The organism is Vibrio penaeicida, assembly GCF_030689305.1.
GTDB lineage: Bacteria > Pseudomonadota > Gammaproteobacteria > Enterobacterales > Vibrionaceae > Vibrio > Vibrio penaeicida_B.
This window is the reverse complement of the sequence record NZ_JAUYVM010000001.1, coordinates 230686-692058: the sequence shown is the minus strand read 5'-3', so window position 1 is coordinate 692058 and position 461373 is coordinate 230686. Positions and strand designations below refer to the sequence as shown.

Here is a 461373-nt window from a genome sequence, read left to right as displayed (position 1 = left end):
GAAAGTGATCACGGTTTGTTGCGTTGGCTATCTGAAACCATCAGCGATATTCAGTCCGGCTTAACGGGGGGCAGCGATGAGCAAATCCAACGTTTGGAGTCTGAGCGTAATCTGGTTCAAATTGTCACTATCCATAAATCGAAAGGCTTGGAATACGATTTGGTCTTTCTTCCTTTTGTTAGCAGTTACCGCGAAGCCAGTGAAGGCAAGTATTACGATGCAAAGAAAGACAAAACCGTATTAGACATTACTAAGAACAGTGAAGCTCTAGAACTGGCCGACAAAGAGAGATTAGCGGAAGATTTACGTTTGATTTACGTGGCGCTTACTCGCGCGGTTTATGGCTGCTTTATTGGTATGACTCCGATACGAAAAGGGCGAGCCACTAAAGGACCTTCAGGGCTTCATTTAAGCGCCATTGGGTATTTAGTGCAAAACGGCGAGCCAAAATCGCCAGAAGAATTAGCGGGGTGCCTCGCTCAAGTGACCACAAATCATGATTTCATGATCATTGAAACGCCACCTGAGCAGCAAGGACAGCCATATACACCCGTAAAAGAAGCGGCAGAAGTCCTTACGGCAAGCGAGTTACAGCAAGATATCGATCGCTCATGGAGAATCAGCAGTTACTCGGGGTTAGTCAAGCAATCAGGGCACGGTTCACATGATGCGTCTTTTGAAATCGCGGGGTTTGATATTGATTCATTTTCCGAAGAGGAAGAGCACCTAATAGAAGCGCCCGCGCGTTCCATATTTACCTTTCCAAGAGGCGCGAGACCGGGAACGTTTCTTCACACTTTATTTGAAGAGGTGATTTTCAACGAACCTGCGCACAGTGAAGCCAACAGTGCAACCATTACCCATTTGATGGAAGTAGAACAGCTCGAACCGGAATGGCAGCCCGTATTGGAATTACTGGTAGATACAGTGCTTAACACGCCTTTGGATGGGGAAGGGCTCCAACTTTCGAACAAAATGCCAAGCCAATTATTGGTGGAGATGGAATTCTTATTGCCCATCGATGTACTCCTCGCTCCAACGTTTAACCAGTTGGCTCACCAACATGATCCGCTTTCTAAGCAGGCTGGCGATCTAGGTTTTCATCGCTTAAAAGGCATGTTGAAGGGCTTTATCGATCTCGTGTTTGAGCACAACGGAAAGTACTATGTCCTTGACTGGAAATCGAACCACTTAGGCGATTCAGTTGCTGACTACCATGGTGAGAATTTGGCGCGTGCGATGGCGGATCATCGATACGATTTACAATATCAAATTTACGCGTTGGCACTGCACCGCTTCCTAAAAAGTCGGCTAGCACAATATGACTATGAACAGCACTTCGGTGGTGTGTATTATCTTTTCTTACGAGGTGTGGATGGGCAATCGAATAACGGGATCTTTTCAGCGAAACCTTCCCAAGCCTTTTTGGAACAGTTCGATAAGCTCATTGATGGAGAAGCATTAGATGTCTGATTCTCAGCCAGTAAACTCCGACATGCCTACAACCGATTTACTCAATGTCATGCAGCAGCTTGCCGTTCAAGGGGCAGTTCGACAGCTGGATTACCAATTCGCTCGATTTATTGCTTCTCAACAGCCAGATTCGAATCTTTCCGTGCCTTTTATTGCAGGGGTAGCCAGTTCTGAATTAGGAAAAGGGCATATTTGTGTGCCAATGGACAGAGTAGATATTGCGGCTTGCCTTGGCCTTTATGGCGAGCAAGCACAATTATTACAAGAAAAACTCAAGGGCATTGATTGGGAAAAAGAGTTGGAGAGCTCTCCAGTCGTCGGGCGAAACGGTGAATCCAAACCTTTAATTCTGGATGGTGCGAAATTGTATCTGCACCGCTATTGGCATTACGAGGTGGTGCTCAGTCAGACGCTGCGCGATTTGATGTCGCCCATTGTTTTAGAGCCTGCTCAAGCGACTCGCCTAAAAACAACGCTAGATCATTTGTTTGCTCGCAGCTACCAATACTTGTTCTCAACAATAGTGTATTCAGAACAAAGCCATCAGGTCATGCGACAGCAGTGGGTATGCGATCACCTAGATATCGTCGCGCCGGAAACATTGGACTGGAACGCGATTGACAACGTTTTGGTGAGTGCGAAAAAAGTGACGGACTTAAGCAGTCTGGATGCCTTAGTACCACAATCTGCCTGCTTAAATTGGCAAAAAGTAGCTGCTGCTGTCGCGCTTACCAGACGCTTTGCTGTGATTTCTGGTGGACCAGGAACAGGAAAAACCACAACGGTCGCTAAATTGTTGGCAGCATTGGTTCAGCAGGGAAGTGACTTAGGTGAGGTGCCTGACATTAAGCTGGTTGCGCCAACAGGTAAAGCCGCAGCTCGTTTAACCGAGTCCATTGGTAAAGCAGTAGAAGGTCTGCCAATAGAACCGAGCATTCGCGACCAAATCCCAACCGATTCGAGCACGATTCACCGTTTACTCGGTGCGATCCCCGGGCGAGCAGAGTTCCGACATCATAAAGACAACCCATTGCATCTCGACATTTTGGTTGTCGATGAAGCTTCAATGGTTGACCTGTCTATGATGTATAAGCTGGTGGACGCGATGCCACCGAACGCTAGGCTAATTTTACTTGGCGATAAAGATCAGCTTGCTTCTGTGGAGGCAGGCGCAGTGCTAGGCGATATCTGTGATTTTAGTGATCAGTTCATGAGCCCAGCGCAAAGCCAACAAATCGCTACGTTAACTGGTTACGATGCAGTGAGCCGCCAACATTCTACGTCAGCCCCACCCATCGTGGATTGCTTGTGTATGTTGCAAAAAAGCTACCGTTTTGATGCCCGTTCTGGCATAGGGCAGTTGGCTAAAGCGATCAATTCAGGCCATCCCATCCGAGTCGAAAAAGTTTGGGAGCAAGGGTTTGGTGATATTGCCCACCATGACTTGGATAAAGACACCTATCAGCAGATGCTGAAAATGGTTACAGCAGGTTATGCCCCTTATTTGCAAGAGGCCAACCGCAAAGTTTCATTGGACGAATTACCCAGTGCGAAAGCAAAGCAGGTGTTAAAACTGTTTTCAGAATGCCGGCTACTATGTGCTATCCGTGAAGGTGATTTTGGGCTTGTCGGCTTGAATCATCGAATAGAGCAGAGCCTTAGAAAACAGAATAAGTTGCCTACCACCGATGATGTTTGGTATCCAGGCAGACCGGTCATGGTCACGCGTAATGATCATGCACTTGGGCTTTACAATGGTGATATTGGAATTTGTATGCTGGATGAGTCTGAAGAAGTGCCAAGACTTAGGGTGTACTTTGAATTACCCGATGGCACAGTGAAAGGTGTGCTTCCAAGTCGAGTCCCCGAGCACGAAACGGCGTATGCCATGACCATTCATAAATCTCAAGGGAGTGAGTTTGAACATACGATCATGGTATTGCCGCCAAGCTTTAGCCCTATTTTAACGCGAGAGTTGATTTATACCGGTATTACGCGAGCTAAGAAGAGGCTGGATCTGTTTGGTGAGCGAAATGTGATGAATCGAGGGGTAAAAGTGAAAACATTACGTGCAAGTGGGTTAGCTGGGCGATTGGATAAGTAAGGGCGCTAGATACAGTTTGAAAGTGTGATTGAATTTTTGGCTCCACCGTCCTTGGTGGACCATCAAATTTCTAAGGTCTGCAAATCCTAAACTTCGGCAAGTGCTAGGAATTTGAAAACGTCTTTGACGCTGCTGTTTTCATCTATTTTCGTACTGAATACTTCCGAAAATGAGATGTTTCTTATGTTACAACGATTTTGATAAGACATTATGTAACGTTTCATGCTGTCGTTTACTGGAAAAACGCAGTGTACTTCTCTGCCATCCAAAAACTGGTTGTCAGCCATATCCCAAAAGCTTTGGGCCGAGTTGCAAATAATGGTTCTCATTGAGTTTATGCTCGCAAGTTGTGGACTCTCGCTTCCTAGCATTTGACTCCGTATTAGAGTGAACCTCCATGTGGCAGTGAACATTCTTGACGTTGATGTTTAAAACCTTTTGATAGGCGATAAAGCAAACTAAAAGGTAAAACAGAATGATTCAACTGAAATTGGCACTGGAAAGCATGGCTCTCCAGTGGCGGGGATTGTACCAGCAGAATGTGATATGAAAAGTCAATTTTTAACCGATTTGCGGTTTTTTTTAGCAATTAATTATAAATCAGTTGCTTATGAATGAAATTAATTGGAACGAGGTTCTATTAAATGACTTGGAGTTGTAAAATCTTAGAACGTCTCTGGTAGTTATATAAATCTTGCTTCTCTCCAGGCAACGCGCCTATGCCGACTTCGGTAAACCCTTGCTCTCTAAACCAGTGAATGCTTCGCGTGGTGAGCACAAACAAATTCTCTAGCCCCATCGTTTTCGCTTGATTGTATATGTGTTTAAGTAAGTGAACACCGCGGTTACCATCGCGATAATCGGGGTGTATAGCCACGCAGGCCATTTCACCCGTTTGGTCCTCAAGAAACGGATACAGAGCGGCACAGCCAATGATCATGCCGTCTTTCTCGATGATCGTAAATTGGTGGATCTCTTGTTCCAGTTGCTCACGTGATCGGCGAACCAATATACCTTGCTCTTCCAGAGGGCGAATCAAGTCTAGAATCCCGCCAATATCATCAATATCAGCACTGCGAACTTGCTCTGCGCTGGCCATGACTATCTGGGTTCCGATACCATCGAGTGAGAATAGCTCTTGCAGAATGGCACCATCAAGCTTGTAACTGACTAAGTGGCTTCTTGGAACGCCAGCTCGGCATGCAGCGATAGCAGCCTTAAGGAAGCGAATCGATCCTCTCTGCCCTTCATCCGAATCGGAAGTGCGTTGTTGAAGTATTTCTTGGGCACCCGCAGGGAAGAGTTCTGCTATGACATTGCCTTCGTCGTCTGTAATGCCTTGCTCCGAACTGAAACCAATCAACTTATCGGCATTGAGTTTGATGGCGACTTGCGTCGCCACTTCTTCTGAAAGTAAGTTAAAGCTTTCCCCTGTAACGGACGATCCAATAGGACCCAGAAGAACAATAGATCCCTGCTGAAGTGTTCTGTAAATGCCTTCGGTATCGATGCGGCGAATACGACCGCTGTGGCAATAGTCGATGCCATCGTCGACACCAATAGGCTGTGCGACGATAAAGTTTCCGCTAGCCACGTTCAACTGAGTGCCGGCCATCGGGGTATTATTCAAGCTCATTGAAAGCCGAGCGGTAATGGCGAGCTGTAACTGCCCAGCGGCTTGCATAACAACGCTTAAGGCGTTTTCATCGGTAACACGAATACCTTTGTGATAAGGAGTGCGATGTTCTTGTTTGTCGAGCAACTGGTTAATTTGAGGACGAGCACCGTGCACTAACACGATCTTTACCCCTAAGCTATGTAGCAGTGCGATATCGTTAATTATGTTGCCAAAATTCTGATCTTCGAATGCTTCTCCACCCAGCATTATCACCATGATTTTTCCGCGGTGAGCGTTTACATAAGGGGCGGATTGTCTAAACCCTTTTACCAGTGCTGTACTTCTTATCTTCACTATTTAATCTATCCGTGACTATTTATGCTGATTTTATGACTATTTATTTCTGTATATTGACGCCAAATTTCTTTTTGTTCAATCAAAAATTTGGAACTGTGCCAAATAATGAACCATGCACTGCGAATTCATATAGACTATGCTTTAAACTGAGTGAAAAGTCAGCAGCAACTGCGCTTACTATGAAATTGTCAAAATTTTGATAATGGACATTTGTTGATAATAGACATGTGTTGATACATAAACCGTTTGATTTAGTTTCGGACTGATGTAGACAAGTAAGTGCACACCTGTAATTCTTGGCACACGTTATGAGATGTTAGATGTATGAGTGGTGAAGTGAGCAAGGTTTTACGGGGAAGTTCGCGTCGAGATGTGTCGTATTATGTACGTGCATTATTGTTGGTTGCTACTGTAGCGATTGGTATAGGTATAACGTTGTACCATGTTCTCGGTGACTACCAGGCACAACAACAAGACCTCAAAAAGAAAATCTATGGTCATTGGGTTGAACAACACGTTGCCCCTTACATGTCAGACTCTTATACCATTAAACCCGAAGGCATATACCGTGACGGGCGTATGCTAACGTCTAAATTCAGTTTTAATGGCTCTGAATTGGAATTCGAAAGCGGTGGCGTTGAGCATGAGTTTCTCGTGATTTCTGAAAGTTTCAATAGAATGCGCCGACTCCGCCCTGAACACTATGAATCCATATTTTTGAATACAACACCTCCAGCTGTCTTAAATTCAAGCAACTAGGTATCTCAATAGGGTGACTTGTGTTGCTGATGGCGTCATATTTTGCCATGCTGATACAAATCATTTTGTCTGGATGTCTTTGTGTTTAAAAAATTTCTTTGCTTTGGTATCGCGTTGGTTCTTGTTGGGTGTGCTGCACCTAAAAAACGCGGTCAGCAATACCTTGACGGTGAATTCTCATCGCCATTGAATCAAACCGCTCAAATCGAGTCGAACAAGCCCCGAAACTTTCTTACGTTTGATGCTCAGGCAGACGCTGTTTTATCCAAATCTCCTTCGATGGCACGTACTTATCAATCTTTGTATGAACAGCTTTCAGTTTGGGCGCTCAATAGCGGTGAACCAAGTGAGCTCGCAAATTACGGGATTCAGTCTGCGCAGCTTGGTGGGGGAGACAGCCAAGGTAATGTATTGTTTACGGGCTATTTTTCTCCTGTCATAGAGCTTAGGCACCAGCCTAACGACACGTTCCGTTACCCTGTTTACAAAATGCCTGAATGTCATGGTCAGTGTCCGACTCGTGCAGAAATAAATGACGGAGCATTAAATGGATTGGGGTTAGAGCTTGGTTACGCTGCCAATATGATTGACCCGTTTATTATGGAAGTTCAGGGCAGTGGTTTTGTACATTTTGAAGACGATGACACATTAGAATACTTTGCTTATAGCGGAAAAAATGGCCACCCCTATGTGAGTATTGGTAAGGTTTTGATTGAACGAAACCAAGTACCTCGTGAGAAAATGTCGCTGAAAGCCATTAAAGAGTGGGTATTAGCACAAGAAGAAGAGGTTGTTCGCGAGCTACTGGAACAAAATCCATCTTACGTTTTCTTTGAACCTAGAAAGGCGGCTCCGGTGACGGGAACTGCTGGTATTCCACTGCTACCTATGGCGTCTGTCGCAGGTGATAGACGTTTGTTCCCTATGGGAACCCCTATTTTGGCAGAAGTACCTCTACTTAATGCGGATGGTACGTTCAGTGGTGCGCATGAGTTGAGGCTGCTGATTGTGTTGGATACGGGCGGTGCAGTAAAACAGAACCACCTCGATCTCTATCACGGTATGGGACCAAGAGCCGGAACTCAGGCTGGCCACTATAGGCACTTTGGTCGAGTGTGGAAGTTAGGATTAGAAGCGTCACCTACACAATCGCCATGGGCACAGCCTCCCGAAAAGCGTGAATAGACTAAACGCATCTCGCTAGACTTTTCTATAAAGAGTGCGTATAAATCGCACTCTTTCTTTTTGAACTCTACTTTGCACAAGGTCATATCATGCAAGACAACCTACCTCCAGCATCCGAGCAGTACGATCAGCGATTTGGTGGTACAAGGCGGTTATACGGGCATTCTGAAGTCGATATTCTTCGGGCATCTCATGTTTGTGTGGTGGGTATTGGTGGTGTCGGTTCTTGGGCAGTAGAAGCGCTTGCCCGAACGGGGGTTGGCGAGCTGACATTAATCGATATGGATGACGTGTGTGTCACCAATATTAACCGTCAGATCCATGCATTGAATGGAACCGTTGGTCAGAGCAAGATTGAAGTAATGGCTGAAAGGGTGAAGCTGATTAACCCAGAGTGTAAGGTGAATTTAATCGATGATTTTATTTCGCCGGATAACTTAAAAGAGTACATCACTAAAGACTTTGACTATGTACTGGATGCGATTGACAGTGTGAAAGCCAAGGCGGCATTACTGGCGTTTTGTCGGAGCAATAAGATTAAAGTGGTCACGACAGGTGGTGCGGGCGGTCAAGTGGACCCAACTCAAATTCAGGTTGCCGACTTAACCAAAACCATTCAAGACCCGTTAGCGAAGAAGATCAAAGACACACTTCGTCGCCATCATAATTTTCCTAAAAATCCGCAACGCAAGTTTGGAATTGAGTGCGTTTTCTCTACTGAACAACTTAAATACCCACAAGCTGATGGCAGTGTTTGCGCCACTAAGTCGACGGCGGAAGGTCCGAAGCGTATGGACTGTGCCAGCGGTTTTGGTGCGGCTACGGTTGTAACGGCAACGTTTGGGTTTGTCGCGGTATCGCGAGTTGTCGAGAAGTTGATTCAGCGTGGAATGAAAACAACCTAACTGCTCCTAACACCTATATTCTAAAAGAAAGCCCAGCGTTGATGCTGGGCTTTCTTATTTTGGCTAGGTTTTCTTGTACTAGCTAGCCTTTCTTATACTAGTCGGGCTTTCTTATGCTGATCAGATTTTCTTATACTAATAGTAGAAAGGCATTTTGAACCTTCACCTGAGTGGGTTTGGGTATATAATCTCACACAGTTTAAATTGGATAATTCAGCAAATATTATGAGCAACTTTCCTTCGTCCCCTTTTGGTACCGATATTTCTAGCGAGCACATTGCAGAGACAATGCAAGGTTTTAAAAGCTGGGAAGACCGTTACCGACAAGTTATTCAATGGGGTAAGAAACTGCCCGCTATGCCTGAAACGTTGAAATCAGATACTGTCACGATTTCTGGATGTGAAAGCCAAGTGTGGTTTGTTACTGAAAAGCACGGTGATTGTTGGCATTTTTGTGCCGATTCAGACGCAAGAATCGTTCGTGGTTTGATTGCTCTTGTGCTGGCGGCTTATGAGGGAAAAACGTCGGAGCAAATTCAGCACTTTAATATTGATGACTATTTTGAGCGAACAGGTCTTATTGCCCATTTAAGCCCTTCACGTGGCAATGGATTGAAAGCCATTGTTGAGCATATTCAAACGGTGACCCGATAGCTTGCTGGCTTTAGCGATTTCGTGGATCGAGTTTTGATTCAATAAAAAGAAAAAGGAATAACATGAAAAAATATTTCGTCTTGGCTACCGCACTGATTTCTACATTCAGCATGGCTGAATCACAAAAACACGGTGAGCGAGAAGGCTTTCGCTTAGCGGCAGGTTTTGCCAGTACCAGTTATTCATCCAGTGTAAACAGCACCTATTTCACCACCAATGGCGGCGGTGGATTGAGAGTTGATGGGGCTTATGATTTCAATGCTATGTTTGCTGCAAAGTTAACTTTTGAAGCCAATTCACAAGATTTGCTTTCCGCTAACACCGGAAAAATTGCGGTTGAGCTTTCACACCCATTCAATGTTGATGCTGGTGGAGCAATTAAACCTTATGCGACGCTTGGTTATGGTCTACATACTGTGAAAGCAACGGCATTTACACCGCAAGAGCGAGAGTCTGGTTTGGTGTATGGCGCAGGTATACGTTTTATTGCATCGCACGGGTTTTATGCGGATTTAAACGTTGAGTTGGTCGAACTGAAAAATATCCGGTTAAGCCAAGGGGCGTTTCTGATTGGTTATAAATTTTAAGCTTGAATGCCTCCAACCAGCGAGCTAATGCAAGTTGGAGGTGTTTTTTTAGGGGGGGGGGGAAACTAAAGAATGTCTAACGCTTTTTCTACCGCTTTCACCAGCTTCTCTACATCTTCTTCCGTGTTGTAAATCCCGAATGAGACTCTTACGGTTCCTGTTACTCCCAATGCATCCATGAGTGGATGAGCACAATGGTGCCCAGCTCTTACCGCTATTCCTTGCTGATCAAGAAGGGTAGCGATATCTTGGTGGTGAATGCCATCGGTAACAAAAGTCAGCACACTCGCATTAGGCTGATAGCCGAGTAGTGAAATGTCTTCCATCTGTTCCAGTTTGTTAGCCGTTAGTCTTTGCAGCTGATGAATGTGCGATTCTATGCCCTCAAGAGAGAACGAGCGATACCATTTGATGGCGGTGCTTAACGCAATCGCTCCGGCAACGTTTGGTGTGCCAGCCTCAAACTTTCCGGGAAGCTCGGAAAATGTCGTTCCGGTGAAGCTCACACGCTCGACCATCTTCCCGCCGCCATGCCATGGCGGCATAGCTTGCAGTAAATCAAGCTTGCCATACAACACCCCAATTCCTGCTGGCGCATATAATTTGTGACCGGAAAATACATAAAAATCGGCATCCAGCGTTTTGATGTCCACAGATTCGTGAACAATGCCCTGAGCACCATCAATGACACTGACCGCGCCGACTTGCCGGCTGAGCTTGATTATCTCTTCAATAGGTTGGCGATACCCTGTTACGTTCGTCACATGAGCAACGGCCACGATCTTTACATTGTGAGATAAGCGTGATTCAAATGCCGCCATATCGAGCTCACCAGATGGCGTCATGGGAATTTTGACGATACTTGCGCCCGTCTGCTCTGCCACAATTTGCCAAGGAACAATGTTCGCGTGATGCTCCATTTCGCCGATCAGAATTTCGTCGCCTGCTTGAAGTGTACTTCGAGCATAAGTTTGAGCGATTAAGTTCAACGCTTCCGTTGCACCTCGAGTCCAAATTACTTCTTTTGGCTGCGCACCGATAAAATCGGCAACAGTCTCTCTGGCTTCTTCAAAAAGAGAAGTGGCATTGGCGGTTAAGGAGTGGCTACCGCGATGTACATTTGCATTTTGCTGGCTGTAATATTTTTGAATCGCATCTATCACGACTTGAGGTTTCTGAGTGGTCGCAGCGCTATCAAGATAAACCAAAGGGGTCTCGTTGACATCTTGTGCCAGCGCAGGAAACTGTGAGCGTACGTCGGTTAAAGGCATTCTTTACTTACCCATTTCATGGTAGTGAAGGTTTGGTAGCGTCACCATAGGCTCTGCCACCTTCCATGCGTGTGGTTTGCCCGAAAGCTGGATGACAATTTCCATCGCAAACTCCAATGCACTGCCTGGTCCTTGGCTGGTAATTAGTTTGTGATTGATATCGGTGACGACTCGTTTCACACGCCATTGCGACTCTGGGATCTTATCCTCGAAGTTTGGATGACAGGTCATGATGGCTTTCGGATAAAGATCGTGCGTTTGTAAAACGAGGGCAGGGCTTGCGCATATCGCAGCCATCCAGCGAGCATCGTACATATGCTGCTTCAAGATCTCTATGAGTAACGTGCTGTCCCTAAAAACTTCTGCGCCCGGCACGCCACCTGGCAGTGCAATGACATCAAATTGCTCATCGGCGACATCCACCAACCGACAATCGGCTGTTAGAGTGACACCACGGGAGGCTTTCATGGTGAGCGCTCCTTCAGGATCGACACTTGCAATCGTCACGTCATAACCAGCACGAACCATAATATCAATGATGGTTACGGCTTCCATTTCCTCTGTACCTGCAGCGATAGGGACCAGTATTTTATGGCTCATGATGAAATCCAGCTTTTTTCAATGTTTAAAATGGCGTCCAGTAATGCTTGATTAGCAGGAACTGGAATATGATGGCGAGCAGCAACTCGAATGACGTAGCCTGCGATAAATTCTATCTCAGTTTTCCGTTGGTGAAATACATCTTGCTGCATTGAAGAATGATTTTTAGCCGTTGCGTGAATTACGGTACTGACTTTTTCTCTCAATACCTCAAAGCTTGCCTCTAAACCTTCGCGGTGCATAACAGAAACAACTTCTTGTGTGACTTCATCCAGTACAGTGTTGAACTTTGGTTCGGAAAGGTCGCCATTCAAGCATTGATGAATCCCCGTTAATGGGTTGATAGCGCAGTTGATGGCCAACTTATCCCATAGGGCTTGACGGATATTGGGATTCCACTTTACTTCAGGAAGGGCGTGATTCAGTACCTCTTCTAAGAACTCACATTTCTCACCCTTTGAATTGAAACCGCCTATCTGAGTTTGACCGACCCCTGTGTGTATTACTTGATCAACATTCGGCTTGTAAGCGGCTTGGGTCGTAGTACCGATGACAACAGGAAAAGAGGCAATATCGGATTTCAACGCGTCAACAGCCCCCATTCCATTATGAAGAAACAATAATATGGTGTCTGGATGTAGGTGCGACAAAATGGGGAGCAAGGCTGTTTGTACTTGCCATACTTTCACTGTGACCAAAACGACATCACAATGTTTTAAGGCATTAAGGTTATTGGTTTCAAAGGTAACTGGTGAGGTATCGCCAAGCGACAGATCTCGTTGGGTATCTTTGTTATTGCGTGTCCATAGGGAAACGTGATGTCCTGCTGTTGCCAGCGACGCCGCCCAAAGTGATCCAATTGCACCTGGACCTAATATGACGATATTCAAACCTAGAAGCCTTATCAGAAACGATTGGAGCAAGGATAGCGACAGGAATGAAAGATGCAATATAAAGTCGAAACAAAAATGGCGCTTCAATAGCGCCACTTTTTTATATAGCTACTTGTTAGAATTTGTAGCTTAAACGATAGATCACGATGTCTTGGTAATCTTTACGTGCCAGTTTGTTCACTGTGTAACGGTAAAGAACGCCTGCAGACCAATCTTGATGGAAGTTCCACATAGCGTTTACGCTACCATTCAAACCTGTTTTACCACCGTTGATATCAGCGTACGCTTCTTGACGACCGAATTCGTATTCACCCCAAGTTGAAAACGTGAAGTTTTGACCAGCAAGATCGGTGTTGTAGAAACCAACCCAGCCAACCATTCCGCCGTTTGCACCGCTGATGCCGCCTTCGGTGTTAACTTGATGAGCACCAATAAATGGAGTGAACCCCCAGTTATCGCCTTTTAACGCTGTGTAGCCTAAGCCAGCAACACGGTTCTGCTCGTGAAGTGTTGGGCTGATGTCTTTATCTGTGTTGTACACTTGTGCATAAAGACTGACGCCAGTGTCTGCTAGGTTGTAATGGATTGTACCTTTAAGGGATGCACCACGGTTGTCTTGACCACGGTCAACACCTTCGTAGTCGTAAAACCCGTAGATTTGGCCCCAATCAAATACCGCACCACCTTCGATGCCGATGACGGCTTGGTTGCGTTCATGGATTTCCTGACCAAAGTTAGAAGCATCATTGCCGATACCGTGATCCCACTTTTGGTAATCAAGGTACGCGCTACCAAAACCAAATAGATATTCTGCTTGTGCTGGAACAGCGATAGCTGCAGATGCAAGGCTTAGAGCTAAAATTGACTTACGCATTAGGTTCTTCTCTCATATAAACGATTGGTGTAGGGCTCAATCCATAAACCTTAAATCCTTCGCCGCGCATTCTATATTTTCACCTCTCATTTGTAAGTGAAAAATACCGCAAATAGAAAGCAATTGAGTGACTAAGATCACGTAACTGAACATAATTAGGAACTCTGTCAATTGGGTGCAATAGTAATCAGGGTTTTGCTAATGACAAAATTGTTAATTTGAGAAAAACGTTTTCGTTCTTACTTTCAACAGTGTTTGGAAATTAGATATTTCTGGGCTGAAACATCGGTGGTTACTGCATTCGTGCGGTAAATGAATAATGATTGTGATCGCGATTACTGGCGCGCTCGTAAATCCTGAACATAAAGACAAAGGAAAATGAGCATGTCATTAATTACCAAATTGTTTCCTCTGAGTTCGGTTGTTTTACCAGAGGGGAAAATGAACTTGAGAATATTCGAACCCCGTTACAAGAGACTGGTGAAAGAGTGCTGCCAACAGAATGAGGGATTTGGAATATGCCTCATGTCCGACGGTGATGAGTCTTCCCCACACAACGTGTCTCAAATCGGCACGCTTGTTGAGATCGTGGACTTTGAAACGTTAGAAGACGGTTTGTTAGGGATTACCGTGTATGGAAAGCAAAGAATTCGTGTAAAAAGGGTCTGGTCTGAGAAGGATGGATTGAGAGTAGGGGAGATTGAACACCTTCCTAATTGGCAAACAGCGGAGTTTGTTGAGGATACAAAGCATGTTTCGCAACAACTCAGGCATGTCTACAGTCAGTTCCCACAAGTTAAAAACCTGTATGAACAATGTTTTTTCGACGATGCAACGTGGGTAAGTCAACGTTGGCTTGAGCTGCTACCGATAAACCAAACGAAATTCGATCTTTTGGTTTCCCAAGAATCTTGCAGTGCTACGTTGGACTTTTTATCTGAAGCAATAGATAGCAAGCCACTAGCTCGAGACTAGAGAATTAACCTTTAGTCTTTTTAAATCCATCTCTTTTGCCTGCTTTTCATTTTAAAGTGATCGATTATCTCGCGTGTTCGTATATGCTTTCTACAGGAATAAAAACTATTTTCCAGTGCTGGGACAAGTCTCAGCTCGATGTTAAGGAACTATCATGAGCAAGACGCTAGAAGCAGGCTCTGAATGTCAGTCAAAAGCTAAAGGAATCGACCGAGCGCATTGGTCGGCTTGCATGGCACGAATTCAGAATGGAGACAAAGAGGCATACGCTGAAGTGTTTCGATTTTTCTCGCCAAGACTTAGAACATTCGTCATCAAGCACGTGAGTAACGAGCATGTGGCGGTTGAGATTATCCAAGACACAATGGCGATGGTATGGCAGAAAAGTCATCTTTTTGATCCCGACAAAAGCTCGCTTTCAACTTGGATTTATACGATTGCGAGAAACTTAAGCTTCGACTTATTGCGAAAACAAAAAGGCAAAGAGCTTCATGTGCATTCTGAAGACATTTGGGCAAGCGACTATTGCCCGCCGGATCTTGTAGAGCATTATTCCCCGGAACAAAATATGTTAAAAGAACAGGTCGTCCGTTTTTTGGACACTCTACCGCAGAGTCAAAAAGACGTAGTTAAAGCGGTTTACCTAGATGAGCTTCCACATCAACAAGTCGCAGACATGTTTGATATTCCTTTAGGGACAGTAAAATCGCGGTTGCGACTTGCTGTAGAGAAGTTACGGCATTCAATGAAGGGAGATGCATTATGAGTTATCACCCAGAGTTCGAACTGATTCGCGCCTACGTAGATGGCACTATTGACCCTTGCCACGGTATTATGGTGGCAGCGCACTTAGAAACATGCAGTCAATGTAGACAAACCGTTCAAAGGTTAGAGGCTGAAGCGGCTAATGATATGTTTGAAGCACACAGTGTTGCAGATGAGGCAAGCTTCTCTATAGAACATGGCATCGACGAAGACAAAAACGCACCTAGTCTAGATTTGGAATCAATGCTCTCAACCATAGTTGACATGAAACAGCTCAAGCCATCTTCTCATGCAGATGCAACCCCTTCCGTGCATATTGAGTTAAATGGGAAGAAGTTTGTGTTACCGAAGGCGTTGAGAAATCAGGTGTCACGCATTGGTGAGTGGCGCAGTTACGGCGGTAAGGTGTACAGCGCTGCAATTGAGCTTGAAGAAAACGACGCGAGAATGAACCTACTTTACATCAAGGAAGGGGTTCAAGTACCTCAGCACACCCATAAAGGCGTCGAAACTACGCTAGTTCTTCATGGCAGTTTTAGTGACGAGGACGGGAAATACGCTGAAGGAGACATCATGTCTCGCGACGCATCAGTGAAGCATGCTCCGCAAACGTCGGAAAATCAGGACTGTTTGTGTCTGACGGTTTTGACCGAGCCGATGATATTTACCCAAGGTGTGGCACGAGTCTTCAACTTGTTTGGACGAGGCATGTACCCTTAAGGTGTGTTCCAGTTAGATGAATACAAAATGAAAAGAGGCTCTAATAAGAGCCTCTTTTTTACGTCTGAAATTTATTTAACCAATGGAGAATCTTCCATTTCTTCTTTTTCAGATTCTTTTTTGGCTTTGGCCAACAAATTGGAGAAGTGATGTCTTAGAGAGTAAAGCATAATCAAGCTTGGAATCACCATCAACGAAGTAACAATGAAGAAAGTTGACCAATCGTCCAAGAAATCGACAAGCTCTCCGCTGAAAGACGCCAAAGTCGTTCTTCCAAAATTACCCAGTGAAGCAAGCAACGCGTATTGAGTTGCTGAGAACGCTTGACCTGTCATAGCGGTTAGGAAGGACACAAACGCGACAGTAGAAAATGCCGTTGTAAAGTTATCGACAACAATGGTTGCGAAGAACAGCGTTTCACTTGGTCCTACTTTGGCTATCCAAGCAAACATCAAGTTACTTGCCGCCATTGCAATACCACCAATCATTAGACCGCGAACAATACCAAATTTCACATTCACCATACTTCCGATGATGGTAAAGAGAATGGTAAAGCCCCAACCAATCAATTTGGAGTAGTAGCCAATTTGTTCATTACTGAAGCCGACTTCCTTATAAAACGTAATCGACATACGCCCCAAGAAGGCTTCACCGATTTTGAAAAGGAATACGAATAAAAGCAGAGTGACGGCAACTTGCACACCGTTGCGTTTGAAGAAGTCATAAAACGGTTCAATAACGGTTACCGTAAACCACGCAGCGACCGGAGACCCGACAACTTCAGAGTAGCGCTCCTCTGCTTGTTTCTGAAGGGCTTCACGCTGGGTTTGTGGCTCGCCTACTAACAAGGTGAATAGGATTAGTACACCTACAATGATAGCCATTCCATAAAACACACCGTTCCAGCCAATGCTGTCGGCATTGATAAAGGCTAAATACCCAGGAAGAGAATAACCAGTCCACCAACCTACTACTGCCATAGCGGAAGCTTGAGGGAGTTTATTGGATTGCGATTTTGGGAAAGTATCGATTCGGTAAGCATCAATGGCGATGTCTTGTGTTGCAGAGGCTATCGCAATGCCGAAGGCAATCATCGATGTAAACATCAAGTTTGTTGCTGGATCAACTCCCGCGATAAACAGAGTACAAATCAAAATAAGACATTGACACAAAAGTATCCAACTTCGTCTTTGCCCTAACAAAGAGTGAAGAATGGGTAATTTTACGCGGTCGACTAAAGGTGCCCATAAAAAGTTAATAGCGTAAACCGCGAAAATAGAACCAAAGTAACCAATTGCAGCGCGTGTTAGCCCTGCATCTTTGAGCCAACCGGACATGTTAGAACCGATGAGAACCCAAGGAAAGCCGCTGGAGCAGCCCAGCATAAAGACCCAGAGCAAGCGTTTATCAAGGTAACTTCGGATAGTTTCTGTCCAAGTCATATTGCTTGACATAGAACACTCCTTGTATGAAAAGCGAAAGAAAACGCTGGCGTTTTGCCAGCGTTAGTTTTGTTATTTTTGTAGAGTTACTTTTTTAATAACGATGGGTTCTACTGGAATATCTTGCATTCTACCCATGGACTTGGTTGGTTTTGTGGCCATTTGCTGAACCACATCAAATCCTTTTGTCACCTTTCCAAAGACGGCGTAGCCTGGGTTGGAAGATGAGTAGTTCAGAAAGTCATTGTTTTGCAGGTTAATAAAGAACTGGCGTGTTGCAGAATGAGGGTTAGATGTGCGCGCCATTGCGATAGTCGCAGTGTCATTTTTCAAACCATTGCTGGCTTCATTCTTTATTGCATCATAAGTGGGCAGGCGACCCATTTTTTCATCAAACCCACCACCTTGAGCCATAAAACCAGCAATTACGCGATGAAATTGAGTACCTTCATAGCTGCCATCTTCGATGTAGCGAAGAAAGTTTTTGACTGTGACAGGAGCCTTTTCTTCATTTAATTCCACTGTGAATGAGCCAAGTGTTGTTTCAAATACAACGTTTTGAGCCCAAGTTGGTAGTGAGAAAAGACATACCAAAGATAAAATCAGGCTGCGCATTAGAATCTCTCCTTCATGTAGTTTAGAAGTTCTTTGTCGTTAGCGACTTCAGCAAGCACTAAGTCGACTACATCATTTAGTACCAATTCAACGTCATCATTAGACGCAGATAAAGTGCCCGTTTTCGTTGCTGTACCGTTGTAAGACTTAACGAGCTTACCGCGTGGTGTTTCAGCAGTGACCTGAAGCGTTACTTTGGCATCCAACTCGTTTTCCATTAATGTGTTTGAAACATTGACTAAAGCTTCTTGAACTTCAAGGCTAAGGGTATTGTTGCTGTTTGCTACCATTTGGAAACCTTGGGAGACCAATTGCTGGTACATCGCAGTTTCAATGGCGATACGCAGATTTTGCTTTGTATGGATAGGTTGCGTCGTGCGACGACCGCTGTTGACTAACGCGACATACTGAGAAGTTCGTATATCACGGCTTTCTAGAGAGAAAGACTGCCCATTCACCAATTTTACGCTGCTCAAGGTTGGTGTCGGTGTGAGGTTTATTTGTTCTTCTTTCTGTGGAGAAGCGCAAGCTGCTAAAAGTGTTACAGATGCAGCAAGTATCAATTTTCTCATGACGAATTCCTTAATTAAACATTCTCGCAGGACGTTTTCTATTTTTTAGTGGCTTGTAATATAACAAATTTACGATTCGAAGCGACGAGCTTAACCTGCGATTTTCCAAATAAGCGTTCAAGTTTTATATCGTAGCCTAGGTGACGGTTACCAATAACAAATAAATCCCCTCCACTACTAAGAACATGCTTTGCATCACAGAACATCTGCCACGCAATGTGGTCTGTAACGGCTTGTTGTTGATGGAATGGGGGATTACATAACACTAAGTAAGTACTCTCTTTTTCAAATCCATCAAGGCAATTATTGGCTATACACTGGATATTGCGATCTTCACCCAGAGTTTCTGTGAGATTGCGCTTAGCCGATTCCACAGCCATGTAGCTTTCGTCTACACAGGTAATACTTGCTTGAGGGTTTAATTGCCCTGCTTTAACAGAAAGAACGCCATTGCCACAACCAAGATCAAGAATGTGCTCTAGCTGAGGGCTCCGAGGAATATGCTCAAGCATAAAGCGCGCACCTAAATCGAGCGCTTCTCCGGAATAGACGTTGGCGAGGTTGGTCAGAGAAAAGTTTTCGCCATCCACTTCCCATTTTGTTTCAGGTTCTGCCTTATGGCTGATGGCAGAGTCCGGTATCGAGAATACAAGACGGTGCTTTTTCCACGCAAGAGAGGTCGTTGTGGTACCAAGTTGTTTTTCAAACAGCTTTAATGTGGATGTGTGTATTTCTTTAACTTTGTTCACCGCAACTATTTGGCAGTGCGAAGGTAACACCGATCGCAATTGGTTGAGCTGATATGTTAAAAACCGATTAATTTTGGGGATCTGCATAAGCACTAAGTCGACATCGGTAGGGATGCATTCCAAGCTGGTTAGAAAGTCGACTTTATTGCATTGATTCCGTTGCAGATTCTTTAGCGTTCCTCGATGCGATACAAACGAATCCGTCATCATTGTGACGTGATGTTTTTCTGAAAACCAGCAAGATAAAGCCCCAAAGTTATCGTTCAAAATGAGGATTTTTTTTCCGTCTGAAACTTTAAGCTCGTTCTCAACGTAATTAATAAGGTATTCGTCACCCGCATTCCATGCCTGAAGTGTTTCTTGTGCTCGTTTGGGAAAGCGTTGTAGCGTTAAAGTGCGACCGTCGATGTGTAGCTCGGTATTCATTGTGCTTGGTTTCTTATGGGCTAAGAGCGCATTGTCGCAGAAAGCGGCAAATTCTAGAAATGAAAATAAATACAATTCACTTGAATGCGTAGAAAGGGGGTCGCTACGAAGGGCTTATTCTTCAAAAGCCACCTTGAGCGGTTATCTGACCTTAGAATGTTGTGATATTGATAACAAGGACATAGCGGGCGATCGTCAGTAAGGTATAATCAAACAAAAATTGAGCAAGGAATAAATATGATTCATGAAATCATTGAAGAAAAATTGCGCAGTGCGTTTGAACCAAAGCACTTAGAAGTTCTTAATGAAAGTTACATGCATAACGTCCCCAAAGGCTCTGAAAGTCACTTTAAAGTGATCATCGTCAGCCAAGCGTTTGAAAACTTGAGACTGGTTGCTCGTCACCGCAAAGTTAATGGCGTACTGATAGAAGAATTAGAAAATCACATACACGCTCTCTCTATTCATACCTATACTGAATCAGAATGGTTGCAACAAATAGATGGTGCTCCAGAGAGCCCAATGTGTTTGGGCGGAAGCAAACTGGGTTGATATTAAGGCGGCTTGGCTGCCTTTTTTATGCAATTACTCGTTGAGTGAATGAATGTTAAAGAAGTGAATTGTTAAAAAAACATATAAATAAAAATGAATGGCTTAAGTCTAAATATTTTTATGAAATATTAACATTTGTGCGACAGTTCAAACTTATTCACTTTGATTAGCTAATCTATAACCAACATACAAAAAATTACAGATTTATCCAATGCATGGTCATGGCATCACCTTCACAAAAGATGCTAGACTATCGCACCTGATAAAACTCGCTATTTTTTGTGACGAGTTAATTAAGAGGATGTTGCGATTTTGACCAGGGTGTCAGGTCAAAACCGGACACAAAATGTCGTGTCTAACTTTTACGCAATTAAAAGAATCTTTTTCCCGATAAAGTAGTGCAAGTGCGTATGATTACAATAAATAAGGGCTTGGATATTCCAATTTCTGGAGTTCCATCCCAGGTGATAAGTGATGGCAAGTCCATCAATAAAGTCGCCTTGCTTGGCGAAGAGTACGTTGGAATGCGTCCTACGATGCATGTTCGCGTAGGCGATGAAGTGAAGAAAGGTCAGGCTCTTTTTGAAGACAAAAAGAACTCTGGCGTGTTATTTACTTCTCCAGCAAGTGGTAAAGTCATTGAAGTTAACCGAGGCGCAAAGCGCGTTCTTCAATCTGTAGTGATTGAAGTTTCTGGTGATGAGAAAGTGACTTTTGACAGTTACACAGCCGATAAATTAGTGAGCCTTGAACGTGAAGCGATCAAAACTCAACTGGTTAATTCTGGCGCGTGGACTGCACTCCGTACTCGTCCGTTTAGCAAGGTTCCCGCGATCGAGTCTTCAACTCAAGCTATCTTTGTAACCGCTATGGATACCAACCCATTGTCGGCAGATGCTGGAGTGATCATTAACGAGCAATCTGATGCTTTCACTGCCGGTTTGGACGTTCTTTCTCGTCTAACGGAAGGTAAGGTGTTGGTATGTAAGAACGGTGAAAGCCTTCCTCGCTCATCTCAATCAAATGTTGAAGAACATGTATTTGATGGACCACACCCTGCTGGGCTTGTTGGTACACACATGCATTTCCTTTACCCAGTTAACGAAGAATACGTTGCTTGGAGCATCAACTATCAAGATGTGATTGCAATAGGTCATCTTTTCCTTACTGGTGAAGTCTATTCAGGCCGTGTTGTTTCTCTGGCAGGTCCAGTGGTAAACAATCCTCGTCTAGTACGTACAACAATGGGTGCAAACCTAGATCAGCTTACTGATGGTGAGATGATGCCTGGTGATGTACGTATTATTTCTGGTTCTGTACTAGCAGGTACTCAAGCGAAAGGTCCTCATGCCTTCCTTGGTCGTTACCACCTTCAAGTGTCTGCACTTCGTGAAGGCTATGAAAAAGAGCTATTTGGCTGGGCGATGCCTGGTAAGAACAAATACTCTATTACTCGTGCATATTTTGGTCACCTGTTTTCAGGGCGTCTGTTTAACATGACAACAACGACCAACGGTAGTGATCGTTCTATGGTGCCAATCGGTAACTATGAGAAGGTATTACCACTGGATATGGAACCAACTCTGCTGCTTCGTGACCTATGTGCCGGCGATACTGATAGTGCTCAGTCACTCGGTGCGCTTGAGCTGGACGAAGAAGATTTAGCACTGTGTACGTTTGTGTGCCCAGGTAAATATGATTACGGCGAGTTGCTTCGTGAATGTCTAGACAAGATCGAGAAGGAAGGTTAAGTCATGGCCCTAAAGAAGTTTCTTGAAGATATAGAGCACCATTTTGAACCTGGTGGCAAACATGAAAAATGGTTTGCACTGTACGAAGCTGTAGCAACAGTATTCTATACACCTGGTTTGGTGACAAAACGTGGTTCACACGTTCGTGATAGCGTTGACTTAAAACGCATCATGATCATGGTTTGGTTTGCGACGTTCCCAGCAATTTTCTGGGGTATGTATAACGCAGGTAACCAAGCAATTATGGGTCTTAACCATCTTTACCAAGGTGCAGAACTAGCGAATGTTGTTGCTGGTAACTGGCACTACTGGTTAACAGAGATGATTGCCGGTCCAGTTTCCGTTGAAGCCGGGTGGGGAACCAAGATGATTCTTGGTGCAACCTACTTCTTGCCGATTTACTTAACAGTATTCGCGGTAGGTGGCTTCTGGGAAGTTCTATTCTGTATGGTTCGTAAGCACGAAGTAAACGAAGGCTTCTTTGTTACTTCCATCTTGTTTGCGTTAATCGTTCCACCAACACTTCCTCTTTGGCAAGCAGCTCTAGGTATTACCTTCGGTGTTGTGGTCGCGAAAGAAATCTTTGGTGGCACAGGTCGTAACTTCTTGAACCCAGCGCTTGCGGGTCGTGCATTCCTATTCTTTGCATACCCAGCACAAATCTCTGGTGATGTGGTTTGGACTGCAGCGGATGGTTTCTCTGGTGCAACAGCTCTTAGCCAATGGGCTCAAGGCGGTAACGGTGCGCTAGTGAACACTATCACAGGTGACGCGATCACTTGGATGGATGCTTTCCTAGGTAATATCCCAGGTTCTATCGGTGAAGTGTCGACTCTGGCGCTTATGATCGGTGCTGCGTTTATTGTTTATATCGGTGTTGCCTCCTGGCGAATCATTATTGGTGTGCTTTTAGGTATGGTGGCGACGTCATTCCTTTTCAACGTCATTGGTTCAGACACTAACCCATTATTTAGCATGCCGTGGCATTGGCACCTAGTTTTGGGTGGTTTTGCATTTGGTATGTTCTTCATGGCAACCGACCCAGTATCTGCTTCCTTTACGAATAAAGGTAAGTGGGCATACGGTGCACTAATTGGCGCAATGTGTGTGATGATTCGTGTGGTTAACCCAGCTTACCCAGAAGGTATGATGCTGGCGATTCTGTTTGCGAACCTATTTGCACCTCTGTTCGACCACGTCGTGATCGAGAAGAACATCAAGCGGAGAAAAGCACGTTATGGCAAATAGTAACGATAGCATTAAAAAGACGCTGGGTGTTGTTGTCGGATTGAGCTTGGTTTGTTCAATCGTCGTATCAACAGCAGCCGTTGGTCTACGTGGTCAACAGAAAGCAAACGCTGTTCTGGATAAGCAAAGTAAAATTGTTGAAGTTGCTGGCTACGAAGCAAGCAGCCCAGCAGAAGTTCGTGCACTGTTTGGTGAAAAAATCGAACCTCGCTTGGTTGATTTCAACACGGGTGAATACGTTCAGGAAACTGAAGACGGTTTAACTGCTTCAAATTACGATCAGCGTAAAGCTTCTAAAGATCTTTCTCAGTCGATTAAACTGACGTCTGAAGACGACAGGGCAAAGATTATTCGTCGTGCGAACACGGGAGTCGTTTACCTAGTTAAAAGTGGCAGTGACTTTTCTAAAGTTATTATCCCTGTCCATGGAACTGGTCTATGGTCAATGATGTACGCATTTGTTGCTGTTGAAACAGACGGTAACACAGTGTCGGGTATTACTTACTACGAGCAAGGTGAAACTCCTGGTCTTGGTGGTGAGGTTGAAAACCCAACTTGGCGTGCACAGTGGGTAGGTAAGAAACTATTCGACGAAAACCACCAGCCAGCAATCAAGGTTGTTAAAGGTGGCGCACCAGCCGGTTCTGAGCACGGTGTTGATGGTCTATCTGGCGCAACACTAACTGGTAACGGTGTTCAGGGTACATTCGACTTCTGGCTGGGTGAGAAGGGCTTTGGTCCATTCCTAGCTAAAGTTCGTGACGGAGGTCTGAACTAATGTCTAGTGCAAAAGATATTAAAAAGAGTGTCTTAGCGCCAGTATTGGATAACAACCCAATCGCGCTTCAGGTACTTGGTGTGTGTTCTGCGCTAGCAGTAACCACTAAACTAGAAACAGCGTTTGTAATGACTCTTGCGGTTATTTTCGTAACGGCACTGTCAAACTTCTTTGTTTCTCTGATCCGTAACCACATTCCAAACAGTGTTCGTATTATCGTACAGATGGCGATCATTGCTTCTTTGGTAATCGTGGTAGACCAAATCCTGAAAGCTTACTTATACGATATCTCTAAGCAGCTATCTGTATTCGTTGGTCTGATCATTACAAACTGTATCGTAATGGGTCGTGCAGAAGCATTTGCTATGAAATCTGCACCTCTACCATCTTTAATTGATGGTATTGGTAACGGTCTTGGTTACGGTTTTGTACTGATTACAGTTGGTTTCTTCCGCGAGCTATTTGGTAGCGGCAAGCTATTTGGTATGGAAGTACTTCCGCTGGTAAGTAATGGCGGTTGGTACCAACCGAACGGTCTGATGCTTCTGGCACCATCTGCATTCTTCTTGATCGGTTTCCTAATCTGGGCGATCCGTGTGTTCAAGCCAGAACAAGTAGAAGCGAAGGAGTAAGGTCGTCATGGAACATTATATTAGTCTGCTAGTTAAATCGATTTTCATCGAAAACATGGCACTGTCTTTCTTCTTGGGTATGTGTACGTTCCTTGCTGTCTCTAAGAAAGTTAAGACTTCTTTTGGCTTAGGTGTCGCTGTTGTCGTAGTACTTACTATCGCAGTACCGGTAAACAACTTGGTTTACAACCTTGTGCTTAAAGAGAACGCTCTGGTTGAAGGTGTTGACCTGAGCTTCCTGAACTTCATTACCTTCATTGGTGTAATTGCAGCATTGGTACAGATTCTAGAGATGGTTTTAGACCGTTTCTTCCCGCCTCTGTACAACGCACTAGGTATTTTCCTTCCGTTGATCACAGTTAACTGTGCAATCTTCGGTGGTGTATCTTTCATGGTGCAGCGTGATTACAACTTTGCTGAGTCCGTAGTGTACGGCTTCGGTTCTGGTGTAGGTTGGATGCTTGCTATCGTTGCGTTAGCAGGTATTCGTGAGAAGATGAAGTACTCAGACGTTCCTCCAGGTTTACGTGGTCTTGGTATCACATTTATCTCTGTAGGTCTGATGGCACTGGGCTTCATGTCATTCTCTGGTGTTCAACTGTAAGGCATAAGGAATAGTCAATGGACATTATTCTTGGTGTAGTGATGTTTACACTGATTGTTCTAGCCCTAGTTTTGGTTATTTTATTTGCCAAATCTAAGCTAGTACCAACAGGTGACATTACCATTTCCGTAAACGGCGATCCTGAAAAAGCGATCGTTTCTCAACCAGGTAGCAAGCTGCTAAGTTCTCTTGCTGGCGCTGGTGTATTCGTTTCATCTGCTTGTGGTGGCGGTGGCTCTTGTGGTCAGTGTCGTGTGAAAGTGAAATCTGGTGGTGGCGACATTCTACCAACAGAACTTGACCACATTACCAAAGGTGAAGCCCGTGAAGGTGAGCGTCTGGCTTGTCAGGTGGCAGTGAAAACTGACATGGACATCGAGCTTCCAGAAGAAATCTTCGGCGTTAAAAAGTGGGAATGTACGGTTATCTCTAACGATAACAAAGCGACATTCATCAAAGAGCTTAAGATTCAGATCCCTGATGGCGAGTCAGTACCTTTCCGTGCTGGTGGTTACATTCAAATCGAAGCGCCAGTTCACCACGTGAAATACGCTGATTACGATATTCCTGACGAATACCGTGAAGATTGGGACAAGTTCAACCTGTTCCGCTATGAGTCTAAAGTGAACGAAGAAACCATTCGTGCTTACTCAATGGCTAACTACCCTGAAGAAGAAGGCATTATTATGCTGAACGTGCGTATCGCTACGCCGCCGCCTAATAATCCTGATGTACCACCTGGTATCATGTCTTCGTACATCTGGTCTCTTAAAGAAGGCGACAAGTGTACGATCTCTGGTCCATTTGGTGAATTCTTCGCGAAAGATACGGATGCTGAAATGGTATTCGTTGGTGGTGGTGCTGGTATGGCGCCAATGCGTTCGCATATCTTCGATCAGCTTAAGCGTCTGAACTCTAGCCGTAAGATGTCATTCTGGTACGGTGCACGTTCTAAGCGTGAGATGTTCTACGTAGAAGACTTTGATGGCCTGCAATCTGAAAACGATAACTTCGTTTGGCACTGTGCTCTATCAGATCCAATGCCAGAAGATAACTGGGAAGGTTACACAGGCTTCATCCACAACGTATTGTACGAAAACTACCTGAAGGACCATGATGCTCCAGAAGATTGTGAGTACTACATGTGTGGTCCACCGATGATGAATGCTGCTGTTATCGGCATGCTGAAAGATCTAGGTGTGGAAGATGAAAACATCCTACTGGATGACTTCGGTGGCTAAACCCATCTAAGTGATTGATTTGTGGCTGACTCGTATGAGTCAGCCATTTATTTTTGTAAATCAAGTTGCTACAGAATAGTATCCAGAATAACAAACGCTAAAGTATTGGGTATTTCTCTCTATCAACTTAAATAATTATAAGCAGGAGTGAGCAAGTGAAATACTGGCTTGTTGTCTTAACTTCCTTATTGTTTCTAGCCGGTTGTAGCCAGCCGAAAGAACAAATCCACTTATCCGGTCCTACTATGGGAACGACTTACAATATTAAATATATTGAGGTCGATGGTGCGCCTGCATCTGCCGATATTCAGAAAGAAGTCGATAAATTACTGGAATTAGTGAATGACCAGATGTCGACGTATCGCAAGGATTCAGAGCTTAGTCGTTTTAACCAATACAAAGGTAACGAAGCATTTGAGGTGTCCGCGGAAACTGCAATCGTAGTGAAAGAAGCGATTCGCCTGAATGAGCTTACTCGTGGCGCATTGGATGTGACTGTTGGTCCTCTCGTTAATTTATGGGGCTTTGGACCAGAAGCTCGACCGGAAGTGGTGCCAAGTGATGAAGAACTGAGTGCTCGAAAAGCCATGACGGGAATATCACATTTAAGCGCGACTTCTACGACTCTGACAAAGACACTGCCGGAGCTATACGTTGACCTTTCTACCATTGCAAAAGGCTGGGGGGTAGACGTTGTTGCCAATTATGTTGAGTCGCTAGGCATTCACAATTACATGGTTGAAATTGGTGGTGAGATTCGCTTAAAAGGTGTAAATCAAAGCGAAGAAGCATGGCGAATTGCCATTGAAAAACCTTCAACCACAGAGCGTGCGATTCAAGAAATTATTGAACCTGGTGATATGGCGATTGCTACATCAGGGGACTACCGAAATTATTTTGAAAAGGATGGTATTCGATACTCGCATATTATCAACCCACAGTCAGGAAAGCCGATCGACCATAAAGTGGTATCGGTGACGGTGCTTCACCCTTCTAGTATGACAGCTGATGGCTTATCTACTGGTATTATGGTGTTAGGTGAAGACGCTGGTCTGGAAATCGCGAACGAAAATGACCTTGCCGTTATGATCATTGTAAAAACAGAGCAAGGGTTCGAAGAAATTTATTCAGACGCATTTAAGAAGTATTTAAATAAATAATAGGAGTCGTGAGCAATGGCTACGTTTATCGTTACATTTGGATTTTTCTTGGCAATTGTCACCGCCATGTCTGTCGGTTACATCTTCCAAAAGAAAGTCGTTAAAGGAAGCTGTGGTGGCTTAGATGCCGTCGGCATTGATAAGGTGTGCAATTGTCCTGAGCCCTGTGATGCGCGTAAAAAGCGTGAAGCACGCGAGGCAATACGCGCTGAAAAAATTGCTGCTTGGGAAAAAGATAAAATTCTCTAAGCTCTTTAGCTTAAGAAGCAGATAAAACCGAAGATGTTAAAAGCTCAGCCATTGCTGGGCTTTTTTGTTTTAAGAGAGAGGTGGGGTCGCGCCTATTGTCGTTAGTTAAAGCGGCAAAGACGAAGCTAGAAAGCAAGCATTTAAATTGATGGACTGGTTAGCGTAACAGAGTAGCGCCATGTCGCCCCATTCTCTGTATTGACTTTTATACGGGCGTTTTTTCCATCGTTTGTACTTAGCGTCAGAGTTGGCAACTCCAAAGAACTTGGGCCGCCTTTTTCATTACAGGTCACGCTGCCAGTTAGCTCCACATTGCCTAAGGAATCTGGGGTTATCTTCGCGAGGAATTTGCAGTTTCCCGATACGGCTGCTCCCCACTCATTCGCTTCTAGAAACGCTTCAAAATAGTGGCGTTGACCCTGTTGCTCTAGCGTAATACACGCCTTGTAGTCAAAATTGGCTGCCGCCGGAAAGCTGGCAGCGGCCAATAATAAACACGTCACTTGAATGTTCATTCTTCACCTTTACTTCTTTATCGGGGTTCCGCGCGAAATCATTTCACACAGATGGCTTCCATCGCTATCCAGCGGTTTTTCAACTAGCCAACGAATCGGTGAAATAACAGGGCTGGTAGTGAAGCGTACAGACGTTTCCAAAATGGCAGAAAATGGCACACTCAAATCAAAGTCTTCAAAATTACCGGAAACTTCAATCGGTGTTTGAAGGCTGAATATCTGGGCTGATTTGGGTCTTGGAGCGAGATAAAGATCAAATGTCCTATCTGAGTAAGAGGCTGAAAAGTTGCCATTTACTTGAATACGCGTAGTGTCCAATAACAAATCTCGCTGCTGCAAATCACCATTTGTAATATCAAAACCTCCAGCCACGCAATTCAGAACCGATTCCTGTTCTTTAGTAAAACTAGGCAATATTGCATCGGTAAGATTGACAGCCCAAAGGTCGATTAAGTCCGCTTCAAATTCTTGTGGCCAAATAGAAAATCCAATAAACCCATTCGCGTTATTCATAAGACTATCAGGAGTGTTGGCCAAACTGGTCAAATTAAAGTAAGTACTGAGATTTCCGCCCATATCTGTCTTATTATCGATACGTCTAGCGATGACACCGTAGTCAAAATGATGCACTTGCCCTTGAATCGCAATATCGAACAGGTCTTGCTGAGCTTCAATTTGTCCAGCCAAAGACACAGATCCACCAGGAATACTGATTTTTAAAGGAGAGACTCGTAATTTTCCATCCAATAGCGATAGCTTCGCGGATGTTGCACCTAACCAATCATTACCTGAACGAACATTACTTACCTCTAAACTCATTTCCACATTTGCCCATGATAAGCCTTCAGGGCTCACGATAAGCGGTTGTGTTGTATTTTCTTTAACCGTTGGCTTATGATTTGAGGCTTCTTGGTTAGCCGCATTCGGTATCCAAGCTTTCCAGTTGCCCACTTTAAAGTCGTCCATTTGAATCAACGATGATGACAGGCTTAGTGCTATATCAGGACGAGAATATTTCCCTAATGGGCGTAATTGCCCAGTACCAATAAGTTCACTCTCACCAATATTGAGGACAAGTTGCTGTAATTGGTATTGAACGTCATCTAGCGATAACTTGGCCGATAAATCGATTGGGCCATAAGGCGGAAGCTTGACCCCTGTGAACTCGTTAAGTCTCTCCAAATTAGGAATAGCCGCGTTTAATTGGAGTTCCAATTGAGTGAAGTCCAGTGGTAGTGCAATGTCTGTTGAGGCTTCAATTTTTATGTCACCAAGGGTAAAAAGGACATTAGCAGGTAAGCTTTCTGAAAGCCTATTGGCTTCTTTTAGAGAAACCGAATGGATGCTCAGTGTTGTTTTTTTATCCTGTACGGAGCCCGTCAACAACAGCTCTGTGTTGAGCTCTGGTCCTGTATGGAAACGTCCTTCCGAGATGCGAATGTCCATCGATTTTCCGGTGTAGATATCCGGAACCTTGAGATACCCGCCTTCAAGTACAGCTTGCACTTGAGTCATCTCCATGAACTCAAGTAACGTTTTTCCTGAAAGCGATAAGCTTATTCGGGCACTATCTAATTCCATATCCATATCATCGGCGATGCCAAAGCTTTGGGCGATCGCAGCAATATTCGGTGAGTCAGCTTTGAGGTTAAGCGTTGAGGAGATTTGAGCTGCGTTGATGCTAACAGCAAGATCGCCAGTCATCAGGTTGTCGGCAAGGCGCATTGAAAATGGTGCTGGTTTCATCATGCCGTTTCGAAGCTTCCCCGAAAAGGTGATGTGTTTGAGGCTTTGATTTGACCATCGCATATCACCGACATTTAGGCTGATATCTGCATCCACAATATTTATGTCGTTACTCAAGATTGGAACGGAAAGGTTGACCCCTTGGGTCGGTATAGCTTGTTCCACTTCAGGCAACGTTTCTTCTTGTGCTAGCAACGCGAGTTGATTGAAATCCAATTTGGAAAAATCAGCATCAATGTCCACAAATGACTGTTTTGGGTCGTTTAACCACTTGAGCGCTAACCTCCCTCTACTGTCCATTACTCGGAGGTTTTGAGTAGACAGTGTCAGCCACTCATTTTGATGTTCCAAGGTCGCATTGAGCTTTAGAGGTCCGCTAACCCCTGACTGCGTACCTAACCAAGGTGAAAGTTTGGCGATATTCGGACTCGATATGTCCAGCTTAAATTGGCTGCCAACTTGCCAGCGTGTTTCAGGGAGAGAGCCAAACGCGTGAATATTCAGTATTGGGCTGTCTAATGTGATGGTCGTTTCCCAATCCCGTTTGTTGATAATGTCTGACAGTGCACCCGCTTTAGCGGTGATGGTGGCGGGTACACCTTGGAGATTACCGCGAATATCGACATCGACCGGTTGATTCATTCCAGCTTTAAATCGCGCTTTCTCAATGGCAAAGTTTGCACCTTCTGCCCAAGATATAGCTGCGTTATCCAACACGAAAGCGAGGTGGCTGTTGTCTATCCATTCCTTAAGTTTGGTGCCTTCAGTTTGGACACTCAGTAACGCATTTTCAAGGTGACCATCCGCTTCTTCGATACCCGCCAGCCAATGAGCGAGTTCACCGAGTGGAGAGTCTTGCGCACCAAGCTCTATCTTTAACGTTGAAGACCATTCGGTTGCGTCAATTGATGCCTTCCCTCGGAAAGGAACTTGAGCGATATCAGCAGAAACGGGCGCGTTCAATGTGCCTTTTTCACCAACGACGGCTAGGGATAGACGTTTTATTTTCGTACCAAGCCCTAATATCTCTCCTATGGAAACAGATAGATTGGTTTGGGTAGAGACTAGCCATTGATCAAGAGCTTGCTGTAGCGGAGATTTTTGCTGTGGAGCCGAGGAATAACCCATCATGTGCTGTTCTGGCTCTGGTTGAAGCCAAGGCTTAAGATCGATCACAGGAATCGTGAGTTTGCCATCAATGGTGTTGACGTCACCAAGTGCAATGTCCAGATACCCTTCGGCTTGTGTGATAGGGCTATCCACGTTAAGCGACTTAACGTGCAGTGCGCCCTGTTTTGCCGATATATCAGCGGAGATACTAAGCGGAGCTATATGATAGACATCGAGCCCCAGCAAGGCTTCAATAGGTTGTGTGTCGAGCCAGTCTAATTGGATGTTTGCCGTTGAAAGCGCTTTCCCGTTTGGTTGAATATTGGAATTGAATTCCAGAGAAGCGCCTGCGAAATGACCTTTGATATCAATGGAGCCTGTTTGGGCATTGAGGAGCTTTTCAATTTCACCCGTGACACTCAGGTTGTATTCTTGACCTAATGCTGCCCCTCTGGTGTTGAGATGCCAAATTTTATCATCTTTGGTTAAATCAAATTCATCCAGAAACCAATCCACATAAGTTTGGGTACTCTGATCTTCGTAAATCACGCTCAAGCTTTTGGCTACAGCTTTCTCGCCGAGTTTGACTGTCCAATGCGCTAGCTTGCTGTCTGAATTTAAAGTGCTCTCTGAATTCAAACGACTCTCTGAATTGTCGCTGTTTTCTAGGGCGGCACTGGTTATTTGGGGATTAGCAGACTCTGCCTGCTTTCCAATTGCCCAATTTTCATTGCCATCCATATCTTTTGCGAGATAGAGATGGATCCCTTCCAAATCAATGTAATCGATGAACAGCGTGTTTTCGAATAAGGGGAATATCGCCACTTTTGCCGAAGCGTGCCCCACGCGCAGTAGCGGTTGCCACTCTATTGAAGGAATATTCGCGACTTCGATATTGTTGATTTCCAACTCAGGTCTAAACGACACATGAAATCGAATATCACCATCAATTTTGACAGATCGATTGATTTGGCTTTCGAGAATATGGGTAATTTTTTGCTTATGCAGCGTTAGGTTTATGTTGAACCCAATGGTAAGCGCGATTACCAGCATGGCGACAAGTGAAAGAAGGGCTATACCCAAATATTTCAGGGTACGAAGCAGAACAAATGGCATTTTAGTTTTGGTTGCTGTTGGCGTATTCATAGCACGTTATACGATGTGTCTGATGTCATATTAGGCGCAAAGGACAATAGCACAGACCCAAGCAAAAATATAAAGTTATACCCAAGTAACCTCACCCTTAGGATCCTATAGAGAGATTACTTGAGTATATGGTTGCGACAATGACAGTGTTGCACCTAGTGCCGAGTACTGCGTTTGATGTAAATGCTAACGCGACGATTGGCTTTCCTTTGAGCAGCGAGCTCTTTTGAATCTGATATTGTTGGATAGGTATCTGCGTAAGCGACAGCGCTCATTTTTGTCTTGTCGACTGACAAGGAAATCAGCTGTTTTGTCACCCTGATTGCTCTTGCACCGGAAAGCTCCCAGTTGCTATCGAATTGGTCGTTATGAATAGGTAAGTCATCTGTATGGCCTTCGACGACAATTTCCTTTCCGTCCAGATTTGTATTTTCTATGGATGACGCAAATATGGTTAAAAGCCGAACGCCTTCACTACTTAACGTTGCTGAACCTTCTTCGTAAAGCGCTTCTGTATCGAAATCTACTTTAATTCCATCAGGCATTTTCGTTAAGGAGATAGGCTCACGCTCAGTGGATTGCTCTAGGGCTTGAATGAGCTGGGTCATTGGCATCTCGGCTTTTCGATACGATAGCGCGCTCCAACTGGCTTTCAGTTCTTCAAACTTGCCTTGGCCGATTTGAGACGTCGCGAGAATAACGATGAAGAAAGTCATCAAAAGTGTAATGAAATCACTGTATGTTACTAGCCAGTCATTTTCTTCTCGGACATCGGCACCACTCTGTCTTCTGCGTGACATGACTAGGACTCCAGGCGCTTCTTGGGAGGAAGGTAGCTGTTCATCGAATCTTTGATGTGCAAATCGGGTTGTTTTTCCGTCATCATCACAAAGGCTTGGATCTGCATATCTCTACGGTGGAAATTGTCATCAGATTTACGCCTAACATTGATTGCAGATGGCTTGAACAAAGCCTGAGCAAGTAGAGTGCCGTATAACGTTGTAAGTAGAGCAATTGCCAGCCCTTTCCCCATGGTAGCCATGTCACCATCTAAGCTATCCAACATAACAATCAACCCAACAAGTGTGCCTATCATGCCAAATGCAGGAGAGAAATTAGCCATGGTACTCAACACATTGGCGGGTTGCGCTTCTTGCACTCGCTGGCTTTCATTACTTTCATCAAGCAAATGACGAAGTGCCTTCCCTTTGTAGCCTGTTCCCAGCAGCTCTATGGCCATTGTAATGAAAGGGTCTTTTAACTCTTTATTCGTTAAGGCTTTCTCCAAGCCTGCAATTCCTTCGGTGCGATACACCTTGTTCCATTCTAATGAGCGAATGATCGAAGAGTGCTTCAGTTTGGTTTCATTCTTACCATCAAACAGGCTTGCAATAACCGCTTGAATAGCTTTAAAGAAAAGAGGGTAAGAGTAACTAATTAAAGCCGCAGTTGATGTTCCCCCTGCAACAATCAGAAGGCTAGAAACACTCACAAAGAGCCAATAATTGTCGGTGCTTGATACCACAGCAGTCATTAATACCGCAGCAGAAAACAGCCATCCCGTAATGGTGCTCAAAGACATTAGGCTAGCCCCTCTAACTCACTAATTTTAAACTTATTTTCTTCTAACGCTTGACGCATGACTCTCACAATCTCTTGTTTTGCAGCATCTCTATCGTTTTCGCTGACGTCCGTTGCCATCTCTAATTCACTGATTACCATATTTACATAGCGGTCTGGGCAGCCAGAAATCAGCGCTTTTACGCGTTCCACTGGCATATCTGAAAAGGCACAAGCAAGCGTTTGGGCGTCAAGGTTTCTGATATGATTGCTAATGATTTGTGTCGGTGTTCGCCAAATGTCATCAAAGCTATAAAAGCGTTGTTTTAGCTGCACATAAGCACCCGGAGACGTTTCTTTTAACTGGGTTAATAGGTCGTTTTGTTTGGTGATACTTAATCCATCGAGGATTTGAGTCAAAACGAAAGGACCGTCGGTAGGTAGCGTTCTAAAGTCTGGAATGGATTGCGCTTTCGTCGCCAGTGAAGAAGCAACATCATTAAAAGCGGCCATAGGCAGAGTGTCTAACCTTGCGATTTCCATAGCCAATTCAGCCTGAGGTTCCATTGGGTATAGAGAAAGCAGCGCAGCAGAATTCTCGGAAGAAAGTTGGCTAATCACCATCGCCTGTATACGCTCAGGCTCATGCTCCAACAGCCAGCGGATTTGATTGATGGACAGGGTCTCAAGAAAATCAAATGGTTGTGACTTTCGGGTTGAGTGTGCGTGGAGGTTTGAGTCGACAAGGAGCTGCTTGAATGCTGCAACGTGTTTGACTACTTGCTCGCGATCATTTGGATTTTGCTCCAAATAGCTTATATAGCTAGGTATCTGAGAAGTCAGGCTAGGGTACATAGTGGTGAACATCGCTCTCCCAAGCTCTTGGTATACGCTAGCAAACATAGGCAGATTTTGTTCGTTTAGGCTGAGCTTTTTAATGACCTGATCGACTTGATGAGGCTCGCTTAAGCTGAATTTCACTAACTCTTGGCGACACGCCTCGTGTTCATAATACTGATGAGAAATTAGAGGCTCGGTTTGCACTGAGGAAGCCGGCTGAGGAGCTTTTTGAGTATCACTATCTGGTCTTGTTGAGCGAGAACGAATAACCATAATGATAAGAGTCAGTACCGCTAAGCCAAGTGCGATGAGCGCTAGCCAAAAGTAATCTTGCCAAAATGCTTTCTCTTGAATTTGAGTTCTGTCTTTATTGGGAACCTCAAAGGCAGTTCGGATGATGTCCAGCGAATCGCCTCTAAGTGGGTTGTAATCCACTTTTTGAATCAGAAGTTTTTTAAGGAGTTGCTCATTTTCGCTGTTCACCTTTTCGTCCAATAATAGCGTTACTGACAACTTGTTGATTTCAGTAGAGAGAGGTTTGGCTTCCCTTTGGTTTTTGCTGATGTTAGTCGTTGGGTTGGTCGCGGGCATATTATTCTGAGGGGGAGGCACTGGCTGAGCTGTAGGCTGCACTGGAACCTCTATGTTCTCTTTGGCGGGCATGCCGCCTAATCCAGGCAGTTCAGGGACGAATTCTGGTACTCTTCGAACAGGTGCTGCAATGGTTGTCGTTCTTTGAGGGGATCCAGTTTGATCGGCTTTAGTTTCGGGTGTGTTGGGTGCAGGTACATTAGCTACAGGTGCGTTGATTCCGGAATTTCTTGTATTTCCCTTTTGTACGAACTCCGATTGAATGGTCAAGACATGCTTGTTGAGTCCTATGATGCGTTCAATATCATCATTTATACGCGCTTCTAATCTCGCTGAGAATTCAAGCGCTTGGATCTCACTGGATGATTGCGCGATGCTCAAGCCAGATATACAAAAAGGCAGAATGAAGGCAAATTTAACTAATGGGTTCATCATTATTTTTCCAGCCATTTCATCATTCGTTTTACTTCAGGGAGGTCAGGGTTATGCTTCAACGCTTGTTGCCAAGCAATGATGGCATCTTCTACTTTGCCCAGTTTGTAAAGAACACTCCCCTTTGTCGCTAGAATGTTTTCTGGTGTTTCTGTGAGTGGTTGAGCTTGTTCAAGTAGAGTCAGTGCGGCATTAAAATCGCCTTTCACTGCATTTTCTTGAGCTTCTAATTTGAGTGCGAGTGACCTCGCTTCATTGAATGGAGATACAGACTTCTCTCCATTTTCTTCTTGAGAAGGTACGTCATCTTCTGTCGGTGGGGCAGTTTCCTCAGAAAGAGGAAATGATGATTCCTCCTGAGAATCTTTGGTGTATATGGGCTCAGTACTGTCTGTCTCGATGGTTAACACCATATCCGGATCAGACAAATCAAATTGCACACCTGATTCATACTGGTTGCCCTGCATGTGTATGGTTATTTTTCCATCTTTCATTGCAACTCGTTGTTGAGTTTCTGGTTGAGATGCTGATTCAGCCCAACAGGTATTTGCCAGCAAAAATAGACAAGGACAAAGGATCGTATTCTTCATGGATTAAAACCTCACACCTAACGTTAGATCGAAGGCAGGATTGCCTCCCCATGTGCCGTTTTCAAAAGTGTCTTTGCTGATGTACATCAAACCGAGATCGACAAAAATATCTCCTTGAGTAAAGAAGGCATTTCGTGGTGGTGACAGTTCTAGCCCTGCACGTACTGCGATTTTTTGTTTGTTCTCAACAAACTGAAAGCCCGAACCCGCGTAAACAGATAACCAGTCATCGGTAATCGCATACAGTGCTCTTGCTTCTGCCCCAAAGCCTTGAATCGAAAAGTTTGTACTGCCGTCAAAGTTGCGAAAGTAGTTACCGATAAAGGCAAAGTGAGCGCGTTCTGATGGGGTGTGCCCGCTGTAGTAACGTATAGAAAGGTCCGTTACATTTTGTATGTCTTCGCCATCAGTTGAAGTACCGTTGATACCAATGTAACCAAGAGCGACGCCGACTCCGCTCTCCTTTACATTCTTCTTTGCGAGCACATCCGGGTCCTCCTTTATGTCGAAGTTTCCCGTCCATACCACTTCGTTGTTTTGAGTACTAACTAGTGACATCGTGATGTTGTGAGTATTGTCGCTAAGAGGCGCTCGCCACGTTAGAAAGGCGTCGACACGTATTTTCTTTCCGAGCTTCCGCAGTTCATCATTACTTGAAAGTCCATGCTTAAACTTTACGTTGGAGGCAGAGAGGTTGACTTGTGTTTTTCCACATTCGATACAGCTGCGTACTTTGATCCCATTGTTTTTCATTTTGGCAGTTAGGATTGATGTCAGCTTGAGCAGCTCTGTTTTTTCTTCGTCCGTTACGGCTTTACCCTCGAAATACAAGGCGACGCTTTGGATCTTAGCTAGAGACTTATTGTCTAAAATGTCGAACCAAAGATCATCGTGTTCTAAGAATTCTTCAACTGTTTGTGCTCCATTATCTTTTGCGGAGAAAAATTCATTTAAAGGCTTGGAAAAAGCAATCGAAGAGTAAGAAATTAAAAGGGTGCTAATGGTTAGAATCGTGACTTTTTTCCACACAATGAAACTCCATTCAGATCGGGGCTAGGGAAAAGCCCTCGAACTGATAGGCTAGGGGACTCGCACTATTTGAATCGCCTTGCACACATGATCCCGAGGGCTGGGTATGAAGAGTATTTTGTTAACCCTTTGGATTTCGTGCAATAAACCATTGAGCTGATGATTAAACGCATGGCGTGCTTTGTTTAGAGGGGGTATGTAGCTTGAAGTGATTTTGCCGCTTTGAGTGATCCGTATATATAGAAATGGTAGGCGTAGATTAGCGTGCAACGAGGCGGTTTCGACCTTCTTCTTTTGCTTGATACAATAGGTCGTCAGCATCCCGAATAATTTTTTCTAGATTTTGCTCTTCATTTCCAGAGCTAACCCCAATACTGACTGTTAGATGAATTTGCAAATCCTCGTATTGAACAGCCGTTTTCTCTATTCGCTGACGCATGTTGTCTAGGCGGCTTTGGAATTCTTGATAATCCCCACAATGTTGAATGCAGAACTCTTCACCACCAAATCTCACCGCAATTTCATTTTTGAAGTAGATGGATATAATTTGCGCCACAGTAACCAGTGCTCTGTCGCCGCCATCGTGACCATAGGTATCATTCACTTTCTTAAAGAAATCGATATCAATCATGGCGATATTGCGATTATCACAACATTTATTATTGTTCTCATTGAACAAGTAGCGACGATTCCAAAGCCCAGTTAACGCATCTTGATTAGCAATGCGATAAAGTTCATCAGTGGCGTCCTTCATGTCTAGAATGTGTTGGACACGGCAATAGAATTCTTCTTGGTTGAAAGGCTTGTAGAGGAAATCGTTAGCGCCCGCTTTTAGAAATCGGGCTGTCATTGTGCGGTCGTTATTACCCGACAGACCAAGAATAGCCAAGTGGTTACGATCGTACTGGTTTCGAATTTCCCTAGTCATGGTAATACCGTCTTTATTCGGCATATCATGATCGGTGATGATCATAGTGATGTCGGGGTTTTCTGCCAATATATCTATCGCTTGCTGACCATCATTTGCTTGTAAAGTGTCAATGTATTGATGCTCAAGGAGATATACTACGTGGTTTCTCACGGTAATAGAATCGTCGACAACCAATGCTTTGTGCGTATGGTTCGCCATTAAACGCTTTAGAAGTGGGATCAAATAGGATACAGAAGCACTGCTGTCTTTCGTGATGTAATCGAGTACACCTTTGGCAATAACATGTTCACGGATACTGTCATTAAACTGCGCCGTGAGCACAATCGCACGGATCTTGTGTGATAAAACGAGATCGATGATTTCCCCGTCAGGACCATCGGGTAAGCAATAATCTAATACAGCACACAGAAAGTCAGTATCTTGGCTTATTATGTTATTTGCCGCTTCTAAAGACTCGGCTAAGACAACCTCAAAACCAATTTGCTTAAGTTGCGAGTTAAGATAATTACGAAAGGCTCGACTATCCTCGACAACCAAAATCCGATTTAGCACCAGCGCTCCACATTTCTTCTAATTCTTTAATTGACCTGTTTATTAAGTCTAATCACAAAAGTAAGTACTTCCATAAAAAAAACATTTTATTTCCAATGTCGTAAAAAGGATGAGACAGAATATACAATTGCTGAGCTTTTTGAACTGCCAAAATTTGTCAGGAGAGTTTGGTAAGTGCTGGGAAATGCTTCAGACTTTTATTATACTGATTTTTTATACAGTATTTGTGTGAGAGCATTTGAGCAATGGCAAATGATGCGATGAAAAAAATAATTCATGTGGATATGGATTGCTTTTATGCCGCAGTGGAAATGCGCGATAACCCTTCCTATAGGGGACGACCTCTTGCCGTTGGAGGAAGTGAAAAGCAACGCGGTGTTCTGAGTACTTGTAATTATGAAGCGCGTCAATTTGGTATTCGCTCAGCAATGCCAACAGGGCAGGCTTTAAAACTTTGTCCTAATTTGCTGGTGGTGCCAGGGCGAATGCAAGTTTACGTTGATACCTCACGAAAAATACGCGAAATCTTTGAGCGGTATACTTCGATCATTGAGCCTCTCTCACTTGATGAGGCCTATCTGGATGTTACTGATACGCAAGTTCTTCATGGCAGTGCCACATTAATAGCGGAGGCGATTCGCTATGACATTTGGAATGAATTGAAATTGACGGCTTCTGCAGGCGTCGCACCTATCAAATTTCTAGCGAAAGTTGCATCTGACATAAACAAACCTAATGGCTTGTGCGTGATCCCACCAGATAAGGTTCAGGAAACGATTGATACACTGACACTTGATAAAATTCCCGGTGTAGGAAAAGTATCTTTAGAAAAGCTGAATAACGCGGGCTTTTTTACTTGCCGAGATATTCGTGAATCGGATTATCGCTCACTGCTGACTCAATTTGGTCGCCTAGGAGCGTCGCTATGGAAGCGAAGCCAAGGTATTGATAATCGAGATGTGGTTACTGAGCGCGAGCGTAAATCGGTTGGTGTCGAGCGTACTTTTTCTAAGAATATTCGCACGTTTGATGAGTGTTGGAAGGTGATAGCAAACAAACTCTTCCCTGAATTAGAACATCGTTTAGTGAAAGCTTCACCAGAAAAAGCGATCATTAAACAAGGTATAAAAATGAAATTTGCTGATTTTCAGCAAACCACGATAGAGCATATTCATGGTGAATTAGAGCTGGAAGATTTTCGTGGTTTATTAGAAAAAGTGCTGCAACGTCAGAAAGGCAGAGAGATTCGTTTACTCGGGTTGAGCGTTATGCTCAAACCCGAGCAAGAAGCTAGGCAGCTCAGCTTCTTTTGAACCCAATATACACCTAATTGCCAGTTACTAACTCTAGAACTTCACTAAATGGGGTGCTTTCCAGCCGACCAAATCCTTCCATTTGCCTTGCTTTAAGTCGTGTCGATTCTGGGGTGATGATTCCACATAAGAAGCGCGCCAAAGCTTTGGGTGTGGCTTGGTCTTTCATCGCATGTTGATAAGGTGCGATCCAATTTGGGATATTCTCTCGTTCGTATTCAGCGAAATTTGAAGATGGCAGGGTGGCAACATGCCCGTTGCAGACTGAGCAGTGTTGGCAATGTTCTGGGGCGTTTTCATCGGCAAAGTAGCGAGCAAGTTGTTGGCTTAAGCATCGACTGTCTTCAAAGAAGGCGACCATCTCCCGAATTCGATTGATTTCACTGGCTTCTTTTTGCTCGAACAAAAGATGCATCTGCTCGGCTAATTCGCGGGGCGATTTCTGGGTATCCAGTACACGGTAAACGTCGGTAGCTTGTTTACTTTCTAACTCAATCCAACCGTTTTCATGAAAGTAGTCCAATGCAGAAACCACTCGGCTTCGTTCTGCAGAGTAACCTTGCCATAAAGCGTCAAAATCCAATGTATGCCAAGTTTTAGCTTTGGGGGAGCATTGGAAAATCGCTTCCACAAACTGTTTCCTTTCCCCTTGAAAGCGCTGAAAAATTGCTTGTTGATCGACATTTAATTTGAACCGGTAATCAGCGAAATAGGTAAACCGCGGTTCAATGACGCCTTGCAGCTCAAGGTAAACCAGCAAGGTTTTCAAAGGGAGTTGACGAATGTTGACCTCTTTTGAAAGCCTATTAAGCATAATGCTCCATTCGTCTGAGTGTTCGTATATCTGCTCAATGACCATTTGAATGGAACGAGCATCGGGTGTATCGCCGTACACAAAGTTCTCTAATACTGTTAACCCCGATTTGTCGCCAAGCAAAATACACTGGGAGCTTTGCCCGTCTCGACCGGCTCGACCAATTTCTTGTGAGTAGTTTTCGATAGACTTTGGTAAGTCAAAATGAATAACGCGGCGAATGTCGGCTTTATCCACTCCCATTCCAAAGGCTATGGTAGCGACGATACAAGGAACATGACCTAGCATAAATGCATGCTGGATTCGCTCGCGATCTTCGCTTTTTAAACCTGCATGGTAAGCCTGAACTTGTACCCCGTGATTACGTAGGAACCCAGCAACTTGTTCAGCAGTTTGCTGCAAAGTGACATAAACAATGGTGGGTTCTGAAGGCGATTCGTTGATGATTGTTGCTAACTTTTCCAACCGTTCTTCGGCAAAACAAGTTTGAATATTTAAATGCAGGTTAGACCGATAAAACCCCGTAATGGTGATGTGTTCCGGCTGAATGGCAAACTTACTTTGCATATCTGAGATGACTTGCGGGGTAGCCGTAGCGGTTAACAGCAATACTTGCGGAATCTTCAAAGCTTGTTGGTATTGAGGCAGCTTTAAGTAGTCAGGGCGAAAGTTGTGCCCCCATTCAGAGATACAGTGCGCTTCATCCACGACCATCATAGAGATGGGAACTTGTGAAATGAATTGACGAAAACGCTCGTTTTTCAACCTTTCAACTGAAATCATTAGTATTTTAGTTGTCCCATTTCGGACAGACTGCATGATGCGTTGAGTGGTTTCTCTGTCTTGGGTTGAATCGATGGATTCGGCTTCAATGCCTTTACTTTTTAAAAACTGAAGTTGATCCTTTATTAATGCCAATAGCGGTGAGATCACCAAAGTTAAGTGGGGAAGGTGCAAGGCGGGCAGCTGGTAGCAAAGGGATTTACCTGAACCAGTCGGAAAAATCGCCGCACTAGAATGACCTTGCAACACGTGAGTCACCACGTCATTCTGACCTTTTCTTAGCTCGTTAAAGCCGAATACGTGCTGCAAACTTTGGCGAATAGCCTGATCGATCATGTAAACCCTTCCCCTTTTCATATCAATCCGGCTATTCTAACAGGTCCTAAAGTTCTAACAGACTTTAAAGTTCTAACAGCCTCTAGTTTCTAAAAGATCTAGGTTTCTAACAGATCCATGTTTCTAACGGTTTTAAGTTTGGTGAATATAAAATATGAATAAGTCTGAGCTTCGGCAGGCATTCCTAGAGGAATTACAACGCATACATAAAACGGCGTTAAGTGCTGCTCAAACGGCTATTGAATCCGCAACAGATGAAGAAACGGTACCAGAACATAAGTACGATACGTTGGCATTGGAAGCGGCGTATCTTGCTCACGGACAAGCGCAGCGAGTCGCTGAGTGTGAAGAGAACATTAGGCTTTATTCTGAGTTAGTGCTTCGAGAATTTGATGAGGACACGCCGATTGCTGTATCGGCTTTGGTAAAACTTGAAGATCTTAATGGAAATGAGAGTTGGTATTTCATCGCGCCCACGGCTGGTGGAACGAGTGTTGAATTCAGTGGTAAGTCGATAGCAAGTGTGACATTAAAAGCACCTTTAGGGCAGCAGTTGAAAGGAAAGTATCTGGGTGACGAAATACAATTGCAGTCTGGAAATCAACAGAGCAACTTTGAAGTGGTTGAGCTGTTATAACAAATTACTGACAATTCACCCATTAACTTTGTTAGCTTGATCATTCTGTTAGCGAAAATTGAACATGGGTCTATTTTGAGGTGACTATGTATATCAAATGGATAGGGTTAGCACTGCTAACAATAAGTACTTACTCACATGCTTCGCAATGTAAGGTAGATGTCGAAAATGAGGTCCATTTAGATGGGAGCCGAGTCGAGGTATACCAGCAAGGGGAAGCAAAAGTTCTTATAGATAAAGACAATAATGTCTTTATCAACGGTGAGAAGTTGGCGCTCGATGAATGGCAGCATAAAGCTGTAGATTCGTACCGTGAGAAAATGAACGAGTATGTGCCAAGAGCTAAAGACATTGCTAATAACGGTGCTGATCTCGCAAAAGATATTGTTGATGATGTCAGTGCCAGTTTTAACGACAGCCAAGCGTTCAATAATGTGAAATCTGCCATCGATGATTTTTACACTGACTTAGAATCTCGCTACTACCAAGACGGTGAATTTATTCTTAAGGAAAATGCGTTTGGTGATGCCTTCAGTAATTGGAAAAAAGACTTTGATGGGGCGATGGAAAAGTTTAATGGGGAGTTTTTCTCCAGCGCGTTTTCTGCTTTGTCTGAAAAAATGAAGACGGAAGGCGGTATTAATTTTACTGAATTGCAAAAGCAGTTGGGTTCACTAAAAGATACGCTGAAAGAAAAGATTGAAGGGCAGTCAAAGGAGATTCGCAAAGAAGCTCAGCAATATTGTGAACAGCTAAAAGATGTGGCGAGTGAAGAACAAAAGCTGCATGATAAAATACCAGAGCTAAAAGATTACCCTGTTTTCTTAATCTAACATTTTCAATAAAACAGAAAACAAAGGGGAGCGAATCGCTCCCCTTTCTCTATTTAGTTATCTGTGTTGATTCAGTGAATCGTTATTGCCCCGCATTCAGTTGGTCTAGTTTATTACCTACAGGTACTGAGAAGTTGAAGCCATCGTGTTGGTCCCAGTTAATAGACCATGTCATCACGCCACCAAAACTTGGATACAGCTTAGCAGGCACAACCGTGCTGCATTTCGTGCCTTTAATTAGGCAGTCGAGCGCATCATAGATGTTTTGGACAGGAGCTTGACCAGAGTTAGCACTGCTAGGACCTGATGGCAAACCAATGGCTACCTGATCGTCACGTAACGGAGCAAACTGAGTACCATCAGCCAGCTTGAATCCTTCAACCAGCATTTTTGCTGAGGCTACCATCATATCGACGGAGCCTTCAGGTGCAGCGCCTGGCATGTAAGGGTTAGGTAAACCACCATTGTTGTATAGCTGAACATGAAGTAAGTCTAGCGTGTCACGAACCTGGTCAATCACCGGAATGTAAGCACCCCAAATTCCAGTGTACGCGATCAACCCGCCTTGAACATATGGGTGTTCAGGCGCCATGGTTAGGTACATATCGCCACCCGTATTCGCTTCAATCGCTTTAAGAGCACGACCTAAACGAGCCTGAATTTGAGAGCCATGCAATAGGTTTGAACCGCTTTCTAAGTCAACGTCCAATCCATCGAAGCCCCACTCTTTGATAATGCTTGTTAAGCTGTTCACAAAGTTGGTTTCATCTTGGTCGGTATTTAAGGTAATGGTCCCTTCAGCCCCGCCTAAAGACAGAACAAAGATCTTACCTTTGGCTTGCAGCGCTGCCATATCTTGCTTGAACTGAGCTGGATCGAGTGCAGGACAAGAGCTGTGGATATCACCTGAATACAAGTTGAAGTGAACAGTACCGTCGCTGTTGCGATCGTTATCTGCAAACGCTATGTCAATAATATCCCAACGTTCAGACATATCGGCCAAACGAAGTGGACAACCTGAACCGTTCACAAAATTATGCCAGTAACCAATAAGATTATGTTTCTTGGCGACTTGCTCAACCGCATTAACAGTAACACCGGATGAAACCGCGCTGTTTCCAGAGGAATCTTTGGCAATAACAGTTAGGGTGTAGTTACCGATTGCAGCAGGTGTCCAATTTACGCTGTAAGGTGCAGTAGTATCTGATGAAATAACAGAACCATTAACCAAGAAATCAACGCTTTGAACCGTTCCTGTTAAGCTGGTTGCGTCCGCGCTGATTGCGGTTGATTTACCGACGCCAACGGTGCTTCCGTTTACGGGAGATGTGAGTCGGGTAACAACGGGTTGATCGCTCACGGTAACCAAAGCACTTGCTTCGCCTGTTGAACCACCGTTATCAGTGGCGATAGCCTTCACTGTGGTTTCACCCACAGCCGTTGCTTGCCAGTTAATGGTGTATGGTGCTTGAGTATCAATACCTAAACTGGTGTTGTTTGCAAAGAATTCAACTTGGGTTACTTTTCCGTCTGCATCACTCGCTTGTGCATTTACCGCTACGGTTGAGCCAGCTAGAATCACATCACCAGTAGAAGGTGCCGTTAAAGCAACTTCGGGCGCTGCACTGCATGCACCTAGCCCAGTCCACGCTTCTTTCCAGTATTCACCCACACCCGGTTCGTATGCCCATACTGAGTTAGACGAACACCAACCTGCAACGTCACAACGGTATTTCTGATTGGCATTTTCGACCAACGCACCTGCGCTGTATGCAGTGCCGGCAACATAAGGCGTAGCATCAGCACAACCACCTGAGGACGCCGACTTCACATTCACAGATACTTCTTGGCTCGCTGTTGAAAGGTTGTCGTTATCTGTTGCCTTAGCAGAAACAGTATGAGCACCAGCTTGAGCTGTCCAGTTATGTTCAAATGGCGCTGCTGTGTCTGTCGCAACAAGGTTGCTGTCCACATAGAATTCGACTTGTGTAACTGTGCCATCGGTATCTGCTGCATTAGCGGATAGAGTCAGTACGTCACCTTGAGTGACAGATTCAGAACCTGTTGGGGATGTTAGGTCGATACTTGGTGCCACCAATCCACCTGCCGGCGCTACCTGTATTAGAACCGTTGATTCGTTCGTTGCGCCTAAGTTGTCGGTGGCAATAGCAGAAATGGTATGATTGCCTGTTTCCGTCATCCAATCTAGCGTGTAAGGCGCGGTTGTTGTTACGCCCAAACTTACACCAGACAAGAAAAACTCGACTTGCGCGATGCTGCCATCAATGTCGGAGGCGTTCACTTGTAAACCAATGACTTGGCCCGTTGTTAGCTGAGCATTGTTGAGTGGCGATGTAATGCTCACTTCAGGAGATGCGTTGAAACCACCACACGCACCTAGCCACTTCCATTCTTGCCAATCACCAGAGTGAGTTGCTGGCGAGTTCCCCTGCGACCACCATCGTGCCTGATACGCGTTGTTGTCTTGTTGAACCTTTCCGTCCGTAGAGTAGGCGCCATCAGGCTGCCAAACTGGCAGTGTTCTACAATCGACCGTTGCCGCTTGAACAGCACTGGTCAAGCTTAAAGCGGACAGTATTGCACCGCTGATAATTGTCCTTTTCATTTCTTCTCCCGTCTTAAAAAGTATGGGGATATACGACTGCCCCCAGAACTTGCTCAAGCAGCCTGATATGACGGCTTACGTCATTTCTGAAAGGTTGCTTGGGTATAAAGTGCTTAATTTATAAACGCACAAAGTCTCTATTTATTAGACGGAGAGTTAAACAATGTCATTGTTAGGATATTGAATTAATTGCAAAACTAGATTGAATATCACAGAGAAATATTCTGAGGTTCTTGAGTTTCAGTATGTTTTCGAGGCACTTCACCTTAATTTGTTCGGAAAATTTCATCTGTATTTTTGATTCGTCGCCTGAAGGAGAATACTTTTCGACGCAATTCTATATTTTTAGACCAATTGTTTGTAATTTGTGCGTTCGAATGGGTATTACTGCTGCATGCTCTTGTTATTGCCTGTGTAAAACACTATTGTACTAGCCAACTAGTTCGTAAGTGTGTCAGTAGCGTAGTATGGCAAATACAAGAGAAAATTTTGGATCGAGATTGGGCTTCGTGTTGGCGGCAGCTGGTGCAGCGGTAGGTCTTGGAAATATATGGGGTTTCCCCACTCAGGCTGCGAGTAATGGGGGCGGTGCATTTTTAATGGTGTACCTCTTCATGATCCTTGTCGTGGCTTTTCCTATGTTGGTTGTTGAAATGGCGATAGGACGTCATGGTCAAGCCAACCCAGTCGATAGTATGAAGTCACTTACGGAGAACCCGTTAGGTAAAAAAGTCGGAGGCTTAGTCGGTTGGATTGGTCTTAGCGTACCAAGTGCTGTTCTTGCTTTTTATTCCATCGTGGGTGGGTGGTTAATCTGTTTCTTGTTAGGGGCGATAACCGAGCTGTTCGGTTTTGCATCCGTTGCTCAATGGTTTAAAGGGTTCAGTGTCGAGAGAAACCTGTTTGGAACATTGGTTTTTTATGTTCTAACTATTTTGATTGTACAAGGTGGTGTTAAGCAGGGTATTGAAAAGTGGTCGACACGATTAATGCCCGCATTGTTTGTTTTGTTTGGATTGCTATTTGTCTACATCATGATGCAATCGGGGGCAATGGAAGGGCTTAAGCACTATTTGATTCCTGATTTCGAAAAAATTTGGGACCGTAAGTTGATTCTGGCGGCAATGGGACAAGGCTTTTTCTCACTGACTATTGGTGGGTGTTCGATGCTCATTTATGGTTCATACCTGAGCAAAAAAGAAAACCTGCCTAAAATGGCAATGAATGTCACGTTGGTGGATACCGCAGTCGCTTTCATCGCTGGTTTAGTGGTTTTGCCTGCTATGTTTGTTGCCATGCAAAAAGGCGTACAGATTTATGCTGAAGATGGTTCCCTATTGAGTTCTGATACCTTAGTTTTCACTGTTTTGCCTTTGATGTTTGAAAGCCTTGGTTTACTTGGTCAGCTGTTTGCGATCATTTTCTTCTTACTTCTTACAATTGCAGCGCTCACGTCATCTATCTCCATGCTGGAGTGCCCAGTCGCTTTGGTGAGTGAACGTTTGGAATCGAAACGCAGCACCACAAGCTGGATATTAGGCGGTTTAATTGCACTGTTTAGTGTCGTGATTGTCTTTAATTTTGGTGAACTGTTTGGATTGGTAGCCATGGTTGCGACCCAATATTTACAGCCTACTGCTGCATTAATGTTCTGCCTGTTTGGTGGGTGGGTGTGGAATCGACATTCAAAAATTAAAGAGCTTGAACTCGGTAACCCAGACTTTCAATTGGGCTGGTTCGGTAAAGTTTGGCCAGCGTATGTGAAGTTTGTTTGCCCAGTACTTGTCGCTACGGTCATCTGGGCTTCATTTGGTTAATAGAAATTAGAGATAAAAAATGCCGCTCAACTTCAACTTGAGCGGCATTTTTTTATCTGAATTGACCTGCGTCAGGTAGAAACTCAAAATCAGCCGTTGCCAGTCTTGCTTCCAATTTACTTCTGTCTATGTCGAAGAAAACGACGAGCTTGTCGAGGTCGCCGCCAAAATCATCGCGAAGCTTCATGTTCACAATACTCATTAGCATGACGGGGTCCATTGATTCGTAGTTCGCTAAATTCATTATTTGTCCTCAAAATCCGAAATCAATAAATTAGCTGCAGCAAAAGCGGCTTTCTCACGCACTTCATCAGGAAGGGCTGTGTCTGATGCTATATCGTTAAAGGTACGAATTGAACACGCAATCGCGTTCGGTACGTAAGCTTGATCACCACTGCCAATTTGAGCGTACATCTGACGAATGAGCTCGCAACAATCGAATACTTTCATAAAGATTACCTAGAAAATGAAAACTGGAGCCAATATACAGAGTTACGATATTGACCTCAATATACAAAAAAACAAAATCAAAACATGAGTTTGTCTTAGCGCAATATGGGGAATGGAGTGACTGTTATTTGAGCACTCTAAGGAAGTGTAAAGTCTCAGATGGCCCCTAAAAGGGGGAACAGAGCCATCTGAGTAAAACGGTTATGTATTAACTTGAGCCTCTAACTGCAACACTAAGTCATCAGCAAGCCCTAACTGGCTAGCGAGTTCTTTTAAATAGCTTCTTTCCATAAAGTTTTGCTCGTCAACGACAAGTAATGACGCAAGATAGACTTCGGCTGCTTGTTCTTTATTGGAAGCAGAACGAGCGATGTCTGAAGGATCGAGAGGCTTGTTTAATTCCGATTGAACCAATTGGTTGACTGAATCGTCTGCCCCAAGCTCTGTGACGGCTTGTTGAATTTTTAATTGTTCCTGTTCATCGACATGACCATCCGCTTTTGCGGCTGCTATCATGGCTTTGAGAATTAAAATACTGTGTTGATCTTCACTCAACCGTGGTGAGGGAGAAGGGGAAGTATTCCCCGGCTGGCTTTTTTGCCAGTCGTTGTACACTTTAAAAGCCAAAGCACCTAGAGCTGCGGCACTGCCGACTCCTAATGCTTTCTTCCCCATTTTACGGGACTTTTTGGACCCCATGAGTAACCCAATTAAACCACCTCCTACTGCACCTGCTCCTAATGTTGCTAACTGGCTTTTGTCTTGCCCCAGCTTTTGTGCACTGTTTCCGAGACTATGCGCACTTTGGCTAAGAGTTTGACTGCCTTGTTTCATCAAATCAGAATTTAGCGCTTGGTTTAATAGGCTTTTGAGATCCATACTCGACTCCGTTTTAAACAACAAACACAGAATACGTTTCTCAATATGAATTAAAGATGAATGGTATTAAGAAAAGAAAAAAGAGCAACAATGTTGCTCTTTTAGAAGGTTTAGAATTGACGAACGAAGTCAGTGAATTGTATTAGGCAAGTTGCGCTTGAACATGCTCTATGACGCTATCGATAGCTACAGCTGTTTTCTCACCTTTACGGCGGTTTTTATATTCGAAGTTGCCTTCGTCCATACTGCGATCACCGATAACGATAGTATGGGGAACACCCACCAGTTCGATATCCGAGAACATGACACCTGGGCGCTCTTTACGATCGTCAAATAGGACTTCAATGCCTGCTGCGGTTAGTTCAGCGTACAGCTTTTCTGCTGCTTCTTTCACACGCTCTGATTTGTGCATGTTCATAGGAACAATGGCAACTTGGAATGGTGCGATAGCATCTGGCCAAATAATGCCGTGTTTATCGTGGTTTTGTTCTATTGCAGAAGCGACAACACGAGTAACACCAATGCCATAACAACCCATTTCTAGAATGGTATTTTTACCATCGGGACCAAGCACGCCACAGTTCATCTTCTCAGAGTAGTTTTTACCTAGCTGGAAAATGTGACCGACTTCGATACCGCGCTTCAGCTGAATTGTACCTTGACCACACGGGCTAGGATCGCCTTCCACAACGTTACGTAGGTCTTCGACTTGCCCAAGCTCGACATCACGACCCCAGTTAATACCGAAGTAGTGCTTGTCATCAATGTTTGCGCCTGCGCCAAAATCGCTCATTGCTGCAACGCTACGATCTACAATGAATGGCAGTTCAAGACCAACAGGACCCAAAGAACCGGGACCCGCTCCAATCAATGCGCGGATTTGTTCTTCTGTTGCCATCTCTAAAGGAGAGGCTACTTGCGCAAGGTTTTCCGCTTTGATCTCATTAAGCTCATGGTCTCCACGAACAATAAGCGCAATGATGTCTGCTTCAACTTCGTCAGATGCTTTTACAAAGAGAGTCTTAACCGTCTTTTCAATGGCTAGATCAAATTGTTCAACCAGTTCCGCAATGGTTTTTGCGTTTGGCGTATCCACCATTGCCATTTCTTGAGTTGGCGCTGCACGTTCTGTTGCTGGGGCAAGTGCCTCTGCTTTTTCAATGTTTGCAGCGTAATCTGACTCTGAAGAGAAGGCGATAAGGTCTTCACCGCTTTCTGCTAAAACGTGGAACTCGTGGGAGCCGTTACCACCAATAGCACCCGTGTCAGCAAGAACAGGACGGTAGTTAAGACCCATGCGATCGAACGCTTTACAATAGGCATCGTGCATGGCTTCGTAAGACTTCTGTAGGCCGTCTTTATCAATATCGAAGCTATACGCATCCATCATAGAGAATTCGCGTGAACGCATAACACCGAAGCGAGGGCGTCTTTCATCACGGAACTTAGTTTGAATTTGGTACAGATTTAGCGGAAGTTGCTTGTAAGAATTAACTTCGTTACGCACTAGGCTTGTAATGACTTCTTCAGCAGTAGGGCTAAGTACAAACGGACGTTCATGGCGATCAGTAAGGCGAAGAAGTTCAGCGCCCATCTTTTCGCTGCGGCCTGTTTCTTCCCATAGTTCAAACGGCTGGACAACGGGCATCAAAGTTTCAACTGCACCGGCATTGTTGATTTCTTGACGAACGATGTTTTCGACTTTACGCAATACACGTAGACCAGTAGGCAGCCAGGTGTACAAACCTGAAGCCAGCTTACGGATCATACCTGCACGTAGCATGAGCTGGTGGCTCACTACTTCTGCGTCGTTTGGGGTCTCCTTCAGAGTAGAAAGAAGATAGTTACTGGTACGCATTAAATTTATCCGTTTATCAAAGTTAGATACTCAAGCCGGAGTAGGCTAGAGTAAAGGTTTCCCATTCAAGGATGTAGGGTCAATAACCCCAGTTAAGCCGCTTATGATATCAGCCAATTGTCATTGTCAAAAGTGTTCAATTGCCCTGACGACCACTAAGTTGTTGTTGACCGTAAATTTCACGTTTAAATCGAACAAATTTACCGCATATTCTTTGTTATCTTGCTTCTTTTTCTTGTATGCAGGTCGCGGATCTTGCCCTAGAACCTCGGTGAGTACTTGGTAAATTTGCGTACGATTTGGATGAGTGTCTATTACCTCACATGCCGCAGCGAGAAAACTGACTTCCAACGTTTTTGGTTCTTGGTCTGCGTAACCGCCAGTGGCATCTGGAATCGAGTCGGAGTAGGGAATATACGGCTTGATGTCCATAATCGGGGTGCCATCCACTAAATCGACACTTCCCAGCTCCAAAAAGACCTGATCTCCCTCTTTAGTTACGCCTTTTAGTTCTACTGCAGACATACCCATTCCGTTTGGTCGAAATGTTGAACGTGACGCGAATACGCCGATTCTTTCGTTGCCACCTAATCGCGGAGGACGAACAGTTGGCTTCCAACCACCGGACAAATTTTGGTCAAACAGAAAAAGTAGCCATACGTGGCTAAATTGCTCAATTCCTCTGATTGCTTCAGGTGAATTTGCTTTTCCACATAAACGAATTCGAGCTGTCGAGTGTGGCGCTAACCTCGGCTGGCGCGGGACTGCGAACTTTTCTTTGTATGGGGATTCAACAAAACCAATAGGAGAAATAGTGTGATTCATGGTCGGAAATAGAGAGTAGTAATTCAGGAACTAAATGGAACATAACATAAAAAAAACTTGCATTCTCAATTGAGAATCGTTATCAATGTGTTTTGTTATAACATAACGGTTAAGATTTTTTGGAGTTTAACAAATGAAACCGAATATTCATCCTGATTACAGAACAGTTGTATTTCACGATACAAGTGTAGATAAGTACTTTTTGATTGGTTCAACCCTACAAACGGATCGCACTATTGAATGGGAAGATGGCAATACTTACCCATACTACACGCTAGATGTTTCGTCTGAATCACACCCTTTCTACACGGGTAAACAGCGCGTTGTTAATAAAGAAGGTCGAGTAGCTAACTTTAACCGTCGTTTTGGCGGGATGAAATCTGTAGCAAAAGAAGAGGTAAGTGAGTAATGAAAGTTCTAAGTTCTTTGAAAAGTGCGAAACAACGTCACCCAGATTGCCAGATCGTGAAACGCCGTGGTCGTGTTTACGTGATTTGCAAAACAAACCCTCGCTTTAAAGCGGTTCAGGGAAAAGTGAAAAAGCGTAAATAGAAATGCAATAAGTTTCTTATTTGTGTATTTGATATGTCGTAAAGTATAATTTTTTTGGATGATTAGTTTAAATAAAATCGTGATTTTGGTTTTAAATTTGTTAATAGTTCACTTTTTGTAACACTTATGACTTTAATTTGCTCTCCATGTAACGTAATCTCCGCGTGCTTTTTTGATGGCTGTGTCAAAAAAAGTTAGGAATTACTACAAGGAGGGAACAGATGAGTTCATCTGCTTCAAATACACAATATCCACCTAAAAAGTCACTGTTTACACGTTTTCTTGATGGTGTGGAATATTTGGGGAACCTATTGCCCCATCCGATTACTTTATTCGCTATATTCTGTGTCGCTATTCTGGTTATGTCCGGTATTGCGGGGTACTTTGAAGTCTCCGTAATGGATCCGCGCCCAGAAGGGGCAAAGGGTCGTGCTGCAGATGGTATGATTCAAGTTGTAAGCCTGCTTAATGCAGAAGGCTTACAGCTTATCGTGACTAATCTCGTTAAAAACTTTGTTGGTTTTGCACCGCTAGGAACCGTATTGGTTGCTATGCTGGGTGTCGCGATTGCTGAACATTCTGGTCTACTTTCTGCGGCAATGCGTGGCATGGTTATGGGTGCTTCTAAGCGCATGGTAACCTTCACGGTTGTCTTCGCAGGTATCATTTCCAATACTGCTTCAGAGCTTGGTTATGTGGTACTTATCCCACTAGCGGCAATGTTATTCCATTCTTTAGGTCGTCACCCTTTGGCAGGCTTGGCAGCAGCATTCGCTGGTGTATCGGGTGGTTACTCAGCAAACCTACTTATCGGTACTGTTGATCCGTTACTTTCAGGTATTACTGAAACCGCGGCGCAAATGATTGATCCAACGTATTCTGTTGGCCCTGAATCAAACTGGTATTTCATGTTTGTTTCTACCTTCTTTATCTCTATTACTGGTGCATTTGTTACCGAGAAAATTGTTGAGCCGAAGCTAGGTAAATACAATTCAGAAGAAGCGTCTGAAGATCTGTCTAACGATGAAATGGGTAAACTGAGTGCGCAAGAGAAAAAAGGTCTGAAGCTGGCTGGTCTTGCTGTTCTTGGTGTGAGTGCTTTACTGGCATGGACTATCGTGCCTGAAAACGGCGTTTTACGTAACCCAGTAACGGGTGAAGTAGCGGGTTCGCCTTTCCTCAAAAGTATCGTCGCGTTTATCTTCGTTTTCTTCGCTATTCCAGGTTTTGTCTACGGTAAAGTTGTAGGCACAATGAAAACGGATCGCGATGTTATCGATGCGATGGCGAAATCTATGTCATCAATGGGCATGTACATCGTACTCGTGTTCTTTGCTGCTCAGTTTGTTGCTTTCTTTAAGTGGACTAACTTTGGTCAGGTATTTGCGGTTGCAGGTGCAGACTTCTTGCAGAGCGTTGGTTTAACGGGTCCTATGTTGTTCTTCGCATTTATTCTAATGTGTGGCTTCATCAACTTGATGATCGGTTCTGCTTCTGCTCAGTGGGCGGTAACAGCACCTATCTTCGTTCCAATGCTTATGCTGGTGGGCTACGCTCCTGAAACCATTCAGGCAGCTTACCGTATTGGTGACTCTACGACGAACATCATTACTCCTATGATGAGTTACTTTGGTCTGATTTTGGCTGTTGCGACTCGCTACATGAAGAACTTAGGTATTGGTACGCTTATCGCAACCATGCTGCCGTACTCGATCTGCTTCTTAGTGGGTTGGAGCTTCTTGTTCTACATCTGGGTATTCGTATTTGGTTTGCCAGTTGGTCCTGGAGCAGCGACTTACTATACGCCATAACAACCAAGTGTATTGATAACGAAAGCCGAAGCAATTGCTTCGGCTTTTGTTTTTATTTCATTCAATTACGAGCAACAAACCCTACTTATACAAGATTATTCGGCTTGGTTGTGCGTAGAAAACACGAAGGTATGCCCTTTTTTGTTGAATGCATACACATCGTATTGATCTTTTTTATCGCCATATTCCATTCCTGGCGACCCCAATGGCATTCCCGGAACGGCGAGCCCCATCGCTTGTTTTGGCGGGTTTTCTAGAAATGCTTCTATGTCACTTGCAGGAATATGACCTTCAAACACAAAACCTTGAATTTCTGAGGTATGGCATGAGGCTAATTCTGGAGATACACCAAGCTTTTGTTTTACTGGGTTAAGGTTTTTGTAGTCTTTTATTTCCACATCAAAACCGGATTTCTCCATGTGTTTCACCCATTCTGAGCAGCACCCGCAATATGGAGATTTATGGGTGACGACCTGCGCCGCCATTGCTGAAGCAGATGTAAGCATTCCGAGTGTAAGTATAAAGCGGGAGATTTTCATAATTCACCTCATATTATGGTTTATTTTGTGTCGAACAATCGCAAGCGGTTGGCGTTACTCACAACGGTGATCGATGAGAGTGCCATAGCAGCACCAGCAACAACTGGGCTGAGTAAAAATCCAAATGCGGGGTAAAGAGCACCAGCGGCAATAGGAATGCCTAGTGTGTTGTAAATAAAGGCGCCAAATAGGTTTTGTTTCATATTCTTCACGGTCGCTTTCGAAAGTTTGATGGCTTTCGAAACCGTAAGAGGTGACGCATTCAGTAGTGTCATTTGTGCACTTTCTATGGCTAAATCAGAACCACCCCCCATAGCCATACTGACATTAGCTAAGGCAAGGGCTGGGGCATCATTTATACCGTCACCCACCATCGCAACGGAGAAACCTTGCGCTTGCAAAGATTGAATGTGAGAAGCTTTTTGATCGGGCAACACATCAGCAATGACATGATCTATTTTCAGCTCTTTGGCGACAGATTCGGCTACGGTTGTGTTGTCGCCAGAGAGCATGGCAACTTTGATTCCCATCTCGTGAAGTAGAGATACCGCGTTTTTGGCGTCAGGTTTAATGGCATCTGCAATGAATATTTTGGCCGCTGGTTGGTTATCGACCAGAACAAATACTTCGGTAAACTCACCTTCAATTTGGTTAGTAACGTTTGGAAGATCTGCTTTAGCTTCAATGAATTTTCGGTTACCAATATCAATTTGCTGATTATTCACGATCGCAGATAAACCGAGTCCACGATGGTTTTGAAAATGGTCGGCAGAAAGTTCGCTGTTTTGATGCTTTTCTGCGAATTGACACAGGGCTTTAGCGAGCGGATGTTCTGAAGCATTTTCCACAGTAAATATCAAAGGAAGTAAGCTTTCTGGTGTCCAGTTATCCAAGTAGTGAGCACTGACGACACTAGGGCGACCTTCAGTCAGTGTGCCCGTTTTATCAAATACCACCATATCCACTTTGCTGGCTTGCTGAAGCACATCGGCATCTTTGATAAGGACACCCATTTCAGCAGCTTTACCTATACCAACCGTAACGGAAAGAGGGGTGGCAAGCCCTAGGGCGCAAGGGCAGGCAATAATAAGAACCGTGGTCGCTACAATGAGCATGTAGCTGGCTTTAGGGTCAGGGCCAACTGCAAACCAAATCAATGACGCACCTATTGCGATGGATACGACAATAGGAACAAAAACGGCTGAAATGGAGTCGGCAAGTTTGGCTATTTGTGGTTTACTGCTTTGCGCTTGACGAACGAGAGAGACGATACGAGCAAGCATAGTGTTTTCCCCGATGGTCGTCGCTTCAATGACCAAGGATCCATCTTGGTTGAGTGTGCCTGCGGATATCGTGTCTTGCACTTTCTTTGCTTTGGGAACCGGTTCACCTGTTAACATCGATTCATCAATGTAGCTTTCACCTTGGACAATGACTCCGTCGACGGGAATTTTTGCGCCCGGTTGGATACGCAGCTTCATGCCTTTTATGACAGACTGAAGCGGCAGCTCTTTTTCTGAACCATCGGCATGAATGACGATCGCGGTCTCGGGTTGCAAGTTTATCAATGCTTCGAGTGAGCGGGTGGTTTTTGCTTTTGCTTTGGCTTCTATAAAGTGACCTAACGAAATTAAGCCAATGATCATGGCACTGGCTTCGAAGTACACATGTCGCGAAGCTGGGGGAAGCCACTCAGGAAAGAGAACAACGATCATAGAAAACAGCCAAGCAGCCCCCGTACCTAGCGCGACCAAAGTATCCATGGTCGCGCGTTTGTGTTGCAGCGATTTCCATGCATTAACGAAGAAATGCTTGCCTGGAACGGCGAGGAGCCATAAACACAATAACCCTATAACACCCCACACCCACTGATCTTGCGTATGTCGAATCATCATGTTGCCGCCAAAAACGCCCCATAGCATCAGCGGTGCACCGATAGAGAGTGAAAGAAGAGACGCCTTTTTGTGGTGTGTCATAACTTGAGCTGATAACAACGCTTGTTGTTCTCGTCGATCTTGTTCGTTGGTTACTACTTCAGCACCGTAACCGGCATTTTTAACGGAATGGATCAGTTTTTCACTGGTGTCGCTCGAATTGTCATGAACAAAAACTAATGCAGATTGTTCTGCGAGGTTTACTTGTACCTTTTGAGCTGCATCGACGTGCATTAGCGCTTTTTCGACAGAAGAGACACAGCTCGCGCAGGTCAATCCGGTCAGCGTTAGTTGAATGGTGTTAAAAGCTTCTGATTCCGTGTGCAGTTTGGATGGGGATGAAAGGTTTTGTGAGATATCCTCTCTTTGACTCTCTTCTTCCAAGGCGTCGCTATCTGATTCACTATCAACATCAACCGTATCATGGCTCTTCAATGGAGAGGCGGAGTAGCCTGTGTTTTCAACAATCTCTACGATGTCGTGTTCACTTAGTAGACCAACGACGGTGGCTTTCGTTTTTGTTACTTCAAAGCGCGCAATGTGAGAATGTTGTGCAAATTCTTGCTCTAATTTCTTAACACATTTCCCACAATTTAAACCGGATAGCGTAACCTCAGTTTGAGCTCCTGCTTGATAGTCTAAACTTTCAATTGAAAGAAAGATCGTACTTAACGGAGCTGAGCTAACAAGATTGACTTGGTCTTTATCAATTGATATCACGGATGTGTCTGGGATTTTGAGCAAAGCTTTTTCTACTTTCTTTGCACACCCCATGCAGTTCAGCCCGTGTAGTGAGATGGAGTAGTCGGTCATAGCGCTTCTCGTCAGATTTTTGATGAGTGCTGAGCATAAACCTTCCATCAAGGGGAAGGTCAACAAGCGTTACATATTTTCTGGGAATGGATTTCTCCCATATGGATATCAGGAGGCAGTATGAAAGGTTTTTATTTGGTAGCGTGCATTGTAGGAACTGTGGTTCCTTACTCAGCCTTGCTCTCTTGGCTCGGAGAGTTTGGTTTTTCAATTTCTCTCATCATCGAGCACATCAACAGCAATAAAATAGGGTTATTTGCGTGGTTGGACGTATTGATTTCTGCGGCTGTTCTTATTGGATTTATATTGTACGACAGTAAAAAAATTGGCTTTACTCAACCTTGGAAACCCATTTTGGGTACGTGCCTTGTGGGGGTATCTCTTGGGTTGCCTTTGTACCTTCTACTCCGTGAGATGCACCAAGAAACTCAAATGGCACTCCAAAGCACGTCTTAACTCGCCATTCATCTTCATTTTTCCCCATTGTACAATTGCAATTGGGTGTTAAAATGTCGCCAATTTTTATCCTTATTTACGCGGTACCCTATTGGGTGCCGCTTTTAAACACCCAAAGGAAATCCCATGACGGTTAAAACTCGTTTTGCTCCTAGCCCAACTGGCTATCTGCATGTCGGTGGTGCGCGTACTGCACTTTACTCTTGGTTATTTGCAAAGAATCAGGGCGGCGAATTCGTTCTGCGTATCGAAGATACCGATTTGGAGCGTAACTCTCAGGAAGCCGTTGATGCGATTCTAGAAGGTATGAAATGGCTTGGTTTAGAGTGGAATGAAGGTCCTTACTTCCAGTCTAAGCGTTTTGATCGTTACAACGAACAAGTAGATAAGTTGCTTGCTGAAGATAAAGCTTACAAGTGCTATGCATCGAAAGAGCTTCTTGACGAGATTCGTGAAGAACAAGAAGCAAATAAAGAAATGCCTCGTTACGATGCAAATCACCCAAAAATTAAAGCTGCAAATGAAGCCGCGAAAGACGGTGAACCATGTGTAGTACGCTTCCGCAATCCAAAAGAAGGAAGTGTTGTTTTTGATGACCAAATCCGTGGTCGTATCGAAATCAGTAATGATCAAATGGATGATCTTATCATTCGCCGTACCGATGGTTCGCCAACATATAACTTTGTTGTTGTTGTTGACGATTGGGATATGGGTATTACACATGTTGTTCGTGGTGAAGACCACATCAACAATACCCCTCGTCAAATCAACATTTATGAAGCGTTGGGTGCACCAGTTCCTACGTTTGCTCATTGCGCAATGATTCTGGGTGACGATGGGGCAAAACTGTCAAAACGTCATGGTGCAGTTTCTGTAATGCAATACCGCGACGAAGGTTACCTTCCAAATGCGTTGAACAACTACCTTGTTCGCCTTGGTTGGTCTCATGGCGATCAGGAAATTTTCTCACAAGAAGAAATGATTAAGCTGTTTAGCCTTGACGCGATTTCTAAATCGGCTTCAGCATTTAACACTGAAAAACTGCATTGGTTGAACAACCATTACATTAAAACATCGGATCCAGCATATGTAGCAGAACACCTTCAGTGGCACTTAGAGAATCAAAACCTAAGCACTGAAAATGGTCCGGCCATTACAAGTGTTATCACTTTGGTTGGTGAGCGCTGCAATACGTTGGTAGAACTTGCAGAGCAAATCCGTTACTTCTACGAAGATTTCTCTGAGTTCGAAGCAGGCGCTGCGAAGAAGCATTTACGTGGTGTTGCAAAAGGTCCATTGGAGCTAGCGCTTGCAAAAGTAGAAGCATTGGATCAGTGGACAACAACTAACATCAAAGAAGGTGTTATCTCCGCGGTTTGTGAAGAACTAGAAATTGGTATGGGTAAAATTGGTATGCCACTTCGAGTTGCTGTAACTGGTGGTGGCCAATCACCATCGGTTGATGCCGTTATGGAACTGATCGGTAAAGAGCGTGTTGTTGCGCGTATCAAAATGGCATTAGCATTTATTGCAGAACGTGAAGCAAACGCTTAATTGCAGTACTTCAACGAAAAAGACCGCTACTATGCGGTCTTTTTTATTTCAGGTGTCATTCTCGCTGCACCTAGCATATTGAGGCTGTTTGGATATAACTATTTCAAATCAATACTGTTAAGACGACCCATATAGGTCAGAATCTCGATATTGTTTTTATGTGCTTCAAGTAACGCTTTTTTGGTTTGTGTATAAGCTGCAAGTTTACCGTGTTTGTTAATAGAGCAAACTTTGGTTTTGTATTTGTACTCGCCGCTTTCATTGAATTCTCGCCATTTTGCCAAATAACACGCATCCCGATGTTCAGGATCGGATTTTGTTGGGTTCGGCTTATAAACAATGACAGGCTCCACACTGTGGGGTAAGCGGGTCATTAAGTACGGGTCTTTTAACAAGCGACGCCAAAATTTCCCCCACATTTCCCTGCCAAGTTCATTGCGTAGTTTGATGGCTTTTTTCAAACCTTTCTTTTCACCAATGCGCACAAACCCCACAGAGCGATGCATTACAGTGTCATCTGGGGTGTGGATGTGTATTTTAAATGCAGTTTTGCTTTTAGAAATAAACCTGTGCCCGGTACTCGTTGTTAGGCTACTTTTCTTCATAAAGGACGAAATTGATATGTTTGTTACTTGGCGAAAAGAATAGAAGAATTTGTCACTAGTTTGAAGAGCGTCGCAACTCACACGGCACCCCAGTCACATTTTTACATTAGAAGTGATTCAAGGATCTTATGAACGAAGCAAATCAGAAATTTTTAATCATTTCTGTCAATTTTCTCTGTATATGAATCAAGATCCCATCCATAAAGAGTTTAATAATTGAGCTTTATATGCAGTTGGTTTTTTATTTTATGAGTGTTTTTCAGACCTTTGTACGGAAAATATCAATATATAGTCGTATATTTAATGATCTAAACCTCTATTACCTTATATTTCACTATGCTTAAATGAAGCTTGATAATGCGTGTTGTTATCAATAATTAAAACATAGACTAGAAAAGTTAAGGAGCCCCCAAATGAAGAAGTTTCTCATCGCTTTCCTCGGACTGTTTTCATTCAGTGCGCTGGCAAACCCTTGTCAAGTAACCGTCGAAGCAACTGATGCCATGCAGTTCAATACCAAAGCAATTAGTGTCCCTTCCAGCTGTGAATCCTTTACTGTTGATTTAAAACATGTAGGCAGTTTGGCTTCGGCAGTCATGGGGCATAATTGGGTATTGACCGAAACCGCAAACTTCCAACCCTTAGCGTTGGATTCTGCAAAAGCAGGACTGGACAATAATTACGTTCCTCCTGGTGACAAGCGCGTACTGGCTGCAACAAAAATCATTGGCGGCGGGGAAAGCACGTCCGTTACTTTCTCTACAGCCGAACTAAAAGGCAAAGATCTGACGTTCTTTTGTTCATTCCCAGGACACTGGGCAATTATGAAAGGCTCATTGAAAGTAGAGTAGGTCAGATAAAAGGCGGCAAAATGAATTGGCCGCCTTTCTCACTAAGCCAGTTATAACTGCTGGTCCCATCAAGTAAGCGACTCCATTCTCAAATTTCAAAAATACAATATTCAACATATTGAGCTTGCTGACACCGAGCTGTATTTTTAGCCAACAAATATAAATACGTTACCAAGGAACGTTCTTATGGCTAAATTTTTAAACACCAGCGCAACGAATTATTATCTTGAAGAGTTGATAAAAAATGCGTCTGAGCGGCTTATCCTAATCAGCCCTTTTTTGAAGCTCAATGATCGAATTAAAGAACTGCTTGAAGATAAAGATAGAATGAAAATAGACATCAGAATTGTCTACGGTAAAAGTGAACTGCAACCAGAAGAAATTAACTGGTTAAAGGAGCTTTCTTTTGTTCGCACAAGCTTTTGCAAAAACCTTCACGCTAAGTGTTATATCAACGAAGAGTCTTGTATCATTTCGAGTTTAAACCTGTATGAGTTCAGTCAGGTTAATAATAATGAAATGGGAATATTCCTTGATAGACATGAAGATGCAGACATTTTCCGTGACGCCTATGAAGAAGCACAAAGAATTATACGAATAAGCGATGAAGTACGTATTTCTTTTGAAAAAGTGGAAAGTGTACAAGCGTCAGATCAGGATTCTGAAGTTAAGCAAAACCAAGGTACTAAACTCTCGTCTTCAAAGGTAGCTCAAAGGCTAAAACTAAAGACCAATGAGTTTCTAGATAAATGCTGTTCTGCTGGGTTTCTGACTTACAAAGAGGATAAGCATATTCTTACCGAAAAAGGCATCAACGTTGGTGCAGAACAAAAATACAGCAAGCGGTTCGGGGCATACTTTATTTGGCCAAGTGACTTAACACTTGATTGAGCGAATATTAAAACGAACATATGTTTGAAGGGCTAGCAACGAATTACTAGCCCTTTATTTTGTTGTTCCCAATTATACGAACAAGGGCAAATGAAATTGCAGGCTAAAGAAGACGCTTTCACTAAAGTATTCGGTATCCAAGCGGATGTAGATAAATACCTATATCTAGAACAAACAAGCCTCTCAAATTCAGAAGTTATTCGTGATGGTGAATGGCTTATATTTGATGGTTCTTCAAAGATATCAACTTGGCACCCTATAACACTCGACTGGCTAATACATGATGACTCGGCAGATTTGGAGAAGCCAATGGTTGCCGCTTGGGGGAGCAGTACTTTTGTTATTCGTCATGACATAGCACCTAAATTTCAGGAAAAGATCGGGGCATCTTGCGAGTTTTTACCTGTGAATGTTGATAACTCGGTATGGTATGCATTAAATGTTGTTTCTAAACTGGATGCGCTAGACAGCGAATTGACAGAGGTAAACTACAAACCCAATGGTCGAATACATAAAACCAGACCATACAAACGATTCGTTGTCGATCGCAACAAGGTTTCTACTCCAAAGTTGTTTAAGTTAAGTGACACTCCGATAAGCCTATATACGTCGAATGCTGAAAACAGCTTTTTAAACCTAGTGACAAAAAATGAGTTCACTGGGCTTAGCTTTTATGAAATCGAGAGTTCCGGCTCGTAATTTATCTACAATATCAGGCTGTGTAGCACCAATTACAGAAAAATAGAAAGTTGCTACATGGGTGCTATATAGAATGGTGGAAAACAAAAAAGCCTTAGCTTAAAAATAAGCTAAGGCTTTGTTTTATATGGCGCTCCCGACAGGATTTGAACCTGTGACCTGCCCCTTAGGAGGGGGCCGCGCTATCCAGCTGTGCCACGGGAGCAGAGTATTTTTATCATACCTATTTTTCTCCCGATGTTAAGCGTTTGGTTTTAGTCGAAAATTTGTTTGTGCATCACATCGCCAATTTGAACGCTTCGAGCGAGATTAGGTTGATTGATTGAAAGCTCTGCACCTTTATCATAGACGCGCGTTACGGTAAGCGTTATATCACTCTTAGACACGCGATTACGGGCAATTCCGTGCTGATCAACAAAGGCTCCTGTATGCCAAAGCTGCAATACATCGCCTTTTTTCACGCCATGACGGCGACCTAGGTCGATGGTTACGGTGTTATCTTTTATCGACACAATTTCTGGCAAGGTGATCTTGCAAGACAGCTCAGATTCCAGATCCAGCATCACGTTACGGCTAACACGCATCATCATTTCGCCGTAGGTAGAAGACCAGAAACGCGCACCCTTGGTGTCTACTTTACTGGTTTTCGGGAAAGGCCAGAGTGCCACTTCACGATAGTTCTTTGTGTACATTTCATTGCCCGTTTTTCCATCGAACACACTTACCTCCATAGCGAACTGGCGGTTAATGGTTTCTCCCCCAAGCAATGAAGATTCGACTGTGGCAGTGAGATCGGTAATGGCTGCTGTCATAAGGTATTGTGCACCCGTGTCTTGTGCCAGCATTTTGACGACTTCTGGTTGATCTTTTCTGATCTCATATTCTGTTGTCCCTACAGAATAAAAGCTCAGTGATTCTTCATTTAATTGGCGGCTGATGATTGTGCCGTAATCTTTACCGAGATAATACATGCTGCCCATAACGGCTTGAGTGGGCTCGAGTATATCGATAAGCCCCACAGCAAATGTCTTTTTATACTGGTCTACATGGCAACCCTTTGCCGAAGGGTAAATATCCACTCTAACTTTTAACCTGACTTTGCCGCCTGAAGTGTCTTCGTTAACGATGCGGACATAACGAACTTCGTGATTGGTAAACTGATATTCCTGTCTTGGATCTTCCAGAAAAGGCTGAATGAAGCTGAGCGTGCCGATGTCGGCACCAGAAAAACTCATTGCTTTATATAGCGCATCCTCTATGGCGTGAATTCTTGCTGCCTCTTTTGTTGACACTATGGTGGCATCGCCATTGACTTCATACCATGCAGCGTGAAGTCCAGTTGAAAAGATCAAACTGAATATCAACAAGATGGTTCGCAAATCGTATTTTTTCATCAGTGTTTTACCATTTGGGTATGTTTTTTGCTAAATACTTGGTTAGCAGGTTTCGGTGAGTTTTTTCTTAGCGAGCAACTAAGGAAAAGCAAATATTGTTCCAACAACTGGTAAACACGTTGGAGTAATAACACCAAGTATATCCGGAGATGAAGAGAATGAAGAAATGGTTTGTAGTCGCAATGACAATGCTTTTAGCATCTTGCGCATTTTCACCAATATACGATGGTAAAGACACGTATCCAGGCAGCCGATTTATGCTGATGGATACGCCTCGTCATACCATGGATTTTTTTGTAGAAAGTTTAACTGAAGAGTTGATTCTTTCTAATACCAGTGTGTCGGCGCGTTCACCTATTGCCATTACATCTTTTGTTGATTTACAAAATATGGACACCACGAATTGGTTAGGGAACTCAGTTTCTGAGGGTTTTATTCACCAATTTCAACGTCGTGGATTTAAAGTGGTGGACTTTAAAGCAACAGGCTCTATTCGAGTGACGCAAGAGGGCGATTTTGCCTTTAGCCGCGACTGGAAAGAGTTGGCAAGAGAGCAAGACGTTAAATACGTTCTGACGGGAACGATGTTGCGTCAAGAAGGTGGTGTGTTAGTAAACGCACGTGTGGTTGGTATGCAAACCCGTATTGTTGTCGCAACAGCACAAGGTTTCTTGCCGGCAGATCGTATTGGGCGTGACCTAGAAACTTTGAGAAGCATTCGAACTCAGGATGGTGTGATCATTCGCTCCGATCCAGAGATGAAAACGCAGAACACAATTATTCTACGTCCATAGAATTGCCGAAGCAGAGATTAAGGTGAGAGAGATGAAAAAGTTACTTTTATTGATTACCGTGCTGGTGGCAGTAGGTTGCCAGCCTATTAACAACCGCGGCGAGAATGTTTTAGTTGCCGTAGGGTATGCGAGTATTAGTGAGCAAAGAGGGCGCACAGCAGAAGAAAAGCAGGTGCGTGCGTTAAGAGCTTCGAAAGTTGATGCCTATCGTGAACTGGCAGAGCAAGTGTATGGTTTACGTGTTAGTGCGCGATCGGATCTTGAAGATCAACGTCTAGGCACCGAGTATGCGTCTGGAGCTGTAGACGGTGTGATCCGTGGTGCTGAGGTCGTTAGAACCTATGCAGTGGGTGATAATTATGTAACTGAGCTGAAACTGGATATAGAAAAGATGGATAAGTTACGTGAATACGGTGACGTCCAGCAAGTGCCAATTAAAAAGAAATCGACTCTATTTTGATTGAACACAACCGCTATTCTCTTCTGGGAAATATACTATTGCTCCAACTAAACGATCACATCAACTAAAGTGATCACTTCAAACAAAAGCGGCAACCCTATTAGGTTGCCGCTTCTTTTTAAATTCAGTAATTTTGCTTATACCCAAGAAGCTAGAAAGAAGTCACTTGGGTATGGGGTTACGCTTTGATATTCGTACCAAGTGTTGAAACCGTGTGAGTTTGACCACCGGCATTGTAGGTCATACCAATCTTGCCGCGGCTTTGTTGCATTAGGTTATGCAGTTTATTGAAGCTTAGCTGAGCGCGCTGTAAAGCGTCACCATTGATCTCATTCATCTGTTGGCATTCTGCTACGAGAGATTGCACTTGCTTTACTTTATCTGCAAATGCGGTGTTTGATTGAAGCTGCTCAACGTCAGTATGTTCGGCAATTCGTTGGTCGGTTTGTTGGAGTTGTGATATTAAGGCGAGTTTTTGCTTCGCTAAGGATTCGATGTCTTTAGAAACACGGTTAGCGATCGCGACTTTTTCCTGCTCTAACAGACCCGAAAGGGATTGAGCATTCTGGATTTGATATTCGAGTAGACTATTTAATGTTGCCATAAATTAAGAAATGAAAAAAAGCTGGACTGCAGCTATTACAGTCCAGCTAGTTCATCTTCAAACTTCACCATATTTTCTGCCAGCTTCTCCGGATCTACAGTGTAGGATCCGTTTGCAATTGCCTCTTTAATAGCGGCGACTTTCGCGCTATCAAAGCTGGGCTCGGCAGCCATGGATTGGTGAAGTTGACCGATCGCTTTGCTTTCTTGGCTAAGCGAGACAGCGTCTTTGCCGCCTTTAGGTTCGGCGACAGAATCAGAACGCGACGTAGCGTTTGAATCTGTGCGGGTTTGAGTGCGGCTGGTTGCCACATTCTGCCCGGACCTTAATTGATCAATGCTTGCCATAGTTTGAGCCTTATTCGCAAATTATAAAGAACCTGTACAAATTATATCGACAAGGATTTGGAATACTTTAACTAAAATTTACTCAAAAGATCGAGTTTTTTCATTTTCCAATTTATACAGATCAAAACGTAACAGTTACTTCTGCAATTCCAGTAACTATAGCATTAATTATACGATTTGATTTGGTATTTTTCACTCTTACTTGTTCGCCTTGAGCGCCATCTGAGAGAGCGGTTCCTTTCGTGGTTATGGTTAACTCCCCTTTAACCGCTTTAATTACAACGCTTTCATTACGGCAAACTACACAAATATCTCGACGTTCGATAACTTCACCTTGTCGGATGTTTTTCTTAAGTTTTGCGCCTGCAACTTGATCGATCTGATTAAAACCATACCGACGATAAGCACGTTGTTCGACAAAAGTTATGCTAATATCTGATTTGTTAACTAGTTCACCTCTGGCTAGAGGACGAAGAGCAGTGACTAACGGGCGCATTAGGGTTATTCGCACCGGAACGTACACGCGCCAATTGTCTTCTACGCACTCAACAAGTACGGTTACATTGGTATTTGAACGAGAATTGGAGGGGGAAGAGGTCACTAAAGGTGATGGACAGCTTGTTGCTTTTATGCGCGAATCCAAGTTAGCTGCATTAAGATCTAACTTGTCCGATGAGGCTGTCTTAAAGGTTGCTTTTACGTGTGCTTCGGCGGCGTTTTGGATATCCTTGATCTGTTGCTCAGTAGCAGCGGAACAATATAGGCTAAAGAAAGTTAAACAAAAGCCGATACTTTTCCCAAACTTTTTGCAGAAAGCTCTACACTTAGATATGGATTGCATACTGAGAATTACCTTATAATACGCTATTTTGTATGTAATGATCTTGGTTGTTAGATTTTCATTATACTTTACTAGAAAACGCTTGAGATGGAGATGCGCTTATGACGGGTATTCTTGATTCAGTGAATCAACGCACACAACTCGTCGGTCAAAACCGATTAGAGCTTTTAACGTTTCGTCTAATGGGACGTCAACGTTATGGCATCAATGTATTCAAAGTTAAAGAAGTACTCCAGTGTCCCAAGCTGACGTCGATGCCTAACTTACACCCTTTGGTGAAAGGTGTCGCGCACATTCGTGGACAAACCGTTTCTGTTATCGATTTGAGTTTGGCTACTGGTGGTCGCCCAACAACCGATCTGGATAAGTGCTTTGTTGTGATTTCAGAATTCAACCGAACCATCCAAGCATTCTTGGTGAGTTCTGTTGAAAGGATCATTAACATGCACTGGGAGTCGATCCTTCCTCCACCTGATGGCGCAGGTAAAGCTAACTATCTAACAGCCGTTACGAATATAGACAACGAATTAGTCGAAATTCTCGATGTAGAAAAAATTCTTGCGGAAATTTCTCCTATTGATGAAACCATGAGTGAAGACATCAAAGAAGAGATTGCCAACATTCAAGAAGAGAAAGATATTGTTCGTCGAATTCTAATTGCAGATGACTCTACCGTTGCACGTAAACAGGTTCAACGTGCTATCGAAGGCTTGGGATTTGAAGCGATTGCTGTGAAAGACGGCAAAGAGGCTTACGATAAACTTGCTGAAATGGCGGAAGAAGGTAGCATCTACGAGCAAATTTCATTGGTGATTTCCGATATTGAAATGCCAGAAATGGATGGCTACACATTGACAGCAGAAATTCGCCGTCATAGTGGTCTCAAAGATCTCCATGTCATTCTTCATACCTCATTGAGTGGTGTATTTAACCAAGCGATGGTTGAGCGTGTTGGTGCGAATGAGTTCATTGCGAAATTTAATCCTGATGAGCTTGGCTCAGCAGTTAAAGCAGCGGTATCCGGTTAAAGAGAACTGAATGACAGCGATAACTATAAGCGATCAAGAGTATCGCGATTTCAGCCGTTTCCTAGAGTCCCAATGTGGGATTGTACTAGGTGATAGCAAGCAGTATTTGGTCAGAAGTCGATTGAGTCCTCTGGTAAGCAAATTTAAAGTTGCGTCACTTTCTGATTTATTAAGAGATGTGATCACAGGCAGAAACCGCGAACTTAGAGTTGCCGCGGTCGATGCTATGACGACAAACGAAACACTTTGGTTTCGTGATAGTTACCCTTTTTCGGTGTTGTCAGACAAATTATTGCCGGAAGTAGCGGCAAACAAGCGCCCAATTAAGATTTGGTCGGCAGCGAGTTCTTCTGGTCAAGAGCCGTATTCGATCGCTATGACTATTTTAGAAACACAGTCAAAGAAACCGGGTATGTTATCTAATGTATCTATTACGGCGACGGATATTTCTTCCAGCATGCTGGATGCATGTCGCGCAGGTATATACGACAACTTGGCACTTGGTCGCGGCCTTTCTCCTGAGCGCAGGAAAATTTTCTTCGAAGATGCTGGCGACAGTAAAATGAAGGTGAAAGATAACGTTAAGCGCATGGTTAACTTTCGCCCTCAAAACTTAATGGATAGCTACGCACTTTTAGGTAAGTTCGACATCATTTTTTGTCGTAACGTTTTGATTTATTTCTCTCCAGATATGAAATCAAAAGTGCTTAACCAAATGGCTGGATGTTTGAATCCAGGAGGCTACCTGCTTCTCGGTGCTTCGGAGTCGTTGACTGGATTGACGGATAAATTCGATATGGTTCGTTGCAATCCTGGTATCATATATAAGCTTAAGTAATCACATTAACAACGTTTATAAGCCCAGCAATCATTGCTGGGCTTTTTTATACCCTAGTACTCCACAAACATGCAATTGCTGACGAAAGACCACGTTGGGTATACACTCAGTAATGACATTCCAAATATTATTGGTCCTAAAGATCGTATGATCTATGAGGATCGTTTCAAAGACACGCACAAAATCCTACTGTTGCATAGCCTTTGGCTCAATATTTGCTTGTATTGAAAGTGTGAATTTATTTTCTTTTGTCTACCTACTAAAACTTGGCACGCAGATTGCAAAATAATTCACAGGTAAGTCAGTTCTTTTTGGTTGAGGCAAGATATGACTATTTCGTTTGATAAAGCTTTAGGGATACACCAGCACACTGTTGGCTTACGTGAGCGCAATGCTGAGGTGATTTCCACCAACATCGCACAGGCGAACACTCCTGGCTTTAAAGCGAAGGGCATGGATTTCGATAAGGCGCTTACAGCGGCAAAGTCGGGGGCAAGCTTTGGTCTTTCTCGTACAGATGGTCGGCATATTCATGCCTCTACTGATATTGCAGGGGATACTCTGTATCGATTACCAACACAACCGGACACGGGTGACGGCAATACCGTTGATGTGGATTTGGAACGTAACTTGTTTATGCAAAACCAAATTCGTCATCAAGCTTCACTGGATTTCTTAGGCAGTAAGTTTAAGAACCTAACTAAAGCCTTAAAAGGGGAGTAAGTAGATGAGCTTATTTAATGTATTCAATGTGACTGGATCTGCCATGAGCGCTGAGTCAGTTCGTCTAAATACCACCTCTAGTAACCTAGCAAACGCAAACAGTGTAAGCAGTTCTGCAGAAGAAACTTACAAAGCACGCCATGCTGTGTTTGGGGCTGAGTTAAACAAAGCGAAGTATAACCGCGACCACAATGTTCCTGTGAAGGTAATGGGCATCATTGAAAGTGATAAACCACTTGATGCTGAGTACAACCCTGAGCATCCAATGGCAAACGACGAAGGCTACATCTTTAAGTCGAATGTTAATGTGATGGAAGAAATGGCTAATATGATTTCTGCTTCTCGTGCGTATCAAACAAACGTGCAAGTTGCAGATGCAAGCAAACAAATGCTGCTGCGTACGCTGCAGATGGGTCAATAGGGATAAGGAGGTAACGTAATGGCCGGAATCAACAATGTTGGTCAGAGCGGCTTGTCCTATGTTGATCAGCTTAAGAGCCTGCAAGAGCAGAATAAGCCTGAAAAAGTAACGGGACAAAACGATCTTAACCAAGAAGATTTTCTTTCGTTGCTCACCAAGCAACTTGCTCAACAGGATCCTTTTAAGCCGGTCAGCAATGACCAGATGATTGCGCAAATGGCTTCATTTGCGACCGTCGATGGTATCGGGAAGATGAATAATCAGTTCGAAAGTTTGAATTCATCCATGACTTCTAACCAAGCGTTGCAAGCATCGTCATTGGTTGGTCGTGATGTATTAGTCCCCGGTGCCGCAGGCATTAAACCTGATAACGCTGGTATGTCTGCCATGGTTAAGGTACCTCAAGCGCTGGACAACATGTTTGTTCGCATTGAGAACGCACAAGGGCAGCTTGTCCGTACCCTTGACGTAGGCGCAAAACCTGCCGGTGATAGTAAGGTTGAATGGGACGGATTAGATGAAAACGGTAATCCATTGCCGGGTGGCAAATACAGCGTGAAAGCGGGTGGTTTGCTAGACGGGGAGTCGCGTGAATTTGAAGTATCAACTTACGCAAACGTGAACAGCGTACTCCTTGGTAAAGGTGATGGGAATGTACTACTCAATCTGGCTGGCTTTGAATCGCCAGTTCGACTAGCTGAAGTACTAGAAGTTGGAAAAGCGTAAAGCGCTAGCTAGATAGGAGAATTTTGGAATGTCTTATATTGCTTTAAGCGGGTTATCCGCAGCTCAACTGGACTTGAACACAACCAGTAACAACATTGCGAACGCCAACTCATACGGATTTAAAGAGTCTCGTGCTGAATTTGGCGATGTTTACTCAAACTCAATTTTCACCAATGCTAAAACAGCAACAGGTGGTGGTGCTCAGGCGCAAAAAGTAGCACAGCAGTTCCATGAAGGTTCCAGTATTTATACAAACAACCCAATGGATCTACGAATTTCTGGTACAGGCTTCTTTGCGGTATCGAAAGATCGTTTAGAGCCACAATTGAACGAGTTAACTCGTAATGGTGCTTTTCACCTAAACAAAGATAACTACATGGTGACTTCTAACGAAGAATATCTATTAGGCTATCAGGTGAACCCTGATACTGGTGAGGTTGCGTCTTACGAGCCACAGCCATTAAACATTCCAGCAGAATTCGGTCGTCCTAAACCGACAGAAAATATCGAACTAGGCGTTAACGTGCCTGCAAATGGTGAATTGAAAGATCCAGCATTGTTCGATATTACGGATCCGACGACTTATAACCGTTCCACATCTTCGACTATTTATGACTCTATGGGTCAGTCATATAAGATGACGACTTACTACTTGAAAGATGTTAATCAACCAAACACTTGGCATTCGTACTATACGATGACCGATGGAGATGGTGAAAAACCTCTTAACATTCAAGGTGGTGATGCGACTTCCCCGACTGGTCACGTGGGTCACACCATTAGGTTCAACAATGATGGTACGTTAGCAAGTATTAATAACGGGACAAAAGTTGTTTCTGAACCGTTAGGAACTGGCGCAGTACCCATTAACCTAAATGGTGCGGATGTAAACCAACAAATCGAGTTTAACCAGCTTGGGGCAACCCAATATGCAGCGCCATTTGAATTGAATAAATTCAATGAAGACGGTGCTACAACGGGCTTCTTGTCTAAGATTGATTTTGATGAATACGGTAGCGTCATGGGCACTTATTCAAACGGTGAAGCGGTAACGTTAGGGCGTGTTGCGCTAGTACGTGTACCGAATGAACAAGGCTTGGATAAGAAAGGCGGTACTCAGTGGAATTCTACTCAATTATCTGGTGATAAGATTTGGGGTGAATCGAACAAAGGTTCATTCGGTTCGGTAACCAGCGGTACTCTAGAGCAATCGAACATCGATATGACTCAGGAGCTGGTGGATCTGATTTCAGCTCAACGTAACTTCCAAGCGAACTCGCGTTCACTAGAGGTACACAACGGTCTGCAACAGAACATCCTTCAAATTCGATAACATCTTCAATCATCTGTCATTGCCGCTTCATGCGGCAATGCTTGTTTGCTCTGCCGGATCTTTTCCGCTTCTGCCTTTCTCCCCTATTCGCTTCTCTATATAAATCCTTAAATATCAGCCATATAAAAACTGGCACGATGTTTGCTTTTTAGCTTTCATAGACTTTTATGGGAGCACACCATGGATCGTTCACTGTTTCTCGCGATGAGCGGGGCAAAACAAAACATGCAGGCAATGCAGCTAAAAGCCAATAACTTGGCTAACGTCAGCACGACAGGCTTTCGCGCCGATTTGGCACAAGCTCGCTCTATGCAAGCGTACGGCGATGGCTTACCTACCCGAGTGTTCAGTATGACGGAACGCCCAGGGCAAAGCTTTGCTCAAGGTAGTGTGATAACCACAGGACGAGATCTGGATGTGACCATAGAAGGCAATGGCTGGATTGCCGTGATGGATAAAACGGGTAAAGAAGGGTTAACCCGTAACGGTAATCTACATATCGACCAAACCGGGTTACTGACCAACAGTTCTGGTCATCTTGTTTTGGGTGAGACGGGTGCACCGATAACTTTGCCAATTCCATTGAGTAAAGTGGAAATCGGTCGAGATGGTACGATTTCTGTGATTCCCCAAGGTGCTCCAGCAGATGCGATTGAAGCCGTCGATAGAATCAAATTAACCAACACGGATAACCGTTCTTTATACAAAGACACAAACGGACTTTTTCGTGGCAAAAATGACAACAATGAATACGAAGCTGATGCAAACATCAAAATTATGACTGGAGCCGTTGAAGGCAGTAACGTGAGTGCTGTAGGCGAGATGACCAGTTTGATTGACTTACAGCGCCAGTTTGAAATGCAAGTCAAATTGATGAGTACGGCAGAAGACATGGACAAAGCGTCTGATTCTCTGTTGCGTTCCAGCTAACCGTTAGAGTGAGGATTTAGTTATGCATCCAGCATTATGGGTAAGTAAAACAGGTTTAGATGCTCAACAAACGAATATCTCAACCATTTCAAATAACTTGGCAAACGCCTCAACGGTTGGTTACAAGAAGAGCCGCGCGGTTTTTGAAGATCTTTTCTACCAAAATATCAACCAGCCTGGTGGTCAGTCATCTCAGAATACGGAACTCCCGTCTGGTTTGATGCTTGGCGCTGGCTCAAAAGTTGTCGCTACGCAAAAAGTACACACCAATGGTAATGCTCAAACCACGAGTAACGCGTTGGATCTCATGGTTGAAGGCGATGGATTTTTCCAAATCTTATTACCTGATGGCAACATCGGCTACAGCCGAAATGGGCAGTTTACGCTTGATGGCGAAGGCGCTGTGGTCACGTCCGGATCAGGGTATCGATTAGAGCCTGAAATTGTGATTCCAGATAACGCGATCTCCATTACCGTCGGTAACGATGGTGAAGTATCCGTTCGAGTACGTGGTCAGCAAAACAACCAAGTGGTCGGTCAGATTACAACGGTTGATTTCATCAACCCTGGCGGATTAGAGCCTATTGGTCAAAACCTTTATCTACCGACAGGTGCTAGTGGAGACCCTCAAGAAGGTGTTCCGGGGTTGGAGGGACTAGGATCGGTTCGTCAATCCATGTTGGAAACATCTAACGTGAATGTAACCGAAGAGCTCGTGAATATGATTGAAGCTCAGCGTGTGTATGAAATGAATTCCAAGGTAATTTCATCTGTCGATAAGATGATGAGCTTTGTGAACCAACAACTGTAATAAGGTGACTGTCATGATGCGTTTACTATTGGTTTTTCTAACATTGGTGATGGCAGGTTGTACGTCTATGCAAAAGCCGGATGGTACAGACCCAAATGCAGGTACAACCGTTGTCGATGCGATTGAAGGCGATAAGTCTAAAGACAGTGGTGGTGGTATTGTTGACACATTACGTGGAAGAACCGACCCAGTTGCTGGCGATCCGGCTTGGGCTCCCATTCACCCTAAGCAAAAACCAGCGCATTACGCGACAGCAACGGGATCGTTGTTTAACACTCAGCACACTCAGAACTTATATGATGACAGCAAACCTCACGGGGTTGGCGATATCGTCACTGTGAATTTGGCGGAGAATACTAAAGCCGCGAAAAGTGCAGATGCCGATCTGAGTAAGTCAAACGATGCGTCTATGGATCCTTTAAACGTCGGCGGACAAGAGCTAAAGATTCAAGATTATAACTTTTCATACGAATTGAGTAATGAGAACAAATTTAAAGGCAATGCGTCTGCAAACCAATCTAATAGCATTAGTGGTTCCATTACCGTAGAAGTAATCGAAGTTTTGGCGAATGGTAACCTGATTATTCGCGGTGAGAAATGGCTTACTCTAAATACAGGGGATGAATACATCCGCTTGAGCGGCACAATTCGACCGGATGACATAGATTTTGACAATACGATTGCTTCAACTCGTATTTCAAATGCACGAATTCAGTATTCAGGCACGGGAAATCAACAAGATATGCAAGAGCCTGGATTCTTGGCACGATTCTTTAATGTATCTCTATAAGTGAGAGAATTGTCGGAGTTTTGACATGTTAAAGAAATGGACAGTAGTAGTAGCGGGTTTGATGATGCTGGCAGTCAGTTCAGCTCAAGCAGCGCGAATTAAGGATGTGGCTATAGTTGCTGGGGTTCGTAGCAACCAATTGGTTGGATACGGTTTGGTAACAGGTTTACCAGGCACGGGGGAGTCCACACCTTTTACTGATCAAAGCTTTAATGCGATGCTTCAAAACTTCGGCATCCAATTACCACCGGGTACTAAGCCTAAAACCAAGAACGTTGCAGCGGTTATCGTGACTGCGGAGCTTCCAGCGTTCTCAAAGCAAGGTCAGCAAGTCGATGTGACTGTATCATCGATTGGGGCAGCCAAAAGCCTTCGAGGCGGAACACTTTTGCAAACCTTCTTAAAAGGTCTGGATGGTGAAGTTTACGCTGTAGCACAAGGTAACTTAGTGGTTAGTGGATTTAGTGCGACAGGGGCTGATGGGTCAAAAATCGTTGGTAATAACCCAACCGTAGGTATCATTTCTAGCGGAGCAACGGTTGAACGTGAAGTCCCGAACCCATTTAGCCGCGGTGATTACATTACCTTTAACCTTCTGGAATCTGACTTCACGACGGCTCAACGTATGGCGGATGCGGTCAATAATTTCCTTGGCCCACAAATGGCACAAGCGATAGACGCCACGTCTGTAAAAGTACGGGCTCCTCGTGAAGTAAGTCAACGAGTGGCCTTCTTATCCGCCGTTGAAAATGTTGAATTCAACCCTGCAGATGGTTCCGCAAAGATCATTGTTAATTCTCGAACGGGTACCATCGTTGTCGGCAAACACGTCCGGTTAAAGCCTGCCGCAGTGACTCATGGTGGTATGACCGTAGCGATTAAAGAAAACCTCAATGTAAGCCAACCTAATGCATTGGGTGGTGGGAATACCGTTGTCGTGCCAGATACTGATATTGAAGTGTCAGAGCAGTCTGGCAAGATGTTTAAGTTTGAGCCGGGTTTGACGCTAGATGATCTTGTGAGAGCGGTGAACGAAGTTGGCGCTGCGCCTTCTGATCTGATGGCTATCTTGCAAGCGTTAAAGCAAGCCGGTGCCATTGAAGGTCAGCTGATTATCATCTAGGAGAGAACGATGGTTAAGAATCCTAACGATATAGGCTTTATTCACGATATTGCATCCCTAAATAAACTTCGTCAGGGAGCGGTGGGTGCAGGAACGGATGAGGAAAAGCAGGCAGCACTGAAAACGGCGGCAAAGCAGTTTGAATCCATCTTCACATCCATGCTTTTTAAATCAATGCGTGATGCGAATACGACATTTGAATCTGATTTGATGAAAAGCCAAAATCAAGATTTTTATCGTCAGATGCTTGATGAACAAATGGCAAGTGAAATGAGCGACTCAGGTTCGCTTGGCCTTGCCGATATGATTGTGGCTCAACTGAGTGCTGGGGCTGGTGATAGCCATTCTGAAATTGCTATGAGAAATGCAGCAATGGATACATCACTTCGCCTACCCGTGGATTCGGATAAAGCGCGTGAAGTAATGGCAACACGAGCTGTGAGTGAGTCGGCATTTGATAGCCCGCAGCAGTTTGTTGATAAATTGAAACCTTATGCCGATAGAGCGGCACGAGCTCTAGGCGTTGATGCTTCAGTCATTATTGCGCAAGCTGCGCTAGAAACGGGCTGGGGACAAAAAGTTGTGAAGAACTCTCTAGGGTCCAGTAACAACTTATTCAATATCAAAGCAGATAAGCGTTGGGATGGTGGCAAAGTCGCGACTCAAACTCTAGAAGTTTATGATGGTGTCCCCGTGAAAGAGAAAGCGGACTTCCGTTCTTACTCTTCTTATCAAGACAGCTTTAATGATTACGTACGTTTCTTGAATGATAACCCCCGCTACCAAACAGCACTTCAACATGAAGGGGATAACAAAGCGTTCATTCATGGTATTCACAAAGCGGGTTACGCTACCGACCCGAACTACGCTGATAAAGTTCTAAGAGTGAAAGCTCAAGTCGATGATATTCTGAGCAATTGATCCATTTTATGCTGCACTATTTGTGCAGCTTTTTACTTTAACCCCGCGATAAATTCCTTTTGAACAGCTTCTCAGACACACCCAGTGCCCCTACGAATGTATATGTGGCATACATATTGCTTTTACATAATCACATGGTTATGCAGTAGCAACTTTACTGATTCTAAGTAATTCTTTTTTGGGGGCATTATGTCATCGGATCTACTTAATGTAGGTACACAAAGCGTCTTGACAGCTCAGCGGCAACTAAACACCACCGGTCATAACATTTCTAATGCGAATACCGAAGGTTATAACCGCCAGTCTGTGATGCAAGCTGTTAATGCCCCTAAGCAATACGGGGGGCAAACCTATGGCATGGGTGTACATGTGGAAAATGTTCGCCGCTCTTGGGATCAATTTGCCGTCAATGAGCTCAATCTCACCACGACAGAATTTGCAAACAAACTGGATACCGAAGAAAGCCTGGATAACATTACCAACATGCTGTCTTCAGTGGCTTCGAAGAAAATCCCAGAAAACATCAATGAATGGTTTGATGCATTAAAAACGCTGGCGGATTCGCCCAACGACATGGGTGCAAGAAAAGTATTGTTAGAAAAGTCACAACTGATTACGCAAAACTTAAATCACTTCCATTCTGTCGTGCGCACAGAAAAAGAAAACATCAATAAGAAGATGCAGAATGCCGTTGAGCATATGAACTCATTGGCTACTGAAATACGTGATGTACACCGTTTGATGATGCGTACACCAGGGCCGCATAACGATTTCCGAGACGAACATGAGCGCCTGATTAATGAATTGGCTCAATACACCAAGGTAACGGTAACTCCTCGTAAAAATAATGAAGGTTTTAACGTACATATTGGCAATGGACACACTTTAGTCTCTGGAACCGAAGCCAGCCAATTAACCCTTTTACCGGGTAAGCCCGATCCACAACAGCTTCGTATAGGTATGGTTGAAGGAAAAGGCGTAAAAGCCATTAAACATGATGGCTTGAACGGTAAGTTATCGGCATTCTTAAAAGCTCGCGATGAATCCATTCCTAATGTCATGAGCGAACTTGGGCGTATTGCGACTGCGATGTCTTTCGGCGTCAACAAGCTTCAATCACAAGGTTTAGATTTACGTGGCGACATAGGTAAAAACGTATTTACAGATGTTAACTCTGCTGAAATGTTGAAATCACGCGTGATTACATCGACAGATTCAAAAGCGGATATCGGTGTGTATATTGAAGATATCTCTCAGCTTAGTAGCGGCGAATATTCGGTTAAATACGATGGGTCTAGCTATCGTGTAACCAAACCGAGTGGTGAGAGTATTACCGTTTCCAGTAGTGTGTTTGCCAATGGTTTCATTTTGGATGGCATGAGAATCAATGTAAATAATGCACCAGAAGATGGAGAGCGTTTTCTCATTCGTCCTACCGAAAGCTCAGCATCTTTAATCAGAGTTGAAATGAACGATCCTGCAAAAATTGCCGCTCAAAGTTACGAAAGTTCCTACACTGATGCCCTAGGCTCTGCCAAATTCAATATTCTTCAAGCGGGCAATCTAAGAGAGTTTCAGGTTGTTGTTTCTCCCACTGGTGACCAATTCGCCGTATTGGATATGCAGGGGCAAGTGGTAATGCAACCTCAAGCTTATCCTCCTTCTGGTCCTGTGACGGTCGATGGAACAATATTCGAATTGACTAGCGGGGCAAATGCAAACGACAAATTTGCGGCAAACCTTGTCCCTTCTGAAGGTGATAACGGCAACTTGCTTAAAATGCAGAATATCCAAACGGATAAGGTGATGAATGATGGCAACACAACAGTACTGGGTGTTTATAAAGACCTAAATACTGATGTTGGTTTGAAAACATCCACCGCCACGCGACTTGCTGATATTGCCAAACTAGAAAATGAAGCGGCAAAAGAACGTATTGCTTCCATCTCAGGCGTTAACTTAGATGAAGAAGCCGCAAACATGATGAAGTTTCAACAAGCTTACATGGCATCTTCACGAATCATGCAAACAGCAAATGATACGTTTAACACAATTTTGGCACTGAGATAGGAGGAAGCTAAATGATTAACAGAATAGCCAGTTTCCACAACTATCAAACAGTGCAGAATGACCTTCAGCGTCAAGAGCTGAAAGTTCACAACAACCACGCCCAATTGGCGTCGGGTAAAAAATTGCTGAACGCTGCAGATAATCCATTAGCAGCGCATTATGTGCAAGGTATAACTCAGCAGACAGAAGAACTGCGTCAGTACATGGATTCCATTGTGCTGATTCGTAACCGTCTTGAACACCAAGAGGTAATCATTGCCAATGCCGAGCAACATGCTGATGATGCCAAACGTTCGGTTATGGAAATGATTAATGGTGCTCTTTCTCCTGAAGATCGCGCAGCGAAGGCACGTGAACTTGAAGAAATGGCACTAAATATGCTCAATCTTGTTAATACTCAAGATGAGTCCGGTAACTACATATTTGCTGGAACCAAGCCTAAAAACCAACCATTTTTTAAAGATCACAGTGGAGAAGTCTCTTATGTTGGAGATACCTATCACCGTAATATGAAAATTGCGAATGGTCTTGAGATATCGGTAAGCGATCCGGGCAACAAAGTGTTCATGGAAATTGACAACCCTTTAGGCGACTACGATCCAACATATAACCTTCAGGTCGCGTCTGAACTGCTTGTCGAAAGTGCAACGAATTATGACTCCTCTGACACTTCCAATTACAACATTACGTTCGTTGATATGGGAGATGGGAGTTTTGGTTATCAATTAGATAAAGACGGCTCTGTTGTTAAATCTGACACCTACGATCCTAAAGTGGGTATTCAGCATGAAGATTTGAAAATTCGACTCAAAGGTCGGATTACCCCTGGAGACAGTATTGCTTTCGAGCCTAAGAAAACGTTCAGCATCTTTGAAACTTTTCAAAAAGCGCAAGAATATTCTCAACGCTCGGTTGCTGATTCAAATGGTACGGCAGAACTTCACCAAGTAACGGAAGAGTTCCATAAGGCCTTTGTCCACATCAATACGGTTCGTACTGATTTGGGCTCGCGCTTAAGTACGCTGGACATTCAAGAGCAACAGCATGATGACTTCAAGCTTTCTATGGCGAAGTCTAAAAGTAATTTTGAAGATCTTGATTATGCTCAGGCGGTGATCGAGTTCAACGAAAATTCATTAGCACTAAAAGCATCCCAACAAGCTTTCGGTAAAGTGAAAGACTTGACCCTGTTCAATTACATTTAAACTCTGTTCGCAAACTTATGCCTTATGTGCTCTGCCTTAAGTGCCCAGTTTGCCCCTTAGAGGAAAAGGTAAAAGATTGCCGCTAAAGCCATTTGGTGCGGTAAACAGTCGTCAAGGGATTCGTTGCTTCAGTGCCGATTGAATGATTTTTAAGATAAATATAAAGAGAATGAATTTAATTTTAACCTAACATATTAAAAAATAGGGGAAATAAAAATTAATTCACGTTGATGGTAAGGTTGTTGAAAAGTTGGCACACAAGTTGAATGTATTATTGTAACGAAACAACTTAGGTGCAGTTAGAAGTTCACCGTTAATAAGTTGGACTTCTAAAAGTAACTTTCGGTCAGTGCTTATCCAAAAAAGTATTAACTGACCGGTTCGCAGAGAAAGCGAACTCAACAGGAGAGCAAACTATGGCTGTAACAGTGAGCACTAACGTTTCCGCAATGACGGCACAACGTTACCTAAATAAGTCGACCAACGACCTTAACACATCGATGGAGCGTCTATCGTCAGGGCACAAAATCAATAGTGCAAAAGATGATGCAGCTGGCTTGCAAATCTCCAACCGATTGACAGCACAGTCTCGTGGTCTAGATGTAGCAATGAGAAACGCCAACGATGGTATCTCGATTGCTCAAACCGCAGAAGGTGCGATGAACGAATCAACGAACGTTCTACAACGTATGCGAGACCTGGCGATTCAGTCTGCCAATGGTTCGAACTCCGATGCAGACCGCAGAGCTATCAACGAAGAAGCGGTTGCGCTGCAGGACGAACTTAACCGTATTGCTGAAACCACATCATTTGGTGGACGTCGACTACTTAATGGCTCATTTGGTGATGCTGCATTCCAGATTGGTGCTAACTCCGGTGAAGCAATGATCATGGCACTGACAAGTATTCGGGCTGATGATACACGAATGGGTGGCAACACCTTTGTTGCACCACCAGAAAATGCCAAAGGCACAGATTGGGGTGTTCCAGCTGACAAACTAGATATCAAGTTTGAGTTCACAACAAAGACTGGTGAACCACAAGTTATCGAGATATCAGCGAATGCTGGTGATGATATCGAAGAACTGGCGACATACATTAACGGTCAGTCGGACATGATCAATGCCTCGGTCAGTGAAAACGGTCAAATGCAGGTATTTGTCGCTGAACCACACTTAGAAGGTGACTTGACCATCTCTGGTGCGTTAGCCGGCGAAGTTGGACTGACAGGTGGACCTGGCTTACAAACTACGGTTCAAGATTTAGATCTTAGAACAGTGGCGGGCTCTCAAAACGCAATTAGCGTAGTGGATGCCGCACTCAAATATATTGATAGCCAACGTGCTGATTTAGGTGCGAAACAAAACCGACTCAGCCACAGTATCAATAACTTAGCGAACGTACGTGAGAATGTGGATGCTTCCAACAGCCGTATCAAAGATACAGACTGGGCGAAAGAGACCACAGAACTTACGAAATCACAGATTTTGCAACAGGCAGGTACTTCCATTCTTGCTCAAGCAAAACAGTTGCCAAACTCAGCAATGCAATTACTTCAATAGTAATGCACGTCATCGCCTGGACAGACGTGGACTGGCGAATGGCGAAGCTAAGTTTTAGCAAGCGCGGAAGGTACAAAAAACAGGACGCTCTCTCATCTCTCACCTGCGGAATGTTTATTAATTTGTATTGGATGCAACCTGGCTAGTTAGGGATATGTTTCATTTCTCTGATCTCCGCATGACTCTGACTAGTAACAGCCCCGGTTCTCTCAAAGGAAAAGGGGCTTTTTTCTTGCCTAAAGAAAACTATCCCTTCACTTTTTAGCCTCACCATGTATCCAAATGGCTTTCCCAAAAAAATGTTCTAGGTTGAGCATAGCCTAGATGGTTCTATGTCATTGCTAGTCTATTTATTCCTCTATCGAGCCTAATTTGAGAAGTTTATTACTTGGTATAGACAATCATCGGGATTGCCGATGACCAAGTGAATTCAGACGAATGAAATTCTAGAATCACGCACCAGTAAACTATTACATTGATGAGAAAACAAAAAAACGCCGCCCGAAGGCAGCGTTTTTAAAGCGATGGTACAACTAAGAAGATTACTTAGTTACACGAAGTACTGTGGTTTCGCCAACAGATACCGCGCCAGAAAGTTTGTTCAGCTCTTTGATTTCGTCCATGTTAGAAATAACAACAGGCGTTAGAGTTGATTTCGCTTTCTCTTCTAGAAGTGCTAGATCGAATTCGATAACGGTGTCACCAGCTTTCACTGTTTGACCTTCTTCAGCGATGCGAGTGAAACCTTCGCCTTTCAGTTCAACAGTATCAATGCCGAAGTGTACAAACAGCTCAACGCCGTCGTCAGACTCGATAGAGAACGCGTGGTTAGTCTCAAAGATTTTACCGATAGTACCGTTTACTGGAGCAACCATCTTGTCGCCAGATGGTTTGATCGCGATACCGTCACCAACGATTTTTTCAGCGAATACTACATCTGGCACATCTTCGATGTTTACGATTTCGCCAGATAGAGGTGCGATGATTTCAATTGCACCAGCGTCAGCACTGTCGTCAGAAACCAGCTTCTTCAGTTTGTCAAACAGACCCATGTCATGCTCCTAAACGTTAATTTTATTCTGTTGAATTATATTAGCAGTTTGTTTTTTCTGCGATAAATTTTTCTACGTGTGCTTCAATCTCTGCAGCTGTAGGCATTTGAAGGGCTTCATCTGCCATAGCTTTAACCTCTTCGAAGTTCGCGTTACGAATAACCTTTTTCACTTTTGGAATAGAGATACCGCTCATGCTGAATTCATCTAGACCCATGCCCAGAAGAAGAAGCGTTGCACGTTCGTCACCAGCAAGCTCACCACACATACCAGTCCATTTACCTTCTGCGTGAGAAGCATCAATCACTTGCTTAATTACTGTTAATACAGCAGGTGATAGTGGGTTGTATAGGTGAGAGATTAACTCATTACCACGGTCTACTGCTAGAGTATACTGAGTTAAGTCGTTAGTACCAATACTAAAGAATGATACTTCTTTCGCTAAGTGGTGAGCAATTGCCGCTGCTGCTGGAGTTTCAACCATAACACCGATTTCGATGCTTTCGTCGAACGCTAGACCTTCAGAGCGCAATTCCACTTTGTATTCTTCAATTGCCGCTTTAAGCTCACGAATTTCTTCAATAGAAATGATCATTGGGAACATGATGCGCAGCTTACCGTGAGCAGAAGCACGTAGAATGCCACGTAGTTGGTCACGTAGGATTTCACGGCGGTCCAAGCTGATACGAACTGCACGCCAACCGAGGAATGGGTTCATTTCTTTTGGTAGATCCATGTATGGAAGATCTTTATCGCCACCGATATCCATTGTACGGATGATTACGGACTCGCCATGCATCGCTTCCGCGACGTCTTTGTAAGCTTGGTACTGCTCTTCTTCTGTAGGAAGTGCATCACGATCCATAAATAGGAATTCTGTACGGTACAGACCAACGCCTTCACCGCCGTTGCGGTTGATGCCGTCACAGTCTTTTACTGTACCGATGTTGCCACAAACTTCGACGTTGTGTCCGTCTAAAGTTGTTGCTGGCAGATCTTTCAGTTTTGCAAGCTCTTCTTTTTCCGCTAGGAATGCATCACGGATTGATTGTGCTTCAGACATTTCAGCGTCTGTAGGATTTACGAGAACTTTGTTGTTCATCGCATCCAGAATCAGCATATCGCCGTTTTTAACTTGCTTGGTTATGTCGTTCGTACCAACAATCGCTGGTAGCTCAAGAGAACGAGCCATGATAGATGTGTGTGATGTACGACCACCAATGTCACAAGCGAAGCCAAGAACGTAATCTAGGTTGATTTGCGCTGTCTCAGATGGCGTTAGGTCGTATGCGACAAGAATTACTTCTTCATCAATATCACTTAGAGAAACGATGTTAATACCAAGTGCATTTTTAACAAAACGCGAACCAATATCACGGATGTCTGTCGCACGTTCTTTTAGGTATTCATCATCCAGTGACTCAAGGGCAGTGGCTTGCTCTTCAATCACAGAATAAATAGCGTTGTCTGCTGAAAGCTTATCGTTTTTGATCAGTGCTAAAATTTCTTCTTCTAGCTCTTCATCTTCAAGAAGCATGATGTGACCTTCGAAGATCGCTTCTTTCTCTTCACCGAATGTTTCAAGTGCTTTCTGCTTGATAATTTCAAGTTGGTGGGAAGATTTGTTACGAGCGTCGTAAAAGCATTGTACTTCTGCTTCTACTTGATCGTCGGTGATGGTGTTTGTGTTTAGGACAATTTCATCTTCTTGAAGAAGCAGTGCTTTGCCAAAAGCAATACCAGGAGATGCCAGGATGCCTGAAATCATAGCCTTACCTTAAGTTGGTCAACAATAAACGGAAAAATGTTTGACTAAAATGCTAACGAGTAGTTGTAGCGTAAAAAGACTTCATATTCAAATAAAGCCATTTTGTGTTAACAAAATGGCTTTAATAATATCTTTCTAATTAGTGAAGTTGGTCCATAAGAGCAACTAGGTGGTCTACTGCGTTTTGAGCTTGTGGGCCTTCAGCAGAGATAGTAACAACAGTACCTTTCACCAAACCTAGAGTTTGCAATTTGAACAGGCTCTTTGCACTTGCACTTTTACCATTAGAAGTAACAGTGATGTCAGCATCAAAGCCTTTCGCTTCTTTAACGAACTGAGCCGCTGGACGAGTGTGAAGACCGTTTTCTGCAGTGATTTCTACTTGCTTCTGATACATGTGATATACCCCAATTGATTTATTTTTGTGTCTGTGTCGGCAGCGTGTTGAGTTTTCATAACCAGTGCTAGTCCAGAGGATATGAAACCGCAAAACCGATATCAGTGTTTTCAACTCGCTTTGCTTGTATTCATATGATACAGCAAAGTTGAGTGATTCTTTAGTTAGTGCGCTTCTTTTATTTTGAAGCGAAAAATAAAACTGAGGTGATATTACCAAAGGTGAGGCAGGGATCAACAAAAAAGCCCCTTAACGGGGCTTTTTTAGACTAAAAATTGATTTCAACACAGTTTTATTACGTGTTTATTGCTGGTTTTCTTTCTCTGTGAATAGACCTGCAAATAGTGCTGTACTGAGGTAACGCTCACCAGAACTTGGAAGCACAGTTACGATGGTTTTTCCTGCAAATTCAGGAAGTTCTGCAACTCGATTTGCAGCAACAACAGCAGCACCAGAAGAAATACCAGCTAGGATACCTTCCTCTTCCATTAGACGACGAGCCATCTCAATAGCTTCTTCTGAAGTAACAGACTCTACGCGGTCAATTAATTCTAGATCTAAGTTGCCAGGGATGAATCCAGCACCGATACCTTGGATTTTGTGAGGAGCAGGTTGAATCTCTTCACCTGCAAGTGCCTGTGCAATAACTGGAGATTCTGCTGGCTCAACTGCAACTGTGGTAATGGCTTTGCCTTTTTCACCTTTAATGAAACGGCTAGTACCTGTTAGCGTACCACCAGTACCTACACCAGATACAAACACATCAATCTCACCGTCAGTCGCTTCCCAAAGCTCCGGTCCAGTAGTCTTTTCATGGATTGCTGGGTTAGCAGGGTTGTTAAATTGCTGAAGAAGCAAGTATTTGTCAGGGTTGCTTGCAACAATTTCTTCAGCTTTAGCAATGGCACCTTTCATACCTTTGGCTGCTTCAGTTAGCTCAAGCTTTGCACCCAGTGCTTTAAGCAGTTTACGACGCTCAAGGCTCATTGACTCAGGCATAGTAAGGGTCAATTTGTAACCACGAGCTGCCGCTACGAATGCAAGTGCAACACCTGTGTTACCACTCGTAGGCTCTACAAGCTCAACACCAGCTTTTAAAGTACCAGCTTTTTCAGCTTCCCAGATCATGTTTGCGCCAATACGACATTTAACACTAAAGCTTGGGTTGCGTGCTTCAATTTTTGCTAGAACGTTACCTTTACTTACGCGGTTAAGGCGAACAAGTGGAGTGTTACCAATAGCTTGTGAATTGTCTTCGTAGATTTTACTCATGTTGATGTTCCTTCATTACACGGGGTAGGGTGCACGATGCACTCTGTGTTTATAGTGATTAAGCATAAAGTGCTAATAATCAACCGAAAAAGAATAAATGGTTATAACTTATAGGGTGGACACGATATGCAATGGTCCATTTCTTTGACTGTTGAATTGGCCAAGTCAAGTAACAAAAAGGCTGACGAGTGTCAGCCTTAATATTCGCAGAAATCGTTATCTCACATACTGTAGACGGTATTTATCCACCCACATTGCAGTAGCACCACAAACTGCTACTGGCATCACAAACAGATTGAGAATGGGAACCATAGTAAACAGCGTCACCATAAATCCGAAGCCATAGGATGCGGATTGATTTTGTTTCAAATCGTTTCTCATGTCCTGAAATGAGACTTTGTGGTTGTCGAAGGGGTAGTCACAATATTGTATTGCCATCATCCAAGCAGAAAATAGGAACCAAAGTATTGGTCCTATGGTCTGACCTAACGCTGGGATAAGCAGTAAAATGAAAAGCCCGAGTGCTTTCGGCAGATAGTACATCAGCTTTCGCCATTCACGACCTAGAATACGCGGAACATCTTTGAGTAGAGAAAGTACCGATTGGTCACTAAGTTTCTTTCCCGTTAACTTTGCTTCAAGCTGTTCTGCGAGTAGTCCGTTAAATGGTGCGGCAACGAAATTTGCAATGGTGCTAAACAAATAGGTAAAAGTGGCCAATATTGCGAGTGCTAGCAAAGGCCACAGTAGATAAGAAAGCCACGAAAGCATATCTGGCAGATACCCAAGCCAAGCATCAATCCATTGATTTAGATTTGAAAACAATAAATAGATGGCTCCACCAATTAATAGAATATTTACGAGAAGGGGCAAAATCACAAAACGCCGGATACCGGGTTGAAATGCGAGCTCAAACCCGTGAAAAAAGTATCCGATGCCACTTCGATTGTTTGTTGTCATAAATTTAATCTTCCTAGATTGCTCTATCAGCGATTCTAACGTATACCCAAGTAACCTCAAGGAGTTAGCTTGAAAGGTTTTGTACAAGGATAGATTGTAAGTCTGACTCGAACGTTTGATGTAACTTGGTATAAAATACGTTATATGAATAGAAGCTGAATTTTATTCGTGCTTTAGATTTACAGCAAAATAGAATGAAAGCGTGCAGAAGGTCACGCGATGCTTGTTGGCGTCTACATATATTTATTCAAATTTCTCAGAGACTTTTGGTAAAGTAACACACATAAATGATAAATAAGCTGCAGCTTGAACACTTATTCAGCGATGCAGAGAACAGAGAGTGAAAAATGCAGGAATTGCGACTAGTACTTATCATCGTAGGCTTACTTGCCATTGCCGCTTTGCTATTCCACGGTTTATGGACAAGTAAAAAAGAAGGTAAAGCCAAGTTTGGTAATAAGCCTCATCGTAAGCTCGGAGATACAGAGCAAGAAGAAGAGCCTGATTATGCCGCGACTCGTGCGTTTGCTCCAGAAGATGATTTTGAGATTATTCGCAAACCACGTAAAGAGCCTGAATTTAACAGTGACGATGCTGAAAATGATAGGCCATCTTTTGATCCACTCGTCGACAGTGATGAACCTTTACCGTCTTTTTCATCGATTGATGGTAACGAAGTTGCAGCAAAAACTGGCATGGAAGAATCGTTAGAATCTTCTGAAGTCACGGTTTCAGAATCCAGAAAAAGTGTTGAGCCTAATGCTCAGGAAGAAGACGTTGTCCAAGTTACGGAAACTGAAACCCAAGATCAAGCCAACAAAGAACTAGAGCCAGAGAAAGAAATGGAAGTACTGGTTATAAACGTTCACTGCGCTGGCGAAGCGCCATTTGTTGGAACCAGCCTGTTTGAAAGCATGAAGCAAAACGGCTTGTTATATGGAGAAATGGATATCTTCCACCGCCATGCGGATATGTCTGGAACGGGTAAGGTTTTGTTTAGTGTCGCGAATATGATGCAACCTGGTACTCTGGCACATGACGATCCAGAAACGTTCGAGACAAAAGGTATCTCCTTCTTTATGACACTGCCATGTTTTGGTGAAGCAGATCAAAATTTTAAATTGATGTTGAAGACGGCTCAGCAAATTGCGGATGACTTGGGTGGGAACGTCTTAGATGATCAACGCAATTTAATGACACCAGATAGGTTGGATGCATACCGAAAACAGGTTCGTGATTTTTACGACAGCTAGTGTTGTAATTCACGAGTAACAGATAGAATAAAACAATCAGGGCTCATATAGAGCCCTTTTTACTGAGCAAGACAGAGCAAGTTATGAATAAGAAGACTGAGCAGCTTTACTCCGAATTGAAGCAAACCCTTCACCACTATGCTGTAAAATATTATGTGGAAGATAACCCAGAAGTGCCTGATGCTGAATATGATCGGTTGATGCGTCAACTTCAGGAGATAGAGGGTGAGCACCCTGAGTGGGTGACGGTTGATTCCCCAAGCCAGCGAGTGGGTGGAGCCGCATTAGATAGCTTTACCTCTGTCGCTCATGAAATCCCAATGCTTTCTCTTGATAATGCGTTTGACGATGCTGAAATACAAGGGTTCTACCGTCGAGCGAAAGAGCGAGCGGTTGGTTCTGATTTTTCTACATTCAGTTGTGAGCCCAAGCTAGACGGTTTAGCCGTTAGTTTATTGTATGAAAATGGTTTGCTTGTTCAGGCAGCTACTCGTGGGGATGGTGCGACGGGCGAAAACATCACAGAGAATGTCCGTACTATTAATTCAATCCCCCTTGTACTTCAAGGAGATGATTGGCCAACACGCATTGAAGTTCGCGGTGAGGTGTTTATGCCTAAAGCGGGTTTCGACAAAATGAACGAGCAGGCAATCAAAAAAGGTCAGAAACCCTTTGTAAACCCGCGTAATGCAGCCGCAGGTAGTCTGCGTCAACTTGACTCCAAAATTACGGCTACTCGTCCACTTAGCTTTTACGCATACAGTGTGGGCGTTGTTGAAGGAGGTACTCTTTCTGAAAGTCACTACGAGCGCTTTTTACAATTAAAAGCTTGGGGCTTACCCATGTGCCCTGAAACCCAAAAAGTTGAAGGTTTGGAGAATGTTTTCGATTTCTACCGAAATATTCAAACGATACGTGATGATCTCCCTTATGAGATAGACGGTGTTGTTATCAAAATCGATGAGATTGCCATTCAAGAGGAATTGGGTTTTGTTGCCAGAGCGCCGAGATGGGCGATCGCCTACAAGTTTCCAGCGCAGGAAGAAATCACGGTATTAAATGATGTCGAATTTCAGGTTGGGCGAACTGGGGCGATTACCCCCGTCGCTAAATTAGAACCGGTATTTGTGGGTGGTGTGACAGTCAGCAATGCGACATTACATAACGCAGATGAAATTGCGCGTTTAGGCGTTAAAGTTGGGGATAGTGTCATTATTCGACGTGCTGGGGATGTGATCCCTCAAGTCACTGGCGTAGTGATGGATCGCCGCCCAGATGATGCTTCTGAAATTATCTATCCAACAGCGTGTCCTGTGTGTTCTTCCGAAGTTGAGCGCCTTGAAGGAGAAGCCGTTACTCGTTGTACGGGAGGATTGATTTGTCAGGCGCAAAGGAAAGAAGCACTAAAGCATTTTGTTTCGCGTAAAGCACTGGATGTCGACGGTTTAGGCGTGAAAGTTATCGAGCAGCTCGTTGATAGAGAAATGGTCGAAACACCCGCTGACCTTTTTAAACTGACTGCAGGTGTTATTACTGTTTTAGACAGAATGGGGCCCAAATCAGCGCAAAACGTAATTGATGCTTTGAATAAATCGAAAGAAACGACACTTCCTAGGTTTTTATATTCGCTAGGGATTCGTGAAGTTGGCGAGGCGACGGCAGCCAACCTAGCGAGTCACTTCAAAACTCTAGAAGCCATTCAAGCAGCATCAAAAGAACAGCTCATCGAAGTCAATGATGTAGGTGAAATCGTTGCTACTCACCTAAAACATTTCTTTGCGTCGGCAACGAACTTAGATGTTATTGCGAAATTGCGGGAACACGGTGTTCATTGGAACGATGTAACCGACCAATCGAGTAACCAACCTCAGGTGCTTGAAGGGAAAACAGTGGTTATTACTGGTAGTTTCTCGCGATTGAACCGTAATGACGCAAAAGCTGCACTTCAGGCGTTAGGTGCAAAGGTGACTGGGAGTGTTTCTAAAAAGACAGATATCCTATTTGCGGGTGAAGCAGCGGGCTCTAAATTGGCCAAAGCGCAAGAGCTGAGCATTGAAATCCAAGATGAGGAAAGCCTTGCAAAGTTACTTGGTTTGTAGCCTAAAAAGGGTTCAATCTTAGAATAAGGCGAGCTAATGGGCTCGCCTTTATTTTTGTTTCAAAAACTTCTCGCAGTGGTAACGTTACTGTATTTAGATTAGCGTGAAAGGGTCGGTAAGGCTTTGGCATTCGCCCTCAATTCTCTGTTTGTACCATTTTATGAATAATGATTAAGAATCATATGGTTAACGTTATATGGATACATTTTTGTAAGAATTAGCTTTTTTGAGAATTTTAAAGGGCAGTAAAAATAATTCAAAAAATTATGCAACTAATTCTAAAAATATTTGTCTATCAAAATAAGTATGAGGAATAAGATAACCATCTGAGAAATATTTGGTGAGCCATTTATATACATCACTTTACTATTAATTCTCATTGTGAATAAAGATATCAATTGTCCGTGATCATTCTCTGATTTTATTCTTTAGCAGCTATTGATATTACTCATTTTCGAGTCACTTCAACTTTATTGAAATTCATTCTATTCTAACCTATTGAAATATAACAACCACCTCTTTAATTCTAAGCTCAAAATTAATAACTGTGATTCATATCATTAAGTTGAGAAAAGTTTGCTCTCCTTCATATTTTTTTAGATAAAAAATAAGTTCTCGTTGATGTTTTCCTCCACGAAGTTAGTCTTGCTTCCTATGGATACACACTGTGTATGCAGGAAAAGAAAGTGTGAATTCAATAGATTTTGATTATCACGCAAATAGGAAAGATGCTTTCACCTTAGCGGCCAAATTGAGGTGTTAAGCGGACAAAAACAGCTATATCCATTTTAGGAGTTTTCCATGGAAAAGATCTTCAAACGCACTCTTCTAGGTGCAGCAGTAGCTACTATCGCGGTTTCTGGCTCTGCATTTGCTAAACCAGCAACAGAAACAGTTGACCTATACGGTCAAATCGCTATCTCTGTAGCTCAAAATGCACAAACTACTGATGGCGCAGACAAGCCAATCGTTATGGACAACGAATCACGTATCGGTGTTCGTGGTTCTGCAGATTGGGAACGTGGTCCAACTATCATCTGGCAACTTGAAGGTGGTAACGTAGGTGACGACGGTTCTGACAGCGGTCTAGGTGTGCGTGATACGTTCGGCGGCTTTGATTTCGGCGATTCTGGTAAAGTTCGTTTCGGTCGTGTACTAACGCCACTATTTGAAGTAGTTGATGGCTACACAGGTCAAAGTTCTGGTGGCGGTTTCAACGTAGGTAACACTGGTAACACTAACTACGATCGTCAATCAAACATGGTTCGTTACGATTCAGCAAACCTAGGCGGCTTCAGCTTCGCTATTGGTGCTGGTCGTGGTGACGAAGATGTTGCTGGTTCAAACGTATATTCTGCAAGCGGTCAGTTCAAAACTGGCGTATTCACAGCGAAGCTAGCTTACGAAAACAACACTGATCGTGAGAAAGTTGATAAAGCGGGTAACCGTGGTGATGCAAATGCAATGATCGCGGGTTTGAACGTTGACCTAGAAGGTTTCGGTGTTCACGCTGCTTACCTAACAGGCGAAATTAAACCTGAAGGTGGCAAAACTGGCGCAGCTGGTTTCGATAAAGGCACACAAAGTGCGTACAAATTTGGTGCTTACTACACTGGTGTAGAGCACTGGACATTTAACCTGAACTTTGCAGCTTCTACGGACGCGAAAACTGACGGTGACACAATCAAAGACAAAGACCAAACTATCACTGGTCAAGCGATGTACAGCATTGATTCAAATGCAGTTGTTTACGCTCGTCTAGTTCACCACACTGATAAAGTTGGTAGCGACAGCGATAGCGATCTAGGCTGGCGTCTTGGTATGGAATACTACTTCTAAGACCCAGTTACACTGCCTTTTTCAAATTTGCCGACGTGCTAGACACGTCGGCTTTTTTGCCAAATAAGCTAGAGATAGTTTTAGGTGAAAGCTGAAAAGCAGACAAAAGAAAAGCCACTTTGAGTGGCTTTTCTTTTGTCTATACTATTTTACTCTGTGGTTTATTTCTTTAAATATGAGGTTAGTTGATATTGGAAATAGCCCAAGATAGAAACGCTTTCTTATCTTCTTCTGATGCGTGTTTGAACAGCTTTTGCAAAGATTCCAAATCTGATGAAGCAACGTGTTTTACTTTTTTCTCGTTCTTTTTCTGCATTGGCTTACTTTGAACGGGCTTTTCGGAAAAAGCAGCTAAACTCGCAGGTTCTGAGCTAGCATTAAAATTACTGACTTCTTGAACCATGTCTGGCATGAAAGTAAACCCGACCTTGATTTGACCTGTTTTTAGAGAATCGACCTGACCTGTAGGACTATTCAAAAAGAATTTTGGCTCCTTATTGAAAGCTTCACCTTGGCTGAGTGTGGTTATCCGAGGTACGGTTAATTCTAGGCTTGTATCTCTGGCGTCAAATGTTGCTACCAAAGGTTGAGATTTAAATTTTGTGTTTTTACTTCCTGCCTCGGTAACGACTTTTGCGACTCGAAATACCAGTTGGTTTGTGCCATTAGGTACGGTGAGCGTTTCTTGATAATCGAATCCAAAACTGGAATACCCGATATCTTCTCCATTGACGATCATAAGCTGAACATCTTTAGGCATTGAAATTTCAATATCAGCCAATGTAGTAAATGGTATTAAAGCTGATGAAAGCAATAGCTTATGACTTAATTTCATAGTTCTCTCCCTGCAATATGAGAAACAAAATCCATATTGTATTTTATTATTTGTATCGCAAATAAAGTATTAATTAATCTCGTCTTTGCGATCTTACGCTTGAACTAATTTACAGTTATATTGGTATACCCAAGTGACCTCAAGATACAGGATTCAGAGCCTCATATTTTGTTCTAGTTCAAGGAGAAGAACGCAGTGGAATGACGAGTCCTTCTAAGTTCTTTGGCGACGAAATGTGGCAGAATATGGGCTCCCAAGGGCGAGTTTAACTGGCTTCCATACTACGTTACCGATATTTGATTTAGAATGACTAGATCTTCATATCGGTGCCTTGCCTGAAAGCCAGTTAACACTCGCTGAACCGAGTATCTTGAGGTCACTTGGGTATGGTGCAAATATTGGTTTTATCGAGCTATTTTATGAATGTATCGAAAGTCGCTAAACTTACAGGGTTGACCCCTAAATCCATTCGGTTTTACGAATCGAAAGGCATCACTTCTCAAGCCATACGCAGTGCTAATGGCTACCGTACCTATTCTGAAAAACACATAGAAGAACTGCAATTGGTAGCGAGAGCAAGATCGGCAGGTTTTAGTTTGGATGAATGCAAAGGTTTATTGGAACTAGCGTTCAATCCGTCGCGAACAAGCGCTGAAGTGAAAGCGAAAACACGAGATAAACTCGTTGAAATAGAAACCAAAATCGCAGAATTAAACTTGATGAAGAATCAATTAGAAAGTTGGATTTCTGAGTGCCCAGGGGATGAAGGAAAAGAGTGTCCGATTATTGATAATTTGTGTGGGCATAAAAAATAGGTTCGCCACCAGACAAACCTATTTCATTGTGAACACCATTTTAGAACAGGGTATTACTCTATAGCTTCAATAGTAAGGACTATTCCGTCAACGGCGGTTACTTTAACAGCGGTGCCTGCACTAAGAGGTCGCTCACTCATTGCAGACCAAGTAGTATCGCCCATTCGGATGCGGCAGCGCCCTGCTTCTATGTCTTCTTCTAGGCGAGTTATTTGGCCTACAAGCTGTTTGTCTCGTTGATTTAAGTTCGTCTCTTTTTCATCTAAGACGTCTTTTTTGTGTTGGTAGCGACACCAAAGCCAAGTGGTGACGAGTGAGAAAACAGCGAAACATACCCATTGTAGCTCCCAGCTGATTGGAAGAAGCAGTTTCACAAACCCTACTAGGATGGCTGATATGCCAATCCATAATAGGTAACCCGCTGTCCCAAGTAATTCTCCACACAGCAACACCAAACCGAGAGCAATCCAGTGCCAGTGGTTCATCTGGTTAAGGATTTCTATCATATTATTTCTCTTTCGAGTCTTTGAACATTTCAGCGATACCTGCCACAGATCCCATTAAGCCTGTTGCTTCTAGTGGCAGCATAATGATCTTTCCATTTTCAGCCTGACCAATGGACTTAATGGCTTCAGTATAGCCTTGGGCGATAAAATAGTTTACAGCTTGCATGTCGCCTTGTGCGATAGCGTTTGAAACCATTTCTGTGGCTCTTGCTTCTGCCTCCGCTGCCCGTTCTCTCGCTTCAGCTTGCAGAATAGCGGCTTGTTTATCGCCTTCAGCTTTTAAAATTTCAGCTTGCTTTTGACCTTCAGCACGCAAAATTTCAGCTTGTCGAACCCCTTCGGCTTCAAGTACTTCAGCACGCTTATTACGTTCAGCTTTCATTTGAGCATTCATCGCCGCGGTAAGGTCGGCCGGTGGTTGAACATCTTTAATCTCAATACGAGTCACTTTTACTCCCCATGGATTGGTTGCTTCATCCACGATAGAAAGTAATCGAGTGTTGATCATGTCACGCTGGCTTAGCATTTCATCTAATTCGAGTGATCCTAAAACAGTACGGATATTCGTGAGTGTTAGGTTACGAATCGCGTGTTCTAGGTCATTAACTTCGTAAGCGGCCTTTGGGGCGTCCACTACTTGTACGAAACAGACGGCATCAATGGTTACGTTGGCATTGTCTTTTGAAATCACTTCTTGTGCTGGAATATCCAGTACACGTTCCATCATGTTTACTCGATGACCGACGGAATCGATAAATGGGATAATAAGGTTTAAACCTGGTTTAAGGGTTTGGGTGAAGCGACCAAAGCGCTCTACAGTCCAGTTATTGCCTTGAGGAACGGTTTTTACACCAGCTACGATAAAGATAATGGCGACAAAAATAAGCACGCCAATGGTGATGAGAATATCGAGTTCCATGACTATATCCTTAATATATATTGGATAAACCAGAATACCGTGAACCGAATTAATCTGAAACTTTATTTATGAAACGAGTTTGATTTTTGCGCTGTATTTAGCACGTCCATAAAAATTTAAAGGGAGAGGTGTTTAAAGGCAGTGCATTCTGTACCTGCTTAAGTACCAGCAAACCACACTGCCTTTGAAGAGTTAGTACAATAATGAATAGAGTTTTCGTCTATATTGACCGGCGAATGCATGCCCTTGTCCAAGTGCTGCCAATATATCCATGAAGGATTTCTTTAGATCACCATCAAGTGCATTCAAGTCTTTTGACAGGAATGACCAAAGCAGCTCTAACGCTTCTTCATCTCGACCAACTTGGTGGTATTGTAAACCTAGGTCATTTGCTAGTTGAGCGTCGTTTGGTGATTGTTGAAATTGTTGCTCTAACGCTTGAATTTCTGGGCTGTCAGCGGCTTGTTTTTGTAGATCTAGTTTGGCCACTAGGCTTTTATAGTAGTTATCTTGATATTCTAATGGGATTGTTGATAGAAGCTGTTCAGCTGACTCAAACTGATTGGTTTCTAACAAGCAATCTACGGTGACCAACTTAACGTCACCACGCTGTTTGAATTCCTCTTCTAAGGTCGAGATGTCAGCTAATGCTTCAGAATATTGTTGTGATTGAATCTTTTCTTGAATGACTTTGAGCGCAAGTTCGTCTTGACTAGGTAAATGTTTTGCGAGCATTTCTTTAATTTGCTCAATCGTTTGAGGACCGCCTAACCCATCAACAGGTTGACCATTTACAAATAGGGCGATCGTTGGCAAAGCCTGTACACCAAACTGACCGGCAATCATTTGTTCTTGTTCGCAGTTTAACAAAGCAAGAGTAAATGTACCTTGGTATTGGTTAGCTAGAGTTTGCAGATCGGGAATGATTTGCGCACTTTCTTGGCTCATCGGAGCCCAGAAATGTATTAGTACAGGTGATTGGGCTGAACCTTCGAGTATTTGACGAAAATTCTGCTCATTTAACTCAACGATGTAATCAGACGACATGGTCTTTCCTTAATTATGGGCACTCCCTATTAGGTAAGGGTAATTAGGCGAGAAATCAAGAGGAAATGCCACATGATGTGGCACTTGGGTAATAAGCAAGCAAAGGAGTAAGTCACAGTATTAAAATAAGAAGCACTACACCTATGCTCAGCCAGTTCAGCTGGTTTAGTGTCATTGTTTCCTCAACGGGTATTGCCAGGGGATACGGGTAAAGCAGAATCTTCTTCAGTGTTAATACTAGAGAAGAATTATTAACGTTTAATGACACTATTAAAATTAATGAGTGAGGCGCGTAGGTTTAAAAGAACACGTATCTCTAGATATTTGTTTTAAAAGAGTTTAATTGTAAATCATGCTGCCTTTGAAAGGATCCTATCCAATAAACGAGTCGGGAGAATACGTTTTAGGATGGCAAATACTTTGGTTGGTGTTGTTACTCGATAGCGAATCTTGGGTTTCGTGGACTCTATGGCATGAATAAGAGGTGTAATAATAGATTCTGCAGGTAAGGTAAAAGCATTGCCAGACTTGTCATTCGCTAAACGTTGAAGTTGCAACTCGTATTCAGCTTTATGGACGCTTGATTCTACAGGAATCCACTGTTTAAAATGCTTAAGGGCATTAGCTCTAAATTGAGTCTCGATAGGACCAGGTTCAATCAGAGAGATATGAATACCTGAACCTTTCAGTTCCAATCGTAGCGTATCTGTCCAGCCTTCGAGGGCAAATTTTGATGCGTTATAGGCTCCCCGATATTTCATTGCTGCAAACCCAAGTACTGAGCTGTTTTGGATTATTCGCCCGGATCCTTGCCTACGCATGATTGGTAATACTTGTTTCACCAGTTCGTGCCAACCAAAAACATTGGTTTCAAATTGCTCTCGAAGAGCTTCGGTAGGAAGGTCCTCCAATGCGCCAGCTTGCCCGTATGCACCGTTATTAAAAAGGACGTCAATTTTACCTTCTGTGAGTTTCAGCGCTTCTGAAAGGCCGTTACGAATACTGTCTTGCACGCTTACATCCAATTGGACACACGTGAGACCTTCCGAGCGAAGCCTTTCTACATCATCTTGGTGGCGGCATGAAGCAATAACATTGTAGCCTTTTTCATGCAGTGCGTGAGCACAAACGTAGCCGATGCCAGTAGAACAGCCAGTAATAAGAACGGAGGCTTTCATTAAGTTTCCTTGTGATATTTGAGCTTAGGATTTTGTTCCATTGCTTTGTCAAAGAGTTGGAAAGAGCTCATCGCTTTACATCATCTTTCCTTTAAGCTGAGAAAGAATACAGAGCGATGAGTTTTGCTTCATGAAGAGTAACCGTAAATGGTCAGTAGTCCCTAATCTTGGTGTTGCAAAATATTTTTGAGTGCTGGCTCAAGGCGAGAGTAAGTAAATATAAAGCCAAGTTCTGTTAAGTGTTTAGGCTTAGCTCGAATACTATCAAACAGCAACGATGAAGCCTCGCCCAATGCAAGTTGAATAACCCATTTGGGGGTGAATAAGATATGAGGTCGATTCAAGACCTTAGCTAAGGTTTTGCTGAACAGCTGATTCTGAACAGGGTGAGGCGCGCACAGGTTAAATACACCATGTGCGTAATCGGTTTCGAGTAAATACATTATGGCTCTTACCATGTCTTGGAGGTGGATCCATGGCATGTACTGTTTTCCGCTGCCTATTGGTCCACCTAGCCCCATTCTGTAAGGAAGGATCATTTTTTCGAGCGCCCCGCCGTTGGTACCAAGCACGATACCTGTTCTGAGCAGGCAAACTCGCGTTCTGTCAGATTCGGCTCTTTTGGCGATAGTTTCCCATTTTGAACACACTTGATGAGCAAATTGCTCTTGGTGAACATGGAGGTTTTCATCGAATGGATGAGACTGTTGATCTCCATAGTAGCCGACAGCAGAGCCACTAATAAAAACGGAGGGCGGCTGGGTACTTGCGTGGACAAGTGAAACCACTTGTTTGGTTATGTCCCAGCGACTATCACATATCTTTTGCTTTTGAGTGTCTGACCAGCGTTTATCTGCGATAGGCTCGCCAGCAAGATTGATTACAGCATCGAAATCATTGAGATCGGAGAACGAATCGAAATCAGCGATATATTCGATATTGCCAAAGTCGGCATGGGTGAGTATTTCTCTAGCCTTTTCAATATTTCGAGTGAGAACGACGAGCTGATGACCAGCTAAGTGCTTTACGAGTTCCTTTCCAATAAAACCGGTTCCTCCGGTCAACAACACTTTCATGTTCTTCCTCATTGTCTTCTTCCGTTCTTCATTATAGACGTTGGTCGCTAAGATAGATCAAAGTGGCGTTTGAGAATCAAGAGCCGTGATCGCATAAAGCTTGGGCAATTCGGATAATTGAGCATTACGTGGACAACACGTCTCACAAATAATTCCTTCTTAAATTTCATCACTCCAGCATTGTCACATTTTCTTACATATTTATGTGCCATGCTGTATATGTCCAAGTCATTTTGAATGTCTTGGTTTACATCCATATTAAAGCAACAGATACCGACTTGAGCTTTGTCTAAGTAGTCAGGTTCGTATTACAGAATGTGATTACTTAGATGAGTTTTTGAGTAACCACAGAATATATAACGACTGTTCGTATGGGTGCATTGCTTGCGATTTGCGTTTACACAGGGGGTGTGATGGCTGCCATTTTTGCGCTTGCTAAGTCCATGTTATCGAGTTTACGGGATCTGATGCCAATCATTTTGGTGATCGGTTTTTTTCAACTGGTTGTCCTCCAAGAACCACTTCCTAATTTGTTGTCCATCTTATTTGGCTTACTGCTTGTGGTCTTAGGGCTCACTTTCTTTATTTTTGGTCTTGAAATGGGGCTTTTTCCAATCGGCGAATCTATGGCTCAGGCTTTTGCCCGTAAAGGAAGTGTCGTTTGGCTGCTTATTTTTGCCTTTAGTTTAGGGTTCGGGACGACCATTGCTGAGCCTGCGCTTACTGCAGTCGCACAAGAAGCATCGGAAGTTGCGGCTGAAGGTGGAGTAATTGCACATACTGAAGAGGCGATGGAAAGCTATGCAGATGGTCTTCGGTTAACGGTCGCACTTTCTGTTGGTGTAGCCATTGTTATCGGGGTGATCCGCATCTTAAAAGGATGGCCTATTCACATTATGATTATCGGTGGCTACATCGGCATCGTTATTCTTACGGGGTTTGCTCCAGATACCATTATTGGCATCGCTTATGATTCCGGAGGGGTGACCACATCGACGATTACCGTGCCGCTAGTCACAGCGCTTGGTGTGGGTTTGGCTTCTGCGATTAAAGGTCGAAACCCTATGATAGATGGATTTGGTCTGATTGCTTTTGCTTCTTTACTTCCAATGATGTTTGTCATGATCTATGGGATGGTGCTGTCATGATCAGTGTGTCCCTATTTGTCGATACCTTTATTAGTACTGTGACTGATGTTATTCCCATCGCCTCGATTATCTTTGGCTTTCAATTTGCTGTGCTTCGAAAGCCCATTGCGAATTTGACGAAAGTTGTCTTGGGGTTTGTTTATGTGTTGATCGGGCTTTCGCTCTTTTTGATTGGGCTTGAACTGGCCTTGTTCCCACTAGGGGAAACAATGGCAAGCCAACTTACCGAGCCCCAATTTTTGCAAGAATTTAAAGTGTCTATTGGTCAGTCCCTTGAGTGGATAGATTACTACTGGGTGTACCTATTTGCCTTTTTTATTGGTTTCAGTACCACAGTCGCAGAGCCATCTTTGATTGCAGTCGCAATTAAAGCGAATCAGGTTTCTGGCGGCTCCATTAGTGTTAATGGATTGCGAATCGCCGTTGCACTGGGTGTCGCGGTAGGCATATCGCTTGGCAGCTATCGAATTGTGGTAGGCGATCCAATCCATTACTACATCATTTCTGGGTATATCGTGGTGGTTATCCAAACCTTTTTTGCACCAAAGCTGATAGTGCCACTGGCATACGACTCTGGTGGTGTGACCACATCGACCGTTACGGTTCCTTTGGTTACGGCGTTGGGGCTAGGACTTGCTTCAACGGTACCAGGACGAAATCCAGTGATTGATGGCTTTGGTTTGATTGCTTTTGCCAGCCTATTTCCGATTATTTCAGTCATGGGGTACGCACAACTCACCCAGTGGCTGAATCAGCGTGCTTCGTCTAAGGAGAAAGAAAATGCGCTTTAAACTCATTATTGCTTTTGTCGAAGAAAGCAAAACAGATGTGGTTCTTGATGCTGCTCGCGGCGCGGGTGCTACTGGAGCAACGGTAATTAATCATGCAAGGGGAGAAGGCGTTAATAAGAAACGCACTTTCCTTGGGCTGACATTAGAGGTTCAAAAAGATGTCCTCTTGTTTGTTGTCGAAGAACATTTGTCTCGCCATATATTAGAAAAAATCAGTGAAGTTGGTGAGTTTGATGAAGCATCGGGGCAGGGGATTGCGGTGCAAATTGATGTTGAAGATGCGGTTGGGGTCGCGCATCAAGTTGAAACCTTAACCAGTGTGGTAGAGGAAAAATTATGAGTATGCAGATGATGATTCAAGTCAGAGAGGTAATGTCGAACTCCTATGTCATTGTGGATGGCTTGACGACAGTTCAGGAAGCGATTCATTTGGCAAAAGAGCACCAAGTAAAAGCGTTGCTGGTGGATAAACGGTATGAAGACGATGAATACGGTATCGTGTTAATGAACGATATTGCCAAACGCGTTTTGGCGCAAAACCGCTCGCCAGAGCGTACCAATATATATGAGATTATGACGAAGCCCGCTTTGTCGGTAAAGCCAACAATGAACGTGAAATACTGTGCTAGGTTGTTTGAACGCTTTGGCATTAGCCGAGCTCCCGTAGTGGAAGACGGGAAGGTAATCGGTATGGTTAGTTATAACAACATTGTCATCAATGGTATGTCAAAGCTGTCTAGCTAAATACTGAGGTGTCTGAGTCATAATATCTTCCTAGCAAAATAGGCTTATTTAAGTATAGAATCCCTTGGATTGTGGTGGGTTTAGGGCATGCCTAAGCCCAATATTAAAATGGGAAAGCTGACTAATGAGTAAGCTGATACAAGGTAAGGCTATGAAGCTATTTTTTGCCTCGGACATACACGGTTGTGAACATGCGACCAATAAAGTCATTGATGCATACTTGAAATCGGGTGCGGACCATTTCATTTTGTTGGGTGATACTCTAAATCATGGTCCAAGAAATCCAATTCCAGAAGGTTACAACCCTCCAGAGGTGGCGAGAAAGTTAAATGATTACGCGCAGCACATCATTTCCGTTAGAGGAAACTGTGACAGTGAAGTGGATCAAATGCTGCTCTCTTTCCCTATGATGATGGATTATTCATGGGTGTTACTAGAAAGTGGCAAGCGACTGTTTTTGACGCATGGGCATTTATTCAATACCAAAAAGCGTCCGCTATTGAGAGAAGGCGATGTTCTTTGTCATGGGCATACTCATATACCCACCGCAGAATTAGACGATGGGATAATTGTGTTTAACCCAGGCAGCGCCACTTTTCCTCGGGATGGATTCAAAGCCAGTTATGGGCTTTATGATGGCGGAGTATTGTCGGTGTTCACCTTCGATGGAGAGCAAATCGCTCAGTGCAACGTTTAGGTGTTACTTTGAGTCGGAATGACCCAGATCTCTTTCTGGGTCAATAACATCGCGAACTTTCTGTTTGAGTATCTTTGCTTCTGGGAAGCCTCCATCTTGCTTCCTTTCCCAAATCATATTTCCATTACAATGAATTTCGAAGCGCCCACCAGTATCGGGGTGCAGAGAAACCGTTTCGATTTCTTCGCTGAACGTATGCAGTAGTTCTTGGCTTAGCCATGTGGAACGTAACATCCAATTACACTGTCGGCAGTAGTAAATATCTATGATGGCTTTTTTCATGGCTTGCTCCTTAAAGCGCTGAATAAATGAGTTTAAGGCTGACTAAAATGGTCAGAACTTCGAAGGCTAACTTGATGACAGAATTAGGAAGCCGCCGCGTTGCAATAGCACCAAGCCATCCGCCTAAAAAGGAACTCAGTAATAAGATAGGCACCCATGCCCAATGGGGGGCTACACCAACTTGAATGATGGCGATAGCACCCATTCCATTCCAAAATAACCCAACGCAAACCAGAGTGAGAGCGACAGCTTGTTTATAGCTGAATCCAAACCATCGAACGAGAAACAAGGTAACGACTAAACCAGAGCCTGCCGTTAACGACCCATTAAATATACCGAGAAGAAAAAGCGCGCCGCCACCTATTATCCACCCATGGCGATCTCTATGAGTGAGAATCTCTTCTTTTCCCATGTTTTTTTTAACACGAGAATAAATACCAAGAGATAAAATAATGATACCTAACAGAAGCTCTCCTGCTTTGCCCGGCAACATAACCACGACGTGTGCTCCAACAACCACGCCGAAGCAGCCGGTAATGACAAGATAGCTTGCCAGCTTGAGATCAAATTGCCTTGCTTTGAGGTGTGAAAAAGCGGCACCTAACCCCATGGCAACGGTGGCAATTTTATGTGTCGCTAATGCGGTTTGGAAGCTTAATCCAAGGAAAATAAGCAGTGGGAACTGAAGCAAGCCAGCACCACCACCAGCAATAGAAGAGAGAGTGCTGGCGGTTAACGAGCCAACAAATAGGTAAGCGGTTTGTATCCAGTCCATAGCCATATCAAGAAAAGGGAGACATTCCATGACTCCCTTTGAAAGTTAGTGAGAATATAAAACCGTGGAGCCATGATCTAAGCTGGTCATCAACAGGGCTTTCGCGTTAATAATTTCAACTCGTCTGCTCTGCTGCGCGTCCATCTTGAAGATTTGTGTGATGACTTTGAGTTGCTTATTCGTAAAATCTTCACCTTGGTTTGAAGAGATATCTTTAAACTCATTTGGCTCGATAAGCAGGTAGTTATCACTCAGCTCCCAAGAACCATTTTCCGAAACATTAATAGTGGAAGAGGTTTGTTTTTCATGGGTTCCAGTGTACAAGTTAATTCGTGATACTCGCAGGTACGTTCCATTTGGTAAGTACTTTACATTGGAATCAATGGTCGCTTTACGTAATGGTCCTATGACTTCGTCTTGCTCAGTGTCTGACTCAATAAACAAACGAGTGACCATGCGCGATTGCCACTCGCGAGACGTGAGTACGTTCTCTACCTTTGCGCCGAATTGTGTGTAAATCCAAACACTGGTTAGCGCAGACACAATTAACATGACAATCGCGATTTTCAGATTTTTAGACATATTCATTAGTTACACACCTGAGCAAAATCCGGTTTAGTAGAAAAAATACGCAATGTGACATTTTCGCTAGAATAATTGATCGAGTGGATATAGTTCAAAATGATTTGACTATTCTGACCACCAGTTGCGATCACCTGTACTGGTGACAAATCCCCTTGGTGCCTTGCAGCGTAGTGTTCAATGCACCGCTCAATATTGGGCAAGGATTGCGCCATGCTAGGGTGGTTTTCTGGCATTCTTACTGGGATACCACTCACTTCTGCAATGGTCACAAATGTTGAAGGCTTTTCCTGAGTGCCAAAAAAAGTAAGCACTGGAATTAGAATAGCCAAGAACGCAGAAACCCAAAGAAGTTTACTCGGTTTCTTCTTTGCGACCGGTGGTGTATCAGTTGAAGTAGGCGCCGTGCTTTCATTTTCATCACGGATTTCTGTTGGTGCAACTGATTCTGTATCGGTGGCTTCTGGCTGTTCCAATTGCGGAGCTGCCACGTCAGTCGGTTCTAAAATTTCATCACCACTTGCTGAAGGAGCACTTCGTTCTACGGATGAAATCAGTTGGTAGCCTCTTTTGGGCACCGTTTTTACAAATTGAGGTGATTTAGTGGAGTCCTTCAGCATCTTTCTTAACGTGGAAATTGCCTGAGTGAGACTCGAGTCATCGACCTGAAATCCTTGGTCTTGCCACACATATTCGTGTAACTGCTGACGAGTAATAACCTCGTTTGGTCTTTCCGACAGCATTAGCAAAATGCGGCTTTCATTACTTCCCAGACGAATAACTTCACTGTCGCTATGTTGGTCTACCAGCGAATTGCTGTTGGGATCAAATACAAACCGTTGAGCGAGAATGAATTTAGTACCGATATTAGTCATTATTGAAGCGCTTAATCTTAGTTAAGGTTCTGTGAACCAGAAGGAATGCGGGTGTGATTTCTATCACACTTTATCTTCTTTGAGAATTTTTACGCACCATAGAATAATCAAAAATGATCAAAAAAACACTGTTTTTATCTGTTTTGACCTTGAATTTACATTTACCAACCACATCTATCTAGCATTCTTGGAATTAGTTTGAAAACCAAGCATACAGAAAGTTCCTGGTTTTCAATTCTACTTATCTAAATGTCTAGTTTTGGAGTGAAGATGAGCGAGACAACGACACACAATAAAGAAACTCGAGGCTTTCAATCTGAAGTAAAACAATTACTTCATTTGATGATTCATTCTCTATATTCGAATAAAGAAATCTTCTTACGAGAGCTGATTTCTAATGCTTCAGATGCTGCTGATAAACTGCGCTTTCAAGCACTATCAAACGCTGAACTGTATCAGGGGGATACTGAATTAGGTGTTAAGCTGTCTTTCGATGCGGACGCAAATACCTTGACCATCTCTGATAACGGCATTGGTATGAGCCGAGATGATGTCATTGAACATTTAGGTACTATTGCGAAATCGGGAACCGCTGATTTCTTTTCAAAGCTGTCTGACGACCAAAGTAAAGATTCTCAACTGATTGGTCAGTTCGGTGTTGGTTTCTACTCAGCATTCATTGTTGCTGATGCTGTGACTGTTCGTACTCGTGCCGCCGGTCTTGCAAGTGATGATGCCGTACAATGGCACTCTGCTGGCGAAGGTGAATACACCATCGAGAGCATTACTAAAGAATCACGTGGTACAGACATCGTGCTTCACATGCGTGACGAGGGTAAAGAATTCCTTTCTGAATACCGTCTTCGCGATGTGATCAGCAAATACTCTGATCACATTGGTATCCCTGTTTCTATTCTAACTAACGTTAAAGACGAAGAAGGAAAAGAAACAGAAGAAACCAAATGGGAACAAATCAACAAAGCACAAGCTTTGTGGACTCGTAGCAAGTCTGATATCTCAGACGAAGAATACAACGAATTTTATAAGCATGTTGCCAGTGACTTTGCTGATCCACTAACGTGGAGCCATAACAAGGTTGAAGGTAAAAACGACTACACAAGTTTGCTGTACATTCCAGCTAAAGCTCCGTGGGATATGATGAATCGCGACCATAAGAGTGGTCTAAAGTTGTACGTTCAACGCGTTTTCATTATGGATGACGCCGAGCAGTTCATGCCAAGTTACCTACGTTTTGTTCGTGGTTTGATTGATTCCAACGACCTTCCATTGAACGTTTCGCGTGAAATCCTACAAGACAATAAAGTGACTCAGTCTTTGCGTAGTGCATGTACTAAACGTGTCTTGGGGCTACTAGAAAAAATGGCGAAGAAAGACGAAGAGCAATATTTGTCTTTCTGGAAAGAGTTTGGCTTGGTACTGAAAGAGGGACCAGCAGAAGATTTTTCTAACAAAGAGAAAATCGCTGGCTTGATGCGTTTTGCTTCCTCTGAAGTCGATAACTCTGATCAAACAGTATCGTTGTCTTCTTACGTTGAACGCATGAAAGAAGGTCAGGATAAGATTTTCTACCTAACAGCAGACAGCTATGCTGCGGCGAAAAATAGCCCGCACCTAGAGCAGTTCAAAGCGAAAGGTATTGAAGTCATCCTGATGTTTGATCGCATCGACGAGTGGCTAATGAACTACCTAACGGAGTTTGACGGTAAGCAATTCCAGTCAATCACAAAAGCAGGCTTAGATCTAAGCAAGTTTGAAGACGAAGAAGAGAAAGAGAAGCAGAAAGAAACGGAAGAAGAGTTTAAGTCCGTTGTCGAACGCACTCAAACATACCTTGGCGATCGTGTGAAAGAGGTTCGTACTACTTTCAAATTAGCGTCTACACCAGCGGTTGTGGTTACGGATGACTTCGAGATGGGTACGCAAATGGCGAAGCTGCTAGAAGCTGCGGGTCAGGCTGTCCCTGAAGTAAAATACATATTTGAGCTGAACCCTGAGCACGATATGGTTAAGCGTATGGCGGATGAAGCCGACGAAGAACTATTTGGACGCTGGGTGGAAGTATTGCTAGGTCAGGCTATGCTTGCTGAGCGAGGCGCATTAGAAGACCCAACGCAATATGTAGGTGCTGTGAACCAGCTTTTGACTAAGGTGTAATAGTCGAAACGCCATCACTGAGTAACACTGTATTTAAGCCCCGCTTTTGAGCGGGGTTTATTGCCTAAGCAGAAAATGTCGCTTTTAAATCAGCTTTGGTTATTAGAGTTTGGTCACTTTTTGAGTAGCCAGACAGGCAAGGGTCGAAAATATCTGTTTATGTATGGTATATTCACGCCCGATTTCATTGAGGTCTAACGCCTCGTAAAGCAGTTATACCGAAACTTACCGTTCAAGCTGTGAGCTTCGGTATAAATTAAAAATATTAAGAGGATCCAACATGCGCATCATTCTTCTAGGTGCTCCAGGTGCAGGTAAAGGCACGCAAGCTCAATTCATCATGGAAAAATATGGTATTCCACAAATTTCTACTGGTGACATGCTACGTGCGGCTATCAAAGCGGGTACTGAGCTTGGTAAACAAGCAAAAGCAGTGATCGATGCAGGTCAGCTTGTTTCTGACGATATTATTCTTGGTCTAATCAAGGAGCGTATTGCAGAAAGTGACTGTGAAAAAGGCTTCCTTCTGGACGGCTTCCCTCGCACAATTCCTCAAGCTGATGGCTTGAAAGAAATGAGCGTGGATGTAGACTATGTTATCGAATTTGATGTCGCGGACAGTGTTATTGTTGAGCGTATGTCTGGTCGTCGTGCTCACCTAGCATCTGGTCGTACTTACCATGTCGTGTACAACCCGCCTAAGGTTGACGGCAAAGATGACATCACAGGTGAAGACCTAGTTGTACGTGATGACGACAAAGAAGAGACAGTGCGTGCTCGCCTAGGTGTTTACCATGAGCAAACAGCTCCGCTTATTCAGTACTACGGAAAAGCCGCTGAAGCGGGCGATACTAAGTATCTGAAATTTGATGGAACTAAGCAAGTATCTGAAGTTAGCTCAGACATCGAAAAAGCGCTCTCTTAATCGGCGTATTTTTAAATATTTTGATAGAGTTAAAGCGGTCATCATGACCGCTTTTTTTGTTTTGATTTTCAAAAATCAGCGATAAGCCAAGTTTTTAAGTGAAAAGGGGTAATCCAACTCGCCTTGAGGTTCGTATATCTCTAGACTTAACGTTATGAATTGGCTTAACTATATCCGAGAGGCTTGAGTGTCAGGTTTCTCGAATATAATTTTCAACCTGCAATTGGAAAAATATGGAAAACATGCCCAAACAAGGCATTTTGTTGGCGAATTTAGGTACACCTGATGAGCCAACAGCGCCTGCTGTAAAACGATTTCTAGCTCAGTTTTTGATGGACAAGCGAGTAGTCGACCTGACTCGTTGGTTATGGTGTCCAATATTACACGGAGTTATCCTACCGATCCGTTCTCCAAAGGTTGCGAAACTCTACCAGTCGGTGTGGATGGATGAAGGGTCACCGTTGATGGTGTACTCAAAGCTCCAGGTTGAGTCATTAAGATCCGCTGTTAACATGCCAGTAGAACTTGGAATGACCTATGGCAACCCAAGTTTGCAAGATGGGGTTGAGCGCTTAATGGCTCAAGGTTGTAGGGAAATCATTGTGTTGCCACTGTTCCCACAATACTCATCAACGACTACAGCCGCTGTATCTGATGGTTTGTCGAAAGCTTTTAAGAATCTGCCTGAAATTCCAGGTTATACAATCATTCGTGATTATCATAACCATCCGATGTACATAAAAGCGCTAGCCGATAGTGTTCGTGCCCATTGGCAAGAGCACGGGCAATCTGAATATTTGCTTTGTTCCTACCATGGTATACCGAAACGCTATGCTGACAATGGTGACATATACCCTCAGCACTGTGAGGAAACTACTCGGCTCTTGGCGCAAGAACTTGGACTTACAGACACGCAGATGGGCATGACTTATCAGTCGCGCTTTGGGCGTGAGGAATGGTTACAACCTTACACTGATGAAACCATGGAAGCTCTGCCTTCACGGGGAATAAAAAATCTCCAAATCATTACACCAGCCTTTTCAGTTGATTGTCTTGAAACTCTGGAAGAAATTGCCGAGGAAAATAGAGAGATATTTATGGAAGCTGGAGGAGAGGATTACCAATACATCCCTTGTCTAAACGCCAGCTCTAGCCATATAGACATGATGAACGCCGTTCTTAAGCCTTACATTCGTTAACGTGTAAAAATCTACACAAGGCTGCCCTCAACACGCAGCCTTTAAATAACCAGCGCTAAGAACTGTCCTTCTACTTACCGTTCTAGCCTTTTCTACTTCTTGTTTACAGATCAAACACCCCCCCAATCGTTCTGAATAGAATTGCTCAATACGTTAATTTTTGTTTTCAATATTGCATTTAGACTGATAAATGAAAGTGGTATTATTTACTGCTAGCTTCGAAAAACAGAAGCCTTTCAGTGCTAATGATTTGTGATCTACAGGCTTTTATTTGTAACACATAAGTAGAAATTAGGCTGATAATTATGAAAAAGGTTGATCAAAATAAATTGGTTAACCTACTGATAATTAATAATCTGTTTCTCTCCTTAGGCATGTTTGCTGAGAAATAGTTTAGACAGTTTGGTTATTTTAATGAAACGTTGGTATCTCTTATATTGCAAGCGAGGTGAGCAAGCGCGAGCTAAGCTTCATCTCGAAAATCAGGGAATCGAGTGTTATTTTCCCGAAATCGAAGTTGAAAAAGTACTTCGAAACAAGAAACAGACAGTAAAAGAGCCTTTGTTTCCTTGTTACGTATTTATTCGGTTTGATTATCAAGCCGGCCCGAGCTTTACCACCGTTCGATCAACTCGTGGCGTGGTCAACTTTATCCGCCGTGGTGCATTGCCATATGAACTGGAAGGGGACTTAATCTACGAGTTGCGCCTTTTAGAAAAGCATGACAATCATTGTATTAAGCTACCAGAGCCTGAAAAAGGTCAGAAAGTTAAGATTGAAGAAGGGCAGTTTGCAGGTATTACGGCTATTTATGAAGAACCTGATGGCGATAAGCGTTCATTTTTGTTGGTCGAAATGATCAATCGACCCGTTAAGGTGAGTGTCGAAAATGAATCGCTAAATTGGGAAGAAAATAAAGGCGCTGAATAGCGCCTTTATTGTATTTCTTGATTACGAATTAGTATGCATCATTATGGACGGCTTGTACCGCACGGCCTGATGGGTCGATACAGTTTTGGAATGATTCATCCCACTCAATGGCTTTTGCTGAGGAACACGCTACGGAAGGACCTCCAGGTACACACTGTGCTGCTGATTCTAATGGGAACAGCTCTTCAAAGATCTCGCGGTATACATACCCTTCTTTTGTTGCGGGGGTGTTGTAAGGAAAGCGGTAAGCAGCTGTTTCCATTTGCTGATCAGTGACTTTAGCTTCTGCCACTTCTTTCAATGAATCTATCCAGCCGTAGCCCACACCGTCAGAGAATTGCTCTTTTTGACGCCAAGCGATAGAGTCTGGCAGGTAGTGTTCGAAGCACTCACGAAGAATGTGTTTCTCCATCTTTCCATTGCCACACATTTTATCTTCTGGGTTTAATCGCATGGCGACATCAATAAATTCTTTGTCTAGGAATGGAACACGGCCTTCCACACCCCATGCCGCAAGTGATTTGTTAGCACGAGCACAATCAAACATGTTGAGTGCTAATAGCTTCCGAACTGTCTCTTCATGGAATTCTTTGGCGTTAGGTGCTTTGTGGAAATACAAGTAACCACCGAATATTTCATCTGCGCCTTCGCCAGAAAGCACCATCTTTATACCCATGGCTTTGATCTTACGACCCATTAGAAACATTGGAGTCGACGCGCGGATTGTTGTGACATCATAAGTTTCGATGTGGTAAATCACATCACGTATCGCATCCAAACCTTCTTGCACCGTGTAGGTCATTTCGTGATGAACGGTACCTATTTTATCTGCTACTTCGCGTGCCGCTTTCAAATCCGGAGCACCCTCTAAGCCGACAGCAAACGAATGGAGCTGAGGCCACCATGCTTCTGATTGTTCATCATCTTCGATACGCATAGCAGCAAATCGTTTAGCAACTGCTGATGTGATAGAGGAATCCAAGCCGCCAGACAGAAGTACACCGTATGGCACGTCCGTCATTAATTGACGTTTTACTGCATCTTCAAGTGCTTGTGTGAGTTCTGCTTTACTGGTGGAGTTACCATGTACTGCGGCAAATTCATTCCAGTCACGAGTGTAGTAACGCTGAGGTTCTGCATCAGCACTTCCGTAGTAACAGCCTGGAGGGAATTCACTAATGGTCTTACAAACTGAAACCAAAGCCTTCATTTCTGATGCGACGTAGTAGTTCCCATGTTCATCATAGCCCTGATAAAGCGGAATGATACCGATATGATCACGACCAATTAAGTATGTATCTTTTTCTTCATCGTAAAGAACGAATGCAAAAATACCGTTTAGCTCTTCAAGCAGATCAGCACCTAATTCTTGGTATAGAGCTAAGATAACTTCGCAATCTGAGTCTGTTTGGAAATCGAACTTGTCTTCGTATCTCGCTCGAAGCTCTTTGTGATTATAAATTTCGCCGTTGACGGCAAGGATGTGTTTTTTGTCTTGGCTATATAAAGGTTGTGCACCACTATTTAACCCAACAATAGCAAGCCTTTCATGAGCTAAGATCGCACGCTCTGAAGAATATATACCGGACCAATCTGGGCCGCGGTGACGAAGCTTTTTAGACATTTCCAAAGCGATAGGTCTTAATGCCGCCGCATCACTTTTTATGTCTAAGATACCAAATACTGAACACATACCATTACCTCAAGTAAATCCGTTTTAATCTTTTAAACTTAATTTGCCATGATCAATTAAAAAAGCAACATTTGGCTTTCAATTTATTTTATCAAAATGGCTTTGATTAAAAATTATTTAATATATATGGTGTTTTGGTGGATGAGATCTACTTGCGGATTTTTTTTGTTCGATATGAAGAAAAATACCGGCTTGTAAGCCGGTATTTATGCGTTAAGTTTTATATTTTAAACTTTAAATTCAGGTTTGAGCTGTTCACAAACATGTCTTGCGAATCCGCTGCCTGCCTCGTTGTATATATTGAAAGCGGCATCAACCCCCAATTCTGTCAATTCTTCTAGCTGATCGGAATATTCTGCAATGGCAGCAATCTGTCCTTTAAACTCTTTCCGTTGCAGCTGATCTAAGGCTAATTGGTTTCCTAGGTGATGGGGCATAGCGAGCAATACCAATTTTACGTTGGCAGTATCGAGTATTCTTTCCCAAAAGTCGGGATCGGTCGCATCGCCTTCAATAACATTACGTCCATGCGCGCGGTGTGTAGCTGCTGCGTCTGATCTTACTTCAACTCCTAGGCTTATTTTTCCATAGCGAGTTCTTAGCTCATCATAGGCACCTGTGCCAATTCTTCCCATACCTAGAATCAAAACCTGAGCGTGACCAGGGTTAATTAACTGGTCTTTGGCATGGAGTGTTTCTGCGGCAGCCTCTTTAAGCCATTTGGCGCTTCGTTGATAGATTTCATGCCCTGCACGGGTGATCGGCGCAGCCAAGACAAAGGAAATAGATACAGCAATTGCAATGGAAACGAGAATATCACCAGGTAACCATCCCATTTTGTAGGCAAGACCACCAACAATAAGTCCAAACTCACTGTAGTTAAAAAGTGTCAGTGAGGCGAGCAAAGACGTACGAACTCTAAACTTAAAGAAATTAATGGTGAAGAAGTACAAAATGCCTTTGACTGGAAGTAGCAACATAAACAAGATAGCCAAAGAAAGCCCCGTCAATGTTGGTTCTTCTGCCAATCCAATGTTTAGGAAGAAACAGACTAAGAACAGTTCTTTTAGATTGAGTAGAGATTTGGATAACTCAGAGGCTTTCTTGTGACCTGCTAAGATCATTCCCATAATCAGTGCACCGAGATCGGGCTTCATACCGACGATATGAAATAGCCCCGCACCAACAACAAGTGCAAAGAAAATACCAAAAAGAACCAGCATTTCTCCGTGCCCAACCCAATCAAGCACTTTAAAGAATAAAGGTCTTAAGAACGGTAGGATAAACAACGCGATTGCATACCATTCCGGAATTTTGCCCGTTGAGGCTGTCAAGAACACTACAGCGAAGATATCTTGCATAACCAAGATACCGATAGCGAGAGTACCGTATGTTGCATTCATTTCGCCTTTCTCTTGAAGGCTCTTAACAGCAAATACTGTGCTAGAAAAGGAAAGAGCGAAGCCAAGCAAGATAAGTTGCTCTAACCCGATTGATGAAAGAGTACTGACACCGAGTGTTTTAAGTAAAAGGAGCGCAGTGGTAAAAAATGCGGTTGAAACGATATTGTGTACCGTAGCTCCTAACCAAATCTCTTTAGCTAATAAGGTTTTAACATCCAGTTTCAAACCTATAGTAAACAAAAGAAGAGTGACACCTAAATCGGCTAGTGTCGTAAGCGTGTCGTTACTCTCGTAACCAAATGCATTGAGAGCAAAACCCGCAAGCAGAAATCCTACCAGAGGAGGAAGGTTGCATTTGAGGGCTGCAAAACCTGTGAGAAAAGCAACCGAGATAAAAATGAGTTCCATAGAAAGCCAGCTTTTAGTTAGTAGTTATAGATTAACTAGTCATTATTCTTGATCGCCAGATAGAAAAATGGGTCGCTTAAACGACCCATTTCTTCAGCGCCAGAACGCTATTTTTCCACCAAACTTTTATTCTTCAAGTAATTTTTGTAACAAAACGCCATTCAGCATTGCTCGTTTGATCATAGCAAACGCTCCCATGGCTGGTTGGTGGTCTAATTCTGATGCCACAATAGGTAATCCAGCATGGAAAGTGGTTAGTGACTGTGTTTCCACATTTTTTCTTATCGCAGGAAAAACAATGTCCTGCGCTTTTGTAATATCACCAGCAATAATAATTTTTTGTGGATTAAATAAGTTGATGGTAATCGCGATAGCCTTTCCTAGCTGATTTCCAACTTTAACTAAGCTTTGACCTGCCAGTTCATCGCCTTTTAACGCGTGTTGGCAAACATCCTCCATAGTGGGGTTGGAAATGTTGCTAAGGCTAGATGGGTAACCTTTGCTCAAGAGTTTACGAATACGCTCTAAGATAGCAGGGCTTGCCGCTACCGTTTCTAGGCAGCCAAAGTTGCCACATTGGCACTGTTCACCAAGTGGGTCAATTTGAATATGACCAATTTCGCCGACATTTCGATTAAACCCTAGAAAAACCTGACCATTGACAATAATACCGGAACCTGTACCACGGTGCACGCTGACTAAAATAGAGTCTTGGCAATCTCGGCTTGCGCCAAAGTAGTGTTCAGCTAGGGCCATGCCTCTAACATCGTTACCAACAAAGCATTCTACATTGAAGGTATCGCGTACTACATCGCCAAGTGCAAGGTTATCGATGTCCGTATTTGGCATGTATTCAACGACACCGGTTTCAGGATTTACGAGACCTGGTAATGAAATACCAATAGCAATCAGCTGCTCGATACGATCTTTATGTTGTTCAATAAAAGTACGTATTTGCTCTACTAAACCTTCCATTAAGTCGGTTTGGTTTTGATAGATAAAAGGAGCGTAGTGATTAATCAGCTCTTTACCACCGAGATTGTAAAGGCTGAAATGAACATAATCACGACCGATACGAATCGCGATTGAATGAAAGGGTTCGACTTCCGTCGTAAGAGAGATGGCTCTTCGTCCACCTGTAGAGGCTTGTTGCGCGACCTCTTTAATTAGGCCGCGCTCCAAAAGCTGGCGGGTAATTTTAGTAACACTTGCCGGAGCAAGCTGACTTACATCGGCAACTTGAATCCTAGAAATAGGACCTTGCTGATCAATCAAGCGGTAAACCGCTGCACTGTTGAGTTGTTTAACTAAGTCTACGTTACCTATTTGTCCGCCATTCATGCTTAATTTTGCTCGTATTGTCCGTTAACTACTGTCGCTTTGACATTGAAGTCACGGTCAAATACAGCAAGGTTAGCAACCATACCTTTTTTAACTCGGCCAAGTTTGTCCTCTGCACCAATTGCGCGCGCAGCATACAAAGTAGCCATTCGTAGAGCTTCATCCAAAGCGATACCAACGTGCTCAACTGTGTTTTGAACTGCTTCGATCATAGTTAGTGCTGAGCCGCCTAGTGTGCCGTTTTCATCAACACACTTGCCATCTCGGTAATATACTTTCTTACCTACAAAAATAAAGTGATCCATATCAGCGCCTGCTGGAGCTGTGGCATCGGTCACTAATACGAGCTTTTCACCCTTAATTTTGTGAGCAATTCGGATGTTCGCGTAGTCTACGTGGAAACCATCAGCAATGATGCCAGCGTATACTTCCGGAGTATCATATATTGCACCTACAACTCCTGGTTCACGTCCCGCCATAGGCGTCATTGCATTGAACAAGTGAGTTGCAAATGTAATGCCCGCATCAAAGCCCTGGCGAGCTTCAGCGTACGTACCGTTGGTGTGACCAATCGCAACAACAATACCTGCATTTCGAAGCTTTTCGATATGCGCTGGGTCATTTTGCTCAGGTGCAAGAGTCACCTTAGTAACGAGGTCGGCGTTTTCACAGATGAAGTCGATCATGTCGTCATCAGAACGGCGAATGTAATCGACACTGTGAATGCCTTTCTTCATTACATTAAGATAAGGTCCTTCAAGGTGCAGACCTAAAGATTGGTTTTCATACTTAGCATGGTAATCACGAGCAGCAGCTATAGCTTGGCGCATATTCTCATCAGAAGAAGTGATAAGAGTTGGCAAAAAGCTAGTACAACCTGATTTTAGGTTCGCTTCGTGCATGATTTGCATGGTTTCTGCTGTGATCTCATCATTTAACATCACACCACCACAGCCATTCAGCTGTAGGTCAATAAAGCCCGGGCTGACATTTGCACCATCTAAATCAACGGTTTTAAGGTCAGTAGGAAGCTCAGCGACAGGACAAACAGAGTGAATGTTTACACCGTCAATGATGACGGCGTGGTTGTCCAAGACATCGCTACCTGTATAAATTTTACAGTTAGTTAGCGCATACATAGTGTAATAACCCTTACTTAAGATCTTTAGTGTTTTCTGCTTCTAGCTCTCGGAAGTATTTCACTGTCTTCACTTTTAATTCTTGAGTCGAAGGTTCGTCACAAACGATAACCGACTTAGGATGAAGTTGTAGTGCAGATACTGTCCATAGGTGGTTCACTGAACCCTCTACTGCCGCTTCCAGGGCAAGTGCTTTGTTGTGACCAGTAATTAAGATCATGATTTCTTCAGCGTCCAACAGAGTACCCACACCGATAGTCAGTGAGTATTTTGGTACTTGGCTGATGTCGCCATCAAAGAAACGAGAATTCGCAATGCGCGTGTCTTCAGTTAGTGTTTTGATGCGCGTGCGAGAAGAAAGAGACGATGCTGGCTCGTTAAATGCGATGTGACCATCGTTACCAACGCCACCCATAAATAGGTTAATGCGACCATAAGATTTAATCTTGTCTTCGTAGCGCTTGCACTCAGCTTCTTGATCTTCAGCATTACCGTTAAGAAGATTGATATTTTCTTCTTGAATATCAATGTGATTAAAGAAGTTACTGTACATGAATGAACGGTATGACTCTGGGTGATCTGAAGGAAGACCAACATACTCATCCATATTGAAAGTAACCACGTGTTTGAAGCTTACTTCGCCAGCTTTATGAAGTTCAATAAGGCGTTTGTAAGTGTTTAATGGTGTACCACCAGTCGGCAGTCCTAAGACAAATGGTCGATCTTCAGTCGGCTGGAACTTGTTGATTCTATTGACAATATGACGTGCGGACCATAAGCCTACATCAGTAGCTTTATTAAGTGGAATTAATCTCACGGTGATACCTCAAATTTATACAGGAAATGATTAAATCTTGGCGCCCTAGGGCAATTGTTTTGAATGATAAAATAAGTTTTATGATCTCGCTAGCAAAATCCTTTCCCCTTACCCGAAACGGGTGATTAGGATCACAAATGAAAAGGTTTTAATTTGCGGAGCAAAATTAATGTCATAAACTGACTACGACTAAATTGAGCCACTAAAAAAAGTGTCTCAAATCTAATACAAAAAAATCCTATAGGGGGAACTTAAGGTGAATATACTTGGATATGCGCAGAGATTAGGTAAAGCTTTGATGCTTCCTATTGCAGTGCTTCCAATTGCAGGTTTATTACTGCGTTTGGGACAAGGTGACGTGCTTGATATCGCTTTCATGGCGCAAGCAGGTGGTGCGGTTTTCGGTAACCTACCAGTTATCTTTGCAATTGGTATCGCAATCGGTCTTTCTAAAGACGGTCACGGTGCAGCTGGTCTAGCTGGTGCAGTGGCTTACTTCGTTTCTAACGCAACAGCGACAACAATTAATGCTGACATCAACACTCAGGCATTCGGTGGTATCCTTGCAGGTATCGTAGCGGGTCACGCATACAATGCGTTCAACATGACTCGTCTTCCTGAATGGTTGGCTTTCTTCTCTGGCAAACGTCTAGTACCAATCATGGCTGGTCTTTTCGCTCTTGTACTGGGTGCAGTACTGGGTGTTGTATGGCCTGCAATTCAGGGTGGTCTTGACGCACTTGCACAAGGCGTATCTTCTTCTGGTGGTTTCGGTCAATTTGCTTACGGTTTCCTTAACCGTCTACTGATTCCAATCGGTCTACACCACATCGTGAACAACATTTTCTGGTTCAACTTAGGTTCATGTCAGGAAATCCTAATCACAGGTGCGCAGGCTGCTGGTCAGGCTCTAGAACTAACTAAAGTTTGTGTTACTCCAGAAATCGCTAAAACTCTAGTAGTTGGTCAAGAAACTACGTTTACTTTTGCTAACTCTGTAACTCCAGAAATCGTAGCAACGGTTAAAGAAGTGACTGAAACAGTCGCGTCTGGTGACTTGTTCCGCTTCTTCGCAGGCGATAAAGGCGCTGGCGTATTCATGAACGGCTTCTTCATGGTTATGATGTTTGGTCTGCCTGGTGCTGCTCTTGCAATGTACCTTGCTGCTCCAGCTGAGAAACGTGCTCAAGTTTCTGGTGCTCTATTCTCTGTAGGTTTCTGTGCATTCCTAACAGGTGTTACTGAGCCAATGGAATTCATGTTTGTATTCCTAGCTCCAGCGCTATACGCAGTTCACGCAGCATTCACAGGTCTGGCTCTAGTAGTGGCGAACATGTTCGGTACGCTACACGGCTTTACTTTCTCTGGTGGTGCAATCGACTTCGTACTTAACTTCGGTATCGCAACTAAGCCTCTAGTTCTACTTGCTCTAGGTCTAGCTTGGTTCGCTCTATACTTCGTAACGTTCTCGTTCGCTATCCGCGCATTCAACCTGAAGACTCCAGGTCGTGAAGACGAAGACGAAGCAGTTGCAGCAACTGGTGACGCTCCAAAAGGTGACCTTGCTCGCCAATACCTAAAAGCTCTAGGTGGTCATGAGAACCTAACGACTATCGACGCGTGTATCACTCGTTTACGTCTAACTCTTAAAGATCGCTCTCTAGCTGACGAAGCAGTACTTAAGAAGCTTGGTGCTAAAGGCGTAGTTAAACTAGGTGAAAACAACCTTCAGGTTATCCTAGGCCCACTAGCTGAAATCGTAGCAGGCGAAATGAAGAGCATTGGTGCAAGTGAAGACTTGTCTGATGTAAAACTTCCTTAGTCTCTGATTAAGAAATCTTGAATACGAATGCCTCCCTTAATGGGAGGCATTTTTTTTAGCCAATCAAAACTAAATTTGGCAATAAAGTGTTTGAGGCAGTTGTGTATCTCGTAAGAATGGTGGATCATTAGCGATTAACTATTCTGACAATACTTTAATACGTAAGAGGTGTTTAGATGAGTGAAGCTGAGGCTCGTCCATCGAACTTTATCCGCCAAATCATTGATAAAGATTTAGCGGAAAGCAAACATAGCAGCGTGCATACTCGATTCCCGCCAGAGCCTAATGGCTACCTGCACATCGGTCATGCCAAATCTATTTGCCTTAATTTTGGTATTGCTCAGGACTATCAAGGACAGTGTAATCTACGTTTTGATGACACTAACCCTGAAAAAGAAGATATCGAATACGTCGAGTCGATTAAGAATGATGTTAACTGGTTAGGCTTTGAGTGGAGTGGGGAGATTTGTTATTCCTCAAGCTATTTTGATGAGCTATATGGTTATGCAGTTGAATTAATTAACAAAGGCTTAGCGTATGTAGATGAGCTAAGTCCCGAGCAGATCCGTGAATATCGTGGCACACTTAAAGAGCCAGGAAAACCAAGCCCTTATCGTGACCGAAGTGTTGAAGAAAACTTAGCACTTTTTGAAAAAATGCGTGATGGTGGTTTTGAAGAAGGCAAAGCGTGCCTGCGCGCTAAGATTGATATGTCTTCATCGTTCATTGTTTTACGCGACCCTGTTATCTACCGTGTGCGTTTTGCAACACACCATCAGACTGGCGATAAATGGTGCATTTACCCGATGTATGATTTTACGCATTGTATCTCGGATGCGTTAGAAGGTATCACGCACTCGCTTTGCACACTGGAATTCCAAGATAACCGACGTTTGTACGACTGGGTATTAGATAACATCTCTATCGAATGTCAGCCGCGTCAGTACGAGTTCAGCCGTTTGAACCTTGAATATACTGTTATGTCCAAGCGTAAGCTGAGCCAGTTGGTCTCTGAAAACTTGGTGAAAGGCTGGGATGACCCGCGTATGCCGACGGTTTCTGGATTACGTCGCCGAGGTTTTACTCCTGCTTCTATTCGGGAGTTTTGTAAACGCATCGGTGTAACGAAGCAAGAGAACATGATCGAGTTTAGCTCTTTGGAATCTTGTATTCGTGATGACCTAAATGAAAATGCGCCACGTGCGATGGCTGTTCTGGATCCAGTAAAGTTGGTGATCGAAAACTTTGCTGAAGGTGAAGTTGAAACTCTGACTGTAGCTAATCATCCAAACAAACCAGAAATGGGTGAACGTGAAGTGCCATTTACTCGCGAACTGTTTATCGAAAAAGATGACTTTCGTGAGGAAGCGAACAAGAAATACAAGCGTTTGGTCTTAGGTAAAGAAGTTCGCTTACGTGGTGCTTACGTAATCAAAGCTGAGCGTATCGAAAAAGATGCTGAAGGTAATATAACCACGATTTTCTGTTCGTATGATGATGAAACTCTTGGTAAAAATCCTTCCGATGGTCGAAAGGTTAAAGGTGTAATACATTGGGTTTCAGTGGATAAAGGTCTTCCAGCAGAAATTCGTCTGTATGACCGTTTATTCTCAGTTCCTAACCCTGGAGCTGTTGATGACTTTGCTTCAACGATTAACCCTGAATCACTAACCGTGCTTAATGGAGTTGTTGAGACAAGTATGGCAAAGGCGAATGCAGAACAAGGATATCAGTTCGAACGAACCGGTTATTTCTGTGTAGATTCTAAAGATTCATCCGATGATCGCTTAGTATTTAATCGAACGGTCGGGTTAAGAGATACTTGGGCGAAAATTGAATCAAATTAAGCATTATCTTAATTTTTGATGAAAAAAAAGAGTGCGTAAGCGCTCTTTTTTATTTTCAGCCCTAAACCACCTACTTCAGTAGGTGGTTATCATTCAGTTAGGCTTTGCCTGTAGTTCTACCCATGTTAAATGCTCCCTTGATTTTTAGCGAAGTCAAAGAGGACAAATAACATGAGTAGATACAATCAAGCTTCCCACGTATTTTGGAGATGTCAATATCACATAGTGTGGACACCAAAATATCGATTTAGGATCTTGAAGAACAATGTAGGCAAAGAAGTTTATCGATGTATAAATGTTTACTGTAATCAACTTGGATGTGAAGTTGTCGAGCTGAACGTCCAGATTGACCACGTGCACTTAGTAGTAAAAGTTCCACCCAAGCTATCCATATCCAAGTTGATGGGCGTATTGAAAGGCAAAATAGCCTTAAAACTCTTCAGTAAGTTTCCATATTTGAGGAAAAATAAGCTTTGGGGTAACCACTTTTGGCAAAGGGGCTATTTTGTCGATAGCGTAGGAATTAATGAAGAAATTATTCGACGTTATGTAAGACATCAGGAGAAGAAAGAGCGCGTGGAACAGCAACAATTAGCACTGGACTAAACAAAGGCCCCCTTTTAGGGGGCTCACACAAAGCCACCTTCTTTAGAAGGTGGTAATTTACTTACTGCTGGGAAAAGCTGCGTTTTTTGGGGGAGGGTTCCAGTTTGAAAGTGATATTCGGAAAGAACAAAAAAGCCGAAGGTTAGTACCTTCGGCTTTTGTATTCTTTAAACAAGGTACTATTTCTTAGGCTTATGAGCGTTTGGATCATCCTTACACGAGCCGTCGCTGCATTTACCATATAGATAAAGACTGTGATTCGTTAATTCCACATTGTATCTTGCCGCAATTTGCCTTTGACGTTCTTCAATCACGTCATCAGAAAACTCAATCACTTCACCGCAATCTAAACACACTAGATGATCATGATGGTGTTGTGTAGAAAGTTCGAACACAGACTTACCACCTTCGAAATGGTGACGAGTCACAATGCCAGCATCGTCAAATTGGTTGAGAACACGGTATACCGTCGCTAATCCAATTTCTTCACCTAAATCGATCAACTTCTTATATAGATCTTCGGCGCTAATGTGTTGACAATCAGGCTGTTGAAGCACTTCTAAGATCTTTAAACGCGGAAGCGTTACTTTTAGTCCAGCTTCTTTGAGGGCTTGGTTATTGTCTGGCATATTTTTTCCTGTAGAGGTTCTGCAGCAAAATACAGAAGTCGTAGTTAATGCCATTATAGGCTAGTAAAACGTAACAATAAACCACGAAGTTCAAAGGGTTAATATTCAAAGCTTGTAAATATGCCTCAAATCACGGATATTAAGGTCCGACCAGTTACAATTTTATAACAATAGCTATGCATAAGAACTTGAGTAAAATTTATAAACCCAACCTCGTCAAATTTGCTCTCAATATTTGGCCACCCTTTTGGGGAGCAGGCATTCGCATTGTGTCTATTAGTGATGATTTTCGTCAGGTAAAAATGCAACTTAAGCTTCGATGGTGGAATAAAAACGCGAATCGCACTCAATATGGAGGCTCTATTTTTTCGCTGACTGATCCAGTTTATTCGCTAATGCTGATGGGAATTTTAGGGGAGAAGTATTTTGTATGGGACAAAAATGCCAGTATCAATTTCATAGCCCCAGGCAAAGGCCACCTATTTGCTGATTTTCACGTATCTCAGCCGATATTGGACAGTATTTATCAAGAAACCAGTAATGGGGATAAAAGTTTCCCTGAATTTCTGATTTACGTAAAAGACAAAGATGGGAATGTTGTTTCTGAAGTTCAGCGAACACTGTATGTGAGGAAGAAACCGCAGTTTCGATAAGATACGATAGAAAAATGCCTCCATGTTAGGAGGCATTCAAAATAAACGAATTAGTCGGCCAATTCAGCTAGGCACATTTCTTCAAAGATTTGTTCAACCCAGTTTTTAACTCTTTCTTCGGTCAATTCTGGTTGGCGATCTTCATCGATGCATAGACCAACGAATTGAGACTCATCACCCTCGACCAATGCTTTAGATGCTTCAAACTCATATCCGTCTGTAGACGTGTAGCCTAAAACTGTTCCGCCTTTCGCTTCTGCGATATCACGAATTGTGCCCATTGCATCACAGAAATACTCTGCGTAGTCTTCCTGATCGCCACAACCAAATATAGCCACTAGCTTTGTAGAGAAATCAACTTGTTCCAGCTCTGGGAAAAAGTCATCCCAATCGCATTGGGCTTCGCCGTAATACCAAGTCGGAATACCTAGAAGCAAAAGGTCAAAATTATCAATATCTTCTTTGCTGCTTTTAGCGATATCTTGAACATGAACCAGCTTTTTACTTAGTTGTTTTTGAATCATCTTAGCAACGGCTTCAGTGTTACCTGTATCGCTACCAAAGAAGAGTCCTACACTTGCCATAGAATCAGTACCCATATAGTGACAGTTTGTTTGGTGAATTCTTTAAGTTGCAGTTGTTGGTTAACCTAATCCTGTCCCTTCCCAGCTTAACTGGATAAGACCTTTTGCGATAAACCCTGCACAACCTAAAAATAGGACAAGCCAAACTATACGACGCCCGAACGGCGGGACATTCCCCTGTTTCAATACGTCCTTTATTGCCATTCCTATAAAAAAGAAAATTGCTGCAAATAAAAGGTCCAACCCAATGGACTCTAGCATATTGATATAGTCGTAGAGCATGACGTTCCTTGTAGTCAATTTTGCTGGGCGCACTATATCACTCTTGCGCCTTAAAGTTAATGAGAAGGATTCTTCAATAGCAGTAAATTATGGGTATTTATCATCGCAACGAGGGCTGAATCAAACATTGAGAGTAAGCAAAAGTGATTTCTATGTTGAGATAAAGCGACGCAAAACTCGCAATACATCATTTGGTTTTTCTGCGTGTAACCAATGACCGGTATTAGCAATAACGTGGGCTTTTGCAAACGGAAATTGCTGACGTACGAGCCCTTGGTGTTCGTCTGTTAAATAGTCGGAATTTCCGCCTTTAATAAAGAGAGTCGGTATTTCAACTGGAGATAACTCATGCCACATCAGTATGTTGTTATAGTTTTCATAAAGTGACGTCACATTGAACCGCCAGCTTAGATGCGCACCAACTTTGTAGAGTGATTTTCCAAGAAACTGCCTAACACCTTCCATTTCAATATGCTGAGCAAGTATCTTCATGGCGTCCGAGCGAGAGGTGGGCTTTTGTTGTTCAATAGCGTGCAGCCCAGCGAACACATTGTCGTGTCTGTTTTGTGTATAGGCGACAGGTGCCATGTCCAAAACCACAAGATGGTTAACTTGTTTACCAAGAATAGAAGCAAGCTTCATTGCTACTTTTCCACCCATTGAATGACCGACTAGTTTGACGTTATCTAATTCCAAATGACGGATTAGAGCTTCAACATCTCGTGCCATTTCCTCGTACGTATGAATATCACTATGAAAGGACAATCCATGGTTTCGAAGATCGACCGTAAGCACCTGATGATCTTGGATCAAATCGCGAGTAAGGAGACCAAGGTTATCGAGGTTACCGAACAATCCATGCAGAAGAACAATCGTTGAGCCTTCGCCCTGCAACTTATAATTCAAAAGTGATGACATTTTCTCTTTATCTTGTTGGGTTTGCCGTAGAGTATCACGGAAGAACTGGTTATAATCTTCCAGAGTTTAAACATAGAGATTGTGAAAAGCGAATGAAAACAATAGAGGTTGATGAGGATCTATACCGTTACATTGCAAGTCAGACACAACATATTGGCGAGAGTGCATCTGACATTCTGCGACGTTTATTGATGGCTGATAAAGCAAAAGCAGTAGAGACTCCGGCTCCGGCAGTGAATGGAATCGTAGTAAGTAAAGATGCAGGTAAGGACTCGGCAATAGACGGTGTCAAAGTGCTTCGCTCTTTATTAATTTCTGATGAATTTGCAGGTAAAGACAAAGCGATTGATCGGTTTATGTTGGTGCTATCGACTCTTCACGGCATTCACAACGATAATTTTGCAGAAGCAACTCAAGTTAAAGGTCGTACACGAGTCTACTTTGCAAATAATGAAGACACGTTGCTTGCCAGCGGAAAAACAACAAAACCACGTCAGATTCCTAATACACCTTTCTGGGTAATCACCAATAATAATACAAATCGAAAACGCCAGATGGTAGACCAATTGATGACTCGAATGGGCTTTCAAGGCGACCTAATTGAAAAGGTGTGTAACGCAATTTAAAAGCGCATAGACAAAGCCTCATGATGACTCCATTAAACGTTATTGTGAGGTTTTGTTTATGTGGGTAAGAAAATTAAAAGGAAAATAAAAATGGCTATCCATCCTCGAGCAGGGCAAAAAGCACTGCAAGAAGATTTACACAACATCCCTTCGTTAGTTGCTAATTACTTTCTACTTCAACCAGAACCTTCTAATCCTGAGCACCGCGTTCAATTTGGTACGTCAGGTCACCGCGGCACCTCAGATAAATCCACTTTTAATGAACATCATATCCTTGCGATCGCTCAAGCGGTCGCGGAAGTTCGTAAAGAGCAGGGGACGACAGGTCCGTTGTTTTTAGGCAAAGATACGCATGCGTTATCTGAACCAGCGTTTACCAGCGTTATTGAAGTTCTGATTGCTAATGGCGTAGAAGTAGTGGTTCAGGAAAACAACGGCTTTACTCCTACACCGGGTATTTCACACGCAATTTTGACGTATAACCTTAAGCATTCTGAAAAAGCAGATGGTATCGTTATTACGCCTTCGCATAACCCCCCACAAGACGGCGGTATCAAATACAACCCTACTCACGGTGGTCCAGCTGAAGCTGAACTGACTCAAGCAATCGAAGACCGAGCGAATGTATTGATTGCCGAAGGTTTACAAGGTGTTAAACGTAGTCACTCTGTTCAAGCTAAAGCATCTGAATTGTTTAAAGAAATCGATTTAGTAAAACCATATATTGATGACTTGGTTAACGTTATCGATATGCAAGCTATTCAAAATGCGAACATTAAGATTGGGGTGGATCCTCTAGGTGGCTCTGGAATTGACTATTGGCGTCAGATCGCTAAAGAGTACGCGTTAGATCTTACCCTGGTGAGTGAGTCTATTGATCCGTCGTTCCAGTTTATGTCGCTAGATAAAGATGGCGTGATTCGCATGGATTGCTCTTCGCCGTATGCGATGTCGAGCTTGCTTGCCCTCAAAGATGATTATGACCTGGCGTTTGGTAATGACCCAGATTACGACAGGCACGGAATAGTAACGCCTAAAGGGCTTATGAATCCGAACCACTTCCTTGCCGTATGTATTGACTACTTGTACCGTCACCGTGAAGGGTGGGGTAAAGAAGTTGCGGTAGGGAAAACTTTGGTTTCCAGTGCGTTGATTGACCGTGTAGTTGCCGATTTAGGTCGCACGTTATGCGAAGTACCTGTCGGATTCAAATGGTTTGTTGACGGTCTGTATTCTGGTGAGTTCGGATTTGGTGGTGAAGAAAGTGCGGGAGCCTCCTTCCTACGTAAAGATGGTACGCCTTGGTCGACAGACAAAGATGGCATTATTTTGTGTCTTCTTGCCGCTGAGATTACGGCGGTAACCGGTAAAAACCCACAGGATTATTACGAAGAGCTGGCTGCCAAACATGGTGAGTCTCAATATAATCGAATTCAGGCCGTAGCCAATACTGAGCAAAAGAATATCCTGAAGAAACTGTCACCTGAGATGGTATCTGCAAAGACGTTGGCTGGTGATGAAATCACGGCACGTTTGACTCATGCGCCAGGAAACGGTGCGGCGATTGGTGGTCTAAAAGTGACCACAGATAACGGTTGGTTTGCAGCTCGCCCATCTGGTACCGAAGACATTTATAAGATTTACTGCGAGAGCTTTAAAGGTGATGAACACTTGAAGGCTATTGAAGAAGAAGCTCAAGAAATTGTAAACCAAGTTTTTAAAAATGCTGGCTTATAATTTTTAATTGGTACAAGAAAGGTGGCGAAAGCCACCTTTTTTATGCCTGAAGCAGTAGCTCTAAATCAATTAGGCCATTGGTTATTAACAATAAACCAGTATTGCCCATTCTCTGATTGGCAGTGTACAAACTTGTTCACTTCCCCTGAAAATAGCACCGAATCTTTACTCCTTCCTGTCACCCAATCTTTTTTATCTAATACATAAAGTTTGTCGGTAATGAGGTGTTTTTGGCTGTCGTAGCACCAATAGCCCTTGATTCGAGATTGTTCGATCTGATACTTAAGGCAACTTTTGGGGATCGCTTCATCGTCAAATGGGTTTGTGTAGAGCCTACCTTGCATGAGCAGGTGTTCACTTATACTTTTCCATTCTGGGAACTGGGTTTTAAACGCTTTGGACGAAGACATTTTCAGTTGGTGACTCAACATTCTGTCGAGTTTTAGATCTAGCCTATCCTTAGCATTGGGACCATACCAAAGTGTGTTATGAAGCAAGTAAAACTTAATGGCGACTTCCCAATGCTCAATGGTTTGGTTGCCATGGTTTTCTAGAATAAAGTCGATAGCGCCCAATGTGCGTCCATCTTGTTGTAATTGAATTTCTTCTTCTAGCAATCTGTATTGACTGTTTGCTTGAAACAAACAGCGGCAAGTATATTGGTAGACAAAACCTAGGCGTTGATTCCCAGAGTAACCGTTCATGCTAACAGGTATGTTTTGCGAAAATGGAGAATTTCCGCAGACAGGTGCGTTAAGGTTGAACAGAGATGGGGTAGATGCGACCCAATGAAGGAGTTTGTCGATTTCGGGTTTTGATAGCATTGATTTTTCTCCATTTCGTTTCGACATTCTAACCTTAAATTGTTATAAACGCGCTAAAAGCAGATAAATCAATGGATGAATAAGATGAACAATTTTCAGCTCGAATCGATTCTTAATGAGAAGCTGTCTCCCCAATTGATTAAAGACTACAGCCCTAATGGTATGCAGGTCGAAGGCAAATCTGAAATAAAACGTATCGTAACAGGTGTAACCGCATCACAAGCATTGATTGAAAGGGCAATTGAATTAAAGGCTGATGCCTTACTTGTGCACCATGGGTACTTTTGGAAAGGCGAGCCAGAACCAATAAAGGGCATGAAAGGAAAGCGTATTCGAAGCCTGATTAAGTCTGACATTAATTTGTATGGGTATCATTTGCCATTGGATATTCACCCTGAATTGGGTAACAACGCTTGCCTAGCTGAACTTTTGGATATAGACGTTCAAGGTGGTTTAGAAGGGCACCCTCAGTCCGTTGCTATGTTTGGGAAATTACGTACTCCCATGTCTGGTAAAGCTTTTTCCAAAAAGATAGAGCAAGTTTTAAATCGTACTCCTCTGCATATCGCACCAGATGATGAAGCTAAAACAATCGAAACGATCGGATGGTGTACTGGTGGAGGGCAAGATTTTATCGAACTGGCTGTAGCGCATGGTTTGGATGCATTCGTTTCCGGTGAAATATCGGAAAGAACCACCTATACGGCTCGTGAACAGAATATTCATTACTTCGCTGCTGGTCATCATGCAACAGAGAGATATGGCGTTAAAGCATTAGGAGAGTGGTTAGCGTCTGAACATGGATTGGATGTCACCTTTATCGATATCGATAACCCAGTTTAAAGTCAGCGAGCAAAATTAGGTTTATACCATCAAAAAGGTCGAAGCAAATACTTCGACCTTTTTTTATTACTCAATCATCTTTGAAAAATCAAAGAGTTGAATATCACTCTCTCTCGTGAAGAGGTTGGAAGTCACGAGATTTCTTACCTGTATACAACTGGCGAGGACGACCAATACGGTTGTTAGGATCGCTGTGCATTTCATTCCAATGTGCAATCCAGCCGATTGTGCGCGACATCGCGAAGATAACCGTGAACATAGAGATTGGAATACCGATGGCTTTCAGGATGATACCTGAGTAGAAATCTACGTTAGGGTACAGTTTCTTCTCAACGAAGTACTCGTCAGACAAAGCAATACGCTCTAGTTCCATTGCTACGTCTAGTAGAGGGTCTTGAATATTCAACTCCTCAAGTACTTCGTGGCATGCTTCGCGCATTACTGTTGCACGTGGATCGTAGTTCTTGTAAACGCGGTGACCAAAGCCCATTAGGCGGAACGGGTCATCTTTGTCTTTGGCACGTTCAATGTATTCTGGGATGTTGTCGACACTGCCGATTTCTTCCAGCATACGCAAACACGCTTCATTAGCACCACCGTGAGCAGGGCCCCAAAGAGAGGCGATACCTGCCGCGATACATGCAAATGGGTTTGCACCAGACGAACCAGATAAACGAACTGTAGAAGTTGACGCGTTTTGCTCGTGATCCGCGTGTAGCGTGAAGATCTTGTCCATTGCGCGAGCAACAACAGGATTAACATTGTACTCTTCACATGGGTTAGCAAACATCATATGCAGGAAGTTTTCTGCATAGCTCAGTTCGTTGCGTGGGTAGATAAATGGTTGACCGATTGAGTATTTGTAACACATTGCTGCCAAAGTTGGCATTTTTGAAAGCAATCGGTACGCCGCGATTTCGCGGTGCTTATCGTTGTTGATGTCTAGAGAGTCGTGGTAGAAAGCAGCGAGTGCTCCTACAACACCACACATTACAGCCATTGGGTGAGCATCACGGCGGAATCCGTGGAAGAAACTCGCGATTTGCTCATGGACCATTGTGTGACGCGTTACGGTCTCTTTAAATTGTTCATATTGCTTACGATCTGGGGCTTCGCCATACAGAAGGATGTAACACACTTCCAGGTAATCTGCGTTATTGGCAAGTTGGTCGATAGGGAAACCTCTGTGAAGAAGGATACCTTTCGCACCGTCAATATAAGTGATTTGGGATTCACAAGATGCAGTGGCAAGAAAACCGGGGTCAAAAGTAAAGTAACCATTGGCTCCTAGTTTACGAACATCGATTACTTCAGGTCCAACTGTACCTTCCATAATCGGCAGCTCGATTGGCGCTTTACCTTCAATATGAAGGGTCGCTTTCTTATCTGCCATAACATTCTCCTTTGTTTATTATTAATCCATCCAGGATATTTTGTGTGCCGTTTTTTTACTGAGTATCTAAAGTAAAGTCAATTTTTCTCCTCTTTTGTGTGCACTCGTTTTGATTTTTCATATGAAAAAAGTTAAAAATCTGTTCTGTGTAGCATTATTTGTTACGTCAATTGTATTAATATGTTACCGCCCGTATAGTGGCGCAGAAAATTTTTGTGGAATCCTTATAAATTCAAGGCTAGACGGAAAATCTGGCCTATAATAATAGAAGCAAATATAACAATTCATTTACATTTATCTCGCCCAATATGAGCTGAATGAGTTAATTAAATGTTAATTTTTGTCGGTTTCCTACTAAAATTTGGTTTATAACTATAAATGCTCTAAGGAGCTGAGTGAGCAAGCCCGTGAAAGAAAGAAAGTCTAGACCTGTTAATTTAGATTTACAGACAGTCCACTTTCCAATTTCTGCAATCGCATCCATCCTGCATCGAATTTCAGGTGTTATTACGTTTGTAGCAATTGGAATTTTACTCTGGTTACTATCCATTTCCCTCTCTTCTCCCCTAGGATTCGCTAAAGCAGCAGACATTGTTGATGGCTTTTTCGTATCGTTCATCTTGTGGGGTATTCTTACTGCACTCGCATATCATATAGTAGGCGGTATTCGTCACTTATTCATGGATATGGGATATTTTGAAGAGTTAGATACAGGTGCGTTGAGCGCTAAAGTGTCTTTTGCCGTAACAGTAGTATTGTCGCTACTCGCGGGGGTGATGGTATGGTAAAGCATGTTTCAACGCTTGGGCGCAATGGCGTTCATGATTTTCTATTGATCCGCGCAAGTGCGATCATATTAACCCTATACACAATCTATCTTGTTGGCTTTTGTGCCTTCAATGAAATCACTTACATGTCCTGGACCGCGTTTTTTGGCGGTACGTTTACCAAAGTCTTTACTATGCTTGCATTAGTTTGTGTGCTTGTTCATGCATGGATTGGCTTGTGGCAGGTTTTAACTGATTACATCAAGCCCGTCTTTTTGCGTGGTGTAATTCAAGTAGCAATTATTGCCGTTTTAATAGCCTATTTCTTCTCTGGTCTGTTTGTATTGTGGGGTGCGTAAGTGACTATTCCAGTTCGTGAATTTGATGCCGTTGTAATCGGTGCCGGCGGTGCAGGCATGCGTGCCGCTCTCCAAATTTCAGAGCAAGGCCTAACATGTGCTTTGCTTTCCAAAGTATTTCCTACTCGTTCGCATACCGTTTCAGCTCAGGGCGGTATTACAGTAGCTCTTGGTAACTCTCATAAAGATAATTGGCAATGGCACATGTACGATACAGTAAAGGGCTCCGACTATATCGGTGACCAAGATGCTATCGAATATATGTGCAAAACAGGACCAGAATCGGTTATTGAGCTAGAGAAAATGGGGCTACCTTTCTCTCGTTTTGAAAACGGAAGTATTTATCAGCGCCCATTTGGCGGTCAATCTAAAGAATTTGGTGGCGAGCAAGCGGCTCGTACTGCAGCGGCGGCCGACCGAACAGGTCACGCACTGCTTCATACGCTATATCAACAAAACATCAAACACAAAACCACCATCTTCTCTGAATGGTATGCGCTTGATCTGGTGAAAAACCAAGATGGTGCAATCCTTGGCTGTACAGCGATCTGTATGGAAACCGGTGAGATGTGTTACTTCAAGTCGAAAGCCACAATATTGGCGACGGGCGGTGCTGGTCGAATCTATTCATCGACTACAAACGCACACATCAACACAGGTGATGGTGTTGGTATGGCACTTCGTGCTGGCGTGCCAATGCAAGACATGGAGATGTGGCAGTTCCACCCAACCGGTATTGCCGGTGCAGGTGTACTGGTTACTGAAGGTTGTCGTGGTGAAGGTGGTTACCTGCTTAACAAAGATGGCGAGCGCTTTATGGAGCGTTATGCACCTAACGCGAAAGACCTTGCTGGTCGTGACGTTGTTGCTCGTTCAATGATGATTGAAATCCGTGAAGGCCGTGGTTGTGATGGCCCTTGGGGACCACACATCAAACTTAAAATGGATCATCTTGGTAAGGAAGTACTGGAATCTCGTCTTCCAGGTATTTGTGAGCTTTCACGTACGTTTGCGCACGTTGATCCAGTTCACGAGCCAATCCCGGTTATCCCAACTTGTCACTACATGATGGGTGGCGTACCAACACAGGTATCCGGTCAAGCCATTAAGCAAAACGCTGACGGCGGTGAGCAAGAGATACAAGGTCTATTTGCTTGTGGTGAAATTGCTTCTGTGTCCGTACACGGTGCTAACCGCTTAGGTGGTAATTCACTGCTAGACTTAGTTGTATTCGGTCGTGCGACAGGGCTACATCTTGGTGAAACGTTGGCGGCACAAGCCGAAGCACGTCCAGCAACGGAGTCAGATATTGAAGAATCTTTATCTCGCACCATGCGTTGGGAAGGTAGCACAGGCGGTGAAGATCCAGCTCAGATACGTAAAGATCTTCAAAGCTGCATGCAGAATAGCTTCTCGGTATTCCGAGAGGGCGATGCGATGGCAACAGGTTTAGAAGAATTAAAAGTGATTCGTGAGCGTTTGAAAGAGGCGCACTTGGCTGATAAATCAACCGAGTTTAATACGGAGCGAATCGAGTGTCTGGAACTAGACAACTTAATGGAAACTGCGTTTTCAACAGCAGTAGCAGCGAACTATCGTACTGAAAGTCGTGGAGCACATGCCCGATTCGATTTCCCTGACCGTGATGATGAAAACTGGCTATGCCACTCCATCTATAACCCGGAAACCGAAGCAATGACTAAGCGCGATGTGAACATGAGTCCAGTTCATCGTGAAGCATTTCCGCCAAAAGCACGTACTTACTAAAGGGAGGTACATACAATGAAACTTAATTTCTCTCTTTATCGTTACAATCCGGATGCAGATAAAAAGCCTTACATGAAGGACTATGTCCTTGAAGTGGAAGAAGGTTCAGACATGATGGTGCTTGATGCACTTATCTTACTGAAGGAGCAAGACCCGACTATTTCATTCAGACGTTCATGCCGAGAAGGCGTGTGTGGTTCTGATGGTTTAAATATGAACGGAAAAAATGGTCTGGCTTGTATTACTCCTCTGTCTGCATTAACCGACAAAAATACCATCATCATACGTCCGTTGCCGGGTTTACCAGTTGTGCGAGACTTGATTGTTGATATGACTCAGTTCTACGACAACTATGCGAAAGTGAAGCCGTTCCTGATTTCAGATGGCACCTTGCCACCTTCACGTGAAAACTTACAGGTGCCGGAAGATCGCGCTCATTTAGACGGTCTGTATGAATGTATCATGTGCGCATGTTGTACGACGTCATGTCCATCATTTTGGTGGAACCCAGATAAGTTCATCGGTCCAGCAGGTTTACTCGCTGCTTACCGTTGGTTAATTGATAGCCGTGATACGGCTACAGACGAACGTTTATCTAATCTTGACGATGCTTTTAGCGTTTTTCGTTGCCATAGCATTATGAATTGTGTAAGTGTTTGTCCTAAGGGATTAAATCCTACGAAGGCGATTGGTCATATCAAGACCATGTTATTGAATCGTTCGGTTTAATGGATTCAAAATTGCCGACCCTTATGTAAAGCCTTTGGGTCGGCTTTATTAATAGCTCGGCATAAGACCGATGCAAACGTGAAACCTACTGGTTAAGGGAAAATATGCACAACGGCGTGATGAAGGCATGGCTCGAGTCTTCACACTTGGCTGGCGCCAATGCAACTTATGTAGAAGAACTCTACGAACTGTATCTTAGTGATCCCGATCTGGTGAGTGAGGAATGGAAACGAGTATTTGAAGGGTTGCCTACGCAATCCGACGCGGTCGATCAACCGCATTCTCGTGTCCGTGATTACTTCCGTCGATTAGCGAAAGAAACAAAGCATTACAATGTCCAAGTTAGTGATCCCGATGTCGATGCTAAACAAGTAAAAGTACTACAGCTTATCAATGCCTACCGATTCCGCGGGCATGAAGCTGCCAACCTCGACCCTCTCGGTCTTTGGGAAAGAGATACAGTCGCTGAACTGAACCCTGCTTTCCATACTCTCACTGAAGAAGATTTAGACGAAACTTTTAACGTAGGTTCTTTTGCCAATGGGCAAGAAACTATGGTGTTGAGAGATCTTCAAAAAGCCCTCAAGCAAACTTACTGTGGCTCTGTCGGTGCTGAATATATGCACATGACAAATACAGAGCAAAAACGTTGGATTCAGCAACGTTTGGAATCTGTGTCTGGCCAAGCATCGTTTACTGATGAAGAGAAAAAAACTTTCCTTCATGAGCTGACTGCAGCAGAAGGCTTAGAGCGTTATCTCGGTGCTAAATTCCCAGGCGCGAAACGTTTCTCCTTAGAAGGCGGCGATGCAATGATTCCTATGACTAAGGAAATCATTCGTAGCGCAGGTGCTCAGGGTGTTCGTGAAGTTGTTGTCGGCATGGCCCACCGCGGTCGTTTGAATATGCTGGTAAACGTGCTTGGTAAGAAGCCACAAGATTTGTTCGATGAATTTGCGGGCAAACATGACGACACTTGGGGTACTGGTGACGTTAAATATCACCAAGGTTTTTCTGCCGACTTTGCAACACCGGGTGGCGATGTACACCTAGCGTTAGCATTTAACCCATCTCACCTAGAAATCGTTAACCCTGTAGTTATCGGTTCGGTCCGAGCTCGTCAGGATCGCCTAGGGGATAAAGATGGTAGCAGCGTTCTGCCTATTACCATTCATGGAGACTCTGCGATAGCCGGACAGGGCGTTGTTCAAGAAACGTTCAATATGTCTCAAGCTCGTGGGTTCTGTGTTGGTGGTACTGTACGAATTGTTGTGAATAACCAAGTTGGTTTCACGACTTCGAACCCTCGCGATACTCGATCAACTATGTACTGTACCGATATTGCCAAGATGGTACAGGCACCGATCTTCCATGTGAACGCTGATGATCCAGAAGCAGTAGCTTTTGTTGCTCGCTTAGCTGTTGATTACCGTAATACGTTCAAATGTGATGTCGTTATTGATTTGGTTTGTTACCGTCGCCACGGTCACAACGAAGCGGATGAGCCGAATGCAACTCAACCGTTGATGTATCAAAAAATTAAAAAGCACCCAACCCCTCGTAAGCTGTACGCAGACGTTCTAATTGAACGTGGCGAGTTTGATATTGAAACAGCCACGCTGCTAGTGAACGAGTACCGAGATGCACTTGACCACGGTGAAGTCGTGGTAAAGGAATGGCGTCCAATGGCACTGCATTCCGTAGACTGGTCACCTTATATTGGTCACGATTGGGATACAGATTGGGATTCGAATTTTGATATCAAGCGCCTGAAAGAATTGGGTCAACGCTTGTGTCAGTACCCAGAAAGCCACAAGCTTCATAGCCGTGTAAACAAACTTTACAACGATCGAACGTCGATGATTAATGGCGAGAAACAACTCGATTGGGGTATGGCTGAAACACTGGCGTATGCAACGTTGGTTGACGATGGCAAACGTATTCGTATTTCTGGTCAAGATTCAGGTCGTGGTACTTTCTTCCACCGTCATTCTGTATTGCATAACCAAACGGATGCGAGCACCTATGTTCCTTTAGCGAACATCCATGATAAGCAGGGTCCTTTCCAAGTATTTGACTCCGTTTTATCTGAAGAAGCTGTGCTGGCATTTGAATACGGTTACGCGACAGCAGAACCGGGTGGTTTAACGTTATGGGAAGCTCAGTTTGGTGACTTCGCAAACGGTGCGCAGGTTGTAATCGACCAGTTTATCTCTTCTGGAGAGCAAAAGTGGGCTCGTTTGTGTGGTTTGACTATGCTTCTGCCTCACGGCTACGAAGGTCAAGGTCCAGAGCACTCCTCTGCACGTCTAGAGCGCTATTTGCAATTGTGTGCTGAACAAAATATGCAAGTAGTCGTGCCGTCTACGCCTGCGCAGGTTTATCACATGATCCGTCGTCAAGTGGTGCGCCCAATGCGTCGTCCACTGATTGTTATGTCGCCTAAGTCTCTTCTACGTCATCCGCTTTGTACTTCTTCATTAGAAGATTTGTCGGAAGGTACGTTCCAAGCTGCGATTGGTGAGATAGATACATTGGAAGCGTCTAAAGTGAAGCGTGTTGTATTTTGTTCGGGCAAGGTTTATTACGACCTACTAGAGCAACGTCGCAACAATGAACAAGACGATGTTGCGATAGTTCGTATTGAACAGTTGTACCCATTCCCGTTGGAAGAAGTACAAACTGCGATCGCACAATACACAAATGCAGTGGATTATGTTTGGTGTCAGGAAGAGCCTCAAAACCAAGGTGCTTGGTACTCGAGCCAACATAACTTCCGTATCGCGATTCCGGCTGGTGCTGATTTGAAATACGCAGGTCGTCCGGCTTCGGCATCACCTGCAGTTGGATACATGTCAGTACACATGAAACAACAGAAAGCGTTAATTAGTGACGCACTTACCCTAGATTAAGAACTAGAAGAAAAAGGACGAAACAGACATGACAATTGAAATTCTGGTTCCAGACTTACCTGAATCTGTAGCTGATGCGACGGTTGCAACGTGGCACAAAAAACCAGGTGATGCAATCGAGCGCGATGAAGTCATTGTTGATATTGAAACAGATAAAGTTGTACTGGAAGTACCTGCCCCTGAAGCTGGTGTACTTGAAGCTATCCTTGAAGAAGAAGGCGCAACAGTACTGGGTCGCCAAGTTCTTGCTAAATTGAAGCCTGGTGCTGTAGCCGGTGAACCGACAGCAGACAGTACAGACGACAAAGAAGCATCTCCAGACAAACGCCATAAGGCTTCTTTGACTGAGGAATCTAACGATGCATTAAGCCCAGCGGTTCGCCGTTTACTTGCAGAGCACAACCTAAATGCAAACCAAGTGAAAGGAACGGGTGTTGGCGGTCGTATTACTCGTGAAGATATCGATGCGCATCTTGCTGCTGCGAAATCTGCACCAGCCGCCGCTGCTCAACCAGAAATTGAAGCACCAGCAGCCGCTCGCACTCAGAAGCGTGTACCAATGACGCGTCTTCGTAAGACAGTCGCGAAGCGTCTTCTAGAAGCGAAAAACAGCACAGCAATGCTAACAACGTTTAATGAAGTGAACATGAAGCCAATCATGGATCTTCGTAAGCAGTACAAAGACCAATTTGAAGAGCGCCACGGTACGCGCCTTGGATTTATGTCTTTCTACGTGAAAGCTGTAACTGAAGCATTGAAGCGTTACCCAGAAGTGAATGCGTCGATTGATGGCGAAGACATTGTTTACCACAACTACTTCGATATCAGCATGGCAGTTTCAACACCTCGTGGTCTTGTAACTCCTGTACTTAAAGATTGTGATACGTTGGGTTTTGCTGAAATCGAAAAAGGCATCAAAGAGCTGGCGATCAAAGGTCGTGACGGCAAACTGACCGTTGATGAGTTGGTTGGCGGTAACTTTACTATCACTAATGGTGGCGTGTTTGGATCTCTAATGTCTACACCGATCATTAACCCACCACAGTCTGCTATTCTTGGTATGCACAAAATCCAAGAGCGTCCTATGGCGGTTGATGGGAAAGTTGAGATTCTTCCAATGATGTACTTGGCTCTATCTTACGATCACCGTTTGATTGATGGTCGTGAGTCGGTTGGCTTCCTAGTAACGATTAAAGAGTTGCTTGAAGATCCAGCTCGTCTATTGTTAGACGTATAGTCCGCTAAGCAAAAGCATAAAAATTGAGCCAGGCTCTCAACGTCTGGCTCTTTATTGCGGGTAAATCTCGCATGCTCAAGACTAAAACCCTACATACGTGCGCCGTTTATCAGAATTGATAACGCGTCTATGGAAATAATAAATCCCCTAAGGGATAAACAAACGGAATAACACAATGAATTTGCATGAATACCAAGCCAAACAGCTGTTTGCAGAATTCGGTTTGCCTGTACCAGAAGGTTTCGCGTGTGATACAGCTCAAGAAGCTTTTGAAGCTGCCGGCCGCATCAGTACAGCGAAGAAAGTCGTTAAGTGCCAGGTACACGCTGGTGGTCGCGGTAAAGCGGGCGGCGTTGAACTGCATGACACAAAAGAAGGCGTAAAAGAGTTTGCACAAAAGTGGTTGGGTAAAAACCTTGTTACTTACCAAACAGACGCTAACGGTCAGCCAGTAACAAAAATCCTAGTTGAAGAAGCATCGAACATTGCTAACGAGCTGTACCTAGGTGCCGTTGTTGACCGTGCTAGTCGTAAAATTGTATTCATGGCGTCTACAGAAGGCGGCGTGGACATCGAGAAAATTGCTGAAGAAACACCTGAGTTGATTCATAAAGCGGCAATCGACCCATTGGTTGGTCCTCAAGCATACCAAGGCCGTGAGCTTGCGTTCAAACTTGGTCTAGCAGGTGATCAAATCAAGCAATTCGTTAAGATCTTCATGGGTCTTGGCACTATGTTCTCTCAGTACGATTTGGCTCTACTAGAAATTAACCCACTTGTTGTGACAGGTGAAGGTAACCTTCTATGTCTTGACGGTAAAATCAACATCGATTCAAACGCGATGTACCGTCAGCCTAAGCTTCGTGAAATGCACGATCCATCTCAAGAAGATGAGCGTGAAGCACACGCTGCACAGTGGGAACTAAACTACGTAGCACTGGATGGTAACGTTGGCTGTATGGTTAACGGTGCAGGTCTTGCGATGGGTACGATGGATATCGTAAACCTGCATGGCGGTAAGCCAGCTAACTTCCTAGATGTAGGTGGCGGTGCAACAAAAGAGCGCGTAGCAGAAGCATTCAAGATCATCCTTTCTGATGACAATGTTAAAGCAGTACTTGTAAACATCTTCGGTGGTATCGTTCGTTGTGACATGATTGCTGAAGGTATTATCGGTGCGGTTAAAGAAGTTGGCGTAACAGTGCCTGTTGTTGTTCGTTTAGAAGGTACTAACGCAGACTTAGGTCGCGAAGTTCTTGCTAATTCTGATGTTGATATCATTGCTGCTGAGTCGCTAACAGATGCTGCTCAGAAAGTTGTTGCTGCTGCGGAGGCGAAATAATGTCTGTACTAATTAACAAAGACACTAAAGTAATCTGTCAGGGTTTCACTGGTGGTCAAGGTACTTTCCACTCTGAGCAAGCGATCGCTTACGGTACGCAAATGGTTGGTGGTGTTTCTCCTGGTAAAGGTGGTCAAACTCACTTAGGTCAACCAGTATTCAATACTGTTCGTGAAGCAGTAGAAGCGACTGGCGCAACAGCGACAGTAATCTACGTTCCAGCACCATTCTGTAAAGATGCGATTCTAGAAGCTATCGATGCGGGTATTGAGCTTATCGTTACTATCACAGAAGGCATTCCAACTACGGATATGATTGATGTGAAAGTGAAGCTAGAAGAAACTGGCGTTCGCATGATCGGTCCTAACTGCCCAGGCGTTATTACTCCTGATGAGTGTAAGATTGGTATCATGCCTGGTCACATCCACAAGAAAGGTAAAGTGGGTATCGTATCGCGTTCAGGTACATTGACTTACGAAGCCGTTAAGCAAACAACTGACGAAGGCTTTGGTCAATCTACTTGTGTTGGTATTGGTGGTGACCCAATCCCTGGTTCAAACTTCATTGATATTCTGAAGTTGTTCCAAGAAGACCCAGAAACAGAAGCTATCGTTATGATCGGTGAGATCGGCGGAACAGCGGAAGAAGAAGCAGCAGCGTACATCAAAGAGAACGTAACTAAGCCTGTAGTTTCTTACATCGCTGGTGTTACGGCTCCTCCTGGTAAGCGTATGGGTCACGCTGGTGCAATCATCTCTGGCGGTAAAGGTACTGCGGAAGACAAATTTGCAGCACTAGAAGCGGCTGGCGTTAAGACGACTAAGTCTCTGGCTGAAATCGGTAAAGCACTTCGTGAAGTGACTGGCTGGTAAGAAAGTTCAGTGAATACAAAAAACCGGAGCTAAGAAGCTCCGGTTTTTTTATGTCTTTTTTAATTGTGATTTCTATGCACCATCAAAATGGGATTTTAAGCGACTTTAGAATTTGCGCCGCGTCTAGGTTATCTAACCCATCAACATTGACTGTGTTGCTTCCTAGCAACCCGTATCGCTCTATCGAGGTATGAGTATAAAGACCAATACAGTTTGCTCCAGCGGCATCCGCCAAATGCAAAGGACCGGTATCGCAACAAATAAACCCATCCATTTGTTTGAGCACGGCAGCAAGTACTCGCATGTCTTTTGATTGATAAGTTTGTGTTTCAGCGTTGAGTGGGGCTGGGATGTCAGGGCTCAGTATTTCGATCCAATTGATTTGCTTGCCCGTCACTTCATCAAATTGAGTGAGCACGGTTTGCCAGGTGGTTTCATCAAGTTGCTTTTCTCCGCGTGCTCCACGGAAGTAAGCCAATGTGACGTGTTCCTTTCCTTTTCGCAACTGCTGAGAAATTTGTTGTGCATTCTCTGTTTCTTGCTGAGAAAACGCCATTGTGTGGTCGTATTCAGGATCAAGCTTGATTCCCATGCCTTTTAAAATATCTAAACTTTCTAACGCTGCGTGGGGATGTCTCACAGGCAGCGGTGATGAGTGAGGGGCTGCAGGCAGCCTGTCTTTCGCGTACTCAGATACCTTATTACGAGCGTCTAGCATTGATGACATCATGCTATCAGTGACAGAAGAGTAGGGGACAAGAACCAAGTCATAGGTATTTTTCCTTAAACGGAAAATACATTGCAACCAGCTTACTATCTGTTTGAAAGAGAAGCTGGAGTAGTCGAATTTCCCTAGCCCTATATTTTGAAAAAACTGACCTTGCCACGGTTCGCGCAGTAGCAAATCTATTTTGGCATCGGGATATTGCTTTCTAAGTTCTCGAATGAAAGGCAACATAAAAAACATATTTCCGATACGTTTATTGTTACGAATCAGTAAGATATGCTTCACATCTTCGTTGTCTAAAAGCTTGGGTTCAAGCGACTTGTTATTACTGAGTAACTTGTACAGTAATATTTCAGAAGATCCCATTTTGTCACGACGGTAGCTGTCAAACCGACGCAGTGCATTTCGTATTGTCATAAATTATTTTTGATTCTCGTTTGGCTACTGTCGCGCACAGAAGTGAGGGACTTTAACAAGCATTTTTCAGCAGATCCAGCAGCAGTTTTGATGACAAAAGTACAATACACTGACTGAATTAATGGTAATCTAGCGCAAAAATTTTCACGAAACTCTTATGACTGTCATTAAAGATAAGAAAAGTATCGAACAATTTAAGCGATTACTTCCCTACATCAGCGTTTATAAGCTGGCGATAGGCGGAGCGATAGTGGCATTGGCGATTAACGCCTTAAGTGACATCTATATGCTCTCTTTGCTTAAGCCTATCTTGGACGAAGGCTTTGGTGACCTAGAATCTAATTATCTACAGATACTCCCGTTTATCATATTGGGAACCGCATTTTTACGTGGCTGCAGCGGGTTTGTTTATGGTTATTTACTCAGTTGGGTTTCAAGCAACATTGTCATGAAGTTGCGTCGAGAGCTTTTCAATCACCTAATGAAAATGCCCGTTTCTTATTTCAGTAAAGAATCCACTGGCACCTTACTTTCCAAAATTACTTACGATACAGAGCAAGTTGCTGGGGCGACCAGTAGCACCTTGATCACCCTTGTGCGCGAAATCGTGACTATTTTTGGTCTACTTGCTTTGATGTTCTGGACCAGTTGGCAACTCTCTTCTGTTCTTCTTATTGTCTGTCCTGTTATCGGCATATTAATCAGTGTCATTTCTAAGCGCCTGAAAAAAGTCAGCCACAATATTCAAAATGAAATGGGAAACTTAGCAACAAGCTCTGAGCAAATGCTGAAAGGGCACAAAGAAGTGTTAAGTTTTGGCGGGCAGAAAAAAGAAGTTAGCCGTTTTGAAGGCGTCACAAATCAAGTTCGCCAGCAAAATATGAAATTGATCGTGGCGCAGCAAGTGTCTAGCCCCGTCATTCAAACTATTGCCTCGTTCGCATTAGTAGCCGTGTTGTATATTGCGAGTATGGACAACATTCATGACCAGCTCTCTGCGGGTACATTTACCGTTGTTTTTGCTTCGATGTATAGCCTTCTTCGCCCTTTGCGAGGTTTAACCAATGTGCTTTCTGAGTTTCAACGAGGTATGGCAGCGTGCGAATCTCTGTTTGAAATATTGGATAAACCTACAGAAAGCAACACAGGAAAACACACGCAAGACTCTACGGAAGGAAACATCCGTTTTGATGGTGTGAGTTTTGGTTACGAAGGTGCTGCGGGTAAAGCCTTGGATAATATCTCCATTGATATTCCGACTAACAAAATGACGGCGATAGTCGGCCGATCTGGATCGGGGAAAAGTACTTTGGTTCAGCTTCTTCCAAGGTTGTACTCGGTTGATTCCGGCTCGGTATTGCTTGATGGTGTGAACGTTGAAGATTACGAACTTTCTAACTTACGGACGCACATCAGTTCTGTGTCTCAAGATATTCATTTGTTCAGCGATAGCATAGCCAATAACATAGCGTATCCAGCGCTAGAGAACGCGAAGCGCTCGGAAATAGAGAATGCAGCTAAATTGGCTAACGCCCATGAATTTATTGTTCAGTTGCCTGAGGGCTACGATACTGAAATTGGTCAAAATGGTGTCACCCTTTCAGGAGGTCAGCGTCAGCGTCTTGCCATAGCTAGAGCGTTACTGAAGAAGTCAAAGGTTCTAATACTGGATGAAGCCACCTCCGCTCTGGATACTGAATCCGAAAGAGCAATACAGGAAGCGCTGGCTAATATTCAAAAAGAAAAGACGCTGGTTGTCATTGCGCATCGCCTATCCACGATTGAGCATGCCGACAACATTATTGTCGTTGAACAAGGGAGAGTTTCTGGTCAAGGCACTCACCAAGAGCTTTTAAACTCCGATCCTGTCTATTCAAAGCTTTATCAAAGCCTCAAATCAAAAGAACAGGAAGCGCAGGCGTAGTCTGCCTTCCTGCTGAATAAGCTAAGCGTATTGTTTAATTGAAAATACTGATTTAACAGTCAGTAGTTCGTAGTATTCCGCCGAACTACTGACTTTTCAGAATTTTAAACATTAGGTTGCTTAGCCATGCTGGAATTCTCTTCGAATACGCCTGAACTCGCCCTTGAAGTATCAAGTGAGCAAATAAAAGAAATCCGTATCGAAGACTTCTTCAACGGCCAAACCGATGTGTCTTGCCTCGCCATGATCGAGCATGCGCTGCAACAAGATTACGAATACTTCCTTCGCAAAACACCTACGGCTGATGTGTCAGAAAAACGGATTTCATTTGAAGTATCTGACTCCCCCCAAACTGCCGAAGATTTTTGCGATTTTATCCAGGGCCTGCTTGCTTGCAGTGCCCCTGTTTTTTCCCCTGATTTTATTGGTCATATGACCTCAGCGCTGCCCAAACATATTTTACCCATGGCAAAAATCTTAGCGGCTACGAATCAAAATGTCGTTAAGGTTGAAACATCCAATGTGTTTACTCAGCTAGAAAAAGACGTCATTGCGTTCTTTCATTCTCAGTGCTTTTCTCTGACAAAGAATATCAATTCGCTCAGCTCAGATGCTTTGGGTTCCGATGTAAGCCTTGGACATTTTTGCTCAGGAGGAACGGTCGCTAACCTTTCTTCACTATGGGTCGCTAGAAATCGAGCACTTAACGCTGATGTTGGGGAAATAGGGCTTATGAAAGCGCTTAAACAGAGCCCTTATGATGACTTGGCGATTCTGGTTTCAGGTGCTGGGCATTATTCCTTAAAAAAAGCCGCTGACTTATTAGGGCTAGGGAAGAGTAACCTAGTCGTTGTCGATACCGACTCCGCGCAACGAATGTGTATAACGGATCTGCGATCGAAAATTTCAATTCTAAAACGAAAAAACGTAAAAATAATGGCGATTGTTGGGGTCGCTGGTACGACTGAAACAGGGGCAATTGATCCGCTTGAAGAATTAGGCGAGATCGCCAATCAGGAAAACTGTCATTTTCACGTCGATGCTGCGTGGGGTGGAGCCAGCTTGTTGTCAAACAGGCAAAGACATCTGTTTGCAGGAATTGAATTGGCTGATTCGGTCACAATAGACGCGCATAAGCAGCTCTATGTTCCCATGGGTGCAGGCATGGTGTTATTCAAAAGCCCATTAGCGACGCAATCTATATCTCACCATGCTAACTATATTATTCGAAAAGGCTCCAATGATTTGGGAGCACATACGGTAGAAGGTTCTCGAGGTGCAGTCGCAGCGCTAGTGGCTTCAAATTTAGCAATGATGGGAAAACAGGGAATAGCAAAGCTGGTGGATGGAAGTATTCATTTAGCGCACCAGTTTGCTCGTAAAGTTAAAAAAAATACCAATTTTGAACTCACTAGCACTCCAACACTTTGCATTTTTACTTACCGGTATGCGCCCAAAAGTCTTTTAGCCCTTATTGAGCGCCTTGAAGTGAGTGAAAGGGGCGTAGCTTACCAATTGCTCGATCGTTTAAATCAGCACATTCAAGAAACCCAAAGGGATACTGGTAAAGGCTTTGTCTCTCGAACCAAACTTCACGTTAATCAAGGAAAAACGTTGGAAGGAACGGTATTTCGAGTGGTGTTGGCAAATCCTCTAACCTGTATTGAACATTTAGACGCTATTTTGTACGAGCAAGAACGGATTGCATCAGAAAGTGCAGAACTCGCTGACCTTAATCATTTTGTCCATTTAACTACTGATGGTCAGAAACCCCTAAATACTCGGCATAAATAGAAGAACTTCATAATGAGAAAGCACATTTTCCAAGCGATGCTAGAGTCGGCAGATGAACCTGCTCTTTGGGTTGCGAATCAATATTACACTTACCGAGAGCTGGTAGAAAAAGCCAACTCAGTGAGTGTAAGTTGCCGTCACTACACCTCTGAAAAAGTGGCGGTTCTTGCTCACCGTAGCCTGTTTGCCTATGCAAGTATTATAGGGTGCTATTTTTCGGGTCTTACTTGGATTCCGATGAACAATAAAAAATCTCCAGTGCAATTGACTGAGATAATGTTGGACACCGAAACGCAAGTGATAGCGTGCGATGTTGGGCATCAGAAAATACTGAGAGAAATGCTCAATTGCACCTCTACCCGTTGGACGATCATTTTCGAGAAAGGTGTTGATGCCGAGAAGTGGAAAAACGATTTTCCCGATCACCAATTTATTTTGGTTGATGATGCTAAAGAGAAGAAAACCTCATTAAGTGAGATTAGCGGGAGCAAGCTTGCTTATATCATGCATACGTCAGGGTCAACGGGGAAGCCCAAACGCATCCCAATCTCTTATCAAAACCTTTCCAGTTATTTGGAAAACATTCAAACCGCGTTTCCATTGTCAAAGTCTGACAGAGTAGCCCAGTTTTCGGATCTCAGTTTTGACCTTTCAGTGCACGATATGTTTTCTGCCTGGATGCACGGCGCCTGTTTGTATTGTATCCCTGAAATTCTTAAAACCAATCCGATTCAATTCATTCGTCACTATCAACTTACAGCCTGGTTGTCAGTTCCTTCTGTGATTGATTTGTCACTTCAACGTGATGAATTAGCGCCTGATTCTTTGCCTTCTTTGAAACTGAGTATTTTTTGTGGTCAAGCATTGGCGACAGATCTAGCGGATAAGTGGCAGCAAGCGACTGGGCAGAAAGTGGTGAATATTTATGGTCCTACAGAGTGCAGTGTGACGGTCACAGCGCACACTTACCAACCTGCAATCGATAGGTATAGAACTTCTGTACCCGTAGGGCTCCCTTTTAGAAAGAATACATTAGCCATCATCGATTCAGATAATCAGCCGCAGTTAATTGACCAATTTAGCGGAGAATTAAAAGGGGAGCTATATATCAAAGGTGTACAGCTGGCTGGAAAGTATTGGAACGATGAAGAAAATACTCAGCGAGCTTACTTTCACGATAACGAAGGTACGCTTTGGTATAAAACAGGCGATCTAGTGGAATGGTGTGAAGGGGTATTACACCACCTTGGTCGTAACGATCATCAAGTAAAAATTGCTGGGCATCGGGTAGAGCTTGGGGAAATTGAAACCGTAGCTCGCAAGATAAGCCATCTATCAACTGTTGCAGCGGTGCCTTGGCCGTTAAGCCGAGCCGGATATGCCAATGGTGTCGTCGTGTTTTTCCAATCCGATGGTGAATTGGATGAGCCTGAGATCATAAAACAGTTTTCCAACTACCTGCCAAGGGCTATTTCGCCAAAGCAAATCTTTGCGTTGAAAAACATGCCAAGAAACATTAATGGCAAGATTGATATAAACGCACTTTATGAACAACTAGAAGGACTAAACGCATGCAAATAGAGAACTTTATTAATATCTATATTTCTAAGTTAGTGGCTCCGGGCACTCTTGTTGCTGAACATGATTCATTCTTCGATTTCGTTGATTCGTTTTCCTTCATAGATCTGATAACCAACGTTGAAAGTGAGTTTGGGCTGTCAATGGATCTTATGTCTGTGGACTTTGATCTTAGTGCATCGATTCGTCAGGTATTGGATTGGTTTAATCTGCATGACAGTTAAAGTTTTTGAGAATACTAAAAAGAATAAGGGAATAAATGCAGTAAGCGACAATGTTGCAAGAGATCAAGCAAAACATGAGAAAGTTGCTCGCCGAACTCGTGCTTTTATCCGAACCCCTTTTTTCTTCAAAAAGACAATGGCAAGTGTATTCGCACCGATTTTGCATGCAGGTCGATTTAAAACCGAAGACAAAGGGCTGCTTGGAGTATTTCCGCAAAGTGATGTCGATTGGCGAAAGCAGATATCAAAAGCCTCCGCGAAGCAAACATTGATGAACTTGATGGGTATTTGTCATCTCAATGCTCACATTTTTGAATCTGATGATGGGCTTAAAAGCATTGTTGAAGAAGCAAAGCAAGGTAAGGGAGGCGTCATCCTATGCCCTCATACCGGTATTTATGATGCAGTAACTTGGTATCTGAATAAGAAAGGTGTACCAACCGAAACGATTTTTGGTGCTGGTAAAGATGGAAAAAGAGAAACTGAAAATACGATCATCGAGACGGCAGCAGAAGAATTAGACATTCCTTTTGTCGAGCGCGGTAGCAATAGCATCCTCGGGTTAGTCAAAGCCATTTCAGAAGGACGTTGGATTGTGTTTCACATGGATCTACGTGCCGAAGGCGTTAGCACTCAGTTTTTCGGTTTTGATACTCAGGTACCAACCACTCCATTCTTTATTGCGCAAAAGCTGGGTTGTTCGGCCTACCTTCATCACACTTTGTCTGGCAAGCAAAAGCAGTCATTGTTCTTTGATAAATTGCCTCAGAGAGAGGATTTATTCGGGAAAGCGAGAATGGAAGCAGAGGCTAAAATGACAATGGAGTACCTAGAGCAGGTTATTAGAAAACACCCAACGCAATGGATATGGCATTACAATCGTTGGAAGTAATTGTTCTTATAGCTAGATTAGAAAACTAAAACAGGGAAGCGAGGCTTCCCTGTTTTGATCTTGAATCGTGATTAAAGTTTCTTTGTAACAATCGCTTAGTGCGTTACTTTCTTGAATTGAGCCAATATAAAAATAATGGCTGCACTAATCACTACGGAAGGCCCGGCTGGCGTATCCAAATTCCATGAAAATGACAGGCCAGACAATACTGCAGCAACGCCAAACACCGAAGATAGAATCGCCATTTGTTCTGGTGTACGCGAAAATCTGCGTGCAGCAGCAGCAGGAATAATCATAAGTGAAGTGATCAAAAGCGCCCCAACGAACTTCATTCCTACCGCGATGACAACACCAACCAGCAACATCAAGACAAGACGCATAAAGTCAGTATTAATCCCTTCTATGCTCGCGAGTTCTTCATTGACGCTGCTTGATAGTAGAGGGTGCCAAAAATACATTAGCGCTGCGATAATGAAAGCCCCGCCAGCAAAAATGAAGGTTAAATCTTGTGGAGAAACCGCAAGTAGATCGCCGAACAAATATCCCATTAGATCGACACGTACATTATCGAAAAAGCTGATTGCCACCAACCCCAGTGATAGTGAGCTATGCGCTAAAATACCGAGTAACGTGTCAGTTGCGACAACCTCTTGTTTTTGAAGCGTGACTAAAATGGCTGCAAGCGCAATACAGCAAATAACCAATGCCAGATAGATATTGATATCCAACAAAAAGCCCAAAGACAGACCCAGTAACGAAGCGTGCGCTAGGGTATCGCCAAAGTACGCCATTTTGCGCCAGACGACAAAAGACCCCAATGGACCAGCAATCAGCGCGATAGCAATACCAGCGAGAATAGAGGGGAGAAGAAACTCAATCATGTTTGTGACCGTGTTGAATATGTTGACATGCATTAGCGTTTCCGGCGACGGGATCGCCGGAAAGGTCATGATGGTGATGATGGTCGTGTTGATAAAAAGCCAGTGACTCTCGGCTACGGTGACCAAACAGCGCAATGTAAGACGGGTGTTCGCTAACGGCAGCTGGTGTACCTGAGCAGCATACGTGGTGATGTAAGCAAACCACATGATCTGTCTTGGCCATGACAAGGTGTAGGTCATGCGACACCATTAATACAGCGCAGTTAAATCGGTGTCTCAAATGGTCGATTAAGTTATAAAGGTCTATTTGACCTTGCACATCAACACCTTGTGCTGGTTCATCCAAAACGAGCAGCTCGGGCCTTTGAAGCAATGCTCTTGCTAACAAAACACGCTGATTTTCACCACCAGACAGCCGATGCATATTGTTGTTCAACAAATGGGAAGCACCAACCAGTTTTAAGGCTTCTAGCCGCTCTTGTTTGCTGTATTTCCCAGCAAGCTTTAGAAATCGTTCAACGCTAAGAGGAAGGGTGTCATTTAACCTGAGTTTTTGCGGAACGTACCCTATTTTTGGTTTGCCTATAAATGATAATGTTCCATCAAAGCGTTTGTTTAATCCAAGCAGTACTTTTACTAACGTTGATTTCCCCGCTCCATTAGGACCAATTAACGTCGTAATTTGACCTTTGTGTAGATCTAGATTGATGTTATCGAGAACGGGTTTATCACCAAATTGTACCCGTATAGATTTGAGTGAAGCGAGGAGAGTCATTATAAACCGCTATTGCATTACTGATGTGTTATAAAGTAACATTTACCCCCATTTACGCCAAGTACTGAATACTCAGAGGATAAAATGCCACGTTTTGGTCATGTATTTTTGTTGTTAGGGTTGATGCCTTCCATCGCCAGCGCAGCTAACGTTTTAAGCTCCATAAAACCCGTTCAACTCATTACCAATGAAATTACCGAGGGAGTATCCACCTCAGACGTTCTGCTGTCTACAAATACTTCTCCTCATGACTATGCTTTGAAGCCATCTGACATTAAAAAGATCAGAAAAGCAGATCTAGTGGTTTGGATCGGTGAAGACATGGAAACTTTTCTGACGGGTGTAATGGAAAGTCATTCTGGTGCTTTCGCCCTTCAACAACAACCTGAAGTTAAGTTGCGAAAATATGGTGATTGTGGATGCGATAAAGATGAAGCGCATCACGATGACCATAAGGGGCACGACCACCATGAAGGCCACGATCATCATGACGGACACGAAGGGCATAACCATGGTGCCTATGATACGCATTTTTGGTTAGGTCCTGATCAAGCTCTTCAAGCCGCTACCGCCATTGCAAACAAGTTATCTGAGATTGATCCAAGCAATGCAAAGCGCTACCAAGATAATTTGGTTGCGTTTGAAGTTAACTTAAATAAAACAAACGCAGAGCTAGAAGCTAAATTCTCTTCTGTTCGCCATAACGGCTATTTTGTTTTCCATGATGCATACGGCTACTTCGAAAATCATTTTAAATTGAACAATTTAGGCCATTTTACTGTTAGCCCTGAGCGAAAGCCTGGAGCAAAAACCTTAAACAAAATACGTAAAAAGCTTGAATCTAAAGATGCATATTGCGTATTCTCTGAGCCTCAATTTACCCCAGCTGTAGTGACCTCCGTAACGCGTGGGACAGGTGTGAATAAAGGCGAACTTGATCCACTTGCGGTGAATATCAAAGTGCAGTCTGGGGCGTATTTCGACTTTTTAAAGTCATTAGGCTCCCAATTCGCTAGCTGTTTATCTGAATGAAAAATATAAATGTCGCTGCCAAACACTGGCAGCGATTACCTAAAAAACACAAACTTACTATTCTAAGCCTAACGATATTAACCATCGGTGTATCATTTTGGCGTCCAAACCCCGTTTCGATTTCATCACAACCTGCCGTAACGCCTGCTGAACGAGTTGAAATTGATCTTGAAAGTGAACAAACCATAGCGCTTTCAGATCAAAACAGCGAACCTTTAGGTGCTCAAATTGATTCTAATGCTCCAGAGTTTTCTGCCCCTAAAGACGAACTTGAAGAAGAGTTGGCGAATGCAATAGAGCCGAGTCATTCCCATGTCATCGCGAAAGGGGAGCTGCTTAGCACGGTCTTCGAGCAGTACGGTCTGAAACTAAATGACATGTACGCGCTGATTAATACAAATAAGGCTGCTGAACGGCTTCGTCCCGGAATGACGTTAACATGGACGTTAGACACGGATGGTCGGTTAGATGAGCTGCGCATTGATCGCAATGCCAAAGAATATGACCTCTATACGCTTGGTGATTCGGGGTATCAATATCAAAGGTTGGAAAACTCCGGAGAATTGAAACCTGTTGTGGTCACAGGACGAATATCTGGAAGCTTTTATCAGTCGGCATTGAATGCCGGGTTGTCACCGGGGCAAATCACGACCATTGTTAAATCGATGCAGTGGAAGTTTGATTTTGGGCGCTTAGCGCGTAGAGGTGACAAATTCGCTGTTCAGATCGAGCAAGAATTTATCGATGGCAAGGCTGTAGGCAGAGGTGATGTCAAAGCTTTGCTGTACGTGAATAGCGGAAAAGAATACACCGCTGTTAAATTTGATGATAATCGTTTTTACGACAAGTCTGGTCAAAGCTTAGAGCAGGCATTTGATCGCTTGCCAACCAATAAACGATATCGAGTCAGTTCTCGTTTCAACCCTCATAGAAAGCACCCAGTTACGGGACGTATCTCTCCCCACAATGGAACCGATTTTGCCACGCCAACGGGCACACCTATTTACTCGACGGGCGATGGCAAAGTGGTGAAAGCGCGTCGCCACCCTTTAGCGGGCAATTATGTGGTCATTAAACATGGTCGAGAGTACGTAACAAGGTACCTGCACTTACACCGAATTCTGGTAAAAGTGGGGGATACGGTCACTCGAGGTCAAAAAATCGCTTTAAGTGGAAACACGGGGCGCTCTACAGGTCCTCATCTCCATTATGAGTTGATCAAAAATTCACGTCCAGTTGATGCAATGAAGGTGCAACTACCTAAAGCATCGGATGTTCCTAAGTCTAAGTTACCGGAATTTAAAGAAAATGCTGGTGGTGTCATACAAATTTTACGTGATCAGATCTAGATAAATGAAAGGTGTAGCGAGCTGCACCTTTTTTATTCATCATAATTCGTATAACGTATCAAGTTACTCAAAATTACCAGTATCTAAAATTGGTGATGGAGTTTTTCCGGCTTTGAGAAAGGGAAGGATTTGATTACGCGATCCGTACTCATATTAATATTGCTTGTCGTTAGCCAAAGCTTGCGAGCTCATGAGAGCAATTCCATTTTCTACCCCTTACCATTTCAGATGCAAGGGCAGTCTCTTACCGCAAAAAATCTGATATCGGGTCCAGATGGTGGGCTTTGGATTCATGATATTCATGGGCAGCTAAGGTTTTTCGATGGTCAGCATATTCTTCCCCGATCTGGTAGTGTCTTTGAGCGTAAACTCTCCCAAGTAGCGTACAGCCGGCAGTATTTCTGGTTCTCAGAAAACAATAAAATATTCCGGTTTAAACCTAATTTTCCGCAAGAACTCATTACAGCTCTCCCCGCTAATCGTCGAATACTGAAGCTTGGTGTGAGTAGTAAATTTGTATGGGCTGCAACCGCTGAAAACTTCTACACATTAGATTTGGATGACAACTCGGTTATTGAGTATCCCCTTTCATTTGTTTACCAAAGTAATAGTCAGAAGCGAGTGATAGTCAATGATGCAAAATATGTGTCTGACCGTTGGATTTTGGGAACGTCTTCTGGCGTTTATTTCAATCAAGGCAAGAAGTTCTATCATATCCGCTCGTCTGGTAAGCACCATATTGAGTCTCTCCATTTTTCTCAAAAACGCAGAGAACTCATAGTTGGCTCACTTCAAGGTGCTCGAATCATTACTATTGATAATGAATCGAGAAATTTTAAAGTGATTGGAAGCTCTCATGTACTAGCGATTGAAGAAACAGATACGTCCTATTGGCTGGGCACAGAAAATGGGATATACGTCTATCACTTCCTTACTGGTGAAACCGACCATATTTCATCCAACTATCAAGATGATTATGCCCTGCCCGGTGATCACGTGTACGACTTATACAATGATGGTCAAGGCGGTGTTTGGGTAGCGACGAACAAAGGGATTAATTATTACTCTCTTTACAGCCGATTGTTTGAACGCGTGCGTTTTGGTACTTCATCCCAACACTTAGGATTGGGTAACATCAAGCAAGTATTCACCTCTTTGGACGGCGCGCATTGGATTGGAACCGATCAAGGGTTTTATCTTCTAAACCCAAAGAATATGCACTACCCCAAGCGGTTGCTTGAGGGATGTGTGAATGATTTGGTGCAGCAGGGAAAATTTTTGTGGTTGGCAATGTCTGATGGGTTGAGAAAATTCAACCTAGAGACGCTAACGCTTGAAAACGAGATACTACCTAGCCAATTAAATCAAAGAGTAATCAATCGAGTCACTATTGATAAAAAAGGCATGCTTTGGGTAGCGACGGCAGAAGGGCTTATTCGTTATCAGCCTGAAAGCAAAGTGACCGAGAATTTTGGGTTTGATTGGGTTGCTAAAAAATACTTCCCAACACAAATCACTCACCTTTACACGTCTTCTACTGGAACCGTTTGGATTGGGACGGACCATGGTCTCTATTACTATGCCAATGGGCGCTTACAGTTTGAACGCAGTGGTGAAACATTACTGGCGAGAACTGTCGATATGTCTGAAACTGTTGGTGGTAAAACATGGCGAATCAGCAGCAGAGGATTAAGCCTTTATAATCCAGAGATTCTTGTACAGCAAATCGTGCCACTATTTGAAGCCGATATTAAACCGCTTTGCAGTGTTACCACGGCTAAAGGCATGTGGTTGTCTACGTCCAAAGGGCTCAGTTTTTATTCCAATGAAGGTCAACTTCTTCATCATTATGGTGCCCCTTTTGGCTTAATAAACAACGAGTTTTTGCCAGACGTATGTTCGGTTGGTCCTAATGGTGACCACTTAATATTTGGTTCCAAACTCGGGATTATAATGACATCAGAGAAGGCGTTGAAAGCGACACAACTGCCTTTGAGTCGAGTTAAATTTGGTCAGGTCCTTTTGGACAGAAAACCTTTCGAATTTGCGCCCGATAGCAGCAAGCAGTACCAAGTACCTCATAGTAAAAATCTATCATTTGTAGTGGGTGTGTTACCAGATTTTGACGTTTGGAGTTTGGAATATCGGCTTTTAGGAAGCCGGAACGAAAACTGGATATCTCTTCAAGGTTCGCAATTAACTTTTGACTACTTGTTACCGGGTGAATATGAACTAGAAATTCGTACATCTTCACAGTCTGAACTTGAAGTTGAAGGATCCAGCTTTTCTTTTGTTGTTTCAACGCCTTGGTACATGTCGGGTTGGTTTATAGCCTACGTCATTTTATGTCTAATTGTATTTGCAGGGTTAATTGTATTGTGGCGTTCACGTCAAATACGTCGAATTAACAAAGCACTGAGAGATAAGGTTGAACTGAGAACCAGTCAGCTGAAACATCAAAGTGACATGTTGGTAAATAGTAATAAGTTATTGAAAAGGCAAATTAATATTCGCCATACTTATATTGATAGCCTTGCCGGTAAGACTAAAGGTGTTTTTGAAGATATATGCCAATCTGGTGCTGAGCCAGGTCAATTCAAGAAAGCGTTTTATCTTTTGCAACAAATCGTTGATCTCAGTGTTAAATCTCAGGGAGAGTCCAAAGCAAGCCATGACCTTAATTCAGTGTGTGATGCGGTGGTGGCTCATTGGGAGCAAGAATTGGCCAAACAAGGTGTTCAATTAAACGTGTATCGCTCTCCAGCTGCAATTTCCGTTTATGTGGAGCAATTTAATTTAGATTATGTGCTCCACGGGATGTTGGCGAACGTTTCGAGAAGAAGTAAACGAGGCGATCAAATTGAATTAGTCGTAGTTAACCAAGATGAGCAATGTGGGTTCAGGATTCAAGATACGGGTAATCCAATTTCTCAGCAGGAAGTGTTGGGTTACAACTCCTTTAATCACAAGTACAGTGGTGAAGAGTGGAGTGCGTTAACCGACACAAGCTTACAGGGCTTACGTCGATACGTTGAATATGGTGGCGGTGAGTGTTTCTTTAGGAAAAAAGACAACAACGCTAACATCATTGACGCCTTTTGGTCGAATGCGCCGGTGGAAGAACTCGACATACCCATTGGAAGAAGATTTACTGTATCTACTAAAGAAGAAATAGTTGTTTCGGAAGAACAAGTTCCGCTTACAGAAGAAGAACAGTGGTTATCAAGAGTCTTTGAGATAGTGGATACTCACTATCACGACCCCGACTTTGGTACGGCACCGATGGCAAAAATGATTTATACATCGGAGCGGAGCCTGCAGCGTAAGTTTAAATCTCAAACAGGGAAGACATTTAAAGAGTATCTTAACGAAATTCGTTTAGAGAAAGCCTGTCAGCGATTAATCGGTGGCGAAAAAGTGTCGGATGTTGCTCATGAGACAGGCTTTAATGACCCTTCCTATTTCAGTCAGCGATTTAAACACCATTACGGTATTTCACCCTCCAAATTTATTGAAGCTAATCAAGGTGTTTGATGGTGCGCTCCCCCGCCTTTTAAAATTAGATCTTCGAACCTTTTAACACACTACAAAAGTTATCTATTAGGGCATTATTTCATTTGCCTTCAAATTGCATCCATTTCTATTCTTGCGTCTATCGGTCGTTCTCGATGTGAATTTATTAACGAATTGTGCTAATTCGCGCAAGCGCTGTAGTTGGTACTTGGACGTAATGAGTTTATTCAACATCATCTCCGAGTAATTACACTCGGTTTATCTACTCTCACTTAACCTCACAAGTGCTTTCGTGTTTGTTGAATAAAGGGGGGCGTCTAGTAGGCTTATTATGCCCTACAAACCATATATTGGCTCCCAAGGGGAAGTTTAAGTGGCTTTTATGCTCCATTTCCTATCTTTGAGTTAGAACGACTAGGTTTTCCTATCGATCTCTGCTTGACTGCCAATTCCTTATTCTTTGGTAGAGAAGTCGCTGAACCAAGCATCTCGAGGTTCTTGGGTATAACTAACTGAAATATAAATGAGATAAACAATTGTCACTATGGATAATGCAAAGATAAAGTCGCAAGAATGCAGTAATTTGATTGCTGAGGTTTTTAAGGAGTGTTGAAAAGGAGAAGAAAAAAAATATCGTGGTATAGCCGGGGGGACTATACCACGGGTGTCAATGACACCTTCGCTTGCTGCCGGAGTGATATAGCTAAGCTATATCACCTCTGGAATTCTTATCTAAGGCAGTGCCTTTCGATGGAGTAACTATAGCCTTGCTCCACTTAATTTCTTTATTGAATTAACGACACATTTACATAAGAAATCCGACAATCTGTCCATATCAAATTTAACTTTTTGTAATATAAGGGTATTTATTTTTAGTCTCAGTAGTGAAATATTCATATGGGTTGGCGGAGTGCTTAACTATTAATCAAAGTCGCGGTGTTTTTAACGATATTAACGGAGTTTAAAGTGACGTTTTTGACGTTGATTTATGAGTGGGGACTGTAAAAACGGTAACATTGATTGAGCGCAACACTTTGTTACATCGTTCAATTATAGTTACTTATAAAAATAATAATGTTTCTCATTCAGAATGATGTCGAGGTTACACTGATGAAGCTTTCCGATATGCATATTGGCGGCACCGCTACGATTGCAGGTCTTGGCGATTTGAGCCAAGAACTCAATAAAAAATTGATGGTTATGGGTATGTTGCCTGAAACCCATATAAAACTGGTTAGAAAAGCTCCGATGGGTGATCCACTGCAGGTGGAAATTAGAGGGGTTGTTATTGCTATTAGAGATAGTCTCGCACGTCAAATTGAAGTGGAGTCCATCTAATGCAATATGACATCCTAACCGTTGGTAACCCCAATTGCGGAAAAACCACCTTATTCAATGCCCTCACTGGAGCGAAACAGCAGGTAGGCAACTGGGCGGGTGTTACGGTTGAGAAAAAGACAGGGTATTTTACGCATTCTGGCGACGATTTTTCATTGACCGACCTACCAGGAATCTATGCGCTAGATAGCGCTCATGGCGCAAACAGTATAGACGAATCGATAGCTTCTAGAGCTGCTCTGACGCATCCTACGGATCTTATCATTAATGTTGTAGACGCAACTTGCCTCGAAAGAAGCTTGTACATGACTTTGCAACTGCGAGAACTGGGGAGACCCATGATCGTGGTGGTCAATAAAATGGATGCACTTACTCGCAAGCGACAAACATTAGACATAAAGGGGCTTGAAGAGGGGCTTGGATGCCCTGTTTATGCGCTTTCGTCTAACAACCGACAACAAGTTCAAAGCTTCAAAGAAGATTTACACAAAACCTTAGTGAAAGGGATTCCAGAAGAACACTTTTCTTTAGAATACAGTCAGGATGTTGAGCGAGAAATAGCCACTTTACTTCCTTTGTGGCAGTCGGAGCATGGAGCACGAGCCAAAGCCATTCGCGCGTTGGGCAATGACCCTCTGATCGTAAATAGCCTCACTGAAGAGCAACGTAAGAAATTAACGCACTCAGTGGACGCCATTAAGTGCGACATCGACTTACAAGTGGCTAATGTTAAATACTCATTTTTACATGACATTTGCAAACGTGTTAGGAAAGTGTCTGGAAAGGTAAGCCACAGCACGACTGAAACCATAGATAACCTCGTGCTCAATCGATGGATTGGTATTCCGTTCTTTTTCCTCGTTATGTACTTAATGTTTATGTTCTCCATCAATATCGGCAGTGCATTTATCGATTTTTTTGATATCGGTGTTGGCACTGTTTTGGTCGACGGCGGTCATTATCTACTGGATGAACATCTTCCTGTGTGGTTAGTGACGTTATTAGCGGATGGCGTTGGTGGAGGCATTCAAACGGTTGCGACCTTTATTCCCGTGATCGCTTGCCTTTATCTTTTCCTATCTTTGCTTGAAAGCTCTGGTTACATGGCGAGAGCAGCATTTGTTCTTGATAAAGTCATGCAGAAAATTGGTTTACCAGGGAAAGCATTTGTTCCTTTAGTCTTAGGTTTTGGGTGCAATGTCCCATCTGTTATGGCAACAAGAACACTCGACCAAGAAAGGGAAAGAAAACTAGCTGCAGCCATGGCACCATTTATGTCTTGTGGCGCAAGGTTACCTGTTTACGCCTTATTCGCAGCAGCATTTTTCCCAGAATCTGGTCAAAACATTGTATTTGCATTGTATTTACTGGGGATACTTGCCGCTGTAGGAACCGGTCTTATCTTAAAGCGCACACTATATTCCGGCTCAAGTGAGCATTTTGTTATGGAAATACCGAGTTATGAATTTCCTACCTTGCAGAATGTGGTTTTAAAAACATGGCAAAAGCTGAAACGTTTTGTATTGGGTGCGGGCAAGACGATTGTCATCGTCGTCACCATTTTGAGTTTTTTCAACTCACTAGGAACAGACGGCACATTTGGAAATGAAGACAGTGAACAATCTGTATTGTCCAGCGCTGCTCAAATCGTTACGCCTATTTTTAAGCCTATTGGTGTAAGCGAAGAAAATTGGCCAGCTACCGTTGGGATCATCACAGGAATATTCGCTAAAGAGGCGGTAGTCGGGACATTAAACAACCTGTATTCGTCACCATTGGAAGAAGAACCAAGCGAGTTTGATCTATGGGGGAGTTTGAACGAGGCGTTAATGACGATTCCAGAAAACTTGTTAGGTCTTAGTTTTAGCGATCCATTGGGTATTGAAGTCGGCGATCTTACCGATGCACAAGCCGTTGCCGAAGAGCAAGAAGTGGACAGCTCCATATTCGGTAACCTAAAAGAGTACTTCGTTACTGGAAATGCGGCTTTCGCCTATTTGATTTTCATTTTGCTGTATACCCCTTGCGTGGCGGCAATGGGGGCTTATGTTCGAGAGTTTGGTCATAAGTTTGCGCGCTTTATTGCTGCGTGGACCATGTTGCTTGCCTACGGAGGAGCAACGCTATTTTATCAGATCACGCATTTTTCCCATCACCCGATGAGCAGTACACTGTGGATTGCATTGGTCATTTCAATATTCGTATTCACTTACCTACTTTTAAAGCGTGCAGGGGATGAACAGCACACGAATACAGAGATGGTGAGCGTATGATTTTGACGGAGATAAGTGAATACATGTCCCAAAATGGCACGGTAAGTCAGTCGAAACTCGCTCGGCATTTTCACATGAGTGAAGACGGTGTTGATGCCATGCTGACGTTTTGGATGAACAAAGGCAAAGTGACGAAGATATCCGCGAAAGGTGAGCACACCGCTAGCTATTGTTGGATCTCTCGACCGGAACAAATTGCCATGAATGTCATTATCGGATAACAGGTATTAACAGTAACAATTTTATTGTTTGCTAAAAGAAAGGGGCAATACCAATAACCAAGGGTTTTTCGGTATGCTCCTTTTCTTTTATTACGTTTTTTAATCAGGCGCGATGTTTATTTTGATGCAGTGTTTATTGTGAAGCGGTAGAAAAAATATCTGACTTTGAAAGATAGTTTTGTATCAGGCTGACCATATCTAACTGCGATTTCTCATCTCTAAACTCACCAGAAGTATTCCCCCATACTGGCTTTGGCCAAACAGCATCATGTTTATATCGAGCAATGTGGTGAAGATGCAATTGTGGCACCATATTTCCAAGCGCGCCGGTATTGAGTTTATCTGGAGTGAATAGCGCTTCAATCGCCTCGCAAACCAATTGAGATTCAACAAGGTATTGCTGCTGCTTAGGCATAGGTAAATGATGCAACTCGGTTAAATTATCGAATCTTGGAACAAGAATGATCCAAGGCACCGTGGCATCTTTATGTAAAAGGACGCGACATAATGGAAAGTCGCCAAGGTAACTGGTGTCTTTGTCTAGTTGAGGGTGCAGTGAAAAAGCCATAGTTATCTGTCGTTTGTTTTGAATTGCCTTTGTTATATCATATCGCGCCTAATCCTAAGATAGATTTAATGGTCGAATGAGCAATAACATCGAAAAACAGTTATATGATCCTAAGTTTCAATGGTCGTTTTTGCATCCGAAATACTGGCCAACGTGGATAGGTATTGGATTTGCTTTATTGCTCGCTTTTGTACCACATCGCCCACGCGATAAATTTGCGGCTTGGTTGTCTCGTTTTTTTTCAAAACGCAATTCAGGTGCACTGCGCAGAGCTAAGAAAAATATAGAGCTCTGCTACCCTGAAAAATCAGCAGATGAAAGACAGCAATTGCTTGAGAAAATGTATGAAGTCGCAGCGCAGTTTTTTCTTGGGTACGCAGAATTGACGGTGCGAAGCAAAAAATACAATCAGAGCCGTGGCGAAGTGTTTGGAGGAGAGCATCTTTTCCCTAGATTAGAGAATGGTGAAAAGATAATCGCGCTAGTCCCTCATTGCTGGTCAATCGACTACACTGGAATGTATTTCTCTTCTTATGGGCATGATGTGGTCATTATGATTCGACCGCAAAAAAACCCGATTGGCGACTGGCTTATGAATGTACAACGTATGCGCTACGGAGGTCGAATTGTGCCTCGTGATTCAGGCATAAAACCGTATTTACGTTCCATCAAAGAAGGCTACATGGCCTACTACTTACCCGATGAAGATCACGGTGCCGACAATTCCGTTTTTGTTCCTTTTTTTGGTACGGAAAAAGCAACATTGAAGGGGTTTGGTAAGCTGGCTAAACTGAGCCGCGCTAAGGTTGTGCCGATGATTCCAGCGTACAATGCTGAAAAAGGAAAGTTCGAGCTTTTCATTCTACCAGCGTTGGAAAACTTCCCAACGGGTGACGAAGAGCAAGATGCCAGAATGATGAACCATGCGTTAGAAGAACTTTTGCGTGACCGCCCTGAGCAATACATGTGGATTTTAAACTTACTCCGCACTCGTCCAGATGGAACGGAGTTATATTAAATTCTTTGTAAGCTGATTCAGTTTTGATTTGGTTTATAGATATTAAAAAGCCTCGCGATTGCGAGGCTTTTCTTTTTATATTCGTAAGTTACTGGTTCGCTTACATACGCTCTAACGTTTCGATTCCAAGAAGCGATAAGCCTTGCTTGATAGTTTTCGCTGTTAGTGCAGCCAGTTTCAAGCGGCTTTGCTTCACAGCTTCATCTTCAGCCACAAGGATAGGGCACGCTTCATAGAAGCTAGAGAATTGACCCGCTAATTCAAATAAGTAGCTACACATGATGTGAGGCTGACCTTCGCGAGCAACAGATTGAACGGCTTCTTCAAACTGAAGCAACTTAGCAATCAATGCTTTCTCTTTTTCTTCGGTCACTTTGATTTCGCCTTGAAGCGAATCCATCGACACACCTGCTTTTGCGAATACAGACGCGACACGAGTGTAGGCGTATTGCATGTAAGGTGCTGTGTTGCCTTCAAATGCCAACATGTTGTCCCAATCAAACACGTAGTCTGTCGTGCGGTGCTTGGACAAGTCAGCGTATTTCACAGCTGCCATGGCAACTGTATTGGCGATCTTGGTTTTCTCTTCTGGGTCTAACCCTGGGTTTTTGGATTCGATGAGCTTTTCAGCGCGCTGTTCTGCTTCGTCCAGTAGATCGGTGAGTTTCACAGACCCGCCAGCACGCGTTTTGAAAGGGCGTCCGTCTTTACCCAGCATCATGCCGAATGCGTGGTGCTCTAGTGAGACGTTTTCAGGGATGTAACCCGCTTTACGAACAATCGTCCAAGCTTGCATTAGGTGCTGATGCTGACGTGAATCGATAAAGTAAAGTACGCGATCTGCGCCCAGTTTTTCGTAGCGGTATTTCGCACATGCAATATCGGTTGTTGTGTATAGGAAGCCGCCATCACGTTTTTGAACGATAACGCCCATAGGCTCGCCATCTTTATTTTTGTATTCGTCTAGGAATACAACTTGTGCTCCGTCATCTTCTTGTGCCAATCCTTTTTCTTTAAGGTCAGCAACAATTTCTGGCAACATGCTGTTGTACATGCTTTCGCCCATCACATCGTTCAGTGATAGCGATACGTTTAAACGGTCGTAGTTGCGCTGGTTTTGAACCATAGTGATGTCGACAAGCTTTTTCCACATTTTTGCGCAGTACTCATCACCACTTTGCAACTTAACAACGTAATTACGCGCTGTTTCAGCGAATGATTCATTTTCATCGTATAGCTTTTTCGATTCGCGGTAGAAGGCTTCCAGATCGGAAAGTTCCATCGACACTTCGCCCGATTCCTTTTGAACACGCTCTAGGTTAGCGATAAGCATACCGAACTGCGTACCCCAGTCGCCGATGTGATTGGCGCGAACCACTTTGTGTCCTAGGAATTCAAGAGTACGAGTGACTGCGTCGCCAATTACCGTTGAACGAATGTGGTGAACCGCCATTTCTTTTGCAACGTTTGGTGCAGAATAATCGGTAACGATGGTTTTTTGTTCGTCTTTTGCTACACCCAAGCGCTCATCAGCTAACGCTGCATCCGCTTGCTCTGCCAAAAACGTTTCGCTTAGGAAGATGTTTATGAAACCAGGACCTGCAATCTCAGTTTTGCTTGCGATACCGTCTAGGTCTAAAACATCCAACACTTTTTGCGCAAATTCTCTAGGGTTAGTGCCTAGCTTTTTAGCTACACCCATAACACCGTTTGCTTGGTAGTCACCAAACTGTGCCTTTGCAGATTGACGAACGGCAGCAGGGCTTCCTGCGGGTGCGCCAGCGGCTTCAAGAGCCTGAGATACTTTGTCGTTAATAAGTGCTTGGATATTCACACGAGCTTCCTTCAATTCTAAGAATTGTTTTGATGCATTCCCGCTGTATTTGAAGTGGGGGAATGGATACTTGTTCTAGTTCACAAAATGGCGTTAATCATATCAACTTTCTTCATTGTCTAGTAGTCAGAAAAAAGCGATTTTTACTACTTTTCAGCTCGATCTTGCTAGTATGGCGAGAAAATCAGACTTTTAGTGAGAACACCATGTCGAAAGTGACGTCACGCTCCGATCTTCTACCCGAAAATATGCTGCTTCAGCTGCCCGATTTTATGGCAAGAATTCAAACCCTTTCTGAGCTCATTGGAATAGACTTATCGGGTTATCAAGCGGATCATATTGCCTTAAGGGTCAACGATCTAGAGGCGGCAACATTCGCGCATAAAAAATGGTCGGAATGGGGAGACGAGATCTCCAGTGCTCAAATTAATGGTCGACCCATCATTGTATTGGAGTTTACTCAACCACTTATGGCAACCGGTTGGTCTATAGAGTGCTTAGAATTGCCTTATCCAGCAGCAGGGAAAAGCTACCCGGTTGAATCATGGGAGCATGTGGAGTTTGTGATTCCATCTGAGGCAAAAACGGCAAATGATTATTTGGCTTTTTTAAAATCGACTTTTCCGAATTTCCAAGAAAAATCCGCTAACTTCGACGAACTGGGCATCAAAGTAAAAGTGTCCAGCCCGAAGGGAGAAGGTGAAAGGCTGCCAAACCCAACGGTAGCATTCAAATATCAGGGAGTTTGCATTAAGCTTCATCCTCATTCTTTAAAAGATGTTGTTGCATCTGAACAAGGTTAGCGCCTGTTGGTAATAGAGTATTGGGTATAAAAAACGGTGAGAGAATGCTCACCGTTTGATTCTTTTGTTTCGTTTATTTTTACGTAATAGAGTTTCCGGTAGATTTACAAGATCACGGTCTTATTGCCATAAACGAACACGTGATCATTGACCACTTTGTTGATGGCTTTGCTTAGTACGTTTTTCTCGACGTCCCGACCCGCTTGTGCCATATCAGAGGCACTGAAGTTGTGATCAACAGGAATCACATCTTGCTTGATGATTGGTCCTTCATCCAAATCATTCGTTACGAAGTGAGCTGTAGCCCCAATGATTTTAACGCCACGATCAAACGCCTGCTGATATGGCTTTGCACCGATAAAGGCAGGCAAAAAGCTATGGTGGATATTGATGATCTTGTGGTGGTATTTTTCAACAAAATCTGGCGTAAGAACACGCATGTACTTGGCAAGGATTAGGTAATCTGCTCCGTAGCTATCAATCACTTCCAACATCTTTTGCTCATGTTCTTCACGAGTTAAATCGACGTGAGAAACATGGTGGTAAGGAATGTCGAACTTTTCCGTCAAATTTTGCAGAGTGTCATAGTTACCAACAACCGCAGCAATATCGATATTTAAGCTGCCATCGTAGTTTTTCATCAGAATGTCACCAATACAGTGTGCTTCTTTAGTAACCAGAATCACCACTTTCTTCCGATCTGACCCGATAAGCCTTCTTTTTGCGCCTTCAGGGAGAGCCTGATCCAAATCTAGCAATAGCGTTTCGTCATTAAAGTAACCTTCGAGCTCCGTTCGCATGAAAAAATGACCACTAGAATTATCAACATATTCATTGTTATGAATAATATTGAGCTGATGCTTATAGCAAATATTCGTGATTTTAGAGATCAATCCGGGAGCGTCGTTGCAGTGCGTAAGTAGCGTTTTTCGTTCCATTTTTTGGGTTACTTCCTGTAATATTTTTTTTGAATTTCGAATAAATTGTTTTGAGACGAGAGTGGGCTTTATAAAAAAGAAATCGCGGTGTGAGCCTCAATATGTTGTCTATAATTAATCTATTATGGCGGTGGTTTCAACAAAATAAGCACGTTCAGGAGTCTGCTGTGAAACTCGTTGAATTTTACTCCTGCATATCAGAGAGGTATTTGCTATGGATAAAGAGCTGTTGGCCCGTCGATTATATGTAGAGCGAGTGACAACCCTTGTTGGCGATCATGATATAGATGAAGACCTTCTTAACCAACTCTGGGAAGAAAAAACAACACCATCTGAAGCGGCACACGCTCTGCTTTCTGATGACACTTTCCAAGGTCCTGCTTGGTTGGAGCGATACTTACAGCGAAAGTGATAAGAGTTTAGGGTCTGTTGATCTTTCGCGGTTAAATTTTGTTCGACTTCTATGCCTTTTAATCGCGGCGCAAGGTGTGACGCCTAGTATTCTAAGCAAATACCTTGCAACAAAGAGTAAAAGGCATAGAAGCGAACCCTTTGGGCAGCATTTGTGGCTTATTTCTACTGCGTTATCGCTCATTGATGTAGAGCGACTACACCGAATAAGCTCTGCCTTGTATAAATCATCCACAAATTGCTGCAAAAATCATCTCGAAAGGTCAACAGACCCTAATAACCCAGTAATGTTACTTCTTGAAGGCGTAAATTTCATTTCGAGTTTGCGTCTTTGTTTTACTTGCTACAAAATTTTACCGCGAAAGATCGACAGCCCCTTATCCCTCGATGAAAACTTCTCTTTCGGGAGTCGCATCTTGGGGTTGTTTGAGTATAATTCCTTCTTTGTTTTCATTCCTAGGTCAACAGACCTTAAGAGCCTATGATCGATAAAACCTTTTCCGCTAGTGGTGCGTTAGGCAAAGCCATTAAAGGGTTTCAGCCCCGACAAGCCCAGCTGGATATGGCTCGTGCCGTCGAAAAGTCGATCAAAGACCAATCTCAGCTAGTGGTAGAAGCTGGAACGGGTACGGGTAAAACCTTTGCCTATTTGGTTCCTGCACTACTCAGTGGTAAGAAAACCATCATCAGCACTGGTTCAAAAAACCTTCAAGAACAGCTTTTTCATCGTGACTTACCCTTAATGGTCGATGCCCTTGGTTATTATGGCAGTGTCGCATTGTTAAAAGGTCGATCCAATTACCTGTGTTTGGATAGATTGAGTCGGCAAATGGTTGAAAGCCACAGCGTAGAAGCGGATTCAACGCTTCTGACCCAATTGGTGAAAGTACGCAGTTGGTCTTCTGAGACTAAAAGTGGTGACTTGGGAGAATGTGATGATATCGCAGAAGATAGCCCAATTATCCCCGACATTACATCGACGAACGATAATTGCTTAGGCAAAGAGTGCCCAAGTTATCAAGACTGTTTTGTGCTTAAAGCGCGAAAGAAAGCCATGGATTCCGATGTCGTTGTTGTGAACCACCATTTATTCCTCGCTGACCTCGCGATAAAAGAAACAGGCTTCGGTGAGCTAATTCCCGAAGCAGATGTGTTTGTATTTGATGAAGCGCACCAAATCCCAGACATTGCGAGCCAATACTTCGGTTCATCTATTTCCAGCCGTCAAATTCAGGAATTGTCTAAAGACATAGAAATTGGGTACCGAACTGAGGCCAAAGACATGCGCCAGTTGCAGAAAGTGGCCGATCGTCTGGTTCAGTCTGCGATGGAAATGAGGCTTGTTTTAGGAGATCCAGGTTTTCGCGGAAATTGGCGAGAAGCGATGAAGTCGCCATCAATAGAGCGTGAGATCACACGTTTGCTTGATGTGTTGGAACTCGCCATTGAAGTGCTAAAAGTTGCGTTAGGTCGAAGCGAACTGCTGGATACGGCTTTTGAGCGAGCGAACGCAATCAAAGCACGAATCGATCGGGTATGCGAAGTCGATATTACTGGCTACTCGTATTGGTTTGAATGTACTCCTCGTCACTTTTCATTGCACATTACCCCTTTGTCTGTCGCCGAGAAATTCCGTGAGCAAGTGGAGATGAAGCAGGGGGCGTGGATATTCACTTCAGCCACATTAGCGGTACAAGATGACTTTAGCCACTTTACCCATCGCTTAGGTTTAGAGCCGCCACAGCAGTTCTCGCTCCCAAGCCCATTCGATTATCAACAACAAGCGCGGCTGTGTGTTCCCAGATACCTTCCGGAGCCAAACAGCCCCGGAATGTCTGAAAGTTTAGCGAGAATGCTCGGACCTGTAATAGAGAAGAACGGTGGACGATGCTTTTTTCTTTGTACCTCCCACAGTATGATGCGCGACTTAGCAGAACGATTTCGTGAGCAGCTGTCGATACCTGTACTGATGCAAGGTGAAACAACTAAGCAAAAATTACTGGCTGAATATTTAGAGCTGGGCAACGCCTTGCTAGTGGCAACGGGAGCTTTTTGGGAAGGGATCGACGTTAGAGGTGACGCATTGAGCTGTGTTATTATTGACAAACTTCCTTTTACTGCACCTGATGATCCTTTGCTCAAAGCACGTATTGAAGATTGTCGTTTGAGTGGGGGAGAACCATTCAATCAGGTTCAAATACCCGATGCAGTGATTACCCTTAAGCAAGGGGTCGGGCGTCTGATTCGAGATAAAAAAGACCAAGGCGCATTGATCATCTGTGATAACCGACTGGTCACACGTGATTATGGGGCAGTCTTTTTGCAAAGTTTGCCACTAATACCAAGAACACGGGATTTAGATGTCGTTAACCAATTTTTGAGCCAAGAGACATGTTCTGAATGAAAAGAAGTGTTTTGACTCAGGTTGGATAGGTTTCAACTAAAACCCCAAATAGATAAATGAATAATTGAGGCGTAAATGAGCGCGAAAATCCTAGCTTTAGACACCGCGACAGAAAACTGTTCTGTTGCATTGATTGTGGATGGAAAATTGTACGCACGAAGTGAAGTCGCCCCGCGAGACCACACTAAGAAAGTGCTACCAATGGTCGATGAAGTACTCAAAGAAGCCAATATTACTCTGCAAGATTTGGATGCGTTGGCATTTGGCCGTGGACCGGGAAGCTTCACCGGTGTTCGAATTGGCATCGGTATTGCACAAGGTTTAGCATTTGGTGCGGATTTGCCTATGATTGGTGTATCCACCATGGAAGCCATGGCGCAAGCGTGTTACCGCCTGCATGGTAAAAACCATGTTGCTAGTGCGATTGATGCCCGAATGAGCGAAGTTTACTGGGGGCGCTATGTGCGTCAAGAAAACGGCGAATGGTTGAAGCAAGAACCTGAATGTGTCGTACCTCCAGCGGTATTAGCGGAAAACTTACAGCGGGATGAAAACGTTTGGACTCAAGCCGGAACCGGTTGGGGTGCGTATTCTGAAGGGCTAGAGTCTTTGCCTCTAGATACGGAAGGCAGCGATGTGCTGTACCCAGACGCGCAAGACATGGTGATATTAGCACAGTTCGAATTTGCAAAAGGCAATACAGTGGCGGTGGAAGATTCCAGCCCAGTATACCTAAGAGACAACGTTACTTGGAAGAAACTACCAGGTAAGGAATAAACGAGAGAGCCTCATAACCAAAAGGTTGTAAGGCTCTGGTCAACGGACCCTAAAAAGGACATCTATGGCTTCCATTAATGGATTACCTCCAGTTGTTGTCCCTAATACCAATAAGACGCAAAAGCAGTCTAAGGTAAAGAAAGAAAAGGGAAAACAACCCGTCAGCCAACCGACTAAGGTGGCGAATGCCGTTGCTCAAACCATCAGGCATGTTGATGAGTCGGAGATTCACCGCGCCCAGATAGAATATGACTTGCCTGAAGGACGTACTCGTAAGGCGATGGAAGAATACATGGGTGTCATGAATCAAGCGAAAAAGGAGGAACTTGCGCAGCTTCTTGGAGTCGATATTTATATCTAATTTTCCCCCAATAATACTCACTTTTGCTTGGTCGTAGGTTCTTATCTTCGAATAGCTAATTGACGTTACTTGGGTGTAACAGTTTGATATAGTTGATATCAGTTCTCATTAACGGAGCATGTTATGTTGGTTCGCCGTTGTCTATTTATTCTTTCCGTATTTCTACTTTCTGCTTGCTCAAGCTTGCCCGAGCAACTTACCGCCCAATCTGAAGAGGTTATTACGGATTACCCAATTTTCGCAGCTCATGAAGGCACCGCCGATGTTCGCCTAGGCGGTATGATCGCCACAGTAACCAATCTATCCGATAAATCTCGTGTTGAAATAGTCAACCTTCCTATCAGTAAAACAGGAAAACCCGATATAAGTACTGACGCAAATGGTCGGTTTGTTGCTTACATCGATGGCTTTATCGACCCTGTGACTTATGCTGAAGGTCGGCTGGTTACCGTTGTTGGAAAATCTCAGCCTACAGAGCAAGGGAAGGTAGGCGAGTTTGACTATACATTCCCTGTAATGAATGCGTATGGCATGCATTTGTGGCGCGTTGAAGAATCTGTGATTGTCCACGACTTTGATTCTTATCTTTACCCTTGTTATGGCATCAATTGTCGGTCAAGCCGAATGGGCTCTAGCCGAGCTAAAGTGATTCAAGAAGTGAAATAATGAAATCTCATCAATATGTGTTAGGCAGTCATTCTACGATTGCCTCGCTAGAATTAGGTGAAGCAAAAACGGCCGCTAAGACGGTCGTTTTTGTTCATGGCTGGATGGATAACTCGGAAAGCTTTACCGGAGTGATGAAAGCACTAAACCGGATTGCTCCAACGCTGCATTTAGTGGCTATTGATTTGCCTGGTCATGGATTGTCTACAGATAAAGGCGCGGACAATTTTTATCCGTTTCACGATTATATAGACGATCTTCATGGTGTTTTGCAGAAATTCTCAGCAAAAGAAACCATTTTGGTTGGGCATTCTCTTGGTGCATTGATTACAAGTTGCTATAGTGCCGCGTTTCCTGAAAAGGTGACAGCTTTGGTTGAAATTGAAGGGTACGGTCCGCTTTCTGAATCTTCTGAAAATTCAACAAAACGGCTGCGCACCGGTGTATTAAGCCGGCATAGATATCGCGAAAAGAAACCGAAAGGTTTATCCGATCCGGAAGATGCTGTTCGCATTCGTTCGATTAACACTCAAGTAGCGCAAGCGCTTATTAGGCCGATGACTTACCGTGCATTAGAGCAAAAAAACGGGCAATGGTATTGGCGACATGATGAAAAGCTTAAATGCGATTCTTTGTACAGAATGAGCGAGCAACAGCGAAACGACATTATCAGTAATATTGAATGCCCGCATTTGATCATTTTAGGTGAAAGTGGCTTTGCGTCTTTGAAAGTTCCCTACTCGCTAAAGAAGGGTGAAAAAGACGAAAAAAGGAAAAAAGACCAAAAGGGCGAAAAAAGATCGCAACCCCATGAAAAATGGGTGTCTATTCCCGGAGGTCACCACTGTCATCTAGAGCATCCAGAAAAAGTCAGCGAGCTGATTATGGATTTGGTTAACAAAATTTAAACAAGTGTTTGATTATTTCGTGTCACAACACGAATGACTGTGCTGTAATAACTCGGCTACAACCATCAGCCAGTCGAATTTGAGGAGTTTATTTGTGGATAAAGTTTGGCTAACACGTTACCCAAGTGATGTACCAGAAACCATTGACCCAGACAGCTACCCATCGTTAGTGGAAATGTTTGAGCAATCGGTACATAAGTTTGCCGACCAGCCTGCCTTTATGAATATGGGCTCAGTCATGACGTTCCGAAAGTTAGAGGAACGCAGTCGCGCATTCGCCGCTTATTTACAAAATGAACTGAAATTGAAAAAAGGCGATCGTGTAGCGATCATGATGCCTAACTTGCTGCAATACCCGATAGCCTTATTTGGTATTTTGCGAGCGGGCTTAATCGCCGTGAATGTTAACCCGCTATATACCCCGCGTGAACTTGAACATCAGCTAATTGATTCTGGTGCGAAAGCCATTGTGATTGTCTCTAACTTTGCGAATACGTTAGAACAAGTCGTTGATAACACCCCAATCAAACACGTGATTTTAACCAGCCTTGGACAGATGCTTCCTCGTGCGAAAGGGACATTGGTCGATTTCGTGGTGAAATATGTGAAAGGCATGGTACCAAAGTACGATTTGCCAAATGCCATTTCATTCCGTAAAGCGATTCGAAAAGGTCGCCGAGAGCAATATGTGAAGCCATTTATGTCTGGTGATGATATTGCCTTTTTGCAATACACGGGTGGCACAACAGGCGTGGCAAAAGGCGCGGTACTGACTCACCGCAATATGCTCGCAAATGTCATGCAAGCGAAAGGGGCTTATGGACCTGTGTTAACTGAAGGTCGTGAGTTAGTCGTGACCGCACTGCCGCTTTATCACATCTTTGCGCTTACCGTGAACTGCCTACTGTTCATTGAGTTGGGTGGAAGAAACCTAATGATCACGAACCCACGTGATATTCCAGGCTTCGTAAAAGAGCTTCAAAAATACCCGTTTACCGCTATTACAGGCGTGAATACGTTATTCAATGCGTTAGTCAACAATGAAGACTTTAAAGAGTTAGATTTCAGCCGGATGAGCATTGCCGTTGGTGGTGGAATGGCTGTTCAACGTGCCGTGGCCGATAAATGGAAAGACATTACGGGCGGATTCCTACTGGAAGGGTATGGTTTAACAGAATGTGCACCATTGGTTGCCGCTAACCCTCATGACTCAACGGAATACAACGGCGCGATTGGTTTGCCTGTTCCTTCCACCGATGTTCGAATCATTGATGATGAAGGCAACGTATTGCCAAATGATCAGGTTGGTGAGCTTCAAGTTCGAGGCCCGCAAGTTATGCAGGGTTACTGGCAGCGACCTGAAGCCACCAAAGAAGTGATCGACCATGACGGCTGGCTGTCGACAGGCGATATCGTAAAGTTTGATGAGGAAGGATTCCTTCATATCGTCGATCGCAAGAAAGACATGATTCTGGTTTCTGGTTTTAATGTGTACCCTAATGAAATTGAAGATGTGGTTTCGTTACACGGAAAAGTGCTTGAAGTTGCTGCCATTGGCGAACCGCATGAAGTCTCTGGTGAAGTGGTGAAGATCTGTGTTGTTAAACGAGATCCGAGCTTAACGAAAGACGAATTGATCAGCCATTGCCGTGAATATCTTACTGGCTATAAAATCCCTAAAATTGTCGAATTCAGAGATGATTTACCCAAAACTAACGTGGGCAAAATCTTAAGACGTGCACTTCGTGAAGAAAACACAAAGGCTGAGACTGCATAAATGCGCGGTTTTATGCTGTAAAACTGGTTGAAAGACCAGCATAACTTATCTCGGAATGTTAAAGTGTCGGCAACTGCCGGCATTTTTTATGCTCATTAATTTTCTATACTTACATCAAACGCAAGTTGTTCTTAGCAGCGAGCAAATACGACTTTGCTGGGTTTATAAAGTAACTTAGCCCTGAATATAGAACGAATAACAATTAAGAGATTCAAGTGAACTATCAGATAGTAGATACAAAAGAAGCATTGGAAGCTGTTTGCCTGTCCGCCCGCGAAGTCGATACCGTTATGCTAGATACGGAATTTGTTAGAACTCGCACCTTCTACCCTCAGTTAGGTCTAATTCAACTCTTCGATGGTACGACACTGTCTTTGATTGATCCTACCGTTATTGATGAGATGGATGCATTCGAAGCGTTATTAAAAGACACCTCGGTATTGAAAGTTCTGCATGCGTGTGGAGAAGATTTAGAAGTATTTGCTCATGTATTTGGAGCAATACCAGTCCCAATGATGGACACTCAGATTATGGCTGCGTTTCTTGGACATGGTTTATCCACTGGCTTTGCAGCGTTAGTAAACGAATACTTGGGCGTGGAACTGGACAAAAGCGAAGCGCGTACAGACTGGCTAGCAAGACCGCTTACTAGCAAGCAATTGGAATACGCAGCAGCAGATGTACACTACCTTCTGCCTATGTTTGAAAAATTGGAAGCGGCAGTCCGCGAGGCAGGCTGGTGGGAAGCCGCTCAACAGGAATCGGATCTCATTGCTTCTAAGCGTGTGGTTACACACGTTCCAGAAAAGGCTTATCAAGACATAAAAGGCGCTTGGCAGCTTCGCCCTAATCAACTGGCTATTCTTAAAATCCTTGCCCAGTGGCGCTTAGAGGAAGCACTTAAGCGTGATATCGCATTAAATTTTGTTTTCCGTGAGCAGAATTTGTGGGCAGCAGCGCGATTTGGTATCAAGAGCTTGAAGCGTATGGAGCAAGAAGGTTTTGATCACCGCGAAATTCGTCGCCATGGCAACACAGTTATTGCGATGGTAAAAAAAGGCGAGCAAGTGCCTGAAGATGAATACCCTGATGTGGTTGAAAGGCTGATGGACAAACCAGAATACAAACAATTGTTCAAACAGCTTAAAGATGAAGTAAAGAAAGCGTCTCAGAAGAGTGGATTGGCGACGGAATTCCTCGCTTCCAAAAAACAGCTTAATCAGCTGATCACTTGGGTATGGAAAAAGGATCGTAATCCTTCCAATATGCCAGATGTAATGACAAGTTGGCGCAAAGAGTTATTTGGTGAACAGCTGAATAAATTGCTTTAGAAGTTTTCTATTTTTAATACCCATGCACCCTGAGGTTACTTGGGTATAAGTTTATTTGGGTGTAAAAGCACTGAGGCTCAGTATTACACTGAGCCTCTTTTCATTTGTCTTCCCTTTTGTTTTCACGCTTCGCTATTTTGACTGTTTATCAAGGCTTCAATTTTGGGCAGCAACGCTTTGAGCTGAGCTAGCGTATTGAGTAACTCAGGTTTCGCTCCGAGCTTGGAATGATTTTCGATTTCTTGTGTCAATTTGTACAGCTCGTCTAGCCCTATTGTGGAAGCAGAAGATTTCAACTTGTGGGCAATGTTTGCTACAACGCTCATTTCAAACTCTTCGCTTTCAACGTCTGCTAAAGCTTGGTATTGGGGTAAGCTCAATTGCATAAAATCATTAACGCTCTGCTTGTAGGCATTCATATCACCGCCAAATATGGTATCAACCACTTCTAGGTTCATCGCCACTCCTGAGCTGGTGGCTGTGTCTGAACTTGGCATCCAGTCGTGAAGCATCCGTTTGAGTTTTTCCAATTCAATAGGCTTTGGAAGGTAATCATCCATTCCTGCAGTTAAGCATTTCTTAGCTTCACCAATCATTGCATTAGCAGTTACAGCGATGATGGGAATTCTTCGTCCTTTTTCGATTTGTTTTTGGCGAAGAGCGGAAGTGAGCTCATATCCATCACATTCTGGCATGTGGCAATCGGTTAGTACCAAATCAAAGTCATATTGTTCATAAATGGTTTGTGCCTGTAAGCCTTCGTCTGCAAGTTTGCATTCGTAGCCCAATGCTTTGAGCTGTTTTCTGATTACTTCTTGGTTTACTGGGTTATCTTCTGCCACCAAAATGAGCCCTTTTGATTCTCCAGCACTGAGTTCCTTGAACTCCATTTGTTCTTCGGTATGTGGCGCTATATCGAATGGGCTTTCCATGCCTGTCACAACTCGCAATCCGTATCTTAGGTTTGAAAGCTTGAGAGGTTGAGCGGAAATAGAGAAGGTTCGCTCGCTAATTTGCGAGGAAATATTCGCGTGAGGCAGTAATTCCAAATATTTAATGGAATCGTGTAACGCTTCTGGTTCTATCGCTACTAAGTCAGCAAGACTGTCCGTAATGATGATGCAATGAGGGTCAGTAAGTTTGAGGCTCGGGAACAGGTGGCGATCCAGTTTTTTCCAAGGGACACAAAGTGTTTTCAGGTAGCTTGGAAGATGGCTGTTTAGCCAGTCAGTCGATAAGTCGACGTACACCTGAGTTTCAGCGATATGTACTGGGTTTACGCGATTGCTTGGATCTTGAGAGAATGGGAAAGTCAGGTGAATACTGAATGTTGTTCCAATTCCAAACGTGCTGTTTACAGAGATTTCTCCCCCCATGAGCTCAGTTAAGTGCTTCGATATCGATAAGCCTAATCCTGTTCCACCAAAGCGACGTGTTGTATCTGATTCCGCTTGTGTAAACGGAGTGAACAGGGTGCTTATTTGATCTTGATGAATACCGATTCCATTATCTTTAATATCGAATTGAATGGTGATCTCATTAATATCAATAAAATAGGCATGAACCTCGAGTGAGACTTCGCCACGTCTGGACAGTTTTGACGAGAATTTAATAGCATTGCCAATAATGTTAAACAATATCTGACGCAACCGAACCGGATCGCCTAATACTTCTTCTGGTAGCTCTGGGTCTATATAAAGCTGGAAAACAATGCCCGCATTTTCTGCGCTTGGCGATAGAGTAGCGACAACATTTTCCAGTGTTTCTCGAAGAGGAAGCGTTGTTTGCTCTACATCGAGTTTACCTGCCTCTATCTTAGAAAAGTCGAGTATATCGTTAATGATATTCAGCAGTGAAAAAGAAGACTCTCGAACGGTTTTAAGCATCCTTTGCTGTTCGCGGTTGACTCTAGTGGTATTGAGTAAGTCAATCATGCCTATAATGCCATTCATTGGGGTACGAATTTCGTGGCTCATGGTAGCCAAGAAGTTGGCTTTTGCCTTCGTTGCAGATTCGGCGTTGTCGCGTGCGATGATCACTTCCTGCTGATATTGATTCCTTTCTATCTGATTTTGACGAAACGCTTCAAGCATTCTCGCCATTTCCCCGACTTCATCACTGCGATAGCGATAGGGTACTTTGATACTGGTATCGCCTTTTATAAGGCTTTTCATCTGCTGGTTGATGGTGAGAAGTGGTGCACTAATAGAGCGATAAATGTAGATAGTCACGACGGTACAAAATACTAGAACGGCGAAGATAGAGCCAAATAAGAAATAGTTATAATTGTTGGTTAGGTTATCGAGAACAGTGAGCCTTTCCGTCATTTGGCTATCTAGACGAGCACTTAATAAACCAATGGTATCGGAAAGCTGCTTGTATTCTTGCCCCGTTACTTCTTCTGCAATTTTAAGGACACCTTGCTTATCGTTATTATTATAGCGTTCAAATACTTCGAAGCCGCCATTGCGCATAACTCGTAGCTCCGCACGAAGTGTTTCAATGAGTTCATGAGAAGAAGGTTCGTTAAGCAAATATTTGAGCCAGGTAAGTAAGAACTCAGCCCTTTGAATGTAGGTTGAAAATTCTTCCTTTACGCCTTGGGCGCCTAATACATACACCCTCAATTGCTGATTAAGATCGTTAATCAGTTCAAAAAACTCATCGCTTTGAAGAGAAAGCTTAGAAGAATGAGCATTGGATTCCAGTTTTTGGACTTTTTCGGCAAGGTTAAGTAGCGATTGACCAGTGGTATTTACCAGCGAGTTTACTTGAGATCTTGCCCAAATTTCATCGTTGGGATTATAGGAAGAAAAAATATCGAGCTTAACGCGATTTTCGAACTGAAAAAAAAGACTGCCCAGTTCTTGTACCGTATTAATATCGATTGATTCTGATTTTTCAATCACATCTAGGTAATGAAAGAACTGTTCTCGGTTTTTATCAAACGATTCAGCACGTGTGGCATCACCTAAAATGTAATGCAACATGTCCGCGTTCATATCACCAATTTCATCCAGCATGTTTACAGCGGCAAGTTCACCAGGAATATTCTGTCTGCTAATCGTTGCATTATTTTCCTGAACTTGAGAATAAAGCTGAAAACTAAGGATCGCTTTAGTGACAACTATCGCCGCAATTGCCACCATAGCAATCGTTATCTTGCCGGAGATCATCTGCCATTTGGTAATGAAATAGCTCATAATCGTTCACCACAATTATAAAATGTAACTTTTTGTAACATATTTTGTATGCTAAAGTAAGTTAAATATCAATACAAAATCATTGGAATTTGCCGGAGGTCGTAACCCAAAAATGACAGAGCAATCGTTTGAGCAACTGCATGTTCTGGTAATTGATGATGATCCCTTTATATTGAATATGCTTGAGAGAGCACTGAGCTCCATGGGGATTGTTCAAATTACCTTAACCACGAATTCTGTCGAAGGAGCGGAGGCGATCTCCTGTCAGCTCAATCCAGTCAATGTAGTTATTTCTGATTTGAACATGCCGTCTTTAGATGGTGTCGAGTTAATCCGCCATATGGAAGCACTACACCATAGCGCTTCGCTGATTTTGATCAGCGGTGAAGACGATCGAATTTTGCAAACCGCCGTTAAAATCGCTCAGGAAAGAGGAATCCCTGTACTCGGGGCATTGTCTAAACCTATCAATACTGAAGAGTTGAAACGCATGTTCAGTTCTTCCGGCTTGATGGGGGGCAACCAAGGATACCGAGTGAATCTCACGGCGATTGGTGCTGAATTAAGGCAAGCCATAGTAAAAGGCGATATTGTTCCTCACTATCAGCCTCAGCTTTGTATTCAAAGCAGACAAGTCGTCGGGGTGGAAGCACTTGCTCGTTGGAATCACCCTGAAAGAGGCACCATCCCACCAAACGTATTTATCCCAATTGCCGAGAAATTAGGTTTAATAAATCACTTAACTGAGATGATTTTCAAACAGGGCATTGCTGATTTGGCTCGTTGGAAAGCGAATGGCTGGGACTTGATGTTGTCGGTGAATTTCTCTCATTACTGTCTATCGAATTTGGAGATTCCTAGACAAGTGAAAGAATTGGTGATGGAGCACGATATTCCAGCGCACCATATCGTAATCGAAATTACAGAATCATTACTCAGTAAAGATGCAACAACCAGCTTGGATATTCTGACTCGCTTCCGGTTAAAGGGCTTTGGGTTGTCTATTGATGACTTTGGTACTGGGTTTTCCACGATGGAGCAATTACAGCGAGTTCCGTTTACTGAACTTAAGTTGGATCGCTCTTTCGTTCATGAAGCTGAAAATAGCAAGGTAAGCAAAGCCATTATTGAAACCAGCTTATCGTTAGCAAAGAAATTAGAAATATCGACAGTGGCAGAAGGTGTTGAGACATTCCGAGAGCTGGAGTTTGTCATGAACAATGGTTGTGATTTGGTTCAAGGGTACTATGTATCCCCACCGATGAAAGTGGAAGATTTTGAGCAATGGTTGAGTGATAACCAAAGCTTTGATCACTTGTTCAAACCACCTGTTTCGGATTAGCTGATTGCTAGCAACAGACTCTAAGAATTTTTAGTAAAAAAACAGCGGCTGAGTTAGCCGCTGTTTTTTATTACTTATCTTCGTCGGGCAGCTTCACATTGAGTTCTAGCACTGACAAATCATCATCATTTTGTTCAAGCGTTACATTGACCATTTCAGGGTCGATGTCGACATATTTACTGATGACTTTTAGAATATCTTCTTTCAGTTGCGGTAAGTAGGTTGGGGCATCGGACCCTTCCTTACGACGCTCTGCAACAATTATCTGCAGGCGCTCTTTAGCAACATTGGCGGATGTTTTCTTTTGTGGTCGGAAAAACTCCAATAAAGACATAATTAGCCTCCAAATAGTCGTTTAAAGATGCCTTTCTTTTGCTCCGTTAAGAAGCGGAACGCTCTTTCATTGCCCAGTAAGCGCTCAACTGCATCATCGTAGGCGAGACCAGCATCAGATTCGTCATCAAAAATCACTGGCACACCTTTATTCGATGCATTCAGAACCGCTTGGCTTTCTGGAATCACACCCAATAGAGAAATGTGCAGAATTTCTTCCACGTCTTCGACACTCAACATTTCGCCTAGTGTTACGCGTTCTGGGTTGTAGCGAGTTAACAGCAAGTGCTGTTTTACTGGCTCTAACCCTTCTTCTGCGCGTCGGCTCTTTGAGTCAAGTATTCCTAGAATTCGGTCAGAATCACGCACTGACGAAACTTCAGGGTTCGTCGTAACAATGGCTTCATCTGCAAAGTATAGTGCCATGAGCGCACCTTGCTCGATGCCCGCAGGTGAATCGCAAATGATGAAATCAAAGCCCATTTCATCCAACTCAGTCAAAATTCGTTGTACGCCTTCTTTTGTTAGCGCGTCTTTATCACGAGTTTGTGAAGCAGGAAGAATGAACAAATTTTCAGTGCGCTTGTCCTTAATCATAGCTTGATTAAGTGTGGCTTCACCGTTGATAACATTAACGAAATCGTAAACTACTCGGCGTTCACAACCCATAATCAGGTCGAGGTTACGTAAGCCAATATCAAAGTCGATGACGGCCGTTTTTTTACCTTTGAGAGCGAGCCCAGAGGCGATCGCTGCGCTAGAGGTGGTTTTACCAACGCCACCTTTACCTGATGTAACAACAATGATGCGTGCCATCAAATTTTCCTTTTTAAATCGTGAGGGTGTCGATTGTCAGTTGGTCTTCATGCATGCTGAGCATGATTTTTTTCTGCCAATACGTACTGTCAATTTGGTCACTGAGCCAATAATTCCCTGCAATGGAAATCAGCTCAGCCTGTAAATCGTGGCAAATGATCTTTGCTTCTTTTTGCCCGCTGGCTCCAGCGATGGCTCTGCCTCGCAAAGTGCCATGGATATGAATACTGCCATCGGCAATCACTTCGGCACCAGCACTAACATGGTTCAATATGACCAAGTCACCATCTTTCGCATAGATTTGCTGACCAGAGCGAATAGGAGTACGCACGATTTTAGTCGGTGCCATTTGGGCAGGGGCGGAGGTGGTCTTACTTGAAGACATAACGGCGAACCCTGCTTCTTTTGCTGAAGATTGTGCACGTTTGTCTTTGCAACCAGTCACGCCAACAGGGATCATTCCTGTTGAAAGTACCCCCGCTTTTAACTGCTGAAAATCGACATCACCGGACATTTGTTCGATGTTAAGCACTACTGGCGCATATTGGAAAAATGCAGGGGCTTGTTCGACTTTGTCGTGTAGAAAACGTACACTCTCGCTCACGTCAGTGCCTGACAGGTGAAGGACAGATAACGTAAAACTGCTACCTTTTAAATCCGTGGATGTTGTCATGATTAAATTTCAAACAATTTGGCTTGGGCTCAAACCCTAAAATGGTAGCATGTTATATTTCTACACAATCCTCATCAAGCAACTTATTGTCAAATAGACGCTTTACGTTCAAAATCTCTTAAACTTTACGAAAACTTCACTTTTTAGCGAAGAAAAATACGCAAGAATAGGTCTCATATGTTGTGTTCTATCTACAAAAGCCCTAAAAAAGAAGGGGCATACCTGTACATTCCTAAGAAAGATGATTTTTCTGAGGTTCCGCAGCCTTTAAAAGACATGTTTGGTAAACCTGTCTTTGTTATGGTCATCAAAATGGATGGTCGTAAATTGGCTCAAGTAGACGTAGAAAAAGTAAAAGAATCAATGGAAAGAGAAGGTTACTTCCTTCAGCTTCCACCACCACCAGAAAACTTACTAGAAAAATATAAAGAGCAGAAGGCGAAGCAAAAATAATAACGCTAGCCGCTCAGGGAGAAAGGCTTGAAAAAACTACTCGTTGCTTTGTTAGGTTTGGGCTTGAGCCATGCGGCATTTGCCCAGCCTGACTTTGATGAATATGTCACAGGGCTGAAAGCAGAAGCCTTAGAGAAAGGGATTTCTCAGTCAATTATTGATAAGGCATTTGAAAACGTCACTTATAAACCAAGAGCGGTAAAGGCAGACCGAAACCAACCGGAAAAAAGGCTGACTTTGGATGAATACATACCCAGAGCAGTACCGGACTGGAAGGTAAAGCAGGCTAAAGCCCTTTACAATAAGCACTATACCGAACTGAAACGAATAGGTGATGAGTACGGAGTTCAACCTAGATTTATTGTTGCACTCTGGGGTGTGGAAAGTAATTTCGGTAAGCTCACGGGTGGTTATAGCGTGATAGATGCGCTTACTACTCTGTCTTTTGATGGTCGCCGTGAAGCTTTTTTCCGAAAAGAAACCATGGCAGCGCTCACTATTCTCGATCAAGGGCACATTCTTCCTCATAAAATGAAAGGCTCTTGGGCTGGGGCAATGGGGCAGTGTCAATTTATGCCTAGCTCCTTCCTTGCGTATGCCGCCGACGGCAACAATGATGGGAAGAAAGATATCTGGAATACTAAGTCAGATGTGTTTGCTTCTACTGCCAACTATTTAAGCCAATCTGGATGGGACGACAAGTACACTTGGGGACGTCAGGTCACGGTACCAGCAGGTTTTGATATGAACCTTGAGGGGCGTCAGAAAGCCAAAGCAAAAACATTGGCAGAGTGGAGCAAGTTGGGTGTGACTCGAATTAACGGTAAAGCGCTTCCTCAGCCTAAAGAAGATATCGATGCCTGGTTAATCATGCCCGATGACGAAAATGGCCGCGCTTATCTGATTTACAATAATTATCAGGTGTTGATGAAGTGGAATCGCTCATACTATTTCGGTATCGCGGTAAGTCATCTAGCCGATAAAATTGTGCAGTAATAGTTATTGAACCTCTAAGAAAAAGCGAAGCATTATTGCTTCGCTTTTTAGTAGGAATAATGGATTACAGATTCAACTCTTTGCTGAAAGCTGAAAATTGAATGTTAGCTGTTGTATTGTTCGCAGGCCAGCATTGTGTTTTCGATAAGGCTTGCAACGGTCATTGGACCAACACCACCAGGTACCGGTGTAATAAAGCTCGCATTTTCCTTAGCCACGTCGTATTCAACATCGCCAACCAGTTTACCTGAATCTAAACGGTTGATACCGACATCAACGACAATCGCCCCTTTCTTGATCCAAGCACCAGGAACAAAATTTGGTTTGCCAACCGCAACCACAACCACATCAGCTTGGCGGACGTGATTTTCTAAATCTTTCGTGAAGCGGTGACAAGTTGTCGTTGTACAGCCTGCAAGCAACAACTCAAGCGTCATAGGGCGACCAACAATGTTCGATGCACCCACAACAACGGCGTGTTTTCCACGCAACTCGATATTGTAGCGATCCAGCAAAGTAATGATGCCTTTTGGCGTACATGAGCGAAGTTTAGGGATGCGCTGAGACAAACGACCCACATTATATGGGTGGAAGCCATCTACGTCTTTATTCGGTGTAATGCGCTCTAAAACCTTGGTGCTATCGATGCCTGCTGGAAGAGGAAGCTGAACGAGAATACCGTCGATTTCACCGTCTTGGTTTAATTCATCGACCAAAGCCAGTAATTCTTCTTCTGAAGTAGTAGCAGGAAGGTCAAAAGACTTAGAAACAAAGCCGACTTCTTCACACGCTTTACGCTTGCTGCCTACGTAAACTTGAGACGCTGGATCTTCACCAACTAAAACCACGGCAAGGCCTGGTGCGCGGAGCCCTGCATCAGTACGTGCTTTTACACGTGCTGCAACTTCTGAACGAACAGTTTGAGAAATGAGTTTGCCATCAATATTTTGAGCAGACATGTTATTCCTTGAGGTTATGGGGCTTAATTTTGGGCGTATTGTCGCAAAAAAATATGACAATATCTATTGCGCAAACGATTGCTAGTTAGGCTTTCGGTGCGTTTTTCTCCATTCCGGCTTTTTTTTGGTCATTCGAATCAGAATGTTAGATAAATTCGTTGACCTTGTTCAATCATCTCGTATAATCCTTTTCCTGTAGCGCGCCCTTAGCTCAGCTGGATAGAGCACGTCCCTTCTAAGGATGTGGTCGAAGGTTCGAATCCTTCAGGGCGTGCCATTATTCAAAACCCCTGATAGCGTAAGCTGTCAGGGGTTTTATCGTTTTATATGCTGCCTATGAAAATTGTCAGTACACGATAGGTAACTTTAGCTACGCTCCGTTAATACCCTAAATGTTACTCTTTGCTTAATTTTGTTGAATTAGGGAAGAGTTCATGACATTTCAATCAAATGCTCAAATCCACCAGTTTATATCTGGCGCTTATTTCCACGATACGTTTACAACATACATTCAAAATCACAACCAATCTGCGATGGACGTGTATATAGAGTTGATGAGTAAATCCCCTCAGTGGGTGAATGCGCTTATGGATCTGCGAAATCGAATTGTGGGTGTCTTCGGGTTAAAAAACTTGGGGAAGATGCGAGATCTCCAAAGTGATAAAAAGGCGGCTGACTATTGTGTGGGTGATCGAGTGGGTATCTTCACATTGCACTCTGTGAACCAGCAAGAAGTGATTCTAGAAGACGAGGACAAACACCTTAACGTAAAAGTCTCTTTCTATCTGGAAAAGCTGGGAGATAAAATCCAAGTCCACGCGACGACGGTTGTCCACGTTCACAACAATCTTGGTCGTGTGTACATGCTGTTTGTTACACCAGCGCATAAGATCATAGTGCCGTCATCACTGAAAACACTTACTTCTTAATTGTTGTTTGAATTCTACACAAATCTCTGCGATTGAATCACAGTGAAAGCGAAACCGCCTAGTCAGTAACACTCTCTTTCACGCCTTCGACGTATTTTTCCATCTTAGCGACGAAAACAGCTTTGGTGAATGGCTTGGGTAAGTAATCATCCATACCAACATCAAAGCACTTTTGAATATCGTCTTCTAACACGCTTGCTGTTAACGCAATGATGGGGATTGGGTTTAAACTATTTTTTCTTTCGTGCATACGAATTTCTTTTGTTGCATCAAACCCATCCTTTACTGGCATCATGCAGTCCATCAAAACCGTTGCAAACTGGCTTGGGTTGGCTTGGTAGGCATCGACGGCTTCTTGCCCGTTGTTTGCTATAAAAACTCTTAATCCCATTCTCTCCAAATTGATCTGAGCAACTTTTTGGTTTACTGCATTATCTTCAACCAATAGTATTTCAGGCGAAACATTGGTATTGGTTTCCATTGAAAAATCATAGGCAGAAGCCGCATCGGGAGTATGCTGGCTCACACTCTCTTTCAACACAGTAAGAAGGCGTAGGCCGAATAATGGATCTGTTAAATAGCCATCAACTAAATGCTCAAAATTATAATGTTTTTGGTGGTTATTTCGGACTAATACAACGGGTAATTCTGGATGCGTTAAACGAATTTGCGACAGCAAAACATGCGTAGGTTCTTCTTCTGCCTGATGACAGAGTACAACACTATTTTCGGGTATATCTGGTTCGCTATTGTCCATATCGTACGTCGAATATGAAACACCAAAATGTTTCAGTTCATCACAAATAGCCGCGCCTTCTTCAATATTAACGAGATAGACAGCAGGTAGGTTATTAATTGGCACTTGATGTCCCGACTCGATAGGGCAGGTGATTTCAAATTTAAACTCACTGCCATTTCCTTTTTCGGAAACGAGTGTCAGTTTGCCGCCCATCAGTTCGACAATCTTGTCACTGATGGCTAAGCCAAGGCCCGTTCCTCCAAACTCTTTCGAGGTGTCTGAATTTTCTTGTTCGAAAGCCTGAAAGATTTTTTTTTGCTGGGAAACATCAATACCTATACCAGTATCTATCACTTGGAACAGTAAAGTGATGTTTCCAGAATCCATTGCGCGACTAGACAAGATGAGAGAAACAGAGCCTTGCTTGGTGAATTTTATCGCGTTTGAAGCGAGATTCATCATTACCTGACGAAGCTTGTGTTCGTCTAACTTTACGTGCTCAGGAATGGATGTCGAAACGTCGACGTTCAATTGAATACCCGACTGATGTGATTTAGGGGCAATGAGAGCTGCGGTATCGTAAATGACTTCTCTTACATTCGACGTGTGTGGTGAAATTTGAAGCTTTCCAGATTCAATTTTAGAGAGATCCAGCACGTCATTAATGAGCATGAGCAGAGTCTGTGAAGAAGAATCTATGGTTTTTAGATAATCTTTTTGAATGGCGGAAAGGCTTGTGCCTTTTAGGATCTCAGCCATACCGATGATGCCATTCAATGGGGTTCGAATTTCGTGAGACATATTCGCTAAAAACGAACTCTTAGCTCGGTTGGCTTTTTTCGCCTCTTTTACCGAATATTTGAGCATATTCTCGATCTTTGAAGCGTTAAATATCAGTATCAGTAGCGAAATGACGGAGACGACCAGCATAGTCACGAATAAGAAGAAACGATAAGTTGCTATAGTTGCCTCTGAAGCATTGATGGCAGCATCTACATGCTCGCTTAATTCAAAAAAGTTGGCTTCTATAGAATGCGCGTTTTTACGAAGCTCGCCATGTTGACCCAGTGTTTCGTCTAGCCCTAACACACGAAGGCTGAATAGTAAGTCATGAATTTGCTCGGATATCTGTTCAAGCAACGTGATTGAATAGGTGTTTTGCTCATTGGGTGATAAGTCATTCTTTAGCGCCATTAAGCTATTGATAATGGATTTCTTTTCTGAAACATCCTTTTTATAGAGGCTTTTCAGGAGTTTGTTTTCGACTTGCAATAGGAAGGTTTGGTTAGCACCCATTTCAAGTACAAGGTGTTCCGTTTCGGCAATAAGTTGTTTTACGTTTTGAGGTGATTTGCCCAGTTCTAATCTGAGTTGCGCAAGATTGAGCAGTAACCTATCGACCAACCCAGAGGTCGGCTTGTAGATATGCATATATGTAACAGAAAGCGAGTTGAACCCGTCTTTATATTGCCCTACAGAAGTAAGCGTTCTTTTAAGATCATCTCGAACATTAATATCGACTTCGGCGCTTAAGAGATAAATTTCATTGAGCGCTTGAGATAATTCTGCGATCTCGGATTCAAACCGCTCGGTGTATTGTTCAGATTTCCTTGCGAGAAAATCTTTCTCATGGCGGCGCAGTTGAAGTAATGAAGTATGTGCTTTGGTAATGTCGTGGCGGATTGTGCCCAAGATGTCTTGCTGCGTATTGAAGTATCCATTGGCAAATACCCATACTAGAAACAAGGCAAAAATGGTCACAATTGAGAATGCGATCTGACCTTTAATTGAATTCGAGAGCACTTTTATGATCATGAGTATGCAACAGAAGTGAAATTATCTACTTAACGTAGAAAGAGTTGAGCTTTTTTTAAAGGAAAACAACGAAGTAATTGATTGAAGTGTGACCTTTACGTGACAAAAAAAAGATGCCTTCAAAAAAGGCACCCTTTTGATACAAATATTGATAATGCTGTACTTAAATATTTGCCAGTTCTTTTGCGCGCTGATCGAGATTAGAAGCCGAATGCTCAACTTGCTCAATGGAATGCGCCACCTTATTTGTTAGGTCGCTAATTTGGGTCAGGCTTTCATTTATCATGTTCGACACTTTTGACTGCTCATCTGTCGATTGCGCGATCTCTGAGTTCAAACTGAAAATAGTTCCTGTTGTATCTTTAATTTTCACGAAGACTTCACCAATTCTATCAATACTTTCGTGAGCTGTACCCATCAAATTAGCAGCTTGGTTAATGGTGCCACCCATCGAGTTTGTTTTCTCTTGAAGGCTCGCAATGATCTCTTCAATTTCATTTGTTGAGTCTTGAGTTCTTTGTGCTAACGAGCGAACTTCGTCTGCTACTACCGCAAACCCTCGGCCTTGTTCACCCGCACGTGCAGCTTCAATCGCGGCATTGAGTGCCAATAAATTGGTTTGTTCGGCAATAGATTTGATAACGTCGAGCACACCAGAGACTTGAGCACTTTCTGAAATCAACCCTTCCATTGCTTGCTGAGTATGACCAAATTCACTTTGCAATGTCGTCATTGAGTCCACCGCGAGCTGCATCGACGACTGTCCTTCGCTGACGTTTTTATCGTTTTGAGACGCTTCATTTTCCGCCGTAACCGTTACGTCAGTGACACGCGTTAGCGCCGTTGCCATTTCTTCGACCGCAACCAATACAGAGTTTGTTTCTTGAGTCAGAGTGTCGGAGTTCATACGGCTTTCAGACACCACTCCATGCGTTTCAGATGCGAGATCTTGCACATGTGAAGAAATACGCGAAGAGGTTTCCTTAGTTTTATGCAAAGACTCCAGCATGCTGTTAATCTGCTTCGCAATTTCACCGATTTCACCCGTTCCCACATTTTTAATTCTATGGCTTAAGTTACCACTAGACTCAATGGACTTGAGTTGTTCACTTAATGCTGTAACCGGTTTAGTCACAACACGATTGACCATTATGAAACCAATTATGGATACCACGAGCATCGCAGCCATTAAAGCAAGCGTAATGGTAACTGTGCCCTGAAGTGAACCAAAGTCGTTTTGTAGATATCCAAATGTTCGAGCTTCTAATTCAGAGAAGAAACCATCGATGGGCTTCATGATTTTCGCTTTTTCTACATGGTATGTCTTACTGTGAAGCAACTCTGCCGCCATTGATGTGTCGGGGTCGCCTTTGACCGTGTACTGACCTGAATTTGGATCAAGGAAGATACCCTTAACCGCGTTCATTGCTTTTACTTCCAAATTCACTAAGGCATCGGAATTGCTTTGCGCTTCTTTTAACAGCGAGAATTCTTTGTCGGAGAATCCAAGATCTTTCATTCGCTGTTGGATAGATACGGTAATACCATCTGGCTTGGGCTTTTCACCATAATTGATGACCAAATCCCAATATATCTGGTGGTATTTCTCAGGAAGAGGTTTTTCGCCATTACGAATAGCGAGTATGTCCATGTACATGCTTTCATAGTCGGCATTTGCTGTTAGTGCATAAGTTCGAGCAAGCCTTGTTAGATCATCCGAACTTTGTCTGAGCTCGTCAGCAACCTGATAAGAAGCATACCTCGTCTCGGATGTCTGTTTTAGCTTTCCTGCAGAGCTTAGAATATTAAACCCTAATAAAAAAGTGACCACAGATATGACCGATATGGCGCCGAAAACGTAAGCCATAATTGCTCTGGTTTTCATATAATTTCCCTCTACCCAACACAATTGAAATAAGTGTAGTTCAAGAATGTTGATTATTAGAAAGATCTAGAGGGAATTTGTTTTTTAGCTCGAAACGAGATGCAGTAAGCAAGAGATTAAGAATGAACCTACGAGACTATTGACACTATTTGGCGATTTCTGATGATGAAGCGGTGGCGTTTTTACCGTTATCTATAGGTGCGGTAACCACTTGGTTTCGTCCTAATAGTTTTGCGCGATATAAGGCTTCGTCTGCTCGTTTCAGTGTGTCTGCTACCGTGTCTTCTCGCTGGAATTGAGAGACACCAAGGCTGATTGTAATTTCTAAAGACTGGCTACTGCTGTAAAGAACCGCCATACGGATTTTTTCAGCAATGATTTTAGCATCGTCCAAAGCCACGGGAAGAACGATCAAAAACTCCTCGCCACCATAGCGCCCAACACATGCGCCTTTAGGTAAAAAATCGGCTTCAAGCGTTCTCGCTAATTCGGAAAGGACGGCATCTCCCATAAGGTGACCGTATGAGTCATTCAGCTTTTTGAAATGATCGACATCGCATAAGACTAAGCTCGCGTGTTCGGAGACCTCATTCACTTGTCTCGATTTTTCTAAAATCACTCGGTGGTTAAAGAGGTTTGTTAGGCTGTCACGCTCGGCTAAGTGTCTCAATTTCTCTGCGTAGCTATGGGCACGCATTGCTTCCATACGGTAACGGTATACATGACCCGACATCATTACCATCAGCAAAATCATAACCGCAAAGTAGGAGAATTGCTGGTCAAGAAAACGAGCATGATCAGAGGTATAGTGGATAACCAAATCAGGAAAATACGTTTCGATACTGAACAATATTGAAGGGAGGCACACCGCAAACATAATGAACGGCCACCGCAATAAAGACATCTCACGCAACACACTCTGGGTATATAACGCTGTGACTAAACAATATAACGCGGTAGGACCATATGAACCTGAGTTAGAAAACCAAGTTATTGGTATGATAAAAACCATTAAGCAGGCGGCAAATAAAATTGCTACGACTCGATAATGATTTTTGAATCGAGAGTAATACCACATGATTCCCATTAATCCAGCAGCAAAGTAAAGGATGAATGAAAAATGAATGGGCGTGATGTTGGCAACAGTATTAAATACACCAACAATGACTAAAAATATTGATGTTAGTAAAAGAAATACGTGGTGAACTCGATTGAACACATCTTCACTTTCGCCAGATATCCAACGCGCTACTTGGTTTAATCTTTTCAGCATATTATTCAACAGATTGACTTTCCTGAAATTAACCAATTCGTGTAATACCGACTTAAACCAGCCACCATTGATTGATGATCTTAGCTTGCGGGCTGTGACACGCCGAAACGCGAATACGTTCAGATTCTAACAAATAATTTATAAAGACCTCAATATACTGAGCACTTTATCGCATAATCTATTAAACCTTAGCCATATAAATGAGATCTGTGTCATACAAATATTCTATCGAAATTTTGAATTATAAATTTCTACGTTTGCTTGAAATATTTGTAATTTTAACAGCCTGTATAGCATGATTAAAATCTAATCAACAGAGGAATATTATTAAATAAAAGCCATAAATCATACAATGTGGTTGTATTCTGAGCCCTAGAATAAATGGCTGATTTGGATATTTTGAATGAACTAGTAGAATGTTTGGTATGGCTGCTAAATAAGAAATTGAAGCTAGATGCTTGAATTCTATTCACTTAGTGTCTTCCTTCTTTTCAATTTCTTTGAGCGTACGAGTTCATATTAAGTTTATATAGGCTGATAACGAGCTCAAACTTTGTTGATAAAAATACCAAAGCTTAATTTATCCAAGCTAAAATCATTTTATCTTTGAAAGTGTTGGATTATATCCAAAGATCTTGAGACCACTTGGGTATACATTACTTTCTCTCTTAGTAAGGCACTAATGTGTAAAAGGCAAAAGATATGCAGACAAAAACTCATATTCTGGTTGTGGATGACGACAGTGAAATCCGGGAATTACTGGAAGAGTATTTGTCTAAGGCTGGGTTTCAGGTATCAAGTGTAGAAGATGGAGTAGCCTTAGCTGAATTTTTACAGCAGCAAGGGTATCCGGATTTAATCTTATTGGACGTAATGCTCCCCGGTGACGATGGATTTACTCTTTGTCAGAAGGTTCGAAAGCAATCCAATGTGCCTATTATCATGTTGACCGCGGTGTCTGACGAAACGGATCAGATCATTGGTTTGGAAATTGGCGCAGACGACTACATAGCGAAGCCGTTCAGCCCACGTCAATTAATGGCGAGAATCAAAGCCTTGTTAAGGCGAATGCATGTTCAAGAAGATGAGGCCAGCGCATTACCTTCATTATCTCGAAATATCGTGTTTGGTGATTGGCGGTTAGACACACTCTCTCATCGTGCGACTCATTCGGATACCAATGAGACAATCGAATTCTCGGGCAGTGATTTTGCTTTGTTGATGCTGTTTTTGTCTCACCCCAATGAAATTTTGGATCGCGATACCATTTCTATTGCGACACGGGGTAGGGAAGCACTGCCCATGGAACGTGGTATTGATGTGCAGTTAAGCCGATTGCGCCAACGACTTGGTGATAAAGGGAGTAAATACATCAAAACTATACGTGGAAATGGCTATATGTTTACTGCTCCTGTTACTTACGAGCGATAGCTGTGTTAGATGCTAATGCTGTTATAAACAAAAACGCGGTGACCGATAAAAACAGGAATCACGTTTTATGAAGCTGAAATGGCCGAACTCTCTCGTTGCTCGAACTTTGCTGTTAACACTGTTGGCGGTTGTGGTTGCCCAAGGGATTGCAACTTCTATTTGGTATTCGCAATCTAAGCAACGTGAATATGAAGGTATACGTTCGGCATCGGAAAGTATGGCGAATATGTTTGCTTCAACGGTCACGTTTTTTCAATCCCTTCCCAGAGAGTACCGCCATATCGTTTTAGATCAGATTCGGAATATGGGAGGGACTCGATTTTTCGTTTCGTTTAATGAAGAACAGTTGTCTATTGATCCGGTGGCAGAATCTCGCTTAAAACGTATTTCAGTTGATGCCGTTGAACAAGTGCTTGATAACAAGCTTCGAAAAGTACATCAAATTAATGTGGAGTTTTCACGCCCAGATACGTTGCGAATTTTGAAAAATGACATTCGCCTTAGCGATTTACCTCGATCTTGGGCACACCACACCTTAACGCTAGAGCCGCTCAATCCGCCTATTTTGGTGGTGCAAATAGAGCTGGATACCAATCAGTGGCTTTACATCGCCGCACTGCTTCCCGCCCCATACATCAGCTTGGATGACACGATTATTGGCAGCGATCAGGTGCTGTTTCTGGTTTTCTCAACCACACTGCTATTACTGCTTACCTATCTACTGGTTCGTCGTCAGGTTCGCCCGTTGAAAAGGCTGGCAAAAGCAGCGAACGACATGAGTATCGACGTGGAACAGTCTCCGCTGGTGGAAGAGGGCGCGAGTGAATTGGTAACGGCAACCCGAGCATTTAATCGCATGCAATCTAGGATAAACCGTTATATCACCGACAGAGAGCATTTGTTTTCCGCCATTTCACATGATTTAAAAACCCCCATCACACGCCTAAGAATCCGTGCCGAGCTACTGGAAAACGATCAAAAGCGGTTTAAGTTTAACCGTGATCTTGATGAACTGGAGATGATGGTGAAGGGAGCGCTCCAGTGTGTACGAGAGACCGATCTGCATGAGAATAATGCTCAAGTGAACCTAGCGGATATGTTGGCATCGATTGCAGAAAGTCATAATCAGAAAAGCACCAAAGTTTTCTTACCAGACACGCCTATTCTGCCCATTTGGGGTAAACCACTTGCCATGAAACGGGTGCTCACCAATCTCATCGATAATGGGGTCAAATATGGGCATCGCGTACATGTCTATGTCTATGACCACGAGGATCGCCTAGAACTCATCATTCTAGATGAAGGGCAAGGTATTCCTGAAAGCAAGCTGGATATGGTATTTGAGCCATATTATCGCCTTGCTAATGACAAAGATGGACACGGTCTAGGGCTCGGGATTAGCCGAAATATCCTCCATGCACATGGTGGAGATCTCATTATTTACAATTCTCTCAAAGGCGGTCTGGAGGCAAAAGTCCTTATCCCACATGACCCTGAGCTCTAATGTAACATCTTCGTTACATTGGGCTTACCCTTTGTTTCAATCTTCTGTTTTTTCCATGTTTAGACTTAGGGCAAATGAGGAAATGCTCGGTAGTATCCTTTTCCCCGTTTTTGCTTAATCCAAGGCTGCAAAGCCAAAATAACATGGACGATAACAATGAAAATGAATAAAACTCTGATTACCCTATCATTGCTAGCTGCGGCATCTTACGCACAAGCTGGCGAAGTAGAAGTGCTTCATTGGTGGACCTCTGGCGGTGAAGCAAAATCCGCTGCTGTACTGAAAAGTAAGGTCGAGGAGCAAGGTCACTCTTGGAAAGACTTTGCTGTTGCTGGTGGCGGCGGTGAAAGTGCCATGACAGTCTTAAAGACTCGTGCGGTATCAGGTAATCCTCCTTCAGCCGCTCAAATTAAAGGACACGACATTCAAGAGTGGGGTAACCTTGGGTTTCTAACCAGCTTAGATGATGTGGCAAAAGCGGAAAAATGGGAAAGTAATCTTCCAGAAGTTGTAACAAAAGTCATGAAGCATGAAGGTCGTTTTGTTGCCGTCCCTGTTAACGTTCACCGAGTAAACTGGTTGTGGGCAAACCCAGAAGTATTAAAAGCGGCAGGTGTTTCTGTTCCTAAAACCTTGGATGAGTTTTTTGCCTCCGCAGAAAAAATCAAAGCAGCGGGCTACATTCCACTTGCTCACGGTGGTCAACCTTGGCAAGACGCGACAGTATTTGAAGCCGTAGCCCTTGATGTGCTTGGCAGCGCTGACTACAACAAAGCGTTTGTCGATCTAGACATGGATGTGCTGCAAGGTTCAAAAATGGTTGAGGTGTTCGAGAAGTTCCACAAGATTCGTGATTACATCGACAGCAACTCCCCAGGCCGAGATTGGAACGTAGCGACATCAATGGTCATTAATGGTGACGCGGCTATGCAAATCATGGGTGACTGGGCAAAAGGTGAGTTTGCTGCGGCAGGTAAAATGCCGGGTAAAGATTACATTTGTGCGCCAGCACCGGGTACAGATGGTCAGTTTACGTTCAATATCGACAGTTTTGCCTTCTTTAAGCTGAAAAATGCAGACAATGAAAAAGCGCAAAAAGCACTGGCGAAAACCATTCTTACTAAAGACTTCCAAGAAGTATTTAACCTCAATAAAGGCTCAATCCCTGTTCGTTTGGATATGGACATGACCAAATTCGACTCCTGTGCTCTGGATTCAATGGCAACATTTAAGACCAGTGCAGACAGCGGCGATTTAGTACCAAGTATGGCGCATGGTTTGTCTACAACCAGTTACGTTCAAGGTGCCATCTACGACGTAGTCACTAACTTCTTTAACGACCCATCAGCAAAAGCGGATGAAGCAGTTAAGAAGTTGGCAAAAGCCGTAAAAGCAGCCATCTAAGAACGGTTCAAAATCAGTAGTTTTTCGACCCACATCTTCGAGATATCTACTGGTTTTGACATCGGGTTCTCCCCGAAAAGAACACCCCCTGAGAGTCGTGCTCAAGATGAGTCCGCACTTTCCTCATGTACCGCCGCTTGCGGCGGTTCTGAGGGGCCCTCTAACAAGGATAAGTTATGGAGCATGTTTTGACAGTGCCTAAAACGAAATCGGCGCCTAAGCGCAGCTTTGCCGATAAATTACAAAACTGGCTGCCAAAAATTGTTCTGGCTCCGACTATGCTCGTCACTGTGGTGTGCATATACGGCTACATTTTTTGGACTGCAGCCTTATCTCTAACCAATTCCCGCTTTTTGCCTAGTTTCAACTTTGCTGGTTTTGCTCAATATGAAAAATTAATGGAGAACGACCGTTGGGTTACCTCGATCACTAACCTAGGTATCTTTGGTTTGCTCTTTATGTTTATCGCCATTGTCTTGGGTGTAGGGCTGGCTATTTTGCTTGACCAAAACATCCGTCAAGAAGGTGCGATACGTACTATTTATCTTTACCCGATGGCGTTGTCGTTCATTGTTACGGGTACCGCATGGAAATGGATTTTAAACCCAGGATTAGGCATCGAAAAGATGGTGCGAGATTGGGGCTTCACCGATTTTGAATTCAATTGGTTAGTCAATTCCGAAATGTCTATTTATACCTTGGTGATTGCTGCCGTATGGCAATCGTCTGGTTTTGTTATGGCGATGTTCTTAGCTGGCCTTCGTGGTATTGATTCATCGATCATCAAAGCGGCGCAAATCGATGGCGCGAGCTTACCAAGCATCTACTTAAAGATCATTTTGCCATGCTTGAGACCTGTGTTTTTCAGCGCCGTAATCATTACATCCCACATCGCGATCAAGAGTTTCGATTTGGTCACTGCATTAACTGCGGGCGGACCGGGTTACTCATCTGATTTACCAGCACTGTTTATGTATGCGCATTCATTTACCCGTGGTCAAATCGGCTTGGGTGCTGCCAGTGCAATGATGATGCTAGCGGGTATCTTGGCCATTCTAGTGCCTTATCTTTACTCTGAGTTAAGGGAGAAAAAGTCATGAGTAAGCCATTCAACTTAAGCCGAGCATTTTTATACGCTGCTTTGCTGTTTTTCTGCTTGGTGTACCTCATGCCACTGTTTGTCATGGTGATCACCTCGTTCAAAACCCTGCCAGATATCAAAGCAGGTAACCTGATGTCTTTGCCACAAGAGTGGGTGTTTGATGCGTGGGGTAAAGCTTGGTCATCAGCCTGTACAGGTGTGTCGTGTGAGGGAGTAAAAGGATACTTTTGGAACTCATTCCAAATGGTGATTCCAGCGGTTGCTATTTCTACGCTTCTCGGTGCCTTTAATGGGTATGTAGTAAGTAAGTGGAAATTCAGAGGCTCAAACCTATTTTTCAGCTTAATGCTATTTGGGTGTTTTATTCCGTTTCAGGTCATCTTACTTCCTATGGCAGCAACATTAGGCAAGCTCGGGCTCGCCAATACAACGACGGGTCTCGTGATCGTTCACGTTATCTATGGTTTAGCGTTCACCACTCTATTCTTCCGAAACTTTTATATCGGTGTACCGGATGAATTGGTTAAAGCAGCAAAGCTTGATGGCGCAGGTTTCTTCACCATCTTCTTCAAAATTCTTCTGCCTTTATCGCTCCCCATCATCATGGTGACCGTGATCTGGCAGTTCACTGCAATTTGGAATGATTTCTTATTTGGCGTTGTTTACTCCGGTTCGGATACTCAGCCCATTACCGTTGCCCTAAACAACTTGGTGAACACCAGTACTGGGGTGAAAGAATACAACGTAGATATGGCCGCCGCCATTATCGCCGCGCTGCCGACACTGATTGTGTATGTATTGGCAGGTAAATACTTCGTACGTGGTCTCACCGCCGGATCAGTAAAAGGATAAACTCATGGCAACATTACAACTCAACAAGATCCGCAAGACCTATCGCAATGCGGAGCAAGAAACACTAAAAGGCATAAACATCAGTATCGACTCTGGCGAGTTTCTGATTTTAGTCGGTCCTTCTGGTTGTGGTAAATCCACTCTAATGAATACCATCGCTGGGCTTGAAGACATAACCTCCGGTGAAATTGTTATCGATGGTACGGATGTGGCGCAAGTAGAACCGAAAGATCGTGATATCGCGATGGTGTTTCAATCTTATGCGTTATACCCAAATATGACGGTGAGAGGGAATATCGCTTTTGGATTAAAAATCCGCAAAATGCCAACGGACGAAATCGAAGCTGAGGTAAATCGAGTTGCCGAAATGCTGCAAATTGATCACCTGCTTGATCGTAAACCTTCGCAGTTGTCCGGTGGCCAGCGCCAGCGTGTTGCCATGGGACGCGCCTTGGCCCGCAAGCCTAAGCTGTATTTGTTTGATGAGCCGTTGTCGAACCTAGATGCGAAGTTGCGCGTCGAAATGCGTACTCAAATTAAGCGCCTACATCAGCAACTAAACACCACCATTGTGTATGTAACCCACGATCAGATTGAAGCCATGACATTGGCGGATAGAATCGCCGTCATGAAGGATGGAGAGCTCCAGCAGCTAGGCACACCCAAAGAGATCTACAACAAACCCAACAATATGTTTGTCGCAGGTTTCATGGGGTCGCCTTCGATGAACTTCATCCGCGGTAAGGTGGATTTGAATGAAGTTGATCACCCAGTGCTAAAAGTCACGGATGGTGAAGACAAGATTCATGATATTCGCTTACCGGAATCGCTACGAACTCGTGATGGGCAAGAAGTCGTGATTGGCTTGCGACCAGAAAATATCACTGAACAGGTTGAGCTAGGAAGCGTCGCTAGCGAATTGCCTCTAAAAATAGAAGTACTTGAGCCAACGGGTCCAGACACGATAGCCATGGTAAAAGTGAACAACCAAGAAGTGGCTTGCCGATTATCTCCCGAGCTTGATGTAAGCGTTGGGGAGGTAACCAACTTATACTTTGATCTTTCTAAAGCCGTGTTCTTTGATGCGAAAACGGAGATTCGTATCGAACAATAGGTACAAGTCCTACCTTACAAGGGTTTGAAGCCTTAGCGTTTAGGCTTCATTTTGTCTGTGACAACCAAAAGGTCGAGGGACCTTTTGTCGTTTTTGCGCCCCGTAGTGGGCGCTTTTTTATTTCTCGATGGAAATCACGTATCTGACGGTTGCAATAATCTTAATATGTATGAATATGCACACTTATCAAAGATAACGTAAGCTGAAGCAATGATCCGATATGTACTTCCATTAATTTTTCTAACTATAAGCACCATATTCGCTTTTTTTTCTTTCTATGAATGGGAGCCAGGAGATTTTAAATCTAATACGTTTGCATATAAGTTCAAAGTTGACGAGAAAATTAAGGGTTATGAATTCCACACAGAAGAAGGTTCCATAACATTTAGCTTTTATGCATCGGATGGTCTCAAACCAACAATTGTAACAGCTAGGTACGGACTAAACATTTCTCTCCAATCCTTTAAAAACCAACTGATCCAAAACAGCTATCAGTGTGAAGACATAGAAAAGAACATAAGTTCCAAATGTGCTAAAGATTACTATGGTGGCAGAATTTCTTTAATTATTGAGCAGTTAACAGGTATCGGCGTTGAAGTTGAAGCCGCATTTGTAGGGGTTGGAGATGAGTAAAAAGAGACACATTCTAGATGGTACAAAGACTAAAAACTTGTTTAAAGATTATGGGCTAATATATTCGTGTAAATGCGGATGGATTGATCTTGGGCACTTAAACCCTTCAAACTCTAGAATTGAAATATGAGCTGAAAATTTGTGGACTCAGATCAAAAGTGAAGGTGAAGCACTCCGTAGAAATAGTTGTGATAACACTAACTTTGGCAAAAATATCGTCGGGAAAATCGTTGAAAATTCGGGTTTATTGCAGAAGTGTATAGACGATCCATATTTGAAGTTTAGTGATGGAAAAACTGGTTTTTTAGTGAGATATAGACAAGATCACGCGGGGTATGTTGGAAAGCCAGGTGTTGAGAAACGGTATATTGTTAAACATGGGCTAACGCTGGATCAAAAGAAAAAAGTTGCATGATCAATTTTTATGGAAGTATCTTATGGTTTCGAGAGCTTTCAATCTATGTTTAGCTTTATAACAGATAGTGGGTTCAGTCAGGAGGATCTTGTATCTAACCTTATCGGCTTTTACATTGGTATCGGAGAAGTAAATCGTTTAGATGCGTTACGTAGCTGCGAACCAACAACAGACAAATTAGCACGTATTATATGGGATAATGAAGGTGCAGTCGGTTCTAATAAAAACCGTAAATGGAACCCGAAATATGCGAGCTCTACTTATGTTGAAACAATAAAGCAATGCATGGATGAATGTTTGTCTGAAACCAAAGAGCTTCCTCCAAAATTTAAAAGAATTAAACCTTCTATCAAAGGTCTTCATCATCAAGAATTAAAATTAATGTGAGAAAAAATTGGTAAAGCGTAGATTATTGTCTCTGTTGGTCACCTTGTTCTTTGCCTATCTGTTTTGGTCTCTGTCTTATATTGATCAGTTGTCAAAACAAATTTCTACCGAAAAAGCTAGAGTAGTCAGTATGGCTAGACATTTAGAGTTGTGGAAAGAAATCACCGTTAACAATAGTGGGTACCTCAATCAAGCCGCGCTTTTGCAGGAAAACCTAGATATACAAATTACGCCAGTTGAGAATGCGGATATAGAAGATGGACAGAGATTCTATGCCATGTACTATTCAGAGGCAGCAAAGGAACAGGATTTTAGGCAGTATTTTTCAGAATTAGTTTTAGGTAACTATTTTTACATCTTGACGGATGCGGATGGAAAGATTCGAGAATTTTTCTGGGACAAACCATAGACTTTAAAGTGATAAAGCTCGAGTTGGACTAGACCTGAACACATAAGTTAATTATATAAATACCAACTACGGGTGTCTGAACTTGAATTCAGACGCCCGTTTTGCTTTTACTGCCAAGTACCCAATGCCATTTCAGTGGTGAAGCCGGGTCCAAATGCTGCCATGACGCCATGTTCTCCTGCTTTTCGATGTTCAAAACTTCTTCTGAGTACATCGATAACGGCAGCGCTTGAGGTATTGCCAGTTTCACGCAAGCATGCTCTAGAATGGTCTAGAGCGTCCGGTGTTAGTTCCAATGTGCGCTCTACTTCATCTTGAATTCTCCGACCTCCGGTATGGAAGAGGTAGAAATCCAGATCTTTAGATCGCTTATCCTGACGAGACTGAACAAAATCATCGATGACAGGAGCAACGCGTTCAATCGAATACATCACTTCTTTATCTAATGAGAATTTAAAACCTCTCGGCGTCATGTCGTAGCGAATAAACGCTTCACTTTGTTGTAGGAAGTGGCTGGCAGAGTGTGTGAGTTTCATTCCGCTGGTTTGATCGTCTCCACGCATGACTACCGCTGCACATGCATCGCCAAACAGTGAATTGGTCACAAAGTCTTGAATACGGTTCGCGTATTTATCAAAGCACAGCGATGACGTTTCTAGTGTCACAATCAGGGCGTTGTTGTTTGGTAATTGTTGGCAGTGGTCAAATGCTCGATTCACTGCAGCAGCACCCGCTACGCATCCCATTTGAGCCATTGGCAACTGAATGGTTGAATTGTTGAGGTTAAGTGCATTGATTAAATGAGCTGTGAGCGAAGGCATCATAAAACCAGTGCATGAGGTCACAATGACCATGGTGATATCTTTGATCCGAAGATCCGCATTCTTAATTGCTTGAAGGGCGGCTTGTTCAGACATGAATCGAGCCTGTTCATCGTAAATTGCGCTTCGTTCATCAAAATCTTCCAGCGAGACGACTTTCTCGAGCGGGACAATAAGGTGGCGTTTATCAATACTTGAATTTCTGACCATATCAAACGCTTTTTCTGCGTGAGGTTGGTCGCTGTGCAGCGTGCGAAGGCATTCAATAATTTCGTCTTGAGTCACCACGTATTCGGGAAAATAGACGGAAGGCTTACTTAAAACACTCATGACGTTTCTCCTGTTGTTGTTATCTGAATGATCATTTAGATATTCATTGTTTATAAACACAACAACAGTTGCATCATTATATGAATCTGGTTCCGCATCAAAATGAGAGTCGTGGAACAAAACGTTAAGGAGTGCACCAATGTTTCACTTTCCACCCATCTGCTTCTTTTCAATGGGTGGATTTCCGCCTAAACAGATTTCGATTTTTCAGGTGCTCTTAGAGGCAGTTCACACACAACCTTTGTGGTTAAAGGGTTGTTAATAAAATGTATCAAGTTGGTCTGAGTTTTGCTCTTAGTCGAGTACATGGTCTTCAGTGATGACGACTAAGTGTTAAACAAGGAGAATAAAAATGTTAAAGCCTCTTACCCTACTTTCTGCCTCTATCTTGGCGCTTACCAGTTTCCAAGCGGCTGCTAACTGTGACCCTGGCGAGATTGTTATTAAATTCAGCCACGTGACGAATACCGATAAACACCCCAAAGGCATTGCAGCATCTTTGCTTGAGAAGCGTGTGAACGAAGAGATGAACGGCAAAGCCTGTATGCAGGTTTTCCCTAACTCAACGCTTTACGATGACAACAAAGTCCTTGAAGCGTTACTCAATGGTGACGTGCAATTAGCAGCGCCATCGCTATCGAAGTTTGAAAAATTCACTAAGAAATACCGTATTTTCGATTTGCCATTTCTGTTTGAAGACGTGGACGCCGTCGATCGTTTCCAAAATTCAGAAGCGGGTGACAAGCTAAAAAATGCGATGAAACGTCGTGGTTTGAAAGGGTTGTCGTTCTGGCACAACGGAATGAAGCAAATGTCTGCAAGTAAGCCTCTGATGTCTCCTACCGATGCCGAGGGGCTAAAATTCCGTGTTCAAGCATCGGATGTATTGGTCGCACAGTTTGAACAATTAGGGGCAAACCCACAAAAAATGTCGTTCAAAGAAGTGTACGGTGGCCTTCAAACGAAAGTTATCGATGGACAGGAAAACACGTGGTCGAACATTTACGGCAAGAAATTTTTCGAAGTACAAGATGGCATCACCGAAACCAATCATGGCATTTTGGACTACCTAGTGGTGACATCGAATACATGGTGGAAGGAACTGCCGAAGGATGTTCGTGAAGAGTTTAACGCGATTCTTATTGATGTGACGGCTGCACGTAATTCCGCTTCCAGTGAAGTAAACGAAATCAACAAGCAAAACATCATAGCAGCGGGTGGCGTGGTGAGAACCTTGACTCCGGAGCAACGCCAAGAGTGGGTAACAGCCCTTCAACCTGTTTGGAAGAAGTTCGAAAAAGACATCGGTTCAGATTTGATCGAAGCCGCTTTAGCTTCAAATAAATAATAAAAACAGACCCTAGGCATGGCAATTTCTGTCATGCCTATTTCCCTTACTTTTTCCAAATACAGCGGAGTATCTGTATGGAACAGTCCTTATTTACTCGAGTCGGTAAGGTAACGGATCAAATCGAAGAAACACTGATTGCGTTGTTTCTTGGAAGTATGACCCTACTTACCTTTGCCAATGTGGTATTTCGTTATGTGTTTAACGACAACATCCTATGGGCATTGGAGCTGACCGTTTTTCTCTTTGCCTGGATGGTACTTGTCGGCGCTTCTTATGGCGTGAAAAAACATTTTCACATTGGCGTAGATGTCATTATTAATCTAGCACCAGAAAGTGGGAGAAAGATGTACGCACTAGTCGCCGTTGCGCTGTGCCTTCTCTTCTCCATTTTGTTGTTTATTGGTTCTTGGAATTATTGGTATCCGTTTGTGACTGAGCGCGCATGGTACGAGACCGACGACATTCCTATGCCGGAAATTCTGCAATTCCTATCCGACTGGATGAATGAAGGCGAGCGCTACGAAAAAATGCCACGCTTTATCCCTTACGCTGCACTTCCAATTGGTATGGCGTTACTGACCTTTCGCTTTGCTCAAAGCGCGTGGCAAATCGCGACAGGAAAAATAGATCGTCTTATTTCCAGCCATGAAGCGGAAGAAGATTTAGAAGCATTGAAATCTGAAAGCAAGGAGAGCTAAGCCATGGACATTTTATTGCTGTTTATTATGGTCATAGGCTTCATGTTAATTGGTGTGCCCATTGCGGTTTCCCTTGGTCTTGCCAGTGTCCTATTTCTTTTGCTGCATTCCGATGCGTCATTGGCGTCTGTCGCCCAAACTTTATTTAATGCGTTTGCTGGGCATTATACTTTACTGGCAATCCCGTTTTTTATTCTCGCCTCTAGCTTTATGTCTACGGGTGGGGTAGCCCGCAGAATCATTCGTTTTGCGATTGCGATGGTGGGTTGGTTCCGCGGTGGTTTAGCCATGGCATCGGTCGTGGCGTGCATGATGTTTGCTGCGCTATCTGGTTCATCTCCTGCAACGGTGGTGGCGATCGGGAGTATCGTTATTGCAGGAATGGTGAAAAACGGATATTCCAAAGAATTTGCGGCCGGTGTTATTTGTAATGCTGGCACATTGGGAATCCTCATTCCGCCATCCATCGTGATGGTTGTATACGCTGCGGCGACGGATGTTTCTGTTGGGCGTATGTTCTTAGGTGGTGTGATTCCTGGCTTGCTTGCTGGGGTGATGCTGATGATTGCCATCTACATTGCGGCAAGAGTCAAAAACCTGCCAGCACAACCTTTCGTGGGTTGGGGAGAAGCCTTTGCGGCAGCGAAAGATGCAAGCTGGGGCTTACTACTGATCGTGATCATTCTTGGCGGGATTTACGGTGGAGTATTTACTCCAACGGAAGCAGCAGCCGTCGCGGCTGTGTATTCTTTCCTTATTGCAAACTTCATCTACAAAGACATGGGACCGTTTGCAGATAAAGAAAACACTAAGCCGTTGGTGGTGAAAGTGTTCCAAACCTTTGTTCACAAAGACACAAAGAACACGTTATTTGATGCGGGTAAGCTAACGATTATGTTGCTGTTTATCATCGCTAATGCGTTGATCTTAAAGCACGTTCTTACAGAAGAACGCATTCCTCAGATGATCACCGAGTCAATGCTATCGGCGGGCTTAGGTCCAATCACCTTCCTGATTGTTGTGAATGTCCTGCTGCTTATCGGTGGCCAGTTTATGGAGCCTTCGGGCTTATTGATCATCGTTGCTCCATTGGTTTTCCCTATTGCTATTGCGCTGGGTATCGACCCGATCCACCTTGGCATTATGATGGTGGTGAACATGGAAATCGGGATGATTACTCCACCCGTTGGGCTCAACTTGTTTGTGACGGCAGGGGTAGCGAAAATGTCGATGATGAACGTGGTCAAAGCCGCTTTGCCTTGGGTGGCGGTGATGTTCCTCTTCTTGGTGATTGTCACTTATGTTCCATGGGTGTCGACTTGGTTACCGACCACGCTTATGGGACCTGAAATCATAACAAAATAGAAGCGAAGCATAGAGACTCCCTACACTCAACCGTTATCGCTCAATAAAACGCACTTGCCCTGCTTTCCCCAGCAGGGCTTTTTTTGTTTTGAACGGCTTAGCTTGCTTCTCTTTCTTATTTTTTGGATCTAAAGATAGAATCCACGATTTTCTGGGTTACTGGAACAACGAATATGCTTAATGGCAGTGCGACCCAAAATGACATGAACCATGTATTCGGCCAAGTAGAGATAGCTTGTGAAACATCTACAGTTAGTAGCCCCATTGCTAAAGACATTCCACCAGACATGATTAAAGCCATAATGGCTGAGAATAGGTAAAACTCTTTCCGTTCTAAGCTCATTTTGTTTACTCCCCTGTTATCGATGTTTTTGTTAACGGCTTCCAATTTGGTCTAGTGAAAATGTTTTACTTTGCCCAAACCTTGAGAACGCTTTCTAGTTTGCTGTCCAATTCATGGTTGATTAACACTTGGTTGTCGCTATTAAAGTTGTCATAGAAACTCGGAATGCTTAGTGAACCTACAACCTTACCTCCAAAATGTGGTGCTGCTTCAGTGGCAAGCTTTAGAACATTTTTTGCTCCACTGGGACCTGGCGAGGTTGCTAGAAAAATAACGGGCTTGTCTTGGTAGACATTTCTGTCTATGCGACTTAACCAATCGAACAAGTTTTTGAACGCAACAGTAAAGTTACCGTTATGTTCTGCAAGAGAAATGAGAACTGCATCAGCCTGTTCGATTCGTTTTGCAAACGAGTGTGCTGTTTTCGGAATGCCGTACTCTTCTTCAAGATCAATATTATAGATAGGTAAGTCAAAATCGTTAATGTCGACAAAATCAATTTCGGAATCCACTAGCTTGCTGGAGGCGAACTTTACTAGCTGCTTGTTAATTGAATTACGACTGTTTGTTGCGGCTAAAGTGAGTACTTTCATGTGGATCCTCGAATATTAGTTCTGCTATTAGGTGTGATTTAGGATGTATTTAGGGTTAATAACGGCGATTTAAATTACAACGAGCCAAGTTCCCCAGCTTGATACCGAGCAGTAACATCATCGATTTCTTGCTGATTGCTCATCGCAAAAGGTCCTTGCTGTACGAAGCTTTCATTAATGGTTTCGCCTGACAGTAGAGTAAAGTGGCTTTGAGTTTCGGACGTTCCACGCACATTCAATTCGATGGGATCTGTTTGGCTTATTGTGGTTGATTCTCCTTGAGCAAGCGCATGCCATTTGCCGTCAATTTTGTACTGTAAGTCACCCTCTACCGCGTACAACCATGCATTAAAGTCTTCCTTTATATTGTGCGTGAACGTTGAATCTTCTGAAGCGTATCCATCCAGTATTGAGAAAGGCCAAACGGATGACTCGGAAACACGTTGACCATTACTTTCACCCAAAACTAACCTTACGCGATAACCCTGACCTTCAAGAGTGGGCATATTTTTCTTTTTGATATGCAGAGAGCTAGGTGATTGGTGTTTAAGTTTGACCGGTAAATTTACGAATATCTGTAAGCCGTGGATTTTAGCGCCTTGGCGTGGAGCTTCATCATGTAAAGCGCCGCTTCCTGCATTCAGCCAGTATAGGTCTCCAGCTTCTATATCAAAGTCGTTACCCAAAGAGTCGCGGTTGTTAAATTTACCTTCGCTATCTTCAAAAATGACCGATACGGCTGAGATACCAGCATGAGGGTGAGCACCAAATGTCGGTACTGTCATTGTGTAGTGATCCACCATGATGATTGGGTCCATAGTCCCTTCGAACTGAGAGTGTCGAAACCCTAGGCCGGTAAATCCGCTACCAACGCTCAGAGCGTTGCCTGTTACCTTTATCTGTTGAGTAGCGTTGATGTTTTTTAGAGCAGTCATAATTCTTTTCCGTTCCATTTGTTGGCTTGAAACTAATATATCCATTTGGTTTAACTCAAAAAACCGTTAATATCTGAACATATCGTTCCATATTTAGGACAATAAAATGAAAGTCGATCTGAATGATTACTTCTATTTTGTACATGTAGTAGAGAAAAAAGGGTACACAGCGGCAGCAAGAGATTTAAATATGCCTAAATCTCGGTTGAGCCGTCATGTCACGCAGTTAGAGGAGCGTTTAGGAGTGAGGCTGTTGCAAAGAACCTCACGTAACGTAACGGTAACGGATGAAGGCCATGGGTTTTATCAGCATGCTCGAAAATTGGTCGACACCATGGAATTGGCCGAGGCGGCGATGGAAAGCCGAATGGGGCTGCTGAGCGGGAAAGTTGTTTTAAGTTGCTCAACGGGAGTCGCTCAATTTGCGCTTATCGATATCATCACTGAATTTGCTAAGCTGTATCCCCAAGTCCTTATTGAGCAGCGTGTTTCGAATACAAACGTTGATCTGATTGCTGAAGGTATCGATATGGCGATTAGGGGGCACAGTAGTGAACTACCCGATTCAAGCTTAATTCAACGATTTATCACGAAAGTAGAATGGTCCTTTTATTGCTCACCAAGCTATTTAGAGGAAATTGGAAAAATTGAAAGCCCCTACGATTTAGCGCGATGCCGAGTACTCAAAGTTGGGCGATCTAACGGAAAAGATGCCATCCCTCTTCAGCGCAAAGATGGACTGCGCACGCACCAAAATACCAACATCGTCATGTGTTCAGAAGATATGTCGACGCTAAAACAAGCGACAATAGAAGGTCTCGGTGTCATTGCCTTGCCTGATTATGTGTGTAAAAAGCCCTTACAGACAGGGCACCTTGTCCGAATCCTTCCTGAATGGATTTCTCAATCCGCGAGCTTGAGTTTATTGATGCCTTCCAGACTAGGAGTGCCTGCCCACACGAACGCACTTGCTGAGTTCATTCGAGAGAAGTTGCCTCTAGCTGTAGGTGTTAAGTAATACTTCCCCCAACTTCCTGTTACACATCTAGTTCATTGTGCTTGGAAGCCACAATGAAATTTGCGGTACAAAAGTGAGTAGCAGTAACACTGCTATCAACATGGCAAGAAACGGCAGGACTTCTTTAACAAACTCTTTCACTGAAACCTTACTGATGCTGCAAGCTGTGAACATTAAAGTGCCCAGAGGTGGGGTAACGCCAGCGATGGTGAGGTTCAGTACCATCACGATGCCAAAGTGAACAGGGTCGATACCGACTTTAGTGATAATTGGGACCAAGATAGGCGTTAGAATAATCAGAGCCGCGCCTCCCTCTATGAACATGCCAACCGCTACCAACAAAAGATTGATGATGAGGAGCAACAAGTAGGGATTATCTGTTATCGCCAGCATGGCATTGGCAACCTGAACAGGTAATCTCTCCCAAGAGAGATAAAAACTGAACGTCGAAGCCGCACAGATTATGAACATAACGGTGGACGTTGCGATAACGGTCTCTTTCATAATTGCAGGAAGCGCTTTCACCGAAAACTGTCGGTGAATGTAGCCCACGATTATGGCGTAGATCACCGCAATTGCTCCCGCTTCGGTTGGGGTAAAGAAACCAAATCTAATCCCCCCAATTATTCCGATAGGAACCATTAACGACCACGAAGCATTTCTCAGAGCGATTAAGCGATCAGTCAGTGACGACTTTTGAGGTTGAGAAGGGGCGTATTGACGAATTCTAGATATGCGATGCGCGACGATCATCAAAGCAATACACAGCACAATACCGGGAATAACGCCCGCTAAGAATAGCTTGCCAATCGAAACGTCACCCATGTACCCATACAGAATTAGCCCAATCCCCGGGGGAATAATGACGCTAATAATGGAAGAGCAAGCTGTGACTGCCGCCGAGAATGCAGTGTGATAACCCCGCTGATTCATTTGCGGAACCATAATTTTGCTTTGCATGGCGGTATCGGCATTGGCACTGCCGGACATGCCGCCCATAAGTGTGCTGAGCAAAATGTTCACTTGCGCTAACCCTCCAACTCTATGCCCTGTCAGGCTATCCGCTAACTTCATAAGCCGATCTGTAATGCCAGAATGGTTCATGATGACACCTGTCATGATGAAAAAAGGGATAGCCAAAAGAGGGAAAGAGTGAGTAACGGCAACAAAGCGCTGGATGAAGATTTGGTGCTGAATGCCATTAGTCATCATGAAAAACGATAGCCCAGCAATAGCCAAAGCGAAGGCCACAGGTACATTGGCGGCAAATAACAGAAACAAGATGAAAACAGGGAGTAAATCCATTATTTCGCCTCCACTTTATTATCAGAATCGGTCTCTTTAGGTTTGATGAAAATATGACAGACAGCGTGGATAAACATGAAAAGAAAAGACAAGCATGTCGCGAGATAAACAAACGAAAACGGGAGACGTAATACCGGAGAAGGGCGATTCCATGACTGGAAAGCCAGTACTGAAGCGAGATAAAAACTGTACGCCAGAAACACCATAATTAGCGTGGTCGTGACAAAGCCTAATCTTCTGCGAACGTTTTTCGGTAGTGCATCAACAAAAACGGGAACACCAATGTGCAACGTTTTTCGGTAGCAAACGGATGCCCCCATAAAGACCAGCCAGGTAAAGGCGATGCCTGACAATTCGGTTGTCCATGTTGCGGGTTGCTCTGTGATGTATCGAGTGACCACACCCCAAACGACCGAACCTAAGACTAGGCTCATGGCAATCAAAGCGAGTGTGGTTTCAATGTTACCAAGTACCTTTGATACTCTTTTTGCTGCCATGAATTGTCTCCTTACAATCCAGAACCTATGGCTTCATTTCAAAACCTAGATCTTCATATCGTTTAAGCAAATCCTAGTTATCCAAAATTTCACGGACTTTGGCATGAAGCCCTTCCGACCATTTCGGGAACTTACCGTATACCGGTGCTGTGGCTTTTTGGAATGCTTTAGCATCCACATTTTTATGGACGGTAACACCTTCAGAGCGCAGCTTATCGAGCAGAGTTTCTGTTGTGCCTATGGAAAGTTCCGTCATGTAATCGCCTGCTTTGATGGCTTCTTCTGCAAGAATGGTTTGAATATCTTGAGGTAAGTTAGCGAAGTAATCCGCATTAATAACGAGCCCAATGAAGGCTTTAAAGTGGCTGGTTAGCGAAACGTGTTTTTTGCTTTCATATAACTTGGCTGCGTACAACGACCCTAATGGTGCTTCGGCTGCATCTACAACGCCTGAAGAGAGCCCCGTATAGACTTCAGACCAAGCCAACTGCGTGGCTCGAGCGCCCATGGCTTTTACTGTTTCAATCCACATTACGTTAGGCGGAACTCGCATGGAGACTCCTTTCAAATCGGAAGGAGAAAGAATCGCTTTGTTTGAAATGATGTGTCTTTCGCCGAACAACCAATTCATGGCGAGAACTTCAAAATTACCGTTCTTCTTAACCGTACTCTTCATAGATTGGTACAGCGATGAATCCAGTAGCTTCTTAAAATCTTTTGGATCTTCCAGCAAATACGGACCATTCAGCACACCAAAATCGGGTGCGTAGTCGGATAGATAACCGGGATCGGCAGTTTGGATGACAGGAAGACCTAATTTGACCTGTTCGTACACTTCTAAGTTGGTGCCCAGTTCACCATTAGGGTGAATGGTGATTTTGATTTTACCGCCAGAACGTTTTTCGACGTTAGCAGCATAGTATTCCAATGCTTGATGCAATGGCTCTTGGTTAGAGGTGACGTGGGCGAGCTTAAGCTCGTAATCGGCAGAGAATACTGAAGTAGAGATCAGTATCATCAAAGCCGTCATTGATCTGAGAAAACGTTCCATGTGTTACTCCTGATTGTTGAAGAAAACTGAAATTGCATAGCGGAAGAAACCGCTTGGTGTCGCGTAGACACTACATAAGGTACAGCTTGAGTATTTGGCGGCACTGACTTGCCCTGGTACTTCACTGTTTCCGAGTGGACGGCTTCTCTAGTCGCAGAAGGAACAAGATCGAATCTCTGTTATGCGTTTTGAATTAAATCCATATATAAAATTAAATTTTATATATGGATTTACGTTATCGTTTGTGTGATTAAAAAACAACCAGTCATGCCGAGGGGAATAGTAAAAGTGTGATGATTGGCAGTGAAACTGTGAATTGAATAAGGGATTTATTTCATACTTGACGCCCACCTATAGAATTGGTGGGCTCAACAGGACTTGAAAGATCAACGGATCCTAATTCTTGAAGCTATCTTTGTTAATGCCAAATTTCTGCATCTTGTCGTACAGGGTTTTTCTCGGGAGGTTTAGCGCAGACATGGTGTCTTTAATACTGCCGTCGTGGGACGACAAGGCTTGTTCTATCAAGGCTTTTTCAAAATCAGCTACTTGTTCTGCCAGCCCTAACTGCGATTTTGGCTTTGCGGCTTCTCCGAGCTGGTTTAATTTTCCAAGCAAAACGAACCGTTCCGCAGCATTTCTTAGCTCTCGAACATTGCCTGGCCAGTCATGAGCGAGTAATGCCTGTAAATCGGTAGATGGCAATGAGGTCGCTGCTTTGCCGTAGCGAGCAGCAGCAACAAGCAAGAAATGATGGAATAGGGCAGGGATGTCCTCTTTTCTCTCTCTAAGAGGCGGTAAGTCCAGAGTCACGACGTTTAAACGGTAGTAGAGATCTTGCCGAAAGGTGCCTTGTGATGCAGCGTTTTTCAAGTCGGTTTTGGTCGCGGCAATAACGCGGATGTCTAACCCAATACTCTGATTGGAGCCGATCCTTTCGATCTGTCTCTCTTGCAGTACGCGCAATAGTCGAATTTGGGCTTGCATTGGCATGGATTCAATTTCATCCAAAAAGAGCGTACCACCTTGGGCGTATTCAAATTTACCGACTCGAAGGCTATCTGCACCAGTATATGCGCCTTTTTCATGACCATAGAGCTCACTTTCAATCAGGTTTTCTGGTACAGCTCCACAGTTAACAGCAACGAAGTTTTGCTCTCTACGGCTGCTTTGTTCATGAAGTGAACGTGCGACCAGCTCTTTTCCTGTTCCCGTTTCTCCAAACAGTAGAATATCGGCGTTGGTATCTGCGATATGGGTAATGGTGTCACGAAGGTCTTGGATGCTATTGGTATTTCCGATAATTCTTGGGCCAAGAGTTTGGTTGGCTTTTAATGCGCGTTTGAGTTTCTGATTTTCCAGTGTGAGTTTTCTGCGTTCAATGGCGCGTTTTACCGTATCGATAAGCCTATCGTTCGAAAACGGTTTTTCGATGAAATCGTATGCGCCATCATGCATCGATTGCACTGCCATTGATATATCACCGTGCCCCGTAATTAAAATGACTGGCAGGTTTTCATCTCTCACTTTGATGGAGTTCAATAACTGTTGCCCATTAATGCCGGGTAAGCGGATATCGGTGACAACAACATATGGTGGATTGTCATCATCGAATGCGAGTAATGCAGATTCCGCATCTGGAAAGCCAGTAGCTTGAATTTCAGCAAGTTCGAAAGCTTGTTCCATTGCGATTCGGAGATCTTCTTCATCATCGACAAAATGTATATGAGACATACTCGTTCCTAAATTTTGGGCAGCAAAAGCCGGAACTTGGCACCCGAGTGTTCTGTATTACTCGCTTGCAGTTCACCATCCATGCTTTGCATGATTTGCTGAGATATAGACAAACCTAATCCCAAGCCATTTTGCTTCGTGGTATAAAAAGGCTCAAACAGTTGATTGAGCGTATCGTTTGCAAAACCAGGTCCCGTATCTTCAATATCTATTGTGACGTGATCGGGTGTTGCATGCAGCGTAAGTTGGATGTGTTTTTGTGGCTGCATCTCCATCGCTTGCATGGCATTAGTAAATAAATTCACTAGCACTTGTTCAAGCTGAATGGGGTTAATTTTCGCATTGATAGCTTGCTCTAGCCCATTGCACTCTAATTGGGTATGCGTGTCTTTTAACTGTGGTTTTAGCAACTCCCGAGCGGCAATGATGACAGGGGAAATCTGAGTAACAACCCGATCACTGGCATCACTTTTTTTTGCGAATGCTTTGAGCTGTTGGCTGATCTTCGCCATGCGTTCGGTTAACGCAGAAATTCTATGAAGATTCTGGTCAACCTTATCGTGTCGGGATTTTTCCAAAAATAGCAGGGCGTTATCGGCATAGCTGCGAATCGCTGCTAATGGGTTATTGAGTTCATGGCTGATGCTGGTGGACATTTGCCCTAACACGGCCAATTTTGCTGCTTGAATCAACTCTTCTTGAGTTTGCCTAAGTGCCGATTCGGTTTCTGCTCGGACTTTTATTTCCTCTTGAAGTTCTGCGGTGCGCACCATAACTTGAAACTCAAGTTTCTGCTTAGATTCCACTTGAATCCGCTCGATTTGTCGCTGTTTAGATTTTTGTTGGCGAATGATAATACTCGCCAAATATAATAATATGAAAAACAAGGTATTAAGGGCAATTAACGCTGAAACTTTCCAAACTAGGTTTAGTTTTGGACTCAATACGCGAACCGTTAATGAACTCCCTTTAAGTGGACGCACCACACTTAGGTATTGGTTAAAACTGAAGTATTGATTAAAGAACGCATTGGTTCCTTGTAATTGGAGTTCGGTTTCTGGTGCCTCGAAATCCCCTACAAATGAAAGCGCAAAAATATCCCGTTCCAAATAGCGGCGGCTTTTTCTTATTTCCGCAATTTTGTCTTGTTCCAAAGGATAAAGGCTGTGATACCACCAGTTGACGCGATTGGACATAAAGACAATGTCGTCAGCATCGGTTACAACGAAAAAACTGTTTTGGCTTGTCCAATCTTCTTCTATGGTCGACAAATCTTTCTTCACCACTAAAACGCCCACGTTACTGCCCGCATGTTTGACTGGATAAGAATAGAAGTAACCGCGTCTACCCGAAGTACTGCCGAGAGCAAAGTATTCGCCTCGTTCTCCGTTAATGGCTTGTTGGAAGTAAGGACGAAATGCGAAGTTTCTTCCAATAAAAGTTTTTTTATTTAGCCAATTGCTCGCGGCAATCGTTGTACCGATACGGTTAAGCAAATACGTGTCTGCAGCGCCGACCACACTGTTAACTTCTTCTAAATAGCGGTTTGTGATGTCGAGTTGTGCGCTATTGGTAGGCGAAAGAAGCGCATCAACTAATTCATTGTCTTTCGACATTAGCTGGGGAATATAGGCGTATTTTTCGAGTTGAGTGGCTAAGTGATTGCTAAGTTGATCGGCGTGCAAATTTGCTTGATCAAATTGGTTTTGATAACCCAGTCGCCAGCCCCACAAACCCAAGATTAAGCTAGAGACTGCGTAGGAGAACATCAAAATAATTGGAATACGCCGCAGAATCATAGAGATAAACTTCTTCAACAACTGATAACGTAAAAGTAACAAAAAAGAGAAATCTTTGGTGTGTTAAAACAAGACTCGGATCTCTTTTTTATCTTTTCATAAAAAAAACAGATTATTTCCCTTGAAAAGCCATGTATCGTCCCCATTTCTCAGAAAACTTTTGCCAAATATTCGAGAAATCAGGACTTGGCTCGACAGTCGTCACGCATATCGCTAGAATGTCGCGTCTAAAATTTCTGTCCTGAGGCTAATTGGAGACGTTCTTTCTGCGAAGTCAGTATGGAAGAGGTCACTGAATAGTTCATGAGCTACGAATTGAATGGTTTGTGGGTCTCCGAATTTCATTTTATGCATTCAGACAGAATGCAACTTAAGGATGAAGTCACCGCTAAGGCGCTGGCTCCTAAGCTCAGGTAATACTGAGCCAGTTTTGAGGTTTATTTATAATGCAAGCTACTGTTGAAACTCTAGAAGGCCTAGAGCGCCGTCTTACTATTACCGTTCCTGCTGCAAACATCGAAGACGCAGTAACAGCTGAACTACGCAACATCGCTAAAAACCGTCGTTTCGATGGTTTCCGTAAAGGTAAAGTGCCTTTGAAGATGGTTGCGCAAATGTACGGCAAAGCAGTACGTCAAGATGTGATGGGTGAGGTTATGCAACGTCACTTCATCGAAGCGATCGTGAAAGAAAAAATCAACCCAGCAGGCGCACCTACTTTCGCTCCAGTGGAAACTGAAGAAGGTAAAGACCTAGTATTCAACGCAACTTTTGAAGTTTACCCAGAAGTTGAGCTGAAAGGTCTAGACAACATCACTGTTGAAAAGCCAGCAGTTGAAGTGAAAGAAGACGACGTTGCTGAGATGATCGAAACGCTTCGCAAGCAGCAAGCATCTTGGAAAGAAGTTGAAGGCGCAGCGTCAGAAAACTCTCGTGCAACAATCGACTTCGTTGGTTCTATCGACGGCGAAGAGTTTGAAGGCGGTAAAGCTGAGAACTTCCCACTAGAAATGGGTGCTGGTCGTATGATTCCTGGTTTCGAAGACGGCATCGTAGGTAAATCTGCGGGCATGGAATTCGAAATCGACGTAAACTTCCCAGAAGATTACCACGCTGAAAACCTGAAAGGTAAAGAAGCGAAGTTCGCAATCAAAGTGAACAAAGTTGAAGAGCGTGAGCTTCCTGAACTGGACGAAGAATTCGTTTCTAAGTTTGGTGCTGAAGGCGGTATCGACGGTCTTAAGACTGAAGTTCGCAAGAACATGGAACGCGAACTTAAGCAAGCGGTTAAGAACCGTATCAAAGAGCAAGCGCTTGACGGTCTAGTTAACGAAAACGACATTGACGTGCCAGCTGCACTTATCGATCAAGAAATCGGTACTCTACGTCAGCAAGCTGCACAGCGTTTCGGTGGCAACCCTGAAGCGGCTGAGCAACTTCCACGTGAGCTGTTTGAAGAGCAAGCAAAACGTCGCGTAGTTGTTGGTCTTCTACTTGGCGAAGTTATCAAATCTGAAGAATTAAAAGCTGACGACGAGAAAGTTAAGGCTATTATTGAAGAGATGGCTACTGCTTACGAAGATCCAGCGGAAGTTATTGCTTACTACGAGCAAAACGAACAAATGATGAACAACATGCGCAATGTTGCGTTAGAAGAGCAAGCGATCGACGCTATCATCGCTAAAGCAAAAGTTTCTGACAAAGAAGTAAGCTTCAACGAGCTTATGAATGCACAACAACCTGCATAAAATCAGGTTTCAGTGCGTAGAAAGTTGACTTTGTTTTAACTCTTCTGCTAACAATGGTCCGTATGAGTCTATCATCCGGGCCATTTTATTTAGGGATATAAGAATATGAGCTACCAAGAAAAAAATGCAATGTCTCCAATCATTGATGCACTAGTACCCATGGTGGTAGAACAAACTTCCCGTGGTGAACGTTCTTACGATATCTATTCTCGTCTGCTTAAAGAGCGTATCATTTTTCTTACTGGTCAAGTCGAAGACCAAATGGCGAACCTTGTGGTTGCGCAATTGCTGTTTCTTGAATCAGAAAACCCAGACAAAGACATCTTCCTATACATCAACTCTCCAGGCGGCAGTGTTACAGCAGGCATGTCTATCTATGACACGATGCAGTACATCAAACCGAACGTGAGTACAGTATGTATGGGTCAAGCGTGTTCAATGGGGGCATTCCTGTTGGCAGGTGGTGCCGAAGGTAAGCGCCACGTATTACCAAACTCTCGTGTAATGATTCACCAACCTCTTGGCGGTTTCCAAGGTCAGGCATCTGACATTCAAATTCACGCTCAAGAAATCCTGACGATTAAATCGAAGCTAAACAAGTTGCTCTCAGAGCACACTGGTCAGCCTCTTGAAGTGATTGAAGGTGATACAGATCGCGACAACTTTATGTCGGCAGATCAAGCAGTAGAATACGGTTTGGTTGATTCAGTTTTGACGCACCATAAAGCGTAATTGCGTTTCGCCGAAAGATGCAGGCGAAATTTGGTGAAAATTGATATAAACTCAAAACAAGACAGTTAAGGCTAAGAGGTTAGCGAATGACAGATAAAAGCAAAGAGGGCGGTAGCGGTAAGTTACTTTATTGCTCTTTCTGCGGCAAAAGCCAGCACGAAGTTCGCAAGCTAATCGCAGGTCCATCAGTGTACATTTGTGACGAATGCGTCGACTTATGTAACGATATTATTCGCGAAGAAATTAAGGACGTACTCCCTAAGAAAGAGTCGAGTGCGCTTCCTACCCCTCGTGAAATTCGCGAACACCTTGATGATTATGTGATTGGCCAAGATTACGCAAAGAAAGTGCTAGCGGTTGCGGTATACAACCACTATAAACGCTTGCGTAATGGCGATACAACGAGTGAAGGCGTTGAACTGGGCAAGAGTAATATTTTGCTGATCGGTCCAACAGGTAGTGGTAAAACACTGCTGGCTGAAACCCTGGCTCGTTTCCTTGATGTTCCTTTCACTATGGCTGATGCAACCACATTGACGGAAGCTGGCTATGTAGGTGAAGACGTTGAAAACATCATTCAGAAGCTTCTGCAGAAATGTGATTACGATGTAGCGAAAGCAGAGCGCGGTATTGTCTACATCGACGAAATCGACAAGATTTCTCGTAAGGCAGAGAACCCTTCAATCACTCGCGATGTTTCGGGTGAAGGTGTTCAGCAAGCGCTATTGAAACTGGTTGAAGGTACCGTTGCTTCCGTTCCGCCTCAAGGTGGAAGAAAGCACCCTCAACAAGAGTTTTTGCAGGTAGACACTTCTAAGATTCTGTTTATCTGTGGTGGTGCGTTCGCTGGTTTAGATAAAGTCATCGAGCAGCGTACCGCAACAGGTACGGGTATCGGCTTTGGTGCAGAGATTCGTTCTAAAGACGAGACTCGCACTGTGGGCGAACTATTTATGCAGGTTGAACCAGAAGATCTCGTTAAATACGGTTTGATTCCAGAATTCATTGGTCGTCTACCAGTCACTACGACTCTGACAGAACTCGATGAAGAAGCGCTCATCCAAATTCTTTGTGAACCAAAGAATGCGTTGACCAAGCAGTACGCTGCACTATTCGACATAGAAGATGTAGAGCTGGAATTCCGTGAAGATGCACTAAGAGCCATTGCTAAGAAGGCGATGGATCGGAAGACAGGTGCTCGTGGTCTTCGTTCTATTCTAGAAGCTGTTCTTCTCGAAACAATGTACGAATTGCCATCATCAGAAGATGTAAGCAAAGTCGTTATAGATGAAGCAGTTATCCAAGGCGAATCTGAACCATTGTTGATTTATGAAGGCAATGATAATCAGGCCGCTGGCGCGGAATAAAAAACTTTTAAATACTAAAGGAGGCTTTTGCCTCCTTTTTTTTATTATCTCGTTGAATCTAAGCCATTTGCCCCCATATACTGCAAATAAGCAGAAACGGAAGAGAGAATAGTATGAACTTGGAACGTTCCGAGCGTATCGAGATCCCCGTATTACCCTTGAGAGATGTGGTGGTATATCCACACATGGTTATCCCTTTGTTTGTTGGCCGAGAGAAATCAATCCGTTGCCTGGAATCTGCGATGGACACCAGCAAACAAGTTCTACTTGTCGCACAAAAGCAAGCAGACACAGATGAGCCGTCTATCGATGACCTGTTTTCCATTGGTACCGTAGCCACAATCCTACAGTTATTGAAATTGCCAGATGGCACTGTGAAGGTGTTGGTTGAAGGTCAACAGCGCGCTCAAATTCATCAGTTTAAAGAAAATGACTTTTTCCTAGCAGACGCTGAATACTTACCAACTCCAGAGTTGGACGAGCGTGAGCAAGAAGTCGTCGTTCGAAGCGCTATCAATCAGTTTGAAGGTTTCATAAAACTGAACAAAAAAATTCCACCTGAAGTGTTAACTTCTTTGAACGGAATTGATGAAGCTGCGCGCCTTGCCGATACCATCGCAGCTCACATGCCTCTAAAGCTTAATGATAAGCAGCAAGTTCTTGAAATTGTAGATGTCAATGAACGTCTAGAATTCTTGATGGGGCAAATGGAATCAGAAATTGATTTGCTTCAAGTGGAAAAACGCATTCGTGGTCGCGTTAAGAAGCAAATGGAAAAATCTCAGCGCGAGTACTACCTGAATGAGCAAATGAAAGCCATTCAGAAAGAGCTTGGTGAGATGGATGATGCACCAGACGAATTCGAAACTCTGAAGATTAAGATCGAAGAGTCGAAGATGCCTAAAGAAGCGCGTGAGAAGACTGAGCAAGAGCTACAAAAGCTTAAGATGATGTCTCCAATGTCGGCCGAAGCAACGGTTGTGCGCAGCTACATCGACTGGATGGTCGGTGTTCCTTGGGCTAAGCGCTCTAAAGTGAAAAAGAATCTGTCTAAAGCCGAAGAGGTGCTAAACGAAGACCACTACGGTCTAGAGCGCGTTAAAGAGCGCATTCTAGAGTACTTGGCGGTACAAAACCGTATCAACAAGCTTAAAGGTCCTATTCTTTGCTTGGTTGGTCCTCCGGGCGTAGGTAAAACCTCACTTGGTCGATCTATTGCGGCTGCTACAGGTCGTAAATATGTTCGCATGGCTTTGGGTGGTGTTCGTGATGAAGCGGAAATCCGTGGTCACCGACGCACTTACATCGGATCAATGCCAGGTAAATTGATTCAAAAAATGTCGAAAGTGGAAGTGAAAAACCCACTCTTCTTGTTGGATGAAATCGACAAGATGTCTTCTGACATGCGTGGCGATCCTGCATCAGCGTTACTTGAAGTGCTTGATCCAGAGCAAAACAACTCATTCAATGACCACTACCTTGAAGTGGACTACGATTTGTCTGACGTCATGTTTGTTGCGACGTCTAACTCAATGAACATTCCAGGTCCGTTGCTTGACCGAATGGAAGTGATTCGTCTGTCTGGTTACACAGAAGATGAAAAGCTGAACATTGCTAAACGCCACTTGGTTAGCAAGCAAATCAAACGTAATGGCTTGAAAGAACACGAAATTGAAATCGAAGATTCTGCAATCATCGGTATTATTCGTTACTACACGCGTGAAGCGGGTGTGCGTAGCCTAGAGCGCGAGATTTCGAAGATCTGTCGTAAAGCAGTTAAGAATATCCTGCTTGATTCTGACCTTAAGAAAGTAGGCGTAAACATCGAAAATCTTAAAGATTTCCTTGGTGTACAACGTCATGACTTTGGTAAAGCAGACGACAGCAACCGCATTGGACAAGTAGTTGGGTTGGCTTGGACGGAAGTTGGCGGCGATCTGTTGACGATTGAAACCGAGTCTATGCCGGGCAAGGGCAAACTATCGCAAACAGGTTCTCTTGGTGATGTGATGCAAGAGTCTATCCAAGCTGCGATGACAGTTGTTCGTTCTCGTGCGGAAAGATTGGGTATTAACTCAGACTTTTACGAAAAACGTGATATTCACGTGCACGTGCCAGAAGGGGCGACGCCAAAAGATGGACCTAGTGCCGGTATCGCGATGTGCACTGCGCTAGTTTCTAGCCTAACAGGGAACCCTGTGAAAGCGGACGTAGCGATGACAGGTGAAATTACTCTACGTGGCGAAGTGCTTCCAATCGGTGGATTAAAAGAAAAACTGCTCGCTGCTCACCGTGGTGGCATTAAAACAGTGGTCATTCCTAAAGACAATGAACGTGATCTGGAAGAGATTCCTGACAATGTTATTGCAGATCTGGTGGTTAAACCGGTTCAGTGGATTGACGACGTGTTAACGATTGCATTAGAAAAAGACCCGTCTGGAGTCACTCTAGAGTCTGTAAAATAGTGACGTGCAGCAAAAATAACTAAACAAAACACGCTGACTTGCTTGAAAAGGCTTGTCAGCGTTTTTTTTGGACGCTAAGTTTATCCACCAAGGACAACGCCTTTATCCATAAGGTGTGGTTTAAAAATAACTAAATTTTTTAACGGAACGAATACTGCCATTTTGGAATCGGTAGTACTAAAGGGGAACATCACGTGAATAAAACACAACTAGTAGAAAAAATCGCAGAGAACGCTGACATTTCTAAAGCATCAGCGGGTCGTGCCCTAGACGCATTCATTGAAGCAGTGAGTGATACTCTACAGTCTGACGATCAAGTTGCATTGGTAGGCTTTGGTACGTTCAGTGTACGTACTCGTGCAGCGCGCACAGGTCGTAACCCTAAGACTGGTGAAGAGATCCAAATCGCGGAAGCAAAAGTACCAGCATTTAAAGCAGGTAAAGCGCTTAAAGACGCGTGTAACTAAATTTGAATTGACCTGCTAAAGGTTAATTACTGGGAATGGCGCTCAAAAACGCCAAAAAGTCCTGAAATATGCGCATCAATGTGGTGCGCATTTCTTTTTCTGATATCATCTTCACCATTCAGCGCTATAGAGCGAAATGCCTGCTCCCTTCTGAGTAAGTTGCGGTCTAGAAAATTGAAAATGTACTCATTTCTTTAATGAACTTTTTTGTGGACTACAGATCTAAATCACACATATTTATCAGTGAGCTGGATAATTAGATTCGCTACTGTATAGATTTAAGTGCTTAGTCAGAGCTCAGGCTCAATTTTGGAGAGTTGTTACATTATGATGGAACGATTGCGCGAAGGCGTAAACAGCATCGCAGTTAAAATTATTCTGGGACTTATTATTTTGTCCTTTGTCTTCACTGGTGTCAGTGGCTATATCGGTAGTGGTAGCAACGTTGCTGCTAAAGTCGATGGTGTTGAGATTAGCCGCGGAGCTTTTGAGCAAGCGTATCAAAATGAACGCAACATGCTTCAAGCGCAATATGGTGAGCAATACGCTAACCTTCTTTCAGACCCCGATTTTGTTCAAAGACTGCGTCAGTCAGTTTTAGATAAAATGGTGAATGAAATCCTGCTTGAGAATCACGCTAAGTCACTTGGTCTGCGAATCAGCGATGAACAAGTGCTTGGTATGATCCTGCAAATGCCAGAATTCCAATTGGAAGGCAAATTCAATCAGGACATCTATGAGTCTTCTCTTCGCCGTGCTGGCTATACGCCGGAATCATTTGGTGAAGTTATGCGCAGCAGTGAAGTACGCAATCAGCTTCTTCAAGCGGTAAGTGCAAGTGAATTTAGTCTTCCGGGTGAAGTTGCTGATCAATCCAAACTGATTACTCAAACTCGTGATATTCGTACGCTTGAGCTGAACGTTGAAGAGTTTGCAAAATCTGCAAATCCTTCAGATGAAGAGCTTCAAGAATACTACTCATCGAATGCCTCTCAATTCACTCGTCCAGAGCAAGTTAAAGTTTCATACCTAGAACTCTCTGGTGATGCATTGAAAGCGAATGTAGATGTTACTGAAGAAGACATCGAAGCTTACTACCAAGAGAGCATAGATCAATACTCTACAGCAGAGCAGCGCAGCGTGAGCCATATTCTGGTTCAAGGTGATGAAGAAGCTAAAGCACAAGCTATTTTGGATGAGCTGAGCGCGGGCGCTAAATTCTCTGAGCTAGCAAAATCTCGCTCGGAAGATATCGGTAGTGCTGAAACTGGCGGTTCTTTAGGTTGGATTGAACGTGATGTGATGGATCCAGCATTTGAAGAAGCAGCGTTTGCTTTGACAGCCGTTGGTGATACAACTGGTCTGGTTAAATCTGACTTTGGTTACCACATCATCAAATTAGATGACTTGAAAGCTTCTGAAACAAAACCGCTAAGTGACGTTAAAGACGAGATCAAGCAAGACATCGTTAATCAAAAAGCCGCTGACCGCTTCCATGATCTTTACAGTGACCTAGAGCGCATTGCATTTGAAGCACCTAATTCGCTACAACCATCAGCTGAATTGATTGAAGGTACCGTGCAAACTACGGACTTTGTTTCTCGATTTAATGCGCCAGAGATTCTAAGTAGCCCTGAAGTTCAAGAAGCTATCTACAGTGTAGAAGTGAAAGAAAATGGTGAAAACTCAATTCCTGTTGAGATTGCACCTGAACATGTCGTAGTGGTTCGTGTTGATGACGTTCGCGAAGAAACGGTATTGCCGTTTGAAGAAGTGAAAGATCAAGTTGTGCAGCAATTGTCTGTTGTAAAAGGTGAGCAAAAAGCCGTTGAACTTGCGGACCAGCTTATCGAAACTCTATCTAACGACGACACGAGTGTTCTTGAACAAGAAGGTTTAACGTTTGGCGAGCAAGAAACCATAAACCGCGGTAACCCACTTGCGAACACAGTATATGCTCTGACTAAGCCAGAAGAAGGCAAGAAAGTTTACGGACAGTCTAAAGACTTCTCGGGCAATATCGTTGTGGTTGAGCTAGCTGGTGTTGCTGCTGAAGAGCAACCAGCGTTTGCTGCACAAATCGGTATGCAGTTAGTACGTTCTAACGGTGAACAAGATGTTATTGCATTGAGCAAAGCACTGCGTGAAAGCGCTGATGTAGAGTTCTATGTAATTGAGAGTACTCAGCCGTAAAAGTATGTAACTAATTTGTTTATCATACAGGTCGCACTATGCGGCCTGTTCTATTTTTAGTATTGACTGTTTTCTAATCACTTTCGTCTGTTCAGAATACGTTTTTTTATACAAGGAACGTAAAATGAAGTTCATCAAGCTGGCTCTTATTGCATCTCTTTCTTTATGCGTGTCTCTCCCTGCTTTCTCAGAGGGCACCTCTTCGCCATCTAAAAGCACTCAAAAAGCGGATAAGTATGATGGTATAGAAATTACCGTAAACATTAATACAGCGACAGCTGAGGAGCTAGAAACGCTATTGATTGGCATAGGAGAGAAGAAAGCCAAGGATATTATTCAATTTCGTCAAGAAAATGGTTTGTTTGAAAAGGCTGAAGATTTGATAAAAATTAAGGGAATAGGTAAATCTACCGTTGAAAAGAACAAAGAACGCATTCTGCTTTAGATGATGCATTCCTGCGAGTTGGGTCGATTATTTCTTAACTCGCATCTATTCGTGCGCTTTTACCCATCCTTTTGGTTGCAGGCTACCGAGAATTAACCCGATGATAGTTCCTGCGATGTGAGCTTCTGTTGCCACTTTCGCTTCAATGAGTGCTTCCGTGTCTGCCGAAGGACCAACCCAGGTTTCCCACCCAACTTTTATCAAGATACCTAAAATCAGCAAGCTGCTGTATTTTCTTCCCTGAATGGTTTCCGTAATAGCATAGAACGCAAAAATGCCATGCAGTACGCCAGAGAAACCCGCATATTGGTACATGTCGCTGGCTAACAATCCAATTCCGATCAGTATGGAGATAAGGGGGACAACAATGAGCAGAGAAAGCCATGAAGCGGTATATCGGAAGAAAAAAGCGATGACTGCGAAGCTTGCAGCATTAAGCATGAGATGATTGAGATTGGTGTGTGTTAAGTTTCCTGTTACGATTCGCCACCACTGACCATTTAGTATTAAGTCAGCATTCCAAGGCAGCCAAGGTTGGAAGGCAGGGTACTCTGCAATTACCATGGCGATGAGGAATACAGTAACAACGGGAACGAGCTCTGCTTTATGTCTGATCATCAATCTGCTTCTACATACCGATATTGCCAAGATTGTGGCAAAGCAAAAAAAATGTGTATTTGCCATACCATACAAAACCTCCATTCTGAGGTAGAACTCATTATTCTTCAACATCCTGATGAAGTGCACCGTGCGATGGGTACAGCAAGGATTTTGAATTTATCTCTAGATTCATGCCGTATTTTAGTTGGGGAAAACTTTTCAGAACACACAGAGCTTAACACTTTGCTTCAAGATGACAGCTATAATCACTCGGTGTTGTTCCCAAGTGAAGAAAGTGTCCCAGTTTCTCACTTGGACAATCACGAAATCAGAAAACACCGTGTGCTATTAATAGATGGAACGTGGAAAAAAGCGTATAAAATATGGCAGCTTAGTGAAAATTTGCACTCCTTAACGAGTGTCGCTTTACCTATAGACCTTGAAGGGAATTACAGGATTCGAAAGGCGCCTTCAAGTAATAGCTTGTCTACAGTAGAAGCAGGCTTTCATTTGCTGACTATCTTAGATGCATCGCGAGATTTTACCCCTCTGATAGAGAGCTTTAATCAAATGGTGGATATGCAGTTTACACACATACCACCACATATCCGCGAACAAAACTATTAGGGTCTGTAGACCTTTCGAGATAAGTTCGCTTTTCTACTGAATTAAGAGCAAAACAGCTGCTGGTGCAACCTTTGAGCAGAACCATCGGTTAGTGATGAAATATAGTCGGTTATCACGCGCATACCACCATCGTGAGATTCTGTTGCTCTAATCCAGTCTTGGCGAACTATTTCCGGTAAGAGTCTTTTAGGATCACCACTAAGCGCTTCAAAAATATCAATAATAATTTGTTGCCCTTTGTATTCAACAACCTGAACCTCAGGGATTTGGATAACATATCGACTCACAAATTGCTTGAAGATTTCCAGTGCCTTTTCGGCGGGTTCTTCTAACTTAGCGTTCCACCTCAATAGAGGTTCATCGAACCTTGTTTCGGTAAACTCTTTGACGCTAATACTGGTAAGTAGTGCGTTTACTATTCCGCCAATGGCGTCTTTTCTTTGGTAATGGACACCAGAAAATAGTTTTTCACTGATCTGTTGAATGTTCTCTTCAAACCATTTATCACCACATTCAGCCAGTTGGCTTGCCGCCACTTCCTGCCATTGTGAGCGATGAATCAAGCCCAATACAATCGCATCTTCTAGATCGTGAATCCCATAAGCAATATCGTCGGCAAGCTCCATAATGGAGCAGTCCAAAGACTTGTATTGAGTCTTTTTATGTTCAAATGGTGTGTATTCACGATCTCTCAGCGCTGAGAAGCGATCTTTATCGTTGTCACTTAGAGGCTCTAAGACCCAATCAAACAAAGATTTATCATCGTTATATATCCCTTTCGCAGGGTGCCAGTCGCTGGCTTTGAGTTTGCGTTGATTGGACACCGATTCTGGAATGGATGATGAACGCAGTTCGCTGATGAGAGCAGGATATTTGATGAGTCCCAGCAGGGCTCTGCGAGTCAGGTTCATGCCGTGGTGTTCAGTATAAGGCTCAAGCTGGGTGACGATTCTAAAAGTTTGCGCATTACCTTCGAACCCACCGTGCTCGCGCATCATATAATTTAAGGCAATTTCACCGCCGTGCCCAAATGGTGGGTGACCGATATCATGAGCCAAACATAAAGCTTCCATCAGGCTAGAGGTAGGGAGCAGTTCGGCTAAGTCGGGTTGTTTACGTTTAACCTGAGCACGTATCCCTGAACCGAGTTGAGCTGCTTCTAGCGAGTGGGTTAATCGTGTTCGGTGAAAATCATTGACGCCAGTACCATGGACTTGGGTTTTGGCTTGCAGTCGACGGAAGGCAGCTGAATGGAGGATTCGAGCGCGATCTCGTTGAAACGGGTCTCGATGATCGTCTCTGCGCATCTTTTGCTCTGCATTCATTCGAGTTTGCCATGCATTATGATCAGTTTCTGTCATTGAGTCCTCGCTCGTTTACTTCTTCTGGTTCAGTAAGCTCAAGTAACCTTATTTAGCTTATTTCATCAAGAGACAATTCAAAGCTCTCCGCAAACGTTTCTAGAAAATAATTCATCTCTGGGGATTCTTTTTCCTTTAACGTTTTATCGAGTCTTTTTTTCGCTTGCGCGTATTCGTGGTTTCCGGCGGACAACTCTTCTAAACACTTTAAGTATGCACATAAGCTGTCGGCTTGTTTGACGATATTTTGATCATCCTTATGCGCATTTTTTGAAATTAAGAAAGGAGCAAAATCCTCCCGAAATTCTACTGGTAACATAGAGACAAGCTTTTCTTCTGCCGCCGCTTCTATCTTTTTGTATTCCTTGGCGATGTCAGGATTATAGTACTTTACAGGTGTAGGTAAATCGCCAGTTAGGACCTCGCTGGTATCATGGTACATACCCAACAGAGCGATTCGCTCGGGGTTAACATTACCGCCAAATTTCTTATTTTTGATTATGGCTAGAGCATGAGCAACAAAGGCGACTTGCAGGCTGTGTTCAGAAATATTTTCTGTAGAAACAGAACGCATTAACGGCCAGCGCTGGATAAGTTTCATTCGGGCCAAATGAGCGAAGAAATGACTGCTTGCCATGAATGGCTCCTTCTTTTCGGATGGGTGTGATACTCGAATAATTTCAAAGTGCTAGCATGAGTATAGCGAGTAAGAGATTGAGCTGAAAGGTACAACTAGCTGAACAAAAAACGCCCCAATCAATATTGAGGCGTCGTTAAGATAAAAATTTACTGTTTGTAAGTGGTTAGGAAGCGCTCCAGCCGACCTATGGCGGTTTCCAAATCTTCGATATGCGGCAAGGTAACGATTCTGAAATGATCGGGCTCTGGCCAATTAAAACCGGATCCTTGTACTAGAAGTACTTTTTCCTGAATCAAAAAATCCTGAACAAATTTTTGGTCATTGGTTATGTTGAATTTTTTCACGTCAATTTTGGGAAATAAATACATGGCCCCTTTGGGCTTAACACAAGTGATTCCCGGAATTTGAGTAATCAATTCATAAGCTCGATCACGCTGCTCCAATAAGCGTCCACCGGGCAAAAGTAATTCATTGATACTTTGATAGCCACCCAATGCGGTTTGAATGGCGTGTTGCATGGGAACATTGGCGCACAAACGCATTGATGAAAGCATGTCTAAACCATCGACGTAGCCCTTTGCAATACCTTTAGGCCCGGTCAAAAACATCCAGCCACCGCGAAAGCCACAAACACGATACGCTTTAGATAAACCATTAAACGTGACCATTAAAACGTCGTCTGCCAGTGTCGAAATAGAAGTATGCGTAGCACCGTCATACAAGACTTTGTCGTAGATTTCGTCGGCAAAAATGATCAACTTATGCTGCCTAGCAACTTCAATCACTTCCAGAAGAAAGTCGCGACTGTACACCGCGCCTGTAGGGTTATTTGGGTTAATCAGCACCAAGCCACGTGTTTTTGGCGTGATTTTCGCTTTCATATCTTCTAGATCAGGATACCAATCGGATTCTTCATCACACCGATAATGAACCGCATTTCCACCAGATAAAGAGACGGCGGCAGTCCACAATGGATAATCGGGGGCAGGGACCAGCATTTCATCGCCGTTATCGAGCAAAGCTTGCATTGCCATAACGATAAGCTCGGATACGCCATTGCCGATATAGACATCTTCTACATCAAGATTTAAAAGACCTTTACGCTGATAGTGTTGAACCACCGCTTTTCGCGCGGAGTAGATGCCCTTTGAATCACAATACCCTTGAGAAGTGGGTAGGTTGCGGATTACATCAACAAGAATTTCATCTGGGGCGTCAAAACCGAATGGGGCTGGGTTGCCTATATTCAATTTTAGTATTTTATGCCCTTCTTCTTCCATGCGCTTAGCATGTTTGAGTACAGGACCTCGAATGTCGTAGCAGACATTGTCGAGTTTTGATGACATCCCGATATTTTGCATTGAGTAAATCCCGATTTATTTTATTTTAATTTCTAAAAGTACACTATTTAAAATCTTAATAGAATAAAAATCTGTTTGAAATTTCAGGTTTTTATATTGTTCTGACATACAGTCCCAAATTACCTGAATCGTGCACCTCAGGTAACTTGAATATTGATTTCTGTGTAGCCCGAATTTTTCCCTAAATCCGCTCAGATTTGTCTAACATCAACAAATAGAATAGCCGACCTAAGATAAGATGATCTCAGTTTGAAGCAGAGTGAGATTGCCTTGTTGCCACTACAAGCAAAAATTAACGAACTAATTGAATGTGTTTACCAAGGAAAGGGACACCAACATCGAATCAGTTTACCTATTGAACTTGATTCAAGTTTTTCTTTGCTTGATTGGTTAGAACATCAGCCTCATTACCCTAAGCTGTACTGGAAAGCGAGAGGCGGAAATATTGAAGCTGCCACACTAGGGCAAGTCTCCCAATTCCTATCTACTATTGATGCGCAAGTCGGGCTTAAGCCGAAGCAAAACATCTGGGTTGTTTCGAAGTTTGCAGAGCACGAACGACGTAGCGTCAATACTAAAACTCACACCAATACCAACATAAAACCCGAATCTTATTGCTTTCTTCCTCAAATAGAATTGATTCGAAATGACGACGATTGGACGCTAAGCGTTAATCTTTCCAGCGATATAAGTACCGCTCTGAACGCACTAGCCTCTTTGAGTGCCGGTTGCTCCAGCCTTTCCCGCCAGGTTCCTTTGCCTGAGCTCACCTTTGTTGAACATCAACCTACAGCAAAGGTATGGGATGGATTGGTCGATCGCGCATTAATCCAATTTCAAAGCAGTACATTGAAAAAGGTGGTTCTTGCTCGTCAATCAACATTTGAACAGACCCACACAATTTCCCCTTTTGCTTTCATTCGTTTGAGCCAGATAAAGAATGAGGGAAGTTATCATTTTGCATTTGCCATCGATGAAGAGAATGCATTTGTGGGTTCGACACCTGAGCGGCTATACAAACGTGTTGGGTTGGAGTTAGAAACGGAAGCCTTGGCAGGAACGGTAGGAAGAGGGAGCAGCTCTGAACAAGACTTGTCACTTTCGACTTGGTTGCTTAACGATCCAAAGAATCAGCGAGAGAATCAGCTCGTTGTTGAAGACATCGTTGGGCGTTTAGCGCCTCTTTGCAATCAAATTCAAATTCAGCAATCTCCTAGCATCAAGAAGCTTTCTAAGGTTCAGCATTTACGCAGGGTGATTAAGGCGGAAATATCGAAAAAATCGAGCGGTGAACCCATCCTATCCGTGCTTCAACCAACCGCCGCTATCGCTGGGCTACCAAGAGAAGAAGCGCTCGATTTTATTCAAAAAAACGAGCCCATTAATCGAGAATGGTATAGCGGCAATGTTGGTTTTTTTAATCGAGAAGAGGCTGAATTTTGTGTGGCTATCCGTAGTGCAAAAATCACCGCTAAACACATTCATTTTTATGCCGGAGCAGGAATTGTTCCGGGATCAGAATCAGACAGAGAGTGGCAGGAATTAGACAAGAAAATGTCAACGCTGCTGAGTATATTTAACACGCTGCCAGAAGTGGAGGTAGCATCATGATTGAACAAGCGAGTTTGAATCGTGTTTGGGCAACGCTGATCTTAGAAGAGTTAACCCGATTTGGCGTCGAAGATATTTGCATCGCACCAGGTTCGCGATCAACGCCGTTAACGTTAGAAGCCGATGCCAATTTGTCATTAAACCTTCATTGCCACTTTGATGAACGTGGCTTAGCATTTTACGCGTTAGGTTTGGCAAAGGCTTCCCATAATCCCGTTGCTATTGTGGTGACATCTGGTACTGCGGTGGCTAATTTACTGCCCGCAATATGTGAAGCCAACCTGACAGGGGAGAAACTTGTTGTACTCACCGCAGATCGCCCTGTGGAACTTATCGATTGTGGTGCAAATCAAGCCATCGACCAAATGGGCATTTTTTCCTCACATGCAAGAAAAGCCGTCAATCTTCCAAGTCCAAATACACGAATCCCTGCTAATTGGCTGCTATCCACTGTTGATGAGGCAATGCATTTTCAATCTGAGCATGGCGGTGTCATCCATTTCAATTGCCCATACCCCGAGCCGCTTTATAATGGAAATGAAGCAAATTTCGATGACCCTTATCTTCTTAAAGTAAAGCCTTGGTATGAATCTCGCTCTCCCTTAACCGGAGTGTCTTACTTTCATTCTCAATCCAACCTTTCACTTGGCTCTTTTAGCCCAGTCCACTCAATAGAAAGCAAAAAAGGCGTCGTGATTCTTGGTTCATTGAATTTATCTGAATCTCAAAAGGCGCTAGAGCTTGCGAAGTGCTTAGGTTGGCCGGTGTTCTGCGATCCGCAAAGTGGGGTGAGCAGTGAGTTTGCGCATTACGATCTCTGGCTAAAAAGCCCCGAGGCCAGTAAAGCGTTAGACGACTGTAATTTGATTCTTCAGTTTGGGGCGAGGCTCGTTTCAAAACGCCTATTGAATTGGATAGAAACACGCGGTGACCATTGTGATTATCAAATCGTTCAGCCTTATCAGCAACGACTGAACCCAAGCCATAGAGTACAGCATAGAGTTATTGCGGATGTCGGTTCTTGGTGTGAAAACGCGTTGACCGAAATAAGTCCATCAGACATTCAATATCACGGTTGGGGAGATAATTTAAAAAAAGTATCAGAAATCACTCAAAAGATTATTCGTTCTCACCAATTTGTAGCGTGTTCTGAAGCGGATTTAATTATGCGTTTATTCGACTACATCTTGGATGAACCTACGGTATTCCTTGGTAATAGTTTGCTGGTTCGATTGGTGGATATGCTGGCAAAAACACCTGAACTCGAAATCTATTCAAACCGTGGGGCGTCGGGGATCGATGGTTTGGTAGCAACGGCAGCAGGTGTGCACTCAGCCAGTAAAAATAAGTCTCTAGTTATGATTGGAGACACTTCTTTACTGCATGACCTCAATTCTTTATCTCTTTGGACTCATGCCAATGCTCACCCCTCAGTTATTTTGGTTTCCAATAACGATGGCGGTGCTATTTTCGATTTATTACCCGTGCCCAAAGAGAGAAAAAGAGCGCTCTATCAAATGCCGCATGGGTATCAATTCAAGCACGCAGCCATGCAATTCGGTTTGAGTTATGCGGCACCAAGTGATACTTCAAGTTGCATACAAGAAATCGTGAGCCATTTAGCGTCGGGAAATGGCACTTTGTTGGTTGAATTGATTACCCCTTCGGAGCAAACATCTTGCGAGTTAAAACCCATTACGGAAAAAGTCTGTAATGACTTAGGTAGCCAATATGCATTTAGGTAGTCAATGGTTAGCTTACCATGAAGCACATGTGAACCAGCCTGTAGTGGTGTTTCTTCATGGTTTTTTAGGCAATGCTTTTGATTGGCAAACCACTTCTAAGTATTTGAATGAATTTAACTGCTTAGGCATTGATTTAGCGGGACATGGTAGAAGCGCCACTGTTACGGCTGATAATTTTTCTGAAGCGTGCGAACAAGTAAATCGCACTCTGAAGATGAGACTGTCACAAAATACACCCATTATTTTGGTTGGGTACTCTCTGGGCGCTCGGATTGCGATGTCTGGCTTAGTGAACGGTCATTGGGATCGAGCCAATATTGTAAAAGTCGTATTAGAAGGTGGCCATTTTGGATTAGAAAGTGAATTGGAAAAAGATGCCAGATGGAAAAACGACCTTAAATGGGCGAAACGCTTTGCCAATGAAGATATAGAGCAGGTTTTGCAGGGCTGGTATCAACAACCAGTATTTAACTCATTAAATCATGAGCAAAGACAAAGTGTTATCAACCAAAGACGAAATAATAATACGGTCGGCGTATCGAGAATGTTATGTGCTACGTCATTAGCGAAACAACCCTATTTGCTGGACGAAATATTAAGGCACGATTGTGTTCAATACGTTTGTGGCGACAAAGATGAAAAATTCAAAACGTTAGCGGAATCAAGTGGGTTGACGTTCAGTTTAGTTAAAAATGCTGGGCACAATGTGCATCAGGAGCAACCTGCAGCATTTGCTCAAATTATTAATCAATGTGTGACTGAGTACAAACTTCAGTCATAACTTCCGGAGAAAACTATGGCAAGAACGGTCGGTATTACAGAAGAGGAGCTTTATGCTCCGGTTGAGTGGGTGAGCTCAAGTAATCGTTATGAAGATATTCATTACCATAAATCATCCGATGGCATCGCCAAAATTACTATTGCACGCCCCCAAGTGCGAAACGCGTTTAGACCACAAACGGTGAATGAGATGATTCACGCTCTGGCTGATGCTCGATACGACAATAAGGTCGGAGCGATCATCCTAACAGGGCTAGGCGAAGATGCTTTCTGCAGTGGCGGTGATCAGAAAATCCGCGGTGATTATGGTGGATATCAAGATGATGACGGCACACATCATTTGAATGTACTAGACTTCCAGCGTCAGATTAGAACATGCCCCAAACCCGTGATTGCTGCGGTAGCAGGTTATGCGGTAGGTGGTGGTCATGTCCTCCATATGATGTGTGACCTGACCATTGCCGCCGAGAATGCTCAGTTTGGTCAAACTGGACCGAAAGTTGGGTCGTTTGATGGCGGTTGGGGCGCATCTTACATGGCGCGAATTGTAGGGCAGAAAAAGGCTCGTGAGATATGGTTTTTGTGCCGATTCTACAATGCACAAGAAGCACTGGATATGGGGCTGGTGAATACCGTTGTACCGATTGAAGATCTCGAAAAGGAAACCGTACGCTGGTGCCGAGAAACATTACAACATAGCCCTATGGCACTGCGTTGTTTGAAAGCGGCATTAAATGCGGATTGTGATGGTCAGGCTGGACTTCAAGAGCTCGCAGGTAATGCGACCATGATGTTCTACATGACGGATGAAGGGCAAGAAGGTAGGAATGCATTCAATGAAAAGCGCCGCCCTGACTTTGATAAATTCCCTCGCAATCCCTAATTGGTTACTTAGGTAGCTTGAGTATATAACAACGTCATTGGCAAATTATGCCTAATAAAATCAATTTACGTGAAAGTAATTTGCCACTCAGTTAGGTAGGAAAAGGACAGTTCTATGCGAAATGTAAAGCTCTACAGATATCAGCTGGCTATGGATAGCGGGGTGATATTACGTGATCAAAAACTTCCTCAACGAGAGGGTTGGATTGTCGAACTTACCGAAGCGGGGAAAACCGGATACGGTGAAGTAGCACCTCTTCCGGGTTTTAGCCAAGAAAGCTTTGATGAAGCAGGAGAGCAATTACAACAAGCACTCGCACGATGGGCAAGTGAGGGAGCATTGAAATTAGATGACTTATTTCCATCGGTTGCTTTCGGGTTATCTATTGCTCAAATGGAATTGGCGGGTGGGCTACCTGAAAACGGCAACTACAATGTTGCTCCACTTTGTACGGGTGATCCAGACGAGCTACTGCCTATCCTTAGCCACATTCAGGGAGAGAAGGTAGCCAAAATCAAAGTCGGTCTCTACGAACCTATTCGTGATGGAATGTTGGTGAATCTGTTTCTTGAATCCATCCCTGATTTGTCCCTTCGTCTTGATGCCAATCGATCTTGGTCACCAGAAGAGGCGCGTAAGTTTGCGAGTCACGTTAATCCTTCATACCGACAACGAATCGCCTTCTTAGAAGAACCCTGTAAAAGACCAGGTGAAAGCCTAGCGTTTGCTATCGATACTGGTATTGCTATCGCTTGGGATGAAACGCTTCAACATGCAGTTAAAGAAGAGGGTTTTAAATTATCGGAACTTACCGGAGTGAAAAGCTTGGTGATTAAGCCGAGTTTGATTGGGTCGATTGAACGTTGTGCCGCATTGGTCAAACAAGCGGAAAAACTGGGTATATCCAGTGTGATTAGTTCGTCGTTGGAGTCCAGTTTGGGGCTAAATCAACTTGCCCGCTTGGCGCATTGGCTTACGCCAAGCAGTGTGCCGGGGCTAGATACCCTGAGCTTATTTACTTCACAACTTGAAGTCCCTTGGCCGGGTTCACCCTTACCCATCACATCGCTGGATTCCCAAGAGCTCGTATTTCAGTGTTAAAAACATGTAGCGGTTAAAAAGTACGTCAACCCACAGGACATGCCATTGCCAAACAACACGTTATTGCCAGAAGTTCCTTTACCGCAAAAAGCCCCTTTACCACAAAAAGACTCTTTATTGCGTAAATGGGCGAATTCTCGCTCAAACGAAATTGCGCTGGTGAATGAAGATGAAAATGTAACGTGGGAAGTGTTACTCAATAAGGTTATTGTTCGTAGCGAATACTTGCATGAAATGGGCGTTGCTGCTGGGGATGTGGTTGCGTGTGTTGGAAAAAACGATGACTTTCTTGTAGAGATCGCACTGAGTTGCCAAGAAATTGGGGCGATTTTTGCCCCAATAGCGTGTTCACCGAGAGAGGTCATCAATAAAAAGTTGGAGTCCATCACCCCTGTATTGGTGTTTGAACAGCAACCGTCAGGTGAGTGGGAGTGCCAAAAGCAGGATCGGCTTATTTCTCCGCAGTTACAGCCAGCCATTTCGAGTTTGATTTTCACATCTGGGACCACGGGCGATCCAAAAGCGGTTGCTCATACGGAGTCCAATCACCTTGCTTCTGCAACAGGGCTACTAAGTGAGTTTGAGTTTAAATGGGGTGACTCGTGGTTATTAAGCTTGCCTCTTTATCACGTATCAGGGCTTGCCATATTCTGGCGGTGGTTGGTATCAGGTGCGACGATGTCGATTCCTACGTCAAAAGGTTGGCTTCATGATTTGAGGTTTGTTACTCACGCGTCACTGGTTTCTACTCAGTTGAAGCGGCTTCTCGATAGTGGCGATTTGGGCTTACTGAAAAGAGTATTGCTCGGTGGTAGTCACATTCCAAGTACTCTTATTGAAGGTGCTCAAAACCGAGGTATCGACACTTGGATGGGGTATGGGCTTACTGAAGCTGCATCGACAGTGACGGCAAAGCGTACCAATCAAAAACTTTCCTCGGGTAAGGTTCTGCCATGCAGAGAAATACAATGTGTTGAGGGAGAGATTAGGCTAAGAGGGGATACGTTATCCAGTGGGTATTACCGTCAAGGGCAGATTAAACACCTACAAAATGAAGATGGTTGGTTTTCAACGGGAGATTTGGGTTACCTAGAAGATGACGAGTTGATTGTCGTTGGTCGTAAAGATAACCGATTTATTTCCGGTGGCGAAAACATTCATTGCGAAGAGATTGAAGCAGTTCTCAGTGCTCACATTGATATACGAGTCGCCATCGTCATTCCAGTTAAGGATGAAGTCTATGGTTTCAGACCAGTTGCGGTACTTGATACGGATTCGTTACAACCTAAAAAAGTCTATGAACGTACTCTGGTGAGTAAGCTTGAAAAGTTCAAGTGGCCGATTGAGTATCACTTAATGCCAAGCGATCCCCAAAAAAACGGGGGAGTTAAGATCTCTAGGAAATGGCTGGAAACGTGGCTTAGTGAACGAGCCTAAAAGCGATCAAGCATAGAGTTAGAACTAATCCAAACCAAAAGAGCGGCTTAGCCGCTCTTTTGAATTTTAGTGAGTACAGTTTTGGTCGAAAAAAGTAATATTGGTTAGCGCCAGTCACCGCGAAGTTCAGATACTTTTTCAAACATGTATTCTGTTGTGGCATCTTTTGGCTGAACAGGTTGACCTGCCTCAATCTCCACTTTGGACCAAAAGCGTCGTGGGAAACCATGGCACGCTCTACCATCTTTTGAACGGCTAAAGTAACTGCCCCAAAGCCCTTTGAGTGCCATTGGAATGACAGGGACTGGGGAACGCCTAAGAATCAAATCCATTCCGCGCATGAACGAATTCATGTTGCCGTCATTGGTCAATCGACCCTCTGGGAAAATGCAAACAACGTCGCCATTATTGAGTGCTTTTTTTACCTCATTAAATGCTTGGCGAACAGAGCGACTGTTAGTTCCGTCAATCGCGATAACGCCACCGTTCTCCAATAGTGTTTTAATCGGAGGGAAATGAGCGTATTCCTCTTCCATGACAAAACGTATTTGGCGTTTGCAAGCACCAATCATAAGTAGCGCGTCCATATAGCTGACGTGATTGCAGACAATCAAAGCCCCACCTTCTTTTGGTATGTTGGTCAGGTTCTTGTGCTTAACTCGATACATGGTGTGGGTGAACATCCACAACACCAATCGAGATAAGAACATAGGCACTTGCCAATACACGTAAGTGGCAACAAATATATTCAATACGGCAAGCAGTAAAAAGAGGGTTGGAATAGCCAGTTCGAGCACGCTAAGGCACACAATGCCCAACACCGCGCTACCCACCATGTAAATGGAGTTATAAATGTTGTTGGCAGCAATGATTTGGGCTCGCTCATTTTCACGCGCTTGGGTCTGCATCAATGTATAGAGTGGGACAATAAACAAACCGCCAGATGCGCCCAACATGAGTAAGCTAAAGAACACCGGCCAAAGCTCAGGGTAGGTAAGAAAGCTCGTAAAATCGTTGAACACTGGTAAAGATTCAGGAGTGAGCGTTGCCATCATGACGCCAAAAACGCTGATACCAAAGCTACCGACAGGTACGATACCGGGCTCCAACTTATGTTTGGATATACGGTCACACGCCATTGAACCAATAGCGATTCCAACTGAAAACAGCGCAAGCAAAAAAGAGACGGCGCTTTCATTGCCATTTAAGTGTAGCTTTGTGTAATTGGGGAACTGAGTGAGGTAGCTTGCACCAAGAAACCAGAACCAACTGATCGCCATAATGGCTTGAAAAACGACACGGTCACGTTTCGCTATCGCCAACGTGTTTTTCGTTTGTGAAATTGGACGCCACTTAAATTCGACATCTGGAGCGGTAGGGGCAGCCTCTGGGATAGAACGGCTTGCTACATAACCACAAAAAGCAAACCCGACAACGCACAGTGCCGCTACCGTCGTTGCATTATCAACTGACGCAATGACGCCAGCACCAAGGGTGCCGAGCAAAATAGCAAGGAAAGTCCCCGTTTCTACTAATGCATTTCCTGGAACAAGCTCATCGCGCTTTAGATGTTGCGGGAGCAAAGCGTATTTAACAGGGCCGAAAAACGCAGATTGCGTCCCCATCAAGAAGAGCAAAATCAGCAATATCAAGTAGCTTTCGGTTACGAAACCGATCGCGCCCAATGTCATGATGGCAATTTCCGCCAACTTCACTTTCCGTATATAGGCGCTCTTTTCGTATTTGTCGGCTAAGACGCCAGCGGAAGCCGAAAACAAAAAGAAAGGCAGAATAAACAAACCGGCCGCGAGATTTATAAACAGATTACTTGATACAGGAAGGGCTTCAGTTCCGGCGAAAGCAACAAATAACAACAAGACATTTTTAAAGATATTGTCGTTAAATGCGCCAAAAAATTGTGTGATAAAGTACGGGAGAAAGCGCTTTTGTGTCATTAAAGACGGGTGCTGTTTAGGCATTCAAATTCCTTATGCTTGCCAGTTAGCTAAATAGTTGGACAGTAGGTTGTCGATCAAAATTTTGCCATCGATTGGCGACGCAGAAAAAAATTTATCGTCTACGCTAAGCAAGGTAATTCCATGTACACCTGCCCAAAGAACTCGACTGGCTTCGACTACGTTCTGATCAGATCCTTCAGGGGTGATCATTTGAATTAGGCTCTCAAGCATGCCAGTCATTTTGTCTATTCGCTCTGACTGCCAAGTCGGTAACTCTTCCCCGTTCATCGTGTGCTGAAAAATGAGCTGCCAGCGATGTGGGTGTGCCAAAGCAAAATCGTGGTAACAATACGCCAGCTTATGTAGGGCATCAATGGGGTGTTGAGCATCCTCAACGGCTTTTTCTGCTTGCTGCGATAGCTCATCCAAAGTTTGTGCAACAGCTTGTAAAAGCAATAAATTATAATTGCCAAATACATTTACAAGAGTGCTAGGGACGTAACCAATCATGTTGGCAATCTTTCGGAGGCTGAGCTCGTGGTGAGGTTTTTCTTCAAGGAAAGATTTCACGTTATCAAGGGTAAGTGCTATCAATTCTTCACGTGTATGATCGTTACGTCTGGCCATGGTTGAATGTATTAAAATGAACAATGTTCATTATTTTAAGTGTCGCTTATATAGGGGTCAAGATGAGAAACACTTGTGAGCTCAAATTACTGAAATCTGAGCTGTACGGATGCGTATCTACGTACAGTTTTGTCATTTTTCAATGAATTGTACACTCTAATGATGATTTTGTTAGCAATATCCTGAAACACACATTTGTGTTGCACGTATTTTATTGTTAACAACTTGAGGCTATGATTCTTAAAGTACTTGTGTCGCCTTGTTTTTCGCTTGGGTTGCCCATATGTACGTACTGTTAAAATCAGAATTAAGAGAAAATAACGATGAAACGATTATTTGCGTTTGTCGCTTTATTGATGATTTCCGTCACCGCTGCACCGATTGCTGAAGCAAAGAAATTCGGTGGTGGTAAATCATTTGGTAAAAGCCACAAAACTGCGCCTGCTCCAAAACAGCAACAACAAAACACTAATACTGTCGGCAAAGATCAAGGTAAACAAACCAGTGGCAAAAAAGGCTTAATGGGTGGTTTGCTAGGCGGTTTACTTGCGGGCGGACTACTAGCAGCATTCTTTGGCGGTGCGTTTGAAGGTATCCAGTTTATGGATATTCTGATCATGGGATTGATTGCCTTTGTTATCTTTAAGTTGATGAAAGGTATGCTTGCCTCCAAGCAAGGCAGTATGAATCAACAACAACCGGCTTATTCTGGTGCAAACCGCAATACGTTTGAACCACAACAGCAGCCAAATGTTCATAACTTCGAGCAGACTCAGCCGTTATCTGGCGGATTTGGAGCTGCAGGTACAAGTGACGTTCCACACAATTACCCACCGGGTTTTGATCATGCTGCATTTGTTAATGGTTCTCGTGAGCACTACCGCAAATTGCAAGGTGCGTGGAACCACAACGAATTAGAAACGATTCGTGAGTACGTTTCTCCTGGTTTGTTTGATGACCTATCTGCAGAACGTGCAAAGCTAGAAGGTGAGCAACACACTGACGTTATGTACGTGGATGCTGAAATTGTTCGTGCAGATCACAATGCAACGTCTGCACAGCTTAGCCTTCAATTTAGTGGTCGTTACCGCGACGCAGCTGAAGGCGTAGAAGAAGACATCACAGACGTTTGGCACTTAGAGCGTGATTTAACGCAACCTAATGCACCATGGCTGATTGTTGGTATTCAAGCGTAACGTTTAATTTAGTTACTCTACAGACATAAGCCCCTTCCTCTTTGAGGAAGGGGCTTTCTTATTTGTGAAAGGTCGACTTTGTGAATGGTCGATTTATCAAAAGTTTTAAAATCAATTTGGACAGGTACAAAAAAACCGCCAGCAGGCGGTTTTTTGATTCTTGCACAGAATTAAGCGTCGGCTTCTTCTGCTTGTTTCGCCTGAATGGCAGTCAGTGCAACAGTGTAAACAATGTCGTCAACCAAAGCGCCACGAGACAAATCGTTAACAGGTTTACGCATGCCCTGAAGCATTGGACCAATTGAAACAAGATCCGCACTACGCTGAACCGCTTTGTACGTTGTGTTACCGGTGTTTAGGTCTGGGAATACAAATACAGTCGCTTTACCCGCTACCGGAGAGTTAGGTGCTTTAGAAGCAGCTACGTTTTCCATGATTGCAGCATCGTATTGAAGTGGACCATCAATAACCAAATCAGGACGCTTTTCTTGAGCAATTTTGGTTGCTTCACGTACTTTTTCAACGTCTGCACCCTGACCGGATGTTCCTGTCGAGTATGAGATCATTGCAACGCGTGGATCGATACCAAATGCAGCTGCAGAATCTGCTGACTGAATCGCAATTTCTGCCAGTTGCTCCGCGTTTGGATCTGGGTTGATAGCACAGTCACCGTAAACCAAAACTTGATCAGGCAGAAGCATAAAGAACACTGACGAAACAAGAGAAGCGCTAGGTGCTGTCTTGATAAGCTGAAGCGGTGGACGAATGGTGTTAGCCGTTGTATGAACCGCACCAGAAACCAAGCCATCAACTTCTTCGCGCTCTAGCATCATTGTGCCAAGAACCACTGTGTCTTCTAATTGCTCACGTGCAACGACTTCCGTCATGCCTTTGTTCTTACGCAACTCAACCAAGCGAGCAATGTATTTTTCGCGAACGACTGTTGGGTCGATGATCTCAACGCCGCTGCCTAAAACAACACCTTGCTGTTCTGCTACACGCTTAATCTCTTCTGGGTTACCTAAAAGTACACACTCGGCAATACCACGTTCCGCACAGATAGCTGCTGCTTTCACGGTACGTGGCTCATCGCCTTCAGGAAGTACAATACGTTTTGCAGCGCGACGAGCAAATTCAGTTAGCTGGTAACGGAATGCTGGTGGGCTTAGACGACGAACCGCAGCAGAGCCCTCGGTTAGAGTGTCAATCCAAGGGCCATCAATGTGGCTGGCAACGTGGTCGTTAACGAACTCAATTCGCTCACGGTCATCCGCAGGTACTTCTAGGCTAAAGCTTTGTAGGTTCAAAGATGTCTGCCAAGTGTTACCTTGTGCCTTGAAGATCGGCAATCCTGTTTCAAAAGCAGGTTTACATAGGTCAACGATTTCACTAGGGATATCGTAGCCACCCGTCAGTAAAATTGCACCAATCTCAACGCCATTCATCGAAGCCAAAGCGGCTGCAACGATAACGTCTGGACGATCGGCTGATGTAACAAGCAGAGAGCCAGGTCGGAAGTGCTCAATCATATTTGGAAGCGAACGTGCACAGAACGTGATGCTCTTGATACGACGGCTCGCAATATCGCCTTCATTGATGATGTCTGCGTTCAAGTGCTTTGCCATATCAATAGCACGAGTAGCAATCAGGTCGATGCTCCAAGGCACGCAACCTAGCACGCGAATTGGACTAGAGTTGAATATTTGCATCACTTCTAGGTTCGCTTGGTGCGCACTGTCTGCATCATCAAAGATTTCAGACAGATCAGGACGAGTACGACCAGCATCATCAACAGGAGCGTTCAGCTTGTTAATAATAACGCCAGAAATGCTCTTATTTTTTGTTCCACCAAAGTTAGAACAAGCAACTTCGATTCGCTCTTTTAACTGAGTTGGATTGTCAGTGCCTGGTGTCGCAACAAATACGATTTCAGCACCCAACGTTTTCGCAATCTCTGCATTGACTTGGTTAGCAAATGGATGCTTACGAGTCGGAACCAAACCTTCGATAAGTGTCACATCGGAATCTTTATTAATTCGGTTGTAACGCTCAACCACAGTTTCAAGCAGCTCATCCATTTTTTCAGCACCAATAAGTGCTTCAGCTTGGGTCATCGGCGTAGGATCGCCAATTTTCATGTCGCTATTGAAACTAACAATAGTTGACGTCAGATCAGGTTGGTCACCGCCGCTGCGTGGCTGTGCGATTGGCTTGTAGAATGAAACTTTAACGCCTTTACGCTCCATAGCGCGTAAAACGCCCATGCTAACACTGGTAAGACCAACACCTGCGCTAGTAGGGATAAGCATAATAGTACGTGACATAGGGGATTCCTATCACTATCAGGTAAATGCTTTGCGAAGCTAGGATGTTCCCAAAGCTGAAAATAAGAACTGGCTAAACGCACTCATCGGCACGTTAGCCAGTAAAAGTCAGTTTATTATAGACCTGCTAAACGCGCAGTGTCTTCAGCAATAACAAGCTCTTCATTTGTTGAGACAACCATTGCAGGGATACGGCTTTCTGCTTTAGTAATGGTGCCTTCTTTACCAAAACGTGCTTTTAGGTTTGCTGCTTCGTCAACTTCGATGCCGAATACGCCAAGACGGTTTAGAACCATTTCACGGATTGGACCAGAGTTTTCACCAATACCGCCAGTAAATACGATGGCATCTAGACGACCTTCAAGAGTTGCTGTGTAACCTGCAACGTATTTCGCTAGACGGTGGCAGAATACATCCATTGCACGTGTCGCTTCTTCTTTTTTACCGTAGTTGTCTTCAACAAATCGGCAATCTGAAGTGACTTCTGTAAGACCAGCAAGGCCAGACTCTTTTGTTAGCATGGTGTTGATTTGCTCTACAGAGTAACCAAGTGCATCGTGAAGGTGGAAGATGATTGCTGGGTCGATATCGCCACAACGAGTACCCATCACCAAACCTTCAAGCGGTGTCAGACCCATTGAAGTATCAACAGACTTACCGTTCTTGATTGCACAAACTGATGCACCGTTACCTAGATGGCAGTTAATGATGTTCAATTCGTCCGTTGGTTTACCCAAACGCTCAGCTGTTTCACGAGCGATAAATAGGTGAGAAGTACCGTGCATGCCGTAACGACGGATACCGTGCTCTTTGTACAAGTTGTACGGAAGTGCGTATAGGTAAGCTTCTTCTGGCATAGTTTGGTGGAATGCGGTATCGAATACAGCGGTCATTGGTAGGCTTGGGAAGGCTTTTTGTGCAGCCTTGATGCCGATGATTGCTGCTGGGTTGTGAAGAGGTGCTAATGCTGCACAATCTTCAATACCTTTAAGAACGGCATCATCAATCAATGCAGATTGAGTAAATTGCTCGCCGCCGTGTACTACACGGTGACCAATTGCTTTCATTTGATCTGCAAGCTCAGGCTTTGAAGCAAGAATAGTTTCAACAATGAAAGACAACGCTTCATCGTGCGCAGCACCATTACCTAGTTGTGCTTCGTGCTTTCCATCAAGTTTCCACTTGATGCGAGCTTCTGGAAGATGAAGACATTCAGCAAGACCTGTAAGGTGCTCGTCGCCGTTTGCTGCATCAACAATTGCAAACTTAAGTGAAGAACTACCGCAGTTTAAAACTAAAACTAGCTTAGACATGAGTGACTACCTGTTATTCGTCTGATAAAAGAATCAGTTAAGGATGAAAATCAATCGCAAGCATAAATGTCTTTTTGAAAAGACAAATTACGCTTGGTCAAAAAATACTTGAAATTCCGTATCGTTGGACGCATTGATACTTTAATCAACGCGAATACGCTTCCTTGCAAATAACACTCACGGTTGCCTAAATTGTAAATAACAGCAACAATGAGATTGAGGGTTTGCTAAGGATAGCGATAATGACCCAAGATAACAAAAAAATTTGAGTGCATTTTAACTAGAATCAATTTTTTTGCAGCTTTTTTTTAAAGGTTGTCAATTTATTTTAGTGAGAGGTTGGTATGAACAATAAAGTCGGGCTCATCCATAGTTTGAAAGATGGTCAAAAATACATGGATACTTGGCCTGTGCGAAAGGAGCTGACCCCTCTTTTTCCAGAACAACGCATCATTAAGGCAACAAAATTTGGTGTCAAAGTGATGCCAGCTGTCGCTGCGATCAGCGTGCTGATGCAAATGGTGTTTGAAAACCAGCAAGCGATGCCCCAAGCCATTGTGATGGCTTTATTTGCGATTAGCCTTCCTCTACAGGGTATGTGGTGGTTGGGTAACCGCTCTAATACACAACTTCCGCCAGCACTTGCAAGCTGGTACCGAGAAATTCATCAAAAAATTATTGAAGCAGGCGGCGCGCTTGAGCCGATAAAAAGTAAACCACGATACAAAGAATTGGCCATAACGCTCAATCGTGCGTTTAGGCAGCTGGATAAATCTGCGTTGGAGCGCTGGTTTTAAAGTCAGATAAAATTCTGATTGCTCTGCTTCTTATCAAGTGGTTCATCATAAGGTAACTTCTTAGAAAGGAGGCTAGGATCATTCGATCCTAGCCTCCTTTTTTGTTGTTATATCGCCGATCTGTAGCCACGTAACCAAGTACTCTTGTCCCAATTCAGCATGTAAAATAGCGCGACTTCTTTCATTTATATTTATAAAAGTCAAATTCATTAGTGAAGATTTATTTCGCATTATTGATTAAAAAAACATCATCTGTTTTTTATTCAAATGATAAGAATATTACTTTGCTCACTCTTAAACATAGTGGTTTTGTGTGCTGGTTAACGCAAATTTCACGTTTTGTTACTTTGTTGTTAATCCTCTCTTCCCTTTACTGAGCCTTGCTGGTAAAAATGTGTACATATGCGTAAATAAGCGCGTACAAAATATAGAAACTATAATTAGTAGCTGTTTGTTTCAGATTTCCTAGACTTATAAGTAGGTCACCAGACCATAGGTGCAATATTTAGAGTATTTGGAATCAAAGAAATAAAACAAGTAAGCCGCCAGGAGATTGGCAGCCACAACATCACAACAACTTTACTGCTGAATCAAGGAGTCAAGATGAAAGCAAGTCAAATCATTGCTACCGCGTGTATTGCCGGTGCAGCGTTACTTTCCTCTACAGGTGTTATTGCTAAAACGGCGAAAGTTGCCGTATCACAAATCGTAGAGCACCCCGCTCTGGACGCGACGCGTCAGGGTTTGCTCGATGGCCTTAAAGAAAAGGGCTATGTAGAAGGGAAAAATCTAGAATTTGAATATCGTACTGCGCAAGGTAACCCTGCGATTGCGGTACAAATAGCGCGTCAATTTGTCGGTGAAAACCCTGACGTGTTGGTTGGTATTGCAACGCCAACCGCTCAAGCGCTGGTTTCTTCAACCCGCTCTATTCCGGTTGTATTCACTGCGGTGACTGACCCTGTTGGCGCTAAGCTGGTAGGCAGCATGAAAAAGCCTGGCAAAAACGTCACAGGCTTATCTGATTTATCGCCTGTTGCTCAACACGTTGACTTAATCCAAGAGATTTTACCAAACGCTAAATCTATCGGTGTGGTTTATAACCCCGGCGAAGCGAATGCGGTTACTCTGGTTGAGCTTTTGAAAGAAGCAGCAGATGCAAAAGGCCTAAAAGTCGTTGAAGCGACTGCTCTAAAGAGTGCGGATGTCCAATCGGCAACTCAAGCCATTTCTGCTAAATCTGATGTGATTTATGCCCCTACAGATAACACCGTTGCGAGTGCCATTGAAGGTATGATCGTCGCGGCGAATCAAGCGAAAACGCCAGTCCTTGGTGGTGCTACCTCTTATGTTGAGAAAGGTGCAGTGGCAAGCTTAGGGTTCGATTACTACCAAGTCGGTGTCCAAACGGCTGATTATGTAGCCGCTATTTTAGAAGGTGCGGAACCGGGTAGCCTAGATGTGAATGTGGCAAAAGGTTCTGATCTTGTTGTGAACAAAACTGCTGCTGAAAAGATTGGTGTCACCATTCCTAAATCCGTTCTGGATCGTGCAACTAGCGTAAAATAATAACACTAAGCCCGAATAGTACTCGCTATTCGGGCTTTTTATATCAAGCAGAAAGGGAGTTGTTATGTCTGCTTTTGCATTTTTTGGAGCCCTTGAAATTGGGCTCGTTTATGGATTGGTCGCACTGGGTGTTTATTTAACGTTTAGAGTTCTAGATTTTCCAGATTTGAGTGTAGATGGTAGCTTCCCAATGGGCGCTGCCGTTGCTGCTACAGCCATTGTGGCAGGTATTGACCCGTGGATTGCAACAGGTATGGCAATTATTGCTGGTGCAGCAACGGGGTGGGTTACGGCATTCTTAGCCGTGAAATGTGGAATATTGCACCTTTTAGCTTCTATATTAACCATGATCGCCGCGTTTTCTATCAATATCCGTATTATGGGGCGACCTAATATTGCATTGATAGGCGAAAATACAATCCTAACGCCATTCGAAGCCTTGGGTGACTCTATGTATGTACGCCCAATTGTGGTGGGGGTATTGGTATTACTGTCGGCAATTTTCGTTGTACGCCTTCTAAATAGTGATTTCGGTTTAGGTCTTAGAGCGACTGGTGTAAATGCGAGAATGGTGGCGTCGCAAGGTGCGAGCACGGCATTTTATACCTATTTTGGTTTAGCGTTATCAAATGGTTTCGTTGGATTTTCTGGGGCATTGTTTGCTCAAACAAACAGCTTTGCAGATGTCACTTCAGGAGTTGGTACCATCGTTGTCGGGTTAGCAGCAGTGATTCTTGGGCAGACGTTAATCCCTGGTCGCAAAATTTGGGTGGCGGTTTTAGCCGTTATCGTTGGTTCGGTACTTTATAGACTTGCAGTGGCATTTGCGTTAAGTACAGGTATGTTTGGGCTACAAGCTTCAGACTTGAACCTTGTCACTGCAGTGTTGGTTGCTTTGGCTCTGATTGCACCAAAACTGAAAGGAAACCTTAACGCAAAAAAGGGCGGTAAGCCTGCAAAGTCTGAATCTGAGGAGGTAGCATGATCCAGATCGACAATATTCAAGTTACCTTTAACGCAGGTACTATTTTAGAAAACAGAGCCTTAAGAGGTGTCTCTCTTACCGTTCCTGAACACGAATTCCTTACCGTTATTGGTTCCAACGGTGCAGGTAAATCTACCCTGCTTGGGGCCGTTACTGGTGAAACACCGATGGCTGGTGGCAGTGTCATTATTGATAACGTTGACGTGACTCGCCAAACCGTTGACCAACGTGCGAGCCAATGTGCACGCGTGTTTCAAGATCCACTGGCTGGTACATGTGGCGATCTCACCATTGAAGAAAACATGGCGCTAGCTTATATGCGTGGTAAGCGTCGCGGATGGAGCTTTTCTTTATCATCAAAACGAAGAAAACTGTTCCAAGAGCGCATCAGTATTCTGGGTTTAGGCTTAGAGGATAGGTTAGGGGATAACATTGGTCTATTATCGGGTGGACAGCGTCAAGCAGTCAGTCTCGTTATGGCGACTTTATCTGAGAGTAAACTTCTGCTTTTAGATGAGCATACCGCTGCGCTGGATCCTCGTATGGCAGCATTCATTATCGATTTGACGAAGCGGATTGTGAATGAATTCAATCTTACGGTAATGATGGTTACTCACTCTATGAAAGATGCGTTAGCGTGTGGTGATAGAACGGTCATGCTCCACCAAGGCGAGGTTGTGTTAGATGTTGCCGGAGATGAACGAGCAAACATGTCTGTCCCTGATCTACTCGAAATGTTCTCTAAAGTACGTGGTGAGGAACTTGCTGATGATAGCTTATTACTAAATTAATTCTTTTCTTAAGAGATAAATTACTCAACGTAAACGTAAACCCTCTTTAGCTCAAAAGAGGGTTTTTTCTTTTATTAAGATGCTGTTAATATTGCGCTTTCGTTCAAAATTGGCGTGTTATTTCAGTATGTGTTTTAAAACACTTTATTTTTGTCTGGGGTTCATATGATGTCGACCCAGCACATGAGCTTAAGATATGTATTTCTCATCCCAGCAATATTTGCTATCGGCATGTTGTTGATGGTGGCTATAAATTACTTCGAACGAAATGAAAAAAGGGTTGAACGCGAATATAAACGGGTTGAAAACGCCATTCATCGTTCAGTGAAAATTCTGACTTCGCTTGACTACACTCTTTCTACTCACTATCAGAACGAAAACTTTCCTCACTTTCAGCATAACTCTCAAGTCAATAATGGTGTCTGCCATGTTTGGCCAATCGAAGCGCTGGTTTTAGCACAGGATAAAAACCTAAACATCCCTGCGGTGGATATTAGTTATATGATCTCGGGCGACCAATCGATGTGTCGTCGAGGTTCTGTATTAAATAGACGCGCTGTAGAAATGATGGACTTAGCGCCGATGCTGTCATTCCTACACGATCTTGACGAGCATATATTGGGTATTTATTACGTTGCTGAAGAGGGGTTAGTGATTTCTTCTCCTGATACTTTAGCGAAAAATATTGATCGATCCTCTATTGAGCATTTTAAATCTCAACCATTCTGGTATTTGACCAGCCGCAATTCAGATTCGATAACCGTTACAGGTCCAGTTGAAAACGCAAATGAGCTCGAAAGGGTGCTCACGTTGTCTTTGCCCGTTAGTCAGGGAGAGGATTTTAAAGGCGTGGTGTCATTAGAGATTAAAACCGATCTGCTTTTGAGTTCAGGGTCTTCACTGAGTGAAAAATTGCACTTGGTGCACAACGAGCAACTTCACACCGTACGTGATCGACACTTTGTGTACCCACTTTCTATTCAAGGGGTGGCGTTTGAGCATACGCTGTTTTATGAGTCAGATTTTGTCGATGAGTTATTGTCTTTACTCCATGAAGAGCGAAATGCTGTCTTCATCATTTCGATTATCTACATTTTAACTGTGATCAGCCTGTTTTATTTGAATTTGAACTTCGAGCGCCGTTACTTTCAAAATTTAGCTGAAAAAGATTCAATGACGGGGCTGCTCAATCGGCGAGGGCTGGAAATTGAATTCAAAAAGCCATGTCGTTATCAGTTTGAAGGCATTGCGGTATTTGACATTGATAACTTCAAGAAGATAAACGACACGTATGGTCATGAAAAAGGAGACGAAGTGATCTGCTTTGTTGCCGATCAGATGCGGGCTGTATTAAGAGAAATGGATGCAGTATCTCGATTTGGTGGTGAAGAGTTTGTCGTATACATTCGAGCGAATAGCCCACAGCTTATTGTCGACATTGCTCATCGAATTCAAAAGCAAGTCGCCAGCCAATCCTATGAGCTTCTTGAGTGCGGTTTTTCTTTATCTGGCGGTGTGTGTGTCGAAGATAATCAAGAGCAGGCAAGCTTGAAAGATTTGGTTAAGTCTGCAGATAAAAAGCTCTACCATGCAAAGGAGTCAGGAAAAAATCAGGTGATCTTTTGAGGACGTTTTTAGGTCAATAGACCCTAGTGCTTCAAATGAAAAATAGCGAGAGTGACTTTCCTTTCGCTATTTTGCATTTTACAGAGTATATGTCGTGTTTAAATCGTACTCACGCTCTGGATTGTATCTCGGTATCGCTGTATGTGATCTACAATCGGCGCCGCTTTATTAAAGGTGCGGATGTCACGGAACAAAGCCGCAGCTTCAGGATATTCTTGTCTAAGATACGAAAACCACTGTTTTACTCGGTTAGGGTAGTACAACCCTTTGTCACCTTGGATTTCATATTCTGAATACTGAAGTAGCAGGTCAACGACGTCGTGCCACGGCATAGGTTGGTGATTATGTTTTACTACATTTCCTAGGTTAGGTACGTTGAAGGCACCTCGACAAACCATTAGTGAGTCTATCCCCGACATTTCAATACAGCGTTGCCCATCTGCGTAGTTCCATATCTCACCATTTGCGATCAAAGGGATACGGGCTTTCTGTTTTAGCTTCGCTAAGTATTCCCATTTGATTTCACTGGCTTTGTAACCCCCTGATTTCGTTCTAGCATGTACCGTAATCTCATTAGCACCAGCTTGTGTAATGGCATCGACGATTTCAAAGCAATCATTCGGGTCTTCCCATCCTAGCCGAATTTTTGCTGTGACTGGGACGTTTGGGTCTATGGCCTCTCGGCACGCTTTAACGACTTGATAAATCAGTTCAGGGTGCTGCAACAAAGCGGCACCACCTTTACTCTTGTTCACCATTTTGGCTGGGCAGCCAAAGTTAAGGTCAATACCATCGGAACCGAGATTTACGGCTCTAAAGGCATTTTCAGCCATCCAGTTGGGTTCTTGACCAAGTAACTGCGTTCGAACAGGCGTCCCCGATTTGGTTTTACTTCCGGTATTGATTTCCGGGCAGATACGGGTAAAAACGTGGTCTGGTAATAGCTGATCAATCACACGAACGAACTCCGTAACGCACAGGTCGTAATCGTTTATGTTGGTCAGAATTTCACGCATTAGATGATCTAATACGCCTTCCATTGGTCCAAGTATTACACGCATAGTTTTTACCTTATTTTAGGGCTGCGCGATTGTATGCGAGAAGCTTATTTAATGCAAAACCGGTGGTGAGTAGACAAGCAAAACAGCAGTATCTGGTTTCTTCAAATGACTTGGGTATAATCCCCACCAACATACAGAAACAAGATAAACAAAATGTACCAACTGATTTCTCTGCCAAATGGTTACGATGGTGAAAATGCCTATTTTTACGAGGGTGCAGTGCTGGCCGCTAACTTCGCGACTCAACCGCTGGAGCCCAAAAAATGGCTACCTGAAATACAAGCTGAAGAGATAGAGAAGCAGATAGTTGATCAAATAAACAACCAGTATGCGTCGATAAAGTCTAGCGAATATAGACCATCTGAATGGGCAAATGACAAAGAAGCGTTTGCCGATTTCTCTGAAGGCTTTATGTCGGTGTGGTCCATCATTGAAGAGCAATGGCTTGAATCGCAAGTGTCTGACGGTACTGCACGGATGTTACAAGCCCTGCTTACCGCATTTATGCTGGGGATTGACGAAGAGCAAACCCGTGAGCAAATGAAACAGACAGGAATAGATAACCCCCCTCGATTAGAAGATCTATTACCTCAGTTGGATATTATGACTTCAGAAGTGGCGATGGCGGCTGATGAGCTAATGATTGGCGCTAAATCACAAAGCGTGAATCCATATAAAACCGTTGGAAGAAATGACGTGTGCCCGTGTGAAAGTGGCAAGAAATTTAAGAAATGTTGCGGTCGTTAGTTTAATCGTTATCCCCTAGCTCTCCCCATAAAATAAAGCTCCTATACGGAGCTTTATTTTTCTATACTCAAGCATCTTTATAAATCAAAGGCTTGTGGCATTTATCCTTAAAATAACGTTCTTGGTTTTCTAGCGAATTGAGAAATAACCACAACCGCCAACGCAACTAACATACCAGCAAAAATAACGACTAACCATTGAGGCATAGATAGTGTTAGAAATTGCCACACAACCTTACTGCAATCGCCATATGCGTTGAATACTGATGGCATCCACTCATGAAGTGGTGCCCACTCAGGGAAAGAGACGAAAATATCGCAGGTAGCAAAAGGGGAAGGGTTAAATTGATAGTCGACATGCTGCAGCGAAAGCATTAAGCCTTTATAAGCGCTGGCTCCCCATCCAAAAAATCCAAGCCAACGAACGATGACGTTTTTAGGGTGTAGCATACCCAAAATAGCCGCGAAGCCCACTCCCATCATAGCAACGCGCTCATAAATACACATTACACATGGAGCCAACATCATAACGTGCTGAAAGTACAAAGCCGTAGCTTCCAGTGCCACGATAGAAATCAGTAGAATAAGCCATGACAGGCGACTCTCTGAAAATTGTTTGATTGCATATAAAGCGTTCAAGGTAATGTATCCTTATAAAAAAAGCTCTGATAACTCAGAGCTTTTTATCTTGAATAAGTTCTCTATTCAACAAAAAAATTAATGTCCCTGTGACGAACTTACCGCTTCGCCCACATGATGAGATATCCACCCCATCTCATAGAAACTTGCCGTAAATGGTTCAAGTAGGAATGCGATACCGAACAAACCCACAATAGCAAGAACAAACGTGTACGGCAGTGCCATAATAACCATGCGACCGTACGACAAACGAATAAGCGGTGCTAGCGCTGAAGTCAGCAAGAACAGGAATGCAGCTTGACCATTTGGTGTCGCGACAGAAGGAAGGTTAGTTCCCGTATTGATGGCAACAGCAAGTAGGTCAAATTGATCACGGGTAATAATGCCTTCAACAAGAGCTGATTTCACTTCGTTGATGTAAACCGTGCCGACAAATACATTATCAGACACCATAGAAAGCAAACCATTCGCGATATAGAACATGACCATCTGCTGACCACCTTCCAATGCGAGTACGGCATCGATTACTGGCTTAAACAGTTCCTGGTCGATGATGACAGCAACAACAGCAAAGAAAACAGCGAGAAGGGCAGTAAACGGCAGCGCTTCTTCAAATGCTTTACCTAGTGAGTGCTCTTCAATAACCCCAGTGAATGCCGTAGCTAGAATGATGACACTTAAGCCGATTAAACCGACTTCCGCTAAGTGGAACATCAGACCAACGATAAGCCATAGTGCAATCAAGCCTTGGATAACGAGTTTCGCAATATCTTGTTTATTTCTGCGCTTACGTTGCTCGTTATCGAAATCAACTAGAATTTTTCTAACGCTTGCTGGTAAATCCGTGCCGTAGCCACATACTTTGAATTTCTCAACTAAAGCACAGGTAATAAGTCCGCAGAAGAATACTGGCAGAGTAACAGGCAACATGCGAATCATGAACTCGCCAAACTGCCAACTTGCTTGGTCTGCAATGATTAGGTTTTGAGGTTCACCTACCATTGTCATTACTCCGCCCAAAGCAGTACCGACGCCGGCATGCATAAGTAGAGAGCGTAAAAATGAACGGTAGTTTTCTAAGTCATCACGAGTAACTTCACATAAATGGTCATCACTAGTGTGGTCGTGGTTAGCTTGAGAACCCTTACCCGACGCAACTTTATGATATATCGAATAGAAGCCAACGGCCACAGAAATAACAACTGCGATAACCGTTAGAGCATCAAGAAATGCTGAAAGGAAGGCCGAAACGAAACAGAAAGTGACGGATAGCAGTACCTTAGAACGCACACCAAGCAGTATCTTCGTAAAGATGAAGAGCAAAAGCTCCTTCATGAAGTAGATACCCGCAACCATAAATACTAACAATAGAAGAACCGGAAGGTTGGCTTCTAATTCATGATAAACCTGATTTGGACTGGTCATCCCAATTGCGACCGCTTGAATAGCTAATAGACCACCGGGCTGAAGTGGGTAGCATTTTAAAGCCATAGCCAATGTAAAGATAAACTCGATGATGAGCATCCAACCAGCAATGAATGGGTCTACAAAGTAAAATACAATTGGGTTAATAATAAGAAAGGCGATAATGGCAAGCTTGTACCAATCTGGTGCTTTGCCTAGAAAGTTCTTAATGAACGCGTTTCCGAGTGACATCGGCATGATAAGACTCTTTTATTGTAAATTCGACACTGAGAGTGTGTCTCGATCCCTGAATATGAAATGTGGAATTTCATAAAAAATCATATCTTAAACAGTGACTTAGGAAAACAACTTCGATGGAAACCTCTGTAGCCTTGCCAAGTCACTCCTTGAGAAAGACAAGCACTCCTATACTTTCGCCCGCAACTCTACTCCTACGTAATATTTAGTCAACCTAAAAATGTTTAAAATAGTTAAATTGACAGGCTTTTTTATCAAGAACTAGCGACATTGATTCATAGAATAGTACGAACTTTAACTTTTGCTTACACTTTTACTCTTGCCTAGGTTAACCATCAAAATAATGCACTTTAGCGGTTAAATTCAGGTGTTTTTGCCGAAATTAGGCTAAATTTCCATGTAAAATTAAGTTAGATTCATGCATTGGGTAAGTATTTTATTTCGTTGCCTGTTTGTTAAAATTGTTGAAAAATGAGATTTGACTCACAATGAGTGCGCTAATCTATCTCAGAATAAAAAAATCTAACGCGTAATCTCACAAACAAAGCAGGAATACACAGGGTTATTTTCTGAATTGTGCAAGTAGTGGTATGATGAGTGCAATTTTACGTTATAAATGCACCGGAAACCCGAATTCATGGTTATAAAGGCAAAAAGCCCAGCAGGTTTTGCTGAGAAGTACATTATTGAAAGTATTTGGAAGGGGCGCTTCCCTCCTGGGTCTATCCTACCAGCGGAGCGTGAGCTTTCTGAATTGATTGGCGTAACGAGAACGACGTTAAGAGAAGTGTTGCAGCGTCTTGCCCGTGATGGGTGGCTAACCATTCAGCATGGTAAACCGACCAAAGTTAACCAATTTATGGAAACCTCGGGTTTGCATATTCTCGATACGCTAATGACTTTGGATGCCGATAACGCAACGAGCATTGTTGAAGACCTTCTTGCTGCACGTACCAATATCAGCCCAATCTTTATGCGTTATGCCTTTAAAGCAAATAAAGAAACATCGTTAAAGACAATCCAAGGTGTAATTGATTCTTGTGAGCAGCTTTTAGAATCGGACAATTGGGATACGTTTGTTCAAGCGTCGCCTTACGCCGATAAAATTCGTGCTAACGTAAAAGATGACAATGAGAAAGATGAAGAAAAGCGTCAAGCTATATTGATTGCCAAAACGTTCAACTTTTACGATTACATGCTGTTCCAACGTCTTGCCTTCCATTCTGGAAACCAGATCTACGGGCTTATCTTTAATGGTCTGAAGAAGTTGTATGATCGCGTCGGTAGCTATTACTTCTCTAACCCTGAAGCACGAGATCTTGCATTGAACTTCTACAAACAATTGCATGAAGTGTGCGAGTCTGGTTCTCGTGAACAATTACCGATTGTTATCCGCCATTACGGGCTTGAAAGTGCACAAATCTGGAATAAGATGAAAGTGACACTACCGACGAACTTTACTGAAGACGACAGTTAATGCATTGTCGCTTAAAGCAGTTGTCGCTTAGATAAGTAGATATTCATAACCCGCTTTTGGCGGGTTTTTGCATTCTAGAGCATAAGGTTGTTCGTTGACTCTAAAGAGAAGTTTGTGAATGACGAGTATTGAAGTGGTTTAAAGGTAATACTTCGGGTAGTGGTTCATAGAGTTCTTCGCAGATCGAACTGATAACGTAGTCGTAAGCACCAAATAAGAATACTGATATCCCATTGGTGAGTTTGTACAAATTATCTGTATCGGTGGACTCATTATTGTTTGATTCTTCTGCAAGATCGCTTAACACATCGCTAAGCTTTAGTTGAACATCGGATGAAACAGGCACTGCACAACTCAAACTGATTTGGTTTAGCCGTCTTTGAATCAAATGTCCGTAATGAAGGTAACGTCGTTTTCCTGCTTCCGTTTCAATACCCTGAATACATACCCTCAGCTGCGTTAGACACTCCATAGCTTCGCAAATCAGCTGCCAGTCATGGTGATACTGATCTGTCATGTCGTCGCGATATGCTTCAATCATCCAAGTGACGATGGACTCATCCATAAGGTAGAGGCATTGGCGGATGACTTTACCGTGTGATACTTGTTTACGATTGACGCTATGGGTTCTCCACTCTTTACACATCAAAGTTAGGTTGATTAGGAGCACGCGATATTTTGCTTTATTTGAGTTCTCGCTGATTTTTTTAGCTTGCGCGGCGAGTGATTTGATTTGTTCCTTTAACTTGAATAAGGACTTTAACGTTGCGTGTGATGCTTGATTACCTTCGGTAAGCACTTGATGTGTCAGTGTACGATGTGCTCTACATAACTGAATAATTTGACGCAGAAGATGAAGACTGTCGAGATGGCGTTGGTCATTTTCTGCCTTTACTTGGCTGCGTAAAAACAACACTACGATACAAACGGATATGACCGTTAAGCTGATTAGTATAAACAAACACATCTCCCCAGATTGTTTAGTCGATAGAGTGCATACTCAGTGCCAATTTTTTATTTAATTTAAATCAATAAGTTAGGGTTTGTTGTTTCCTAGGTTATGTCTAGGAGTAGTGCAATTGCCCCAATTGGGGGAAGGGGGCTTTGCGGAAAATTGGTCTTCGATAAAATTGTTTTGACTGGGTGACTGGGTGACTGGGTGACTGGGTGACTGGGTGACTGGGTATAAAAAAACCGCCTGCGAGGTAGGCGGTTTAAGTTTTAGCGTGTAGTTACTTGCAAGATGCAGTTACCTACAAGGCGTAGTCATTTACATCACTCGCATGCCAGGCTTAGCACCTTCATGTGGTTCAAGTAACCATAAGTCACTGCCTCCAGGACCAGCTGCGAGAACCATTCCTTCAGACATGCCAAATTTCATCTTGCGAGGTTTAAGGTTCGCAACCATAACTGTGTGCTTACCTACAAGGTCTTCCGGCTTGTAGGCTGACTTGATACCGGAGAATACTTGACGCGTTTCGCCACCAATGTCGAGTGTCAGCTTAAGCAATTTATTTGCTTTTGGCACTTCCTCGCACTCAACGATTTTCGCAATGCGTAAGTCCACTTTAGCGAAATCATCAAATTCAATTTCATCTGCAATTGGGTCTTTGCTCAGCTCAGTTTCTGTTTGCGCTTCTTGAGATTTTTCAGCAACGGCTTTCTCGGCTGCTGCTACTTCTTTAGACGCTTCAACCATCGCTTCTACTTTCTTAGGATCGATTCGGTTGAATAGTGCTTTGAACTTCGTGATTTCATGGCCCGTTAATGGTTGCGCAATGCCTTCCCACGTTAGCTCATCATTCAAGAAGCCTTCAGTGCGATCGGCAAGTGCTGGCATTACCGGCTTTAGGTAAGTCATCAGAACTCGGAACAAGTTAATACCGACAGAGCAGATATCTTGGAGTTCTTTGTCTTTGCCTTCTTCTTTAGCAACAACCCAAGGCGCCTTTTCATCGACGTATTGGTTTGCTTTGTCGGCAAGTGCCGTCACTTCACGAATTGCACGGCTAAATTCACGTGATTCATACAGTTCTGCGATGCGATCTGCCGCTGATACGAACTCACTGTAGAGTTCTAGTTCTGCGAAATCATCTGAAAGTTTGCCTTCAAAACGTTTCGTGATAAAGCCAGCGTTACGAGAAGCAAGGTTTACAATCTTGTTCACGACGTCAGCGTTAACACGTTGAGTGAAGTCTTCAAGGTTGAGATCTAAGTCGTCTATGCGGCTGTTTAGCTTGGCTGCGTAGTAGTAGCGCAGGCATTCAGGATCTAAGTGATCTAGGTAAGTACTCGCTTTGACAAACGTCCCCTTCGACTTGGACATCTTCGCGCCGTTTACCGTAACGTAGCCGTGTACAAATACGTTATTTGGTTTACGGAATCCAGAACCTTCTAGCATTGCTGGCCAGAATAGGCTGTGGAAATAAACGATGTCTTTGCCGATGAAGTGGTAAAGCTCTGCGTTGCTGTCTTTCTTCCAGTATTCGTCGAAATCCAAATCATCACGCTTGTCACATAGGTTTTTGAACGAACCCATGTAGCCGATAGGGGCATCTAGCCAAACGTAGAAGAATTTGTTTTTCTCACCTGGAATTTCAAAGCCGAAATATGGCGCATCTCGAGAGATATCCCACTGTTGCAAACCGGATTCGAACCACTCCTGCATTTTATTGGCAGTTTCAGATTGCAGTGAACCAGAGCGAGTCCACTCTTTTAACATGCTCTCAAATTGAGGCAGGTCGAAGAAGAAGTGTTCAGAGTCTTTCATAATGGGGGTCGACCCCGATACAGCAGACTTCGGATTGATAAGCTCTGTTGGGCTGTAGGTTTCACCACAATTGTCGCAGTTATCACCGTATTGGTCATCAGACTTACATTTCGGACAGGTGCCTTTTACGAAACGGTCTGGTAGGAACATTTCCTTCTCTGGATCAAACAGCTGAGAAATTGTACGGCTGGAAATAAAACCATTTTTCTTGAGCTGCAGGTAAATGTGAGAAGCCAGCTCGCGGTTCTCATCAGAATGCGTGCTGTGGTAGTTGTCAAAGCTGATATCAAATCCAGCGAAATCTTTTTGGTGCTCTTCACTTACAGCAGCGATCATCTCTTCTGGCGTAATACCCATCTGTTGTGCTTTAAGCATAATTGGCGTGCCGTGAGCATCGTCTGCACAGATGAAATTAACAGTGTTGCCACGAAGGCGCTGATAACGAACCCAGATATCCGCTTGGATATGCTCAAGCATATGTCCAAGGTGGATAGAACCGTTTGCATACGGTAGGGCACAAGTTACCAGTATTTTCCTTGTAGTAAGGTTTTTTGGATCGGTTGCCATACTTGTTATTCGCTTTAGATAGGTATTAATGTGATAGCCGCTAATAGTACCTTAAGCAGCAGCGTACTCCAACCCGCAGACTAGGCGTATATCCTAGTTTTTTCAGGGTTCTTTGCGAAAGAATGAAGTGTTAGGATGAACAAAAACAATTGGAGGTAATATGGAACAATTTCAATCAAAAGAAGCCCTGTGCCAGTGGCTAGGACAATACCGACATCCAATGCTGATCGATGGATGGAGCCAGACTCTTGGAATTGTGTCTGTTTTGGCGAGTGGTGTGATTAAGATTGAGATTCCATTTATCAATAAAGCGCTGCAGCAAAGCCTGAAAAATTGGATTGAAGATCAAATTAAATCCAGTTCTATACCTGCTTTTGAATACAACATCGTAGGTAACGTAAAAGCGATGCAAACCACCGTGTTAGCGGAAGTAAAAGGTGTTAAGAATATCATCGCAGTTACGTCTGCTAAAGGAGGCGTAGGTAAGTCAACGACAGCCGTGAACTTGGCGATGGCGCTCAATGTTTCTGGCGCGAAGGTTGGAATGTTGGATGCGGATATCTATGGCCCTTCCGTTCCTATTATGCTGGGCACTCAAGGGAAAAAGCCGGATGTCCGAGACAATAAATGGATGCAGCCCGTACAGGCACATGGGGTTTATACCAACTCAATTGGCTATCTTGTCGATGATGCCGATGCCGCCATTTGGCGTGGTCCTATGGCTTCTAAAGCGTTAGCCCAACTGCTTAACGAAACAGAATGGCCGGATTTGGATTATCTTGTTATCGATATGCCGCCTGGAACAGGTGATATTCAGCTGACGCTGTCGCAACAGATCCCAGTGACAGGTTCTTTGATAGTGACAACTCCTCAAGATCTTGCCTTAGCCGATGCACGTAAAGGGGCGGCTATGTTTGAAAAGGTCGATGTACCTGTATTAGGCATGGTTGAAAATATGAGTTACCACATATGCAGCCATTGTGGTGAGAAAGAGCATATATTTGGCGATGGTGGCGCAAGCCAAATGGCTCAAGAGTTTGGTTTGGCGCTATTGGCACAAATTCCACTGCATATTTCCGTTAGAGAAGATCTGGACAATGGTGCGCCGACTGTCGTATCTCGCCCAGATTCACCTCATTCCGATATTTACCGCTTGCTAGCTGAAACCGTTGTAAGCCGTTTGTATTGGCAAGGTAAAGCCAAGCCAGATGCAATAAGCTTTGTGGCAGTGTAATCGCAGTAAATACAGCAGCACCTTAATTAAAGTGAATTTGTAACAATTCCTCTAATGTTGTCTAAAAATGAAACGTTAGCCGAAGAGTTTAAAGTACTTCGGCTAACGAGCCTTAGATATACAATCGATATAATATCTTTTCCTCCGAAAACGTGCCTTAGAATACTCTGCTTGAAAACCAAACAACCATGCATGTTAATGCTTATTACCAATAGATATTAATGATAATTTCGACACTCTATACTGGTATTAAGTATTGTATCTCCCTATAATCGGGCGGTTTAACTCAACTCAGCTACCAAATTAGTATCAGGTGCTATAAATGTCTAATAACAATCAATGCGTCATCGTGGGAATTGCTGGCGCTTCTGCCTCAGGAAAGAGCTTAATCGCGAGTACAATCTACAACGAACTTCGTGCGAAAGTCGGTGACGATCATATTGGTGTGATTACGGAAGATTGCTACTACAAAGATCAAAGTCATCTGAGCATGGAAGAGCGTGAAAAAACCAATTATGACCACCCAAATGCGCTTGATCACGATTTGCTTTGTAAGCACCTAGAGCAATTGATTCAAGGGAATGCGGTAGAAGTACCCGAGTACAGTTACCCAGAACATACACGCACAGCGACTACAACGTCGTTAACGCCTAAAAAAGTGATCATCTTGGAAGGTATTCTTCTTCTTACAGATCCACGTTTACGCGATTTAATGCATGCGACTGTTTTCATGGATACGCCCTTAGATATCTGTTTACTTCGCCGCGTAAAACGCGATGTAGAAGACCGTGGTCGCTCTATGGAATCAGTGCTTAAGCAATACCAAGACACGGTTCGTCCTATGTTCATGCAATTCATTGAGCCTTCTAAGCAATATGCCGACATCATTGTTCCTCGTGGTGGCAAGAACAGAATTGCAATTGACGTTTTGAAAGCACATATCGCCAAACTACTAAAAAGCTAAGCGGTGCGTTGACTCAGGATTGTCAAAGTTCTGATAAATCGGAAAAAATTCATAACAAAAAGTGGCGCATTATGCGCCACTTTTGTATGTTTGAGGTAATTTAAATATATCTCCGGTCGCAGATTCAAGGAATCCAGGATGAAGAAGCTACTTCTTTTCATTGCAGTACCAATCACTTTGATTGTTGTTGCTTTACTTGCCCTCATTATTTTTGTTAACCCCAACCAATTTAAACCCATGATTGTCGAACAGGTTCAGAAGAACACTGGAATGACACTAGTGATTGAAGGGGATATTGGTTGGCAACTTTTTCCTAGCTTGGGGTTTAGTGTTGGTCAAACGGAATTAAGAAATCCAGAAGGCTTTTCATTACCCAATTTGTTAAAAGTTGAGCAAGTGGGCTTGGCCATTGAAGTGACACCGCTACTAAGCAATCAACTTGTTATTGGTAATGTGATTCTTGATGGTGCTGAAGTGGCGCTAGAAACACTAAAAGATGGGCGTTCTAATCTGGATGCTCTTACTCAATCTGGTCAAAGTGACCCTGTCAAAGTTGAAAACCAGCCAGAAACAGCTCCAACTTCCCAAAGCCCAGAGACGAGTACTGAACCTTCAGCACTTGAGCAATGGCAAGTATCTGTTGCTGGCATTACCATTTCCAATGCAAAAGTGACGGTATCAGATAAGCAGGCAGGAAGCCTATTAACATTGAGTGATGCCAATGCTTCGCTGTCAGAGTTTGAATTTGGCCAGTGGAGTAAGCTGACATTTGATGTAACAGGAGCACAGAATCAACAGAGTTTCTCTGCTGAAGGGCAAGTGGAATTCAAGCTCTCTCAAGATCTTAAACAGTATGAATTGCGAAACGTCGATCTGGATGCTGGAGTGGAAGATAAATCTTTAGGGCTAAACGCTAAGGCAACACTTTCTTTGCCTGCTTTTGCTCTTGGAGAATGGAATAGCATTGAATTTGATGTGAGTGGACAAAGCCAACAACAAAATTTCGCCGCTAAAGGTGGAACCGAATTCTTCCTTTCAGAAGACTTTCAAGACTACCAACTGCGTAAGTTAGGCGTTGATGCTTCGTTCAGCGACCCAACAAACAAGGTCGAACAATTTCGCTTGGATTTAGCGACGTTTGCTTTTGATAAATCTAACGATCTTTCTTACAAACTTGCTGGTGATTTAGCAGGATTGAAAGTGGATTCAGAGGGCGCATTGAGCGTAGTTGTCGACAAAGCTATTTCTAAGATTAAAGTGCAGAAAATTAAGTTATCAAACAACTTAGAAGGAGATGCACTTCCTCAATCACCAATGAAAGTAGACTTAGATGCAGGTGTGACATTTGACGTTAAGAAAAGTCATTTAGCATTGGCGTTAACCAAACTGACAGCAAATGACATTCAACTTGATGGTGACGCCAGTGTAACTTTGTCTGCGATCCCTCAAGTCAATTTCAATTTGCATAGCCCGAATATTGACTTGGACGCATTCCTTGGCTTGAATACACAACCAAAAGAATCCGGTGCCAGTGGATCCCCTGAGAGTAATGATACATCTGCGGGTAAAGAAGCGCCTAGAGCGCCAGAAGTTGAACCTGATTTGAGTGCTTTGAAACTAGTTAATGCTAAAGGAAAGCTGGTTATTGATAAGTTCAAAGCGAACAATGCGAAATTGCAAAAGGTCACGACTCAGTTCACGTTGAAAAATGGTGTTCTCGATCTTTCGCGTTTTAGTGCCAACTTATACGAAGGAAGTATTTCGACCAAAGCAAGGTTGGATGCAAGAAAATCCACGCCTTCTTATAGTATTAATGGTGGAGTGAAAGGGGTAAAAGTACAGCCTCTGATGATCGATGTTATCGATAACAATTTGTTAGAAGGTACGGGCAATATTGATCTGGCGTTAAATGGTCAAAGCTTGAAGCCTACAGCGCTGCAAGAAAACCTAAAAGGTACGGTAAAAATCAACTTCGCGGACGGTGCTGTGTATGGTGTCAACTTGCCTCACCTTATTCGCACGAATTATGCGAAGTTTAAAGGGCAGGGCGTATCCGCGGTAGAAAATGTAGAGAAAACCGATTTCTCTGCAATGACTGCCACGTTGAAGCTGAATAAAGGCGTTGTATCTACAGACAATCTCAATATGCAGTCCCCACTGTTGCGTATTACGGGTAAAGGAAACGCCAACTATATCAAGCAAAATGTAGACATGCTGATTCGCACATCGATCGTTGGGTCTTTAAAAGGGCAAGGCGGGGAAACTATTGATGACTTGAAAGATGTTACGATCCCTGTGCAGATCACAGGAGCGTGGGCAGATCCCAAATTCAAATTGGTTTTCGATGATGTCCTGAAGCAAAAAGCGAAGAAAGAAGCGGAGCGCGGAATCAAAAAATTGTTAGGGGATAAAGTTAAACCTGATCAATCTAAAGATATTGCAGATAAGCTGCTTAAAGGCTTATTCAATTAAAAGAAAGTAGTTTTATAAAAAGCACACTGTCTCGCAAGACAGTGCGCTTTTTTATTGCAATAAAATCCTATCCTTTGGAGCGTGAATCTCATCACAAGCGATATGAAAATTTGTGTTTATGATAAGTTTAATAGTGCGACAAAGGTATGAACTGTATGGTAAAAAAAATCATTCTAGATACCGATCCTGGTATCGATGATTCCATGGCTTTGCTATTTGCAGAGGCACACTCCGACATTAATTTGATTGGTATTACGACTGTTTTTGGCAATGCTACTATCGAGAACAGCACTCGCAATGCCCAGTTCTTAAAGAACACATTTCAATTTACTTGCGACATTGCAAAAGGTGCAGAGGGACCGTTAGAAAGGGAACCTGTTGGTCCGTCTTCGCATGTACACGGTGAAAGTGGTTTTGGTGATGTCGATGTTTCTGGAGTGGATATTGGAGGAATCATTAACAAGCCCGCTTATCGCTACATTATCGATACGCTCAAAGAAAGCCCCGGTGAAATAACGCTTGTTGCGGTTGGACCGTTAACAAACCTTGCACTTGCTCTTGAAGAGGATGAAAGCATCACGTCCTTAGTCAAAGAGGTGGTGATAATGGGCGGTGCATTTGGGTTAAACAACCATCGAGGCAATGTTACTCCTCACGCAGAAGCCAATATTCATGACGACCCCCATGCCGCTCAGAGAGTGTTTTCTGCCTCATGGCCCATTTCAATAATCGGGCTAGATGTTACAGAGTCCAGTGTATTTGATGACGATTATTTCAGGTCATTAAAAGAAGATGCAGGGCAAGTGGGTGAGTTTATATGGGATGTAAGCCGATTCTATCTGAAGTTTTATGCGTCGGTTATCGGTTTTAATGGCTGCCATGTGCATGATCCCTCAGCGGTTGCCTGCGTTGTTCAGCCAGATTTATTTGAGTTTGAAATGGGCTCGATAGAGGTAACAACAGATGGAGAAAAGCAGGGGATGACAACCCTTATAAAAGGGGAATCAAGCGATGGTCGAGCAGTGCAGAAGGTAGCGTCTAAAGTGAATACGAACGCCCTGTTAGCAATGTATCGAGAGAAGGTTGTTAAATTTGGACAGAAATTTTGAGTTTCCAAATGAATAAGTGCTGCCCATAACGATGTGGGGAGCACTTATATTGAGTTGAGCTTATTCACTCGTGAAACAGAGATGATTACCAATCAACCCCTTTCAATGCTTTAACGCCGTTTTCAAACGCATGCTTAACATTGCGAACTTCGGAAACTGTATCGGCAAGCTCAATGAGCTCTCTGTGAGCGCCGCGACCGGTGATAACCACCGATTGCATGAAAGGACGGTTTTTCAATGCTTCCAAGACTTCTTCTAATTCGATGTAACCGTAGGTAACCATGTAAGTAATTTCATCGAATAGCACCACATCGATAGAGTCATCTTGGAGCATTCGCTTACATTCTTGCCATATTTTCTGAGCCGCTTTAATATCTTTGTCGCGGCTCTGTGTTTCCCATGTAAAGCCTGTACCCATTACCTGAAAGTCTACGCCAAGCTTTTCTAACAAATTGCGCTCGCCATTATCCCAAGTACCTTTAATAAATTGGGCTACAGAGCAAGTCAGACCGTGCCCAACTGCTCGACAGATGGTGCCAAATCCAGAGGTTGATTTTCCCTTACCATTTCCTGTGATGACAAGCATAATGCCTTTAACATTTTGTGCAGCAGCAATGCGCTCATCAACTTTTTCTTTAACTCGTTGCTGACGTGCTTTATGTCTTTCTTCTTTTCTGTCTTCTGCCGACATGGTTTTCCCTTTCTTACTGGATCTGAATGCGAGTATCATAACGTAACAAACGCTAGGTAAAAACCATAAGGAAAGCTGATGACAAACAAGATTTCAAAAGTACTCGTTGTTTGTTTGGGGAACATTTGCCGTTCTCCAACTGGAGAAGCCGTTTTAAAGGCGAAATCGAGCCAGAAAGGGCTGGATTTGATCGTAGATTCCGCAGGAACGGAAGCCTATCACAGTGGTGAGAAACCAGACCAACGTTCTATGCAGGCAGGGGAGAGAAGGGGCTATTCCTTTAAAGGGATGACCTCAAGAAAAATTCGGTTAGATGACTTCGAGCACTTTGACTTGATCCTAGCTGCTGACCGCTCAAACCTTTCCGATCTTCAACAGCAGTGCCCGTTAGAATATCAGCATAAATTGAAGCTGTTTTTAAGCTTTGGGGACAATCAACACGATGAAATACCAGATCCATATTATGGTGGTGAGAATGGCTTCGAAGTGGTTATTGATTTAATCGAAGACGCCAGCGATAACCTAATACAACGATTGTCAGAGTAGCGTCGTGTAATTGATAAAGGCAATTGTAGGATTTGACTCTCATTTTGCTTTTCGTTGTCACAGCAAGTAGTTGTACTGAGGTAGTCTTAAAAAAACGGGTTAAACAACGGTTTGATAATGCCAAATAAGTTAAAACTTTGTTCCTTAATCTCCCTTATGATCGTTAGCTTCGGAGCCTACTCAGCTTCAACAACCCCTAGTGGGTTGGTTGATGCGGCAATGGAGCGCACTGAGCACTTTGTGATATACGATGGTAGCTATGTCAGTATCCCTTATCCAAACGGTGATGTGGCGGCAAATAAAGGCGTTTGTACTGATGTAATCATACGAAGCTATAGAACTTTGGGAGTAGACCTTCAAAAACAAGTGCATGAAGACATGAAAGCCAATTTTGATAACTACCCCTCGAAGCGAATATGGGGGTTATCAAGACCAGATAAAAACATTGATCACCGTCGGGTACCTAACCTTCAAGCATTCTTTAAGCGTAACGGGCAAAGCTTAGCGGTATCCAATGAAGCCAACAACTATCTTCCAGGTGATGTGGTTACTTGGATGCTTCCTGGAAATCTACCTCATATAGGCATTGTTGTTGAAGAGAAATCAGATGACGGAAAAAGACCTATGATTGTCCACAATATTGGTTGGGGACCGAAAATGGATGACATGTTATTTGATTATAAAATAACAGGGCACTATCGCTATTTCCCTTGAAGTAACCTTTCCTTAAAGTAATTCTCCTTTAACGCACTTTCTTAGCCAGCTATAAACGAAAACCGACGCAGTAGCGTCGGTTTAATTATGTTGCCTTACGTCTAGCGAGAAGCGATTAAGCCAGAATGTCAGTCGCTACTTTGTAGCTTGGATCTTCTTTTACGTTAATCTCAACAAGGCTGCCGGCTTTATCTAGCAGTGCTCGACAATCTTGGCTTAGATGGCGTAAGTGAAGGGTTTTACCCGCTGCGGAATACCGCTCTGCTAACGTTTCAATAGCTTCGATTGCTGAGTGGTCGGCAACACGAGAATCAGCGAAATCAACAATAACGTCTTCTGGATCATTTGGCGCATCAAATAATTCTATGAAGTTTGCAGCCGAGCCAAAGAAGATAGGACCATTAATGTGGTATTCCTTTGAGCCTTCGTCATTAATTTTGCTAGTGGCATAAATGTGCTTGGCATGTTCCCAAGCAAACATCAGTGCAGATGCAATCACACCAACAGCAACTGCAACAGCAAGGTCGGTAAGTACAGTCACTACCGTTACGAGTACGATAACAAAGAAGTCTTGTTTTGGTACACGTCGTGCTAGTTTGAACGTTGCCCACTCAAACGTACCGATGACAACCATGAACATCACACCAACCAATGCGGCTAATGGAATCATTTCGATAAGGTTGGATGCGAATAGGATGAAGAAGAGTAATGCTAATGCAGCAACAATACCTGAAAGTCGACCACGACCACCCGAGTTTACGTTGATCATAGATTGGCCAATCATTGCACAGCCGCCCATTGCACCGAACATTGAACAGGTCACATTCGCCATACCCTGACCAACACATTCACGGTTAGATTGACCACGCGTGTTCGTCATCTCATCAAGCACTGTTAGTGTCAGTAGAGACTCAATCAGACCAATTGCCGCCAAAATGATGGCATAAGGAAGTATGATTTGTAGCGTTTCAAAAGAAACTGGGACGCTTGGGATAGAGAACGTTGGTAGAGATCCAGCTAATGTCGCGGCTTCGTCGCCACTCATTGTTCTCAGGAAGTCAACCACAGTGCGTGTTTCCAAATCCAAACCTACGACCAAGCCAGTAACGGTTACGATCGCAACAAGCGAGGAAGGAACAGCTGTGGTGAACTTTGGTAAAAAGTGAATGATAGCCATGGTTAATGCGACCAACCCGAGCATTAACACCATTTGATCACCAGGTAACCAAGTTAGCGCACCTTCAAGGTCAGGGGCTTTGAACTGTCCAAGCTGTGCCAAGAAGATAACAATGGCCAAACCATTAACGAAACCTATCATTACTGGATGTGGCACCATACGGATAAATTTACCGAGCTTAAATATGCCTGCCGCTATCTGTAAGATACCAGCGAGTAATATGGCAGCAAATAGGTATTGAATACCGTGAGTGATAACCAGACTTGTCATCACAACTGCCATAGCACCGGTAGCACCAGAGATCATACCAGGGCGACCACCAAATACAGATGTGATTAAACCTACGATAAATGCAGCATACAGACCAACCATTGGGTCTACGCCTGCTACGAAAGCGAATGCGACGGCTTCAGGAACCAATGCAAGGGCAACGGTTAAGCCAGAAAGCACATCGTTTTTTACAGAGTGCTTTGAAAATTGCGGAAATTCGAACATGTTAGCTCAGTCAATTAGCTTGATAATACGTAATTTCGACTATTGGGGCTGAGTAACAGGTTGTTTAAAAGAGCAGCTCAATAATCGACTGTTGAGTCGGCGAATCCTACCGAAAAGCGTGATGAAGTTCAATATTGATACCCAATTAATCAATAATTACTCATTATGAACGCTTAAATTCTTATTACTTCAATAGATACTGTTTCAATTGGTATAGCTCTAATTGATGCAGTTTCAAATGATGGTGACAGATTGATTTTTACCTTTCTGTCGTTTTACTTTTTTGGTTAAAACATTTGTTTTTAAATACAAAAAAGCAGGTCGCATCAGCGACCTGCTTTTAGTGTAGCACTAAGCTAGTAGTTGCCAGTTTTAGCCATACCAGCAGACGCTCGGTTTTTAGCAGCAATACTGCCTGCACCAATCGGCTGGAATCTTTCTGCTCTTAGAGGAGCCGCGACAACTTGGATTTCTTTTAGCTCATCACTGCCTGGCGCTTTTGCTGTTGGCGCAGAAACATGTGACTTCACTTGGTGAGAAACTTTTACCTTAATAGGCTCAGGTGACTCTTTAGATTGAACAGCTTCAGCTACATCTTGTGTCGCTGGAGCGGCTTCCTGAGCTTTAGCTACTTGAACCTCGGCTACTTCAGTTTCTGCCACTGGAGTAGGAACTGGATCTGCAGATACCTGTTTTTCAGGTACTTCTGCTTTACGCGTTTCTACTTTAGGCTCTTCAACTTTAGGAGCTTCAACCTTAGGTGTTTCAACTGCCGGCGTGTTGTCTGTAGTGATTGATACAGCTGATTTTACTGTCTCTTCTACCGCTGGCTGAGTTTCTGCAGCAATCGAGTCTTGACGACGAATGATCACTTTGCCCATTGCCATTTCTGGGAATGAGTATCCACCATGTGCAGGCGCATGAATTTCGACGCGTTTCTCGACGCTTTCTTCTTTAAGACGTTTTGGTTTTGCTAAGTCGTAGCGAGGCATCACTTTACCCATCGCCATTTCTGGCGAAGCAACACCACCTTTACGTAAGCGGAAAGGATTTGGTCTGCGATCACGACCACGACGACGGCGCTGACCACTCGCACGAAGATGACGAGGTGAACGACGGTTACGACGCTGTTTTGTTTCCTCTTCTTCACCTTTTGCTTCTGGTTTTTTAGCTTCTACAGCAGCAGATTTTTTCAGCTGTTGTTCTGTATTAGCTTCTTCAGCGGCTTCGACTTTTTTGTTCTGGTCTTTCACTCGAACATTTTTCTTGAGCTGTCGACGTTGTCGGCGCTCTTTAACCTGTTCGGCTTTTTTCTCTTTCTTCTCTGGTTTTGAAGCTTGAGCTTCTGCAGCCAGTTCCTGACCTTGTTTTGCTAGCTTATCGTTTTTACTTTCGTCTTTAACACGTTTGTCTTGACGAGGTTTACGATTCTGCTTGCGTGAATCAGCGGCTTTCTTGGTATCAGTTTCAGATACTTCAACCTCTTGATCACGGTCTCTGTCGTGGCGACGATTGCGTGATTTATTATCGCGTGAATTACGGCGACGGTTATCACGTTGGTCTTTACGATCACGACGCTGGCGGTTTCCACCATGGCGTTTCTCGTTTTTCTCTTCTTGTTTCTTCTCTTCTTCTTTCTTGGTTTCGGCTTCTTCACCAGAACCAAACAAGAAACTACCTAGCGCTTTAAATACTCGACCGAAGAAACTTGGTTGGTTTTCTTCATCTTTCTTAGCTTCTGGCTTACTCTTTGAAGTTGGTACTGGTTTTGGAGCTGGCGCAGACTGTGCTGGTGCTGCAAAGCCTTTAAGTGCCGGTTCTTCAAGCTTCTTAGGTTTAAGATCAGGTTCAGCAACCTCTTTGGCTTCCGCTTCTTTCATTGCTTCTAATTTCTTAGGAACAAGGTAAGAAAGAAGATCTTGCTCTTCGCCATCGCGAATACGGATTACTTCGAAGTGCGGTGTTTCCATATCAGAATTAGGAACAACCGTGATTTTTACTTCTTGGTGTTTTTCAATATGGTTAACAGAACGACGCTTTTCATTAAGAAGGTAAGATGCAATAGCAACAGGTACTACTGCCAATACTTGTGACGTATTGTCTTTGAGTGCTTCTTCCTCGATTAAACGAAGGACAGAGAGAGCGAGTGATTCATTATCACGCACAACACCTGTACCTGTACAGCGAGGACAAATGTGATGACTTGCTTCTGCAAGAGAAGGGCTCAAACGCTGTCGAGACATCTCCAACAGACCAAATCGTGATATACGACCAATCTGAACACGAGCACGATCTAAGCGTACAGCTTCACGCAGTCGGTTCTCAACTTCACGCTGGTGGCGAACAGGGGTCATATCGATAAAATCGATAACGACCAATCCACCGAGATCACGTAAACGCAATTGACGTGCAATTTCGTCGGCAGCTTCTAGGTTCGTGTTGAGCGCGGTTTCTTCGATATCGCCGCCTTTCGTCGCTCGGGCAGAGTTGATATCGATGGATGTTAGTGCTTCGGTTGGATCGATAACTATTGAACCACCAGAAGGAAGGCGAACTTCGCGTTGGAAAGCGGATTCTATCTGGCTTTCGATCTGGTAATGGCTGAATAGTGGAACTTCACCATCGTACTTTTTCACTCTGCTTATAAAGTCAGGGCGAATTAATTGAATGTGCTGCTTTGCACGCTCGTAAATGGTGTTGCTATCGATAAGGATTTCGCCAATATCACGACGCAAGTAGTCACGGATAGCACGAACAATCACGTTACTTTCTTGGTGAATTAGGAAAGGAGCCTCATTTGCGTTAGATGCTTCTTTGATGGCGTTCCAATGGTTAAGTAGGACATTTAAGTCCCACTCAAGCTCTTCTGCACTCTTACCTACACCTGCGGTGCGGACGATAAGACCCATACCTTGAGGTAATTCTAAAGTACTAAGTGCTGCTTTTAGTTGGGTGCGCTCATCACCTTCGATACGGCGTGAAATACCGCCAGCTCGAGGGTTATTAGGCATAAGAACAAGGTAACTACCTGCAAGAGAGATAAAAGTAGTAAGAGCAGCGCCTTTGCTGCCTCGCTCTTCTTTCTCTACTTGAACAATAACTTCTTGACCTTCCTGAAGCACTTCTTTGATGCTAGGACGACCTTGGTAGGTGTAACCGTCAGGGAAGTAATCTTTGGCAATTTCTTTGAGTGGAAGGAAACCGTGTCTCTCTGCACCATAGTCTACAAATGCAGCTTCTAGGCTTGGTTCAATTCGAGTGATACGTCCTTTGTATATGTTCGCTTTTTTTGATTCATGACCAGGACTTTCGATATCTAAATCAAAAAGTCGCTGTCCGTCGACCAAGGCGACACGCAACTCTTCTTTTTGAGTTGCGTTGATTAACATTCTTTTCATTGTTAAAAAATCTCGTTGTCTTTTTCTTTGTTTTGATTATTCAACTTGTCGCTTCGCACTTTTCTTATGGTGTCTGATCCCGTGGTTTATCGTTGCAACCTCACGGCTGGGAGGGATGCTCTAGGACACTTCAGTTGCCACACAATCATAAAAAAAACGTGTGACCTGCCTGTTTTGGCAGTCATAACTCAACACAAGTAAAGAGAGTAGAACGACAAGTGATACTTCTGTCTCTATGTCTGACGCCCATTGCTGCATAAAGATTGAGAAGCGATCTACTCTTGTTGCTGATTGCTCATGGATTCTGCGACCAAGTGAAATAAGGGACGTTTCATTATTGCGATATGAAAATATCCAACTAAGCAGAAGAAGTTGTTTCCGGATATGCCGGTAGAGACCTCTTTCAAGCTCAAAATGGAAAAGTATCTGCGCAACTGACTTTGCATCGTCTTATTTGTTGGTATGAGTACGAAATGTAATCAATTTGACCATTGCAGCACTGAACTATAGCAGTGCGGAGAAAAGTGGGCAATCAGCTTTCTATTAATGTGTTAAAAAAATGAGAGATGAGAAAATCGAAGTCTTTGTAATTAACTGTTATTAATAACTTAATTAGAGATAACTGTCACCTTGTACAATTATTCACCCACTAGTTATTCACAACTTTTTTCACCGATAGAAATAAAAAGTTTTGATCTTTTCATTAAACTACCATTTTCGTTGGGCTGACAGTGCATTTTGACTGGTGAAGTGGAGCGAAAATGTTAGAATGCGCGTCATGAACGAAATCAAAACAACCGTACAGTTTGTCGATATCGACGAAGATATGGCTGGGCAAAGAATTGATAACTTTTTGCGCAACCAACTTAAAAATATCCCTAAAAGCATGATTTATCGTATTTTGCGTAAAGGCGAAGTGCGAGTGAATAAAAAGAGAATTAAAGCGGAATACAAGCTTCAGCCAGGGGATACCGTGCGTATACCCCCAGTAAAAATAACGGCAGAACCTGAAGCGGCACCGATAAGTACCAAGCTAACCAAAGTGGCAGAGCTGGAAAAGCATATCATCTTCGAAGATGATCATATGTTGATTCTCAACAAGCCTTCTGGCATTGCTGTACATGGCGGGAGCGGTCTTAAGTTTGGTGCAATAGAAGCACTGCGCGCACTTAGACCTGATGCGCGTTTTTTGGAACTTGTCCATCGAATCGATCGTGATACTTCAGGCATTTTGTTAGTGGCGAAGAAACGTTCGGCATTGAGACATTTGCAAGCTCAGTTTCGTGAAAAAACGGTACAAAAATACTATTTTGCTTTGGTGATGGGACAGTGGAAAAATAGCTGTAAAGTGGTTAACGCACCTCTACTTAAAAATGAAGTGAACAGTATTGTAAGAGTTAACCCGAAAGGTAAGCCTTCTGAAACTCGATTCAAGGTTTTAGAGAGATTTGAGCAAGCCACATTGGTGCAAGCCAGCCCAATTACTGGAAGAACTCATCAGATTCGAGTTCATGTGCAGTACACCGGACACCCTATTGGTTGGGACGATCGTTATGGTGATCCTCGATTTGATGCCTATACGTCTAAGGTGGGCCTAAATAGATTGTTTTTACACGCGGCGAACATTAAATTTGAGCACCCCGGTTCGAGCGAAAAGGTCAATATTTCGGCTCCAATGGGCGATAAATTGGAAAAAGTACTCGAAGGTCTTAGAGGACTTGAAAGATAACTTGGTATCTCGATAACCATCTTGAGCTAATCAGTATCACTTTGTCCGTCTTTGATGAATGTATATAGATATAAGAAGACCGCACGGAAATGCGGTCTTTGTTGGAAGTTAGCGCATTTTTCAGATGCGTCAGCAAAATTAATTTGATACTTGTCGGTAAAATTAAATAGCACGAATACCTTGCTTTTCTAGCATGGCAATTAACGTTATCAATGGCAGCCCAACCAGCGTATTCGGATCTTTGCCTTCCAGCTTTTCAAATAGCGCAATACCAAGCCCCTCACTCTTAAAACTACCAGCGCAAAAATAGGGCTCTTCTTTGTCAACGTAATTTTCGATCATACTGTCGGTTAACTGGCGGAAATGAACAACAAACGTATCTAATTCAACATCACAACAGTCATTTTCTGTATTGTATAGAGCAACCCCAGTATAAAAGGTGATGCTTTTACCACTCTGAGCCTGAAGCTGCTTAATCGCGTTTGCTCGCGTATGAGGCTTTCCAACGATTTTCCCGTCGATGACGCAGACTTGGTCAGAGCCAATAATCAGTGCGGGGGAAGGAGTTGGACATGCTCGGGCTTTGAGCTCCGCCAGTCTCAAAACCAGCGCTTGTGGTGTTTCGCCTTCATGAATGGTTTCTTCACAGTTTGGGGAGGCGACAGAAAAGGGGAGGTTTAACTTTTCCAAGATAGTGCGTCTAAATGGAGAAGTCGATGCTAAAATCAGTTTCTGAGTCGTATTCATTTTGGTCAGGATTATTACGGGTTTGAGGAAGAATAAACTAAGTTTTATTGGTTATCCTCGAAATAAGGAAAAAAACGCATTTTTTTGTCCTTTTTCTTTGACTCATGAAGATTTGAACGATAATATTCGCGCCCTATGCAAAAGGTAAAAATACCACGCACGGTTGACCCAGCAAAAGCTGCTCAAAAAAGATTGGATTACGATGGCATCATCCAAACTAGTCTTTTCAAGCGCTTAGCAGATACAGCCGAAGGCGTAAAACGTGACGCAAAAGTCTCATTGTCCTTTGGGCATGATGAACAGCGATTAGTCGTTATCTCTGGTAAAGCTAACGTCGAAATCGATTTAGAGTGTCAACGTTGTAATGAAGTTTTCACACAAGCGTGTGAAGTCCAATTTACTTATACTCCCTTTTATAGTGAGAAAAGTGAAGAGGATGCACCGGAAGAGTACGATTTGGTAGATCTGAACGAGTACGGTGAAGTCGACTTAATACAACTTGTTGAAGATGAGTTCATCTTATCCTTGCCTCAAGTAGCAATGCACGATGATGCGGATTGTAGCGTTAATTCAGACAATTTGGTGTTTGGCGAAATCCCCGAAGAAGTGGTGGATGAAAAACCGAACCCATTTGATGTTTTAAAAGACTTAAAACGTTAATTTTTAAGTAATAACATAGGAGTAGGGTCAATGGCCGTACAAAAGAGTAAGAAATCACGTTCAATGCGTGGCATGCGTCGTTCACACGATGCACTAACTTCTAGTGCACTTTCTGTAGACGCAACTTCAGGTGAAACTCACCTACGTCACAACGTGACTGCTGACGGTTACTACCGTGGCAAAAAGGTTATCAACAAGTAAGGTTAACCTTTGCAAACTATTACCGTTGCACTCGATGCAATGGGCGGGGATTTCGGTCCTCGCGTAACAGTGCCTGCCGCCGTGCAGGCATTGTCGCATTTCCCAGAGCTAAAAGTGATCTTAATTGGTGATCGCGACCTGATCACGTCTCAACTTTCCCGAATTGGTTATATTCCAAACTCTCGCTTAAGCATTAAACACAGTGATCGAACCATATCTAACACCGAACGTCCTTCTCAAGCTTTAAGAAATAGCAATGGCAGTTCAATGAAACTGTGTATTGATAGCGTAGAAGAAAACACAGCAGATGCTTGTGTGAGTGGCGGCAATACTGGTGCTTTAATGGCACTGTCGCGATTTCGGTTGAAACTGTTACCTGGAATAGAAAGACCTGCTTTGGTCTCAGCACTACCAACAGCCAATGGAAACAAAACATGGATGTTGGATCTTGGTGCGAACGTATCCTGTGATGCAGATACTTTATTCCAGTTTGCGGTTATGGGCAGCGCTCTTGCTGAACAACACCTCGAACGAACGCCTACTGTGGCTATTCTGAATATTGGCGAAGAAGACATAAAAGGCAATGATCTGGTTAAGCGATGCGCAGAGCTTCTATCAGATACCGACGAAGTTAATTATATCGGTTATGTAGAAGGGGATCAGTTATTGCATGATTCCGCAGATGTTGTTGTATGCGATGGGTTCGTCGGCAATGTTTGTCTTAAAACAACAGAAGGGGTTGCGCACTTGTTCCTCAATAAACTGAAAAGCCAGCTTGCTGGTTCAGGGGTAAAAGCCTGGATAGCAAGAAAATTGTTCGGTGGTCTTTTAGATGAACTCAAAAACCTGAACCCCGACCAGTATAACGGCGCAAGTTTGTTAGGATTGCGCGGCATTGTCATTAAAAGTCATGGAAGTGCTGATGTATCGGCGGTCGTCAATGCGATTGGCGAAGCGGTACACGAGGTCAAACGACAGGTTCCCAGCCGGATTAGCGATCGTTTGGAAGCGGTTTTACTCGAGAGGCATTATTAGTCTTCATGTATAGCAAAATTTTAGGAACAGGCAGCTACCTGCCGTCTCAAGTGCGTACAAACGCTGACCTAGAGAAAATGGTAGATACAAGTGATGAGTGGATCGTAACTCGTACAGGCATTAAAGAGCGCCGTATCTCTGCGGAGAACGAAACGGTTGCCGACATGGCTTACCACGCTTCTGTTAACGCTATTGAAATGGCGGGTATTGATCGCAGAGATATCGATTTGATTATCGTTGCGACAACCAGTGGAAGCCACGCATTCCCTTCATCTGCATGCCAGCTTCAGGCTCAGCTCGATATTAGCGGCTGTCCTGCGTTTGATTTAGCGGCAGCGTGTTCTGGGTTTGTTTACGCCTTATCGGTGGCTGATCAACATATTAAAACGGGTATGTGTAAAAATGTACTGGTTGTTGGTTCTGATACGCTTTCCAAAACTTGTGATCCAACTGACCGTTCAACCGTCATCTTATTTGGTGATGGTGCTGGTGCTGTTGTCGTAGGTAAAAGTGAAGAGCCAGGCATTCTTTCTACTCATCTTCATTCCGATGGTCGTTTTGGTGATTTGCTTAACTTGCCAATGGCTAACCGAGAAAACGCAGAGTCAGATAAGTGGCTGCACATGGCAGGTAACGAAGTCTTTAAAGTAGCGGTTACTCAGCTTTCCCGATTGGTTAAAGACACACTTGAAGCCAATAAGATGGAAAAAGATGAACTAGATTGGCTGGTACCTCACCAAGCGAACCTTAGGATTATCACTGCTACTGCTAAGAAATTGTCTATGTCGATGGATCAAGTTGTTGTGACGTTAGATCGCCATGGTAATACCTCTGCTGCTACGATCCCGACGGCATTGGATGAAGCGGTACGTGATGGACGCATCAAGCGTGGTCAGACACTGCTATTAGAAGCATTTGGTGGCGGCTTTACTTGGGGCTCAGCTCTAGTCCGATTCTAATGATTTCTGCCAGATTGACACATCAGATGTTGGTCTGGCTTTTTTGTTTTTATTGCATTCTCATATGGGTGCTTAGCTTTGAAGGAAAGTTACGATGAGCAAGTTTGCTGTTGTATTCCCGGGTCAGGGCTCACAAGCTGTTGGCATGTTAGCCGAGCTAGGCGAGCAACACGAAGTAGTAAAAAATACGTTTGCTGAGGCATCTGAAGTACTTGGCTACGACCTTTGGACACTGGTTCAAAATGGTCCAGTCGAAGATTTAAATGAAACATTCCGTACTCAGCCTGCTTTGCTAGCCTCTTCTGTTGCAATCTGGCGTGTATGGCAAGAACAAGGTCTATCCACTCCGGAAACATTCGCTGGGCATAGCCTAGGTGAATATTCTGCACTGGTATGTGCGGGTGTTATTGATTTTAAAGAAGCCATCAAGTTAGTTGAGCTTCGTGGTCGTTTAATGCAAGAAGCAGTTCCGGCTGGAACGGGTGCAATGTATGCGATCATTGGATTAGCCGATGATGCTATCGCAAAAGCGTGTGAAGAAGCCGCTCAGGGTGAAGTTGTATCCCCAGTGAATTATAACTCTCCTGGTCAGGTGGTTATCGCTGGTAGTAAAGAAGCAGTAGAGCGTGCGGGTACTTTGTGTAAAGAGGCTGGCGCTAAACGTGCTCTGCCTCTTCCTGTATCGGTTCCTTCACACTGCGCGTTAATGAAACCGGCAGCAGAAAAATTAGCGAATGCACTTGAATCGATTGAATTCAATGTACCTAGCATTACAGTTATCAATAATGTTGACGTGATTGCTGAAACCGACCCTGAAAAAATTAAAGATGCACTTGTTCGACAACTTCATAGCCCAGTTCGCTGGACTGAAGGCGTAGAAAAGATGAGTGAACAAGGTATCGAAAAACTTTACGAATTGGGTCCGGGTAAAGTACTGACTGGTCTAACAAAACGAATTGTGAAAACTCTTACCGGTGCGGCTGTTAATGATGCGGCAACGCTAGAAGCAGCTAAATAGCATTTTTAAGTTAGAAAAACTAAGGAATTAACAAAACATGATGAATCTTGAAGGCAAAATTGCACTGGTTACAGGTGCAAGCCGTGGAATTGGTCGTGCAATTGCTGAACTTTTGGTTGAACGTGGTGCCACAGTAATTGGTACAGCGACAAGTGAAAATGGTGCGGCAGCAATCAGCGAGTACCTTGGTGCGAATGGTAAAGGTCTTGCGTTGAATGTGACGGATGTCGAATCTATCCAATCTGTTTTAAAGACAATTAACGATGAATTTGGCGCTCTGGACATTCTAGTTAACAACGCAGGCATTACTCGTGATAACCTACTGATGCGTATGAAAGATGATGAGTGGACCGATATCATGGATACCAACTTAACATCGATTTTCCGCTTATCTAAGGCGGTTCTTCGCGGTATGATGAAGAAACGTAACGGTCGTATCATCAATGTTGGTTCTGTTGTTGGTACTATGGGCAACGCTGGTCAAACAAACTACGCGGCTGCTAAAGCGGGTGTAATTGGCTTTACCAAGTCAATGGCACGCGAAGTTGCGTCTCGTGGTGTGACGGTGAACACAGTTGCGCCAGGTTTTATCGAAACTGATATGACAAAAGCGCTGAATGATGACCAACGTGCTGCTACACTAGCGTCTGTACCAGCAGGTCGTCTTGGTGACCCACGTGAAATTGCATCTGCGGTTGTGTTTTTAGCATCACCAGAAGCGGCTTACATTACAGGTGAAACCCTGCATGTAAACGGTGGTATGTACATGGTTTAAGTCTTGCGTAATTGATTTATGCATGATTTAGGTCAAAAATGTACCGAATTTCGGGAAAAATCGCGCAAATTGTGGTTTGACCAGCAAGGTCACCCTTGCAACTTTTAAAAGTTTGAATAAACTACGGAAAACATCGCATAAAGCGAAGTCTGTAAAGGAAAAGAAAAATGAGCAACATCGAAGAACGCGTAAAGAAAATCATTGTTGAACAGCTAGGTGTAGATGAAGCAGAAGTTAAAAACGAAGCTTCATTCGTAGACGATCTAGGTGCTGATTCTCTGGACACTGTAGAGCTAGTTATGGCTCTAGAGGAAGAGTTCGACACTGAGATTCCAGACGAAGAAGCTGAGAAAATCACAACTGTTCAAGCTGCAATTGACTACGTGAACAGCGCTCAGTAATTTGCACTTCCAGGCGGTCATCCTTGACCGCCTGAGTTTTTATCGACTATCTTCTATCCTTTCACTTAATCAATTTCAACTCCGGAGAGTTATATCGTGTCCAAGCGTCGTGTAGTTGTCACTGGCATGGGTATGTTGTCACCGGTAGGCAACACTGTAGAATCAGCCTGGAAAGCCCTGTTAGCAGGTCAAAGTGGTATCGTTGATATCGAGCACTTTGATCCTTCCGAATTCACAACCCGTTTTGCAGGAATAGTCAAAGACTTTAACTGCGAAGAGTACATGTCTAAAAAAGACGCCCGTAAGATGGATTTATTCATCCAGTATGGTATTGCTGCGGGTATTCAAGCGCTTGATGATTCAGGCCTAACGATAACCGAAGAAAACGGCCCTCGAATTGGTGCTGCGATTGGTTCTGGTATCGGTGGTCTTGGCTTGATTGAAGCCGGTCATACAGCGTTGCGCGAAAAAGGTCCACGTAAAATTAGCCCATTTTTCGTGCCATCGACAATCGTTAATATGATTGCCGGTCACCTTTCAATAATGAGAGGTTTACGCGGTCCAAATATCGCTATTTCTACAGCCTGTACAACTGGCTTACACAATATCGGACACGCGGCACGTATGATTGCATACGGTGATGCGGATGCGATGGTAGCAGGTGGTGCAGAAAAAGCCTCAACACAACTTGGCATCGGTGGTTTCGGTGCAGCAAAGGCATTATCTACCCGTAACGATGAACCTCAACGTGCTTCACGTCCTTGGGATAAAGACCGAGATGGTTTTGTTCTCGGAGATGGCGCCGGAATGATGGTTCTTGAAGAGTACGAGCACGCTAAAGCGCGCGGTGCGAAAATCTACTGTGAGCTTGTTGGCTTCGGGATGAGTGGTGATGCTTACCACATGACTTCCCCAAGCGAAGACGGTTCTGGTGGTGCGCTAGCGATGGAAGCTGCGATGCGTGATGCTGGTGTAACAGGTGAACAAATCGGTTACGTCAATGCTCACGGTACATCTACGCCAGCAGGCGATATCGCTGAAATTAAAGGCGTTAAGCGTGCACTAGGTGAAGCAGGTTCAGCACAAGTGTTGGTTTCTTCTACCAAATCTATGATTGGTCATTTGCTTGGAGCAGCTGGTTCTGTTGAAGCGATCATTACTGCAATGGCACTAGTTGATCAAGAAGTTCCACCTACTATCAACCTTGATAACCCAGACGAAGGCACTGAAGGCATTGACCTCGTTCCTCATACGTCTCGCAAAGTCGACATGGAGTACGCATTGTGTAACTCATTTGGCTTTGGTGGAACCAACGGTTCATTGATCTTCAAAAAGATCTGATGCGATTCTAAAAGAATCGATAGAGTAGTATAGTTAAGCTTGTTTTAAAGCGGCTTGATGCTTAGCATTGAGCCGCTTTTGTTTGTATGGAGTGGCTTTTGTATTTATGGAGCAGCTATGATTCTCGTCAATGGAAGCCCCCAAGAATTACTTTCAGTTTCTGATCGAAGTTTCCAATATGGAGACGGTTGCTTTTCGACTCTTCTCACCTGCAAAAAACAAATCCAAGCATGGAATTATCATAAAGAGCGTCTTGCAGCATGTTTAAAAACCCTTAGGATTCCAGCGCCAAATTGGGGAGACGTTTATGCATGGTGCAACAAGGTTGCTTTGGATAAAGAAAAAGCGGGTCTGAAAATTCATATAAGTCGAGGTACAGGGGGAAGAGGATACGGTATTGCGGGCACATCTGCGCCAACCGTAACCATTACAGCATTCGACTACCCAGTGCATTACAACGAATGGGCCAGCAAAGGCGTGTCATTAGGCATTTGTGAAACTCATTTGGGTCACCAGCCTTTGCTTGCTGGTCTTAAGCACAACAACCGATTAGAGCAAGTATTGATTAAAGCCGAGATAGAGCAGAATGGTTGGAATGAAGCGATCGTCTGTGACTTTGAAGGCAACGTTATAGAAACCAGTGTGGCTAATCTATTTTGGGTGGACTCTGAATTTAGACTTTGTACGCCAAAGCTTAATTTGTGTGGTGTGGCTGGCATTATGCGGAAACAAGTCATTGAAGAAGCAATTACCAAGAAGATGACGCTTGTAGAACATGTATTTTCTATTGAAGAATTATTGAATGCAAAAGAAGTCTTTATGACCAATGCATTACTTCAGGTTTGTCCAATTACTTGTATTGATAAAACCCACTTCGAAATTGGCTCTCTAACCAATACTTTCCAGGAGATATTTGTAACGTGATTAAAAAAATTGCGATTTTTCTGGCTCTCTGCGCTGTGATCTTGGCGGCTGTAGGGTTTTACGTCAGTCAACAAGCTCAACAGTACATTAATCAACCCGTCACTAATTCGCAGCCAGAGCTAATTACCATCAAGCCCGGCACGAGTTTTCAAGGCGTATTAGCGCAATTTGAAAATGCGGGCTGGATTAGTACAAGCCCTTTTTCAAAACTTATTCGTCATGCGTATCCTGAGCTCGTTCAAGTGAAAGCGGGAACATTTCTGCTGAAGCCGGAAATGACGCTAAGCGAAGCGCTAATCTTTTTAGGGGAAGGTAAAGAGTATCAATTTGCTATTACTTTTGTTGAGGGAACAACTTTCAAAGAGTGGCGAGCTATATTGGATACGACTGAACACCTTCGTCATCTTACTCGCGGAAAGTCTGAACCGGAAATTGCGGAAGCACTTAATATAAACATGCAAAAATTGGAAGGTTTGTTTCTCGCTGAGACATATCATTTTACCGCCGGAACTTCAGACTTAGATATTCTTAAACGAGCGCATCGCGATCTGAATACAGCGCTGAAAAATGCATGGAAAGGCAAACAAGAAAAGTTGCCGCTAAAATCGACATACGAAGCCTTAATCTTAGCGTCAATTATCGAAAAAGAAACGGCGCTCGATGAGGAAAGAGAGCGGGTTTCATCGGTATTCATCAACCGCTTAAACAAAGGTATGCGCCTTCAAACTGACCCTACGGTGATTTATGGTATGGGTGAAAGCTATGATGGTAATATTCGAAAGAAAGATCTGCGTACACCTACGCCGTATAACACATACGTGATTAAAGGCCTCCCCCCAACGCCCATAGCAATGGCGGGTCCGGCCTCTATTGAAGCGGCGTTGAATCCAGAAAATAGTCGTTACCTATATTTTGTAGCCAGTGGTCATGGTGGCCACGTATTTAGCAAGAATTTGGCTGCTCACAACCGAGCAGTAAGACAATATTTGAAAGTACTAAGAAGTAAAAAATGAATCCAGCGAAGTTTATTGTTATCGAAGGTCTTGAAGGCGCAGGAAAAAGTACAGCTATTCAGGCTGTAAAAGAAAAACTGGCGCAACATGGTGTGCAGAATATTGTTAATACCAGAGAACCAGGCGGCACAGCGTTGGCTGAGAAAATGCGCTCGTTGGTGAAAGAAGAGCACGAAGGAGAAGCACTTCAAGATATTTCTGAATTGTTGCTCATGTACGCCGCTCGCGTTCAACTCGTTGAGACCGTGATTAAGCCAGCATTAGATTCTGGAGCTTGGGTTGTCGGTGATAGGCATGATATGTCATCACAAGCTTACCAAGGTGGTGGGCGTGAAATAGCGCGTGACACCATGGAATCGCTAAAAAAAGTGTCGTTAGGTGGTTTCAAGCCAGATCTGACGTTGTACCTTGATATTGACCCACGTGTTGGATTAGAGCGCGCTCGAGGAAGAGGGGAACTAGACCGTATCGAAAAAATGGATATCAGTTTTTTTGAGCGTACTCGTCAACGTTATCTCGAAATTGCGGAATCAGATCCAAGCGTTGTGATCGTGAATGCTGAGCAAGCCATTGAAGATGTTGCTCAGAGTCTAAACCAAGCCTTACAAAATTGGCTAGAGTCGCTGGAGAAATAATGTCCGATCTGCATCCTTGGCTACGTCTCACATGGAATCATTGGCAGTCGTTGTTAACCAACGATCGCGTGACGGGCGCTTTATTGTGCCATGCCCCAGAGGGATTAGGTGCACAGCAGTTAGCCGATAAGTTTGCACAGGCTTTGGTATGCAGTAATGCAACGGACGAAGCGTGTGGTTTTTGCCATAGCTGTGATTTATCAAAGTCTGGTAGTCATCCGGACATACACAGTATTGTGCCTGAAAAGGAAGGTAAATCGATAGTTGTTGATCAAATCCGCCAAGCCAATCGTTGGGCTTTAGAGTCTTCACAGCTTGGTGGTAAGCGCCTCATCATCATTAGCCCTGCTGAGGCAATGAATGAATCAGCATCTAATGCGTTACTAAAAACGTTAGAATCCCCAGCGGAAAACTGCGTATTTTTGTTGATGTCGGCAGATAAACATCAGCTGCTTCCTACTATTGTGAGCCGTTGCCAGCAGTGGGATATCGCGACACCTGAGTTTGCTGATGCGATGTCTTGGCTTAACCAGAATTCAGAACAGCCAGTTAGTGACTTGGCACTGAAACTGAGTCATGGTGCCCCGTTAGCCGCACTAGCGTTCGCGCGTGATGGTCAGGAAAAGCAATTTGAGGCGTTACTTAATAGTTTGTCACTTCAGCTTTCTTCTGCCATTCCTTCATATAATAACTTTTGGTCTGCTATTAAGGATCAGCCTGTCGAACGCCTTGGCTGGTTGAGTTTTGCGCTTACTAGTGCTCAAAAAGACTTTTTTGTCCAAGAAAAAAGTGCCTATTTAGAGCCTATTTTGAAATGGATTGACTATGATCTGGCGTACAAAAAAACTCGACAACTTAACCAATTAATTCATCAATTGAAGATGTTTCCTGGATTAAACGCAGAACTGCTTGTCGCAGACTGGTTTTTAGATTTACACGAGAAGAAAAATGTTTGTTGATTCGCATTGTCACCTAGATAAATTGAATTATGAAGAGCTGCATACAGGAGTGGCGGACGTTGTAGAGAAAGCGCGTAAAGCCAATGTTGAATATTTGCTTTCCGTTGGCGTTACCCTAGATAGCTTTTCAAAAATGATGGAGATGATTGAGCCATTTAACAACGTATCGGCTTCATGCGGAGTACACCCTTTGGATGTGGAAAGTACATTTTGCTTGGATAAGCTTTATGAATACGCCCGTCATCCACGAGTTGTGGCTATCGGTGAAACGGGGTTGGATTATCACTATAAGCCAGAGACCAAAGCGCTGCAGCTAGAGCGCTTTGAGCAACAAGTCGCTTTGGCGGTTGAAGTTGATAAGCCACTAATTATTCACACGAGGAATGCGCGTGAAGATACTTTGAAGCTTCTACGAGACGGAAATGCGCAAGAGTGTGGTGGTGTGATCCACTGTTTTACAGAGGATTTACCATTTGCAGAAGCTGCGATGGAGTTGGGCTTTTACATTTCGATTTCTGGCATAGTCACATTTCGCGCTGCGACGGAATTAAAAGAGGTTGTAAAAGCGCTGCCATTGGATAGATTGCTGATCGAAACCGACTCTCCATACTTAGCCCCAATTCCTCACCGAGGAAAAGAGAACCAACCCGCTTATGTTGTCGAGGTGGCTCAGTACATTGCGCAGTTAAAAAATGTGTCGTTAGGTGAAGTTGCTCAAGTAACAACCAGAAACTTCCAAAATCTTTTTTTGTGAAGAAAATGCCGAATTGATGAAAAAGGGAGCTTAGGCTCCCTTTTTTTATTCCAATTAGCCCATTTGATGATGTTCACCATATATGTTGGTGAATTAAATAACAAAATGGATAACTTGTAATTTTGTTACGTAAAATAACAAGTGTTCATTTTTTGTTTACCTTATGCTTAAGAGCTAAAGTTCAAATATATCAATTAAAAACAATGCTTTATGTGTTTGCAATCCTTTGCATTAGAGAATTACGATTGTGATCACGGTACTGTTTTGGAACTAAATTTCAGAATGAGATTTAAAGGGTGAGTTAGGTCACGAAATATTTAGAGGCTAAAAATATAATCCATCTCAGGAATTCGTTCCTTTGAAACCTGACATGTTTACTAGAGTGATTGATATCGCGACATCGATATTGATTGTGGATGGTACAAGGCTACGGGGGTGTGCCGTCAGTGTTCAAAATACTAATAATCAATTTGGAGCATAAACATGTTTAAAAATCTTTTCGCTAACCTACAAAAAGTAGGTAAGGCGCTGATGCTTCCCGTTTCTGTGCTGCCGGTCGCGGGTATTCTCTTAGGTGTCGGTGCTGCCGATCTTAGTTTCATTCCAGAAGTTGTTTCTAATCTAATGGAAAAGGCGGGTGGTTCAGTATTTGGTCAGATGCCATTGTTGTTTGCCGTCGGTGTGGCTCTTGGCTTCACGAACAATGACGGTGTTTCTGGTTTGGCGTCAATCGTTGGTTACGGCATTATGGCTGCGACCATGAGCGTCCTTGCTCAAATGGATGTCGAGTCCGCACAAGCGGCAGCTCAAGCTGCTGGGCAGGTGTTAGATGACAGAAGCATTGAACTCATTACCAAACAGTATGAGACCGGTGTTCTAGGTGGGATCTTGGTAGGTGGTATTGCTGCTTGGTCATTTAATCGGTTCTTCAAAATTCAGCTGCCTGAATACTTGGGCTTCTTTGCGGGCAAACGCGCGGTGCCAATCATTACTGGCTTTCTAGCCATTGCGTTGGCGTTAGCTCTTTCTATTGTGTGGCCACCTGTTGCCGTTGTTATGCAAACTTTCTCGGATTGGGCTGCTCATCAAAACCCGCAAGTTGCGTTTGGTATTTATGGCGTAATTGAACGTTCATTGATTCCATTTGGTTTGCATCACGTTTGGAATGTCCCTTTCTTCTTTGAAGCGGGTTCATGTGTGAATGCGGCCGGTGAAGCTCAAAACGGCGTTCTTACTTGTTACCTAGTTGCTGATGAAGCATCTCGCGAAGCAGGTAATGGTTTTGGTCAGCTTGCTGGTGGATACATGTTCAAAATGTTTGGTTTGCCGGCAGCCGCGATAGCGATTGCTCATTGTGCAAAACCAGAAAACCGTGCAAAAGTGATGGGGATCATGGCATCTGCTGCTCTGACATCATTCCTAACGGGTATTACTGAACCAATCGAGTTCTCGTTCTTGTTCGTTGCACCTGTTCTTTATGGTATTCACGCGTTGTTAGCTGGTTCTGCATACGTTGTTGCAAATACCTTAGGCTTTGTTCACGGTACGTCGTTCTCACATGGCTTGATCGATTTTATTGTTCTTTCAGGAAACGCGCAAAAGCAATTCCTAATGATTGCGGTAGGTTTGGGTTATGCCGCAATATACTACTTTGTTTTCCGTACCGTCATTGTAGCGATGGATTTAAAAACGCCAGGTCGTGAAAGCGAATCTGAAGAAGAAGTGGTTGTATCGACTGGAACAGAGCTAGCGGGCGATTTAGTCTCAGCATTTGGTGGTAAAGCGAACATTACAGGCTTAGATGCATGTATCACTCGATTGCGTGTATCAGTAGCAGATACGGAGCAAGTTAATCAAGATCAGCTTAAAAAACTGGGAGCGGCAGGTGTCGTTGTTGTCTCTGGTGGTGTGCAAGCTATCTTTGGTACTCGTTCAGACAATCTAAAAACAGACATGGATGAGTGGATTCGCAATAACGCTTAATTTGCGTTTGCTTTATCCAACAAAGCCAGCCTTATTACGAGGCTGGCTTTTTGTTTTTTTAATGGCGGTATTAAGCAGGGTACACCACTGGAAAGTCACTTTTAGGGTGTTTGTCTATCAGTGTAGAAAAGCCATAAACCTCTTCAATGAGCTTTGGTTTTAAAGCTGACCAAGGTTCGCCATCTTCCACTATTTTACCTTCGTTTAAGAAGACTAATCTATCTGCATACTGAGCTGCCAAATTGAGATCATGTAGAACAACAATGACCGCTGCTCCTTCTGCTGCAAGCTTATTGGCAAGATTCAACGTACTGTGTTGATGAGCAAGATCGAGAGCCGAAGTTGGCTCGTCTAGCATAAGAATCTTATTTTCGCTGCTTGAGAGCTGTAGAAGAACTCGTGCGAGGTGGACGCGTTGTTTTTCGCCTCCGGAGAGTGAAGGGTAGAGCCTATCTGCCAAATTCAACACATCGACTTTTTTCATCATTTCAGTCGCGCGCGTTTGAATATCAGAGTGGGAAATCTTAAGCGGCATAGCGCCAAGCTCTACCACTTCTTTTGCTAGAAAAGGGAAACTCAAAGTACTGTGTTGAGGCAGCATACCAACGTGTCTCGCAAGTTCACTTTTATTCCAATTCGAGCGTGATTTTCCTAAATATCGGATGTCTGAGTGAGAAGGTATTTCACCATTGAGCAATTTAAGAAGGCTACTTTTTCCAGCACCATTTGAACCTAATAGTGCTGTTACTTGTCCTGAAAAAACATCGATGGAAAGGTTATCAATGATCTTTCGATTACCAAAACTTAAATCGAGATTCTGTGCAGACAACACTCGAGAATTCTGAGGCATCATATTATTTTCCCTCTTTGCTGAACCAAAATGAACAGGAAAAAAGGTGTGCCAATGAGAGCGGTAACAATACCCACAGGCAATTCAGCTGGAGTTACTGCCACGCGAGCTATCATGTCCGACACGGTTAACAGCAGCGCACCAAACAAAGCAGATAGCGGGAGTAAGCTTCGATGATCGGGGCCTACCAACATTCTAATTAAGTGTGGAACGACCAAGCCAATGAAGCCTATGATACCTGTTAAGCTTACTGCTACGCCAACGCCCATTGCTGACATAATAATGAGTCGTCTTTTAAAAGACTGAACGTTTACGCCCATGTGCGCGGCTTCAGATTCTCCTAGCAACATAGCGTTTAAGGGCATAGCTTCACGTCGAAAGGCAAAATAGAGTAACGCAAGAGTTGCAGCACTTAGACCTATTCCAGACCAAGTTGCACCTGCGAGAGAGCCCATAGACCACAAAGAGAGGTCGCGGAGTGCTTGATCGTCGGCAGCGAAGTTCAGATAACCAATTCCAGCACCGCTTAGCGCACTGATGGCAATGCCCGCTAATAGCATTATCGTGACTGATGTACCGAACTTACTCGTACCCAATCGGTACACGATCATAGTTGTAATTACGCCACCAATAAAAGCAAACACTGGAACTGCAAAAAGGCTCGCTATGGCAGATGCATTTTCTAGCCAACTTGCAAGTAATACCATCGCAAGGGCTGCCCCAAGCATTGCGCCCGCCGACACACCAATAATTCCAGGTTCGGCAAGTGGGTTGCGAAATAATCCCTGCATTACGGCACCACAAAGCGCCAATATAGCACCAATAATCAAACACATGAGTGTACGAGGCAAACGTATTTCTGTGATGACTACCTGAATATGGCTCGGCAATTCAAAAAGTGAAGGGAGTAAGCTTTTGAAGCTATCCAATATGGAGATGTTCATTGGACCAACCGCAATAGAGCTTGCTGAAATAAACACCAATAACGCAGAAAACAGCAACAACAATGCTGAAATTGGAATTCGTCTGAGCATGATTAGTTCTTTTCAGGTGCGTATAAAATCTTATTTACGCGTTGAGCTTCTTCAAGTGTCTTAAGCCCCAAACCGCCAACTAAAGCTTGTCCATCAATCGTAACGAAAGCTTTGTTTTTACCTGCTGGTGTGGCGGCTAATAAAGGCATTGATTTCAATATTGCATCAGCACCGCCCAGTTTTTCCCAACTGCGTCCACTGACGAGAATGACATCTGGTTGCATTTCTACTAAAGACTCAGTTGAAAGAGGTTTATAAGACTTTACAGACTGAGCGACTGGGTTAAGTGCACCAGCCAATGTAATTAACGCATCTGGGGTCGTTTCGCTACCTGCAACATTGGCAGGGCGACCTTCATGAATTAGAAGGAAGAGTACACGTTTTTGTTCGGCTTTGGCTGGGTGGTTATTTTGAATGGACTCGATCTTTTCTTGCACGGTTTGTTTTAATGCACCTGCTTTTTCGTTTGTATGAGTAATCGATGCCACTTCATCAATTCGCTCTAACAGACCATCAACAGTAGGGGATGTATTGACGACTTCAACTTTTACGCCAGCATTCTTTAATAATGTCAGTGTGGTTTCTGGTCCCATTTCTTCGGAGCCGATAAGCATGTTTGGCGACAACGCTAAGAGACCCTCTGCAGACAATTGACGATGATAACCAATCACCGGCAAGCGCTTTCCCTCTGGTTGTGCGCTTGTGACATCGACGGCAACAAGCTGGGAAGATGCACCAAGTGCATCAACCAATTCAGTTACCGCTGAGCCCGCACTGATAAGACGCTCTTGGGCGATAAGAGATGTACTTGCTAGCAAAGAAGCCAGTGCAATCGTCAGAGTTTTTAAGAATGAGTGAGTCTTGTCCATAATGTGAAAAATTCTTTTTTTGGTTAAGGTTTCAGTTTGTACTGTTGCATATTGTCGTTTTTAGAAATAAATACACTACTGTGACATACTGATACGAATGACACTAATTATCAATTGCATTATCATAATCGGAAACTTACTATATTGCGAGCTTAGTTATCTAAGCCTTTTGAGGCACAATTCGTGTAAGTAAAAATGACTATAAACCTTCAAATGCTAGACGAATCTGTATTGGGTGCATCTACCCCAGATCCGTTGAGATTTGCCTTCGAGAAAAAGCATTCAGCACACGCTGGAGCTCACGCACAGCCTCCACTTTCTCAAGAGCAACTATCCGAGCAGCTAAAAAAAGTGTTGTCAGATGCACAAGGTGTAGCTGGCAAAAAAAGATGCCTTTATGTTCATGTTCCTTTCTGCCGAGTGCGTTGTACGTTTTGCAATTTCTTTCAGAATGCTGCAAGCCGGAAACTAGTCGATGAATACTTCGCTGCATTGTTAGTAGAATTGGAACATAAAGCGAAACAACCTTGGACTCAGTCCAACGTGTTTCATGCTGTGTATATAGGTGGCGGAACACCAACAGATCTATCACCTGAGCAAATTAGGATTCTCGGAACCAAGATTCGAACCTTGTTTCCACTGACCACGGATTGTGAAATTACACTTGAAGGTCGTATAAATCGTTTCAGCGATGAAATGTTTGATAATGCTTTGGAAGGTGGGTTTAACCGCTTTTCTTTTGGTGTACAGAGTTTTAATACGCTTGTTCGCCGGACAGCGAAACGCTTAGATGATAGAGAAGTAGTGCTTAATCGTTTATCTGAGCTGAGCCGTCAAGAAGCTGCACCCATTGTTATCGATTTACTCTATGGCTTGCCTCATCAGAATAGTGATGTTTTTGAGCAGGATTTAAAGGATTACATAGATACAGGTGCGCATGGCATTGATTTGTACCAATTGATGGTTGGAGGCTCTGCTCCGATGATCAATTTAGTTGAAAAAGGGAAAATGCCTCCGCCGGCATCAACTCCCGAAAAGGCAGCATTGTTCGCACAGGGTGTGGATTTTATGTCGAAGCACCACATCAAGCGACTGAGTGTTAACCATTGGGCTCGAGATAACCGCGAACGTAGTCTGTATAACAGTATCGCAAAAACATCTGCTGAGGTTTTACCTGTTGGATGTGGAGCGGGAGGACATTTGTCGGGGTATTCATTGATGAATGTACGTACGCTCGATCAATATAATGAGCGAGTGAAATCGGGCTTACCGACAGCCGCTATGATGATGCCCCGATCTTTGCACGCCGACTTGCACGACGAGGTAAAAGCTGGCTTTGATTCTGGAGTCCTACGCGCAAGTGGTCTTGAAAGTGCCGGATATTCTGGAGTGTTTTCATGGCTAAGACCATTGTTTGAAAACTGGCAGGAAAAAGGCTTGGTCAATCTTGAAGGAGACTACCTTACGTTGACAGTTGTTGGCTCATTTTGGTCGGTTACATTGGCTCAGGGAGTGATTCAGGCATTGCAATACTACGAAAGAGAAGCCTGCGTGGCTTAGCTCAATATTGGAAATGATTATGGAAAAAAATGAACTAAAGCAGAAAGTCGCACAGATTTTAGAGCAAGACCCAACATTGTTACCTGTTTCAGTTGCGGAGCAGCTTGACGTTTCTGAACATGATGTTGTTCGCTCGTTGCCTGAAGGTATGGTGACAATGATTGATGGTGAGTTCGCACAGGAACTTCTAGAAGGGCTTGTAGGGTGGGGACCTGTAACCACCATCGTTCACTCAATGGGATCAATATTTGAAGTGAAAGCCCCTTTCCCGAAAGGAAAAGTAGCACGAGGCTACTACAACCTTATGGGAGATAAAGGCGAAATGCATGGTCATTTAAAACTAGACCTTGTGAAAAGCGTTGCGCTTGTTAGTAAACCGTTTAGGGGTAAAGAAAGTCATTACTTTGGATTTTTTACAGAGCAAGGTGACAGCATCTTTAAAATTTACCTAGGGCGAGACGAAAGCCGGAAGTTGCTTCCGGATCAGGTAGAGAAATTTAACGCGCTTAAAAAGCAGTACGTCTAAATTACATAGTCACACGCTACGCCACATAAATGGGGTTCCATAAATTAATAAACTTAAAGTAGCGTGCTAGATTGAGAATAAGTGGTAGGAGAGAAAATGATGGATCAAGTTGTTAAGCAAGAGCGTCTTCAAACGCGTTTGGGACCAGAAATTAAAGAATTTCGTGCAGAGCGAAAAACACTTCAACTGGCTACGGTAGATGGCGAAAACCGACCAAATGTTAGTTATGCTCCTTTTGTTCAGAATGAGAACGGATATTTCGTTTTGATTTCTGAGATTGCTCGTCACGCTAGAAACCTAGGTCAAAACCCTCAAGTTTCGATCATGATGATTGAAGATGAAGATTCATCTAAGCAATTATTCGCACGCAAGCGCTTAACATTTGACGCTACGGCATCCGTCGTTGATAGAGAAGAAGCACTTTGGGGAGAAGTTGTCGATCAGATGAGAGGTCGATTTGGCGATATCATTGATGGTCTTAGCCAGCTTCAAGATTTTAAACTCTTTAAACTAACGCCAATACAAGGGTTATTTGTTAAAGGTTTTGGTCAAGCGTTCCAAGTATCTGGTGATGATTTAGTTGATGTTGTGCATCTTCAAGAAGGTCACAAAAAAGCCGAACAAGATTAAGATATGCTCAGTAGGACCTAACTTTGCGTCAAGCGAAGAGACCAGAGGAAAAGATCAGCAATGCTGGTCTTTTTTGTTTTCCAAGCCGATAAAGTTGATATCTCAACAGCAATAGTTTGTGCGCTTGGACACCGTCGCGTTCATGAGCTCTAGTGTTTAATGTTTTTACAGAAACCTTACCTCTTTCCTATTTACCCTTTCGAGAGATTTACGCACAATCCGCGCAATGAAAATATGTGAGGGTTGAAAATGAATCGACTTACGTTATCGCTAAATACTTTGTCGTTAAGATCACTATCTCTAAGCGTATTCGCGCTAACAATGGGAATATCTCAAACTGCAATGGCTGAATCGTCACCAAGTGGGGATTGGAAGTTTGGTATGGCAATCGATCAAGGGCTGAGTGCGGTTGCTCAATATCAAGACACCTATAATTTTGCTATTGGCAATCATGGCGTGTCTGCCGACTATCTACTGAAGAAAGGACGCTTTGAATCCTCTGATGTTCCATTCACTTGGTATTTTGGTGCAGGTGGCTGGATTGGGTGGGAAGAAAGCTTTGGTCCAAGACTGCCTTTGGGGTTAGATTGGGATTTTGCTAATGGCTGGGACGCTTATGTTCAGGTAGCGCCAGGGTTAAATGTGCATAAAGGATTGAATCTCGGTTTAGATGCTTCGTTAGGCATTCGTTATGCGTTTTGAGCAGATTGAAGAATAGGAAATGCCGGCTATCTTAGCCGGCATTTAACGTAAATAGAGTAGAGATTTTAATCTTGCTTATTCATTGCACGTTTAATGCAGATGGCCGCGCCACCCCAAGTAATGCCTAAGCCTAAAACCATCATGATGATTGCACTTGTTGTCATGCGTTGCTCTCCTTACTGCTAGTAGCGTTAATAATTAGACCGAATACAAATAATGCAGCAATGAGTGCCCAACCTAGCGTTAGGTCGTAGCCGCCATAGCCTTCTGTGAATAGCGCGTTCAGTTTAGTCACCAAAATAATCGCTAAAATCACTGGAGTAATGAAGCGTAGGCATATGTCGAACCATTGGCCGATAGAGAAATCCGATGTGGAATTCACGTATTCACGTACATCACCAACTTTATTCAACAGCCAAGCCATTAGCAAGATTTCAATGAAGCCACCCAGCATAATACCAACGTTGTTCGCGAAATGGTCAACCAAGTCAAGTAGCAACAAACCACCATTGGTTGCAAATGCCATTGAAACAACAAGGCCTACACCGATGACAATATTTGCCGCTTTCTTACGGCTCCACTTTAGTTTGTCCATAATGGCAGATGTTACGGCTTCCATTATAGAAATGTGAGAACTCAAACCAGCAACAACAAGAGCAAAGAAGAACAGCGGACCAAGAATGTAAGGTGCCGGAAGTAAGTTAATGGCAGCTGGAAGTGTTACGAAAGCCAAGCCAACACCTGCTGAAACAACTTCAGTAAGTGGCTTACCTTGTTCCTGAGCCATATAACCCAACACAGAAAATATCATGATACCTGCAAGGATAGAGAATCCGCAGTTAATCAAAACGGTCATGAATGCGTTGTTTGTTATGTCTGATTTTTCAGGCAAGTAGCTTGAATAAGCGAGCATAATGGCAAAACCAATACTCAAGGTGAAAAAGATCTGACCATACGCAGCGGCCCAAACTTTTACGTCCCAGATCTTACTGAAATCAGGTTCAAACATATAGTTCACACCATCTAGGGCACCTGGTAGAAAGACCATACGACCAATAAGTGCGATAACCATAATGAATAAAACAGGCATCATAATCTTAGAAGCACGTTCGATACCGGCTTTTACGCCTCCAACGATTGCGGCGTAGGTGATTCCCCAAGCAATAAGCATTGCAATGGCAATTTTCCATTGGATACTGCCTAGATTCGTCGGGGAGTTGTCGCCGAGTTGCAAGTATTCGCTGAAGAAGAATGCATTAGTATCTTCTCCCCACTCCTGAGTAAACGACATTCCGAAATAAGAAATCGCCCATCCAATAACGGCAACGTAGTACACAGCAATAACTGCAGCTACACCAACTTGGAACCAACCAAGCCATTCAAATTTTGAATGTATTTTTGCGAGTGTTTTCGGTGCAGAACCACGATATTTCTGTCCCATACTGAACTCTAGGATCATGAATGGGATACCAGCGGTGATCATGGCAAAAAGGTATGGAATAAAAAATGCGCCGCCACCGTTCTCGTAGGCCATGTAAGGGAAACGCCAAATGTTCCCTAACCCGATTGCTGATCCTACTGCGGCAAGAATAAAGCCCGCACGGGATCCCCATTGTTCTCGTTTCATTATATAACTCCTAACGACTTTACTAAGCTCAAAATTCTCACCACAAACGGTTCCCTTTTATGTTTTGTTATTGCTCTGGAGTCATATGAACGATACGAACTGTATGTTAAATGGCAATATCTTAGGGGTTAACTCTGATTTGTGGGTTATAACTTAGTGGTTAATTCTGATTATTACGATGTGTGTGTGCATATTCTGGAATATTCCGCTATGCATAGAGTCGAGACTACCCATTAACCAGTTGTAAGGCAATAGTTTCTATTGTGTGGATTGTTGTTTGTTACTTGTCTTTAATTTGACATAAACCTAATAAATCAGTGAATGATTCTGATTTTTTACTACCTTGATTTCTTATAAAACTATTATTAGCTATTTAATAAAAATTAATAACTTTGGTTGTGAAAAGTTCATTTGACGGAAAAAACAGCAAATATTGATGTTTGTGTTCTGAATTCATCGAAATGCGATGAAAGAATTCAAATGTGATACTGGCAGCATACTTAAAACGTGGATAGCGAGAAGTCTTGAATGGAAGAGTATCTGCTGTTATTAATTTGTTAATAACCGGAGGTGATGTATGGACTTTGATTTTAAATTTGCCCTTGGAACAACCGTCGTTGTATTTACTGTGCTTGTGGCGTTTGCAGTTATAGCCATTACAACTGCTTAAGATTGTTCATGCATGAGTAATACAGGGGTAGTAACGGACTCTGCCACCAATGTTAATACTCAACGTTTGCAAAATTATTTTGGTGGTAAAACAGCACTGGTTGCCCAAGGTGGTGGTCAGCGTGGAATCTTCACAGCTGGTGTTTTAGATGCCTTTCTCCTCTCTGATTTTGACCCCTTCAATACTTACTACGGCACTTCTGCTGGCGCGTTGAATTTATGTGCTTATATCTGTAGACAGGCTGGGCTTGGTCGCTCGTTTCTACTAGACCTGACGACTCAACCAGAATTTTTTAGCCTGTTTGGCTATATTCGAAATAAGCAAACGCTCGATATAGATTGGGCATTGGATAAAGTTAGCCAATACCCATATAAGCTCGATGTCGATCTGGGCAGAAATCAATTAGTAGGGAAAAATGCTTTTGCTTCAGTTACGGATGTTGTTCATTTGCAGGATCACTATCTTCCCATGCTTGAAGATAACTGGGTTAATGTACTAAAAGCAACTTGCGCCATACCTAGGCTGTATAAAGGGGAGGTGGTGATTGATGGCACACGATACCTTGATGGTGGAGTCTCTGCTTCTATTCCCGTTCAAGAAGCGTGGAGGACAGGAAGTCGATGTATTGTTGTTATTAGAACGGAACCATTTGAACAAGATATACCGAAAGATAATGTTCCCATTACTGTGAATGATGGCATGCCTATTTGGTTGCGCCAGTCTGTTGATGCTTTGCAAAACCAATGGGATAGCAAAGTACAAGAATGGAAGAACGATTGGTCCGATTTCTTCATTGAAAAATTTAATCAATCCGCACAACAAAACAAACTGCTTTCTCAAGCAAGGCTTTTGAATGGTGGGCGATGGCTATTCGGCGCGGGTGACGTTTATCGTTTAAGCCATATGCTGGGGGAAACATTCGATTCTGGTTTAGCTGATATGTTGATGGTGCATTATCAGACTTACTCATTGACACAACAATTTCTGACTTCGCCTCCTGATGATTGTTTTATTCTTCAAATCCACCCCGAATCTCCACTTGAGTCCACTTCTTTACTTAGTGATCGAGAGGCCCTTCTCGCTGACTATGAGCTTGGTTTAAAAGCCGGCAACAATTTCGTAAATACGTATTTGCAAGCCGAGTCTAATCTAAACCCGCGCTCTGCATAGTTTTAAAAAGTTGTGATGGAAGAAAGAGTAAGTTAATGAGCCTTTTTAACTTGCTCTTTCTATGTTTGCATCAAAATGCTTACTTCAATTCAAGTGACGTTCCCTTAAACCAACTTTCTTATCGTACCTCGATGATTCTCATACAGTTGGTAGAGCCAATAAGGTCCATTACATCGCCTTGGGTGATAATGACAGTATCACCGACATCCAGTAACCCTTTTTCTTTTAATGCTTCCAGAGCAGAGTAGGTAGTATCTAAGCCAGATGCACCGTCGCTACCAAAATAAACGGGAGTGACACCACGATATAAAGTGCATCGATTAAGGGTATCTTCATTGCGAGACAGAGCGAAGATGGGGAGCCCGGAACTTAAACGAGACATCATGAGAACAGTTTTACCTGACTCTGTTAGGCTCACCATCGCTTTTACACCATCTAGGTGGTTTGCGGCATACATGGTTGCCATAGAAATAGTTTCAGATGCCGACTCAAATTTCGTTTCTAAGCGATGTCCAGATACGTTGAGCGAAGGCATTTTTTCCGCACCAATACATACTTCAGCCATAGATTTAACGGTTTCGACAGGATACTTACCCGCAGCAGTTTCCCCAGAAAGCATTACAGCGTCAGTACCATCCAGTACTGCATTGGCGACATCCATAACTTCAGCTCGGGTAGGAAGTGGGTTCTCAATCATGGATTCCATCATTTGGGTTGCCGTGATAACGGTACGATTGAGTCGTCGAGCTCGTAGTATGAGTTGTTTTTGCACGCCTACGAGTTCTGGGTCTCCGATTTCAACACCGAGATCGCCCCTTGCAACCATAACCGCGTCTGATGCGGAAATAATATCATCCATGCTTTCTTCGTCTTCAACGGATTCCGCTCGTTCTACTTTAGCGACCAGCTTCGCACTCAGCCCTGCGTCGGTGGCGAGCCTGCGAGCGTATCTCATATCTTCGCCGTTGCGAGGGAAAGAGACTGCAAGGTAGTCGACTTTTATTTTGGCGGCAGTAAGTATGTCGGCTTTGTCTTTGTCTGTCAGTGCTTCCGCAGACAGTCCACCACCTTTTTTATTTATTCCTTTGTTGTTTGAAAGAGGACCACCGACAAGAACAGTTGTGTGGACTCTGGTATTTTCTACTGACATGACCTTCAACTGAACGCGACCGTCATCCAGAAGAAGGACATCTCCTTTGGATACATCTTTTGGCAACTCTTTATAGTCAACGCCTACTGATACGACCGATCCTTCGCCAGGTAGCAGCTCTGCATCTAAGACAAATTTTGCTCCGACGTCTAAGTTGACCTTATTGTCTTTAAATGTTGATACTCGAATTTTAGGACCTTGTAAGTCACCTAATATGGCAACATGTGTTCCAAGTTTTGCAGCGATTTGTCGGACTTTTTGCGCGCGATGTATGTGGTCTTCTGAACTTCCGTGAGAAAAATTCATCCTTACAACATTAGCGCCTGCTTCTATTATCTCTTCCAAATTATTGCCTTTGTCTGTTGAAGGACCCAAGGTAGCAACAATTTTTGTTCGTCTGAGTAATTTAGACATATCATTCTCCGTTTGATCGCGAATTTTCCATGCATTTTTGTTCTTCTATGAAATAGTGTAGCGATTGAGAGATATTTTCGTGCGCAAAAAAACATCGACTTGATCACTATTCTAGGCTTTAAAAAATGTCTAAATTCAAACTTGTATAAAAAGATCTGATAGATACGTGATGGGAGTCACGACGATGGATCAAGCCGCTTCACAATTACTTTTCAAAGTAAAAAAATTAGTGGGTTTACAATCTTCGGAGTTTTCTATGTACATGGCTCAACCAGGCCATATTGATCATATCAAGCAGGTCAATGCTGGCCGTGTATATAAATTGATAGACCTTAAAGGTCCTATTTCTCGTATAGACTTATCCAAAACCAGCGAGCTGGCACCAGCCAGTATTACTAAAATTACCAGAGAGCTCATTGATGCTCACCTAATTCACGAAACGACGGTGCAAGAAGCGACAAGCCGTGGTCGTCCTGCTGTTGGTCTTCAAACCAATAACGAAGGATGGCAGTTTCTTTCTATGCGCTTGGGGCGTGGCTATTTAACGATTGCATTGCATGAACATGGGGGCTCTGTATTGGTGGATACAAAAATCACCATTGAGGAAATAGAGCAAGAAGATGTGTTGGAAAGACTTCTTCATGAAATTGAAGAATTTTTCCAAGGCTACTCCGACAAGCTAGATCGAGTAACTAGTATTGCACTTACCCTTCCAGGTTTAGTGGATTCCGATAAAGGTGTGGTATTGCAAATGCCACATTACAACGTGAATAACTTAGCGTTGGGACCTGAAATCTATAAAGCGACAGGGCTACCTGTGTTTATTGCGAATGATACCCGTGCTTGGGCACTGGCTGAAAAATTATTCGGCAACTCTCAAAGTGTGGATAATTCAGTACTGATTTCAATTCATCACGGTTTAGGTGCAGGTATCATACTGGACGGGCGGGTTTTACAAGGTCGTCATGGCAATATAGGCGAACTTGGCCATATTCAAATCGATCCGAAAGGTAAGCAGTGTCATTGTGGCAATATAGGGTGTCTAGAAACTCTCGCAAGCTCAAAAGCGCTTAGAGAGGTCGTGGCTGCGCGAATTGAAAAAGGTGACCCTACTTCCATTCCTCGCGACAACGTAACCGTCGAAAGTATTTGCGAAGCAGCTGAGTCGGGTGATCCATTAGCCATTGAGGAAATACAGCAATTAGGACGTTATCTTGGGGCAGCGGTTGCTATTGTCATCAACTTATTTAACCCCGAAAAAGTGTTGATTGGTGGTGTGATTAACCAAGCAAGATCGATTTTGTTTCCCGTGATTCAGGAATGTATCGAGACTCAAACCTTGCCAGTTTATCATCAAGATCTACAATTGGAGGAGAGTCGTTTCTATACAGAAGCAACGATGCCGGGTGCAGCCTTGATTAAACAAGCTATGTACGATGGTCAACTGCTCATGAAAGTAGTTGAAGGTTAAGCTAATCCTGTATAGGTTGAGCCTGATTTGTTGGTTCACAATATGGCGCAGATGCAATTGATGCTGTACTCTGTAATTATTGATAAATGAGTGAGAAACCTTATGTCTGGAGTATTAAGCAGCGTTGACCAAAGAACACAGCTAGTCGGTGAAAACCGATTGGAGCTGTTATTGTTCCAGCTCAATAGCTCACAAATCTTTGCTGTAAACGTTTTTAAGGTCCGAGAAGTTTTAAAGCTTCCTCCTCTCACCAAATTGCCAGGCTCACATCACTACATAACTGGTGTTGCTTCTTTGCGAGGGGAGTCTCTTCCAGTTATCGATCTTCGCGCTGCTATTGGTTTTAGACCCATGCAAGATGAAGAAGAACAAAACTTGATCATCACCGAATACAACCGAACGATTCAAGGCTTTCTGGTTGGTCAGGTAAGAAACATCATAAATACTGCCTGGACCGAGATTCAGCCACCGCCAAAAACCGCGGGTCGAGCTAATTACTTAACCGCAATCACCAACATTGTTGAAAACGAACAAAAGCGTATCGTTGAAATCATTGATGTTGAAAAAGTGTTGGCTGAAATTGTTGATTATGATGTGTCGATTTCTGATGGCGTTTTAGATGAAGATCTATCACAACAGATGTCGGGTCGAAAAATCCTCATTGTTGATGATTCCTCTACCGCAAGAAACCAAGTGAAAGGTACGCTAAGTCAACTTGGTTTAGAGATTTTAGAGTGTAATGATGGCTTAGAAGCGCTAACTCTACTCAAATCTTGGTGTGATGAAGGAAAAGATGTCGCCAGAGAACTTCTTCTGATGATTACTGATGCAGAGATGCCAGAAATGGATGGCTACAAGCTGACACATGAAGTTCGAAGTGACCCGCGTATGAAAGATTTATACATCACTCTCAATACGTCTTTGAGTGGGAGCTTCAATGAAGCGATGGTTGAAAAGGTAGGGTGTAATAAATTTATATCGAAGTTTCAACCTGACGTTTTGGTAAAAGTTACCCAAGATAGGTTGAGAGACATTCTATAGAAAAACCCGGCAGCCGCCGGGTTTTTTGTTTTATGAACTTCTAAAGCCAACCTTTTTGGCTTCAGGAATTTACTTCTATTTTTTTAGGTTGCGCGTCGATGCACTGCCCGTTAACCGCTTTCCCTTCAGGAGCCATCAAGTACAAATACAAAGGCATAATGTCTAAAGGCGTTTTTAGCAGCTCAACATCTTCTGCAGGGTAGGCTTTGGCTCGCATTCCTGTTCGAGTTCCGCCTGGATTTATAGCGTTAACTTGTACATTCGTTTCTTCTAACTCATCAGCTAAGACTTGCATCATTCCTTCAGTCGCAAACTTGGACATTGCGTAAGTCCCCCAAAAAGCGCGACCATCATGCCCGACCGTTGAAGATGTAAAGACAAGTCGAGCATCAGGGGATTTTTTGAGGAGAGGTAATACCGCTTGAGTCATTAGAAACTGAGCTTTCACGTTGACCTGCATTACATCGTCGTACGTATCTTCTCCGATTTGGTCAAATGGGCTAATAACACCTAATAGGCTGGCATTGTGTAGAACACCATCTAAACGTCCAAATTGACCTTCAATTGTCTCTACCATATCAATATAGTTTTGCTTGCTAGCGCCTTTCATATCAAGGGGGATAATGGCAGGTTGGGGAGCGCCTAAAGCTTCAATTTCATCATAAGTTTTTTCTAGTTTAGCGACAGTTCGACCAAGTAATATTACGGTAGCACCATGTTGTGCATAGCTTAATGCTGCTTGTTTTCCTATGCCAGCACCAGCACCGGTCACTAAAATCACTCTTCCTTCTAGGGCTTTCTCTGAGATTGAATAATCCACTTTTCTCACCTTGTTTAATGAATCTTTAACCACCTTGCAGACTCATAAGTATTTGATAGGTCATCAAGGTATTTCGGTTTTAACTATTGGTAATCGTGACAAGATCGTTACAATACACCAATTCATTCTTTTGGGGATATCACATTGGAATTTTTGTTAGATTACGGATTATTTTTAGCTAAGATCGTCACATTACTGGCTGCGGTCGTGGTGTTGCTGGTGGTTGTTAAGTCAGTGAGCGGAAAGCAAGCTGGTGCAAAAGGCGAGCTTGAAGTCACAAACCTGACTGAGCGATACGAGCACAGCGTTGAACAGTTAGAGCATCATTTGCATGACGACGCTTATTTAAAAGCCAAACATAAAGCAGATAAGAAAGCACAAAAAGAAAAGGACAAAGAGCGAGAAAAAGAAGTTAAAAAAGCAGCAAAGGGTGGTGAGCTAGAAGCAAATCGAAAACCGCACTTGTTTGTACTTGATTTTAACGGTTCGATCGACGCAAAAGAAGTGGCAGCGCTTCGTGAAGAAATCAGTGCCATTATCGCTGTAGCGCAAGACGGCGATGAAGTCTTGGTGAAGCTTGAGTCTGGTGGCGGCATGGTACATGCGTACGGTCTAGCGTCTTCTCAGCTTGATCGACTAAAAGCCGCGAACCTTCCATTAACTATTTCTGTCGATAAAGTAGCGGCAAGTGGGGGATACATGATGGCGTGTGTCGCCGATAAGATTATCTCCGCTCCTTTTGCAGTAGTCGGATCAATCGGTGTTATTGCTCAGTTACCTAATTTCAATAAATTGCTTAAAAAACATGATATTGACTACGAGCAACTTACTGCCGGTGAATATAAACGAACTTTAACCATATTTGGTGAGAATACCGATAAGGCCCGTGAGAAATTTAAAGAAGAGTTGGAAGAAACTCATGGTCTGTTTAAAAACTTTATTCGCGAGCGCAGACCGTCACTTGAATTGGATAAAGTGGCGACGGGTGAGCATTGGTTTGGTACGCAGGCTAAAGATCTTGGTCTGGTCGATGAGATTTCGACATCAGACGATTTGGTTATGCAAGCATGCAAAGATAAAACAGTCTTAGCGATCCACTATGTTCAAAAGAAAAAATTGTCTGACAAGCTTACCGGGGCAAGTGCAGACATTGTTGATAACGTGATCATGAAGTGGGTATCGAAAGGTCAAAGACCTATTCTTTAAGCTATAATTTAGCAAGGTCTTATATTTAGAATAAAAGTCCGTTTGGTGTAAGTGGTATTACAATTTCTCGAATAAACAGAAAGTTGTAGAAAGCACGCACCATAATATACGGACTTTTTTGTGTTTTATTCACCATAGCTTTCGGTATAATAGCGCGCCGATAAAAGCGAATGCTCACTAAAGTGTTTGCTACAAACGAAAACGGAGAAAAACATGTCCCTTCAACCTCCAGTCATTACAGTAGATGGTCCAAGTGGTGCAGGTAAAGGCACGCTTTGTATGTTGTTGGCGGAAAAATTAGGCTTTCATTTGTTGGATTCCGGAGCGATATATCGGGTATTGGCTCTTGCCGCGATCCACCATGGTGTCGATACGAGTTCGGAAGAGGCTTTGGTTCCGATTGCTACACATTTGGACGTGCAATTTATTGCCGATGGTGATTTGGTTAAAGTCATCCTCGAGGGCGAAGATGTTTCAAAAGAACTTCGCAAAGAAACTACTGGTGATGCAGCATCAAAAATAGCCGCGTTACCTCGAGTAAGGGAGGCTTTGCTACGTCGTCAACGCTCTTTTGCTGCAGAGCCTGGTTTGGTCGGTGATGGTCGAGATTTAGGCACGGTGGTATTCCCGTCTGCTATTGCCAAAATCTTTTTAGATGCAAGTGCAGAAGAAAGAGCCAATCGCCGCTACAAGCAGTTGCAAGAAAAGGGGCATGATGTTAAATTTGATGACCTTTTACGCGAGATCCAAGACAGAGACGACCGTGATCGTAATCGAGCGGTTGCACCGTTGCGCCCTGCGGATGACGCGTTAGTGCTTGATTCTACTTCACTTTCTATCGATGAAGTGGTGGTCCAAGCGCTTGAATTTATTGAATCTAAATTGTCTTGATAACGATATCAAGGCAATAGGACTGTTGGTCGCAAGGATGATGACTGGCATTTTTATCAACCCCATGCGGTAGGATACCCGTGGACGTTTAATTATTGAAGATCAAATAATGACTGAATCTTTTGCTCAACTCTTTGAAGAGTTTCTAAACGAGACTGAATTCCAACAAGGTACTATTGTTAAAGGTACTGTAGTAGCTATCGAGAACGGTTTCGTTCTTGTTGACGCTGGTCTTAAGTCTGAGTCTGCTATCCCTGCTGAACAATTCAAGAACGCTGCTGGCGAACTTGAAGTTGAAGTTGGTACTGAAGTAGATGTTGCGCTAGACGCTGTTGAAGATGGTTTCGGTGAAACTCAACTTTCTCGTGAGAAAGCGAAGCGTCACGAAGCTTGGATCGTACTTGAGAAAGCATACGAAGAAGCTGAAACTGTTGTTGGTGTTATCAACGGTAAAGTTAAAGGCGGTTTCACTGTTGAACTAAACGGTATCCGTGCTTTCCTACCTGGTTCACTAGTAGATGTACGTCCTATTCGCGACACTGCTCACCTAGAAAACAAAGAGCTAGAGTTCAAAGTAATCAAGCTAGACCAGAAGCGTAACAACGTTGTTGTTTCTCGTCGTGCGGTTATCGAATCTGAAAACAGCGTTGAGCGTGACGAACTTCTTGAAACTCTTCAAGAAGGTACTGAAGTTAAAGGTATCGTTAAGAACCTTACTGACTACGGTGCATTCGTTGACCTTGGTGGTGTTGACGGTCTTCTACACATCACAGACATGGCTTGGAAGCGTGTTAAGCACCCATCTGAGATCGTGAACGTTGGTGATGAAATCCTAGTTAAAGTTCTTAAGTTCGACCGTGACCGCACTCGTGTATCACTAGGTCTTAAGCAACTAGGCGAAGATCCATGGGTAGCAATCGCTAAGCGTTACCCAGAAGGTCACAAGCTTTCTGGTCGTGTAACTAACCTAACTGACTACGGTTGCTTCGTTGAAATCGAAGAAGGCGTTGAAGGTCTAGTTCACGTTTCTGAAATGGATTGGACTAACAAGAACATCCACCCATCTAAAGTTGTTAATGTTGGCGACGAAGTTGAGGTTATGGTTCTTGAGATCGACGAAGAACGTCGTCGTATTTCTCTAGGTCTTAAGCAATGTAAAGCTAATCCATGGCAGTCATTCGCTGAAGCTCAAGCTAAAGGCGACAAAGTTACTGGTAAGATCAAGTCTATCACTGACTTTGGTATCTTCATCGGTCTAGAAGGCGGTATCGACGGTCTTGTTCACCTATCTGACATTTCTTGGAATGTTGCTGGTGAAGAAGCAGTACGTGAATACAAGAAAGGCGATGAAATCTCTGCAGTTGTTCTAGCAGTAGATGCAGAGCGTGAGCGTATTTCTCTTGGCGTTAAGCAAATGGAAAACGACCCGTTCAACGCATACGTTGCTGACAACAAGAAAGGTACTCTAGTAAACGGTACTGTAACTGCAGTTGACGCAAAAGGTGCTACAATTGAACTTGTAGAGGGCGTTGAAGGTTACATCCGTGCTTCTGAAGTATCTCGTGACCGTATCGAAGATGCGTCTCTAATCCTAAGCGTTGGTGACAGCGTTGAAGCGAAGTTCACTGGTGTAGACCGTAAGAACCGCGTAATCAACCTATCTATCAAAGCTAAAGATGAAGCTGAAGAGCAAGAAGCAATGGCTTCACTGAATAAGTCTGAAGACGGCGGATTCGGTAATGCTATGGCTGATGCATTCAAGGCTGCTAAAGGCGAATAAGAAATCGCTTAAGGGGAGCCATTAGGCTCCCTTTTTTTCGATAAGTGCCTTTTTGATACCATTGAAATGAGGGGAACTATGACTAAGTCTGAACTAATTGAAAGACTCTGCGCGCAGCAAACACATCTTTCTGCAAAAGAAGTAGAAGATGCCGTCAAGGATATACTTGAACATATGGCGTCAACCCTAGAGAGCGGAGATCGTATTGAAATCCGTGGTTTCGGTAGTTTCTCACTGCACTATCGAGAGCCAAGAATGGGTCGTAATCCTAAAACTGGTGAAAAAGTTGAGCTGGAAGGCAAGTATGTCCCTCACTTTAAGCCGGGTAAAGAATTGCGTGAACGCGTAAATATCCACGGCTAATCACCTTTTGGTGTTATAGAAAAGCGGCATGCATCTCGTATGCCGCTTTTTTATAATTAAATTACTCATATTCCATCGATTCTGGATGGTTTGATAATTCAATTTCCTGCATAATCTAACCCTTAAGCTTATTCCGGAGTAGTGATTTATGAAAATTATAAAAATAATCTTGGTGATTGCTCTTGTACTGATCGCCTTAGCATTAGGTGCTCAAAATCAGCAAGTTGTATCATTTAACTATTTACTTGCTAAAGGCGAATTTCATCTATCATTACTCTTAGGCTTGGTGTTTGTTGTAGGATTTAGTTTATCGGCTCTTATTTTTGGTAGTTTACAATTTAAGTACAAACTCACCATTCGTAAGCTGAAGAAGCAACTTAACAAACAGCCAGCGATAGAGAAGCAACAAAGTAACGCCTAAGGCAACATTGAATGCTTGAACTTCTCTTCTTGTTGTTACCGATTGCCGCTGCCTATGGTTGGTACATGGGTAATCGCAGTTCGAATTTCGATAAGCAGAAACAATCTAATCAAATTTCCCGACAGTACGTTACGGGTTTAAACCTCTTACTTTCTGATCAATCAGACAAAGCGGTCGACCACTTTATCGAGCTTCTCCAGGTCGACGATGAAACGATTGACACGCATTTAGCGTTAGGGAACCTTTTCCGATCACGTGGTGAAGTTGATCGAGCTATTCGTATTCACCAAAATCTTATCTCTCGTCCTGGTTTAACCATCGATCAAAAAAATATCGCTCTTCAGCAGCTCGCGAAGGATTTTATGGTATCAGGTCTCCTTGATCGTGCAGAAAAGATATTTATGCAGCTTTTGGACGAGCCTGATCACCGAGAAGCAGCCCTTCATCAACTGGTCGTCATATTCCAACAAACCAGAGAGTGGAGTAAAGCTATCGAATACGCTTCAGCATTGGTTAAATTAGGCAGGAAGCGAATCAAAAAAGATATTGCCCACTACTATTGTGAATTGGCTATGCAAGAGCAGGGGGAGGGAAATACCAAGAAATCGATTAATCTCCTCAAGAAAGCTCTAACAGAAGACTCTCGTTGTGTTAGGGCAAGTATCACGCTAGGTAAAATATACCTTTCTCAAGAAGATTACATAAATACAGTTCGTTATTTAGAGCAGGTTATTGATCAAGATATCGATTTTGTAGGGCAGGTATTACCTACCATTGCGGAATGTTACCAAAAGCTAGATAGAGAAGGCGATTTGCTCGCATTTTTACATCGTTGTATTGAGAAAAAAGCAGGGGTATCTGCAGAACTTATGCTTGCTCAGCTTGTGGCAAATCACGATGGTGTTGCGGCGGCACAGACTTTATTAACGAGGCAACTTGTTAAGAACCCAACAATGAAAGGCTTTTATCGATTGATGGATTATCATCTTGAGGAAGCTGAAGATGGAAGAGCAAAAGAGAGCTTAACAACGCTACAGGGAATGGTGGGTGAGCAGCTTAAAGTAAAACCTCATCATCGATGTAGGAAGTGTGGTTTTTCTACCCGCTCTTTGTATTGGCATTGTCCATCTTGCAAAGGTTGGGGTACCATTAAGCCGATTCGCGGGTTAGATGGCGAATAGCAGGATTTAAAGACCACCGCTTAATGAGCGGTGGTTTAGTGTCTGTATGCAGACGAAATACAATTAGGAGAGAAAAGTGATCGACCAGAAAATCATCGTAGCACTTGATTATGACAAAAAAGCGGATGCATTAGCGTTTGTTGATAAGATTGACCCAAGTTCGTGCCGTCTGAAAGTTGGCAAAGAGATGTTTACTCTGTTTGGTCCTGAATTTGTTCGTGAGCTCCATAAGAGAGGTTTCTCAGTATTTCTGGACCTTAAGTTCCACGACATCCCAAACACTTGTTCAAAAGCGGTACGAGCGGCTGCTGAATTAGGTGTATGGATGGTAAATGTCCATGCAAGTGGTGGTGAGCGCATGATGAGTGCTTCTCGTGAAATACTTGAGCCTTATGGTAAAGATCGTCCACTGTTGATTGGTGTTACTGTACTAACAAGTATGGAACAATCCGACCTTGCAGGAGTCGGTTTGGATATTGCGCCTCAGGAACAGGTTGTTCGCTTGGCGAGTCTGACTAAAAACGCTGGTTTGGATGGTGTAGTGTGCTCTGCGCAAGAATCATCGATGTTGAAATCAGAACTAGGGAAAGAGTTCAAACTGGTTACTCCAGGTATTCGCCCTGCAGGTGCTGCCATTGGTGACCAAAAGAGAATAATGACGCCAGTTGAGGCTATTGAAGCAGGGTCTGATTACCTAGTTATTGGCAGACCGATAACTCAAGCACTTGACCCAGCGAATGTTCTTGCAAACATTAATCAATCTTTGGTTTAAAGCTAACGTTGATTGGAATCTAAAGATTGTGTTTAGCCCGATGTTAGGTTTTTCTAGTCGTTTATACTGAATTCGGAAAGCCCGCCAAGATGGCGGGCTTTTTGTCTATATCCTATTAGGAATACCGCTATGAAACTTGAACTCTTTGTCTGGGGTTGTAATTAATTCAGCTTCAACTTTGCCAAAAAATACCACTCTCTCTGTAATATCTTTTCCAGCAATCTGCTCCGCTAATGATAAGTAGTCTTGGTAGTGACGAGCTTCTGAGCGCAGTAGAGAAACATAAAACTTGCTAATATCGTCTTCCATATGTGGAGCCAATTTAGCAAAACGCTCGCATGAGCGAGCCTCGATATAGGCACCTATTATCAACTTATCAATTAACGTTTCTGGCTCATGAGTCTTCATATGCGAAAGTAGCCCTTTAGCATAGCGACTAGCAGATTCATTCCGATAAGTGATCCCACGATTCGCCATGATTTCAAGAACTTGATAGAAGTGATGGAGTTCTTCTTTTATCAACAACACCATTTTATCGATGAGATCTTGGCTGTAAGGGGAGTCTACTTTCGCTTTTATTGCTTTTGAGATACTACTTTTACCCTTGAGCGTTTCAATGGTTCCTATTTTGCGATAGGCAAAGTCCTCATACGGTTTAAACCAGTCTAATAGGGTATGAGCACTGTCTTTGTCTACAGCATATTTCCGAATCAAATACATCGCTGATTGACCAGCTTTCAGTTCACACAAATCTTGGGAATATTGAAACTCTCGAAAAACAGATAAAAAGCTGACCAAAATGAACAGTTGTCGAAATTAATTATTCAACTAAAACAAGGGGATAGATTTATTTTTGAAAAAGTCAAGTTCGGGCAAAAAAGCAATATGCACAACTCAGCCTTTAGAAGAGTCACCGTGCATATTGCTACCTGTTTTGTTGTTTTTTTATGCTACGCAGCCAGTTTTGGTGCGCCAGAGTGGAAGCGAAATTCTGAATCGTCAGAGGTAATTAATTCAGCTTCAACATTAGCGAAGTGTCCAATACGCTCTGAAATAGCTTCACCTGCAATCTGCTCTGCGAGTTCCAAGTAGTCTTGGTAGTGCCGTGCTTCTGAGCGTAGCAATGAGATGTAGAATTTTTGAATTGGCTCATCAAGGAACGGTGCAAGTTTAGCAAATCGTTCACAAGAACGGGCTTCAATGAATGCACCAATAATCAGCTTATCAATAAGCGCTGCTGGCTCAAAAGTACGGATATGCTTAATCATTCCCTTAGCGTAACGACTTGCCGTAATAGGACGATACTCTAAACCTTGCTCTTCGATGATTTCTAACACTTGATAGAAGTGGTGTAGCTCTTCTCGAATCAGTAGAACCATCTTATCAATCATATCCTGCCCGTAGGCACTGCCATCTTTGGGCTTGATTGATTTAAAAATGTTGCTCTTGCCTTTTAGCGTTTCAAGGCTGCCAATACCTTTGTAAGCAAAGTGCTCATATGGCTCAACCAATTGAGTAATCTGCTCTTTACCTTCATCGGTTAAAACATAGCGTTTAAGAAGGAAAACGGCACTCTGCGAAGCTTTCAATTCGCATAGTAAATGATCTCGTAAAATCACGGATAGGTTTTCTGGCTTACGAGCTTCTTCAATCCAAGAGTCAGGTGTTGAGCATTTTAGGAAGTTGTTGATTGGTTCTAATAATTTTTTGTCGTACATCTATTGATATGTCCCAAAATCAGATGTATCAACTATACCATGTTAACTTTGTTTAGGTGTTTGTATTAAAGTTAGAAACACTTCTGTTGTTTGTACCTCTCCATCAATAGTCAGTATTTTATTGATAATCCTCAGGGTTCATATATTTTTTTATAGTTAATATGAATCTACAGTAGTATGGTCTGTGTGCTCGGTTTTTGCACAGAGAGTGCGATAGATATACTCAATCCTATGAATAGACGTTGTTGAGGCTTTGATGTCAGATGATTTTTTTGAACAGGTAGCTGCTGATAAAAGCCAGTTGGGTTTCGACTACCAAGATCTTGTGTGCCTTGAATATCTCATTGATATGAAACAAGGAGAAAGTGTTGGTCTTGAAGTTATAGATGATGTTCACCATGAGAGAATTCACGGCGGTAAAGCCTTAATTCAAGTTAAACACTCTGTTGATGAGACTGAAGCTGTAACAAATAGAGACTTAGACCTTTGGAAAACTCTTTACAACTGGAGCAGGGCTCTTGAATGTATTTCAGATGATGATATTCAACTTATCTTTTTCACAAATAAGAAGAAAACAATAAGAAAAGGTCTTGTTGAGCAGTTAGATCAAACTACCATCAATTTAACTGATATCGAAGCAACAATCTCTTCAATCAAGGCTGATATAGATAAAAAAGCATCTGCTAAGGAAGAAGGCGCAGCAGAGAACCCCGTTAAAAAATATGTTGATTATGTTGATAGTTTGACCTCAGAACAAAAAGAGAGACTGTTTAGCAAGATCGTCTTTATATTCTCTTTGACAGATATTTTCGAAAGACTGAGAAGAAAGATTGAATACTTCTCAATTGACAATAGTAAGTCGTTAGATGTCGTCTATCAGTTGATTGGTATCTATAGGAAAAAGAAATATGAATTAATTAAGAGTGGTAATAAACTGAATATTGACTTTGATACATTTAGGAAAGAGTTTCAGTTTGACCGAATTATTAAACTATCCCAAGACAGGAAAGTTGATTTTTCGAGTTATCATGGTTTTAAAAATATAAATAATATCAATCCTAAAGATGGCGTATTTGCTAAGCAGTTAGAAGATATAAATATAGATGGTGATGATATTGTTGAATATGCAATGGAATATGCAGCTACATCTATGTTTATTCAGAAAATGATTTCTGAAGGAGAATTCAGTACGACAGAAGATGAGGCGGTAAATGAAGAGTTATATTCATCTTGGAGAACTCTACATAAACGGAATTATAACGGGCAAGATATTAGTAATGAGCAAGTTCACATGACTCTCGCTAGAAACTGTTTATATAACTTGGAAGATACAAATTTGGTTGTGTCTAACTCCATCTTAGCGCAGCCGATGGTTATTGGAAAAGGTATGGAATTATCTGATTTGCTTTGGATTGGTTGGCGAAAGGATTGGAAAAAAGTCTACGGTGGCACTAAATGAATAGGGTGTTAAATAATGAAGCTATTGGGTTGTTAGCTATACAGTCAGTGCTATCTTATCTTGGCTCGTTAAATGTAGCCAATGCCTACTTAATAATACCTTTGGCTTTTGATAAGAAAATAAGAAACTATCTAAAGCGAAAAGGAACATCGGTTCTATCTGCTCAAGAATTAGTAACTTCGAAAAGTGATTACTTTATTGGGTTTAATGAAAAGTTTACTGACTATCTAATAATTACTACAAATGCTATTTCGATGGGGATAGAACTTGGTTTGTTCTCTATTGAAGATGGCGTCCTGACATCCACAAACGACACGATTAGTTCGGATAACTATTTAGGTAAGAAGCTTGATGATATTGCTTTGGCATCGAAAAATTTGTCAACGTTTCTAAATTCAGAACCTGACGAATTATACTCTTTATTAAGATTGAAAATATGACTATTCAAATAAAAAATATATTAATCTGGCAGAAAAATGGTAATCTCCGTAACCTTGAGTTATCAACTAATTCAGTTAACGTAATTACTGGTGAGTCAGGCAAGGGTAAGTCTTCAATTCTCCATATTATTGACTACTGTTTGCTTTCCTCGAAGGCGGACGGTATATCCAAGCATAATATTGATGATAAGTCCTCTTGGTATGGACTGAAATTACAAACAAGTGATGGTGATATAACTATTGCGAGACCTGCCTACCATGCAGGTGAGACAAAGGAAGCTTATTTTTCAGATCAAGGCCAAATACCAGAACTTCCTTATAACAACATGAAAGTTGATACGCTAAAGAAAGTGCTAGATAAGTTTTTTGGCTTGGATGGTGAGCTGAAAGTTCCCTATGGTGGTAGGACCGTAAAGGCTGGTTCTAAAGTATCTTTCCGTAATTTTTTGAGCTATTGCTATCAAGATCAAAATGCACTAGTTGCACCTGACTATTTATATAATAGACCTGGAGATCTAAAAACTATCGAACGTATAGAGCGAACATTTCGTATGGCGTTAGGCGTTGTGGATAGTGAAGGTGCAATTATCACTGAACGTCTTGAGAAGCTCAAACGGAATCGCTCAAGCTTAGAGCAACGCTCAGAAGTGATGCAGAAAAAGCAGCTTCATTTTCAGGAAGATGTAGAGCAATTAGAAGAAGAAGCAATTTCTCTTGGGCTTCTCGAAAAACCTAACGAAGATGTGAAAGAAACATTAAGCAGTTTAAAGTCGATAGCCGAATCGAATATAGAACAATTTAGCGAGGCGGGTATCAAACTCAAAGATCTTGAATCTAAACAGTTAGAGCTAAATCGGAAACTACAGCAGTTTAAGCGATTCAATGAAGATTTTAGCAAGTATCAATCTCTTTTAAAGGAGAGTGGCGATTCTATTCTTCCGATTGATTACATTCTTGATAGGTATAGTGAGACACTCCCGGGAACTCACACAAGCGATCTTTTGCTTGCGTTAGAAGAACAGCTATCTGGAGTGAAACACAGTTGGGAAACAAGGAAGAAGTCACCTCTATATGTTGATGTAAATGCCAAAGCAAAGGAATTGAAGAAAGAGTTGGACGAACTAAAGGTAAAGATAAGTAAGCTTAAGGCTACTAGCAAGGTTTTATCTTCGCCTAAAGATATATATAGATATCAGGGGAAGCTATCTGTGAAAGTCGAGCTTTTCTCTGAACGCTCGATTCCAACTGATTACAAAGAGAAGCTTTCCGAAATTGACAAGAAAATTGAAGATCTTAGTGGTTATGTTCAAGATATCGAGTCTAAACGTGAATTTGTTATGGGTAAGCTCAATAGGTACATCAACCTGCATTTAAGCCGACTGAAACTAAAAGGATATGAGAACAGCCAAGCTGTGTTTTTAGAGAAAGAACGTGCTATCAATCTGGTTCTTAATGAAGGGGAAGCGGTCGAGAAGATGATTGATATTGGCAGTGCATCCAATTACTTGTACTTGCATTTGTCTTACTTCATGGCTCTGCATAAAGTAGCGAGAGAGAACTCTGTTCCTTGGCTTGCACATTTTTTAATTTTTGATCAGGTAAGTACTCCTTATACGTTGGAGAACTCTGATGATATCGCCAGTCTAGATCTAGCATTGAAAGAAATTGACATGTATGTCGAAGCAATGAAAGATAAGGGAGGTATTCAAGTTATTTTAATGGAACACATCCCTGAAACTCATTGGCTCAATCTAGAGCTTTCAAACTTTAAACTAGTTGATCGTGAATTGGTTGATGACTATGGGTTGATTAACTAGGTAACTGAGTTTATTACGGACGGTAGGCAGTATTATCTGCTTACCGTTTTTTCATGGTTCTCAATTAGTAGCACTCATCTATCGGGCTGTGTCTTGGATCATTTCCATCATTGTTTAATAGTTGTTCAATGAAACCTGATGGATGTTCATTTTTAGGTTCTTCGATTCTAACCCAGTATAGTAATTTTACTATCGCCCACAAAGGCGGTCTATTTCTCCCTTCCAGTGATAATATCCGTTCCAAGATCTTTCGTAATGATACTGGGAGAGTATGTATGTTTTTGGCAAATTTGGGACGATAGTATGCACTTACACGTAGCTTAGTAAGGTCACTAATATCTTTTATCTCAAATGGTAGTTCATCAAATAAAACGTTAAATGCGAAAATACCAAATGCCCATGTATCATAGTTTTGGATATTCTTACCTTCTACAAGAAAGTCGGGTGGCATAGATACAAAGGAAGTTAGTAATCGTCTATTGTTGTCTTGGATTACAGCGTCTTCATCACAGTCATCACGTATATACCAACGAGTCGCAGACTGAACTTGGCAATTCCCCAAGTCCAATATCATAACTCTAGGATCTGGCTGTTCGGGATTGGTATCCATATCGTAGCCTTGTCGCAGGAGTATGTTCTCTGGATGCAGATCTCTATGATCATAATTTGAACGGCTAAAATAACTTAGCGCAGAAGCTATACGGTGAAGTAGCAAAACTTTTTCGTCAAAGCTGAAAGTGCTCCAATTCAGCTCTGAAAGCAGTTCACCTTCTTCATAGTTGTATGAAAAGTAATTTATAAGCCCTTTTTCATTAATCTGTAGAGGATGCTTTATAGTTGGAACTGGATAACTTGTTTCTGGACCAAGAAAGAACTGTTTACCATTTCCATAGTCGTTTAGAGGGCTTTTTTTAAGGAACGAATACTCCAGCTTGAACCTTTCAAGCTCGGTATCATTACGGGGGGCAATCAGAAATTTAAAGACTACTTGTTCATCAGCTTTCCTGTAAATAGCACCCACTGAACTGCCTCCTCCACCGAGAGGGCGCTCAAAGTCGTAGCCAGCAATACTTAATAAATCTAATTGTCCTAAGAAGTTACGCAACTCTTGATGACACATTTGTTACTTTGTACTCCTTACAAAACATCATTACTTCGCCACTAAAGTTACTCGGAAGATCATTTACATCCGTTGCAGAAACATAGTGTTTGGAATCCAAACAAGCTGCTACGTCTTTTGAGTTCCTCATATCTGGACGAAGTTCATCAAAATCATGTACATCAGAGCTGTATATCAAGCAATAATCGCCGATCGGTTCAATCAATAACAAAGAGCCACCGTGATCAGCGTAGTAGTTTGCTTGATCTATATCGGTAGAGCAAAATATAGTTTGGCTGCGTGCTTTGACTCCAATTTTTGGGTTAGCTTCAAACCATTTTTCGGCCTCCAAGTGGATATCTTCAGGGGTATCCTTTGGTTTTCTAGGAGTATCGAGATATGGGTTTGGATAAACCCCGTCCTTCAAAGCTCCACTAATACCTCTATACAGTTTTATCAATTTTCGTTCCTGTTCTGAAATGGCGATATGCACGCCTATGCTTTCAGTTCACACATTAAGTGATCAAGTAAAACGGTTGGTAGATTCTTTGGCTTTTTAGCTTCATCTATCCACTCTTTAGGTGTCTCGCACTGGAGAAAGGATTGGATAGGAATAAGGAGCTTTTGGATATTTTCTTCTTCAATCATCATACTGCATCAATATAAAAAAGGTCGCATAAAGCGACCTTTGATTTCAATAAGTCTATGGCTAGTTTACCACTTTTTCTTTTCACCGAAGAGGGCATCCATATCATCGTTACGTTCTTTCTCGTCTCGATCTTTAGCATGCTCCGCTTCTTTGTCTTGCCTTTTCTGATCCATATCATCCAGCATGGCTTGCAGTTTTTCTTTAGCCTTGTTGGAATATGTATCATTTTTAGACGCCAGTGCATCTAAGCCTTTTTTCAAAAGCTGCTTCGCCGTACCAGCTTGTCCTCTCAATACCGAATCATTAGCACGTTTAATAACGTTTTCGATGTTTATGCGAACTTGGATTTGTTCTAAGCGAGAATTTTCTGCCACATAAGCTTGAGTCTCAAAGCGACCTTTATTGTGCTCACTTCGAATTGTCTCGCGCAATCGCTTAACAAGCTTCAGCATTATAATGGCTTGCTTGTCACTGCTCGGTACCTTGAACGAAGCCGTTTCGCCACCTTGGTAGTTTTCTTTTAATTGTTGGATTTGAGATTGCATGTTGGCAACACGAGACTTCAACTGCTTGTTTTTAGGATCTAATTCAAACATAGATTCCAGTGCGTCAAGAATTCGCGTGTTCAAACACACCAAAAGATCCTTACTGTAGGGTAGGTGATGTGCGTTCCCAATAAGATCCTCTGTCGCATCAATAACTGCTAGATGCCGTGTGGACTCTTGTTTTTTTGCAGTCTCTACTTTCATGCGGTACTGAAGCATAATGTTGTAACCAATTACGAGAACCAACAAAATAGCAACAAGCGCGATTATTAAACCAATATTCATAAACTTAAGTCTGCGTTCCGTACAAAAAGCTAACCCCCGAGGATACACGATATCGTGTTGTTTCTATACCCGAGATAACAACAAACTTCATTATTATCCTTACTTAGAGGAAAATTAATGAAAAAATCAAATTTGCCCCAATTTATGCGGGGTCTATAGCAAAACCTACTTAATACTATAGTTGATAGTCAAACTCAGCACATAAGTATCTGCGTTTTTGCTGTCTTTTTTTAGCTGAAGGCGTTATAACTAATACTTATATACCTAAGCTACTTAGGTGCTCGCTGAATCTAGCATCTTAAGGTGGTTTGGGTATATACCCAAGTGACTTCATCATTGAAATTATGTGAGGTTATTTGTGTATATAAATTTAGAGTAACGGAATACGGGGTAACGATGAAATTACAGCAACTGAAGTACATTGTTGAAGTTGTTAATCACAACTTGAACGTCTCAGCGACGGCAGAAAGCTTGTTCACCTCGCAGCCAGGTATTAGTAAGCAAGTTCGTTTGCTAGAAGATGAACTCGGGATACAAATATTTGAGCGCAGCGGTAAGCATCTCACACAGGTTACTGACGCTGGTGAAGATATAGTACGTATTTCAAGTGAAATATTGGCAAGGGTAGAAAGCATCAAAGCCGTTGCGGGGGAGCATACCCACCCAGAAATGGGAACACTGAATATTTCTACTACTCATACTCAAGCACGTTACGCTTTACCTGATGTCATTAAAGGCTTTACGGCTCGTTATCCGAAAGTTTCACTTCATATGCATCAAGGAACACCTTCTCAAATGTCGGAAGCTGTTGCTAAAGGAACCGCAAATTTTGCAATTGCGACTGAGGCGCTGCATTTGTATCAAGATGCCATTATGCTTCCGTGCTATCACTGGAACCGTTCAATCGTAGTCACGAAAGACCATCCGTTGGCTAAAAAAGAACATGTCACCATCGAAGACTTGTCGACATACTCTTTGGTTACTTATGTATTTGGGTTTACAGGGCGATCTGAACTGGATACGGCGTTCAACAATGCAGGTCTCACACCTCGCATTGTATTTACTGCTACAGATGCTGATGTTATTAAAACTTATGTGCGCATGGGGATTGGTGTCGGGGTCATCGCGTCAATGGCTGTCGACAAAGCATTGGATTCAGATTTGGTCGCCATTGATGCGAGCCATATTTTTGGTGCAAGTACCACCAGTATTGGTTTCCGCAGAGGGACGTTCTTACGCTCATACATGTATGACTTCATGGAGCGATTTGCCCCTCATTTGACTCGCCCTGTTGTCGAACAAGCTATTTCATTAAAAAGTAATATAGAAATTGAAGAGATGTTTAAAGACATCGAGCTACCCGTTAGGTAAACCACTTTAACTCTCTTATGATTCCCCTTACAATCGCCCGATTCTAGGGGGAATCATGAATAAAATTTTCCAAAAGATCAGTTCATTATTGGCTTTGCACGATAATGAATGGCGATTTCAGCCATTTCACATGAGTGATTGCGCAAATTTTCCGTGGGATTTAAATTACCCCAACCTAACCCCTTGGTTAAGTGGTCTTGCGGAAGCAGAAATCATTAACCTGAAAGCAAATACCCCCCACTTGGTAAAGGAAATATCAAGATTTATTCCTGATGTAGCCGACTTACACGAGCTTTCTTACTTAAATAGACTGACGCCATCTGAATTAACAAAGCTATCCAAGGGCTCCGAAGCAGGTATACCGGGGAGAAAGCTAAATCAGATACGGTTAATGAGTGATGCTTGCCTAAATGGAAACGTTGGAGAGGAATGGCTTGAATGGTGCTCTGGTAAAGGTTTTTTAGGGCAGCTACTTGCATCAAATTCTACAATTCCAGTCACCAGTTTTGAATGGCAGAAAGCCTTATGTGATAGCGGACAAGCTCTAGCGGATAAAAAAGAATTAGCTATGCGCTTTGTTCAAGGAGATGCCCTCACCAAGAGTGCATCTCTGATTATGAAGCCTAGTCAACACGCCGTTGCTCTACACGCTTGTGGAGATTTGCACGTTAACCTTATCAAGCGAGGGTGCGAAGTAGGTATAAGCGAGTTTTCGATCTCTCCCTGCTGCTATCACCTTATTCAGTCGGACTGTTATCTGCCTCTTTCATCGGAAGGTATTAAGCATGACATGAAGTTGACCAAAGCCGAATTAAGAATACCTCTTCAAGCGACAGTAACTGGGGGGGAGCGAGTTCACCGTCATAGATTTGAAGAAATGAGTTATAGGCTCGGATTGGACTCATTTTTAAAAGAGCAGAAGGGGCACTCTACCTATACGGCTATCCCTAGTATTAAGAAGTCGATGTTGTCGGGTGGATTTGAAGCGTTTTGCTTATGGGCTGACAAGGAAAAAAATTTCAAACTGGGGTCAATAGACTTTGAGTATTGGAAACGACGTGGTGAAGAGCGATTTTGGCAGATGGAGAGGTTAAGCCTAATTCAGCAAGTTTTCCAAAGACCACTAGAGCTTTGGCTCGTTTTAGATCGGGCTTTATATCTCGAAGAGAATGGATATTCGGTGAGCGTGAATGAGTTTTGTGCTGAAGAAGATACACCAAGAAACATACTCATACAGGCAAAAAAAAGACCCGCGTAAGCGAGTCTTTTCCGTCATCATTCAGCTAAGAATAACTAATAACATATCGTTCTTAATTGAACATGGCGATAGCTTGCTTCGCTTCAACGTATTCTAAGTCGAAGCTTTCAGCTACTTCTTTGCAGGTTACTTTTCCATGAATAACATTTAGTCCTTCGAGTAGCCCTTCATCTGCAAGGAGTGCTTTCTCGTATCCATTGTTTGCGAGCTTAATAATGTAAGGTAATGTTGCATTATTTAGCGCAAAAGTAGACGTTCGTGCTACGGCTCCTGGCATATTTGCTACACAGTAGTGTACAACTTCGTCAACGATGTAAGTTGGTTCAGCATGTGTTGTTGCTTTTGATGTTTCAAAACAACCGCCCTGATCGATTGCGACATCCACTACCGCAGCCCCTGGCTTCATGCGTTTGATGTGTTCTTTCGTGATCAGCTTTGGTGCTGCCGCACCAGGTATTAGTACTGCACCAATCACTAGATCGGCTTCAAGTACATGTTTTTCAAGCGCATCTTCAGTAGAATAAACGACTTTCGCGCGGCCTTGGAACTCTTCGTCTAGCGCACGTAGAGTGTCAATGCTGCGGTCTAAAATGGTGACGTCTGCACGTAAACCCACCGCCATACGAGCTGCATTTGAACCTACTACGCCACCGCCAACGACGACAACTTTTGCTGGTTCAACACCTGGAACACCGCCTAAAAGTAGGCCTCGACCACCATGTGATTTCTCAAGAGTTTGAGCGCCCGCTTGAATCGACATACGACCTGCAACTTCAGACATTGGTGCTAAAAGTGGCAGACGACCCATATTATCTGTTACAGTCTCATATGCTATGCAGACAGCTTTGCTCTTGATAAGCTCTTCAGTTTGTGGAAAATCTGGTGCTAGGTGTAAATATGTGAACAATATTTGCCCCTCACGCAGCATAGCGCGCTCGACGGCTTGAGGTTCTTTAACCTTAACAATCATGTCTGCTTTCGCGAAAACGTCAGCAGCAGTAGGAAGAATGGATGCACCTACGGCAATATAGTCTTGATCGGAAAAACCGATACCACTACCGGCATTAGTTTCGACAATGACTTGGTGACCGTGAGAGACAAGTTCTCTCACACTGGATGGAATCATACCCACTCTGTATTCGTGGTTTTTGATTTCCTTCGGTACGCCAATAATCATCCTGACTCCTCAATATTTTTGGTTGTATTATCTATGTGTAGGGTAATTCCGTCGAATTAATATCTAGTATAGAGTTGTATTTGAAAAATTTGATACTGAATATTAAAAAGTTGTAGTATATTTTTTTGCAAGGAAGTAATAAGGTGGGATAAAAAATGGTGGATAACTATAAGAAGCCGTCCAAGGAATTAGATCGTATTGATAGAAACATTCTTAACGAACTTCAGAAAGATGGTCGTATTTCGAATGTAGAGTTATCTAAAAGAGTGGGATTATCTCCAACGCCATGTCTAGAACGTGTGCGTCGATTGGAGAGACAAGGATACATTACTGGATACACAGCTTTGCTGAATCCTCAGTATCTAGATGCATCGCTATTGGTATTTGTTGAGATTACGTTAAATCGAGGCGCACCAGATGTGTTCGAACAATTTAATCATGCAGTACAAAAGCTGGATGACATTCAAGAATGTCATTTAGTGTCTGGCGATTTTGACTATCTTCTAAAAACCCGTGTATCAGATATGAGTGCCTACCGTAAATTGTTGGGTGACACGCTTCTGCGTTTACCTGGCGTTAACGATACCCGCACATATGTGGTTATGGAAGAAGTTAAACAGACCAACCAGTTGGTTATTAAAACTCGATAAGTACAAGACGTAATTTCTGTTGTGTAGTGGCGAATTCGATTGAGATCTGGATTCAACTTCAGGAATTACGTTAGTTAATTGTCCTTATTTTGTTCGGGAAACTGCCCGTTTATTGGGTTTGCGAACCGAACAGAGATTGGGTTTTATTGCTTGATGTGGTTAAATCATCTAACAAACCGAGCGGCTATTGCCGCTCGGTGCGTTTTTTGAAATCAATAAGCATAAAGTTGGTATATGTTCAGAGAGAACAAAGAAAAGGTTGAAACCATTATAAAGTCCCAAGAAGAGACCTTATCTCCTCGATTAAATGGGCTACAACGACTTCGCGATTGCTGCTTCATATTAGGTTGTCTTACAGCGATTCTAATCTCTATTGCTTTACTTTCCTTTGATCCTGCCGATCCTTCATGGTCCCAAACTGCATGGGGAGGCGAAGTGAAAAACCTAGGAGGGCAATTTGGCGCTTGGGTAGCAGACAGTCTTTTCTTTGTTTTTGGCTCTATAGCCTATCCTCTACCTATTGCTATCTCCGTGATGACTTGGGTGTTCTTTCGAAAAAGAGCAGAAGATGAACCCATCGACTTTATGTTGTGGGGAACGCGCCTTTTAGGGCTAACCGTCGTCATTATTACGAGTTGTGGCCTTGCCGATATCAATTTTGATGACATCTGGTATTTCTCATCAGGTGGTGTGATTGGTGACGTGATCACTAATCTGGCTTTACCTGCATTTAACTTGCTCGGCACGACACTTGTTCTGCTTTTTTTATGGGGAGCAGGCTTCACCCTCCTTACGGGCATTTCTTGGTTATCTATTGTTGAATGGTTAGGAAATTCGTTTATTTCATTCTGCGCATGGCTAATGAATTTGGTTCGTGGGTCTAAAGAAGAACACATTAAACCTACATTGCAGGATCCAGAACTTAAACATGCTGACCAGCAAGAATCCATATCTCCTCCGTTGGGTATGGAAAGCCCATACCAAGAGCTTGTTGACGACATTGAACCGAATTCCTCCCAGTTGGATGATGACGATGGTCATGCCGAGTCAAGATTCAACATTCACCTCCCTCAAGCGGTACACAGAGATGATTCTGATCATCCTCCCATCAGTGAGCAAATGGCTGAAGCGAATGAATTCGACAGTGGTGTGCTTGAGCAAAATGAAGAACGGGCACTTTCACCTAATGCAACCATCGAAGAGCTGACCTATCAAGCAGAGCAAGCGAACGATTATGCTGAAGGAGCAGATGTTGTTGCGGTAAGTGATATTCAGCCGAGTGAAAACTCTCAGGAAGTTGAAGATGTACAGCAAGACATGCATGACTCTATTAATTTCGATGATGTGGAAATAGAAGAAAGTACGCCAACAATTTCTGAATTTGAAACTGAACCTACCCTTAATGAAGAAGAAAGAGCTTCTGAGGTAGAAGTAGAAGCTTCATCTGATTTTAATGAGGAAGCCATTGAACCTGCTTCAGATTCTCTAGCAGAGGTTGAAGAAGTAGCGGAAGGCGACGCAGATGTTGCGGCATTCCAGTCATTGGTGGCGGATGCGCAGCAAAATGTTGCCGCAAGTCAAAATCCGTTCCTTGTACAAAAGGATCAAACATTACCCAAGCCCACTTCCCCAATGCCAACTCTTGAGTTGCTGTATCATCCGGAGAAGCGCGAGAATCATATAGATAGAGCTGCTCTAGAAGATATTGCTCGTTTGGTTGAATCAAAATTAGCTGACTACAAGATCACCGCGAAAGTGGTTGATATCTTCCCCGGTCCGGTCATTACTCGTTTCGAGTTAGATTTGGCACCAGGGGTAAAAGTAAGCCGCATATCTGGTCTGTCTATGGACTTAGCGCGCTCTCTATCTGCTATGGCAGTACGTGTGGTTGAAGTCATTCCGGGCAAACCTTATGTTGGATTGGAATTACCCAATATGAGCCGTCAGACGGTATTCATGTCTGACGTGATTAACAGTCCTCAATTTGAAAATGCCACCTCACCAACAACAGTGGTACTTGGCCAAGATATTGCGGGTGAAGCCGTTGTTGCTGACTTAGCAAAGATGCCACATGTGCTTGTTGCTGGTACGACGGGTTCAGGTAAGTCAGTCGGCGTGAATGTCATGATCTTAAGCATGCTCTATAAGTCGAAGCCGGAAGATGTTCGATTTATTATGATCGACCCTAAAATGTTGGAGCTTTCGATTTACGAGGGTATTCCGCACCTGCTTTCGGAAGTGGTAACCGACATGAAAGATGCATCGAACGCTCTGCGTTGGTGCGTTGGTGAAATGGAACGTCGATACAAGCTCATGTCTGCTCTGGGTGTTAGAAACATCAAAGGATTTAATGAAAAATTAAAAATGGCGGCGGACGCAGGGCATCCAATCCATGACCCTCTATGGCAAGCGGGCGATAGCATGGATGAATTGCCACCTCTATTAGAAAAACTGCCGTACATTGTTGTCATTGTCGATGAATTTGCCGATCTCATGATGGTCGTCGGTAAAAAAGTGGAAGAGTTGATAGCCCGACTGGCGCAAAAAGCACGAGCAGCAGGTGTGCATTTGATTTTGGCAACGCAGCGTCCATCGGTTGATGTGATCACCGGTTTAATCAAAGCGAACATACCAACACGTGTTGCCTTTACGGTATCAACGAAAACGGATTCTAGAACCATACTTGATCAAGGTGGTGCCGAGTCACTGCTTGGAATGGGTGATATGCTTTATCTTCCTCCGGGATCTAGCCACACGATTCGTGTTCACGGAGCATTTGCCTCCGACGATGATGTTCATGCCGTTGTTAATGATTGGAAAGCTCGTGGTAAGCCAGAGTACATTGATGAAATCACTAACGGTGAACAGACAGCGGATACGTTGTTGCCCGGTGAGGCGATGGAAGCTGACGAAGATGTCGATCCATTGTTTGACCAAGTGGTAGAGCACGTTGTTGAAAGCCGACGTGGCTCTGTTTCCGGTGTACAGCGTCGATTCAAGATCGGCTATAACCGCGCAGCCAGAATTGTGGAGCAACTCGAAGCACAAGGCATTGTTAGTGCCCCTGGTCACAATGGTAATCGCGAGGTTCTTGCACCGCCACCAATTAAAGACTAGGTCAACAGGTTCCAATGAAACAGAGACAAAAAAACGTTGTCCAATTCGTTATCGGTATTAGTTTAAAGAGATTTTAAATGAAAAAATGGCTTATTCTGTTCACGTTTAGTATATCTGCCACCACAGTGGCATCACCTAAATCTGAATTAAGTGAACGATTGAGTAAAACAGACGGGTTCAGCGCGGCGTTTTCGCAAACGGTGACAGCGCCTGATGGCGAAGTGATTCAGCAAGCAAATGGCACTGCGGATATCGCACGTCCAAGCATGTTTCGTTGGTCGACAATAGAACCAGATGAGACAGAGCTTGTTTCTGACGGTGATGTGGTTTGGTATTACGAACCTTTCTTGGAGCAGGTGAGCATTTATAACCAAGAGCAAGCAACGGGACAAACACCCTTTGTTCTGCTCACACGAAATAGACAAAGTGACTGGGATAATTACCGAGTTGCTCAAAAAGATAACCGGTTCACCCTTGAACCTGTCTCGGAAAATTCCACACAAGGGCAATTCATCATTGATGTGACTGCCAAAGGTAAAATAGAAGGTTTTTCGGTTGTCGAGCAAGACGGTCAAACAAGCCAATTTACTTTTAATTCAATCAGTATGAAGACGCCAGCAAAAGAAAGATTTACTTTCACACCACCAAAAGGTGTTGAAGTTTATGATGAGCGTGGCAACTAATGAGTAACTATTCGCTCGACTTTTCTGGTGATGAAGACTTTCGGCCTTTAGCCGCACGCATGCGCCCAGAAACCGTCGAGCAATATATTGGTCAGCAACATATTCTGGGCGAAGGTAAGCCTCTCCGTCGTGCTTTAGAAGCTGGGCATTTGCACTCCATGATCTTATGGGGCCCGCCGGGCACTGGGAAAACGACATTGGCTGAAGTCGCGGCAAATTATGCTAATGCGGAAGTTGAGCGCGTTTCTGCGGTGACCTCCGGTGTTAAAGATATCCGTATTGCCATTGAAAAAGCACGTGATAACAAAGTTGCAGGCAGGAAAACCATCTTGTTTGTGGACGAGGTACACCGCTTCAATAAAAGTCAGCAAGATGCTTTTTTACCCCATATTGAAGATGGCACAGTGACTTTTATTGGTGCGACAACCGAAAATCCTTCCTTTGAGCTAAACAATGCACTTCTTTCAAGGGCGCGAGTTTATAAGCTATCGTCGTTAAAAGAAGAGGATATTCTCGATGTTCTTAACCAAGCACTGTCTGATGAAGACAGAGGGTTAGGTAAAGAGGCAGCAGAGTTCGAAGAGGGTGTGTTAGACCGTTTATCTGAATTGGTTAACGGTGATGCCCGAATGTCGCTTAATTATCTCGAATTGTTGTTCGATATGGCAACAGAGACAGATGACAAGAAGCAAATCACATTAGCGTTACTTGCAGAAGTCGCAGGGGAAAAGGTCGCCCGTTTCGATAACAAAGGCGATATTTGGTACGATTTAATCTCCGCACTCCATAAATCCATTCGAGGTTCTGACCCGGATGCTGCGTTGTATTGGGCTGCAAGGATGATCAGTGCTGGTTGCGATCCACTGTATGTTGCGCGTCGGTTGCTTGCTATTGCATCTGAAGATATTGGTAATGCCGATCCAAGGGCGATGCAGGTTGCGTTATCTGCTTGGGATTGTTTCTCTAGAGTTGGTCCCGCAGAAGGTGAGCGAGCCATTGCTCAAGCTGTGGTGTATTTAGCCTGTGCACCCAAAAGTAACGCAGTATATAACGCTTGGAAACAAGCATTGAGAGATGCGCAAAATCACCCAGAATACGAAGTTCCCCCTCACCTACGCAATGCGCCGACCAGTCTAATGAAAGATCTCGGTTACGGAGAAGAGTACCGTTATGCTCATAATGAGCCAGGTGCTTATGCAGCAGGTGAGCAATATTTCCCCCCTGAAATGGCAGAGACTCGTTACTATTTTCCGACAAATCGCGGCTTAGAGACCAAAATCGGCGAAAAGTTAGATTATCTCTCCTCTTTGGACGCAAAAAGCCCACAAAAGCGCTATGAAAAGTAGCGCTTTTTGGATATCTTTAGCGAGATAATTTTCTCAGTAGCAGGACAGCCTGCTACGTCTTCAAAACAAACCAAAAGGCATAGGATTAGCAATGCTGGATTCTAAATTACTTCGAACTGAGCTGGATGAAACAGCTGCAAAATTAGCACGTCGCGGCTTCAAGCTGGACGTAGAGACAATCCGTCAACTTGAAGAGCAACGTAAGTCCATTCAAGTAGAAGTTGAAAATTTACAATCCTCACGCAATTCCATCTCCAAACAAATCGGTCAGAAAATGGCTGCTGGTGATAAAGAAGGTGCCGAAGAGATTAAAAAACAGATCGGTAACCTTGGTAGTGAGCTGGATGCTAAGAAAGTTGAGCTGGCTGACGTTCAATCTAAACTGGAAGACATCACGCTTTCAGTGCCTAACTTGCCAGATGATTCTGTGCCTGATGGGAAAGATGAAAACGACAACGTAGAAATTTCTCGTTGGGGCGAACCAAAAACTTACGATTTTGAAGTTAAAGATCACGTTGACCTTGGTGAGCTGAGTGGCGGTCTTGATTTCGCGAGTGCGACCAAAATCACTGGTGCACGTTTTATTGTGATGAAGGGGCAGTTTGCTCGCCTTCACCGTGCTATTGCGCAATTCATGCTTGACCTTCATACCGACGAGCATGGTTACTCTGAAATGTATGTCCCATACCTTGTGAATGCCGACAGCCTATATGGTACTGGTCAGCTTCCTAAATTTGGTGAAGATCTGTTTCATACAGAACCGTTAACCGAAAAAGTAAACGATGAAGAACCTCGCAAATTGTCTCTTATTCCTACGGCAGAAGTTCCTGTAACAAATATGGTTCGCGATACCATTACAGACGAAGCCGACTTGCCAATTAAGATGACGGCGCACACACCGTGTTTCCGTTCAGAAGCAGGTTCTTATGGCAGAGATACTCGTGGTCTCATTCGTATGCACCAATTTGATAAAGTTGAGTTAGTTCAAATCACCAAGCCAGAAGATTCAATGGCAGCGTTAGAAGAGCTGACAGGTCACGCTGAAAAAGTACTTCAGCTACTTGAACTGCCGTATCGTAAAGTGATCTTATGTACAGGAGACATGGGCTTTGGTGCTCGTAAAACTTACGATTTAGAAGTGTGGGTTCCGGCGCAAGAAACCTATCGCGAGATTTCGTCTTGTTCGAATACTGCCGATTTCCAAGCGCGTCGCATGCAAGCTCGCTTCCGTCGTAAAGGCGAGAAAAAACCGGAACTTGTGCATACATTGAATGGTTCAGGTTTGGCAGTCGGTCGCACAATGGTTGCTATTCTGGAAAACAACCAAGAATCAGATGGTCGTATTGCTATCCCTACTGCGCTTCAGAAGTACATGAACGGTGCGACTCATATAGGTTAATTACAACGCTCATCAATTGATTAGCTAGTTAACACCACCTGAGTATGAAATTGAAAAAGCTGACTTTGTGTCAGCTTTTTTTGTACTTGCTACTCAGATTCGCACTTATTATTTAAATTCGGGCTTTCAATTCATTTGAAGCAGCTATCTAGATCGAGCGCGCTTGAAATGGCGCCTATCAGTTTCTCTATATGCTCTGGTTCACTAATGTACGGAGGCATTAGGTAGATTCTGTTCATAAAAGGGCGGATCCAAACACCGTGATCAACAAAATGCTTCTGAATCGACTCCATATTAACATTTTCGTGAGTTTCAACGACGCCTATGGCGCCCACCCATCGAACACTTTTGACGCGTGTGTGATGCTTTAATATTGGTAGCTTTTCGGCAAACAGAGCTTCAATCGTCGAAACTTGTTGCGACCAGCTTCCCTCTTCTAACAGCCCTAAGCTGGCATCGGCGACAGCACAAGCGAGTGGGTTCGCCATAAAGGTTGGACCATGCATAAAGCAACCCGCTTCACCACCGCACACTGTATCTGCGACGTGTTTAGAGGTTAGCGTTGCAGATAACGTCATATATCCACCCGTTATGGCCTTGCCTACGCATAGAATATCGGGGAGAACATTTGCGTGCTCACAGGCAAACATCTTCCCAGTCCGCCCAAACCCCGTCGCGATTTCATCTAGAATCAAGAGCACATCATATTGGTCGCAAAGATTACGTACGCCCGATAGAAACTGCGGGTGATAAATATTCATTCCTCCCGCGCCTTGTACTATTGGCTCGAGGATCACTGCCGCAATATCTTTGTGATGAGTTTTTAATTGCAGTTCAAAGTCACTGATATCTGTGGCGTCCCAAGGTTCAGAAAAGCCTGTCTTCGGACTGTCGGCGAACAAGTGTTCTGGCAAGAAACCTTTATACAAGCTGTGCATGGAATTATCTGGATCGGTGACAGACATAGCAGCAAATGTGTCGCCATGGTAACCATTTCTGAGGGTGAGGAACTTAGGGCGATTTTGACCTTTGGCGTGCCAATATTGCAGTGCCATTTTTAGGCTAACTTCAACAGCGACTGATCCTGAATCCGCTAGAAACACATGCTCCATATTACTGGGTGCTAGATTCAATAGCTTTTTACAAAGGTTAATCGCTGGATCATGCGTAATGCCACCAAACATCACATGAGACATCTTATCAATTTGAGATTTTGCAGCGTCATTTAATACTGGATGATTGTATCCATGAATAGTCGACCACCAAGACGACATGCCATCGATTAGCTTATTCCCACCCTCTAATTCAAGGTGTACACCGCACGCTCCTACTATGGGGTAGCAGGTCAGAGGTGTCAGTGTTGATGTGTAGGGATGCCAGATGTGCTCTCGGTCGAAGGCTAAATCCATAGCAAATACTCTCTTCTTGCGTGGTTATTTTTTAATCAATTGTAAACCCTGTGTGGGTTTGGAATGTTGACAGTCTATCGGTTGTCAGTACACTAGCCAAGTAGCAATTAACAATAATCAAAATTAAGGATACGCACGTGGAAGTTCGTCATAACTGGACTCATGCCGAAGTCAGAGCCTTTATGGATAAACCTTTTATGGACCTACTGTTTGACGCACAGATCGTTCATAGGCATTACCAACAGCACAATCATGTCCAAGTAAGCACATTACTTTCCATAAAAACGGGTGCGTGTCCTGAAGACTGTAAATACTGCCCTCAGAGTGCTCGATACACGACAGACGTTGAAAAAGAGCGCTTGATGGAAGTAGAGCGTGTATTGGATGCGGCTAAAAAAGCAAAAAATGCGGGCTCTACTCGCTTCTGTATGGGAGCTGCATGGAAGAACCCGAAATCTCGCGATATGCCGCATTTGACAGAAATGATTAAAGGCGTGAAAGGCATGGGGCTCGAAACCTGCATGACGCTGGGGATGTTGACCCCCGATCAGGCCGACGAATTGGCAACCGCGGGGCTGGATTACTACAATCACAACCTCGATACCTCTCCAGAATTTTACGGCAGTATTATTACCACTCGTACGTACCAAGACCGCTTAGATACACTTTCACACGTCCGCGATGCAGGTATGAAAATCTGCTCTGGCGGTATCATAGGCATGGGAGAAAGCGTTAACGATCGAGCAGGTCTTCTCGTTGAATTAGCGAACTTACCTGTCCACCCTGAAAGTGTGCCAATTAATATGCTGGTTAAAGTGAAAGGAACACCGCTAGAAAGTGTGGACGATGTCGACCCGTTTGACTTCATTCGCTTGATTGCGATTGCCCGTATTATGATGCCAATGTCCGCTGTTCGTTTATCTGCTGGTCGTGAGAATATGAATGAACAAATGCAAACACTTTGCTTTATGGCTGGTGCGAATTCTGTCTTTTACGGTTGTAAGCTTCTTACCACACCAAACCCTTCTGAAGACAAAGATATGCTGCTGTTCAAAAAGTTGGGTATTAATAGCCAAGCCGTTAGTCAAAAGCCGGATGAAATCGAAGAGAATGAATTATTAGACAGGGTTGTTGAGCGCGTTGCTGCACGTCCTGCTAAAGACGATTTATTCTATGATGCAAGCGTTTAGACAAAGAATCCAGCACCAACTGAAGCATAGAGAGGAGAACGGTTTAACTCGTCGCCTCTCGGCTTTATCGGGTGGTAACAGTGCTCATTTCAAGCTTGGCGACCAAGCTTATGTCAATTTTTCCAGCAACGACTATCTAGGTTTAGCCACAGACAAATCAATGGTTAAAGCGTGGCAAGATGGTTTGGAAAAATACGGTGCGGGTAGCGCGGCTTCACCTCTTGTGACTGGATACTCTCTTGCACATCGTTGTTTGGAAGAATCATTGTGCCGTTGGTTGAATTTTGACAGAGCTATATTGTTCAGCTCCGGATTCAGTGCCAACCAAGCCGTTTTGTATTCTTTGCTTGAGAAAGGTGATTGGCTGTTTCAAGACAAGCTGAATCACGCTTCGTTAATAGAGGCGGGGATGCACAGCCCTGCGATGATGAAGCGTTTCAAACACAATGATGCCGATAACCTCAAAGGCTTACTCGCCAATAAAGAGAATGCGCTTATCGTGACGGAAGGCGTATTCAGTATGGATGGTGATAAATCACCACTTACTCTCCTTAGTCAGATTGCCACCGCTTCAAATAACCTATTTATGGTGGATGATGCACACGGCATTGGAGTTTTGGGTACTGAAGGGCAAGGTAGCTGTAATGCTGCTGGGGTTCACTCCGATATTTTGGTGGTGACTTTCGGAAAAGGGGCAGGGCTATCTGGCGCAGCTGTTTTGTGTGATCACGAATTAGGCGATTATCTAACCCAGTTTGCACGGCATCATGTTTACTCCACAGCAATGCCGCCATCTCAAGCGCACGCATTAACTCATTCTATAGATATGATGCGAGAGCAGCAGTGGCGCAGAGACAAATTAACTGAATTGTCCGGTATATATGATGAAGTGCTTTCTGAGGTTCCTGGGTTCATTCACACAGAAACACCGATAAAACCTTTTATTTGTGGTGATTCTGATTCGGCTCTTGAATGCGCAAGTTCTCTCAGAGAGCAAGGTTATTGGTTAACCGCAATTCGTCCACCCACTGTACCTAATGGGCAAGCAAGGCTTCGAATTACGTTAACAGCGAATCACAGTAAGAAAGATGTGATAGAAATGGCAAGCAAAGTTAAACAGGTAGTAGCGAGTCGTACATGATAGAGCAAGCAGTATTCATCTCTCATTCTCAAGCCGACAAAAAGGCGATTTCCGAATCGTTTAGTCGTGCTGCCAGTACATACGACCAACATGCTGAGTTTCAGCGTCAGGTTGGTCAACATATTTTAGAAAGAATGCCCTCAGATCTTACTGGAACAAAGGTTCTCGACTTAGGTTGTGGGACAGGATATTTTGCAAAACTTCTCGCATTGCGAGGGGCTAAAGTTATTGCTGCAGATCTGTCTGACGCTATGTTACGAGCGACCGCATCACGTTGTGAACAACTGGATGTAAAATGTGAACTTGTGGATGCAGATGCTCTGCCGTTTTCAGACGCCAGCTTTGATTTCGTATTTTCAAGCTTAGCGCTTCAATGGTGCGAGGACTTGTCTTTACCACTTCGAGAAATCCGTCGTGTATTAAACCACGGTGGGCGAGCATACTTTTCTACCTTACTAGATGGTTCTTTACTTGAGTTGAAAAACGCTTGGTTTAAAGTTGATGCATATCAACATGTCAATGAATTTTTGACAGGTAAACAGGTAAAACTTGCGTTAGCGCAAGCAGGGTGCAGTACTCATCAAATAGACTCATTTCCTATCACTTTGAGGTACCGCTCCGCTCTGGAGCTGATGAAAGACCTAAAGGGGATAGGCGCGAGCCATGTAGACGGTCGTGCCGAAGGGTTAGTCACGAAGTCCAAGCTTATTCGTGTGGACAAAGCTTACCGACAATTACATGCCCCTCAAGGTTTAATACCTGCAACTTATCAAGTTTGTTTAGGAGAGATTTCAGCATGCTGAATGCATTTTTTATCGCCGGTACGGACACCGAAGTAGGGAAGACTGTTGCTTCTAAAGCCATTCTTCAAGCTTTAAATGAGAAAGGACTATCGACTATTGGGTACAAGCCTATCGCTTCTGGTTGTGAAATTACCGAACATGGGAAAAGAAACTCAGATGCATTGCACCTACAGGAAGCGAGTAGCGTAAGCGTTGATTATGATGACGTGAATCCTTTCGCAATGTATATACCAGCGTCGCCACATATTGCGGCTAAGCACGATAACTTGGAGATTGACTATCGTGTGCTGAGCCAGAAACTGAATCAGCATAAAGAAAATGCAGAGGTTGTTCTGGTAGAGGGTGCGGGCGGCTGGCGCGTACCAGTATCGGATTCTGATTGTTTGTCTACTTGGGTGCAGCAAGAAAAGTTACCCGTTGTTTTGGTTGTTGGTATTAAGCTCGGTTGTTTGAGCCATGCCATGCTTACTGCTGAAGTGATAAAACATGATGGCTTAGAGTTGGTGGGCTGGGTTGCCAATCGCATTAATCCAGGAACGGAGCATTATGCCGAAATCATTAAAATGCTAGAAGATAAGCTACCAGCACCAAAACTCGGAGAAATTCCTTATGTTCCCGGACCTAAGCGAAGAAATATAGGCAAATACATTAACGTATCGCCCTTAATTGAATGAAAAAAACGGCTGCGAATTTCGCAGCCGTTTCTTTAACAATACATTACTACTTTTCAGCAGATAGACCCATCAACGCTTGCTGAGTATCCGTAATTTGCTGCTGAAGTTGAGTATCAGATTTCAAACCTAATTGTTCTCTCGCTTCATCTTCAGTCAAGCCTAAGTGGCAGCAAAGCATATCAATAGCCATCTGAAAATTTCCGTTGTCATTCATGTTTCCATTCTCCGTGGATATTATGTATTTGGGAACCGCTTTTCCGACCCCAACACTCTAGAACTTGTGGTGACTGACAGCAATAAGACTATGGTCTAATGCTTTTTAAGAGATCGGAACAGTGAGCTTTAACGCCTTGATGTTTCAGAAGATGGTCATCTATTTACATATGAACCCTTTTAGACATCAAATGTTGCAATTTTGCTCTTAACCTTGTTTTTAAAATTTAAGACTATATGTATATGTTACATTCTTAGGTGTAATGGTTCGTTGGGTTAGCTCTCAATCATTAACCATAATGCCTTAGAATATGACTAACCGAAGAGTTAGAAAAAGTTAAGCTTCCTATTGGAGAAAACAAATGAAGCGAGTGATGTTGTTCTTGGCAACCAATTTAGCCGTAATTTTGGTGCTGAGTATTGTATTGAACATTGTTTATGCTGTAACTGGAATCGCACCTGGTAGCCTGTCTGGTCTGCTTGTAATGGCAGCCATATTTGGTTTTGGTGGTTCCTTTATTTCGCTGTTGATGTCTAAAAAAATTGCCCTACGTTCAGTAGGCGGTCAAGTCATTGAGAGTCCACGTAACGAAACTGAGCATTGGTTGTTGGAAACGGTTCAACGTCAATCACAACAAGCGGGTATTGGTATGCCGCAAGTTGCGATTTATGATTCCGCAGACATCAATGCATTTGCAACAGGTGCTAAGCGGAATGACTCGCTTGTCGCTGTTTCAACTGGGCTGCTTCATAGTATGACGCGTGATGAAGCTGAAGCGGTGTTAGCGCACGAAGTAAGCCATATTGCGAATGGTGATATGGTAACCATGACGCTAATGCAAGGTGTTGTGAATACGTTTGTTATCTTCTTATCCCGTTTTATTGCCAATATTGTGGCTTCGAATAATGACGAGGAAGGAGAGGGCGGTTCGAACACTATTACGTATTTTGTCGTGTCTATGGTGTTGGACTTGGTGTTTGGCTTTTTGGCAAGCTTTATCACAATGTGGTACAGCCGTCGTCGAGAGTTCTATGCGGATGCGGGGGCAGCGCAACTTGTCGGCAAACATAAGATGATTGCAGCATTGGAGCGGTTAAAAGTTAGCCATGAATCAAAGTTAGAAGGCTCAATGATGGCTTTTGGTATCAATGGTAAAAGCTCAATCTCACAGCTTATGATGAGCCATCCACCGTTAGATAAGCGTATCGATGCGTTACGCCAAAGCTAGGGGCTAAATGTTCTAGAACCTATTGAATATATGACGAAAAGGTCCAGTTTTTACTGGGCCTTTTTTGTTTGTGATCCATTTTCATTTTCTCATCGTAAACAAACCTGAATACAAAAAAGTTATACAAAATTATATTTGTACAACTTTTACAGCTATATTGAACATGTACAAAAAAATATTTTGTACAACGCAATGGGTGTCATTAGCGAGGTAAAGATGGATATTGGTCAAGTGGCGGATTTTTACCGTTCATTAAGTAAACATAATTTGGAATCGGTAAGAGACCTATACCATCCAAATGTCGTATTCGAAGACCCTGCTCATCGTTTAGAGGGTAACGAGGCTCTTTATGATTATTTCGAAAACCTCTTTGCAAATGTTGATCAATGCGAATTTCAGATCCACAACCACTATCAGGCGGGTGGGACGGGATTTATCGTTTGGACAATGTTGCTGAGACACCCAAAGCTAAATCGTTCAAACCCAGTTGAGGTTGATGGGGTCAGTCAGATTTCTTTTGAAGATAACAAAGTTGTTTACCACCGAGATTATTTCGACTTGGGCTCAATGCTTTACGAACAGATTCCTGTATTAGGTGCGGTTGTTAGGAAAATAAAAGCGGGGCTAGGGCAATGAGCCAGCAGGTAGTGTTGATCACAGGGGCGACATCTGGAATAGGGCATCAGCTTGCCAAAGATTATGCGTCGAGCGGTTTTAAAGTCTGGGCGTGTGGTCGTAATCATGAAAGCCTCGCCAGTTTGGAAGCTTTTTCTAACAACATCCAAACGCTGCAATTCGATGTTACTGATCTTGAACAGGCAAAAGCGGCGTTGTCAGATCTTACCCCCAAGCCTTCTATTTGGATAATGAATGCTGGCAGTTGTGAGTATATTGATAATGGAGAAATCGACGCAGAACTGTTCCAGCGAGTATTAAACGTCAACGTAATGGGCGTTGTGAATTGCATTGAAGCGTCTCAATCTCAAATTATTCAAGATGATCATTTAGTTATCGTGGGCTCCATCGCGAGCGAGGTGGCACTGCCAAGAGCAGAAGCTTATGGCGCATCTAAAGCAGCAATTAATTATTTGGCGAGAAGCCTTGCGTTACCGATGAAACAAAATGGCGTTGACGTTTCGATGGTTTTTCCAGGATTTGTTGAAACGCCTTTAACGGACAAAAACGATTTTCCAATGCCGATGAAAGTCAGTGTTGAAAATGCGTCAAAGCGCATTCGCGCAGGTATTCACTTGCGTAAAGAAAATATTTATTTTCCACGTCGATTCACGATGTTTTTGAGGTTAATAGGGGCTTTGCCGTATTCATGGCAGCGCTTGTTCATCTCTAAATGGGTTACTACGGCTTAAGGTTGAAGGACAAATCATGAAAATAGCAATAATAGGATCAGGTATATCTGGATTAACATGCGGTTACTACCTTCACCAAGAGCATGACATTACGGTTTTTGAAGCAAATGATTATATCGGTGGGCACACTGCTACTGTAGACGTAAGCATAGAAAACCAATCCTATTCCGTTGATACGGGCTTTATCGTTTATAACGACAGGACTTATCCTAATTTTATTGAAATGATGAACGAAATTGGGGTCACTGGCACACCGACTCAAATGAGTTTTAGCGTGAGTAACCAGAGTAGCGGTTTAGAGTACAACGGACATACCTTATCGACGTTGTTTGCCCAAAAACGAAACTTCCTGAACCCGCGGTTTTATCGGTTTATCTATGAAATATTGCGTTTTAATAAACTCGCTAAAGAAGCGGCTATTCAACCTCATAATGGAGAACTGACACTAGGCGACTTCCTTCGCCAGCATCGATTTAGCGATTATTTCTCTGACAATTATATTCTTCCTATGGGGGCTGCAATTTGGTCATCCACGTTGGCGGATATGCGTGGTTTCCCTTTACCATTCTTCCTTAACTTCTTTTTGAATCATGGATTACTCGATATTGTAGATCGCCCTCAGTGGTATGTGATTGATGGCGGATCTAAAGCGTATATTGATCCCTTGACCAAAGGATTCAAAGAAAAGATACGCTTGAATTGCCCAGTAAAATCAGTCGAACGAAAACATGACGGTGTTCTTATTCAATCTTCCTTTGGAACCGAGCACTTTGATGCGGTCATTTTTGCTTGTCATAGCGACCAAGCTTTAAGAATGCTTCAAGACCCGAGTGAGATGGAACATAACCTGCTTTCTAAAATGGAATATCAGGCAAACGAGGTTACACTGCACACAGACACAGCCCTGTTACCGAAAAGCGAAGCGGCATGGGCTTCATGGAATTATTTGCTTTCAGGTCAAAAAGGTGAACAAGAGGCACTTCCTTCATTAACCTATAATATGAATATCTTGCAACACATAGAAAGTGACAAGACATTCTGTGTTTCGTTAAATTCAAACGATAAGATTGATTCAAATAAAATTCTTAGAACATTTACCTATCATCACCCTGTTTTTACTCAAGATTCCCATATTGCTCAAAAGCAAAAATCCAGTATTGATGGATTCAATTCTACTTGGTACTGCGGAGCATATTGGTACAACGGGTTCCACGAAGATGGGGTTCGAAGCGCTCTGGACGTCGTTGAAGGTATTCGGTTGCTGAACTCTGCCTCAAAGAAGGAGGTTGCATGATTTTCTCTAGTTGTATGCTAGATGGTGAAGTGACTCATAGGCGATTTTCTCCAATAAAACATAGCCTGAGATATCCCCTTTTTATGCCTTGCTTAGATCTAGATGAGATCGATGTTCTAAAAGAAAAACTTATTGGTTTCGGAGACAAGGCGTGGCATTGGGCGCGATTTCGAAGAGAAGACTACGTAGGGACTGGAGATCTAAAGCTGGCAGTTCAGAACAAAGTGTTTGAACTTACAGGTGTTAGGCTGAAGGGTAAGGTAAAAGCGGTTTGTCATTTGCGTTACTTCGGTTTGTATTTTAGTCCAGTAAACTTTTACTACTTGTATGACGAGGCAGGAAATTGGAAATATTTGCTCGCGGAGGTGAGTAATACGCCATGGAATGAATGCCACTATTATGCGATCGATTCTAACGCTGGTAGTGAAAGGGAAAATTGGCGTCATGACAAAGAATTCCATGTATCTCCTTTTAATCCCATTGACCAAGAATATGTATGGTCACTCAAACCTCTAGATAAAAAGTTAATGATTCATCTGGAGTGCCATCAGGAAGAAAAAGTATTTGATGCTTCTATGGCAATGAATGCTATACCTCTGAGCAGAATGACTCTGATTAGATACCTACTGAAAACCCCCATTATGGCATTAAAAATCGTAATCGGTATTTATTGGCATGCCCTTAAATTGTGGGTTAAAGGTGCAAAATTTTATTCTCATCCAAATAACAAAAAGAAGGAGACACCCTCATGCTAAATAGCCGTTCATATGCGTCTGAAGGTGTACTTAGTGTTCGTCAACAAGCTTATCGTACATTGATTTTTAGAATGCTTTCTCAATTAACGACGGGTCATATAACAATCACTGAAAGCTTTGGTGAGCGGGTGGAGTTTGGTGACGGATTGTCTGATTTACACGCTGTTATAGAAATTCATGAACCTAAGTTTTACGAGAGGCTTCTAAAAGGTGGCAGCATTGCAGGAGCCGAAGCGTATATGGATGGTTGGTGGGACAGCCCTAATTTGACAACAGTAACGCGCATTATGGCTGAGAACCTCGACACGTTAGATGCTGTTGATAGCAAAGTGAGTTGGATTCAAAAGCTAGCCTTACAATTTTCGCATTGGCTGAATCGCAACTCCTTGTCGCAGTCAAAAGAGAATATAGAAGCGCACTATGACTTAGGGAACGATCTTTATAAGCTGTTTCTTGATGAAAACATGCTGTACTCCTCTGGTGTATACAAAACGAAAGATGATTCGTTAGCTGTGGCGCAAATCAATAAGATGGACAGGCTTTGCAAGCAGCTTCAGTTAAATGAAAATGACCATGTGTTAGAGATCGGTACTGGTTGGGGCGGGATGGCAATATATATGGCTTCTCAATATGGTTGCCGTGTTACAACTACGACGATTTCTGAAGAGCAATATCAATATGCTAAAACGTCCATCGCTGAAGCAGGGCTAAACGACCAAATAACGCTTCTCAAGCGAGACTATCGTTTACTTGAAGGCGAGTTCGATAAGGTTGTCTCTATAGAGATGATAGAGGCGGTAGGTAAACAGTACCTATCTTCTTATATAGATAAGTGTTATTCGCTATTAAAGCCGGACGGGTTACTCGCGATTCAAGCCATCACCATTGCTGACCAAAGATTTGATAAATACAGTAAAGAAGTCGACTTCATTCAAAAATACATCTTCCCTGGCGGATTCTTGCCGTCTGTGACGCACCTTATGGATCAAATGACGAATAACAGTCAATTTGTGATCAGAGACTTATATGACATAGGGCAAGATTATGCCCGTACTCTTTCTGACTGGCATTACGCATTTAACCAATCCTATTCAAAAGTTATTCAGCTGGGTTATGACGAACGATTTGTACGTATGTGGCGCTATTACATGAGCTATTGTGAAGGTGGATTTCTTGCCAATACCATCAGTACTGTTCACTTAACTTTTCACAAAGTTCGATAAGTAACGAGTGAGTCGACAGATGATGCTTAAGTCTTTGTTCGATAAAAGTAATGGGGCTGTACTCCTGAGTAGTTTGTGGTTTCAGATACTTTGGTTTTTTGCGGTGATAGGGCGAGAAGACACACTCTTATGGCTGATATCTGGCAGCCTCATAACTTTGGTTTATTGTATCTACGAAGAAGCCCAAAAACTTAAGCTAGTTATTGCAATTAGCTCTGTTGGTATTGTCATTGACTTTCTTAACTGGCAAACGGGCTTGTTTACCTTCTCTATCGATGCATTTCCGGTTTGGTTACTTTTACTATGGGGTTTATTTGGTTGGTACGCTGTTCAAATGAGCGCCATAGTGAACCGTACGCCTCGCTATCTCGTATTAACTTTGGTGTCTGTATCTGGTGGACTTAGTTATTTTGCTGGGCACAGGCTTGGTGCTGTGGAGTGGATATTTGGCGTTCCTTTGACACTTGCAGTTTTGTTTTTGGAATGGTTTTTGCTCGCTTATTTTGTAACCACATTACTAAGCTCTCGCTGGGGGAAGTTATGAATAAGTACATCGGATTTCTAGTTTTAAGTTTGTTGATGACGGCAAATGCTCAAGGCTCTACTCCAAATTCTCAAGACGATCAGAACTGGGATGGTTGGAAAACAGTCGGAAAATCGAGTTTGAGTTGGCTTTTTTTTGATATTTATAAATCAGAACTTAAAACACCCAGTGGAGTATATGAAGAAAGTACGGATGTTTCCCCTCACCCGATGGCATTGCTCATTAATTACATGAGAGATATCCCTAAGCAGCAGTTGCTCGATGCAACTCAAGAGCAATGGGAACATCTAGGCTACAGCGCAGAGCAGCAACAGAACTGGATTTTAACACTATCGGATATTTTACCGGATGTGAGCAAGGGTGAGCGATTGGTGTACATTTCAGACGGTGAGAAAGGGCAATTTATCTTCTATGATTCCGCCAATCAAACGACGCATTTAGGAGACATTACAAACGAACAGTTAAATGATGCCTTCTTATCCATTTGGTTTTCACCTGACACAGAATATCCAAAACATCGCAGACAATTATTGGGAAAAATTAGATGAGAACACTCCTAACACTTTGGCTTGCCGCTTTGCTCAGTGCTTGCACAGCTGATGTTGAAGAATATCGCCAAGCAACGCCAGATTTTGATTTGTTTGGTTACTTTCAAGGTAACACCAAAGCTTGGGGAATGATTCAAGATTACACAAAAAAACAAACCCGACGATTTTCTGTTGATCTTTCAGGAGAAGTCAATGGGAATACGTTGGTGTTAGTAGAAGATTTTATTTTTGATGACGGCGAAAAAGATCAACGTATTTGGACCATTGAGCGCCAAGAGGACGGTCAGTTTACAGGCAAAGCAGACGATATTATTGGGCAAGCCGTCGGGATTCAGGTTGGCAATGCTTTGCAATGGAAATATGATTTTTTGCTTAAAGTAGATGGTTCTGAGTTAGAAGTACATTTCGACGATTGGCTCTATCGTCAAGATGAACGTCATGTTTTCAACCGAACCTCGATACGTAAACTCGGGTTAGAAGTCGCTGAAGTGACGATATTTTTTCAAAAATAACCATCTCTTTCATAAATGACCGCTCTCTGTATAAAAGCCGTGGACTCCAAACTGTTCTTTTATCTCAAAAGTTCGACATGACTTTTAAAAAAGCGATTTGATTCATTCGTTATTGGCTGTCTTTAGTTAAATGTTTTTTTTGTAGGTCGGACTTCACAATCTCTAGTGCCGCTAGAGCGGTTTCAATATCCACTTCGTTAGACTCCAACAAGTAGATGAGATCAACAGCCAGCTTGATTTCGTCTGGTGCCGTATCTAATGGAGAAGAGTTGGAATGAGTCATACTTGATTACGCTCTCTATAGGTAATTTGGTTTTCAATCTTTAGCTTGGATTCTTGGCAGCGTTTAAGGCGCTGCTCTGCAGCTACCAGCGTTTGTTGAGCCTGACTCTGCATATATGCGGGAGCCGACTCAAGCGCATTGGACTTTTCGACGACGAGCTCCTTTAGCCGACGCTCCCATTCTTGGTGTTGTGCCATTTCTTGATAGAGCTGGTTGATTGGCTTCTGAAAATGGCTCGAATGCTTGATTTCACTTTTCCTGATCGTTTGTGTCGACAGCTCTCGCTGTATGGCTTCGAGCTGTGCTACCATTTGAGCCGTTAAATGCTCCGCTCTTAAAGGTGTTAACCTGCCACTTTCTTGTTCTCTGATAATGGATTGAAAGGTGGATTCAAGCTCTTGGACACAAGGAACCAATAAACGCGCTTTGCAGTGGAAAAGTCGCTCATCAAAAAGCGCCTGATGATGCTCGCCTCGTTGGCGGTCAAGTTGTGCCGCTTGAAGGCTTAACTGAGCAATGTTTTCTTTCAGGGAACTGAAATTCTTCATAGAGTTACAAACCAAGCATCAAACGCCAGTTTACCAGCAAGTACAACCACGACAGTGACAAAAACAGGGCGAATGAATTTTGCTCCAAATTTGATAGCTGAATGAGCGCCTACGTAAGCACCTACCATTAAGCATACACCCATCGTAAGACCTAATACCCAATTAATGTGCCCTAAGAAAGCAAACATAACTAAAGAGGTAAAATTACTGGTGAAGTTCATGGCTTTGGCTAAACCGGAAGCCAGTAGAATGTTCATTTTGTATAAAGCCATACTGCTTACTGTCCAAAACGCACCCGTCCCAGGGCCTGCTACTCCATCATAGAAACCTAAAGTTAGGCTTTGTAGCCATTGTTTTTTCGTAAGGCTAGGGCATGGCTCTGGTACCGCATTATTTGATGCTTTCACTGGTTTGTGGAAGATCGTGTATAGAGCTGTGATTAAAATAACAAGAGGCAGAACTTTCTCCAACCACTCAGTGCTGATGGCGTCGACGGCAAAGGTTCCTATGGTCGCACCTATGAGTGTACCTATGAATGCCTTCTTCCAACATTCTGGCTTAAACAACCGCTTCTTATAGTATGTGAGAGCGGCCGTTGAGGAGGCAAAGGTTGCTGCGAGTTTATTCGTTCCTAAGGCAATATGCGGAGGCAAACCTATTGATAGTAATGCGGGGACAGTGAGCATTCCGCCGCCACCAGCTACCGCATCAATAAATCCTGCAAGAAATGCCACAAGTGCGAGAACAACCAACATTGTTGGTTCTATAAATTCCATATGATTGCTTATTATTTGTTATTAATAATCGATACGCCTTTTGAATGGAGGCAATGAGTCTATTAAAGACTTGCCATAACGCTTTGTGACGAGTCGCCTGTCTAGGATGACGACTCTACCAGAATCTCTTTCCTTACGCAGCAATCTACCGACAGATTGAATCAGCTTTTTACTGGCTTCTGGCACAGAAATTTGGAGAAATGGGTTCCCTCCTTTTCTCTCTATATACTCTGCATGAGCTTCTTCTACTGGAGATGTGGGAACTGCGAAAGGAATTTTAGTAATAATGAGGTTTTCTAATAACTCACCAGGTAAGTCTAACCCTTCCGAAAAACTCCCTGTTCCAAAGAGTATGCTGGTTTTTTTCTTACTGCAGTAAAATTTATGTTTCTTGAGGATCTCGTTGCGCGAGGTTTCGCCTTGAACTTGTAGCATCCATTTATTTTTCTTTGCGAGCTTCTCTATGCCTTGCTCTACTTTATTCATTTGCCAATAAGAGGCAAACAAAACCAAGTTGGCCTTTCCCTCTTCTATATAGGAGGGAAGAGTTTCAATTAAACAATCGGTAAACTCGCTGGCTTGTGGCTCGAATTTAATTTTAGGTATGTAGAGCTCACCCTGATTTTGGTAATCAAAAGGAGAGGCGAGTGCAAGAAATTGTGTGCCATCTTCCTTTTTCTCGCTGATACCCGTCTGGCGGCAGAAAAATGAAAAGGAGTTGAGCGCTCTTATCGTCGCAGAGACCAAAACAGCACCCGCACAGCGACTCCATAATAGTTGGTCTAGTTGCCAACCTACCTCTAACGGAGATACCGATATAATAAAGTCACCCTCTCGCTCATCCGAGGTTTCGACCCATCGAGCTAATGGTGCACCTTTCTCTCTTGTGGGCTCTGCCATTAAATGCCATACCTTCGACAAATTTTCGTATCTTTGTAAGAAGAACCCAATCTCAGCCAATGCGGGTTCAGCTAAACGATTTGATAACTCTCCTTCTTTTACACGCTCGGAAATTAAATCGGCAATCTTAGCTAGAGCTTGTGCGCCCTTTTTGCTCGCTTTCTTAAGTTCCTGAGATTCATTTTCTAGCCATGTTGGCAGCTCACCGTGCTCAAAACGGTAACTTTTTTCGACAAATAGTGAAGGGTCGAATTGTTTCGCCAGTTGGTTGAGGCTAGGAATTAGGTGTTGTATCGAGTCTTGAAGCTCATTTCTAAATCGACTTACTCGCTTGTCATCGGCTAGGGAGCACAGCTTTGCAGATTGTGAATTTAATTTCTCTAACCAAGACGCCACTCCTTTTAAGCTTGCCGAAGCAGATGAATGATCACGTGCCACTTTAGGGAGGTGGTGGGCTTCATCAAAGACAAAAATAGTCTGTTCAGGCTCCGGAAGGATAACTCCGCCTCCTAATTCAGCATCGGCCATGACTAAGCTGTGGTTTGCGATAATAACGTCGACTTTATCTAACTGAGAGCGTGCTTTTTGAAAAGGGCAGTCGCGGTGAGAAGGTAATGTTGCATTGCAGCTGTGTTTGTCGCTGACAATACGTGACCATAAAACATCTGATATAGGGGTTGCCCATGAGTCTCGCTCCCCATCCCATTTATTTGAACTCAATTGAGAGTACATTTGCTGCAACGTTTCTATATCGCTGCTCGATGGTTTGCTTTCAAAAATAGCGATTTGTTGATCTGAGCTTCCACTTGCTATGGCTAGTTTTTCAGCACAGCAATATCTTTGCCGACCTTTTGCTAATGCAAATGAAAACGGAACATCGCTAATTCTACGAAATAGAGGGAGGTCTTTGTGAACAAGTTGTTCTTGTAGCGCAACTGTCGCAGTAGAGATCACTACCTTCTTCTTACTAAAAGAGGCAAAAGGAATGGCACTCATTAAATACGCTAAAGACTTACCGATTCCTGTTCCAGCTTCGGCAACAAGCATTCTATTTGATTTGTGATACTGCCCTGCCAATGTGCGAGCAATCTCTGATACGAGATAGTTTTGTGCGCGCCTTGGTATAAAGTTTTCTAAATGATTTTGCAGATTACTATAGCTGCTGCGAATGGACTTTTGAATCGTTGTATTAAGCATTTTCTGCCTCTGATTTAACCGCGCGAGATTGTAGCACAATCCTGTTGTTGCATGTGTTTTCGTCAGAATGGCGTGCTTTTTAGGTAAATCTAGATCTCAATCACAAAAAAAAATTGAACGATCATGGGGTTAGGTAAAGTCGATAAAAAGTATAGATAATAATATCAAGAAACCCTGTTCGATAGAGTTATTGACTTAATTTGGCGTATTAATCTGTGTTTATTAATTTTTTGTGCTGAAAAAATAAAAACAACAGGAAAAGATTTTCTATGAAAATGCGATGTGATTTCACTCTAAAAGTTTATGTTGTCAATGTAAGTCATTGAATTTTATTTATTTACGATTTTTTATTTTTATTTTTTTAGTCATTTGACATGTAGCGGATTCTTCTGCAATCTTAACATCGAAATTTAGAGGAGTTGTGCCTTAAGCAAATGCTCGAGAATCGACTCTAATAAAACTAAATAAGGGAACCGAAAAGGAATTCCCAGCTAAGAAAAGGCAGTGGATTATTATGAAAAAGACTCTAGTAGCTCTAGCAGTTATGGCGGTTGCAGGTTCTGCAAACGCTGGTATCGAACTTTACAACAAAGACGGCGTTACTGTTAACCTTAAAGGTGACATGGAAGTTCGTTATAAAAAAGCTAAAACAGACGGCGCTGAGCTTCAGCAAGAAATTGATGATGCTGATTTCGGTTTTGACACTCGTTATGCAGTAAATGATGCAACTCAAGTAGGTTTCTACTGGGAATTCTCTGCTATCGATGGTGACAAAGCGGAAGGTAAAGCTGGTTACGGCGACGCATACGTAGGTTTCTACAACGATCAACTAGGTACTCTAAAAGTTGGTAAACTAGCTACTCAACTTGATGACGCTGGCGTTGGTTCTGACTACCTATTCGGTGTTACTTCTTTTGTTGATGCTACGGACGTATCTGGTGACGAAGCAATTCGTTACGACCTAGACAAAGGCGCTTTCTACTTTGGCTTCGGTCTTATGCAAGACAAGCACAACAACAAAGGTCTTGGTGAAGATGGTAGCTTGGTTGACCTAAAATTGGGTTACCGTGTAGCTGATTTCGACTTCACTGGTTTCTTTGGTCAAGCGAAATTCAAAGGTCACGCTACTAAAGACAAGCAATCTCTCGCTGCTCTAGAAGCTCGTTACAGCGGTATCGACAACGTTGGTCTTGAAGCTGGTTACTACTCTGTTAGCTCAACTCCACTAGCTGGTGACAAGAGCACTGATAACTCATTTGCAGTTGCAGCTGATTACTCTATGGATGCATGGAAATTCGCAGGTGGCTTTAGCATCACTCAATACGATGCAGATGGCAAAGATGACCTAAACACTTGGTTTGTTAACGCAGGCTACGGTATTGCTCCATCTACTACAGCTTACGTAGAGATCGGTGGCGACAATGCAGATTCTAGTGAAGTTGGCTACGGTGTTGGTATCAAAGCTTCTTTCTAAGCTATCTATATAGCTAGACAGATTTTAAAGCCATCTCTTAGAGGTGGCTTTTGTTTTATTCGTAATTAAATTTATTATTGTAATTCTTAAAGTTATAATCTGTTAGTGAATTTATTTGTGTTGGTTTGGTGGTGTATGAATTTTATTAGAATATCTATCTTTGCGCTTTCTTCTATCTTGGCTTTTTCTTCTTTTTCCTCTTTTGCTGCGAATGTTGTCCCATCAAAAGGTCTGTCTATTTTACTTGTAAACGGCGAAGAAACGGAAAGCAAAATCAAACCAACGCGCATTCAAGAGGGTTTTAATCAGATTGTTGTTCGTATGGATATGGACGTCGGGCGTGGTAGTGGTAATAACCGCTTTACTTCTGCCCCTTATATCATCACTTTTGATGGTGATAAGAATGACGTTCGGGTCTCTCCCCCAAAGGTTTACAGTAAAATTCATGCAGAAAATGTCTTTCGCGGAGTACCGGAGTGGAAAATTGAATCTGATGGTTCAAAAATTGCCTATACGAGTGTAAAGCTTAAAGGTAGGACTGGAACTTTTCCGTATTCAGGTATTGAGGAATTAGTAGAAGAGTACAATATCAGTCAGGGCATTTCATTTTCAGCGACAACTACTGCAGTGGCTGCGACGGCAAAAGCAGCTCCAGTCTCTAAGTCTCAAAAATCAGTTGCTAAAGCGGCTCAAGGGGAAAAACCTCAGACGTTAGAGCAATTGCAAGCTTGGTACTTGAAAGCGTCCAAAGAGGAGCGTAAGGCTTTTCGTAAATGGATGATTGACCAAGAATAAAGAATTATATAATGAGAGCGGCCATTGCCGCTTTCTTGCTTTTTAAGTCTTCTCGTTTCATTCGTACGAATTAACCTCTTACTGGATAGGGCATGAAGTACAGTTTTCATTTAATCCAATGGGTTATGCTGTTCTTATCCAAAGCTGATGTTAATGAAAGTCTCTTGATTGTGTTTTTAATTTGGATAAGTGGTTGGTCATGTCAGTCAGTTTTCCAGCAATTACATGTATAACTTCCCCTTCTCGTTCTAGAATCCCTTTTACCTTTAGTATCTTTGCCGTAAGGTAAGCTTGTTTTTGGGCTCTTGCTGTTGCCCCCCATACAACGACATTCACATTTCCAGTGTCGTCCTCTAACGTAAAAAATGTGACTCCGGCGGCTGTGCCGGGAGATTGTCTGCCTGTCACTAAGCCAATCACAGTGATCAGAGATTTATGCGGCTTATTAGAGAGCTCTTGCATCCGCGTGAATTTCGGCAGCATACCTGCATTGGTTAACAATGTGACAGGGTGCTGGTTTAAAGAAAGCCCTGTAGCGGCGTAGTCTTCTGTTAAGGTACTGAAATCGTCAGGCTGATAAAAGTAGTGACTATCTTGCTCTTTCTGTGAATGAAACAAGGGGAGGTCATCAGCACCATCCATTATCTTCCAACGTGCGGAGAAACGATTACCAGCAAATGATTTTAGTGCATCTGCAGAGGCGAGAGTTTCTAAATCTTTACGTTCGATTCCTATACTTTTCAAATCTGAAGTGTGTTGATAGCCTGAATGAGGGCGGCGGTGAGTGATTCTTTCTGCGGTCTCTTTTTTTAGTCCTTTGATTAGCCTCATCCCTAATCGAATATGAAAACTATCGTTATTTCTTACTACTAAATGGTCGTAGCCTGAGTGATTCACACAAATTGGTTTTACATTAATCCCATGCCTTCGAGCATCTTGGACTAGCTGAGAGACACTGTAAAACCCCATAGGGTGGCTGTTCATTAGTGCCGTATAGAAAGCTTCGGGATAGTAATATTTTAGCCAAGATGAGACGTACGCAAGGACTGCGAAAGAAGCAGAGTGGCTTTCAGGAAAACCATACTCACCAAATCCACATATTTGGTCAAAGAGTCTTTTCGCGAACTCTTCTTGGTAACCTCTCTCTAGCATGCCATTGATGAGTTTGGAACGGAACTGCATCAATTGGCCACTTTTTTTCCACGAGGCCATTGCTCTTCGAAGTTTGTCAGCTTCTCCTCCTGAAAAACCAGCTGCAACCATCGCAAGTTTGATCACTTGCTCCTGAAATATGGGTACACCCATTGTTCTTGATAGAACATCTTTGACGGCTTCCGATGGGTAGGTGACTTCTTCAATGCCATTACGTCGCTTGAGGAATGGATGAACCATGTCGCCTTGTATTGGACCTGGGCGGACGATGGCGATTTGAATGACTAAGTCATAATAGTTCTTGGGGCGTAACCTTGGCAACATGCTCATTTGAGCGCGAGATTCTATTTGAAACACACCGATGGTGTCGGCTTTTTGAATCATGTTATAAACATTAGGATCATCTTGCTTTCGAGTAATATCCGCAATGCTCAACTCGATGTTATGGAAAGATTGGACCGTTTTGAAGCACTTACGAATTGCCGTTAGCATCCCTAACGCTAAAACATCGACTTTGAGCAGTCCCAAGCTTTCAAGGTCATCCTTATCCCATTGGATGACCGTGCGTTCGTCCATTGCTGCATTCTCAACAGGAACCAATTCATATAAAGGACCTGATGAGATGACAAAACCGCCGACATGCTGAGAAAGGTGACGCGGGAACCCAAGTATCTCATTGACCAATTGAATGAAAAGCTGCCCTTGATAAGCGTCAGGGTCGAGACCTAGCTCGACTATTTGCGCTTGCCAGTTCGATTCTTTATCTCGCCTATTCACATTCTTTATAAAGAACTCGAGTTGCTCTACTGAGATCCCTAAAGCTTTACCCACTTCTCTCACCGCGCTTTTAAATCGGTAGGTGATGACGGTAGCTGAGAGAGCAGCGCGACTGCGACCATATTTCTGATAAATATATTGAATCACTTCTTCGCGTCGTTCATGTTCAAAATCGACATCGATATCGGGTGGCTCATTACGCTCTCTACTGATGAATCTTTCAAAAAGCACTGATATTTGCCGAGGATCGACCGCTGTGATTTCTAGGCAGTAACAAACAACAGAATTGGCGGCAGACCCCCTACCTTGGTATAGAATTTTCTTTCGTTTGGCAAACATGACAATGTCATAGATGGTTAGGAAGTAAAATGGGTAATTTAACTCTTCAATTAAAGCCAATTCTTTATCTATAAGTTTTTGTATATTGGGTGGGATGCCTTGAGGAAAGCGGCGTTTGCTGCCTGCTTTTACTTGCTCTTTTAGATAAGCTATTGCCGTATACCCATTTGGAACCAGTTCACTTGGGTATTCGTATTGAAGAGAGCCTAAGTCGAAACGACAACGCGAGAGAATACGTTCGGTTTCAACATACCACTCTTTCTTGAAGATTCTTTGAAGCTTTTCTTTCGATCGAAGTGAATGCTCACAATTGCTTTGGAGTAATCGACCAGCGTTGCTAACGTTCCTACCATGCTTAATCGCGGTCAAAGTATGCTGTAAAGGGAGCCTAGCTGCATTATGCATGAGAACACCACCACAAGCCGTTATCGGAATATGGTATAAAGCGCTAAGGTGTTCGCAGTGCTGTATGAACGCATGGTCATCGTGTTGGAGATGGCGTTGTAGACCTATCCATAATCTTTGAGAGTGGTGTTTCGTTAACCATTTTGCCCAATGGTAGTCACAATCTTTATGGGTTGGTAGCCAGATAATCAAACAATGTTTTGCTGACATGATATCCCATTCGGATAAACTGTATTCCCCTTTAGGACTACGTCTTCGTGCATTTGATATAATTCGGCATAACTCACCATACCCCTGTCTATTTGTGGATAGCAGGATTAATTCAAGCTCATCCCCCATTCGAAATAATGAGCCAACAATGAGTTTCAGTTGTAACTCTTCAACTTGTATCGCTTTATAAGCTCGTACTACACCAGCAACAGAACATTCATCGGTAATGGCAATCCCTGAATATTGTAAGAAATCAGCTTGAACGACTAACTCTTCTGGATGAGAGGCACCCTCTAAGAAGGAGAAATTCGTTTGGCAAAACAATTCGGTATAACCCATAAGAATCCTAACTGAATTTTCCGTGCAGAAACCATTGTTTCTTTGGTGTTCTGAATACCCAAAGCCAGCGACCATCATGGCTTTGAGCAATAAAATAATCTCTGATCACTGGGTTATTATCCCACCAGCCGGTGGCAACCCTTTCAGGACCATGTGCTATGGATACTTCATCTGTCAGTCTTTCTGGGTGTGGAAGGAGAATACTTGGTCTAAGCTTGGGTTTGAATAAAGGGTCGCTCAGTTGTTCAGAGAGAGGAGAAGAGTATGAATTGGCAATTTCTGGTCGGGGATCTGGGGTAATGCTAGGTCGGCTTACGGCATTTTTACCTAATTTCGCTTCTAATACTGACATTAATTCTAGTGCCGTTGTCTTGCCCTGTTGCCTTGTAAATAGGTCGGCGTTGAAGCTGGCTTGTTGCTCAACTCGTTTAGTGCTCAAGCTTATTGCCAATACGGGAGAATTGATTGAAATAGACTCTAAGGTGAGCTTAGATAAGTTTATCCAATTAACAGCCAGATACTCTCCTTGTGCGGAGCTTATTGTAAAGCTGGTGTTCTGTTTATTCCTGAGAAACAAAACAACTTCAATTTCATGTGCGATTTGATCACGTAATTTAAGAAAATGTTCCAATTTTTTCAGTAATTTACTTAGCGGTTTTTCGAGCCATTGGACATTTTCTATTTCATATAATAGATCGAGAGAATATTTAAAGGTTTGCTGTGGATGATAAAATTCAACTGGATGCTTAAACCTACCCGTTACTTTTCCTATATAGTTAATAAGATCTATATCAAAACGCTTAGCAATATCAGCCATTGGTATGGCTAATAGATCATCGAAAGTCTCAATACCCACACGGGAAAGTTTTTCTACTGTTTTATGGGGCAGTCCACTAACCGATAAAGACAATGCATAAAGTTTCTTTTTTAAGACTTTTTTATTATCTGTAATTAAATGTGTTTTCTGTTGAGAAAGTATCTGTGCTGAAAATGGTGAAAAACCAGTTGAATAGTCATAGCGTATATTAAAGGATTGTAAGTGAGATTGAATGATTGACCAGTAATGTTCAATATTAGAATACAACGAAAGCATATCGCTGATTTTCAAAAGAATTCCATTTGGCTCAAACAACGTGATGTCTGAGGTTATTAAGTAAAGCCACCGTGCTATTTCCCGCAATTTTGTTTGTTCAATATGGGGATCGTATGAGTGAACTTGTAAATCGTGGCAGAGCGATGCAGCCGTTCCAAGTCCCATACCGAGTTTTAATCCTGAGGTATAAGCATGAGGTGTAAGTTGTACGATTTGGTGATCGTTATTAATGATGGCAAGGTTACCATCATAGGCTGAGCCACAAAATGAAGAATCTAGCTGTAAGTGAGTAAAGTTCAGGTAAAGCCACAGCATAGTTTATCCTCGTTTTAGAAGAGGAAAGGTAACGACGGTATTATCTGTGGGAGCCCTAGTTAAATCCCCCCAGTTATAGGACATGTCTATGCATAAGACTGTCCTACCTAAGCCTCCCTTTCGTTTATTGATTGTAATGTTCAAGCCTTTTGAGTGAGCCTCAAGACTTAAACTAAGTGATACAGGTAGAGGAAAGGCTTGTTTTTGTGGCTTGAAGATAATAAGCGAGCAATTGCCACTTTCACTCGCCATTTGTAACCGTTTTACTTGATGAATTTCTAACGTATCACGCCATAGTAATACATGAGAGCAAGCCCCACTTTTCAATGACTGTTCGGCAGCCCATAGAGCTTCTTTGTAGTTCCTTGGCGAAATAACAACAATACTGTCAAGTTTGTAGCCTTGTGCTACGAAAAACTCACCACATATCTTTCCAGGAGGGTGAATAAAAACTCTAAGCCTGTTGTCTGCAGCATTGCTTAAAAAGGCATCTAGCAATCGTAGCTCACCGATACCAGTAACAGTATTTATTTCGATAACCCCTTTACTTGGAAAGCCACCTCCTAATTTGTTATCTAGCTCGGTATAGCCTGAAGAGATAGCATCTGCATGATGTGATGTGTTTACCCCGTTCCAGAGTAAGTTTTTATGCTTTAGTGTCTTTATTATCTCATGCATTATTACAAGCCTGTATGTATGTACAGTATTATAGTATATGCATTCAAAAGGGAGCGGCAAGAACTTTCTGCATTACTGAGCTGGTAGAAGAAGAAAGTACAAATAAATCATAAATGTATGACTTGGGTGTTTTCTTCAAAAGGGATGATAATGAAATGAGCTTAGATGAATATATTTTAAATGAAATAGCTTGAATGGTTATCAATAATATAAATATATGCAGTTTGAAGATAATCGATGTAATGCAAATAGTGGCATTAAAAAAGCCGAAATTTATATAAATTTCGGCTCAATATATGAAACACTGGTGTATAGAATCAAGGGACATGCCCAGTGCTGCAATAATTTTTGTAACAAATTGAAAGCTAGATTAGGAAATCATCCAAAGCTTTACCTGAATCCAAGTGAGCTTGAATTGCAGAAGGAGTACGACCTTGACCTGTCCAAGTCTTTTCTACGCCATCAACAGTGTATTTGTATTTAGCTGGGCGAGGATCGCGCTTTTTCTTCGCTTTAGATTTTGTTTCTCCAGATAACGCCGCAATAAGGTCATCTACATCAATACCATCTTTAGCAATCATATTTGCGTATTCAGCTAATTTAGCTTCGCGTTCAGCTTTTTCTTCTAATTCTGCAGCTTCGACTTCACGACGTTCATCAACAACGGTAGTTAATTTATCTAGCGCTTCTTCCAAGTGCTCAAGCGGTAGATCACGAGCAAATGCTCGTAGACTGCGAATATTAAGCAGGGTTTTTGCAATATCTGACATGTTCAGTCCCATTCTTATTTTAGTAAACGTACACAATAATAACAGTGTAAGGCGAGAATACAATATAATTTTATTTCAAATATATCGAAAATCAAATACACATTTCTAAAAATATATTTAATTACTTATTTAGCAGAATAGAATACGTCAATATTTAATACGCTAAATGTCAGAAAAGTGTAAGTGTAAGGCATATAGACGCACAATCTAGTCGAAAGTTTCATCAGGTTAGTTAAAACTTGAAATTATATGTTGCAAAAAGCTTTTGCATCCGTAGAATGACTCAAACCTGATTTAAGTGGTGGATTTTTAATCAATCCAGTGCTTAAGGTAGAGGCGCAGTAATGATCAGTATGTTTCAAGAGGGTGATACCTAAGAGGGAAACAGAAAGGCGTTATTGCCGAAGTATTGAAAGTCATCATTCTTCAATGCTGGGGTTATATCCGAATAGGTATAACACTGCCATAGTCTATATTGTTGTTAAACTATGGAGCGCTACTGTGGGGTTGGGTGAAGTGTTCACTTCCCTTTCGCTTGTTCAACTTAAGGTATATATAATACCGTCTACAGTAGATCTCTAACCAAATATTGGTTTCTGAAGATCATGAATTTATTAGATTTTGCATCGTCCCCCCTTTCATTGTTGCCACCGCTTGTTGCTCTAGGGTTGGCTATTATTACTCGTCGAGTTCTTGTCTCATTAGGTATGGGCATTTTGCTTGGTGGTCTACTGATCACTGACTATTCGATTGCTGATTCCATTAAATATATATGGGATAAAGTATATGGAGTAGTTATTGAAACTAATGAAGTTACTGTTGATGGTGTAAAAGTAGAAGAGAGCAGCCTTAATAGCTGGAATATGAGTATTGTTGCGTTTCTTTTATTATTAGGAATGATGACAGCTTTACTTACATTGTCTGGTGGCACTCGTGCATTTGCTGAATGGGCACAAAGCCGCGTGAAAAGTAAACGTGGTTCAAAATTACTTGCCGCGTTTTTAGGTGTTTTTATTTTTGTTGATGATTACTTTAATAGCCTAGCCGTAGGAGCGATATCTCGCCCAGTCACTGATCGTTTTTATGTATCACGTTCTAAACTTGCTTATATTCTAGACTCCACTGCAGCTCCGATGTGCGTGTTAATGCCAGCATCTAGCTGGGGCGCTTATATAATGACTATTATTGGCGGGATTTTAGTCACTCACGGGTTGACGGATTATTCTTCTGCGCTTAGTGCTTACGTCAATATGGTTCCAATGAATTTTTATGCGGTATTTGCACTGCTGATGGTCTTTGCTGTGGTGTGGTTCCAACTAGACGTTGGACCGATGCGTAAAAAAGAAATTGAAGCCTCTCAAGGAGTGGGATTTGATGATACAAATAATCAATCCAGTAGTGAGTTAAGTGAAGACCTTGATATTAGCGAAAGTGAAAAGGGCAGAGTTGCCGATCTAATTATGCCAATTGTTGCTTTAATTCTAGCGACAATATTTTTTATGCTATATACCGGAGCGGAATCACTCACCGAATCAGATAAAGAATTTGATCTGTTAGGTGCGTTTGAGAATACAGATGTGGGTGCATCTTTATGCTATGGTGGTCTAATTGGTTTAGTGACAGCACTTATTACTGTCTTTCGCCAGAAAATTGAATTATCTCAAATTGCTCGAACTTTATGGATCGGTGCTGGTTCAATGTTTGGTGCTATATTAATTTTGTTTTTTGCATGGACAATTGGTTCAGTAATAGGTGACTTAAAAACGGGAACTTACTTGTCTTCGTTAGTACAAGGCAACATCAGTGTTCATTGGCTACCTGTTATCCTATTCTTGCTATCTGGCTTGATGGCATTCTCGACGGGAACTTCTTGGGGAACATTTGGCATCATGTTGCCTATCGCTGGTGATATGGCTGGTGCGACAGACTTAGCGTTGATGCTTCCTATGCTGAGTGCCGTTTTAGCTGGCTCTGTATTCGGAGACCATTGTTCTCCAATTTCTGATACGACGATTCTATCTTCGACGGGGGCTCGTTGTAATCATATTGATCACGTTGCAACGCAATTGCCTTATGCACTATCCGTTGCACTAGTATCTTGTGTTGGATTTGTCGTTCTAGGAATGACGTCATCCATTTTATTCTCATTCGCAGCCGCGAGTGTGACATTTGCTGTGGTATGTGGTGCTTTAAGTGTCATTTCAAAACGCAAACAAAGCCCAGCTAAGGCTTAATTATTAAGTCCAATAGAGCCTAATCAAAAGAGCAGGTGAAAACCTGCTCTTTCTCTATCCACTCTTCTTCTATTTACTCTTTTCTATACATCTTCTGTAATGTCGCGAGACAGTTTTTCGCTGAATCTCTCGTTGCTTTCTCTACTGCTTGCATTGAAATATATGCCACATTAGCTAAAGACGTTTCATTTAAACTTTCTGCTGGGATATCTTCACAATTTTCAGGGACAGATTGATAAGTCGCATCAGGAAAGGCATGGGTTACCACATCTGCGTAATTTTGAAGTTGTTCGGGGGTCATGTTTTTTACTGGTAGAGCTTCCAGTTCCTCATGGGTATAAGCCAGTCCATCATTGTTAAAAGGACGACCTTCGAGGCTATGTGGCGAAATTTCATATGCGGCTTCAGTAACATAAGGGAAATCCCAAGAAGGTGGTTCAGGGTAACCAGCATTATGAGAAGCAGTAGTATCGGATGTACAGCCTGCTAATAAGATAGAAGCGCTTGCAGTCATCAACACCTTTAATTTGTTCATCACGTTTGTATCCTTAGGTAGAGGTAATAATATTGTCGTGAATATTTTGAATGGTGTTTTATTGTTGGGCAATACAAGAAAATCGCATTTAATTACCAACTTGATGCATTTGTTTAACAGCTTCTAAGGACAAGCAGAAAAAGTGTAATTACCGAGAAGACAATTTTTTTCGAATAGAGTCTTGCAAATCCAATTGAGCTTAGTTAGTGTGGAGTTAACTCAAGGAGAAACTAAATATGCGTAAAAGTGTAATGAACATTCATCACCATCATCATCCTGACTAGTCTTTCGGGAGGTTTACGCATACCCGAGAGGCTCAGAACTCTCGGTGGTTGAATCAGAAAATACAGATTTAAACCCTCGGGAGAGAAAACTCCCGAGGGTTTTTTCATTTTTAACGACTTATAAAATATTAAATATTCACTAAATTTCGCATAGGGACATCGTAATGCAAACACAACGCCTAAGAATTGCTATTCAAAAAAAAGGACGCTTGAGTAAAGAGTGTCTAGATCTACTTAAAAAATGTGGCGCTAAGTTCAATATCATGGGGGAGAGACTTGTCGTTCACTCTGAAAACATGCCTATCGATCTTCTGCTTGTGCGAGACGACGATATTCCTGGGCTTATCATGGACGGTGTGGTCGACTTAGGCTTCATTGGCGAAAATGAATTGGAAGAGGTGCGTTTAGACAGAAAAGCACTAGGGGAGCCTTGCGAATTCGTTCCGCTTCGTCGTTTAGATTTTGGTGGCTGCCGTTTGTCCATCGCTATCGATAAAGATGAAGAATATAAAGGTCCCCAAGACCTTGCAGGTAAACGTATTGCAACAACGTATCCTCAACTACTTAAAAGCTACATGGATGAACAAGGTGTTGAGTTCAGTGCTTGTGTACTGACTGGTTCTGTTGAAGTTGCACCGAGAGCAGGGCTTGCTGACGCTATTGCTGATCTCGTCTCAACAGGTGCAACGCTTGAAGCAAATGGTCTTAAAGAAGCGGAAGTTATCTTTAAATCTAAGGCGACTTTGATTCAACGTAAAGGTGAGTTCGATGCAGACAAAAAAGCTCTGATTGAAAAGCTGTTGACTCGCATGCAAGGCGTTTTACAAGCCAAAGAATCTAAGTACATCATGCTACATGCCCCAACGGATAAGTTAGAACAAGTCAAAGCTTTACTTCCAGGAGCTGAAGATCCAACAGTGCTTCCACTGTCTGCTGAGCAAAACCGCGTTGCTGTACATCTTGTTAGCACTGAAAACCTGTTCTGGGAAACCATGGAACAATTGAAAGAGCTTGGCGCCAGCTCAATTTTGGTACTGCCAATTGAAAAAATGATGGAGTAATGGGATGAGAACCGTAGTTTGGCAATCATTAAGTGAACAGCAACAAGACGCTGTTCTAGAGCGCCCTGCCATAACGGAAGGGGCGAATATTACCGCCGCTGTTTCTGATGTTATTAAGAAAGTGCGAACAGGCGGTGATACAGCGCTTATCGAATTGACTGAAAAATTTGATGGTGTCACTCCAGATTCAGTTCGAGTATCTAAGCAGGATATTCAGGCAGCTTCAGAACGTCTTTCAAGTGAGATGAAACAAGCGCTAGAGCAAGCGTATGCCAATATCTCAATGTTCCACAAAGCACAAAAGCCCCAGCCGATTAAAGTCGAAACTCAACCAGGGGTGGTTTGTGAACAAGTGACTCGCCCAATTAATACCGTCGGGCTATACATTCCGGGTGGCAGCGCTCCGTTGCCCTCAACTGTGCTTATGTTAGGCGTACCAGCTAAAATTGCTGGATGCCGTAAAGTCGTATTGTGTTCGCCACCTCCGATTGCTGACGAAATACTTTATGTCGCACAGCTGTGCGATATCGATGAGGTATATAATGTGGGAGGCGGTCAAGCGATCGCCGCGATGGCATATGGTACTGATTCTGTAAGTAAAGTGGACAAGATTTTCGGCCCCGGTAATGCGTACGTAACAGAAGCAAAGCGTCAGGTAAGCAACGATTTTCGTGGTGCGGCTATCGACATGCCAGCAGGTCCGTCAGAAGTTCTTGTTATCGCCGATGACACCGCAGAACCGGATTTCATCGCTGCCGATTTACTGAGCCAAGCCGAGCACGGACCAGATTCACAAGTGGTTTTGGTTACCCCTTCTCCCGTTATTGCAGACAAAGTCACGGACGCTGTTCAACGTCAGTTAAAAGAGCTTTCTCGTGCTGAAATCGCAGAGCAAGCATTAGGTTCAAGCTTGATTGTTATCGCTGAATCTCTAACGCAATGTGTCTCCATTTCTAACTTTTATAGCCCTGAACACCTGATTGTTCAAACGAAAAACCCACGTGAACTGCTCCCACTTCTAGATAATGCAGGCTCAATTTTCCTTGGAGATTGGTCACCAGAATCAGCAGGCGATTATGCTTCAGGCACCAACCACGTGCTTCCGACATACGGGTACACTCGTACTTACTCAAGCCTTGGTTTAGCTGATTTTTCAAAGCGTATGACGGTGCAAGAGTTAACATCAGATGGTCTGAAAGTTTTGGCTCCAACTGTTGTCACGATGGCGGAAGCTGAAGGGTTGGATGCACACAAGCGTGCTGTCACTATTCGTATAGAAAAGCTACAAGAGGGAGAGTCGTGATGGAAAAGTTGGCTCGTAAACAGGTTCAAGCGCTGACCCCTTATCTTTCTGCCCGTAAAATTGGTGGTACAGGGGATGTTTGGCTCAATGCAAACGAATCGCCTTTTAACAATGAATACAAAACAGACTTTGCCCGTCTGAATCGCTATAGCGAATGTCAGCCGAGAGATCTCATTGAAGCGTATGCTGCTTATGCAGGGGTTAAGCCGGAGCAAACACTAACATCACGTGGTGCCGATGAAGGTATCGAATTATTGATTCGTGCTTTTTGTGAACCCAATGAAGATGCCATTCTCTACTGCCCACCAACCTATGGCATGTATGCCATTAGTGCAGAAACCATTGGTGTCGAGCGAAAAACAGTGCCATTGACACAAGATTGGCAGTTGGATCTGAAGGGAATTGAAGAAAACCTAGCAAACGTAAAGCTGGTTTTTGTATGCAGTCCTAACAACCCAACTGGGAATTTAGTCAAACGCGAGGACATTGTTTCCTTGCTTGAAATGACAAAAGATCGCGCCATTGTCGTAATGGATGAAGCGTATATCGATTTCTGTCCAGAAGCCTCAACCTCTAATCTTCTAGCGCAGTATCCTAACCTAGCTATTTTACGAACGCTTTCTAAAGCTTTTGCACTGGCAGGACTTCGCTGCGGATTCACATTGGCAAATGAAGAGCTGATCAATGTCCTATTGAAAGTCATTGCACCCTATCCAGTGCCAGTTCCAGTTTCGGAGATTGCCGTTCAAGCGCTTTCTGAAGCAGGATTAGCCAGAATGAAATTCCAATCGTTAGATCTGAATGCAAACCGTGCCTATCTTCAAGTGGGTCTCAGTATGCTGGAAGGGGTTGAAGTTTTTGAAGGGTGGGGCAACTACTTATTAGTAAAATTTGAAGATGGCGATGCAATATTCCAAGCTGCATGGGACAGCGGAATCATTCTGCGAAACTCTCCCATTGAAAACTGCGTACGCATTAGCGTAGGAAATCGTGATGAATGTGAAAAAGTTGTCGCTTTTATTCGCAATCAGTTAGCTAAAAATGTCGCTTAAGAAAGGAAATCGTAGTGAGCAAGCAACAAAAAATTCTATTTATTGATCGTGATGGCACTTTAATCGTAGAGCCACCAGAAGATTTTCAGGTTGACCGTTTAGACAAGCTTAAACTGGAGCCTTTTGTCATTCCGAGTCTATTAGCACTTCAGGATGCAGGCTACCGATTAGTTATGGTAACCAATCAGGATGGACTGGGGACCGATAGCTTCCCACAGGCTGATTTTGATGGTCCTCATAACATGATGATGGATATTTTTTCATCACAAGGCGTTATTTTTGATGAAGTGCTTATTAGCCCTTACTTCGAAGAAGACAACAGTGATTGCCGTAAACCTAGGTTAGGTCTGGTAAGAGAGTACCTTCAAGGCGGAAAGATTGATTTTCAACACTCAGCCGTGATTGGTGATCGCATTACGGATGTGCAAATGGCCCAAAATATGGCAATTCGTGGCATTCAATACCACCCAGAAACCATGGGCTGGAAGCAGATTGTTAAAGATCTGACCGTAAAAGCTCGTGTTTCTGAAGTGGTTCGTACAACCAAAGAAACCGACATCAAGGTAAACGTTAACCTTGATGAGCAAGGTGGGAATGACATCAAAACAGGTTTGGGCTTTTTTGATCACATGTTGGATCAAATCGCGACACACGGCGGATTCCAAATTAAATGCAGTGTGGACGGTGACCTGCACATCGATGATCACCACACCATTGAAGATACAGCGCTGGCGTTAGGGCAAGCATTAAAAGAAGCGTTAGGTGATAAGCGTGGTATTGGTCGTTTCGGCTTTAGTTTGCCAATGGATGAATGCTTGGCGCAGTGTGCGCTGGATTTGTCGGGCAGAGCTTACCTCGTCTTCGATGCAAAATTTAGCCGTGAAATGGTTGGCGACTTTTCAACGGAAATGGCGGAACACTTTTTCCGTTCTATAGCGGATTCTATGGCTTGTACCTTGCACCTATCTTCTACTGGTGAAAACGACCACCATATTGTAGAAAGCCTATTCAAATCGTTTGGTCGCACACTTCGCCAAGCCATTAAAGTAGAAGGCAACGAATTACCAAGCAGCAAGGGCATGCTTTAAAGGGGAAAGACACGTGACAGAACAAAGAGTCGTCATAATTGATACTGGATGCGCCAATGTGTCCTCTGTGAAGTTTGCTATTGAACGCCTAGGTTATAAAGTCACCATTTCCAAAGATCCTGAGGTGGTACTCGCAGCGGACAAGTTGTTTTTGCCTGGTGTCGGAACCGCAAGTGAAGCCATGAAAAACCTTCGAGAGCGAGATCTGATTGATCTCGTTAAGAAGGTTGAGAAGCCGCTACTTGGTATTTGTTTGGGTATGCAACTGCTAGGAAAAGTCTCACAAGAGAAAGGGCAGAAGGCGAATGAGTTGGTGGAATGCCTTGGGCTGTGTGACGGTGAAGTCAATTTGATGGAAACGGGCGAGTTACCTTTACCACATATGGGGTGGAATACAGTTTCAGCGAAAGCAGGGCACCCGTTGTTCAAAGGTATTGAGGAAGGTGAGTATTTCTATTTTGTGCACAGCTTTGCTATGCCAGTGGGTGACTACACGATCGCCAACTGTGATTATGGAAACCCGTTCACCGCAGCAGTACAAAGTGGTAACTATTATGGTGTGCAATTTCACCCAGAACGTTCTTCTCAAGCCGGCTCTAAGCTCATTGAAAACTTTCTGAATTTATAAGGGAATTATAAGTGATTATTCCAGCTCTCGATTTAATTGAAGGTCAGGTAGTTCGCCTGTATCAAGGGGATTACGGTCAAGTAACCGAATACAAAGTAGACCCAGCTGAGCAATTTAATTTATACCATCAAGCTGGCGCTGATTGGCTGCATTTGGTCGACCTGACTGGCGCAAAAGATACATCGGCACGCCAGCTTGATTTGATCGCCAAGCTGCTGGCAAGTACCCCAGCAAACATTCAAATTGGCGGTGGAGTAAGAAGCGAACAAGATGTGGTCGACTTACTGGAAGCCGGAGCCCAACGAGTGGTGGTTGGTTCTACTGCGGTAAAACAACCTGAACTGGTAAAAGGTTGGATGGAGAAATACGGTGCAGAGAAAATCGTTCTAGCACTCGATATTAATATTGACGAAAACGGCGTGCGCAAAGTCGCTATTTCCGGTTGGCAAGAAGATTCCGGCGTCACTATTGAAGCGCTTATCGATGATTATTTAACTGTCGGTTTAACGCATGTGCTTTGTACTGATATTTCTCGTGATGGGACATTGGCTGGCTCGAATGTAGAGCTTTATGTGGACCTATGTAAACAATACCCACAAGTTCAGTTTCAATCGTCCGGTGGTATCGGGTCACTAGCAGATGTTGAAGCCTTAAAAGGTAGTGGAGTTGCTGGTGTGATTGTTGGACGTGCTTTATTAGACGGTAAATTTACAGCAGAGGAGGCATTTGCATGCTGGCAAAGCGAATAATTCCGTGCCTTGATGTTCGAGATGGTCAGGTGGTAAAAGGGGTTCAGTTCCGCAATCATGAGATCATTGGTGATATCGTTCCTCTTGCACAAAGATACGCTCAAGAGGGCGCCGACGAATTAGTGTTTTATGATATTACGGCATCGAGTGATGGTCGTGTGGTCGATAAAAGTTGGGTCGCGCGCGTAGCAGAAGTTATCGATATTCCTTTTTGTGTAGCTGGCGGCATTAAATCAGCAGAAGACGCAGCCCGAATCCTAGAGTTTGGCGCAGACAAAGTGTCCATTAACTCTCCTGCTTTAGCAAACCCTTCCCTTATAACTGAGCTTGCCGATAAGTTTGGTGTTCAGTGTATCGTCGTCGGTATTGATTCCTACTTTAATAAAGAAACAGGTAAATATCAGGTTTATCAATTCACAGGTGATGAAGCCCGTACAAAAGCGACGCAATGGGAAACCCGAGATTGGGTTCAAGAAGTGCAAAAACGCGGCGCTGGCGAAATCGTCTTGAACATGATGAATCAAGATGGTGTGAGAAATGGATACGACATCGAGCAATTGAACATGGTTCGAGAAGTCTGCAATGTACCATTGATCGCTTCTGGTGGGGCGGGCGCTATGGAACACTTTGCCGAGGCATATCAAGCGACAAATGTGGATGGAGCTCTCGCAGCATCGGTATTTCACAAACAGGTCATCAATATTGGTGAACTGAAAAAGTATTTGAAGAAAGAAGGCGTAGAGGTGCGATTATGAGTTTTGAATCAGCTGAAGTAAATGCACTGTCTGAGCGCATCAATTGGGACAAAGTGGATGGTTTGGTTCCAGCCATAGTGCAAGACTTTCAGTCTAGCCAAGTCTTAATGATGGGTTACATGAATCAAGATGCGCTAGCGAAAACAGGTGAAACGGGTCAGGTGACTTTTTTCTCTAGAACGAAAGAACGACTGTGGACCAAAGGTGAAACGTCGGGCAACGTCCTAGCATTAAAAAATATCTCATTAGATTGCGATAACGATACGTTACTTGTAAAGGTCGACCCTGTCGGACCTACTTGCCATAAAGGCACTACGACGTGTTGGGATGGTGATCCTCAAGAAGAGTCACAAATGGTGTGGCTTCATCAGCTTGAGCAGCTATTGGCTGCCCGCAAGAACGCCGATCCAGATTCTTCCTATACTGCCAGCTTATACGCCCGTGGCACCAAGCGTATTTCGCAAAAAGTGGGCGAAGAAGGGGTTGAAGTTGCGCTTGCGGCGACGTCGGGCGACAAGGCGGAGTTAGTCTGTGAGTCTGCGGATTTGATATACCACTTGTTGGTGTTATTGCAAGACCAAGGTCTATCTATGAACGACGTCATCAATAAACTGAAAGAGCGTCATAAATAGTATTCTAATCTTTCTTTTTTAGAAGCCTCTATGTCAGAGGCTTCTTTCTCTTCTTGGTTTCACCTTTTTGCGTCGTATCAGCTAGCCACAGCATTTCTTAAATTTCTTGCCACTTCCACAAACACATGGGTCGTTTCGTCCAACTTTAAGGTTTTTAATGGGCTGAGTCAGTCTAGGATCTTCAGATGGCTGGGTTTCCTCTTCTGGAAAAGCCCCGTCGACGTAATACCACATGCCATTTTCACGAAGGAATCGAGAGCGTTCACCTAAACAGTATTGTTGGTTATCTTCATTGAAGTAAGCTTTAAATTCGACGTAACCTTCGTCAGTATGGCTTCCGCTTTCGGTGTTAATCACTTCCAGTTTGCACCAGTCACTTTCTACCGAATTAGCAATCCCTTCTCTTTGTTCATCGGCATTTTGTGATGGATGATAAGTATCAACAACGAAATCCACCAACCCTTTAACGTGTGCACTGTAGCGAGCACGCATCAACATTTCAGGTTGGGTGGCAGCTGCGTGATTTAAGTGAACGATTTCACAGCAATCTTGATAAGAACGAGAGTTTCCACATGGGCAATTAGACATAGCACTTCTACCAGATAGAGCGTAGTAAGCTAAACCGAAGTGCATCTTCAATTTAGCCTGCAGTTTATTTTAGCTAGGAGGCTACCACGCTTTAAAAATGAAAGGTAGATAGTGGCAAACGTTAATCTACATCCATTAATTCTTGAGACCAGCTAATCGCCTCTCGATAACAATCAGCCACACAGTTTTCACTTAAATTCAGTTCAGTTCGCTTGCTTACTGCCGTTTTCCAATCGGCACGTTCAAACGCTTTAACCAGTGTATAAATATCACCCAAGACACCACTTTGGTTTAATAGGGCATCTTTAACTTTTTGATCAACTGGTATAGAGCGGAGTATTTCTTCCATAGATTGATCCAATAAAGAATCAAGCAAAGACAGCATACCGGTTAAAAATGCGAGGCTTTTATCCACGTCACCTTGATAGTGGGATGCCACCAATTCGCAGAATCTTGCTCTCGTTATCGATAAGGTATAGAGCGTGTTGGGCTTCCCTTCATTGGTATTTGAAACGGCAACCAAAGAGATGAATTTTCTCAGTTTGTCTTCACCTAAATAAACCAGTGCTTGTTTGAAAGATTTAATCTCATTCGAAACACTAGAAGAGGAGTTTACATACCGTAAAAGCTTGTACGAGAGAGAGACATCCGTTGCGACTAAGCGTTCAATTTCGTCGTAGTTGATTTGGTCGCTAGAGATTTCTTTACACAACTGAACAACAGTTAACAGTGAAGGTTCAATAGCGCGATGCTGTATCATTTCAGGCTTTGCAAAAAAGTAACCTTGGAATAACGTAAACCCTACGTCTTTAGCATGCAGGAACTCGTCATAAGTCTCTACTTTTTCTGCTAAAAATTGAATTTTTGAGTTCTTAAGTTTTGAAATGAAGTAGGCCGCTTTATTGATTGGAACAGTGCGAATATCAAATTTAATAATACAAATTAATGGTAGAAAGCGCTTCCATTCAGGGCTTGGAATAAAATCATCTAAAGCTATCTTATAGCCAAGTAAGTATAAGTCTTTGAGCGCTTTATAAAGCTCGTCCGTCGGTTCACAGTCTTCCAATACTTCAATAATGATAGAGCTACGTGGAAAGAGAGCTGGAATTTGGTTGATCAAGCTTTCATAAGGGAAATTAACAAACCCTTTTTTGGAGCCCAGATTGTTTTGATTTGGGCTCAAAAACTGATCGCTAAATAATCGCTTGGTTGCGAGTTCCGGTTCGATATCTGGAAACGTGTTTTTAGGACCATCACGAAATAATAACTCATAGCCCATAGTTTGGAGATCGAGGTCAAATATGGGTTGTCGTGCAACATAAGAGTACTTCAATGGTATTACTCACGTCTAATTATTGGAATGGCGCTGTATAATAATCAGACGGAAAAAATTATCTATATTTAGCTCAATAGCCTGTTACACAGTGTTACGTTAGACGGCTATTTTATCGGGTTAAGTGGGAAGGTAATTCGTTTCACTCCGGATTCATCGTAGGCTAACGCGTAGCCTTCCTTGTACCAGTCCCCTAATACAACCCTTTGTCCATGGGAACTTGTGAGCTTAACATTGTGCTCACTTGGTCTATGAGTGTGACCATGAATCATCAACAGAACGTTATGCGAATTCATGACACGTTCTACTTCAGATTTAGTGACATCCATGATATCCAGAGCTTTTTCTTTCTTGTCGGTTCGGGTTTTATCTTGAACATTTTTGACAATTTTTTTTCGCAGAAAAAGGGGAACACACAAAAACAATTTTTGTAGCCATTGTTGGTGTACTTTTTTCCTAAATTCCTGATATTTAATATCATCAAGGCACAATGTATCACCATGAAGAAGGAGGGTGGGAGTGCCGTAAAGGTCTATTTTTGTTTCTTCCGGCAAAAGCTCAACACCGCTCTCTTTACTGAAACGGTCGCTGATCAGAAAGTCGCGATTTCCGTGAATGAAATAACAGCGCACGCCAGAATCAGTGAGTGACTTGAAAGCATTTATAATTGAGCGACTAAACGGAGAATTATCATCATCACCTATCCAAAAATCGAACAGGTCACCTAATACATAAAGCTTTTCAGCTTTTGTTGCGTGATGTTCAAGGAAGTGAAAGAAACCTTCTGTGATTTCAGGATGGGCAGGAGATAAATGTAGATCAGAAATAAAAAGAGTGGTCATAAGCCTTAGAAAAGGGAGCGAAAAGCTCCCTTGATTGATTATTCTTCGATAGTTGTGCCAGTGATAAGCACTTCTTCAAGAGGAACATCTTGATGCATTCCCATTGAACCTGTAGCAACATCTTTAATTTTGTTTACTACGTCCATACCTTCGACAACTTCAGCAAATACACAGTAACCCCAACCATCTAGGCTTTCAGATTTAAAATCAAGGAATGTATTGTCGTTCACGTTGATGAAGAACTGAGAGCTTGCCGAATGCGGTTCCATAGTACGAGCCATAGCAAGTGTACCCACTTTGTTGCTCAAACCATTGTTCGCTTCGTTTTTGATTGGAGCACGAGAATCTTTCTCACGCAGACCAGAAGTCATACCACCGCCTTGGACCATGAATCCATCAATTACACGGTGGAAAAGAGTGTTGTCATAAAAACCATCACGGCAGTACTGTAAAAAGTTAGCACTTGTTTCTGGTGCTTTTTCATCATTTAGTTGGATCTTGATGTCACCAAAGTTTGTGTGAAGGGTGATCATGATTACTTCCTTTAAAAATTAATGGGAATGGATACAGAATTCTAGCGTAACTTCAAATTTACACAAGCGATACCCTTAGGAGTGCACCATGAGTAAAAGTTGTTCGATTGGAACGAAATAACATTTTCAGAGACGATTTCTGAAACTGAGCTATTACTTAACTTCAGCTGTCTTGTTATACTCATGCGTCCTAAAACCCACCAATTGATAAATAGAGATCATGTTAAAGATATTCAACTCACTCACACGACAAAAAGAGGAATTCAAACCCATTCATGCTGGCAAAGTTGGCATGTACGTTTGTGGAGTAACTATCTATGATCTTTGTCATATCGGGCATGGTCGTACGTTCGTTTCTTTTGATGTTGTTTCACGTTATCTTCGCTACCTTGGCTATGATTTGACGTTTGTTCGAAACATCACCGACATTGATGATAAAATTATCAAGCGAGCAGCAGAGAATGGCGAGACATGTGATGCGTTAACTGAGCGCTTAATCGGTGATATGCACGCCGATTTCGATGCATTGAATATGAAACGCCCAGATGTAGAGCCAAGGGCGACACAGTTTATTCAAGAAATCATTGCTTTAGTTGAAACCTTAATTGAACGCGGTTTTGCTTACGTTGCCGACAACGGTGATGTGATGTTTGAAGTGAAGAAATACGATGAATACGGGAAGCTTTCTCGTCAGGATTTGGACCAACTTCAAGCAGGTGCTCGAGTTGACGTTGAGTTAGCAAAACGCAGCCCACTCGATTTTGTACTGTGGAAAATGTCCAAACCAGGTGAACCAACTTGGGAATCACCTTGGGGGCCGGGTCGTCCGGGCTGGCACATCGAATGTTCTGCAATGAACTCTTCTATTCTAGGCGACCATTTTGATATTCATGGTGGTGGCTCAGATTTGCAATTCCCACACCATGAAAATGAAATTGCGCAGTCATGCTGTGCTCACGATACTCAGTACGTCAATACTTGGATGCACAGTGGTATGGTGATGGTAGACCGCGAGAAAATGTCTAAGTCACTAGGCAACTTCTTCACGATTCGCGATGTTTTGACGCATTACGATGCGGAAACGGTTCGCTACTTCTTGATGTCTGGTCATTATCGCAGCCAACTCAACTACAGCGAAGAAAACCTAAATCAAGCTCGTGCTTCGCTAGAGCGTTTATACACCTCTCTTCGTGGCTTGGATTTAACCGCGTCTCCAGCAGGTGGTGAAGAGTATGTAACTCGCTTTACAGAGTCTATGAACGACGATTTCAATACACCTGAAGCTTATTCAGTGCTGTTTGATATGGCACGTGAAGTAAACCGCCTTAAAGGTGAAGATCTAGAAAAAGCGTCTGCATTGGGTGCATTACTGCGCGAATTAGCGGATGTGATTGGTATTCTTCACCAAGAACCAGAGGCATTCTTGCAAGGTGGTGCAGCGGCGGGTAATGATGACGAAGTTACTGAAATTGAAGCACTGATCAAACTGCGTAACGACTCTCGTGCTGCGAAAGATTGGGCAAACGCGGATATGGCGCGCGACAAGCTAACCGAAATGGGTATCGTACTTGAAGATGGTCCTGAAGGGACAATCTGGCGTCGTAAGTAATAACGACTTTATAAAGGGCTGAGATTTCAGCCCTTTTTTCTGATTTAGATTCTTGGAAGCATTCTGTGGCTCAAATGTATTTCTATTACTCGGCGATGAACGCGGGTAAATCGACAACTCTTCTTCAATCTTCATTTAATTATCAAGAGCGTGGTATGAATCCTTTGATTTACACTGCGGCACTTGATGATCGTTACGGCATGGGTAAAGTCAGTTCCAGAATTGGTCTGCAATCGGAAGCTCAATTGTTTAATGAGAAAACCGATCTCTACGCAGAAATATCAAATCACAATGCAGAAGAGAAACGCCATTGTATTTTGATTGATGAGTGTCAGTTTCTTTCCCGTGATCAAGTGTATCAGCTGACAGAAGTCGTCGATAAGTTAGGCATCCCGGTTTTATGTTATGGCTTGCGAACCGATTTTCTTGGTGAGCTTTTCGAAGGAAGCCGCTATTTGCTTTCATGGGCAGATAAACTGGTAGAACTGAAAACTATTTGTCATTGTGGAAGAAAAGCCAACATGGTGATTCGAACGGACGAGCAAGGCAACGCCATCGCTGAAGGCGATCAAGTGGATATTGGTGGAAACGATCGATATGTTTCTGTTTGTCGAAAGCACTATAAAGAAGCATTAGGCAAATAAGAGCGCAACAGACACAGGCAAAAAGAGCACCAGAAAGGTGCTCTTTTACGTTATGGGATACTGCCAGTTAGCTGTTCCAATACAGGTTAACTATTTATAAGGTTAATCATTTATAAGGTTAACCATCTACAAGATTACCTATGTAAAAGGCTAACCTTTAGCTTTGCGAACCGAATGTCTTAGCGGCATAGGCGACCCTTTCCGCTGGCTTAGGGTATTCGGCTGGTTCACCAAGGCTTTCTATATGTCTAAGCCTTGGTAGCAAGCCACAACCGTTGGCAATCTGTATTGCCAAGCCCGGTCTAGCGTTTAGCTCCAAAACCATAGGGCCTTCTTCTCTGTCCAGCACCATATCGGTGCCCATATAACCCAGCCCTGTCATTTCCCACGCACTGGATGCCAACACCAGTAAGCGCTCCCAATGAGGGACTTGCAGCATAGAGAGATCTTTTCCAGTATCTGGGTGAGCTTTAATGGGCTGATCAAACTGCACCGCTCGAATTGCTTTGCCTGTGGCAATATCGATGCCCACGCCTACTGCACCTTGGTGCAAGTTTGCTTTTCCGTCTGAATCGGATGTTGATAATCGCATCATTGCCATCACAGGATAGCCTTTGAACACTATAATACGAACATCGGGCACGCCTTCGTAACTGAAACCTTCAAAGCAATCGTCAAATTTAATTAGGTTTTCCACGACCGCGACATCATTCTTGCCGCCAAGAGAAAACAAACCCGCGAGTGCGTTACTCACGTGGCGTTCTACGTCTTCTTTATTGATGGCTGAACCCGATGGCTTAATGTACTCCCCATCTTTGTGGGAAGTGACAACCAATATACCTTTACCTCCACTGCCTTGAGCTGGCTTAATCACAAACCCAGGCCAGTCTTCCACCATATTGTGAATCGTCTTTACTTCCGCTTGATGGCTAATAACACCAATCAACTTGGGTACCGTTGCTCCAGCACGTTCAGCGATGATTTTCGTCTTTAGTTTATCGTCAACTAATGGGTACTTTGAGCGATCGTTATATCGCCCAATGTAGCTATGATTTCGTTGATTCATGCCCATAATCCCTTTGCTTTTCAGCTTGAAGGGTGAGGTGAACTTACTCCACATGGCTTTAGTCCTCTGCTAGTGGCTTAAAGCGTCTAAGTTCGGTTAAGCGGTAACCTGTGTAGGTACCGAGTAACAAAATCAGAGCAAGAACAATGAGCTGAAGCCCAATAAAGTTGAACGTCAGGTGCTGAACAAATGGGTTGGTCATCGCTAGGTAAACCAATACCGCAGTGAGGAGAGAACCACCACCTTGGATAAATACCTCCTTACCGCCTTCTTCTTCCCAAAGAATCGACATTCTTTCGATTGTCCAAGAAAGAATAATCATCGGGAAGAAGGTAATGGTCAGCCCTTCATTTAAGCCGATATTGAAAGAGACAATGGTAAAGATAGAAATGATTAAGATAACCGTGATAATGACGGCGGAGATTCGTGCGACCAATAGAAGGTTGAGTTTCGATAGATACCCACGTATTACCAAACCTGTACCAACAATCAATAAGAAACCGACGATACCCGTTAAGAGCTGAGTCTGTACAAACGCGACTGCGATGAGCACAGGCATAAATGTTCCAGACGTTTTCAAACCCACAATGACCCGCAGAAATACAACAATCAACGCCCCAATTGGAATGAGCATGATGGTTTTAAACATCGATTGCTCAGCAATAGGCAAACTGTGAATGGAGAAATTCAGCAAGCTGTCAGCTTCTACTTTTTTAATGGTTGCTTGCTGCGGTGTGACCTCTTGAGCAATCATCGAAAACAGTACTTGGCTGTTCTTACCGCCAATCAAGTCAAGGAGCGAGATATTGGAATCGTCCCACACAAGCCAGTGGCTTTGCTTTCCTTGAACACCGGTATTGGTATCGAAAAGTTCCCAGCTTTCGCCATCCCAAACCTCAATCATCGGAATGATGTTCTGGCGGCGGCGTCCATCTTCAAGTTGGATGACACCGACAACTTTATTGGGAATATCAGCGTAGCTAAGTAATTTTGAAGTAGTACTCACTGCGTCTTTTGCATTTAACAACAAAGCTGCGTTTTGGTTATCACTGTCATTAAGCTGTTTGATCAACTCACGAGTTAATGTTGCGTTATCGGCGCTGCGATTTGTTGCTTGCTGAAGTAGAGACTGGGCGGCTGCATCTTGTGGACCATCAAAAATGGGTTTTTCAATGGCTTTATCTGCTGGAGGAACCACCGCTACTTTTGCTTGCTCATCAACCAAAAATTGCGCTTTGTAGTATATAACTTGCGGTCCTGCTGCGTTTCGAATGCTCCATTCCGCCCTACGGCCCGTGTCAGTATTCACATAAGCGACACCATAGCCGGGAGACGACGTGCTTTCGTTGATCAATGTAAAACCGCTTTGCGTTCCTGGTGCGGCAAGAGAAGCTTTTACAGATTCACCGTTTGCGGTGAATTCGACACGGGCTTCTACATCCCATACTTGCCTTGTTTCGCCTGGCGTCCAAGGTACGCCATAATCAGTATGGCGAAGAATACTGAGTGCAATCCCTGCAATTATTAGAAAGGCGACCGCAAGGTAAAAAGGCACTTTAGACGTCATGGTACTCGTTCCTTAACGATTATTTGGTTTCAGATTGCAGATAAGATTTGCTGACATCAACAAGCGCGATGTCTTGAATAAATTCACGACCTAACAGTATTGGATGGCTCATTTGAGAACGGTCAGCCAATGTGAATTGTGCTTTTTCATGTATTTTCCCAACTTGTACCCAAAGTTCTACCACGGGTCTACGTTCTGTTTCTTCGCTGGTGGATTGTCGAATTTTGGCATAGCGGATGACAGGGGACTCAATCCAAAGCTGATCTTCTTTTGCCGTTTTATCATCGCTGATATGGAACTTAATCCATGTTTTACCATTACGTTCGAATTCTTGAATGTCGACGGCATTGATGGAAGATGTAGCGGCTCCAGTATCAACACGTGCATCAAACTGCTGTTTGATCGTGTCAACTTTAACTTTCTCAATGCCACCGAGAACAATGGTTTGAGAGGGTTCGATTACGGGTTGTGCCTGCTTTGGCGGTTCGCTAGTCGTTTTTTTAGCTTTTAGCTTTTTGAACTGAGCAGCTTGATCTTGTCTGAGTTTGGCTACTTCGTTGTTTAAATTGGACAGCTCTATACTCAAGTAATTAATTTGATCATTTTGTTTGTCAATTTGGGCAGAATAAGAGTGAAGCTGATTGGTCAGGTTTGTTTCAGATTGTTGGATGGCAGCTTGTGTAGACTGACTGTATTTATCGCCATCGATCAGCGAACATCCGGAAAGCGCTGTAATAACAGCTAAGGCGGCAACCTTCTTAAGCATTATTGACCTATTTTTGCGGGTTAAAAGCGGGAAGTGAGACAAAGTGTATATTATAAAAAAGGATGCGTGAAGCATCCTAATGTTAATCTGTTGTCAGAGCTTACTGAGCTTTTTTGAGATCTTTACCCCAAACCACAAAATTTTGAAAGTTAAGGGTTCTTTGCAACCAGAATGGCGCGCCTTGGCGCAGGGTAGCCTTCTATGGTTTTGCTTGGATCAGCGGGGTCGAGATAGTCAGGTAGCGAGTTGTGTGTCATCCAGCCTGTTGTGCGTTGTTCACCCGTTGATGTGACATTTTCATCAACGATACGAACATCTTCAAATCCGCATTTTTCCAACCAAACTTTCAGTGCTTTAGCTGATGGGAAAAAGTACACATTCCGCATTTGAGCATACCGATCGACGGGTACTAATACCGCGTTTTCATCACCTTCAATAACCAAGGTTTCCAAAATAAGCTCGCCACCAGAGACCAATTGGTTTTTCAGTTGGATGATGTGATCTAGGGGAGAGCGGCGGTGGTATAAAACCCCCATGCTGAATACTGTGTCAAATGCTTGCAACTCAGGCAGTTGCTCAATGCCAAGAGGTAACAAGTGGGCACGTTGGTCACCACCCATCAGTTTTCTTACGGCTTCAAACTGAACTAAAAATAGATGCGAGGGGTCAATGCCCACACACAGCCTTGCTCCTTCGCCCAACATACGCCACATGTGGTAGCCATTACCGCAGCCAACATCTAAAACCGAGCGATCTTTTAAAGGGGAGATATGTGGAAGTACGCGATCCCATTTCCAATCACTTCGCCACTCTGTATCGATGTGGATGTCATGGAGGTTGTATGGTCCTTTACGCCACGGGTGAAAAGTCTTTAGCAGATTTTCTAGTTTTTTTAACTCGCCGGAAGCTAAGGGAGCATTATTAGATAATGTTACCGAATCTCTTAAGTCGATATTGTCCGGTTTGCCTTCCTGAATCTTATTCAGCGCTTTAAGCCAGCGCTCGAAATCGCCATGCTCTGCATTTTGCCAGTCTGTAAGCTGCTGAGGCAGGATGTTCAACCATGGTTGAAGGCGAGTGTCTTGAGCAATAAGTTGGTAAAAATTAGCAAAATTGAACATGGTATCGTCGTTAAAATTTTCAATATAAAAGGGTAAAGAGCGTTCGCTATTTAACTGCGAACATAGAGCCGAAGTTGAAGCATTGGAACCACACTTCATAACTCGAAAATCCAATTCTTTCGAATCGCTCTTTATGTGCTTGTATGGAATCTGGGCGCATGACATTTTCAATGGCACTGCGTTTTTGGCTTATTTCTAGTTCGCTGTAGCCATTAGCGCGCTTAAAGTCGTGGTGCAGATCAATCAAGAGTTCATTTGCTGATTCGCTTTCAAAGACATACTTTTCAGACAAAATTAGGATGCCGCCGGGTTTTAACCCTGCGTGTATCTTTTCAAGCAAAATTAAGCGATCTTCGGGGGATAAAAACTGAAGTGTAAAATTCAATACGACAACAGAGGCGTTGTTGATTTCAATGTTACGTATGTCTGCTTCAATGACCTCAACTGGCGTTTCAGAGCGGTAGGCGTTCACATGCAATTTGCACCGCTCCACCATGGCTTGCGAGTTATCGACAGCAATAATTTTGCAACCGTCTTGTTTTATGTGGCGTCGCATAGAGAGCGTTGCAGCGCCTAAAGAACAGCCTAAATCATAAATATTGGAATTAGGTGTGACAAAACGTTCAGCGAGCATGCCAATAGCAGAGATGATGTTGCTGTAACCTGGAACGGATCGTTGGATCATATCAGGGAAAACTTCAGCAACATTCGCATCGAAAGTAAAATCTCCAATCTTTTCAATAGGGGTGGAAAAGATGGTGTCTTTATGGCTCATAGCAAACTCGTAATCGTAGACAAAAACGCGACCTGAACTCAGATCTTAAAAAAGGGGCGTATTCTAAGAAATATTTGCCTTTCTGTCACCAAGGGTTTTAAAAACATCAAAACATACTGATTTGTTTGTTATCAGCGAAAGCAGGGGAAGCCGCGAGTTCAGGTAACTCTGTTTGTTTTTGTAATATTCCGTATAGCGCGCGAGCAAATTCTGGTGCGTCAATATTGTCTGGCGTATGGATCATCAAATAAGGTTGTTTTCCTTCAGCAATCCAACTTGGGATCTTAGCTAGCCAAGGTTGAAAGAAAGGAAGGTTAGCCTCTAATTCAGGATGACCGATAAAGCGAATCATTGGATGTGAGGCAGTAGAGACCGCATGAGCCGGCACCTTTGGTTTCTTCTTGTGGGCATCAATAACGGCATCAGAGACTGGCGCCGCGGAATGCACGGGTCGGCTATCCATGATAATTCGGTCTATCCCTTCCTCATAAAGCCAGCGATTCAACTCCTGCTCTTCTTTCCCTTTATTGAAAAACTCTAAATGCCTGACTTCAACGCCAAGAGGGAAGCCCTTGGGAAATAGACGGCAAAAGGATTTAAGGGCTGGTAAATCGCGTGGGTTGAAGTGTGCAGGAAGCTGAATCGTCCACATACCGACACGGTGATGTATCGGTTCCATCACGCTCATGAATTCTTTTAGCAGTGCTTCGCACCCATGAAGCTTATGTACATGAGTGATGCTTTTAGGGAGCTTAAAAGTAAATCGAAAGTCATCATGGGTAGCGGCTTTCCAATTTTGAACTGTGGAATCAGAAGGCGTAGCGTAAAACGTTGTGTTGCCTTCTACGGTATGAAACACCCGAGCGTATTTCTCCAGCCTTTCCGAGTTCTGAGTCCCACTGCCATAAAACCCCGCCTGCCATGCATTGTGAGACCACATGGTTAATCCTAATCTTATTGGCAAGGTGCCCATATCCAGTGATGTCCTATGTTTAAGATCGTTTAACCCTAAATATACTCTGAGCATAAATGTTCCTTAGAACAAATGCTGCATACCCAATCAGTAAGATGATAAAGTTTTCCCCTCAGTTTGTGTGATAACTATATCATTTGGGTAGAATAAACATAGTTACAGTAACAGCTACCGAGAATTGGTAGCTACTCTTTTAAGATTTATCGAAGCACTTATGGCGACGATTTACAGGCTCTCCTGGCCATAGAGACTTCCATTCAGTAAGGATTTCATTATTTTCTTTGGTCAACTGTACTAGACTTTCATTTACCTTATATACCTGAACACCATAGAGATTTTTGATACTTCCATCAGTATATGAAGTGAATAGAATATTCAGTGTGTTATCGACTAGTAGACTCTGACATGTGATGCTTTCATTCGTTTGAAAGCCTAAAATTGTAAGAGAACAACTGTTGTTTTCAATTTTAAGTTCATATTCTGACCATGTGTTCAGTCCAGAATTACTTTTTCCCATATCAAGCTCGCAACCATAAGTTCCATCCCACTCATAAGAAACTGAAGCAGATGAAGCGAAACTCGCTGAAAGTAATATACCTAGAATCCAATTCATTGTTTGTTTAGCCTATGTAGCCCGATTTTAGCCCTTTGTGATACTTCTGAGAGACTTTGATAGAAATCTCACTCAGAGTTATATTTCCGTCTTTATTTTTGTCAAATCCTGAGTTTTGCTTGTAGGCTATGGTACCTTTCTTAAATAAAGCATGTGATGTGGGTTTACCAATAGCGGCTGGATACAAGATCGCCATGTAAACATCTTCCAATTTCTTTATGCGATTCCTGTATGGCCAAAAATATTTTTTAACATAGTCTAGTTGTTTTACTGGCGTCATTCTGGCTAGTTTTTCCGTAGTGGTTCCCAGCCCCTTAGCTGTTGACGGCATAAATTGGATTAGTCCGGTAGCCCCGCTGCCAGCAGCGTTTTTAATTTTTGGGCTGAATGTTTCCCCAGTTTCAAATGCCATACAAGCCATTAAAAAGTCGGGATTTATTCCTAGCTCTTTACAAACTAGCACAACCTTATTCTTAAAATCAGGTGAGACTTTCGCTCCCCAAGCTATAGTCCGTCTAAGTGGGCTGAGTGATACCTTGGGTTCTACCTTTTCATAATGTTTTGTATTAAACAAAGAAGCAAACCCTTTAGCTTGCTCTTTAGGTTTAGCTAGGAATAGAGAAAGTGCTTTCCATGTTTTTCCTTTTGTGTCTATCAATGAATCTGGTTTACGATATTTCAGTATTTCCTTTTGAAACCAATAAATTCGGTGTCGAGTATTGGGTCCGCATTTCCCATCAATACTGAGTAAGCTTAGTGGTCCTAGAGATGCACGATTCAATGCTTCCTGGACGTTTTCTACATCGGCTTTCCTATTGGTTCCTTTTAAACCAACAGAATTTGAAATTTGCATTTTTATCATCCACTTATAGTAAGAATCAAAAATCTACAAAAAATCAAATTCAATTTCTTCATGTAAATTAAGAATTAGAAGCTACGTCTATTAAACTTGTAACTGTTTGAAATGTAATTTTCTATAACTACTTATTTTTAATCGGTCTTCTTAGCTTATTCAATAATTAGAAAATTTAGGGCTGATTCTAGTTATTCATAGTTAGAGCTGTACTGAAGGTCGATTTCGTGTTCTTGAATCTAAGCTATTTGGATTGGGTTTAGCGAAATTTTCGCGCTATAATCGGCCCCAAATTTTTTACTGTTTTGTCGTTTTTAGGCGAGATCTGCCTAAAAAAGTAGCAAGGCAAGATAAAACACAATGAATTGTGTGTGTAATGGTCGATTTATGTGAACATTACGCGTATAAATGGCACTTTGCACTGTCGATAATATCAAGCATCGGCAGCTTAGAAATTGATAACTAATTAGAGATTGGGAAATTCATTATGCGTACCCATTATTGTGGTCACCTGAACAAGTACCTTGCAGGGCAAACTGTAGAACTGTGCGGCTGGGTAAACCGTCGCCGTGATTTAGGCGGTCTTATCTTCATTGATATGCGAGATCGTGAAGGTGTAGTTCAGGTAGTCGTAGACCCGGATATGGCAGATGCTTACGAAGTAGCTAACCAGTTGCGTAATGAATTTTGCATCAAATTGACGGGTGAAGTTCGCGCTCGTCCAGACAGCCAAATTAACAAAGACATGGCGACAGGCGAAGTTGAGATTCTGGCGAAAGGCTTGGAAATCATCAACCGAAGCGATGTGCTTCCATTGGACTTCAACCAGAATAACTCTGAAGAGCAGCGTTTGAAGTTCCGTTACTTGGACCTACGTCGCCCTGAAATGAGCGATCGCATCAAATTGCGTGCAAAAGCTTCTAGCTTTGTTCGCCGCTTCCTAGATGACAATGGTTTCCTAGACATTGAAACGCCAGTGCTGACAAAAGCAACACCTGAAGGTGCTCGTGACTACCTTGTTCCTAGCCGTGTACACAAAGGCAGCTTCTACGCTTTACCTCAGTCACCTCAGCTGTTTAAGCAGCTTCTGATGATGTCGGGTTTTGATCGCTACTACCAAATCGTTAAGTGTTTCCGTGATGAAGACTTGCGAGCGGATCGTCAGCCTGAATTTACCCAAATAGATATCGAAACTTCGTTCATGAGTGCGGATGAAGTTCGTGCAACGACTGAAAAAATGGTTCGCGATATGTGGCAAGAGCTACTGAACGTAGATTTGGGTGAATTCCCAATTATGCCGTTTAGTGAAGCGATTCGTCGTTTTGGTTCTGATAAACCTGATTTGCGTAACCCGCTTGAATTGGTTGACGTAGCCGATCTAGTGAAAGACGTTGAATTCAAAGTTTTCTCTGGTCCTGCGAACGATGAAAAAGGTCGTGTTGCTGTAATACGTGTTCCTGGTGGTGCTAAGCTAACTCGTAAGCAAATCGACGGGTACGGTGAGTTCGTTGGTATCTACGGCGCGAAAGGTTTGGCGTGGATGAAAGTGAACGATCGCGCAGCTGGTATGGAAGGCATTCAGTCTCCAGTGGCTAAGTTCCTAAGTGAAGAAGTCATCAGTGGCATTCTAGAGCGTACTGGCGCAGAAACGGGCGACATCATCCTGTTTGGTGCAGACAAAGCGAACACGGTTGCGGAAGCGATGGGCGCACTTCGTTTGAAGTTGGGTAAAGATTTAGAATTAACCAATGAATCTGCTTGGGCACCACTGTGGGTTGTCGACTTCCCAATGTTTGAAGAAGATGGCGAAGGTAACCTACATGCCATGCACCACCCGTTCACTTCTCCCCTGGGTGTGACAGCACAAGAATTGAAAGCGAACCCTGCCGCAGCAAACTCAAATGCATACGATATGGTCATTAATGGCTACGAAGTGGGCGGTGGCTCTGTTCGTATTCATAATGCAGAAATGCAAGCGACCGTATTTGATATTTTGGGCATCGATGCAGACGAGCAACGCTTGAAGTTTGGATTCTTGCTGGATGCACTTAAATTCGGTACGCCTCCGCATGCTGGCTTAGCATTTGGTCTAGACCGTTTGGTTATGTTGTTGTGTGGAACGGAAAATATCCGTGACGTGATTGCATTCCCTAAAACGACGGCAGCAGCGTGTCTACTAACGGATGCACCAAGCTTAGCTAACCCAGCAGCTTTGGATGAGCTAGCGATTGCGGTAACGGTAGCAAAAGAAAAAGACGCCGAGTAAGCGCAAATAAATGAATGAAAACTCCCGCAATTGCGGGAGTTTTTGTTTTAATGAAGATATATCCAGAACACTTAGATGAATCTTATGTGGCACATAAATGCAGCGTCTGAGTATTCCACTAACATAAAAGGTGAATTATGGCTGGTCACAGTAAATGGGCGAACATTCGTCACCGTAAAGCGGCGCAAGATGCCAAACGAGGAAAAATCTTTACTAAGTTGATCCGAGAAATCGTTGTATCAGCAAAAGAAGGCGGTGGTGAGCCTGAAAACAATCCTAGGCTTCGTGCGGCTATTGATAAAGCTCTATCTAACAACATGACGCGAGACACAGTTAACCGTGCCGTTAGCCGAGGTGCTGGTGGTGAAGGTGACGATAATATGGAAACCGTCATCTACGAAGGTTATGGACCTGGTGGAACGGCCGTTATGGTCGAATGCATGACAGATAACCGAAATCGAACTGTTTCGGGCGTGCGACATGCTTTTTCTAAAGCGGGTGGTAACTTAGGCACTGACGGAAGCGTGAACTATCTTTTTGATAAGAAGGGTGTTATCTCGTACGCGCCAGGTCTGGATGAAGACGAAGTAATGGAAGCCGCGTTAGAAGGTGGTGCCGACGACATTGAAACAGGGGCTGATGGCGCAATTGATGTGTACACAGATCCTGCAGATTTTGGTGATGTAAAAGATGCCTTGGATTCAGCAGGCTTCGAGGCTGCAAATGCTGAAGTGTCGCTAATACCGTCAACCAAAGCTGATCTCGATGCTGATACCGCCCCGAAACTTTTACGTTTGATTGATGCGCTTGAAGATTTGGATGATGTCCAAGAGGTCTATCATAACGGTGATATTTCAGATGAGGTTGCAGCCACGCTCTAAACTTCGCAAAGGCGTGATGTGCGTAAAGGAAAGGTATGTGGGCGTGCACAATGCGGATATAAACGTATTGGTAAAAGAAAAGCCGCCCGTATTTGAAAACGTACATCGTGGCAGTCCTTTTTATATGGGAAACTTTTATGTCGATAATTCTTGGTATTGATCCAGGATCTCGCATTACTGGCTACGGAGTGATCCGTCAGCAGGGTAGGCACCTTCACTATTTGGGGAGCGGCTGTATTCGCACTTCGCATGACGATTTGCCGAGTCGATTAAAACAGATCTACGCAGGCGTGACCGAAATTATTACTCAGTTTCAACCTGACGTATTTGCTATTGAGCAAGTATTTATGGCGAAAAACGCCGATTCAGCGCTGAAGCTTGGGCAAGCACGTGGAAGTGCAATTGTGGCAGCAGTGAATGCCGACTTACCCGTTTATGAATATGCAGCCCGTCTTATTAAGCAAGCTGTTGTGGGAACAGGTGGTGCAGACAAATCTCAAGTTCAGCACATGGTCACGAGTATGCTTAAACTACCTGCAAAACCTCAAGCGGACGCCGCTGATGCGTTAGGTGTGGCGATATGCCATGCCAATACGAATAAAACGCTTGTAGCGCTTGCGGGTAAAGCCACAAGTGCCAAAAAAGGGCGATATCGGTAATCCTCCCAAAATTGATTGAACTGGCTATCCATCCAGTAATCCATTATTATCATTTTCACTGAATTTTATTCCATAGGACAAGATTGTGATCGGACGCCTTCGCGGTATTTTGATAGAGAAGCAGCCACCAGAACTATTGATTGAAGTTTCTGGCGTAGGGTATGAAATACAAATGCCAATGAGCTGTTTTTATGAGCTTCCTAAAGTGGGTGAAGAAGCCATCATCTACACTCATTTTGTGGTACGAGAAGACGCTCAACTGCTTTACGGGTTTAATACAGTGAAAGAGCGTGCTTTATTCCGTGAAGTAATCAAAGCCAACGGTGTTGGACCTAAACTGGGTTTAGGGATCTTGTCGGGCATGACAGCAAGCCAATTTGTTTCATGTGTGGAGCGTGAAGATATTTCCACTTTGGTTAAGCTACCAGGAGTCGGTAAAAAAACCGCAGAGCGCCTTGTTGTTGAAATGAAGGATAGGCTTAAAGGGTGGGGAGCTGGTGACCTATTTACACCTGCTACCGATGCTGCACCTATAGATTCTGCACCACAAAATAACGAACAAAACGCAGAAGAAGAAGCGATCAGTGCGTTGCTTGCCTTAGGATATAAACCACAAATGGCTTCTAAAGTCGTTTCGCAGATTGCCAAGTCAGGAATGAGCAGTGAAGAGCTTATTCGTGAAGCTTTAAAATCGATGGTATAACTTTCAAAATAGTAGATATTTATGATCGAAGCAGACCGCCTAATTGCGCCGGAAAACCCAACCTTCAAAGAAGAAGATGTGATTGACAGGGCGATACGCCCTAAAAAACTTGAAGATTACCAAGGTCAGGACCATGTTCGTAACCAAATGGAAATCTTTATTAAAGCGGCGCAACTGAGAAGTGAAGCCCTTGATCATCTATTGATATTTGGTCCTCCAGGGTTAGGTAAAACCACACTTGCGAATATTGTCGCCAACGAAATGGAGGTGAATATTCGCACCACATCTGGTCCAGTATTAGAAAAGGCGGGCGATCTCGCTGCACTTCTGACAAATCTCGAAGAAAATGACGTGCTCTTCATCGATGAAATTCATCGGTTGAGCCCAGTCGTTGAAGAGGTACTGTACCCAGCCATGGAAGACTACCAGCTCGATATCATGATTGGAGAGGGACCGGCGGCTCGCTCCATAAAAATTGATTTACCCCCTTTCACCTTGATAGGTGCAACTACGCGAGCGGGCTCACTCACTTCGCCTCTACGTGATCGCTTTGGTATTGTTCAACGGCTGGAGTACTACAACGTAAAAGATTTGAAAAACATTGTGCAGCGCAGTGCAAATTGCTTAAACCTTTCTATGGAGCCAGAAGGGGCTTTGGAAGTGGCTAGACGCGCTCGTGGTACGCCGCGTATTGCAAACCGCCTACTAAGGCGTGTGCGCGACTATGCTGAAGTAAAAGGCGATGGACATATATGCAGTGACATTGCTGATAAAGCATTGAACATGCTCGATGTGGACAGCCAAGGCTTTGACTACATGGATCGTAAGCTACTGCTTGCCATTATGGAAAAATTTACGGGTGGACCAGTAGGTTTAGATAACTTAGCAGCGGCCATTGGTGAAGAAAAAGACACGATAGAAGACGTAATCGAGCCGTATTTAATACAACAAGGCTATTTGCAAAGAACGCCTAGAGGCAGAATCGCAACAAGTCGAGCATATTTACACTTTGGGTTCGATAATCCAACAAAATAACAACATTAAATTACGTACAGTGCCATCATTAGAAAGTTGGCACTTGCGACAACTTCCCCTTCCAAAGAACCAACTTTTTCGACGTGCCACAAATTTTTTGCAGTTTCTTTCAGAACATTTTGGAATAAGAATCTAGCACGTAATTTCCCTCCGAATATGGTTAATGTGATCTATATCAACATAACTTACTCAAGAAATCCTACCTTGATTGATATAGATCAATTTGGTTGTTTTTTAATCGCCATTAACCTTTGGTTTTTGACCTAAATCAAAGCAGATCTGTGCCATAAATCTTTTGAAACATACTGATTTTATCGCTAATATTAGCCCAAGCTATATTAGCTGATACTTAACAATAAACTAACCATTTGGGTACAGGATTGCAACAATAAGCAGCTATTTCGCAACATTTTACGTTGCTTGTTATTTATTGTTTCAACCGAGTAACCCAATATACGCTGCAATGTGTATCGGTGTCACTCAGCCGACACGAAAGGAGTTACCATGATTGATGTAGTTGATCTGTCGCGGTTGCAATTTGCACTCACCGCGATGTATCACTTCCTATTCGTTCCATTGACTTTAGGTATGGCTTTCCTGCTTGCCATAATGGAATCGCTCTATGTAATGACCGACAAGCAAATCTACAAGGACATGACAAAGTTCTGGGGTAAGCTTTTTGGTATTAACTTTGCTCTCGGTGTCGCAACCGGTCTCACAATGGAATTCCAGTTTGGTACTAACTGGTCCTATTACTCCCACTATGTTGGTGACATATTTGGTGCACCACTAGCCATTGAAGCTCTCGTCGCTTTCTTTTTAGAGTCCACTTTTGTCGGTCTTTTCTTCTTTGGTTGGGACAGGCTATCTAAGCGACAGCATTTAGTCGTGACTTGGCTAGTAGCATTAGGTTCGAATTTCTCTGCTCTTTGGATTCTCGTCGCCAATGGCTGGATGCAAAACCCAGTTGGTGCTGAGTTCAATTTCGAAACCATGCGTATGGAAATGGTGAGCTTTTCTGAAGTTGTCTTAAATCCAGTTGCTCAAGTTAAGTTCGTACATACTGTGGCTTCAGGCTATACCTGTGGCGCGATGTTTGTACTTGGTATCAGTGCTTACTATCTATTGAAAGGGCGTGACGTCGCTTTCGCTCGCCGCTCGTTTGCCATTGCCGCTTCGTTCGGTATGGCTGCAATCTTATCTACGATTGTTCTTGGAGATGAGTCTGGCTACGAGTTGGGCGAAGTTCAGAAAGTAAAACTGGCTGCTGTTGAAGCCGAGTGGCACACAGAGCCTGCGCCTGCGGCCTTTACTGTATTTGGTTTGCCAAATCAGGAAACCATGGAAACAGATTACGCCATTAAGATCCCTTACGTAATGGGTATTATCGCAACGCGTTCTTTTGATGAACAAGTGACAGGTTTACGTGAATTGCGTGATGACCACGTTGATCGTATTCGCAGCGGTATGTATGCGTATGAACTTCTTGAAAAGCTTCGTGCAGGCGAGCGTTCAGAATCCAATTTAGCGGCGTTCGATGAAGTGAAGGGCGATTTGGGTTATGGCTTACTTCTGAAGCGATACACTGAAAACGTGACTGATGCGACTGAAAGCCAAATTCAAGCAGCAGCCGATGATTCTATTCCTACTGTATGGCCATTGTTCTGGTCGTTCCGAATCATGGTTGCGTGTGGCTTTATCATGTTATTCGTATTTGGTGCAGCGTTTGTTCAAACTTGTCGCCAAAGAATTGAACAGAAACCTTGGATTCTTAAAGCAGCGCTATTCAGTATTCCACTGCCATGGATTGCTATCGAAGCAGGATGGTTTGTTGCTGAGTATGGTCGTCAGCCATGGGCAGTAGGTGAGATATTACCTGTACATGTCGCTGCATCGGCCCTGACGGCAGCAGAAATCTGGACGTCATTGTTTGTGATTCTTGCTCTGTATACGGTTTTCTTGATTGCTGAAGTTTACTTAATGGTGAAGTTTGCTCGTAAAGGTCCTAGTAGCCTGAAAACGGGTCGTTACCACTTTGAACAGAATGCAGACTCGATCGAAGACAAAGTCGGTCGCCAAGTAGAAGCTTAAGCAAGGAGATTTAAGATGTTTGATTACGAAATCTTGCGATTCATTTGGTGGGTACTGATTGGTGTCCTCTTTATTGGCTTCGCAATTACCGATGGATTCGACATGGGCGTGGGTGCGCTGGTTCCTGTCATCGGCAAAAACGACACAGAACGTCGTGTCATGATTAACTCAATTGCACCACATTGGGATGGCAACCAAGTTTGGCTGATCACCGCTGGTGGTGCCTTGTTTGCCGCTTGGCCTTTGGTATACGCCACCTCGTTCTCTGGGTTCTACCTAGCAATGGTTGTGACACTGGCCGCCTTATGGTTGCGTCCAGTCGGCTTGGATTACCGTTCAAAGATTGAAGATCCAAAATGGCGAAAGTCTTGGGATATTGCCATTTCAATCAGTGGCTTCGTGCCTCCTCTAATCTTTGGTGTCGCATTTGGTAACTTGCTTCAGGGTGTTCCATTCAAGTTGAGTGAATTCTTAATGCCAACGTATCACGGTTCGTTCTTCGGTCTTTTGAACCCATTTGCTTTGCTTTGCGGTGTGGTTAGCTTATCGATGATTGTGATGCAAGGTGCAACATGGCTTCAGATGAAAACCACCGACTCAGTGCATGACAGAGCTCGCTTTGTCGCTCAAATTTCAGGTGCGTTAGTCATTGTTACATTTGTTGGTGCTGGTTTCTGGGTACAAAACATGGATGGCTACGTTGTTGTTAGTGGGCTGGACATTGCGGCTCAATCTAATCCATTGAACAAAGTGGTGGAAGTTAAAGAAGGGGCGTGGATGCTTAACTTTGAGAAGTACCCATTGATGTGGGTAGCACCTGTTATTGGTGTGGTCATGCCATTGCTAGCGATCATTGCATCTCGCTTTGAAAAAGGGGGGCTTGCGTTCTTAACATCAAGCCTAACCAATGCGGGTGTCATTCTTACCGCAGGTTTTGCTATGTTCCCATTTGTTATGCCGTCTAATGAAGTACCAAACCACAGTCTGACGATGTGGGATTCTACTTCAAGTGAGTTGACACTGAATCTGATGACTGGCGTCGCTTTTGTAATGGTGCCTATTATTCTGGGCTACACATCATGGACGTACTACAAAATGTTTGGTCGTCTTGATTCGAAGTTCATTGAAGAAAACAAAAACTCACTTTACTAAGGAGCATTACTATGTGGTATTTTGCATGGATCTTGGGTGTATTGCTGGCGTGCGCGTTTGGCATCATCAATGCTCTTTGGCTAGAGCACACAGAAATGATGGATAAGGACAGTGAAGAATAACTTAGCAGACAAAGTCGCTGAGCTCCACAAACCTATGGACAGAGCCCTTTTACGGGCTCTTTCCTTATTGTTGGCGTTTGGCAATGTGGGGCTCTTTATGTGGGAGCCAAACCAATATGCAGAAGAGATTGGTGGCTTTAGTGCATTTTTAGGGCCGCTGTTTATCTACAGCGTATGCTCTAGCATGGTCTATGGAATAGGGTTTAAACCAAGGCATTGGGTTTGGCAGATTTACTTTAGCCCCTATTTATCAATCGCAGCCCTCACTTACTTTACTCTAGTGCGCTTTGTTGTATAGCTCGTGCTTAAACATTCGCCTCTCAGAGCAGTTATCAGACAACTGCTCTCGTTTTTTTGGTGTTAACCACAAAAAATCCCTTTATTTTTCCTGACGAAGTCACAACATAAGGTATAGTTACGTTTTATATTTTTTGTGATTGGTGTCTTGGTGAAAGGGGAATTTACGCGCATCTTTGAGTGGTCTATTCGAATTTATTACGAAGACACTGATGCGGGTGGTTTGGTATACCATTCTAATTATCTTAACTACTTTGAACGTGCTAGAACGGAACTTCTGAGATCGCTCGGAGTCTGTCAACAAAGACTTCTTACTGAAAACTTCGGTTTTGTTATACGTCATGTTGAAATGGATTTTCTACAAGGCGCAAGATTGGACGACCAATTGACAGTAAGAACATCAATTTCTGAATTAAGGCGTGCTTCCTTGGTATTTTGTCAGGAGTTAGTTAATCCTGACGGCAAGACATTGTGTCGAGCAACAGTTAAGGTAGCATTCGTTAACACAAAAACAATGAAGCCTCAGGCAATCCCAAGCTCAATGACTGCGGAGTTAATAGACAGTGACAGCTGATATTTCAATTTTAGATCTTTTCTTACAAGCAAGTTTACTCGTAAAGCTCGTGATGCTGACTTTACTCGGTATGTCAGTGGTTTCTTGGGCGATGATTATTAAGCGCAGCAAAATTTTAAAAGAAGCATTAAAAGACGCAGACCGATTTGAAGATAAATTTTGGTCGGGTGTAGACCTTTCTCAGCTTTATCAAGAAGTGAAAGCTCGAAAAGATAACATTGGTGGAACCCAACAAATTTTCTATTTGGGCTTTACCGAGTTTGCAAAGTTACGCCGCTCCCCTGGTACTTCTCCTGAATTTGTGATGGAAGGAACGGGTAGAACGATGCGAGTTGCCGTTGCTCGTGAAGTGGACGAGTTGGAACAAAGCTTGCCGTTTTTAGCAACCGTAGGCTCAATTACTCCTTACATCGGGTTATTTGGTACGGTTTGGGGCATTATGCATGCCTTTATAGCGCTTGGTGAAGTCAAACAAGCGACGCTTGCTATGGTAGCCCCTGGTATAGCAGAAGCGCTGATCGCAACAGCAATGGGGCTTTTTGCTGCGATTCCTGCTGTTATGGCGTACAACCGCTTCAGCAATCAGGTGTCGAAACTAGAGCACACCTACGCAACATTCTCGGAAGAATTCCACAGTATTTTGCACCGTCAGGCTATCGCTGGTAAGGAACAGTAATGGCAGGTTACCAGCGTAAGAAAAGAAAGCTGACGGCAGAGATTAACGTCGTACCTTATATCGACGTTATGCTGGTACTTCTAATTATCTTTATGGTGACGTCGCCGTTTGTTACGCAAGGCGTCGAAGTTGAGTTGCCAAAAACAACAACAGCGCAGCCTGCGTCTGACTTAGCAGGAGACAGCGAAGCGAGCTTTATCATTGTAGAAATAGACAAAGATGGGCAATTAGGGCTCAGCGTGAACGATGAAGACGTTATTCGCGGTCTTAGTTTGGAAGACATAATTGTTCGAGTGAAAGCTGAAATATCTCTTGCGCCAGATTCTCCAGTTGCAGTGGGAGGCGACGCCGCCACCCCATATGCTGAAGTCGTATTGGTATTGGATGAGTTAAGCCGAGCAGGCATCCCTAAAGTGGGTTTGCTGACGGATTTAAGATAGGGACGCATCGGTTCATCGATGAAAAATAAGAACAACTATACCTCAGCAATCATTGTATCCGCCGTTTTGCACGTAGTGCTTATTGGGGGACTTCTATGGGGCGCGGACTTTTCCGAGCCAAAGAAGGACACAACAGGCAATATGGTTCAGGCGGTTGTGATTGATCCAAAAATGGTTCAACAGCAAGCTCGAGAAATAAGACAGCAAAGAGAAGCCGCTCAACGCGCTGAAGAAGAGCGCTTAGATAAATTAAGAAAGCAAAGCGAGCAGCTAGAGAAAAATCGAAAAGCTGAAGAAGAGCGAATTCGAAAGCTCAAGCAAGAAAAAGCCAAGGCAGAAAAGGCCGCGAGAGAAGCAGAAAAAGCGCGCCAGAAGAAAGAACAAGAGCGTAAGGCTGCAGAACAAAGAGCAAACAAAGAACGTGAGCGTGTCGCTAAAGCTGAGGCAGAACGTAAAGCCAAAGAAGAAGCGGTGAAAAAAGCAGAGGCAGAGCGAGTTAAAAAAGAAGCTGCTATAGCCAAAGCTGAACAAGAAAGGGTTGCGAGAGAAAAAGCGGCCAAAGAAGCAGAAGAAAAAGCCAAACGTGAGCGTGAAGCAGCTAAGAAGGCAGAGGCAGACCGCATAGCGAAAGAAAAAGCCGCGAAAGAAGCCGCTGAGAAAGCTAAAAAAGAAAAAGAACGTTTAGAGCGCCTTGAAAGGGAACGAAAAGAGCAAGAAGCTGCTCTAAACGACATCTTTGCTGGTCTTGAAAGTGAAGTTTCTCAAAATTCTGCTGCAAAACAGCAGCATGTTGTCAGCGAAGTACAGAGATATGGCGCAATTTATAAGCAACTTATTCAGAGTCGACTATTGAGGGATGACTCATTTGTGGGAAAGTCGTGTAAAGTCAATATGCGCCTAATACATACCGGTAACAATGCTATTGTTAATGGCGTTAAAGTATTAGGCGGTGACTCTCGCGTGTGTACCGCAACCAAAAGTGCGATTGCGCAAGTTGGCTCTTTCCCTGTCCCAAGCGACAAAGATGTGGCAGAAGAGCTAAAGAATATCAATCTAACTGTTGAATTGGATTAAAAGGACTAAGAAGTGACTAAACGCCTTTTACTAGGACTGCTGGTGCTGTTTACCAGCATGGCGAATGTAGCCAACGCCGCTTTAGAGTTGGTGATCACGGATGGCATTGATTCGGCTCGACCGATTGCCATCATTCCATTCAAATGGGAAGGTGAGGGTAAGTTACCTCACGATATCAGCGCGGTTATATCCTCTGATCTTCAGCGCAGCGGTAAATTTAGCCCAGTTGCTCCTAACAAAATGCCTCAAACGCCTTATTCCGATGTCGATGTCGACTTCTCGTCTTGGACAGCTCTTGGTGTTGATGCTTTGCTTACTGGGTCGGTGACCAAAAAAGCCGACGGTAACTATCTCATTGAATACCAGCTTGTTGATGTTGTACGTGGTCAATTGACGAGTGGGCAAAGCAAAGCCCTAAGTGATACAGGCGAGCTTGTACTATCAAAGGACCATGTTTTATTTAATAAGCGCGCTACGGTTCCAGGTCCAAGATTACGTGAATATGCACACCGAATCTCTGATCTTGTATACGAGCAGCTAACTGGTGAAAAAGGTGCATTCTTAACGCGTATTGCGTATGTTGTTATTAATGATAAAGAGAAATTTCCTTACCAGCTCAGAATTGCAGACTATGATGGTTATAATGAACGCTTAGTATTGCGTTCAAAACAGCCATTGATGTCTCCAGCTTGGTCTCCAGATGCTCGTCAGCTTGCGTATGTTAGCTTTCAAAATGGACGTGCTGAAATTTTCTTAATGGATATCTATTCCGGTAAACGTGAGAAGCTCACGTCATTCCCTCGTCATAATGGTGCGCCAAGATTCTCACCAGACGGTAAAAAACTGGCAATCGTATTGTCAAAAACCGGAAGCCTTCAGGTCAACGTTCTCGATTTGCAAACTAGAAAGTTGAAGCAAATAACGAGAGGTAGAGCAAATAATACAGAACCATTTTGGCATCCTGATGGGCAATCACTAATATTTACCTCGGATCGGGGTGGTAAACCTCAGATATATCGAGTAAATTTGTTAGACGGTGCGACCAACCGTCTAACTTGGCAAGGCAGCCAGAACTTGGGTGGGCAAATCACACCTGATGGAAAGTTCATGATTATGGTTAATCGGAACGACTCCGGGTTTAATTTGGCCAAGCAAGATTTGGAAACAGGAGCCGTACAAGTGTTAACAAAAACACAATTGGACGAGTCTCCAAGTATTGCGCCAAACGGTGGTATGGTCATTTACAGCTCCATGTATAGGAAGAAGAATGTACTTTCTATGGTCTCTATAGATGGTCGCTTTAAAGCTAGATTACCGGCAACGAATGGGCGCGTAAGAGCTCCCGCCTGGTCACCATTTTTGTAGAAATACCCATTTGTATGTAGTTCGGCAAATCGGTTAAAACAAAGTTTCGGACAAATAAGGAAGAAAAAGATGCAACTTAATAAAGTTCTTAAAGGGCTTCTGATTGCGCTACCAGTACTAGCTGTTACGGCATGTAGCTCAAGCGACAAAGCGGCAGAGGCTTCTACTACTTCTCAAACAAACAATACTGAGCAAGTGGTAAAAGAAGCAACTACTGAAGTAACGCCACTAGAGACAGGATCTCAGCTAACAGAGCAAGAGATCAAAGAAGCGCAACTTCGTGAAACTCAGACTGTTTACTTTGCGTTTGATAACTCAACAATCTCGTCTGATTACGAAGATATGCTAGCGGCACACGCGGCATTCATCAGTAAAGACCCTGCACTTAAAGTACGCATCGAAGGTCACGCTGATGAGCGTGGTACTCCAGAGTACAACATTGCACTAGGTGAGCGCCGTGCTGAAGCAGTCGCTAAATACCTTCAAGCTCTAGGTGTTCAGGCAGACCAAATCGAAGTAATTAGCTTCGGTGAAGAACGCCCTCTACTTCTAGGTCAAAGCGAAGACGTTTACGCTAAAAACCGTCGCGCTGTACTAGTATACTAATAGGAATTTTCCTATGTTCAGTAACTCTAAGCGACTTGTATCGCTTATGTTACTGGCAAGTGCGGCGAATGGAACGTTCGCCGCACCAGCTCCAGTAACTGATCTCAATAGCACCACTACCGCCACTTCCAACCCGTCCTCTACGAGGGTATCGTCTGTTAACGAGACGGATGTGCAGCGTCTTGAGCGCTTATTACAAAATCGCGCTAAAATCCAAATTCAAATGCAGCAGCAAATTGATGACTTAAGCTCAGACGTAGGCGAGTTGCGTGGAATTGTTGAACGTAATTCTTACGAAATGAAGCAGATGTTAGAAAGGCAACGAGAGTTATTCGTTGAACTGGACAACATGAGGCAGCAATTACAACAGGCGCCCGTTGTTGCGGCTGAGACTGGCTCTGAAACTTCTGGAACGTTCAGCACAAACAAAGACGAGCAAACCGCCTATCAGGATGCCGTTGATTTGATTTTGAAACAGCGTGATTACGCTGGTGCAATCACCGCTTTTAAGCAGTTTCAAAAAGATTTCCCAGATTCTAAATTTGCCTCAAATACTCATTACTGGTTAGGTCAGCTTTATTTTGCGAAAAAGCAAGATGTTGACGCAGCAAAAAGTTTTGCTTCAGTTGTGGCGTACAAAGAGTCAAATAAGCGTGCCGATGCTTTACTCAAGCTTGGAGACATTGCCAAGCGAAATAAAAATTCGGATGCAGCAATAAAATATTACCAGCAAGTTATCAGCGAATACCCTCAAAGTGCGTCAGCTGATATGGCAAAAAAACAGATGCAATAAACAGATATCAGGGTCACTTAGTGGCCCTGACTTATTTCCAACCTCTCGATTTTCTTTAGACTCAACACTCTTCTTCCAATCAAAATGAAATAACTAATTCATCACTTGCCTATCTAGGCTCTGGAAGCTTGCAGCCGTTTGGGTATACAATACCCGGATTACTTGGAAGTTGCGTAGAGCAAGAGCAATGAGCCACATTTTAGACACAATTGAGACCGTATACCCTTTTCCTCCAAAGCCCGTTCCTCTAACAGAAGATCAAAAGCAGCAACACATAACAAATATCAAAAAGTTGCTGAAGGAAAAAGACGCGGTATTGATTGCACATTACTATACTGACCCAGAAATTCAGGCGTTAGCAGAAGCCACTGGCGGCTTCGTTGGCGATTCTTTGGAAATGGCGAAGTTTGGTAATCGACACCCCGCAAGTACATTGATCATTGGCGGCGTGCGCTTTATGGGGGAGTCAGCAAAAATCCTGACACCAGAAAAGCGCATTCTTATGCCAAATCTAGAAGCAGAATGCTCGCTTGATCTTGGTTGTCCTGCCGATAAATTCACAGAATTCTGCGATGCCCACCCTGATCATACCGTTGTGGTTTATGCCAACACCTCTGCTGCCGTAAAAGCACGCGCAGATTGGGTAGTGACCTCAAGCATCGCGCTAGAAATTGTCGAGCACTTAGATGCAGAAGATAAACCCATTATATGGGGGCCCGATCGTCACTTGGGTTCTTATATTTCAAACAAAACAGGTGCAGACATGTTGCTTTGGCAAGGTGAGTGCATCGTACATGATGAATTCTCTGCTGATGCATTGAAAAAGATGAAGAATCTCTACCCAAATGCCGCTATTTTGGTTCATCCAGAATCGCCGGCAAGCGTTGTAGAGTTAGCCGATTCAGTGGGTTCAACTAGCCAATTGATCAAGTCAGCTAAAGAGTTACCGCATCAACAAATGATTGTTGCTACAGACAAAGGTATCTTCTTTAAAATGCAGCAATTGGTGCCTGAAAAAGAGCTTATCGAAGCGCCAACTGCCGGTGCTGGTGCAACTTGTCGTAGCTGTGCTCACTGCCCGTGGATGGCAATGAATGGTCTGTCTGCGATTGAGAGTGCGTTAACAGATGGTGGTAAAGAGCACGAAATCTTTGTTGATGAAGACGTTCGAGTTAAGTCTCTTATCCCATTAAACCGTATGTTAGATTTCGCAGAGCAACTCAATATGCAGGTAAAAGGTAATGCATAAGTCTAAATAGCTTAAGTCTAAATAACTTGAGTCTAAAAGAGCTTAAGGCTATAGAGCCTAGGTCAACAGCTCTTTATAAGCACTGATAAAAACGAAAAATGCCGCGATACACGTGGCATTTTTAGTTCTAGCAAGGTTTGTTTAAAAGCTATTTGTTTCAGAGCTATTTGCTCAAGATCTGTTTACTCAAAAACTGTGGATTCTAGAACTTGGATTTCAAAGGCAATAGCTAATCCGTTACTGCGCTTCTGCTAGTGCCACACCACGCTGAGTTAAGCCACAAAGCATGACGGGAATAGCATTGAAAATCTCTTCAAACTGTTCTAACCCCTCGATCCCTTGCTGAGCGAGCGTCGATACTGCCGTTTCCGGGTCATAAAGCATGCTCATAGATAAAATAACACCACCTAGAAGTGCATTATCTTCACTGTCTTCTGGCATTAGTGTTTCCCAATCATCTCGGGATACTCCCCAGCCTTGAAGCAGCCCTTCAGTGAAGTTTCGTGCTTCTTCATTGACGATTTCTTCGTCATCTAAGGCACAGTTTTCAGGCCACTGCCAAGTCCCTTCAAGCAGTTTTGGTCTTGCATCATTCCAAATCGCAATAACTTGATCTGCAAAGAATTCTAAGTGTTCTGATGTTGAGAAGGGGGCGACTTCTTCACCACCCCAAAGAAACGCAAGCCATTCAGCTGGGTCAATAATATTTGGAGCAGCTGCCATTGAGGTAACAAACCCACGGATTTGGTATTCATTTAAAATTTTGCCTTCCATTTCTGGTAAAGCAAGCAATTCTGTTAAAGTCAAAATACGTTCCCTTCTTGAGTGATTGAGGTAGTGTATCAAGCTCACACGACTGGAAAAAGACTTGATGAATACCATACTAAGATATAGGTTTTTTAATATGTGTACTGTTGGCTAATAATATGGCGATCCAATCTTCACTTAAAAAGAAAAGTATCATCGCTTTGGGGTTATACCTTTGTTTCTTTATCGCAACCGTAGGTAGCGTAACCTATTTGGTAGTAGAGCACCCAATCAAAAGTAAACTTCAAAAGAATTTAGATTTAAGAACTGAGCTTCTTGCCACCAGTTTGGATGAATCATTAAACGGCTCCCTTGGCTTGTTGCACAGCATTGCCGCTGTAGGTGAAGCTTCGGAGCAATATGATAGTTTGAAGTCTCTATTGCCTTTCATGATTGCCCAAAGTACCAACATGATTGTGAGTGGTGGTACATGGCCCGAGCCTTATTCAATAGATAAAGACATCCGCCTAAAGAGCCTTTTCTACAATAAGAATTCAGAGGGTGGAGTTGACCTTATCCATTCATGGAATAATCCAGAATCAGGGGGATACAACATAGAGCCTTGGTACACCTCTGCCATAAACATCAAGAAACAAGAGGTGTCTTGGTCAGATGTCTATATCGATCCCTACACCCATGTTCAAATGATTACTGCTTCAACACCCTACTTTAAAAATGGGGTAGTGAAAGGTGTCGCGACCATCGATATCTCTTTGTCGGAACTTATTAAGTACGTTCAAAACCACGCCAACCAATACGATCTTGGTGTTCTGATTAAAGACAAAGCGGGTAATGCCATTACAGAACACAACTTCTCACTCACTAAAGATATCTATATTTCTAGAATGGCGTTTGGTAAATACAACTGGGAAATAGAAGTTGTTAATTCCAAAAGACTAGTAGGAGAAGAAACGTTCGAGTTGGTGATGAGTTTAGAATTCGTCATCGCGCCGTTTCTACTGCTTTGCGTCATGATCGGCTACTACTTGATCAATCGCTACTTGATACGTCCGATAGTCGTGATTGCAGACAAGGTGTCGGATAAAAATACCCACGGCATCATTGATATGACTTACAACAGCAATGATGAAATCAAACACCTCATCGATAGTTTTAACCACAAGACAGTTTTCCTAAGAGAGGAAACCGTGAAAGCGAAAGCATCGACGAAAGCGAAATCTGCCTTCCTTGCAACGCTATCACATGAAATTCGAACACCTATGAATGGTGTGTTAGGTACGGCACAAATATTAGCTAAAACAGAGCTAACAGAACACCAAAGTAAACTGCTCCATAGCCTTTATGATTCTGGCGAGCACATGATGACGCTTCTCAACGAAATTTTGGACTTCTCTAAAATAGAGCAAGGGAAGTTAGAGCTCGATCCTTCTCCTTTTCCACTGGCTAGCATTATCGGCAGCATTAATAGCGTGTACTTTACGTTAGCGACCGAGAAAGGGCTCAATTTTAAAGTGTATAGTGAAGTCCCATCAGAGCGCTGGTACAACGCCGATAAGGCACGAATTCGGCAGATACTTTTTAACTTGCTGAACAACGCCATTAAGTTCACTTCTCGTGGTTTTATCGAAGTCTATTTAAACGAATACGAGCGAGCAGGAAAAGTCTACTTATCCATACAGGTACGCGATACTGGAATTGGCATCTCCAAATCGGCACAAGAAAAAATATTCAAACCATTTGAGCAAGCGGAGTCTACCACCACACGACGATTCGGAGGGACAGGGTTGGGCTTAGCGATAACTCAAAAAATCGTACAAGGCATGGGAGGAGACATAAACGTAAAAAGCGAAGAAGGCATCGGTTCTAGCTTTTTCCTAACTTTGCAAACAGACGTATGCTTACCTGAAAGCACACAAGACGTCGTTCATCAAAAATTTGACTGCAATGGTTTATCCGCTCTAATAGTGGAAGACAATCGAACGAACACCATGATTATGGATGCGTTTTTGCGCAGTAAGGGGTTTGAAACCACCAGTGTTGTCGACGGTGCGAAAGCGGTTGAAATACTCACACAGAAAACCTTTGATCTTGTCTTAATGGACAACCACATGCCCGTTATGGACGGTATTGAAGCGACGGAACGGATCCGTAATTTAAATCACCAATCATCGAAGGGGCTGATTCTGGGTTGCACCGCAGATGTATTCAAAGAGACTCGAGAAAAAATGCTGAGTGCAGGGGCGGATCACATTCTCGCCAAACCGATTGATGAAAGGGAATTAGACGATGTTTTGATCAAGTTCTCTGAACGTTTAAATCAGCTAAAGAGAGACGCATCAGAATTCAATACTCCCAATCCGACAGAAGTATCGAGTAAAAACAATGAACAGAGGTTAATTGATTTGTACGTCTGTTTAGACAATCAAGACTATGAACAAGCAAATCAGATTCTAGAGTGCATCATAAGCCAAGACAGCATGAGGTTTAACCATGATGAACTCAGCGCGATAGACAAAATTGTGACCGCGCTTCGTGAAAACACGACCCCATCAGAAGAAGACATTAACGTACTTACGTTAAGCCTCGCGGACTGATTTCGTAAGTTAATTACATAAAATCCCAAGAAAGCACTGGAGGGTTAACTCTCAGTGCTTTTATATACTCATATACCACTCGTAAAAAGACCTTTCAGACGAATTAGTCAAACTCACTATTATTTCGTAGAAAATCAGTTGTAAATTTACAACAAAATGTAAAATACGGAATATAAATCCATTAAAAAAGTGATTAAATAGCGAATAAATCTAGTGTTTAATGTTTTATCTAGATTTACCTGTTGCTTAACAATTCTTTAACTAGTTTTATATTCTTTGTGAGGAAGGAAATGAGTTCTAAAGCCCCTTTTTGTATTCGCCACGCAGCAGCGGATACATTTGCTATGGTGGTATTCAGCTTTGTTGTCGGAATGCTGATAGAGATTTTTGTATCAGGTATGTCCTTTGAACAGTCATTGCAGTCGAGAACTCTATCTATACCCGTGAACATCGCCATTGCATGGCCTTATGGGGTATTCCGAGATTGGGTTCTTAACCAAGGCGGAAGAATCCACGGTGGCGAACTGACAAAGCGTATTTCCGACGTTATTGCTTATGTATTGTTTCAATCACCTGTTTATGCCGCGATTCTATTGTTTGTAGGCGCGTCTTCTGATCAGATTGTGACAGCCGTTGCGAGTAACGCAGTTGTTTCATGTGGTTTAGGTGTACTTTACGGATATTTCCTAGATAACTGTCGAAAATTATTCCGTGTTCCAGCTTATATTCAACAGGTCTAAAGCTAACCAATCTGTTGGTAAAGTGAGTGTTTTAGCTAAAATCTGAGCGAACAGACATGAAATGATATTTTTTTTCAGATAATCACTTGACCGACAAACACATAAACATTAAATTAGCGCCCCGTTGAGACGCAAAGTTCAACAACAATTCGGTGAGTTGTCCGAGTGGCTGAAGGAGCACGCCTGGAAAGTGTGTATACGGCAACGTATCGAGAGTTCGAATCTCTCACTCACCGCCACATTCGAAGCCCCAGCAGAAATGCTGGGGCTTTTTTGTTTTAGGTAAGTTTTGAGCCCTTTTGTGTTGTGAAATCAAAGCTGTACCTATGCTCTAGGGGGTTATTGTCGCAGATGCCGATTAGCCTTGAACGAAGTGGTAAACCTACTGATTTAATATCTACTCTGTAACCACATACTGGGCATTTCGCTTTATAGACCTTGATCGTCAAACGTTTAAAGCGACCTTCTTTTCTGCCTGGGGCTTTTAGTTCGTATTGAAGCACTGCTGATTTTAGGCTTAAGGGAAGCATGATGTCAGGAAGGGTCGTTATGTTATTGTTGAGTGCGTCTATTAGATACCGAAAAAACAATAGAAATACGGTGACGTACATCATTGTGAAACTAAAAAGTGTTCCGAGGAAATTTGGTGTTGTTAGCTGCGCAAGTGTGAGGAAGAAAGATACCGAGCACAATACGACCATTAACACCGGGCTAGCGGTAAAAAAGATTATCTTCCAGCGATGTCTATCCATATCAACATTGTGTAACCAACGAGTCCAAACAGGGAGTTTAGGTACAGACTCTAGATGATAATCGATTACGTCAGAATTCGTGAGCTTCTCAGTAGTTGCTTTGTAGCCGATATCATGGGGTTGGTTGGGCTCAATTTTCTTCGTGCATAATCGATAAATTGATTGTTTCCCTTGCCCGCCAGAATTGGATTCCTTATGTATTACAGGAATAATATCCACACCAAGATCACTAGCGACACGTTCCAAGGAAGGATAAAGATCGTCCAATCGTTGAATGAGGATTTTAAATTCTGAAGTTAATCGCGAACTACTGAAAATGGAAAGCTTCTTGTTCGAGACATAAGCCGTTTTTTCGGCGAGTTCACGGGAGGTGACATAACACTCTTCAGTTTTCCCTGCTTCTAGGGAAGGGCTTTCTCTCACTAAAAGAACGATGGCGTGGAAAACGTTCCAAAACATGTGATTTTTATCTTGATGGGTATATTCTTCCCAAAACTTTTCTGTTACCGCTATCGCCGCCTTTAATTCATCAACACTGCTCTTCATTACCAAGTCTCATATGCATTCGTGAACCTAATATTACCTAGTATTGAAAGTTAATACTCTGTTTCAACTCATTTTTTTAGATAAAGATGTTTCCGTTCTAGAGGGAGTTCCCCTTATTAACCCAAGAAAATAGAAACGAAAGTTGGAGACAAATATGAGTCATTTAGAGAAAAGCATCTGTGCATACGGCCTACTTAACGAACAGCTGGTACATATTGATCAAGTAGAAAGTGGGTTAGCCTGTGGCTGCTCATGTATTGGCTGCGGCGATAAACTGGTGGCAAAAAAAGGAGATGTGAAGTTACACCATTTTGCTCACCATACGATGGACAATAGCGAATGTGGGGAGAGTACCTTACACAAACTCTGTAAGCGCATTGTCGAAAAAGAACAGCGTATTCTACTACCCCAAATGATGGTGTCTTGTCGCCAGTTTGATCTCGCAGGTATCGAACATTCTAGGGATAAAACATTGGACCCAGAAATGTTGATGTTGCCTGATGTGTTACTGGAACAAACGGAGGGCGACTTTATTCCCGACATTACAGGGGTAACTGACAACCAGCAAAAATTATTTATCGAAATCGTAGTGACTAATGATGTGTCTGAAGAAAAGCTAGAGAAGGTCAAACGTATAGGTGTTCCAATGATGGCCATTTATGTGTCTGATCTAGACTTGATGGCTCACCTAGATGAACTGACACTGAGCGTGATTGAACAAGCTCCAAGAAAATGGATCTATCACCCGCTAATGGAACAGATAGAGGAAAGGGTGAGTAACGAACTCAACTTTGAAGTTGCATTAATTAACGAACATATGAGACTTGCGGTGTTAGAGGAAAATGGGGTTGGGACTCAAAACGCCACAATTGCCCTAAAACAGAACCAAATGCTCTTACTTGGCTACAACTCCGCTCACGGGTACTCGCGTAAAAAGGCGAGAAACTTTGACTTTTCAATGCTCCATGTGACAACCTCAATTCGTTCAAATTCTACGGCAAATTATACAGTGCGAGCGAATGGTGGTTATGAGGTGAAAAGCATCTGTTTTGATGAAGCATTGTTGCCACAACTTGCAGAGATGAATTTCCCTTGTATTGTAGAGCTTGGCGTGAAAGCTGTTTTCATCTCAGGGCGGCCGTCCACGGTTGTCGACTCTATAGCAACAGCCTAATTTGAAAATGAAACTAGATCTTAACTGACTCTAAAGCGGACACTTCTTGGTCATAGTTGTATTAAATGAGACAACAGTATGAGTAGACAAGATGGTACTGGCGGGGCAGGTAATATCTTTGTGCTCAGCACATTTGAAAACGTTTTTTGTGTTGTTTCCAAAGAAAAAAGAGTAGGGCTTGAAATGTCCTACTCCTTTTAATTTCAACCAAGAAACAATATTACAAAAGCTAAAGCAGAGGGGAAATGAAGTCGGCACTTTTATCCTGGGGCGGCTTTAGGCACATTGATAATTGGGTTGGTAGGTAAATCTAAATAAATGTTGCAAATATCAAGATAACTAATTGTATCTTAATGTATATTACAACCATAAAACATAGTAGTGGTTAGGGTATATCGTGCTTCCAAGTTATCAAGATTTAATGAAACCAGTGTTAGATGCTGCAATGAATGAAGAAGTTAAGCTCAGCAACGTTGTAGGCTTGCTAGCGGAGCAATTCAATCTGTCAGAAGATGAGAGAACAGAGCTTCTTCCCAGCGGGCGACAAGCCGCTTTCACTAACCGAGTTGGGTGGGCTAAAACCTATCTAGCGAAAGCGGGGCTTTTGGATTCTACAAGGCGTGGTCATTTCTTGATAACGGATTTGGGGAAAGAAGCTCTAAACAGTGGCGAAGAGATCAATAACCAATACCTAAAACGTTTTGATGACTTCAATGCGTTCACTAAGCAAAAAAACGGTGATTCAGACAAAGTTGAAGAGGCAACGGTGTCTGACAATGATGCGACACCAGATGAAGTACTAAGAGCTGCTTACAAACAGATTAACGATGCGTTAGCCTCAGACATCTTATCTCGAACACGTAAAGTGTCTCCAGCCTTCTTTGAGCGACTGTTGATCGACCTGCTACTAGCAATGGGCTATGGCGGGAGCGATGAGGGTATGGCTCATACGCTAGGAAAGAGCGGCGATAACGGTGTCGATGGCGTGATTAATCAAGACCCACTTGGTGTTGACCAGGTTTACATCCAGGCCAAGCGTTATGTCGATGGAAACAACGTTGGCGCTGGTGAAATCAGAGACTTTTTTGGTGCGCTTAACCTGAAGAAAGCACAAAAAGGCATTTTCATTACCACTTCTGATTTCACTGCTTCTGCTAAGCAAACAGCATAAGACTTAGGCACTCGCATTGTTTTAATCAATGGAAAAGAGCTTGCTAAGCTTATGTTACGTTATAATGTCGGCTGTCGTGAAGAGCAGGTCTTACACCTGAATAAAATAGACGAAGATTTTTTCGAGAATTAGGAACTAGGCATTACATGAGCGAAGATCAAAAAAAACAACTAGAACAACAACTATGGAATATAGCCAACGAACTACGTGGCAAAATGAATGCTGACGAGTTCCGTGATTACTGCTTAGGATTTATCTTCTTTAAATACCTTTCTGAACGCCTGTATAATTTTGCAAATGAAATTCTTGTTGAAGATGGAATCGACTTTGTCGACATCGATGAAGAGAGCGAAGAAGGTCAAGATATGCTAAATGCTCTCTCTGAAGAGGCAATAGAGAACCTAGGCTATTTTTTAAAACCGTCTGAACTATTTAGCAGTATTGCCAGACGTGGCGCACATAAAGCTGACAAACAAGAGCAAGACAAAGCAGAACTAAGTGGTGACCGCGATAACGATATTGTGGTTGATAACTTTATCCTTGGTGATTTAGATAAAGTTCTCGCCAGTATTGAACGCTCCACCATGGGCAAAGAGAGCGAAGATGACTTTGACCACCTGTTTGAAGACCTTGATTTAAGCTCCACCAAGTTAGGGCGAACAGAAAAGGCAAAAAATGCCCTGATTGCCAAAATATTGGTGCACCTAGCCAGTATTGATTTTCGCTTGGAGGATAGTGAAAGTGATGTACTGGGCGATGCCTACGAATACTTGATTGGTCAGTTTGCCAGTGGCGCAGGAAAGAAAGCCGGAGAGTTTTATACCCCTCAATCAGTCTCTACCATACTGGCTAAGATTGTTACCAATGGCAAATCTCGTTTGAAGTCGGTGTACGATCCGACTTGTGGATCCGGCTCACTATTGTTGCGAGTAGCAAAGGAGGTAGATCATGTGGGGGACTTTTACGGTCAGGAGATGAACCGTACCACCTTTAACCTTGCGCGAATGAATATGATTCTACACGGAGTACACTACCGTAACTTCGACCTAAAGCAGGAAGATACCTTAGAAAGCCCACAACATAGTGATAAGCGCTTTGAAGCTGTAGTAGCCAATCCACCATTTTCCGCAAAATGGAGCGCTCATAAGCTATTTGAATCTGATGATCGATTTGCTCAATACGGTAAATTAGCCCCGGCTTCAAAGGCAGATTTCGCTTTTGTCCAGCATATGCTTTATCAGCTGGATGATAACGGCACTATGGCGGTGGTTTTGCCCCATGGCGTGTTGTTTCGTGGTGCAGCAGAAGGGCATATTCGCCGTTATATTATAGAAGACCAAAATTGGTTAGATGCGGTGATTGGCCTACCTGCCAACATCTTCTACGGCACCAGTATTCCAACTTGTATCTTGGTATTAAAAAAATGCCGAGAAAATCCTAACGATGTGCTGTTTATCGATGCCAGTGGTAGTGACTATTTTGCTAAGGGAAAAAATCAAAATACATTGCGTCCACAAGACATAAAAAAAATTGTTGATACTTACCGAAATCGTACTGCGGAAGAGAAATACAGTCATAAAGCACTTATTAGCGAAATTAAAGATAATGACTTTAATCTTAATATTCCCCGCTATGTGGATACCTTTGAAGAAGAGGAAGAGATTGATCTGAATGAAGTAACTAAGAAAATCAAACAGATTGATAAGGATATGCTGGATATTGATAAAGCCATTCAGGGCTTCTGTAATGAGCTGGGTATAGAGGCACCGCTATAATGGAACAGAATAAGAAAATGGTGCCGGAGTTAAGGTTTCCGGAGTTTGGTTTTTTGTGGAAAGAAGATCGCATAGGTGAACGTACCGTTTGGAAATCAGGTGGAACACCTTCCAAAGAAATTGGGGAATATTGGAAAGGTACAATTCCTTGGATAAGTGCCTCCTCTATGCATGTTGATAACTTGTGTTTCTCTGAGCTTAATATTACAGAAAGTGCAGCAATTAAAGGTTCAAGAATTGCGAAAGAAAATAGTCTTTTAATCTTGGTTCGTGGCAGCATGCTGTATAACCGTATCCCTGTAGGTATTGTCACTAAACGTTTAGCTTTTAACCAAGATGTGAAATCAGTTTATGCAGATAACTCATTGAATTACAGATTTCTTTTTTATTGGTTTAAATATTCTGAGCATAAGTTATTGTCAATGGTAGTTGGGACAGGTATTGGGGCTGGTAAGCTAGAAATAGATGATCTGAAGTCATTGACTATTAGTTTTCCTGATTCATTAGAACAACAAAAAATAGCTGCTTTTCTTACTAGCGTTGATCAGAAAATTGAAAAGCTCACAGAAAAACGCGATCTATTGCAACAGTATAAAAAAGGACTTATGCAGAAGTTGTTTTCTCAGCAGCTCAGGTTTAAGCAGGATGATAGTAGTGATTTTCCTGACTGGGAAGAAAAACCATTAAGTGAATTAGCGGAACGTTGCACAAAGAAAAATGATGATGACTCTATTAAGCGAGTTTTAACAAACTCAGCTGTACATGGTATTTTAGACCAACAAGAATATTTTGAAAAAGACATTGCGAATGCAAATAACTTAGCTGGCTATTATGTGGTTGAAGAAGATGATTATGTTTATAACCCAAGGATATCTGTGTATGCTCCAGTTGGACCTATAAATAAAAACAAGGTTGGTATTGGGTTAATGTCTCCACTTTATTCAATCTTTAGATTTAAAGACACTAGCACTGATTTCTATGAATACTTTTTTCAATCAACTGAATGGCATAGATATATGTCTACTGTCGCCAATTATGGGGCGAGACATGATCGTATGAATATTAGCACAGCCGATTTTATGGGTATACCTCTTCCACTCCCTAGTGTTGAAGAACAGAAAAAAATCACCAATGCGTTACAAGTTATAAGTGATAAGGTTTTAGCAGTGCAAGATCACTTAGAGCAGGTTACAAATGTAAAGAAAGCTTTGCTTCAAAAAATGTTTGTGTAGTCGATATGAACAGGTTAGAAAGTCTTATTGAAGAACACTTGTCAGATTTTCCAGACTTTATTTATTATTTACCTATCATAGATAAAGCTAATAAAAATCAATATCGACACCCAGATATTACTATTGAATGTTGCAATTCATTGATACAGGGTATTTGTAAAACAATTATATTAAATTTGGACTTAACCAGTTCTGAAAATGATTTTAAGAAGAAAGACACTCAAGATATTATTAAACCCGCATTAAAACTAATCAGAGCTGGTGATGATGTATACGAAAATGACTTTGCCACTAGAGCTGCATCCTTAGCTTTAGCCATATCAACTTTACGGAATGCTCGAGGGGATATTTCACACGGGAAAGCTGTACCCAAATTGATATCTAGTAATCTTGAATTAGCTCGAACTGTTAAAGAAATTACATCATCTCTATTGTCATATACGCTAGCTAGTTATTATTCAATATGTTTATCTCTAGAAACAGACGAAGACGAAGAATCTACCACTATACGTTATGACGAGAACTCTGATTTCAATGATTACCTTGATGAGCTTTATCCATTAGACGGAAGAGTACTTTATAGTGAAGCTTTATACGACAAATACTATGATGATTACGAAATTCAGTTAAGTGAATATCAGGAAGACACACTGGATGAGGGAAGCACAGAATGACACACGATATCCGCTGGATACAGCGCTTACAAAACTGGAACCGCGCCTTAACGCAGCTAAACAAGTTTATGCAGCGAGACTCGTTAAATGAGTTGGAAGAGCAAGGGCTAATTCAGTCATTCGAATATAACCATGAACTAGCGTGGAAAACCCAGAAAGACTACCTGGAAGATCAAGGATATGACGAGCTGTATGGTTCTAAAAACGTGGCCAGAAAGGCGTTTGAAGTAGGGTTGATCAATAGTGGAGATGTATGGCTAAATATGATTAAAAGCCGCAACTTAAGCTCCCACACCTACAATCAGGATGTGACGCAAGAGATTATCAACGCCATTACCGACGATTACTTTGAACATTTTTGCGATCTCAATCAGAAGTTAAATAAATTGGCAGAAAAAGAACTATCGGACAAACAGTAGATGAATAAATACGGTCTTCCTACTCAGCTTATCAGTCAGATTCAAACCATCGCAGCCCACTATCCCGAGGTGGAGGCGGTGGTTTTGTACGGCTCCAGAGCTAAAGGCAGTTATCGCGAAGGTTCTGATATTGATTTGACACTAAAAACCAATGATAAAGAGCGGAAAAACCTGCTGCTTAGTATCAGTAATCAGTTAGAAGAACTGGACTTTCCTTATCAGCTCGATATTTCTCTGTTTCGTCATCTCGACAACCCTTCTCTTATTGATCATATTGAACGTGTTGGTATTGAGCTATATAACCAACAGAGTTATCAACGTCTGCAAAAGGAAATTATCAGACAGAAACGTATTAGCGAACAAGATGAACTAATAAATATGAGTGATAACACTACCGGATATCAAAGCGAAGCCCAATTAGAAGAAAGCCTACTCCAGCGCTTGATTGGTCTTGGCTATGAACGTATCACCATCCAAAACTCAGAAGAGCTTCGTCAAAATCTTAAACAACAGCTAGAGCGACACAACAAAATAGAGCTAAGCGGTGGTGAGTTTAATAAGATTGTCAACTTCTTGGATAAAGGTAACGTGTTTGGCCGGGCAAAAACGTTGCGAGACCGCTATAACCTGATCCGTGATGACGGCGCTTCTGTTTATATCCAGTTTTTTAATACTCTGCACTGGTGCCAGAACCAGTATCAAGTCACCAGTCAAGTAACTCAGCAGGGTAATTACCAGAATCGTTATGACGTGACTTTGCTAGTGAATGGTTTACCACTGGTACAGGTAGAGCTAAAACGCCGTGGAGTAGAGCTAAAAGAAGCCTTTAATCAGATAAACCGCTATCAGAGACATAGCTATTGGGCAGACAATGGTCTGTTTAACTATGTACAGTTATTTGTTATCTCTAATGGTGTGAATACCAAATATTACGCCAACAATCGCAAGCAAGATTTTAAGCAAACCTTCTTCTGGGCCGATGAAGATAATAACCTTATCACTCAGCTAGACGACTTTGCCGATGCTTTTTTAGAGAGGTGTCATGTCTCTAAAATGATTGCCAAATATATTGTGCTGCATGAGTCAGATAAAATTCTCATGGTATTGCGTCCATACCAATACTATGCCGCTGAAACCATTGCAGATAGAGTAAAACAGGGACAGAAACATGGCTATATCTGGCACACCACAGGCAGCGGTAAAACGTTAACCAGCTTTAAAGCGGCGCAACTGCTGACCGAAATGCCCAAGGTCGATAAAGTGGTGTTTGTAGTAGACAGGGCAGACCTTGACTACCAGACTACCCGCGAGTTTAACTACTTCAGTTCCGGTAGTGTTGACGGTACAAATAATACTAAGGCTCTGGTGGATCAGATGGCTGGTAAGAGTCCACTGATTATCACCACAATTCAAAAACTGAATACAGCGATTAAAAAGCCTAAGCATGAAGCCGCCATGCAAGACCTGAAACAGAAGCGAGTGGTGTTTATTTTTGATGAGTGTCATCGCTCCCAGTTTGGTGAAACCCATAAAAATATCGTCCAGTTCTTTGAAAAGGCACAGATGTTTGGTTTTACCGGTACCCCAATCTTTAAAGAAAATGCTGCAATCAATGTGTTCGGAAAGCGCACGACAAAGGACTTGTTTCAAAAGTGTCTGCATAAGTACGTGATTACCAATGCTATTGCCGATGAGAATGTACTGAAATTTTCCACCGAGTATTGGGGCAAGCTAAAGCGCAAAGATGGGACGTTAATCGATGAACAAGTAGCTGCTATTAATAAAAAAGAATTCTTCGAAAACCCCGATAGGCTGGAAAGCATTGTTGATTGGGTGATCCAAAACCACACTCGAAAAACTCATAACAGGCAGTTTTCCGCCGTGATGTGTGTCAGCAATGTGGACATGCTGATCCAGTATTACGATCTATTTAAGAAGAAAAAACAGCAAGGCGAACACGATCTAAGAGTGGTGACCTGTTTTACCTACAATAGCAACGAACCAGATGCGGACGCTAACGGGATGATCGACGAGCCCGATTTTGATATTAGAATCGATGATCCGAGATCCAAGCATTCCCGTGATAAGCTGCAAGCGTTTGTCGATGACTATAATGTCATGTACAACACCAAGCATTCAGTTAAAGATAGCAAAGCGTTTTACACCTACTACAAAGATATCGCTAAACGGATGAAAGAGCGGGATAAAGAGTCTTTTCAAGACAAAGACCGTGCTGATATTCTGCTAGTGGTGAATATGTATCTGACGGGGTTTGATGCTAAAAAAATCAACACTCTGTATGTCGATAAAAACCTAAAATATCACGGTCTTATTCAAGCTTATTCCCGAACTAACCGTATCTTGGGTGAATTAAAGTCACAAGGCAACATCGTTTGTTTCCGCAACTTAAAAGACGCCACTGATCAAGCGATAAAACTGTTCTGCGATACCGATGCTAATGAAGATATTTTAATGGCACCATATGAAGACTATGTTACCCAGTTCAATCTACAATTACAAAGCGTTCAGAATCTGGCTGCCACACCTCAAGAGGTAGATAACCTTATTGATGAAGAGCAACAATTAGCCTTTGTTAAGTCGTTTCGACAGCTTATCCGTACCCTGAACAAACTGAAGCCTTTTGCTGACTTCGACTGGCAGGATTTAAATCTGTCAGAGCAGATGTTTGAAGATTACAAAAGTAAATATCTAGATATTTATGATCGTGCTCGTCAGGAAGCACAGGAAGCAGCCTCAATACTGGAAGAGGTCGACTTTGAGTTAGAGCTTATTCACCGTGATGAAATTAATGTCGCTTATATTCTTAAGCTACTGGGTGAGATGGAAAGAAAACGCCGAGCGGAAGGAGATAGTGCTGATACTGAAAAAGCACGCCAAGATATTCTAGCAATGCTTGGTAATGAAAGCCAGCTACGTAGTAAGCGGGATTTGATTGAGCGCTTTATCGATGATTACATGACAGATGTGCCGGATACAGATGATTTATCCGGTATTTTCTCAGGTTACTGGCACCATGAAAAACGTAAAGCAATTCATGAGTTTTGTCAGCGGGAACAGTTAGATAAAGATGGAGTCAACGATCTGATAGAGGCTTACCTTTTCAGTGGTAAAGATCCATTACGGGAGCAGATATTCCAGTATTTGGCTTACAAGCCTAAGTTGATGGAGCGAAAGAAACTATATGATCGCTTATTAGGTCAGCTAAAAGAGATTATTCATAAGTATGAAGACGACACAGGCAGCTTAACGATAGCAGAAGATCCTGAGGAATATTCCTCAGCCCCCCTATCATCCTTTGCTCATAGAGTTGGTGATAGAGCGATCTATTTTAGTGATGAGGTTCGCTTGTCATCTAACGTTAAAGAGTTGGCTCGATTTTCTGTAAAACTGAACAACCCTTATGAACAAAATATTGCGAGTTTGGTAGGTTACGAACCAATGAATAACCTATTAGCACGTGGAGTTATTAGTGACGAAATGTTGACTAACTACATACAAATAACTATAGCGTTTCAACAGAATTTCACTAGTTACTATTCAGATATTTTTAGCAATGAAGATGAGCGAGGTCATTTATTTTGGTCTTTGAGTGAAGTTCGGAAAGGAAGTGAAGTTTACGAGTTTGTCCTAAACTACTGGCACATAGCTCTAGGAACGATAGCTACAACTGGAGTGGTAATAAATTGGGTAATGAACTTTCTCAAGAACTACCCACAAGCTGCTGAAGGTTTCGAACATCTTAAAGCTGATTTGAAGAAGGAGTTCAGAAATGAACAAAAAGATGTTGCTGGTGCGGTTGATACCGATATTTCGACCTCGATGATAATTACTGAGGATCTGGAGCAGGAGTTTAAGAAACTAGTCCGAAAGCAGTAAGGCATAAACCAGTTAAATCTCACAATATTTGTAACAGTTGATTTAGCTAAAAAACGCGGAAATGACATTGGTCATAAAAATAGCATGTACGAAAGAGTGTATATCCTCGAAAATCGATTGACTATAACTCATTGTTTTTTAATGGGATGTCTATTATTCCTGATATCCTCACTCCCATTCTTTAAGAAAAGACGCCTTTAGGCGTCTTTTTCGTTTTTGGGCTTATTCCTAAACTTCCTCAAATACCTAGGTAACATAGTTTCATTACCTAGCAATCCACCTTGGTGGATGTAGAGTAACGTCCCGTGCTGTTCCTGTGAGTATTCTCGCATTAAACAGCGCCACATTAGTGGGTCGTAGAGCAGGTCGAATTCGATTTCGGTTTGTTCTTTTAGTTTTTTCCACATATCAAAATCGGCTTGGTAGAGTTTGCCAAAGTGGTGCTTTTTTCCTGTATTTAAAATATGTGGAAACTGTTCTTCGTTTAGCGATTGCCATTGTTGCATTAGGTATTCATCGCCGCCAACGCATGCGCAGGTGACTACTCGAATATTGTGCTTTTCTAAGTGCTTATTGAGGTAAAGAGAGGTCGTCCCCGTACCGGAAGGGAGGGCTACGGTAAGGGAAGCAATGTTTGCTTCTTTTTTCCAATCCAATATTTCATTTGCAAGCTGCTTTACGCCATATTCTGCCAACTCGCTTCGGCCACCTTCTGGAATAAAAAGGCAACGGTTGTCGGGCTTTCTGATCTCTTTTATGTAGCGCTCGCTATTTAGTGCATTGTCTCTGTCGCGTTCCAATTGGCTTACATCAATAATCTTTGCCCCTAAATCCAGCGCTGCGCGGTAGTTACCTTTGGGGTTTTCTAATACATAAGACGGGATATGATCCACGTAAAACTCGAAGCTCCACCCTTTTAAGTGGGCGAGTGCGGCTAACGAATACAAAGAGTTGGCTTGAACAGAACCGTGCCCAATAACCGTTTTTACTTCTGGGTATTCGGTGTTCAGCAGCTGCATAAATTTTCTGGCTTTGTTGCCGCTGAATTGTGGATGAAGGAGTTCATCTCTCTTTAGGTAAAAAGTAATGTCATCAACGCAGTGTTGAGTAATTGGGCTGGCTTGAAGTTTCATAGCGATATGGGTGTTGCGATAAAGCTGTAGTCTAACAGAATCTTGTTTCTCATTGAGAGTGGCATTGCAAAGTGATCCTCGCAACTTCATACGACTTGGGTATAATGCAGCCTTCGTGCATTTTCTTTTGTGCGACACAGACTTTTACCCAAAGTTAGATGCTTGATTTCATTACCGCCCAAACGCCCAGTCTGCATGTTGACAGGTTTTCATGTCGATAGGTTTGCTTGCTATTCGTTTAGCTCGCAGCCAGCAAGATTAGGAGGGCGCATTTTCATAGAGCATCAGGGGTATTGGAATTGAAATGAATGACATAAAGAATGAACTTACTTGATTTTGATATATCTCACGTAAGGGATTTGAATTGATAGAGGTAGAGAAGTGAAGCTAACTTCGAAACATTTGTGGTTCTTACTAGGTGCAGCCTTGCTAATAAGGCTTGTGTCTTTGGGTATTATGCCGCTGATGGATACAACGGAAGCTCGATACGGTGAGCAGGCTCGAATTATGGTGGAAACCGGTAACTGGTTAACGCCTATGTTTGATTACGATGAGCCATTCTTGGGCAAACCGCCGATGTTTACTTGGCTGAGTGCTGTGGGCATTGAAGTTTTCGGTGTATCAGAATTTGCCGTTCGATTCCCTCATTGGGTTGTCGGAGTTCTAACCATCGCTTTGGGATGTTTTTTTGCAAAACGTGTTGGCATTAATCCGCTAAAAACCGCGGTAGTCATGGCAACCATCCCTGTATTCTCTATCTCATCTGGCGCTGTCATGACGGATATGGCGCTAACGTTCTCTCTAACGCTCGCCATGATAGGGTTCTTCTTTTGCTGGCGAGGCGAAAAGATATGGGGCTACATCGGGTTTGCTGGGTTAGGTCTTGCACTATTGGCTAAAGGGCCGATGGCCATCGTATTGATGGGGCTATCCGTTCTTCCATTCCTGATTATTCAACATGGCTTTATCGGCGCGTTCGTACAACTTTGGAAGCGTTTTCCAATCGTTGGCGGCTTAATCCTAATGTGTGTGATTGCGCTGCCGTGGTACATCTTAGCCGAGCAAGCAAACCCAGGGTTCTTAGAATACTTTATTGTAGGCGAACACTTTAACCGATTCCTTGTGAGCGGTTGGGAAGGGGATCGCTACGGTAATGCACACGACGAACCAAGAGGCATGATATGGCTATTTTTGATGTTGGCGGCTCTGCCTTGGTCTATTGTATTGCCTCTGCTTGCGGTTTTTCGATTCACAAGACTGAAAGAAAAGTTTGCTGAATTACCTGGGGTATTTGTATTCCTCTTGTTCTGGGTACTCTCACCACTCATTCTATTTACGTTCTCGGGCAATATTCTTGCTACCTACGTTCTGCCAGGTATGCCCGCGTTTGCGTTATTAGTGGCGTATTTAGCAGAAGATAAAGTGAGTTACAAGGCTACATACTTTAAGTTCATTGCGATTACAGGGCTGATTATTACGTTGGTATCCGTCTATGTGGCAAGCGAACTTAAGAATGATGCGATCATTATGTATGTTGCTGCTGTTGCGCTTGTTGTTTCTGGCATTGCGTTTATGTTCCGAGGGAAACAATTTACGTTCAACTGGTTTACGTTTACTTCGTATATCTCGCCAATCATTCTGATTATTGCTATCTGTGTAGTGATGTTCAAAACAGGTAATGAGCGTAGCGACAAAATGCTGTTCATCGATATCGATCACAGTAAGCCTACGTTCTATGTAGAAGGCGGGCGACCGTTCTCTGGTCAGTACTACAGTTTTGGTCAGGCGAAGCGAATGCATACACTGGATCAACTGAAAGGTCATGAGAATGGGTATTACATCGTTGGGCCTAATGAGCGTATCGGAAACTTTGTAGAGAAGTACAACTTGTCTTGTACGTTCGAAGTAGCATCGCCTAAACGCTCGCGTTACCTGTGCCAGTGATTTCTCAGCTTAAGGCTTTGCAGCATAAACTATTTCAGCATCGGCTGTTTAAGTTTGCCTTTGTTGGCGGTATCGGCTTTTTAGTCGATACCGCGGTATTTTCGCTTCTGTATTATGTTGCAGAAATGCCGATATTTTCTTCGCGTGTTATCGCGTTTGTTTTAGCGGCAACCGCGACATGGGTTGGAAACCGAGTACTGACGTTCAGTGACAGAGAAAAGTCCAATAAAGCGAAGCAGTGGCAAAAACACATGGTTGCGGCGGTCTGTTCTGCGATACCCAACCTAGGTGTGTTCAAACTGGTAATCGCCGTTTTTGGCGATCAAGGAGCCATGCCTTTTGTGGCGCTTGTCGCGGGAATTTTAGTTGGAATGTTCAGTAACTACTTCTTGAGTTCGAAGTGGGTATTTGCCGACAAAGAAACCAGTTAATGAAGGCCTAGCTGTAAGCCTTAACTCTGAAAAAACAAATAAAAATGCGACCAATTGGTCGCATTTTTTGTCTCTGGCTCCATCAATAACAATACTTGTACCTTTCTAAGTATTATTGATGTGCCTTAGCGCGATGTTTCTGTTTGTTTTTTGGCTTGTTAGAGTCAGCAGATTGATGCGCTGGTTTACCTTGTCCTTTGGACTTCGGCTTGGTAGAAGGCTTACCCTTTCCATTTTCTTTACGGCTATCAGGCTTACGGATATCGGGTTGATTCTTGGTATGCTTGGTCGCAAAGCGGTTTGCACCATGCCTACCTGAACGGCGGCGCTGCGCAGGCGTTTTCGAGTCGAGATCTTCCGCTGGAATCAAGCAGCCAGGTTTATCGCCAATAAGGTGCTTTTTGCCCATGCTGATCAGTGCTTCGCGAATGATTGGCCAGTTAGCTGGATCATGGTAACGAAGCAGCGCTTTGTGTAAGCGTCGCTGCCTTTCTCCTTTAGCAACGGGGATATCTTCACGTTGTTTGTATTTCACTCGCTTGAGTGGATTGGTTTCCGAGTAATACATGGAGGTCGCATTACACATCGGTGACGGGTAGAAGTTCTGGACTTGGTCGCACTCAAAATTATTCGATTTTAACCACAGTGCCAAGTTCACCATGTCTTCTTCTTCAGTACCTGGGTGCGCAGCAATGAAGTAAGGGATCAAATACTGTTTTTTCCCTGCTTCTTTACTGAACTTTTCAAACATTTCTTTGAATCGGTCATAGGTGCCCATGCCCGGCTTCATCATCTTATCTAGCGGGCCTTTCTCTGTGTGCTCGGGCGCTATTTTCAAATAGCCACCTACGTGATGCGTGACGAGCTCTTTCACGTATTCTGGAGATTCGATGGCTAAGTCGTAGCGAACGCCAGACGCGATCATGACTTTCTTGATGCCTTTTACCTTGCGCGCTTCTCGATACAAATCGATGGTGTGCTTGTGGTCGGTGTCTAGCTTATGGCATATCCCCGGGAATACACAGGAAGGTCTTCGACAGTTCTGTTCTGCACGTGGATCGGAGCAACCTAGGCGATACATGTTGGCCGTTGGTCCGCCTAAATCGGAAATGGTACCGGTAAAGCCTGGGACTTTATCGCGAATTTCTTCCATCTCGTTAAGAATCGACTCTTTCGAACGGTTCTGAATGATACGTCCTTCGTGCTCTGTTATCGAACAGAAAGAGCAGCCGCCAAAACAACCACGCATGATATTGACCGAGGTTTTAATCATGTCATAAGCGGGGATCTTCGCATTACCATACATAGGGTGTGGAACGCGGGCGTAAGGCAGCCCAAACACAAAATCCATTTCTTCTGTTGTCAGTGGAATCGGCGCTTGGTTCACCCAAAGTTCGCGATCTCCGTGCTTTTGAATGAGCGCGCGACCGGAATATGGGTTAGTTTCCAGGTGCATGATTCGGCTGGCATGCGCGTAGAGAATACGGTCGTTTTTCAGCTTTTCGAAAGGGGGGATTCTCACTGCGGTGGTTTTTGCATCGTGCCTTGAAGGTTGAATAGTGACAGCTTTGGCTACCTTTTCTTCTTCCTTCGGCTTTGTCTCACATTGAGTTTCTACCTGGTAAGGGTTCGTTGGAACGAACGCTTTTCCCGGCTTTTCAATGCGAGAAGAATCAATAACTTTGAAATGCTCTGGGGCAGCAGCTAGGTTTACTGCTGTGCCACGAATGCTAGTGAGAGTGGAAATATCTTCGCCATTTGCCAGCCTATGAGCCACTTCCACTAACGCTCTTTCCGCGTTACCAAACAATAGAATATCGGCTTTAGCATCGAACAAAACCGAACGTCTAACTTTGTCTGACCAATAATCGTAGTGCGCGATACGACGAAGGCTCGCCTCAATGCCACCTAAAACGATGGGGGCGTCTTTGTATGCCTCTCGGCAACGCTGAGAGTAAACCAAGGTTGCGCGGTCTGGGCGTTTTCCACCTTCATTATTCGGTGTGTATGCATCGTCGTGACGAAGCTTTTTGTCTGCGGTGTAACGGTTGATCATTGAATCCATGTTGCCCGCGGTAATACCAAAAAAGAGGTTTGGTTTACCGAGTTTCATGAAATCGGATTTATCTTGCCATTCTGGCTGAGCCAAAATACCTACACGAAAACCTTGTGCCTCTAAAAGGCGTCCAATAATAGCCATACCAAAACTTGGGTGGTCGACGTAAGCGTCACCAGTGACGATGATGATATCGCAACTGTCCCAACCAAGTGCATCCATCTCTTTTCTACTGGTGGGCAGAAAAGGGGCGACACCGTAACATTCAGCCCAGTATTTTGGATATTGATCGATTGGAGTGGGTTTGTTGTGCATTTTTTGACCTCAGCGTTAGGAGGCGGGAATTATAGCGACATAAAACCTTCCTGACTAGGTTATCATTTTACATGAGAATCATTCGTATTTATGACGCTGTAGGGCTTACGCATAAAGGCTCAATCGATATTTCATACCTGCTAAGAAAGGTATTGATTTAGCCTTGAAAACAGTTGTTCTTGGTGCTCAGAAATACGTGCAATTACACTAGGATCCGGAAGCTGATTTTGGGATTTTACCTGTTTTTCAATTTCATCCATCAAAGTGTAAAGGTTGTGCGCACCAATCTGGCTACTTGTCCCCTTCAAGGTATGAGAGTGGACTTTTATTTCACTGACATCTCCGTTATCAATGGCAGAGATAAGCTGGTGAATTTGTTCTGGAGTTTCCTCCATAAAAGCACTGAGCACGACGTTTAAAGCGCCTTTATCGTTGAACATCATATGCAGAGCTTCACGTTCATCCCATATAGGATCATTCTGATCGCTTACGGCACTGTGTTCATTCATGCTGGTACTGGAATTTAAAGGGTTTGAGGAGATTGAAGAGTTTGAGTGGTTTGAAGAGAAATTAAGCCATTTTGATAACACCGATTCTAAGCTCTCTGGGTTAACGGGTTTGCTTATGTAATCGTTCATGCCTGCAGCAAGACATTTTTCCATATCACCCTTCATGGCGTTGGCTGTCATGGCAATAATTGGAATGCTTTTGTAGTTTTGTCCCGCTTCTCCGTCTCTGATCGCCATTGTGGCTTCATATCCATCCATTTCAGGCATTTGGCAATCCATTAAAATCAGTTGATAGGGTATGGAAGATTGCAACGATTGGAGAGCCGCGAGACCGTTTCCAGCAATATCTGATCGGATGCCTAGGTTTTCAAGCATTCCTTGTGCGACAAGTTGATTGATATCGTTGTCTTCTACCAGCAGGATTCGGTTTTGTGCTTGTTTCAAATGCGGATCTGTGACCACGTGTTGCTCATGTTTTGATTTCGACTCGCTTGATGTTAAATATTGAGAATCGAATGCTGTTTCGTGAGGTAAGTTTTCCATTGTAGCGTCACCTTCTCGGAGCTGAATAGAGAAAGAGAAGGTAGAACCTTGTCCTAGCTGGCTAGAGACTTCTAACGACCCACCCATCAGTAAACACAGTTGTTTCGTGATGGAAAGACCCAAGCCAGTGCCGCCAAATTGACGTGTGGTTGAGGTGTCGGCCTGTGTAAAGGCATCAAACAACACACTTAGCTGCTCTTTCTTAATGCCGATTCCTGAATCCGTTACCGAGCACTGAAAGACTAAAAGTTCGCCTTCGGCTTTCGTGAGTTGAGCATCAACTTTGATTTCACCTTGGTCGGTGAACTTGAAAGCGTTACCCACTAGATTATTCAATATTTGAATAAGCCTTGTTGGGTCGCCTTTTACCAATGGAGTAGAAACATTTTGAGTATCTAAATGGAAACTGATTTGTTTTTCTTGCGCTTTGATAACACTGATTTCTTTGAATCGATTAAGCAACTCTAATAGGTCGAAATTTACTTCTTCCAAATCTAACTTTCCTGCATCGATTTTGGAGAAATCTAAAATATCGTCAATGATGGTGAGAAGAGATTTGGCACTGGATTGAGCCAAATTTAGGTAGTGGCTCTGACTATCGGTAAGCTCATTTTTATTAATGAGATCTAACATGCCTAGTACACCATTCATTGGAGTTCGTATTTCATGGCTCATATTGGCAAGAAATTCACTTTTGGCTTTTGCCGCTTCCACGGCTTTGTTTTTTGCATCCAATATTGTTTTTTCATACTCAATTTGATCGGTGATATCTCTAAAACTCCATACTCGCCCTACAAGTGTTCCTTCTTGCAACATTGGGTGAGAAATTCTCTCTATAATCTTCCCATTTCTAAGTTCTAACGTGTCGAACGAGCGCTCAAGGCTGCCAGCATTTAACTGATCAGGGGAGAGTGTGAATGAAGATGGGTCAACAAGCTGAGAGCGAATTTGGTGAACGAAACTCAATGAACCACCTTCTTGGGTGTACAAGCTTGGAAGCTGCCAAATTTGACAGAATTGCTGATTCAATTTTAGTTAGTGGCCATGTTTGTCGGTGACAAGCAGCCCGTTCTCAGCTGAGTGCAATATGGTTTCCATTAAAGACACGGTTTCTTTCAGCTTTTCTTCCGATTCTTTAATGTTGGTTAAATCCTCAACGGACACAAAAACACCCGCGACTTCTCCATCTACTATATCTGGCAAATATGTTGCTCTGATATGCCTAGATTGCCCCAATCCAGCATCTATTCGGCTTTCAAATTGAGTTTCTTTACCTGCCAGACTTTGCTCTAGATAAGGGAGAACTTCATTGAATATTTTTTCTCCAAGTATGAGCTTTATATGCTGATTTAAGATTTCATTTTCCGGTAACCCAAACCAATCTTGGTAAGCTCGGTTTACAAACCTGTAGTGAAGATCTTTATCGACATAAGAGAACAATTGGGGAGCGTTATCGCTAATGCCTTTGATGTATTTATTTGCTTCAGAAAGCTGCAGATCTTTGATTTCTTTTTCTTTGAGCGCTTCTTTACGGGCGAATATTTCTTCATTAAGGCGCTCAATGGACGTGGTTTTGGATTGCAGGCCATCCACCATTCCGTTAATCGCTTGTCCCAGCTCCGCGAGCTCATCTTTCCCAAGCGAAGGAATGTTGATATCCAGATTGCCTTGTCCAATATGGTAAGTCGCTCGGTGCAACAAAGCGAGACGGTGCAAAACCAGCTTTCTTAGGAGTACAACAATAACCGTGGCGATTACGAAGCTGCCTGTGATAAATGAGAGTAAAACGAATTGATTCGAGTCGTAGATAGGTTGAAAAGCTTTGTCTTTATCATAAACAACCACCGCTTTGAGCGCTGCACCTGTACGATCTAGTATTTTACTTGCCGTCAGCTCGGAGTGGCTTTGTACGTACGTTTTCCCTTGTGAATAGGTATTGTTAGAAAGAAGAAGATCGCCTTGCGCATAGGACGCGTAGATTTTATCTTCCATGTCGGTGAGTAAGACGAGCTTAAGCGGTCGGCCTGCGTTGATGATGGACTGATTGACTTCTCCGAGTAAGTCGTAGGCAATTTGAGTCCAATTTGTTGAGATGATGACTTTACCTAAACTCCGGCCTCGTATCTTAATTTCAGCTATAAACCATTGCGATAAGTGCTGGTCTAACCCTAGTGTAGGAAGGTAAGGGTCGTAGAGAATGTCGCTAATGACGGTTTTGCCTTCTTTGGAGCCCTTGTACATAGGGTGCTGAGTAACACTTTCCAGCAACAGCCTTTCTCCGTTAATTTTATTGCCTTCCGTGTCGACGGTGGACGTGGCAAATACGGTGTTTTCCTCATCGAGAATTAATATGTAATTTATTAACGGGTACACCTCTAGCAAGCTATTCAGTATCTGGTTAATCCCTCTGTTTTCCAGTAAGTCGAGTGCTTTCGCTATGTCTCTGTTTTTAGAGATGACGTTAGCCATCGCAATGTTGCCTTCAATGTTTGTATCTAGGCGCTTCAGTGCGTAGCTAGAGTCTAGAGCCATCTCATTGTATAAGCGTTCAGACATCTCGGATTTTGTGTTGGATACCAGTAAATATCCCATTACAGCCATGAGAATACTGAGTGTCGTAATGACAGTAAAAACAACCTTAGTGGTGAGTTTCATTCGTCGACCCAAATGAGTTGATCACGAATGTCGACTGAAACGGATATTCCCATCATGTTTATTGCTCTTGTATTAACCATAAAGAGCGGTGGATCTTGGAGCTCGGATTGAAGTTGCGTTGGTGGCACATCATTAACTAAGATCTGTCCTGCTTTCTCACCTGCCATTTTCCCAAGCGTATAGAAATCGGCGACGGGTCCAAAGGTAGAGCCTTTCAAAATGCCGGATTTATTGGAGCTTAAAATCGGAATTTTGTGTTGATGAGATAGAGTAATGAGTGCTTCTTCCCCTCCCGATTGCATAAGGGTGTCAGTGGTGGTCATAAAAACATCGACCTTACCTAGTTGGTCCATGGCCAGTTCAGATACGTGATCTACGCTTGTTGCTGCCAAAATTTCTACCGCAATCCCTTCTTTTTTCATTAGCCGTAAAATATTGGAAGCCTGGATTTTAGAATTAGGCTCTCCCTTACGGTGAAAAATCGCTATTTTTCGAGTCTCTGGAAGAACCTTTTTAAGTAGAGCGACATAGTGTTTGTTAGACACATAGTTACTGGTGCCAACGAGGTTGTTGCCTGAATAATCGAACGAATCTATACCCAAGTGACCTCAAGGTGCAGGATTCAGAGCCTCATATTCTGTTTCAATTCAAGGAAAAGAACGCTGTGGAATGACGAGTCCTTTCCAAGTTCTTTGACGATGAAGTGAGGCAGAATATGGGCTCCCAAGGGCGAGTTTAACTGGCTTGCATACTGCGTTAGCGATTCTTGATTTAGAATGACTAGATCTTCAAATCGATGCCTTGCCTGAAAGCCAGTTAATTCTCGCTGAAACAAGCATCTTGAGGTTACTTGGGTATATCAACCCTGAATCGGCCGGATAAGTCACAATCGAAAATACAATTGGTGTGCTTGTCGGCAGTACGTTCTTGATGATGGTTGTGCCCGGAGTGGTCAATGAGTAAACCAAATCTGGTCGAGCATCTTTGATTTTGTTGGCGACTTTGGTTTGTAATTCTTTGTTAGCACCTGTTTTGCCCATAATGAACGAGGCGTTTTTTCCTTCCTGTATTCCATATACGGCAAGCCCAGCTTTAAAGCCAGCCACGCTATCTGGATAACCGCTCCATGTTGCTAGCCCAATCACGTAATTCACGTTTACCGTTGTAGCAAAAACCTGGCTCGGTGTGATTATCCCAAGTGATATGACGATGAATGAAATTAATACAATGTGTCTGTTTGACCATTGGAGAATGAGTGCATGGCAATAATAAGTATATGGTTTTGGTTGAGCTGAATTGGAACGTCCCATTGATTATTTCTCTTGTCATTTGTTCGATGGACACGAGTGGCTTTAGAGCTAACTGCCTAAAGATAAGGCTAGGAGAGATTGAGGGTGTTTCAAGTGTGAGGAGCAAAGAAACGCCAATATATTGGTGAGCGATTTTTGCGCTTTTATGAAAAGGGAGTGACATCACACAACAGTAGCTAATTTGGATGAATTGCTTTTTTTTCAAACAAATGTTGATCCAGTCACGCCCGATTATTTAAGAGTTTGCTTGAATGTAATAAGAGTTCTTAGTTGCAATGTAAGGGGTTGCATATAATATGAACACATCTCTAATTTCAGTGTTGAACGCTATGAGTATTTCCAGTGGGGAAGAAGGGGAGGTGCAGGGTTATAAAGCCGCAAATTGGCGTTGGAATGCCAGTAGTGACGAATTTCAGTTTCTAGACCCCTTTTTAGTCGAAAGTATTTATAGCCAGTTTAAAGTTCAGACTATTGCTGATCTTTTGAAAATAATGCCAGTAAACGATAAAAAAATGCTGGTAGGCGCGCTTCAGTCAACGCATGAATGCAATTCGAAACACTCTATTTTCTGTGTTCTAACCCCAACGAAAGGGTTACTTATTTATTGTGAAGTCGAAGTAAGTCGGGCAGAAGGTGATGTTCTTTTGGGTTATATCCGACCGTTGTTCTACTTATCTTCTATGTACGAAATCGGGCAAATTTTTCAAGCGATATTTGAGAACCGGCACCATGGTATTGTTATCACCGACAGCGATACTCGGATATTGGCTTGCAACCCTTATTTTATAGAACGTTCGGGCTATCAATTTAATGATCTGTTGGGCAAAAAAACGAGCCTGTTCAACGCAGGAAAACACAGTGATACCTTCTTTGAAGAAATTTGGCGATTGATTCATAGAGAGGGTCACTGGAGCGGTACCATTTTGTCGAAGCGAGCAAATGGTCAAACAGAGCCTCAAGATCTCACTATCCAGAAAGTGGAGATGGCGAATGGTAAAACATATTTCGTGGGTTTTACTGTCGATTTATCCAATCACTTGTACCGAATTGCCGATACGGAATATGGTGGGATTGAACTGCTGACGCAACTTCCTAATGAAGATGAATTCAAATCAAAATTAGCCAACATTGTTAAACATTACAGCCATTCTCATACCATTATTGTTTTGGCAATAGAACCTGCGTTCGATGATGACTCAACGTTAGAGCAGAGGGTTGCGTTTTCGAACGCGGTTGCTCAGGTGGATGAGCAATACCTTTGTGGCTACAAAGGCGACAACTTGTTTGTGTGCGCACTAAAATGCGTCAGTTCTGCCAATAGGGTTAGGGCTATCCATAGCGAGATCAGGCGCTTCATGACGGCTATTCGTCAGTTTGGTAACGAACATCTTTTCAAGCTCGTCACAAGAGGGAAAATTGGCGTATCTGTTCTTGGGCATGATACCAATAATCCTAAAATGTTGGTTACTCATGCGACTCAAGCGATGTTGGAACAGCATTCGAGTAAAAAAGGGTACAACATTAGCTTCTTCGACCGTTCTATGCATGAAGAAACGGTTCGAAGGAAGAAGCTCGAGGAGCTTTTGACAGATTTTATCAAGAAAGAAAACATCGACGTGCACTTTCAGCCTATTGTTTCCACTGAAACCTGGCAAGTCATTAAGTTTGAAGCACTTTGCCGCTTTCCTTCTGTTGAAGGGCTCCAATATACACCTCAAGAAATGATCAATATAGCTGAAGACCTGAACCTTGTGTCGACCCTAGATAAAATTATTGGTTCCAAGTCGTTGCATTATCTTGAAAGAATTCATCGTCACTTTGGCAAGCATGTGGGGATTACGATAAATCGATCTCTTAATACCAAAATGAGTGCGCAACAAGTGCTAACAAACACTCTAAATATGGTCGAGGAGTCGGGTGTTGACCCTAAATTGGTGACCATTGAACTCACAGAAAGTGCCTATTTTGACAGTGAAGATTGCCATATACAGGCATTGAAAGCACTGAGACAAAGAGGCGTTAAAGTCGCGATTGATGATTTTGGTACAGGGTATTCGTCTTTTACTTACTTAAGCAATGGCCACTTCGACTATCTTAAAATCGATAGAGAATTCATATTCGATATAGAAATAGGCACACACAAATACTTCATTGTGAAAATGCTGGTGGATCTTTCTCATACCCTAGGCGTTAAAGTGATTGCCGAAGGTGTTGAAACCATACAAGAAATTGAAGTGCTTACTGGGTTGAATGTGGATTACATACAGGGCTATTACTTCTCAAAACCCGTTTCTATTGATGATATTGAAACAGCACGTCACTACGTGAAAAAACAGAACGAATTGCGTCGCTTTTCTTTACCCAAGCAGGGGGCAGGAATACTGAGCTTGCATGAACAAATGTCACCATTTTTAGAACCCAGTACGGCACTGAGTGAAGTGCATGAGATTTTCCTGCGAACAGATTTAGAAGCCATGGTGGTGACAGACAGCTTACATTGCGTTGGGGTGATTGATAGGGAAGTGTATAACCTTCATATGACTTCAACGTTTGGTACTAAGTTAGAAACGCAACGCGATACGCAAATTCTAAAACGCAAGCTTAGTCAAGTTATGAAAACGAAATTTACCGTTCTTAGCCACGCGACGTTACTTAAAGATGTTCCAGCACTTGTTAAAAAAGGCGTCCCATTGCCTTGGGTGATCGCCGGAGATAAAGGAGAATGTTTAGGCATAGTGACCAAGAACAAAGTGCTCAAGTTTTTAGCCAGTTGAGGTTATTAGGGTGTAACGTAAGGCTAACGAGTTGTTAAAGGTGGTTACTTGGATAATTAGAGTCTGTTATTATCCGTGCCACAATTTTGAATGACGTAACTCTGCCTAATAATGCTTGATTATTTTCTCGCTCAATTGCTTCCGATGACACTAGGGGCACAATTGGTTATCACTTTAGTGCTGCAAAAAGGGAACATTTGCCCAGGGCAAAGAGGCCGCTTGCATAAACTTTTGCCTGCCTTCATCGCGTTATGGATAGCCACAGCGACCATTAGCTTGCTTGGATTGGTCACAGCCGGCGTGTTAGTTGCGTTTTATTCTAAAGTCCAAACGGGAAAAACACGTGAAACGGGCTCTTTCCACATATTGAATTTATCAGCATTGAGTGGATTGATAGCACTCGCACATGTGATAGCGCAAAGTTTCACATTTTGGGGTGGGGTCAATGTTGCTATTTCTGGCATCTTGTTAGGTGCGGCATTTGCGCAGCTTATGTTGGTAGTTTCTCGCTCTCGATTACAAGCCTTCCATCGTATATTACCTATTACCGGTATCGTCAGCGGAATGCTCTTTGCCGTCGTCTCATTAGTTCAGGCATACCAGCTTCCTCCTGAAGCCATAGAGCACTTTACCACTCAAATTTTAGCGGGCTTTGCGATGTTAATCACTGCGCTCCTAATTTGGTGCTGGCATATGTTGTTTAACCAAACGCCAACTAAAATTCAGTTGAGTGTGGCAGTGTGTTGTTTACTTGCATCACAATTTGGGTTCCAGTCTCTAATATAATACTTCCATCAAATAGCACTTTTCCTAATAGACGCTAACCTTTTAGTAGGTAACCTGAAAAGGGGAAAGTGCCATGGATCTGAGTAACATCACCAACCTCGATAGCATCATATTGCTGGGCATAGTGAACGAAAAATTGCGTTTGGAATGCGATAGTTTTGAAGAGTTGATTACGACCTATGAAATGGACGTTGAAAGCTTGGTGAGCAAGCTGGATGTGGTGGGCTATCAGTACGATCCACTCACGAACCAATTTAAATCTTACGATCGATAACGCGAAAAATTCGAAACCCAAATGGCTTATCCACTTAGGCTCGGGGTTTTGAATTTCAGGGTTTGGGTATCCGATTTTCGCTACGCTAACTTAATCCCTTCAAGATGACTTTTGCATTGCTGTCGAGCAGTGTTGAAGAACGCTTGTAGGTACCTTTTTTTGCTTTCGCTGCTGCGAGTGGCTGCAAATAGCCTTCTCCAAAGCCCATCCGACAGTGGCTTACTTGTGATCAACCCTTGCCGTGAAAACTCAATGACCGCCCAATTTGGTAAAGCGGCGACACCTAACCCAGCAGAAACCATTTGAACCAGCATTAACGTGTTATCGCACTGCTTCCATTTAGCGGGCTCGACGCCTGCTGGCTGAAGGAAATGTTTAACAATGTCTAACCTTTGCTTTTGCACAGGGTAGGTAATGATCGTTTGATCGGCTAAATCGTGCGGTTGAATACTTTCCAATTCTGCAAGTGGGTGGGTGGTTGAAGTCACTAATCTCATTTCAAAATCAAACAAAGGCTCATAGTGCACTTCTGATTTTGGCTGAATGTCGGAGGTAATGACCAAATCGAGCTCCCCTCCCATCAATGCCGGTAGTGGTTCGAACCCAAAACCGGAAGAAAAATCCAATGTAACGCTGGGCCACGCGAGCTGATATTCCTTTAGAGCGGGCATGAGCCATTGAAAACAGGAATGGCACTCAATGGCCATGTGCAACCGACCATTAACATCTTCCTTAAGACTGGCGAGTTCACTTTCTGCCATCGCTAGCCTAGGCAGAACTTCGTCGGCGACTTTGAGCAGTATTTCGCCTTCAGAGGTGAATTTTACAGGTCTTGTTTTACGCAAAAAGAGCTGCCCACCAATGCGCGATTCTAAATCCTTTATCTGATGAGAAAGTGCCGACTGCGTTAAGTGCAGGGCGGTTGCTGTTGCTGTTAGTGATCCGGTATCCCTTAATGATGTCAATGTTCTCAGATGCTTCAATTCAATCATGAGCTTCTCTCACTTTTCCATGTTCTCTATGACATATGTTCATAAAATACGAGCTTTTGACCTCTTTGTAAACGTCTAGATGGCTAAATAAAATTTAAAACATGAAAAAAAATAATAAACAAGTTGAATAAATGGAATTTGCTCAACTAGGCGATTCGAGAGATATTTTAGCCATCCAGACTTCTTAAATTTATGTGCAAGGAATAATAACTATGGCAACGACTAAGACTCATATCCTCGGCTATCCACGTGTTGGTGAGAAACGAGAACTAAAATTTGCGCAGGAAAAATATTGGCGAGGTGAAATTTCACAGCAAGAGCTTAAGGAAGTGGGCAGCGAATTAAGACAGCGCCATTGGAAAGATCAAACCGAGAGTGGGCTGAGTTATGTAGCCGCAGGTGATTTCGCATGGTACGACCATGTACTGACTACCAGTTTACTATTGGGGAATGTCCCTTCACGACATAAAGAAGGTTTCCCAGATCTCGATACACTGTTCCGCGTTGGTCGCGGTCAGTCACAATCCAGTTGTGGTTGCGGCTCTGCAGCATCCGATATGACGAAGTGGTTCAACACTAATTACCACTACATTGTTCCTGAATTCAGCAGCGATGCTTCATTTGAAGTGAGCTGGCCGCAGCTTTTTGAAGAAGTAAACGAAGCCATTCAAGCTGGACATGAAGTAAAACCAGTTCTTCTTGGTCCGGTAAGTTACCTGTTCTTGGGTAAAGAAGTTGAAGAGGGGTTTGATCGCCTTACACTCCTTCCACGCCTTCTTACAGCTTACCAAGCGATTTTAGCGAAACTGGCAGAGCTAGGTGTTGAGTGGGTTCAGATTGACGAACCTATCCTTGGTCTAGAGTTAGACAAACCGTGGTTGGATTCATTTAAGCTGGCTTACCAAGTTATTCAGAGTGATGTAAAACTTCTTCTGACCACTTACTTTGATTCAGTAGAAGAACATTTCGATTACATCACCGCACTTCCAATTAACGGTGTACACGTCGATCTTTCAGCGGCACCTGAGCAACTAGACGCGGTCGTTAACAAATTGCCTGAAAACTGGGTGTTATCTGCTGGAGTGGTCAATGGACGTAACGTTTGGCGTGCAGACGTGAATGCTTGGTTGAAAAAGCTGCAACCAGTGAAAGAAAAACTGGGTGAAAATCTTTGGATTGGCAGTTCTTGTTCTTTACTGCACAGCCCAATCGATCTTGAACTCGAAACTGAGTTAACCGAAGAAGTGAAAAGCTGGTTCGCGTTTGCGAAACAAAAGCTGAGCGAAGTTAGCCTGCTTGGTGCTGCTTTAAATGGTGACGAGAAAGCCATCGCAGAATGTGAAATTTACAGCCAACCGATTGTTGCCCGTAAAACCGCGGATCATGTGAACAAGCCTCAAGTGAAAGCACGAGTTAACGCCATTACAAGTGAATTAGCTAACCGCAGTGCTCCATACGAAGAACGTGCCCATCACCAAGCAGAAGTATTGGGGTTACCTCTGCTACCAACCACGACAATCGGTTCATTCCCTCAAACCAGCGAAATCCGCACGCAACGCAGTGCATTCCGCACCGGAAAATTGTCGGAAGCCGATTATGAAGCCGCGCTGAAAGGTCACATTAAAGATGCGGTCGAGCGTCAAGAAGCATTAGACCTTGATGTTCTGGTTCATGGTGAAGCCGAGCGTAACGACATGGTGGAGTATTTTGCGGAGAATTTAGCGGGTTTCCAAACGTCCAAGTTTGGCTGGGTTCAAAGTTACGGTTCTCGCTGCGTTAAACCTGCGATTGTTGTTGCTGATATTGAGCGTGAAAAGCCGATGACCGTTGAGTGGTCTACTTATGCTCAGTCTCTCACTAGTAAGCAAATGAAAGGCATGCTTACAGGACCGGTTACGATTTTGTGCTGGACGTTCCCACGTGAAGACGTTACCCGTAAAGAAATTGCGCAACAGTTAGCATTTGCATTACACGATGAAGTGAGTGACTTACAGGACGCGGGGATCAACATTATTCAGATTGATGAGCCTGCGATTCGCGAAGGGTTACCACTTAAGAAGCGTGACCATGAAGAGTATCTAAACTGGGCGGTTGAATCCTTTAAAATTTCTGCGGCCAGTGCAAAACCTGAAACTCAGATTCACACCCACATGTGTTACAGCGAGTTTAACGAGATCATTGAATCTGTTGCCGCGTTAGATGCCGACGTTATCACCATTGAAACTTCTCGTTCAAACATGGAATTGCTGAAAGCATTTGAAGAGTTCAACTATCCAAATGAGATTGGACCGGGTGTATACGACATCCATTCACCGAATATTCCAACAGAAGAGTGGATGGTTGATCTACTTGAAAAGGCGGCGGCGAAAATTCCAGCAAAACGACTTTGGGTGAACCCAGACTGCGGATTAAAAACACGTAACTGGGAAGAAACCGAAGCATCACTTAAAAACATGGTAAATGCGGCTAAAACATTGCGTACTCAATGGCAATAACCGCCGATCTCTTCATCTAACCAAAAGGTAAAAAGCCCCTGCTCAATGAGCAGGGGCTTTCTGTTAACTTTTGCTGTATCTTTTAGCGCGTTTCATTCCAAAATATGTTGAATAAAACTCTGGTTAGTTTACCCAGTCTCTAAGTGTAAAGGTAACTTGGTGTTTGTCGTTTTTGAGAGTCAATGTGTCTTTCGTTAGAGTGACATCGCTCCACTCTCCTAATGCATCTGACATCACCTGTTCGGTATTCATCATTTCATCGGAGCACATCATCATGGTCATGCCCATATTTTCAACACGGAACTGCCCATCTTTTAATTCGCCTTGTCCGAAGTAACCATTACAACCAGCGAAACCATTAACAGTCAACTTTTCACCGACTTCAATGTTAGGGTGTTTACTGTGTTCCGGTTTTACGTAGTCTTGTCCATCCACCTGAGTCAGAATCCAGTGATGATGTTGTAAATCCTCTTTGGTTACCACCGATGCATCTCCGTTGCTGGTACAAGCTGCCAAAATAACAGGTAAAGCGATAAGAGCGAGTTGCTTTTTCATTCGAAGCTCCAAGAAGTGTTTTCAAAATCCCGTGCAGTATAATCAACAAGTTCAGTTTCTTGTCAATGGAAAGTCATAATAATACTGCCAAGGGTATAAAACCATGACATTTCGTTATTCAATTTTCTTTTAGGAATCTACCCTGATTAACACTCAAATGGGTAGAGTATGCTGTATTGTGAGTAAAGTGTTATGATTAAGTAGTCATCGCTAAGCATAGGAGGGGATATGGAGCAGTTGGAGTTTTTCAATGTGCCGAGTCCATGTGTTCGAGTATGCACAGTTGACGAACGAGGATATTGCCAAGGATGCATGCGTAACCGGCAAGAACGTTTCGATTGGCTGAATATGACACCCGCTCAGCAACTCCATGTCATCAAGCTTTGTCGTCAACGCTATCGAAGAAAGATGATAAGTCAGAATAAGAAAGAACAAACCTTATCGCAGATGGATGACCAAAGTCCTCAACAAAGTTTGTTCTAGCTTTATTGCTTTTAGATAAACTTAGTCCACAACTCTTACTTGAATTTGCTTTACTCTATTTTGAAGTTCGATCGCTAAGCTTTTTAGTGCCATGTCGTTCTCATTAGTAATGTATTCTTGAAGACTATTTAATAACTCAGTATGAAGAGATTGTAATACCTCTCTTTGTGTACCTTGGTAGTCGGTAAATAAGGCACCTTGTAGTTCTTCAAGCCAACGTTTGTAACTCTCACCGTGTTCTTTGAGAGAGAGAAATGTGAGCTTAGGCTCATGGATGATTGCTTCGGCTAGAAGTGGCGAAACTTCGGATGATGTTGCACCGTCCCTCTTAACCCATATTGATGTCAATGTATAAATAATTGGTATACTGACTGATTCGTCATTTTTAGATAAATAATGTTCAATATTGGTATTGCCTTTGGACATCCATCGCTCTTTTTTCTCTTCAAAGCTTTCAGCAAGAGCCTGACTCGAAGTTGCCAGTACTAAAATTACGAACAATATGGTTGTTTTCATTTCATTTTTCCAAGTTTGAATTTGATATTTCAATATAAGCCGATTCATATTTCTCTATTTCAGAAAACAACTCATCCCTCGACGATTTGCTGCTTGTTGTCATGTAGTTTCCATCATTTAGCTTTGTATAAGATTTTCCGGGTAGTAGACAACCAAGAGTATCGTCGTGATAGTTTCCGCCATGTATAAGTATTTTAGTTCGCCCAGGCACATTCACTAATTCGTACGCTTTTGGATACTTGGCGGACGAATATTTTTTGAGCTTATACCTGCCTGCCGTTATCCTTTTGTCTGAGCCAGCTACATTTGAGTCTGGTCCTCCAGGTTCCAAAAAGTACATGTTTGATGCTTGACCCTCAATTTTAAATCGGCTCAAGGTTGTGTCAGTAGATTGCTTAATTCTAGTGACCTTAATAACTAGAGTTGATTTACAGAACCCAGTTTGCAGTTTTACAGGCGATTTTAGTAAAGAATTACCAATAGTTTTTGCAGTTTTCCCATTTACATCAATTCGGCCATCAGGGCGTATCAGTTTAACCACATTCTTCTGAAAGGAGATAATCGCAGCGACAGTTTTAGATTTGTCAGGATTTCTACCGACAGATCCATCTTCTTTTAGTAGTGGAATCCTCGGCAGAAGGTGGTTCAGTTTATTTAGCGAGCGTTGAACTAATATTATATCCCTGTAACTTTGTTGTTTCTCTGGAATACCCTTCCCTACTGGTTTTAATATTTGGAATGAAGCCATAACTTCTCTCTTAAATTGTAATTAAATTAATATGTTACCAGCAGTGTGTTGTCTAGGTTCAAATTTAGATTAGATATGACTCGCCTAGGTAAATGCAAAAATGCAATCGACTTTTTTGTCAGCTTTTTTGAGTGTGGACTTTTCCACCTGAAAATAATGATGTTTGACCCAAAAAAAGAGCAATCAAATAATCTAGCAATAGGGATTCTTAGCGATCACTCGCAAATATTCTATAAATCACATTTACCTGTAGAAAATTGTTCTACTTCGCACAGTAATACTAGTTGCATTAACTATAGTTTTTGCGGTTAGAATTCTTTGAGCAGCTTTATCTGCTATTAAGCAGGTTGTCTTAGATTTCTTTTCATTTTCATTTCATCACCACGGGTTGGAGTGGTTTTGGGTGACTTTATAAATGGATGTTGAACTTTGAAGCATCTGAAAATACAAGAACAAGGAATTGACGAAAATGTTGAAGAGAACGCTGATATCGACGTTGATTGGCTGCACTATGGCGAGTAGTGCCTTTGCTATGAACGTACAACCCGATCCACAAAACCCGACAGGGTACATCGTGTCTAAAGTTGATCTGCAAGCTGCTGAAGCGGCAAAGACAGCCGATCCTATGTATGCCATATGGGCTAAGGCGTTGGAGACACGTCCGAATTCAATCGTAGAAGCGATTGATGCAGGGGTAGCAACAAACCCAGATAACGTTAAGCGAGTGGAAAGGGTCTTTCCTCGTAGTGAGTGGGACTTTCTCACTCAAATGGCTGCACCAGAGTATACGTATACCAAATTCTTAAGAGCTATCGGTAAATTCCCTGCCTTCTGTGGCGACTATACTGATGGTCGCGATGCCGATGCAATTTGTAAAAAATCCATCGTGACGGCTTTTGCCCACTTCGCACAAGAAACCGGTGGTCACATCGCAAAAGATAACGTTTGGGATAACCCATTAGCGTTGGAAGAGTGGCAACAAGCGTTAGTGCATGTTCGTGAGATGGGATGGTCTGAAGGTCAGCCGGGGTATACAACAGGGTGTGGTCAAAACGATTGGCAAAACCGCCGATGGCCTTGTGCGCCAAACCAAGGGTATTTTGGTCGTGGTGCTAAACAGCTTTCGTACCACTTCAATTACGGACCATTTTCCGAGGTAATGTACGATGGCGACGCAACGGTATTGCTGAACAATCCAGCGCTTGTTGCAGATACGTGGCTTAACCTTGCATCGGCAATTTGGTTCTACCTAACACCTCAAGCTCCAAAACCTGCCATGTTGCACGTTATTGACCGTACTTGGAAGCCTTCTCAGCGTGAAATCGATGCTGGAATTGGCTACGGGTTTGGTACCACCATCAATATCATCAATGGCGGTATTGAGTGTGGTGAGCAGAACAAAAACAAAGGTCAGCCAGTTAACCGAATCCGATACTGGGAAGGGCTAGCAGCGCACTACAACATCCCAATTGAAGCAGATGAGTCAAATACATGCTGGCAGCAAACCCCTTATGGAAGTTTGAACCTGAATGGTGCGACAGACGTGCTTTACACAAACTGGGAAGCAGATTTTTCATATCATGCCGATCGCCCAGAAGGTGTCTCATACGAGTGTAAATTGGTTGGTTACCAAACTGCATATTCTGCACTTGTACCTGGTGACTATGAGAAATGTGTGACTAATTTCTATTTGTCACATCAACGCTGGCCAGAAGTGCGTGTAGTGGCTAAGTTAGATCCTGTTCCAACTCCAGGACCTGGTCCAGGTCCAAACCCAGATCCAAATGGATTTATCGTTTGGGAAGCAGGGAAAACAGATGTGGGCGTTGGAGCGAAAGTGACGCATAACGGTAAATGTTTTGTCGCTAAAAATGATCCCGGCGTTTGGGAAACTCCTACTCAGAACAACTGGTTCTGGGAAGAAGTGACTTGCCCGGTTAAGTAAGAACGTCAGAAAAAGCAAAACCCCAGCTGTTGGTAGCAGCTGGGGTTTTTAATTTTTTAGATTTTTCGGGTGGTAAATCCGAGAATCTTTATATGCAAAAGGCTGGATTTATCCGGCTAATTCCTTGGTGAGGAATTAGATGCGGATGAAGTCCATGTGCTCAACTTTTGGCTTGAACGCGTGACGTTGAACGTCTTGCGGCTTAACCTTAACTTCTGCACCGTCAATCACTAGAGTGATTGCTTCGTAGAATTCAGGCTTATCCATTTGGTTGATTAGCTCGTCGTGGTTTATAGCGATAGAAACAGGCGCTGCTTCACCACCGTAAACGATTGCTGGGAATTGACCAGCGTGACGTAGGCGGCGGCTCGCACCCTTACCTTGTTCAGTACGTACTACTGCTTCGAATTTCATATTATTTACTCTCAAATAGTAAAATTAAAATTTCACCATCAACATAGCGACCTAGTTGATGATGCTTTGCTCAATTGTCAAAACAATGACAACGAACAGCGAGCGCGGATACTAACATTCTCCCCATTCTTGAGCAAGATAATTCATTCATAAACAAAGCACTTCATAGAATCATTGAATTCACGTTTACAGAACAATGAACCGAATGTGAACTTTAATATCACAAATAGTTAATGACAGCCTTGTTAATTTCACTCTGCAATCTAAAAGACAGAGGTAAATCTTATGAAACCAATCAGCGTTATTGTCATTACATTGAATGAAGAAAAACGAATTTCAAACTTACTTAAAGATTTAAGTGCACAAACTTATCGCAATTTTGAAGTGGTGGTCGTTGACTCAAACAGTGACGACGCGACTTTGGAAATCGCCGAGACATTCAAAGACTCTTTACCGGCTTTGAAGACCCACAATATGGGGGAGCGTGGCGTTAGCTTGGGACGAAATACCGGAGCATCACTGGCAACTCACAATCGCTTGTTGTTTTTAGATGCCGATGTTCGCCTGAGACCTTCATTCCTGCAAAATGCGATGGAGAAGCTGGAAGAGACCAAGCTTGAAGTCGCAGGTGTCTACATGGGCTCCAAAGGTTTACCTATGGCACACAAAGCAGGATACGCATTATTTAATGCTGGATTATTTTCCACACAGTTTTTCTTTCCAACCGCGGTCGGAGCTTGCATCTTCTCCACCAAGCGCGCCCACGGCGATCTGAAAGGCTTCGATGAGGAGATCACCTTATGCGAAGACTGTGACTATGTGAAACGTGCGAGCCAAACATGGCGCTTTCGCTTCCTGCCTATGACATTTGAATTCGACCCTCGACGTTTAGATCAAGACGGTTTTGCTGCAACAGGATGGTTGTATCTGAAAGCGAATGTTAGGCGATTTTTCTTTGGTGAGATGCGAAACCAAGAAATGGAGTATAAATTCGGGCATTACACTCGCTAATGGAAATGCTTACGTTATTCCTTGGTGCATTATTGGATGGAGTAATAGGTCCGAATTTAATTGTAATGGGGGAGCCATTCCTACTAAGCGCTGGCTACTTACTTCAGCAGGGAAGTGCTGCAGGAGTAGTGGCTGTGCTTTTAGGGGCATTGGTTGGTGATCAATGCAGTTATTTTATTGGACGGAACTACGGTTATGCTATTCAACGTAAGCTTATTCGCGTGAAACCAAGTTTACGTAGGGTTTTTGCACGAGCTCGGCTTCTGATGTATCGGAGAGGGGCTTGGGTGATTACTTTCGCTCGCTTACTTGGTCCTGTTGCTTGGGTCGTCCCTTTTATTGCTGGAGGAAGCAGAGTAAGTTGGCGCCGTTTTACGCTTTATGATTCCATCGGCATTTTCATAGGAGTGGGGCAATTTATATTCTGGGGTTATTTGATTTCTTATGGGCTAGATTCTTTTGATCTACTCACTCAAATTCAAGTTTTTGTAAAAGAGCACATCGCACTCATTTCTCTATTGTCTGTTGTTTTTGCATTCAGCTTCTATTGGATTCGAAAAGTAGGGGCTAAAAAGGCCACGGCTAGGATCTTGGTTTTTGGTGTATTAGGGTTATTGAGTTTGAATTATTATCACTTTTTTATTCAAAGTTACCCTGCAAGTAAACCCACGGCATCAAATCATCACAGCCTTGAACGGGCAGATTTCAATGTTTACCCGGGAAAAGCAGATGTATATGACGCACAGGCAATAAACCTAATATTTATCGGTGAGTCCCCCGATACCTTGATGGACAAGATGGGGTGGATAGAGAACCGAACATTTAGCCGAAATCAGTTTAGAGTAAAAGAATATTTAATGATGTTGGATAAAAGGGTTCCTCCTATATCTGATTTGTATTGGAAAGGTGAACCGCAATGGCTGGCGTACCAACTGCCAGGTGACTTATTGAACCGAAGCCATGTGCGCTGGTGGAATGCTGGGATTAATCAAGAAATAAACCAGCCAATATGGCTAGGGGCAATAAGCTATGATTCTGGTCTTAAGATTTCTCATTACAACGGTATTGTAACGGTACTTCACAAAATCGACCCAAACGTTGATAAAGAGCGCGATCGCTTTGCAGGGGAAGTCGAACTGAAAACGACGCTTTGGGAATCGGTCCCCTTAAAAGTGACGTCTCCTAGCGTAATTAATGAATCACAAGATTATTACTCCGACGGGTTTGTTTCAGTTATACAGCCGAAAGCTTTAAATCCGTCAGCTGCACATACTCTGCTATCTAATACAGACTAATCTGCAGTGGAATAAAAAAGCCCTTGAGTATATTCAAGGGCTTTCGGCTAACTAGATTTTATTTTTTCGACGTGTTAACACAAGTAAGAATAATCCAAACAAAGCGAGCATCGAGGTGGAACCACCACTGGAACCACTTGCTTCAATGTGTTTTTGGGTTGGAGCTGAATCACTTCCGTCTGGCATTCCGTCGTTGTCAGTGTCAGGATCCATTGGATTGGTTTTCGCGATGTATTCGCCCAAATTTGTTAGAGAGTCTCCGTCAGCATCCCCAGCAGCATCAGCAGCATCAGTTGGATCGAGATTATTATCGTGTTCCCATTTGTCCGGCATGCCATCACCGTCAGAATCTGATTTGTTAGGGTTGGATTTTATCCCAAATTCCTGCAATGCATTCAATCCATCATTGTCTTCATCTGACGTTGCATCGGATTCTAAAAGAGGGTTTAGATTATGCTCAGCTTCCCAGCTGTCACTAATACCATCGCTGTCAGAGTCTGATGAATTGGGGTTCGTCTTATACTCATATTCTTGAAGGGCAGTCAGATCGTCATTATCTTTATCTGACGTCGCATCAGATCCTAATAGAGGGTTCAGATTGTGTTTTACTTCCCAGCCATCTGGAAGAAGGTCAGAGTCAGAATCAGAATTCGTTGGGTCCGAACCAACAACATTAATCTCTTCACTGTCACTGAGTAAATCACTATCGCTGTCGGAATTTTGTGGGTTTGTTTGGTGAACGTATTCATCATAGTTTGATAGCGTGTCAGAATCGGAATCAGAATCTCGATCGGATGGATCATTTGGATTTAAACCATTTTCATATTCCCAACCATCTGGAATGTCGTCGTTATCGGTGTCATGAATTGTTGGATTACTATGGGAATCATTGAGTTCTATATAATCCGAAAGACCGTCATTATCGCTATCCGATAAATTCGGATTTGTACCAACATTGTGTTCTTCTAAGTTGGTTAAGTTATCATTGTCACTATCTAAGCTAGCATCGCCTGCGTTTTGCGGGTTATAACCATATTTGTTTTCCCATGAATCACTCATCCCATCAGAGTCTGAGTCGGTCGCAACAAATTTAACGTTATCAATCCATGCAGAATCAAACCCAGAAGACAGGGAGTAATCTTTAGAGAATTTGAAGTGAAGAGTATTGAGTCCTTCCTGAACGTCAACAGTTACACTCTCTGAGTGATAACCCGATTTCTTAATCACCAAGTTATCGTTTAAGTACATTTCAAAGTAGTCGTAGCTTTCTTCAGATTCGACTGTAAAGTCAAAAGATAATATGCCTGCAGCAAATACATTCGAAAATGTAACCTGTGATGATTGGTTATCTTCAATGTCATCAGAGACAAAACTTGCCACTCCATGAGTGTTGTTGGAATTTGAAATAATCCAGCCTTTGGTTGCCTCGGTTGGTGTGCTCCAACCAACTGGAGAACCATTTTCAAAAGATTCATGGAGGGTTGATAGTAAAGGTGGGTAAGAGTAGGCATCGTTCGCTCTAGTACCCATTTGATATTCTTGGCTATTTGTAAAGCCATCGGAATCTAAATCTAAAATTGCATCGGCAGAGTCTAATGGATCCAGACCGATATTTTTTTCCCAACCGTCAGGTAAACCATCGGAGTCAGAATCTACATCGGTTGGTTTTGTTCCAATTCTCACCTCTTCGCCATCATTGATACCGTCATCGTCAGTGTCTGAAACGAGAGGGTTCGTTTTGTATATAAACTCTTGCAAGTTTGTTAAGGCATCACTATCACCATCCAGTTCAGCATCATTTGCACTCGTTTCATCCAACCCATAAGTGATTTCCCATGTGTTAGGCATGCCATCGCCATCTGTATCAATTGGTATATCGTCGCAAATGACACCTACCTGTTGAAATGATTCAAAGGCTTTTTGCCAGTCATACCCTTTGTCTCTGGCTGCCAAAATTACTCCACATGCGCCTTCGACATATGTGGTACTGGGGGTCCAATAAAACCGATTTGCATCCACATAGGCAGTGAATGCTTTTTGAATATTCCATCCAGTCGAGTTTGCGAGTAAGTAAAAAGCGCGGTTGAATACCCCGCTGCTGTAGTGAACATTCATACCGCTATGATAGTTATCGGCATGACCTATGGATTTGCTATCTCTGGTAGGATCTTCTAAATATCGAAGTACCTGCCCCGTCGCTTTGAATATCGTTTCTCCGACCAGCCAATCATTGCTGCCAGTCATAAAGTACTCTGCCGCTTCGCCAGCCACATCTGAAAACGATTCGTTGATGCCTCCAGATTGGTTTGAGTAGATAAGACCGCTGTTTTGCTCGGTAAAACCGTGGGAGACTTCATGTGCGACGACATCAAGGCTGACCAATGGGTAAAGCGACTGGCACCATCACCAAAGGTCATTCTTTGACCATCCCAGAACGCGTTTTCGTAGCTGTTGCCGTAATGTACTCGCATCTCGAGTTTTTGGCTTAATGGAGAAAGTTGGAACCAATCGTTATATAGGTCAAATACAACCCCACCAAAATAGTGAGCATCGTTTAATGGTGAATACGCGCCATTAATTTCTTTATCATTGTTTGTTGAGCAAGTAAAAGAATGAACCGAGCCTCCATATTTGGAGTGGTTCATGTTAAGAGTTCTAACCCGATCGTTTTCTAGTAAGCACTCAGTTCCATTTTGAGTCACTTCTAGGTGGTTGTATTCTGTCCCGTAATCGTATCGCCCCGTTTTTAGATTCCCACCAGGGCCACTTGCTTGAGCATGTGTCATGGAATTCCACGCTTCGATAACCTTTCCTTGCTTATTTACAAACGCGTTGAAACGAATAGGGTTTGCTACGTGACCATAAGGTGTCGCGATGAACGTAACGTGTTTAACCTCGAATGCTTGTTGTTCTTTTAATGCAACGGTGGCGAGGCTATTCTCGCGCTCAAAAGTCCATAACTTTCCTTTCGCAAAATGGGCATCAAAATACGCTTTTGCTAAGTTCTTTGCTTCTAAATCTGTCAGAGTACGAAGAAGTGCGCCTGATTGAACATCTTGATCAGCTCCGACTAATACTTGCCCACCTAACCAGTAGACACCTTGCCCATCAATATGGATTGATACCTGTTTGCCATATACAGGCACACCGTTAATCGTTTGAACGTACCTTTGATGAAGCTGTCCGGAAGATGAACGCACACTTTTTAATAGTTGGAACTCTTCATTATCCGAAAGTGCGTAAAGTTTTTTGAGTGCAGATAAAACAGTGTTACTGCTCGACGTGACATTGAGCGTATGTTGGATCCCTTGAGTACTTGATAAAGCATTCTGTTTCTGTAAATGATGCAAGCTCAGAGAAACAGAACTTGCAGCGATTGCGTTAGGGAAGTAGGAAGCGGACAAAATTGAAGCGCAAAGTGCGATAACAATTTTATTAGGGCGCAAATTTAACTTTTTTGTAGGCGAGGTTTGCCCAGCATACTTAAACACAGTGAAATATCCTTTTCCTGCATTTTGAAAATGCAGTTTTAACTAGCCAATATAAAGTTTGTCTTCCTGACGGGCAGAGCACGAATAATGTGTTTCTAAATGCAATTTACATTAAATATATGTGTATGGATCTTTGTTTGTCGAATAACTTGTTGTTTTTGTTGTAAAGTTTTCGAATTCATTTTTATAAGTAGCCCATTTAATGGTATTGCATTTATCAAAGCAAAGAGTTCATTGACGACTCGTGATCTAAGCATGCAAATATCGGATATTGGAACTAAAACCAATAAGTACTTAAGTGTTTTATAGTACTTATTGGCTTGATTTAAGCTAGGGCAATCCCTATTCAGAGTACTGATTGAAACTAGGCGTACTCATTGCAAATTTCTGGTGGACTTCCATGTACGTACTGAGATAGATCTCATCGATTTTTTCTGCACTTGGGAATTGGGTTGAAAAGTGAGGGTGTGCCAAGTCTATCGACAGTTTTGCTGCATTTACGATATGAGCAAGGAACATTCTTGGATCTTCTAATCCAACAGAAATTCTCATTGTCGTGGGGGCTATGCCAGCGTCTTCTTGCGCTTTTTCTGAGAGTTCTGAATGCGTTGTCATGGCGGGGCAGAGCGCCACCGTATTTGTCTGCCCAAGGCTGACTTGCATTCCTATTGCGGGTTCTAACATATCGAAAAATTGCTTATAGACGTCTTGGTTTATAGCCTCACGACTGTCACCTCCTTCCATATCGATAGTAAACAAGGAGGCGGGCAACGATAAGTGCATATTTTCCTCGAGAATAGGGTAGTTGGGGCTGCTTTCTAATCCAGGACAAGACACGTTAATATCAGGGTGAGCATCAAATACTCGCGCTAGCGCAAGTGTGTTCACGGACTTTTGAATCACTCGCAATTCAAATGTCTTCATTCCGTTCAACACTTCAAATGCTTTATCTGCATCGAGAAAAGCGCCTTTCACGTAGTAAACATTCCAAAAAAGGGTTTCATCCCAGTTGCGTTGGCGAGTTTTGCCATTGGCAGTTTCATAGCTAACAGAGTCGCCTTTGGGAATGAACATTTCTTCATTACGCCCAATGACCACACCAGCTGTCGTGGTTCCTGAGCCTGCTAACTCTTTTGTGTATGAATGGATGACAAAATCCGGTCGTTCTAGGGGATCGTCCTTCTTTAAAACTGGGTGTAAAAAAGGGGTTCCAACAGTAGTATCGACCATCACCATCCAGTTTCGTTGGTGAGCGGCTTTAGAAATTCCAGCAACGTCTAGAACGTAGCCATGCGGGTTACATGGACTTTCTAAATAAATATAAATTTCTTTGCCAGCTTGGATTCTGTCTGAGTATTTTTCTGCGACCGTATCCATGGCTTTGGAAAAGTCGCTAGCTTCATAGCCATCTACCCACTCAATAGCGACATCCAGATTAGAAGATTTTCGGTACCAATCGTGTAATAACTGGTATGAGCCGCCATATATATTTCGAGAAGCGATAACGATGTCTTCTCGACCGAGAGTATGGCTAAGTAGCCCATCAATCGCTGCCATTCCGGAGTTAAAATTCCAAGCTAGATATTGATCTGCATTTGTTCCGGCTTCGATATCTACGATGTGATTCGCCAAACTGATCGAGGTTGGATTGAGGAGGCGAGAATAAATTTCATGCAATGGTTCTCTGCCATTGAACGCATCTTCGACCCATTCGGTACAGGCAAATAGGTACGTTGCCGTTCGAGTAATAACGGGGCTTGCTGAAAAAATGGCGGCAACATTATCAAAGATTGGGTATGCCCCTTTAGCCGCAAAATGGCCGTTATTCGTTGCGATGGATTGATAAGTGGCACGCATTGGGTTTTGAAGATTATCTAGGATTTTCGCCAGCTGAAATGAGAGAAACCTTTTGGCGTTAAACCATGCAATTCGGTCACTTTTATCTAAATCGGTTAACCCTTCCATGGTGATTGCCCATAAGTCATGGGTTTTGCTGTTTGCGTTATACAAGGTTGTGGCGAGTTCTACGAGTGTCCGTCCGTATTCGGTTTCGACATCAATCCCAAAATGTTCGGCTTGTTCTATGGCAAGTGCAAACGTACTTTCTTCGGACGTGGAGTTTCTTAGAGGGCTAAGTTGTTTTTCAGGGTTCATAAAGCATCCTTGCGCGCTTTGGTTAACATATTGTTAATTTTAAGTGCGTGCTCAGGGTGAATGATTGCAATATATGCTCTAAATTAATCACTAATTAGCAGAAGTTTTTAATTAAGCATGATATTGAGCAACTTATGGATAGCATTGATAAAAAGATATTGAATGAACTGCAAAGAGATGGTCGGCTAACAAATCAAGAACTGGCAGATAGGGTATCGTTATCACCTTCCCCATGTTTAAGAAGGGTAAGGGCACTTGAAAAAGAAGGATTGTTAAAGGGCTATCATGCTCACGTAGACCAAGAAAAGTGTGGGTTGCCAATCAATGTTTTTGCGTTGGTTAAGTTAGAAAAACCGACAGAAGATAACATTCGCCAGTTTGAGGCGATGGTGCAAGATATGGAGGAGGTGATGGAATGTTTTTTAATGACGGGCAGTCACGATTATCTCTTGCGTGTGGTTAGCCACTCTTTACAGACTTACGAAAGGTTTATCCGTAAAGAGTTAACTTGCTTACCGCATATTGAGTCGATAGAGTCCAGTTTTGCGTTTGGACAGGTTAAAAAGCAATTTGCACTGCCTATTCGCTAACGCTTTTTCTGATTCGTACATAAGTTTATGATCAGTTTGGCTTTGGTGCCGCCAGAGTCGCTGTCTTCCAAAATAAGCTGCCCTCTGTAACTGTGTGCCATTTCTTGAACGATATTTAAGCCCAATCCTGAACCTGGTGTTTCCTCATCGAGGCGAACTCCTCGTTTCATAACAAGATTTTTCTTTTCATCCGGAATTCCCGGACCATTATCTTCAACAACCAATGCTACTTGAGTGTCGGAAACGGGTTCTGAATAGACGCGGATCTGAGATTTTGCCCATTTGTAGCCATTCTCAAGTAAGTTACCCAGCATTTCATCCATATCTGTCGCTTCAACTGCAACTTTTAAGTCCGAGCTTAACTCGTTGATAAGTAGAACTTCTCTGTCTGCGAATACCTTGTCAAACGCGGTGGAAATTGCATCGACTTGGTCGCTCGGTTGGCAACTAACAGCCAAAATATGCATTGATCCCGCCATTCGAGCACGCCCTAAGTGGTAATCAATTTGCTGCTGTAAGTTGGTTAGGGAGGGTTCGAGTTTTTCTTTGGTACCAGCATCGAGTTGAGATACTTCGTTTTTAAGAACAGAAATGGGTGTTTTTAATGCATGAGACAAATTGCCTGCGTGATTTCGAGCTCGTTGTAATAATTCCTGATAATGGAAAAGCAAGGCATTCAAATCCGACGTTAAAGGCTGAACCTCTTTAGGGTAGTTGTTTTCCAGGGAGTTTTGCTCACCTGAGCGCAGCTTATGTAACTCTTTCTGCATTTTCCCAAGAGGTCGGAGCGACCAAGAAACTTGAAGACCAATTAGAATTAGGATGCCGACAAAAAGCAACATAAGCACCAGAGATATCTGACCCATTAAAGCGTGAAGTGTATCTTCTAGCGGCTGTTCATCTAACCCTACAGTGATGGTTATAGGTTCTGAAAAATCGGGTAAGTAAATGTTTCTTTGGATATATACGAGTTTTTCGCCATTCGCCCCACTTGCACCTTTGAAGCGTTTAAAGGTGATTAATTGGTCCCATAATGAACGCGAGCGCATGACTTGGTTTTCAGTGACAGCCATCCAATACAAGCCACTATAAGGGCGGTTGAACCGAGGGTCAGATAGCCTAAACGGCATAACCATTCTACCTTGACTATCTACATCAATATTGGCTGTGAGCTCGTCCAGAGAAAGGCTGAGTTGCTGTCGAATATCTTCTTCTAAATAATCTTTGATTAGATTGGGGATAAGAAGACCAGCTGAGAATACCATTAACCCTAACCAAATAACTGCCCCAGCAAGAAGGCGGTTTCTTAGGCTTAAGTGGCGTACAAAAGCGGGTTTAATTAGCATTCAGTTGATACCCAAGTCCACGCACTGTTTTTATTACATTTGGCGCGATCTTTTTGCGAATTCGTCCAATAAAAACTTCGATGGTATTGGAGTCTCTGTCGAAGTCTTGTTTGTATATATGCTCAACCAGTTCTGTTCTAGAAATTACTTTTTCCGCATTATGCATAAAGTAGGCTATAACTTTGTATTCGAGTGCGGTCAGGCTAATGGCTTGTCCTTGCCACAATACTTTAGAGGTGCGTGTATCTAAGCTTAAATCCCCAACCTGCATAATAGGCGATGCATTGCCAGAAGCACGGCGCAGTTGGGCGCGTATACGAGCAATCAATTCAACCATTTCAAAAGGTTTAGTTAAGTAATCATCTGCGCCGGCATTCAAACCTTCCACACGTTGAGATAAGGTATCGCGAGCACTAAGAATAATGACAGGGGTATTTATATTCTCATCGCGTATACCTTTAAGTACCGTTAGACCATCCAACTTGGGTAGCCCAAGATCCAATACGATCATGTCCCACTCTTCGGATGTGGCTCTGTACAAGGCATCAATCCCATCTTCTGATAATTCGGGAACCCAGCCAGCCTGCTCAAGCGTTTCAATAATTTGCTCGCCTAAGCGAGGCTCATCTTCTACTACGAGTACTTTCATTTTGGTTACTTCTTATTTTGTTTTATGACTTGATTGAGGTTTCTTCCCTTGATTTGCATTAGCTCAAGGGTGCTCGCGTCGTATTCAACTTTAATGACATTGTTGTCGTGTACTAGCCGGAGCTCATATATCCACTGGTCATCATCTTCGTCTAACTCGACTTTAATTACCCGACCATTTAGCTGATTTTCAACCGCCTGATACAAGGCGGAAAATGGTTGAATACGTCCTGCTTGAACAGCTTCATAGACGTCATCCTGATCTTCATCTATTTCAATTCGAGTCCCATCGTGTGGAACGTCGATCACGATTGAATTTGGAGATTCATCTTGGAAAGCATAGACCTGACTTACCCCGAGTGGGAGCAGAAGCAGAGTGATAGCTGCAATAGGATGTCGAAACATAGACTTACCTTAAAAGCGATAACTGTAAAGGAGTATAAACAAGTACAAATGAATAGAAAGTGAACTTAGGCATGACAACAAGAATCTGCCAAATTTGAGAATAAATGACGAGTTTGAAGAGAAGCGTGGAGCAAAATGTGGAGTAAAAAAGGGTGCGTTAATAGGCCGGTTTCGAATGACCTTTAAGAATAGCGCTAGCGCGCTTTTTTATCTCAGTAAACGCGTTTACGTTTATAAGCGATAACCGCAAAGATAATAAGAACATTAAGCGCGAGCATTTCCTGCGCTTCTGGTACTTTTCCATAGACAAAAGCAAATGCAATCGCGACTGCAATAAAAGCAGCCAGCTTTCTGAAAAGATTGATAAATTGGCTCAAAGTACCCTCGAATAAAAACGGATTACAAAAAAAGCCCGCGTATGGCGGGCAAAAAAAGATACTTCAATCATAATCGCAGGACGCCTATGAAAAGCGTGCCTAACCGCATATTGCTTAGTTTCTTTTTATCTTTCAATCAATCCGATTAAACAAGTAGGGCAATCAATTCAAATTGGCCATTCGGATGATGGGTGTGTGGTTATTTTACGTGCAGGATGCTATTGAGTCTTTACTCGTTTGCTCAATTGTTTACGAATCTTACACTTTCTTACAGACATGCTTTTTTATCATACCTATTTTTAATATGCAACAATGCTTCTATGGAGTGTGTTGCCCTAGAAACACTAATTGGAATGGCGGATTTAAAGGGATGGAGTACGAAAACAGGAGTAGGGGGTAAGTGATAATTCTCTATCACAGGAACGAGTTTATCATCCTCATTGATGAGAATGTCCGGAATCAAACCAATGCCTACTCCTTTCGATATCAGCGATTTTGTTTGATAAATGGTATTGGTGCGATGTGTCGGTGTAAACGCGAACTCCTGAGATACACCAGTTTGGTTATGAGCCATTTTATGAACAATCTTTTGCCCCTGCCAATGGTTAGCCACGTAAGGTGATTGGTGTGAGTGAGTACTCTCTTTCTTAGATCTGCATAAGACGTCAGTAAATTCCCCGATTCTTTTTTGTTTGTAGCTACTGTCTTTAGAAAGACCGACTCGAACTGCCAAATCAATATCATGTTCCATTAGGTCGAGTTGTTGGTCGCTGCAAATCAAATTTAGCGAGACATTTTTACAGCTGGCAAACGCATCGACTAACGCAGGTACGACAACACTGTCCATGAGTGCGTTTGGAGCTGTTACGGTGATTTTTCCACTGGGTTCTGTTTGTTGTTCTTGTACCTCTTCCCACGCCAAGTTAGCAATGGAATGCATTTCACAACAGTGATCATAGAACTTTTGCCCTGCAACGGTGAGAACTTGTTTTCGTGTCGTGCGTTTGAGGAGTGTTGTTTTAAGGTCGGATTCAAGTTGCTTCAAGTGTTGACTTAGCACCGATTTGGATAAATCCAATCGGTTTGCAGCATTGGTAATTGATCCTTCCTCGACGATGTTCATAAACAGCGTCATTTGACGAAATTTATCCATAATTGTTCTATTTAATTAAACAGTCATTTCTAACTGATTTGTTTTTCTTTGTTAATCATAACGGTAAATTTCTTGTTGTTCACCCATACAACATAGGAAATACGAAGATGTCCCAAGAAACTCTAGATGCCTGTAAAGCAGGGAGCATGGCTTGGCAAAATGCGTTCAATCAAGGAGATGCAGAAGGCTGTGCTTCTCAATATACCGAGAGCACAGAAATGGTGGCTAAGCCATTTGGTACATTTAAAGGAAGAGATGAGGTCGAAACTTTTTGGGCAAATCTCATTGGTCAGGGGTTTACCGAGGTCGAATATTCCAATGTAGATTGGCAACCAGAAGGAGAGGATGGCTATATTTTGACGGCTCAATGGCAGATGAACAAAGCCTATGGTGTGGTTCATCGTGAGCATTGGCAGATCCAAGCCGACAGCAAGGCAAGGCTGGTTTACGACGAGTTTGAAGTGCTCGGTGAACGCTAAATCTGAATAGTAAGATCAGAATTCGTAGGCTTTACTACGTGAGTTCATCTGCAAAAATCTTGTCGCGCATTGTCCAGAACCGTCCTGATTTTCTTGCAATGACAAACTGAGGCAAGCGGAACCGGTGCTGATGGTTGACTACCTTTGTGGGTGAGCTCTCTTCAAATGGACGATGACGGTCCGCCAGATGAGGGCGAACAAACATTTTTTGAAATGTCTCTTTCTGTTTTTTAGTCGTCAGTGACCAAAACTGATGGACCTGAGCATTGTTATCACCGTAATAAGTGACTTTAAGCTGCGGTTTGCCTTTCTCGTTTTTATGAACAGAGAGCTGCATATCCGTGCATTCAAAAACTAACGCATCTTTCAGGTTCAGCGCTTCTTTGAGTTTTTTGTCGGGGTCTACTAATGTAGCGTCGCACTCATGGCAGATACGAGCGGCAATGTCATTATCGGCACCGCATTCAGGGCAGTATTTCGCGCGAAAGCGGTAGTCGCAGTGCTCTCGCGTGCCATCTTCTTCTTCAAAGTAGCCTTGGCATTTTCTGCCATAGTGTTCGATTAAGAAGCCAGCTGCGTCGAGTTTACCCCAAAAGCTGTTGTTAAAGCCACAAGAAGGGCAAGGTATGGTGATGATTTCGCTATCAGAGTCTGGTTTTGGGTTACCTATTTCAGGTTGATAAAGGTCGTAACTATTTCCTGCGTAATCGAGCACTAAACATTCGGTTTTTCCGTCCGAAAGACGAAGCCCTCGCCCAACAATTTGCTGGTACAAGCTCACCGATTCGGTAGGGCGTAAAATTGCAATTAAATCGACGTGAGGTGCATCAAAACCAGTGGTCAAAACTGATACATTAACCAAGAATTTGATATCTCGATTTTTAAAAGACTGGATAATACGGTCACGTTCTTTTGTTTCTGTATCTCCAATAACGAGTGAGCACTCATTTTCCGGTAAGAGGGAAAGAATTTCCTGAGCATGCCTGACTGTTGCCGCAAAAATCATGACACCATGTCGGTTTAGAGCTTGAGCAATAATTTGTTGGACGATTTGCGGTGTCGCTCGTTTGGACTGTTCTATCACCATGTCCATCTCGGACTCTTTATATCGTCCGGTGGATGCGGGCTTGAGCTGAGAAAAGTCGTAACTCAATACCGGTGCGTCGATCAATTTCGCCGGAGTAAGAAATCCTTCATCGAGTAGGTAGCGAATCGGAAGTTCGAAAATACAATCACGGAAAAATCGAGGTTCTTCGCTGCGAACTAATCCTCGGGTGTGGTACTGGTATATCCAACCCATACCTAAGCGGTACGGGGTGGCAGTTAAACCAAGAACTTTAATGCCAGGGTTAATGGATTGGACATGGCTGATGACTTTACGGTAGCTGCTGCTGGTGTTGTCGGGGACGCGATGACACTCGTCGATAACCAGCAACGAAAATTGGTTTGCAAACGCGTCAAGGTTTCGGACGACAGATTGGACAGATGCAAATACAACTTGTTGGTCTGTTTCTTTGCGGCCTAAACCTGCCGAGTAAATGGAGCCTTGCAAATCATACCCTTCGTACTTGGCATGATTTTGCTCAACAAGTTCTTTTACGTGAGCAAGTACTAACACTCTTCCTTTTGCTAGGCGAGCCAATTCAGCAATTACGAGGCTTTTACCTGCACCGGTTGGAAGCACTATTACCGCAGGTGAGTTATTTTTACGAAAATAATGCACAACCGCTTTAACGGAATCGGCTTGGTAGGGGCGAAGGGTGTACATACAGTAATGAAAATCGTCATTTATTTTTATTTGCTGGGTATAATACCCGACTTAGTAGTTATGAGGTATCCATGCGTTTAGACAAATTTCTCTGTGATGCTCTAGGAGCAACACGTAAAGAAGCCACCAAAATCATTAAAAGTGGCGATGTAACCGTCAATGACACCATGCAAAAAAGTGGTGCCTTCAAAGTAACCGAAGCATGTGACGTTGAATGGCAAGGTCGAACTATCACCATGCAAGGTCCGCGATACATTATGCTGTTCAAGCCGGATGGCTTTGTATGTTCCCATGAAGATGGGTTCAACCACACCGCATTTGTTTTACTAGACGAAGTGAAAATGGAAAATTTGCACTTCGCAGGCAGGCTAGATGTGGATACAACAGGACTGGTTCTCATTACCGACGATGGTAAATGGTCGCATCGTATTACTTCACCAAAACATAAGTGTGAAAAAACCTATCGCGTGTGGCTTGCTGATCCTGTGCAACAAGAGTATGTTGACCAGTTCACACAGGGAATTGAGCTCAGAAATGAAAAAGAGCCGACTTTACCAGCCCAGCTCGAAATCATTGATGATAAAGAAGTACTGCTGACGATTCACGAAGGTAAGTACCATCAAGTTAAGCGAATGTTTGCGGCACTTGGCAATAAAGTAGAAGGGCTCCACCGAGAACGCATCGGTGACATCTATTTGGATGAAGACCTAGAACCTGGTGAATATCGTTATCTGACCCAAGAAGAAATTGATTCTGTCTATTCTTGATTAAGCCTAAGGGGCGCAAAGCCAGTAACCTTTAGGCATTTTCGTGTCTATAGGTTGGAATTGATATATCTATTACTGACAGTTTTTTCTCATCTTTTCTCATCTTTTCTCTAGGAGAGTTATGTCTTCTCAAAAGACACCCCAGCTCAGCTTATTGCTGTTCATTATTTTAGGAGCCATCGGGGCTCTTACTCCGCTAGCGATCGATATGTATTTGCCTGCGATGCCTGCGATTGCAAAAGATCTCGGAGTCACTGCGGGTGAGGTGCAAATCACCTTAACCGCATATACTTTAGGGTTCGCATTTGGGCAGTTATTGCATGGTCCACTGGCAGACAGTTATGGCCGGAGGCCAGTGTTGTTAATCGGCGTCGTATTATTCGCGCTTGCTTCAATAGTGTCTGCGACCACAACGGGTATTGATGCATTAATGGCAGTGCGTGTCGCGCAAGGGTTTGCCGGAGCTGCGGCAGCAGTTGTGATACAGGCTGTGGTCAGAGATATGTTCGATAGAGAAGATTTTTCTCGTACGATGTCTTTTATCACTCTTGTGATGACATTAGCACCGTTAGTGGCTCCTATGATAGGTGGTCACTTAGCGGTTTGGTTTGGATGGCGTTCCATCTTCTGGACGTTGGCCATATTTTCCGCAGTTGTGATTGCTGCTGTTTTATGGAAAATCCCAGAGACATTAGCACCAGAGAATAGGCAGCCATTAAACTTCAGAACAAGTTTGATAAACTACGCTAAATTGTGTACCAATCCAGTGGCGTTAGGGCTCATTCTATCAAGCGCGTTTTCATTTTCTGGCATGTTTGTTTTTTTAACGGCTGGTTCTTTTGTTTATATCGATCTTTATCATGTCACTCCCGATCAATTTGGTTATCTATTTGGACTGAATATTATCTGCATGATCCTGATGACGATTCTCAACGGTCGGATTGTAAAGAAAGTTGGTTCGCATTGGATGCTAAGGTTTGGATTAGCGCTTAAATTGATTGCAGGAGTTGGGCTTTTTCTCGGTTGGCTATTTGATTTAGGGCTATGGGGCATTGTTCCCTTTGTTGTGCTGTTTGTCGGTACCATTGCGACGATCGGTAGCAACAGCATGGCGTTGCTACTTAGCGGATATCCTAATATGGCAGGTACTGCCTCTTCTTTGGCGGGCACGCTGAGGTTTGGTATGGGGTCTCTCATGGGCGCTCTGGTTGCCTTTATGCCGTCGAATACACAAGTACCAATGATTATGATGATGACGCTCTGTGCGGTATTATCCGCACTGTTTTACTGGACGCTAGGAAGAAAGGCGTAATGTCTAAATACCATATTGAGATTCAAAACCTTGTTAATACTGCTTTAGATGAAATGGCAGAAGAGCACAATAAAGGGCGTTTAGCCGATACACCGGTGAGCAACACGCACTTTATTCTTCGTTGGATCACACGTGCGATTAAAGGTCAGCGTTTTCATCGTGTTGTTAGTGGGGATTTAATTCGCTGGCAAAAATCAGGTCGAAGCAAAGGTACGCAACTCGATCTACTGTTATTGTTCCGTCAAATTTCTCAGTTATACGCTAAATTTACGCCAGCAGATAAAGACGCGACCCCTGTTTTAGATAGCGAAATTGAAGGTTTTATCGATTTCATGGAAGCGAAGGGTTGGGCTGTGTGTACTGAATATGATGCCCGAGAGAAGATTCAAGTCTTTACAGAAGGCGACAGTTCATTTTTGCTCTGTTCACATCAATGTGATGACTGTTTTGAAGGTGCTGATTTAATCAAGCCAATGAGCTGGTATGTACGTGGTAACCACGCGGAATTTATCCGTTTGGCAATGGAGCAGGGTTTTTTGGTCCACAAAGTCACCGATTATAAATCTAAGGTTAAATACCATGGTGAGTATTTGGTGTACCCAAATAACCAAGGTCCGCAGTTAGCCGAAATTCCACTTGGCTATGGTATGGATAAATAGACCTAGATAGAAAATAGATCCAGATAGGTATAGTAGGGAGCCAAGCGGTTTCCTATTTTTTTGCCTTATTCTCGAGCTTTGCTTGTTGAACAATGGCTTTGACCATTCCTTGAAAAACAAATAGGTGCGCTGGCATCATGGCAAACCAATAGAGCAACCCTAAAAAGCCTTTCGGGTGCCACCAAGCGGTGACGTTCAGCTCCCTGTAGTTACCGTGGTCTTTTATCGAGAATTCTAAACGCCCTAATCCAGGACCTTTCATTCCAAACAACAACGAAATAAAGGTGTTTTCTTCGTGTTTAATGACTTTCCAAGAATCGATGTAGTCGCCTTCTTTTAACGCAGAATCGCTGGGCTTTTGCCTTACTGGAAAAGATCCGCCAGCTAGCACATCCATCCACTCTCTAAGTCGCCACATCCAAGTAGCAAAAAAGTATTCTTTTTCATGGCTTCCAATTTCTTTAACCACTTTCCAGAGACTTTGCGCATCCATTTCTGTTTGTATGCTAGCACCCGTCTTTTTAGGGTAGTAGCCAAAGCCTGGCTGCCACCTCTTAAGCGCAGAAGGATCAAACCCCCAAACGTTGGATTTCAAATAAGCACCTTCACTTGCAATTGCGGATGCGACGGCTTGCTCGAAAGGTATTAGAGGTTGGGGGAATTTACGTTCTAGGGCTTGGCTGTCGGCTATGAAATCGTGTGTTAGCCCTGCTAATAGTGCTCTCCCAACACTAGAAGGAACGGAAGTCACCATACCCAACCAATAGCTCGCCATCTTAGGTGTGAGTATTCGTGTCGATAAAATTGAGCGTTTTCTTCGAGTGACTTTGCAAAGGACCTGAAACTGCTCTCGATAGCTTAAAATATCGGGACCGCCCGCTTCGAATAATTGGCTTTTATTTGGTGTGTCTTTTGCGAGTGCTAACAGGTAGTGATTTAAATTGTCCAGTGCAATTGGGTTAGCTTTGGATTCCACCCACTTCGGTGTAATCAAGATGGGGAGGTTATAGACGAAGTCTCGCATGATCTCGAACGCAGCGCTGCCTGCACCAATAATGACACCAGCACGAACTTCCGTAACGGGGACATGAGATTGTCTTAGCACGTTACCTGTTTCTCGTCTTGCTTGTAGGTGCTTAGAATCGCCAGTCTGAGGTTGAAGTGAGCTCAAGTAAACAACGTGTTGGATTTGGCTTTTATCCAAGGCTTGGCGAAAATTCTCTGCCAGTGACAGTTCATAATCGATGAAGTCATACCCATGTGCCATGCCATGTACGAGAAAGAATGCAAGATGAAAGTGATTGACAAAATTTAACGTAGATTCGCGGTCGGCTAAATCAAGATATTGTACTGTTAAATTTGGATGCTCAGGAACACGGCGTTTTAGGAACTCAAATTGGCGAGCGACCGCCGTTACGGCGTACCCCTCTTTTAATAAAAGTGGAATCAACTGTGAGCCGACATAGCCGGATGCCCCAAGTACCAACACTTGTTTTAAAGCCATAAAACCTCTATTGCCTATCTCTAATAAACAGCGCTATTTGAATATATTTAAGCACGTGGAGAAGCCCAAACGTGTTAGAGAAAGTGATCGGACACTAATCATTTAGAAACCCTAACATATTGAGTATATTTATTTTTATTATTCATATAGATTAGTATACCTAAGCATCATTAGGTCACTTAGGTACAAAAGATGGCTCAGGTATAGAGCTAGGGAAACGTGTTTCTGTACTTTTTCTCCCCGGTTTTTTCTCCCAAGACTTTTACTTCAATACCTTTACTCCAAAATAAACCGATGGCAAGAGGGACGTATGACATCAGCAATGCATCTTGTATTTCACCATACTCGAGGGGACTTTATTCGGAAACTGTTTGCCATTGCTTTGCCTATTGCGTTGCAAAGTGTGATGTTTTCGAGCCGTGGGTTGGTTGATGTATTAATGTTAGGACAATTTGGTGAAGCAGATATTGCGGCAGTGGGTATCGCGTCACGCGCTATGTTTGTCACCACTATCATGCTGGTGGGAATTACAACCGGTGGTTCTATGCTCATCGCTCAGTATTGGGGAGCGGGCAATCACAAAGGGGTGAAGGAAAGTACAGCGCTGACGTGGATGATAGCAAGCCTCACTGCTGCGGTTACCGTTGTTGGCTTTTCACTATTCCCATCACAAGTGATGAGCCTTGCAACTGATTCGCCCGAAGTCATTGCTTTGGGAACAGACTATATTTTGCTGACTGCTTTCAGCATGTTTGGTGTGGCGTGTGTCGCGAGTATGGCAGTGGGGCTACGTTCAATTCAAAAGCCCGGTCTGAGTACTTTTTTTAGTGGTATTGGTATTGTTTCAAATGTGTTTCTGAACTGGGTTTTCATCTTCGGAAATTTAGGTGCACCTGCAATGGGAATAAAAGGTGCAGCCATTGCCACCTTGATAAGTAGCGCCATTGAAGTGTGCTGTCTTTACGGTTATCTGTACTCCAAAAAACATTTATTGTCTTTTGGTTTCCATGAAATGGCGACGATTTGGAAGCGAGAAACTGTTATTCGCTTCTTGAAACTTTCGATGCCAACGACATTTAACTTTCTTGCTTGGGCTGGGGGCTTATTTGTATATCATGCAATCATGGGACAAACAGGTGTTCAGGGGCTTGCCGCTCTCTCTGTGATGACCCCAGTGGAATCCATTTCTCTTTGCGTAATGATTGGCATCTCTACAGCTTCAGCCGCGCTCATTGGCAATCAGTTGGGGGCAAAGGACTTAGAGTCAATTTATTATCGCGCTATCGGACTAGTGGTGGTGAACATAGGTGTGGGGATTGTTACTGCGACGCTTCTTTATTTATCTCAGATCTATATTTTGGAAGCGTTTACCGCATTGTCTGATGAAACACGTGCACTCAGCCAGAAATTCATGTTGGTATTAAGTGTGGGGATCGTTCTTCGCTCCTTACCTATGATGGCGATTGTTGGTGTGCTTAGAGCGGGAGGTGATGTTAATTTCTGCTTATATCAAGACTTGGTTGCTCAGTGGGTAATCGGCATTCCAGTTACTGCGTTTTGTGCCATCGTCCTTGGATGGAAGCCGGAATATATTTATGCACTATTTTTGCTTGAAGAGCTCATTAAGTGGTTCGGGTCAACGTACCGTATAAAAAGCAAGAAGTGGATTAGAAATTTGGTTGAAAATTGAACACAAGTCTCTCTTGTCATGTAACGGTGTGCATATATTGTGATCTCTGCGTCAAAATACTTCCTAGGCTTACTGTTTTAGTGTAGATTCTCATACCTAATTTCTAACTAAGCCAGTTGAGTAAGTGAATGTTAAATCTTTCAGACCTATGTAAAGGGTACGTGGATGGTGGAGAGTTTCACCCCGTACTGCAAGGGGCTGAATTGACATTGAAGCAAGGTGAGCAGCTCGCCCTAATGGGGGAAAGCGGATCAGGAAAAAGCACTTTACTCAATTTGATTGCAGGCATCGATCAAGTCGATTCCGGCGAAATATGGTTTTCAAAATTTTCTATGCATGCGCAACCTGAGTATAAGCGCACAGCGTATCGCAGAAATAACATTGGCCACATCTTTCAACAGTTCAATTTGCTTCCTACACTAAATGTCGCAGACAATATACGTTTTTGTAGACAGCTCAAAGGGCTTCCTGAAGATCGAGGTTTATGGCGCCAAATACTCTCGGCGCTCGATCTCATGCCTTTACTCGGTCGATATCCTGAAGAAGTATCTGGTGGCCAGCAGCAGCGCGCTGCAATAGCGCGTTCTCTCTATATGGAACCAAAACTTCTTTTAGCGGATGAGCCGACAGGCAGTCTAGATGAAAGAAATGCAGAAGCTGTTATGCGGCTTCTTACGAGCTTAACAAAACAGCTCGACTGTACGTTATTACTTGTCACACACAGTGAAAAAGTTGCGCAACACATGGAAGGTTGCATTCGCCTGCAAGGAGGGCAATTGCATGTTATGGCCCGTAGTTAAGGCGCTACTTGGTCACTATAAGCGCCACCCCTTACAGATTGTTCTCGTCTGGCTTGGATTGACTTTAGGCGTCTCCCTTCTTGTTGGTGTACTAGCCATCAATCACCACGCAAAACAAAGCTACAGTGCTGGCGAAAAACTTTTTTCTAACCCTTTGCCTTACCGTATTCGCCCTGTGCACAGCGCCAATAAAATCCCTCAAGGGTTCTATATTCAGTTAAGAAGGGAAGGCTTTCATCAATGCATGCCTTTTGATGCGCACCGAATTTCAACTCAAAGCGGTTTAGAACTCACTATTACGGGGCTTGATCCCGTTGCCATGCTTGAATTACAGCAAGGTGCATCGCTTCGAGACATCAATACCCTTAAGTTAAAAGAACCACCTTACCCGATTATGGTGAGCTCAGATCTTGCCGGTCACTTGAATTGGCATGATGGGGATTACGTTACACTAGAAGATGGCTCGTTGCTTGGTCCTCTATTGGTGGATGAACAAAATTTGCTTTCGGGTACACGGGTAATAGCGGATATCGCGCTAATTCGAATGCTAAGCCAGCGAACTGGTTTTGACCTCATTGCCTGCGGAAAGATGCCGCCAGAAAAAGTGGAAACACTAAAAGAACTTTTACCAAATGGTATGAAGTTTTCGCAAAATACCCGTGCGGAACTTGATTCGCTAACGCTAGCTTTTCATACCAATTTGACCGCACTTGGTATGCTTTCTTTCTTTGTTGGTCTGTTTATTTTCTATCAAGCGATGACGCTCTCTTTTGTGCAACGTCAGCCATTGGTTGGTGTGTTGCGTCAAACTGGTGTATCCATGTGGCAGCTCACCTTAGCACTCGCTTATGAGCTGATTTTTTGGATCGTTATTGCTTGGCTTTGCGGCAACGTGTTTGGGTTGTTCCTAGCGAATCAATTGATGCCTAGTGTATCTGCGAGCTTAGAAGACTTGTATAAAGCCAATGTCGGGTTGGATATTCAATGGAGCTGGGACTGGAGTAAGAAGAGTTTACTGGTTTCTATTTTGGGTACGCTGCTCGCTTGTAGCTTCCCGTTGTTCCGACTCCTTAGAACTCAACCAGTCCAATTAAGCGCAAAGCTGTCCATTGTGCGCTTTGCAGGTAAGGAATTTACCTTTCAAGCTATGTTGGCATGTGTATTCGTTGTGGCAGCCGTTGCGGTTCATCAAGCTAATCAAACTCAAGAGTCCGGTTTCGCTTTGATCGCGCTATTGTTGATCAGCGTAGGGCTCTTTATGCCCTTTATTGTTTGGAAAATCTTTAATGGATTATCGTTTTCGCTTAAATGGGTGAAAGCTCGCTGGTTTTTCGCCGACTGTGCTGCCAGCATGAGCTATCGTGGAGTGGCTGCCATGGCCTTTATGCTTGCACTCGCAACCAACATTGGTGTTGAAACCATGGTGGGAAGCTTCCGCGAAACAACGGATAAATGGTTAACTCAGCGTTTAGCCGCAGACGTATACGTGATGCCGACCAATAACATTTCAAAGAGAATGAGTACCTGGCTATCTGATCAAGATGAAGTAAAAGAAGTATGGTGGCGTTGGGAAAAGGAAATAAGCAGTATTACAGGAACAATGCAAGCAGTCAGTACTGGTAATACAGCAGGTGAAAAAGAAGCGCTTACCCTTAAAGTTGCCATTCCCAACTATTGGTTCCATTTACAGCACTCCCAAGGGGTGATGGTAAGTGAATCTATGGCAATAAAAGCAGGAATCCGAGCGGGTGATTACATTGCGTTACCAGCACCTTTAGATGGCAATTGGCAGGTCGTTGGCGTCTATTACGATTATGGTAACCCCTATAATCAAGTGATGTTGTCACATAGAAACTGGTTGACACATTTTGCTAATCAAGGTGAAGCCGGATTGGGTATTATTCTCAAAGATGGTTTTAGTTCCAGCCAGTTGCTTCGAAAGCTCAATCAAGAATTTAAACTCTCACCTGAGCGGATTTACGATAACAATAAAGTGCACGATCAAGCGTTGAAGGTGTTTGACCGTACCTTTGGCATCGCAGGAACCTTAGGCAATATTACGCTCGTTATCGCTGTATTCGGATTGTTCTTCTCTACGCTAGCCGGTGAAACTTCGCGTCAGCGGCACTTTGCATTGCTCAGGTGTTTTGGCTTATCCGCTAAGGAACTCGTTCTATTGGGTGGCTTACAGCTTCTGGTGATAGGTATTTTCTCAGCGATGATCGCCATTCCATTAGGGTTAGTACTGGCTGATCTCATGATCGATGTTGTCCTTAAACAATCTTTTGGATGGACCATGCAGCTGGAAGTGATCCCTTGGGAGTATGGAACAACGTTCGCTTGGTCATTTGGTGCGCTCATTATTGCCGGCGCTTGGCCCGTCTTTAATATGGTTCGGAAAACCCCAATGAAGTCACTGCGGGACGCGTTATAGTATGAGTCGTCCATCCAAATCTAAGATATTTCCAGTTCTATTCTCAATTGTTGCTCTGAGCGGCATATTGTGGATTTTCTATGACTCTTTTTATGGCTCTGTAACAGGAGAGCATGAAAATGAAGTTAATACGGTATTGATTGGTAGCAAAGACGCGGTATTCGAACCCGTATTGCCAGATGATCCAGTGGCGATACCTGAAGATTTCAAGGAGCACCCTGAATTTCAGCATGAGTGGTGGCACTTTTTTGCGAATGTTCAAGATGAGAATGATGAACACTATGGCATTCAATGGAGTTTTTTCCGAATTGCTAGCGATGAGCGTGAAATAGGCGGCTGGCAAAGTCCACAGACTTACTTGTCGCATGTTGTTATCACATCTAATCAAGCAAGTATTAAAGAGCAAAGGGTCGCTCGTGGCGGGATCGGGCAAGCAGGGGTGCAAGATGCCCCATTTGGTATTTGGATCGATAACTGGCGTTGGAGCACAACCAGCAATGCGCCTTTTCCTAGTACTCTGAATATCGAAACCGATGAATTTAAGGTTAACCTCCATAGCTCTACCATTGGTCCCTATGTGGTGAATGGCGATCTCGGTTATCAGATTAAGCACGATCTTCTTCCTGTCGCGTCATTCAGTGTGGCTGCACCGTTTATTCGTACCAAAGGCCAACTTGTTCTTGGTGGCAAAACTTACCGAGTACAAGGGGAAGCGTGGTTCAATAAAGAGTGGGGGAGTGGTTTACTTGCGGAAGGGCAACAAGGTTGGGACCAATTCTCACTTCGTCTGACTGATGGACGAACGTTAATGGTTAATCAATATAGACATGTAAGGCAACCATCCTACACTTTTGGAACTATTGCAGATAGAAAGGGAGACGTTGTCATTCTAAAAGGTGAAGACGTCGAGATCGTTCCTATTGGCACAGCTAAGTTAAGAAATGGTCGTAAATTGCCTTTGCAATGGGTTATCAACGTACCAAAGTACAACATTAATTTAACGACTCGAGTGATGAAAGCTGAGCAATGGTTGCCATTCGCTATCCCTTATTGGGAAGGGCCTATTGTAGCTACAGGAAGCCACGAAGCCGTGGGTTTAATGCAATTGACAGGGTATTGATTGGCTTAATCTTAGAAATTAGCAATCACTCTCATAATGAGATATTTAAAAAACCGCGTTCTTGTAGCGCGGTTTTTTTGTGGGTATAAATACCAAATTAGTTGCAACGTTTAGCGTTATAAACTGTGAACGGCTATACAATAAGGGAAGTAATAATAAACTTAGTCTAAATAACAGTAAGGAATACTCTGATTAAAACTTGATAAGTTTCGGAAAAACCGATGTTTGAGCTCCAAACAAGCGATTTTTCCCAAGCGACATCACACTATAAAATTTGAATTATTGTTTGTTAGCATTCTATTAACAAAGTAGATGAAAGGGCGATATCATGAATGATGTCATTAAACATTTTTTTAAAATGGAATCCGCGGGTGGTATCATCCTAGTAATTGCGGCTGCAATTGCTATGTTCGTCGCGAACTCCCCACTCAACGAAATGTACCAAGCAGGGCTACACACCTATGTATTGGGCATGTCCATTTCTCACTGGATCAATGATGGCTTGATGGCCGTCTTCTTCCTTCTCATTGGTCTAGAAGTTAAGCGCGAATTACTCGAAGGCGCGTTAAAATCCAAAGAAACCGCAATCTTCCCAGCTATTGCTGCTGTTGGCGGAATGCTCGCACCTGCACTTGTTTACATCGCATTCAATAGCGGTGACCCAACAGCAATGCAAGGATGGGCGATCCCTGCGGCAACAGATATCGCATTTGCCTTAGGTATTATGGCGCTTCTCGGTAAGCGCGTACCAGTAAGCCTTAAAGTGTTCCTACTTGCTTTAGCTATTATCGATGACTTAGGTGTCGTTGTTATTATTGCACTGTTTTACACTGGCGATCTTTCGACTACTGCGCTTCTGATAGGCTTCGTTGCCACTGCCGTTTTGTTCTTTATGAACAGTCGACACGTCAGTAAGATTCGATGGTATCTCATTGTTGGCTTTATTCTGTGGGTCGCGGTATTGAAATCTGGTGTGCACGCAACGTTGGCTGGTGTAGTAATCGGTTTTGCTATTCCACTTAATGGCAACAAAGGGGAGCGGTCGCCACTCAAGCACGTTGAACATGCACTGCACTCTTACGTCGCGTTCTTTATTTTGCCAGTCTTTGCGTTTGCAAATGCAGGTATCTCGTTGGCAGGCGTATCCATGTCGGGTTTAACCTCAATGCTGCCGTTGGGTATTGCGCTGGGGCTATTGGTCGGTAAACCTCTCGGTATCTTCAGCTTCAGCTGGGTTGCTGTGAAGATGGGGGTGGCTAAGTTACCAGAAGGTATCAATATGAAACACATATTTGCGGTTTCGGTACTGTGTGGTATTGGCTTTACCATGTCGATATTCATATCTGGATTGGCGTTTGTTGATGTTAGCGCAGAATTTGATACGTATTCTCGCTTGGGTATCCTGATGGGGTCGACGACTTCAGCAATACTTGGCTACTTACTGCTTCACTTCTCGCTACCTAAAGAGCCTGTTCCGGTAGAAGAAGTACAGCACTAATTACAGCAGCTTCAAGTAAACAAAAACCCCGCTAGAGATAGCGGGGTTTTTTAGTGTTTATCGATTCAAATTTTTATTTGAAAACAGACCAAATAGGTGCGTGATCGGATGGCTTCTCTATTCCGCGCAACTCATAATCAATATCGGCTTCAACGCACTTTTTCGCTAAGCTAGGTGTCGCTAATACCACGTCAATCCTAAGACCTCGGTTATCATCAAACCCACGAGAGCGGTAGTCAAACCAAGAGTACTTGTCCTCGACATCCGGGTGCAAGTTACGGAATGTGTCTTCAAAACCCCAATCTAATAACGTTTGTAGCCATTCGCGTTCGATAGGCTGGAAAGAACATTTTCCTGTTTTTAGCCAGCGCTTACGATTCGGTTCACCGATGCCGATATCCAAGTCGATAGGGCTAATGTTGATGTCGCCCATAACAATGACCTGTTCTTCGTTGGTATGGTGATCATTAAGGTAGGCCATCAAGTCTTTGTAGAACTGTTCTTTATACGGGAACTTTGTTTCGTGTTCGACGTTATCACCTTGTGGGAAGTAGCCATTGAGTACCGTGACTTTTTCACCATTTTCATCTTCAAACGTCGCCATGATCATGCGTTTTTGATGATCGTCATTATCCGTTGGGAAGCCTTTCTTTACTTCGAGCGGCTCTGTTTTGCATAGCATAGCGACACCGTAGTGCGCTTTTTGACCATGGTAGTAAACTTTGTATCCCATCGCTTCCACGTCTTCCAAAGGAAACGCATCATCATGAACTTTGATTTCCTGAAGACCGATGACATCTGGCTGGTGCTTATCTATTAATGCTTGCAATTGGTGAAGGCGAGCTCGAAGACCATTTATGTTGAAGCTTATCACTTTCATTATTTTTCTATCCTCTGGTGAGACCTTGTGCGACATAAGGTATCTATTTTCATAGGCTTCGCTACAACGAACCCTCATTTCTACACCAATTTAAACATGTTTATTTCGGCATCTCTACCTCGACACTCCCACCTGAATTCAAATGTCCTAAATTTAGACGTTTTCTCCACAACCGCTTTAACTCTGCTGGTGCTCACTTTATCTGTGTTTGTTCATAAAATTTTATGGGCTGTATGAAAAATATACAGAACTCCGTAATGTTAAGTGATGCGATCTGTCAACATTTTAGTTTTGTATCTTTGATATCGTGCTGCATCAATGCTTAGATTTTTGACAATGTACGGTAATGTCGATTTTATATGGAATTTAGTGCTATTAAAGGGGTTGAGTAACAGTGTTTTGTCTAATAGTATCTGCCTTGCCGTACACACCTGCAGGGGTGTATAAGCAACCTTAATTTGTGGTACATTTTTCACCTACATAGCGATATGTAGGTGTTTTTTTATGGATACTCATCCCCACTCTCTAACCTAATCGAATTTACACATAATGATCCCTGAAATTGAAACCGATAGGCTGCTTTTAGTCGCGCCAGATAAAAGCTGCTTTGAAGCTTATGAGGCATTTTATACCGATAGCGATGCGTCAGAGGCATATGGTGGGCCTATTTCACGTTCAATGGCATGGGCTCGACTTAAAAGCGATGTTGGTGGTTGGTACGTGGATGGCTTTGGCGTTTGGGCTATCAAAGAAAAAAGTTCAGGTAAAATCATTGGCGTTTGTGGGTTTTGGCAAGGGTTGGGCTGGCCAAGAGAGCTAACTTGGTGGTTGCTACCAAATTCAAGAGGAAAAGGTTACGCGGTGGAAGCCTCTCTTGCCGTTATCTCGCATGCCTACCGCGAGTTTGGTTGGCAAGAAGTCGAGACCTATATGAATGACACCAATAAGCCCGCGAAATCCTTGGTAAAGCGTTTGGGTGGCGTAAAGTCGAGGAGAGAAAGATTCCCTGACGACCTAAGCTGTGATATTTATGTTTTCCCCGATATTGATAGTTAAGATCAACAGACTCTAAAGTTATTGTCCTGCCTCGTACCTCTTCTCTGTCTCCATTTTGTGCACATTACCGTGTTTATTTTTACCTTTTACACACCCCTATCTCTATCTTCTTACAGAGGGAACTTTGTCTTTTCTGTACTTTGAAAGTGTTCACACCGTGAATAAACAGCGAAAATCACCAGTGGAATACTGTTTTTATATACAGTATATTTCTAACTGATAATATGGGATTTGATACGTTAAATAGGTGAATTCATCAAACGAATTTCATGTGTAATGATGACTTAATAGATTGAATTTGTGAAAGTTTTAGGTCAATGAATACGAATCAGGGTTTTTATCTCAAAACCAGTTGCAATGGAGTTGTTGTTAGCAAGGAAGCTGAATGCTCGGAATGGTTCAGGTGACGTTATGGCGAAGAATTTAAATGAGGGGCAAATGGCAACTTTGATCAAATGGCGGGCGAGGTGCAAAAGGGCTCAATTGGCACATAGCTATACGGCAATTTCTTATGGGCGTTATCATTTGCTGCTCGGTGTTGTATTGATTGTATTAACGACAGCGTCTTCTGTTTTGATTTTCGCCAGTGATGTCCAGCCCATTTGGTTATCACCAGTCGTAGGGACGTCGGCCGCTTTGTTTGCTTATTTACAAACCTTTTTAAGGCTTTCAGAAAAAGCAGACACCCATAGGCAAGTTGCAAGACGCTATGGTGCGTTAAAAAAACGGATTGAATACGTCGTGGACTTTCGTGCGCCTATTAAGGATTTGGGTACTCATATTGATGCCATAAGGCAAAAAGAAGACGAGATAGCCTCGGATGCCCCTCATGCTCTCAGCCATCGCTGGAGTAAAGCCAAAAAAGAGACGCATACAGAAAACGAGGCTGCAAGATTAATGACGCGTTTGTAACTAGGGTCTGTTGACCTTTCGTGGTTAAAATTTGTTCGAGTTCTATGCCTTTTAATCGCGGCGCAAGGTGTGTAGCCTAGTCATTCTAAGCAAGTACCTTGCAACAAAGAGTAAAAAGTATAGAGCGGGGACGCCTAGTTGAACCCTTCGGGCAGCATTTGTGGCTTATTTCTACTGCGTTATCGCTCATTGATGTAGAGCGCTACACCGAATGAGCTTTGCCTTGTATAAATCACCCACAAATTGCTGTAAAAATCATCTCGAAAGGTCAACAGACCCTAACCTCAGCTTTGGATAACAGAACATCTTTCTAGTCGCTGTTTGTGCCGCTAACTGCGTTGAATTCACTTGCAATAGGCTCGCTATTGGCGCGTTAATTCGCCTTGTTATCAACAAAAACTTCTAACTAGAAAGGAGATAAAGTACAACTTTCATTGAATTCAATGGTTATGCTGTTTCTTATCCAAAGCTGAGGTTAACTAACGTACAAGCTATTGACATGTATATCTATAATTATGTTATGTTATGTTATAACATATCTTTAAATTATGGTTTCACAATGTCCACACAGCATGAGCTCGTCCTCGATGTAGAAAAGTTATGTGCCAAAAGCCCGCTAGGGTGGAAGGTGTTAACACAAGCCACTTTTACCGTATCTACAGGTGAGTGTGTGGCGATTATTGGACCTAATGGCTGCGGTAAGTCGAGCTTGCTGAAAGCAATTTCAAGTGAATATGAACCCATAGATGGTCGCCTTTTTATAGAAGGTATATCGGTCAGCGAAATGTCGCCGCAACAAAAAGCCAAATCCATTGCTGTTGTTGCGCAAAACGATCATGTAGATCCAAGACTTACGGTTCGTGAATATGTTTGGTTGGGTCGGGTTCCTCATACCTTTTGTTGCTCTAAAAATACTCACGAGAGAGCGGTGGAACAGGCCATTCGAGACGTAAATCTCAGTGACAAAGCCGACCGCCCCATGGGCGCGTTATCAGGTGGAGAACAACAGCGAGCAAACATCGCGAGAGCATTTGCTCAAGAGCCTAAGTTAATGCTGCTTGACGAGCCAACTAACCATCTTGATCCACTTGCCCGATTAGAACTACTGGAACTAATAAAAAACAGAAACATGGCATCCATCGCTGTATTGCATGATTTGCCGTTGGTCGCACCCTTTGCCGACAAAGTGATTTTGATGTCAGAGCAAAAAATAGTGAGGTGCGATACCGCTGAAGAAATCTTACAAGACAAGCACATTACCCCTGTTTTCGGGCTTCGTGTTTTAACTTTTAATCACCCGCATTTAACCAATGTCGTTCACCACTTTGAAGCGGCTGGATCACGGGTACAACCATCTTTAGGAGTTGCTTAATGAAATGGTCTGTCATTCTGACGGTTCTTTTACCTGTTTGGGCGCAAGCTGCAAATACTCAATACCCAGTTACCGTTGATAACTGTGGAACCCCCCTTGTGATTAAAGAACGCCCTAGTCGAGCGGTATTTCATGATATCAATATGACGGAGATGGCGTTTGCTCTTGGTTTACAAGAAAGCATGGCTGGTGTGACTGGTATTTCTGGGTGGTACAAGATGTCCCCGAGCTTTGAAAAAAAGCTGGGTAATATTAAAGAGCTGTCACCCAAATACCCATCATTAGAAACCCTGATCACCTCTAAAGCCGATTTTTTCTTTGCGGGTTGGAATTATGGAATGAAGGTTGGGGGAGAGGTGACGCCAAAAACCTTAACTCCTTATGGGACCAATACCCTAATACTGTCTGAGAGCTGTATCCATACCAATAAGTTAGAGCAAAGCGCAAACATGAACTTGTTGTATGACGATGTCATGAAGTTAGGTGTGATTTTTGATAGGCAAGAAAAAGCCAAATTATTAGTCAAAGAATGGCAAAACAGAATTGCAGCTGTCTCAAAAAATCAGGGCTCCAGCGCAACGAAACCGAATGTGTTTCTGTATGACTCAGGTGAAGATAAACCGTTTACCGCTGGAAAATACGCCATGCCTAACGCACTTATTCGGGTTGCTGGTGGAAATAACGTTACAGACAACATGGAAACCAGCTGGTCAACAACATCGTGGGAACACGTTGCTAAAGAAAACCCTGACGTGATCATTCTTTTGGATTACCAAAGCGCGAGCGGTGCAGATGCTTTGCAAAACTTCTTAGAGCAACACCCACTCATGCAGCACACAAAAGCAGTTAAAGATAAGCGATATGTAAAGCTTCGCTATGAACAACTTACCCCCGGTCCTGCCAATATAGATGCTATTGAAAAACTGTCACGTGCGCTATTTCCCAACAATTAGCGCTAAATGAAGTCTCATTCTTACTCAATAATGTGGCTGCTCGGAGGAGCAGCTCTTCTTGTGGTATTTACATTAAGTCTAGTGCTTGGTTCCACAACGCTTTCTATGGACGAGCTGTTTATTGGATTGCGTTCGTTTGGCGACGATGACATGTCTATGACCAGCCGTATATTGATGGACCTGCGATTACCAAGAGCACTGCTTGCGGTCATTGCTGGAGCAGGGTTAGCGTTAGTTGGTGCTTTACTGCAAACCGCGACAAGAAATGACTTAGCTGACCCATTTTTATTTGGTTTGTCTTCAGGGGCTTCTGCTGGTGCTGTTTTAGTGATAACGCGCCTTGGTGACGCACTAGGGACTTGGTCTTTGCCAATAGCGGCGTTTGCCGGAGGCATCGTATCGGCATCGGCGGTGATCATCCTATTCTCCATTCAAAAGAAACGCGGGAATGACAACTTGGTTCTTTGTGGTCTTGCCATTTCATTTCTGTTTGGTGCCGTAACAAGCTTCCTCATTTATTCAGGGGACCAGAGAGCGGCCAGTTCAATTTTATTCTGGACCATGGGTGGATTAGGGTTAGCGCGCTGGGACAACTTATTCTTTGCACTCGCTGGCGTACTTGGTGTGGCAGCGTTGATTCTTAAGCGCTACCGAGATTTAGATACGCTGCTAGTGGGCGATCAGACAACCCACTCGCTAGGCATTAATGTTCACAGGTTAAGAAGTGAAATTTTCATATGCAGTGCCTTTTGTACGGCATCCATTGTTGCACTTACAGGGGTTGTCGGTTTTATTGGTTTGATGGTGCCACATTTGGTGCGACCTTTTTCTGGTATGACCCACCGAAAATTGTTGCCTTTGGTGGCGCTATGGGGAGCGGTGATGCTGACCACAGGTGATGTCGTCAGCCGAACTATTTTAGCGCCACAAGAACTGCCCGTTGGGATTATTACCGCCGCGCTTGGTGGGGTATTTGTGCTGTATCTTGTGTGGAAGAAAACCGTGTAACAGAAAATTGTATAAGAAGTTGGTACCTTAATTTTTTAGGTACCTTATTTTCTATCTGTATACCCTTTCCATTGTTCATTACTCTTCTTCTTCGTCGGCGCAGCACTCGTCGAGCAAGAAGCTGATCACGCCTCGGAGCTTTTCGTATTCAGCGACACAAAAAAGCGTTCTCCCTTCTCGGCGCTGTGTCAGTAAACCTGCTGAAACCAACCCCGATATGTGATGCGAAAGTGTCGATCCTGGGATCGCAAGGCTTTCTTGAAGCCCTCCAACTGCAATACCTCTAAACCCTGCTTTCACAACACTTTTGTAAATAGTCAGCCTTGTTGGGTGCCCTAACTCTTTCAGAGACTTCGCGACGATTTCGATGTCCATTTAGATTCCTCTCTAACATTATATTTCGATATTACTAGAAATATCTTGATCATTCTATTGGTAAGGAATATATTTCGAATATTCTAGAAATATAGAGATTTGAATTATGTTCGATATAAACTCACTCGCTTTGCAAGAAACGTTATCCATGTTCGTCTTTTTAGCAGTAGAGCTAACCATACTTTTTTTAGCCATTAGTTATGTGGTGGGGGTTATTCAACTGTACATTCCGCCCCAAAAAATCCAGAGCATACTGAGTAGCAAAAATGGTAAAGGGTATGTGGTTGCCGCTTTCCTAGGTGCAGTCACCCCTTTCTGCTCTTGCTCAACGATCCCGTTCTTAAAGGGGCTATTAAGAGCAAAAGCAGGCTTTGGAACCATGATGGTATTTCTATTTGCTAGCCCGTTGTTGAACCCCATCATTATTGGATTGTTTGCGATCACATTTGGTTATCAAGTCACAATATTGTATTTCTCAGTGGCTATGGGGGTGTCTGTGATAGCAGGGTACTCTCTCGAAAAATTCGGATTTGAAAAGTACATCAAGCCTGAAGTCTATGATGCATCAATTGCAAAAGGGTGTGGAACAACGTGCAGTGAGAGTAATAAACCAGAAAGCAAATGGGTAAGGGTTTGGCATAGTACTTGGAACGATTTTAAAAAGGTCTTACCCTTCTTGATTGGTGGTATTGCCATTGGTTCGATTATCTACGGTTTTATGCCCACGGAATTTATCGCAAGTGTCGCGAGTAAGGATAACCCTTTGGCTATTCCCGTTGCAGCTGTGATTGGTATCCCACTCTACATTCGTGCAGAAGCAGTTATTCCACTGAGTGCGGCACTTGCAGCCAAAGGCATGGGGCTTGGCGCGGTAATGGCGTTAATAATCGGGAGTGCAGGAGCCAGCTTAACAGAAGTTATCTTGTTAAAATCGATGTTTAAAAATACCCTAGTTGTCTCTTTTATCGCTGTGATTTTGTCTATGGCTATCGGTGCAGGGCTGCTCCACAATGTTCTGTTTTAGCCATTAGTAGACTTTTAGTTTCAGAACATTCTGAGAAAGGCGAACTGTGTACAATCGAGTGTTTAAACGGATGGAAGCATAATGAATACTGGAACACCGGAAAGACTCTGCTTCAAATATGTCGCTCCGGACGATCGCGATTTTCTATCTTTAGTGAAGGAACTAAACAAGAGCCTAACTTCTATTACGAGTGATAGCGGTGAGAGTTCGTTCAAGGTAGAAGCGTTTAACTCGGAAAAAGATGGATATCTGGTGGGTTATTTAAATTGTGAACCGACCGTATGCGGCGGATTTCGTTATCATTCAGAATCCGCCTGCGAAATAAAACGTATGTACTCCGCGAAACCGGGGCTAGGGTCACTACTGTTGAGTGAACTGGAGTCATACGCACTCAGCAAAGGGTATCGTTCGGCTTTGCTGTCTACGAGACGAGTGAATACAAAAGCGGTTTCTTTCTACGAAAAACACGGATACCACAATATTCCAGCGTACGGGAGATACGTTGGGAGAGAGGTTTCCGTGTGCTTAGGAAAGAAACTGTAGTCGTTATCCATTCACTCATTGCACTTATTGAGCTGTCCACCCTAAGTCGATGGATAAGCTTGCCCCCGTTATTGATCTGCCTGAATCACTGACTAGAAACTTCACCATGGCTCCAACCTCTTCGGGTTCTATCATTCTTTTAATGGCGGCGTTTTTCAGCATTATCTCTTGAACAACGGAATCGTAATCCAAATTGTGGTTAGCGGCTTGGTCAGCAATTTGTTTTTCCACTAAAGGTGTTTTGACATAGGCAGGGCAGATAGCGTTCGCGGTAATACCACATTCGCCGCCTTCTAGCGCGGAAGATTTAGTCAGTCCAACTAACCCATGTTTTGCGGTCACATATGCGGCTTTATACGGCGACGCGACTTGACCATGAATAGAAGCAATATTAATAATTCTTCCCCAATTATTGGCTTTCATTGGTGCCCAGCAGTACTTAGTGAGCAGGAAAGGGGAAGTAAGCATCACAGAAAGCATTTTAGATAAGACATTTTCAGGGAAAGTTTCTATTGGGCTGACATGCTGAAACCCTGCGTTGTTCACCAAAATGTCGATTCTACCAAGCTTGGACAGGACTTGTTCGACAAGCGCTTTGTTGTTTGATTCCAGAGAGAGATCAGCGCAGAAAAATTCGCACCCAAGTTCAGATGCCGCTTGTTTGCCTTCGTTCTCATTCAAATCAGCGATAGCTACTCGGATTCCTTCGGAAGCTAAAGCTTTAGCAATGGCGTATCCTATACCGCTTGCTCCACCTGTCACGATTGCGACTTTGACCATTCAGTTTCTCCCTTCCTGCTATTGAATAACCCGATCTCAGATTAATTTGAGATGTGGTATAGAACAAAAACCAACCGAAATTACAGTGTAATGGAAATTGGTACGTGAGACTTTGCTGTCGATACAGGTTCAGAATTTTGGGGCTTTCTCATCATTGCATGGAATGAAGTTCGCAGAACCCAATTTGGCGCGCGGAAACCTTTTCAGCGATCAGTATGATGTATAGAAATTAAGCGAATCGAAGGAGAATACAATGATAAGGCATCTACTACTTGTAGAGTTTAAAGAAGCAGCACAACACGAGCAGATCCAATCGTTGCTTGGGTTATTTTTGGAGATACCCAATACAGTGAAAGGTGTTGCGTCTGTTGAGTGGGGCAAAAATGATAGCCCAGAAGGGAAAAACAAAAATTATACGCATTGTATTTTTATGACGTTTGCAGATGAAGAAGGGCGTCAGAACTATTTAAAACACCCAGAGCATGAATCGTTAAAAGCGCAATTTCACCCTATCT

General features: G+C 43.2%; 420 protein-coding genes, 3 tRNA genes, 4 pseudogenes, 1 riboswitch and 1 other annotated feature (2 of these 429 cut by a window edge). Of the genes and pseudogenes, 265 read left to right on the top strand and 162 right to left on the bottom strand.

Translation table 11 applies throughout. The annotated features are described in order from the left end of the window. Both recB and recD read left to right on the top strand, forming a co-directional pair. Nucleotides 1-1473 carry the end of an exodeoxyribonuclease V subunit beta gene (recB, locus tag Q8W40_RS03095; RefSeq protein WP_305395825.1) on the top strand. Its footprint begins 2151 nt before the window's first position, so the window shows 1473 of its 3624 coding nt (coding positions 2152-3624); the start codon falls outside the window, past its left edge; its stop codon occupies nt 1471-1473. Next, the gene (gene recD / locus Q8W40_RS03090; RefSeq protein ID WP_305395824.1) at nt 1466-3577 is read left to right on the top strand and encodes an exodeoxyribonuclease V subunit alpha; all 2112 of its coding nucleotides are present in this window, start codon (nt 1466-1468) and stop codon (nt 3575-3577) included. The genes recB and recD overlap by 8 nt, the downstream gene beginning before the upstream one ends. Nucleotides 3578-3663: 86 nt before the next feature. On the opposite strand, the gene Q8W40_RS03085 is transcribed toward recD, so the two are convergent. Both Q8W40_RS03085 and argA read right to left on the bottom strand, forming a co-directional pair. Then, on the bottom strand, nt 3664-3948 hold the full coding sequence (locus Q8W40_RS03085; RefSeq protein WP_224056063.1) for a hypothetical protein: 285 nt from the start codon (nt 3946-3948) through the stop codon (nt 3664-3666). Nucleotides 3949-4217: 269 nt separating this feature from the next. Further along, a complete protein-coding gene (argA, locus tag Q8W40_RS03080) occupies nt 4218-5549 on the bottom strand; it encodes an amino-acid N-acetyltransferase (RefSeq protein ID WP_305395823.1) in 1332 nt (443 codons plus the stop codon). Nucleotides 5550-5876: 327 nt separating this feature from the next. On the opposite strand from argA, the gene Q8W40_RS03075 reads away from it, so the two are divergent. The 5 genes from Q8W40_RS03075 (at nt 5877) to Q8W40_RS03055 (ending at nt 9642) form a co-directional block, all read left to right on the top strand. After that, the gene (locus Q8W40_RS03075; protein WP_305395822.1) at nt 5877-6311 is read left to right on the top strand and encodes a DUF2850 domain-containing protein; all 435 of its coding nucleotides are present in this window, start codon (nt 5877-5879) and stop codon (nt 6309-6311) included. Between the two features lie 81 nt (nt 6312-6392). Next, entirely contained in the window at nt 6393-7496 is a 1104-nt protein-coding gene (gene mltA, locus Q8W40_RS03070; RefSeq protein ID WP_305395821.1) for a murein transglycosylase A, read from the top strand. A gap of 89 nt (nt 7497-7585) precedes the next feature. Next, nucleotides 7586-8401 carry a tRNA cyclic N6-threonylcarbamoyladenosine(37) synthase TcdA gene (gene tcdA / locus Q8W40_RS03065; RefSeq protein WP_305395820.1) on the top strand — a complete coding sequence of 272 codons (816 nt, stop codon included), beginning with the start codon at nt 7586-7588 and terminating at the stop codon, nt 8399-8401. A 225-nt stretch (nt 8402-8626) separates the two neighbouring features. Further along, nucleotides 8627-9055: a cysteine desulfurase sulfur acceptor subunit CsdE gene (gene csdE / locus Q8W40_RS03060; RefSeq protein WP_305395819.1), complete on the top strand. Its 429-nt coding sequence runs from the start codon at nt 8627-8629 to the stop codon at nt 9053-9055. A 62-nt stretch (nt 9056-9117) separates the two neighbouring features. Continuing rightward, on the top strand, nt 9118-9642 hold the full coding sequence (locus Q8W40_RS03055) for an outer membrane beta-barrel protein (RefSeq protein WP_305395818.1): 525 nt from the start codon (nt 9118-9120) through the stop codon (nt 9640-9642). A 65-nt stretch (nt 9643-9707) separates the two neighbouring features. Here the strand turns inward: Q8W40_RS03055 and Q8W40_RS03050 are convergent, their stop codons facing one another. The 4 genes from Q8W40_RS03050 to Q8W40_RS03035 form a co-directional block, all read right to left on the bottom strand. Next, nucleotides 9708-10913: an aminotransferase class V-fold PLP-dependent enzyme gene (locus tag Q8W40_RS03050; protein ID WP_305395817.1), complete on the bottom strand. Its 1206-nt coding sequence runs from the start codon at nt 10911-10913 to the stop codon at nt 9708-9710. Between the two features lie 3 nt (nt 10914-10916). Next, nucleotides 10917-11513 carry a DJ-1 family glyoxalase III gene (locus tag Q8W40_RS03045; RefSeq protein WP_305395816.1) on the bottom strand — a complete coding sequence of 199 codons (597 nt, stop codon included), beginning with the start codon at nt 11511-11513 and terminating at the stop codon, nt 10917-10919. Beyond that, nucleotides 11510-12403 carry a 2-dehydropantoate 2-reductase gene (panE, locus tag Q8W40_RS03040; RefSeq protein WP_305395815.1) on the bottom strand — a complete coding sequence of 298 codons (894 nt, stop codon included), beginning with the start codon at nt 12401-12403 and terminating at the stop codon, nt 11510-11512. The genes Q8W40_RS03045 and panE overlap by 4 nt, the downstream gene beginning before the upstream one ends. Nucleotides 12404-12521: 118 nt before the next feature. Continuing rightward, nucleotides 12522-13280 (bottom strand): outer membrane protein OmpK, encoded by a 759-nt coding sequence (locus Q8W40_RS03035; RefSeq protein ID WP_126607886.1) that lies wholly within the window; start codon nt 13278-13280, stop codon nt 12522-12524. A gap of 384 nt (nt 13281-13664) precedes the next feature. Here Q8W40_RS03035 and Q8W40_RS03030 point away from each other — a divergent pair, with 384 nt between their 5' ends. From Q8W40_RS03030 to Q8W40_RS03020, 3 genes are all read left to right on the top strand, one after another. Beyond that, on the top strand, nt 13665-14255 hold the full coding sequence (locus Q8W40_RS03030; protein WP_101113149.1) for an LON peptidase substrate-binding domain-containing protein: 591 nt from the start codon (nt 13665-13667) through the stop codon (nt 14253-14255). A 232-nt stretch (nt 14256-14487) separates the two neighbouring features. Continuing rightward, complete coding sequence (locus Q8W40_RS03025; RefSeq protein WP_167404723.1) at nt 14488-15021, top strand: sigma-70 family RNA polymerase sigma factor; 534 nt, start codon at nt 14488-14490, stop codon at nt 15019-15021. Then, complete coding sequence (locus tag Q8W40_RS03020; protein WP_305395814.1) at nt 15018-15740, top strand: ChrR family anti-sigma-E factor; 723 nt, start codon at nt 15018-15020, stop codon at nt 15738-15740. The genes Q8W40_RS03025 and Q8W40_RS03020 overlap by 4 nt, the downstream gene beginning before the upstream one ends. Before the next feature lie 71 nt (nt 15741-15811). Here the strand turns inward: Q8W40_RS03020 and Q8W40_RS03015 are convergent, their stop codons facing one another. The 4 genes from Q8W40_RS03015 to Q8W40_RS03000 are packed head-to-tail and all read right to left on the bottom strand — an operon-like array spanning nt 15812 to nt 19544. After that, nucleotides 15812-17194: an AmpG family muropeptide MFS transporter gene (locus Q8W40_RS03015; RefSeq protein ID WP_305395813.1), complete on the bottom strand. Its 1383-nt coding sequence runs from the start codon at nt 17192-17194 to the stop codon at nt 15812-15814. Nucleotides 17195-17254: 60 nt separating this feature from the next. Then, nucleotides 17255-17797 (bottom strand): peptidylprolyl isomerase, encoded by a 543-nt coding sequence (locus Q8W40_RS03010; protein WP_126607882.1) that lies wholly within the window; start codon nt 17795-17797, stop codon nt 17255-17257. Then, the gene (locus Q8W40_RS03005) at nt 17797-18369 is read right to left on the bottom strand and encodes a YajG family lipoprotein (protein ID WP_305395812.1); all 573 of its coding nucleotides are present in this window, start codon (nt 18367-18369) and stop codon (nt 17797-17799) included. Before Q8W40_RS03005 ends, Q8W40_RS03010 begins: the two co-directional genes overlap by 1 nt. A gap of 38 nt (nt 18370-18407) precedes the next feature. Beyond that, on the bottom strand, nt 18408-19544 hold the full coding sequence (locus Q8W40_RS03000; protein WP_305395811.1) for a methyltransferase: 1137 nt from the start codon (nt 19542-19544) through the stop codon (nt 18408-18410). A gap of 237 nt (nt 19545-19781) precedes the next feature. On the opposite strand from Q8W40_RS03000, the gene Q8W40_RS02995 reads away from it, so the two are divergent. From Q8W40_RS02995 to nqrM, 9 genes are all read left to right on the top strand, one after another. Next, the gene (locus Q8W40_RS02995) at nt 19782-20096 is read left to right on the top strand and encodes a BolA/IbaG family iron-sulfur metabolism protein (RefSeq protein WP_305395810.1); all 315 of its coding nucleotides are present in this window, start codon (nt 19782-19784) and stop codon (nt 20094-20096) included. 410 nt (nt 20097-20506) lie between these two features. Next, on the top strand, nt 20507-21847 hold the full coding sequence (locus Q8W40_RS02990) for a Na(+)-translocating NADH-quinone reductase subunit A (RefSeq protein WP_305395809.1): 1341 nt from the start codon (nt 20507-20509) through the stop codon (nt 21845-21847). A 3-nt stretch (nt 21848-21850) separates the two neighbouring features. Continuing rightward, nucleotides 21851-23095 carry an NADH:ubiquinone reductase (Na(+)-transporting) subunit B gene (locus Q8W40_RS02985; RefSeq protein ID WP_305395808.1) on the top strand — a complete coding sequence of 415 codons (1245 nt, stop codon included), beginning with the start codon at nt 21851-21853 and terminating at the stop codon, nt 23093-23095. Continuing rightward, a complete protein-coding gene (locus Q8W40_RS02980) occupies nt 23085-23873 on the top strand; it encodes a Na(+)-translocating NADH-quinone reductase subunit C (RefSeq protein WP_305395807.1) in 789 nt (262 codons plus the stop codon). The genes Q8W40_RS02985 and Q8W40_RS02980 overlap by 11 nt, the downstream gene beginning before the upstream one ends. After that, a complete protein-coding gene (locus tag Q8W40_RS02975; protein WP_101113138.1) occupies nt 23873-24505 on the top strand; it encodes an NADH:ubiquinone reductase (Na(+)-transporting) subunit D in 633 nt (210 codons plus the stop codon). Before Q8W40_RS02980 ends, Q8W40_RS02975 begins: the two co-directional genes overlap by 1 nt. Nucleotides 24506-24512: 7 nt before the next feature. Then, nucleotides 24513-25109: an NADH:ubiquinone reductase (Na(+)-transporting) subunit E gene (nqrE, locus tag Q8W40_RS02970; protein ID WP_006957944.1), complete on the top strand. Its 597-nt coding sequence runs from the start codon at nt 24513-24515 to the stop codon at nt 25107-25109. A gap of 17 nt (nt 25110-25126) precedes the next feature. Continuing rightward, nucleotides 25127-26350 (top strand): NADH:ubiquinone reductase (Na(+)-transporting) subunit F, encoded by a 1224-nt coding sequence (nqrF, locus tag Q8W40_RS02965; protein ID WP_101113137.1) that lies wholly within the window; start codon nt 25127-25129, stop codon nt 26348-26350. 155 nt (nt 26351-26505) lie between these two features. Next, on the top strand, nt 26506-27510 hold the full coding sequence (locus Q8W40_RS02960) for an FAD:protein FMN transferase (protein ID WP_305395806.1): 1005 nt from the start codon (nt 26506-26508) through the stop codon (nt 27508-27510). A gap of 15 nt (nt 27511-27525) precedes the next feature. Beyond that, entirely contained in the window at nt 27526-27759 is a 234-nt protein-coding gene (gene nqrM, locus Q8W40_RS02955; protein ID WP_101113135.1) for a (Na+)-NQR maturation NqrM, read from the top strand. Nucleotides 27760-27899: 140 nt separating this feature from the next. Here the strand turns inward: nqrM and Q8W40_RS02950 are convergent, their stop codons facing one another. From Q8W40_RS02950 to Q8W40_RS02915, 8 genes are all read right to left on the bottom strand, one after another. Continuing rightward, nucleotides 27900-28274: a hypothetical protein gene (locus Q8W40_RS02950; RefSeq protein ID WP_305395805.1), complete on the bottom strand. Its 375-nt coding sequence runs from the start codon at nt 28272-28274 to the stop codon at nt 27900-27902. Nucleotides 28275-28283: 9 nt separating this feature from the next. Continuing rightward, nucleotides 28284-32276, bottom strand: coding sequence for an AsmA family protein (locus Q8W40_RS02945; RefSeq protein ID WP_305395804.1), 3993 nt, complete (start codon nt 32274-32276; stop codon nt 28284-28286). Nucleotides 32277-32431: 155 nt separating this feature from the next. Continuing rightward, nucleotides 32432-33076: an OmpA/MotB family protein gene (locus Q8W40_RS02940; RefSeq protein WP_305395803.1), complete on the bottom strand. Its 645-nt coding sequence runs from the start codon at nt 33074-33076 to the stop codon at nt 32432-32434. A gap of 2 nt (nt 33077-33078) precedes the next feature. After that, entirely contained in the window at nt 33079-33858 is a 780-nt protein-coding gene (locus Q8W40_RS02935; protein WP_305395802.1) for a motility protein A, read from the bottom strand. Beyond that, nucleotides 33858-35717, bottom strand: a complete 1860-nt coding sequence (locus tag Q8W40_RS02930) for a FliG C-terminal domain-containing protein (protein WP_305395801.1) — start codon at nt 35715-35717, stop codon at nt 33858-33860. The genes Q8W40_RS02935 and Q8W40_RS02930 overlap by 1 nt, the downstream gene beginning before the upstream one ends. After that, complete coding sequence (locus tag Q8W40_RS02925; RefSeq protein ID WP_305395800.1) at nt 35702-36289, bottom strand: tetratricopeptide repeat protein; 588 nt, start codon at nt 36287-36289, stop codon at nt 35702-35704. The genes Q8W40_RS02930 and Q8W40_RS02925 overlap by 16 nt, the downstream gene beginning before the upstream one ends. A 3-nt stretch (nt 36290-36292) precedes the next feature. Further along, on the bottom strand, nt 36293-37318 hold the full coding sequence (locus tag Q8W40_RS02920; RefSeq protein ID WP_305395799.1) for a hypothetical protein: 1026 nt from the start codon (nt 37316-37318) through the stop codon (nt 36293-36295). Between the two features lie 259 nt (nt 37319-37577). Next, entirely contained in the window at nt 37578-38801 is a 1224-nt protein-coding gene (locus Q8W40_RS02915; RefSeq protein WP_305395798.1) for a diguanylate cyclase, read from the bottom strand. A 245-nt stretch (nt 38802-39046) separates the two neighbouring features. On the opposite strand from Q8W40_RS02915, the gene dinB reads away from it, so the two are divergent. Continuing rightward, entirely contained in the window at nt 39047-40114 is a 1068-nt protein-coding gene (gene dinB / locus Q8W40_RS02910) for a DNA polymerase IV (RefSeq protein WP_370693355.1), read from the top strand. A 13-nt stretch (nt 40115-40127) separates the two neighbouring features. On the opposite strand, the gene Q8W40_RS02905 is transcribed toward dinB, so the two are convergent. Then, a complete protein-coding gene (locus tag Q8W40_RS02905; protein WP_305395796.1) occupies nt 40128-42047 on the bottom strand; it encodes a RecQ family ATP-dependent DNA helicase in 1920 nt (639 codons plus the stop codon). A gap of 154 nt (nt 42048-42201) precedes the next feature. On the opposite strand from Q8W40_RS02905, the gene Q8W40_RS02900 reads away from it, so the two are divergent. Next, nucleotides 42202-42684, top strand: coding sequence for a transcription elongation factor (locus Q8W40_RS02900; protein ID WP_305395795.1), 483 nt, complete (start codon nt 42202-42204; stop codon nt 42682-42684). Between the two features lie 86 nt (nt 42685-42770). Further along, nucleotides 42771-43517 carry a YggN family protein gene (locus tag Q8W40_RS02895; protein ID WP_305395794.1) on the top strand — a complete coding sequence of 249 codons (747 nt, stop codon included), beginning with the start codon at nt 42771-42773 and terminating at the stop codon, nt 43515-43517. A gap of 82 nt (nt 43518-43599) precedes the next feature. Here Q8W40_RS02895 and Q8W40_RS02890 read toward each other — a convergent pair whose 3' ends face one another. Next, on the bottom strand, nt 43600-46143 hold the full coding sequence (locus tag Q8W40_RS02890) for an Ig-like domain-containing protein (protein WP_305395793.1): 2544 nt from the start codon (nt 46141-46143) through the stop codon (nt 43600-43602). A 467-nt stretch (nt 46144-46610) separates the two neighbouring features. Here Q8W40_RS02890 and Q8W40_RS02885 point away from each other — a divergent pair, with 467 nt between their 5' ends. Further along, complete coding sequence (locus Q8W40_RS02885) at nt 46611-47960, top strand: sodium-dependent transporter (protein WP_305395792.1); 1350 nt, start codon at nt 46611-46613, stop codon at nt 47958-47960. 52 nt (nt 47961-48012) lie between these two features. Here the strand turns inward: Q8W40_RS02885 and Q8W40_RS02880 are convergent, their stop codons facing one another. The 5 genes from Q8W40_RS02880 to tsaA form a co-directional block, all read right to left on the bottom strand. Continuing rightward, nucleotides 48013-48204, bottom strand: coding sequence for a DUF4250 domain-containing protein (locus Q8W40_RS02880; RefSeq protein WP_305395791.1), 192 nt, complete (start codon nt 48202-48204; stop codon nt 48013-48015). Continuing rightward, nucleotides 48204-48410 carry a YaeP family protein gene (locus Q8W40_RS02875; protein ID WP_101113434.1) on the bottom strand — a complete coding sequence of 69 codons (207 nt, stop codon included), beginning with the start codon at nt 48408-48410 and terminating at the stop codon, nt 48204-48206. The genes Q8W40_RS02880 and Q8W40_RS02875 overlap by 1 nt, the downstream gene beginning before the upstream one ends. A gap of 201 nt (nt 48411-48611) precedes the next feature. Then, nucleotides 48612-49289, bottom strand: a complete 678-nt coding sequence (locus Q8W40_RS02870) for a tellurite resistance TerB family protein (RefSeq protein WP_305395790.1) — start codon at nt 49287-49289, stop codon at nt 48612-48614. 142 nt (nt 49290-49431) lie between these two features. After that, on the bottom strand, nt 49432-51147 hold the full coding sequence (locus Q8W40_RS02865; protein WP_305395789.1) for a proline--tRNA ligase: 1716 nt from the start codon (nt 51145-51147) through the stop codon (nt 49432-49434). 126 nt (nt 51148-51273) lie between these two features. Then, complete coding sequence (gene tsaA / locus Q8W40_RS02860; RefSeq protein ID WP_305395788.1) at nt 51274-51972, bottom strand: tRNA (N6-threonylcarbamoyladenosine(37)-N6)-methyltransferase TrmO; 699 nt, start codon at nt 51970-51972, stop codon at nt 51274-51276. 133 nt (nt 51973-52105) lie between these two features. Between tsaA and Q8W40_RS02855 the strand changes: the two genes are divergently transcribed. The 3 genes from Q8W40_RS02855 (at nt 52106) to Q8W40_RS02845 (ending at nt 54335) form a co-directional block, all read left to right on the top strand. After that, nucleotides 52106-52381, top strand: a complete 276-nt coding sequence (locus Q8W40_RS02855; RefSeq protein WP_101113438.1) for a type B 50S ribosomal protein L31 — start codon at nt 52106-52108, stop codon at nt 52379-52381. After that, nucleotides 52381-52524 carry a type B 50S ribosomal protein L36 gene (ykgO, locus tag Q8W40_RS02850; RefSeq protein ID WP_004401614.1) on the top strand — a complete coding sequence of 48 codons (144 nt, stop codon included), beginning with the start codon at nt 52381-52383 and terminating at the stop codon, nt 52522-52524. Before Q8W40_RS02855 ends, ykgO begins: the two co-directional genes overlap by 1 nt. Before the next feature lie 221 nt (nt 52525-52745). Then, nucleotides 52746-54335: an AbgT family transporter gene (locus Q8W40_RS02845; RefSeq protein WP_101113439.1), complete on the top strand. Its 1590-nt coding sequence runs from the start codon at nt 52746-52748 to the stop codon at nt 54333-54335. Between the two features lie 95 nt (nt 54336-54430). Here the strand turns inward: Q8W40_RS02845 and Q8W40_RS02840 are convergent, their stop codons facing one another. Then, the gene (locus Q8W40_RS02840; RefSeq protein WP_305395787.1) at nt 54431-54874 is read right to left on the bottom strand and encodes a DUF411 domain-containing protein; all 444 of its coding nucleotides are present in this window, start codon (nt 54872-54874) and stop codon (nt 54431-54433) included. Nucleotides 54875-54894: 20 nt separating this feature from the next. After that, the gene (locus Q8W40_RS02835; RefSeq protein ID WP_305395786.1) at nt 54895-57621 is read right to left on the bottom strand and encodes a copper-translocating P-type ATPase; all 2727 of its coding nucleotides are present in this window, start codon (nt 57619-57621) and stop codon (nt 54895-54897) included. A gap of 120 nt (nt 57622-57741) precedes the next feature. Between Q8W40_RS02835 and Q8W40_RS02830 the strand changes: the two genes are divergently transcribed. After that, complete coding sequence (locus Q8W40_RS02830; protein ID WP_101113442.1) at nt 57742-58077, top strand: DUF2834 domain-containing protein; 336 nt, start codon at nt 57742-57744, stop codon at nt 58075-58077. A 126-nt stretch (nt 58078-58203) separates the two neighbouring features. Continuing rightward, nucleotides 58204-59631, top strand: coding sequence for a glutamate--tRNA ligase (gene gltX / locus Q8W40_RS02825; protein ID WP_305395785.1), 1428 nt, complete (start codon nt 58204-58206; stop codon nt 59629-59631). 98 nt (nt 59632-59729) lie between these two features. On the opposite strand, the gene Q8W40_RS02820 is transcribed toward gltX, so the two are convergent. Then, nucleotides 59730-60236 (bottom strand): Fe3+-citrate ABC transporter substrate-binding protein, encoded by a 507-nt coding sequence (locus tag Q8W40_RS02820; RefSeq protein WP_101113444.1) that lies wholly within the window; start codon nt 60234-60236, stop codon nt 59730-59732. 413 nt (nt 60237-60649) lie between these two features. Here Q8W40_RS02820 and azu point away from each other — a divergent pair, with 413 nt between their 5' ends. The 3 genes from azu to Q8W40_RS02805 all read left to right on the top strand — a co-directional run bounded on the left by azu (nt 60650) and on the right by Q8W40_RS02805 (nt 62677). After that, nucleotides 60650-61087, top strand: coding sequence for an azurin (gene azu / locus Q8W40_RS02815; RefSeq protein ID WP_305395784.1), 438 nt, complete (start codon nt 60650-60652; stop codon nt 61085-61087). A 186-nt stretch (nt 61088-61273) separates the two neighbouring features. Beyond that, nucleotides 61274-61978 carry a phospholipase D family protein gene (locus Q8W40_RS02810; protein ID WP_305395783.1) on the top strand — a complete coding sequence of 235 codons (705 nt, stop codon included), beginning with the start codon at nt 61274-61276 and terminating at the stop codon, nt 61976-61978. 90 nt (nt 61979-62068) lie between these two features. After that, nucleotides 62069-62677, top strand: coding sequence for an imm11 family protein (locus Q8W40_RS02805; RefSeq protein WP_305395782.1), 609 nt, complete (start codon nt 62069-62071; stop codon nt 62675-62677). Between the two features lie 128 nt (nt 62678-62805). On the opposite strand, the gene Q8W40_RS02800 is transcribed toward Q8W40_RS02805, so the two are convergent. Both Q8W40_RS02800 and Q8W40_RS02795 read right to left on the bottom strand, forming a co-directional pair. After that, nucleotides 62806-62882: transfer RNA gene (locus tag Q8W40_RS02800), tRNA-Arg, on the bottom strand. A 49-nt stretch (nt 62883-62931) separates the two neighbouring features. After that, nucleotides 62932-64071, bottom strand: a complete 1140-nt coding sequence (locus tag Q8W40_RS02795) for a flagella assembly protein FlgT (protein WP_126607855.1) — start codon at nt 64069-64071, stop codon at nt 62932-62934. Nucleotides 64072-64229: 158 nt separating this feature from the next. Here Q8W40_RS02795 and Q8W40_RS02790 point away from each other — a divergent pair, with 158 nt between their 5' ends. Next, a complete protein-coding gene (locus Q8W40_RS02790; protein WP_104399140.1) occupies nt 64230-64865 on the top strand; it encodes a FlgO family outer membrane protein in 636 nt (211 codons plus the stop codon). A 31-nt stretch (nt 64866-64896) separates the two neighbouring features. Next, nucleotides 64897-65325: an LPP20 family lipoprotein gene (locus tag Q8W40_RS02785; protein ID WP_101113459.1), complete on the top strand. Its 429-nt coding sequence runs from the start codon at nt 64897-64899 to the stop codon at nt 65323-65325. Between the two features lie 178 nt (nt 65326-65503). Here the strand turns inward: Q8W40_RS02785 and Q8W40_RS02780 are convergent, their stop codons facing one another. From Q8W40_RS02780 to flgA, 3 genes are all read right to left on the bottom strand, one after another. Further along, on the bottom strand, nt 65504-65929 hold the full coding sequence (locus tag Q8W40_RS02780; protein WP_126607853.1) for a flagella synthesis protein FlgN: 426 nt from the start codon (nt 65927-65929) through the stop codon (nt 65504-65506). Nucleotides 65930-65964: 35 nt separating this feature from the next. Further along, nucleotides 65965-66276, bottom strand: coding sequence for a flagellar biosynthesis anti-sigma factor FlgM (gene flgM, locus Q8W40_RS02775; RefSeq protein ID WP_101113461.1), 312 nt, complete (start codon nt 66274-66276; stop codon nt 65965-65967). A gap of 121 nt (nt 66277-66397) precedes the next feature. Next, on the bottom strand, nt 66398-67117 hold the full coding sequence (gene flgA, locus Q8W40_RS02770) for a flagellar basal body P-ring formation chaperone FlgA (protein WP_101113462.1): 720 nt from the start codon (nt 67115-67117) through the stop codon (nt 66398-66400). 101 nt (nt 67118-67218) lie between these two features. On the opposite strand from flgA, the gene Q8W40_RS02765 reads away from it, so the two are divergent. The 14 genes from Q8W40_RS02765 to Q8W40_RS02700 all read left to right on the top strand — a co-directional run bounded on the left by Q8W40_RS02765 (nt 67219) and on the right by Q8W40_RS02700 (nt 81598). Continuing rightward, complete coding sequence (locus tag Q8W40_RS02765; protein ID WP_305395781.1) at nt 67219-68145, top strand: chemotaxis protein CheV; 927 nt, start codon at nt 67219-67221, stop codon at nt 68143-68145. A 10-nt stretch (nt 68146-68155) separates the two neighbouring features. Continuing rightward, nucleotides 68156-68983, top strand: coding sequence for a protein-glutamate O-methyltransferase (locus Q8W40_RS02760; protein ID WP_305395780.1), 828 nt, complete (start codon nt 68156-68158; stop codon nt 68981-68983). Nucleotides 68984-69310: 327 nt separating this feature from the next. Further along, complete coding sequence (flgB, locus tag Q8W40_RS02755) at nt 69311-69706, top strand: flagellar basal body rod protein FlgB (protein ID WP_104399146.1); 396 nt, start codon at nt 69311-69313, stop codon at nt 69704-69706. A gap of 4 nt (nt 69707-69710) precedes the next feature. Further along, nucleotides 69711-70127: a flagellar basal body rod protein FlgC gene (gene flgC / locus Q8W40_RS02750; protein WP_101113466.1), complete on the top strand. Its 417-nt coding sequence runs from the start codon at nt 69711-69713 to the stop codon at nt 70125-70127. Between the two features lie 18 nt (nt 70128-70145). Next, nucleotides 70146-70853, top strand: coding sequence for a flagellar hook assembly protein FlgD (locus Q8W40_RS02745; RefSeq protein ID WP_104399148.1), 708 nt, complete (start codon nt 70146-70148; stop codon nt 70851-70853). A 28-nt stretch (nt 70854-70881) separates the two neighbouring features. After that, the gene (gene flgE / locus Q8W40_RS02740) at nt 70882-72186 is read left to right on the top strand and encodes a flagellar hook protein FlgE (protein ID WP_305395779.1); all 1305 of its coding nucleotides are present in this window, start codon (nt 70882-70884) and stop codon (nt 72184-72186) included. Nucleotides 72187-72366: 180 nt separating this feature from the next. Continuing rightward, nucleotides 72367-73116, top strand: a complete 750-nt coding sequence (locus tag Q8W40_RS02735) for a flagellar basal body rod protein FlgF (protein ID WP_305395777.1) — start codon at nt 72367-72369, stop codon at nt 73114-73116. Between the two features lie 22 nt (nt 73117-73138). After that, on the top strand, nt 73139-73927 hold the full coding sequence (flgG, locus tag Q8W40_RS02730; protein ID WP_305395776.1) for a flagellar basal-body rod protein FlgG: 789 nt from the start codon (nt 73139-73141) through the stop codon (nt 73925-73927). A gap of 13 nt (nt 73928-73940) precedes the next feature. Then, nucleotides 73941-74717 (top strand): flagellar basal body L-ring protein FlgH, encoded by a 777-nt coding sequence (flgH, locus tag Q8W40_RS02725; protein WP_305395775.1) that lies wholly within the window; start codon nt 73941-73943, stop codon nt 74715-74717. Between the two features lie 25 nt (nt 74718-74742). Continuing rightward, the gene (locus Q8W40_RS02720) at nt 74743-75840 is read left to right on the top strand and encodes a flagellar basal body P-ring protein FlgI (RefSeq protein WP_305395774.1); all 1098 of its coding nucleotides are present in this window, start codon (nt 74743-74745) and stop codon (nt 75838-75840) included. A gap of 9 nt (nt 75841-75849) precedes the next feature. Beyond that, nucleotides 75850-76761 carry a flagellar assembly peptidoglycan hydrolase FlgJ gene (flgJ, locus tag Q8W40_RS02715; RefSeq protein WP_305395773.1) on the top strand — a complete coding sequence of 304 codons (912 nt, stop codon included), beginning with the start codon at nt 75850-75852 and terminating at the stop codon, nt 76759-76761. A gap of 189 nt (nt 76762-76950) precedes the next feature. After that, entirely contained in the window at nt 76951-78831 is a 1881-nt protein-coding gene (gene flgK / locus Q8W40_RS02710) for a flagellar hook-associated protein FlgK (protein ID WP_305395772.1), read from the top strand. 11 nt (nt 78832-78842) lie between these two features. Then, nucleotides 78843-80036 (top strand): flagellar hook-associated protein FlgL, encoded by a 1194-nt coding sequence (gene flgL / locus Q8W40_RS02705; RefSeq protein WP_305395771.1) that lies wholly within the window; start codon nt 78843-78845, stop codon nt 80034-80036. Nucleotides 80037-80452: 416 nt separating this feature from the next. After that, on the top strand, nt 80453-81598 hold the full coding sequence (locus tag Q8W40_RS02700; protein WP_305395770.1) for a flagellin: 1146 nt from the start codon (nt 80453-80455) through the stop codon (nt 81596-81598). Nucleotides 81599-82140: 542 nt separating this feature from the next. Here the strand turns inward: Q8W40_RS02700 and crr are convergent. The 5 genes from crr to cysZ all read right to left on the bottom strand — a co-directional run bounded on the left by crr (nt 82141) and on the right by cysZ (nt 87047). Beyond that, nucleotides 82141-82650 carry a PTS glucose transporter subunit IIA gene (gene crr / locus Q8W40_RS02695; protein ID WP_101113477.1) on the bottom strand — a complete coding sequence of 170 codons (510 nt, stop codon included), beginning with the start codon at nt 82648-82650 and terminating at the stop codon, nt 82141-82143. Nucleotides 82651-82690: 40 nt separating this feature from the next. After that, on the bottom strand, nt 82691-84418 hold the full coding sequence (ptsI, locus tag Q8W40_RS02690; protein ID WP_305395769.1) for a phosphoenolpyruvate-protein phosphotransferase PtsI: 1728 nt from the start codon (nt 84416-84418) through the stop codon (nt 82691-82693). Between the two features lie 139 nt (nt 84419-84557). After that, a complete protein-coding gene (locus Q8W40_RS02685) occupies nt 84558-84815 on the bottom strand; it encodes an HPr family phosphocarrier protein (protein WP_101113636.1) in 258 nt (85 codons plus the stop codon). A gap of 303 nt (nt 84816-85118) precedes the next feature. Beyond that, complete coding sequence (gene cysK, locus Q8W40_RS02680) at nt 85119-86087, bottom strand: cysteine synthase A (RefSeq protein WP_305395768.1); 969 nt, start codon at nt 86085-86087, stop codon at nt 85119-85121. Nucleotides 86088-86303: 216 nt separating this feature from the next. Next, nucleotides 86304-87047 (bottom strand): sulfate transporter CysZ, encoded by a 744-nt coding sequence (gene cysZ, locus Q8W40_RS02675; RefSeq protein WP_305395767.1) that lies wholly within the window; start codon nt 87045-87047, stop codon nt 86304-86306. Nucleotides 87048-87394: 347 nt separating this feature from the next. Here cysZ and zipA point away from each other — a divergent pair, with 347 nt between their 5' ends. From zipA to Q8W40_RS02660, 3 genes are all read left to right on the top strand, one after another. Next, on the top strand, nt 87395-88300 hold the full coding sequence (gene zipA, locus Q8W40_RS02670) for a cell division protein ZipA (RefSeq protein ID WP_305395766.1): 906 nt from the start codon (nt 87395-87397) through the stop codon (nt 88298-88300). 83 nt (nt 88301-88383) lie between these two features. Further along, nucleotides 88384-90399, top strand: coding sequence for an NAD-dependent DNA ligase LigA (ligA, locus tag Q8W40_RS02665; protein WP_305395765.1), 2016 nt, complete (start codon nt 88384-88386; stop codon nt 90397-90399). An 801-nt stretch (nt 90400-91200) separates the two neighbouring features. Next, nucleotides 91201-92238: a porin gene (locus Q8W40_RS02660; RefSeq protein WP_305395764.1), complete on the top strand. Its 1038-nt coding sequence runs from the start codon at nt 91201-91203 to the stop codon at nt 92236-92238. 181 nt (nt 92239-92419) lie between these two features. On the opposite strand, the gene Q8W40_RS02655 is transcribed toward Q8W40_RS02660, so the two are convergent. After that, a complete protein-coding gene (locus Q8W40_RS02655; protein ID WP_305395763.1) occupies nt 92420-93073 on the bottom strand; it encodes a YccT family protein in 654 nt (217 codons plus the stop codon). A gap of 419 nt (nt 93074-93492) precedes the next feature. Between Q8W40_RS02655 and cueR the strand changes: the two genes are divergently transcribed. Next, nucleotides 93493-93888 (top strand): Cu(I)-responsive transcriptional regulator, encoded by a 396-nt coding sequence (cueR, locus tag Q8W40_RS02650; protein WP_305395762.1) that lies wholly within the window; start codon nt 93493-93495, stop codon nt 93886-93888. A gap of 53 nt (nt 93889-93941) precedes the next feature. Here cueR and Q8W40_RS02645 read toward each other — a convergent pair whose 3' ends face one another. The 5 genes from Q8W40_RS02645 to Q8W40_RS02625 form a co-directional block, all read right to left on the bottom strand. Continuing rightward, nucleotides 93942-94394 carry an NfeD family protein gene (locus tag Q8W40_RS02645; protein ID WP_305395761.1) on the bottom strand — a complete coding sequence of 151 codons (453 nt, stop codon included), beginning with the start codon at nt 94392-94394 and terminating at the stop codon, nt 93942-93944. 1 nt (nt 94395) lies between these two features. Next, nucleotides 94396-95313 (bottom strand): SPFH domain-containing protein, encoded by a 918-nt coding sequence (locus tag Q8W40_RS02640; protein ID WP_305395760.1) that lies wholly within the window; start codon nt 95311-95313, stop codon nt 94396-94398. Between the two features lie 192 nt (nt 95314-95505). After that, nucleotides 95506-96360: a co-chaperone YbbN gene (locus tag Q8W40_RS02635; protein WP_305395759.1), complete on the bottom strand. Its 855-nt coding sequence runs from the start codon at nt 96358-96360 to the stop codon at nt 95506-95508. A 350-nt stretch (nt 96361-96710) separates the two neighbouring features. Then, nucleotides 96711-97538 (bottom strand): SDR family oxidoreductase, encoded by an 828-nt coding sequence (locus Q8W40_RS02630; protein ID WP_305395758.1) that lies wholly within the window; start codon nt 97536-97538, stop codon nt 96711-96713. A 161-nt stretch (nt 97539-97699) separates the two neighbouring features. Continuing rightward, the gene (locus tag Q8W40_RS02625; protein ID WP_305395757.1) at nt 97700-98614 is read right to left on the bottom strand and encodes a TIGR01777 family oxidoreductase; all 915 of its coding nucleotides are present in this window, start codon (nt 98612-98614) and stop codon (nt 97700-97702) included. Between the two features lie 413 nt (nt 98615-99027). On the opposite strand from Q8W40_RS02625, the gene Q8W40_RS02620 reads away from it, so the two are divergent. From Q8W40_RS02620 to yfcE, 5 genes are all read left to right on the top strand, one after another. After that, entirely contained in the window at nt 99028-99762 is a 735-nt protein-coding gene (locus Q8W40_RS02620) for a DUF1538 domain-containing protein (protein ID WP_101113638.1), read from the top strand. Further along, entirely contained in the window at nt 99759-100553 is a 795-nt protein-coding gene (locus Q8W40_RS02615; protein ID WP_305395756.1) for a DUF1538 domain-containing protein, read from the top strand. Before Q8W40_RS02620 ends, Q8W40_RS02615 begins: the two co-directional genes overlap by 4 nt. Continuing rightward, on the top strand, nt 100543-100893 hold the full coding sequence (locus tag Q8W40_RS02610) for a P-II family nitrogen regulator (protein WP_101113492.1): 351 nt from the start codon (nt 100543-100545) through the stop codon (nt 100891-100893). Before Q8W40_RS02615 ends, Q8W40_RS02610 begins: the two co-directional genes overlap by 11 nt. Continuing rightward, the gene (locus tag Q8W40_RS02605) at nt 100890-101297 is read left to right on the top strand and encodes a CBS domain-containing protein (protein ID WP_101113493.1); all 408 of its coding nucleotides are present in this window, start codon (nt 100890-100892) and stop codon (nt 101295-101297) included. The genes Q8W40_RS02610 and Q8W40_RS02605 overlap by 4 nt, the downstream gene beginning before the upstream one ends. Before the next feature lie 151 nt (nt 101298-101448). Then, nucleotides 101449-101994, top strand: a complete 546-nt coding sequence (gene yfcE / locus Q8W40_RS02600) for a phosphodiesterase (RefSeq protein ID WP_305395859.1) — start codon at nt 101449-101451, stop codon at nt 101992-101994. A 3-nt stretch (nt 101995-101997) separates the two neighbouring features. Here yfcE and Q8W40_RS02595 read toward each other — a convergent pair whose 3' ends face one another. The 4 genes from Q8W40_RS02595 to Q8W40_RS02580 are packed head-to-tail and all read right to left on the bottom strand — an operon-like array spanning nt 101998 to nt 104508. Continuing rightward, complete coding sequence (locus Q8W40_RS02595) at nt 101998-102276, bottom strand: SelT/SelW/SelH family protein (protein ID WP_305395755.1); 279 nt, start codon at nt 102274-102276, stop codon at nt 101998-102000. A gap of 10 nt (nt 102277-102286) precedes the next feature. Further along, entirely contained in the window at nt 102287-103051 is a 765-nt protein-coding gene (locus Q8W40_RS02590; RefSeq protein WP_305395858.1) for a sulfite exporter TauE/SafE family protein, read from the bottom strand. Between the two features lie 45 nt (nt 103052-103096). After that, complete coding sequence (locus Q8W40_RS02585; RefSeq protein WP_305395754.1) at nt 103097-103639, bottom strand: regulatory protein ToxS; 543 nt, start codon at nt 103637-103639, stop codon at nt 103097-103099. Further along, a complete protein-coding gene (locus Q8W40_RS02580) occupies nt 103639-104508 on the bottom strand; it encodes a transcriptional regulator (RefSeq protein WP_305395753.1) in 870 nt (289 codons plus the stop codon). Before Q8W40_RS02580 ends, Q8W40_RS02585 begins: the two co-directional genes overlap by 1 nt. 270 nt (nt 104509-104778) lie before the next feature. On the opposite strand from Q8W40_RS02580, the gene htpG reads away from it, so the two are divergent. The 4 genes from htpG to rfaH all read left to right on the top strand — a co-directional run bounded on the left by htpG (nt 104779) and on the right by rfaH (nt 109737). Next, nucleotides 104779-106683 (top strand): molecular chaperone HtpG, encoded by a 1905-nt coding sequence (gene htpG / locus Q8W40_RS02575; RefSeq protein ID WP_305395752.1) that lies wholly within the window; start codon nt 104779-104781, stop codon nt 106681-106683. A 280-nt stretch (nt 106684-106963) separates the two neighbouring features. Continuing rightward, nucleotides 106964-107608: an adenylate kinase gene (adk, locus tag Q8W40_RS02570; RefSeq protein ID WP_305395751.1), complete on the top strand. Its 645-nt coding sequence runs from the start codon at nt 106964-106966 to the stop codon at nt 107606-107608. Between the two features lie 233 nt (nt 107609-107841). Beyond that, nucleotides 107842-108807 (top strand): ferrochelatase, encoded by a 966-nt coding sequence (hemH, locus tag Q8W40_RS02565; RefSeq protein WP_305395750.1) that lies wholly within the window; start codon nt 107842-107844, stop codon nt 108805-108807. A 414-nt stretch (nt 108808-109221) separates the two neighbouring features. Then, entirely contained in the window at nt 109222-109737 is a 516-nt protein-coding gene (gene rfaH / locus Q8W40_RS02560; RefSeq protein ID WP_305395749.1) for a transcription/translation regulatory transformer protein RfaH, read from the top strand. A gap of 28 nt (nt 109738-109765) precedes the next feature. Here the strand turns inward: rfaH and asnB are convergent, their stop codons facing one another. The 5 genes from asnB to nagB form a co-directional block, all read right to left on the bottom strand. Beyond that, nucleotides 109766-111430: an asparagine synthase B gene (gene asnB / locus Q8W40_RS02555; protein ID WP_305395748.1), complete on the bottom strand. Its 1665-nt coding sequence runs from the start codon at nt 111428-111430 to the stop codon at nt 109766-109768. Nucleotides 111431-111657: 227 nt separating this feature from the next. After that, complete coding sequence (locus Q8W40_RS02550; protein WP_305395747.1) at nt 111658-113241, bottom strand: cation:proton antiporter family protein; 1584 nt, start codon at nt 113239-113241, stop codon at nt 111658-111660. A gap of 126 nt (nt 113242-113367) precedes the next feature. Next, nucleotides 113368-114582 carry a DNA-binding transcriptional regulator NagC gene (gene nagC, locus Q8W40_RS02545; protein ID WP_305395746.1) on the bottom strand — a complete coding sequence of 405 codons (1215 nt, stop codon included), beginning with the start codon at nt 114580-114582 and terminating at the stop codon, nt 113368-113370. A 2-nt stretch (nt 114583-114584) separates the two neighbouring features. After that, the gene (gene nagA / locus Q8W40_RS02540) at nt 114585-115721 is read right to left on the bottom strand and encodes an N-acetylglucosamine-6-phosphate deacetylase (protein WP_305395745.1); all 1137 of its coding nucleotides are present in this window, start codon (nt 115719-115721) and stop codon (nt 114585-114587) included. 13 nt (nt 115722-115734) lie between these two features. Beyond that, a complete protein-coding gene (nagB, locus tag Q8W40_RS02535; protein WP_305395744.1) occupies nt 115735-116538 on the bottom strand; it encodes a glucosamine-6-phosphate deaminase in 804 nt (267 codons plus the stop codon). Nucleotides 116539-116794: 256 nt separating this feature from the next. Between nagB and nagE the strand changes: the two genes are divergently transcribed. The 3 genes from nagE to tnpA all read left to right on the top strand — a co-directional run bounded on the left by nagE (nt 116795) and on the right by tnpA (nt 120813). Further along, the gene (gene nagE / locus Q8W40_RS02530) at nt 116795-118360 is read left to right on the top strand and encodes an N-acetylglucosamine-specific PTS transporter subunit IIBC (RefSeq protein ID WP_305395743.1); all 1566 of its coding nucleotides are present in this window, start codon (nt 116795-116797) and stop codon (nt 118358-118360) included. A 176-nt stretch (nt 118361-118536) separates the two neighbouring features. Further along, a complete protein-coding gene (gene glnS / locus Q8W40_RS02525) occupies nt 118537-120207 on the top strand; it encodes a glutamine--tRNA ligase (protein WP_305395742.1) in 1671 nt (556 codons plus the stop codon). Between the two features lie 171 nt (nt 120208-120378). After that, on the top strand, nt 120379-120813 hold the full coding sequence (tnpA, locus tag Q8W40_RS02520; protein ID WP_126606448.1) for an IS200/IS605 family transposase: 435 nt from the start codon (nt 120379-120381) through the stop codon (nt 120811-120813). 179 nt (nt 120814-120992) lie between these two features. Here tnpA and fcrX read toward each other — a convergent pair whose 3' ends face one another. Further along, nucleotides 120993-121442, bottom strand: coding sequence for a ferric iron uptake transcriptional regulator FcrX (gene fcrX / locus Q8W40_RS02515; RefSeq protein ID WP_101113509.1), 450 nt, complete (start codon nt 121440-121442; stop codon nt 120993-120995). Nucleotides 121443-121618: 176 nt separating this feature from the next. Between fcrX and Q8W40_RS02510 the strand changes: the two genes are divergently transcribed. Next, complete coding sequence (locus Q8W40_RS02510) at nt 121619-122095, top strand: DUF4442 domain-containing protein (RefSeq protein ID WP_305395741.1); 477 nt, start codon at nt 121619-121621, stop codon at nt 122093-122095. Between the two features lie 50 nt (nt 122096-122145). Here Q8W40_RS02510 and fldA read toward each other — a convergent pair whose 3' ends face one another. The 3 genes from fldA to Q8W40_RS02495 form a co-directional block, all read right to left on the bottom strand. Further along, nucleotides 122146-122679, bottom strand: a complete 534-nt coding sequence (gene fldA, locus Q8W40_RS02505) for a flavodoxin FldA (protein ID WP_104399431.1) — start codon at nt 122677-122679, stop codon at nt 122146-122148. A 60-nt stretch (nt 122680-122739) separates the two neighbouring features. Then, on the bottom strand, nt 122740-122961 hold the full coding sequence (locus tag Q8W40_RS02500; RefSeq protein ID WP_101113511.1) for a DUF2788 domain-containing protein: 222 nt from the start codon (nt 122959-122961) through the stop codon (nt 122740-122742). A 150-nt stretch (nt 122962-123111) separates the two neighbouring features. Continuing rightward, the gene (locus Q8W40_RS02495; protein WP_305395740.1) at nt 123112-123879 is read right to left on the bottom strand and encodes an alpha/beta fold hydrolase; all 768 of its coding nucleotides are present in this window, start codon (nt 123877-123879) and stop codon (nt 123112-123114) included. 92 nt (nt 123880-123971) lie between these two features. Here Q8W40_RS02495 and seqA point away from each other — a divergent pair, with 92 nt between their 5' ends. Together seqA and pgm are read left to right on the top strand one after the other, a co-directional pair. Next, complete coding sequence (seqA, locus tag Q8W40_RS02490) at nt 123972-124505, top strand: replication initiation negative regulator SeqA (RefSeq protein ID WP_101113642.1); 534 nt, start codon at nt 123972-123974, stop codon at nt 124503-124505. Nucleotides 124506-124595: 90 nt separating this feature from the next. Then, complete coding sequence (pgm, locus tag Q8W40_RS02485) at nt 124596-126242, top strand: phosphoglucomutase (alpha-D-glucose-1,6-bisphosphate-dependent) (protein WP_305395739.1); 1647 nt, start codon at nt 124596-124598, stop codon at nt 126240-126242. Nucleotides 126243-126307: 65 nt separating this feature from the next. Here pgm and Q8W40_RS02480 read toward each other — a convergent pair whose 3' ends face one another. Continuing rightward, complete coding sequence (locus Q8W40_RS02480) at nt 126308-127093, bottom strand: DUF1853 family protein (protein WP_305395738.1); 786 nt, start codon at nt 127091-127093, stop codon at nt 126308-126310. Nucleotides 127094-127150: 57 nt separating this feature from the next. On the opposite strand from Q8W40_RS02480, the gene Q8W40_RS02475 reads away from it, so the two are divergent. Beyond that, a complete protein-coding gene (locus tag Q8W40_RS02475; protein WP_305395737.1) occupies nt 127151-127909 on the top strand; it encodes a Nif3-like dinuclear metal center hexameric protein in 759 nt (252 codons plus the stop codon). 103 nt (nt 127910-128012) lie between these two features. Here Q8W40_RS02475 and Q8W40_RS02470 read toward each other — a convergent pair whose 3' ends face one another. Next, nucleotides 128013-129302 carry a citrate synthase gene (locus Q8W40_RS02470; RefSeq protein WP_101113516.1) on the bottom strand — a complete coding sequence of 430 codons (1290 nt, stop codon included), beginning with the start codon at nt 129300-129302 and terminating at the stop codon, nt 128013-128015. A 395-nt stretch (nt 129303-129697) separates the two neighbouring features. Here Q8W40_RS02470 and sdhC point away from each other — a divergent pair, with 395 nt between their 5' ends. From sdhC to sucD, 8 genes are all read left to right on the top strand, one after another. Continuing rightward, a complete protein-coding gene (sdhC, locus tag Q8W40_RS02465) occupies nt 129698-130090 on the top strand; it encodes a succinate dehydrogenase cytochrome b556 subunit (protein ID WP_104399202.1) in 393 nt (130 codons plus the stop codon). After that, nucleotides 130084-130428, top strand: coding sequence for a succinate dehydrogenase, hydrophobic membrane anchor protein (gene sdhD, locus Q8W40_RS02460; RefSeq protein ID WP_305395735.1), 345 nt, complete (start codon nt 130084-130086; stop codon nt 130426-130428). Before sdhC ends, sdhD begins: the two co-directional genes overlap by 7 nt. Beyond that, a complete protein-coding gene (gene sdhA, locus Q8W40_RS02455; protein ID WP_305395734.1) occupies nt 130429-132195 on the top strand; it encodes a succinate dehydrogenase flavoprotein subunit in 1767 nt (588 codons plus the stop codon). 15 nt (nt 132196-132210) lie between these two features. Beyond that, a complete protein-coding gene (locus tag Q8W40_RS02450; RefSeq protein ID WP_305395733.1) occupies nt 132211-132924 on the top strand; it encodes a succinate dehydrogenase iron-sulfur subunit in 714 nt (237 codons plus the stop codon). Between the two features lie 104 nt (nt 132925-133028). Continuing rightward, nucleotides 133029-135836, top strand: a complete 2808-nt coding sequence (sucA, locus tag Q8W40_RS02445) for a 2-oxoglutarate dehydrogenase E1 component (protein WP_305395732.1) — start codon at nt 133029-133031, stop codon at nt 135834-135836. Between the two features lie 28 nt (nt 135837-135864). Further along, nucleotides 135865-137073: a 2-oxoglutarate dehydrogenase complex dihydrolipoyllysine-residue succinyltransferase gene (gene odhB / locus Q8W40_RS02440; RefSeq protein ID WP_305395731.1), complete on the top strand. Its 1209-nt coding sequence runs from the start codon at nt 135865-135867 to the stop codon at nt 137071-137073. A gap of 175 nt (nt 137074-137248) precedes the next feature. Then, nucleotides 137249-138415, top strand: coding sequence for an ADP-forming succinate--CoA ligase subunit beta (sucC, locus tag Q8W40_RS02435; protein ID WP_101113523.1), 1167 nt, complete (start codon nt 137249-137251; stop codon nt 138413-138415). After that, nucleotides 138415-139287: a succinate--CoA ligase subunit alpha gene (gene sucD / locus Q8W40_RS02430; RefSeq protein ID WP_101113524.1), complete on the top strand. Its 873-nt coding sequence runs from the start codon at nt 138415-138417 to the stop codon at nt 139285-139287. The genes sucC and sucD overlap by 1 nt, the downstream gene beginning before the upstream one ends. An 82-nt stretch (nt 139288-139369) precedes the next feature. Here the strand turns inward: sucD and Q8W40_RS02425 are convergent, their stop codons facing one another. Beyond that, nucleotides 139370-140431: a glycosyltransferase family 9 protein gene (locus tag Q8W40_RS02425; protein WP_305395730.1), complete on the bottom strand. Its 1062-nt coding sequence runs from the start codon at nt 140429-140431 to the stop codon at nt 139370-139372. 157 nt (nt 140432-140588) lie between these two features. Between Q8W40_RS02425 and msbA the strand changes: the two genes are divergently transcribed. The 5 genes from msbA to Q8W40_RS02400 all read left to right on the top strand — a co-directional run bounded on the left by msbA (nt 140589) and on the right by Q8W40_RS02400 (nt 146843). Beyond that, entirely contained in the window at nt 140589-142355 is a 1767-nt protein-coding gene (gene msbA / locus Q8W40_RS02420) for a lipid A export permease/ATP-binding protein MsbA (protein ID WP_305395729.1), read from the top strand. 126 nt (nt 142356-142481) lie between these two features. Continuing rightward, nucleotides 142482-144149: a pyridoxal-dependent aspartate 1-decarboxylase PanP gene (gene panP / locus Q8W40_RS02415; RefSeq protein WP_305395728.1), complete on the top strand. Its 1668-nt coding sequence runs from the start codon at nt 142482-142484 to the stop codon at nt 144147-144149. A 12-nt stretch (nt 144150-144161) separates the two neighbouring features. After that, nucleotides 144162-145730, top strand: coding sequence for an AMP-binding protein (locus tag Q8W40_RS02410; RefSeq protein WP_305395727.1), 1569 nt, complete (start codon nt 144162-144164; stop codon nt 145728-145730). Further along, on the top strand, nt 145721-145951 hold the full coding sequence (locus Q8W40_RS02405) for a phosphopantetheine-binding protein (protein ID WP_305395726.1): 231 nt from the start codon (nt 145721-145723) through the stop codon (nt 145949-145951). Before Q8W40_RS02410 ends, Q8W40_RS02405 begins: the two co-directional genes overlap by 10 nt. Continuing rightward, nucleotides 145941-146843 (top strand): lysophospholipid acyltransferase family protein, encoded by a 903-nt coding sequence (locus tag Q8W40_RS02400; protein ID WP_305395725.1) that lies wholly within the window; start codon nt 145941-145943, stop codon nt 146841-146843. The genes Q8W40_RS02405 and Q8W40_RS02400 overlap by 11 nt, the downstream gene beginning before the upstream one ends. Before the next feature lie 95 nt (nt 146844-146938). Here Q8W40_RS02400 and znuB read toward each other — a convergent pair whose 3' ends face one another. Together znuB and znuC are read right to left on the bottom strand one after the other, a co-directional pair. Then, nucleotides 146939-147724, bottom strand: a complete 786-nt coding sequence (gene znuB / locus Q8W40_RS02395; RefSeq protein WP_305395724.1) for a zinc ABC transporter permease subunit ZnuB — start codon at nt 147722-147724, stop codon at nt 146939-146941. After that, nucleotides 147717-148499, bottom strand: coding sequence for a zinc ABC transporter ATP-binding protein ZnuC (gene znuC / locus Q8W40_RS02390; protein WP_305395723.1), 783 nt, complete (start codon nt 148497-148499; stop codon nt 147717-147719). The genes znuB and znuC overlap by 8 nt, the downstream gene beginning before the upstream one ends. 84 nt (nt 148500-148583) lie before the next feature. On the opposite strand from znuC, the gene znuA reads away from it, so the two are divergent. From znuA to Q8W40_RS02360, 6 genes are all read left to right on the top strand, one after another. Next, nucleotides 148584-149531, top strand: coding sequence for a zinc ABC transporter substrate-binding protein ZnuA (znuA, locus tag Q8W40_RS02385; protein ID WP_305395722.1), 948 nt, complete (start codon nt 148584-148586; stop codon nt 149529-149531). Next, a complete protein-coding gene (gene mepM, locus Q8W40_RS02380) occupies nt 149528-150880 on the top strand; it encodes a murein DD-endopeptidase MepM (protein WP_305395721.1) in 1353 nt (450 codons plus the stop codon). The genes znuA and mepM overlap by 4 nt, the downstream gene beginning before the upstream one ends. Before the next feature lie 129 nt (nt 150881-151009). Next, the gene (locus Q8W40_RS02375; RefSeq protein ID WP_305395720.1) at nt 151010-154414 is read left to right on the top strand and encodes an AraC family transcriptional regulator; all 3405 of its coding nucleotides are present in this window, start codon (nt 151010-151012) and stop codon (nt 154412-154414) included. A gap of 1089 nt (nt 154415-155503) precedes the next feature. Then, nucleotides 155504-155731: a FeoA family protein gene (locus tag Q8W40_RS02370; protein WP_305395719.1), complete on the top strand. Its 228-nt coding sequence runs from the start codon at nt 155504-155506 to the stop codon at nt 155729-155731. After that, nucleotides 155731-158004: a Fe(2+) transporter permease subunit FeoB gene (gene feoB / locus Q8W40_RS02365; RefSeq protein WP_305395718.1), complete on the top strand. Its 2274-nt coding sequence runs from the start codon at nt 155731-155733 to the stop codon at nt 158002-158004. The genes Q8W40_RS02370 and feoB overlap by 1 nt, the downstream gene beginning before the upstream one ends. Continuing rightward, entirely contained in the window at nt 158001-158225 is a 225-nt protein-coding gene (locus Q8W40_RS02360; RefSeq protein WP_305395717.1) for a FeoC-like transcriptional regulator, read from the top strand. The genes feoB and Q8W40_RS02360 overlap by 4 nt, the downstream gene beginning before the upstream one ends. A 133-nt stretch (nt 158226-158358) precedes the next feature. Here Q8W40_RS02360 and Q8W40_RS02355 read toward each other — a convergent pair whose 3' ends face one another. Beyond that, complete coding sequence (locus Q8W40_RS02355; RefSeq protein ID WP_305395716.1) at nt 158359-158793, bottom strand: HIT domain-containing protein; 435 nt, start codon at nt 158791-158793, stop codon at nt 158359-158361. A gap of 76 nt (nt 158794-158869) precedes the next feature. On the opposite strand from Q8W40_RS02355, the gene lpxM reads away from it, so the two are divergent. Beyond that, on the top strand, nt 158870-159811 hold the full coding sequence (gene lpxM / locus Q8W40_RS02350) for a lauroyl-Kdo(2)-lipid IV(A) myristoyltransferase (RefSeq protein WP_305395715.1): 942 nt from the start codon (nt 158870-158872) through the stop codon (nt 159809-159811). Between the two features lie 100 nt (nt 159812-159911). Here lpxM and argS read toward each other — a convergent pair whose 3' ends face one another. After that, nucleotides 159912-161645 (bottom strand): arginine--tRNA ligase, encoded by a 1734-nt coding sequence (argS, locus tag Q8W40_RS02345; RefSeq protein WP_305395714.1) that lies wholly within the window; start codon nt 161643-161645, stop codon nt 159912-159914. Between the two features lie 206 nt (nt 161646-161851). On the opposite strand from argS, the gene Q8W40_RS02340 reads away from it, so the two are divergent. Continuing rightward, a complete protein-coding gene (locus Q8W40_RS02340) occupies nt 161852-162448 on the top strand; it encodes a VOC family protein (protein ID WP_305395713.1) in 597 nt (198 codons plus the stop codon). Nucleotides 162449-162552: 104 nt separating this feature from the next. Here the strand turns inward: Q8W40_RS02340 and purU are convergent, their stop codons facing one another. Then, complete coding sequence (gene purU / locus Q8W40_RS02335) at nt 162553-163386, bottom strand: formyltetrahydrofolate deformylase (RefSeq protein ID WP_305395712.1); 834 nt, start codon at nt 163384-163386, stop codon at nt 162553-162555. A gap of 214 nt (nt 163387-163600) precedes the next feature. Here purU and Q8W40_RS02330 point away from each other — a divergent pair, with 214 nt between their 5' ends. The 8 genes from Q8W40_RS02330 to rnd all read left to right on the top strand — a co-directional run bounded on the left by Q8W40_RS02330 (nt 163601) and on the right by rnd (nt 172021). Then, entirely contained in the window at nt 163601-163798 is a 198-nt protein-coding gene (locus Q8W40_RS02330) for a hypothetical protein (RefSeq protein ID WP_305395711.1), read from the top strand. 480 nt (nt 163799-164278) lie between these two features. Continuing rightward, a complete protein-coding gene (locus Q8W40_RS02325) occupies nt 164279-166201 on the top strand; it encodes an ATP-dependent DNA helicase (RefSeq protein ID WP_305395710.1) in 1923 nt (640 codons plus the stop codon). Between the two features lie 75 nt (nt 166202-166276). After that, nucleotides 166277-166978, top strand: coding sequence for a tRNA (adenosine(37)-N6)-threonylcarbamoyltransferase complex dimerization subunit type 1 TsaB (tsaB, locus tag Q8W40_RS02320; protein ID WP_305395709.1), 702 nt, complete (start codon nt 166277-166279; stop codon nt 166976-166978). A gap of 64 nt (nt 166979-167042) precedes the next feature. After that, nucleotides 167043-167339 carry a chromosome partitioning protein ParA gene (locus tag Q8W40_RS02315; protein ID WP_305395708.1) on the top strand — a complete coding sequence of 99 codons (297 nt, stop codon included), beginning with the start codon at nt 167043-167045 and terminating at the stop codon, nt 167337-167339. A gap of 123 nt (nt 167340-167462) precedes the next feature. Further along, on the top strand, nt 167463-168005 hold the full coding sequence (locus tag Q8W40_RS02310) for a Slp family lipoprotein (RefSeq protein WP_305395707.1): 543 nt from the start codon (nt 167463-167465) through the stop codon (nt 168003-168005). Continuing rightward, the gene (locus Q8W40_RS02305; protein ID WP_305395706.1) at nt 168005-168913 is read left to right on the top strand and encodes an alpha/beta fold hydrolase; all 909 of its coding nucleotides are present in this window, start codon (nt 168005-168007) and stop codon (nt 168911-168913) included. Before Q8W40_RS02310 ends, Q8W40_RS02305 begins: the two co-directional genes overlap by 1 nt. A 94-nt stretch (nt 168914-169007) precedes the next feature. Then, on the top strand, nt 169008-170690 hold the full coding sequence (gene fadD / locus Q8W40_RS02300) for a long-chain-fatty-acid--CoA ligase FadD (protein WP_305395705.1): 1683 nt from the start codon (nt 169008-169010) through the stop codon (nt 170688-170690). A 215-nt stretch (nt 170691-170905) separates the two neighbouring features. Then, entirely contained in the window at nt 170906-172021 is a 1116-nt protein-coding gene (gene rnd / locus Q8W40_RS02295; RefSeq protein ID WP_305395704.1) for a ribonuclease D, read from the top strand. Between the two features lie 122 nt (nt 172022-172143). On the opposite strand, the gene Q8W40_RS02290 is transcribed toward rnd, so the two are convergent. Then, nucleotides 172144-175224, bottom strand: coding sequence for a hybrid sensor histidine kinase/response regulator (locus Q8W40_RS02290; protein ID WP_305395703.1), 3081 nt, complete (start codon nt 175222-175224; stop codon nt 172144-172146). A gap of 112 nt (nt 175225-175336) precedes the next feature. On the opposite strand from Q8W40_RS02290, the gene Q8W40_RS02285 reads away from it, so the two are divergent. Further along, on the top strand, nt 175337-176566 hold the full coding sequence (locus tag Q8W40_RS02285) for a GGDEF/EAL domain-containing response regulator (RefSeq protein ID WP_305395702.1): 1230 nt from the start codon (nt 175337-175339) through the stop codon (nt 176564-176566). Between the two features lie 70 nt (nt 176567-176636). Here the strand turns inward: Q8W40_RS02285 and minE are convergent, their stop codons facing one another. From minE to minC, 3 genes are read right to left on the bottom strand one after another with little or no spacing between them, the layout of a single operon-like run. Then, nucleotides 176637-176900, bottom strand: coding sequence for a cell division topological specificity factor MinE (gene minE, locus Q8W40_RS02280; protein WP_101113554.1), 264 nt, complete (start codon nt 176898-176900; stop codon nt 176637-176639). 2 nt (nt 176901-176902) lie between these two features. Further along, the gene (minD, locus tag Q8W40_RS02275) at nt 176903-177715 is read right to left on the bottom strand and encodes a septum site-determining protein MinD (protein ID WP_101113555.1); all 813 of its coding nucleotides are present in this window, start codon (nt 177713-177715) and stop codon (nt 176903-176905) included. Between the two features lie 13 nt (nt 177716-177728). Continuing rightward, nucleotides 177729-178388: a septum site-determining protein MinC gene (gene minC / locus Q8W40_RS02270; RefSeq protein WP_101113556.1), complete on the bottom strand. Its 660-nt coding sequence runs from the start codon at nt 178386-178388 to the stop codon at nt 177729-177731. 177 nt (nt 178389-178565) lie between these two features. On the opposite strand from minC, the gene Q8W40_RS02265 reads away from it, so the two are divergent. Together Q8W40_RS02265 and Q8W40_RS02260 are read left to right on the top strand one after the other, a co-directional pair. Further along, entirely contained in the window at nt 178566-178841 is a 276-nt protein-coding gene (locus Q8W40_RS02265; protein WP_101113557.1) for a YcgL domain-containing protein, read from the top strand. Nucleotides 178842-178868: 27 nt separating this feature from the next. Beyond that, nucleotides 178869-179837 carry a lytic murein transglycosylase gene (locus Q8W40_RS02260; RefSeq protein WP_305395701.1) on the top strand — a complete coding sequence of 323 codons (969 nt, stop codon included), beginning with the start codon at nt 178869-178871 and terminating at the stop codon, nt 179835-179837. Between the two features lie 104 nt (nt 179838-179941). On the opposite strand, the gene folD is transcribed toward Q8W40_RS02260, so the two are convergent. Beyond that, nucleotides 179942-180796 carry a bifunctional methylenetetrahydrofolate dehydrogenase/methenyltetrahydrofolate cyclohydrolase FolD gene (gene folD, locus Q8W40_RS02255; RefSeq protein ID WP_305395700.1) on the bottom strand — a complete coding sequence of 285 codons (855 nt, stop codon included), beginning with the start codon at nt 180794-180796 and terminating at the stop codon, nt 179942-179944. A gap of 200 nt (nt 180797-180996) precedes the next feature. On the opposite strand from folD, the gene Q8W40_RS02250 reads away from it, so the two are divergent. Further along, nucleotides 180997-181073 (top strand) — tRNA-Arg (locus Q8W40_RS02250). Between the two features lie 157 nt (nt 181074-181230). Next, the gene (locus Q8W40_RS02245; RefSeq protein ID WP_305395699.1) at nt 181231-181725 is read left to right on the top strand and encodes a DUF2867 domain-containing protein; all 495 of its coding nucleotides are present in this window, start codon (nt 181231-181233) and stop codon (nt 181723-181725) included. A gap of 58 nt (nt 181726-181783) precedes the next feature. Here Q8W40_RS02245 and Q8W40_RS02240 read toward each other — a convergent pair whose 3' ends face one another. From Q8W40_RS02240 to Q8W40_RS02230, 3 genes are all read right to left on the bottom strand, one after another. Continuing rightward, complete coding sequence (locus tag Q8W40_RS02240) at nt 181784-184279, bottom strand: ATP-binding protein (protein WP_305395698.1); 2496 nt, start codon at nt 184277-184279, stop codon at nt 181784-181786. A 163-nt stretch (nt 184280-184442) separates the two neighbouring features. Further along, on the bottom strand, nt 184443-186164 hold the full coding sequence (locus Q8W40_RS02235) for a methyl-accepting chemotaxis protein (RefSeq protein ID WP_305395697.1): 1722 nt from the start codon (nt 186162-186164) through the stop codon (nt 184443-184445). 145 nt (nt 186165-186309) lie between these two features. Then, nucleotides 186310-187437 carry a GGDEF domain-containing protein gene (locus tag Q8W40_RS02230; protein ID WP_305395696.1) on the bottom strand — a complete coding sequence of 376 codons (1128 nt, stop codon included), beginning with the start codon at nt 187435-187437 and terminating at the stop codon, nt 186310-186312. A gap of 702 nt (nt 187438-188139) precedes the next feature. On the opposite strand from Q8W40_RS02230, the gene Q8W40_RS02225 reads away from it, so the two are divergent. The 10 genes from Q8W40_RS02225 to Q8W40_RS02180 all read left to right on the top strand — a co-directional run bounded on the left by Q8W40_RS02225 (nt 188140) and on the right by Q8W40_RS02180 (nt 196688). Further along, entirely contained in the window at nt 188140-188868 is a 729-nt protein-coding gene (locus Q8W40_RS02225) for a response regulator (protein ID WP_305395695.1), read from the top strand. A gap of 67 nt (nt 188869-188935) precedes the next feature. Then, nucleotides 188936-190372: an ATP-binding protein gene (locus Q8W40_RS02220; protein ID WP_305395694.1), complete on the top strand. Its 1437-nt coding sequence runs from the start codon at nt 188936-188938 to the stop codon at nt 190370-190372. 156 nt (nt 190373-190528) lie between these two features. Next, nucleotides 190529-191776, top strand: coding sequence for an ABC transporter substrate-binding protein (locus Q8W40_RS02215; protein WP_305395693.1), 1248 nt, complete (start codon nt 190529-190531; stop codon nt 191774-191776). 176 nt (nt 191777-191952) lie between these two features. Continuing rightward, nucleotides 191953-192876, top strand: coding sequence for a carbohydrate ABC transporter permease (locus Q8W40_RS02210; protein ID WP_101113567.1), 924 nt, complete (start codon nt 191953-191955; stop codon nt 192874-192876). Next, nucleotides 192873-193730, top strand: a complete 858-nt coding sequence (locus tag Q8W40_RS02205) for a carbohydrate ABC transporter permease (protein ID WP_305395692.1) — start codon at nt 192873-192875, stop codon at nt 193728-193730. The genes Q8W40_RS02210 and Q8W40_RS02205 overlap by 4 nt, the downstream gene beginning before the upstream one ends. 4 nt (nt 193731-193734) lie before the next feature. Then, the gene (locus Q8W40_RS02200; RefSeq protein ID WP_305395691.1) at nt 193735-194844 is read left to right on the top strand and encodes an ABC transporter ATP-binding protein; all 1110 of its coding nucleotides are present in this window, start codon (nt 193735-193737) and stop codon (nt 194842-194844) included. Between the two features lie 210 nt (nt 194845-195054). Beyond that, nucleotides 195055-195477: a hypothetical protein gene (locus Q8W40_RS02195; protein ID WP_305395690.1), complete on the top strand. Its 423-nt coding sequence runs from the start codon at nt 195055-195057 to the stop codon at nt 195475-195477. A 139-nt stretch (nt 195478-195616) separates the two neighbouring features. Continuing rightward, nucleotides 195617-195892 (top strand): hypothetical protein, encoded by a 276-nt coding sequence (locus Q8W40_RS02190; RefSeq protein ID WP_305395689.1) that lies wholly within the window; start codon nt 195617-195619, stop codon nt 195890-195892. Between the two features lie 9 nt (nt 195893-195901). Beyond that, on the top strand, nt 195902-196279 hold the full coding sequence (locus Q8W40_RS02185; RefSeq protein ID WP_305395688.1) for a hypothetical protein: 378 nt from the start codon (nt 195902-195904) through the stop codon (nt 196277-196279). A gap of 130 nt (nt 196280-196409) precedes the next feature. After that, entirely contained in the window at nt 196410-196688 is a 279-nt protein-coding gene (locus Q8W40_RS02180) for a hypothetical protein (protein WP_305395687.1), read from the top strand. Nucleotides 196689-196795: 107 nt separating this feature from the next. On the opposite strand, the gene Q8W40_RS02175 is transcribed toward Q8W40_RS02180, so the two are convergent. Further along, nucleotides 196796-197839 (bottom strand): type III polyketide synthase, encoded by a 1044-nt coding sequence (locus Q8W40_RS02175; protein WP_305395686.1) that lies wholly within the window; start codon nt 197837-197839, stop codon nt 196796-196798. A 352-nt stretch (nt 197840-198191) separates the two neighbouring features. Here Q8W40_RS02175 and Q8W40_RS02170 point away from each other — a divergent pair, with 352 nt between their 5' ends. The 3 genes from Q8W40_RS02170 (at nt 198192) to Q8W40_RS02160 (ending at nt 201253) form a co-directional block, all read left to right on the top strand. Beyond that, complete coding sequence (locus Q8W40_RS02170) at nt 198192-199187, top strand: TRAP transporter substrate-binding protein (protein ID WP_305395685.1); 996 nt, start codon at nt 198192-198194, stop codon at nt 199185-199187. 77 nt (nt 199188-199264) lie between these two features. After that, nucleotides 199265-199888 (top strand): TRAP transporter small permease, encoded by a 624-nt coding sequence (locus tag Q8W40_RS02165; RefSeq protein WP_305395684.1) that lies wholly within the window; start codon nt 199265-199267, stop codon nt 199886-199888. Nucleotides 199889-199891: 3 nt separating this feature from the next. Further along, the gene (locus Q8W40_RS02160) at nt 199892-201253 is read left to right on the top strand and encodes a TRAP transporter large permease (RefSeq protein WP_305395683.1); all 1362 of its coding nucleotides are present in this window, start codon (nt 199892-199894) and stop codon (nt 201251-201253) included. Nucleotides 201254-201368: 115 nt separating this feature from the next. Here Q8W40_RS02160 and Q8W40_RS02155 read toward each other — a convergent pair whose 3' ends face one another. The 3 genes from Q8W40_RS02155 to Q8W40_RS02145 form a co-directional block, all read right to left on the bottom strand. Beyond that, nucleotides 201369-201596 (bottom strand): DUF2798 domain-containing protein, encoded by a 228-nt coding sequence (locus tag Q8W40_RS02155; RefSeq protein WP_305395682.1) that lies wholly within the window; start codon nt 201594-201596, stop codon nt 201369-201371. Between the two features lie 65 nt (nt 201597-201661). Beyond that, nucleotides 201662-202189: an NADPH-dependent FMN reductase gene (locus tag Q8W40_RS02150; RefSeq protein WP_305395681.1), complete on the bottom strand. Its 528-nt coding sequence runs from the start codon at nt 202187-202189 to the stop codon at nt 201662-201664. Nucleotides 202190-202263: 74 nt separating this feature from the next. Further along, the gene (locus Q8W40_RS02145) at nt 202264-203124 is read right to left on the bottom strand and encodes a pirin family protein (RefSeq protein ID WP_305395680.1); all 861 of its coding nucleotides are present in this window, start codon (nt 203122-203124) and stop codon (nt 202264-202266) included. Nucleotides 203125-203230: 106 nt separating this feature from the next. Here Q8W40_RS02145 and Q8W40_RS02140 point away from each other — a divergent pair, with 106 nt between their 5' ends. Beyond that, a complete protein-coding gene (locus tag Q8W40_RS02140) occupies nt 203231-204142 on the top strand; it encodes a LysR substrate-binding domain-containing protein (RefSeq protein ID WP_305395679.1) in 912 nt (303 codons plus the stop codon). Nucleotides 204143-204169: 27 nt separating this feature from the next. Here Q8W40_RS02140 and Q8W40_RS02135 read toward each other — a convergent pair whose 3' ends face one another. The 5 genes from Q8W40_RS02135 to Q8W40_RS02115 all read right to left on the bottom strand — a co-directional run bounded on the left by Q8W40_RS02135 (nt 204170) and on the right by Q8W40_RS02115 (nt 210528). After that, nucleotides 204170-205450: a TRAP transporter large permease gene (locus Q8W40_RS02135; protein WP_305395857.1), complete on the bottom strand. Its 1281-nt coding sequence runs from the start codon at nt 205448-205450 to the stop codon at nt 204170-204172. After that, the gene (locus Q8W40_RS02130) at nt 205447-205944 is read right to left on the bottom strand and encodes a TRAP transporter small permease (protein ID WP_305395678.1); all 498 of its coding nucleotides are present in this window, start codon (nt 205942-205944) and stop codon (nt 205447-205449) included. Before Q8W40_RS02130 ends, Q8W40_RS02135 begins: the two co-directional genes overlap by 4 nt. A 73-nt stretch (nt 205945-206017) precedes the next feature. Beyond that, a complete protein-coding gene (locus Q8W40_RS02125; RefSeq protein WP_305395677.1) occupies nt 206018-206995 on the bottom strand; it encodes a C4-dicarboxylate TRAP transporter substrate-binding protein in 978 nt (325 codons plus the stop codon). A gap of 396 nt (nt 206996-207391) precedes the next feature. After that, nucleotides 207392-208729, bottom strand: a complete 1338-nt coding sequence (locus Q8W40_RS02120; RefSeq protein WP_305395676.1) for a sigma-54-dependent transcriptional regulator — start codon at nt 208727-208729, stop codon at nt 207392-207394. Nucleotides 208730-208737: 8 nt separating this feature from the next. Further along, nucleotides 208738-210528, bottom strand: coding sequence for an ATP-binding protein (locus Q8W40_RS02115; protein ID WP_305395675.1), 1791 nt, complete (start codon nt 210526-210528; stop codon nt 208738-208740). 446 nt (nt 210529-210974) lie between these two features. Here Q8W40_RS02115 and tig point away from each other — a divergent pair, with 446 nt between their 5' ends. The 7 genes from tig to Q8W40_RS02080 all read left to right on the top strand — a co-directional run bounded on the left by tig (nt 210975) and on the right by Q8W40_RS02080 (nt 219945). Next, nucleotides 210975-212276 (top strand): trigger factor, encoded by a 1302-nt coding sequence (tig, locus tag Q8W40_RS02110; RefSeq protein WP_305395674.1) that lies wholly within the window; start codon nt 210975-210977, stop codon nt 212274-212276. A gap of 105 nt (nt 212277-212381) precedes the next feature. Further along, on the top strand, nt 212382-213008 hold the full coding sequence (clpP, locus tag Q8W40_RS02105) for an ATP-dependent Clp endopeptidase proteolytic subunit ClpP (RefSeq protein WP_101113584.1): 627 nt from the start codon (nt 212382-212384) through the stop codon (nt 213006-213008). Between the two features lie 86 nt (nt 213009-213094). Continuing rightward, nucleotides 213095-214375 carry an ATP-dependent protease ATP-binding subunit ClpX gene (gene clpX, locus Q8W40_RS02100; protein ID WP_101113585.1) on the top strand — a complete coding sequence of 427 codons (1281 nt, stop codon included), beginning with the start codon at nt 213095-213097 and terminating at the stop codon, nt 214373-214375. Nucleotides 214376-214488: 113 nt separating this feature from the next. Next, nucleotides 214489-216840: an endopeptidase La gene (gene lon, locus Q8W40_RS02095; protein ID WP_305395673.1), complete on the top strand. Its 2352-nt coding sequence runs from the start codon at nt 214489-214491 to the stop codon at nt 216838-216840. Between the two features lie 194 nt (nt 216841-217034). Then, nucleotides 217035-217307 carry an HU family DNA-binding protein gene (locus Q8W40_RS02090; RefSeq protein ID WP_101113587.1) on the top strand — a complete coding sequence of 91 codons (273 nt, stop codon included), beginning with the start codon at nt 217035-217037 and terminating at the stop codon, nt 217305-217307. A gap of 327 nt (nt 217308-217634) precedes the next feature. Then, entirely contained in the window at nt 217635-219500 is a 1866-nt protein-coding gene (ppiD, locus tag Q8W40_RS02085) for a peptidylprolyl isomerase (protein ID WP_305395672.1), read from the top strand. 124 nt (nt 219501-219624) lie between these two features. After that, nucleotides 219625-219945 (top strand): ComEA family DNA-binding protein, encoded by a 321-nt coding sequence (locus tag Q8W40_RS02080; protein ID WP_305395671.1) that lies wholly within the window; start codon nt 219625-219627, stop codon nt 219943-219945. Nucleotides 219946-219990: 45 nt separating this feature from the next. Here Q8W40_RS02080 and rrtA read toward each other — a convergent pair whose 3' ends face one another. Beyond that, nucleotides 219991-220563 carry a rhombosortase gene (rrtA, locus tag Q8W40_RS02075; protein ID WP_305395670.1) on the bottom strand — a complete coding sequence of 191 codons (573 nt, stop codon included), beginning with the start codon at nt 220561-220563 and terminating at the stop codon, nt 219991-219993. Between rrtA and Q8W40_RS02070 the strand changes: the two genes are divergently transcribed. Beyond that, on the top strand, nt 220552-221172 hold the full coding sequence (locus tag Q8W40_RS02070) for a tRNA-uridine aminocarboxypropyltransferase (protein WP_305395669.1): 621 nt from the start codon (nt 220552-220554) through the stop codon (nt 221170-221172). The genes rrtA and Q8W40_RS02070 overlap by 12 nt on opposite strands. 41 nt (nt 221173-221213) lie before the next feature. Here the strand turns inward: Q8W40_RS02070 and Q8W40_RS02065 are convergent, their stop codons facing one another. From Q8W40_RS02065 to Q8W40_RS02055, 3 genes are all read right to left on the bottom strand, one after another. Next, complete coding sequence (locus tag Q8W40_RS02065) at nt 221214-222533, bottom strand: anti-phage deoxyguanosine triphosphatase (protein WP_305395668.1); 1320 nt, start codon at nt 222531-222533, stop codon at nt 221214-221216. A gap of 52 nt (nt 222534-222585) precedes the next feature. Beyond that, nucleotides 222586-223170, bottom strand: a complete 585-nt coding sequence (gene yfbR / locus Q8W40_RS02060) for a 5'-deoxynucleotidase (protein WP_305395667.1) — start codon at nt 223168-223170, stop codon at nt 222586-222588. A gap of 149 nt (nt 223171-223319) precedes the next feature. Next, entirely contained in the window at nt 223320-224534 is a 1215-nt protein-coding gene (locus tag Q8W40_RS02055) for a pyridoxal phosphate-dependent aminotransferase (RefSeq protein WP_126608295.1), read from the bottom strand. A 249-nt stretch (nt 224535-224783) separates the two neighbouring features. On the opposite strand from Q8W40_RS02055, the gene Q8W40_RS02050 reads away from it, so the two are divergent. From Q8W40_RS02050 to menE, 6 genes are all read left to right on the top strand, one after another. Further along, a complete protein-coding gene (locus tag Q8W40_RS02050) occupies nt 224784-226145 on the top strand; it encodes an isochorismate synthase (protein ID WP_305395666.1) in 1362 nt (453 codons plus the stop codon). Next, nucleotides 226142-227890, top strand: a complete 1749-nt coding sequence (gene menD / locus Q8W40_RS02045; RefSeq protein WP_305395665.1) for a 2-succinyl-5-enolpyruvyl-6-hydroxy-3-cyclohexene-1-carboxylic-acid synthase — start codon at nt 226142-226144, stop codon at nt 227888-227890. The genes Q8W40_RS02050 and menD overlap by 4 nt, the downstream gene beginning before the upstream one ends. Continuing rightward, entirely contained in the window at nt 227877-228671 is a 795-nt protein-coding gene (gene menH / locus Q8W40_RS02040) for a 2-succinyl-6-hydroxy-2,4-cyclohexadiene-1-carboxylate synthase (RefSeq protein WP_305395664.1), read from the top strand. The genes menD and menH overlap by 14 nt, the downstream gene beginning before the upstream one ends. 15 nt (nt 228672-228686) lie before the next feature. Further along, nucleotides 228687-229553: a 1,4-dihydroxy-2-naphthoyl-CoA synthase gene (menB, locus tag Q8W40_RS02035; protein WP_305395663.1), complete on the top strand. Its 867-nt coding sequence runs from the start codon at nt 228687-228689 to the stop codon at nt 229551-229553. A gap of 114 nt (nt 229554-229667) precedes the next feature. Beyond that, nucleotides 229668-230654 (top strand): o-succinylbenzoate synthase, encoded by a 987-nt coding sequence (gene menC / locus Q8W40_RS02030; RefSeq protein WP_305395662.1) that lies wholly within the window; start codon nt 229668-229670, stop codon nt 230652-230654. A gap of 45 nt (nt 230655-230699) precedes the next feature. Next, complete coding sequence (menE, locus tag Q8W40_RS02025) at nt 230700-232091, top strand: o-succinylbenzoate--CoA ligase (RefSeq protein ID WP_370693354.1); 1392 nt, start codon at nt 230700-230702, stop codon at nt 232089-232091. Nucleotides 232092-232195: 104 nt separating this feature from the next. Here menE and Q8W40_RS02020 read toward each other — a convergent pair whose 3' ends face one another. After that, nucleotides 232196-234070, bottom strand: a complete 1875-nt coding sequence (locus Q8W40_RS02020; protein ID WP_305395661.1) for an MFS transporter — start codon at nt 234068-234070, stop codon at nt 232196-232198. Nucleotides 234071-234079: 9 nt separating this feature from the next. Next, entirely contained in the window at nt 234080-234676 is a 597-nt protein-coding gene (locus Q8W40_RS02015; RefSeq protein ID WP_101113601.1) for a TetR/AcrR family transcriptional regulator, read from the bottom strand. A gap of 323 nt (nt 234677-234999) precedes the next feature. Between Q8W40_RS02015 and Q8W40_RS02010 the strand changes: the two genes are divergently transcribed. Beyond that, the gene (locus Q8W40_RS02010) at nt 235000-235872 is read left to right on the top strand and encodes a Tim44 domain-containing protein (RefSeq protein WP_101113602.1); all 873 of its coding nucleotides are present in this window, start codon (nt 235000-235002) and stop codon (nt 235870-235872) included. A gap of 170 nt (nt 235873-236042) precedes the next feature. On the opposite strand, the gene pta is transcribed toward Q8W40_RS02010, so the two are convergent. Beyond that, the gene (pta, locus tag Q8W40_RS02005) at nt 236043-238196 is read right to left on the bottom strand and encodes a phosphate acetyltransferase (protein WP_305395660.1); all 2154 of its coding nucleotides are present in this window, start codon (nt 238194-238196) and stop codon (nt 236043-236045) included. A gap of 116 nt (nt 238197-238312) precedes the next feature. Next, complete coding sequence (locus Q8W40_RS02000) at nt 238313-239509, bottom strand: acetate kinase (protein ID WP_305395659.1); 1197 nt, start codon at nt 239507-239509, stop codon at nt 238313-238315. A 344-nt stretch (nt 239510-239853) separates the two neighbouring features. Between Q8W40_RS02000 and yfbV the strand changes: the two genes are divergently transcribed. The 5 genes from yfbV to Q8W40_RS01975 all read left to right on the top strand — a co-directional run bounded on the left by yfbV (nt 239854) and on the right by Q8W40_RS01975 (nt 245277). Next, the gene (yfbV, locus tag Q8W40_RS01995) at nt 239854-240306 is read left to right on the top strand and encodes a terminus macrodomain insulation protein YfbV (protein WP_305395658.1); all 453 of its coding nucleotides are present in this window, start codon (nt 239854-239856) and stop codon (nt 240304-240306) included. A 603-nt stretch (nt 240307-240909) separates the two neighbouring features. Further along, entirely contained in the window at nt 240910-241875 is a 966-nt protein-coding gene (locus tag Q8W40_RS01990; RefSeq protein ID WP_305395657.1) for an ABC transporter substrate-binding protein, read from the top strand. A 64-nt stretch (nt 241876-241939) separates the two neighbouring features. Next, the gene (locus Q8W40_RS01985; RefSeq protein ID WP_305395656.1) at nt 241940-242860 is read left to right on the top strand and encodes an ABC transporter permease; all 921 of its coding nucleotides are present in this window, start codon (nt 241940-241942) and stop codon (nt 242858-242860) included. Next, nucleotides 242857-243651, top strand: coding sequence for an ABC transporter ATP-binding protein (locus Q8W40_RS01980; RefSeq protein ID WP_305395655.1), 795 nt, complete (start codon nt 242857-242859; stop codon nt 243649-243651). The genes Q8W40_RS01985 and Q8W40_RS01980 overlap by 4 nt, the downstream gene beginning before the upstream one ends. A gap of 165 nt (nt 243652-243816) precedes the next feature. Beyond that, complete coding sequence (locus Q8W40_RS01975) at nt 243817-245277, top strand: sensor domain-containing diguanylate cyclase (RefSeq protein ID WP_305395654.1); 1461 nt, start codon at nt 243817-243819, stop codon at nt 245275-245277. Between the two features lie 98 nt (nt 245278-245375). Here the strand turns inward: Q8W40_RS01975 and dusC are convergent, their stop codons facing one another. After that, nucleotides 245376-246338, bottom strand: a complete 963-nt coding sequence (gene dusC, locus Q8W40_RS01970) for a tRNA dihydrouridine(16) synthase DusC (RefSeq protein WP_305395653.1) — start codon at nt 246336-246338, stop codon at nt 245376-245378. A 153-nt stretch (nt 246339-246491) separates the two neighbouring features. Here dusC and Q8W40_RS01965 point away from each other — a divergent pair, with 153 nt between their 5' ends. Next, the gene (locus Q8W40_RS01965) at nt 246492-247085 is read left to right on the top strand and encodes a YecA family protein (protein WP_305395652.1); all 594 of its coding nucleotides are present in this window, start codon (nt 246492-246494) and stop codon (nt 247083-247085) included. A 107-nt stretch (nt 247086-247192) separates the two neighbouring features. On the opposite strand, the gene dsbB is transcribed toward Q8W40_RS01965, so the two are convergent. After that, nucleotides 247193-247723, bottom strand: coding sequence for a disulfide bond formation protein DsbB (gene dsbB / locus Q8W40_RS01960; protein ID WP_305395651.1), 531 nt, complete (start codon nt 247721-247723; stop codon nt 247193-247195). Nucleotides 247724-247801: 78 nt separating this feature from the next. Next, on the bottom strand, nt 247802-249385 hold the full coding sequence (nhaB, locus tag Q8W40_RS01955; RefSeq protein ID WP_305395650.1) for a Na(+)/H(+) antiporter NhaB: 1584 nt from the start codon (nt 249383-249385) through the stop codon (nt 247802-247804). A gap of 637 nt (nt 249386-250022) precedes the next feature. Here nhaB and fadR point away from each other — a divergent pair. Then, nucleotides 250023-250862 carry a fatty acid metabolism transcriptional regulator FadR gene (gene fadR, locus Q8W40_RS01950; protein ID WP_305395649.1) on the top strand — a complete coding sequence of 280 codons (840 nt, stop codon included), beginning with the start codon at nt 250023-250025 and terminating at the stop codon, nt 250860-250862. Between the two features lie 100 nt (nt 250863-250962). Here the strand turns inward: fadR and Q8W40_RS01945 are convergent, their stop codons facing one another. Both Q8W40_RS01945 and metG read right to left on the bottom strand, forming a co-directional pair. After that, entirely contained in the window at nt 250963-251823 is an 861-nt protein-coding gene (locus Q8W40_RS01945; protein ID WP_305395648.1) for a hypothetical protein, read from the bottom strand. Between the two features lie 309 nt (nt 251824-252132). After that, entirely contained in the window at nt 252133-254199 is a 2067-nt protein-coding gene (gene metG / locus Q8W40_RS01940) for a methionine--tRNA ligase (RefSeq protein WP_305395647.1), read from the bottom strand. A gap of 160 nt (nt 254200-254359) precedes the next feature. Here metG and apbC point away from each other — a divergent pair, with 160 nt between their 5' ends. The 4 genes from apbC (at nt 254360) to Q8W40_RS01920 (ending at nt 259978) form a co-directional block, all read left to right on the top strand. Then, complete coding sequence (apbC, locus tag Q8W40_RS01935) at nt 254360-255433, top strand: iron-sulfur cluster carrier protein ApbC (RefSeq protein WP_305395646.1); 1074 nt, start codon at nt 254360-254362, stop codon at nt 255431-255433. A gap of 322 nt (nt 255434-255755) precedes the next feature. Next, entirely contained in the window at nt 255756-256397 is a 642-nt protein-coding gene (gene udk, locus Q8W40_RS01930; RefSeq protein ID WP_101113618.1) for a uridine kinase, read from the top strand. 138 nt (nt 256398-256535) lie between these two features. After that, a complete protein-coding gene (locus tag Q8W40_RS01925) occupies nt 256536-258869 on the top strand; it encodes an AsmA family protein (RefSeq protein ID WP_305395645.1) in 2334 nt (777 codons plus the stop codon). 155 nt (nt 258870-259024) lie between these two features. Then, complete coding sequence (locus tag Q8W40_RS01920; protein WP_305395644.1) at nt 259025-259978, top strand: nucleoside hydrolase; 954 nt, start codon at nt 259025-259027, stop codon at nt 259976-259978. Nucleotides 259979-260063: 85 nt separating this feature from the next. Here Q8W40_RS01920 and cobO read toward each other — a convergent pair whose 3' ends face one another. Further along, a complete protein-coding gene (cobO, locus tag Q8W40_RS01915) occupies nt 260064-260669 on the bottom strand; it encodes a cob(I)yrinic acid a,c-diamide adenosyltransferase (RefSeq protein WP_305395643.1) in 606 nt (201 codons plus the stop codon). A gap of 90 nt (nt 260670-260759) precedes the next feature. Between cobO and Q8W40_RS01910 the strand changes: the two genes are divergently transcribed. Next, the gene (locus Q8W40_RS01910) at nt 260760-261215 is read left to right on the top strand and encodes a low molecular weight protein-tyrosine-phosphatase (RefSeq protein ID WP_305395855.1); all 456 of its coding nucleotides are present in this window, start codon (nt 260760-260762) and stop codon (nt 261213-261215) included. Nucleotides 261216-261332: 117 nt separating this feature from the next. Continuing rightward, nucleotides 261333-261929 (top strand): DUF1287 domain-containing protein, encoded by a 597-nt coding sequence (locus Q8W40_RS01905; RefSeq protein WP_305395642.1) that lies wholly within the window; start codon nt 261333-261335, stop codon nt 261927-261929. A 115-nt stretch (nt 261930-262044) separates the two neighbouring features. On the opposite strand, the gene Q8W40_RS01900 is transcribed toward Q8W40_RS01905, so the two are convergent. Both Q8W40_RS01900 and rne read right to left on the bottom strand, forming a co-directional pair. Beyond that, nucleotides 262045-263601, bottom strand: coding sequence for a SulP family inorganic anion transporter (locus tag Q8W40_RS01900; protein WP_305395641.1), 1557 nt, complete (start codon nt 263599-263601; stop codon nt 262045-262047). 356 nt (nt 263602-263957) lie between these two features. Continuing rightward, complete coding sequence (rne, locus tag Q8W40_RS01895; protein WP_305395640.1) at nt 263958-266999, bottom strand: ribonuclease E; 3042 nt, start codon at nt 266997-266999, stop codon at nt 263958-263960. 778 nt (nt 267000-267777) lie between these two features. Between rne and rluC the strand changes: the two genes are divergently transcribed. Then, nucleotides 267778-268728: a 23S rRNA pseudouridine(955/2504/2580) synthase RluC gene (gene rluC, locus Q8W40_RS01890; RefSeq protein ID WP_305395639.1), complete on the top strand. Its 951-nt coding sequence runs from the start codon at nt 267778-267780 to the stop codon at nt 268726-268728. Nucleotides 268729-268890: 162 nt separating this feature from the next. On the opposite strand, the gene Q8W40_RS01885 is transcribed toward rluC, so the two are convergent. Then, nucleotides 268891-269475, bottom strand: a complete 585-nt coding sequence (locus tag Q8W40_RS01885; protein ID WP_305395638.1) for a Maf family protein — start codon at nt 269473-269475, stop codon at nt 268891-268893. 135 nt (nt 269476-269610) lie between these two features. Here Q8W40_RS01885 and yceD point away from each other — a divergent pair, with 135 nt between their 5' ends. The 14 genes from yceD (at nt 269611) to ptsG (ending at nt 282133) form a co-directional block, all read left to right on the top strand. Beyond that, nucleotides 269611-270135, top strand: coding sequence for a 23S rRNA accumulation protein YceD (gene yceD / locus Q8W40_RS01880; RefSeq protein ID WP_104399313.1), 525 nt, complete (start codon nt 269611-269613; stop codon nt 270133-270135). Between the two features lie 30 nt (nt 270136-270165). Next, nucleotides 270166-270336: a 50S ribosomal protein L32 gene (gene rpmF / locus Q8W40_RS01875; RefSeq protein ID WP_004406120.1), complete on the top strand. Its 171-nt coding sequence runs from the start codon at nt 270166-270168 to the stop codon at nt 270334-270336. Between the two features lie 9 nt (nt 270337-270345). Further along, entirely contained in the window at nt 270346-271371 is a 1026-nt protein-coding gene (gene plsX, locus Q8W40_RS01870) for a phosphate acyltransferase PlsX (RefSeq protein WP_305395637.1), read from the top strand. 5 nt (nt 271372-271376) lie between these two features. Further along, entirely contained in the window at nt 271377-272330 is a 954-nt protein-coding gene (locus tag Q8W40_RS01865; RefSeq protein WP_305395636.1) for a beta-ketoacyl-ACP synthase III, read from the top strand. Between the two features lie 94 nt (nt 272331-272424). After that, nucleotides 272425-273348: an ACP S-malonyltransferase gene (gene fabD / locus Q8W40_RS01860; protein WP_305395635.1), complete on the top strand. Its 924-nt coding sequence runs from the start codon at nt 272425-272427 to the stop codon at nt 273346-273348. Between the two features lie 40 nt (nt 273349-273388). After that, nucleotides 273389-274123: a 3-oxoacyl-ACP reductase FabG gene (gene fabG / locus Q8W40_RS01855; protein ID WP_180958435.1), complete on the top strand. Its 735-nt coding sequence runs from the start codon at nt 273389-273391 to the stop codon at nt 274121-274123. A gap of 167 nt (nt 274124-274290) precedes the next feature. Then, nucleotides 274291-274524 carry an acyl carrier protein gene (gene acpP / locus Q8W40_RS01850; RefSeq protein ID WP_004406112.1) on the top strand — a complete coding sequence of 78 codons (234 nt, stop codon included), beginning with the start codon at nt 274291-274293 and terminating at the stop codon, nt 274522-274524. A gap of 96 nt (nt 274525-274620) precedes the next feature. Next, a complete protein-coding gene (gene fabF / locus Q8W40_RS01845) occupies nt 274621-275865 on the top strand; it encodes a beta-ketoacyl-ACP synthase II (protein ID WP_305395632.1) in 1245 nt (414 codons plus the stop codon). A 117-nt stretch (nt 275866-275982) separates the two neighbouring features. Then, a complete protein-coding gene (gene pabC / locus Q8W40_RS01840; RefSeq protein WP_305395631.1) occupies nt 275983-276789 on the top strand; it encodes an aminodeoxychorismate lyase in 807 nt (268 codons plus the stop codon). Then, entirely contained in the window at nt 276786-277802 is a 1017-nt protein-coding gene (gene mltG, locus Q8W40_RS01835; protein ID WP_305395630.1) for an endolytic transglycosylase MltG, read from the top strand. The genes pabC and mltG overlap by 4 nt, the downstream gene beginning before the upstream one ends. Next, nucleotides 277799-278437, top strand: coding sequence for a dTMP kinase (tmk, locus tag Q8W40_RS01830; RefSeq protein ID WP_305395629.1), 639 nt, complete (start codon nt 277799-277801; stop codon nt 278435-278437). The genes mltG and tmk overlap by 4 nt, the downstream gene beginning before the upstream one ends. Further along, entirely contained in the window at nt 278437-279396 is a 960-nt protein-coding gene (gene holB, locus Q8W40_RS01825; protein WP_305395628.1) for a DNA polymerase III subunit delta', read from the top strand. Before tmk ends, holB begins: the two co-directional genes overlap by 1 nt. Next, entirely contained in the window at nt 279386-280150 is a 765-nt protein-coding gene (locus Q8W40_RS01820; protein ID WP_305395627.1) for a TatD family hydrolase, read from the top strand. The genes holB and Q8W40_RS01820 overlap by 11 nt, the downstream gene beginning before the upstream one ends. Before the next feature lie 483 nt (nt 280151-280633). After that, nucleotides 280634-282133, top strand: coding sequence for a PTS glucose transporter subunit IIBC (ptsG, locus tag Q8W40_RS01815; RefSeq protein WP_305395626.1), 1500 nt, complete (start codon nt 280634-280636; stop codon nt 282131-282133). Between the two features lie 70 nt (nt 282134-282203). On the opposite strand, the gene Q8W40_RS01810 is transcribed toward ptsG, so the two are convergent. The 3 genes from Q8W40_RS01810 to Q8W40_RS01800 are packed head-to-tail and all read right to left on the bottom strand — an operon-like array spanning nt 282204 to nt 284886. Continuing rightward, nucleotides 282204-282986: a heme ABC transporter ATP-binding protein gene (locus tag Q8W40_RS01810; RefSeq protein ID WP_305395625.1), complete on the bottom strand. Its 783-nt coding sequence runs from the start codon at nt 282984-282986 to the stop codon at nt 282204-282206. Further along, complete coding sequence (locus tag Q8W40_RS01805) at nt 282983-284020, bottom strand: FecCD family ABC transporter permease (RefSeq protein ID WP_305395854.1); 1038 nt, start codon at nt 284018-284020, stop codon at nt 282983-282985. Before Q8W40_RS01805 ends, Q8W40_RS01810 begins: the two co-directional genes overlap by 4 nt. Beyond that, a complete protein-coding gene (locus Q8W40_RS01800; RefSeq protein ID WP_305395624.1) occupies nt 284020-284886 on the bottom strand; it encodes a heme/hemin ABC transporter substrate-binding protein in 867 nt (288 codons plus the stop codon). The genes Q8W40_RS01805 and Q8W40_RS01800 overlap by 1 nt, the downstream gene beginning before the upstream one ends. Nucleotides 284887-285081: 195 nt before the next feature. Between Q8W40_RS01800 and hutW the strand changes: the two are divergent. From hutW to Q8W40_RS01780, 4 genes and pseudogenes are all read left to right on the top strand, one after another. Continuing rightward, nucleotides 285082-286413: pseudogene (gene hutW, locus Q8W40_RS01795) on the top strand (heme anaerobic degradation radical SAM methyltransferase ChuW/HutW); the annotation flags it as partial. Nucleotides 286414-286450: 37 nt separating this feature from the next. After that, nucleotides 286451-286972 carry a heme utilization cystosolic carrier protein HutX gene (gene hutX, locus Q8W40_RS01790; RefSeq protein WP_180958391.1) on the top strand — a complete coding sequence of 174 codons (522 nt, stop codon included), beginning with the start codon at nt 286451-286453 and terminating at the stop codon, nt 286970-286972. Between the two features lie 99 nt (nt 286973-287071). Further along, entirely contained in the window at nt 287072-287602 is a 531-nt protein-coding gene (gene hutZ, locus Q8W40_RS01785; RefSeq protein ID WP_101112297.1) for a heme utilization protein HutZ, read from the top strand. Between the two features lie 249 nt (nt 287603-287851). Beyond that, complete coding sequence (locus tag Q8W40_RS01780; RefSeq protein WP_305395622.1) at nt 287852-288304, top strand: hypothetical protein; 453 nt, start codon at nt 287852-287854, stop codon at nt 288302-288304. Between the two features lie 65 nt (nt 288305-288369). Here Q8W40_RS01780 and Q8W40_RS01775 read toward each other — a convergent pair whose 3' ends face one another. Further along, nucleotides 288370-288468 (bottom strand): MetS family NSS transporter small subunit, encoded by a 99-nt coding sequence (locus tag Q8W40_RS01775; protein WP_104399330.1) that lies wholly within the window; start codon nt 288466-288468, stop codon nt 288370-288372. Beyond that, nucleotides 288465-289931, bottom strand: a complete 1467-nt coding sequence (locus Q8W40_RS01770; RefSeq protein ID WP_305395621.1) for a sodium-dependent transporter — start codon at nt 289929-289931, stop codon at nt 288465-288467. The genes Q8W40_RS01775 and Q8W40_RS01770 overlap by 4 nt, the downstream gene beginning before the upstream one ends. 577 nt (nt 289932-290508) lie before the next feature. Here Q8W40_RS01770 and cydH point away from each other — a divergent pair. Both cydH and Q8W40_RS01765 read left to right on the top strand, forming a co-directional pair. After that, on the top strand, nt 290509-290601 hold the full coding sequence (gene cydH / locus Q8W40_RS28080) for a cytochrome bd-I oxidase subunit CydH (protein ID WP_370693353.1): 93 nt from the start codon (nt 290509-290511) through the stop codon (nt 290599-290601). Nucleotides 290602-290613: 12 nt separating this feature from the next. Continuing rightward, on the top strand, nt 290614-291771 hold the full coding sequence (locus Q8W40_RS01765; protein ID WP_305395620.1) for a patatin-like phospholipase family protein: 1158 nt from the start codon (nt 290614-290616) through the stop codon (nt 291769-291771). 118 nt (nt 291772-291889) lie between these two features. Here Q8W40_RS01765 and pyk read toward each other — a convergent pair whose 3' ends face one another. Further along, on the bottom strand, nt 291890-293335 hold the full coding sequence (pyk, locus tag Q8W40_RS01760) for a pyruvate kinase (protein ID WP_305395619.1): 1446 nt from the start codon (nt 293333-293335) through the stop codon (nt 291890-291892). 256 nt (nt 293336-293591) lie between these two features. Here pyk and mlc point away from each other — a divergent pair, with 256 nt between their 5' ends. Together mlc and Q8W40_RS01750 are read left to right on the top strand one after the other, a co-directional pair. Continuing rightward, the gene (gene mlc / locus Q8W40_RS01755) at nt 293592-294806 is read left to right on the top strand and encodes a sugar metabolism global transcriptional regulator Mlc (protein WP_305395853.1); all 1215 of its coding nucleotides are present in this window, start codon (nt 293592-293594) and stop codon (nt 294804-294806) included. 102 nt (nt 294807-294908) lie between these two features. After that, nucleotides 294909-295847: a chemotaxis protein CheV gene (locus tag Q8W40_RS01750; RefSeq protein WP_101112023.1), complete on the top strand. Its 939-nt coding sequence runs from the start codon at nt 294909-294911 to the stop codon at nt 295845-295847. A 61-nt stretch (nt 295848-295908) separates the two neighbouring features. On the opposite strand, the gene Q8W40_RS01745 is transcribed toward Q8W40_RS01750, so the two are convergent. Beyond that, nucleotides 295909-296667 (bottom strand): YciK family oxidoreductase, encoded by a 759-nt coding sequence (locus Q8W40_RS01745; RefSeq protein ID WP_305395618.1) that lies wholly within the window; start codon nt 296665-296667, stop codon nt 295909-295911. Nucleotides 296668-296811: 144 nt separating this feature from the next. Here Q8W40_RS01745 and sohB point away from each other — a divergent pair, with 144 nt between their 5' ends. The 7 genes from sohB to pyrF all read left to right on the top strand — a co-directional run bounded on the left by sohB (nt 296812) and on the right by pyrF (nt 303281). Then, on the top strand, nt 296812-297873 hold the full coding sequence (gene sohB / locus Q8W40_RS01740) for a protease SohB (protein WP_305395617.1): 1062 nt from the start codon (nt 296812-296814) through the stop codon (nt 297871-297873). 213 nt (nt 297874-298086) lie between these two features. Then, nucleotides 298087-298764, top strand: coding sequence for a (d)CMP kinase (cmk, locus tag Q8W40_RS01735; protein ID WP_305395616.1), 678 nt, complete (start codon nt 298087-298089; stop codon nt 298762-298764). Between the two features lie 109 nt (nt 298765-298873). Further along, a complete protein-coding gene (gene rpsA, locus Q8W40_RS01730) occupies nt 298874-300544 on the top strand; it encodes a 30S ribosomal protein S1 (RefSeq protein ID WP_101112027.1) in 1671 nt (556 codons plus the stop codon). Between the two features lie 66 nt (nt 300545-300610). Further along, nucleotides 300611-300907, top strand: a complete 297-nt coding sequence (gene ihfB / locus Q8W40_RS01725) for an integration host factor subunit beta (RefSeq protein WP_167404719.1) — start codon at nt 300611-300613, stop codon at nt 300905-300907. A 148-nt stretch (nt 300908-301055) separates the two neighbouring features. Then, nucleotides 301056-301328: a LapA family protein gene (locus Q8W40_RS01720; RefSeq protein WP_101112029.1), complete on the top strand. Its 273-nt coding sequence runs from the start codon at nt 301056-301058 to the stop codon at nt 301326-301328. 11 nt (nt 301329-301339) lie between these two features. Next, nucleotides 301340-302509 carry a lipopolysaccharide assembly protein LapB gene (gene lapB, locus Q8W40_RS01715; RefSeq protein ID WP_305395615.1) on the top strand — a complete coding sequence of 390 codons (1170 nt, stop codon included), beginning with the start codon at nt 301340-301342 and terminating at the stop codon, nt 302507-302509. A 76-nt stretch (nt 302510-302585) separates the two neighbouring features. Next, a complete protein-coding gene (gene pyrF / locus Q8W40_RS01710; protein ID WP_305395614.1) occupies nt 302586-303281 on the top strand; it encodes an orotidine-5'-phosphate decarboxylase in 696 nt (231 codons plus the stop codon). A 105-nt stretch (nt 303282-303386) separates the two neighbouring features. On the opposite strand, the pseudogene miaE (Q8W40_RS01705) reads toward pyrF, so the two are convergent. Next, nucleotides 303387-304031: pseudogene (miaE, locus tag Q8W40_RS01705) on the bottom strand (tRNA isopentenyl-2-thiomethyl-A-37 hydroxylase MiaE); the annotation flags it as partial. A gap of 200 nt (nt 304032-304231) precedes the next feature. Further along, the gene (gene miaE / locus Q8W40_RS01700) at nt 304232-304999 is read right to left on the bottom strand and encodes a tRNA isopentenyl-2-thiomethyl-A-37 hydroxylase MiaE (RefSeq protein ID WP_305395613.1); all 768 of its coding nucleotides are present in this window, start codon (nt 304997-304999) and stop codon (nt 304232-304234) included. Between the two features lie 256 nt (nt 305000-305255). Here miaE (Q8W40_RS01700) and Q8W40_RS01695 point away from each other — a divergent pair, with 256 nt between their 5' ends. From Q8W40_RS01695 to Q8W40_RS01685, 3 genes are read left to right on the top strand one after another with little or no spacing between them, the layout of a single operon-like run. Beyond that, nucleotides 305256-306458 carry a hypothetical protein gene (locus tag Q8W40_RS01695; protein ID WP_305395612.1) on the top strand — a complete coding sequence of 401 codons (1203 nt, stop codon included), beginning with the start codon at nt 305256-305258 and terminating at the stop codon, nt 306456-306458. Further along, complete coding sequence (locus Q8W40_RS01690) at nt 306455-306898, top strand: three component ABC system middle component (protein WP_305395611.1); 444 nt, start codon at nt 306455-306457, stop codon at nt 306896-306898. Before Q8W40_RS01695 ends, Q8W40_RS01690 begins: the two co-directional genes overlap by 4 nt. Next, entirely contained in the window at nt 306895-308715 is a 1821-nt protein-coding gene (locus tag Q8W40_RS01685; protein WP_305395610.1) for a DUF3732 domain-containing protein, read from the top strand. The genes Q8W40_RS01690 and Q8W40_RS01685 overlap by 4 nt, the downstream gene beginning before the upstream one ends. 64 nt (nt 308716-308779) lie before the next feature. On the opposite strand, the gene Q8W40_RS01680 is transcribed toward Q8W40_RS01685, so the two are convergent. The 4 genes and pseudogenes from Q8W40_RS01680 to Q8W40_RS01665 form a co-directional block, all read right to left on the bottom strand. Then, complete coding sequence (locus Q8W40_RS01680) at nt 308780-309835, bottom strand: protein kinase domain-containing protein (RefSeq protein ID WP_305395609.1); 1056 nt, start codon at nt 309833-309835, stop codon at nt 308780-308782. Beyond that, nucleotides 309813-310307: a hypothetical protein gene (locus Q8W40_RS01675; RefSeq protein WP_305395608.1), complete on the bottom strand. Its 495-nt coding sequence runs from the start codon at nt 310305-310307 to the stop codon at nt 309813-309815. The genes Q8W40_RS01680 and Q8W40_RS01675 overlap by 23 nt, the downstream gene beginning before the upstream one ends. Before the next feature lie 5 nt (nt 310308-310312). Next, nucleotides 310313-310462 (bottom strand): annotated as a pseudogene (miaE, locus tag Q8W40_RS01670) (tRNA isopentenyl-2-thiomethyl-A-37 hydroxylase MiaE); the annotation flags it as partial. A gap of 66 nt (nt 310463-310528) precedes the next feature. Then, complete coding sequence (locus Q8W40_RS01665) at nt 310529-311293, bottom strand: DNA repair protein (RefSeq protein WP_305395607.1); 765 nt, start codon at nt 311291-311293, stop codon at nt 310529-310531. Between the two features lie 396 nt (nt 311294-311689). Here Q8W40_RS01665 and cysB point away from each other — a divergent pair, with 396 nt between their 5' ends. Together cysB and Q8W40_RS01655 are read left to right on the top strand one after the other, a co-directional pair. Next, the gene (gene cysB / locus Q8W40_RS01660) at nt 311690-312664 is read left to right on the top strand and encodes an HTH-type transcriptional regulator CysB (RefSeq protein ID WP_305395606.1); all 975 of its coding nucleotides are present in this window, start codon (nt 311690-311692) and stop codon (nt 312662-312664) included. A gap of 55 nt (nt 312665-312719) precedes the next feature. Further along, complete coding sequence (locus Q8W40_RS01655) at nt 312720-313922, top strand: methyltransferase (protein ID WP_305395605.1); 1203 nt, start codon at nt 312720-312722, stop codon at nt 313920-313922. A gap of 52 nt (nt 313923-313974) precedes the next feature. Here Q8W40_RS01655 and ald read toward each other — a convergent pair whose 3' ends face one another. Next, nucleotides 313975-315099 carry an alanine dehydrogenase gene (gene ald, locus Q8W40_RS01650; protein ID WP_305395604.1) on the bottom strand — a complete coding sequence of 375 codons (1125 nt, stop codon included), beginning with the start codon at nt 315097-315099 and terminating at the stop codon, nt 313975-313977. A 155-nt stretch (nt 315100-315254) separates the two neighbouring features. On the opposite strand from ald, the gene lrp reads away from it, so the two are divergent. The 5 genes from lrp to serS all read left to right on the top strand — a co-directional run bounded on the left by lrp (nt 315255) and on the right by serS (nt 322294). Further along, complete coding sequence (lrp, locus tag Q8W40_RS01645; protein WP_004406045.1) at nt 315255-315749, top strand: leucine-responsive transcriptional regulator Lrp; 495 nt, start codon at nt 315255-315257, stop codon at nt 315747-315749. A 234-nt stretch (nt 315750-315983) separates the two neighbouring features. Beyond that, nucleotides 315984-318866: a DNA translocase FtsK gene (locus Q8W40_RS01640; protein WP_305395603.1), complete on the top strand. Its 2883-nt coding sequence runs from the start codon at nt 315984-315986 to the stop codon at nt 318864-318866. A gap of 77 nt (nt 318867-318943) precedes the next feature. Further along, the gene (lolA, locus tag Q8W40_RS01635) at nt 318944-319549 is read left to right on the top strand and encodes an outer membrane lipoprotein chaperone LolA (RefSeq protein ID WP_305395602.1); all 606 of its coding nucleotides are present in this window, start codon (nt 318944-318946) and stop codon (nt 319547-319549) included. Then, nucleotides 319549-320895, top strand: coding sequence for a replication-associated recombination protein A (locus Q8W40_RS01630; RefSeq protein WP_305395601.1), 1347 nt, complete (start codon nt 319549-319551; stop codon nt 320893-320895). The genes lolA and Q8W40_RS01630 overlap by 1 nt, the downstream gene beginning before the upstream one ends. A gap of 91 nt (nt 320896-320986) precedes the next feature. Beyond that, the gene (gene serS, locus Q8W40_RS01625) at nt 320987-322294 is read left to right on the top strand and encodes a serine--tRNA ligase (protein ID WP_305395600.1); all 1308 of its coding nucleotides are present in this window, start codon (nt 320987-320989) and stop codon (nt 322292-322294) included. A gap of 131 nt (nt 322295-322425) precedes the next feature. On the opposite strand, the gene bioA is transcribed toward serS, so the two are convergent. Beyond that, nucleotides 322426-323703 carry an adenosylmethionine--8-amino-7-oxononanoate transaminase gene (bioA, locus tag Q8W40_RS01620; protein ID WP_305395599.1) on the bottom strand — a complete coding sequence of 426 codons (1278 nt, stop codon included), beginning with the start codon at nt 323701-323703 and terminating at the stop codon, nt 322426-322428. Between the two features lie 137 nt (nt 323704-323840). Between bioA and bioB the strand changes: the two genes are divergently transcribed. From bioB to bioD, 4 genes are read left to right on the top strand one after another with little or no spacing between them, the layout of a single operon-like run. Next, nucleotides 323841-324893: a biotin synthase BioB gene (gene bioB / locus Q8W40_RS01615; protein ID WP_104399350.1), complete on the top strand. Its 1053-nt coding sequence runs from the start codon at nt 323841-323843 to the stop codon at nt 324891-324893. After that, nucleotides 324877-326034 carry an 8-amino-7-oxononanoate synthase gene (gene bioF, locus Q8W40_RS01610; protein ID WP_305395598.1) on the top strand — a complete coding sequence of 386 codons (1158 nt, stop codon included), beginning with the start codon at nt 324877-324879 and terminating at the stop codon, nt 326032-326034. The genes bioB and bioF overlap by 17 nt, the downstream gene beginning before the upstream one ends. Continuing rightward, nucleotides 326031-326837 (top strand): malonyl-ACP O-methyltransferase BioC, encoded by an 807-nt coding sequence (bioC, locus tag Q8W40_RS01605; protein WP_305395597.1) that lies wholly within the window; start codon nt 326031-326033, stop codon nt 326835-326837. Before bioF ends, bioC begins: the two co-directional genes overlap by 4 nt. Further along, entirely contained in the window at nt 326831-327511 is a 681-nt protein-coding gene (gene bioD, locus Q8W40_RS01600; protein ID WP_305395596.1) for a dethiobiotin synthase, read from the top strand. Before bioC ends, bioD begins: the two co-directional genes overlap by 7 nt. 46 nt (nt 327512-327557) lie before the next feature. On the opposite strand, the gene Q8W40_RS01595 is transcribed toward bioD, so the two are convergent. Beyond that, a complete protein-coding gene (locus Q8W40_RS01595) occupies nt 327558-327725 on the bottom strand; it encodes a hypothetical protein (RefSeq protein WP_190335658.1) in 168 nt (55 codons plus the stop codon). 361 nt (nt 327726-328086) lie between these two features. Between Q8W40_RS01595 and htpX the strand changes: the two genes are divergently transcribed. The 9 genes from htpX to Q8W40_RS01550 all read left to right on the top strand — a co-directional run bounded on the left by htpX (nt 328087) and on the right by Q8W40_RS01550 (nt 335196). Continuing rightward, a complete protein-coding gene (gene htpX / locus Q8W40_RS01590) occupies nt 328087-328953 on the top strand; it encodes a protease HtpX (RefSeq protein WP_305395595.1) in 867 nt (288 codons plus the stop codon). 216 nt (nt 328954-329169) lie between these two features. Further along, nucleotides 329170-329589 carry a nuclear transport factor 2 family protein gene (locus Q8W40_RS01585; RefSeq protein WP_305395594.1) on the top strand — a complete coding sequence of 140 codons (420 nt, stop codon included), beginning with the start codon at nt 329170-329172 and terminating at the stop codon, nt 329587-329589. Further along, nucleotides 329586-330320: an SDR family NAD(P)-dependent oxidoreductase gene (locus Q8W40_RS01580; RefSeq protein WP_305395593.1), complete on the top strand. Its 735-nt coding sequence runs from the start codon at nt 329586-329588 to the stop codon at nt 330318-330320. Before Q8W40_RS01585 ends, Q8W40_RS01580 begins: the two co-directional genes overlap by 4 nt. Nucleotides 330321-330336: 16 nt before the next feature. Then, a complete protein-coding gene (locus Q8W40_RS01575) occupies nt 330337-331614 on the top strand; it encodes an NAD(P)/FAD-dependent oxidoreductase (RefSeq protein ID WP_305395592.1) in 1278 nt (425 codons plus the stop codon). Beyond that, the gene (locus Q8W40_RS01570) at nt 331611-332369 is read left to right on the top strand and encodes a DUF1365 domain-containing protein (protein ID WP_305395591.1); all 759 of its coding nucleotides are present in this window, start codon (nt 331611-331613) and stop codon (nt 332367-332369) included. The genes Q8W40_RS01575 and Q8W40_RS01570 overlap by 4 nt, the downstream gene beginning before the upstream one ends. Then, nucleotides 332363-333592 (top strand): SAM-dependent methyltransferase, encoded by a 1230-nt coding sequence (locus Q8W40_RS01565; RefSeq protein WP_305395590.1) that lies wholly within the window; start codon nt 332363-332365, stop codon nt 333590-333592. Before Q8W40_RS01570 ends, Q8W40_RS01565 begins: the two co-directional genes overlap by 7 nt. 19 nt (nt 333593-333611) lie before the next feature. Beyond that, nucleotides 333612-334136, top strand: coding sequence for a DUF2878 domain-containing protein (locus Q8W40_RS01560; protein ID WP_305395589.1), 525 nt, complete (start codon nt 333612-333614; stop codon nt 334134-334136). Continuing rightward, nucleotides 334133-334684, top strand: a complete 552-nt coding sequence (locus tag Q8W40_RS01555; protein ID WP_305395588.1) for a chalcone isomerase family protein — start codon at nt 334133-334135, stop codon at nt 334682-334684. The genes Q8W40_RS01560 and Q8W40_RS01555 overlap by 4 nt, the downstream gene beginning before the upstream one ends. Beyond that, nucleotides 334681-335196 carry a DUF3833 domain-containing protein gene (locus Q8W40_RS01550; protein ID WP_305395587.1) on the top strand — a complete coding sequence of 172 codons (516 nt, stop codon included), beginning with the start codon at nt 334681-334683 and terminating at the stop codon, nt 335194-335196. The genes Q8W40_RS01555 and Q8W40_RS01550 overlap by 4 nt, the downstream gene beginning before the upstream one ends. Nucleotides 335197-335305: 109 nt before the next feature. On the opposite strand, the gene rsmS is transcribed toward Q8W40_RS01550, so the two are convergent. From rsmS to dinG, 4 genes are read right to left on the bottom strand one after another with little or no spacing between them, the layout of a single operon-like run. After that, on the bottom strand, nt 335306-335479 hold the full coding sequence (gene rsmS / locus Q8W40_RS01545; protein ID WP_305395586.1) for a pleiotropic regulatory protein RsmS: 174 nt from the start codon (nt 335477-335479) through the stop codon (nt 335306-335308). Further along, complete coding sequence (locus tag Q8W40_RS01540; RefSeq protein WP_101112055.1) at nt 335476-336027, bottom strand: primosomal replication protein; 552 nt, start codon at nt 336025-336027, stop codon at nt 335476-335478. Before Q8W40_RS01540 ends, rsmS begins: the two co-directional genes overlap by 4 nt. Next, entirely contained in the window at nt 336024-336803 is a 780-nt protein-coding gene (locus Q8W40_RS01535) for a sulfite exporter TauE/SafE family protein (RefSeq protein WP_305395585.1), read from the bottom strand. The genes Q8W40_RS01540 and Q8W40_RS01535 overlap by 4 nt, the downstream gene beginning before the upstream one ends. 21 nt (nt 336804-336824) lie before the next feature. Next, complete coding sequence (dinG, locus tag Q8W40_RS01530) at nt 336825-338900, bottom strand: ATP-dependent DNA helicase DinG (RefSeq protein WP_305395584.1); 2076 nt, start codon at nt 338898-338900, stop codon at nt 336825-336827. Between the two features lie 514 nt (nt 338901-339414). On the opposite strand from dinG, the gene Q8W40_RS01525 reads away from it, so the two are divergent. Together Q8W40_RS01525 and Q8W40_RS01520 are read left to right on the top strand one after the other, a co-directional pair. Beyond that, on the top strand, nt 339415-340374 hold the full coding sequence (locus tag Q8W40_RS01525) for a porin (RefSeq protein WP_305395583.1): 960 nt from the start codon (nt 339415-339417) through the stop codon (nt 340372-340374). 135 nt (nt 340375-340509) lie between these two features. Beyond that, nucleotides 340510-341169: a DUF2057 family protein gene (locus Q8W40_RS01520; RefSeq protein ID WP_305395582.1), complete on the top strand. Its 660-nt coding sequence runs from the start codon at nt 340510-340512 to the stop codon at nt 341167-341169. 150 nt (nt 341170-341319) lie between these two features. Here the strand turns inward: Q8W40_RS01520 and Q8W40_RS01515 are convergent, their stop codons facing one another. From Q8W40_RS01515 to Q8W40_RS01500, 4 genes are all read right to left on the bottom strand, one after another. Then, nucleotides 341320-344391, bottom strand: a complete 3072-nt coding sequence (locus Q8W40_RS01515; RefSeq protein ID WP_305395581.1) for an error-prone DNA polymerase — start codon at nt 344389-344391, stop codon at nt 341320-341322. Nucleotides 344392-344398: 7 nt separating this feature from the next. Beyond that, nucleotides 344399-345799, bottom strand: a complete 1401-nt coding sequence (locus Q8W40_RS01510) for a Y-family DNA polymerase (RefSeq protein WP_305395580.1) — start codon at nt 345797-345799, stop codon at nt 344399-344401. Nucleotides 345800-345802: 3 nt separating this feature from the next. After that, nucleotides 345803-346477, bottom strand: a complete 675-nt coding sequence (gene imuA / locus Q8W40_RS01505; RefSeq protein ID WP_305395579.1) for a translesion DNA synthesis-associated protein ImuA — start codon at nt 346475-346477, stop codon at nt 345803-345805. Between the two features lie 365 nt (nt 346478-346842). Then, complete coding sequence (locus Q8W40_RS01500) at nt 346843-347247, bottom strand: H-NS family histone-like protein (protein ID WP_305395578.1); 405 nt, start codon at nt 347245-347247, stop codon at nt 346843-346845. 323 nt (nt 347248-347570) lie between these two features. Then, nucleotides 347571-347754, top strand: a riboswitch (Lysine riboswitch). A 98-nt stretch (nt 347755-347852) separates the two neighbouring features. Here Q8W40_RS01500 and Q8W40_RS01495 point away from each other — a divergent pair. Then, nucleotides 347853-349481, top strand: coding sequence for a Na+/H+ antiporter NhaC family protein (locus Q8W40_RS01495; protein ID WP_305395577.1), 1629 nt, complete (start codon nt 347853-347855; stop codon nt 349479-349481). Nucleotides 349482-349554: 73 nt separating this feature from the next. Here the strand turns inward: Q8W40_RS01495 and Q8W40_RS01490 are convergent, their stop codons facing one another. After that, a complete protein-coding gene (locus Q8W40_RS01490) occupies nt 349555-350019 on the bottom strand; it encodes a hypothetical protein (protein ID WP_305395576.1) in 465 nt (154 codons plus the stop codon). Nucleotides 350020-350275: 256 nt separating this feature from the next. Next, nucleotides 350276-350408 (top strand) — a sequence feature (His leader region). A 56-nt stretch (nt 350409-350464) separates the two neighbouring features. On the opposite strand from Q8W40_RS01490, the gene hisG reads away from it, so the two are divergent. Genes hisG through hisIE form a run of 8 tightly spaced genes read left to right on the top strand, consistent with a single transcriptional unit; the run spans nt 350465 to nt 357568 of the window. Continuing rightward, nucleotides 350465-351361 (top strand): ATP phosphoribosyltransferase, encoded by an 897-nt coding sequence (gene hisG / locus Q8W40_RS01485; RefSeq protein WP_305395575.1) that lies wholly within the window; start codon nt 350465-350467, stop codon nt 351359-351361. Between the two features lie 4 nt (nt 351362-351365). After that, a complete protein-coding gene (hisD, locus tag Q8W40_RS01480) occupies nt 351366-352664 on the top strand; it encodes a histidinol dehydrogenase (protein WP_305395574.1) in 1299 nt (432 codons plus the stop codon). Next, nucleotides 352664-353716 carry a histidinol-phosphate transaminase gene (gene hisC / locus Q8W40_RS01475; RefSeq protein WP_305395573.1) on the top strand — a complete coding sequence of 351 codons (1053 nt, stop codon included), beginning with the start codon at nt 352664-352666 and terminating at the stop codon, nt 353714-353716. Before hisD ends, hisC begins: the two co-directional genes overlap by 1 nt. A 14-nt stretch (nt 353717-353730) precedes the next feature. After that, complete coding sequence (gene hisB, locus Q8W40_RS01470; RefSeq protein WP_305395572.1) at nt 353731-354804, top strand: bifunctional histidinol-phosphatase/imidazoleglycerol-phosphate dehydratase HisB; 1074 nt, start codon at nt 353731-353733, stop codon at nt 354802-354804. 13 nt (nt 354805-354817) lie between these two features. Continuing rightward, a complete protein-coding gene (gene hisH, locus Q8W40_RS01465; protein ID WP_305395571.1) occupies nt 354818-355432 on the top strand; it encodes an imidazole glycerol phosphate synthase subunit HisH in 615 nt (204 codons plus the stop codon). Nucleotides 355433-355443: 11 nt separating this feature from the next. After that, entirely contained in the window at nt 355444-356181 is a 738-nt protein-coding gene (gene hisA, locus Q8W40_RS01460) for a 1-(5-phosphoribosyl)-5-[(5-phosphoribosylamino)methylideneamino]imidazole-4-carboxamide isomerase (RefSeq protein WP_305395570.1), read from the top strand. After that, a complete protein-coding gene (gene hisF, locus Q8W40_RS01455; RefSeq protein ID WP_305395569.1) occupies nt 356163-356936 on the top strand; it encodes an imidazole glycerol phosphate synthase subunit HisF in 774 nt (257 codons plus the stop codon). The genes hisA and hisF overlap by 19 nt, the downstream gene beginning before the upstream one ends. After that, a complete protein-coding gene (hisIE, locus tag Q8W40_RS01450; RefSeq protein WP_104399381.1) occupies nt 356933-357568 on the top strand; it encodes a bifunctional phosphoribosyl-AMP cyclohydrolase/phosphoribosyl-ATP diphosphatase HisIE in 636 nt (211 codons plus the stop codon). Before hisF ends, hisIE begins: the two co-directional genes overlap by 4 nt. A gap of 81 nt (nt 357569-357649) precedes the next feature. On the opposite strand, the gene Q8W40_RS01445 is transcribed toward hisIE, so the two are convergent. From Q8W40_RS01445 to Q8W40_RS01430, 4 genes are all read right to left on the bottom strand, one after another. Next, on the bottom strand, nt 357650-358156 hold the full coding sequence (locus tag Q8W40_RS01445) for a YchJ family protein (protein WP_305395852.1): 507 nt from the start codon (nt 358154-358156) through the stop codon (nt 357650-357652). Between the two features lie 121 nt (nt 358157-358277). Beyond that, nucleotides 358278-359489 carry an EAL and HDOD domain-containing protein gene (locus Q8W40_RS01440; RefSeq protein WP_305395568.1) on the bottom strand — a complete coding sequence of 404 codons (1212 nt, stop codon included), beginning with the start codon at nt 359487-359489 and terminating at the stop codon, nt 358278-358280. A gap of 107 nt (nt 359490-359596) precedes the next feature. Further along, entirely contained in the window at nt 359597-360331 is a 735-nt protein-coding gene (lpxH, locus tag Q8W40_RS01435; protein ID WP_305395567.1) for a UDP-2,3-diacylglucosamine diphosphatase, read from the bottom strand. 38 nt (nt 360332-360369) lie between these two features. Next, entirely contained in the window at nt 360370-360864 is a 495-nt protein-coding gene (locus Q8W40_RS01430; RefSeq protein ID WP_104399385.1) for a peptidylprolyl isomerase, read from the bottom strand. 220 nt (nt 360865-361084) lie between these two features. Between Q8W40_RS01430 and cysS the strand changes: the two genes are divergently transcribed. Next, the gene (gene cysS / locus Q8W40_RS01425; RefSeq protein ID WP_305395566.1) at nt 361085-362473 is read left to right on the top strand and encodes a cysteine--tRNA ligase; all 1389 of its coding nucleotides are present in this window, start codon (nt 361085-361087) and stop codon (nt 362471-362473) included. Between the two features lie 65 nt (nt 362474-362538). Continuing rightward, on the top strand, nt 362539-363117 hold the full coding sequence (locus Q8W40_RS01420) for a thymidine kinase (protein ID WP_305395565.1): 579 nt from the start codon (nt 362539-362541) through the stop codon (nt 363115-363117). Between the two features lie 157 nt (nt 363118-363274). Here Q8W40_RS01420 and Q8W40_RS01415 read toward each other — a convergent pair whose 3' ends face one another. The 8 genes from Q8W40_RS01415 to Q8W40_RS01380 form a co-directional block, all read right to left on the bottom strand. Beyond that, nucleotides 363275-364237, bottom strand: a complete 963-nt coding sequence (locus Q8W40_RS01415; RefSeq protein WP_305395564.1) for an alpha-L-glutamate ligase-like protein — start codon at nt 364235-364237, stop codon at nt 363275-363277. A 4-nt stretch (nt 364238-364241) separates the two neighbouring features. Further along, nucleotides 364242-365750 (bottom strand): inactive transglutaminase family protein, encoded by a 1509-nt coding sequence (locus tag Q8W40_RS01410; RefSeq protein WP_305395563.1) that lies wholly within the window; start codon nt 365748-365750, stop codon nt 364242-364244. A gap of 19 nt (nt 365751-365769) precedes the next feature. Further along, on the bottom strand, nt 365770-366516 hold the full coding sequence (locus Q8W40_RS01405; protein ID WP_305395562.1) for an ATP-dependent zinc protease family protein: 747 nt from the start codon (nt 366514-366516) through the stop codon (nt 365770-365772). A gap of 149 nt (nt 366517-366665) precedes the next feature. Continuing rightward, nucleotides 366666-367637, bottom strand: coding sequence for a tRNA 5-methoxyuridine(34)/uridine 5-oxyacetic acid(34) synthase CmoB (gene cmoB, locus Q8W40_RS01400; RefSeq protein ID WP_305395561.1), 972 nt, complete (start codon nt 367635-367637; stop codon nt 366666-366668). Nucleotides 367638-367683: 46 nt separating this feature from the next. Then, on the bottom strand, nt 367684-368412 hold the full coding sequence (gene cmoA, locus Q8W40_RS01395) for a carboxy-S-adenosyl-L-methionine synthase CmoA (RefSeq protein ID WP_305395560.1): 729 nt from the start codon (nt 368410-368412) through the stop codon (nt 367684-367686). 106 nt (nt 368413-368518) lie between these two features. Next, nucleotides 368519-369385: a DUF72 domain-containing protein gene (locus Q8W40_RS01390; protein ID WP_305395851.1), complete on the bottom strand. Its 867-nt coding sequence runs from the start codon at nt 369383-369385 to the stop codon at nt 368519-368521. Nucleotides 369386-369578: 193 nt separating this feature from the next. Beyond that, a complete protein-coding gene (locus Q8W40_RS01385; protein ID WP_305395559.1) occupies nt 369579-369998 on the bottom strand; it encodes a DUF5991 domain-containing protein in 420 nt (139 codons plus the stop codon). 7 nt (nt 369999-370005) lie between these two features. Next, nucleotides 370006-370851: a transglycosylase SLT domain-containing protein gene (locus Q8W40_RS01380; RefSeq protein ID WP_305395558.1), complete on the bottom strand. Its 846-nt coding sequence runs from the start codon at nt 370849-370851 to the stop codon at nt 370006-370008. 487 nt (nt 370852-371338) lie between these two features. Here Q8W40_RS01380 and aspS point away from each other — a divergent pair, with 487 nt between their 5' ends. The 17 genes from aspS to nadA all read left to right on the top strand — a co-directional run bounded on the left by aspS (nt 371339) and on the right by nadA (nt 386834). Further along, nucleotides 371339-373117 carry an aspartate--tRNA ligase gene (gene aspS, locus Q8W40_RS01375; RefSeq protein WP_305395557.1) on the top strand — a complete coding sequence of 593 codons (1779 nt, stop codon included), beginning with the start codon at nt 371339-371341 and terminating at the stop codon, nt 373115-373117. 137 nt (nt 373118-373254) lie between these two features. Beyond that, nucleotides 373255-373998, top strand: a complete 744-nt coding sequence (locus tag Q8W40_RS01370; RefSeq protein ID WP_101112110.1) for a YebC/PmpR family DNA-binding transcriptional regulator — start codon at nt 373255-373257, stop codon at nt 373996-373998. A 137-nt stretch (nt 373999-374135) separates the two neighbouring features. Further along, complete coding sequence (gene ruvC / locus Q8W40_RS01365; RefSeq protein WP_101112112.1) at nt 374136-374657, top strand: crossover junction endodeoxyribonuclease RuvC; 522 nt, start codon at nt 374136-374138, stop codon at nt 374655-374657. Between the two features lie 85 nt (nt 374658-374742). Beyond that, nucleotides 374743-375360: a Holliday junction branch migration protein RuvA gene (gene ruvA / locus Q8W40_RS01360; RefSeq protein WP_305395556.1), complete on the top strand. Its 618-nt coding sequence runs from the start codon at nt 374743-374745 to the stop codon at nt 375358-375360. Nucleotides 375361-375381: 21 nt separating this feature from the next. After that, the gene (ruvB, locus tag Q8W40_RS01355; protein WP_126607168.1) at nt 375382-376395 is read left to right on the top strand and encodes a Holliday junction branch migration DNA helicase RuvB; all 1014 of its coding nucleotides are present in this window, start codon (nt 375382-375384) and stop codon (nt 376393-376395) included. 504 nt (nt 376396-376899) lie between these two features. Further along, entirely contained in the window at nt 376900-378486 is a 1587-nt protein-coding gene (gene cydA / locus Q8W40_RS01350; RefSeq protein ID WP_101112118.1) for a cytochrome ubiquinol oxidase subunit I, read from the top strand. A 15-nt stretch (nt 378487-378501) separates the two neighbouring features. Further along, the gene (gene cydB, locus Q8W40_RS01345) at nt 378502-379638 is read left to right on the top strand and encodes a cytochrome d ubiquinol oxidase subunit II (RefSeq protein ID WP_305395555.1); all 1137 of its coding nucleotides are present in this window, start codon (nt 378502-378504) and stop codon (nt 379636-379638) included. A gap of 11 nt (nt 379639-379649) precedes the next feature. After that, nucleotides 379650-379760 (top strand): cytochrome bd-I oxidase subunit CydX, encoded by a 111-nt coding sequence (cydX, locus tag Q8W40_RS01340; RefSeq protein ID WP_004398540.1) that lies wholly within the window; start codon nt 379650-379652, stop codon nt 379758-379760. Further along, nucleotides 379750-380058 carry a cyd operon protein YbgE gene (gene ybgE, locus Q8W40_RS01335; RefSeq protein WP_126607166.1) on the top strand — a complete coding sequence of 103 codons (309 nt, stop codon included), beginning with the start codon at nt 379750-379752 and terminating at the stop codon, nt 380056-380058. Before cydX ends, ybgE begins: the two co-directional genes overlap by 11 nt. Nucleotides 380059-380208: 150 nt before the next feature. After that, a complete protein-coding gene (ybgC, locus tag Q8W40_RS01330; RefSeq protein WP_305395554.1) occupies nt 380209-380631 on the top strand; it encodes a tol-pal system-associated acyl-CoA thioesterase in 423 nt (140 codons plus the stop codon). Beyond that, complete coding sequence (tolQ, locus tag Q8W40_RS01325) at nt 380621-381307, top strand: protein TolQ (protein WP_305395553.1); 687 nt, start codon at nt 380621-380623, stop codon at nt 381305-381307. Before ybgC ends, tolQ begins: the two co-directional genes overlap by 11 nt. Continuing rightward, nucleotides 381307-381747: an ExbD/TolR family protein gene (locus Q8W40_RS01320; protein WP_305395552.1), complete on the top strand. Its 441-nt coding sequence runs from the start codon at nt 381307-381309 to the stop codon at nt 381745-381747. Before tolQ ends, Q8W40_RS01320 begins: the two co-directional genes overlap by 1 nt. Nucleotides 381748-381765: 18 nt before the next feature. Further along, nucleotides 381766-382821 (top strand): cell envelope integrity protein TolA, encoded by a 1056-nt coding sequence (tolA, locus tag Q8W40_RS01315; RefSeq protein ID WP_126607165.1) that lies wholly within the window; start codon nt 381766-381768, stop codon nt 382819-382821. Between the two features lie 12 nt (nt 382822-382833). Then, nucleotides 382834-384186, top strand: a complete 1353-nt coding sequence (gene tolB / locus Q8W40_RS01310) for a Tol-Pal system beta propeller repeat protein TolB (protein ID WP_305395551.1) — start codon at nt 382834-382836, stop codon at nt 384184-384186. A 69-nt stretch (nt 384187-384255) separates the two neighbouring features. After that, nucleotides 384256-384792, top strand: coding sequence for a peptidoglycan-associated lipoprotein Pal (gene pal, locus Q8W40_RS01305; RefSeq protein WP_101112134.1), 537 nt, complete (start codon nt 384256-384258; stop codon nt 384790-384792). Between the two features lie 13 nt (nt 384793-384805). Continuing rightward, complete coding sequence (gene ybgF / locus Q8W40_RS01300) at nt 384806-385585, top strand: tol-pal system protein YbgF (protein ID WP_305395550.1); 780 nt, start codon at nt 384806-384808, stop codon at nt 385583-385585. Nucleotides 385586-385772: 187 nt separating this feature from the next. Then, on the top strand, nt 385773-386834 hold the full coding sequence (nadA, locus tag Q8W40_RS01295; RefSeq protein WP_305395549.1) for a quinolinate synthase NadA: 1062 nt from the start codon (nt 385773-385775) through the stop codon (nt 386832-386834). A 237-nt stretch (nt 386835-387071) separates the two neighbouring features. Here nadA and Q8W40_RS01290 read toward each other — a convergent pair whose 3' ends face one another. Next, on the bottom strand, nt 387072-387641 hold the full coding sequence (locus Q8W40_RS01290) for a UPF0149 family protein (protein ID WP_305395548.1): 570 nt from the start codon (nt 387639-387641) through the stop codon (nt 387072-387074). A 119-nt stretch (nt 387642-387760) separates the two neighbouring features. Here Q8W40_RS01290 and Q8W40_RS01285 point away from each other — a divergent pair, with 119 nt between their 5' ends. From Q8W40_RS01285 to Q8W40_RS01275, 3 genes are all read left to right on the top strand, one after another. After that, nucleotides 387761-390196, top strand: a complete 2436-nt coding sequence (locus Q8W40_RS01285; RefSeq protein WP_305395547.1) for a hybrid sensor histidine kinase/response regulator — start codon at nt 387761-387763, stop codon at nt 390194-390196. Nucleotides 390197-390486: 290 nt separating this feature from the next. Further along, nucleotides 390487-390936: an L-alanine exporter AlaE gene (locus Q8W40_RS01280; protein ID WP_305395546.1), complete on the top strand. Its 450-nt coding sequence runs from the start codon at nt 390487-390489 to the stop codon at nt 390934-390936. A gap of 151 nt (nt 390937-391087) precedes the next feature. Next, nucleotides 391088-391175, top strand: a tRNA-Ser gene (locus Q8W40_RS01275). 39 nt (nt 391176-391214) lie between these two features. Here Q8W40_RS01275 and Q8W40_RS01270 read toward each other — a convergent pair. Further along, nucleotides 391215-392234 carry a hypothetical protein gene (locus Q8W40_RS01270; RefSeq protein ID WP_305395545.1) on the bottom strand — a complete coding sequence of 340 codons (1020 nt, stop codon included), beginning with the start codon at nt 392232-392234 and terminating at the stop codon, nt 391215-391217. Nucleotides 392235-392388: 154 nt separating this feature from the next. Here Q8W40_RS01270 and Q8W40_RS01265 point away from each other — a divergent pair, with 154 nt between their 5' ends. The 8 genes and pseudogenes from Q8W40_RS01265 to Q8W40_RS01230 all read left to right on the top strand — a co-directional run bounded on the left by Q8W40_RS01265 (nt 392389) and on the right by Q8W40_RS01230 (nt 402576). Continuing rightward, nucleotides 392389-393408 carry a hypothetical protein gene (locus Q8W40_RS01265; RefSeq protein ID WP_305395544.1) on the top strand — a complete coding sequence of 340 codons (1020 nt, stop codon included), beginning with the start codon at nt 392389-392391 and terminating at the stop codon, nt 393406-393408. A 78-nt stretch (nt 393409-393486) separates the two neighbouring features. Beyond that, complete coding sequence (locus tag Q8W40_RS01260) at nt 393487-393609, top strand: hypothetical protein (RefSeq protein WP_305395543.1); 123 nt, start codon at nt 393487-393489, stop codon at nt 393607-393609. 196 nt (nt 393610-393805) lie between these two features. Then, nucleotides 393806-394711: pseudogene (locus Q8W40_RS01255) on the top strand (restriction endonuclease). 14 nt (nt 394712-394725) lie between these two features. Next, nucleotides 394726-396354: a type I restriction-modification system subunit M gene (locus Q8W40_RS01250; protein WP_305395542.1), complete on the top strand. Its 1629-nt coding sequence runs from the start codon at nt 394726-394728 to the stop codon at nt 396352-396354. Continuing rightward, nucleotides 396354-397586 (top strand): restriction endonuclease subunit S, encoded by a 1233-nt coding sequence (locus Q8W40_RS01245; protein ID WP_305395541.1) that lies wholly within the window; start codon nt 396354-396356, stop codon nt 397584-397586. Before Q8W40_RS01250 ends, Q8W40_RS01245 begins: the two co-directional genes overlap by 1 nt. A 5-nt stretch (nt 397587-397591) precedes the next feature. Further along, nucleotides 397592-398260, top strand: a complete 669-nt coding sequence (locus Q8W40_RS01240) for a hypothetical protein (protein WP_305395540.1) — start codon at nt 397592-397594, stop codon at nt 398258-398260. After that, nucleotides 398257-398679: a nucleotidyltransferase substrate binding protein gene (locus Q8W40_RS01235; protein ID WP_305395539.1), complete on the top strand. Its 423-nt coding sequence runs from the start codon at nt 398257-398259 to the stop codon at nt 398677-398679. The genes Q8W40_RS01240 and Q8W40_RS01235 overlap by 4 nt, the downstream gene beginning before the upstream one ends. Further along, nucleotides 398680-402576, top strand: a complete 3897-nt coding sequence (locus Q8W40_RS01230) for a type I restriction endonuclease subunit R, EcoR124 family (protein WP_305395538.1) — start codon at nt 398680-398682, stop codon at nt 402574-402576. A gap of 197 nt (nt 402577-402773) precedes the next feature. Here the strand turns inward: Q8W40_RS01230 and Q8W40_RS01225 are convergent, their stop codons facing one another. After that, complete coding sequence (locus tag Q8W40_RS01225) at nt 402774-403709, bottom strand: 1-aminocyclopropane-1-carboxylate deaminase/D-cysteine desulfhydrase (RefSeq protein ID WP_305395850.1); 936 nt, start codon at nt 403707-403709, stop codon at nt 402774-402776. Nucleotides 403710-404090: 381 nt separating this feature from the next. Between Q8W40_RS01225 and Q8W40_RS01220 the strand changes: the two genes are divergently transcribed. Both Q8W40_RS01220 and Q8W40_RS01215 read left to right on the top strand, forming a co-directional pair. Next, nucleotides 404091-405653 carry an ArnT family glycosyltransferase gene (locus Q8W40_RS01220; protein ID WP_370693352.1) on the top strand — a complete coding sequence of 521 codons (1563 nt, stop codon included), beginning with the start codon at nt 404091-404093 and terminating at the stop codon, nt 405651-405653. Then, complete coding sequence (locus Q8W40_RS01215) at nt 405644-406084, top strand: GtrA family protein (RefSeq protein ID WP_224055358.1); 441 nt, start codon at nt 405644-405646, stop codon at nt 406082-406084. Before Q8W40_RS01220 ends, Q8W40_RS01215 begins: the two co-directional genes overlap by 10 nt. A gap of 112 nt (nt 406085-406196) precedes the next feature. On the opposite strand, the gene Q8W40_RS01210 is transcribed toward Q8W40_RS01215, so the two are convergent. From Q8W40_RS01210 to Q8W40_RS01190, 5 genes are all read right to left on the bottom strand, one after another. Then, nucleotides 406197-408455 (bottom strand): YgiQ family radical SAM protein, encoded by a 2259-nt coding sequence (locus Q8W40_RS01210; RefSeq protein ID WP_305395537.1) that lies wholly within the window; start codon nt 408453-408455, stop codon nt 406197-406199. Between the two features lie 140 nt (nt 408456-408595). Beyond that, on the bottom strand, nt 408596-410473 hold the full coding sequence (locus Q8W40_RS01205; protein WP_305395536.1) for an ATP-binding protein: 1878 nt from the start codon (nt 410471-410473) through the stop codon (nt 408596-408598). A 69-nt stretch (nt 410474-410542) separates the two neighbouring features. Continuing rightward, nucleotides 410543-412162, bottom strand: a complete 1620-nt coding sequence (locus Q8W40_RS01200; RefSeq protein WP_305395535.1) for a PAS domain-containing protein — start codon at nt 412160-412162, stop codon at nt 410543-410545. Beyond that, entirely contained in the window at nt 412159-412764 is a 606-nt protein-coding gene (locus tag Q8W40_RS01195) for an ABC transporter substrate-binding protein (protein WP_305395534.1), read from the bottom strand. Before Q8W40_RS01195 ends, Q8W40_RS01200 begins: the two co-directional genes overlap by 4 nt. A 186-nt stretch (nt 412765-412950) precedes the next feature. Continuing rightward, nucleotides 412951-413472: an ABC transporter substrate binding protein gene (locus tag Q8W40_RS01190; protein ID WP_305395533.1), complete on the bottom strand. Its 522-nt coding sequence runs from the start codon at nt 413470-413472 to the stop codon at nt 412951-412953. A gap of 296 nt (nt 413473-413768) precedes the next feature. Here Q8W40_RS01190 and Q8W40_RS01185 point away from each other — a divergent pair, with 296 nt between their 5' ends. The 3 genes from Q8W40_RS01185 (at nt 413769) to Q8W40_RS01175 (ending at nt 417306) form a co-directional block, all read left to right on the top strand. Next, on the top strand, nt 413769-416246 hold the full coding sequence (locus tag Q8W40_RS01185; RefSeq protein ID WP_305395532.1) for a sensor domain-containing phosphodiesterase: 2478 nt from the start codon (nt 413769-413771) through the stop codon (nt 416244-416246). A 219-nt stretch (nt 416247-416465) separates the two neighbouring features. Then, nucleotides 416466-417032 (top strand): hypothetical protein, encoded by a 567-nt coding sequence (locus tag Q8W40_RS01180; RefSeq protein ID WP_305395531.1) that lies wholly within the window; start codon nt 416466-416468, stop codon nt 417030-417032. A 73-nt stretch (nt 417033-417105) separates the two neighbouring features. Then, nucleotides 417106-417306 carry a DUF4250 domain-containing protein gene (locus Q8W40_RS01175; protein WP_305395530.1) on the top strand — a complete coding sequence of 67 codons (201 nt, stop codon included), beginning with the start codon at nt 417106-417108 and terminating at the stop codon, nt 417304-417306. 80 nt (nt 417307-417386) lie between these two features. Here the strand turns inward: Q8W40_RS01175 and Q8W40_RS01170 are convergent, their stop codons facing one another. Beyond that, complete coding sequence (locus Q8W40_RS01170) at nt 417387-418298, bottom strand: LysR substrate-binding domain-containing protein (RefSeq protein WP_101112175.1); 912 nt, start codon at nt 418296-418298, stop codon at nt 417387-417389. Between the two features lie 212 nt (nt 418299-418510). Here Q8W40_RS01170 and metE point away from each other — a divergent pair, with 212 nt between their 5' ends. Continuing rightward, nucleotides 418511-420793, top strand: coding sequence for a 5-methyltetrahydropteroyltriglutamate--homocysteine S-methyltransferase (metE, locus tag Q8W40_RS01165; protein WP_305395529.1), 2283 nt, complete (start codon nt 418511-418513; stop codon nt 420791-420793). Nucleotides 420794-420916: 123 nt separating this feature from the next. On the opposite strand, the gene Q8W40_RS01160 is transcribed toward metE, so the two are convergent. Further along, nucleotides 420917-421360 carry an META domain-containing protein gene (locus Q8W40_RS01160; RefSeq protein WP_305395528.1) on the bottom strand — a complete coding sequence of 148 codons (444 nt, stop codon included), beginning with the start codon at nt 421358-421360 and terminating at the stop codon, nt 420917-420919. Between the two features lie 216 nt (nt 421361-421576). Between Q8W40_RS01160 and Q8W40_RS01155 the strand changes: the two genes are divergently transcribed. Then, the gene (locus Q8W40_RS01155) at nt 421577-421831 is read left to right on the top strand and encodes a DUF1289 domain-containing protein (protein WP_305395527.1); all 255 of its coding nucleotides are present in this window, start codon (nt 421577-421579) and stop codon (nt 421829-421831) included. Between the two features lie 21 nt (nt 421832-421852). Here Q8W40_RS01155 and Q8W40_RS01150 read toward each other — a convergent pair whose 3' ends face one another. Both Q8W40_RS01150 and Q8W40_RS01145 read right to left on the bottom strand, forming a co-directional pair. Then, the gene (locus Q8W40_RS01150; RefSeq protein ID WP_305395526.1) at nt 421853-422347 is read right to left on the bottom strand and encodes a hypothetical protein; all 495 of its coding nucleotides are present in this window, start codon (nt 422345-422347) and stop codon (nt 421853-421855) included. A 1-nt stretch (nt 422348) separates the two neighbouring features. Beyond that, nucleotides 422349-423095: a DUF5675 family protein gene (locus Q8W40_RS01145; protein WP_305395525.1), complete on the bottom strand. Its 747-nt coding sequence runs from the start codon at nt 423093-423095 to the stop codon at nt 422349-422351. 469 nt (nt 423096-423564) lie between these two features. On the opposite strand from Q8W40_RS01145, the gene Q8W40_RS01140 reads away from it, so the two are divergent. Beyond that, entirely contained in the window at nt 423565-425040 is a 1476-nt protein-coding gene (locus Q8W40_RS01140; RefSeq protein ID WP_305395524.1) for a chitinase, read from the top strand. A 135-nt stretch (nt 425041-425175) separates the two neighbouring features. Here Q8W40_RS01140 and rplY read toward each other — a convergent pair whose 3' ends face one another. Next, the gene (rplY, locus tag Q8W40_RS01135; protein ID WP_305395523.1) at nt 425176-425454 is read right to left on the bottom strand and encodes a 50S ribosomal protein L25; all 279 of its coding nucleotides are present in this window, start codon (nt 425452-425454) and stop codon (nt 425176-425178) included. 285 nt (nt 425455-425739) lie between these two features. Here rplY and Q8W40_RS01130 point away from each other — a divergent pair, with 285 nt between their 5' ends. Both Q8W40_RS01130 and Q8W40_RS01125 read left to right on the top strand, forming a co-directional pair. Continuing rightward, complete coding sequence (locus tag Q8W40_RS01130) at nt 425740-426465, top strand: glycosyltransferase family 2 protein (RefSeq protein WP_305395522.1); 726 nt, start codon at nt 425740-425742, stop codon at nt 426463-426465. 5 nt (nt 426466-426470) lie between these two features. Then, nucleotides 426471-427760: an LssY C-terminal domain-containing protein gene (locus Q8W40_RS01125; protein WP_305395521.1), complete on the top strand. Its 1290-nt coding sequence runs from the start codon at nt 426471-426473 to the stop codon at nt 427758-427760. A 51-nt stretch (nt 427761-427811) separates the two neighbouring features. Here the strand turns inward: Q8W40_RS01125 and Q8W40_RS01120 are convergent, their stop codons facing one another. The 3 genes from Q8W40_RS01120 to Q8W40_RS01110 all read right to left on the bottom strand — a co-directional run bounded on the left by Q8W40_RS01120 (nt 427812) and on the right by Q8W40_RS01110 (nt 433405). After that, nucleotides 427812-430031: a M4 family metallopeptidase gene (locus tag Q8W40_RS01120; protein WP_305395848.1), complete on the bottom strand. Its 2220-nt coding sequence runs from the start codon at nt 430029-430031 to the stop codon at nt 427812-427814. Further along, on the bottom strand, nt 430001-431251 hold the full coding sequence (locus Q8W40_RS01115; RefSeq protein WP_305395520.1) for a hypothetical protein: 1251 nt from the start codon (nt 431249-431251) through the stop codon (nt 430001-430003). Before Q8W40_RS01115 ends, Q8W40_RS01120 begins: the two co-directional genes overlap by 31 nt. 342 nt (nt 431252-431593) lie before the next feature. After that, nucleotides 431594-433405, bottom strand: coding sequence for a trans-sulfuration enzyme family protein (locus tag Q8W40_RS01110; protein WP_305395519.1), 1812 nt, complete (start codon nt 433403-433405; stop codon nt 431594-431596). A gap of 134 nt (nt 433406-433539) precedes the next feature. On the opposite strand from Q8W40_RS01110, the gene Q8W40_RS01105 reads away from it, so the two are divergent. Continuing rightward, nucleotides 433540-433995 (top strand): Lrp/AsnC family transcriptional regulator, encoded by a 456-nt coding sequence (locus Q8W40_RS01105; protein ID WP_305395518.1) that lies wholly within the window; start codon nt 433540-433542, stop codon nt 433993-433995. On the opposite strand, the gene Q8W40_RS01100 is transcribed toward Q8W40_RS01105, so the two are convergent. The 5 genes from Q8W40_RS01100 to Q8W40_RS01080 all read right to left on the bottom strand — a co-directional run bounded on the left by Q8W40_RS01100 (nt 433992) and on the right by Q8W40_RS01080 (nt 437924). After that, nucleotides 433992-435341 (bottom strand): ATP-binding protein, encoded by a 1350-nt coding sequence (locus Q8W40_RS01100; RefSeq protein ID WP_305395517.1) that lies wholly within the window; start codon nt 435339-435341, stop codon nt 433992-433994. The genes Q8W40_RS01105 and Q8W40_RS01100 overlap by 4 nt on opposite strands. Then, nucleotides 435331-435990 carry a response regulator transcription factor gene (locus Q8W40_RS01095; RefSeq protein ID WP_305395516.1) on the bottom strand — a complete coding sequence of 220 codons (660 nt, stop codon included), beginning with the start codon at nt 435988-435990 and terminating at the stop codon, nt 435331-435333. The genes Q8W40_RS01100 and Q8W40_RS01095 overlap by 11 nt, the downstream gene beginning before the upstream one ends. Before the next feature lie 5 nt (nt 435991-435995). Next, nucleotides 435996-436394 carry a PepSY domain-containing protein gene (locus tag Q8W40_RS01090; protein ID WP_305395515.1) on the bottom strand — a complete coding sequence of 133 codons (399 nt, stop codon included), beginning with the start codon at nt 436392-436394 and terminating at the stop codon, nt 435996-435998. A 212-nt stretch (nt 436395-436606) separates the two neighbouring features. After that, nucleotides 436607-436771 (bottom strand): hypothetical protein, encoded by a 165-nt coding sequence (locus Q8W40_RS01085; RefSeq protein ID WP_305395514.1) that lies wholly within the window; start codon nt 436769-436771, stop codon nt 436607-436609. A 268-nt stretch (nt 436772-437039) separates the two neighbouring features. Further along, a complete protein-coding gene (locus Q8W40_RS01080) occupies nt 437040-437924 on the bottom strand; it encodes a LysR family transcriptional regulator (RefSeq protein ID WP_305395513.1) in 885 nt (294 codons plus the stop codon). Between the two features lie 107 nt (nt 437925-438031). On the opposite strand from Q8W40_RS01080, the gene Q8W40_RS01075 reads away from it, so the two are divergent. Beyond that, nucleotides 438032-438403, top strand: coding sequence for a nuclear transport factor 2 family protein (locus Q8W40_RS01075; protein ID WP_305395512.1), 372 nt, complete (start codon nt 438032-438034; stop codon nt 438401-438403). 34 nt (nt 438404-438437) lie between these two features. Here the strand turns inward: Q8W40_RS01075 and Q8W40_RS01070 are convergent, their stop codons facing one another. Further along, the gene (locus tag Q8W40_RS01070) at nt 438438-440171 is read right to left on the bottom strand and encodes a DEAD/DEAH box helicase (protein WP_305395511.1); all 1734 of its coding nucleotides are present in this window, start codon (nt 440169-440171) and stop codon (nt 438438-438440) included. Between the two features lie 71 nt (nt 440172-440242). On the opposite strand from Q8W40_RS01070, the gene rsuA reads away from it, so the two are divergent. The 3 genes from rsuA to Q8W40_RS01055 all read left to right on the top strand — a co-directional run bounded on the left by rsuA (nt 440243) and on the right by Q8W40_RS01055 (nt 442909). Further along, the gene (gene rsuA / locus Q8W40_RS01065) at nt 440243-440938 is read left to right on the top strand and encodes a 16S rRNA pseudouridine(516) synthase RsuA (protein WP_305395510.1); all 696 of its coding nucleotides are present in this window, start codon (nt 440243-440245) and stop codon (nt 440936-440938) included. Nucleotides 440939-441059: 121 nt separating this feature from the next. Further along, nucleotides 441060-442250: a Bcr/CflA family multidrug efflux MFS transporter gene (locus Q8W40_RS01060; RefSeq protein ID WP_305395509.1), complete on the top strand. Its 1191-nt coding sequence runs from the start codon at nt 441060-441062 to the stop codon at nt 442248-442250. Next, nucleotides 442250-442909, top strand: coding sequence for a DUF2913 family protein (locus tag Q8W40_RS01055; RefSeq protein ID WP_305395508.1), 660 nt, complete (start codon nt 442250-442252; stop codon nt 442907-442909). Before Q8W40_RS01060 ends, Q8W40_RS01055 begins: the two co-directional genes overlap by 1 nt. A gap of 52 nt (nt 442910-442961) precedes the next feature. On the opposite strand, the gene Q8W40_RS01050 is transcribed toward Q8W40_RS01055, so the two are convergent. Then, nucleotides 442962-444413, bottom strand: coding sequence for a DUF2867 domain-containing protein (locus tag Q8W40_RS01050; protein WP_305395507.1), 1452 nt, complete (start codon nt 444411-444413; stop codon nt 442962-442964). A gap of 310 nt (nt 444414-444723) precedes the next feature. On the opposite strand from Q8W40_RS01050, the gene Q8W40_RS01045 reads away from it, so the two are divergent. From Q8W40_RS01045 to nhaA, 5 genes are all read left to right on the top strand, one after another. Then, nucleotides 444724-446103, top strand: a complete 1380-nt coding sequence (locus tag Q8W40_RS01045; RefSeq protein ID WP_305395506.1) for an MATE family efflux transporter — start codon at nt 444724-444726, stop codon at nt 446101-446103. A 128-nt stretch (nt 446104-446231) separates the two neighbouring features. Next, a complete protein-coding gene (locus tag Q8W40_RS01040; protein WP_305395505.1) occupies nt 446232-446903 on the top strand; it encodes an ABC transporter ATP-binding protein in 672 nt (223 codons plus the stop codon). Then, on the top strand, nt 446884-449337 hold the full coding sequence (locus Q8W40_RS01035) for an ABC transporter permease (RefSeq protein ID WP_305395504.1): 2454 nt from the start codon (nt 446884-446886) through the stop codon (nt 449335-449337). The genes Q8W40_RS01040 and Q8W40_RS01035 overlap by 20 nt, the downstream gene beginning before the upstream one ends. 1 nt (nt 449338) lies before the next feature. Further along, nucleotides 449339-450457, top strand: coding sequence for a lipocalin-like domain-containing protein (locus tag Q8W40_RS01030; RefSeq protein ID WP_305395503.1), 1119 nt, complete (start codon nt 449339-449341; stop codon nt 450455-450457). Nucleotides 450458-450785: 328 nt separating this feature from the next. After that, a complete protein-coding gene (gene nhaA / locus Q8W40_RS01025) occupies nt 450786-451955 on the top strand; it encodes a Na+/H+ antiporter NhaA (RefSeq protein WP_101112221.1) in 1170 nt (389 codons plus the stop codon). 73 nt (nt 451956-452028) lie between these two features. On the opposite strand, the gene xthA is transcribed toward nhaA, so the two are convergent. Beyond that, entirely contained in the window at nt 452029-452835 is an 807-nt protein-coding gene (xthA, locus tag Q8W40_RS01020; RefSeq protein WP_305395502.1) for an exodeoxyribonuclease III, read from the bottom strand. 549 nt (nt 452836-453384) lie between these two features. Here xthA and Q8W40_RS01015 point away from each other — a divergent pair. The 5 genes from Q8W40_RS01015 to Q8W40_RS00995 all read left to right on the top strand — a co-directional run bounded on the left by Q8W40_RS01015 (nt 453385) and on the right by Q8W40_RS00995 (nt 458136). Then, nucleotides 453385-453891 (top strand): GNAT family N-acetyltransferase, encoded by a 507-nt coding sequence (locus Q8W40_RS01015; protein ID WP_305395501.1) that lies wholly within the window; start codon nt 453385-453387, stop codon nt 453889-453891. A gap of 411 nt (nt 453892-454302) precedes the next feature. Next, nucleotides 454303-454803 carry an SLATT domain-containing protein gene (locus Q8W40_RS01010; protein WP_126606061.1) on the top strand — a complete coding sequence of 167 codons (501 nt, stop codon included), beginning with the start codon at nt 454303-454305 and terminating at the stop codon, nt 454801-454803. 559 nt (nt 454804-455362) lie between these two features. Next, entirely contained in the window at nt 455363-456175 is an 813-nt protein-coding gene (locus tag Q8W40_RS01005; RefSeq protein ID WP_305395500.1) for an ABC transporter ATP-binding protein, read from the top strand. Beyond that, nucleotides 456175-457128: an ABC transporter substrate-binding protein gene (locus tag Q8W40_RS01000; protein ID WP_305395499.1), complete on the top strand. Its 954-nt coding sequence runs from the start codon at nt 456175-456177 to the stop codon at nt 457126-457128. Before Q8W40_RS01005 ends, Q8W40_RS01000 begins: the two co-directional genes overlap by 1 nt. 6 nt (nt 457129-457134) lie before the next feature. After that, the gene (locus Q8W40_RS00995) at nt 457135-458136 is read left to right on the top strand and encodes a FecCD family ABC transporter permease (protein ID WP_126606057.1); all 1002 of its coding nucleotides are present in this window, start codon (nt 457135-457137) and stop codon (nt 458134-458136) included. A 78-nt stretch (nt 458137-458214) separates the two neighbouring features. Here Q8W40_RS00995 and Q8W40_RS00990 read toward each other — a convergent pair whose 3' ends face one another. Next, complete coding sequence (locus Q8W40_RS00990; RefSeq protein WP_101112231.1) at nt 458215-458511, bottom strand: ArsR/SmtB family transcription factor; 297 nt, start codon at nt 458509-458511, stop codon at nt 458215-458217. Between the two features lie 106 nt (nt 458512-458617). Between Q8W40_RS00990 and Q8W40_RS00985 the strand changes: the two genes are divergently transcribed. Together Q8W40_RS00985 and Q8W40_RS00980 are read left to right on the top strand one after the other, a co-directional pair. After that, on the top strand, nt 458618-459535 hold the full coding sequence (locus tag Q8W40_RS00985) for a permease (protein ID WP_305395498.1): 918 nt from the start codon (nt 458618-458620) through the stop codon (nt 459533-459535). 81 nt (nt 459536-459616) lie between these two features. After that, a complete protein-coding gene (locus tag Q8W40_RS00980) occupies nt 459617-460078 on the top strand; it encodes a GNAT family N-acetyltransferase (RefSeq protein WP_305395497.1) in 462 nt (153 codons plus the stop codon). A 24-nt stretch (nt 460079-460102) separates the two neighbouring features. Here the strand turns inward: Q8W40_RS00980 and Q8W40_RS00975 are convergent, their stop codons facing one another. Continuing rightward, the gene (locus Q8W40_RS00975) at nt 460103-460858 is read right to left on the bottom strand and encodes a 3-hydroxybutyrate dehydrogenase (RefSeq protein ID WP_305395496.1); all 756 of its coding nucleotides are present in this window, start codon (nt 460856-460858) and stop codon (nt 460103-460105) included. Nucleotides 460859-461111: 253 nt separating this feature from the next. On the opposite strand from Q8W40_RS00975, the gene Q8W40_RS00970 reads away from it, so the two are divergent. After that, nucleotides 461112-461373 carry the 5' portion of a Dabb family protein gene (locus tag Q8W40_RS00970; protein WP_305395495.1) on the top strand. It continues 41 nt past the right edge of the window, so only the first 262 of its 303 coding nucleotides appear in the window; the start codon lies at nt 461112-461114; its stop codon lies beyond the right edge, outside the window.

Bases quoted from the DNA above. Each gene is read 5' to 3' on its own strand.
- recD (WP_305395824.1), top strand. From the start codon at position 1,466: ATGTCTGATTCTCAGCCAGTAAACTCCGACATGCCTACAACCGATTTA.
- Q8W40_RS03085 (WP_224056063.1), bottom strand. From the start codon at position 3,948: ATGCTAGGAAGCGAGAGTCCACAACTTGCGAGCATAAACTCAATGAGA.
- Q8W40_RS03075 (WP_305395822.1), top strand. From the start codon at position 5,877: ATGAGTGGTGAAGTGAGCAAGGTTTTACGGGGAAGTTCGCGTCGAGAT.
- tcdA (WP_305395820.1), top strand. From the start codon at position 7,586: ATGCAAGACAACCTACCTCCAGCATCCGAGCAGTACGATCAGCGATTT.
- csdE (WP_305395819.1), top strand. From the start codon at position 8,627: ATGAGCAACTTTCCTTCGTCCCCTTTTGGTACCGATATTTCTAGCGAG.
- Q8W40_RS03055 (WP_305395818.1), top strand. From the start codon at position 9,118: ATGAAAAAATATTTCGTCTTGGCTACCGCACTGATTTCTACATTCAGC.
- Q8W40_RS03050 (WP_305395817.1), bottom strand. From the start codon at position 10,913: ATGCCTTTAACCGACGTACGCTCACAGTTTCCTGCGCTGGCACAAGAT.
- Q8W40_RS03045 (WP_305395816.1), bottom strand. From the start codon at position 11,513: ATGAGCCATAAAATACTGGTCCCTATCGCTGCAGGTACAGAGGAAATG.
- Q8W40_RS03035 (WP_126607886.1), bottom strand. From the start codon at position 13,280: ATGCGTAAGTCAATTTTAGCTCTAAGCCTTGCATCTGCAGCTATCGCT.
- Q8W40_RS03030 (WP_101113149.1), top strand. From the start codon at position 13,665: ATGTCATTAATTACCAAATTGTTTCCTCTGAGTTCGGTTGTTTTACCA.
- Q8W40_RS03025 (WP_167404723.1), top strand. From the start codon at position 14,488: ATGGCACGAATTCAGAATGGAGACAAAGAGGCATACGCTGAAGTGTTT.
- Q8W40_RS03020 (WP_305395814.1), top strand. From the start codon at position 15,018: ATGAGTTATCACCCAGAGTTCGAACTGATTCGCGCCTACGTAGATGGC.
- Q8W40_RS03015 (WP_305395813.1), bottom strand. From the start codon at position 17,194: ATGTCAAGCAATATGACTTGGACAGAAACTATCCGAAGTTACCTTGAT.
- Q8W40_RS03010 (WP_126607882.1), bottom strand. From the start codon at position 17,797: ATGCGCAGCCTGATTTTATCTTTGGTATGTCTTTTCTCACTACCAACT.
- Q8W40_RS03005 (WP_305395812.1), bottom strand. From the start codon at position 18,369: ATGAGAAAATTGATACTTGCTGCATCTGTAACACTTTTAGCAGCTTGC.
- Q8W40_RS03000 (WP_305395811.1), bottom strand. From the start codon at position 19,544: ATGAATACCGAGCTACACATCGACGGTCGCACTTTAACGCTACAACGC.
- Q8W40_RS02995 (WP_305395810.1), top strand. From the start codon at position 19,782: ATGATTCATGAAATCATTGAAGAAAAATTGCGCAGTGCGTTTGAACCA.
- Q8W40_RS02990 (WP_305395809.1), top strand. From the start codon at position 20,507: ATGATTACAATAAATAAGGGCTTGGATATTCCAATTTCTGGAGTTCCA.
- Q8W40_RS02985 (WP_305395808.1), top strand. From the start codon at position 21,851: ATGGCCCTAAAGAAGTTTCTTGAAGATATAGAGCACCATTTTGAACCT.
- Q8W40_RS02980 (WP_305395807.1), top strand. From the start codon at position 23,085: ATGGCAAATAGTAACGATAGCATTAAAAAGACGCTGGGTGTTGTTGTC.
- Q8W40_RS02975 (WP_101113138.1), top strand. From the start codon at position 23,873: ATGTCTAGTGCAAAAGATATTAAAAAGAGTGTCTTAGCGCCAGTATTG.
- nqrE (WP_006957944.1), top strand. From the start codon at position 24,513: ATGGAACATTATATTAGTCTGCTAGTTAAATCGATTTTCATCGAAAAC.
- nqrF (WP_101113137.1), top strand. From the start codon at position 25,127: ATGGACATTATTCTTGGTGTAGTGATGTTTACACTGATTGTTCTAGCC.
- nqrM (WP_101113135.1), top strand. From the start codon at position 27,526: ATGGCTACGTTTATCGTTACATTTGGATTTTTCTTGGCAATTGTCACC.
- Q8W40_RS02950 (WP_305395805.1), bottom strand. From the start codon at position 28,274: ATGAACATTCAAGTGACGTGTTTATTATTGGCCGCTGCCAGCTTTCCG.
- Q8W40_RS02945 (WP_305395804.1), bottom strand. From the start codon at position 32,276: ATGAATACGCCAACAGCAACCAAAACTAAAATGCCATTTGTTCTGCTT.
- Q8W40_RS02940 (WP_305395803.1), bottom strand. From the start codon at position 33,076: ATGTCACGCAGAAGACAGAGTGGTGCCGATGTCCGAGAAGAAAATGAC.
- Q8W40_RS02935 (WP_305395802.1), bottom strand. From the start codon at position 33,858: ATGTCTTTGAGCACCATTACGGGATGGCTGTTTTCTGCTGCGGTATTA.
- Q8W40_RS02930 (WP_305395801.1), bottom strand. From the start codon at position 35,717: ATGGCTGGAAAAATAATGATGAACCCATTAGTTAAATTTGCCTTCATT.
- Q8W40_RS02925 (WP_305395800.1), bottom strand. From the start codon at position 36,289: ATGAAGAATACGATCCTTTGTCCTTGTCTATTTTTGCTGGCAAATACC.
- dinB (WP_370693355.1), top strand. From the start codon at position 39,047: ATGGCAAATGATGCGATGAAAAAAATAATTCATGTGGATATGGATTGC.
- Q8W40_RS02905 (WP_305395796.1), bottom strand. From the start codon at position 42,047: ATGATCGATCAGGCTATTCGCCAAAGTTTGCAGCACGTATTCGGCTTT.
- Q8W40_RS02900 (WP_305395795.1), top strand. From the start codon at position 42,202: ATGAATAAGTCTGAGCTTCGGCAGGCATTCCTAGAGGAATTACAACGC.
- Q8W40_RS02895 (WP_305395794.1), top strand. From the start codon at position 42,771: ATGTATATCAAATGGATAGGGTTAGCACTGCTAACAATAAGTACTTAC.
- Q8W40_RS02890 (WP_305395793.1), bottom strand. From the start codon at position 46,143: ATGAAAAGGACAATTATCAGCGGTGCAATACTGTCCGCTTTAAGCTTG.
- Q8W40_RS02885 (WP_305395792.1), top strand. From the start codon at position 46,611: ATGGCAAATACAAGAGAAAATTTTGGATCGAGATTGGGCTTCGTGTTG.
- Q8W40_RS02880 (WP_305395791.1), bottom strand. From the start codon at position 48,204: ATGAATTTAGCGAACTACGAATCAATGGACCCCGTCATGCTAATGAGT.
- Q8W40_RS02875 (WP_101113434.1), bottom strand. From the start codon at position 48,410: ATGAAAGTATTCGATTGTTGCGAGCTCATTCGTCAGATGTACGCTCAA.
- Q8W40_RS02870 (WP_305395790.1), bottom strand. From the start codon at position 49,289: ATGGATCTCAAAAGCCTATTAAACCAAGCGCTAAATTCTGATTTGATG.
- Q8W40_RS02865 (WP_305395789.1), bottom strand. From the start codon at position 51,147: ATGCGTACCAGTAACTATCTTCTTTCTACTCTGAAGGAGACCCCAAAC.
- tsaA (WP_305395788.1), bottom strand. From the start codon at position 51,972: ATGAATCACACTATTTCTCCTATTGGTTTTGTTGAATCCCCATACAAA.
- Q8W40_RS02855 (WP_101113438.1), top strand. From the start codon at position 52,106: ATGAAACCGAATATTCATCCTGATTACAGAACAGTTGTATTTCACGAT.
- ykgO (WP_004401614.1), top strand. From the start codon at position 52,381: ATGAAAGTTCTAAGTTCTTTGAAAAGTGCGAAACAACGTCACCCAGAT.
- Q8W40_RS02845 (WP_101113439.1), top strand. From the start codon at position 52,746: ATGAGTTCATCTGCTTCAAATACACAATATCCACCTAAAAAGTCACTG.
- Q8W40_RS02840 (WP_305395787.1), bottom strand. From the start codon at position 54,874: ATGAAAATCTCCCGCTTTATACTTACACTCGGAATGCTTACATCTGCT.
- Q8W40_RS02835 (WP_305395786.1), bottom strand. From the start codon at position 57,621: ATGACCGACTACTCCATCTCACTACACGGGCTGAACTGCATGGGGTGT.
- Q8W40_RS02830 (WP_101113442.1), top strand. From the start codon at position 57,742: ATGAAAGGTTTTTATTTGGTAGCGTGCATTGTAGGAACTGTGGTTCCT.
- gltX (WP_305395785.1), top strand. From the start codon at position 58,204: ATGACGGTTAAAACTCGTTTTGCTCCTAGCCCAACTGGCTATCTGCAT.
- Q8W40_RS02820 (WP_101113444.1), bottom strand. From the start codon at position 60,236: ATGAAGAAAAGTAGCCTAACAACGAGTACCGGGCACAGGTTTATTTCT.
- azu (WP_305395784.1), top strand. From the start codon at position 60,650: ATGAAGAAGTTTCTCATCGCTTTCCTCGGACTGTTTTCATTCAGTGCG.
- Q8W40_RS02810 (WP_305395783.1), top strand. From the start codon at position 61,274: ATGGCTAAATTTTTAAACACCAGCGCAACGAATTATTATCTTGAAGAG.
- Q8W40_RS02805 (WP_305395782.1), top strand. From the start codon at position 62,069: ATGAAATTGCAGGCTAAAGAAGACGCTTTCACTAAAGTATTCGGTATC.
- Q8W40_RS02795 (WP_126607855.1), bottom strand. From the start codon at position 64,071: ATGAAAAAATACGATTTGCGAACCATCTTGTTGATATTCAGTTTGATC.
- Q8W40_RS02790 (WP_104399140.1), top strand. From the start codon at position 64,230: ATGAAGAAATGGTTTGTAGTCGCAATGACAATGCTTTTAGCATCTTGC.
- Q8W40_RS02785 (WP_101113459.1), top strand. From the start codon at position 64,897: ATGAAAAAGTTACTTTTATTGATTACCGTGCTGGTGGCAGTAGGTTGC.
- Q8W40_RS02780 (WP_126607853.1), bottom strand. From the start codon at position 65,929: ATGGCAACATTAAATAGTCTACTCGAATATCAAATCCAGAATGCTCAA.
- flgM (WP_101113461.1), bottom strand. From the start codon at position 66,276: ATGGCAAGCATTGATCAATTAAGGTCCGGGCAGAATGTGGCAACCAGC.
- flgA (WP_101113462.1), bottom strand. From the start codon at position 67,117: ATGCAATCCATATCTAAGTGTAGAGCTTTCTGCAAAAAGTTTGGGAAA.
- Q8W40_RS02765 (WP_305395781.1), top strand. From the start codon at position 67,219: ATGACGGGTATTCTTGATTCAGTGAATCAACGCACACAACTCGTCGGT.
- Q8W40_RS02760 (WP_305395780.1), top strand. From the start codon at position 68,156: ATGACAGCGATAACTATAAGCGATCAAGAGTATCGCGATTTCAGCCGT.
- flgB (WP_104399146.1), top strand. From the start codon at position 69,311: ATGACTATTTCGTTTGATAAAGCTTTAGGGATACACCAGCACACTGTT.
- flgC (WP_101113466.1), top strand. From the start codon at position 69,711: ATGAGCTTATTTAATGTATTCAATGTGACTGGATCTGCCATGAGCGCT.
- Q8W40_RS02745 (WP_104399148.1), top strand. From the start codon at position 70,146: ATGGCCGGAATCAACAATGTTGGTCAGAGCGGCTTGTCCTATGTTGAT.
- flgE (WP_305395779.1), top strand. From the start codon at position 70,882: ATGTCTTATATTGCTTTAAGCGGGTTATCCGCAGCTCAACTGGACTTG.
- Q8W40_RS02735 (WP_305395777.1), top strand. From the start codon at position 72,367: ATGGATCGTTCACTGTTTCTCGCGATGAGCGGGGCAAAACAAAACATG.
- flgG (WP_305395776.1), top strand. From the start codon at position 73,139: ATGCATCCAGCATTATGGGTAAGTAAAACAGGTTTAGATGCTCAACAA.
- flgH (WP_305395775.1), top strand. From the start codon at position 73,941: ATGATGCGTTTACTATTGGTTTTTCTAACATTGGTGATGGCAGGTTGT.
- Q8W40_RS02720 (WP_305395774.1), top strand. From the start codon at position 74,743: ATGTTAAAGAAATGGACAGTAGTAGTAGCGGGTTTGATGATGCTGGCA.
- flgJ (WP_305395773.1), top strand. From the start codon at position 75,850: ATGGTTAAGAATCCTAACGATATAGGCTTTATTCACGATATTGCATCC.
- flgK (WP_305395772.1), top strand. From the start codon at position 76,951: ATGTCATCGGATCTACTTAATGTAGGTACACAAAGCGTCTTGACAGCT.
- flgL (WP_305395771.1), top strand. From the start codon at position 78,843: ATGATTAACAGAATAGCCAGTTTCCACAACTATCAAACAGTGCAGAAT.
- Q8W40_RS02700 (WP_305395770.1), top strand. From the start codon at position 80,453: ATGGCTGTAACAGTGAGCACTAACGTTTCCGCAATGACGGCACAACGT.
- crr (WP_101113477.1), bottom strand. From the start codon at position 82,650: ATGGGTCTGTTTGACAAACTGAAGAAGCTGGTTTCTGACGACAGTGCT.
- ptsI (WP_305395769.1), bottom strand. From the start codon at position 84,418: ATGATTTCAGGCATCCTGGCATCTCCTGGTATTGCTTTTGGCAAAGCA.
- Q8W40_RS02685 (WP_101113636.1), bottom strand. From the start codon at position 84,815: ATGTATCAGAAGCAAGTAGAAATCACTGCAGAAAACGGTCTTCACACT.
- cysK (WP_305395768.1), bottom strand. From the start codon at position 86,087: ATGAGTAAAATCTACGAAGACAATTCACAAGCTATTGGTAACACTCCA.
- cysZ (WP_305395767.1), bottom strand. From the start codon at position 87,047: ATGACAACAAACAATCGAAGTGGCATCGGATACTTTTTTCACGGGTTT.
- zipA (WP_305395766.1), top strand. From the start codon at position 87,395: ATGCAGGAATTGCGACTAGTACTTATCATCGTAGGCTTACTTGCCATT.
- ligA (WP_305395765.1), top strand. From the start codon at position 88,384: ATGAATAAGAAGACTGAGCAGCTTTACTCCGAATTGAAGCAAACCCTT.
- Q8W40_RS02660 (WP_305395764.1), top strand. From the start codon at position 91,201: ATGGAAAAGATCTTCAAACGCACTCTTCTAGGTGCAGCAGTAGCTACT.
- Q8W40_RS02655 (WP_305395763.1), bottom strand. From the start codon at position 93,073: ATGAAATTAAGTCATAAGCTATTGCTTTCATCAGCTTTAATACCATTT.
- cueR (WP_305395762.1), top strand. From the start codon at position 93,493: ATGAATGTATCGAAAGTCGCTAAACTTACAGGGTTGACCCCTAAATCC.
- Q8W40_RS02645 (WP_305395761.1), bottom strand. From the start codon at position 94,394: ATGATAGAAATCCTTAACCAGATGAACCACTGGCACTGGATTGCTCTC.
- Q8W40_RS02640 (WP_305395760.1), bottom strand. From the start codon at position 95,313: ATGGAACTCGATATTCTCATCACCATTGGCGTGCTTATTTTTGTCGCC.
- Q8W40_RS02635 (WP_305395759.1), bottom strand. From the start codon at position 96,360: ATGTCGTCTGATTACATCGTTGAGTTAAATGAGCAGAATTTTCGTCAA.
- Q8W40_RS02630 (WP_305395758.1), bottom strand. From the start codon at position 97,538: ATGAAAGCCTCCGTTCTTATTACTGGCTGTTCTACTGGCATCGGCTAC.
- Q8W40_RS02625 (WP_305395757.1), bottom strand. From the start codon at position 98,614: ATGAAAGTGTTGTTGACCGGAGGAACCGGTTTTATTGGAAAGGAACTC.
- Q8W40_RS02620 (WP_101113638.1), top strand. From the start codon at position 99,028: ATGGCTGCCATTTTTGCGCTTGCTAAGTCCATGTTATCGAGTTTACGG.
- Q8W40_RS02615 (WP_305395756.1), top strand. From the start codon at position 99,759: ATGATCAGTGTGTCCCTATTTGTCGATACCTTTATTAGTACTGTGACT.
- Q8W40_RS02610 (WP_101113492.1), top strand. From the start codon at position 100,543: ATGCGCTTTAAACTCATTATTGCTTTTGTCGAAGAAAGCAAAACAGAT.
- Q8W40_RS02605 (WP_101113493.1), top strand. From the start codon at position 100,890: ATGAGTATGCAGATGATGATTCAAGTCAGAGAGGTAATGTCGAACTCC.
- yfcE (WP_305395859.1), top strand. From the start codon at position 101,449: ATGAAGCTATTTTTTGCCTCGGACATACACGGTTGTGAACATGCGACC.
- Q8W40_RS02595 (WP_305395755.1), bottom strand. From the start codon at position 102,276: ATGAAAAAAGCCATCATAGATATTTACTACTGCCGACAGTGTAATTGG.
- Q8W40_RS02590 (WP_305395858.1), bottom strand. From the start codon at position 103,051: ATGGACTGGATACAAACCGCTTACCTATTTGTTGGCTCGTTAACCGCC.
- Q8W40_RS02585 (WP_305395754.1), bottom strand. From the start codon at position 103,639: ATGAATATGTCTAAAAATCTGAAAATCGCGATTGTCATGTTAATTGTG.
- Q8W40_RS02580 (WP_305395753.1), bottom strand. From the start codon at position 104,508: ATGACTAATATCGGTACTAAATTCATTCTCGCTCAACGGTTTGTATTT.
- htpG (WP_305395752.1), top strand. From the start codon at position 104,779: ATGAGCGAGACAACGACACACAATAAAGAAACTCGAGGCTTTCAATCT.
- adk (WP_305395751.1), top strand. From the start codon at position 106,964: ATGCGCATCATTCTTCTAGGTGCTCCAGGTGCAGGTAAAGGCACGCAA.
- hemH (WP_305395750.1), top strand. From the start codon at position 107,842: ATGGAAAACATGCCCAAACAAGGCATTTTGTTGGCGAATTTAGGTACA.
- rfaH (WP_305395749.1), top strand. From the start codon at position 109,222: ATGAAACGTTGGTATCTCTTATATTGCAAGCGAGGTGAGCAAGCGCGA.
- asnB (WP_305395748.1), bottom strand. From the start codon at position 111,430: ATGTGTTCAGTATTTGGTATCTTAGACATAAAAAGTGATGCGGCGGCA.
- Q8W40_RS02550 (WP_305395747.1), bottom strand. From the start codon at position 113,241: ATGGAACTCATTTTTATCTCGGTTGCTTTTCTCACAGGTTTTGCAGCC.
- nagC (WP_305395746.1), bottom strand. From the start codon at position 114,582: ATGAATGGCGGACAAATAGGTAACGTAGACTTAGTTAAACAACTCAAC.
- nagA (WP_305395745.1), bottom strand. From the start codon at position 115,721: ATGTATGCGCTAACTAACTGTAAAATTTATACAGGTAGCGATGTCTTG.
- glnS (WP_305395742.1), top strand. From the start codon at position 118,537: ATGAGTGAAGCTGAGGCTCGTCCATCGAACTTTATCCGCCAAATCATT.
- tnpA (WP_126606448.1), top strand. From the start codon at position 120,379: ATGAGTAGATACAATCAAGCTTCCCACGTATTTTGGAGATGTCAATAT.
- fcrX (WP_101113509.1), bottom strand. From the start codon at position 121,442: ATGCCAGACAATAACCAAGCCCTCAAAGAAGCTGGACTAAAAGTAACG.
- Q8W40_RS02510 (WP_305395741.1), top strand. From the start codon at position 121,619: ATGCATAAGAACTTGAGTAAAATTTATAAACCCAACCTCGTCAAATTT.
- fldA (WP_104399431.1), bottom strand. From the start codon at position 122,679: ATGGCAAGTGTAGGACTCTTCTTTGGTAGCGATACAGGTAACACTGAA.
- Q8W40_RS02500 (WP_101113511.1), bottom strand. From the start codon at position 122,961: ATGCTCTACGACTATATCAATATGCTAGAGTCCATTGGGTTGGACCTT.
- Q8W40_RS02495 (WP_305395740.1), bottom strand. From the start codon at position 123,879: ATGTCATCACTTTTGAATTATAAGTTGCAGGGCGAAGGCTCAACGATT.
- seqA (WP_101113642.1), top strand. From the start codon at position 123,972: ATGAAAACAATAGAGGTTGATGAGGATCTATACCGTTACATTGCAAGT.
- pgm (WP_305395739.1), top strand. From the start codon at position 124,596: ATGGCTATCCATCCTCGAGCAGGGCAAAAAGCACTGCAAGAAGATTTA.
- Q8W40_RS02480 (WP_305395738.1), bottom strand. From the start codon at position 127,093: ATGTCGAAACGAAATGGAGAAAAATCAATGCTATCAAAACCCGAAATC.
- Q8W40_RS02475 (WP_305395737.1), top strand. From the start codon at position 127,151: ATGAACAATTTTCAGCTCGAATCGATTCTTAATGAGAAGCTGTCTCCC.
- Q8W40_RS02470 (WP_101113516.1), bottom strand. From the start codon at position 129,302: ATGGCAGATAAGAAAGCGACCCTTCATATTGAAGGTAAAGCGCCAATC.
- sdhD (WP_305395735.1), top strand. From the start codon at position 130,084: ATGGTAAAGCATGTTTCAACGCTTGGGCGCAATGGCGTTCATGATTTT.
- Q8W40_RS02450 (WP_305395733.1), top strand. From the start codon at position 132,211: ATGAAACTTAATTTCTCTCTTTATCGTTACAATCCGGATGCAGATAAA.
- sucA (WP_305395732.1), top strand. From the start codon at position 133,029: ATGCACAACGGCGTGATGAAGGCATGGCTCGAGTCTTCACACTTGGCT.
- odhB (WP_305395731.1), top strand. From the start codon at position 135,865: ATGACAATTGAAATTCTGGTTCCAGACTTACCTGAATCTGTAGCTGAT.
- sucC (WP_101113523.1), top strand. From the start codon at position 137,249: ATGAATTTGCATGAATACCAAGCCAAACAGCTGTTTGCAGAATTCGGT.
- sucD (WP_101113524.1), top strand. From the start codon at position 138,415: ATGTCTGTACTAATTAACAAAGACACTAAAGTAATCTGTCAGGGTTTC.
- Q8W40_RS02425 (WP_305395730.1), bottom strand. From the start codon at position 140,431: ATGACAATACGAAATGCACTGCGTCGGTTTGACAGCTACCGTCGTGAC.
- msbA (WP_305395729.1), top strand. From the start codon at position 140,589: ATGACTGTCATTAAAGATAAGAAAAGTATCGAACAATTTAAGCGATTA.
- panP (WP_305395728.1), top strand. From the start codon at position 142,482: ATGCTGGAATTCTCTTCGAATACGCCTGAACTCGCCCTTGAAGTATCA.
- Q8W40_RS02410 (WP_305395727.1), top strand. From the start codon at position 144,162: ATGAGAAAGCACATTTTCCAAGCGATGCTAGAGTCGGCAGATGAACCT.
- Q8W40_RS02405 (WP_305395726.1), top strand. From the start codon at position 145,721: ATGCAAATAGAGAACTTTATTAATATCTATATTTCTAAGTTAGTGGCT.
- Q8W40_RS02400 (WP_305395725.1), top strand. From the start codon at position 145,941: ATGACAGTTAAAGTTTTTGAGAATACTAAAAAGAATAAGGGAATAAAT.
- znuB (WP_305395724.1), bottom strand. From the start codon at position 147,724: ATGATTGAGTTTCTTCTCCCCTCTATTCTCGCTGGTATTGCTATCGCG.
- znuC (WP_305395723.1), bottom strand. From the start codon at position 148,499: ATGACTCTCCTCGCTTCACTCAAATCTATACGGGTACAATTTGGTGAT.
- znuA (WP_305395722.1), top strand. From the start codon at position 148,584: ATGCCACGTTTTGGTCATGTATTTTTGTTGTTAGGGTTGATGCCTTCC.
- mepM (WP_305395721.1), top strand. From the start codon at position 149,528: ATGAAAAATATAAATGTCGCTGCCAAACACTGGCAGCGATTACCTAAA.
- Q8W40_RS02370 (WP_305395719.1), top strand. From the start codon at position 155,504: ATGAAGCTTTCCGATATGCATATTGGCGGCACCGCTACGATTGCAGGT.
- feoB (WP_305395718.1), top strand. From the start codon at position 155,731: ATGCAATATGACATCCTAACCGTTGGTAACCCCAATTGCGGAAAAACC.
- Q8W40_RS02360 (WP_305395717.1), top strand. From the start codon at position 158,001: ATGATTTTGACGGAGATAAGTGAATACATGTCCCAAAATGGCACGGTA.
- Q8W40_RS02355 (WP_305395716.1), bottom strand. From the start codon at position 158,793: ATGGCTTTTTCACTGCACCCTCAACTAGACAAAGACACCAGTTACCTT.
- lpxM (WP_305395715.1), top strand. From the start codon at position 158,870: ATGAGCAATAACATCGAAAAACAGTTATATGATCCTAAGTTTCAATGG.
- Q8W40_RS02340 (WP_305395713.1), top strand. From the start codon at position 161,852: ATGTCGAAAGTGACGTCACGCTCCGATCTTCTACCCGAAAATATGCTG.
- purU (WP_305395712.1), bottom strand. From the start codon at position 163,386: ATGGAACGAAAAACGCTACTTACGCACTGCAACGACGCTCCCGGATTG.
- Q8W40_RS02330 (WP_305395711.1), top strand. From the start codon at position 163,601: ATGGATAAAGAGCTGTTGGCCCGTCGATTATATGTAGAGCGAGTGACA.
- Q8W40_RS02325 (WP_305395710.1), top strand. From the start codon at position 164,279: ATGATCGATAAAACCTTTTCCGCTAGTGGTGCGTTAGGCAAAGCCATT.
- tsaB (WP_305395709.1), top strand. From the start codon at position 166,277: ATGAGCGCGAAAATCCTAGCTTTAGACACCGCGACAGAAAACTGTTCT.
- Q8W40_RS02315 (WP_305395708.1), top strand. From the start codon at position 167,043: ATGGCTTCCATTAATGGATTACCTCCAGTTGTTGTCCCTAATACCAAT.
- Q8W40_RS02310 (WP_305395707.1), top strand. From the start codon at position 167,463: ATGTTGGTTCGCCGTTGTCTATTTATTCTTTCCGTATTTCTACTTTCT.
- Q8W40_RS02305 (WP_305395706.1), top strand. From the start codon at position 168,005: ATGAAATCTCATCAATATGTGTTAGGCAGTCATTCTACGATTGCCTCG.
- Q8W40_RS02290 (WP_305395703.1), bottom strand. From the start codon at position 175,224: ATGAGCTATTTCATTACCAAATGGCAGATGATCTCCGGCAAGATAACG.
- Q8W40_RS02285 (WP_305395702.1), top strand. From the start codon at position 175,337: ATGACAGAGCAATCGTTTGAGCAACTGCATGTTCTGGTAATTGATGAT.
- minE (WP_101113554.1), bottom strand. From the start codon at position 176,900: ATGTCTTTATTGGAGTTTTTCCGACCACAAAAGAAAACATCCGCCAAT.
- minD (WP_101113555.1), bottom strand. From the start codon at position 177,715: ATGGCACGCATCATTGTTGTTACATCAGGTAAAGGTGGCGTTGGTAAA.
- minC (WP_101113556.1), bottom strand. From the start codon at position 178,388: ATGACAACATCCACGGATTTAAAAGGTAGCAGTTTTACGTTATCTGTC.
- Q8W40_RS02265 (WP_101113557.1), top strand. From the start codon at position 178,566: ATGTTGTGTTCTATCTACAAAAGCCCTAAAAAAGAAGGGGCATACCTG.
- folD (WP_305395700.1), bottom strand. From the start codon at position 180,796: ATGTCTGCTCAAAATATTGATGGCAAACTCATTTCTCAAACTGTTCGT.
- Q8W40_RS02245 (WP_305395699.1), top strand. From the start codon at position 181,231: ATGACATTTCAATCAAATGCTCAAATCCACCAGTTTATATCTGGCGCT.
- Q8W40_RS02240 (WP_305395698.1), bottom strand. From the start codon at position 184,279: ATGATCATAAAAGTGCTCTCGAATTCAATTAAAGGTCAGATCGCATTC.
- Q8W40_RS02235 (WP_305395697.1), bottom strand. From the start codon at position 186,164: ATGAAAACCAGAGCAATTATGGCTTACGTTTTCGGCGCCATATCGGTC.
- Q8W40_RS02230 (WP_305395696.1), bottom strand. From the start codon at position 187,437: ATGCTGAAAAGATTAAACCAAGTAGCGCGTTGGATATCTGGCGAAAGT.
- Q8W40_RS02225 (WP_305395695.1), top strand. From the start codon at position 188,140: ATGCAGACAAAAACTCATATTCTGGTTGTGGATGACGACAGTGAAATC.
- Q8W40_RS02220 (WP_305395694.1), top strand. From the start codon at position 188,936: ATGAAGCTGAAATGGCCGAACTCTCTCGTTGCTCGAACTTTGCTGTTA.
- Q8W40_RS02215 (WP_305395693.1), top strand. From the start codon at position 190,529: ATGAAAATGAATAAAACTCTGATTACCCTATCATTGCTAGCTGCGGCA.
- Q8W40_RS02210 (WP_101113567.1), top strand. From the start codon at position 191,953: ATGGAGCATGTTTTGACAGTGCCTAAAACGAAATCGGCGCCTAAGCGC.
- Q8W40_RS02205 (WP_305395692.1), top strand. From the start codon at position 192,873: ATGAGTAAGCCATTCAACTTAAGCCGAGCATTTTTATACGCTGCTTTG.
- Q8W40_RS02200 (WP_305395691.1), top strand. From the start codon at position 193,735: ATGGCAACATTACAACTCAACAAGATCCGCAAGACCTATCGCAATGCG.
- Q8W40_RS02195 (WP_305395690.1), top strand. From the start codon at position 195,055: ATGATCCGATATGTACTTCCATTAATTTTTCTAACTATAAGCACCATA.
- Q8W40_RS02185 (WP_305395688.1), top strand. From the start codon at position 195,902: ATGGAAGTATCTTATGGTTTCGAGAGCTTTCAATCTATGTTTAGCTTT.
- Q8W40_RS02180 (WP_305395687.1), top strand. From the start codon at position 196,410: ATGGCTAGACATTTAGAGTTGTGGAAAGAAATCACCGTTAACAATAGT.
- Q8W40_RS02175 (WP_305395686.1), bottom strand. From the start codon at position 197,839: ATGAGTGTTTTAAGTAAGCCTTCCGTCTATTTTCCCGAATACGTGGTG.
- Q8W40_RS02170 (WP_305395685.1), top strand. From the start codon at position 198,192: ATGTTAAAGCCTCTTACCCTACTTTCTGCCTCTATCTTGGCGCTTACC.
- Q8W40_RS02165 (WP_305395684.1), top strand. From the start codon at position 199,265: ATGGAACAGTCCTTATTTACTCGAGTCGGTAAGGTAACGGATCAAATC.
- Q8W40_RS02160 (WP_305395683.1), top strand. From the start codon at position 199,892: ATGGACATTTTATTGCTGTTTATTATGGTCATAGGCTTCATGTTAATT.
- Q8W40_RS02155 (WP_305395682.1), bottom strand. From the start codon at position 201,596: ATGAGCTTAGAACGGAAAGAGTTTTACCTATTCTCAGCCATTATGGCT.
- Q8W40_RS02150 (WP_305395681.1), bottom strand. From the start codon at position 202,189: ATGAAAGTACTCACTTTAGCCGCAACAAACAGTCGTAATTCAATTAAC.
- Q8W40_RS02145 (WP_305395680.1), bottom strand. From the start codon at position 203,124: ATGACTGCTCTAAAAAACATCAACGCTACTCAACAGATAAAGGTAACA.
- Q8W40_RS02140 (WP_305395679.1), top strand. From the start codon at position 203,231: ATGAAAGTCGATCTGAATGATTACTTCTATTTTGTACATGTAGTAGAG.
- Q8W40_RS02130 (WP_305395678.1), bottom strand. From the start codon at position 205,944: ATGGCAGCAAAAAGAGTATCAAAGGTACTTGGTAACATTGAAACCACA.
- Q8W40_RS02125 (WP_305395677.1), bottom strand. From the start codon at position 206,995: ATGGAACGTTTTCTCAGATCAATGACGGCTTTGATGATACTGATCTCT.
- Q8W40_RS02120 (WP_305395676.1), bottom strand. From the start codon at position 208,729: ATGTCTCATATACATTTTGTCGATGATGAAGAAGATCTCCGAATCGCA.
- Q8W40_RS02115 (WP_305395675.1), bottom strand. From the start codon at position 210,528: ATGATTCTGCGGCGTATTCCAATTATTTTGATGTTCTCCTACGCAGTC.
- tig (WP_305395674.1), top strand. From the start codon at position 210,975: ATGCAAGCTACTGTTGAAACTCTAGAAGGCCTAGAGCGCCGTCTTACT.
- clpP (WP_101113584.1), top strand. From the start codon at position 212,382: ATGAGCTACCAAGAAAAAAATGCAATGTCTCCAATCATTGATGCACTA.
- clpX (WP_101113585.1), top strand. From the start codon at position 213,095: ATGACAGATAAAAGCAAAGAGGGCGGTAGCGGTAAGTTACTTTATTGC.
- lon (WP_305395673.1), top strand. From the start codon at position 214,489: ATGAACTTGGAACGTTCCGAGCGTATCGAGATCCCCGTATTACCCTTG.
- ppiD (WP_305395672.1), top strand. From the start codon at position 217,635: ATGATGGAACGATTGCGCGAAGGCGTAAACAGCATCGCAGTTAAAATT.
- Q8W40_RS02080 (WP_305395671.1), top strand. From the start codon at position 219,625: ATGAAGTTCATCAAGCTGGCTCTTATTGCATCTCTTTCTTTATGCGTG.
- Q8W40_RS02070 (WP_305395669.1), top strand. From the start codon at position 220,552: ATGTCTGATCATCAATCTGCTTCTACATACCGATATTGCCAAGATTGT.
- rrtA (WP_305395670.1), bottom strand. From the start codon at position 220,563: ATGATCAGACATAAAGCAGAGCTCGTTCCCGTTGTTACTGTATTCCTC.
- Q8W40_RS02065 (WP_305395668.1), bottom strand. From the start codon at position 222,533: ATGACAGAAACTGATCATAATGCATGGCAAACTCGAATGAATGCAGAG.
- yfbR (WP_305395667.1), bottom strand. From the start codon at position 223,170: ATGGCAAGCAGTCATTTCTTCGCTCATTTGGCCCGAATGAAACTTATC.
- Q8W40_RS02055 (WP_126608295.1), bottom strand. From the start codon at position 224,534: ATGCAAAATATCGGGATGTCATCAAAACTCGACAATGTCTGCTACGAC.
- menD (WP_305395665.1), top strand. From the start codon at position 226,142: ATGATTGAACAAGCGAGTTTGAATCGTGTTTGGGCAACGCTGATCTTA.
- menH (WP_305395664.1), top strand. From the start codon at position 227,877: ATGCATTTAGGTAGTCAATGGTTAGCTTACCATGAAGCACATGTGAAC.
- menB (WP_305395663.1), top strand. From the start codon at position 228,687: ATGGCAAGAACGGTCGGTATTACAGAAGAGGAGCTTTATGCTCCGGTT.
- menC (WP_305395662.1), top strand. From the start codon at position 229,668: ATGCGAAATGTAAAGCTCTACAGATATCAGCTGGCTATGGATAGCGGG.
- Q8W40_RS02020 (WP_305395661.1), bottom strand. From the start codon at position 234,070: ATGCCTAAACAGCACCCGTCTTTAATGACACAAAAGCGCTTTCTCCCG.
- Q8W40_RS02015 (WP_101113601.1), bottom strand. From the start codon at position 234,676: ATGGCCAGACGTAACGATCATACACGTGAAGAATTGATAGCACTTACC.
- Q8W40_RS02010 (WP_101113602.1), top strand. From the start codon at position 235,000: ATGAAACGATTATTTGCGTTTGTCGCTTTATTGATGATTTCCGTCACC.
- pta (WP_305395660.1), bottom strand. From the start codon at position 238,196: ATGTCACGTACTATTATGCTTATCCCTACTAGCGCAGGTGTTGGTCTT.
- Q8W40_RS02000 (WP_305395659.1), bottom strand. From the start codon at position 239,509: ATGTCTAAGCTAGTTTTAGTTTTAAACTGCGGTAGTTCTTCACTTAAG.
- yfbV (WP_305395658.1), top strand. From the start codon at position 239,854: ATGAACAATAAAGTCGGGCTCATCCATAGTTTGAAAGATGGTCAAAAA.
- Q8W40_RS01990 (WP_305395657.1), top strand. From the start codon at position 240,910: ATGAAAGCAAGTCAAATCATTGCTACCGCGTGTATTGCCGGTGCAGCG.
- Q8W40_RS01985 (WP_305395656.1), top strand. From the start codon at position 241,940: ATGTCTGCTTTTGCATTTTTTGGAGCCCTTGAAATTGGGCTCGTTTAT.
- Q8W40_RS01980 (WP_305395655.1), top strand. From the start codon at position 242,857: ATGATCCAGATCGACAATATTCAAGTTACCTTTAACGCAGGTACTATT.
- Q8W40_RS01975 (WP_305395654.1), top strand. From the start codon at position 243,817: ATGATGTCGACCCAGCACATGAGCTTAAGATATGTATTTCTCATCCCA.
- dusC (WP_305395653.1), bottom strand. From the start codon at position 246,338: ATGCGTGTAATACTTGGACCAATGGAAGGCGTATTAGATCATCTAATG.
- Q8W40_RS01965 (WP_305395652.1), top strand. From the start codon at position 246,492: ATGTACCAACTGATTTCTCTGCCAAATGGTTACGATGGTGAAAATGCC.
- nhaB (WP_305395650.1), bottom strand. From the start codon at position 249,385: ATGCCGATGTCACTCGGAAACGCGTTCATTAAGAACTTTCTAGGCAAA.
- fadR (WP_305395649.1), top strand. From the start codon at position 250,023: ATGGTTATAAAGGCAAAAAGCCCAGCAGGTTTTGCTGAGAAGTACATT.
- metG (WP_305395647.1), bottom strand. From the start codon at position 254,199: ATGGCAACCGATCCAAAAAACCTTACTACAAGGAAAATACTGGTAACT.
- apbC (WP_305395646.1), top strand. From the start codon at position 254,360: ATGGAACAATTTCAATCAAAAGAAGCCCTGTGCCAGTGGCTAGGACAA.
- udk (WP_101113618.1), top strand. From the start codon at position 255,756: ATGTCTAATAACAATCAATGCGTCATCGTGGGAATTGCTGGCGCTTCT.
- Q8W40_RS01925 (WP_305395645.1), top strand. From the start codon at position 256,536: ATGAAGAAGCTACTTCTTTTCATTGCAGTACCAATCACTTTGATTGTT.
- Q8W40_RS01920 (WP_305395644.1), top strand. From the start codon at position 259,025: ATGGTAAAAAAAATCATTCTAGATACCGATCCTGGTATCGATGATTCC.
- cobO (WP_305395643.1), bottom strand. From the start codon at position 260,669: ATGTCGGCAGAAGACAGAAAAGAAGAAAGACATAAAGCACGTCAGCAA.
- Q8W40_RS01905 (WP_305395642.1), top strand. From the start codon at position 261,333: ATGCCAAATAAGTTAAAACTTTGTTCCTTAATCTCCCTTATGATCGTT.
- Q8W40_RS01900 (WP_305395641.1), bottom strand. From the start codon at position 263,601: ATGTTCGAATTTCCGCAATTTTCAAAGCACTCTGTAAAAAACGATGTG.
- rne (WP_305395640.1), bottom strand. From the start codon at position 266,999: ATGAAAAGAATGTTAATCAACGCAACTCAAAAAGAAGAGTTGCGTGTC.
- rluC (WP_305395639.1), top strand. From the start codon at position 267,778: ATGAACGAAATCAAAACAACCGTACAGTTTGTCGATATCGACGAAGAT.
- Q8W40_RS01885 (WP_305395638.1), bottom strand. From the start codon at position 269,475: ATGAATACGACTCAGAAACTGATTTTAGCATCGACTTCTCCATTTAGA.
- yceD (WP_104399313.1), top strand. From the start codon at position 269,611: ATGCAAAAGGTAAAAATACCACGCACGGTTGACCCAGCAAAAGCTGCT.
- rpmF (WP_004406120.1), top strand. From the start codon at position 270,166: ATGGCCGTACAAAAGAGTAAGAAATCACGTTCAATGCGTGGCATGCGT.
- Q8W40_RS01865 (WP_305395636.1), top strand. From the start codon at position 271,377: ATGTATAGCAAAATTTTAGGAACAGGCAGCTACCTGCCGTCTCAAGTG.
- fabD (WP_305395635.1), top strand. From the start codon at position 272,425: ATGAGCAAGTTTGCTGTTGTATTCCCGGGTCAGGGCTCACAAGCTGTT.
- fabG (WP_180958435.1), top strand. From the start codon at position 273,389: ATGAATCTTGAAGGCAAAATTGCACTGGTTACAGGTGCAAGCCGTGGA.
- acpP (WP_004406112.1), top strand. From the start codon at position 274,291: ATGAGCAACATCGAAGAACGCGTAAAGAAAATCATTGTTGAACAGCTA.
- pabC (WP_305395631.1), top strand. From the start codon at position 275,983: ATGATTCTCGTCAATGGAAGCCCCCAAGAATTACTTTCAGTTTCTGAT.
- tmk (WP_305395629.1), top strand. From the start codon at position 277,799: ATGAATCCAGCGAAGTTTATTGTTATCGAAGGTCTTGAAGGCGCAGGA.
- holB (WP_305395628.1), top strand. From the start codon at position 278,437: ATGTCCGATCTGCATCCTTGGCTACGTCTCACATGGAATCATTGGCAG.
- Q8W40_RS01820 (WP_305395627.1), top strand. From the start codon at position 279,386: ATGTTTGTTGATTCGCATTGTCACCTAGATAAATTGAATTATGAAGAG.
- ptsG (WP_305395626.1), top strand. From the start codon at position 280,634: ATGTTTAAAAATCTTTTCGCTAACCTACAAAAAGTAGGTAAGGCGCTG.
- Q8W40_RS01810 (WP_305395625.1), bottom strand. From the start codon at position 282,986: ATGATGCCTCAGAATTCTCGAGTGTTGTCTGCACAGAATCTCGATTTA.
- Q8W40_RS01800 (WP_305395624.1), bottom strand. From the start codon at position 284,886: ATGGACAAGACTCACTCATTCTTAAAAACTCTGACGATTGCACTGGCT.
- hutZ (WP_101112297.1), top strand. From the start codon at position 287,072: ATGGATCAAGTTGTTAAGCAAGAGCGTCTTCAAACGCGTTTGGGACCA.
- Q8W40_RS01780 (WP_305395622.1), top strand. From the start codon at position 287,852: ATGAATCGACTTACGTTATCGCTAAATACTTTGTCGTTAAGATCACTA.
- Q8W40_RS01775 (WP_104399330.1), bottom strand. From the start codon at position 288,468: ATGACAACAAGTGCAATCATCATGATGGTTTTAGGCTTAGGCATTACT.
- Q8W40_RS01770 (WP_305395621.1), bottom strand. From the start codon at position 289,931: ATGAAACGAGAACAATGGGGATCCCGTGCGGGCTTTATTCTTGCCGCA.
- cydH (WP_370693353.1), top strand. From the start codon at position 290,509: ATGGACTTTGATTTTAAATTTGCCCTTGGAACAACCGTCGTTGTATTT.
- Q8W40_RS01765 (WP_305395620.1), top strand. From the start codon at position 290,614: ATGAGTAATACAGGGGTAGTAACGGACTCTGCCACCAATGTTAATACT.
- pyk (WP_305395619.1), bottom strand. From the start codon at position 293,335: ATGTCTAAATTACTCAGACGAACAAAAATTGTTGCTACCTTGGGTCCT.
- mlc (WP_305395853.1), top strand. From the start codon at position 293,592: ATGTACATGGCTCAACCAGGCCATATTGATCATATCAAGCAGGTCAAT.
- Q8W40_RS01750 (WP_101112023.1), top strand. From the start codon at position 294,909: ATGTCTGGAGTATTAAGCAGCGTTGACCAAAGAACACAGCTAGTCGGT.
- cmk (WP_305395616.1), top strand. From the start codon at position 298,087: ATGTCCCTTCAACCTCCAGTCATTACAGTAGATGGTCCAAGTGGTGCA.
- rpsA (WP_101112027.1), top strand. From the start codon at position 298,874: ATGACTGAATCTTTTGCTCAACTCTTTGAAGAGTTTCTAAACGAGACT.
- ihfB (WP_167404719.1), top strand. From the start codon at position 300,611: ATGAGGGGAACTATGACTAAGTCTGAACTAATTGAAAGACTCTGCGCG.
- Q8W40_RS01720 (WP_101112029.1), top strand. From the start codon at position 301,056: ATGAAAATTATAAAAATAATCTTGGTGATTGCTCTTGTACTGATCGCC.
- lapB (WP_305395615.1), top strand. From the start codon at position 301,340: ATGCTTGAACTTCTCTTCTTGTTGTTACCGATTGCCGCTGCCTATGGT.
- miaE (WP_305395613.1), bottom strand. From the start codon at position 304,999: ATGTACGACAAAAAATTATTAGAACCAATCAACAACTTCCTAAAATGC.
- Q8W40_RS01695 (WP_305395612.1), top strand. From the start codon at position 305,256: ATGTCAGATGATTTTTTTGAACAGGTAGCTGCTGATAAAAGCCAGTTG.
- Q8W40_RS01690 (WP_305395611.1), top strand. From the start codon at position 306,455: ATGAATAGGGTGTTAAATAATGAAGCTATTGGGTTGTTAGCTATACAG.
- Q8W40_RS01685 (WP_305395610.1), top strand. From the start codon at position 306,895: ATGACTATTCAAATAAAAAATATATTAATCTGGCAGAAAAATGGTAAT.
- Q8W40_RS01680 (WP_305395609.1), bottom strand. From the start codon at position 309,835: ATGTGTCATCAAGAGTTGCGTAACTTCTTAGGACAATTAGATTTATTA.
- Q8W40_RS01665 (WP_305395607.1), bottom strand. From the start codon at position 311,293: ATGAATATTGGTTTAATAATCGCGCTTGTTGCTATTTTGTTGGTTCTC.
- cysB (WP_305395606.1), top strand. From the start codon at position 311,690: ATGAAATTACAGCAACTGAAGTACATTGTTGAAGTTGTTAATCACAAC.
- Q8W40_RS01655 (WP_305395605.1), top strand. From the start codon at position 312,720: ATGAATAAAATTTTCCAAAAGATCAGTTCATTATTGGCTTTGCACGAT.
- ald (WP_305395604.1), bottom strand. From the start codon at position 315,099: ATGATTATTGGCGTACCGAAGGAAATCAAAAACCACGAATACAGAGTG.
- lrp (WP_004406045.1), top strand. From the start codon at position 315,255: ATGGTGGATAACTATAAGAAGCCGTCCAAGGAATTAGATCGTATTGAT.
- Q8W40_RS01640 (WP_305395603.1), top strand. From the start codon at position 315,984: ATGTTCAGAGAGAACAAAGAAAAGGTTGAAACCATTATAAAGTCCCAA.
- lolA (WP_305395602.1), top strand. From the start codon at position 318,944: ATGAAAAAATGGCTTATTCTGTTCACGTTTAGTATATCTGCCACCACA.
- Q8W40_RS01630 (WP_305395601.1), top strand. From the start codon at position 319,549: ATGAGTAACTATTCGCTCGACTTTTCTGGTGATGAAGACTTTCGGCCT.
- serS (WP_305395600.1), top strand. From the start codon at position 320,987: ATGCTGGATTCTAAATTACTTCGAACTGAGCTGGATGAAACAGCTGCA.
- bioA (WP_305395599.1), bottom strand. From the start codon at position 323,703: ATGGATTTAGCCTTCGACCGAGAGCACATCTGGCATCCCTACACATCA.
- bioF (WP_305395598.1), top strand. From the start codon at position 324,877: ATGATGCAAGCGTTTAGACAAAGAATCCAGCACCAACTGAAGCATAGA.
- bioC (WP_305395597.1), top strand. From the start codon at position 326,031: ATGATAGAGCAAGCAGTATTCATCTCTCATTCTCAAGCCGACAAAAAG.
- bioD (WP_305395596.1), top strand. From the start codon at position 326,831: ATGCTGAATGCATTTTTTATCGCCGGTACGGACACCGAAGTAGGGAAG.
- Q8W40_RS01595 (WP_190335658.1), bottom strand. From the start codon at position 327,725: ATGAATGACAACGGAAATTTTCAGATGGCTATTGATATGCTTTGCTGC.
- htpX (WP_305395595.1), top strand. From the start codon at position 328,087: ATGAAGCGAGTGATGTTGTTCTTGGCAACCAATTTAGCCGTAATTTTG.
- Q8W40_RS01585 (WP_305395594.1), top strand. From the start codon at position 329,170: ATGGATATTGGTCAAGTGGCGGATTTTTACCGTTCATTAAGTAAACAT.
- Q8W40_RS01580 (WP_305395593.1), top strand. From the start codon at position 329,586: ATGAGCCAGCAGGTAGTGTTGATCACAGGGGCGACATCTGGAATAGGG.
- Q8W40_RS01575 (WP_305395592.1), top strand. From the start codon at position 330,337: ATGAAAATAGCAATAATAGGATCAGGTATATCTGGATTAACATGCGGT.
- Q8W40_RS01570 (WP_305395591.1), top strand. From the start codon at position 331,611: ATGATTTTCTCTAGTTGTATGCTAGATGGTGAAGTGACTCATAGGCGA.
- Q8W40_RS01565 (WP_305395590.1), top strand. From the start codon at position 332,363: ATGCTAAATAGCCGTTCATATGCGTCTGAAGGTGTACTTAGTGTTCGT.
- Q8W40_RS01560 (WP_305395589.1), top strand. From the start codon at position 333,612: ATGATGCTTAAGTCTTTGTTCGATAAAAGTAATGGGGCTGTACTCCTG.
- Q8W40_RS01555 (WP_305395588.1), top strand. From the start codon at position 334,133: ATGAATAAGTACATCGGATTTCTAGTTTTAAGTTTGTTGATGACGGCA.
- Q8W40_RS01550 (WP_305395587.1), top strand. From the start codon at position 334,681: ATGAGAACACTCCTAACACTTTGGCTTGCCGCTTTGCTCAGTGCTTGC.
- rsmS (WP_305395586.1), bottom strand. From the start codon at position 335,479: ATGACTCATTCCAACTCTTCTCCATTAGATACGGCACCAGACGAAATC.
- Q8W40_RS01540 (WP_101112055.1), bottom strand. From the start codon at position 336,027: ATGAAGAATTTCAGTTCCCTGAAAGAAAACATTGCTCAGTTAAGCCTT.
- Q8W40_RS01535 (WP_305395585.1), bottom strand. From the start codon at position 336,803: ATGGAATTTATAGAACCAACAATGTTGGTTGTTCTCGCACTTGTGGCA.
- dinG (WP_305395584.1), bottom strand. From the start codon at position 338,900: ATGCTTAATACAACGATTCAAAAGTCCATTCGCAGCAGCTATAGTAAT.
- Q8W40_RS01525 (WP_305395583.1), top strand. From the start codon at position 339,415: ATGAAAAAGACTCTAGTAGCTCTAGCAGTTATGGCGGTTGCAGGTTCT.
- Q8W40_RS01520 (WP_305395582.1), top strand. From the start codon at position 340,510: ATGAATTTTATTAGAATATCTATCTTTGCGCTTTCTTCTATCTTGGCT.
- Q8W40_RS01515 (WP_305395581.1), bottom strand. From the start codon at position 344,391: ATGGGTTATACCGAATTGTTTTGCCAAACGAATTTCTCCTTCTTAGAG.
- Q8W40_RS01510 (WP_305395580.1), bottom strand. From the start codon at position 345,799: ATGCTGTGGCTTTACCTGAACTTTACTCACTTACAGCTAGATTCTTCA.
- imuA (WP_305395579.1), bottom strand. From the start codon at position 346,477: ATGCATGAGATAATAAAGACACTAAAGCATAAAAACTTACTCTGGAAC.
- Q8W40_RS01500 (WP_305395578.1), bottom strand. From the start codon at position 347,247: ATGTCAGATATTGCAAAAACCCTGCTTAATATTCGCAGTCTACGAGCA.
- Q8W40_RS01495 (WP_305395577.1), top strand. From the start codon at position 347,853: ATGAATTTATTAGATTTTGCATCGTCCCCCCTTTCATTGTTGCCACCG.
- hisG (WP_305395575.1), top strand. From the start codon at position 350,465: ATGCAAACACAACGCCTAAGAATTGCTATTCAAAAAAAAGGACGCTTG.
- hisD (WP_305395574.1), top strand. From the start codon at position 351,366: ATGAGAACCGTAGTTTGGCAATCATTAAGTGAACAGCAACAAGACGCT.
- hisC (WP_305395573.1), top strand. From the start codon at position 352,664: ATGGAAAAGTTGGCTCGTAAACAGGTTCAAGCGCTGACCCCTTATCTT.
- hisF (WP_305395569.1), top strand. From the start codon at position 356,163: ATGCTGGCAAAGCGAATAATTCCGTGCCTTGATGTTCGAGATGGTCAG.
- hisIE (WP_104399381.1), top strand. From the start codon at position 356,933: ATGAGTTTTGAATCAGCTGAAGTAAATGCACTGTCTGAGCGCATCAAT.
- Q8W40_RS01445 (WP_305395852.1), bottom strand. From the start codon at position 358,156: ATGTCTAATTGCCCATGTGGAAACTCTCGTTCTTATCAAGATTGCTGT.
- lpxH (WP_305395567.1), bottom strand. From the start codon at position 360,331: ATGACCACTCTTTTTATTTCTGATCTACATTTATCTCCTGCCCATCCT.
- Q8W40_RS01430 (WP_104399385.1), bottom strand. From the start codon at position 360,864: ATGATCACCCTTCACACAAACTTTGGTGACATCAAGATCCAACTAAAT.
- cysS (WP_305395566.1), top strand. From the start codon at position 361,085: ATGTTAAAGATATTCAACTCACTCACACGACAAAAAGAGGAATTCAAA.
- Q8W40_RS01415 (WP_305395564.1), bottom strand. From the start codon at position 364,237: ATGTGGAGTAAGTTCACCTCACCCTTCAAGCTGAAAAGCAAAGGGATT.
- Q8W40_RS01410 (WP_305395563.1), bottom strand. From the start codon at position 365,750: ATGACGTCTAAAGTGCCTTTTTACCTTGCGGTCGCCTTTCTAATAATT.
- Q8W40_RS01405 (WP_305395562.1), bottom strand. From the start codon at position 366,516: ATGCTTAAGAAGGTTGCCGCCTTAGCTGTTATTACAGCGCTTTCCGGA.
- cmoB (WP_305395561.1), bottom strand. From the start codon at position 367,637: ATGTTCAATTTTGCTAATTTTTACCAACTTATTGCTCAAGACACTCGC.
- cmoA (WP_305395560.1), bottom strand. From the start codon at position 368,412: ATGAGCCATAAAGACACCATCTTTTCCACCCCTATTGAAAAGATTGGA.
- Q8W40_RS01390 (WP_305395851.1), bottom strand. From the start codon at position 369,385: ATGGGCACCTTGCCAATAAGATTAGGATTAACCATGTGGTCTCACAAT.
- Q8W40_RS01385 (WP_305395559.1), bottom strand. From the start codon at position 369,998: ATGAATTGGATTCTAGGTATATTACTTTCAGCGAGTTTCGCTTCATCT.
- Q8W40_RS01380 (WP_305395558.1), bottom strand. From the start codon at position 370,851: ATGCAAATTTCAAATTCTGTTGGTTTAAAAGGAACCAATAGGAAAGCC.
- aspS (WP_305395557.1), top strand. From the start codon at position 371,339: ATGCGTACCCATTATTGTGGTCACCTGAACAAGTACCTTGCAGGGCAA.
- Q8W40_RS01370 (WP_101112110.1), top strand. From the start codon at position 373,255: ATGGCTGGTCACAGTAAATGGGCGAACATTCGTCACCGTAAAGCGGCG.
- ruvC (WP_101112112.1), top strand. From the start codon at position 374,136: ATGTCGATAATTCTTGGTATTGATCCAGGATCTCGCATTACTGGCTAC.
- ruvB (WP_126607168.1), top strand. From the start codon at position 375,382: ATGATCGAAGCAGACCGCCTAATTGCGCCGGAAAACCCAACCTTCAAA.
- cydA (WP_101112118.1), top strand. From the start codon at position 376,900: ATGATTGATGTAGTTGATCTGTCGCGGTTGCAATTTGCACTCACCGCG.
- cydB (WP_305395555.1), top strand. From the start codon at position 378,502: ATGTTTGATTACGAAATCTTGCGATTCATTTGGTGGGTACTGATTGGT.
- cydX (WP_004398540.1), top strand. From the start codon at position 379,650: ATGTGGTATTTTGCATGGATCTTGGGTGTATTGCTGGCGTGCGCGTTT.
- Q8W40_RS01320 (WP_305395552.1), top strand. From the start codon at position 381,307: ATGGCAGGTTACCAGCGTAAGAAAAGAAAGCTGACGGCAGAGATTAAC.
- tolA (WP_126607165.1), top strand. From the start codon at position 381,766: ATGAAAAATAAGAACAACTATACCTCAGCAATCATTGTATCCGCCGTT.
- pal (WP_101112134.1), top strand. From the start codon at position 384,256: ATGCAACTTAATAAAGTTCTTAAAGGGCTTCTGATTGCGCTACCAGTA.
- ybgF (WP_305395550.1), top strand. From the start codon at position 384,806: ATGTTCAGTAACTCTAAGCGACTTGTATCGCTTATGTTACTGGCAAGT.
- nadA (WP_305395549.1), top strand. From the start codon at position 385,773: ATGAGCCACATTTTAGACACAATTGAGACCGTATACCCTTTTCCTCCA.
- Q8W40_RS01285 (WP_305395547.1), top strand. From the start codon at position 387,761: ATGGCGATCCAATCTTCACTTAAAAAGAAAAGTATCATCGCTTTGGGG.
- Q8W40_RS01280 (WP_305395546.1), top strand. From the start codon at position 390,487: ATGAGTTCTAAAGCCCCTTTTTGTATTCGCCACGCAGCAGCGGATACA.
- Q8W40_RS01270 (WP_305395545.1), bottom strand. From the start codon at position 392,234: ATGAAGAGCAGTGTTGATGAATTAAAGGCGGCGATAGCGGTAACAGAA.
- Q8W40_RS01265 (WP_305395544.1), top strand. From the start codon at position 392,389: ATGAGTCATTTAGAGAAAAGCATCTGTGCATACGGCCTACTTAACGAA.
- Q8W40_RS01260 (WP_305395543.1), top strand. From the start codon at position 393,487: ATGAGTAGACAAGATGGTACTGGCGGGGCAGGTAATATCTTTGTGCTC.
- Q8W40_RS01250 (WP_305395542.1), top strand. From the start codon at position 394,726: ATGAGCGAAGATCAAAAAAAACAACTAGAACAACAACTATGGAATATA.
- Q8W40_RS01245 (WP_305395541.1), top strand. From the start codon at position 396,354: ATGGAACAGAATAAGAAAATGGTGCCGGAGTTAAGGTTTCCGGAGTTT.
- Q8W40_RS01240 (WP_305395540.1), top strand. From the start codon at position 397,592: ATGAACAGGTTAGAAAGTCTTATTGAAGAACACTTGTCAGATTTTCCA.
- Q8W40_RS01235 (WP_305395539.1), top strand. From the start codon at position 398,257: ATGACACACGATATCCGCTGGATACAGCGCTTACAAAACTGGAACCGC.
- Q8W40_RS01230 (WP_305395538.1), top strand. From the start codon at position 398,680: ATGAATAAATACGGTCTTCCTACTCAGCTTATCAGTCAGATTCAAACC.
- Q8W40_RS01225 (WP_305395850.1), bottom strand. From the start codon at position 403,709: ATGAAACTTCAAGCCAGCCCAATTACTCAACACTGCGTTGATGACATT.
- Q8W40_RS01210 (WP_305395537.1), bottom strand. From the start codon at position 408,455: ATGCACAACAAACCCACTCCAATCGATCAATATCCAAAATACTGGGCT.
- Q8W40_RS01200 (WP_305395535.1), bottom strand. From the start codon at position 412,162: ATGAAACTCACCACTAAGGTTGTTTTTACTGTCATTACGACACTCAGT.
- Q8W40_RS01190 (WP_305395533.1), bottom strand. From the start codon at position 413,472: ATGGGACGTTCCAATTCAGCTCAACCAAAACCATATACTTATTATTGC.
- Q8W40_RS01185 (WP_305395532.1), top strand. From the start codon at position 413,769: ATGAACACATCTCTAATTTCAGTGTTGAACGCTATGAGTATTTCCAGT.
- Q8W40_RS01175 (WP_305395530.1), top strand. From the start codon at position 417,106: ATGGATCTGAGTAACATCACCAACCTCGATAGCATCATATTGCTGGGC.
- Q8W40_RS01170 (WP_101112175.1), bottom strand. From the start codon at position 418,298: ATGATTGAATTGAAGCATCTGAGAACATTGACATCATTAAGGGATACC.
- metE (WP_305395529.1), top strand. From the start codon at position 418,511: ATGGCAACGACTAAGACTCATATCCTCGGCTATCCACGTGTTGGTGAG.
- Q8W40_RS01155 (WP_305395527.1), top strand. From the start codon at position 421,577: ATGGAGCAGTTGGAGTTTTTCAATGTGCCGAGTCCATGTGTTCGAGTA.
- Q8W40_RS01150 (WP_305395526.1), bottom strand. From the start codon at position 422,347: ATGAAAACAACCATATTGTTCGTAATTTTAGTACTGGCAACTTCGAGT.
- Q8W40_RS01145 (WP_305395525.1), bottom strand. From the start codon at position 423,095: ATGGCTTCATTCCAAATATTAAAACCAGTAGGGAAGGGTATTCCAGAG.
- Q8W40_RS01140 (WP_305395524.1), top strand. From the start codon at position 423,565: ATGTTGAAGAGAACGCTGATATCGACGTTGATTGGCTGCACTATGGCG.
- rplY (WP_305395523.1), bottom strand. From the start codon at position 425,454: ATGAAATTCGAAGCAGTAGTACGTACTGAACAAGGTAAGGGTGCGAGC.
- Q8W40_RS01130 (WP_305395522.1), top strand. From the start codon at position 425,740: ATGAAACCAATCAGCGTTATTGTCATTACATTGAATGAAGAAAAACGA.
- Q8W40_RS01125 (WP_305395521.1), top strand. From the start codon at position 426,471: ATGCTTACGTTATTCCTTGGTGCATTATTGGATGGAGTAATAGGTCCG.
- Q8W40_RS01110 (WP_305395519.1), bottom strand. From the start codon at position 433,405: ATGAACCCTGAAAAACAACTTAGCCCTCTAAGAAACTCCACGTCCGAA.
- Q8W40_RS01105 (WP_305395518.1), top strand. From the start codon at position 433,540: ATGGATAGCATTGATAAAAAGATATTGAATGAACTGCAAAGAGATGGT.
- Q8W40_RS01100 (WP_305395517.1), bottom strand. From the start codon at position 435,341: ATGCTAATTAAACCCGCTTTTGTACGCCACTTAAGCCTAAGAAACCGC.
- Q8W40_RS01095 (WP_305395516.1), bottom strand. From the start codon at position 435,990: ATGAAAGTACTCGTAGTAGAAGATGAGCCTCGCTTAGGCGAGCAAATT.
- Q8W40_RS01090 (WP_305395515.1), bottom strand. From the start codon at position 436,394: ATGTTTCGACATCCTATTGCAGCTATCACTCTGCTTCTGCTCCCACTC.
- Q8W40_RS01080 (WP_305395513.1), bottom strand. From the start codon at position 437,924: ATGGATAAATTTCGTCAAATGACGCTGTTTATGAACATCGTCGAGGAA.
- Q8W40_RS01075 (WP_305395512.1), top strand. From the start codon at position 438,032: ATGTCCCAAGAAACTCTAGATGCCTGTAAAGCAGGGAGCATGGCTTGG.
- Q8W40_RS01070 (WP_305395511.1), bottom strand. From the start codon at position 440,171: ATGTACACCCTTCGCCCCTACCAAGCCGATTCCGTTAAAGCGGTTGTG.
- rsuA (WP_305395510.1), top strand. From the start codon at position 440,243: ATGCGTTTAGACAAATTTCTCTGTGATGCTCTAGGAGCAACACGTAAA.
- Q8W40_RS01060 (WP_305395509.1), top strand. From the start codon at position 441,060: ATGTCTTCTCAAAAGACACCCCAGCTCAGCTTATTGCTGTTCATTATT.
- Q8W40_RS01055 (WP_305395508.1), top strand. From the start codon at position 442,250: ATGTCTAAATACCATATTGAGATTCAAAACCTTGTTAATACTGCTTTA.
- Q8W40_RS01050 (WP_305395507.1), bottom strand. From the start codon at position 444,413: ATGGCTTTAAAACAAGTGTTGGTACTTGGGGCATCCGGCTATGTCGGC.
- Q8W40_RS01045 (WP_305395506.1), top strand. From the start codon at position 444,724: ATGACATCAGCAATGCATCTTGTATTTCACCATACTCGAGGGGACTTT.
- Q8W40_RS01040 (WP_305395505.1), top strand. From the start codon at position 446,232: ATGTTAAATCTTTCAGACCTATGTAAAGGGTACGTGGATGGTGGAGAG.
- Q8W40_RS01035 (WP_305395504.1), top strand. From the start codon at position 446,884: ATGTTATGGCCCGTAGTTAAGGCGCTACTTGGTCACTATAAGCGCCAC.
- Q8W40_RS01030 (WP_305395503.1), top strand. From the start codon at position 449,339: ATGAGTCGTCCATCCAAATCTAAGATATTTCCAGTTCTATTCTCAATT.
- nhaA (WP_101112221.1), top strand. From the start codon at position 450,786: ATGAATGATGTCATTAAACATTTTTTTAAAATGGAATCCGCGGGTGGT.
- xthA (WP_305395502.1), bottom strand. From the start codon at position 452,835: ATGAAAGTGATAAGCTTCAACATAAATGGTCTTCGAGCTCGCCTTCAC.
- Q8W40_RS01015 (WP_305395501.1), top strand. From the start codon at position 453,385: ATGATCCCTGAAATTGAAACCGATAGGCTGCTTTTAGTCGCGCCAGAT.
- Q8W40_RS01010 (WP_126606061.1), top strand. From the start codon at position 454,303: ATGGCGAAGAATTTAAATGAGGGGCAAATGGCAACTTTGATCAAATGG.
- Q8W40_RS01005 (WP_305395500.1), top strand. From the start codon at position 455,363: ATGTCCACACAGCATGAGCTCGTCCTCGATGTAGAAAAGTTATGTGCC.
- Q8W40_RS01000 (WP_305395499.1), top strand. From the start codon at position 456,175: ATGAAATGGTCTGTCATTCTGACGGTTCTTTTACCTGTTTGGGCGCAA.
- Q8W40_RS00995 (WP_126606057.1), top strand. From the start codon at position 457,135: ATGAAGTCTCATTCTTACTCAATAATGTGGCTGCTCGGAGGAGCAGCT.
- Q8W40_RS00990 (WP_101112231.1), bottom strand. From the start codon at position 458,511: ATGGACATCGAAATCGTCGCGAAGTCTCTGAAAGAGTTAGGGCACCCA.
- Q8W40_RS00985 (WP_305395498.1), top strand. From the start codon at position 458,618: ATGTTCGATATAAACTCACTCGCTTTGCAAGAAACGTTATCCATGTTC.
- Q8W40_RS00980 (WP_305395497.1), top strand. From the start codon at position 459,617: ATGAATACTGGAACACCGGAAAGACTCTGCTTCAAATATGTCGCTCCG.
- Q8W40_RS00975 (WP_305395496.1), bottom strand. From the start codon at position 460,858: ATGGTCAAAGTCGCAATCGTGACAGGTGGAGCAAGCGGTATAGGATAC.